Raw genomic sequence first — 364,012 nt, 5'->3', positions numbered from 1 at the left:
GGGGGAGGTGGCGGCCGGGGCAAGGCCGGCAATTCCGGCGAAGGCATGGACGAGTTCGTGTTCCAGATCACCCAGGAGGAATTCCTCGAATTCATGTTCGAGGACCTGGAACTGCCCAACCTGGTGAAACGCAACCTGACCGGAGCCGACACCTTCAAGACCGTACGAGCCGGGATCAGCAACGAAGGCAACCCGGCCCGGATCAATATCATCCGTACCTTGCGGTCGGCCCACGCGCGGCGCATTGCCTTGTCCGGCAGCAGCCGGGCCAAGCTGCGCGAAGCCAAGGAAGAACTGGCGCGCCTGAAGCGGGAAGAACCGGACAATTTCGGCGATATCCAGGAGCTTGAGGCGGAAATCGAGCGCCTGAGTGCCCGGATTCACCGCGTGCCCTTCCTCGACACCTTCGACCTCAAGTACAACCTGCTGGTGAAACAGCCCAACCCCAGCTCCAAGGCGGTGATGTTCTGCCTGATGGACGTTTCCGGCTCCATGACCCAGGCCACCAAGGACATCGCCAAGCGTTTCTTCATCCTTCTGTACCTGTTCCTCAAGCGCAACTACGACAAGATCGACGTCGTGTTCATCCGCCACCACACCAGTGCCCGGGAAGTGGACGAAGAGGAGTTCTTCTATTCACGGGAAACCGGCGGCACCATCGTCTCCAGCGCCCTGAAGCTGATGCAGGAGATCATGGCCGAACGCTACCCGAGCAACGAGTGGAACATCTACGCTGCCCAGGCCTCTGATGGCGACAACTGGAACGACGACTCGCCGATCTGCCGCGACATCCTGATCAACCAGATCATGCCGTTCGTGCAGTACTACACCTACGTGGAAATCACCCCGCGCGAGCACCAGGCCCTGTGGTTCGAGTACGAACGCATCGCCGAGGCCTTTTCCGATACATTCGCCCAGCAGCAACTGGTTTCGGCCGGAGACATCTATCCGGTCTTCCGTGAACTCTTCCAGCGCAGGTTAGTGACATGACCGCCAGAGAGCAGAAGCGCCAACCCATCTCCACCGGCTCGGAATGGACCTTCGAGCTGATCCAGGCCTACGACCGTGAAATCAGCCGTATCGCGGCCCGCTATGCCCTGGACACCTATCCCAACCAGATCGAAGTGATCACCGCCGAGCAGATGATGGACGCCTATGCCTCGGTGGGCATGCCCCTGGGCTATCACCACTGGTCCTACGGCAAGCACTTCCTCAGCACCGAAAAATCCTACAGCCGGGGCCAGATGGGCCTGGCCTACGAAATCGTCATCAACTCCGACCCTTGCATTGCCTATCTGATGGAAGAGAACACCATCTGCATGCAGGCGCTGGTGGTGGCTCACGCCTGCTATGGCCACAACAGCTTCTTCAAGGGCAACTACCTGTTCCGCACCTGGACCGATGCCAGCTCGATCATCGACTACCTGGTGTTCGCCAAGCAGTACATCATGCAATGCGAGGAGCGCCATGGCATCGATGCCGTGGAAGATCTGCTGGACTCCTGCCATGCCTTGATGAACTACGGTGTCGACCGCTACAAGCGGCCCTACCCGATTTCCGCCGAAGAAGAACGGCGCCGGCAGAAAGACCGGGAGGAACACCTGCAGAAACAGATCAACGACCTGTGGCGCACCATTCCCAAGGGCGCGGACAAGTACAGCGACAAGGACAATGCGCGCTTCCCCGCCGAACCTCAGGAAAACATCCTCTATTTCATCGAAAAACACGCGCCACTGCTGGAGCCTTGGCAACGCGAGATCGTGCGCATCGTGCGCAAGATCGCCCAGTACTTCTACCCGCAACGCCAGACCCAGGTGATGAACGAAGGCTGGGCTACCTTCTGGCACTACACCTTGATGAACGATCTGTACGACGAGGGCCTGGTCACCGATGGCTTCATGATGGAATTCCTCACCTCCCATACCAGCGTGGTATTCCAGCCAGGCTTCGACAGCCCCTACTACAACGGCATCAACCCCTACGCCCTGGGCTTTGCCATGTACCGCGATATCCGACGCATCTGCGAGGAGCCCACGGAAGAAGATCGGCGCTGGTTCCCGGAACTGGCCGGCACCGACTGGCTGTCGAGCATCAAGTTCGCCATGAGCAGCTTCAAGGACGAGAGCTTCATCCTGCAGTACCTGTCGCCCAAGGTCATCCGCGATCTCAAGCTGTTCAGCATCATGGACGACGATCAGAAGGACGACCTGCTGGTACCGGCAATCCATGATGAAAGCGGCTATCGGATCATCCGTGAAACCCTGGCCGCGCAATACAACCTGGGCAACCGCGAACCCAACGTGCAGATCTGGAGCATCGACCGCCGGGGCGACCGCTCCTTGACCCTGCGTCATCAGCAACACGACCGTAAACCCCTGGGGGATTCCACCGACGAAGTGCTCAAGCACCTGCACCGCCTCTGGGGCTTCGACATTCACCTGGAAACCCTGCAGGGCGACCAGGTGATGAAAACCCACCACGTACCGCCAAAGAGCGATCACAACGAAAACGACTACGGTCGCCTGGACCTGGCGGTTATCCACCTTTAAGCCCGATAACAAGCCTCCGGATGCGCGATACAAGGGTTATCCTGTCGCGCTAACGGAGGTTTTTTTATGCGGATTTACAAAGTCGGCGGCGCCGTGCGCGATCGCCTGCTCGGCAGGCCGGTTACCGATATCGACTGGGTGGTAGTGGGTGCCAGCGCAGAGGAGATGCTCGCCAAGGGCTTTCGCCCCGTGGGCGCGGACTTCCCGGTGTTCCTGCACCCCAAGAGCGGCGAGGAGTATGCCCTGGCCCGCACCGAGCGCAAGAGTGGGCGGGGTTATGGCGGTTTCACCTTCCATGCCAGCCCGGAAGTCACTCTGGAAGAGGACCTGATCCGTCGCGACCTGACCATCAACGCCATGGCCGAAGATGAACAGGGCCGCCTCACCGATCCCTACAACGGTCAGAAGGACCTTGAAGAGCGGCTATTGCGCCACGTTTCCCCGGCATTCGCCGAAGATCCCCTGCGAGTACTGCGGGTCGCCCGCTTCGCCGCCCGCTACGCCGGTCTGGGTTTTCGCGTGGCGCCAGAGACACTCGAGCTGATGCGCGAACTTAGTGAATCCGGTGAGCTTCAGGCCCTGACGGCCGAACGCAGCTGGAAAGAGATATCTCGCGCCCTGATGGAGGATCAGCCCCAGGTCTTTATCCAAGTATTGCGCGACTGCGGCGCGCTGGCGGTGCTGATGCCCGAAATCGACGCACTGTTCGGCGTACCTCAACCCGCGGTCCACCACCCGGAGATAGACACCGGCGCGCACACCCTCAGCGTTCTGCTGCAAGCCGCGTTGCATCAGCAACCCCTCAGCGTGCGCTGGGCCTGCCTGCTCCACGACCTGGGCAAAGGCCTGACACCCGAGGAGGAGTGGCCACGGCACATTGGCCATGAGCGCACAGGCCTGGAACTGATCAAGGCGGTCAATGAACGCTTCAAGGCGCCCCGGGAATGCCAGGAGCTGGCACTGCTGGTGGGCCAGTACCATACCCACGGCCACAAGGCGCTGGAACTCAAGGGCTCGACACTCCTGGAACTATTGCAAAGTTTCGACGTGTTCCGACGCCCACAGCGTTTCGAAGAGTTCATAGCGGCATGCGAAATGGATGCTCGCGGCCGTCTTGGGCTGGAGTCGCGGCCTTATCCGCAGGCCGATTACCTGCGAGGAGCCGCCGAGGCGGCGCGCAAGGTGGCGGTTCAACCCTTGCTGGAACAGGGGTTCAAGGGGCCGCAACTGGGCGAGGCACTAAGGCTGGAACGACTGAAGGCCATCAAGGCCTACAAGGAACAGCACGCGCCTTGAGTGAGTCGCGGACCGCCCCGACTGGTCCGCGATTAGCCGAGGGTAGCTATAAGTCTGGAGGGGTCAGTTGCATGCCCCGCCATTCGAAGGCGACCGGGGCCAGCACCTGATCGATCTGCGCCTCGGCCCAGAGCGCCCCGAGGCTCTTGCCCGCCAGCGGATGCACCCGCTCGGGCGCCATCAGCGACAGCGGCCAGAGCACGAAGGCGTTCTTCAGAATCTCTGCCCGGGGCAGGATCAGGCCATCGAAATTGCCGGTCAGTTCACCGTAGAGCAATACATCGATATCCAGCGGCAGGCCTTTACGATCAGGGGCATAACGGCCGTTATCGGCCTCGATGAACTTCAGGCGCCGGTCCAGCTCGATCAGAGGCAAGTCGGTAAAAGCCGTCACCACCAGGTTGAAGAACGGGCCGCTCTTGATTCCCACCGGCTGGCTTTCGAACACCGGCGAGCAACGCATATCCACCAGAAAACCGGCCAGGGCATCGAGCCCGGCCCGCAGATGAACTTCACGCTCGATATTGCTACCGAGCCCCAGATACACCTGAGTCAGCGACATCCGCGCTCGATCTCCACACCCACACCCGAGGCAGCCGGGACGGCGCCAGGCTTGGTCAGTTTCAAGCGCAACCAAGGGATGTGAAATTCATTCATCAGAACCTCGGCAAGGCGCTCGGCAAAGGTTTCCACCAACTGGTACTGGGCATGCTCGGCAAACGCCTGGATCCGGGTGGAGACACTGGCATAGTCCAATGCCAGCGTCAGATCATCTCCAGCAGCTGCCGGGCGATTGTCCCAGGCAAAGCTCAGATCAAGACGCAGGCACTGTCGGATGCCGCGCTCCCAGTCGTAGGCACCAATCACGGTGTCCACTTCCAGCCCTTCGATAAACACTCTGTCCAAGCACTCTTCTCCGCAGCACGACAAGGGCGCAATGCGCCGTTAGAATCAGGGCTTCCTCGCCCGGAATAGTTAGCATGTTTTGGTTACTGGCGATTTTCGCCTACCTGCTCGGCTCTCTGTCCTTCGCCATTTTGCTCAGCCGCCTTACGGGTAATCCCGACCCGCGAATGAGTGGCTCGGGTAATGCCGGCGCCACCAACATGCTGCGCCTGGCCGGCAAGAAACTCGCAGTCCTGACCCTGCTGGGAGACCTGTGCAAAGGCCTGGCACCTGTGCTGATCGCCCACCTCGCGGGCTTGTCCCTGCAACAACAGGCCTGGGTGGGGCTCTATGCCGTCCTCGGCCATCTGTTTCCACTGTACTTCCGCTTCCGCGGCGGTAAGGGTGTCGCCACCGCCGCCGGCATGCTGCTGGGGCTCTACCCCCCGGCCGCGCTGCTGGCCATCGCCGCCTGGGCGCTAACCTTCTATCTCACTCGTACCAGTTCACTGGCCGCACTGATCGCCACCCCCCTGACCTTGCCACTGCTGGCCTGGCAGGAACCGGAGGCGCTATTGCCGATGAGCGTGCTGACACTGCTGATCGTCTGGCGCCACCGCGGCAATTTACGCGACCTGTTTGCCGGGCGCGAACGGCATTTTTGAATCCCTCAGATGAAAAGGTCTCAGCCCGAGCCTCCCCGCATGAAATCAGAGAGCTGACAACTGCTCCATCGGCCAACGCGCCTGTACGCTGATCGCCAGGCTTTCCTGCTGCCCGGCCTGCAAACGCTGGCAACCGGCAAAGGCGATCATCGCTCCGTTGTCGGTGCAGAACTCGGGACGGGCATAGAACACATTGCCCTTCATTTCAGCCAGCATCTTTTCCAGCGAAGCGCGCAATGCCTTGTTGGCACTTACACCTCCCGCAATAACCAGACGTTTGAGACCGGTCTGCTTCAAGGCACGCTTGCATTTGATGGTCAGAGTCTCCACCACCGCCTGCTGGAACGCGAGGGAGATGTCGCAACGGGTTTGCTCGCCGTCGTCTCCAGCGCTGACGCACTGCTGCCAGGTGTTCAAGGCGAAGGTTTTCAAGCCGCTGAAGCTGAAATCCAGCCCCGGGCGATCGGTCATCGGCCGCGGAAAGACAAAGCGCCCCGCTACGCCCTGAGTCGCCAGGCGCGCAATCTCGGGGCCGCCCGGATAATTCAGGCCGATCATCTTCGCCGTCTTGTCGAATGCCTCGCCTGCGGCGTCATCCAGGGTCTCGCCCAACAACTCGTATTGGCCGATACCATCGACCCGGACCAACTGGGTATGACCACCGGACACCAACAAAGCGACGAACGGGAATTGCGGAGGTTGCTCCTCCAGCATCGGCGCTAGCAGGTGGCCCTCCATATGGTGCACGCCCAGGGCTGGAATGCCCCAGGCAAAGGCCAGCGCCTGGGCGCAGGAAGCCCCCACCAGCAAGGCACCGACAAGGCCGGGGCCAGCGGTGTAGGCAATCGCGTCAATCTCGGTAGGCACGCAGTCGGCCTCGGCCAGCACCTGGCGGATCAAGGGCAGCATGCGCTTGACGTGATCCCGGGAGGCCAGCTCCGGCACCACGCCACCGTAGGCGCGATGCAGGTCGATCTGGCTGAACAGCGCGTCGGCCAGCAGGCCCCGCTCACTGTCGTATAACGCGACGCCGGTTTCGTCGCAGGACGTTTCTAATCCCAGTACTAGCATGGGTTTGCGCCTTGTAGAGGCTGAATTCGAAGGCGCGCATAATAGTCGCCACTCCCGCGCCCGACCAGCGGTTTTCGATCAGAGGCTTTGCATTCCGAGCGTTGAGGGGTTAACATCCGCAACCCTTAAAAACCGACGACCTCAGCCGCGATTTTTGCGACGAGAACGTTGACCCCGGTAATGAATGAAGGTAGCTCTGGATGCCAGCCGTCAAAGTTAAAGAGAACGAACCCTTCGACGTAGCTCTGCGTCGTTTCAAGCGCTCCTGCGAAAAAGCCGGTGTTCTGGCTGAAGTTCGTAGCCGCGAATTTTACGAGAAGCCGACTTCTGAGCGTAAGCGCAAAGCAGCTGCTGCTGTTAAGCGTCACGCCAAGAAAGTTCAGCGCGAACAGCGCCGCGCCGTACGTCTGTACTAATACACAGACGTTCGTTGCAAGCTTCTGCCAAGCCCGGCCCTCAGCCGGGCTAATGGCATTTGCGGAATACGCTTGATGCTTCACCGTCGAAGCCGCCCATGCGACCCAGACGATTCTGCTTCACCACGTCAGACCTGGCTTCTTGCCAGCGGTGCACGTCTTTTCTGACGAGCCTTCCAAGGCTACTGACGAGCACACCCTTATCTGATTCCTACAGACGATCAGCCCAAGGCGCCCTTCTCCAGCGCCCGCTTAATGAGCTATCCGAGGCCAGCCCAAAGCCACTGTCGGACTCAGCGCAACACCTTCAAATAGTCGAATACTGATTGAAACTAACGTCAGTGGACGTTCGGCAGATACACTTCCCGACTGCGATCACGCCGAAAACCAGGGTCGAGCCGCGCAACCTCACGCTTGGCCGCCACCCGAACTTTCGACAGTGTCGCCAGGGCTATCTTTGCGCGCAGTGATGACGAGAACGCCATGGCCGGGCTTATTCCCCAGAGCTTTATTGACGACCTTCTGAACCGCACCGACATCGTCGATGTCGTCAGTTCGCGCCTGCAAATCAAGAAAGCCGGCAAGAACTACACCGCCTGCTGCCCCTTCCACAAGGAAAAGACCCCCTCCTTCAGCGTCAGCCCCGACAAGCAGTTCTACTACTGCTTCGGCTGCGGCGCAGGCGGGAACGCCCTCGGCTTCATCATGGACCACGACAACCTGGACTTTCCCCAGGCCGTCGAGGAACTGGCGAAGGCGGCTGGCATGGAAATCCCCCGCGAAGAGAGCAGCCGCGGCCAGCGCAAGCCTCGGCAACCCACCGACTCACCGCTGTATCCGCTGCTCACCGCCGCCGCCGATTACTACCGCCAGGCCCTGAAAAGCCATCCAGCGCGCAAGGCTGCGGTCGACTACCTGAAGGGGCGCGGCCTTACCGGCGAGATCGCCCGGGACTTCGGCCTGGGCTTCGCTCCGCCTGGCTGGGACAACCTGTTCAAACACCTGAGCAGCGACACCCTGCAGCAGAAAGCCATGATCGATGCCGGCCTGCTGATCGAGAACGCAGAGACCGGCAAGCGCTATGACCGCTTTCGCGACCGGGTGATGTTCCCGATCCGCGACACTCGCGGTCGGATCATCGCCTTCGGCGGCAGGGTTCTGGGGGACGACAAGCCCAAATACCTGAACTCTCCGGAGACCCCGGTCTTTCACAAGGGCCAGGAACTCTACGGCCTGTTTGAAGCCCGCAAGAACAACCGCAACCTCGACGAAATCATCGTTGTCGAGGGCTACATGGACGTCATCGCCCTGGCCCAGCAAGGCCTGCGCAACGCCGTGGCCACCCTGGGGACCGCCACCAGCGAAGAACACCTCAAGCGCCTGTTCCGCATCGTACCCAACGTACTATTCTGCTTCGACGGTGACCAGGCCGGGCGCAAGGCCGCCTGGCGCGCCCTGGAGGCGACCCTGACCTGCTTGCAGGACGGGCGCCGCGCGCGCTTTCTGTTCCTTCCCGAAGGCGAAGATCCGGATACCCTGGTCCGCGCCGAAGGCACCGATGCCTTCCGCGCTCGAATCAACCAGCACGCACAGCCGCTGGCCGATTACTTTTTCCAGCAACTGATCGATGAAGCCGACCCGCGTTCACTGGAAGGCAAGGCCCATCTGGCGACCCTGGCCGCGCCCCTGATCGAGAAAATCCCCGGGGCCAACCTGCGCACCCTGATGCGCCAGCGCCTCAGCGAAATCACCGGCCTGACCAACGAAACGGTCAACCAACTGGCCCACAGCGCACCGCCCGAAGCGCCACCCGCCTACGACGCAGGCATCGATTACGACGCGATGCCGGATTATGCCGACTACCATGAGCCGCATCAGGAGGCGTACGCCCCACAACAAGAGTGGACGCCAAAGAAAAATGCCGGCGGCAAGAAATGGGAAAACAAACCCTGGGACAAGAACGGCAAGGGCAAGCGCCAGGGCGATCGCGACCAGCCACGCGGCCCGCGCATTCCCGCTGCAGTGGAACCGCCGACCCTTTCAGCCTTGCGCACTTTGCTGCATCACCCGCAATTGGCAGAAAAAGTTGAAGATGCCGGGCATTTTGCCGATGACGACAACACCAATACCCAGTTGCTGGTGGCTCTGATCGAAGCCGTGCAGAAAAATCCTAAGCTACGCTCTATTCATCAATTGATGGCGCGCTGGCACGGCACCCAGCAAGGGCATCTGCTCACCGCATTGGCGGAAAAAGAATGGCTGATCGACGGAGATAACCTTGAACAACAGTTTTTCGACACCATTAATAGTTTGTCAGCTCGCCAACGCGAGCGTGTTTTAGAGCAACTTCTCAGGAAATCGCGTCAAAGCGAGCTCAGCAGCGAAGAGAAAAAACAGCTGGTTGAGCTTCTAAAACGCAATGTTCCCGCATCAAACCCGACCTCAACTGGCGCGTGAGGTCATAGCTCGGGTATAATCCTCGGCTTGTTTTTTGCCCGCCAAGACCTTCAGTGGATAGGGTGTTATGTCCGGAAAAGCGCAACAGCAGTCTCGCCTCAAAGAGTTGATCAGCCGTGGACGTGAGCAGGGTTACCTGACTTACGCGGAGGTCAACGACCACCTGCCGGAGGATATTTCAGATCCGGAACAGGTGGAAGACATCATCCGCATGATCAACGACATGGGGATCAACGTATTCGAGAGTGCTCCGGATGCGGATGCCCTTTTGTTGGCCGAAGCCGATACCGACGAAGCAGCAGCTGAAGAAGCCGCCGCAGCGTTGGCGGCTGTGGAAACCGACATTGGTCGCACTACCGACCCAGTGCGCATGTATATGCGCGAAATGGGCACGGTAGAGCTGCTCACACGTGAAGGCGAAATCGAAATCGCCAAGCGTATCGAAGAGGGTATCCGTGAAGTGATGGGCGCAATCGCGCACTTCCCTGGCACGGTTGATCACATCCTCTCCGAGTACACTCGCGTCACCACCGAAGGTGGACGCCTGTCCGACGTTCTCAGCGGGTACATCGACCCGGATGACGGCATTACGCCGCCTGCCGCCGAAGTGCCGCCGCCTGTCGACACCAAGACCGCGAAAGCGGATGACGACAGCGAAGACGAAGAAGCGGAAGCGACCGAAGACGAAGAAGAAGCCGAAAGCGGTCCGGATCCGGTCATCGCCGCACAGCGCTTTGGCGCCGTCGCCGACCAGATGGAAGTCACCCGCAAGGCGCTGAAGAAACACGGCCGCGAGAACAAGCAAGCCATCGCCGAAATGCTGGCCCTGGCTGAACTGTTCATGCCGATCAAACTGGTTCCGAAGCAATTCGAAGGCCTGGTTGAACGTGTACGCAGTGCCCTGGATCGCCTGCGCCAGCAGGAACGCGCCATCATGCAGCTCTGCGTGCGTGATGCCCGCATGCCACGTGCCGACTTCCTGCGCCAGTTCCCGGGCAACGAAGTGGATGAAAGCTGGACCGACGCCCTGGCCAAAGGCAAGAGCAAGTACGCCGAAGCCATCGCCCGCCTGCAGCCGGACATCATCCGTTGCCAGCAGAAGCTGACCGCTCTTGAAGTCGAAACAGGCTTGAAGATCGCCGAGATCAAGGACATCAACCGTCGCATGTCGATCGGTGAGGCCAAGGCCCGCCGCGCGAAGAAAGAGATGGTTGAAGCCAACCTGCGTCTGGTGATCTCCATCGCCAAGAAGTACACCAACCGTGGCCTGCAGTTCCTCGACCTGATCCAGGAAGGCAACATCGGCTTGATGAAAGCCGTGGACAAGTTCGAATACCGTCGCGGCTACAAGTTCTCGACTTATGCCACCTGGTGGATCCGTCAGGCGATCACTCGCTCGATCGCCGACCAGGCCCGCACCATTCGTATTCCGGTGCACATGATCGAGACGATCAACAAGCTCAACCGTATTTCCCGGCAGATGCTGCAGGAAATGGGTCGCGAACCGACTCCGGAAGAGCTGGGCGAACGCATGGAAATGCCTGAGGACAAGATCCGCAAGGTATTGAAGATCGCCAAAGAGCCGATCTCCATGGAAACCCCGATCGGTGATGACGAAGACTCCCATCTGGGCGACTTCATCGAAGACTCGACCATGCAGTCGCCAATCGATGTCGCCACAGTTGAGAGCCTGAAGGAAGCAACTCGCGAAGTACTCTCCGGCCTCACTGCCCGTGAAGCCAAGGTACTGCGCATGCGCTTCGGCATCGACATGAATACCGACCATACCCTCGAGGAAGTCGGTAAGCAGTTCGATGTGACCCGTGAGCGGATCCGCCAGATCGAAGCCAAGGCGCTGCGCAAGCTGCGCCACCCGACGCGAAGCGAGCATCTGCGCTCCTTCCTCGACGAGTAAGCCCAAGACCCCCAGCCCAGCTGGGGGTTTTGCTTTTTGCAGCCCGTCCTTCTTTCCTTCCCCGCCCCATAGCCGGTCTACACTCGAAACATTCCCCGTGCCATAACGAGACGGTTATGCCCAGACTGTCGGCCATGCTCCTGCTGGCGCTGCTCACCTGGACCGCAACGGCTGGCGCGCTGACTCTCACCGACGAAGAACGTAGCTGGCTCAAGACTCACCCGGAACTGCGCCTGGGTGTGGACGCTTCATGGCCGCCTTTCGAGTATCGGGATGAAGAAGGCCGCTATCAGGGCCTGGCCGCGGACTACATCCACCTGATCCAGGAGCGCCTGTCCATAAACCTCAAGCCCGTCGAGCCCGCCAGCTGGACCGCGGTGCTAGAGGACGCCAAGCAGGGCAAGCTGGACCTACTGCCCGGGATCATGTCGACCCCCGAACGCCAGAGCTACATGGCCTTCACCCGCCCTTACCTGGACTTTCCCATCGTCATCCTCGCCCATGAAGGCGGCGCACAACCCCACAACCTCAAGGAACTGTACGGCCTCAAGATAGCGGTGGTGGAAAACTACGCCCCTCACGAACTGTTGCGCACCCACCACCCGGACCTGAACCTGGTGGCCATGCCCAATGTCAGCTCGGCGCTGCAGGCCCTGGCCACCGACGAAGTGGACGCCGTGGTCGGCGACCTCGCCTCCAGTGTCTGGAGCCTGCGTCAGCTCAAGCTCGACGGTCTCTACGTCAGCGGCGAAACCCCCTATCGCTATCAGTTGGCGATGGGCGTCCCGCGGAAAAACAAGGTCCTGGTAAGCATTCTCGACAAGGTGCTCGCCGACCTCAGCCCCGAGGAAATCAGCACCATCCAGCAACACTGGGTGGGCAGCGTGCTCGACCACAGGACCTTCTGGTCAGATGTCCTGATGTATGGCCTGCCCGGTCTACTGCTGCTGGTGACCGTGCTCGCGGTGGTGATCCGTATCAACCGCCGCTTGAGCTCGGAAATTTCCCGGCGGGTCGCCCTGGAACAGGAACTGCGCAGCAGTGAATACCACTACCGCAGCCTAGTGGAAAGCCTGTCCGCGATTGCCTGGGAAGCGCGCATCAGCGACTTTACCTACAGCTATGTCTCGCCCCATGCCGAAGCCCTGCTGGGCTATCCCCTGGCCCATTGGCTGATTCCCGGTTTCTGGCGCAACATCATCCACCCCGCGGACCTGACCCGGGCCCAGGCCTTCTGCGACCACGAAGTGCAGGCCGGGCGGGATCACAGCCTCGATTACCGGGTGATCGCCGCCGACGGTCGCTGCCTCTGGGTGCGCGACATCGTCAGCCTGATCGAGCATGGCCACGAACCGGTGATGCGCGGGTTGATGATCGACATCAGCGAGACCAAGCACACCGAAGAGGCCCTGCGCCTGTCCGAACAGAAGTTCGCCTCGGTGTTCCAGCAATGTCCGGACATCCTGGTGATTGCCCGGCTGTCCGACGGCTGCCTGCTGGAAGTCAACAAGGCCTTCGAGGAGCAGATCGGCCTGAGCGCGCAAAGCGTGGTTGGCCAGACCGCCACCGAGCTCAATATCTGGGGCATCCCCGGGGTCGGGCCAGGGCTGCTGCAACGCTTGCAGGCAGGCAGCATCCGCAATCTGGAAATGCCCTTTCGCCGGCATAACGGCCAGTTGTTCACCGGCCTGATCTCCGCCGAGCCCTTCGACCTCGACACCACGCCGGCGCTGGTGGTAGTGGTACGCGACATCAGCCAACTCAAGGAGACCCAGCAACAACTGCAGACCTCCGAGGAGAAGTTCGCCAAGGCCTTCCATGCCTCCCCCGATGGCCTGCTGCTGACCCGTCAGCGCGACGGGCTACTGATCGAGGTCAACGAAGGCTTCAGTCGCATCACCGGCTTCAACAGCGCCATGTCGCTGGACCGCTCGACCCTGGACCTGGGCATCTGGGTCAATCTCAATGAGCGCAAGCAGATGCTCGACCTGCTGCAGCGCGATGGTTTTGTCCGCGACTTCAACTGCCATATCCGGCGCAACGATGGCCAGATCCGCCTCTGCGAGCTGTCGAGCCGGCCACTGCCCATCGGCGGTGACGACTGCATGCTGACCATCGCCCGGGACATCACCGACCGACGCCTGATGCAGGAGAAGCTGCAACAGGCGGCGACCGTATTCGAAAGCACAGCCGAAGGCGTGATGATCACCGATACCCAGCAGCGCATCAGCGCAGTCAATCGCGCCTTCAGCGAAATCACCGGCTACAGCGAACGTGAAGCCCTGGGCCACACTCCGCGCCTACTTGCCTCGGGCCTGCATGACAGCGCCTTCTACGCCGCGATGTGGCATCAGTTGACCCTGGAGGGCCACTGGCAGGGTGAGATCTCCAACAGGCGCAAGAACGGTGAGCTTTATCCCAACTGGCTGACCATCAATGCGGTGCGCAACCGGGAAAACCAGATCACCCATTTCGTCGCGGTGTTCGCCGATATTTCCAGCCTCAAGCACGCCCAGGCGCGGCTCGACTACCAGGCTCACCACGACCCCCTGACCGGCCTGCCAAATCGCACCCTGTTCGAAAGCCGACTGCTCAGTGCTCTCAATAGTCAACAGGACAACGGCAGCCAGGGCGCGGTACTGTTCCTAGACCTGGACCGGTTCAAGCACATCAACGACAGCCTCGGCCACCCGGTGGGCGACCTGCTGCTCAAGGGCATCGCCGTGCGTCTGAAGGAACAGCTGAGGGATATCGACACCGTGGCCCGCCTGGGTGGCGACGAATTCATCATCCTGCTGCCGGGCCTGCACCAGGCCAGCGATGCCGATCACATCGCCACCAAGCTGCTGAACTGCTTTACCGCCCCCTTCCAGGCCGGCGAACACGAGTTTTTCATCAGCGCCAGCATCGGCACCAGCCTGTACCCTAAGGACGGCTGCGATGTCGCCACCCTGATCAAGAACGCCGACGCCGCCATGTATCGCTCAAAGGCCAAGGGCCGCAACCGCGTGGAGCGCTACACCCGCGACCTGACCGCCCAGGCCAGCGAACGGGTAGCCCTGGAGCACGAGCTGCGGCGAGCCATTGAGCGCAACGAGCTGTCGCTGTATTTCCAACCCAAGATCAGCCTCAGCAACCACGAGCTGGTGGGCGCCGAAGCCCTGATCCGTTGGCATCACCCCACTTTCGGCGATGTGCCCCCCGAGCACTTCATTCCCCTGGCCGAAGAAAACGGCATGATCCTGCTGATCGGCGACTGGGTACTGGAACAGGCCTGCCTGCAACTCAACAACTGGAACCGACGCTTTGAGGATTTCGGCCCCCTGTCGGTGAACCTCGCCGGCGCCCAGTTGCGCCAGCCCAACCTGCTGGGGCGCATCGAGCAACTGCTGCGCGACTATGACCTGCAGCCCGGAATGCTACAGCTGGAAATCACCGAGAACTTCATCATGAGCCAGGCAGAAGAAGCCCTGGAAGTGCTGCATCAGCTCAAGCGCCTGGGCGTGCAACTGGCCATCGACGACTTCGGCACCGGCTACTCGTCCCTCAGCTACCTCAAACGCCTGCCCCTGGACTTTCTCAAGATCGACCAGTCCTTTGTCCGCGGGCTGCCGGACGACCCCCACGACGTGGCGATTGTCCGCGCCATCATCGCCCTGGGGCGCAGCATGCAGTTCACGGTGATTGCCGAAGGTGTGGAAAACCAGGAGCAGCAGACTTTCCTCACCCTGGAAGGCTGCGAACAGATCCAGGGTTATATCGTCAGCCTGCCCCTTGAAGCCGAGGAGTTCTGTACGACCTTCCTGCGAATCCGAGTTTCCGATTTTTCGGATAGCACAGCCGAGAAACCATCGCTATAATCCGGCGCCTACTGAGGGCCTATAGCTCAGTTGGTTAGAGCAGAGGACTCATAATCCTTTGGTCCACGGTTCAAGTCCGTGTGGGCCCACCAAACAAGAAAGCCGCGCAATGCGCGGCTTTCGCTTTTCTGAATCGTTCAACAAATAGCCCCCTTTCCTTTCCACCCACACAAGCTCAGTTAACCCTGGACAGGGTTGGTATAGACACTAGAAGCCCCTTCTGCCCTCATCGCCGACCGCCGATACATACAGTCAACTTCTACTGCCATAGCGCAACTTCATCAGTTGCGCGGAGAGTTAAACCTCCACTAAAGACGTGCGGCGGATACTGGTCTGACGCGAACTGGCGGCGACCCTGACCGATCCGCCGCTCCTGAATCTGAAGCACGTCGTTCTGTGAGACGTCCAGATCCTGGCGCATGGTCAGAGCCTGCAAGCGCCAAACAGCTGGATCCGATCTAAGGACGTGAATCTATTCAAGATTGTTTGCAATACGCTCACCCCACTGGCGGGTATGAACACTCAACTCGCCGAGCATATTTATTAGCAGGCCCTGCCGCCGAGCAATGCTAATGCACTCAAATATACTCATGCGATTCCAAGCTTTAAAAAGTCAACTGACAACAAAACAATTAACATCACATTATCGACCAACTACAAGAGAGAGCCTAAATAGATATATCAATCAGCCAGAACCTTACAATTCAACAATCAAACATCAACGCAAAAACACCATCATGCATACCCATACAGCAACTACATCGTATTCACAATTAAAGCGAACTTATTATCAGCGTAAGCACCACCTGAATTCTTCCTGCTTCAATATTTTTAAAATCGCGCTCTAACCTAGCCAAAAAGTGGTGCGTTATTCTTTCTCCGCTCAGGCTATAATCACCACCTCTCATCAAATAAGATTTATTTAAATCAATCATTTTCCCCTTAGCATTTGCCACTGTGATCAATATGCCTTTGGCGCACCCCTCGCATCGGTCATTTTCCAGCCTTCCATCTGTTCGTATATTTTTCGACTGAAAATGGAAACTGGCAACGCTGTTGAATTCTTCGGCTGCGCTTTGGCTGCCACAACTCCCAAGCGTAAGATCAAATTTCTTTTCTACCATGCCGCCATCTGCAAGGTGATATGGATTCACTCCTTCGAAGTCAACTGTTTTGTTTGCGTCAACCATTCGGCAGTCTGCTACCAGCAGTTTGGCGGCTGAATAAAATGCATAGTGCCCCCAAGTATTGCTAGTGGTTATACCTTTCCAGTATGAGTAGATATAGCTACTTGGAGGCAGTCGCAGCTCATGCAACCCTGGCCCGAGGGAGGTTCTCGGCTTGGTTTTAATGAACTCCACTGCTTGATCCAATGAGACCGCGTAGTACCCGCCTTTTTTTGGCTGGACCAGGAAAACTTCGTCCCAATGGTCACATGGTATGGCTCTACCATAAGCCGATCTATATCGCACTCCAACTCCATCAATCGGCGTGCTGCAAATGTCACCAGGCTCGCCTGTACCAGGAACAACTTGCAGACTAAAGCCCAACTTTCCGTAAGGTTCTTCTACAGCATTACATGTCACTGCACCCACCAGCGCTGCGGTTCCGAGAACACCTCCAACTTCCACCTCAGAGAAAGGGCGTAAGTATCCGAGCTTAAAAGATATAGAGTTACTACCCAGCTCCGCTCCGGAGTTACAGTAATTATTTCGATAATCCGCACTTACGAAACCGGAATAGATCACACAAACAAAAAATATTACAAGATAGCTCCGAAAAAAACTGTAACCGCCTAAATAACTAATCATGACTTCATCGCCCTAGTCGCTTGGAAAACTCACCTCTTAAAATTCTATTTCATTCAAACCGACCACGATCTAAGGCAATTCTTAAAAAACACGCCTAAAGACAGATTTTCGGAGGTGGGACACACCTTGAACAAGTTAAATTCTTAGTGAGTGATACGGCACCCTGAAAACAAATAGAGCGTCCAAAAATTCGTATCTATCGACAAGATCGAATTTCCAACTGTGAAACATCCGACCGACCAAATCGCAGTTACTTAATGACGGGGAGGTAGTAGTGGGCGATAAACCTCCAGCTGCAAGCCTCCGCTCTCCGATGGACACTTTTTAAGGCAGCCACCGATGATAATCCGTATAGGTATACATTAGTAACCACACATAAATCGGATGTAGAAAGCATTCCCCCGCTCGCCGACGAGTTCTGCACTCACTTTTTTGCCCATCTCAAGATCGCGGCGCGTACCGACTGCAGAGGCGGCGGGGCGTATGTCTCGAAGCCCACCAAACACAAAATCCATGCAATGCGCAGCTCTGTGTTATTGCTTGAAAAGCAAACCTCATCAAGTCTTGGTCCGATAGCGCTCTTTCAACATGGGGCGAATCTTCAGGCGATCTTCCGGCGCCCACTCCCACACGGTTTCCAGTTCTTCGGTGACGGTTTGCACACTGATTCCCGGAAGCAGGACGACGAAGGTATTCCTTTGCAGACAGTGCAATTCTGCACGGCCTGCGCCAGGTGCATCCCCCTCCCTCTCCTGAAGGCTTTCATAGAAGGCCAGGGCCTCGACCACCGTGTGGAAATGCTCGACCGCATCCTGAAAGCCTGAAAGAGACAGCCTGTACGTCATGCCGAAATCCATATTCATTCCCACTATTTCGGGACCTGGAAAAGGCGGCTTTTTTAGCAAAATGCCCACAAACAGTATCTAAGACAGTTCTTATTTACACTCCCCTGCAGGCAACCACCAACGCCCTCCCGGAACATGCCCCGCCTTCCCCAAATCGCACGGGGCTGAAGCCCGTTGCCTGCGCCCATGAAAAAGCCGCGCATTGCGCGGCTTTTCATGGTGTTGCCAGGCTGCGCTTATTTCTTGGGCAACGCGTAAGCAATCACGTAGTCCCCACGATCCGTCGACTGCCGCGCACCGCCAGCGGTGAGCAGGATGTACTGGCGACCGGTCTTGGGCGACACGTAGGTCATGGGGCCCGACTGGCTGCCTACGGGCAGGCGCGCTTTCCAGATCTCATTGCCATTGCCGGTATCGAAGGCCCGCAGGTAGAAATCCTGGGTACCGGCGAAGAACAGCAGGCCGGATTGGGTAGCCAGGGACGCGCCCAGGGTCGGCATGCCAATCGGGATCGGCAGGTGCATGCGGATCCCCAGCGGGCCGGTGTCCTGCACGGTACCCACCGGCACTTGCCACACCAGCTTGCGGGTCTTCAGGTCGATGGCCGACATGGTACCGAACGGCGGCTTCTGGCAGGGAATGCCCGCCGCCGAGAGGAAGCGCTGGCGCATGGCGCCGAACGGCGTGCCTTCCTGGGGCACCACGCCCATCTCGATGCCACTGGCACCAGCGGCGATCTGGTCCCGGGGAATCATGTAGTTGGCCAGGCCCAGACGCATGTCGTTGACGAACATGTAGTTGCTGGTGGGGTCCACCGACACGCTGCCCCAGTTCATGCCGCCCAGGGAGCCCGGAAACTGCAACGCATGATCCAGGCCCGGCGGGGTGTACACACCCTCATGGCGCATGCCCTTGAACTGGATACGGCACATCAGCTGGTCGAAGGGAGTCGCGCCCCACATGTCGGACTCGGTGAGGGTCTGGTTGCCGATCGACGGCATTTCCACCGAGAACGGCTGGGTCGGCGAATACCGCTCGCCCGGCACATTGCCCTGGGGCACGGGGCGCTCTTCCACCCGGGCAATCGGCTTGCCGGTCTCACGGTTGAGCAGGAATATCTCGCCCTGCTTGGTGACCTGGGCCAGCGCCGGTTGCACACCGCCCTTGTCGTCCGGAATGTCGTACAGCAGCGGCTGTGCCGGCAGGTCGAAGTCCCAGAGGTCGTGATGGGTGGTCTGGAAGTGCCAGCGAACCTGGCCGGTCTTCACGTCGATGGCGACGATGGAGGAGTTCCACTTGTCGTCGAACTCGGTGCGCTGGCCGCCGAAGAAATCCGGGGTGGCGTTGCCAGTGGGCAGGTACACCAGGCCCAGCTTGGCGTCATAGGACATTGCCGACCAGACGTTGGGCGTGCCACGGGTGTAGGTTTCACCCGTCGGCGGGCGCTTGGTGGTGGCCGGGTTGCCCGGGTCCCAGGCCCACATCAGCTCGCCGCTGCGCACATCGAAAGCCCGAACCACGCCCGGCGGTTCGCCGGTGGAGAAGTTGTCCGCCACCCGGCCGCCGACGATCACCACGGTGCCCGCCACCAACGGTGTCGAAGTCTGCTGGTAGTAGCCCGGCTTGATCTCGCCCATGTCGGTTTTCAGATCGACCGTGCCCTGGTTGCCAAAGTCTTCACAGGGCTTACCGGTTTCAGCGTTGATCGCGATCAGGCGCGCATCACCGGTCGGCAGGAACAGGCGCTTGGTGCAGGCCGCCGGAGCAGCGGGCGCCGAAGCATCGGCTACCGGGGTGGCAGAGGCGTCGAAATAACCCAGGCCGCGGCAGCGCTGCCAGTTTGGCGCGTAGCCCTGAGGGTCGAACTTCCAGCGCTCGGCGCCGGTGTCGGCGTCCAGGGCGAACACCTTGCCGTAGGCGGTGCAGGTGTAGACGGTATCGCCGATCTGCAGGGGTGTGTTCTGGTCTTCGGCACCAGCGCCGTTGCTTTCGGGCAGGTCACCGGTGCGGAAGATCCAGGCCACCTGCAACTGGTCGATGTTGCCCTTGTTGATCTGGTCCAGTGCGGCGAAGCGGTTGCCCGCAGTGGTATTGCCCCAGTGGGCCCAGTCTTTCTGTTCCGTCCCGGGAGCCACCGGCTGGACCGCTGGCACCTTATCCGCCTTGACCACATGGGTCGGCACGAACATGTAGGCCAGGGTCGCGACCACACCGATCCCCAACAGCCCAGCCAGGCCATAGGCACCGCGCCCGGCATGGGCTCCGGAGGCACGCACCAGGGTCGGGTAGATCAGCGCCACCACCAGGCCGATCACGGCGAAGGTCAGTACCCGCGAGACCAGCGGCCAGTATTCCAGGCCCGCATCCCAGACCGCCCAGATCGCCGTCAGCACCAGGGCCACCCCATACAGCCAGGCACCACGCGGGTTGCGCCGCGCGATCAGCAGCCCGGACACCAGCATCGCCAGGCCCATCAACAGGAAATAGGCACTGCCGCCCAGGCTCAGGAGGTAACCCCCGCCTGCGGCCAAGCCCAGCCCAATCAGGGCAATCAGGATACCCAGCCCCCCGAGCAACCATTTGCTGCCGGCGGCAGCCCCCGTGTTTTTCATCTTAAAAACTCTCCCATCTTCAAAACCTGACGGCGAGAATGTACTAACCAGTTACTTATGACAATCTGTCGCAGGTCATTTGTTTCAAAAAAATTCCCGACTTGCAGAGCGTAGCTGTCGCTTGCGCCATGTTCTTCGGGAGCTGCGGCGGGTGTTCACGGGAGCCTGTAACATGTGCGCTCCCCCGATAGCCGTGCTGGAGCCCACCTTGTCCGATAGCCGCCCTCCCGTTCTTGACGAAGTCGACCGTCAATTGATCGCAGCCTTGCAGATCAACGCCCGCGAAAGCGTGGCGATGCTGGCCCGGCAGTTGGGTATCGCCCGCACCACCGTGACCTCGCGCCTGGCCCGCCTGGAAAAGACCCGGGTCATTACCGGATATGGCGTGCGCCTGGGGCAGCGGGTAGTCGATGGCGGCTTGCAGGCGTATGTCGGCATCAAGGTCCAGCCGCGCTCTGGCAAGGAAGTGCTGCGGCGCCTGAGCGGCATGGCGCAGGTCCAGCAACTGTGTGCGGTCAGCGGCGAATTCGACTATGTGGCCTGGCTGCGCACCGACTCACCGGAACAGCTGGACCAATTGCTGGACCAGATCGGCAGCGTTGACGGCGTGGAGAAAACCACCACCTCGATCATCCTCAGCAGCAAGATCGATCGCGGGCACGCGCTGTAAGGTGCGCCCTGCCAACCAGTCAATCTGACGCACAAATTCGTCATATCGATAAATAACCGAGCATAACGACGACAGTTTGCGTCTTATTTACGTGTTTCACCCTCTCTAGAATGGCTGCCATCTTTTCCTATACTCAGCACTCTGCTGAGCCGCCCGCCAAGGTCAGCCATGAACAAGAACAATCGCCATCCTGCAGACGGTAAGAAGCCGATCACCATTTTCGGCCCGGACTTCCCTTTCGCCTTCGACGACTGGATCGAGCATCCTGCCGGCCTGGGCAGCATTCCCCAGGCACGGCACGGCACTGAAGTGGCGATTGTCGGCGCCGGTATCGCCGGGCTAGTGGCGGCCTACGAGCTGATGAAGCTGGGCCTCAAGCCAGTGGTCTATGAAGCCTCGAAAATGGGCGGCCGCCTGCGCTCCCAGGCCTTTGAGGGAGCCGAAGGGATCATCGCCGAGCTGGGTGGCATGCGCTTTCCGGTGTCGTCCATGGCCTTCTACCATTACGTCGACAAGCTCGGCCTTGAAACCAAGCCCTTTCCCAACCCGCTGACCCCGGCCTCGGGCAGTACCGTCATCGACCTCGAAGGCCAGACCCACTACGCCCAGAAACTCGCCGACCTGCCGGCGCTGTTCCAGGAAGTCGCCGATGCCTGGGCCGATGCCCTGGAAGATGGTTCGCGCTTCAGCGAAATCCAGCAGGCAATCCGTGACCGCGACGTGCCGCGCCTCAAGGAACTGTGGAACACCCTGGTGCCGCTGTGGGACGACCGCACCTTCTACGACTTCGTCGCCACCTCCAAGGCCTTCGCCAAGCTGTCATTCCATCACCGTGAGGTGTTCGGCCAGGTGGGCTTCGGCACCGGCGGCTGGGATTCGGACTTCCCCAACTCGATGCTGGAAATCTTCCGCGTGGTCATGACCAACTGCGACGACCACCAGCACCTGGTGGTGGGCGGCGTCGAGCAGGTGCCCCTGGGCATCTGGCGCCACGTGCCGGAGCGTTGTGCCCACTGGCCGGCCGGTACCAGCCTCAGCTCGCTGCACCACGGCGCGCCGCGTACCGGGGTCAAGCGCATTGCCCGGGCCGCCGATGGCCGTTTCAGCGTCACCGACAACTGGGGCGACACCCGGGAATACGCCGCGGTGCTGACCACCTGCCAGAGCTGGCTGCTGACCACCCAGATCGAATGCGAGGAATCGCTGTTCTCGCAAAAGATGTGGATGGCCCTGGACCGCACCCGCTACATGCAGTCGTCGAAGACCTTCGTCATGGTCGACCGGCCGTTCTGGAAGGACAAGGATCCGCAAACCGGTCGCGACCTGATGAGCATGACCCTCACCGACCGCCTGACCCGCGGCACCTACCTGTTCGACAACGGCGACGACAAGCCGGGGGTGATCTGCCTGTCCTACTCGTGGATGAGCGATGCCCTGAAGATGCTCCCGCAGCCGGTGGAAAAACGCGTGAAGCTGGCCCTGGATGCGCTGAAGAAGATCTACCCCAAGGTGGACATCGCCAGCCGTATCATCGGCGACCCGATCACCGTCTCCTGGGAGGCCGACCCGCATTTCCTCGGTGCCTTCAAGGGCGCGCTGCCGGGCCACTACCGCTACAACCAGCGGATGTACGCGCACTTCATGCAGGACGACATGCCCGCCGAGCAGCGCGGTATCTTCATCGCTGGTGACGATGTCTCCTGGACTCCGGCCTGGGTCGAGGGTGCGGTGCAGACCTCGCTGAACGCGGTGTGGGGGATCATGAAGCACTTCGGTGGCGCTACCCACGCCGAGAACCCGGGCCCGGGGGATGTGTTCCACGAGATCGGGCCGATTGCCCTGGCCGACTGAAACCAGCGGTCGGGCAGGCGCTCGTCCCCGCAGGCTTGCCCTGCGGGGATGTCGTACGAACCTGCGACAGCGGCTACAGTGGCCGGTCTGTCAGTGAGTGGAGTGAAGACCATGCGCGTCGCCCTGTATCAGTGCCCGCCACGGCCGCTGGATGTGGCCGGCAACCTGCAACGCCTGCATCAGGTGGCCATGGAAGCCACCGATGCCGATCTGTTGGTGCTGCCGGAGATGTTTCTCAGCGGCTACAACATCGGCCTGGAAGCGGTGGGCGCTCTGGCCGAGGCCCAGGACGGCCCTTCGGCCCAGCGCATCGCCGCCATCGCCCAGGCCGCCGGCACGGCGATCCTCTATGGCTACCCGGAGCGCAGTGTCGACGGCCAGATCTACAACGCCGTGCAGTTGATCGACGCCCAGGGGCAGCGCCTGTGCAACTACCGCAAGACCCACCTGTTCGGTGACCTCGACCATTCGATGTTCAGCGCCGGCGAAGATGACTTTCCGCTGGTGGAACTGGACGGCTGGAAACTCGGCTTTCTGATCTGCTACGACATCGAGTTCCCGGAGAATGCACGACGCCTGGCCCTGGCAGGCGCGGAACTGATTCTGGTGCCGACCGCCAACATGATCCCCTACGACTTCGTCGCCGACGTGACGATCCGTGCCCGGGCCTTCGAGAACCAGTGCTACGTGGCCTATGCCAACTACTGTGGCCATGAAGAACAGATCCGCTATTGCGGCCAGAGCAGCATCGCCGCCCCCGACGGCAGCCGGATTGCCCTGGCCGGTCTCGACGAGGCCCTGATCATCGGCACCCTGGACCGCCAACTGATGGGCGAATCCCGGGCGCTCAACCGCTACCTGTCCGATCGCCGCCCCGAGCTTTACGACGACCTGAGCAAGCGCTGATCCGGGGATATCCGCTAGCATGAGCGCTTCTCTGTTCTGGAAGTGCTCATGCCCGCGCCGAATCACCCTCTGCCCCCACTGGAGACCCTGGCCAACGGCCTGCGGGTTTCCCTGCGTCATGCTCCCCATTTGAAACGCTGCGCCGCGACATTGCGCGTCGCCGCCGGCAGCCACGATGTGCCGCTGGCCTGGCCGGGCCTGGCGCACTTTCTGGAACACCTGCTGTTTCTCGGGACCGAGCGCTTTCCTGTCGAACAGGGGCTGATGGCCTATGTACGGGCCCAGGGCGGGCAACTGAACGCGCGAACCTGCGAACGTGCCACCGAGTTCTTTTTCGAGCTGCCGGCCAGCGCCTTTGCCGGTGGCCTGGAACGTCTGTGCGAGATGCTCGCTCAACCGCGCATGAGCCTGGAGGACCAACACCGGGAGCGGGAAGTCCTGCACGCGGAGTTCATCGCCTGGTCCCGGGATGCGACAGCGCAGCGTCAGTTCGCACTGTTTGACGGTCTTCATGCCGCGCACCCGCTAAGGGCCTTCCACGCCGGCAACCGCTACAGCCTGAACCTGCCCAATAACGCCTTCCAGCAGGCCTTGCAGCAGTTCCATCGCGAGTATTACCAGGCCGGGCAAATGCTCTTGAGCCTCGCCGGCCCTCAGCCACTGGAGGAGCTCCGAGCCCTGGCGGAACGCTACGGCAGTTGCCTGCCGAGCGGTCAACACCTTGAGCAGACAGCGCCTCCCGCCCTAATGGCCACGGGCAACCAGACTTACCAACAACTCAGCGGCCAGCGGCTGGACCTGCTGTTTGCTCTAGAGCGGCTGCCCGCGGGCGCGACTGCCGCTGTGGATTTTCTCTGCACCTGGCTGCAATCGGCCAAGCCCGGCGGGTTGCTGGCGGAACTCCAGCAGCGCCAACTGGCTCACAGCCTCAAGGCAACGCTCCTGTATGAGTTCGCCGGCCAGGCCCTGCTGCACCTGGAGTTCGATCTGACCAGCGTGGCGGCATCAGCCCCGGTTCAGGTACGCGAGCTGCTGACAGAGTGGCTGGGGTTCTTCAGTGCCCAGGCCGACTGGGCACCGTTGCGCGAAGAATATGCCTTGCTGCAACAGCGCCAGATCGAAGTTGCCAGCGCCCTGGAACTGTCCCGACGCGACAGCCGCCAAGCTGCCGATGGGCTGGATGAGTCGGGGCTGGCCGCCCTCAAGCAGGTGCTCAAGCAGTTGCAACCCCAGGCTGTGGAGCACTTCAGCCACGACTGGCGCCTGCCTCCTGCCAACCCCTTTCTGCGCAGCACGATCGAGGCACCACGGGCCGGGTTGATTCGTGGGCAGACCAGCGCTCATCGCGGGCTGCGCACCTTTGCCCAGGATCGCTCCCGGGGCCGCAAGGAAAGCTCGGCCCTGAGCTTCAGCCAGGCGCTGCCAGCAGATCCTTCTGGTAGCGCCCTAACTCTGCGCTGGCAACTGGCCTCGCCTGCCCCGATGGGCTTGCATGCCCGGTTGCTGCGCAGCCTGGCGACATTGCGCGACGATGCCCGCCAGGCCGGCGTAGAGCTGATTTTCACCTCTTGTGGCAAAGACTGGCTGCTGAAACTGCACGGTTTGCCGTCCCCCATGCCCGCAGTGCTACTGCAAGCATTGAAAGCCCTGGGACGACCTGCCGAGTCGTTCTGGCAGGAGCAGGCAAGCGTCAATGCTGAAGCGCCCCTGCTGCCGATCCGCCAATTGCTCAAGGCATTCAGCGAACAGCCACAGCCCGACAGCCCGGCCCAGCCCGACCCAGAGGCCTTGCAAGCACTCTGGGCCAGCGCTCGCTGGGACGGACTGGGCCTGGCGCTGCCAGCCGCCATCCAGGAAGCCTTGAGCCGAACCCTGCAACAGATGCCCGGCACAGCGGACGCCACCCTCTGCCGGCCGGTGCCAGCAGGCACCGGCCAGCAGTGGCAGAACCTGCCCGGGAGTGCCGGTGAGCATGCCCTGCTGCTGTTCTATCCCGTGCCCAGCGCCAGCCTTGCCGATGAAGCCGCATGGCGCCTGCTCGGCCAGCTCTGCCAGACCCCGTTCTATCAGCGCCTGCGGGTGGAGCTGCAACTGGGTTATGGCGTCTTCAGTGCCGTTCGCCAGCGCAACGGCCGGACGGGTCTGTTGTTCGGCGTGCAATCCCCCGGCGCGACAGTCACCGAGATACTTCAGCACATCGCACAATTCCTTGAGCACCTGCCCGAACAACTCCAGGCACTCGACGAGCCCAGCTGGAATGATCAGCGACAGGCCCTGGCTCAACAGTTGCAGCCCGCGACCCTGCCTCAGGAACAGGCCATGGAGCTGTTGTGGCAGGCAAAACTGGCCGGCCACTCGTCGGATTACCTGCCGCAGTTGCAAGGCTGCATAGAGGCCCTGACGCCCACCATCGTGACCCAGGCCGCCCGCCAACTCAGAGAGGCTGCCGGCGGCTGCAGCGCGCTGGCCAACAGGCCGTGCCCGGGTGCCCCCTGGCAAGTGGCAGAATGATCATTACCAGCGCTGCAATGAGCTTTCTTCAGAATTGCGGGCAACCTTCAGCGGGAATTTAGTAAGATAGCCTCCTAAGCATCTGAACATCTCCCGCCGGAGGTGGACTATATGTATAGGCAACACCCGTCCCACCCACCTCAAAGGAGCAATTTTATGACCTGGTCCAAACCTGCTTACACCGACCTGCGTATCGGCTTCGAAGTCACCATGTACTTCGCCAGCCGCTAATTTCTGCCTCTGGCCAGAAACGCAGCGCAACGCCTCGGCCCGTCCGGGGCGTTTTTATTTTCAGTTCTCCGTCCTTTTTTCAGTCTTGAGCCCAGGGAGCGTCCATGTTTGTCCAGATTCTAGGTTCCGCCGCCGGCGGTGGTTTTCCGCAGTGGAACTGCAACTGTGTGAACTGCGCCGGATTTCGCGACGGTAGCCTGCGGGCCCAGGCGCGCACTCAATCGTCCATCGCGATTTCCGATGACGGGGTGAACTGGGTGCTGTGCAACGCCTCTCCGGATATCCGCGCGCAGTTGCAAAGCTTCGCCCCCATGCAACCGGGCCGCGCACTGCGGGACACCGGCATCGGCGCCATCATCCTCATGGACAGCCAGATCGACCACACCACCGGCCTGCTCAGCCTGCGTGAAGGCTGCCCGCACCAGGTCTGGTGCACCGACATGGTCCATGAAGACCTGAGCACCGGTTTCCCGCTGTTCAAGATGCTCAGCCACTGGAACGGCGGCCTGAGCTGGAACCGCATCGAGCTGGACCAGAGCTTCAGCATCCCCGCCTGCCCCAACCTGCGCTTCACGCCGCTGCCCCTGCGCAGCGCAGCGCCGCCCTATTCGCCCCACCGTTTCGACCCGCACCCGGGGGACAACATCGGCCTGATCGTCGAAGACCTGCGCAGCGGCGGCAAACTCTTCTACGCGCCGGGCCTGGGCAAGGTCGACGCGCCACTCCTGGAGATCATGGCCGCCAGCGATGTGCTGCTGGTGGACGGCACCCTGTGGGAAGACGATGAAATGCAGCGTCGTGGCGTGGGCACCCGTACCGGCCGGGAAATGGGCCACCTGGCGCAGAACGGCCCCGGCGGCATGCTCGAAGTGCTGGAACAGTTGCCCCGCCAGCGCAAGGTGCTGATACATATCAACAACACCAACCCGATCCTCGATGAAGACTCCGCCGAACGTGCCGAACTGGTACGCCGAAAGGTGGAAGTGGCTTACGACGGAATGAGTATTGAGCTGTAGGGCGAATCGCCCACAAGCTCGCCCCACGAGCCTTGGCCCCTTTGCGTAGGAGCGGGCTTGCCCGCGAAAGGGCTGCCCCCCGGAGAACACACATGACCGACACCCCGCTGTCCGCCGCCGAATTCGAGCAGGCACTGCGCGCCAAAGGCGCCTACTACCACATCCATCACCCTTATCACGTGGCGATGTATGAAGGCCGGGCGACCCGCGAGCAGATCCAGGGCTGGGTCGCCAACCGGTTCTATTACCAGGTGAACATCCCCATGAAGGACGCGGCGATCCTCGCCAACTGTCCGGACCGGGAGATTCGCCGCGAATGGATCCAGCGCCTGCTGGACCATGACGGCGCCCCGGGCGAGGACGGCGGCATCGAGGCCTGGCTGCGCCTGGGCCAGGCCGTGGGCCTGGACCCGGACCAGTTGCGCTCCCAGGAACTGGTGCTGCCCGGTGTGCGCTTTGCCGTGGACGCCTATGTCAATTTTGCTCGCCGGGCCAGTTGGCAGGAGGCGGCCAGCAGCTCGCTGACCGAACTGTTCGCGCCGCAAATCCACCAGTCGCGCCTGGACAGCTGGCCCCAGCATTACCCATGGATCGACCCCACTGGCTACGAGTACTTCCGCACCCGCCTGGGCCAGGCCCGCCGTGATGTCGAGCACGGCCTGGCGATCACCCTGCAGCACTACACCACCCGTGCCGGCCAGGAACGCATGCTGGAAATTCTCCAGTTCAAACTGGACATCCTTTGGAGCATGCTCGACGCCATGAGCATGGCCTATGAACTGAACCGCCCGCCCTATCACAGCGTCACCGATCAGCGGGTCTGGCATAAGGGGATCACCCTATGAGTTTCGACCGCAGTAAAACCCCACGCTGGCGCCCCGGCTACCGCTTCCAGTATGAACCGGCGCAAAAGGGCCACGTCCTGCTGTACCCCGAGGGCATGATCAAGCTCAACGACAGTGCCGCCCTGATTGGCGGCCTGATCGATGGCGAACGTGACGTGGCGGCGATCATCAGCGAGCTGGAAATCCAGTTCCCGGGGGTGGCCGAGCTCGGTGAAGATATCGAGCAGTTCATGGAGGTCGCCCGTGCTCAGCACTGGATCGAACTCGCCTGAACCGGCGGTTCTGCCCGGCAAACCGGAAGTTGGCCTGCCGCTGTGGCTGCTGGCCGAGCTGACCTACCGCTGCCCGCTGCAGTGCCCCTACTGCTCCAACCCCCTGGACTTCGCCGAGCAGGGCAAGGAGCTGAGCACCGAGCAGTGGATCAAGGTATTTCGCGAAGCGCGAGAAATGGGTGCAGCGCAGCTCGGTTTCTCCGGCGGCGAGCCGCTGGTGCGCCAGGACCTGGCCGAACTGATCGGCGAGGCGCGCAAGCTGGGCTTCTATACCAACCTGATCACCTCCGGCATCGGCCTCACCGAGCAGAAGATCAGCGACTTCAAGAAAGCCGGCCTGGACCATATCCAGATCAGCTTCCAGGCCAGCGACGAACAGGTGAACAACCTGCTGGCCGGTTCGAAAAAAGCCTTCGCGCAGAAGCTGGAAATGGCCCGTGCGGTCAAGGCCCATGGCTATCCGATGGTGCTGAACTTCGTCACCCACCGGCACAACATCGACAAGATCGACCGCATCATCGAGCTGTGCATCGCACTGGAAGCCGATTTCGTCGAGCTCGCCACCTGCCAGTTCTACGGCTGGGCCCAGCTCAACCGCGTGGGCCTGCTGCCGACCAAGGAGCAACTGGTGCGCGCCGAGCGCATCACCAACGAATACCGCGCCAGGCTGGAAGCCCAAGGGCATCCCTGCAAGCTGATCTTCGTCACTCCGGACTACTACGAGGAGCGCCCCAAGGCCTGCATGAATGGCTGGGGCAGCATCTTCCTCACCGTGACTCCGGACGGCACCGCACTGCCTTGCCACGGCGCGCGGCAGATGCCGGTGCAGTTCCCCAATGTGCGCGACCACAGCATGCAGCACATCTGGTACGACTCATTCGGTTTCAACCGCTTTCGCGGGTACGACTGGATGCCCGAACCCTGCCGCTCCTGCGACGAGAAGGAAAAGGACTTCGGCGGCTGCCGCTGCCAGGCCTTCATGCTCACCGGAGATGCCAGCAATGCCGATCCGGTGTGCAGCAAATCGCCACACCATGGGATGATCCTCCAGGCCCGTGAAGAATCTGAAACGGCCACCCACACCATCGAGCAACTGGCTTTTCGCAATGAACGAAACTCCCGCCTCATCGCCAAGGGTTGAGCCCTTCAGCGCCAGCCAGGCCACTACGGCCGGGGTCGATTTTGCCGAACTGCAACTGACGACCCACGGCCTGTTCTGGAATGAATATCGTCCCGAGGACGGCCGCTGTCGGATCTGGCAGTGGCATCAGGGCCAGGCCCAGTGCCTGACGCCAACCGGCTTCAGCGTGCGCAGCAGGGTCTATGAATACGGTGGTGGCGCCTTCTGCCTCAGCGATGATGCCCTGCTGTTCGTCAACGAGGCGGACCAGCAGCTGTATCGCCAGCCCCTGGCCGGTGGAGCGCCCAGCGCCTTGACTCAAGGCACGTGCCGCTACGGTGACCTGCGATGCCACGCTGGCCAGGTGCTGGCCGTTGAGGAGTGTGCCGAACAACACCAACTGGTGAGCATTGACAGCATCACCGGTCAACGCCGGCTACTGGCTGCCGGGGCCGACTTCTATGCCGCTCCTACCCTCAGCCCCAATGGTCTGCGCCTGGCCTGGATCGAGTGGGACCGGCCCCATCAACCTTGGACCAGCACCCGCCTGATGCTTGCTGAGCGCCTGGGCAACGGGACCTGGGGGGATCCCCGCTGCGTGGCGGGCGATGGCGAGCCAGAGTCACTGCAACAGCCGCGCTTCGACCAGCACGATCATCTGTATTGTCTCAGCGATCGCGGCGGTTTCTGGCAACCCTGGACCGAGTCGAGCGATGGTTTGCGGCCGTTGCCCAGCACCGCCGCGGACCATGCCCCGGCGCCTTGGCAACTGGGAAGTTGCACCTGGCTGCCCCTGGGCGGCGATGCCTGGTTTGGCAGCTGGACCGAGCAGGGTTTTGGCCGCCTCGGGCTGCGTCAGGACGACGGTTTCCAGCAGGACTTTAGCGGCAACTACAGCCGCTTCCGCAGCCTGGCGCTGGACCAGCACTACCTGTACTGCATCGCGGCCTCGCCTGTCAGCCCCTCGGCCGTTATCGCCATAGACCGCAAGACCCGGCAGGTCCAAGTCCTGGCAGGAGGGGTTGCCCCTCTGCCGGCGGAACGCATCAGCCGCCCGCAGACCCTGTGCTACCCCAGCGGCGACGGCCAGGCCCACGGTTTCTTCTACCCGGCCATGAACGGTGTCAACCGGCCGCCCCTGGTGGTGTTCATCCACGGCGGCCCGACTTCGGCCTGTTACCCGATACTCGACCCGCGTATCCAGTTCTGGACCCAGCGCGGCTTTGCCGTGGCCGACCTGAACTACCGCGGCAGCACCGGATATGGCCGGGCCTATCGCCAGGCCCTGCACCTGCGCTGGGGCGAGGTGGATGTGCAAGACGCCTGCGCCGTGGTGGCCCACCTGGATGAGCAGGGGCTGATCGATCCGCAACAGGCATTCATACGCGGCGGCAGCTCGGGGGGCTACACCACCCTCTGCGCCCTGGCCTTCGCCAAGGTCTTCTGCGCCGGAGCCAGCCTCTACGGAGTCAGCGATCCGATCAGCCTGGCCCGCGCCACCCACAAGTTCGAAGGCGACTACCTGGACTGGCTGATCGGCGATCCTGAACGCGACAGCGAACGTTATCTGGCCCGTACTCCCCTGGCCCACGCCAGCAGCATCGGTGTGCCGGTGGTGTTTTTCCAGGGCGAGCAGGATGCGGTGGTGGTGCCCAAGCAGACTCGCGACATGCTCAAGGCACTACAGGACCAGGGCATCGCCGCCGAGGCCCACTACTATCCCGATGAGCGCCACGGCTTTCGCAAGGCCAGCAACCAGGCCCACGCCCTGGAGCAGGAGTGGCGGTTTTACCGCCGAGTGTTGCAGGCACAGCACTGATCAGCTACTGCCCGTTCCCCTGGAACGGGCAGACCATCAGCGTTTAGCGATGATGTACACCGCATGCACGATCCCCGGAATGTAGCCGCACAGGGTCAGCAGGATGTTCAGCCAGAAAGCGCCGCCAAACCCCACTTGCAGGAAGACCCCCAGGGGCGGCAAGAGAATGGCAAAGATGATGCGGATCAAGTCCATGGGCAGCTCCTGATAACAATCGGCTCGAATGAGCCTTACCTGCAATCGACCTTGGCCATACGCCAGGGTTCAGAGCGATTCGAGGCCGCGCAGCCACTCGGGCGAGGATCTGGAGGCCATGTCCCTGCACCACGCTCAACAGCTTGATGGCCATGGCGCCCGTACAACGAGCCGGTACTTGAAGGAGGTTGCAAGAACAAAGAAGGGGTTTGAAAAAGCTGGAGATAAAAAAACGCCCCGTGCGAAAAATCGGACACGGGGCGATGCGTTATACCGCGAGACGGTTCAGGAAGTCAGTCAACGTAAGGTCGCATGTGGCCCGGAAAGGTAATCCAGCACCCGGAACAGAGTGGGTGCCAGACCACTGCAATGCGGGATTCCGGCGAGAATCGCCTGTTGATCCTCGACGCTATCGGGCTCGGCGCTGTGTTCAGCGCTCAGCCAACCGTTGGGGCGCGCCTGCAAAAGTGCCTCGATGCTGTGCAAGTCGCTCTGCAACAGGCATTGCAAGCCGATGGCCCGCTCCTGCCAGATAAAGCCCTGGTGATCGCAGGCCGCCGAGCGATAGAGCGGCAACGCGCCCTTGGGCAGATCGAAGCTTTCGCCGTGCCAATGAAAGGCCATCAGACGTTCCGGCAAGGCCAGCCCCAGAGGCGAGTCCTGGGCATTGGGGTACTTTTCCACAGGCCACCAGCCAATCTCCCGCGCTGCACTGGGGCGAACCTGAGCTCCCAGCGCCTGCGCCAGGAGCTGGCCACCCAGGCCGATGCCCAGCACGCGCTTGCCGGCAGACAGGGCCTTGCGCAACAGGCGTTTTTCCGCAGCCAGCCACGGAGTCTGGGCCTCGTCGTGCACACTCATGGGCCCACCCAGAGCGATCAGCAGGTCGAAACTGTCGAGCCGCGGCAAACGTGCCTGGGCGTACAGATGGCAGATGTGCACGGCGCTCGCCCGCTCCAGCAGCCACTGGTTGATCCGCCCCGGTCCGGAGGCAGGCGAATGTTGCAGGATCAGTACACGCATCAGACGGCCACTCCCTTGCGACATTGCAATTGCGCCGTGCGCACCCGGGAAAAAGCCCGGGCCAGGCGCAGGAGCATCTCGTCGATATTGCCTTTGCTGACACTCAATGCCGGGGTAAAACGCAGGCAGTCCGGTTGCGGTGCGCTGAGCAGCAAGCCTTCATGCAAGGCAGCCTTGACCACCGCGTCGGCGGACTCATCCGCCAGGGTCATGCCCCAGAACAAACCCTGCCCCCGCACTTGGCCCTGGGCATACCGGCTCGCCAGGCGGGTCAGTTCCTGCCCCAGGTACTGGCCGTTATGGCGCGCCTGCTGAAGAAAGCCATGCTCCTGCAAGCTGTCCAGGACCGCCAGGCCGGCCGAGGTCATCAGCGCATTGCCATGGTGAGTGCCATCCAGCTCGCCCGCCTCGAAACAGCAGGCCTTGCCCCGTGCCAGCAACGCCGCCAGGGGCACGCCACCGCCGAGCCCCTTGCCCAGAGCGATGATGTCGGCACGCACGCCATACAGCTGTTCGGCCAGCAGGGTGCCGCAGCGGCCGATGCCGGTCTGGACCTCATCGAGAATCAGCAGGATGCCCAGTTCACGGCACAGGCGCTCGACACCCTTGAGGTAATGCTCGGTCGCCGGAATGACACCAGCCTCACTCTGGATCGGCTCCAGCATGATCGCCACGGTTTGCGCATCCACCGCCGCGTGCAAAGCCGGCAGATCGTTGAACGGCACCTGGCTGAAACCCGGCAGCCCGGGGCCGAAACGATTGCCCGGAGCGCCGCTGCCAGCCGCCGACAACGCAGCAAAGCCACGACCATGGCAGCTCTGGCTGGCGGTGATGATGCCAGCCGCGCCGCCACGATGCAGTTGCCCCCATTTACGCGCCAGCTTGATTGCGGCCTCGCAAGCTTCAGTGCCGCTGCTCAGCAGGTAGGCCTGGTCGCTGCCGGTGCTGCGGCACAGGCGATCGGCCAGCTTGAGCATGCCACGGTTGTAGAACCCGGAACCCGGGTTGATCAGCGACTGCGCCTGCTCGGCAAGCGCGGCGACCAGGACCGACGGGCTGTGGCCAAGACTGTTGGCGGCCCCGGCCTGGGTGAAGTCCAGGTAAGTGCGGTCTTCACTGTCCCACAGCCAAGAGCCCTGGCCGCGCACGAAGACCGGCTGGGGGCGCTGCACACTGGGCATCAGGCACTCGTTGGAAAAGGCCGGGGCCGAAGCGTTTGCATAGGGCTCGGCGGCCAGATCTTCCAGGCTCGGCACAGTGCGGCGCAGGTTGAACAGATTCATGCCCGCAGGCCCTCCAGCGGCAGCCCCAGCAGGCGCGCGGACCAGTCTTCAACCCGGCCAGTACGCATGCGCTTGATAGCGATATCACGCCAGCGCGAGGAAAGCGCCGGGCAATCAATGAGGGTTTTCAAGCCAGCATGCTCCAGAGGTTCCTGGAAAAAACAGCGCAGGGCCCAGGCCACGGTGAGGCCGGGGTAACTGCGCTGAATCAGTTCAAAAGGTTCATCCGCTTGTACGAAACCTGGCTTGAGGACCCGGTAAAACCAGCCGCAACAACCATTGTCCTGGGCCTGTTGCGGCAGATTGGCCAGGCCCCAGCGATGGCTCAGGCGATAGCAGGGCGAACGCGGCTGGCTGACCTGCAATAGCGCACCGCCCCAGCGAAACAGATCGCCCAGGCACACCTGTTCTTCGGTGAGGCCATGGGTGGACAGGTTTTCACCGAAGGCCGGCGCGCACCAGGCGAACTGTGGGTAACGTTTGCGCCAGTGGTCATAGTGTTCAGTGGGGTAATGATGCAAGGCGCGCTCGGGACCGGTGTGAAAGCGCGGATCGCCGTGCTCATCGCTGCCCAGGCCTTGTGGCCACAACCAGAGTCGGTTGGCAACCGGGTACTTGTCAGTGTCGCTGACCAGACCCTGGCCGAGATTTTTTGCCTTGCCTATGTAAACACCATCGACGTAAACGGTATTCATCGCCCTTCGTGGCCCTGTAAGCCTTGTGAATAGGCGCTAGACTAGGCCCCTCCGGGGCTTCGGGCCATTTCGTTTTTTAAGCTTTTTCAATAAGAAATACTTATGGATTTTAAGCAACTGCGTTATTTCGTCGCGGTGTATGAAGAAGGTCATGTGGGACGTGCCGCCGAACGGCTGTCGATCTCGCAACCGGCGCTTTCCCAGCAGATCCGCCAGCTGGAACAGAACCTCGACGTCAGCCTGTTCGAGCGCAGCAGTAAACGCCTGTTGCCGACACTGGCGGCGCATACGCTGTACAACCACGCCCTGCCCCTGCTCGACGGCTTGCAACAGGCCCGCGAAGCCTTGCGCAACTTCAAGGGCCAGGCGCTGCGCACCTTGGCGATCGGCGTACTGCAAACCGTGCATACCAGCCTGGTGCCGCAGATGCTTGAGCGTGTACGCAAGGCCCAGCCCCATCTTGTGGTGCAGATCTATGAATTGACCGGCCTGGAGATCGAAAGACGCCTGCTCAATGGCTCGCTGGATATCGGCATCAGCTACTTGCCGCCACGCCAGCCAGGTCTGCATGGGGTACCGCTGTACGAAGATGAACTGACTCTGGTCATCCCGGAGCAGCATCCGCTGCGCGAGTTCAAGAAGGTCTCCATGAGCCAGGCAGCAGAGTTGCCGATGCTGTTGTTGGGAGAGGAGTTCCAGATCCGCCAGATCTGGCAGGCTCAACTGGCCAATCTGGGGCGGCGCCCGCAGGTGCAGGCGGAGCTGAACAACATGGCCGGGATTCTCGACAGCCTGCCCCATACACGGCTGGCCACCGTGCTTCCCGGGCGCTCCCAACAGCAGCACGGCAACAAGGAACTGTTGTGGAAGCCGCTGAGCGAACCCAGGGTGCCGCTAAAGGTGGGGTTGGTCTGCCGGGATCTGCAGCGTCAACAGGGGACGCTGGAGCTGCTGCGCAGCTTGTTGGAAGACTCGATGAATGCGCAGGAACCGCGCCTGGGGGGACCTTCCGCCGTGGAGGTGCCGGGATAAGCCTGCCTAAATAAAAAACCCGGACAAAAGAAAACCCCGCCGAAGCGGGGCTTTGCAGACTGTTTCCCTGACATCCTTTTCACTCCACCATCCTGGCGGAATCCTACGTGTCCGTGTTGTTGCTTTGCGCTTCCTGCGCGACGTCCATGTGAAGTAGATTAGCTTCAGCCGTCATCTACCGATATGGACGATCAGCAGCACGTTATGTAAGAGATGACTTACAAACGCCCTTGCTAGTTAAAACTGCTCAGCCTGTAACAGGAACAGCGATTCGCTACCGGCCTTGACCGAGGCGCTAAGCGAGTGGATACGCGGCAGCAGGCGGGCGAAGTAGAACCGCGCCGTCCCCAGTTTGCTGGCATAGAAGTCGTCTTCCTGCTCCTTGCCCAACGCAGCCTTGGCCATCAGTGCCCACATGTAGGCGTAGGCGGTGTAGCCAAATACCTGCAGGTATTCCACCGACGCTGCCCCGATTTCGTTGGGGTTGCTGGCGGACCGGTCCAATACCCAGGCGGTCAGCTCATCCAGATTGTCCAGCGCCGCGTTCAGCGGGCGGGTGAACTCCCCCCATTGCTCATCCGCCGTAGCGGTGAAATGGCGGATCTCGTCGGCAAACAGCTTATAGAACGCACCGCCGCTCCCGACGATCTTGCGTCCCACCAGATCCAGAGCCTGGATACCGTTGGTGCCCTCGTAGATCTGGGTAATCCGTACATCGCGTACCAGTTGTTCCTGGCCCCACTCACGGATATAGCCGTGGCCGCCGAATATCTGCTGGCCATGAACCGTGGTTTCCAGACCCAGGTCGGTCAGGAAAGCCTTGGCCACCGGGGTCAGCAATGCCACCAGGCTTTCCGCGCGCTTGCGGGTATCCGGATCTTCGCTGAACTTGGCGGTATCCAATTGCATCGCCACGTAGGTGGAAAATGCCCGACCGCCTTCGTTTGCAGCCTTCATGGTCAGCAGCATGCGCCGCACATCCGGGTGCACAATGATCGGGTCGGCTACCTTGTCCTTGGCTTGCGGGCCGGTAGGCGAGCGGCTCTGCAGGCGATCACGGGCATATTCAATAGCGTTCTGGTAGGAACGCTCGCCAGTGGCCAGCCCCTGGATACCTACCCCCAAACGCTCGTAGTTCATCATGGTGAACATGGCCGCCAGGCCCTTGTTCGGTTCACCCACCAGGTAACCGATGGCCTGATCGAAGTTCATCACGCACGTGGCCGAAGCCTGGATGCCCATCTTGTGCTCGATCGAACCACAGGTCACCGGGTTGCGCTCGCCCAGGCTGCCATCGGCATTAACCATGAACTTGGGCACCAGGAACAGGGAAATACCCTTGGGACCAGCCGGCGCATCCGGCAGCTTGGCCAGCACCAGGTGAATGATGTTTTCCGTCAGGTCGTGCTCACCACCGGTAATGAAGATCTTGGTTCCGCTGATGGCATAGGAACCGTCGGCCCGAGGCTCGGCCTTGGTGCGGATAATCCCCAGATCGGTACCGGCATGGGGCTCGGTCAGGCACATGGAGCCTGCCCAGACACCGGCATACATGTTCGGCAGGTAGGTGGCTTTCAGCTCTTCGCTGGCATGGGCGTTGATCGACAGGCAGGCCCCGGCAGTCAGCATCGGGTACAAACCAAAGGCCAGGCTCGCGGAGTTGACCATTTCCTCGACCTGGGCCGATACCGCCTTGGGCATGCCCATGCCGCCGAACTCGGGATCGCCACCCACGCCGACCCAACCACCTTCGGCGTAGGTCTGATAGGCCTGTGGGAAACCTTCAGGAGTGGTCACCTCGGTGTTGTCCCAGTGGCAACCTTCCTCGTCGGCACCGCGACTCAGCGGAGCAATGCTTCTGGCGGTGACTTTGCCCGCTTCCTCCAGAATCGCCTCGACCGTCTCGACATCCACAGTCTCAGCCAGAGCCGGCAACTGGGCCCAGAGTTTGGCGACCTCGAAAACTTCATTGAGGACGAAGCGCATATCGCGCAAGGGCGCTTTGTAGTCAGCCATGGCAAACCTCGCAAGAACTAAAAAAGCGGGCCGAAACGGACCCATTTAGAAAACCAGAGTGTACCCGAACAACTTTTGCGACACATAGGGTCAACTAGTGACCTTTATGTAATTTTTAGTCACAGATATTCCCCAGCACGAAAAAACCCGCAGCAGCGGGCTTTGTTCGTGCCGCCCTAGCAGTTACAAGGCGAAAAACTGCGCGGGAAGCTTCATCAGGCAATCACTGCCGGCCTCGATGGCCGCCCGATGAGCCCCCGTACGGGGCAGCAGGCGCTTGAAATAGAACTCGCAGGTGATCAGCTTGGCGGTGGCGAAGTCCTGGTCGCCCTGCCCGGCGTCCAGTTGCTGCTGGGCGACCAGAGCCATGCGCAACCAGAAATAGGCCAGGACGATGTAGCCGCTGTACATCAGGTAATCCAAGGCCGCGGCCCCCACTTCGTCGGGGTTGTTCATGGCTGCCATGCCGACCTTGGTGGTCAACTCGCCCCACTGACGGTTCAAGGCATCGAGTTGCGCGACATAAGCCTGGAGCTGCGGATGCTCGGCATGCGCGCTGCAGAACTTGTGCACAATCCGGGTAAAGCCCAGCAGCAGCTTGCCCTGGCTACCCAGCACCTTGCGGCCCAGCAGGTCCAGGGCCTGGATGCCATTGGTACCTTCATAGATCGGCGCAATGCGGCAATCACGTACCAACTGCTCCATGCCCCATTCGCGAATAAACCCATGACCGCCGAACACCTGCATGCCGTGGTTGGTCACTTCCAGCCCGGTCTCGGTCATGAAGGCCTTGCAGATCGGGGTGAGGAACGCCAGGAGGTTCTCGGCGTCCTGGCGCTGGGCTTCATCGCGGCTCAGATGCGCCACATCCAGCAACTGGGCCGTGAAGTAGGCCAGGGCCCGGTTGCCTTCGTTGAACGCCTTCATGGTCAGCAGCATGCGCCGCACATCAGGGTGGACGATGATCGGGTCCGCCGCCTTGTCCGGAGACTTGGGGCCGGTCAGCGACCGCATCTGCAAACGATCGTTGGCGTATCTGATCGCCCCCTGGAAGCTGGTTTCGCCCAGACACAGGCCCTGCATTCCGGTCCCCAGGCGGGCGTGGTTCATCATGGTGAACATGCAGTTCAGGCCTTTGTTGGCCTGACCAATCAGAAAGCCCCTGGCACCGTCGAAGTTCAGTACACAGGTCGCGGACGCCTTGATCCCCATCTTGTGCTCGATGGAGCCGCAGCTCACGCCATTGCGCTCGCCGGCCTCACCTGCCGCATCCGGCAGGAACTTGGGCACGATGAACAGCGAAATACCCTTGGTTCCGGCCGGCGCGTCCGGCAGCTTGGCCAACACCAGGTGAACGATGTTCTCGCTCATGTCATGCTCGCCGGCGGAGATGAAGATCTTGCTCCCCGTCACCGCATAGCTGCCGTCTGCCTGGGGCACCGCGCGAGTCTTGATGATGCCAAGATCAGTGCCGCAATGGGCTTCGGTCAGGCACATGGTGCCGGTCCATTGCCCGGCGGTGAGCTTGCCCAGGTACAACTGCTTCTGTTCCGCGCTGCCATGGGCATGAATAGCCGACATGGCACCGTGGGTCAGGCCCGGGTACATGCCCCAGGAGGTGTTGCTGGAGCCCACCATCTCGCTGATCACCAGCCCCAGCGAGTGGGGCAGTCCCTGGCCGCCATAGGCCGGATCGGCGGCCAACCCGTGCCAGCCGCCTTCAACGTACTGGGCGAAGGCCTGCTTGAAGCCCTTGGGCGTGGTGACCACGCCGTTATCAAAGTGGCAACCTTCCTCGTCACCGGAACGGTTCAACGGGGCCAGGACGTTTTCGCAGAATTTCGCGCCTTCCTCGAGGATGGCACTGACCATGTCCGGGCTGGCGTCAGTGGCCCCCAACGCCGCGTAACTGGCATGAAAGTCGAAGACGTGATCGATCAGAAAGCGCATGTCGCGCAAGGGGGCTTGATACTCGGGCATGGTGGTTTCTCCGGCAGCAGATCAGACCAACCTACTGCCGCCGCCCTCAGCCTGCCAATGACTGTGCAGGCGCTGAATGCGCCATCATCACTCAACCCGCAGCTGTATCCATGCGCACCGCACCGCGGCGGTTCTGTCCGAATGCAATGACACAGTTACGCCCCGCCCCCTTGGCGCTGTAGAGCGCCTGGTCTGCAGCCTTGAGCACTTCCTCCGGAGTCCGGTGCTCTGCCAGCCGCTCGGCGACGCCGATACTGATGGTCACCGAGACACTGGACGCGGCAGCGACACCGCGACGCTGGCGACCCTGCTGGTCGTCCTGAGGGCGGTTGTCCTGATTACGCAGTTGAATGTTGTAGGTGGCGATGATCTCGCGAATCATCTCCAGATGCGGCATGCATTCGTCCATGGTCTTGCCGGCGAACACCACGGCAAACTCCTCGCCTCCGTAACGGTAGGCCCGGCCGCCCCCGGTGACTTTCGAGAGCTTGCTGGCCACCAGGCGCAACACCTGGTCGCCCACATCGTGCCCGTGGGTGTCATTGAATTTCTTGAAGTGATCGACGTCGGTCATCGCCAGCACATAGTTGCGCCCCAGGCGCTGCATGCGCTCGTTAAGCGCCCGGCGTCCCGGCAGGCCGGTCAGTTCGTCGCGGAACGCCATCTGGTAGGCCTCGTGGGCGACAGCAGCAGCGATCATCAGCATCACCTGGCTGCACATGATGTTCAGGGTGAACGGCAGGATGAAGGTCTTGGGCAGCATCCAGAACAGCCCCAGGAGCCCCACCAGTTGCGCCGCGTGCAGCGGACGCGGGCTGCGCCAGTACTGGATCGCCAGCAGCAGGAAGGCTGCGAAGAACACTGGATACGACAACTGGATCAAACTCATCCAACTGCCATGCAGGGCCGGCCAGCGGATCTCCGCCAACCAGTTCAGCAGAGCCTGTGGGTAACTCTGCTCGAGCCCCAGAGCCACACTGCCGAAAGCCAGCAGCACGGCAAAACGCGCCACCATGTCCTGGAACAGGTGCGTGCGCTCCTGCCAGGCAGCGAACAGGCCGAACAACAGGGGCAGCAACAGGCAGCAGAGATGGAACACCACCGCCGCGTCTTCCCGGACCCTGCCGTTGTCCCGGTAGTAGTCGGTCTGGGTGTCCAGCAGGAAATAGGCGATGTACACGGTGACCATCAAGAACAGCTCGCGCTGGCGCCGATACACCGCGCAATACGCCCCGCCCAGCAACAGCACCAAGGTTGGCAGCACGTTGAACAGCGAGGTGAAGAAGACGTTGAGGTCCTTGACGTAGGCGGCCGCCAGCCCCGCAAGCAGAAGCAGTAAAGACGGTACAAAGTGACTGAAACGTACAGCGAAAGAACGCGGCAAGGGTAAAACTCCGACCCGGCTGATCAATGAATGGCATTGTGCCTTCATTTGTTGAAGTTAAGCACACGCGGTGTGATGGACATCACATTGCCATCTCTTTAACGGCAGGAAATCGCTTCTGCTTAGCGATTTAGTCGGGAATTTTCATGAAGATTCTGCGGGCATAAAAAAACCGCTCGCCCCAAGGGGCGAACGGCTTTTCGAACCACTGCGGTCGGGCTTAGTAAGCCAGGCCGAAGTCTTCTTCCTTCATGTCCATCAGGTTGTTGGCACCCGAAAGCATGGTTGCAACGTGAGTTCGGGTACGCGGCAGGATGCGCTGGAAGTAGAAACGCGCAGTCTGCAGCTTGGCGGTGTAGAACGCCTCTTCGGTGGTGCCGGCTGCCAGCTTTTCAGCCGCCAGGCGTGCCATGTCGGCCCAGAAGTAGGCCAGGCAGGCATAACCGGAGTACATCAGGTAGTCCACGGAGGCCGCGCCGACTTCTTCGCGATCTTTCATGGCAGCCATACCGACCTTCATGGTCAGCTCGCCCCATTCTTTGTTCAGTGCAGCCAGGGGTGCGACGAATTCCTTGACGGCTTCGTTGCCTTCGTTGTTCTGGCAGAACTTGTGGACGATCTTGGTAAAGCCTTTCAGAGCCTCGCCCTGAGTCATCAGCACTTTACGGCCCAGCAGGTCGAGTGCCTGGATACCGGTGGTGCCTTCGTACAGCATCGAGATACGGCTGTCGCGAACGTTCTGCTCCATGCCCCACTCGGCGATGAAGCCGTGGCCGCCATAGATCTGCACACCGTGGTTGGCGGATTCAAAACCAACTTCAGTCATGAACGCCTTGGCGATCGGAGTCATGAACGCCAGCAGTGCGTCGGCTTTCTTCTTCTCTTCTTCATCCACACCGTACTTGACGATATCGACCTGCTTGGCAGTGAAGTAGACCATTGCCCGGTTGCCTTCGGCGAAGGCCTTCATGGTCAACAGCATGCGGCGCACGTCAGGGTGCACGATGATCGGGTCGGCAGCCTTGTCCGGCGCTTTCGGGCCAGTCAGGGAGCGCATTTGCAGGCGATCGCGAGCGTACTTCAGGCCGCCCTGGAAGCCGATTTCGGCATGGGCCAGGCCTTGTAGAGCGGTACCCAGGCGCGCGGTGTTCATGAAGGTGAACATGCAGTTCAGGCCTTTGTTCGCCGGGCCGATGAGGAAACCGGTGGCCGCGTCGAAGTTCATCACGCAGGTGGCGTTACCGTGGATCCCCATCTTGTGCTCCAGGGAACCACAGCTCACGGCGTTGCGCTGACCTACGCTGCCATCAGCGTTAGGCAGGAACTTGGGCACGATGAACAGCGAAATACCCTTGGTACCGGCCGGTGCGTCCGGCAGGCGGGCCAGAACGATGTGGACGATGTTGTCGGCCATATCGTGTTCACCGGCAGAGATGAAGATCTTGGTGCCAGTGACTTTGTAGGAACCATCGGCCTGAGGTTCGGCCTTGGTGCGCAGCATGCCCAGGTCGGTGCCGCAGTGCGGCTCGGTCAGGCACATGGTGCCGGTCCACTCGCCGGACACCAGCTTGGTCAGGTAGGCCTCTTGCTGCTCGGCAGTACCGTGCTCGGAAATGGTGTTCATCGCGCCATGGGACAGGCCAGGGTACATGCCCCACGACCAGTTGGCTTCGCCAACCATTTCGCTGACCGCCAGGCCCAGGGATTCAGGCAGGCCCTGACCACCGTGCTCAACGTCGTGAGCCAGGCTTGGCCAGCCGCCTTCGACGAATTGCTTGTAGGCTTCCTTGAAGCCGGTAGGGGTCTTAACGCCGGATTCACTCCAGGTGCAACCTTCCAGGTCGCCCACACGGTTCAGCGGAGCCAGCACCTGCTCACAAAACTTGGCACCTTCCTCGAGAATGGCGTCAACCATGTCCGGAGTGGCGTCCTGGCAAGCCGGGAGGCTCTGATAATGCGCCTCATAGCCGAGCAGCTCGTCACGAACGAAGCGAATATCACGCAAGGGGGCCTTGTAGTCAGGCATAGCGATAAACCTCTGCTGATGTAACCGGGAATGAACAACCGCGTTGAGTTTTTATAGCGGTCAAACAGTTGTTTGAAACATACGTTTACGCCCAAATCTTGTCAAGCGTCGCGCCAATGCCTTTCGTCATCGAAACAAAATGCATACGCAGGCGAACACCCACGGCACTGCCATGAAGTGTAGGAGCCGACGCACCGGCAATCAGTCAGGGAAAGGAATCAGCGAGAGCCGCTATCAACAGAAAAGGCATGAAAAAGCCCGGTCTCTCTGGGAGGCCGGGCTTTTGCAGAGGGTAATCAGGCGTAGGTATCGATCAGGGTGCCGAGGACTTCATCCGAGGCCTTGGCGACATTGACGCCCAGTTCTGCCTGGATCTTGCCCATGGACATCTCCACCATGCTGCTGGCCAGATCCGATTCCTGGCTGCGATCCACAGCGCGCAGGCGGTCAACCTGAACATCCGACGACTGGCTGCCGGCAGAGCGTTCAACTGCAGTGCTGGCAATCTGGCCGGCGGCTTGATCGACGCGATTCTGCCCGGTCTGGATAGCGTTCAGCCCGGCGTAGAAAGCGGTGTTCCCGGAGATTTGCATGGGAGAACTCGACCTTGAGAATGAGTGACAGGTGTCATTGAAGCAGACCCGTCAAGAAAACACCCGTCAAAAACACTAATGGCAATATGCCTTGCAATAGGCAAAATCTAGTCCAGCAGATCCAGTTGCAAATGCTCGGCCACCGCCTCGGCGCTGGCCGGCTTGAGTTTCGGCACCCTGCCCAGGCACGGGGCCGGCAAGCGCTCGGCCAGGGTTGCGAGGTTTTCCTCCAGACGAGAGGTCTTTGGATCGATGATATTGGCCACCCACCCCGCCAGTTGCAGGCCGTCCTGAGCGATGGCTTCGGCCGTCAGCAACGCATGATTGATGCAACCCAGACGCACGCCCACCACCAGGATCACCGGCAGCCCCAGCGCCATGGCCAGATCCGACAGATTGTCCTGGTCTGCCAGGGGTACCCGCCAACCACCCGCGCCTTCGATCAGCGTGAAGTCCGCGCCCTTGGCCAGCAGATGGCGCATGGGCGTCAACAGCGACTGCACGGTCAGCGCCACCCCGGCCTCTCGCGCTGCCAGATGAGGGGCGATGGCCGGTTCGAAGGCAACCGGATTCACTTCTGCATAGGCCAACGGCAACGAAGACTGCGCCTGCAATGCCAGGGCATCGGCGTTGCGCAAGCCCTTGGCCGTCAGCTCGCAACCCGAAGCCACCGGCTTGCCCGCAGCAGTACTCAGGCCGGCCAGACGCGCCGCATGCAGCAAGCCGGCCGCAATGGTGGTTTTCCCCACATCGGTATCGGTACCCGTAATGAAGTAGGCAGGGCTCATAGCGGTTTCTCCAGCACGGCATAGACCACTTGATAAGTCGCCGGCAGGCCCTTGGCCTGTCGGAAACCCTCGTAGGCATCGATCAACCCGGCGATCCGCGCCCGTCCGGTCAAGCCGCCCGGGCGTCCGGGATTGAGGTTGTGCGCGCCCAGGGCTTTCAACTCATGGGTCAGGCTGCGCACATCCGGGTAATACAGGACATGGGGCGCCTTTTCCAGACTGCGCACTTGCAAGCCACTGGCTTCACACAGCTGTCGATAACGTTCGAACTCACGGAAGCGATTGACGTGAACCTGGCCATCGACCTGCGCCCAACTATCGCGCAGTTCCTGCAAAGTACCCACGCACAGGCTGGCAAAAGCCAGCACGCCGCCCGGCTTGAGCACCCGCATCGCTTCACTGAGCACGGCAGAGAAATCGTCGCACCACTGCACCGCCAGGCTGGAGAAGATCAATTGGCAACTGTCGCCTTGCAACGGCAGGCGTTCAGCGTCCCCGGCGATGAAATGGTCCGCGCCACCCAAAGGCCGGGCGTGATTGAGCATGCCCTCGGCAATATCCAGGGCCAGCCCCTGGGCAGCACGGAAACGCTGCCCCAGCACCCGGCTGAAATGCCCGGTGCCGCAGCCCAGGTCCAGCCAGCACCGTGGCTCAAGGCCCGGGGGCAGACGGCTGAGCAATTGTTGCCCGACCGCACGCTGCAGCTCCGCGACACTGTCGTAGCTGGCCGCCGCGCGGGAGAACGAAGCCGCGACCTGGCGCTTGTCAGGCAGGCGACCGGGAAAGGCAGTCAGAGAAAGGTCAGTCATCACCGGACTCATGCAAGAAAGCCTGGATCGCTCCCGCCACTCCATGGGGGTCCTCCAGGAGAAATCCGTGGCTGGCGTGTTCAATCAGGCCAACTTCAATATCCGGCAGCAAGGCCAGCAATTCACCGGCCGCCTCGGCAGGCACCAGAGCATCGAGCCCGGCAAACAAGTGCAACTGCGGCCCGCGAAAGCCTTGCAAGGCTTCGCGGGTATCCAACTGCGCCAGCAACTCCAGCCCGGCCATCAGCACCGCCGGCGCCGTGGTCGGCGCGCCGCTCAGGAGCAACCGCGACAGGCCTCGCGTGTCCGCGGCGCCCTGGGCGCAGAGCAAGGCAAAACGCTTGAGGGTGGTTCGCGGATCGGCCGCGCAGCCGGCCAGGAAGCCGTCGAAGGTTTCCCCGGCCATGGCACTGGCCCATTGTTCATGGGCGACAAAACTGGGATTGCTGGCCAGGGTCAGCAGGCCGCAGCAGCGCTCACCACGGCGCGCCGCCAGTTCCGAAGCCAGCATGCCGCCGAGGGACCAGCCACCCAGCCAGGCATTGTCCGGCACGGCGTCATCGAGTTCGTCCAGCCAGTCCTGCGGGTCGCTGGAGGTCAACTCCGGCAAGGGCTCGATCTCCACCCGCAAGTGTTCATCCAGCCCCTGCAAGGCCGCCGCCAGAGGTTCCAGCGGCGACACGCCCAAGCCCCAGCCCGGCAACAGAATCAGTCGATCACGCATGGCTCGGCTCCGCTTGCAGTTCACTGAAACAGTCTGCCAACGCGCTTAACAATAGCTGCACCTGGGCCTCGCTGTGGGCCGCGGACAAGGTCACCCGCAGCCGCGCGCTGCCGGCCGGCACGGTAGGCGGGCGAATGGCGCTGACCATGATTCCCCGTTCACGCAGCATCTGCGACAGACGCACGGCCCGAGCACTGTCGCCCACCAGGATCGGCTGGATCGGGGTGAAACTGTCCATCAGCTGCAGGCCGATCTGCTCGGCGCCCTGGCGGAATTGACGGATCAAGGCCGCCAGGTGCTCGCGCCGCCAATGCTCGCTGCGCAGCAGCTCCAGGCTTTTCAGGGTGGCGCAGGCCAGGGCTGGCGGCTGGCTGGTGGTGTAGATATAAGGCCGGGCAAACTGGATCAGGCTTTCGATCAGATCCTCGCTGCCGGCGACAAAGGCCCCGGCGGTGCCGAAAGCCTTGCCCAGGGTGCCCACCAGTACCGGCACCTCATCCAGCCCCAGGCCGAAATGCTCCACCAGCCCGCCGCCATTGGCCCCCAGCGGCCCGAAACCATGGGCATCGTCCACCATCAGCCAGGCGCCACGGGCCTTGGTTGCCCGAGCCAGGGCCGGCAGGTCGGCGACATCGCCATCCATGCTGAACACCCCATCGGTGACCACCAGGGTATTGCCGGTGGCCTTTTCCAGACGCTTGGCCAGGCTGTGCGCATCGTTGTGCAGATAACGGTTGAAGCGCGCGCCGGAAAGCAGCCCCGCATCAAGCAGCGACGCGTGGTTGAGACGATCCTCCAGCACCGTATCGCCCTGCCCCACCAGCGCCGTCACCGCCCCCAGGTTGGCCATGTAGCCGGTGGTAAACAACAGCGCCCGAGGGCGGCCAGTGAGTTCGGCCAGCGCCTCTTCCAGGGCGTGATGGGGCGTGCTGTGGCCGATCACCAGATGGGAAGCACCACCGCCCACGCCCCAGCGGCTGGCACCGGAGCGCCAGGCTTCGATCACTTGCGGATGGTTGGCCAGGCCCAGGTAGTCGTTGTTACAAAAGGCCAGCAATGGCTGACCGTCGACCACCACTTGCGGCCCCTGGGGGCTCTGCAGCAGCGGGCGCTGGCGATAGAGGTGTTCGGCACGGCGGGCAGCAAGGCGCGCGGCGAGATCAAAAGACATGCAGGCCTCGATGTTGGCTTACGGACAGTTCATCGCCAGGAGCTGGCTTGCCGGCGAAGCAGGCGACGCGAAATCCATGAGGCTCGCGAGATTCGCCGGCAAACCGGCTCCTACGGCAGAAGGTCAGACGGCGGCGTTGTAGAACTGCTCGCTGCTTTTCTGCTCCACCAGGGCCTGTTCGATGGCGGCCTGGTGCACCTCGTCGGCGTGTTCTTCGCGGGCTTCGGGCTGGATGCCCAGGCGCGCGAACAACTGCATGTCCTTGTCGGCCTGCGGGTTGGCGGTGGTCAGCAACTTGTCGCCATAGAAAATCGAGTTGGCGCCGGCGAAGAACGCCAGGGCCTGCATCTGCTCATTCATCGCCTCACGGCCGGCCGATAGCCGCACATGGGATTGCGGCATGAGAATCCGCGCCACCGCGAGCATGCGGATAAAGTCGAAGGGGTCTACCTCTTCGGCATTTTCCAGCGGCGTACCCGCCACCTTCACCAGCATGTTGATCGGCACCGACTCCGGATGCTCCGGCAGGTTGGCCAGCTGGATCAGCAGGCCGGCGCGGTCATCCAGGGATTCGCCCATGCCGAGAATGCCGCCGGAACAGATCTTCATGCCCGCGTCACGCACATAGGCCAGGGTCTGCAGGCGCTCGCTGTAGGTGCGGGTGGTGATGATGTTGCCGTAGAACTCCGGCGAGGTATCGAGGTTGTGGTTGTAGTAGTCCAGGCCGGCCTTGGCCAGCGCCTCGGTCTGGTCCTGATCGAGACGGCCCAGGGTCATGCAGGTTTCCAGGCCCATGGCCTTCACGCCTTTGACCATCTCCAGCACATAGGGCATGTCCTTGGCCGAAGGGTGCTTCCAGGCCGCGCCCATGCAGAAACGGGTAGAACCGATGGCCTTGGCCCGGGCGGCCTCTTCCAGGACCTTCTGCACCTCAAGGAGCTTTTCCTTTTCCAGGCCGGTGTTGTAGTGACCGGACTGCGGACAATATTTGCAATCTTCCGGGCAGGCGCCGGTCTTGATCGACAGCAGCGTGGAAACCTGGACCCGATTGGCGTCGAAATGCGCGCGGTGCACCGTCTGCGCCTGGAACAGCAAGTCATTGAACGGCTGGACGAACAGGGCTTTGACTTCAGCCAAAGTCCAGTCATGACGCAGGGTTGCGGTGGTGCTGGCGCTCATGGGCGATTCCTTGATTATGCTTGGCAAGCGGTGCGGGACAGGAAAGCCCACAGCCGCGACACGGATGTTCGGCATATTTAAGGAAGAGTCATGCACTGTCAACCCAGATACAAAGGACCGGTTTACATCTGGTTAAAAAACAATCAGGCATGTTTATTGTGTGACGAACCCAGCGATTCGGCCCTGGCCCTGTGTGCTCCCTGCCTGGACGAGCTGCCCTGGCTCGGCGCCCAGTGTTCAGTCTGCGCCCTGCCCCTGCCTGGGCCCGGCCTCACCTGTGGCCAGTGCCTGCAAGAGCCGCCGGCGTTTCAGCGGGTGATCGCACCCTGGCGCTACGATTTCCCGGTGGACAGCCTGATCAGTCGTTTCAAGCACCATGAGAAATGGCCTTTTGGCCGGCTGATGGCCGAACTTCTCGGCCAGTTCCTCCACTATCGCTTCGATGAAGGCCTGCCACGGCCTGATTGCCTGCTGCCGGTGCCACTGTCCCGCAGGCGGCTGCGCCAGCGCGGCTTCAATCAGGCAGGCATGCTGGCCCAGTGGCTGGGCGCTTCGTTGCAATTGGTGGTGCAACCCAAGCTCCTCCTGCGCACCCAAGACACCCCCGCCCAGCAGGGCCTGGATGCCCGGGCCCGCCAGCGCAACCTGCGCCAGGCCTTCGCCCTTGCAGATCAGGCCCAGGTTGCAGGACGACACCTGGCCCTGGTGGACGATGTCCTGACCACCGGAGCCACCGCCCAGGCCCTTGCCCGTTTGCTGATCAACGCCGGTGCCCGTCGGGTGGATATCTACTGCCTGGCCAGGACCCCAAGCCCCGGCACCGGCGACTGACTTGACTCTCGTCGCCCAAGCCGCAAACTCCCAGTCCACCCCCAGTGTTCAAAGCGCCCCCCGCCATGTCCTTGCCCACTCTGTTGACCCAGCACATCGTCCGCCGCCCGCAACGCATTGCCTTGCTGCAACACATCGCCGAACAAGGCTCCATCACCCGCGCGGCAAAAAGCGCCGGCCTGAGCTACAAGGCAGCCTGGGATGCCATCGACGAACTGAACAACCTGGCCCAGAGCCCGCTGGTGGAGCGCAGCGTCGGCGGCAAGGGCGGCGGCGGTGCCAAGCTGTCCGCCGAGGGCGAGCGGGTGCTGCGTCTTTACCAGCGCCTGCAAGCTCTGCAGGCCCAGGTACTGGAAGCGGCGGAAGACACCAGCGACCTCGACTTGCTCAGCCGCCTGATGCTGCGCACCAGCGCGCGCAATCAGTTGCATGGCAAGGTCCGGGCTGTCGAAAGCCAGGGCTGCAACGACCTGATCGTCCTGGAACTGCCCGAGGGCCTGCAACTCCAGGCGCAGATCACCCACGACAGCACCCTGCGCCTGGAACTGCTGCCGCGGACCGAAGTGGTGGCACTGATCAAGGCTGGCTGGCTGGACGTACAAGCTGCGGGCGCCCAAGTAACAACTGGACACAATTGCCTGAGGGGCACGATCGAGCAGATTCTCGACGCCGAGGACGGCCCCTGCGAGGTGCGAATTGCCCTGCCCAATGGTCAGACGTTGTGCGCCCTGGCCGAGCCGTTGCTGCTCAAGACCCTGGAGTTAAAGGAATCCTCGACCGTCCAGGTGCAGTTCTCACCGTCCCACGTGCTGATCGGAACCCCGCTCTGACCAGGGCTCCACCGCCATTTCACTGCAACATATTCGTCATGGGGGCTCATTAAGGTGGCTGCAAAAACCTGCAGGGAGCCTGATATGAGCCTGTTACTAGAAGAAGACCAACCCACCGACCTGGAACAGATGGTCGGCCTCAGCCGCCGCGGTTTCATCGGTGCCGGCGCCCTGTGCGGTGCAGCGCTGTTCCTGGGCGGCAACCTGTTGAGCCGCAGCGCCCTGGCCGCCAGCGTCAGCGCCGGCACCAGCCAGTTGCTGGGCTTTGCCGGCATCCCTGCCGCCACCAGCGACAGCATCACCTTGCCACCTGGCTACAAGTCCTCGGTACTGATCAGTTGGGGCCAGCCCCTGGCCAAGAACGGCCCGGCCTTCGACCCCAGCGGCAATGGCACCGCCCGGGCCCAGGAAGTGCAGTTTGGCGACAACAACGACGGCATGAGCCTGTTCGCCTTCCCGGACGACCGCCACCGCGCGCTGATGGCCATCAATAACGAATACACCAACTACCGCTACCTCTACCCCCATGGCGGCTTGCCGCAATCCGCCGAAGACGTGCGCAAGGCCCAGGCCAGCGAAGGCGTGTCGGTGATTGAAGTGCAGCGCAAGAATGGCCAGTGGCAGTTCGTCCAGGGCTCACGCTACAACCGACGGATCCACGGCAACACGCCGATCCGCCTGAGTGGCCCCGCAGCCGGTCACGATCTGCTCAAGACCAGCGCCGACCCCAAGGGCAGGAAAGTCCTCGGCACCTTCCAGAACTGCGCCAACGGCAAGACCCCATGGGGCACCTACCTGACCTGCGAAGAGAACTTCACCGACTGCTTCGGCAGCAGCAACGCCGAGCAGAAATTCGACGCCGCGCAGAAGCGTTACGGCGCCGTGGTGGCCAGCAAGGAGATCAACTGGCACCTGCACGATCCGCGGTTCGACCTGGCGAAGAACCCCAACGAACTCAACCGTCACGGCTGGGTGGTGGAAATCGATCCGTTCGACCCGCAATCGACCCCGGTCAAGCGCACCGCCCTGGGTCGCTTCAAGCACGAGAACGCCGCCCTGGCCGAAACCCGCGACGGCCGCGCCGTGGTCTACATGGGCGACGACGAGCGTGGCGAATTCATCTACAAGTTCATCAGCCGCGACAAGATCAACCACCGCAACCCCAAGGCCAACCGCGACCTGCTGGACCACGGCACCCTGTACGTGGCGCGCTTCGATGCCGGCGACGGCAACCCGGACCACCCCAAGGGCCAGGGCCAGTGGATCGAGCTGACCCACGGCAAGAACGGCATCGACGCCAGCAGCGGCTTCGCCGACCAGGCCCAGGTGCTGATCCAGGCTCGCCTGGCCGCCAGCGTGGTCCAGGCCACGCGCATGGACCGCCCGGAATGGATAGTGGTCAGCCCCAAGGACGGCCAGGTCTATTGCACCCTGACCAACAACTCCAAGCGTGGCGAGGACGGCCAGCCGGTAGGCGGCCCCAACCCGCGGGAGAAGAACGTCTACGGGCAGATCCTGCGCTGGCGCACCGGCGGCGACGACCATGGTGCCATGAGTTTTTCCTGGGACCTGTTCGTAGTGGCTGGCAACCCGGGGGTGCACGCCGGCCAACCCAAGGGTGGGTCGTCCAACATCACCCCGCAGAACATGTTCAACAGCCCCGACGGGCTGGGTTTCGACAAGGCCGGGCGCCTGTGGATCCTCACCGACGGCGACTACAGCAACAGCGGCGACTTCGCCGGCATGGGCAACAACCAGATGCTCTGCGCCGACCCGGACAGCGGTGAGATCCGCCGTTTCATGGTCGGGCCGGTGGGTTGCGAAGTCACCGGCATCGCCTTCGCCCCGGACCAGAAGACCCTGTTCGTGGGTATCCAGCACCCTGGGGAAAACGGCGGTTCGACCTTCCCCGAACACCTGCCCAACGGCAAGCCACGCTCCTCGGTCATGGCCATCACCCGGGAAGACGGCGGCGTCATCGGCGCCTGACCCCGCCTCGCGCCCGGCCGGCTTCTGCACCCGCAGGAACCGGCTGGGTTGCGAACCCGACGCACGGCCGAACCACCGGCAAACCCTCCCCCGCTGGCTCCCCGTCTGCGTTACCATGCTTGGCCGGACGCGGCAGCCTGCTGCGCGCAGGAGTAAGCATGTCGCACCCGTTTGAAACACTGACCCCCGATCTGGTCCTGGACGCCGTTGAAAGCATCGGCTTTCTCAGCGACGCCCGCGTGCTGGCGCTCAACAGCTACGAAAATCGCGTCTATCAAGTCGGCATCGACGAAAGCGAGCCACTGATCGCCAAGTTCTACCGGCCCCAGCGCTGGACCAACGAAGCGATCCTGGAAGAACACCGCTTCACCTTCGAACTCGCCGAATGCGACGTGCCGGTGGTGGCGCCGATCATTCACGACGGCGCCAGCCTGTTCGAACACGCGGGCTTTCGTTTCGCCCTGTTTCCCCGCCGCGGCGGCCGCGCCCCGGAGCCAGGCAACCTGGACCAGCTCTACCGTCTCGGCCAGTTGTTGGGCCGCCTGCACGCGGTGGGTGCCACCCGCCCGTTCGAACACCGCGAAGCCCTGGGGGTGAAGAACTTCGGTCACGATTCCCTGGCAACCCTGCTGCAGGGCAACTTCATCCCCAAGAGCCTGCTGCCAGCCTACGAGTCGGTGGCCCGGGACCTGCTCAAGCGGGTGGAAGAGGTCTACCAGGCCACGCCACACCAGAACATCCGGATGCACGGCGACTGCCACCCCGGCAACATGATGTGCCGCGACGAGATGTTCCATATCGTCGACCTGGATGACTGTCGCATGGGCCCGGCGGTGCAGGACCTGTGGATGATGCTCGCCGGCGACCGCCAGGAATGCCTGGGCCAGTTGTCCGAGCTGATGGATGGCTACAGCGAGTTCCATGATTTCGACCCGCGGGAGCTGGCCCTGATCGAACCACTGCGAGCCTTGCGCCTGATGCACTACAGCGCCTGGCTGGCACGACGCTGGGACGACCCGGCGTTCCCCCACAGTTTCCCCTGGTTCGGCAGCGAACGTTATTGGGGCGATCAGGTGCTGGCCTTGCGCGAACAGCTGGCGGCCCTCAACGAAGAACCCCTCAAGCTGTTCTGACCCGGCCTGCAGGAGCCGGCTTGCCAGCGAAGGGGACCCGAGAAATCGCCTTCGCCGACAAGCCGGTACCCACACAAGGGCGCCAGCCGTAGGAGCTGGCTTGCCAGCGAAAGGGCCCGAGAGATTGCCCTCGTCGGCAAGCCGGCGTCCACAGTGGGCGGCGGGGTAAAAGTCAGGACAGGTCTAGACAATTGTCCTTACAATTGCGGCTTTGTTAGCTGCCTAAGCAAGGATTCTGCATGCAAGCCGCCAACCCGCGCCGCGGGTACATCCTGGGTCTGACCGCCTACATCATCTGGGGTCTGTTCCCGCTCTATTTCAAAGCTATCGCCAGCGTTCCCGCGGTCGAGATCATCATCCACCGGGTGCTCTGGTCGGCGCTGTTCGGCGCCCTGCTGCTGATGGTGTGGAAGCACCCCGGCTGGTGGCGCGAACTGCGGGACAACCCCAGGCGCCTGGCGATCCTGGCCCTGAGCGGTACCCTGATCGCCGCCAACTGGCTGACCTACGTCTGGTCGGTAAACAACGGGCGCATGCTCGAAGCCAGCCTGGGCTACTACATCAACCCACTGGTCAACGTGCTGCTGGGCATGCTGATTCTTGGCGAACGCCTGCGGCGCATGCAGTGGCTGGCGGTGATCCTGGCGGCGGTGGGCGTGGCCCAGCAAGTGTGGCAGGTAGGCAGCCTGCCCTGGGTCTCGCTGATGCTGGCGCTGAGCTTCGGCTTCTACGGGCTGATCCGCAAGCAGGCGCCGGTCAAGGCCCTGCCCGGCCTGGTGGTGGAAACCTGGATGCTGGTGCCCATCGCTCTGGGTTGGCTGCTGCTGCACCCCGATGCCAGCAGTGCCCATGCCGAGTTCTGGAGCAGTTCCCAGGCCTGGTGGCTGGTGGCTGCCGGCCCGGTGACCCTGGTACCTCTGGTGTGCTTCAACGCTGCCGCGCGGGACCTGCCCTACACCACCCTGGGTTTCCTCCAGTACCTGGCTCCCACCCTGGTGCTGCTGCAGGCCGTGCTGCTGTTCGACGAGCACCTGTCCTCCAGCACCTTGCTGGCCTTCATGTTTATCTGGGCCGGCCTGGCGGTATACAGCGTGGATGCCTGGCTCAGCCTGCGCGGGCGTCGCTGATCAATAAACGTACAAAGCCCTGCAGGCCACGCTCTTCGTGGCTTGCAGCGGTTCTTCCCAAGGTTATCCACAACCTGATCCCCGCCCTTTGTGCACAAGCCCTTGAAACTGCTGGTTTTTTGATCAACTGGCGCAACGCCGCGCTGGCTCTGGGCCAGGGCCTGGTCTCTACAGGTTATCCACAGGCACATGCACGGTTTACTGGGATAACCCTCACAAGGGCTCAGGGCTCGCTGCGCAGGACCAATTCCACCATCAAGTCGTCCGCCAGGGTTTCCAGGCGCGCCTGCAGCACTTCCAGGGACAGGGTCAGCGGCACCGCAAGGATCGCCTCGGCGTGGAACAGCGGCTCGCTGCTCATGGGCGCTGGGCGCACCTCGGTCACCAAGCGCTCCAGGTTCACCCCCTGCTCGGCCAGCAGCCGGGTGATATCGCGCACGATTCCCGGGCGGTCGTTGCCCACCAGTTCCATGGCGATGGGTTTCCAGGTGCAGGACTGCTCCACGCCGCTTTCGGCGATCAACACGCGAATGCCCTGGGCCGACAAGCCTTGCAGGGCATCCACCAGTTCATCGTAGGCTTCGGCCGGCACTGCCACCCGCAGGATCCCGGCGAACTGCCCGGCCATGCGTGACAGGCGGCTTTCCAGCCAGTTGCCGCCATGCTCGGCGATGCACTGGGCAATGCGCTCGACCTGGCCGGCCTTGTCCGGGGCGAATACCGTGAGAACGAGATGGTCCATGGCGCAGCCCTCTTTGAGCAATGAAAGATCCAGTATAGGCAGCCTCATTCCCCGCGCCTTCCAGCCCATATGGCAGCAGCTTGTGCAGGACAGCGAATGCGCCCGCAAGGCCGACGCCAACCCCGAAGGCCCATTCGCCGGCAAGCCGGCTCCTACGAGGGTGCGCAAGGCAAAACACAAATCGTGTACAACTTTTTGTATTTATATGGAACAATCCACCGGCTTTTTGAGAACATCGCATTCCCCTGCGTGACCGCACTGCACTTTAAAGTCGCGGAACGACGCTTTTAGTCTAATTTTCACAACCGCAGTTCATCATGTAGTATGCCGCAGCGCGCACTACATAACGTTGGAACGATGTCCGCCAAGGCCTGATCGCAACCCCCGCAACAGCCCGTCAGCAAGGCTCCGCCGTTGATTGGAAGGACCCAGCCGCCAGCGATGGCATGTACTGGAGAACAGGGTTGTGCTTTAAATGGCCGCCGGCTTCATTGTTAATTTGAAGAGCTGAAAAGCGAAATAGCTGAGCAGAGTGAGGCAAGCAATGACTGAGCACGTTCAAGTCGGTGGCCTGCAGGTCGCCAGAGTCCTGTTCGACTTCGTGAACAACGAAGCCATTCCCGGTACCGGCCTCACCGCCGACTCGTTCTGGGCCGGTGCAGACAAGGTCATTCACGACCTGGCGCCGAAGAACAAAGCCCTACTCGCCAAACGCGATGACTTCCAGGCACGTATCGATGCCTGGCACCAGTCCCGTGCCGGCCAGGCGCATGACGCTGTGGCTTATAAAGCCTTCTTGCAAGACATCGGTTACCTGCTGCCAGAAGCGGCGGATTTCCAGGCCACGACGCAAAACGTCGATGAAGAGATCGCCCACATGGCCGGCCCGCAGCTGGTGGTGCCGGTGATGAATGCGCGCTTCGCCCTCAACGCTTCCAACGCTCGCTGGGGCTCGCTGTACGACGCCCTGTACGGCACCGATGCCATCAGCGAAGCCGATGGTGCGGAAAAAGGCAAAGGCTACAACAAGGTCCGCGGCGACAAGGTCATCGCCTTCGCCCGCGCCTTCCTCGATGAATCCGCGCCGCTGACTGCCGGCTCCCACGTGGACTCGGTGAGCTACAAGATCGTCGGCGGCAAGCTGGTGGTCGGCCTCAAGGGCGGCAGCAACAGCGGCCTGCGCAACGACGCGCAACTGATCGGCTACCAGGGCGACGCTGCGGCCCCTACCGCGATCCTGCTCAAGCACAACGGCCTGCACTTCGAGATCCAGATCGACGCCACAAGCCCGGTCGGCCAGACCGACGCCGCCGGGGTCAAGGACCTGCTGATGGAAGCGGCCCTGACCACCATCATGGACTGCGAAGACTCGGTCGCCGCAGTGGACGCCGACGACAAGGTGGTGATCTACCGCAACTGGCTCGGCCTGATGAAGGGCGACCTGGCGGAAGAAGTTTCCAAGGGCGGCAAGTCCTTCACCCGCACCATGAACGCCGACCGCGAATACACCGGGGTCAATGGCGAGCCGGTGAAACTGCACGGTCGCTCGCTGCTGTTCGTGCGCAACGTCGGCCATCTGATGACCATCGATGCGATCCTCGACAAGGATGGCAACGAAGTGCCGGAAGGCATCCTCGACGGCCTGGTCACCAGCCTGGCGTCGATCCACAACCTCAACGGCAACACGTCGCGCAAGAACAGCCGCACCGGTTCGATGTACATCGTTAAGCCGAAGATGCACGGCCCTGAAGAAGCGGCGTTCACCAACGAGCTGTTCGGCCGCATCGAAGAGGTGCTGAACCTGCCGCGCAACACCCTGAAAGTCGGGATCATGGACGAGGAGCGCCGCACCACGGTCAACCTCAAGGCCTGCATCAAGGCGGCCAGCGAGCGCGTGGTGTTCATCAACACCGGCTTCCTCGACCGTACCGGCGACGAAATCCACACCTCCATGGAAGCCGGCGCCATGGTGCGCAAGGCCGACATGAAGGCCGAGAAATGGATCGGCGCCTACGAGAACTGGAACGTCGATATCGGCCTGAGCACCGGCCTGCAAGGTCGCGCGCAAATCGGCAAGGGCATGTGGGCGATGCCGGACCTGATGGCAGCAATGCTCGAACAGAAAATCGCTCACCCACTGGCCGGCGCCAACACTGCCTGGGTTCCATCCCCGACCGCCGCTGCGCTGCACGCGCTGCACTATCACAAGGTCGACGTATTCGCCCGCCAGGCCGAACTGGCCAAGCGTGCCCGCGCCTCGGTGGATGACATCCTGACCATCCCGCTGGCGGTCAACCCGAGCTGGACGCCGGAGCAGATCAAGAACGAACTGGACAACAACGCCCAGGGCATTCTCGGTTACGTGGTGCGCTGGATCGACCAGGGCGTGGGCTGTTCGAAAGTGCCGGACATCAATGACGTCGGCCTGATGGAAGACCGCGCCACCCTGCGTATCTCCAGCCAGCACATCGCCAACTGGCTGCGCCACGGCGTGGTCACCCAGGAGCAGGTGCTCGAAAGCCTCAAGCGCATGGCTCCGGTGGTTGACCGGCAGAACGCCAGCGACCCGCTGTACCGCCCCCTGGCACCGGACTTCGACAGCAACATCGCCTTCCAGGCCGCCCTGGAACTGGTGATCGAAGGCACCAAGCAGCCAAACGGCTACACCGAGCCGGTCCTGCACCGCCGGCGTCGCGAGTTCAAGGCCAAGAACGGTCTGTAAGCCCGCGTAACCAGCAGTAATTAAAAAAGCCCCGGTCGCAAGGCCGGGGCTTTTTTCGCCTGTGTGGCAAGGGATCGGCTAGAGCACCACGCCCAGCTCGTGCTTGACCAGGGCCAGCAGCTTGGTGGTGTCGATCGGCTTGAGCAGGAAGTCCACCACGCTCAGGTGCATGGCGGCGATGGCATCGCGGACATCGGCGTCGCCGGAAATGATGATGATCGGCAGCGCCGCCCGCTCCGATTCACGCACCTGGCGGATCAGGTCCAGGCCATTGCAGGGCGCCATGCGCAGATCGGTGATCAACAGGCCGATGGATTTATTCGATTCAAGCAACTCAAGTGCGGCCTTGCCACTGGCCGCCGTGATGCAACGGATGCCATCCAGGCCAAGAATCTCGGCAAGCAGCTCCCGTGCATCCTTGTCGTCATCGGCGATCAGCACCCGCTGGGGCGGCAGATCCGGTTCCAGCATGACCGCACTCAGGGCCTCGCGCTCGGCGTCACTCAAAATATCGTGGTCGGGCATACATTTCTCTACATGAACAGATCAATCCCCTAGCACAGTGGTCAGACATCGCTAAGCAGGCCTCCAATGTGCACTTCGTCGGAAAAATTGCCAAGAGTCTTGATCAGAGCTTTTTCGCATTGATTGCCGACGCTTCAAAGCCAAATGTCCGGCCCCTAGGGCGCTACCTAGACTTACGTCCAATGGGCACCCCAGACGTTGCAGCCGACCATGCCGTGATCCGACCACAACAAATCCAAAAAGACTGCGGTAATCGTTATGAGTAAAGCGGACGCCTTCACCCAGGCCGGGAAGACCGCGGTGTTGCAGAACATCCAGGGGACCGTGCAGTTCCTGCAACGGTTCCCGCCGTTCAACCAGATGGAGCAGCTGCATCTGGCCTACCTGGTAGAACAATGCCAACTGCGCTTCTACGGCCCCGGCGACAGCATCATCAAGCCGGCCGACGGCCCGGTTGAGCACTTCTATATCGTCAAGCAGGGCCGCGTGGTGGGCGAACGCACACACGCCGCCAAGGGCAGCACCGAGACCACCTTCGAAATCACTTCCGGCGAGTGTTTCCCCCTGGCCGCGCTGCTGGGTGAGCGCGCGACCCGCACCGAGCATCGCGCCGCCGAAGATACGTTCTGCCTGCAACTGAACAAGGGCGCTTTCATCAAGCTGTTCGCCCTGTCCGCGGAGTTTCGCGACTTCGCCCTGCGTGGAGTCAGCAGCCTGCTGGACCAGGTCAACCAGCAAGTCAAACACAAAGCCGTGGAAACCCTCGGCACCCAGTATTCGCTGAACACCCGCCTGGGCGAGCTGGCCATGCGTCATCCGGTGGCCTGTTCACCGCAGACGCCGCTGCGCGAAGCCGTGGCGCTGATGCATGAGCAGCAGGTAGGCAGCATCGTCGTGGTGGACGAACGCAAGGCCCCGCTGGGGATCTTCACCCTGCGCGACTTGCGCCAGGTGGTGGCCGACGGCACCCAGGACCTCAACCAGCCCATCGAACAGCACATGACCCAGGCGCCGTTCTTCCTCAGCCCGGACCACAGCGCCTTCGACGCCGCCATCGCCATGACCGAGCGGCATATCGCCCACGTCTGCCTGGTGAAAGAACAGCGCCTGTGCGGGGTGGTTTCCGAGCGCGATCTGTTTTCCCTGCAGCGGGTCGACCTGGTGCACCTGGCGCGGACCATCCGCAACGCGCCCCGGGTCGAACACCTGGTGGCGCTGCGGGGCGAGATCGGCCAGTTGGTGGAGCGCATGCTGGCCCACGGCGCCTCCTCGACCCAGATCACCCATATCATCACCCTGCTCAACGATCACACCGTGTGCCGGGTCATCGAGCTGACCCTGGCCGACAAGGGCGACCCCGGCGTGCCTTTCAGCTGGCTGTGCTTTGGCAGTGAAGGCCGACGCGAACAGACCCTGCACACCGACCAGGACAACGGCATCCTGTTCGAGGCCCGGGACGCGGCCCACGCGGCAGAAATCCGCGGCAAGCTGCTACCCATCGCCCAGCAGATCAACCAGAGCCTGGCCATGTGCGGTTTCACCCTGTGCAAGGGCAACATCATGGCCGGCAACCCCGAGCTGTGCCTGTCCCGTGCTGAATGGGCCCGGCGCTTCGCGGCCTTCATCCGTGAGGCCACCCCGGAAAACCTGCTGGGTTCGAGCATCTATTTCGACCTGCGGGTGGTCTGGGGCGATGAACAGAGCGCCGAACAACTGCGTCGGGGCATCCTCGACCAGGTGGCGGACAACCGTCTGTTCCAACGCATGATGGCGGAAAACGCCCTGCGCCAGCGCCCGCCCGTGGGGCGTTTTCGCGAGTTCGTGCTGGCCAGGAAAAATGGCGAAAAGGCCACCCTGGACCTCAAGGTCCAGGGCCTCACCCCCTTCGTCGACGGTGCCCGGTTGCTGGCCCTGGCCAACGGCATCGGCGCGATCAATACCCTGGAGCGCCTGCGCCAGCTGGTGTCCAAACAAGTGATCGAGCCCCTGGACGGCGCCGCCTATGAAGAGGCCTATCACTTCATCCAGCAGACCCGCATGCAGCAGCACCAGCGCCAGACCCGGGAGAACCAGCCCTATTCCAACCGGGTCGACCCGGACAGCCTGAACCACCTGGACCGGCGCATCCTGCGTGAATCCCTGCGCCAGGCCCAGCGCCTGCAAAGCAGCCTGGCCTTGCGGTACCAGCTATGAGCCTGTTTGCCTGGTTCCGCCCCGCAGTCAGCCTGCTGAGTGCCGAGCAGCAACAGCGTCGCGATCGGCTACCGGCCTTCACCGAGCTGAATGAAAGCAGCCTGCGAGAGCAGCGCTGGGTAGTGGTGGACGTGGAAACCACCGGCCTCAACCTCAACCGCGACCAGGTGCTGTCCATTGGCGCGGTGGTGATCGAAGACGGTGCCATCGACTTCAGCCAGCAGTTCGAGCGCACCCTGCAACGCCAGGGCCACAAGCTCAGCCCCAGCGTACTGATCCACGGCCTGGGGCCCAGCGCCATCGCCGCCGGCTGTGATCCGGTGGAGGCCCTGCTGGATTTCATGGAGTTCGTCGGCGATAGCCCGCTGCTGGCCTTTCATGCCCCGTTCGACCAGCACATGCTCGGCCGGGCGCTGAAGGACAGCCTGGGCTACCGCCTGCAACACAGCTTCCTCGATGTAGCGGACATGGCGCCGTTGCTGTGCCCCCAGGCCCAGATCCGCGAAGCCGGGCTGGACGACTGGGTGCGCTGGTTCAACCTGCAAGTGGTGGAGCGCCATAACGCGGCGGCCGATGCCCTGGCCACCGCGGAGCTGGCGCTGATCCTGTTCAACCGCGCCCGCCAGCAGCAGATCCACAGCCCGCTGAACCTGCAACAGCGCCTGGGCCAGTGGAAACGCCGGCAGCAGGCCCCTTCGTTCTGAGCAGCCGCACTGTGGCGAGGGAGCTTGCTCCCGCTCGGTCGCGCCGCGGCCGTAGAACCTGAGTCCTGGATCTAACAGATACAACGCCTTGGGCGTGCTGCGCACGCCAACGGGAGCCAGTTCCCTCGACACAACTGGTTCCTTGCCTTGGGCACCCGCCCTCTTTCAGCCACAAGGCAGCCGACCAGCGTCAATTGCGCCACTGTTTCGCCTCTGCCACAATCGCGAATAATTCTCGTTAGTTTAAACTTCTCGATTGGTGAGTTCCGTTGTCGTCAGTCCAAAGCCCTCACAATGAGCTGGTTGGTGCGTTGTATCGCGACCATCGTGGTTGGCTGTTGGCCTGGCTACGGCGCAACGTTGCCTGCAGCCAGCGGGCCGAGGACCTGAGCCAGGACACCTTCGTGCGCCTGCTGGGCCGCGACGAACTCAAGGCGCCCCGGGAGCCGCGGGCGTTTCTGGTGGCCATCGCCAAGGGCCTGCTGTTCGACTACTTCCGCCGCGCCGCGCTGGAACAGGCTTACCTCAGCGAACTGATGCTGATCCCCGAAGGCGAACAACCGTCGCCCGAAGAACAGCAGATGATCCTCGAAGACCTCAAGGCCATCGACCGCCTGCTGGGCAAGCTCTCCAGCAAGGCGCGCATGGCCTTCCTCCATAACCGCCTCGACGGCCTGAGCCACGCCGAGATCGCCGAACGCCTGGGGGTCTCGGTGCCAAGGGTGCGCCAATACCTGGCCCAGGGCATCCGCCAGTGCTACATCGCCCTGTACGGGGAGCCGCTATGACCCCCATGAGTTCCAAGCCGGTGTCGGCCCAGGTGCTGGATGCCGCCATCGCCTGGCAGCTGTCGCTGGATGGCGGCGCCAGTGCCGTGGAGCGCGAAGAGTTTGCCAAGTGGCACGCTGCCCATGAAGAACACGCCCGCGCCTGGCGCCAGCTGGGCATGCTCGACCAGCGCTTTGGCGTGGCCACCGGCCCGGCCCGCAACGCCTTGCTGCAATCGCGCGAAGGCTTGCGCCGGCGGGTACGCAAGCTGGGTCGCGGGGTCGCCAGCGTCGTGCTGTTCGGCGGCCTGGCGCTGTTTGCCGGGGAACGCTACCTGCCGATGGACTACTGGCTGGCAGACCAGCGCACCGCCACCGGCGAGCAGCGCACCCTGCGCCTGGCCGACGGCACGGTGATCAACCTCAATACCCACAGCGCGCTGGATGTGCGCTTCGACGAGAAGCAGCGGCGGATCGTGCTTCAGGAAGGCGAGATCCTGATCGAGACCGGGCACAACGACAGCCGGCCGTTCATCGTCGAAACCCGCGACGGCCGCATGCGCGCCCTGGGCACGCGGTTCCTGGTCAAGCGCGAGGACCAGGGCACCCGCCTCGGGGTGCTGCAATCGGCGGTGGCGGCGCGGCCGCAAGCCGATCAGGACGAGCACGTGTTCAAGGAAGGCCAGCAAGTGCTGATGCGCCGCGATGGCCTCGGCCCGCTGCAGGCCCTGAACCTGGGGGCCGACGCCTGGACCCGGGGCATGCTGGTGGTGGACAACGCCCGGCTCGGTGACCTGATCGATGAGCTGGGCCGTTACCGCCGTGGTCACCTGGGCGTCGCACCGGAACTGGCCGACCTGCGGATCACCGGCAGTTTCCCGTTGCAGGACACGGACCTCGCGCTCAATGCCCTGCTGCCGACCCTGCCGGTGAAGATCGAACGGCACACTCCCTGGTGGGTGACGGTGGTGGCCAAGGCCGACGCCAAGCACTGAGGTCGGTGTCGCAGCCTTCGCCGGCGAGCTGGCTCCTGCACCGATCCCGTAGGAGCTGGCTTGCCGGCGAATTAGCCTTAATCAGTCTAAATCTAAATTATTTTCAATCCGCCCCTATCACTTTTCCAATCTCGTCCGGCACCTAGGCAATTGCGAAACATTTCCATTCAGGAGCCGCCGTATGTCCCGCCCGCTAGACACCCTGTTGCGCCCCAGTCTCTTGGCCGTTGCCATCGCCCTCTGCGCCCCCCTGGCCAGCCCGGCGCTGATGGCTGCCGAACAGTCCACCAGCGTGCGCGCCTACAACCTGCCGGCCGCACCGCTGGCCAGCACCCTGAACCAGATCGCCAGCCAGGCCGGCCTGGCCCTGAGCCTGAATCCATCCCTGGCGGCGGGCAAGACTTCGGCCCCGGTCAAGGGCCAGTTCGATGCGCCGGGCGCCCTGCGTGAGGCCCTGCGTGGCACCGGCCTGCAACTGGAGCACAGCAGCGCCGGCACCTACAGCCTGGTGGCGACACCGGAAGGCGTGGTGGCCTTGCCGCAAACCAATATCAGCGGCCAGAGCAGCTATGAAACGGCGTGGGGTCCAGTCGAGGGTTACATGGCCAAGCGCACTGCCGTCGGCACCAAGACCGATACCGAACTGCGTGAAGTGCCTCGCTCCATCTCCGTCGCTACCCGTGAGCAGATGAGCGACCGTGCGGTACAGAACCTCGACGATGCCGTGCGCTACATGCCCGGCGTCACCGCCAGCAGCTACGGCAGCGACAGCCGCGCCGAGTGGCTGAAGGTGCGGGGCTTCGAACCCACCCAGTTCCTCGATGGCCTGCCCCTGCCAAAGGGCACCTACACCATGCCCAAGCTGGAAACCTGGGACCTGGAGCGTGTAGCCCTGCTCCGCGGCCCGGCGTCTTCGGTCTACGGCCAGACACCACCTGGGGGCTTGCTGGACATGGTCAGCCGCCGCCCGGAAGACAGCAGCAGCCACGAAGTGCAACTGCAGATCGGCAGTTACCAGCGCAAGCAGATCAGCTTCGACAGCACCGGCCCCATCGATGACGAAGGGCGTTTCCTGTATCGCGTCAGCGGCGTGGTCCGCGACAGCAACACCGCCATCGAGCACAACCAGGACAAGCGTTACAACCTGGCCCCCAGCCTGACCTGGAACATTGACGAAGACACCAAGCTGACCTTCCTCAGCCAGTTCAATCGTGACGATACCGGCATCACCAGCCAGTTCCTGCCGTTGCAGGGCACCAAACTGGCGAGCCCGGCGGGCGAGATCAAGTACCACAAGAACCTTGGCGATCCGAGCTGGGAATACTACGACAAGACCTACTACGCACTGGGTTACGCCTTCGAGCACCGCCTGGATGACGTCTGGCAGTTCCGCCAGAACCTGCGCTACACCAAGAGCGATCTGTCGTTCCAGGGCATTACCGCCGGTGGCAGCTACTGGCCCAACAAGCCCGACCAGGCGGTGAGTGCCGACGGCACCGTGCGCCGTGGCGCCAACATCGTCAACGAGGACATCAGCCAGTTCGCCGTGGACAACAACTTCCAGGCCGACTTCGACACCGGCGAGCTCAAGCACACCCTGTTGCTGGGCCTGGACTACCAGCGCGTCAACACCAACTACAAGTGGCTGTACGGTGAAGCGCCCACCAGCAACATCATCAACCCGGTCTACGGTCAGGATTTCAGCAAAGTCGCCTACTTTGCCTACAACGACTACAACCAGAAGCGCCAGGGCACCGGCCTCTACGTCCAGGACCAGATGGCCCTGGACAACTGGCGCCTGACCCTGGGCGGGCGCCAGGACTGGCTGCACACCGAATCCCGGTTCTACAACATCGCCAACAAGCCCCACGATGAGCGCAACGACCAGGCCTTCACCGGCAACGCGGCCCTCAGCTACGTCTTCGATTCCGGCTTCACCCCTTACATCTCCTACGCCGAATCCTTCCAGGCCGAACCCGGCGGCAACGCCAAGGGCCAGGCCTTCGAGCCCAGCACCGGCAAGCAATACGAACTGGGCCTCAAGTACCAGCCTCCTGGCAGCGACATGCTGTTCACTGCCGCGGTGTACGACCTGACCCGGCAGAACATCGTCCTTACCGACAGCCTGGGTGTCAGCCGGCCCCTGGGGGAAGCCAAGGTCCGTGGTTTCGAGCTGGAAGCGGTGGGCAACGTCAATGAGAACCTCAAGCTGACGGCGGCCTATACCTACGCCAACAGCAAGATGACCAAGGTCGGCGACCCTCAGGACAAGAACCGCCCACTGCCATTGACCCCGGAAAACCAGGCCTCGATCTGGGCCGACTACACCTGGCACAACGGCTTGCTGGACGGCTTCGGCGTAGGCTTCGGCGCCCGCTATATCGGCGAGACCAACAACGTGCCGGCAGGCAACCTGGCCTATGTCGCGCGCAAATCCGACGGCGATACCGCGTCCTACACCGTGTATGACGCCGCGGTGCACTACGATCTCGGCCGCCTGGACAGCTCGCTCAAGGGCGCCAGCGTGGCCCTCAACGCCAACAACGTGTTCGACAAGGAATACATGTCGACCTGCGACGGCACCTACTGCTACTACGGCGACCGCCGCAACGTCATGGCCAGCGTGAATTACAAATTCTAAGAAGGGAAAACCCTCGCCGAAGGGCCGCCTGAACCGCGGCCCTTTTGCCATTGGAGCCTCGATGAAAAGCAAGACAATCCGCCGCTGGTCCTTTATCCACACCTGGACCAGCCTGATCTGCACGGTGTTCCTGCTGATGCTGGCGCTCACTGGCCTGCCGCTGATCTTCCACCACGAGATCGACCACCTGCTGGGCGATTCCCCCGAACTGCGGGAGATGCCTGCCGACACCCCGCACCTGGACCTGCAACAGCTGGTCAAGGCCGCCGAGGCTCATCGCCCGGGTGAGGTCATGCAGTACTTCGGCTGGGACGAGGACGAACCCAATGGCGTGATGACCATCATGGCCAGGACCGCCGGCACCGAGCCCAACGCCTCCCACACCTTCATGCTCGACGCCCGCACCGGCGAGGCCGTGGCCATGCCCTCGGCCAATGGCGGGTTGATGATGGTCATGCTGCGCCTGCATGTGGACATGTTCGCCGGGCTGCCGGGCAAGCTGCTGCTGGCCTTCATGGGCATCCTCTTCGTGCTGGCGATCATCTCCGGCACGGTGCTCTACCTGCCGTTCATGCGCCGCCTGAAGTTCGCCACGGTGCGCCAGGACAAGTCCAGCCGCCTGCGCTGGCTCGACCTGCACAACCTGATCGGCGTGGTAACCCTGACCTGGGCCCTGGTGGTGGGCGTTACCGGCGTGATCAGCGCTTGTGCCGACCTGATCATCGCCGCCTGGCGCAACGACAGCCTCAGCGCCATGGTCGCGCCCTACCGCGACGCGCCGCCACTGACCTCACTGGCGCCGGCCAGCCGCCTGCTGGATATCGCCAGGGAAGCCGCCCCGGGCATGCAGCCGGACTTCATCGCCTTCCCCGGCACACGCTTTTCCAGCGAGCATCACTACGCGGTGTTCCTCAAGGGCAGCAGCCACCTGACTTCGCACCTGCTGACCCCGGTGCTGATCGACGCCAGTAGCCTGCAGGTCACCGCCGTGGCCGGGCGGCCCTGGTACATGGACGCCATGGGCATGTCCCAGCCGCTGCATTTCGGCGACTACGGCGGCATGCCGATGAAGGTGCTGTGGGCGGCGATGGACGTGCTGACCATCATTGTCCTGGGCAGCGGCCTGTACCTGTGGCTAGCCCGCCGGCGAGCCGGCAAGTCGATGCCGCAGGTGCGCCCATGAAACCCCGGCAATCGAACTTCTGGAAGGTCTTCGCCGCGCCCCTGGGCATTGGCCTGCTCTGCGCCGCCGGGTTGTTCGCGGCGCTACTGGGAGACGGGGCCTGGGACAGCCTGAGCTGGCTGGGCCTGGGCCTACCGACGCTGATCGCCCTGCGCGGCCTGTTGCGGCGCAAGCCGGCGGCCTGAACCTGGCGCCGGGAAACCACGCCACAGGTACATCGAGAGCCCGAGGCCGATCAGCATCACCGGGATGAACAGGCGATTTTCCAGCAGCGCCTCGATGGCCACCAGCACGCTGAACAACGCCAGCCCCAGCAGCGGCACATAGCTGGCCGCCAGGCTCCAGCGCCAGGGCTGGGTCACCGGGTCGGGCCCGCGCCAGGCCAGCAGTGCGCAGCCCAGGCCCGGCAGGGCCAGTGCCGGCAGGGCCCAGTACCAGGCCATGTAGGCGAACGCCATGACCAGCTCCGGCTCCCCTTCACCCTTGCGGCGGAACTCGTATTGCAAGGCCAGATACACCGCCAGCGCGCCCAACAGAGTCAGGGCCAGGCTGTACAACCCGTGTAGAAGATAGGACCTGCGCACTCATCACTCCTCGTCTGTATCGCCAATCGCCCCTGTGGCCAATGCCACAGGCTGCGCTAAGATCCCCGGGCTGCGAGACTTCCACCCGCGAGGAATATTCATGTCCACCCCAAGCATGACGCTGTTCCACAACCCGGCATCACCTTACGTACGCAAAGTCATGGTGCTGCTGCATGAAACCGGGCAGTTGAACCGGGTCGCCCTGCAAGCCAGCCAGTTGAGCCCGGTAGCTCCGGACGCCGCGCTGAACCAGGACAACCCCCTGGGCAAGATCCCCGCCCTGCGCCTGGACAACGGCCAGGTGCTGTACGACAGCCGGGTAATCCTCGACTACCTGGACCAGCAGCACGTCGGCAACCCGCTGATCCCCCGGGACGGCTCGGCCCGCTGGCGGCGCCTGACGCTCGCGGCCCTGGCCGACGGGATCATGGACGCCTCGGTACTGGTGCGCTACGAGCTGGCCCTGCGTGCCCCGGAAAAACACTGGGAACAGTGGCTCGACGGCCAGCGCGACAAGATCCGCCGAGCCCTGGCGGTTCTCGAAGCCGAAGCGATTGCCGAACTGGCCAGCCACTTCGATATTGCCGCCATCAGCGTTGCCTGCGCCCTGGGCTACCTGGATTTCCGCCACCCCGACCTGGAATGGCGCCAGGACCATCCCCAGCTGGCCGCCTGGTACTTCGAGATCAGCCAGCGCCCGTCGATGCTGGCGACCCGGCCGCCGGTCTAATCGGTCAGGCGATCGGGCCTCTTCGTCGGCAAGCCGGCTCCTGCAGCACGGGGCATGGCTTGCTGGCGTACCAGCCACCAGGCATCGAGCGGAAACAACTGGCCGATGCGCTGCGCCAGATGCTCCCGCTGGCGCTGATCTTCACGCAAACCCAATGACCTACTCATGGACGGCCTCCAGATCGAACTGCAAAGTCTGCGCTGCCTTGCGCTGGCCAATGCCATACCAGTCCAGCTTGCGGGTCAGCACCATGAACACGCCCAACAGCCCGAACAGCAGCAGCGAGCCCATCAGCAGCGCGTAATCCTCGGCGCTGAGCAGGCCATAGAGCAGGCCGTACAAGGCCGCCAGCGCGATCGCGAACAGCGCGCCGTTACGCCAGCTGTGCAGCACATGGCTGACATAGAAGCCGATCAGCCCCACACAGGCTGCCGCTGATACGCCATAGGCCAGCGCAAAGCCCAGGTGCTCCGATAGCGACAGCAGCAACAGGTAGAAGAACGCCAGGGCCACGCCCACCAACCCGTACTGGATCGGGTGCACCGACAGGCTCTTGAGTACCTCGAAGAGAAAGAAGCCGGCGAAGGTCAGGCCGATGAACAGCAAGGCGTATTTGATGGCCCGGTCGCTCTTCAGGTACTGGTCCACCGGGTCGATGAAACTCACGCCGAAGCTGCGGCCGTTGAAGTCCTGGCATTGCGTGCCGAATGCGCAACGCTCCATGGCCTGTTCCAGGTTGGTGGAGAAGAACGAGGTCTGCCAGATGGCTGAAAAGCCCTGCTCGGTCACTTCACGCTGCACCGGCAGGTAGTTGCCGATAAAGCTCGGGTGCGGCCAGTTGGCCGTCAGCAGGACCTTGCTGGTCTTGCCCACCGGCAGCACCTGCAACTGGCCGGTGCCCTGCAGGCGCAGGTCGAAGGCGAAATCCAGGCGGGTGTTCTTTTTCAGGTCCAGGGGCGGCAGCAGCACATGCACGCCTTCATCCAGCCAACTGACAAAGGTGCCCGGGGCGAAGTCCAGGGTCTGGCCGTTGAGTTGCAGTTGCAGGGCGTTCTCGATGCCGCGGATATCGCTGATGCCCACCGCCAGGAAGGGCTGGTCGAACTGGTAGTCGGCAAAATCTTCCTTGATCCCGTATTGCTCGGGCACGGCGAAATGGCCGCTGATGTGATTGTCGGCGTGGAACAGCCGAGCCTCGTAGATGCCCCGGGCACGCAGCTCGGTCTGGGCCTTGCCGTCCAGCTCGAAGTGTTCCGGCAGGAAGAACATGCGCCCTTGCTCCTCGCCGATTTCCTGATAGCGCTTCTTGGTCTTTTCGTCGGTCTTCCAGGTGCGCACGGTCTTGCGGTAATCCACCACCATCACCGGGCCGCGGATCTGCTGCTGGGTGCTGGAGCTGCGGGCAATATCGTCGAGCACGCCGTCGCGCAGGCTCTGGCGCTCGCTGATCAGGCCGCTGATCATCAGCAGCGGTATCAGCAACAGCAGGATCAACAGGCCAATGGCCCCGAGTTTGAAGGTCAGGTTGCGGTTCATGAGGCTCTCCCGGTTCGAATGGAGGAGAGTCTGGAACGCGGCTATGGGGGTTTTATGGAAGCAATGTGGAGAGTCTGTGGAGAATCCCCGCTCAGGGCAGGCGCAAGGTCACCTGCACCCCGCCCGGAACGTTGTCGATACGCATCTGGCCGCCATGCAACTGCACCACTTCCTCGACGAAGTTCAGCCCCAGGCCGGTGCTCTTGCGTCCGCTGTCCGGGCGCGGCAGGGAATAGAACCGCTCGCACAGGCGCGGCAGGGCATAGTCCGGAATCGGCTCGCCCTGGTTGAACAGCACCAGCTCCACGCCCTCCTCCACAGGTTGCGCGCTGCAACGCAACAGGCCGCCCACGGGGCTGAAGTCCAGGGCATTGGTCAGCAGGTTGCCCAGGGCCTGGCGCAGCAGGAACGGCTCGCCGGACCAGGCCAGGTCCGCCGGCACCCGAAGTTCCACCTGCAGTTGCTTGCCTTCGATACGCCCGTGCTGGCTGTTCAGCAGCTCCTTGCACAACGGCGCCAGGGGCACATTCACCCGCTCTTCCAGGCCCTGGCGCTGCTCCACCTGCGCCAGGTTCAGCAGGCGCTCGATCAACTGCTGCATGCGCGCGCTTTCGCTGTCGATATTGCCGACGAAACGCTGGCGCTGTTCCAGGGGCATTTCGCCCTGCAGCAGCTCCGCCGCCCCGCGAATCGCCGCCAGGGGGCTTTTCAGTTCGTGGGTCAGGGTATGCACGTAGCGCTCGACGTAGGCCTTGCCTTCGAGCTGGGTGCGCATGTGTTCCACCGCCGTGGCCAACTGCTCCATTTCACCGCCGCGATAGTGCGGCAACTCGGCCCGGCGCCCTTCGCTGACCGCCAGGGCATAGGCGGTCATGCGCCGCAGCGCGGCGCTCAGCCACCAGGACAGCAAGGCACCGAACAGCAGGCCCATGGCGATCAGCCCGGCGCCGTACCACAGCAGGCGCCGCTCGGTGCGGTCGACATAGGGCTGCAGGGAACTGTTGGGCTTGGCCACGGTGACCACGCCGATGATCTGGCCGTTGTCGCGGATCGGCGCACCCACATGCATCACCGAGGAATTGGGATCGTCGGCCAGCGAGCGCGACGAGCGCGCGCCGTACTGGCCGCGCAGGGTCAGGTACACGTCGTTCCAGCGCGAATAGTCCTGGCCCACCGCCAGGCCGCTGGAATCCAGGACCACGATGCCCTTGGCGTCGGTTACGTAGATGCGGTGGTTGACCTGATTCTTCGGCAGGCCCCAGATGGTCGCCGCCGGTTGCCGCTCGCCATAGGCACGCAACAGCTGCGGCCAGCGGTTCTCGCTGAGGGTGCCGGCCTTGAAGTCATCCCGCAGGATCTCCGCCAGCAGGTTGGCGGTGTCCACCAGGGTTTCCTCGGTGGACTGGCGGACCCCGGGACGAATCTCCTTCATCACCGTGCTCAGCACGAAATAGCCGGTCAGGCTGATGAACAGCAAATAGACCAGGAAGATCCGCAGCCCCAAGGTCATCAGGCGTGGCTCGGGCTGTAGCTGTAGCCCAGGCCGCGATGGGTCTGGATCGGTTCGGCCTGGGCCGCCACCAGGCGCAGCTTGGCCCGCAGGCTTTTGATATGGCTGTCGATGTTGCGCTCATAGCCCACATCCGCCATTACCCCCAGGGCGTCCAGCAACTGCTCGCGGCTGAACACCCGCTCGGGCTGTTCCAGCAGGCATTGCAGCAGGCGGAACTCATGCCGGGTCAGGCTCAGGGGCTGGCCACGGTAACTGATCTGCACCCGCTCAGGGTCAATCACGAACAACGCCGCGACCGCCTCGGGAGCCACCCGCGGGACCATGCGCTTGAGGATCGCCTTGACCCGCGCCGCCACTTCCCGCGGGCTGAAGGGCTTGACCACATAATCGTCGGCACCGATTTCCAGGCCCACCACCCGGTCGATCTCGCCGTCCCGGGCACTGAGGAACATCACCGGCACCTCGCTGAAGCGCCGCAGTTGCTTGCAGGTTTCGAAGCCGCTGATATCCGGCAGGCCGATGTCGAGGATGATCAGGTCCGCCGGGCTCGCCTGTTGATGCTCCAGGGCCGCACGGCCCAGGCTCAGCCAGGTGGTAGTGAAGCCTTCGCCTTGCAGGGCAAAGATCAGGGTGTCGGCAATCGCCGCTTCGTCTTCGACAATCAGGATATGGGGCATGGCATCCAAGCACGCAAATTCAGTGGGCGAACGGTGCCGGATGCCTGGTAAGTCGTCAATCAGCAGTCGGGTTTATCGGCGGTATAACGCCGCGCCGGGTTCACCGCCGCACCGAATTCGCGCAGGGCCTTGGCGCCAATCAGCAGCGGGTAGTTGAAGCTGCTGCGGTCGGTGAGGTTGACCTCCACCGTGCGCTTGACGTTGCCCAGGCACATTTCCAGTTCCACCACCGGGCGCTTGGCTGCCTGCGGCTCTTCCCGGTCATCGTCCTCGTCGGAACGGCTCTTGATCTTGCTGATGCGCGCCACCTTGTGTTCGTAGACCTTGCTGCCAGCGTCCTTGGTGGCCAGGCGGAAGCGCACCCAGTCCTCGCCATCGCGGGTGAAGGTCTGGATATCCTTGGCCGATAGCGAAGCGGTCAGGGCCCCGGTGTCCATCTTGGCTTGCAGGGTTTCGCCGATTTCCGGCAGGCGGATGTATTCGTAACGGCCATACAGGGTCGGCTCGGCAGCCATCACCGGCAGTGCCAACAGAGACACGAGAGCAAGGACAGATTTCACGACGGTGGATTCCTTGAAGAAAATGGGCAGCGGGATTTTAGACCGCTGCCAACGAATTGGTTCTACCCGAGCCCCGTAGGAGCCGGCTTGCCGGCGAAAGGGCCCCGATAGACACGCCAGCCAATTGCCACCCACCCTACCCGCCCCCAGGTGAAACATTCGTCAGCACACTAGAATTTGGCCTGCCCGCCGAAGCTGCTTATCATGGCGCGCCCAAAAGATTGCAAAGAGTGCCTTATGCGCCGCCTGCTCACCGGCTGTTTCGTCACCCTGCTCCTGCTGCTCAACACCCTGGTGCTGTTCGGCCCGTTGATGGTGTTCGCCCTGCTCAAGCTGGTCCTGCCCGGGCGCCTGCGTGACTACGCCTCGGCCGCGGTGATGTGGATCGCCGAGACCTGGGCCGAGATCGACAAGCTGATCTTCGCCCTGTGCATCCCCACCCGCTGGGACATACGCGGCGGCGAGGGCCTGCGGGTCGACACCTCCTACCTGGTGGTGAGCAACCACCAATCCTGGGTCGACATCCCGGCCCTGATCCAGACCCTCAACCGGCGCACGCCGTTCTTCAAGTTCTTCCTCAAGAAGGAACTGATCTGGGTGCCGTTCCTGGGGCTGGCCTGGTGGGCCCTGGACTACCCCTTCATGAAGCGCTACAGCAAGGCCTTCCTGGCCAAGCACCCGGAACTGCAAGGCAAGGACCTGGAAATCACCAAGGCTGCCTGCGAGCTGTTCAAGCGCCAGCCGGTGACCGTGGTCAACTACCTGGAGGGCACCCGCTTCACCCCGGCCAAGCGCCAGCAGCAGGGCTCGCCCTTCCAGCACCTGCTCAAGCCCAAGGCTGGCGGCGTGGCCTTTGTCCTCGCGGCCATGGGCGAACAGCTGGACGCCATGCTGGATGTCACCGTGGTCTATCCCCAGGAACGCATTCCCGGTTTCTGGGACCTGATCTGCGGCAGCGTGCCCAAGGTGATCATCGACATCCGCACCCGCGAACTGGACCCCGCGCTGTGGCAGGGCGATTACGAAAACGACCCGGCGTTCCGCCAGCAGGTGCAGGACTGGGTCAACCGGCTGTGGACCGACAAGGACCAGCGCATCAGCGAGTTGCTGGGCGAAAGCCGCTGATCAATCGCTGATCACGTGGGGCAGGAAGCGGCTGCTGTCCTTGGTGATCGGCGAGTTGTCCTCACGAATGCCGATACCCGCCGGCTGGTCCCCGATCACCCAACTGCCGATCACCGTGTGGTTGCCGGCAAACACCGGCAAGGGGTGGAACTGCTGGCGGATGCAGGGCCCGCCGCCGTAGGGCCCGGCCTCGATCAAATGCTCGCCGCCTTCGGTGCAGATTTCCACATTGGCGCCCTCTCGGGAAAAGAACGGCTTGCGCACCCACCCCGGGCCCAGGCTGGCGGCGGGGTCGTCGTCGATAAACGCCGGCAGCAGGTTCGGGTGCCCCGCATGCCGTTCCCAGAGCAGGGCCAGCGCGCCCTTGTTGGAGAGAATGGCTTTCCACGGCGGCTCGACAAACTGCGTGCGGCTGCCGGCAATGGCCGGGCCAAAGGCTTCGTTGAACAGGTGCTCCCAGGGGTAGAGCTTGAACAGGCTGTCGATGGGGGCGCCCAGCAGGTCGACGAAACGCCCGCCGGCATTCAGACCGATGTCCTCGATGTCGAGCAACCGCGTCCCCAGGCCAGCCTGACGGGCAATGTCGCGCAGGTATTCGACCGTGCCGCGGTCTTCGAGCGAATCCCTGACCGAGGCAAAGTGCATCGGCGACTTGAAGTCGCCCTGGACGAAGGCCTGGAGCAGCTTGTCCTCGATGCTGTTGAACTGGTCGCAGCCGGCCGGCAATTGCCCGCGCTGCATCTGCTGTTCGAGCCAGACGTACTGGAAGAAGCTCGCCTCGTACAGCGAGGTCGGCGTGTCGTAGTTGGTTTCCAGGAGCTTGGCCGGGCCGGTGCCGTCGTAGCACAGGTCCATGCGCCCATAGAGGTGGGGGTCGCCCTGCTTCCATGACTGGCGGATCAACTCATGAAAGGCCGCAGGGATAGCCAGGCGCTCCAGCAGTTCCTCGCTGTCCACCACCTCGGCCACCAGGGCCATGCACAGCTCGTGCAGTTCCTGGGTCGGGTCTTCCAGGTCGTCCTCGATCTGCCGCAGGCTGAAGCGGTAGTAGGCCGACTCGTCCCAGTAAGGCTCACCGTCGAAGGTGTGGAAGGCAAAACCCAGTTGCTCCGCCGTGGCTTGCCAGTCCGCACGCGGGGTGCTGGGGATGCGCTTCAAGAACCGAAGCTCCAACTGCTGCGGCTGGAGGAACCGAAGCCGCTGCGGCTGACCACTTCATGGGCGCCGGCCAGCGGGTTGCCGGCGCTGGTGAAGTGTTCCGGGCTGGATATCCCGAAGCGCCCGCCACTGGCGCCAGAGAAGGTCTTGCCAGCCTCCACCTGCTGGCTGAGGGTGCTCAGCTGGGTACCGCCACGACCATCGCGCTGCTTGTACAGGGCCTCGCTGAAATAGCGCGGTTCAGGGGTCGAATCCAGGCCGATCCAGCGCCAGAAGCGCGAGCCCGAGCTGGAGCCACCACCACCACCACCACCACTGGAGCTGGTCTGTTGTTCTTCTTCGGGCTTGTCCGGCACCGTGCGCTGGGAGGTCAGGGCAAAACCGCTGGAAATCGGTACATAGGCTCGGTTATCGCGCGAGACCATGCAGTTGGCGGTGACGAAATCCTCCTCGCAACGTTGCAGGTCCAGGTAACGCGGGGCCACACGCTCCCCACGTTCGCGGGCGTCATCGCGGGCGGCCTGGCAAATGGCGGACGGAATCTGTGCCCGTTCGCATTCGCTGACGCTGCTGAAATTCTGGGTCTGGCGCACTTCCCGGGTCGCCTGGGGCTGGCCGTCACAGGCGGCCAGGGCAAACGGCACGCTGCCCAGCAACACCAGGCGCACGCTCTTGCTGCGTTTCATGGCCGCGCCCTCAGACCGAAGGGGTCATGCAGGCCGCGTTCAGCAGGCCGACACCGACAGAAACCGATGCCACCAGGATCGCCGCCGCGTACTCCTGGCTGGCAATGCGCCGGGACAGGCCCTTGAGGATCAGGCTGACCACAAAGAACGCCAGCAGCTGCACCACCGCGGCGATGCCGGCCCAGAGCAGGAAGTCGATGATCGAGATTGAATGGGAAATAGCGCTGGCCACCGGAATGGCAAAGCCCAGCAAGGCACCGGACAGGGCGATGGAAGCCGCGCTGTTGCCCTCGCGGATCAGGGCGAATTCGTTATAGGGGGTCAGGCGCGTATAGATGAACGCATAGAGGGCAAACACCAGGGCCGCGCCCAGCATGTAGAGCATGAAACCGAGCACCGCATCGGCGGGCAGAGACATCTTCAGTGCATCCATGAACATCGCGTTCGAACTTCCTTGGAAAACGGGGCGCGAGATATAGCACAGGCCCGATTCGACGAAAACTCCAGGAGAGGTCAAGATGAGTGTTTCAACATTCAGGAAAAGCCCCGACGCGCCCGGCGTCGGGGCTGCAGGGCATTACTTGGCCACGCCCCAGATGCCGCTCAGGCTTTGCAGCAGAGAACCGCCGACGCCCTGCTGGCCCAGGTACTGCAGGATCAGCGGGGCAAACTGGCCGATCATGCCGCTGTCCATGCCCAGGGCGCCAAAGGCGTTGTTCAGGTCATTGGTGTCCTTGACGTTGCCCAGGGCGCTGTCCAGGCCGGCGGTTTTACCGGAAGACTGACCGAGCAGCCCGCCCAAGGCGCCCAGACTGCCCAGGGCGTTGCTGCCCGAGAGCTGGTCCAGGCCCGGTACGCTTTTGCTCAGTTGCGAATAGTCCGAACTGCTCAGTTGATTCTTCGCCAGGCCGAGCATGGCGCCGGTGCCGCCGACGGCTTGCTCGGGGGTGACATTGAGTTGCGACAGGGTGCCCAGCAGACCGGCGGTCTGGGAGGTCGGTGCGGCGGATGTGGCCTTGTCGCCGCCCTGCATGCCGGCAATGGCATTGGCCGCATCGTTCAGGCTGAAACCGCCGGCCAAAGCCGAACCGGCTGCCAGGGTCATCAGGGTAGCCAGGGCGAAACCGCGTGGAATATTCATCGAAACAACCTCATGGGGCGAGAAACCACCCGGATTCGGGCGGCGGGAAAACAGTGTTTTGACTGAGGCCAACGGCGAATGTTCCGACACCCGCCCTGCCGTCCGGCGGCTGCATCCAGGCCCGTTGCTGCTGCGTATATCGTCCATAAGTGCCAACCCCAGCCCCCCGGCGCGAGGCAGCAAGACGTGAATGGAACAACCGACCCTCCTGGACTAATCTTTGGCTGCGTCAATCAGCGCCTGTCGTTGCCCCTTGCCCCAGTTCCTGCCAGGAGAACCGCCATCTCGAGCCTCGACACCGATCAGCTGCGACACCTGCTGGCCCAGTGTTCACTGGGAGATCGCCGGGCCTTCGAAACCCTCTATCGCAGTGTTGCGCCCCGCCTGCACGGCGTTGCCCTGCGCTTCATGGGCCGCCGCGATCTGGCCGAGGAAGTGCTGCAGGAAAGCTTCGTGCGCATCTGGAACAACGCCGTACGCTACCAGCCGCACCTGTCCGCCCCCCTGACCTGGATGATCAACATCACCCGCAACCAGGCCATCGACCAGTTGCGCAAACACCGCGAACGGCCCCTGGGCGAACTCGAAGAGCAACAGCTGGAGGATCAAAGCCCTTCGGCCCACGAACAACTGGACAGCGCCCGCTCCGCCGTGGCCCTGAACCGCTGCCTGGAAAGCCTTGACGGCATGCAACGCCAATCCATCACCGTGGCCTACTTCCAAGGCCTGTCCTGCTCGGAGCTGGCCGAACACCTGGCGGCGCCCCTGGGCTCGGTGAAATCCTGGATTCGCCGGGGCATGGAACGCCTGCGCCGGTGCCTTGAATCATGAACTATCAAACCCCTGAACGCCGCCGCGCCTTGGCCGCCGACTACGCCATCGGCCTGATGCAGGGCGCCGCGCGCCGCCGCTTCGAAATGCTCCTGCTGGACGACGCGGCCCTGCGCGAAGAACTGGCGCAGTGGCAGGAAAGCCTCGCCCCCCTGACCGACGCCTTGCCGGAAGAGGTGGTGCCCGAACGAGTCTGGGAGGGTATCCAGGCGCGCATCGAGCCTCAGGTCCTGCATGTACCGAAAAAGAATCCACTGTGGATGCGCCTGCGCTTGGCGATTGCCGCCTGCGCGGTCGTGGCGACTCTGTACATCGGCTTTATCCAGCAAAGCGATCAGGTGCGCTACAGCGCCACCCTGCTCAGCGCCGACCAGCAACCGGCGCTGCGGATCAAGGCCCACGCCCAGTACCTGCAAGTCGAACCCTTGACCCTGGCCACCGTCGGCCTGGACCGCAGCCTGGAACTCTGGGCGATCCCTGCCGACGGCAAACCGATTTCCCTCGGCGTGGTGCCGGTGGGCGGCCAAGGCAAGATCAACCTGAGCCCGGCCCAACGCGAACTGCTGGGCACCCCGATAGCCCTGGCCGTGAGCCTGGAACCCCACGGCGGCTCACCCACCGGCCAACCCACCGGGCCGGTGCTGTACCAGGGACAACTTACAGTGCTGTAACCGGCACCCGCTGGCGTAGGAGCGGGCTTGCCCGCGAACGCCCTCAAGGTAAACTCCGCGCCCAGGCCCCCACCCACGCCTTTGCAGACAGCCCCCCTGCCTGCCATGGAAGACCCCGCGCCACCTGGCGCCATCAACCGAACGGACTCTTATGAGAGCTGCGCTATACAGCTGCATCCTGCTGGCCCTGGCAACGGCCCTGTTCCTCTGGCGAATCGGCACCCCGGTCGATAGCAGCCAATGCGCCGACACGCCCCCGGGCCCCCTGACCGGCTTCATCCGCCAGCACTTCAGCGATCGCCAGGGAGCCGACTGGCGCGACGACGGCAGTGCCTTGGGCATTCTTGGCGTTGCCGAGGCCCAGGCGTTCGCCCGCCAACCCGAGCGTTACTACTGCGAAGCCCTGAACCTGCTGCAGGACCCACAGCGAACCCAGACCGAAAAGGTGCATACCACGGCCCTGATGCTGTCCCTGCCCCTCGACTACTACCTGGACCTCATGGACCGCAGCCACCAGCTGTACCAGCGCGGGGCCATGGACCGCCCCGTCCTGACCCTGGTGCTGATACCAAGAGGCACGGCGCTGAACTACTGGTGGCTGCCCCAGTGGCGCTCGCGCTTCCAGCGGGATGCGCCAGGCATCCTGGCCGAGACCGACATAAAGGAAATCCTGAGTGGCGAACACTGGTTCGACTACCCGGGTAGAGGCTATTGATCAGGCTTGATTGGCGGGCAACACAAACCCGCCAATAGGCGGGTTTGTGCAATCTGCATGAGGTTATCTGAACAATTCGGCATGGCTGCCCAGATCGACAAAGGTCACAAGACCGGCTCGGGCCACGTCATAAATCAGCAGAAAATCGCCACCGATATGACACTCTCTGAAACCGTCCCACTCCCCTTTCAACGCATGATCGAGGTACTGGGCCGGTAGTGGCTCCCCCAGGAACAGCAGCACCATGACCTTGCGCACTTCGTGCATATCACGACGCCCTGCACGCCGATAGCGCTCCCAGGACTTTTTAAACTCCGGCGTTTGTGCGCATTGCCTGGGCAGGTCAGCGCGCTTGGGGTTCCTCTCCGGCTTCGCCATCAGCATCCCTCAACATGTCGTCAATCGAGTCGTACTGACGACGAATCTCACGCGCCTGCGCCATGGCACGAGCGGTTTTCTCTGATGGGACACGCACTTCGAAAGGCAGTCCCTGCACGGCCACAACCTGACGCAGGAACAGGCGCATGGCCTCACTGAGGCTCAGCCCGCAGGCTTCCAGCACAGCAGTAGCACTCACCTTCAAGTCCTCGTCTATGCGGCAACGCACATCAGTGGTTTTCAGTAATGCAGCCAAGGTATCACCTCTATTGGTTATTTGTAGCTACATTGTCGCTACGTTTTTCCATTCTGCGAGGTCGACTCTTTGCGGTCAACCGATTTCAGTGGACCGGCCTCGTGGACAGCGCCTCGTGCACGTTCAGCGACGCCACAGCGGACGAAACCTTCTGCAAGACATCCACCACCCGACGCCTTGCCGCTCCTGCGCCAGCGGCTTATAGTCCGCCGGTCGCCGAGATGGCGACCGGGTTTGGCGACCCGTCAGATACAAGGCGTACACGGTTTCCGCGCTCAGTGGAAAACGTGAGCGCAAGCGCATCCGTTGCTTTATGGCAGCTGTGCGCGGGAGACCTTCGGGTCTGCCGGGTTCTTGTGTCTCCGGTTCGCCAACCTGCGTACAGCTGCCACCCAATGCTTGGCGACAGATGAGTGGCGGCATTCAGGAAGACGACACAGGAGTGTTATCGAATGAACCGTTACATGCCGATCACCGGCCACGACTGCAATATCCCCTCCCTACTGATCGACACTCAGGCGCCGCTGGATGTGCTCCATGAAGCCGCCGCCTTCCGTATCCGCGCCGTGACCCAGGTGCTGGAGCAACTGGCCTTGAGCGATGCCCTGGGCAAGGACCCGGTACTGGCCCAGGAGCTGGCCCAGCTCTGCGCCATTCCCCTGCGCGATGGCTGCGACCTGATGGATGTGCTGGGACGGCGCCTGCGCGCCACGCTGATCGCCTGATTGAAAGCGGCCGCTGTGGCGAGGGAGCTTGCTCCCGCTCGGCCGCGCAGCGGTCGTAAAACCTGAATCCGCGACTCGACTGGCACAACCGTGTCGCAACCATCGGGAGCAAGCTCCCTCGCTACAGAAGAAAAAAACGCCGCCTTCTCGGCTAGAGAAGGCGGCGTTTTTCGTTACTGACGGTCCTCAGGCAGCGCTGAACAGCTTGTGCGGGTCGATGACGAATTTCTTCGGCACGCCGGCATCGAACTCGCCATAGCCGCGCGGGGCGTCGTCGAGGCTGATGACTTCAACCCCCACCACGTCGGCGATGTTGATGCGGTCCCACATGATGGCCTGCATCAGTTGGCGGTTGTATTTCATCACCGGGGTCTGGCCGGTGTGGAAGCTGTGGGACTTGGCCCAGCCCAGGCCGAAGCGGATGCTCAGGCTGCCCATCTTCGCCGCGGCGTCCACCGCGCCCGGGTCTTCGGTGACGTACAGGCCGGGAATGCCGATCTTGCCCGCCACCCGCACCACGCCCATCAGCGAGTTGAGCACGGTGGCCGGGGCTTCGTGCTGGGCACCGGCATGGCCGTGGCCACGGGCTTCGAAGCCCACGGCGTCCACTGCGCAGTCGACTTCCGGCTCACCAAGCAAATCGGCGATCTGTTCGTGCAGCGGGGTGTCCTTGGACAGGTCGGCAATTTCAAAACCCTGGGCCTTGGCGTGGGCCAGGCGTACCGGGTTGACGTCACCGACGATCACCACCGCCGCCCCCAGCAGGCGCGCGGAAGCGGCAGCCGCCAGGCCGACCGGGCCGGCACCGGCCACATAAACGGTGCTGCCCGGGCCAACGCCAGCGGTGACGGCGCCGTGATAACCGGTGGGCAGGATGTCGGAGAGGCAAGTCAGGTCGCGGATCTTCTCCATGGCCTTGTCGCGGTTCGGCAGTTTCAGCAGGTTGAAGTCGGCGTAAGGCACCAGCACATACTCGGCCTGGCCGCCGGTCCAGTCGCCCATGTCGACGTAGCCATAGGCACCGCCGGCGCGAGCCGGGTTGACGGTCAGGCAGACCCCGGTGTGCTGTTCCTTGCAGGAGCGGCAGCGCCCGCACGCCACGTTGAAGGGCACCGAGACCAGGTCGCCGATCTTCAGGTTCTCGACGTCGCTGCCCTTCTCGATCACCTCGCCGGTGATTTCATGGCCCAGCACCAGGCCGACCTGGGCGGTGGTACGACCACGGACCATGTGCTGGTCCGAACCGCAGATGTTGGTGGAGACCACGCGCAGGATGACGCCGTGCTCAATCTTCCTGCCGCGCGGGTCCTGCATTTTTGGATAGTCGATTTTCTGTACCTCGACCTTGCCGCTGCCCAGATACACGACACCACGATTACCAGACATGCTTTCACCTCGCTGTTGTTGTTATGGAACCGCGTAACCCAAAGGGGAAACACGTGGATTGCTCGGGTACAGATGCTGTTTCGTTTTCAAAATCGCTTTCGTGCGAACAGGCGCAACGCCTGTAGGAGCGAGCTTGCTCGCGAAGGGCTGCGCAGCAGCCCCGGGAATCATCAGAGCACCACCGTCCGGTTGCCGTTCAGGAACACCCGCCGCTCGATGTGATAACCCACCGCCCGGGCCAGGGTCAGGCCCTCGATATCCCGGCCCTTGGCGATCAGGTCCTCGGGGTAATAGCTGTGGTCCACCACCTCCACGCCCTGGGCGATGATCGGGCCTTCGTCCAGGTCGTTGTTGATGTAGTGCGCCGTGGCTCCCACCAGTTTCACCCCCTTGTTGTAGGCCTGGTGATAAGGCTTGGCGCCCTTGAAGCCCGGCAGCAGCGAGTGGTGGATGTTGATGGCCTTGCCATCGAGCTTGCGGCACAGCTCCGGCGACAGCACTTGCATGTAGCGGGCAAGGATCACCAGTTCGGCGCCGGAGTCCTCGATCACCTGCCACACCTGACGCTCCTGGGACGGCTTGTCGTTGGGGTCTAGGGGGAAGTGGTGGTAGGGAATCTGGTGCCAGTCGGCCAGGGGCTTGAGGTCCGGGTGGTTGGACACCACCGCCACCACGTCCATGGGCAACTGGCCGATGCGCTGGCGGTAGAGCAGGTCGTTGAGGCAGTGGTCGGCCTTGGAGACCATGATCACCACCTTCGGCCGGTAGTGCGGCGCGGTCAGTTCGAAGTTCATCTCGAAGGCCTTGGCCCGCTGCGCCAGACCATCGCGAAAGCCCTGTTCGTCGAGGCCGTCGGGCTGGCGAAACTCCACGCGAATGAAGAAGCGGCCCGAGAGCCGGTCATCGAAGGAGTGGTGCTCGGTGACGTAGCAGCCCTGCTCGAACAGAAAGCGGGTCACCGCGTCCACCGTGCCGAGCACGCTGGGGCAGTCGGCGGTGAGAATCCATGTATCGGGGGCGCGGCTCATGCGGGATAACTCCTGTTCGTTGGGGCAACCGCAGCGCGGTCGATTCTCTGTAGGAGCGAGCTTGCTCGCGAAAAATCCAAGGGCGCTGTGGTCTTCCGGAAAATCCATCCTTCGCGAGCCAGCTCGCTCCTACCAAGCCAAGCTGGGTTCAGGCCTGGACACTCAGGCCATATTCGGCCGCGGCATCCTGCAGCCACATCCACCAGTAATCGGAGAAGCTACGGCGCACCAGCAACTCCCAGGTGTCTTCGCCGGTACGGCGGATCACCAGTTGCGACTTGGCGAACACCGTGCCCACTGCCTTGCCCACCGGGAAGTTGTTGGGGTGCACGTCGTAGCTGGTGGACTTCATCAGCACCTGACGCACGTTGGGGCCGGACAGTTCGAGGATCTGCTGGCCGCCGCTGACGTTGACGATCTGGATATGCAGGTCGCCCAGGGCGGCGCGCAGGTTCTGCTCGGCGGCGAACTCTTCGCCGCTGGGCACAATCAGCAGCCACTCATCCGGACCCAGCCATTGCAGGCTGGATTCACCCTTGACCACCACGCTCAGGGCACCCGGCAACTCGATGCCCAGGGCCTTGTGCACGCCGGCGGCGAAGGCCGGATCGTGGCCGTCGCCACGGATCGTCAGGTGGCCGAGGAGTTTTTTCTCGCGCAGGGTCACCCCGGCGTTCTTGCGGCCCTTGCCCACCAGGCTCGGCAGGTCGGCGTGGTGCAACGACGACTCGGCCTTGGCCCCGGTGGTGGGGCGCTGTTGGTAAACGTTGACTGCGGTCATAGAGCACCTGTCCTGAATTCTGTTGATAACGCCAGCCCTGTGGGGAGGCGGCTGTCGGCGAAGAGGCGCTTGGGCCTTGTGCCGGCCCTAAGGCCGCCTTCGCCGGCAAGCCGGCTCCTACATGAGCGTGTTGTGCCTTAGATGTTCTGGCGGTCGCCTTTGGGGTCGAAGAACACCGAGGAAACGATTTCCGCCTCGATCACCCGGCCATCGGCCAGCGGTGCGAAGACCCGCTCGCCCAGGCGCTTGAGCCCCCCCTTGACCACACCCAGGGCGAAGGAATAACCCAGGGAGTTGTGGGCATAGCTGGAGGTCACGTGGCCCACCATGCTCATCGGGATCGCCTGCTTGGGGTTGAACACCAGTTGCGCACCTTCCGGCAGCCACTGGGTCGGGTCGATCGGCTTGAGGCCCACCAGTTGCTTGCGCTGCTCGCGCACGCAGTCTTCACGGTTCATGCCGCGCCAGCCGATCCAGGAGAACGGCTTGGTCCGGCCCACGCACCAGCCCATGTTCAGGTCGTCCGGGGTCATGGAGCCGTCGGTGTCCTGGCCGACGATGATGAAGCCCTTCTCGGCCCGCAGCACGTGCATGGTCTCGGTGCCGTAGGGGGTCAGGTTGTACTTCTTGCCGGCCTCGACGATCTGCTCCAGCACGCCCATGGCGTAGTCGGCCTGGACGTTGACCTCGTAGGACAGCTCGCCGGTGAACGAGATACGGAACACCCGCGCCGGTACGCCACCCACCAGGCCTTCCTTCCAGGTCATGAACGGGAAGCCGTCCTTGTCCAGGTCGATGTCGGTGACTTCGCTCAGCAGCTTGCGGCTGTTGGGCCCGGACAGGGTCATGGTGGCCCAGTGGTCGGTGACCGAGGTGAAGTACACCTTGAGGTCCGGCCATTCGGTCTGCTGGTAGATCTCCAGCCACTGCAGCACGCGGGCCGCGCCGCCGGTGGTGGTGGTCATCAGGAAGTGGTTGTCGGCCAGACAGGCAGTGACGCCGTCGTCGAAGACCATGCCGTCTTCCTTGCACATCAGGCCGTAGCGGGCCTTGCCCACGTCGAGCTTGGTCCAGGCGTTGGTGTAGATGCGGTTGAGAAACTCCCGGGCGTCCGGGCCCTGGATGTCGATCTTGCCCAGGGTCGAGGCGTCCAGCAGGCCGACGCTGTCGCGCACGGCCTGGCATTCGCGCTTGACCGCGGCATGCAGGTCTTCGCCGTTTTTCGGGAAGTACCAGGGGCGTTTCCACTGGCCGACGTCTTCGAACTCGGCGCCATTCTTCACATGCCAGGCATGCAGCGCGGTGAAGCGCACCGGCTCGAAGATGTGCCCGCAGTGCCGGCCAGCCACGGCGCCGAAGGTGATCGGCGTGTAGTTCGGACGGAACATGGTGGTGCCCATCTGCGGAATGCTGACGTTCAGCGAACGGGCGGCAATGGCCAGGCCGTTGACGTTGCCCAGCTTGCCCTGGTCGGTGCCGAAGCCCAGGGCGGTGTAGCGCTTGACGTGTTCCACCGACTCGAAGCCCTCGCGGGTCGCCAGTTCGATGGCGGCGGCGGTGACGTCGTTCTGCAGGTCGACGAATTGCTTCGGCGCACGCGCCGTGCCTTTTTCGTGGGGCACCTGGAACAGCGCCAGGGTCGGTTCTTCAAGACGGGCCAGGGCCTTGGGCAGAACGCCCTCAACGGCCTGGAAACCGGCTTCACTGGCGGCGCGCACACCGCCTTCGAAACCGTCGGCCAGGGTATCGCCGAGGCTGTAGACGCCGTTGATGCCACCGACGCACACACGCTTCTGCGGCGCTTCACCGGGCACGAAACCGAGGATGTCTTCGCGCCACACCGGCTTGCCGCCCAGGTGCGAGGCCAAGTGCACCACCGGGCTGTAGCCGCCGGAGCTGGCGATCAGGTCGCAGTCGAGCCATTCGCCGGGGCTGGTGACCTTGTGTGCCTTGACGTCGATGGCCGCTACACGCGCGCCGGTCACGTGCTTGCTGCCTCGGGCCTCGATCACCGCGCTGGAGGTGAGGATGCGAATACCCTTGGCCCGGGCTTCTTCCACCAGGGCGCCGCGCGGGTTGTGCCGCGCATCGGCGATGGCCACCACTTGCAGGCTGGCGTCGAGCCAGTCCAGGGCCACACGGTAGGCGTGGTCGTTGTTGGTGGACAGCACCAGTTTCTTGCCCGGGGCCACGCCGTAGCGCCGCACATAGGTGGAGACCGCGCCAGCCAGCATGTTGCCCGGCACATCGTTGTTGCCGTAGACCAGCGGCCGCTCATGGGCGCCGGTGGCCAGCACCACGCGCTTGGCGCGGACCCGGTGGATGCGCTGGCGTACCTGGCCGATGGGCGCGCGGTCGCCGAGGTGATCGGTGAGGCGCTCGTGAATGGTCAGGAAGTTGTGGTCGTGGTAGCCGTTGACCGTGGCCCGCGGCAGCAGCAACACATCCGGCAGCGACTGGAGTTCGGCAACCACACTGGCCACCCACTCCGCCGCCGGCTTGCCGTCCAGGCTCTCGCGGCTGTCCAGCAGGGTACCGCCGAACTCTTCCTGCTCGTCGGCCAGGATCACCCGGGCGCCACTGCGGGCCGCTGCCAGGGCGGCGGCAAGGCCCGCGGGGCCGGCGCCGACGATCAGCACGTCGCAGTGCTGGTTCATGTTGTCGTAGGTGTCCGGATCGTTCTCGGTGGGCGAGCGACCGAGGCCCGCCGCCTTGCGGATGTACTTCTCGTAGGTCATCCAGAACGATTGCGGGTACATGAAGGTCTTGTAGTAGAAGCCCGGCGGCATCAGCTTGCCGCCGACCTTGCCGAGAATCCCCATCATGTCGTTGTTGACGCTGGGCCAGCCGTTGGTGCTGGTGGCGACCAGGCCCTGGTACAGCGCCTGCTGGGTGGCGCGCACGTTGGGGATCTGGGTGGCTTCGGTGGCACCGATCTGCAGCACCGCGTTGGGCTCCTCGCAGCCTGCGGCGAAGATGCCCCGGGGCCGGGAGTACTTGAAGCTGCGGCCGATGATGTCCACGCCGTTGGCCAGCAGGGCCGAGGCCAGGGTGTCGCCCTCAAAACCCTTGTAGCTCTGGCCGTTGAAGGTGAAGGTCAGGACCTTGTTGCGGTCGATGCGTCCGCCGTTGGACAGGCGATTGGTCTGGCTCATACCTTCTCTCCAGCAGCCTTGGCGGTGAATTGCGGCTTGGTGCCGATCTTGTAGGTCTCAAGAATTTCGTAGGTGACGGTGTCGCGGGTAGCGTTGAAGTACTGGCGGCAACCGGCGGCGTGGATCCACAACTCGTGGTGCAGGCCGCGAGGGTTGTCGCGGAAGAACATGTAGTCGCCCCACTCCTCGTCGGTGCAGGCGTTGGGGTCCAGCGGCCGGGGAATGTGCGCCTGGCCGGACGAATGGAATTCCTCTTCGGAGCGCAGCTCGCCGCAGTGAGGACAGAAGATATGCAACATAGGGATTTCTCCTGTTAGTGGGCGACCGCAGCAGCGCCGTGTTCGTCGATCAGCGCACCGTTGTGGAAACGGTCGATGGAGAAAGGGGCGGCCAGAGGATGCATCTCGCCCTTGGCGAGGCTCGCGGCAAACACGTTGCCCGAGCCCGGGGTGGCCTTGAAGCCACCAGTGCCCCAACCGCAGTTGAAGAACATGTTCGGCACCGGGGTCTTGGAAATGATCGGGCAGGCGTCCGGGCTGGTGTCGACGATGCCGCCCCACTGACGGTTCATGCGCACTCGGGAGAGGACCGGGAACATCTCGACGATGGCCTGGATGGTGTGCTCGATCACCGGGTAGGAGCCGCGCTGGCCGTAGCCGACCCAGCCGTCGATACCGGCGCCGATCACCAGGTCGCCCTTGTCCGACTGGCTGATGTAGCCGTGCACCGCGTTGGACATGATCACGCTGTCGATTATCGGTTTGATCGGTTCCGACACCAGCGCTTGCAGCGGGTGGGATTCGATCGGCAGGCGAAAGCCCGCGAGCTTGGCCATGTGCCCGGAGTTACCGGCCGTGACCACGCCGACGCGCTTGGCACCGATAAAGCCCTTGTTGGTCTCGACGCCGATGCACACGCCGTTTTCCTTGCGAAAGCCAATGACTTCAGTCTGCTGGATCAGGTCCACGCCCAGGGCGTCGGCGGCCCGGGCGAAACCCCAGGCCACGGCATCGTGACGGGCCACGCCGCCACGGCGCTGGACTGTGGCGCCGAGGATCGGATAACGGGTGTTTTTCGAGCAATCCAGGTAGGGAATCTCGTCCGCCACCTGCTGGGTGTTGAGCAACTCGCCATCGATGCCGTTGAGCCGGTTGGCGCTGACCCGGCGCTCGGAATCACGGATGTCCTGCAGGGTATGGCACAGGTTGTAGACCCCGCGCTGGGAGAACATCACGTTGTAGTTGAGGTCCTGGGACAGGCCTTCCCACAACTTCATCGCATGCTCGTAGAGCTGCGCCGACTCGTCCCACAGGTAGTTGGAACGCACGATGGTGGTGTTGCGCGCGGTGTTGCCGCCGCCCAGCCAGCCCTTCTCCACCACCGCGACATTGGTGATGCCGTGTTCCTTGGCCAGGTAGTAGGCGGTGGCCAGGCCATGCCCGCCGCCGCCGACTATGACCACGTCATAGACTTTCTTCGGGGTCGGGGTGCGCCACATGCGCTGCCAGTTTTCATGGTGGCTGAGAGAGTGCTTGAAGAGGCCGAAGCCCGAATAGCGTTGCATAGTCATTGCTCCAGTTGCGGCTCTCAGCGGTAAACCGGGAAATCAGCACACAGGGCCGCCACCTGACGGGCGACATTGGCCTCGACGTCGGCATCGCCGAGGTGGTCGAGAATGTCGCAGATCCAGCCCGCCAGTTCGGTGCACTGGGTGACCTTGAAACCGCGGGTGGTGACCGCAGGGGTGCCGATGCGCAGGCCGGACGTGACAAACGGCGACTGCGGGTCGTTGGGCACGGCGTTCTTGTTCACGGTGATGTGGGCGCGGCCCAGGGCGGCATCGGCATCCTTGCCGGTCAGGCCCTGGCGAATCAGGCTGACCAGGAACAGGTGGTTGTCGGTGCCGCCGGACACTACATCGTAGCCGCGTTTGATAAACACGCCGGCCATGGCCTGGGCGTTGTCGATCACTTGCTGCTGATAAGCCTTGAAGCCAGGTTCCAGCGCTTCCTTGAAGCACACCGCCTTGGCCGCAATCACATGCATCAGCGGACCGCCCTGGGCACCCGGGAACACGGCAGCGTTGAGTTTCTTCTCGATCTCTTCGTTGGCCTTGGCCAGGATCAGCCCGCCACGGGGACCGCGCAGGGTCTTGTGGGTGGTGGTAGTGACCACGTCGGCATAGGGCAGCGGGTTGGGATACAGACCGGCGGCCACCAGCCCGGCGACGTGGGCCATGTCGACGAACAGCAGCGCCCCGACCTTGTCGGCGATCTGCCGGAAGCGCGGGAAGTCCAGGGTCTTGGAGTAGGCCGAGAAGCCGGCGACGATCATCTTCGGCTTGTGTTCCACGGCCAGGCGCTCGACTTCGTCGTAGTCGATCAACCCGGTGCGGGTGTCGATGCCGTACTGCACCGCGTTGTACAGCTTGCCCGAGGACGACACCTTGGCCCCGTGGGTCAGGTGGCCGCCATGGGCCAGGCTCATGCCGAGGATGGTATCGCCGGCCTGCAGCAGGGCCAGGTACACCTCGCTGTTGGCCGAAGAACCGGAGTGCGGCTGGACGTTGGCGTAGTCGGCACCGAACAGTTGCTTGGCGCGCTCGATGGCCAGGGCCTCGACCTTGTCCACGTGCTCGCAGCCACCGTAGTAGCGCTTGCCCGGATAGCCTTCGGCGTACTTGTTGGTCAGCCCGCTGCCTTGCGCCTGCATCACCCGCTTGCTGGTGTAGTTTTCCGACGCGATCAGCTCGATGTGATCTTCCTGGCGTTGTTCCTCGGCATTGATGGCCGCCAGCAGTGCATCGTCGTAACCCTGGATCTGGTCTTGCTTGCTGAACATCACGTCTCTCCCAGCGGCGGCGGTGCGCCTTTCGTCTCGGTGAGGCGAGCCTTACAGCTACGCCCTTTGGATGCGATGGTATGACCGGGAAGGGGAACTCAAATGCCTATGGACGCCACGCAAAGGTGCGTTTACGACATGCCCTGGCGTGCGGAGATAAATGCCTGCCCGCACCACCCGCCAACGGCTCTGGATCGGGCCTGTCCTTCCCCCGCAACGCAACGCCCTCTGCCGTAGGAGCTGGCTTGCCAGCGAAGAGGCCCGCAAGCCGGGCGCAAATCCTCACGGGCGCCTTCGCCGGCAAGCCGGCTCCTACAGGGCTGCGCGCAGGGCCAGCAGCAGGAGAAAGTGCGCCGGGTACAGCAGGTAGGCCCAGCGGCGCATGGCCGGCACCGACCTGCCACGCAGCCCCCGCAGCAGCATCAGCCCCAGCCACGGCGCCAGCAGACAAGCGGCAATACCGCAGGTCGCCACCTGATTGCCCAGGCGCGCCGCCGGGAACAAGGTTTCCCATTGATTGGCCGCCAGGCACAGCGCCCCAGGCAGCAGGCTGAAATACCAGGGCCGGCGCAACACCAGTACCAGGGCCAGCGGCAGCAACACCCCGAAGGCGCCGAACATCAGCCGCTCGCTGAAAACCACCGCCAGCAGCAAGGCCAGCAGGCCAAGCCCCAGGTCCAGGCCTCTGCGCCGCTGCCAGCCGCGAGCCACCAGCAGGCCCAGGGCCAGGGTGGGCAACACATTCAAGGTATCGGGGTCGGGAATGAACAGACGATAGGGAATCTCGCTCAGCAGGCTGAACAGCAGCAACCAGCCCAGGTAGCGCCATGGGCCGGGCCGGCGGTCGATTTCATCCCTGGCCCGGGTCAGGTTCACCGCCATGGCCAGGCAGAACCAGGGAAACGCCAGGCGCCCGGGTACGTAAAGCCAGTCCAGGCTCAGGCCCACATAACGCAGGTGATCGAGGACCATGCTCAGCAGCGCCAGCCATTTCAGCGCATCCAGCGCCCCGTCGCGCCGAGCAGTGTCGGGTTTCAGCATCGCGTCACGCATAAATCCTTATGGGCCATGCATTATTCCGGCATAAACAGAGCGTGTGCTGGGCCATTATTCTTGGTTAAAGTGCGCACCATCATCGACCACGGAGCCGGCCATGACCGACAAGAGCCAACAATTCGCCAGCGACAACTACTCCGGCATCTGCCCCGAAGCCTGGGCCGCCATGGAGCAGGCCAACCACGGCCACGAGCGCGCTTACGGCGACGACCAGTGGACCGCTCGCGCCTCGGATCATTTCCGCAAACTGTTCGAAACCGATTGCGAAGTGTTCTTCGCCTTCAACGGCACCGCCGCCAACTCCCTGGCCCTGTCGTCGCTGTGCCAGAGTTACCACAGCGTGATCTGCTCGGAAACCGCCCACGTCGAAACCGACGAGTGCGGCGCCCCGGAGTTCTTCTCCAACGGCTCCAAGCTGCTGATCGCCGGCACCCAGAACGGCAAGCTGACCCCGGAATCGATCCGCGAGATCGCCCTCAAGCGCCAGGACATCCACTATCCCAAGCCGCGGGTGGTAACCCTGACCCAGGCCACCGAGGTGGGCAGTGTCTACACCCCGGAAGAAGTTCGCGCCATCAGTGCCACCTGCAAGGAACTGGGGCTGAACCTGCACATGGACGGCGCGCGCTTCTCCAACGCCTGCGCCTTCCTCGGCTGTACCCCGGCGGAGCTGACCTGGAAGGCCGGCGTGGACGTGCTGTGCTTTGGCGGCACGAAAAACGGCATGGCGGTGGGTGAAGCGATCCTGTTCTTCAACCACAAGCTGGCGGAAGACTTCGACTACCGCTGCAAGCAGGCTGGCCAGCTGGCCTCGAAAATGCGCTTTCTCTCCGCGCCCTGGGTCGGCCTCCTGGAAAACGACGCCTGGCTCAAGCACGCCCGCCACGCCAACCACTGCGCGCAGCTGCTGGCCCAACTGGTGGCCGACATCCCTGGCGTGGAACTGATGTTCCCGGTGCAGGCCAACGGCGTGTTCCTGCAACTCTCGGAACCGGCCATTGCCGCACTGACGGCCAAGGGCTGGCGCTTCTACACCTTCATCGGCAAGGGTGGCGCGCGCTTCATGTGCTCCTGGGACACCGAGGAAGACCGCGTGCGCGAACTGGCAGCCGACATCCGCACCGTCATGAGCGCCTGACCCACCCCCCGCCTGTAGGAGCTGGCTTGCCAGCGAAGAGGCCCGCAACCCAAGCGCCGCGCTCACCGACGCCTTCGCCGGCAAGCCGGCTCCTACAATGGCCAGCGCACCTCCCACCCCGTAGGAGCTGGCTTGCCAGCGAAGAGTCCCGTCAAGCCCCCCACATCAGTTCACAAATTCCTGAACTGATTATTTGCCCCCACTGATTCAACAACCGCAGCGTTTGTCCGAGACTCCGGGGTCGACCTATAAAAATAAGGCTGTACCCCATGACGACTTCTTCTTGCGTCACCGAGAAAGCCCAGCCTCCCGGCCTTGCGATCGAAACCCGTTCCATCGACTACGTGCCGCGCAACGAGCGCCACGGCAAGGTCTGGCACCAGGGCCCCTTCTGGTTCACCGGCAACTTCGTGCTCACCACCATGGTCACCGGTTTCACCGGCGCAGCCCTGGGCCTCGCCCTGCAATACGCCATCCTGGCGATCGTCATCGGCGTCTGCCTGGGCACCTTCTGCATGGCCTTCCACGCCAACCAGGGCCCGCGCATGGGGCTGCCGCAGATGATCCAGTCCCGCGCCCAGTTCGGTCTGCGTGGCGCCATCGTGCCGTTCACCGCCGTGGTGTTCGTCTACATCGGCTTCAACGTGTTCAACGTGATTCTCGCCACCGATGCCATCAACACGGTGATTCCCGGGGCCCGGGCGCCCTGGTACACCCTGATGATCGCCGTGGCGGTGCTGATCGCGGTGATCGGCCATGACCTGCTGCACACCGTGCAGCGCTGGCTGACCTACGTGATGATCAGCGTGTTCGCGGTGCTCACCGTCAGTGCCCTGCTGACCCTGCAGGCCGACTCGGCCCTGGCCGACCCGCAGTTCTCCTGGTCGGCGTTCCTGATCCAGCTGTCGGCCGCCGCCGGCTACCAGATCAGCTATTCGGTGTACGTCTCCGACTACTCACGCTACCTGCCGCACCAGACGCCGTCGCGCCAGGTGATCTTCTGGACCTACCTGGGCGCCGCCGGTTCGGCCCTGTGGCTGATGTCCCTGGGGGCGTTCCTGGCTTCGGCCCTGCCCTCCCCCGATGCCATCGCCAGCGTGCGCGAAGTGGGCAACCGGGTGATCCCCGGCTTCGGCACCTTCACCGTGCTGATCGCGGTGCCGGCGCTGGTGGGCATCATGGCGGTCAACTGCTACGGCGCCATGCTCACCGGCATCAGCGCCATCGACGGCTTCAAGTCGATCAAGCCCAACCTCAAGAGCCGGGTCTGCGGAATCGTGCTGGTGGCGGTGGTGATCTTTCTCATCGCCATGAACATTCCCGAGAGCTACCTGGGCAGCTTCAACACTTTCGTGCTGCTGATGCTGTATTTCCTGGTGCCCTGGACCGCAGTCAACCTGGCGGACTTCTACCTGGTGCGCAAAGGTCGCTATGCCATCAGCGACATCTTCAATCACACCGGGATCTATGGCCGCTGGTCCAGCGCCGGGCTGCTGGCGTATTTCCTCGGCCTGCTGGCGATGGTGCCGTTCATGTCCCTGAGTTTCTTCCAGGGCCCGCTGTCCCAGGCCCTGGGCGGCGCCGACATTGCCTTCGTGGTTGGCCTTGCCGTGGCCGCGCTGGTCTACTGGGCGCTGACCCGCAACCTGGACCTGGACGCGGAGCGCCTGGCCATCCAGGCCAGCGAGCAGCAACTGGAAGGAGGCGCGCAATGATTCCTCAGGCATCCCTCAAGGTGGCCTGCCAGCAAGTGGCCCCGCGCATCGGCGACCTTAAGTACAACCTCGCCCTGGGCGCCGAGGCGATACGCCAGGCCGCCGCCCGCGGCGCCCAGGTGGTGGTGCTGCCGGAACTGGTGCAGAGCGGCTATGTGTTCAGCGACCGCAATGAAGCCCTGGCACTCTCGGAAAGCCTCGACGGGCCGACCCTGAGCCTGTGGAAAACCCTGGCCGAAGAGCTGCAGGTGGTGATCGTCGGCGGCTTCTGCGAGCGCCTGGACCAGGAGCGCGTGGCCAACAGCGCGGCGCTGGTCGAACCCGAAGGCAGGCTGACGCTGTACCGCAAGGCCCACCTGTGGGATCGGGAAAACCTGATCTTCACCCCAGGCGACGAACCGCCGCCGGTGGTGCCGACCCGCTTCGGGCCGATCGCCATGATGATCTGCTACGACTTGGAGTTTCCCGAGTGGGTGCGCCTGCCAGCCCTGGCCGGCGCGGCCCTGCTGTGCGCCCCGGTGAACTGGCCGGATGGCCCGCGCCCGCTGGGCGAGCGACCGGCGGAGATGGTCCGGGTGCAGGCCAATGCGGCGGTCAACCGGATGTTCATCGCCGCCTGCGACCGCTGCGGCGAGGAACGTGGAGTGAACTGGGTGGGCGGCTCGACCCTTGTCGATGCCGACGGTTATCCACTGGCGGGCAGGGATCGGGAAAGCGCCGAGCAGTTGCTGTTGGCGGAGCTGGACCTGACCCAGGCCTGGCACAAGTCCATCAGTGAACATAACCATGTGCACCTGGATCGGCGCCCGGCGTTGTATCAGTAACCGAAGGATCAGCTTGCACCTGTTCGCTGGCAAGCCGGCTCCTACAGCAAACGGATGTAGGGGCCGGTTTGCCGGCGATCAGAACTCCACCCGCACGTCGCCCTTGGGCACGCTGCAGCAGGACAGGATGTAGCCTTCGGCTTCGTCTTCCTCGGTGATCCCGCCGTTGTGCTCCATCTCCACCTCGCCCCCCAGCTTGAGCACCTTGCAGGTGCCGCAGATGCCCATGCCGCAGGCCTTGGGAATCATCAGGCCAAGCTTGGCCGCCGCCGCGTGCACGGTTTCCCCGGGGGCCACGCGGATGCTCTTGCCCGAAGCGGTGAACTCCACCTGATGCAGGTCCGCCAGGTCCGGCTCCGGCGCCTCGGCCGCCTGTTCGGCGTGTTCCACCGCATCGGCCCGGGCTTCGGCCGGGGTCGCGCCGAAGGATTCCTCGTGGTAGCGAGCCATGTCGAAACCGGCGGCTTCCAGCAGCCGCTTGACCGCGCTCATATAGGGCGTGGGGCCGCAGCAGAACACTTCCCGCTCCAGGAAATCCGGGGCCATCAACTCCAGCATCTTGTGGTTCAGGTAGCCGCGATAACCGGCCCAGGGCTCGCCCAGGCCGTGCTTTTCGCAGATCAGGTGCAGGCTGAAGTTGTCGATCCGCGAGGCCATGTGCTCCAGCTCGCGGTGGTAAATGATGTCCTTGGGGGAACGGGCGCTGTGGATGAACACCATGTCGACGTTGGCGTTGGTGTCGTAGAACCAGCGCGCCATGGACATCACCGGGGTAATGCCGACGCCGCCGCTGAGGTAGAGGATCTTCGGCGCCGGAAAGTCGATGGCGTTGAACAGCCCCACCGGCCCGTGCACCGCCAGTTCCTGGCCTTCGTGCAGGGTGTCGTGCAGCCAGTTGGAGACCTTGCCGCCGGGCACGCGCTTGATGGTCACCGAGAAGCTGTAGGGCACCGAGGGCGAGCTGGAGATGGTGTAGGAACGCATCACTGGCTGGCCCTCGATCTCCAGCTCCAGGGTGACGAACTGCCCAGGCTTGAAGAAGAACATGATCGGCTGGTCGGCCATGAAGCAGAAGGTCCGCACGTCCCAGGTTTCCTGGATGACTTTGACGCAACGGACGATGTGACGGCCATTGGCCCAGGTCTGGGTGGTTACCGGGTTGAGGAAGGTGTTGGACATGCTGTTCTCCACGGCCGACGGTCGGCGTCTTGTCAGCGATTCTGCGTAAGGCTTCTCGCGCCCATTTACCTATCTGCGACATTCACATGCTTATCGCGACCAGCCCCCAGCTGCCGGGGCTGGCGCGTCGGGAACAGATTGGGCCATGTCGCCCATGGATAAGGTTCTTGGCGCCTGCGGACCCACACTCGCCTCAACGACAACAGCCGTTTTTTTCGTGACTTGCGTAGCACCCACCGTAGCCACTAATTAATTCGCCGGCCGCACTGAACGGCCATGAGGACTTGAACGATGGACGTCACCGCAACCCTGAGCTTGGGCGATCCGCTGGAACCTGCACGCAAGGCCACTGCACAGATGCTGCAGGAACGTGAGCGGACCTTTTCCCTGCCGCAGCCGTTCTACTGCGATGAAAGGCTGTTCGATATCGACATGCAGGAGATCTTCCAGAAGGAATGGCTGATCGCCGGCATGACCTGCGAGATCCCTACCAAGGGCAACTACATCACCCTGCAGATCGGCAAGAACCCGATCATCGTCATCCGCGGCGCCGACGGCGTGGTCCACGCCTTCCACAACGTCTGCCGCCACCGCGGCTCACGGCTGTGCACCAGCGACAAGGGCAAGGTCGCCAAGCTGGTCTGCCACTACCACCAGTGGACCTACGAACTGGACGGCCGCCTGCTGTTCGCCGGCACCGAGATGGGCGCCGACTTCGACATGAAGCAATACGGCCTGAAACCGGTGAACGTGAAGACCGCCGGCGGCTACATCTTCATCTCCCTGGCCGAGAACCCGCCGGCCATCGACGACTTCCTCGCGACCCTGGCCCATTACATGGAGCCCTACGACATGGAGAACACCAAGGTGGCGGTGCAGACCACCTTGCATGAAAAGGCCAACTGGAAGCTGGTGCTGGAGAACAACCGCGAGTGCTACCACTGCGGCGGCTCGCACCCCGAATTGCTGAAAACCCTGCTGGAATGGGACGACGTCACCGACCCGCGGGCCGACCAGGCGTTCAAGGACCACGTGGCCGCCTCCGCTGCCGCCTGGGAAGCCGAGAAGATCCCTTACGCCCACGCCAGCTTCGGCCTGCGCAACCGCATCGTGCGCATGCCGCTGCTCAAGGGCACCGTGTCCATGACCCTGGACGGCAAACAGGGCTGCGCCAAACTCATGGGCCGGATCAAGAACCCGGACCTGGGCTCGATGCGCATCCTGCACCTGCCCCACTCGTGGAACCACTGCATGGGCGACCACATCATCGTGTTCACCGTGTGGCCCATCAGCGCCCAGGAAACCATCGTCACCACCAAGTGGATCGTGCACAAGGACGCCGTGGAAGGCGTGGACTACGACGTCGAGCGCATGCGCCAGGTGTGGGACGCCACCAACGCCCAGGACCGGCGCCTGGCGGAAGAGAACCAGCGCGGCATCAACTCCACCGCCTACCAGCCCGGCCCGTACTCCAAGACCTACGAGTTCGGCGTGGTCAACTTCGTCGACTGGTACAGCGAGCGCATGCTGAGCAACCTGGGGGCGGAACCGGCGCCTTACCTCAAGGGTGTTCCGGTCACCGGCTGACACTGCAAGCACCGCAGCGGCTACAAGGCTTGTGTAGCCGCTGCCGCAGGCTGCGAACGGCTTGGGCGGCATTCCGACGCAGCAGGCGCAGCGATCTTGAGAGCGCCTGAGGTCCGGCGGAAAACCGTCAAGCAAGGTCCTGCGGACCTTGTCGCAGCCTCGCGGGGTCGGCAGCGGCTACAGGGCCTTCAGGGCCGCGACCAGCTGACCGCGCCGGTCTCGCCGATGAAGGTCTCGCTGATCTGCGGGCCGTCCAGCCTCACCTTCACATAGCCATTGCGCACCCGTAGCGGGTAGTTCGGATCGTCTGCCGAAAGGGTTTCCGACCATTGCACCTGGGTGTTGCCCTTCAGTTCGCTGGTAACGCCATAGGGAATCGCCCATGGCCGATGCAGCGCCCATACATGCCGTCCCTGGGCGCTGTCCAGGTACTGGAAGCGCACGATCCAGCCGTCGCCGTCACGCTCCAGATGGCGCACCTGGGCCTGGCAGAAAATCTGCGCACCGTGATTGCAGGCGTCCGGCAGGTAGTTCATCAGGGTGGTGTTCTTGGCCTTGTTGTTACAGCCCCAGACGCAGTCGCCACAGTGGTTGCACGGCAGTTGCTCGACCCCGACGTGGTTGAGGTTGTTGGGCAACTTGGCGAAGGTCACGTTGATCGGCGGCTTGTAGAAACGCGCCTCCTGCTTGAGAAAGTCCGCGGACTTCTGGTTGGCCTGGAGCCGGGCCAGGGAAACACAAACTGTGGAAAAAGTGCCAACCGGCGGCAGCCCGGGAGTGCAGCTATAGGCGGGCGCGCTGGTTGGTGGCGCGGCGGCGGGTGCGTCGAGGGAGAAAGGCGCGGATCGCAGAAGCCTGTGATAAACGACAGTCCATTGCCTGAGCTCCCGGGAACCGGATGTGGATAAGTAACTGCCAAGTCCTTGTGGCATCAGTGAAGACAGGCCACTTGCCAGTGTCAAGGCAGCCATTAGAACTGTATGAAATTTGATCTATTGCCGCACAAGCCATGGATTACAAGGGGTGCAGCCTTCGACGAACACCTTATCCACACCTTGGCCCACAGCAACTGTGGGCAAGTTCCTCTGGCATGGGGATATTTCGCCGGGCAATGGCAATAAAATCCGTGACTTATGAAGAAAGTGCTGTTTCACAAGGTATTGATCATTTTTTGAACACAGCCATCAAAGCCACGTATTCAGAGGGCTACAGAGGAAGGCGAACACCTTATCCACAGAACGGCCAACAGACTTTGGGGGCAACTCGGGTGCACTAGTCGGGCACTGTGGAAAACCGCCAAAAGCCGCGCATTATCAGGGGCACGCCAGGATATTCTGCGGAAAAACCAGCATTTGGTCGTTTTTTGAACAAAATCTTGAAAGCCCCGTTCTGCAAGGGATACAGCGCTAAGCGAACATCTTATCCACAGAAGCGCCAACAGACTTTGGGGGCAACTGCTGTGCAAAAGTCTGCCCGAGGGTTTTCCCATCATGGAAAAAACGCCATAAAAAACCCCGACTTAGCCTGATCAAAAATCGTACAGGCGGCGCCAGGGCCTGCTGAACAAGGGCTGGAGCGAGGCGCGAACACCTTATCCACAGGTCCGCACACAGGGATTGTGAGTAACCCTACCCCCCTGTCGCGAAAGACGGCCGGAAATTGTGCAAAACCGCGCTGGCCTCTTCGCCGGCAAGCCGGTTCCTACAGGGCATGGGTACATTTCCCTCCCGTAGGAGCTGGCTTGCCAGCGAACAGCGGTGCCAGGGGTTGTGCATAACCCTGGGGTCAGCGCACTACGCCTTCTTCGATGAGCAATTTGAGAATGGCTTCGGCACCCGCCTCAGGGCTGACGCCCTTGAGTACCTGGCCGGTGCCGCCGCTGGCCTTGGCGGTAGCGGCTTTCATGCGGTCGGCGCCGCTCTTGGCCTTGATCACTTTCAGGCGCTTGGGGCGCGGCTTGGCCGGTTGCAGGCTGGAGCCTGTGAACAACTCGTCCTCCACCACCAGCACCTGGTCGGTTTCGAGCACGCCCCGGCGCGCCGGGCCGTAGGCGCTCTGGCGCGGCTTGGGTGCGGCGTTATCCACAGTGGCGAGGAATGGCAGGCGCACCTTGAGCCGGCGTCGCTGGCCGCGAGGCAAGGCTTGCAGGACATGGGCCACGCCATCGCCCAGGGACTCGACCTGGGCCAGCCCCACCACCAGCGGCCAGCCGAGGTTTTCCGCCAGCAGGAATGGCAGCATCCCCGAGCCCTCGCCGGTTTCCGCCTGGCTGCCGGTGAGCACCACCTGGGCGCCGGCATGACGCAGGTACTGGGTCAGTGCCGGCAGGGCATCGGCGCCCGCCGGCTGCTCCAGCACATGCAGCTGTTCAAGGCCCATGCCCAGGTAGGCGCGCAGGGCCGGTTCGGCTACATCGCCGGCATGCAGCACCTGCAACTGCGCACCGGCCAGTTGCAGGCCCAGTTCCACTGCCCGGGCATCCTGTTCGGCACGCCGCGGGCGGCCGGAGGTGGGGTGGGCGCCAATCGAAATCAGGCTGATTACATTGCTGTGCATAACATCCCCTTAAGCCGCATCGCGCTTGGCGTCGTTGCGGTAGGCCGCTACCGCCGCGATCAAGGCCTTGAGAATCTCCGCGCTGTCGCCAATCACCGACAGGTCGGCACGCTTGATCATGTCGCAACCCGGGTCGAGGTTGATCGCCACCACCTTGTCGCAGGCACCAATGCCCTGCAGGTGCTGGATCGCTCCGGAAATCCCCACCGCCACATAGACCCGCGCGGTGACCCAGATACCACTGGCCCCCACTTGCCGGTCGCGGGCCATGAAGCCGTCGTCCACCGCCACCCGCGAAGCGCCTTCGGTGGCCCCCAGGGCGGCGGCGGTCTGGTGAAACAGCGGCCAGTCCTTGACCCCGTTGCCCCCGGAAAAGATGAATTCGGCCTCGGCCATGGGAATCGCCGCCGGGTCCACCGCCACCGCGCCCAGGTCTTCGATCCGCGCCAGGCTGCGGGCCACGCTTGTGGATAACTCCACCGGCAAGGCTTCGTGGCGGGTTTCGCTGACCGGCTCCGCGCATTCGGCGGCGGCCAGGATCAAGCGCGCCACCGGCCGCGCCAGGTCCTGCAGGCCGGCGCCGGCACGACCGATGCACTGCCCGTCCTTGACCTGCCAGACCCGGGTCGCCGGGCGTTCGCCCAGGGCAGCGGCAAGGCGCCGGCCCAGTTCGCCGCCGCCGGTGCGGCTGTCGGGCAGCAGCCAGTGACGCGGGCTGAACTGGTTATCCACAGCCCGCAGGCCCTGCACCCGTTGCTCCGGTGCATAACCTTCGAACTCGCTGCCTTGCAGCACCAGCAGGCGGTCGACACCCGCGGTGGCGAAGGCCGATTCCTTGTGCTCGCCGAACACCACCGCCAGCACCGCGCCGTCCTGGCCCGCCAGCTGATGGGCCAGGCCCAGCAGGTCGCGGTCGTGGCTGCTCAGGCGGCCACCGACCATGTCCGGCACCACGCTGATGTAGAACGCCGGCTGCGCCACTTGATGCAGCGGCAACTGCACCTCGGCCGCTGCCGTGCGCTTGGCGCTGCCGCCCTGCTGGGCGCCACTGCGGTCGATGCGCTTGAGGCCGTTAGGGCCGATGAAACCGATGCCGTGGGGGTTCTTGCGGATCAGGCCATTGGGCCCCATCCAGCTGTGTTGCGCCGGCTGCATGGCCGCGTGCAGCGGGTGCAGGCGGTTGCGGGCGATCCACTCGGCCCGGGGATCGCGGCGGATAATGTCGCTCATCAGTGCACCTCCGCAGGTTCAGGTTTCACCGACGCCGGCGCTTTGCTCGGGGCGGCGTCTTCGAGCAAGGCATCGGCTACCAGTTCGGCGATGTCCTTGATCATCGGCCGCGGCTCCACCACCCCTTCGAGCATCGCCGTGCACTGTGGACAACCCACGGCCACCAGCTCGGCGCCGGTTTCGCGGATGTCCTGCATGCGCATGTCGGGAATCCGTTGCTTGCCCGGAATGTCGGTGATCGGCGCGCCGCCGCCACCGCCGCAGCAACGGGAACGGAAGCCCGAGCGCTGCATTTCCTTGATCTCGATGCCCAGGGCCCGCAGTACCTCGCGCGGCGCTTCGTATTCCCCGTTGTAACGGCCCAGGTAGCAGGGGTCGTGGTAGGTCACGCTATTGCCTTTGTGCTGGCCCAGATTGAGGGTACCGGCACCAATCAACTCGGCCAGGTAGGTGCTGTGGTGCTGCACCAGGTAGTTGCCATCGAAGGCGCCGTACTCGTTCTTCAGCATATGGAAACTGTGGGGATCGCAGGTGACGATGCGCTTGAAGCGGTACTTGGCCAGGGTCTGGATGTTGCGCTTGGCCAGCAGCTGGAAAGTCGCTTCGTCGCCCAGGCGCCGGGCCACGTCACCGCTGTCGCGCTCTTCCAGACCGAGCACGGCGAAGTCCACCTTGGCCGCCTTGAGCACTTTGACAAAGGCCCGCAGGGTGCGCTGGTTGCGCATGTCGAAGGCGCCGTCGCCGACCCAGAACAGCACGTCAGTGCTTTGTTTGTCGCTGAGCAGGGACAGGTTCAGGTCCGCCGCCCAGTTCATCCGCCCGCCGGGGTTGAAGCCGCCGGGGTTGTCGGTGGCAATGAGGTTTTCCAGGACCTCGGCGCCCTTGTTCGGCGTGGCGCCCTTCTCCAGGGTCAGATGGCGACGCATGTCGACGATGGCATCGACGTGTTCGATCATCATCGGGCATTCCTCGACACAGGCCCGGCAGGTGGTGCAGGACCACAGGGTCTCGGCGTCCACCAGGCCGTTGACGATGGGCTGGTGCGGGTTGCCGCCGTGTTCGCCGATGGCCTTGCCAGGGTACGGGCTGCCAGCGAACTGCGCGTCGGTACCGCCGGCCAGGCCGACCACCATGTCCTGGATCAGTTTCTTCGGGTTCAGCGGCTGGCCGGCGGCGAAGGCCGGGCACGCCGCCTCGCACTTGCCGCACTGCACGCAGGCGTCGAAGCCCAGTAACTGGTTCCAGGTGAAGTCCTTGGGCTTTTCCACCCCCAAAGGCGCGTTCGGGTCTTCCAGGTCCAACGGTTTGAGGCCGGTGGAGCGTCCGCCACCAAAGCGCTCGGCGCGCCGGTGCCAGGCCAGGTGCAGGGCGCCAGCGAAGGCGTGCTTCATCGGCCCGCCCCAGGTCATGCCGAAGAACAGCTCGGACACGCCCCAGAGCACACCCAGCGCAAGCAGCGCCGCCAGCAGCCAGCCACCGAAGTTTTCCGGAAGGATCCCGGCCACCGGCAGGGTCGCCACGAAGAAGCTCACGGAGAATGCCAGCAGGCTTTTGGGCAGGCGCATCCACGGCCCTTTGGACAGCCGCGCCGGCGGGTTGCGCCGGCGCTTGGCGACGAACAGCGCGCCGACGAACATCAGCGTGGTGGCCAGCAGCAAGGCATAACCCAGGATGCGGTTGTGCAGGCCGAAACCGTGCACCAGGATCGCCAGCACGGCGGCCAGGACAAAGCCCCCCGCCGTGGCCACGTGGGTGTTGGCCATGTATTTGTCCCGGGCCACCACGTGGTGCAGATCCACCATGTAGCGCTTGGGCATGGCCAGCAGGCCGCCAATCAGATCGACCTTGGAGGCTCGCCCCCGGCGCCACATGGCCACGCGTCGCAGCGCGCCAAGGACCGCAAGGCCGATGGCGGCGAACAACAGAATGGGAAGAAGGGTGTTCAACATGGTGGAGCTCCCAAAGACCTGGGGCCTTGTAGGAGCTGGCTTGCCAGCGATCAGGCAGCACGCGGTATCTCGCCAGTGCCGATCGCCGGCAAGCCGGCTCCTACAGGAAGTGGCTTAGAAATCCTTGCACAGGCGCAGTGCGTCGTAGATCGCGGCATGGGTGTTGCGCTGGGACACGCAGTCGCCGATGCGGAACAACAGGTAGCCCTCCCCCGTCTCGCTCAGGCACGGCTGCGGCTTGATCGCGAACAGCGCCTCGACGTCCATCTGGCCCTTGTTGCGCGAACCTTCCTTGAGCCCGTAGTAGAGCTCTTCGTCAGGACGCACGCCGTTTTCCACCACCACCTGGTCCACCACCCGTTCTTCCCGGGCGCCGGTGTATTCGTTCTCCAGCACCGCCACCAGCTTGTCGCCCTCGCGGTAGACCTTCTCCAGGGTCAGGTCCCCGGTCATGATCACTTCCTTGGGGTACAGGCTGCGGTAGTAGGTAGGGAACGAGGTGCCGCCCACGGCGATGCCCGGCTTGATGTCGTCGGTGACGATTTCCACTTGCGAACCCTTGTCGGCGATGAAGTCGGTGACCGACATGCCGGTGAACTCACAGATGGTGTCGTACACCAGCACGTTCTTGCCCGGTGCCACCTTGCCGTCGAGGATGTCCCAGCTGCTGACCACCAACCCTTCGTCGGCGCCCCAGTGCTCGTTCTGCTCGATGAACGGATGGCCGCCCACGGCCAGCACCACCACGTCGGGGCGCAGGTCGAGGATGGTCGCGGTGTCCGCCGCGGTGCCCAGGCGCAGGTCGACTTTCAGGCGCGCCAGCTCCAGCTGATACCAGCGGGTGATACCGGCGATCTGATCCCGTTGCGGGGCCTTGGAGGCGGTGGTGATCTGCCCGCCAATGGCTTCCTTCTTCTCGAACAGGGTCACGTCGTGGCCGCGTTCGGCGGCGACGCGAGCGGCTTCCATACCGGCAGGACCGGCACCGACCACCACCACCTTGCGCTTGATGCCGGTGGTTTTCTCGATGATGTGCGGCACGCCCATGTATTCACGGGACGTGGCGGCGTTCTGGATGCACAGCACGTCCAGGCCCTGGTACTGGCGGTCGATGCAGTAGTTGGCGCCGACGCACTGCTTGATCTGGTCGATCTGGCCCATCTTGATCTTGGCGATCAGGTGCGGGTCGGCCATGTGCGCGCGGGTCATGCCCACCATGTCGACGTAACCGCCTTCGAGAATCCGCGTGGCCTGGTTCGGGTCCTTGATGTTCTGTGCGTGCAGCACCGGCACCTTGACCACTTCCTTGATGCCCGCCGCCAGGTGCAGGAACGGCTCCGGCGGGAAGCTCATGTTGGGGATCACGTTGGCCAGGGTGTTGTGGGTGTCGCAGCCCGAACCCACCACGCCGATGAAGTCCAGCATGCCGGTGTCGTCGTAATACTTGGCGATCTGCTTCATGTCCTCATGGGACAGGCCGTCCGGGTGGAACTCGTCGCCGCACAGGCGCATGCCCACGCAGAAATCGTCGCCCACTTCAGCGCGTACCGCCTTGAGCACTTCCAGGCCGAAACGCATGCGTTTCTCGAAGGTGCCGCCCCATTCGTCGGTGCGTTTGTTGACCCGTGGGCTCCAGAACTGGTCGATCATGTGCTGGTGCACCGCCGACAGCTCGACACCGTCCAGGCCACCGGCCTTGGCCCGGCGCGCGGCCTGGGCGTAGTTGCCGATCACCCGCCAGATCTCCTCCGGCTCGATGGTCTTGCAGGTGGCGCGGTGCACTGGCTCGCGCACCCCGGACGGCGACATCAGGGTCGGCCAGTTGAAACCGTCCCAGCGCGAGCGCCGGCCCATGTGGGTAATCTGGATCATGATCTTGGCGCCATGCTTGTGCATGGCGTCGGCCAGGTTCTGGAAATGCGGGATGATCCGGTCGGTGGACAGGTTCACCGAGCTCCACCACTCCTGTGGGCTGTCGATGGCCACCACCGAGGAACCGCCACAGATCGCCAGGCCGATGCCGCCCTTGGCCTTTTCCTCGTAGTACTTCACATACCGTTCGGTCGTCATGCCACCGTCGGTAGCGTAGACCTCGGCGTGCGCAGTGCTCAGCACACGGTTGCGGATGGTCAGTTTGCCGATCTGGATCGGCTGGAACATCGCTTCGAAAGCCATTTTTCTTAACTCCGCTTACAACGGTTTGACGACGAACAGGCCATCGTCGTGGCCTTCTTCGGAACCACCGTAAACCTGCTCTGCCACGGTGCGGATCTTGCTGCCACGGGCCGCCAGGATCTGGTCCATGGCACCGGCGAACCAGCCGGTGAACATGTAGTCCACCTTGCGCCCGACCTTGCCGTACACGTAGACGAAGGCCGAGTGTTCGAGCTTGACGCTGGCGGTGCCTTTATCCAGGTCGATGTCCTGGATCTTGAACAGGCCCCAGCCGCGCTGGGACAGGCGCTTCATGTAGTGCTCGAACACCGCGACGCCTTCCAGGCCGTGGCATTCGGCTTCTTTTTCACACCAGTGCCAGGCGGACTTGTAGCCGGCCTTGTAGAGGATCTCGGCGTAGGCATCGGCGCCCAACACCTCCTCGATGCCCATGTGGTTGTTGACGAAGAAATGCCGTGGCACGTAGAGCATCGGCAGGGCGTCGGAGGTCCAGACACCGGTTTCGCTGTCGACTTCGATAGGCAATTGCGGGGCGATCTTGGCCATGTTTCAAAACTCCGGAATTCTGTGGATAAGTACGTCTGTAGCCGCTGCCGCAGGCTGCGAAAAGGCTCGAAGAGCCTTCCGAGGGCCGCAAGAGCGCGTCTCCTTCGGAGCCGATCGCAGCCTGCGGCAGCGGCTACAGGAATGTGCTGTGGGGGGGGTGGCCTTATTCGCCCCAGACGTCCTTCAGGACGCTGACCCAGTTCTCGCCCATGATCTTGCGCACCACGCGCTCGCTGTGGCCGCGCTTGAGTAGGGTCTCGGTGAGGTTGGGGAACTCGCCCACGGTGCGAATGCCCAGGGGATTGATGATCTTGCCGAAGTTGGTCAGGCGCCGGGCGTAGCCCTTGTCGTGGGTCAGGTATTCGAAGAAGTCCTGGCCATGGCCCTGGGTGAAGTCGGTGCCGATGCCAATCGAATCTTCACCGACGATGTTCATGGTGTATTCGATGGCTTCGGCGTAGTCGTCGATGGTCGAATCGATGCCCTTGGCCAGGAACGGCGCGAACATGGTCACGCCGACGAAACCGCCGTGGTCGGCGATGAATTTCAGTTCGGCATCGGACTTGTTGCGCGGGTGCTCCTTGAGCCCCGACGGCAGGCAGTGGGAGTAGCAGACCGGCTTCTTGGATTCGAGGATCACTTCCTCGCTGGTCTTGGAACCAACGTGAGACAGGTCGCACATGACCCCGACGCGGTTCATCTCGGCGACGATCTCGCGGCCGAACCCGGAGAGCCCGCCATCACGCTCGTAGCAGCCGGTGCCCACCAGGTTCTGGGTGTTGTAGCACATCTGCACGATGCCCACGCCCAGCTGTTTGAACACCTCGACGTAGCCGATCTGGTCTTCGAAGGCATGGGCATTCTGGAAGCCGAAGAGGATGCCGGTCTTGCCCAGCTCCTTGGCCTTGCGAATGTCCGCGGTGGTGCGCACGGGCATCACCAGGTCGCTGTTTTCGCGTATCAGCTTCTGGCTGGAGGCAATGTTGTTGATCGTGGCCTGGAAACCTTCCCAAACCGACACGGTGCAGTTGGCTGCGGTCAGGCCGCCCTTGCGCATGTCCTCGAACAGCTCGCGGTTCCACTTGGCAATGATCAGCCCGTCGATAACGATGCTGTCGGCGTGTAGTTCGGCTGGGCTCATCAGGCTGTCCCCTTATTGGCGATTCATGCGCCGAATCGTCTGCCGGCGCTTTGGGGTCAGCATATGCTTGAGGGCCGGGGCGCCTGGGTGCAAAAACGACAGGGGAATTGCCGAAAGCGTCAAGCGCCGACAAAGGGCCGGACGGAGGGCATGGGTGGCCTCTGTTCTTTGCCCGGGGCTTGCGCCAGAATTCGCCGCTTCAACGAAAGCGTCACTGGATGAGGGCAGCGCTGCAATGAAACCGATCTTCCTGGCCTTGTTACTGATAACGACAGGCGTACAGGCGGCCGAAGAGGCCGACAACACGCCCTGCGACGGCGTGGAAAACGACGTGCAGACCCTGGAATGCGCGACCTACAACAGGACCACCGCCGAACAGTTGCTGGGCGACAACGTGCAGAGCCTGCTGGAGCGCCTGGGCACCCTCTATGGCAGCGACAAAGGGCAACTGGCCGACATCAGCGCCAAGGTCAAAAATGCCCAGCAACTGTGGCAGAAGCAGCGCGACGCCGACTGCGCGATGGAGTCCTTTCCGGCCAAGCCCGGCACCAAGGCCTACACCATCGCCACCAATGACTGCCTGGCGCGCATGAGCGACGAACGCTCGGAGTTCATCGAATCCATCGCCCAGGAATGACCCGCCACCGCTAGGAGCGGGCCGGCCCGCGAAAAGCGCTCTGGCGAACCGGTTGTGGTGGCTGCGAGCGTTTCGCGAGCAAGCTCGCTCCTACAGGTCAGCGCCGGGTCAGGCGCCACCGCGAAAGCACGAGACGCCCCAGGCGGTGAGTTTGAACGGCAGGTGGTAGTGCTGGCGCGGATCATCCAGGCCGAAGCGGTACGCCAGCACCTCGAGGAAGGGCACCGGCGGCAGCGCCTGGCCTTGCTCGCGATAGAACGCCGCCACGTCCAGCTCCACTTCGTAGACGCCCTGGCCGAAGCTCGCCGACCGCTCGGCAAGCTCGCTCAGCAAGCCGTTGCCGGCAATTCGCCCTGCGCAGAGCAGCTCGCCGCCCAGGCGGCGCACCCGCACCGCCATGCCTTCGGCCACCTTGCCGCTGGCGACGTCCACCACATGGATGGATAGGCCGCCGTTCATTTCCAGAAGCCCTTGTGCGCCAGCGCGGCCTCGCTCTCAAGCATCGGCCCGAACACCGGGATCTGCCGCTGCCCACGGGCGAACACTTCGCGGCACGGCAGGGAAAAGGTCGGGTTTTCCGGGTGGGCGCCGGTCAACTCCAGCAGCTCATGTTCGGACAAGGCGTAGACCACCCGACCAATGCCGGTCCAGTAGATGGCCCCGGCGCACATGCAGCAGGGCTCGGCGCTGGTGTACAGGGTGCACTCGGCCAGGGCCTGGGGGCTGAGGCGCTTGGCCGCCAGCGCCGCTGCCGCCAGTTCGGCGTGCTGGGTCGGGTCGCCTTCGGGGGGCATCGAGTTGTTGCCGGCGCTGGCGATGACCTTGCCGTCGCGATCGGCCACCAGGGCGGCGAACGGATGACGGCCGCGGGCCTTGGCCTCTTCGGCGAGCTGGATGCTCTGGCGCAGCAAGTGCAGGTCCAGTTCGGTGACGCCGGCAGGGATGGAAGAAAGAATCTGGGTCATCTTGACCTCCTTTTCATGGGCAGGAGCCGCCACAGCAATGGCGGCGAGAAAAACGTCAGTCATTGAGCTCGACATGGGCTGCCAGCACCTGGGTGGCGGCCTCACGGGGGTTGAGCAGCAGGTTGAGAACGATGGCGGTGATGGCGCCAAGGAAGATGCCGCTTTCCAGCACCAGCCTGAGGGGACCGTGCAGATGGGCGAACAGCGCCGGGAAGGACATCGGCAGCACCCCGACGCTGACCGACACCGCCACCACGATGGCGTTGCGCGTACCTTCGAACGGCACCCGCGACAGTTCCTGGATGCCGGCCACTGTAGTCATGCCGAACATCACGATGGCGCAGCCGCCAAGCACCGGGGTCGGCACCGCGGCCACCAGGGCACCCAGCTTGGGAAACAGCCCCATGAGCACCATGATTGCCCCGGCCGCAGCCACCACGAAGCGGCTCTTGACCCTGGACAGCGCGATCAGCCCGGTGTTCTGGGTAAAGGCGTTGTAGGGAAAGCTATTGAACAGCCCGCCGAGCAGGGTCGACAGGCCATCGGCGCGGAACGCATCGCCTAGGGTGCGCTGGGTGGTCGGCTTGCCGGTGAGCTTGCCGATGGCCAGGCAGTTGCCAGTGGTCTCGGCCATGATCACCAGCATCGCCAGAGTCATGATCAGGATCGGCACCAGGGAAAACTGTGGAGCCCCAAACGCCATGGGCCGGCTCAGTTCGAACCAGGCCGCCTGGCTCACCTGGGCAAAGTCGGTCATGCCGAACGCCGCGGCGATCAGGCTGCCCACCAGCAAGCCGATGAGCACGCTGAGGTTGCCGATAAAGCCCGAGAACTTGCCGTAGATCACCAGCGTCACCGCTACCGTGGCCAGCCCCAGCAGCAGGTTGGCCGGCGCGCCAAAATCGTCCGCCGCGGGGTTGCCGCCGCCGAGCCAGATCGCCGCTGCCGGCATCAGGGAAATGCCGATGATGGTGATCAGGCTGCCGATCACTACGGGCGGGAAAAACCGCAGCAAACGGCTGAACAGCGGCGCCAGGGCAATGGTGATGAGGCCTGCGGCGATCACCGCGCCGAACACCTCGGTCAGGCCGAACTGCTTGCCGATCATGATCATCGGTGCCAGGGCGATGAACGAACAGCCCTGGATCAACGGCAGCCGCGCCCCAAAACGCCAGAACCCCAAGGTCTGGACCAGGGTGGCGATGCCCGAGGTCAGCAGGTTGGCGTTGATCAATAGCACCACCTGCGCCGGGGTCAGGCCCAGGGCATTGCCTAGAATCAACGGCACCGCCACCGCACCGGCATACATCACCAGCACATGCTGCAGGCCGAAGGTGAACAGCTGGCGGACGGGCAGTACCTCGTCCACGGGATGCACGCGGGAAATTGTCATGTCGCAGGTCTCCTGAAGGTGCAGCTTTTGCTTTTGTTTTGGCAGGCATCCGGGGCAAGCGCCGCCGGCAGGAAGTACGGACGTCGGGGCCATGATCTGTGCTTGAATACGATGAAACAAATGAGCAGCCATCGTTTTTAACGATGGATCAGACAGCCCTCTTCCAGGGCCGGGAGCCGCGATGCGCTTTTCGCTGGATCAACTGCAGATGTTCGTACAGGCCGCGCAAAGCGGCTCGTTCTCGGCCGCCGCACGCAAGCTGGGCAAGACCCAGTCCACGGTCAGTGTGGCCATCGGCAACCTGGAGGCGGACCTGGGGGTCGAGCTGTTCGACCGCAGCGCTCGCAGCCCGGTGCTGACGGCCACCGGGCAGAAGATGCTGCTGCAGGCTGAGGCGGTGCTGGAGCGCTGCCTGACCCTGCAGGCCAACGCCGACTGCCTGTCGCAGGTGGTGGAGCCACACCTGTCGATCGTCATCGAAACCCCCTATGGCCCGCTGATGCCGGCCCTGCGGGAGTTCGAACAGGCCTTTCCCTATGTCGACCTGCTGATCCGCCACCCGCTGTCCGGGGACGCCAGCGAGCTGGTGGCCCGGGGTGAGGCGGTGCTGGGCATCGCCTTCTCGCAACCGGGCTACCCCCAGGAGCTGGAGTTCCAGCAATTGGGCAAGCTGATCATGTTGCACGTCTGCCACCCGGACCACCCGCTGGCGCAGCTCGACAGCGTGACCTTCGACGACCTGCATGTGCACCGGCGCCTGGCCTTCAGCGCCCACGCCAACAAGCTGCCCAGCAGCGAATACCTGCGCTCCACCCAGCTGTGGCAGGCGGAAAACTACCTGGCGCTGCTGGAAATGGTCCGCGCCGGCCTGGGCTGGGCCACCCTGCCGCGGCAACTGATCCAGCGTGAACTGGCCAAGGGCGAGCTGGTGGAACTGCAACTGGGGGCCTACCCCCATACCGACTGGCTGATCGGCGTCGACCTGCTTTGGGCCCGACAACGGGTGATGGGCAAGGCCGAGCGCTGGCTCAAGGAGCGGCTGCTGCGCCAGAAGGTGTACGAGGTGGACCGGCGCGGGCAGTCCACGACCTGGTAATGCTGGCGCGGGCAACAAAGGGACAAGGTTCTGCACTTGGCCGGGCAGGAAATATAAGCAAGGATTCGCATTCCTTATAAAAGACTTATATAGTCCGCCATGAACGAGATCCTCTGGAGTAGAAAAGCGGTCAAGCAGTTGATGCGACTGCACCACGAGCATCAGGTCCAGGTTCGCGATGCGATTGCCCTGCTGGCCGACATGCCCGCCAGTGGCAACGTCAAAGCCCTGTCCGGCCACACTTATGCCTATCGTCTTCGGGTCGGGCAGTACCGGGTCCTGTTCGACTGGGACGGAGCCATACACATCGTCAGTGTTCAAGAGGTCAAGAAACGTGATGAACGTACCTACTGACATCCAGATCATCCACGGCCCGGACGGCAGCCCGGCATTCGTGGTGATTCCCTACGCGCAGTACATGGCGCAATACAAGGAAGCCGATCTGATACCCCATGACGTGGTCAGCCGCATGGTCGACGGCGCCACACCGATACGCGCCTGGCGCGAGCACCTGCACCTCACCCAGGACGAAGTCGCCAGGCGCCTGGGGATCTCCCAGCCGGCCTTTGCCCAGCAGGAAAGCGTCGCCCGGCCGCGCCGGGCCACCCGGGAAAAGATCGCCGCCGCCTTCGGCATACGCGCCGACCAGCTGGAGCTGTAAGCTGCGCCTCACTCACTGATTGAAAGGGTTCCCCATGAGCATCTGCGGTATCGAGATCAAAGGCAGCGAAGCCATCTTCGCCCTCGCCACCCTGCAAGACGGCGCGGTGCAACACCAGCCGCTGGCCACCAAGAAAATCGCCCTGGAAGACGATGACGAGGCCGCCAACGTCAAGGCCTTCGCCAGCCAGGTCGGGGCCTTCGTGCGCGAACACGGGATCACCCGCATCGCCATCAAGAAGCGCAGCAAGAAAGGCGAGTTCGCCGGCGGCCCCACCACCTTCAAGATCGAAGGCGTGTTTCAGTTGCTGGAGAATTGCGAGGTGACCCTGCTGTCGCCCCAGACCATCAACGCCCAGTACAAGAAGCACGGCTTCGCTCTGGCCGCGAGCCTCAACAAATACCAGCACGAAGCCTACAAAGCCGCCTGCGCCGCCCTGCTGAAAAAGTAACCGTAGGAGCCGGCTGGCCGGCGCTACCGAGCCCGAGTCAAGCCAGCTCGCGGCCGCCGCCCGACGGGCGCCGGTCTTCCCGCGGGCACCGCACGAAACGCGCGCGGTAACTGCGGGTGAAGTAGGACGGCGATTCAAACCCGCAGGCAATGCTCACCTCCAGCACGCTCATGTCGGTCTGGCGCAGCAGTTTGCGGGCTTTCTCCAGGCGCAGGCCCAGGTAGAAATTGCTCGGGGTGTCGTTGAGGTGCAGGCGGAACAGGCGCTCCAGCTGGCGCCGGGTGACCTTGATCGACTCGGCCAGGGCCAGGGTGCTCAGGGGCGGTTCGCTGTGCTGTTCCATTTCGCCGATCACCTGCACCAGCTTCTTGTTGCTGATGCCGTAGCGGCTGGCGACTTCCATGCGCTGGTGATCCTTGCGCGGGCGGATGCGCCCCAGCACGAACTGCTCGCTGACCTGGACCGCCAGTTGCGGGCCGTGGGCCTGGGCGATCAGGTCGAGCATCATGTCGATGGACGCCGTGCCGCCGGCACAGGTGATGCGCCGTCGATCGATCTCGAACAGCTCCTGGGTCACGCTCAGTTGCGGGTAGGACTCCTTGAAGGCCTCGATGGCCTCCCAGTGCAAGGTCACCCGGTGCCCCTCCAGCAAACCGCTCTCGGCAAGGATCACGCTACCTGTGTCGATCCCGCCCAGGGTCACGCCCTCCACCTCCAGCCGCCGCAACCAGTGCTCCAGGGCCGGGGTGAGAAACTTCAGCGGCTCGAAACCGGCCACCACCCACAAGGTCGCGCCTTTCTTCAGCGGCTCCAGGGCCGCATCGACATTCACCGACATGCCATTGCTGGCCAGCACCGCGCCGCCGTCGGCGCTCAGCACATGCCAGCGGTACAGCTCGCCACGAAAGCGGTTGGCCACCCGTAGCGGCTCGATGGCCGAGATGAAACCGATGGCGGAAAACCCCGGCATCAGTAGGAAATAGAAGTCCTGGGACATGCAACGCACTCCGGTGACGGCCAGCGTGGGCCTTGTGATACGCCAAATGCCCCCGTGCCACAAGGGGGCAGGTCGCTGCAGTGCAAGAGTCGGTCGCCGCTGTGCGCTTGCCACCGGCGGCGCCTGCGTACCTTGGCAACACCTGCGCACAAAGACGCCGGGACCGACAATAACGACCTGCCGAGGAAAGCATCATGAAACGACTGATCAGCAACTGTGTGCTTGCGCTTAGTGGTAGCGTTTTTCTGAGCAGCGGGGCCCTGGCCGCCGATGCCGCCAGTTGCCAGAACGTGCGCCTGGGCGTGGTCAACTGGACCGACGTGATCGCCACCAGCGCCCTGACCCAGGTCCTGCTCGACGGCCTCGGCTACAAGACCAAGCAGACCAGTGCTTCCCAGCAGATCATCTTCGCCGGCATCCGTGACCAGCGCCTGGACCTGTTCCTGGGCTACTGGAACCCGCTGATGACCCAGACCATCACCCCCTTCGTCGACGCCAACCAGGTCAAGGTCCTGGCCGAACCGAGCCTCAAGGACGCCCGCGCCACCCTGGCCGTGCCGGCCTACCTGGCGGACAAGGGGCTGAAGACCTTTGCCGACATCGCCAGGTTCCAGAAGGAACTGGGGGGCAAGATCTACGGCATCGAACCGGGTTCGGGAGCCAATACCCAGATCAAGGAAATGATCGCCAAGAACCAGTTCGGCCTGGGCAAGTTCCAGTTGGTGGAGTCCAGTGAGGCGGGCATGTTGTCGGCGGTGGCCCGAGCGGTGAAACGCAACGAGGCCATCGTGTTCTTCGGCTGGGCGCCGCACCCGATGAACGTCAACTTCAAGATGATCTACCTCAGCGGCAGCGAAAACGCCCTGGGGCCCAACGAAGGCCAGGCCACGGTGTGGACCGTCACCGCGCCTAACTACGCCGAGCAGTGCCCGAACGTGCACCGGCTGTTGACCAACCTGACCTTCAGCGCCGAAGACGAGAGCCGCATGATGCAGCCGCTGCTGGATCACAAGGATGCCCTGGAATCCGCGCGGCAATGGCTCAAGGACCACCCGCAGGACCAGCAGCGCTGGCTGGAAGGGGTCACCACCTTCGATGGCAAGCCGGCCGCCGAACACCTGCAACTGACCAGCAAATAAGCCACCGCCACTGCCGCCCCGCAGCCCGCCCTGGGCTGCGCACGGCCACCTCACGCCCTCAGCAAACACGCCTGTAAGGAACCGCACCATGAACCACGACGTCATCATCACCTGCGCACTCACCGGTGCTGGCGACACGACCGCCAAGAGCCCGCACGTGCCGGTCACCCCGAAACAGATCGCCGCGGCCGCCGTAGAAGCCGCCAAGGCCGGCGCCACCGTGGTGCACTGCCATGTGCGCGACCCCGCCACCGGCAAGTTCAGCCGCGATGTGGCGCTGTACCGCGAAGTGATGGAGCGGATCCGCGAGGCCGACATCGACATCATCGTCAACCTCACCGCCGGCATGGGCGGCGACCTGGAGATCGGCGGCGGCGAGAACCCCATGGAGTTCGGCCCCAACACCGACCTGGTCGGCCCCTTGACCCGCCTGGCCCACGTCGAGGAACTGCTGCCGGAGATCTGCACCCTGGACTGCGGCACCCTGAACTTCGGCGACGGCGACACCATCTACGTCTCCACCCCGGCCCAGCTGCGGGCCGGCGCCAAGCGTATCCAGGAGCTGGGAGTGAAGGCCGAGCTGGAAATCTTCGACACCGGGCACCTGTGGTTCGCCAAGCAGATGATCAAGGAAGGCCTGCTGGACAACCCGCTGTTCCAGCTGTGCCTGGGCATTCCCTGGGGCGCCCCGGCGGACACTACCACCATGAAGGCCATGGTCGACAACCTGCCGGCGGACGCGGTCTGGGCCGGCTTCGGGATTGGCCGCATGCAAATGCCCATGGCCGCGCAAGCGGTGCTGCTGGGGGGCAACGTGCGGGTCGGCCTGGAAGACAACCTGTGGCTGGATCGCGGCGTGCTCGCCACCAACGGCCAACTGGTGGAACGGGCCACGGAAATCCTCAGCCGCCTCGGCGCCCGGGTCCTGACCCCGGCCGAAGGCCGCCAGAAAATGGGCCTGAAGCAACGCGGCTGACCCCAATCCACCTCTCCCCCCGTAGGAGCGAGCTTGCTCGCGAAGAGGCCGTCACATCCGAGCTCGTAGCAGCCGGCGTGCCGGCGAAGGGGCCCGCAAGGCCGCCAATAGCTTCGCTGGCAAGCCAGCTCCTACGAACTCTTTATCCAGGAAGACGCGATGACTTTTATCACCAACATCAAAACTTTCGCCGCCCTGGGCAGTGGCGTGATCGGCAGCGGCTGGGTGGCCCGTGCCCTGGCCCACGGCCTCGACGTAGTGGCCTGGGACCCGGCGCCCGGCGCCGAAGCGGCCCTGCGCAAGCGCGTCGCCAATGCCTGGGGCGCGCTGGAAAAACAAGGGCTGGCCCCCGGAGCATCACAACAGCGCCTGCGCTTCGTCGACACCATCGAGGAATGCGTGAAGGATGCCGACTTCATCCAGGAAAGCGCTCCCGAACGCCTGGAGCTCAAGCTGGAACTGCACAGCAGAATCAGCGCCGCGGCCAAGCCTGAGGCGCTGATCGGCTCCAGCACCTCGGGCCTTTTGCCCAGCGAATTCTACGAGGGCTCGACCCACCCGGAACGCTGCGTGGTGGGCCACCCGTTCAACCCGGTGTACCTGCTGCCACTGGTGGAGGTGGTGGGCGGCAAACGCACCGCGCCCGAAGCGGTCCAGGCCGCGATCAAGGTCTATGAATCCCTGGGGATGCGCGCCCTTCACGTGCGCAAGGAAGTCCCGGGGTTCATCGCCGACCGTCTTCTCGAAGCGCTGTGGCGCGAGGCCCTGCACCTGGTCAACGACGGCGTGGCGACCACCGGGGAAATCGACGATGCGATCCGCTTTGGCGCCGGCCTGCGCTGGTCGTTCATGGGCACCTTCCTCACCTACACCCTGGCGGGCGGCGACGCCGGCATGCGCCACTTCATGGCCCAGTTCGGCCCGGCGCTGCAACTGCCCTGGACCTACCTGCCGGCCCCGGAGCTGACCGACAAGCTGATCGACGACGTGGTCGAAGGCACCGCCGAGCAACTGGGCACCCACAGCATTGCGGCCCTGGAGCGCTATCGTGATGACTGCCTGCTGGCGGTGCTGGAGGCGGTGAAAACCACCAAGGCCAAGCACGGCATGCACTTTCACGACTAACCCAACCCCGTAGGAACTGGCTTGCCGGCGAACGGGCCGCCAAGCCAGGCGCAAACCCAACGGACGCCTTCGCCGGCAAGCCGGCTCCTACCGTTATCCGGTGACCTTATGCCTGCCCTGACCACCTACAGCACCCGCATCATCAGCGACTGGGTCGATTACAACGGCCATCTGCGCGATGCCTTCTACCTGCTGATCTTCAGCTATGCCACTGACGCCCTGATGGATCGCCTGGGGCTCGACAGTGACAACCGCGAAGCCAGCGGCCACTCGCTGTTCACCCTGGAACTGCACCTGAACTACCTGCATGAGGTGAAGCTCGACACCGAGGTCGAAGTGCGCACCCAGATCATCGGCCACGATCGCAAGCGCCTGCACCTCTACCACAGCCTGCACAGACTCGATGATCCCCGGGAGCTGGCAGGCAACGAGCAAATGCTGCTCCACGTCGACCTGGCCGGGCCGCGTTCGGCGCCGTTCAGCGAGCCGGTGCTGCAACGCCTGCAAACCCTGGCCGCCGAGCAGGCGGACCTGCCGCGCCCGGCCTGCCTCGGCCGGGTGATCGCCCTGCCCGCGGAAAAATAGCCCTCAGAAGAAAAGGAGATCGCCGTGAACACCGCCGCCCTTGCCGACTACCGCAGTTACCCGTTGATCAGCGCACTGGCCACTGTCCAGGTCCTGCCGGACCGGCTCCAGGTGCACTGGGCCGACGGCCGTCTCAGCCCTTTTCATCATCAATGGCTGCGGGACAACTGCCCTTGCCCGCAATGCGTCTACAGCGTGACCCGCGAACAGGTGCTGGAAATCGTCGATGTTGCCGAAGACCTCGAGTGCAGCGCCGCACGCATTGATGCCGACGGCTGCCTGAACCTCGACTGGGCGGACGGCCACCGCAGCCGCTTCGACCCCGGCTGGCTGCGGGCCCATGCCTATGATCGACAGTCGCGCGAAGAACGGCAGGCCGCCAAGGCCCGGCACTCGCTGTGGGACGCCAGCCTGCAACTGCCCGAGTTCCAGTACCAGGCGCTGATGGAGGACCCCCAGGTGCTGCTGCAATGGCTGCTGGCCCTGCGCGATACCGGCCTGACCCAGGTCCGTGGCGCGCCCACCGAACCCGGCTCGCTGGCCCTGATTGCGCGGCGTATTTCGTTTATCCGCGAAAGCAATTTCGGCGTGCTGTTCAACGTGCAGTCCAAGGCCGATGCCGACAGCAACGCCTACACCGCCTTCAATCTGCCGCTGCACAGCGACCTGCCGACCCGCGAGCTGCAACCGGGGCTGCAATTCCTGCATTGCCTGGTGAATGACGCGGTAGGCGGCGAAAGCATTTTCGTCGACGGCTTCGCCATTGCCGACGCCCTGCGCCGGGAAGACCCCGAGGCGTTCCGCGCCCTGTGCGAAATTCCCGTGGAGTTTCGCAACAAGGACCGCCACAGCGACTACCGCTGCCTGGCGCCGGTCATCGCCCTGGATGCCCGGGGCCAGGTCGCGGAAATCCGCATGGCCAATTTCCTGCGTGGCCCCTTCGACACCACGGAAGAACAGATGCCCCGGCTGTACCGCGCCTACCGGCGCTTTATCGCCCTGACCCGCGAAGCAAGGTTCCGGGTCATTCGCCGCCTGGACCCGGGCCAGCTCTGGTGCTTCGACAACCGCCGCACCCTGCACGCGCGCAACGCCTTCGACCCGGCCAGCGGCGCCCGGCACTTCCAGGGCTGCTACATCGACCGCGACGAACTGCTCTCCAGAATCCTGGTGCTGCAGCGCTGATCCTCACCCCACCCGCCCCGGCTCCCCCCGTGGGAGCCGGCTTGCCGGCGAAACTTGCCGGAGAGCTTTGCACAGGCAAAAAAAAGCCCCGATCAAGCCGTGACAGGATCGAGGCAGGGACTACTTCTGAGGAGCTGCGGTGAGAAGGTGACCAAACCGACACGACGCGAGCTGGTTTCAGTCTGCCCACTCTGCCTTCCCGCGAGTTAGCCGAGAGCGACCTGCTCATAGGTAATAGGGCCACTGCCACGCCTTCAGATGTCCTCGGTATACAGCACCACCGTCACATAGAAATAGCCGATCTTGTGCCAATCCTGGCGCCGGTTGTAGGGCGTCTCTTCAGAGCCCATGCCAATCTGGTAATTACGCCCGGTCTTTCTATCCCTATAGGAAATGAAACCCTTCGTTTCCCAGCCGCAGCAGACAAACCTGAGCCCCTCCTGAACCCCCAACTCCCGCCGCAGATAGCGCTCTACCTCATGGGCATCCTTACCTTTGACCCGGTAACTGGCAGTCAGCGGTGCGCCCTGATCCTGGGGCTTCGACTCACAACGGAAAAACTCCAGGGACTTCGGTGGGTCGGTCATGGCCTTCAGAAAATCGCCGCACTCGGGAGCTGCCAGAGCGGCGCCGGAAACCATCAACAACAAACAGGCGAACCCCATTCTGAACATCACTTTCATCCACTCCAGCTCCATGGCTTGCCACTCGGCAGCCATCCTACCGAACACCCAGCGCTTGCACAGAGAGTCTTTGCGCGGCAGGAGCGCTCATTACCCCCCCCTTCAGGCAAGCCCGAGGCCTCACAAGCAAGCGCCGCAAGACTTGATTGCGCCGCCTTTTCCCAACGCTGTGGCAACCGGCCATGGCCATCGACTTAGCCGAAAACGACCTGTTCATAGGTAAACGGGCCATCGCGACAATCTGCCCTTGCCGCCACCCGGACGCCCTACCAGAATCGGCTCACGACCACGCTCCCTGAACAAGGATAAGAGTCATGATGCACGCGGATCTGATTGACCAGGACGACCTGCTGGGACAACTCCGGGCCCTGGGTTTCGAAATGCCCGCAGGTGCCAGCGCCGAGCAGGCCTGCGAATGTGCGGTAAGGGGCTTGAGCGATGCACGGGCCAAGGCGCTCAAGGGCATGGTCGAGCAGATGCTCACCGGCAATGCGACCATCCTGCCTGCCGTACGCCAGGCCATCGACCGCCAACTACTGCCGGCCCTGGCCGAGTACCAGCAGCAAAAACGCGCGTGAACGCCCCCGGGGCCCGGGCGGGTTGCTAAAGTGGGTTTCCTCCACAAACCACAGGCCCGCTCATGACCCCCATTGAACCTGGTTCATCCGCCAACGCTGGCGGGTGGCTGCAATTGCGCCAGGGCCTGTGGCCCGATTGCCCGCAGGATGAACACCAGGCCGAAATCCAGCAGATTCTGGCCGAGCCCCAGCGCTACGGCTGCTGGCTGGCCTGCACCGAGAACGGTGAGGCCGTGGGCCTGGCCGAGGCTGCATTGCGCCACGACTACGTCAACGGCACCGACAGCTCCCCCGTGGTCTTTCTTGAAGGTATCTATGTGGCCCCCGGGCATCGTCGCCAGGGCATTGCCCAGCGCCTGATCGAGCAGGTCGCCTATTGGGGGCAACAACAGGGATGCGTGGAAATGGCCTCGGACACCAGCCTCGACAACCTGGCCAGCCAGGATCTGCACCACGCGCTGGGTTTCGAGGAAACCGAGCGCGTGGTGTATTTCAAGAAACGCCTGTGACTACAGGCGCACGCTGGCGAAGGTCGATTCGTTGCGTGCCTGGCTCAGGGCCGACAATGGCCCGGACAGCGGCGCCAAAACCATGGCTTGCGGCAGCGGCATCATCGCCACCTGCTGGGTGGTGTTGGAACCGATGCGCTCGTCACGCGGTGGAATGCCGAAGTACTCGCGGTAGCACTTGGAGAAGTGCGGCGTGGAGACAAAACCACAGACCGACGCCACTTCGATGATCGACATGGGAGTCTGCTTGAGCAGTTGCCGGGCGCGGATCAGCCGCAGCTTGAGGTAGTAGCGCGACGGCGAGCAATGCAGGTACTTCTGGAACAGCCGCTCCAGCTGTCGCCGGGACACGGCGACGTACACCGCCAGTTCGTCGAGGTCGATCGGCTCTTCGAGGTTGGCTTCCATCAGGGCGACGATTTCCTGCAGCTTGGGCTGGTTGGTGCCCAGCATGTGCTTGAGGGGTACGCGCTGGTGATCCTGCTCGTTGCGGATGCGCTCGTAGACGAACATTTCCGAGATCGCCGCCGACAGCTCGCGGCCATGATCGCGGCTGATCAGGTGCAGCATCATGTCCAGCGGCGCGGTGCCGCCGGAGCTGGTGAAGCGGTTGCGGTCGAGGGTGAACAGACGGGTGCTCATGGCCACCCGGGGAAAGGCTTCCTGCATCGACGCCAGGCATTCCCAGTGCACGCTGCAATCGAAGCCGTCCAGCAGGCCGGCGCAGGCCAGGGCCCAGCTGCCGGTACACACCGCACCCAGACGGCGCGACTGGCGGGCCTGGCTCTGCAGCCAGGACACATGTTCGCGGGTGACGGTGCGCTGGATACCGATACCGCCGCAGACAATCACGGTATCGAGGCTGGGGGCTTTGTGCATCGCGGCATCGGGGGTGATCTGCAGACCGTCACTGGCCCAGACCTGGCCACCATCGACGCTGAGGGTGGTCCAGCGATACAGCTCGCGACCGGACAGTTGGTTGGCCATGCGCAGGGGTTCGACTGCGGAGGCCAGGGAAATCAGCGTGAAATTGTCCAGCAGCAGAAAGCCGATGGATTGAGGCGCACGGTTCTGGGGTTGGGCCCCGGAGTTGAACGACGTCATCGCGATATCTCCTCACACAAAGCGGGTGATGGCCTCAGGCGGAGGCTCTTTTTATGTGCCCTGTTCCTCAAGGGAGACGGGCTTGATATTCACAGAGCAATTGCCATGCCTAAAGTTGAATGGGCATTCAATAACTCCTGAAAACGACGTCGCGACGTGTCTACATAGCCCTTGTCAATGTGCGGATAAGAAGCGCCGCCGTCGGCGTGCGGTGGCCAGGCCCAGAGAGCTGTGAGCAGTTAGGTAGCACTTGCGCGGCAGGCACTTCGCACAGGGGCGGGCGAGTGTCACTCAAAGCACAACCGGGCCACGGGCACGGGGGCTGCCCGGCCCGGTTGGCGACTTGTCTATTCACGACGCGCTAAAAGGTGGCGCGCCCCTGGGCATGTGAGCGATTTGTGCGCGCCGGCAATCAGCACTCCACGGCGCTGACCGCCAGGCCGCCACGGGAGGTTTCCTTGTATTTGTCGTGCATGTCGGCGCCGGTATCACGCATGGTGCGAATCACCCGGTCCAGGGAAATGAAATGCTGGCCATCGCCGCGCAAGGCCATTTGCGCGGCATTGATCGCCTTCACCGCGGCAATCGCGTTGCGCTCGATGCACGGCACCTGCACCAGCCCGCCCACCGGATCACAGGTCAGGCCGAGGTTGTGCTCCAGGCCGATCTCCGCGGCGTTGCACAACTGTTCCGGGGTCGCCCCGAGAATTTCCGCCAGCCCGGCCGCCGCCATGGCGCAGGCCGAACCCACTTCACCCTGGCAGCCGACTTCGGCACCGGAGATGGAGGCGTTCTTCTTGCACAGGATGCCGATGGCCGCCGCGCCGAGAAAGAAATCCACCACGTTGGCGTCGGTGACGTCTTCGCTGAACTTCATGAAGTAATGCAGCACCGCCGGAATGATCCCCGCCGCGCCGTTGGTGGGGGCGGTGACCATGCGTCCGCCGGCGGCGTTCTCTTCGTTCACCGCCAGGGCAAACAGGTTGACCCACTCCATGGCGCTGAGGGTGGAGCCGATCACATTGGGCTTGTTCAGTTCCTGCAGGCTACGGTGCAACTTGGCCGCGCGGCGACGCACATTGAGCCCGCCAGGCAGGATGCCCTCGTGCTTGAGCCCCTGTTCCACGCAGTCCTGCATGGCACGCCAGAGCGCCATCAGGCCGCTGCGAATTTCCTCTTCCGAACGCCAGACCTTCTCGTTGGCCAGCATCAGTTCGGCGACCCGCAGGTTGTGCTTCTGGCACAGGCCCAGCAGTTCCACCGCACTGGAAAAATCGTAAGGCAGCTCGCTGCGGTCCAGGTCCGCCACACCGCTGTCGGCCTGGGCCTGGTCGACGACAAAACCGCCGCCCACCGAATAGTAGGTATCGCGGTGCAGCTCACCCTCTTCGCCCGCGGCCACCAGGGTCATGGCGTTGGGATGGAATGGCAGGTTGCGGTCCACCAGCTGCATGTCCCGGGCCCAGATGAAAGGCACTGGCAGCCGCCCGTCCAGCAACAGGGTGTCGGTTTCCCGCAGCAGCTCGATGCGCGTGCCGATCAGCGACGGGTCGATCGCGTCCGGCCACTCCCCCATCAGGCCCATGATCACCGCGTTGTCGCTGCCATGGCCGATGCCGGTGGCGGACAGCGAACCGAAGAGCTGCACCTCGACCCGGCGTACCTGCTCCAGCAGTTGCCTTTCCTTTAATACCTGGACGAACAAAGCCGCTGCGCGCATGGGCCCGACCGTGTGGGAACTGGAGGGGCCGATGCCGATCTTGAACAGGTCGAAAACACTGATAGCCATTGCTGCGTAACTCCTGGTTGAGCACTGTCCGGGCGCCGGAAACGCCCTCTGACGGAGCTGCTACGCTCAAGCTGCAATCCGCCGAGAAGGGCGCATCATCAGGCTTTTGCCAAGGCCCGCGACGTCTGACACCGACTCACTCATGCCCACTAACGCCGCCAGGCGCAACGCAGGGGTTTTGGGCGTTTTTTGCGGCTCAGTTGTAGGAAAAATCGCCCGAAAACACTGTAAGCGACCTCACCGACACTGGATGCGACCCTCCCTGTACTGGATACGACGCACCCTGTAGGCGACAGATTTTCACTGGTACATGATCAGTCTCGACTCGATTGCAAGGCACGGTGGTAGAGCTGTTCCCGACACACCAACCGCCACACTTATAAGCGCGGTCCAAACGCCGCCAAAAAAACATCCAGGAGTCCCCCCTATGAAAGGTTCCCCGTCGTTGTTGTTGGCCGCCATGCTGAGTCTGCCGCTTCTGGCACAAGCCGCAGAACCGGCACAATGCAGCACCGTAAACTTCTCCGATGTCGGCTGGACCGATATCACCGTGACCACCGCCACCACCAGCGTCGTGCTCAACGCCCTGGGCTACAAGACCAAGACCACCATGATTTCCGTGCCCGTGACCTACAAGTCCCTGGCCGACGGCAAGAACATGGACGTGTTCCTCGGCAACTGGATGCCGACCATGGAAAACGACATCAAGCCCTACCGCGACGCCGGGACCGTGGCCACCCTGCGGGCCAACCTGGAAAACGCCAAGTACACCCTGGCGGTGCCCGAGTCGCTGTACGACAAGGGCCTGAAGGACTTCGCCGACATCGTCAAGTTCAAGAAGGAACTGGACGGCAAGATCTACGGCATCGAGCCGGGCAACGACGGCAACCGCACCATCCAGACCATGATCGACAAGAATGCCTTCGGCCTGAAGGACGCCGGCTTCAAGGTGGTGGAATCCAGCGAGGCAGGCATGCTGTCCCAGGTCGAGCGCGCACAGCGCCGTGACACCGCGGTGGTGTTCCTGGGCTGGGAACCGCACCCGATGAACACCCGTTTCAAGATGAAGTACCTGACCGGCGGCGACGAGTTCTTCGGCCCCAACTTCGGCCAGGCCACCATCTACACCAACACCCGCAAGGGCTATGCCGAAGAGTGCAGCAACGTCGGCCAGTTGCTGAAGAACCTGTCGTTCACCCTGAACATGGAAAGCACCCTGATGGGCAACGTGCTGGACGACAAGATGAAGCCTGAGGCGGCCGCCAAGGCCTGGCTGAAGCAGAACCCTCAGGTGCTCGATACCTGGCTCGCCGGCGTGACCACCATTGACGGTAAACCTGGCCTGGAGGCCGTGAAAGCCAAGCTTGCACAAGCTTCAAATTAAGTAGTGCGCTTACGCCGGGCGGGCTCGCCCGCCCGGGCTGTTTTTCCCTTGCATGCGGACGTTCAATACCATGCTCACTGATCAGAAAATCCCCCTGGGCCAGTACATCGCGGCTTTCGTCGAGTGGTTGACGAAGCACGGCGCCAGCACCTTCGACGCGATCGCTACCACCCTGGAAACCATGATCCACGGCGTGACGTTCGCGCTGACCTGGTTCAACCCCCTGGCCCTGATCGGCCTGATTGCCCTGCTGGCGCACCTGATCCAGCGCAAATGGGGCCTGACCGCCTTTGTCGTGCTGTCCTTCCTGTTGATCCTCAACCTGGGGTACTGGCAGGAAACCATGGAAACCCTGGCCCAGGTGCTGTTCGCCACCCTGGTCTGCGTGCTCATCGGCGTACCGCTGGGCATAGTCGCGGCGCACAAGCCGCTGTTCTACACCATGATGCGGCCGGTGCTGGACCTGATGCAGACCGTGCCCACCTTCGTCTACCTGATCCCGACCCTGACCCTGTTCGGCCTGGGGGTGGTACCCGGCTTGATTTCCACGGTGGTGTTCGCCATCGCCGCGCCGATCCGCCTGACCTACCTGGGCATTCGCGATGTTCCACAAGAGTTGATGGACGCCGGCAAGGCCTTTGGCTGCTCGCGCCGTCAGTTGTTGTCGCGCATTGAACTGCCCCACGCCATGCCGAGCATCGCCGCCGGCATTACCCAATGCATCATGCTGTCGCTGTCGATGGTGGTGATCGCCGCCCTGGTGGGCGCCGATGGCCTGGGCAAGCCGGTGGTCAACGCCCTCAATACCGCGGATATCGCCCTGGGCTTCGAAGCCGGCCTGGCCATTGTGCTGCTGGCGATCATGCTCGACCGCATCTGCAAGCAACCTGAAGCCAAAGTAGGAGGTGACGCATGAGCATTATCCGCTTCGACAAGGTCGACGTGATTTTCTCCAAGGACCCGCGCGAGCCCCTCAAGCTGCTGGACCAGGGCATGACCCGCAACGAGATCCTGAAGAAGACCGGGCAGATCGTCGGCGTCGAGAATGCCAGCCTGGACATCGAGAAAGGCGAGATCTGCGTGCTGATGGGCCTCTCCGGTTCCGGCAAGTCGAGCCTGCTGCGCTGCATCAACGGCCTGAACACCGTGAGCCGCGGCAAGCTGTTCGTCGAGCATGAAGGCAAGCAGATCGACATCGCCTCCTGCAGCCCCGCCGAGCTGAAGATGATGCGCACCAAGCGCATCGCCATGGTGTTCCAGAAGTTCGCCCTGATGCCCTGGCTGACCGTGCGCGAAAACATCAGCTTCGGCCTGGAAATGCAGGGCCGCCCGGAAAAGGAACGGCGCAAGCTGGTGGACGAGAAGCTTGAGCTGGTGGGCCTGACCCAGTGGCGCAACAAGAAGCCCGACGAACTCTCCGGAGGCATGCAGCAGCGCGTGGGCCTGGCCCGTGCCCTGGCCATGGACGCCGATATCCTGCTGATGGACGAACCCTTCTCGGCCCTCGACCCGCTGATCCGCCAGGGCCTGCAGGACGAACTGCTGGAGCTGCAACGCAAGCTGAGCAAGACCATCGTCTTCGTCAGCCACGACCTGGATGAGGCCCTGAAGCTGGGCAGCCGCATCGCCATCATGAAAGACGGACGGATCATCCAGTACAGCAACCCGGAAGAGATCGTGCTCAACCCGGCGGACGACTATGTACGGACTTTCGTTGCCCACACCAACCCACTGAACGTGCTGTGCGGGCGCAGCCTGATGCGCAGCCTGGACAACTGCAAGCGGGTCAACGGCTCGGTATGCCTGGACCCGGGTGGCGATTCCTGGCTCGACCTGGCCGAAGGCAACACCATCAAGGGCGCACGCCGCAACGGCTCGCAGCTGGACCTGCAGAACTGGGTTCCGGGGCAAGCCGTGGAAGAACTGGGCCGACGCCCGACCCTGGTGGACTCCAGCATCGGCATGCGCGATGCCCTGCAGATCCGCTACCAGACCGGCAACAAACTGGTGCTCCACGACAACCAGAAAGTGGTGGGTATCCTTGGCGACAGCGAGCTCTACCACGCGCTGCTCGGCAAGAACCTGGGTTAAGCAGCAGACACAAAAACGCCGCGAGCAATCGCGGCGTTTTGCTTTAACCACCCACCCCCTTCTGTAGGAGCTGGCTTGCCAGCGAACAGGCCCTTAAGCCTTGCAGTGCCCTTGAGGACGCCTTCGCCGGCAAGCCGGCTCCTACAGCGGCTGGAACCGCTCCGTAGGGAGCGGCCCGTGACTTCACTCAGCTATAGACACGGCCAAGGAGCTGCCGATGGCTTTCGAACTGATCGAGCACATCCCGGGTGATCTGCTCCTGGGTGAAGCCCATCAAGTCGTATTCCTGGCTGCCGTTGTGCAGATACACCTCGGCGCGGTAGAAACGGCTGCGCACTTCGCTGTCGGCCCCTTCCGGCTGGGTCGATTCGCTAGGCGTCGCCAGGTAGCCGTCCAGGCTCACTTCATAGACGAAGGGATTGCCTTCATCCATTTCCACGCGCAGGCCCAGCAGGTTCTTCGACTTGCCCAGGTTGGTCTGCACTTCCAGGCTCAAGTTGCGCAGTTGCGCCGCCGCTTCCTGCAAGGCCGGGCTGACGTGCTTGTCCATGTAGCGCTGCACCACCGACTGGGTCGGCTGCAGGTCCAGCTGGCTCAGGCGCTCGCTGAAGCCACGACGACCACGCTCGGCCAGTTGCGCCTGCTCCTGCTCGATCTGCACGTCCTGGCGCATGGCCTTGTGCAAGCCGAACATGAAGCAGATCAGCACCACCGAGAACGGCAGGCCGGCCAGCACCACCATGGTCTGCATGGCTTCGAAGTTGCCGGCGAACAGCAGGCCGATGGTCACCAGGGTGATCACCACCGACCAGAAGATCCGCAGCCAGTGCGGGGCGTCTTCGTCGACGTTGCCGCCCTTGCACGAAAGGTTGGCCATCATCACCGCCCCGGAGTCGGCGGGGGTCAGGAACAGCACGAAGCCGACGAAGATCGACACACCGATGACAATCTTCGAGGCCGGGTAGTGCTCGAGCAGTTGGTAGATCGCCATGGACGGCTGTTCCAACGCCGTCTTGCCCAACTCCACGGCTCCCTGATTGACCACCAGATCCAGGGCCGAGTTACCGAAGATCGACAGCCAGGCCAGGGTGAAGCCCAGGGGAATCAACAGTACGCCGGCCACCAGTTCACGCACGGTGCGACCACGGGAAATACGCGCGATGAACATGCCTACAAATGGCGCCCAGGAAATCCACCAGGCCCAGTAGAACAGGGTCCACAGGCCCAGCCAGCGATCGGACTTGGCGCTGTCGCCCTCATACACATAGAGGTCGAAGGTCTTGAGCACTACACCGTTCAGGTAGTCGCCGATGTTCTGCACGAAGCCGTTGAGCAGGTGCAGGGTCGGGCCGAACAGCAGGACGAAGATCAGCAGGCCGCTGAACAGCACGATGTTCAGGTTGGACAGGCGGCGGATGCCGTTTTCCACGCCGGACACCGCGGCGATGGTGGCCACCGTGCTCATGACGATGATCACGATCAGCAGGTTGGTGTTGCTGTGCTCCATGCCGAACAGGTTTTCCAGGCCGGAAGACACCTGCATCGAACCAATCCCGAGGTTGGTCACCAGGCCCAGCAGGGTCACGAACATGCCGAAGCCGTCCACCGCGTGGCCGGCCGCGCCCTTGACCCAGCGCTCGCCCACCAGCGGGTACAACGCCGAACGCAGTGCCAGTGGCTGGTTATGCCGATAGGCGAAGTACGCCACCGCCAGGCCCACCAGGGCATAGATGGCCCAGCCGTGCAGGCCCCAGTGCAGGAACGTCAGCTGCAGCGCCTGGCGTGCGGCCAGGTTGCTGCCCGGTACGCCTTCCGGCGGGTTGAAGTAGTGGTCCAGGGGCTCGGAAGCACCGAAGTACAGCAGCGAGATGCCGATGCCGGAGGAAAACAGCATCCCCGCCCAGGCGCCGTAGCTGAAGTCCGGGGTGTCCTGCTTGGTCCCCAGCTTGAGCTTGCCGTAGGAGGAGAACGCCAGGCCCACCACGAACACCAGGTAAGCGGCGATCACCACCATGTAGTACCAGCCGAAGCTGCGGGACAACCAGGCCTGGGCAATGCCCAGCAGTCGGCCGGCCTCTTGCGGGGCGATGATCAGAATGGCGGTCAACAACAGGATCAGCGCGGTGGAGGTGTAGAACACCCAACCGTTGACCCGCACCTTCTCCGGTGGGGTCTTTATAAGAGAGGCAGAACTCATTGCGCAGATGCTCCGGGCAGTGCGAGAGAAGGACACAAGGCAACACGGCACCCGACCAATCGGTTAGTTGGCAGCCGATCATCGGGTGTTATAAAGACACCCCGAAAACACCCGAAACCGCAAAAGCCGCGTTGCGCAACCGCATCCGGGGCCGGTGACGAACCTGCAGTTCGTCGCCTGGAACCCGGAGCGTCCTGCCCCTTCAACACGTGTGCTCTCTTGCCGGTCCACGCTATGCCGCGTGTAAGTTTCGGGCATTTTCGGAGGTCGTTTTTCCGCCATCTGCGAGCAGGAGAAACTCCCCAGGCAGCGACGATTTGTCGCAGATCTTATTCTTTGTTGATTGAACGTTCAATCAAAACAAAATAGACTGGCCCACAAGTCGACGGGCGTCATACGCCAATCGACAGGCCTAAGGAGAGGTATCAGATGCCCAAGGTCGGTATGCAACCCATACGCCGCCAGCAATTGATCGAAGCCACGCTGCAAGCGGTCGATCAGGTCGGAATGGGGGACGCCAGCATTGCGCTGATCGCCCGTTTGGCCGGTGTCTCGAACGGCATCATCAGTCACTACTTTCGGGACAAGAACGGCCTGATCGCAGCGACGATGGGTTACATCATGAGCATGCTCAACGAAGGCGTCAGAGCACGCCGCCAGGCCCTGACGGACGACAGCCCGCGCGCTCATCTGAAAGTGATCATCGAGGGCAACTTCGATGCCAGCCAGGTGAACGGCCCGGCAATGAAAACCTGGTTGGCCTTCTGGGCTTCCAGCATGCACCAGCCCGATTTGCACAGGTTGCAGCGGATCAACGACCACCGCTTGTATTCCAACCTGTGTTGCCAGTTCCGCCGTGCCCTGCCGCTCTACCATGCGCGCAAGGCAGCCCGCGGCCTGGCGGCCTTGATCGACGGTTTGTGGCTGCGTGGTGCCTTGTCGGGTGATGCATTCGACACCGACCAGGCGATACGGATCGCTTACGAATACATGGATCTACAACTGGCTAAGCAGGAGCGCTAGAGCACAAAAGAGACGCTCGGCCCCTGAACCGCCACTGATCAGCGCGCCCCGAACTTAGGGGCATGCCCGGTGGTCAAGCCCACTACTTAATGCACTTGCGAGGACACTATGGCCCGTTTCGAACTGCAAAAACTCTACATCGACGGCGGCTACACCGATGCCGGCAGCGACGCCACTTTCGATGCCATCAACCCGGCCAACGGTGAAGTTCTCGCACAAGTGCAGCGTGCGACCAAGGAAGACGTTGAACGCGCCGTGGTCAGCGCCGAGAAAGGCCAGAAGATCTGGGCCGCCATGACCGCCATGGAGCGTTCGCGCATCCTGCGTCGCGCCGTGGAAATCCTCCGCGAGCGCAACGACGAACTGGCCGCCCTGGAAACCCTGGACACCGGCAAGGCGTTCTCCGAAACCAAGTACGTGGACATCGTCACCGGCGCCGACGTGCTGGAATACTACGCAGGCCTGGTACCGGCCATCGAAGGCGAGCAGATCCCGCTGCGCACCACTTCCTTCGTCTACACCCGTCGCGAGCCCCTGGGCGTAGTGGCCGGTATCGGCGCGTGGAACTACCCGATCCAGATCGCCCTGTGGAAATCCGCACCGGCCCTGGCGGCCGGTAACGCGATGATCTTCAAGCCGAGCGAAGTGACCTCGCTGACCACCCTGAAACTGGCCGAGATCTACACCGAAGCCGGCCTGCCGGATGGCGTGTTCAACGTCCTGACCGGCAGCGGCCGCGAAGTCGGCACCTGGCTGACCGAGCACCCGCGCATCGAGAAGGTCTCCTTCACCGGCGGCACCGACACTGGCAAGAAGGTCATGGCCAGCGCTTCCAGCTCCTCGCTGAAAGACGTGACCATGGAACTGGGCGGCAAGTCGCCACTGATCATCTTCGACGACGCCGACCTGGATCGCGCCGCCGACACCGCCATGATGGCCAACTTCTACAGCTCCGGTCAGGTCTGCACCAACGGCACTCGCGTGTTCGTGCCGAGCCACCTGAAAGCCGCTTTCGAAGCCAAGATCGCCGAGCGCGTTGCACGCATCCGCATCGGCAACCCGGAAGACGAAAACACCAACTTCGGCCCGCTGGTCAGCTTCCCGCACATGGAAAGCGTGCTGGGCTACATCGCCAAGGGTAAAGAAGAAGGTGCCCGCGTACTGTGCGGCGGCGAGCGCCTGACCGACGGCGAATTCGCCAAGGGCGCCTTCGTTGCACCGACCGTGTTCACCGACTGCACCGACGACATGACCATCGTCCGTGAAGAAATCTTCGGCCCGGTCATGGCGATCCTGACCTACGAAACCGAAGAAGAAGTGATCCGCCGCGCCAACGACACCGACTTCGGCCTGGCTGCCGGCCTGGTCACCAAGGATCTGAACCGCGCTCACCGCGTGATTCATCAGCTCGAAGCCGGTATCTGCTGGATCAACGCCTGGGGCGAGTCCGACGCCAAGATGCCGGTTGGCGGCTACAAGCAATCGGGCGTGGGCCGTGAGAACGGCATCAGCTCGCTGAACAACTTCACCCGCATCAAGTCGGTGCAGGTCGAGCTGGGCGACTACGCCTCGGTGTTCTAAGCAGCTGTCAGCTACAAGCGGCAGGCCCAGGCAACAGCCTGGCTTGCCGCCTGCTCCCCATTCAATGCCAAGCCCGCTTCGCTGCCTTTTCCCGCAGCTTGAAGCTTGAGGCTTGCAGCTCTCCACGGAGGCTCCAATGGCCCAAGAATACGATTACATCATTGTGGGTGCCGGCTCTGCCGGTAACACCCTGGCGACCCGTCTGACTGAAGACGAAGGCGTCACCGTCCTGCTGCTGGAAGCCGGTGGCCCGGACTACCGTTTCGACTTCCGTACCCAGATGCCGGCGGCACTGGCCTTCCCCCTGCAAGGCCGTCGCTACAACTGGGCCTACGAGACCGATCCAGAGCCACACATGGACGGTCGCCGCATGGAATGCGGTCGCGGCAAGGGCCTGGGCGGCTCGTCGCTGATCAACGGCATGTGCTACATCCGCGGCAACGCCATGGACTACGACGGCTGGGCCAAGCTGCCAGGCCTGGAAGACTGGACCTACCTGGATTGCCTGCCGTATTTCCGCAAGGCGGAAACCCGTGACATCGGCCCCAACGACTACCACGGCGGCGAAGGCCCGGTCAGCGTGACCACGCCCAAGGCCGGCAACAACCCGTTGTTCCACGCCATGGTCGAAGCCGGCGTGCAGGCCGGTTACCCGCGTACCGAAGACCTGAACGGCTACCAGCAGGAAGGCTTCGGTCCGATGGACCGTACCGTCACCCCTAAAGGTCGTCGCGCCAGCACCGCCCGCGGTTACCTGGACACCGCGAAAAAGCGTTCGACCCTGACCATCGTCACCCACGCCCTGACCGACAAGATCCTCTTCGAAGGCAAGCGCGCCGTGGGCGTGAGCTACCTGCAAGGCAGCACTGAAGAGCGCGTGGAAGCCCGTGCGCGCAAGGAAGTCATCGTCAGCTCCGGCGCCATCGCCTCGCCGCAATTGCTGCAACGTTCCGGCGTAGGCCCTCGCGCCCTCCTGGAAAGCCTGGACATCCCGGTGGTTCACGACCTGCCGGGCGTGGGCGAGAACCTTCAGGACCACCTGGAACTGTACCTGCAGTACGCCTGCACCCAGCCGGTGTCGCTGTATCCATCGCTGCTGTGGTGGAACCAGCCGGCCATCGGTGCCGAGTGGCTGTTCAACGGCACCGGCATCGGTGCCAGCAACCAGTTCGAAGCCGGCGGTTTCATCCGTACCCGCGAAGAGTTCGAATGGCCGAACATCCAGTACCACTTCCTGCCGGTGGCGATTAACTACAACGGCAGCAATGGTGTGAAAGAGCACGGCTTCCAGGCGCACATGGGCTCCATGCGCTCGCCGAGCCGTGGCCGCGTGCAGCTCAAGTCCAAGGACCCGCGCCAGCACCCGAGCATCCTCTTCAACTACATGGCCACCGAGCAGGACTGGCAGGAATTCCGCGACGGCATCCGCCTGACCCGTGAAATCATGCAGCAGCCGGCCCTGGACCCTTTCCGCGGCCGCGAGATCAGCCCGGGCATCGAGGTGCAGACCGACGAGCAACTGGACAAGTTCGTCCGCGAGCACGCCGAGACCGCCTTCCACCCATCCTGCTCGTGCAAGATGGGCACCGACGACATGGCTGTAGTGGATGGCCAGGGTCGCGTGCATGGCATGCAAGGCCTGCGCGTGGTGGATGCCTCGATCATGCCGATCATCACCACCGGCAACCTCAACGCGCCGACGATCATGATGGCCGAGAAAATCGCCGACAAGATCCGTGGCCGCCAGCCACTGCCACGCAGCACCGCGGCCTACTACGTAGCCGGTGAAGCCCCGGTACGTGGCAAGCCGATGCGCGATGTGACTCCCGCCGCGCAGTAAGCCTGACGGGCGCCGACCGCAAGGGTCGGCGCCCTTTTTCTCTTCCCTTCATTCCCTCAGAACTACTTCCTTGATCGCAGCCTTCGGCAGCGGCTACAGTTCTGCAACTTGCACATCCCCTTTCGCCCCCGCGCCCATCAGCACCTATACCTGTAGGAACCGCCGGGCGGTGTTCCGTTTGCTGGCGAAACGCGTCGACCCGCTATCGCGCCTCACAAGGAGGTCCTCCATGTTCGACTTTCACCCCCAGCTCAAGCAGCGCTTCGCTGCCTTGCGCACGGGCGCCGAATTCTTTTCCCTGCGTTATGTCCGCGAATCGGACCAGTACCTGTCGGTGCGCAAGAACGTCGCCGAGCCGCCGAGCCTGGGCCGAGACGAAGGGGCGATGCTGACCGTGCGGGTGCGCGGCGTGGAAGCCTACGCCGCCACCAACGACCTGTCGCAAAGCGGCCTGCAGGCCGCCCTGGACCGCGCCGAGCAGCAGGCCCGGGTCATCGCCGCCCATGCCCTGCTGGACCTGCGTGAGCAACCGGTCTCCAGCCACCGCGCGGACTATTTCTCGCCCAACCTGGAGCAGCCCTTCCCCTCCCTCAGCGACTGCTATCAGCTGCTGGGCGATGAGTCGGCCTCGGTGCCCAAGGATGAACGCCTGGTGAACTGGCAGGTGGGCATCGGCGTGACCCAGGTCGAACAGATCTACCTCAACAGCGCCGGCGCCGAGCTGCGCCAGGCCCAGCGTTTTGTCTACCCGGGCCTGGACGTGACCGCCTACGACGGCAGCGACAGCCAGACCCGCAGCCTAGGCCGGGAGAACTTCGGCCAGCAGGGCGCCGGCGATGTGATCAGCCGCTGCGGCCTGCTGGGGGCCGCACCGCGGGTCGCCGACCAGGCCCTGCAACTGCTGCTGGCGCCCAATACCCCCCAGGGCCCGCGGGACCTGCTGCTGATGCCGGACCAGATGATGCTGCAGATCCACGAATCCATCGGCCATCCCCTGGAGCTGGACCGCATTCTCGGCGACGAGCGCAATTACGCCGGCACCAGCTTCGTCAAACAGCAGGATTTCGGCCGCCTGCAATACGGCTCCTCGCTGCTCAACGTGACTTTCGACCCGCAGATCCCCGAGGAACTGGCCAGCTACAGTCACGACGACGACGGCACCGCGGCCAGCAAGCAGTTCCTGATTCGCGAGGGCCTGCTGGTACGCCCCCTGGGCAGCGCCCTGTCGCAATACCGCAGCGGCCTCGACGGCGTTGCCAACAGCCGCGCCAGCAGTTGGAACCGTGCACCGATCGACCGCATGGCCAACCTCAACATCGAGCCCGGCGACCAGCCCCTGGAGCAAATGATCGGGCACATCGAGCATGGCATCCTGATGTCCACCAACCGTTCCTGGTCCATCGACGATGCGCGCAACAAGTTCCAGTTCGGCTGCGAATGGGGCCAGTTGATCGAGAACGGCGAACTCCGCGGCGTGGTCAAGAACCCCAATTACCGGGGGATTTCCGCGCAGTTCTGGCGCAACCTCAGCGCGGTCGGCGACCGCAGCACCTTCCAGGTGCTGGGCACACCCAACTGCGGCAAGGGCGAGCCCAACCAGGTGATTCGCGTCGGCCATGCTTCGCCGGCCTGCGTATTCAGCAAGATTGATGTATTTGGAGGAGACGCCTGATGACCAGGACAGCCGATCAGGCCCAGCCATTCAAGGCCTTGGTGCAGTGGCTCAAAGACGCGCTGCGCGAGACCGAGCAGTTCACCCTGAGCTACGCCGCCGAAGCCTCGGAGTTCATTCGCTTCAACCACGCCAAGGTGCGCCAGGCCGGGCAGGTGCAACAGGCCAGCGTGCATTTCAAGCTGATCGACAATGGCCGCCACGCCGACCTCAGCATCACCCTGAGCAATGACCCCGAGGTGGATCGCCAGCGCCTGGCCGATGGCCTGCAACAACTGCGCGAGACCCTGCCGCTGCTGCCGGCCGACCCGTACCTGATGCTCAACCACACCCATTGGCAAAGCCATCACGTGCAGGACCAGCCGCTGCCCGGCAGTGAGCAGGTGGTGGAAGAAATCGGTCGTGCCGGCGCCGGCCTGGACCTGGTGGGCATCTACGCTGCCGGCCCCATCAGTCGTGGCTTCGCCAGTTCCGGCGGGGCCTTCGGCTGGCACCAGGCCAACAGCTTCAACTTCGATTTCAGCCTGTTCCACGAAAACGGCGAGGCGGTGAAGGCCAGCTACGCCGGGCACGCCTGGGACAGCCAGGCCTTCGCCCTGCGCTTCCAGCAGGCCCGGGAGCAGCTGGAGTTCCTTGGCCGGCCACTGCGCACCCTGGCGCCCGGGCAGTACCGGGCCTACCTGGCGCCGGCGGCCCTGGAGGAGATCATGGGCATGCTGGCCTGGGGCGGCTTCTCGGCCCAGTCGATCGCCAGCAAGCACAGCCCGCTGCAGAAGCTCTATGCCGGTGATGCCGCGCTGAACCCGCTGGTGTCGCTCGACGAACAGGTCAGTGGCTCCCTGAGCCCGGCGTTTTCCGACGAAGGCTACCCGCGCAGCGACCTGTCACTGATCGCCGCGGGCAGCGCCAATGCCCAACTGATCAACTCCCGCAGCGCCGCCGAATACGGCCTGACCACCAATGGTGCCGGCAGCGGCGAGTCCCCCAGTGCACTGAACATGGCCGCGGGGCGGTTGTCCCAGCAGGAGATCCTCAAGCAGCTGGGCACCGGGCTGTACATCAGCAACCTGTGGTACCTGAACTACTCGGACCTGCCGGCGGCGCGCCTGACCGGCATGACCCGCTTCGCCACCTTCTGGGTGGAGAACGGCGAGATCCAGGCGCCCGTGAGCACCATGCGCTTCGATGACAGCGTCTACAGCCTGCTGGGCTCGCAGCTGGAGGCCCTGACCGAGCAACGCGAGCTGCTGCTGTCGGCCAGTACCTACGGCCAGCGCCAGACCGCTTCGATGCACTTGCCCGGAGCGCTGGTCAGCCGCCTGACCCTGACCCTGTAGAAACCGCCCTCAAACCTGAACTCACCCAGAGGTCCCATGCCCGAACGCGCGCCACTCGATGCCACCACCGCCCGCTGGCTGCCCTGGGTGGTGGCCATCGCCTTCTTCATGCAGTCCCTGGACGGCACCATCCTCAATACCGCCCTGCCGGCCATGGCCCAGGACCTGGCGGAAAACCCGCTGCGCATGCAGGGGGTGATCATCGCCTACATGCTCACTGTGGCCCTCTTGATCCCGGCCTCGGGCTGGATCGCCGACCGCTTCGGCACCAAGCGGATCTTCTTCGGCGCCATCTTGCTGTTCAGCATCGGTTCCCTGCTCTGCGCCCTGTCCAACACCCTGACCCAGCTGATTGGCGCCCGGGTGATCCAGGGCCTGGGCGGTGCGCTGATGCTGCCGGTGGGACGGCTGGTGGTGCTGCGTGCCTACCCGCGTTCGGAACTGGTGCGGATCATGGGCTTCATCACCATTCCCGGGCTTCTGGGGCCGCTGATCGGCCCGACCATGGGCGGCTGGATGGTGCAGTACCTGACCTGGCACTGGATCTTCCTGATCAACCTGCCGGTAGGCGCCGTTGGCTGCTATGCGGTGTGGCGTTTCATTCCCGACCTGCGCGGCAGCGAGCGCACACGCTTCGACAGCCTGGGCTTTGTGCTGTTCGGCGCGGCGATGGTGCTGATCACCATCGCCATGGAAGGCCTGGGGGAACTGCACCTGCCGCACTTGCGGGTGATGTTGCTGCTGTTCGGCGGGCTGGCCTGCCTGGCGGCCTACTGGCTGCGGGCCGTGCACACCGACAACCCGCTGTTCGCCCCGTCACTGTTCAAGGTGCGGACCTTTGCCGTGGGCATTCTGGGCAACCTGTTCGCCCGCCTGGGCAGCGGCGCCCTGCCGTTCCTGGTGCCCCTGCTGCTGCAAGTGGCCCTGGGCTATTCACCGTCCCAGGCGGGAATGAGCATGCTGCCCCTGGCGGCCGCGGCAATGCTGGCCAAATCCATCGCCCGGCCACTGATCGAGCGCCTGGGCTACCGCATCGTGCTCACAGGCAACACCCTGGCCCTGGGCATCATGCTGGCCAGCATGGGGCTGGTCAGCGAACAGACGCCCTACCCGCTGCTGCTGGGCATGCTGGCGGTGCTGGGGGCGATCAACTCGCTGCAGTTCACGGCGATGAACACCGTGACCCTGATCGACCTCGACGATGCCGCCGCCAGCAGCGGCAACAGCCTGCTGTCGGTGGTGGCGCAACTGTCCCTGAGCCTTGGGGTGGCCTGTGCCGGCGCGCTGCTGGGCGGCTTTACCGCTGAGTTGGGCAACGATGGCGTGGACACCGTGCTCGGCGCCTTCCAACTGACCTTCCTCACGGTAGGCATCATGGCGATGCTGGCGGCGGCGATCTTCCTCCAGCTGTCGCCCACCGATGGCCGGCGCGCGCGCAAGCTCGAGGAGCAGCACATCGAACACTGAACCCACGCACCTCCCCCCGTAGGAGCCGGCTTGCCGGCGAAGAGGCCCCCGGGCCCTGCGCCAACCTCGCGGCCGCTTTCGCTGGCAAGCCAGCGCCTACACAAAACCGCCCCTGCACAGCTGCTCGTCCAGAATTTGCAGGTTGTGGGAGCGGGACTGATACACTGCGCGACATTTTGTTTTGCAGGCCAGTCCCGTGACCACCATCGCCACCGCTTTTAATACTTTGCCCCTGTCCGCCGCCATGCTGGCTAACCTCGACTCCCTCGGTTATGCCCAGATGACGCCGATCCAGGCGCAGAGCTTGCCGGTGATCCTCAAGGGCATGGACCTGATCGCCCAGGCCAAGACCGGCAGCGGCAAGACCGCGGCCTTCGGCATCGGCCTGCTGAACCCGATCAACCCGCGCTACTTCGGCTGCCAGGCCCTGGTGATCTGCCCGACTCGCGAACTGGCCGACCAGGTGGCCAAGGAAGTGCGCCGGCTGGCTCGCGCCGAAGACAACATCAAGGTCCTGACCCTGTGCGGCGGCGTGTCCTTCGGGCCACAGATCGCCTCCCTGGAGCACGGTGCGCATATCATCGTCGGCACCCCAGGGCGTATCCAGCAGCATCTGCGCAAGGGTTCGCTGGTGCTCGACGGCCTGAACACGCTGGTGCTCGACGAAGCCGACCGCATGCTCGACATGGGCTTCTACGACGCCATCGAAGACATCATCGAAAAGACCCCGTCGCGCCGCCAGACCCTGCTGTTCTCCGCCACGTATCCGGTGGGCATCAAGCAACTGGCGTCGAAATTCATGCGCGATCCGCAAACGGTGAAAGCCGAAGCGTTCCACGACGATACGCAGATCGAGCAGCGTTTCTACGAGATTTCACCGGAAGAGCGCATGAGCGCAGTGACCAAAGTCCTGCACCACTTCCGCCCGGCCTCCTGCGTCGCTTTCTGCTTCACCAAGCAGCAAGTGCAGGAAACCGTCGATCACCTGACCGCCAAAGGCATCTCCGCTGTCGGCCTGCACGGCGACCTGGAGCAGCGTGACCGCGATCAGGTGCTGGCGATGTTCGCCAACCGCAGTACATCGGTACTGGTCGCCACCGACGTCGCCGCCCGTGGTCTGGACATCGATGCGCTGGACATGGTGATCAACGTCGAGCTGGCCCGCGATTCGGAAATCCACATTCACCGCGTTGGCCGTACCGGTCGCGCTGGCGAGAAAGGCATCGCGGTCAGCCTCGTCGCACCGTCCGAAGCCCATCGCGCGCAAGCCATCGAACAACTGCAGAAAGCCCCGTTGAACTGGGATCAGGTCGACAACCTCAAGTCCCAGGGCGGCGCCCCGCTGCAGCCACCGATGAGCACGTTGTGCATCGCCGGCGGGCGCAAGGACAAGGTACGTCCGGGGGATATTCTCGGCGCACTGACCGGCGACGCCGGCATCCCGGGCGCCCAGGTCGGCAAGATCGCGATCTTCGACTTCCAGTCGTATGTGGCGGTTGAACGCACCGTGGTCATGCAGGCGCTGCAGCGCCTGAACAACGGCAAGATCAAGGGCCGCTCGCTGCGCGTGCGCGTCCTCTAACCCCACTGCTTGACCTGTAGCCGCTGCCGCAGGGTCGTTCGCTCCTAATGAGGACACCGTTTTGCGTTCTACCGAAGTCGTGATCATTGGCGCCGGCGCCGCCGGCCTGATGTGCGCCCTGACCGCGGCCGGCCGGGGCCGCCAGGTATTGCTGCTGGACCACGCCAACAAGGCCGGCAAGAAAATCCTGATGTCCGGCGGCGGTCGCTGCAACTTCACCAATATGTACACCGAACCGGCCAACTTCCTGTCGCAGAACCCGCATTTCTGCAAATCGGCCCTGGCGCGCTACACCCAGTGGGACTTCATCGGCCTGGTGGCCAAGCACGGCGTGCCCTACCACGAGAAGAAACTCGGCCAGCTGTTCTGCGATAACAAGTCCAGCGACATCCTCGGCATGCTGCTCGACGAGTGCGATCAGGTCGGCGTGGAGCTGCGCCTGGACACCTCGATCCAGACCATCGAAAAGGTCGAAAGCGGCTACCTGCTCGACACCACCCTCGGCCAGGTTCAGTGCCAATCGCTGGTGATCGCCACCGGCGGGCTGTCGATCCCGACGCTGGGCGCCACCGGCTTCGGTTATCAGGTGGCGAAACAGTTCGGCCATGAACTGCTGCCGACCCGTGCCGGCCTGGTGCCGTTCACCATCACCGACCAGCTCAAGGAACTGTGCAGCGAGCTGTCGGGGACCTCGGTGGATTGCCTGGTGAGCTGCAACGACCAGAGCTTTCGCGAGAACATCCTGTTCACCCACCGCGGCCTCAGCGGCCCGGCGATCCTGCAGATTTCCTCCTACTGGCAGCCCGGCGACAGCGTCGAGATCAACCTGCTGCCAGACCACGACGCCCTGGGCTGGCTGCAACAGCAGCAGGCCGAGCGCCCCAACAGCGAGCTCAAGACCCTCTTGGGGGAGATCTTCACCAAGAAGATGGCCGGCCTGCTGGCCGACCACTGGTTCGTCTCCAAGCCGATGAAGCAGTACACCCCGGCGGAGCTGGCGGACGTGGCGCAGAAACTCGGCAGCTGGCAGTTGGTACCGGCGGGCACCGAGGGCTACCGCACCGCGGAAGTGACCCTGGGCGGCGTCGACACCCGTGAGGTCTCGTCCAAGACCATGGAATCGCTGAAGAGCCCGGGGCTGTATTTCATCGGTGAAGTGCTGGACGTCACCGGCCACCTGGGCGGCTTCAACTTCCAGTGGGCCTGGGCCTCGGGCTACGCGGCGGCCCAATACGTCTGAGCCGCTGCGTGTCCCTGTAGCCGCTGCCGCAGGCTGCGAACGACCCGAAGGGGCGCGGCGATCCAATGTCCGCTGAGGTCCTGCGGACCTGTCGCAGCCTGCGGCAGCGGCTACAGGTGTCCGACCGGCAACGGCAACAGAATTTGCCGGCCGATGTGACGACGGCATTGCGCCGTCGTCAATACTGGCTCAATTTAGCTGCATCGCCCCGGAAGGCCTGCCCTACTCCATGTCCTCGACCTCTTTTCGCCAATCCCTGCGCCGCCTCTGGGCGCTGGATAAATTCAGCTACAGCGTGCGGGTGTTCATCGCCCTGACCGGCAGCATGGCGCTGTGCTGGTATCAGGATGAAATGGCCCTGCTGATCCCGCTGTTCCTCGGCATCATCGCCAGCGCCCTGGCGGAAACCGACGACAGCTGGCAAGGCCGGCTCAATTCCCTGGCCGTAACCCTGGTGTGCTTCAGCATTGCCGCGCTGTCGGTGGAACTGCTGTTCCCCTACCCCTGGATCTTCGCCATCGCCCTGGCCCTGGCCAGCTTCGGCCTGACCATGCTGGGGGCGCTGGGCGAACGCTATGGCGCCATCGCCTCGGCGACCCTGATCCTCTCGGTCTACACCATGATCGGCGTCGACCAGCGCGGCGGCGCGGTGATCGATTTCTGGCACGAGCCGCTGCTGCTCGTGGCCGGCGCCGCCTGGTACGGCCTGCTGTCGGTGCTGTGGCAGGCGCTGTTTTCCAACCAGCCGGTGCAGCAGAGCCTGGCCCGGCTGTTTCGCGAACTGGGTTACTACCTCAAGCTCAAGTCCTCGCTGTTCGAGCCCATCCGCCAGCTGGACGTGGAGGCCCGGCGCCTGGAACTGGCCAAGCAGAACGGCAAGGTGGTGGCGGCCCTCAACGTCGCCAAGGAAATCATCCTGCACCGGGTGGGCAACGGCCGGCCGGGGTCGAAGGTCAGCCGCTACCTGAAGCTGTACTTCCTGGCCCAGGACATTCACGAGCGCGCCAGCTCTTCCCACTACCCATACAACGCCCTGACCGAGGCGTTTTTCCACAGCGACGTGCTGTTCCGCTGCCAGCGCCTGCTGCGCCAGCAGGGCAAGGCCTGCCGTGCCCTGGCCGAATCCATCCAGTTGCGCCAGCCGTTCGTCTATGACGCCACCTTCGCCGAGGCCCTGGGCGACCTGCACGCTTCCCTGGAACACCTGCGGATCCAGAGCAACCCGGCCTGGCGCGGGCTGTTGCGCTCATTGCGAGCCCTGGCGGCCAACCTCGGCACCCTCGACCGCCTGCTCAGCGACGCCAGCAACCCCGACGCCCTGGCGGACGCCACCGACAGCAGCCTGCTGGACCGTTCGCCACGCAACTTCAAGGATGTCTGGACCCGCCTGCGCACCCAGCTGACGCCAACCTCGCTGCTGTTCCGCCATGCCCTGCGCCTGCCCCTGGCGCTGAGCATCGGCTACGGCATGGTGCATTTGATCCACCCTTCCCAGGGTTACTGGATCATCCTCACCACCCTGTTCGTCTGCCAGCCCAACTACGGCGCTACCCGGCGCAAGCTGGGCCAGCGGATCATCGGCACCGCCATCGGCCTGACCATCGCCTGGGCGCTGTTCGACCTGTTCCCCAGCCCCTTGGTGCAGTCGCTGTTCGCCATTGCCGCCGGGGTGGTGTTCTTCACCAACCGCACCACCCGCTACACCCTGGCCACGGCGGCCATCACCCTGATGGTGCTGTTCTGCTTCAACCAGGTGGGCGACGGTTATGGGCTGTTCCTGCCGCGGCTGTTCGATACCCTGCTGGGCAGCCTGATCGCCGGGCTGGCGGTGTTCCTGTTCCTGCCGGACTGGCAGGGCCGGCGCCTGAACAAGGTGCTGGCCAACACCCTGACCTGCAACAGCATCTACCTGCGCCAGATCATGCAGCAGTACGCCGCCGGCAAGAGCGACGACCTGGCCTACCGCCTGGCCCGGCGCAACGCCCACAACGCCGACGCCGCGCTGTCCACCACCCTGGCCAACATGCTCATGGAACCCGGGCATTTCCGTAAGGAAGCGGACGTGGGCTTTCGCTTCCTGGTGCTGTCCCACACCTTGCTCAGCTACCTCTCGGGCCTGGGCGCACACCGCGAAACCCGGCTGCCGGACGAGGTTCGCGAGCACTTGATCGAAGGCGCCGGGGTCAGCCTGGCGGCCAGCATCGACGAGATTGCCCAGGGTCTGGCCAACAAGACCCCGATCGATATCCAGAGCGATGCCGAAGAAGCCCTGGCCAATGAGCTGGAGCAAATGCCCGACGAGGTCGACGAAGGCCAGCGCCTGGTGCAGACCCAACTGGCGCTGATCTGCCGTCAGCTGGGCCCGTTGCGGACCCTGGCGGCGCATCTGATCAAGGACACCAGCGACAACGCAAAACCGTAGGAGCCGGCTTGCCGGCGAAAGGGGCCGCAAGACTCATGCACGGTCCGGAGTCGCTTTCGCTGGCAAGCCAGCTCCTGCACCTTCGGTTACATGCCGTGCTGGCGCAGCAGGCGGTCGTAGCTGCCGTCAGCTTTCATGGCAGCGATTTCCTTGTCGAACCTGGCCACGATCTGCGCATGCTCGGGGTTCTTCAGGCTGACCAGGATATGCAGGCTGTTCTCGCTCAGGGGCTTGGGCAGGAACTCCACCGCATTGCGTACCCGCGGTGACTCCCGGGCCAGGTAGTAGCGGGCCACGTATTCGTCCTCCAGGGTCAGCTTGACCCGATCCGCCGCCAGCATGCGCACCGCCATGGCGAAGTTGTGCACCGGCACCTTCTGCAGATCGGGGTCATTGTCGAATTCGGGGGAATAGGCGTAGCCACGCACCACTGCCACCGGGTACTCATGCAGCTGCTTGAGGTTGCTGTATTCCAGCGGCGCGTCCTTGCGCTTGATGAAGCGCACGCGGTTGACCATGTATTCCGCGGAGAACTGCCCCAACTGGGTGCGTTCTTCGTTGTACCAGGCATTCACCAGCACGTCGTAGCGCCCCTCGCCGATGCCCAGCAGGGCCCGGGCCCAGGGCACCTGCTCGAATTCGCTGGAATAGCCGGCACGGGACAGGGCGGTGCTGACAATGTCGGTGGCCACGCCGCCATTGACCAGGGTCGCGTCGGTAAAGGGTGGCCAGGCATCGGCGACCAGCCGCAGCCTTTCGGCAAAAGCGCTCTGGCCCAGCAACAGCAATCCGATCAAAGCCAAAGCTCGATGCAGTCGCAGCATGCTAATAGATCCTTAGCGGGCCCTGGGCCCAGCGCGTTCCAGCCCATACTCCAGGGTCGCGGCCTGTGCGGCACAGGTCGGCCCAGCTCCTAACATTAGCTCATCAGAACCCATGCACAGGTCTTGAAAACAGATTACACAAAGAAGACAAATACCAGTGATCTCAGTAGTGGCATTTTGACCCATCTCACAGAAACAATTTCTGCATGACAACCGGCAAGACATCCCGTGGCGATGTGCTTACTATTTCGCGCAGCACTCAATACAGGATATGAAGATGACCATCGAATGGGTCTGCAAACACCACACCGACCTGGGCAAGGAACAGTTGTACGCGATTCTGCAATTGCGCACCGAAGTCTTCGTGGTGGAACAGAAATGCCCTTATCAGGAAGTCGACGGCCGCGACCTTGAAGGCGATACCTGCCACCTGATGGCCTGGGACGGCGACCGGTTGCTGGCCTACCTGCGCCTGCTGGACCCGACTTCCCAGGGCGGCGACGTGGTCATCGGCCGCGTGGTCATCGCTGAACAGGCCCGCGGCCAGGGCCTGGGCCACACCCTGATGGAGCAGGCGCTGAAGCAGGCCGAGCGACACTGGCCGCAAACGCCGATCTACCTCTCGGCCCAGGCTCATCTGCAGGCCTATTACGGCCGCTACGGTTTCGTGGTGGCGGGCGAAGCATACCTGGAGGACGGTATTCCTCACATCGGCATGCGTCGCTCCTGAGCCTCAGGGATAGCCCAGCACGGCCTTGATCTGCCGGAGGTTGGGCTCGATCCAGCCCTTGTCGATGGCGCCCCAGTTGTGGATCCGGTAACGCCCGGCATGGTTGCGCGCGCCGTCCTGCTGCTCGAACTCGCAGAGGATGTCCAGGTCCGCCAGGGCCGCGATGGTGTCCTGGGCGGTGCGCCGCGGCATGCCGGTGACCTCGGTCAGCGCCGGCACGCTGCTGGCCAGGCCGCTGTCGATCAGGTACGCCACATACAGGCGGCGGTAGAAACTGCTCTTGGTCTTGCTCACATCCATCGCCCACTCCTTGCCTTCAGGGGTTAATCCGGCGCTCCCGCCTTGCCTTGCAGGTCGCGCCAGGTCAGGTAGACCCGCAGGTCGAACTCCAGCTGGTGATAGCCCGGCAGCATATGCTCGCAGAGCTTGTAGAACGCCTTGTTGTGATCCGATTCCTTGAAGTGGGCCAGCTCGTGCACCACGATCATCCGCAGGAATTCCGGCGCCGCCTCCTTGAACAGCGAAGCGATGCGGATCTCTTTCTTGGCCTTGAGCTTGCCGCCCTGCACCCGGGAAACCGTGGTATGCAGGCCCAGGGCACGGTGGGTCAGGTCCAGACGGTTGTCGAACAGCACCTTGTCGATGGCCGGCGCATTGCGCAGGTATTCCTGCTTGAGCTCCAGAGCGTAGCTGTACAGCGCCTTGTCGCTCTGTATGGCGTGCCGGCCCGGGTAACGCTGGCTCAGGTAGTCGCCCAGGCGCTGTTCATCGATCAACTGGCGCACTTGCTGCTGCAAGGCAACGGGATAGGCCTGGAGGTATTTGAGTGCGGTCATGAAGGGGCAACGCAGGGCATAAAAGGCGCCAGTGTAGCGAATTCAGGCCTGTAGCGCGCTCCAGTCAAAGGGCTGGGAAAACTGGCTGGCGATACTGGCGGTCAGCGGCCGAGCCACCAGGAAACCTTGCACATACTCGCAGCCATTGGCCTTGAGCCACTGGTATTGCTCGAGGGTTTCCACACCCTCGGCGATCACCAGCAGGTCGAACTGCTTGCACAGGTCGATCACGCAGCGGGCAATGGCGGCATCCCTTGGCGAGGTCAGCAGGCGGGCAATCAGGTGGCGATCGAGCTTGAGGGTGTCCAGTTGCAGGTCACGCAGGTAGGCCAGGCAACAACTGCCCGAGCCGAAGTCATCCAGGGCCACCCGCACCCCCAGCTGACGCAGGAGCTGCAACTGTTTGCGGGTGTCATCCAGGTTCTGGGTCAAGGCGGCCTCGGTAACCTCCACCTCCAGTTGGCGCGGTTGCAGGCCATGGCGCGACAGCACCTGGCGCAGCTCGGCCACCAGGTTGGGCATGTTGAACTGGGTGGCACTGAGGCTGACGCCCAGCACCAGGTCGGGGCTGAACACCTGCTCCCAGTCCTTGCGCTGGGCCGCGCCCTGTTGATAGATCCAACTGCCCAGGCGGCTGATCAGCCGTGCCTCCTCAAGCAGGGGCAGGAACAGCCCCGGAGGCACGTCGCCCACACTCGGATGACGCCAGCGCAGCAAGGCTTCGAAACCGCGCAGGCGCCCGTCGGCAATGGCCACCTGGGGCTGGTACACCAGGGTGAATTCCTTGCGCTCCACGGCGCTGCGCACGCTTTCCTCGAGCATCAGCCGCGAACGGGCGCGGCCATTCATCTCGTGATCGTAGTAGCGGTACTGCTGGCGGCCGGCGCGCTTGGCTTCGTACATGGCGATGTCCGCCGCCCGCAACAGGCCGTCCAGGTTGGAGCCGCAATCGGGGTAGATGGCGATGCCGATACTCGCCCCCAGCACCACCTCCAGGCCATCGATCTGCTGGTTGATGGACAGGCGTTCGATCAGCTTCTCGGCGATCTTCGCCGCTTGCTCGGGGAAGCTCAGCTCCAGCAGCGCGGTGAATTCGTCGCCGCCCATGCGCCCGAGAATGTCGAAGGAGTGCAGGCAGTCCTTCAATTGCTCGGAAACCCAGCGCAGCACCCGGTCGCCGGCGTCGTGCCCCAGGGAGTCGTTGACCCGCTTGAAGCCGTCGAGGTCCAGGTAGAGCAGGACCAGGGACTTTCCCGAGCGGTCGCTGCGCAGCAGGATGTTTTCCACCGTCTGATAGAAACCGCGGCGGTTGAGCAGGCCGGTCAGCGGGTCGGTCACGGCCTGGTATTCCAGTTGCTGGTGCAGGTGACGCACTTCGGACATGTCCAGCAGGGTGACCACCATCGCCTTCTGGTCACTGGGCAAGGGCGCACAGGACAAGGCCACGCTGATCAACTGGCCGGGCACGGTGCGCATCTGAGCGTCGTGCAGGCGATAGGTTTCGCCCCGGCGATAACAGGCGTAGAGCTCGGAGCCGCTCCAGTCGGGAACGTGGGGCTTTTGCAGGTAGTCGAGAAAGGGCGAGCCTTCCAGCTCCTTGACCTGGGCATTGAGCAGGCGCGAGACCGCCGGATTGGCGAAACGCACGCACCCGCCCTCGTCCACCACCAGGATGCCCTCGGCAGCGTTGTCCAGCACCGAGGCATTGAAGGCCCGTGCCACCTCCAGGTCGTGGCTGAGGTGCTGCAGGGCCCGGCGGTTGCGCTGATGCTCCAGCAGGGCCTGGACCTTGGGCTTGAGAATCTGTGGGTCGAACGGTTTGAACAGGTAGTCCACGGCGCCACTGGCATAGCCCTTGATCACAGCGTCCTGAGACTGTTCGTTGGCGGTGAGAAAGATGATCGGGGTCAGCCGGGTACGTTGGCTGCCACGCATCAGGCGGGCGACTTCGAAGCCATCCATGCCGGGCATCTGTACATCCAGCAACACCAGGTCCACTTCATGTTCGAGCAGCAGGCCCAGGGCCTCGACCCCCGAGGCGGCGGTCATCACCTGCCAGTCCTGGCGCTGCAACAGAGCACGCATGCTGAGGAGGTTTTCAGGATAGTCATCGACGATCAGAAGAGTGGAGTGGCCTTCGGCTGCCTCTGGTTGCACGCATTCCATGCTGCTTCTCTTGTCTGTAATAAGACTGAACGGATTTAAAAACCCGGTAAAACCTGAGGTTTCACTCTAGACCCGGATCCTCAAAAGCAGAAGCTGTCAGCACGCCATCACTTCGCCAATGGCCGCAGCTCCCGACTAACGGTCACAGAGTTGCCGCATAAAAACCGGGATAGATGGCATTTCGACATTTTGCTGACGCCATATATCCGCCATACGGGCCTCGCCAAGCGCCGCTTCTGCGCTATAAAGACCCCCTAAGAAGCGCAGGCTAAAGCCTTCGGCCACCTGCATCAGTCATGCCTTGCGGAAAACCACCATGATCGACCTGGCAACCTGGAACCTCAGCGTTCCCGTCGGCAGCCCGCCGGCGACCATCGACACCCCGACACTGGTCAAGGGGTTCAAGGACCAGTATTTCCACTCCGATACCGGCACCCTGTTCTTCTGGTCGCCGGTGACCGGCTCGAAAACCGAGAACGCCATCTACCCGCGCACCGAGCTGCGCGAGACCTACTCCAACGGCACCTTGCGCAACTGGACCTACCCCGAAGCGGACAACCTGCTGTACGCGACCCTGGCGGTGAACCAGGTGCCCTCCTCGGGCAAGATCGTCATCGGCCAGATCCACGCCTACAACAGCACCAAGCCGCTGGTGAAGGTCGAGTACCAGTACAAGACCAGCAAGGGCAGCGGCAACATCGTGGCCAAGGTGCGCCTGCACCCGGACGACGAGGAAGGCCGTGTCATCACCATTGCCGAGAACGTGCCCATGGACCGGGAGTTTTCCTACCTGATCCACCTGAGCCCGGGTGGCGCCCTGGGCGTCAGCGCTGCCGGCTATCAGTGGGACAGCCAGTTGAGCGCGACCTGGCGCGACAAGCCGCTGTACTTCAAGGCCGGGGTTTATGTGCAGGACAACACCGGCTATACCAGCGAAGGCGGCAAGGTGACCTTTTCCAAGCTGGACATCGACCACAACAAGACCTGACACCCCTCCCTGCGTAGGAGCCGGCTTGCCAGCGCCTACGAAGGCAAGAATTCCGGATACAAAAAAGCCCGCATCGCTGCGGGCTTCTTCGTTCGACGCTTAGGCTCAGTTGACCTTGGCGTTCAGCTCACCCTTGAGGTAACGCTGGAACATGGCTTCCAGGGAGATCGGCTTGATCTTCGAGGCGTTGCCGGCGGTGCCGAAGGCTTCGTAACGGGCGATGCAGACATCGCGCATGGCGGTCACGGTGGCGCCGAAGAACTTGCGCGGGTCGAACTCGCTGGGGTTGGTGGCCATCAGGCGGCGCATGGCACCAGTGGATGCCAGGCGCAGGTCGGTGTCGATGTTGACCTTGCGTACGCCGTACTTGATGCCTTCGACGATTTCTTCAACCGGCACGCCGTAGGTTTCTTTGATGTCGCCGCCGTACTGGTTGATGATCGCCAGCCACTCTTGCGGCACCGAAGAGGAACCGTGCATCACCAGGTGAGTGTTGGGGATGCGCTTGTGGATTTCCTTGATACGGTCGATGGCCAGTACGTCGCCGGTAGGCGGCTTGGTGAACTTGTAGGCGCCGTGGCTGGTACCAATGGCGATGGCCAGGGCATCCACCTGGGTCTTCTTGACGAAGTCCGCGGCTTCTTCCGGGTCGGTCAGCATCTGGCTGTGGTCCAGCACACCCTCGGCGCCAATACCGTCTTCTTCACCGGCCATGCCGGTTTCCAACGAACCCAGGCAGCCCAGTTCGCCTTCTACCGACACGCCGCAGGCGTGAGCCATGGCTACGGTTTGCTGGGTAACACGGACGTTGTATTCGTAGTCGGTCGGGGTCTTGCCGTCTTCACCGAGGGAGCCGTCCATCATCACCGAGGAAAAGCCCAGTTGGATGGAGCGCTGGCAGACGTCAGGGCTGGTGCCGTGGTCCTGGTGCATGCACACCGGGATATGCGGAAACTCTTCGATGGCAGCCAGAATCAGGTGACGCAGGAAAGGCGCGCCGGCGTATTTGCGGGCGCCGGCCGAAGCCTGGACGATCACCGGGGAGTCAGTCTTGTCAGCGGCTTCCATGATGGCGCGCATCTGCTCAAGGTTGTTGACGTTGAAGGCTGGAACGCCGTAGCCGAACTCGGCTGCGTGGTCCAGCATCTGGCGCATGCTGATGAGTGCCATTGTGTGTGTCTCTCCCGGTCGAGGGTCGTTAATCGTGCAAGCCTGCCGTAGCGGCGACTGCTATTCAAGTGATTGCAGATCGGGGGTCAACCCGCTCTGCTCCATTCGTTAAAACCAAATTTCTACAGCCACGCAGGAGCCGGCTCGCCGGTGAAAGGGGCCTTGAACCCTGCACAGGTCTGGAGGCCGCCTCCGCTGGCAAGCCTGCCCCTACATGGCCTTGCAGCCGCGGCCGATCAGGTCATTGGTGGCGACCCAGTAGACCAGGCCCTCCTCGCCCTTGACGTGAAACGCCAGCATGTCGTCGCTGTACAGCGAGCCCGAACCGCTGGGCTCAAGCTTCAGGCGGCGTACCTGGTCGTCGCCCCCCAGGCGCACGTCGACCGCCTTGCGGCTGTCGTCGGTGTAGCGCCAGAGCACCTGGGCCTGGCTGTCGCAGGTCCAGGTGGTCCAGTTGTCAGTGGTCGGCGACTTGAGCAGGTTCAGGTTGGCACAACCTGCCAACAAGCCCAGCATCGCCACGGCGATCAAACCTTTCATCAATGTTCCTCGGCTGGCGGCCAACAGGCACCGGCGCGTTGCGTTAACCCATCTGACCCGTCAAGGGCAACCCTGTTCCCTGGCCTTTGACGGCGTCTCGTACTTCTCCAGGCCCTCAGGGCCCAGGCGCTTGTTGATCACCGGAGCCGTCTCGGCCTGCCAGTCAGCCTGGTAGCAGCCTTTCTGCACCTCGCCGGCATCCTCCGCAGGCGTTGCCTTGGGGGCACTGGAACAGCCCGCCAGCAACGCCACGGCGATCAACAGTGGCAACGTCTTGACCATCAGAACACTCCTTTGCCCGGCCAATCGAGGCCTCAGGCCTTGGCCCGGGCTTCCAGGACTTCAACCGCCGGCAGCACCTTGCCCTCGACGAACTCGAGGAAGGCGCCGCCACCGGTAGAAATGTAGGAGATCTGCTGGGCTACGCCATATTTGTCGATGGCTGCCAGGGTGTCGCCGCCGCCGGCAATGGAGAACGCGGCGCTGTCAGCGATGGCCTGGGCCAGGACCTTGGTGCCATTGCCGAACTGGTCGAATTCGAACACGCCCACCGGACCGTTCCAGAGGATGGTCCTGGAGGATTTCAGCAGTTCGGCGAACTGCGCGGCAGTCTGCGGGCCGATGTCGAGAATCATGTCGTCATCGGCCACATCGGCGATCAGCTTGACGGTGGCCGCAGCGCTCTCGGCAAATTCCTTGGCCACCACCACGTCCACCGGCAGCGGTACGCTGACCTTGGCGGCGATGGCGCGAGCGGTGTCCAGCAGGTCCGGCTCGTACAGCGACTTGCCCACCGGATGCCCGGCAGCGGCGAGGAAGGTATTGGCGATGCCGCCACCGACGATCAACTGGTCGCAGATCTGGCTCAGGCTATTGAGCACGTCCAGCTTGGTCGACACCTTGGAGCCGGCAACGATGGCCGCCATCGGCTTGGCCGGGTTGCCCAGGGCCTTGCCCAGCGCGTCCAGCTCAGCGGCCAGCAAAGGACCAGCAGCAGCCACTTTGGCGAACTTGGCCACGCCATGGGTCGAACCCTCGGCGCGGTGTGCGGTGCCGAAGGCGTCCATCACGAACACGTCGCACAGGGCAGCGTATTGCTGGGCCAGCTCATCGGCGTTCTTTTTCTCGCCCTTGTTGAAGCGCACGTTCTCGAACAGCACGATGTCGCCGGCCTTGACCTCGACACCACCCAGGTAATCGGCCACCAGCGGTACTTCGCGACCCAGGGCGCGGCTCAGGTAGTCGGCCACCGGCTTGAGGCTGTTCTCGGCGGAAAACTCGCCTTCGGTCGGGCGGCCCAGGTGCGAGCAGACCATCACTGCCGCGCCTTTTTCCAGGGCCAGCTTGATGGTCGGCAGCGAAGCCAGGATTCGCGCATCGCTGGTGACAACACCGTCCTTGACTGGGACGTTGAGGTCTTCACGGATCAGCACGCGCTTACCTTGCAGATCGAGGTCGGTCATCTTCAACACGGTCATGGGTCGCAATTCCTGGGTTACTGTTCTTCAGAAACAGAGAGTTGAGTGTCAGTGCGTGGAGCGGCTGTGTGCAGGTAGTGCCCAGCTACGTCCAGCATTCGGTTGGCAAAGCCCCATTCGTTGTCGAACCAGGCCAGGATGTTCACCAGCCGGGGGCCGGAAACACGGGTCTGACTGGCATCGACGATCGCCGAATGGGGATCATGATTGAAATCACAGCTGGCATGCGGCAGCTCGGTGTAGGCCAGCAGGCCCTTGAGCGGACCGCTGGTGGCGGCCTCGCGCAGGATCCGGTTGACCTCGGTGGCGTCGGTATCGCTCACGGTCTGCATGGTGATGTCCAGGCAGGACACGTTCACCGTCGGCACCCGCACTGCTTTGGCCTGAATTCGCCCGGCAAGTTCCGGCAACAGGCGCTCGATACCCCGCGCCAGACCGGTGGACACCGGGATCACCGACTGGAAGGCCGAACGGGTACGCCGCAGGTCTTCATGGTGATAGGCGTCGATCACCGGCTGGTCGTTCATCGCCGAGTGAATGGTGGTGATCGATACGTACTCCAGGCCAATGGCCTGATCCAGCAGGCGCAACAGCGGCACGCCGCAGTTGGTGGTGCAGGAGGCGTTGGACACCAGCCGTTCGTCGCCGCTCAGGCAGTCCTGGTTCACCCCATAGACGATGGTGGCGTCGACATCCGCCTCGCTGGCCATCGGCTGGGAGAACAACACCCGCGGCGCGCCGGCGTCGAGAAAACGCTGGCCGTCTTCGCGGGTGTGGTAGGCACCGGAGCATTCCAGCACCAGATCGACGCCCAGGGACGCCCAATCGATGCCTTCGGGGGTGGCACTGCGCAACACTTTCACGCAGTTGCCATTGATATGCAGACAATCGCCATCGACCTTCACCTCACCGGGAAAACGCCCGTGGGTGGAATCGAAGCGTGTCAGGTATTCAACGCTGGCCATGTCGGCCAGATCGTTGATGGCAACGATCTCGAACCCGGCCGCAGCCCCTCGCTCGAACAGAGCACGCAAGACGCAACGACCAATCCGGCCGTAGCCGTTGAGTGCAACTTTGTAGGGACGCGGTTGAGGCATGGGGTTCTCAATGACCGGTGGTGAAACCATCAGCTTCGTGCTGCCTGCGCCATCGTCATCGCGAGCAAGCTCGCCCCCACAAGGACGGTATACATCCCTGCAGGAGCGAGCTTGCTCGCGATTGCGTCAGTTCAGACAACCCGGCTTCCGGGTTTAGTCTTCCAGCAACTCTTCAGCCTGGCCCAGGATGTTGTCCAGGGTGAAGCCGAACTCTTCGAACAGTGCCGAAGCCGGAGCCGATTCGCCGTAGGTGGTCATGCCGATCACGCGACCTTCCAGACCCACGTACTTGAACCAGAAGTCGGCATGAGCCGCTTCGATCGCGATACGTGCGCTGACCTGCAGCGGCAGAACCGATTGCTTGTAGCCAGCGTCCTGAGCATCGAACACGCTGGTGCAAGGCATGGAAACCACGCGCACCTTGCGGCCTTGCTCGGTCAGTTTGTCGTAGGCCTGAACGGCCAGGCCGACTTCCGAACCGGTGGAGATCAGGATCAGTTCAGGCTCGCCTGCGCAGTCCTTCAAAACATAGCCACCGCGGCTGATGTCGGCGATCTGGCCGGCATCGCGGGTTTGGTGCTGCAGGTTCTGGCGCGAGAAGATCAGCGCCGAAGGGCCGTCTTTACGCTCCAGCGCGTTTTTCCAGGCCACCGCCGATTCAACGGCATCGGCCGGGCGCCAGGTGTCGAGGTTCGGCGTGGTACGCAGGCTGGTCAGTTGCTCGATCGGCTGGTGCGTCGGGCCGTCTTCGCCCAGACCGATGGAGTCGTGGGTGTAGACATGGATCACACGCTTCTTCATCAGCGCCGACATGCGCACTGCGTTGCGGGCGTATTCCATGAACATCAGGAAGGTCGCGCCGTAAGGCACCAGGCCGCCGTGCAGGGCAACGCCGTTCATGATGGCGGTCATGCCGAACTCGCGCACGCCGTAGTACATGTAGTTGCCGCTGGCATCTTCAGCGCTGACACCCTTGCAACCTTTCCACAGGGTCAGGTTGGAACCGGCCAGGTCGGCCGACCCACCGAGCACTTCCGGCAGCAGGGGGCCGAAGGCATTCAGGGTGTTCTGGCTGGCCTTGCGGCTGGCGATGGTTTCGCCCTTGGCGGCCACTTCGGCGATGTAGGCGTCGGCCTTCTCGGCGAAGTCGGCAGGCAGGTCACCGCTCAGGCGACGTACCAGTTCGTTGGCTTCGGTTGGGAAGGCAGCGGAATAGGCCGAGAAACGCTGGTCCCACTCGGCTTCGGCAGCGCGACCTTTTTCCTTGGCATCCCACTCGGCATAAATGTCGGCCGGGATTTCGAACGGGCCGTAGTTCCAGTTCAGCGCCTGGCGGGTCAGGGCGATTTCCGCGTCGCCCAGTGGCGCGCCGTGGCAATCTTCCTTGCCCTGCTTGTTCGGCGAACCGAAACCGATGGTGGTCTTGCAGCAGATCAGAGTCGGCAGCGGGCTCTTGCGCGCGGTGTCGATGGCGGTCTTGATCTCTTCCGGATCGTGGCCGTCGACGTTGCGGATCACTTGCCAGTTATAGGCTTCGAAACGCTTGGGCGTGTCGTCGGTGAACCAGCCTTCGACTTCGCCGTCGATGGAGATGCCGTTGTCATCGTAGAAGGCGATCAGCTTGCCCAGGCCCAGGGTGCCGGCCAGGGAAGCGACTTCGTGGGAAATGCCTTCCATCATGCAGCCATCACCCAGGAACACGTAGGTGTGATGGTCGACAATGTTGTGGCCTGGACGGTTGAACTGCGCCGCCAGGACTTTCTCCGCCAGGGCAAAGCCCACAGCGTTGGCCAGGCCCTGGCCCAGCGGGCCGGTGGTGGTTTCCACGCCTGGGGTGTAACCGAACTCCGGGTGGCCCGGGGTGCGGCTGTGCAGTTGGCGGAAGTTCTTCAGGTCATCGATCGACAGGTCGTAGCCGGTCAGGTGCAGCAGCGAGTAGATCAACATCGAGCCGTGGCCATTGGACAGCACGAAGCGGTCGCGGTCGGCGAAGGATGGGTTGCTCGGGTTGTGCTTCAGGTAGTCACGCCAAAGTACTTCGGCGATATCCGCCATACCCATAGGGGCACCTGGATGGCCGCTGTTGGCTTTTTGCACGGCATCCATGCTGAGGGCACGAATGGCGTTGGCACGCTCACGACGGCTTGGCATCGCTGATCTCCTGGGGATTGAATAAAACGAAACGGAAAAAAGGCCTGCATTTTCCCTCAGGCGTCAGGCGGGGGCAATGACAGATAGTCACTCAGGCATGTTTTTCCCCTGTTGAAGACACAATCCATTGATGAAACCCCTTCGCCGCTCGTTGACTGTAGAAGCAGAGGCTCTGGAAAAGCCCCTGCAGGCACCAATATCAAAACTTTTTGATATTGGCCTTGCGAGCATTTGCGGGCATCTCTAGACTGCTGCCCCATGAACCTGCCCGCGCCTGCCATCAGCCATGACGATTGCGACGAACTGGCGGCCCTGTGCAAGGCCGGCGGCGACCCCCTGCGGCTGAATGTATTGCGCGCGCTGAGCAACGATTCGTTTGGTGTGCTGGAGCTGGCGCAGATCTTCGCCATCGGCCAGTCGGGCATGAGCCACCACCTGAAGGTCCTGGCCCAGGCCAGCCTGGTGGCGACCCGCCGTGAAGGCAATGCGATTTTCTATCGCCGCGCCCTGCCCCATACCGGGCTCCTGGGCGGCAAACTGCACGCAGCCTTGCTGGAAGAGGTCGACCAGCTGAACCTGCCGGGCGAGGTACAGGCCCGGATCAGCCTGGTGCACCGGCAGCGGGCTGCAGCCAGCCAGGACTTCTTTTCCCGGGTGGCGGAAAAATTCCGCGCCCAGCAGGACCTGATCGCAGGACTGCCCCAGTATCGCGACAGTGTGCTGGCGCTGCTGGACAAACTGAGTTTCGACCCAGTGGCCACGGCCATTGAAGTCGGCCCCGGCGACGGTGGATTTCTCCCCGAGCTGGCCCGACGTTTTGCCCGGGTTACCGCGCTGGACAACAGCCCGGCGATGCTGGAGCTGGCACGCCAGCTGTGCGAACGCGAAACATTGGCTAACGTCAGCCTGCAATTGGCCGATGCACTGAACGGTGTACAGCTGCAGGCCGATTGCGTGGTGCTGAACATGGTCCTGCACCATTTCGCCGCGCCGGCCGAGGCCCTCAAGCAGATGGCCCAATTGCTGCAACCAGGCGGCAGCCTGTTAGTGACAGACTTGTGCAGCCACAACCAGAGTTGGGCCAAAGAGGCTTGCGGCGATCTCTGGCTAGGGTTCGAACAAGATGATTTGGCCCGTTGGGCCACCGCTGCGGGACTGACTCCCGGGGAAAGCCTGTATGTAGGCTTACGTAATGGTTTCCAGATCCAGGTTCGCCATTTTCAGCGACCGGCTGGCGACACTCACCATCGGTAAATTTAGGAAACCTTCAAGATGAGCGAATACTCCCTTTTCACCTCCGAGTCCGTGTCTGAAGGGCATCCGGATAAAATCGCTGACCAGATTTCCGATGCGGTGCTGGACGCCATCATTGCCCAGGACAAGCACGCCCGCGTAGCGGTCGAGACCCTGGTCAAGACTGGCGTGGCCATTGTTGCCGGCGAAGTCACCACCAGCGCCTGGGTCGACCTGGAACAGATCGTTCGCGATGTGATCTGCGATATCGGCTACACCAGCTCCGACGTCGGCTTCGACGGTGCTACCTGCGGCGTGATGAACATCATTGGCAAGCAGTCCCCCGACATCAACCAGGGCGTCGACCGCGCCAAGCCGGAAGATCAGGGCGCTGGCGACCAGGGCCTGATGTTCGGCTACGCCAGCAACGAAACCGAGGTGCTGATGCCGGCGCCGATCACCTTCTCGCACCAACTGGTCCAGCGCCAGGCCGAAGCCCGCAAATCGGGCCTGCTGCCTTGGCTGCGCCCGGACGCCAAATCCCAGGTCACCTGCCGCTACGAAGGCGGCAAGGTGGTCGGTATCGATGCCGTGGTGCTGTCGACCCAGCACAACCCCGAGGTGTCCTACAGCGACCTGCGCGAAGGCGTGATGGAACTGATCGTCAAGCACGTGCTGCCTGCCGAGTTGCTGAGCAAGGACACCCAGTTCCACATCAACCCGACCGGCCAGTTCATCATCGGTGGCCCGGTGGGTGACTGCGGCCTGACCGGCCGCAAGATCATCGTCGACAGCTACGGCGGCATGGCCCGTCACGGCGGTGGCGCGTTCTCCGGCAAGGATCCATCCAAGGTCGACCGTTCCGCCGCTTACGCCGGCCGCTACGTGGCCAAGAACATCGTTGCCGCCGGCCTGGCCGAGCGCTGCGAGATCCAGGTGTCCTACGCCATCGGCGTGGCCCAACCGACCTCGATCTCGCTGAACACCTTCGGCACCGGCAAGATCAGCGACGACAAGATCATCAAGCTGGTACGCGAAGTGTTCGACCTGCGCCCCTACGCAATCACCACCATGCTCGACCTGCTGCACCCGATGTACCAGGAAACCGCTGCCTACGGTCACTTCGGCCGGGCTCCGCAAACCAAGACCGTGGGTGACGACACCTTCACCACCTTCACTTGGGAAAAGACCGACCGCGCCGACACCCTGCGCGCCGCTGCCGGCCTGTAAGCTTCACCTGGCAACATCCAAAGCCCCGCCCGGCTCGCCCGGCGGGGCTTTTTTGTCGCCTGAGGTTTCTTGCTCATCCCGCAAACCGCTGCTGGTACGGGGCCGAGCGAGCAAGGACACAGGTGTTCCCTGACGGGGAAACACCTCGCAACCACCTTCGTCCCGGCCGTCAGCCAATCCCCTCTAGCCTTTAGCGCATGACCCACAGAGCAAGGATGCTCCCCATGCTGCCAAGAGCCGTTGTGCTGCTGAGCCTCACTCCATTCTTCGCCCAGGCCGCCTGCCCCGACTGGCCGGTTCCCCGTGCCACCGATGAAATCACCGCCCTGCAGCAGCAACTGCAGCGCTGGGATAGCAGCTATTACCGTGACGGCCGATCACTGGTGGCGGATGAGCTCTACGATCAGGCCCGCCAGCGCCTGCTCACCTGGCGCCAGTGCTTCCCCCAGGCTCCCCGGGCAACGGACCAGCCCCTGCTCGGCGCCGGGGGCAGCATCCGCCACCCCATCCCCCACACAGGAGTGGAAAAACTCGCCGATGCCAATGCCGTGACGGGGTGGCTCAAGGGCCGCGACGACATCTGGGCGCAACCCAAGGTCGACGGCGTAGCGGTGACCCTGATCTACCACCAGGGGCAGTTCCAGCAAGCACTCAGCCGTGGCGACGGCGTGCATGGCCATGACTGGACCCGTGCAGCCTGGCAAATCGAGGCCATACCCAAACGACTGCCACGGCCCGTCGACCTGTTGCTGCAAGGAGAGCTCTATCTGCGCCTGGAGCAGCATGTCCAGGCTCGCTCCGGCAGCCTCAAGGCGCGCAACCGGGTGGCAGGCTGGATGGCGCGCAAACAGCTGACGGCAGCGGAGGCCGCGCAGATCGGGCTGTTTGTCTGGGACTGGCCCCAGGGCCCGGCTACATTGAGCGAACGCCTGGAACAACTGGCAGGCCTGGGTTTTGCCGAACCCCGCGAGTACAGCCGACCCATAGGCGGCTTCGCCGATGCACAACAGTGGCGGGCCCGCTGGTATCGCTCGCCACTGCCCTTTGCCAGTGACGGCATCATCCTGCGGCAAAGCCGGCGTCCCGCCGCCGAACGCTGGCAGGCCAAGGCCCCATACTGGATTGCCGCCTGGAAGTACCCCTACGCCCAGGTGCTGGCCAGCGTTCGTCAAGTCGATTTTCGTATCGGCCGCACGGGGCGCATCACGCCCCTGCTGGAGATCGAGCCGGTGACCCTGGACGACCGGCAGATCCGCCGTGTCAGTCTCGGCTCACTGCAACGCTGGCGATCCCTGGATATCGTTCCCGGCGATCAGGTAGCCATCAGTCTCGCCGGGTTGAGCATCCCGCGCCTGGATGAAGTGGTACTCAGAAGCACCCTGCGCCAGAGCATCCAGCCCCCGCGAGAAGCCGACTTTCACTTCCTGAGTTGCTGGCAGCCATCACCCGGCTGCGAGGAACAATTTCTGGCCCGACTGACCTGGCTCAGCAGCAAACAAGGCCTGAACCTGCAGAATATCGGCAGCCGGACCTGGGCCCGGCTGGTTGAAACAGGCCGTATCAAAGGCCTGCTGGATTGGCTGACCCTGGATCAGGCAGAGCTTGCTAACATTGCCGGCTTTGGTGATCGCAGCAGCAAGCGCTTGCTCGAGAGCCTGCACAGTGCCAGGCAACAGCCCTTCCCACGCTGGCTCAAAGCCCTCGGCATCCCGCCCAGTGGCTCGGCCGACCTGAGCGGGCCATGGCAGGCCCTGGCCATGAAAAGCAGCCTGGACTGGCAGAATGAAGCCGGTATCGGAGCGGAGCGGGCCGCACAACTGGTGGCGTTTTTTCGCGCTCCAGAGGTCCTGGCCTTGCAAGGCGCCCTGAACAGCGCCGGTATCGAAGGTTTTTAGCCCGATGGCACGTGGAACCACCCAAGCCGGAATACGCTCCAACAGCCCATTCCCGGTACAACAGTCAGTATTTTTATTGGTTATTTCTTGATCTTTTTCACCTGGAGCCTTCAATGAAACTTTTTCCATCGCTCGCCACCCTGACCCTCTGCAGCCTGATGAGCGCGCCACTGCTGGCCGCCGAGCAGGCCCCCGAGCTGACCGGCTGCGCCGCCAAGCGCCAAGCCATCATGAACCAGATCGAACAGGCCAAGGCCCACGGCAACAGCAATCAGCAGGCCGGCCTGGAGCGCGCCCTGAGCGAAGTGACCGCCCACTGCACCGATGCCTCGCTGAAGAAAGAGCGGGAAAACAAAGTGCTTGAGGCCAAGCATGAGGTCAGCCGGCGCCAGGCCGACCTGGAAAAAGCCATGAAGAAAGGTGACTCGGAGAAGATCAACAAGCGCAAGGACAAGCTTGCCGAGTCCCGCAAGGAACTGCAGCAAGCCCTGGACGAACTGGACAAGTAAGCAACCTGATGCCGCGGCCCTGCTCAGCAGAGCCGCCAATCAGTGATTGCGAAACTCTTTGTGGCAGGCGCTGCAAGCATCCTCGACCTTCTGCACCGCCGGCCCCAGATTGCTGGCCTTGTAGGGCTGGACCTGGCTGATCGTCACCAGCTCACCGGTGGCGGCTTCCAGGGTGCGGGCCAACTCCTGGAAACGCGCCTGCTTGCGCCAGACGTCATCGGTGGCGCTGCTGTGATCCTCTTCCTTGACCTCGGGGAAGTGCTTCCACGGCTCATGGGACAGGCTGTCGAGTTTCACCGCGCCTTCGGCAAAGCGCGCGCCGTCGAAAGGAATCCGCCCACGCAGCATGCCCCCCAGGTCCTCGCCGGTCTTGAGCATCTGCTTGAAGATCGCCTTGCGCTGGCCCAGGGGAGAATTGGGATCGACACCGCCACAGGCGGAAAGCGTCAGGCAGGCCAGCAATACAACAGAAAGTCTTTTTAGCGTCATGGTGGCTTCAGGTCTGGTCACGGAAACGGCGGCCAGTATCCTCGCCTCCCCGGCAAAGACCAATAGCCCTATTAATAATATGGGTTGTCCCCCATCACCAATGCGGCGGGCAGCCTCTCAAGGAAATACAGCATGAACCCGAGCCCGCTCCGCTGGCCTCGCCATCTGCTCTGGGCCCTGCCGGCCCTGGCGCTGCTCGCTGGCTGCAACGGCGGCGACAATACCAAGCCAGCCCCCACCCACGCCCTGGCCACCTACAACAGCGCCACCTGGGACGCCCTGCCCAGCGTCGCCGACAACGACCTGCTGGCCGGTTTCGGCTCCTGGCGCAGCGCCTGCACCCGCCTCAAGGCCGACCCGGTGTGGGGCGCCACCTGCGCCGCAGCCGCGACGGTGCCGCAAACCCCCGAGGCCATCCGCGGCTTTCTCAAGGAGCACCTGCAGGTCTACGGCCTTCGCTCGGGCAACGGCAGCAGTACCGGCCTGATCACCGGCTACTACGAACCGGTCTATCCCGGCAGCCTGACCCAGACCCAGGTGGCCAATGTGCCGGTATACGGCGTGCCGGAGGACATGATCATCGTTGCCCTGGACAGCCTCTATCCGGAGCTCAAGGGCAAGCGCCTGCGTGGCCGGCTCGAAGGCCGGGTACTCAAGCCCTATGACGATGCGGCGACCATCGAAAGCAAGGGAACCAAGGCCCCGGTGATTGCCTGGCTGACCGACCCCATGGACCTGCAATTCCTGCAGATCCAGGGTTCCGGGCGAATCCAGCTGGATGACGGGCGCCAATTGCGGATCGGCTATGCCGACCAGAACGGCCACCCCTACCGTCCCATCGGCCGCTGGCTGGTGGACCAGGGCGAGCTGAAGAAAGAGGACGTGACCATGGGCACCATTGCCGCCTGGGCCAAGGCCCACCCGGCACGGATTCCCGAGCTGCTGGGCAGCAACCCCAGCTACGTGTTCTTCAACCGCAACCCGGATAGCAATGAAGGCCCGCGGGGCTCGTTGAACGTACCGCTGACGTCAGGCTATAGCGTGGCCGTGGACCGCAAGGTGATCCCCCTGGGCAGCCTGCTGTGGTTGTCCACCACCCGCCCGGATGGCAGCAGCCTGATACGGCCGGTAGCCGCCCAGGACACGGGCGGCGCAATCACCGGTGAGGTGCGCGCCGATCTGTTCTGGGGCACGGGCGATGCGGCGGGGCAGCTGGCCGGAGACATGAAGCAGCAGGGCCAGATCTGGATGCTCTGGCCCAAGGGCGTAGCGCTGCCCAAGGTGCCGGAAGTGCCCGACGCCCCTTGAGCCCCTGCGGGAGCCGGCTTGCCGGCTCCCGCAAAAGGGTGTCTCAGACTGAAACGAAGAAGAAACTGGCGATCAGGCCCATGCCCACGAACCACACCAGGGACCGCAGGATCGCCCAGTCCGCCAGGTAGCAGATCATGTACAGCAGGCGGCTGGTGATAAACAGCACCGCCAGCACGTTGATCGTCACCAGCTCGGCGTTACCTGCCACATGGGCGATGATCACCGCCGCAGCGAATGCCGGGGTCACCTCGAAACCGTTGAGCTGCGCGTTGTGGGCACGCTTGGGCAAACCCTCCAGAGTACTCAGGAACGCCCGTGGGTCATGGTTGTAGCGAAGCCCGTATTTGCCGGCGCCCTTGGCGATGGCAGTACAGAGATAGGGCAGGATGATTGCAATCAACACACACCAGAAAGCGACAGTCATGGAGCAAATCCTTTTTTAGAGTTTTTAGGGAGCCTTCAGAACTTCATCACCAACATGCCAATCAGCACCAGTCCACAGGCTAAGAGCCGTGGCCGGCCGAAAGGTTCTTTCAGGTAGCGCATGCCGAACAGCACCACCAGGATCACACTGATTTCACGCAACGCAGCCGCTTCGGCGATCGATCCCAGTTGCATGGCCCAAAGCACCAGAGCGTAGCTGAACAACACGCAAAACCCGACGCTCAGCCCCAGGCGCCACTGCTCGCGCCAGAACAGGGCAAAGGCCGGGCGCTTCCAGACCACCGCCACCAGCGGAAAGGGCCAGGCGCTGAGCAGCGTGACCCAGGTCAGATAATCCAGCGGGTGCGACCAGCGGCGCAGCGCCTGGCCGTCAATATAGGTGTAGCAACCGATGCACAGGCCGATCAGCGCCACCACCGGCAGCATCGACCAGGGCAACCGCGCCCCGCCGCCGCCCTGCCAGAGCAGGCAGAGCATGCCGAAGGGAATCAGCAGAATGCCTAGGACCTGCTGAGTGCTCAGCGCCTCGCCGGCGAAGACCAGGGTCAACGCCAGCACCACCAATGGCGAAAGTCCGCGCATCAACGGGTACACCAGCCCGAGATCCCCCACGCGATAGGCCTGGATCAGCAGATATCGATACAAGAGCTCGAATGCCGCCGAGGCGATGATCCAGGGCCAGATCTCCAGTGGTGGGGATTCGAGAAAAAACAGCATGATGGCCACGAACAGCAGGGCCACGGTGTCCATGCAGGCCACCACCAGCAAGCGCTCGCCACTGAACTTGATCAGGGTGTTCCAGGCTGCGTGCAACAACGCCGCCACCAAAACCAGACTTGTCGCCAGCACCTTGCACTCCCTGGTTGCCTGAAAAAGCCGGATACCGCACATCCGGGCAGAAGCCGGGAATCCTCGCATGCCTGCGGCCCTGCTTGCACGGGCTACCGGCGCATTTGGCAGTGCCAGCAGCCAATTCGGCAACATGGGCATGTTAGAGGTACTTTTCCCCAAGTGCCTGCAACGTCGGGTCGAGGCTGTGGTCAATGGCTGCGGTCAGGCGACGATGGCGAAAACTGTGTCCCTCGCCGACGCCGGTACATCAAACCCTTAGCCTGAAAGCATTCAGGTCGCTTTTTCTGTAATCATCCAAAGGAGTCCGGATGCTTGAACTTGTCGCTGCCTTTATCTGCCTGACGACGCTGCTCACCTACGTCAACTTCCGCTTTATCGGCTTGCCACCGACCATCGGCGTGATGGTCACCGCCCTGCTGTTCTCGCTGCTGCTGCAAGGCCTGAGCTACCTGGGCTACCCCGGCTTGGAAGAACATGTGGAAGAATTGATTGGCAAGATCGACTTCGGCGATCTGCTGATGAACTGGATGCTGTCGTTCCTGCTGTTCGCCGGCGCCCTGCACGTCAACCTCAACGACCTGCGCAGCTACCGCTGGCCCATCGGCCTGCTGGCCACGGTCGGCGTGCTGATCGCCACCTTCGTCATCGGCAGCCTGGCCTACTGGATCTTCGGCCTGTTCGGCTGGCACGTGAGCTTTCTCTACTGCCTGCTGTTCGGCGCGCTGATTTCCCCCACCGACCCGATTGCCGTGCTGGGTGTGCTGCGTACCGCCAACGCTTCCAAGCCACTGAAGACCACCATCGTCGGCGAATCGCTGTTCAACGACGGCACCGCGGTAGTGGTGTTCACCGTGCTGCTGGGCATCGCTCAACTGGGGGAAACCCCGACCGTGGCTGCCACGGCCTGGCTGTTCGTGCATGAGGCCATTGGCGGCGTACTGTTCGGCGGGCTGATCGGCTACCTGGTGTATCTGATGATCAAGAGCATCGAGCAGCACCAGATCGAAGTGATGCTGACCCTGGCCCTGGTCATCGGTGGTTCGGCGATGGCCAGCGAGCTGCACGTCTCGGCGCCGATTGCCATGGTGGTGGCTGGCCTGATCATCGGCAACCTGGGACGCAACCTGGCGATGAACGACATGACCCGGCGCTACCTGGACGGTTTCTGGGAGTTGCTCGACGATATGCTCAATGCCCTGCTGTTCGCCCTGATCGGCCTGGAGCTGTTGCTGCTGCCGTTCAACTGGCTGCACCTGGCGGCCGCCAGCCTGCTGGCCGTGGCCATCGTGCTCTCTCGCGTGCTCACCGTGGCCCCGGCAATCCTCCTGTTGCGGCGCTGGCGCAGCGTGCCCCGGGGCACTATCCGCGTGCTGACCTGGGGCGGCTTGCGCGGTGGCGTCTCGGTGGCGCTGGCGCTGGCCCTGCCCCTGGGGCCGGAGCGTGACCTGGTGCTGAGCATCACCTACATCGTGGTGTTGTCGTCGATCCTGCTGCAGGGTCTGACCATCGGCAAACTGGTGCGCCATGTCACCCAGGATGCCCCGGCGGCCAAGGCCGAGGCCCACTGATCATTTCTTGATCTGCCGCGGATCGGGCGCCGGTGCCCGGTCCGCGTTCCAGTTCGGCTTGCCACTTTCACTGCGCACCTGGGCATGGCTAATCAGGGCGAAGATGAAACTGCCTCCAATGATGTTCCCGGCCAGGGTCGGCCCGGCGAACACCATCCAGAAATCCCGCCACGGCAACTCGCCGGCAAATACCAGGTAGGACACTTCCGCCGAGCCCACCACGATGTGAGTGAAATCCCCCAGCGCCATCAGATAGGTGATCAGGATGATGATCCACAGCTTGGCGCTCTCCATGGACGGGATCATCCAGACCATGGTGGCAATCATCCAGCCGGAGATGATGCCCTTGGCGAACATCTGCGCTCTGTCGTTCTCCATGACCTTGCGGCCGATTTCCAGAAAGGCCTGATCGGTCTTGCCGTCGAAAATCGGCAAGTGCAGCATCACATAGGCCACCAGCAGGGTGCCGCACAGGTTGCCCACCAGCACCACGCCCCACAAGCGCAGCAAGCGCCCGAAGTTGTTCAGGCTCGGCTTGCTCATCACCGGCAGCACGGCAGTCAGGGTGTTTTCCGTGAACAGTTGCTGGCGCGCCAGAATCACCGCCAGAAAGCCCGCGCAGTAGCCAAAGCTGGCAATGACCTTGAAGGCCTCGCCGTCGGGCAGGCGGGAGTTGAGCAGGCCCATGCCCATCAGCGACAGGCCCATGGTCAGGCCGGCAGCCAGGGCCGACCACCAGAGGGCTGCGACACTGCGCTCCAGTTCCTGGTCGCCCTGGGTGCGGATGATTTCATGCAGGACCGCCGCGCGGGGCGGCTGGTTATGGTCGACCTCATGCTGCTCTTGAGCAGAGAGGCCGGGGGTCTTGCCATCTTTTTGCGCGTCCATAAGGCTCCTGAACCAGGCGGGTCATTTAGCTACGACACGCTGGGCTCAGGGCTGTTCCTTTCTGCGCAAGGCATCAGGCGTCGGAAGCGTCATCCTTGAACTGGTCTTTGACGTATTTGATTTCGGTGCGGCCGTGAGGCGCCGGCAGGCCGTCTTCCCCCAGGTTGACGAAGACCATCTTCTCCACCGTGAGAATGGATTTGCGAGTGATCTTGTTGCGCACTTCGCACGTCAGGGTGATCGAGGTACGACCGAACTCGGTGGCGGTGATACCCAGCTCGATGATGTCGCCCTGGCGCGAGGCGCTGACGAAGTTGATTTCCGAGATGTACTTGGTCACGACTCGCTGGTTGCCCAGCTGGACAATGGCGTAGATCGCCGCTTCTTCGTCGATCCAGCGCAACAGGCTGCCGCCGAACAGCGTGCCGTTGGGGTTGAGGTCTTCGGGTTTTACCCACTTGCGGGTGTGGAAATTCATATGCACTCCTGACCGTCCTGCCAATTGATGCCCGGCATAATGGCAGACCGGGCAGTCATGCTCTACGCAACATCGACTATGGTCGCGATTAACGATCTTCATCCAGGTGACATAAACACTTTTGGAAGTCTGGCTCAGGCGGCTATAATCGCCACCGTTTCAAAACGGTCATCTGCACTTGATACCGTTTTCCCGCCACCTGTCCGAGGGGCGCTGCAGCAGGCATGACCTGTCAGGCTCGGATGGGGCGTTGTTGGTACAGGGCTCCCTGTATGGACACTAAACGCACAACGGCGCCCATTCGCACACTACGAATGGAGGCTCTTGATGAGCGCTGTAAACACGCCTGCAGGTTTTACCGACTACAAAGTCGCCGACATCTCCCTGGCTGCCTGGGGTCGTCGCGAAACCATCATCGCTGAATCGGAAATGCCGGCCCTGATGGGTCTGCGCCGCAAGTACCTGGCTGAACAGCCACTCAAGGGCGCCAAGATCCTCGGCTGCATCCACATGACCATCCAGACCGCCGTGCTGATCGAAACCCTGGTTGCCCTGGGTGCCGAAGTACGCTGGTCGTCCTGCAACATTTTCTCGACTCAAGACCAGGCTGCAGCCTCAATCGCCGCTGCCGGCATTCCTGTGTTCGCCTGGAAAGGCGAGACCGAAGAAGAGTACGAGTGGTGCCTGGAGCAGACCATCCTCAAGGATGGCAAGCCTTGGGACGCCAACATGATCCTCGACGACGGCGGCGACCTGACCCAGCTGCTGCACGACAAGTACCCACAGGTACTGGACCGCGTTCACGGCGTGACCGAAGAAACCACCACCGGCGTGCACCGCCTGCTGGACATGCTGGCCAAGGGCGAGCTGAAGGTTCCTGCGATCAACGTCAACGACTCGGTGACCAAGAGCAAGAACGACAACAAGTACGGCTGCCGTCACAGCCTGAACGACGCCATCAAGCGCGGCACCGACCACCTGCTGTCCGGCAAGCAAGCGCTGGTCATCGGCTACGGTGACGTGGGCAAGGGCTCGGCTCAGTCCCTGCGTCAGGAAGGCATGATCGTCAAGGTTTCGGAAGTGGACCCGATCTGCGCCATGCAAGCCTGCATGGACGGTTTCGAGCTGGTTTCGCCGTTCATCGACGGTATCAACCACGGCACCGAAGCCAGCATCGACAAAGCCCTGCTGGGCAAGATCGACCTGATCGTGACCACCACCGGTAACGTCAATGTTTGCGACGCAAACATGCTCAAGGCCCTGAAAAAGCGTGCCGTGGTCTGCAACATCGGCCACTTCGACAACGAAATCGACACCGCTTTCATGCGCAAGAACTGGGCATGGGAAGAAGTGAAGCCACAGGTGCACAAGATCCACCGCACCGGCCCTGGCGATTTCGATGCACACAACGACGACTACCTGATCCTGCTGGCCGAAGGCCGCCTGGTGAACCTGGGCAACGCCACCGGTCACCCAAGCCGCATCATGGACGGTTCGTTCGCCAACCAGGTCCTGGCACAGATCTTCCTGTTCGGCCAGAAGTACGCCGACCTGTCGCCGGCCCAGAAAGCCGAGCGTCTGACTGTTGAAGTACTGCCGAAGAAACTCGACGAAGAAGTGGCCCTGGAAATGGTGCGCGGCTTCGGCGGCGTGGTCACTCAACTGACCAAGCAACAGGCTGAATACATCGGCGTAACCGTCGAAGGCCCGTTCAAGCCAGACGCCTACCGCTACTAAGAGCAGCTGCAGGCGGCAAGTCATCAGCGGCAAGCAAAGAGCCAAAAGCTCTGCTTGCTGCAACTGACCTGGTGCTTGCCCTAATCGCTATAGCAGTTTCAAGCAGCAGGCTGCAGGCACAAGAAACCAGCGCACCTCCGCTTTTTCTTGGCGCTTGCCGCCTGTTACTTGCAACTGGAGGTCCCCTCCATGTCCAAAGATCGTCGCTACAGCTTCGAGTTCTTCCCCACCAAGACCGATGCTGGGCATGAAAAACTGCTCGCCACTGCCCGTCAGCTGGCCGGCTACAACCCCGATTTCTTTTCCTGCACCTACGGTGCCGGCGGCTCGACCCGTGATCGCACGGTCAACACCGTGCTGCAACTGGAGAGCGAAGTTAAAGTCCCTGCGGCGCCGCACCTGTCCTGCGTCGGCGACAGCAAGGACGACCTGCGCGGCCTGCTGCAGCAGTACCAGGCAGCCGGCATCAAGCGCATTGTCGCCCTGCGTGGCGACCTGCCTTCGGGCATGGGCATGGCCAGCGGTGAACTGCGCTACGCCAATGACCTGGTGAGCTTCATCCGCGAGGAAACCGGCAGCCACTTCCATATCGAAGTCGCCGCCTACCCAGAAATGCACCCGCAAGCGCGCAACTTCGAGGAAGACCTGGTCAACTTCGTGCGCAAGGCCAATGCCGGTGCCGACAGCGCGATCACCCAGTACTTCTTCAACGCCGACAGCTACTTCTACTTCGTCGAGCGCGTGCAGAAGATGGGCATGAACATCCCGATCGTGCCGGGCATCATGCCCATCACCAACTACAGCAAGCTGGCGCGCTTCTCCGACGCCTGCGGCGCAGAGATTCCGCGCTGGATCCGCAAGCAGCTGGAAGCCTATGGCGATGACAGCGCCAGCATCCAGGCCTTCGGTGAACAGGTAATCAGTGACATGTGCGAACGCCTGCTCCAGGGCGGCGCACCCGGGCTGCACTTCTATACCTTGAACCAGGCCGACCCGAGCCTGGCGATCTGGAACAACCTCCAGCTGCCACGCTGACAGGCTGCAACCCAAGCTCCGGGCCCTGGTGAAAACCGGGGCCTTTTTGTTTGCAGCAGCCTTGAGCTAGAGCGTCCGGAACTGCCTCTAGCAATTGCATGATCTCTCGTCGTAATCTCCAGCAATGTCCGTCATAGCCCGGTTGCTGACCACCTTTCTCTGCACTTGCCTGAGCCTTGCCGCCCATGGCGAGAAGCTGCGCATTGTCACCGAACCCTGGGCGCCCTATGTCTATGAGGAAAATGGCACGGCCAAGGGCCTGGACTACGAAACCACCGCCATTGTCTTCCAGCGCCTGGGCATAGAGGTGCAGTGGCAGTTCCTGCCCTGGAAACGCTGCCTGGCGATGCTGGAAACCGGCCAGGCCGATGGCGCCCTGGACATCTTCCACAGCGACCAGCGCGACGGCACCCTGCTCTACCCCAACGAGCCGCTCTCGGACGTGGAGTTCGTGATGTTCTATGCCAACCAGCGCCCACACCCGTTCAAGCGCCTGAACGAACTCAAGGGCCTGACCATCGGCACTTCCCCCGGCTATCTGTACAGCGACGATTTCAGCAACTCGACCCTGTTCAACCGCGAACCGGCCCCCACCCACGAAGCCAATTTCGGCAAGCTGCTGCTGGGGCGGATCGACCTGCTGATTACCGACAAACGGGTCGGCCAGCACCTGCTGGACAGCCTGGGGCTGCGTGACCAGGTCAGCCAGAACCCCACTGTCATCAGCCGCCAGAGCCAATACCTGGCCGTGCGCCGCAATGCCGGCATGGACCTGCTGGTACAGCGCTTCGGCGCCGAACTGAAGCGCTTCAAGCGCGAACCGGCCTACGCCCAACTGAGCGCCAAGTACGGTGCTGAACCTGCTCTGCCGCCGGTCAGGTCTTCATCAACCCGCGAGTCAGAAAAAACCGTTGAGCAGCAGGAAAGCAGCGCACACTGATTGCTCTGTTATACTCCGGCCTCCCGCCAGGCTCACGCCCGGACGCTGGACCCTGTTCAAGGCCTCTCCACCCCGCTACGGCGCAGCCAACCGGCCCGCGCGAGCCGCCGGTGAATGACCCTTCAGGCCAGCAGGACCGGACGGGATTGCGTCCTCTTAAACGCCATTCACGCCCGGCAAGATTATCCCTTTGGGCCAAGCCCTCACTAAAACAGGATTACTCATGTCCTTTGCTTCCCTCGGTCTCTCCGAGGCTTTAGTCGGCGCCATCGAAGCCGCCGGCTACACCCAGCCTACTCCGGTGCAACAGCGGGCCATTCCCGCCGTGTTGCAAGGTCGCGATCTGATGGTCGCGGCACAGACAGGTACTGGTAAAACCGGCGGTTTCGCCCTTCCGATCCTGGAACGGTTGTTTCCCAACGGTCATCCGGACAAATCCCAGCGTCATGGCCCGCGCCAACCCCGCGTACTGGTCCTGACCCCCACTCGCGAGCTGGCCGCGCAAGTGCATGACAGCTTCAAGCTGTACGCCCGCGACCTGAAGTTCGTCAGCGCCTGCATCTTCGGCGGCGTCGGCATGAACCCGCAGGTTCAGGCCATGGCCCGTGGCGTCGATGTGCTGGTGGCGTGCCCCGGCCGTCTGCTGGACCTGGCTGGCCAGGGCAGCGTCGACCTGTCCCACGTGGAAATCCTGGTTCTCGACGAAGCCGACCGCATGCTCGACATGGGCTTCGTCCATGACGTCAAGAAAGTCCTCGCCCGCCTGCCCGCCAAGCGCCAGAACCTGCTGTTCTCCGCGACCTTCTCCAAGGACATCACGGACCTGGCCGGCAAGCTGCTGCACAACCCCGAGCGCATCGAAGTGACCCCGCCGAACACCACGGTGGAGCGTATCGAGCAGCGGGTCTTCCGCCTGCCGGCCAGCCACAAGCGTGCCCTGCTGGCGCACCTGATCACCGCCGGCGCCTGGGAACAGGTCCTGGTGTTCACCCGGACCAAGCACGGCGCCAACCGCCTGGCCGAGTACCTGGACAAGCACGGCCTGAGCGCTGTGGCGATCCACGGCAACAAGAGCCAGAACGCCCGTACCAAAGCCCTGGCCGACTTCAAGGCTGGCGAAGTGCGGATCCTGGTCGCCACCGATATCGCCGCCCGCGGCCTGGATATCGACCAACTGCCTCACGTGGTCAACTTCGAACTGCCTAACGTCGACGAAGACTACGTGCACCGTATTGGCCGTACCGGCCGTGCCGGTCGCTCCGGCGAAGCCATCTCCCTGGTGGCTCCGGACGAAGAGAAACTGCTGAAAAGCATCGAGCGCATGACCAAGCAGAAGATCGCCGATGGTGACCTGATGGGCTTCGATGCCAGCGCAGTGGAAGCCGAGAAGCCGGAAGTGCGCGAGCGTCCGGATGTGCGCAACCCGCGCAATCCCCGTGGCCCACGCGGCGATGGCCCGAACGGCGGTGGCGGTGGTGGCGGTCGCAAGGACAAGGGCAAGGACAAGGGCGGCAAGGAAAAACCCGCCCGTGGCGAACGCCCGGCCCGCGAGCAGAAGCCTCGTGAAGGCACCCCGGCCCGCGAACAGCGTCAACCGACGCCCCGTGCCGATCGCGCACCGGACGAGTTCCTCGACGACGACGTGGACAACTTCGGTAACCGCGCTGACTACGTCAGCCCGTACCAGAACAAGAACAACCAGGGCCGCGGCCGCCGCCCAGGGGCTCCGGCCCAGGGTGCAGGCGCTGGCAATCCGCCACGCGGCGGTGCCGGTGGTGGCCAGGGTCGCTCCGGCAACCCGCGCAACAGCAACGGCAGCACCACCGGCACCGCGCCGGCCAAGCGCAGTGGCGGCCCGCGCAACGGCGCCCCTCGTGACAGCCAGGGCCGTCGCGACGAGCCGCGCAATCGCCGCCCGAACCGTGACGATCAGCCACGCCAGGAACCGGCCGTGCAGAATCCTCGGGGCAACCAGCCGAAGATCATGCACAAGGAATCCAAGGCCGATCGTTTCCCGACGCCTGAGCAGCTGGATCAGTTGCCAAGCCGTCCACGGGGCGAAAAGCCGGCGCTGCTGACCCGCAACCGCTGAGCCTCGCGCTGAAATGAAAAACGCCCCTGGCCGCAAGGCCCGGGGCGTTTTTCATGGCGGCTGGTCGAGGGCGTTTCTGTAGCCGCTGCCGCAGGCTGCGAACGACGGGGAACCCGGCGCCAGGACCTGACCGGTTTACCGCATTTCATGACGGGCAATAAAAAACGCCCCCGATTTGTGGTCGGGGGCGTTTTTTTGCTTTCGCAGGTTGCGACCAGTCCTATAAGGGCTGTGCGGGGGAGATCGCGAAGGCCCTGCGGGCCTTGTCGCAGCCTGCGGCAGCGGCTACAGACGAAGCATTACTTCGCTTTCACGCCTTCGAAGCTGATGTACAGGTCGACATTGTTGGAGGCCGGGCCCAGGTCCATCATCTTGCCGAAATCCTGGCGATTGATGCTGGTGGTACCTTCGAAGCCGGCACGGTAGCCGCCCCATGGGTCCTTGCCTTCACCCAGGAAGGTGGCCTTGACCACGACCGGCTTGGTCACGCCGTGCAGGGTCAGGTCGCCGGCCACGTCAGCGGTCAGCTTGCCGTCGGCGTTCTTGCCGGTGGGCTTGACGCTGGTGGAGACGAACTTGGCGTCGGCAAACTTGCCAGCGTCCAGGAAGTCCTTGCTGGTGATGTGCTTGTCACGTTCGGCGTGGTTGGTGAACACGCTGGCGGTGCGCACGTTGACTTCGATCTTGGCGTCTTCCGGCTTGGCCGCGTCAAAGCTGAACTTGCCGTCCAGGTCCTTGAAGGTACCGGTGATGAAGCTGTAGCCCAGGTGGCTGATCTTGAAGTCGACGAAGGCGTGCTGGCCTTCCTTGTCGATCACGTAGTCCGCTGCCATCACTTGACCGGCCGCCAATACAGCAGATCCGATTGCCAGAGCGGCGAGAGTCTTTTTCAACATGCTTTCTATTCCTTTTGAGTCAAGGTTGAACATCAGGCTTTGCGACCCAGCATACGGGTAAGGGTCGCATCACGATCGATAAAGTGGTGCTTCAGCGCAGCCAGGCCATGGATACCGGCAAAGATCACCAGTGCCCAGGCCAGGTACAGATGCACCACACCTGCTACATCTGCCTGGTCCGGTAGTCCGGAGATCAGGGCAGGAACTTCAAACAAGCCGAACACCGGGATACCCACGCCGTCGGCGGTGGAGATCAGGTAACCGGCAATCATGACCGCGAACAGGCCGAGGTAAAGGAACGCGTGCCCCAGCTTGGCCCCCAGGCGGGTCAGCGGCCCATGGTTGGCCGGGGCCGGCGGCGGTGGGCTGACCCACCGCCACAACACCCGCAGCAGCATGATTGCAAACAGTGTCAGGCCGATACTCTTGTGCAGGTCCGGCGCGTCTTTGCGCCAGGTGCTGTAGTAGTCGAGGCCGACCATCCACAGGCCCAGGGCGAACAGACCAAACACCGCCAGGGCCACGCCCCAGTGCAGAACAATGCTGACCCAACCATAGCGAGAAGAAGAATTACGTAACTGCATCAGTTGCATCCTGTAAGAAACGCAGATCAAGACTAGCGATTTACCTATCGAATTAAAGCGGAATTTTTTGCTTTGAAATATCGAGAAATACGATCAGTAGTCTGGACCGAGCGCGTTAAGAAAAGATTAAGCCTCACGCCAAGCCAGCCTCCTTGCTCCCTCGTGCCGTGCCCTGGGTCTTGCAGGCGGCGTCTTTGCACCTGACGCATCACGCCGTGGCGCGTCTTGCACAATAGGTTGTCCCGCGGCCATGCATTGCATAGGCTTGCCCGATTGTTCGCCCGCGCCGTTGGCGGGCCGCTTCCAGGAGACTGTACATGGGCCTGAATAACCAGTGGATGCAACGCGATCTTGCGGTGCTGTGGCATCCCTGCACCCAGATGAAAGACCACGAACAGCTGCCGTTGATCCCCATCAAGCGAGGCGAAGGCGTCTGGCTGGAAGACTTCGAAGGCAAACGCTACCTGGATGCGGTCAGCTCCTGGTGGGTCAATGTGTTCGGCCACGCCAACCCGCGCATCAACCAGCGCATCAAGGACCAGGTGGACCAGCTGGAACACGTGATCCTCGCCGGCTTCAGCCACCAGCCGGTGATCGAGTTGTCCGAGCGCCTGGTCAAGATCACCCCCGAAGGCCTGACCCGCTGCTTCTACGCCGACAACGGTTCGTCATGCATCGAAGTGGCGATGAAGATGAGCTTTCACTACTGGATCAACCGCGGCCAACCGAACAAGAAGCGCTTCGTCACCCTGAGCAACAGCTACCACGGCGAAACCATCGCCGCCATGTCAGTGGGCGATGTGCCGCTGTTCACCGAGACTTACAAGGCCCTGCTGCTGGACACCCTCAAGGTGCCGAGCCCGGACTGCTACCTGCGGCCCGAAGGCATGAGCTGGGAAGAACACTCGCGGAACATGTTCGCCGCCATGGAGCAGACCCTGGCCGAGCACCACGAAACAGTGGCCGCGGTCATAGTCGAGCCGCTGATCCAGGGCGCCGGCGGCATGCGCATGTATCACCCGGTGTACCTCAAGTTGCTGCGCGAAGCCTGCGACCGCTATGGCGTGCACCTGATCCATGACGAGATCGCCGTGGGTTTCGGCCGCACCGGCACGATGTTCGCCTGCGAGCAGGCCGGCATCCGCCCGGATTTCCTGTGCCTGTCCAAGGCCCTGACCGGCGGCTACCTGCCCCTGGCCGCGTGCATGACCACCGACGATGTCTACAGCGCCTTCTACGACGACTACCCGACCCTGCGCGCCTTCCTCCACTCCCACAGCTACACCGGTAACCCGCTGGCCTGTGCCGCGGCCCTGGCGACCCTGGATATCTTCGAGCAGGACAATGTGGTGGAGAACAACCACGCGCTTGCCCGGCGCATGGCCAGCGCCACCGCGCACCTGGTGGACCACCCCCACGTTGCCGAAGTACGCCAGACCGGCATGGTCCTGGCCATCGAGATGGTCCAGGACAAGGCCAGCAAGACCGCCTACCCCTGGCAGGAACGCCGTGGCCTGAAAGTCTTCCAGCACGCCCTGGAACGCGGCGCCCTGTTGCGTCCCCTGGGCAGCGTGGTGTATTTCCTGCCGCCGTACGTGATCACCCCGGAACAGATCGACTTCCTCGCCGAAGTCGCCAGTGAAGGCATCGAAATCGCCACCCGCGACCAGGTCAGCGTGGCGGTGCCCAAGGACTTCCACCCCGGCTTTCGCGATCCGGGCTAGAGCAGGTCGTTAGTTGTGGCCAGGGAGCTTGCTCCCTCGCCACAGAACGCTTTCCACCGATTCACATTCAACAGAGAACCCAGATGAGATTGTCCCGCTTCTTTATCGACGCCCCCCTGAGCCTAGGCGAACACGAGTTGCCGGAAGCCCAGGCACACTACATCGGGCGCGTACTGCGCATGGCCGAAGGTGCTGCCCTGCAGGTGTTCGATGGCTCGGGCACCGAGTTTCGCGGGGCTCTGGTGGAAGTGGGCAAGAAGCGGGTTCGGGTCCAACTGAATGAAAGCTTCGCCGGCCAGGCAGAATCACCGCTGCGGATTCACCTGGGCCAGGGCCTGTCCCGGGGCGAGCGCATGGACTGGGCGATCCAGAAGGCCACGGAGCTTGGGGTCAGCGAAATCACCCCGATCTTCAGCGAGCGCTGCGAAGTGCGGCTCAAGGACGAGCGCGCCGACAAGCGCCTGCTGCACTGGCGCCAGGTGGCCATCAGCGCCTGCGAACAGTGCGGCCGCTCACAGGTCCCGGTGATCCACCCACCCGTGCTGCTGGCGGACTGGATCAAGCAGGCCCGGGCCGACCTGAAGCTGGTGCTGCACCCCGTGGCCCAGCCCCTGGAAAGCCACGCCAAGCCTGCCAGCCTGGCGTTCCTCATTGGCCCTGAAGGCGGCCTGACAGACGCCGAAGTGGAGCTGTCCCACAGCGCCGGTTTCCTCCCCGCACGCTTGGGGCCGCGGGTGCTGCGTACCGAAACCGCCCCCGTGGTGGCCCTGGCCGTGGCCCAGCAACTGTGGGGCGACTTCTAACCCCTCCTGGTGGTGGCTATTGCACCGGATCGCTGGTGGGCTGGGCGATGATCGCTTTGAGTTCACTGGTCATGGGGAATTCCAGGTTCAGGCCCTTGGGCGGAATCGGCTGCTGGAACCAGCGCTGGTAAATGCCGTTGATCTCCCCGGAGCGGTACAGGTCCGCCAGGGCACCATTGACCAGGGCCAGGAACTGCGGGTCATCCTTGCGCACCATGCAGCTGTAGATCTCCCGCGACTGTTCTTCCCCCACCACCACCCAGTTGTGCGGATCCCGGGCCTTGGCCCGCTCGCCGTACAGCAACGCATCGTCCATGTAGAACGCCGCCGCACGCCCCGACTGGAGCATCTGGAAGGCCTCGCCGTGGTCCTTGGCGCTGATCACGAACATGTCGATCTTGTGCTCGACGTTGTAGCTCTTGAGAAAGCGCTCGTTGGTGGTCCCCGCCGTGGTCACCACGTTCTTGCCCCGCAGGTCGGCGAAGCTCTTGATCCCGCTGTCCTTGGCGGTCAGCAACTGGCCTTTGACGTAGATGAAACCGTAGGAAAACGCCACCTGCTTCTGCCGCTCGGCCGTCACCCCGGTGGAACCGCACTCCAGGTCCACGGTGCCGTTCTGCACCAGGGGAATGCGGGTCTGCGAGGTCACCAGGTTGTATTTCACCTTCAGGTTGGGCAGGTGCAACTGCTGCTGGATGCGCTCCACCACCTTGCTCGCCAGCTCCACGGAATAACCCATGGGCTTGCCGCTGTTATCCCCCACGTAGGAAAAGGGCACCGAGGCATCGCGATAACCCAAGGTAATACTGGCGCTGTTGGCGATCTTCGCCAGGGTGCCCTGCAGAGGCGCTTCATTGGCCTGGGACATGGCGCTGAACAGCAGCCCCAAGGTGCAGCCGAGCAACGTGATCTTATGCATTGTTATTCTCCGTTGTGGGTAAGGGCAGTTAGCGGCGGGCCGCGATGATGCTGATTTCTACAAGGATCTGCGGGCGCGCCAGGGCCGCCTGCAAGGTGGTGCGCGCCGGCGCCTGGCCGGGGGACAGCCAGGCCGACCAGACTTCGTTCATCACCGCGAAATCGGCCTGGATGTCCTTGAGGTAGATCGTCGCGCTGAGCAGGTGCTCCTTGTCGCTGCCGGCCTCGGCCAGCAAGGCGTCGATCTTCTCCAGCACCTCGCGGGTCTGGCCGCCGATATCGCTGCTGGCCCCCGGCACCTGCCCGGAAAGAAACACCAGTCCGGCAAAGCTCACCGCGCCACTCAGGCGCTCGTTGCTGTGGATACGCTGGATACTCATCTGAAGACTCCTTTTAACGTTCAGGCAACGCGGGGCGTCAGGCCCTGCATGTCGATACTGGTGCAACGCTGGCCGATCAGTTCGCCCAGCAACTGGCCGCTGCCACAGGCCAGGGTGAACCCTAGCGCGCCGTGGCCAAGGTTGAGCCACAGGTTGCGGTAGGCGGTGGCCCCGATCAGCGGCACGCCGCTGGGGGTAGCCGGACGCATGCCGGCCCATTCCACGGCTGCCTGATAGTCACCGGCCTCGGCGAAGGTCTGGGCCGCCTGACGGCGCATCAGGGCCAGGCGGCCGGGGTCTGGCGCCGGGTCGAAACCGACGATGTCGACCATGGCCGCCACCCGCAGTTGCTGGCCGATACGCGCATAGACGATCTTGCGGTTGTAGTCGGTGATGCTGATGTCCGGCGCCCGGTGCTGCGGGCCGATGGGCACGCTGAGGCTGTAGCCCTTGAGCGGATACAGCGGCAGTTGGAGCCCGGGCAGGCGCAGTTCGGCGCTGCGGTGCCCGGCCGCCAGCACCAGTTGGTCCACCGGCAACATGCGCTCCCCCAGGTCGATGGCCTGGACCTTATCCCCCCCATGGTGAATGCCCCGCACCCGCTGGCCCAGTAGGATTTCGCAGCGCCCGGAAGCGCGCAGCCGCGTGGCCAGTTGCTGGCAGAAGGCGTGGCAGTCGGCCACTTCTTCATCCGGGGTATAGATACCGCCGACGAAGGGCGTATCCCCCAGGGCCGGTTCCAGGGCCGTGCATTCGGCGGCGCAAAGCACCTGTTGCTGGCCGCTGTCCGCCAGGTTGTGCCGGGCGTGCTCGAAGCTTTTTTGCTCGCGGAAAGTCACCAGCTTGCCGTTGCGCCGCCAGTCGAAGCCTTGTAGGCCATCCTCTTCGCGCCAGCTTTGCAGGGTGCTCTGGCTGAGCAGCGCCAGGCGCAGCAGGTGCGCGCCATTGCGCCGGTTCACCGAGTGCCGGCAAGCACCGAGGAACCCCGCCAGCCAGCGCCACTGCGCCGGGTCCAGGCGTGGCCGCAGCTTGAGCGGAGAGTCGCCCTTGAGCATCCAGCCCAGGGCCTGCCAGGGCACCCCGGCATCGGCCAGAGGCGCCACATAGCGATAGGACAGCTGCCCGCCGTTGGCGAAACTGGTCTGGCTGCCCAGGGACTCCTGAGCCTCCACCAGGGTCACCTCAAAGCCCTGGCGGACCAGGGCGTAGGCACTGGCCAAGCCGATGACGCCCCCTCCAATGATGCAAACCCGCTGACTCATGATTGCCCCTGGCCTGTTGGTCGATGGCCCAAGGTTAGGGGCAGGTGACAGACGCCGGACAATGAATAAAGATGGACCTCCCATAAACAAAGGTTATGGACTGCCCCATGCGCCTTCGTCATATCGAGATTTTCCAGGCCATCCGCCAGACCGGCTCCATCAGCGGCGCGGCGCAGTTGCTGCATGTCTCCCAACCGGCGGTGACCAAGGTTTTGCAGCACGCCGAACTGCAGTTGGGTTTCCCGTTGTTCCTGCGGGTGCGGGGCAAGTTGCAGCCAACCCCGGAGGCCCTGGAGCTGGAGCGCGAAGTGGACAAGGTCAGCGAGAGCCTGCAAGGGGTACGGCGCCTGGCCCAGAACCTGCGCCGGGCGCCGGGCCACAGCCTGCGCATCGGCGCCACACCGGCCCTGGCCCTGGCCTTGCTGCCGCCCGCCATCAGTGAATGGACCCGCCTTTACCCGGACAGCCTGTGCGAACTGTCCAGCGCCCATAGCCGCGAGCTGGTACAGAACCTGCTGATGCGCGAGATCGACCTGGCGCTGACCCTGCAACCCCCGGATCACCCGGGCCTGAGCGCCCAACCCCTGGCCCAGGGTGTGCTGGTGGCCCTGGCGCCGCTGGGCTTCTGGCCCGAACACAGCCGCGGCCAGCCCCTGGCGCTGCAGGAGCTGGCGGACGCGCCACTGATTGGCCTGAGCAGCGCCGACCCGTTGTCAGCCCGGCTCGACAGCTACCTCAAGTCGGTGGAGCCGCCGCCGCGGGTGAGCATTGCCGTGCAGACCTATTCCCTGGCCCGGGCCATGGTCGAGTCCGGCGCCGGGCTGGCCCTGATCGACCCCTTCACCGCCCTGGGCGCCTCAACGGCCAACACCGCTATCCGCCCCTTGAGCCCGCCGCTGCCGATCACCCTGTACGCCGTGACCCGCGCCGCAGAACCGCCGCCCCACACCCTGGCCAGCCTGCTGGAAATCTTCGCCCGCCAGGCCCAGGCCCAGCTCGACCGCCCCTTGTAGGAGCTGGCTTGCCAGCGAAAGCATCCGCCAGCCCGGTGCTAATCCAGAGGGCCTCTTCGCCGGCAAGCCGGCTCCTGCACCAATCCACAACACCCCGCCCCGCAGGAGCTGGCTTGCCAGCGAAAGCGTCCGCCAGCCCGGTGCTAATCCAGAGGGCCTCTTCGCCGGCAAGCCGGCTCCTACACCAATCCACAACACCCCGCCCCGTAGGAGCTGGCTTGCCAGCGAAGGCGTCCGCCAGCACGGTGCTAATCCAGAGGACCCGCTGCGCCGGCCAGCCGGCCGCTACAGGACGTAGAACAGGATCGCGACGAAATGCAGCAGGCTGCCGGCGATCACGAACAGGTGCCAGATGCCGTGGGCATGACGCAGGCGGCTGTCGAGGGCAAAGAAGATGATGCCCACGGTGTACAGCACCCCGCCCGTGGCCAGCCAGGCGAAGCCGGCTGGCCCCAGGGCCGCCAGCAGCGGCTTGACCGCCACCAGGACGATCCAGCCCATCACCGCGTAGATCACGATGGAGAGAATCCGCGCCTCGGAGCGCGGCTTGATCTCCTGGAGGATGCCGATCAGCGCCAGCCCCCAGACGATGCCGAACAGGGTCCAGCCCCAGGGCCCGCGCAGGGTCACCAGACAGAACGGCGTGTAACTGCCGGCAATCAGCAGGTAGATCGAAAAATGATCAACCTTCTGCATGATGTTCTTCGCCCGTCCGCGCACGCTGTGGTAGACCGTGGACACGCTGTAGAGCACCAGCAAGGTGAAGGAATAGATCGCCACGCTGACGATCTTCCACGGGCTGCCATCCAGGCTGGCCAGCACCACCAGCCAGATGCCGCCGATAAACGCCGCGATTGCCCCCAGCAGGTGGGTCCAGGCGTTGAATCTTTCTCCGTGATACATCAGTCGCTCACCCTTGAAACATTGAAAAAACACGCAAGGCTCAGGCCTGCAGCTTGAAAGCGCAATATGTCTATTGGGGCGCGGCCGAGAAAAAACCAGCGGCCACGTCCTGACCGATCGGGCATCATCAGCCCCTCCTCAGCAGAGTCCGGACCATGCTCATCGACGAAGAGTTGACCCTGAAAAAGCTCGAAGTGTTTCTGGCCTTCATGCGCACCGGCAACCTGGCACGCGCTGCCGCCGAGTTGCAGACCAGCAATGTCAGCGTGCACCGGGCCATCCACTCCCTGGAAAATGCCCTGCGCTGCCCGCTGTTCAAGCATGAAGGGCGCAACCTGACGCCCCTGGAAAGCGCCTTCGTCCTGGAAGAACGGGCACAGAAGCTGGTGCAGGACGTGGTCGAGAGCGTGCGCCTGACCCGCGAAGCCGCGGGCTTTTCAGCAGAACGCTTCAAGCTCGGCGCACTTTACTCGCTAACGGTGAAAACCGTGCCGCAGCTGATCATGGGCCTCAAGCTGCGCCGCAGCGAGCTGAACATCGACCTGATCCTGGGCTCCAACATCGACCTGTTGTACAAGCTCAAGAACATGGAAGTGGACGCCATCCTGATTTCCCTGGACGACAGCGCCCATGACCCGGACTGCGAGCAACTGCCGTTGTTTTCCGATGACATTTTTCTCGCCACCCCCGCCGATTCGCCCTTTGCCCAGCAGAGCGAAGTGGACCTGGCCGACGTGCGCGACGCCACCTTCATCACCCTGACCCAGGGCTTTGCCACCCATCAGGACGGGGTGCGAGTGTTCAAGCAGGCGGGGTTCGAACCCAAGGTGGCGATGCAGGTCAACGACATCTTCACCCTGCTGAGCATGGTCAGCTCCGGGGTCGGTTATGCGTTGCTGCCGGGGAGGATCGCGGCGGTGTATGAGAACCGCGTGAAACTGATACCACTGCAGGCGCGCTACCGCCTGCAGCAGCATATCGGCGTGGTGTTTCTCAAGGCCAAGGAGCGCGACCCGAACCTGTTGGCGCTCCTGGCCGAATGCCGGATGTACGCCAACCGGCAAAGTACCTAGAGGCCGGTGCCTACGCGCCCAGCAGGCCGCGCATCAGCAGGAACAGCAACGACGGCCCCAGCAGGCAACCCAGGGCGGTGTAGAACGCCGCCGTCAGGCAACCGTAGGGCACCAACTTCGGATCGGTGGCCGCCAGCCCCCCGGCAACACCGCTGGAGGTGCCCATCAGGCCGCCGAAGATCACCGCGCTGCGCGGGTTGTTGAGGCCGATCAACGGCGCCACGAACGGCGTCATCACCATCACCAGGATCGCCTTGATCAAGCCCGCGGCAATCGACAGCGCCATGACTTCGGAACTGGCGCCAATCGCCGCCCCGGTCACCGGACCGACGATGTAGGTCACCGCCCCGGCGCCAATGGTGGTCAGGCTCACCGCATCGGTATACCCAAAGGCCATGGCCACGCCGACTCCAGCCACAAAGGACGAGCCGACCCCGACGAACAGCGCCAGTACGCCGACGAATCCGGCGCGCTTGAGCTCCTCGACACTGACCCCGAAGGCCGTGGCGACAATCGCGAAGTCCCGCAGCATGGCCCCGCCCAGCAGGCCGATGCCCGACAGCAGCGGAATATCTACTACGCCCTTCTGCCCGCCGGTGAAGGCGCCGCCCACGTAAGACAGCACCAGCCCCAAAAGAATGGCGATGGCCGAGCCGTGCAGGCGGCCCTTGGTAAAGGTGTTGGAGATCCAGTAGGACACCCACATGGTGATCCCGATCACCGCGAAGCCGCTGATCAGCCCGTAGCCGGTAATGACCTTCATCATCGATTCGTACATGGCCCTTACCCCACTGTTTTCTGAGCAACGGCCGCATCCGGCGCCTTGTTGCCGATGCGTACCAGCACCGGTACCAGGGCGAAGGCGATCACTACCGCCAGGGTACCGGCGAGAATCGCCATCGGCCCGCCCTTGAGCGCGCCATAGACGTTCTGCTGGGCGGCCATGGCCACCACGATGGGGATGTACACCGCGCCCCAGAACTCCACACCCTGCTCGGACTTGCCGGCGAACAACCCGCGCTTGTGCAGGTAGCTGCCCAGGCCGATCAACAGCAGCATGGCAATACCGACGCCGCCGACATTGGCCGGTACGCCGATCAATTTGCCCAGCAGCTCACCGATGAAAATACCCACCAGGGTACAAAAGGCCAGGAAGGCCACACCGTAGATAATCATTGTCGTAGTCCTCAAAGTGCATCGTCGAAGTTGTTGTTCTTGTGCTTCGTCAGCCTGAGTCGGTGCTCTATCGGTCGCGGCTTCCCTCCTCACTCAACAGGGCTTGCAGGGTATCCAGGCGCGCGCCGTCGAAGGCGATCACCGTCCCTTGGGCAAACACCCGGCGGGCCAGCCCGGTCAGTACCGCGCCGGGAGGCAATTCGATCTGCAGGCGCACCCCGCGCTCGTACGCGCTTTGCACCGTGCCGCGCCAGTCGACGACGCGGCACATGTTGAAGGCCAGGTCGTCGCGCAACGCTTCCACGGAGCGCATGGGCCGCGCTCGGCTGCCACTGAGGTAGGCCAGCTTCGGCAGTTGCAGGGGTACCTCGGCAAAGGCGGCAGCCAGGGCCTGGGCCGGTTGTTCCAGCAGTGGGCAATGGGACGGCACGCTGACCGCCAGGCGCTTGGCCACGCCGACCCCGCAACCCCGGGCCAACTCGGCCACGGCATGCATCGCGGCATCGCTGCCGGCGATCACCACCTGGTTGTCGGCGTTGATATTGGCCAGGTACACCGGCCTCTGCGGGCTGTGGACCTGGGCCAGCAGCCCTTCCACCGCCGCCAGTTCCAGGCCGATCAATGCGGTCATGCCATAGCCCTGTGGATAAGCCTGCTGCATCAACTCACCCCGCAGGCTCACCAGGCGCAAGGCGTCGGCAAACTCCAGGGCCCCGGCCACCACCGCCGCCGGATAGGCGCCGATGGACAGGCCCGCCACGTAGTTCACCCGAGTATCGGGCTGCAACAGAGTGCGCGCCGCCGCCACGCCGGCGATCAGCAGGCACAGCTGCACCGCCCGGGTGCTGGCCAGGGCTTGGGGTGAATCCAGCGTCAGTACGTCCTGCCCCAGCACATCGCTGGCCTCTTGCAGGCAGGCCCGCGCTTGCGGGCTTTGCGGCAGACGCTGGAGCATCCCCGGCTGCTGCGCGCCCTGGCCCGGAAACACCAGCAGGCTGCTCATGCCGCCTGCTCCTGAGGGTTCCAGGGGTCGCTGACCAGGCGCGCGCCACTGGCGCTCTTGAGCAGAACCCGGGCAGCCGGCCCGGCCCATTCGCGCAGGGCCAGGGCGCCGCCGGGCACCTGCAATTGCATATCCACCGGGCAACCGGCGCCGTCCAGCAGCGCCAGCAATTCACGGGCCCGGGCCCGTGGCAGAAGCTCCGGGGTACGCAGGATCAGGTCCAGGTCGCTGTGCTGATGCAAGGCCGCCACGCCGCTGGCCAGCTCGAAACCGGCACTGCCACTCACGCCCCAGATCCACTCCTGGGCATCCAGTTCATCGCGCAAGTGCTGCAACGCCTGCAACGCCGGCCATGGGCCCTGGGGCGGTACATGACACAGCTGCTCGGGGCGCACCCCGCGCTGCACGGCTTGCAGATCCAGCAGCGCCGGATAGCGCTGTTCCCGGGAAACACCGCGCAAACCCACCGCAACCTGCCCCGGTGCAGTCAGGGCCCGGCGCACCACCACCGGCTGCCCGGCCTCCAGCACCGCATGGGCCCAGGCCGGCGCATCGCCCGGCAACTGTGCCGGGGTCATGCCCCACAGCAGGTCGTGGGGCAGCCAGGGGCCGCACCCGCTCACCACTGCTCCCGCAGCAACTGCCGGACTCGGCTCGACGCCGCCCGGTTCACCGCGCCCAGACGGCTACCGAGGTCGACGCCCTTGGCCCGCACATCGGCAATCGCCGCCAACAGGCATTGATTGACCCGGGCCAGATCCTCCGCCGTCGGCTGCTCAATCTGCCGCACCGACAGGGTTTCCCACAGCAGGCCCAGGCCCGCGTAGCTGTCGATGTCATAGGCCATGGGCGGCACGCTGGCGGCCAGGGCTTCCAGCTCCTCGACGCTGCGCAGGGTCACCCGCGCCGCCGAGGCCTTGCCCATGGCGTGCACCATCACCCCCGGGTCACGCAGGGCGATCAAGCGGTTGGCCTGATACCCATGGGCCAGAAAGGCCCCGGACATGGCCTTGCCCACCAGCAGGGCAATCACCGGGTGCCCGGCCAGGCGGGCCCGGGCATAGCTGTCGGCGGCGCCCGCCAGGGCCTGATGAATGCCCAGCGCCTCTTCGCGCCGGCCATAGGCCTGGCTCGGCACATCGACAATGGCGATCAGCGCCCGCTTGTGCTCCTGGTCCTGATCGGCGCGGATCACCTCATCCACTGCCTTGGCCAGCCCCCAGCCTTCCAGCAGGCCGACCTCGCCCTGGCGTGCGCGGGGAAAACGGTTGTCGGGGTCAGGCACTACCGCAATGAAGCGCGCCGGCTGCCCGTCCAACTGGCCGTCGGCAACCTTCAAGGAACGTGGCAGGCCGCTCACGGGGGTCGCATCGCCACTCAAGGCGTCGAACCAGTTCAGGCCCCGCAGGGAACTAGCAGTCATGGGCGGTCTCCTTGATACAGGTCGCGAACCGTCGCCGCATCGATTTGCGGCGTAGTGTCCAAGCGGGACAGACGTTGCAGGTACAGCTCGGCCTCGCGGCTGCGTTGCCGCGACGGCAAGCCCAGGGCCAGCAGCTCACGGACCTGGGCCTGGATCAGTGCCACATCGTCAGCCACGTAGCGGTCCACCAGGCCACTGGCGAAACGCTGCTCGCCGCCGGTCAGGCTCCAGATGAAAGGCCGGTCCCGGGAGTCGTATTCCTCAAGGCCCGCTTCCTGCTCGATCACCTGCGGGCCGTTGAGCCCCAGGCGCGCTTCCTGGGTGACCAGCAGATAACTGCACAAACCGGCGGCAATCGACATGCCGCCAAAGCAGCCGACGCTGCCGGCCACCACGCCGACCACCGGCTGGTACTGGCGCAGGTCGACAATCGCCGCATGAATGTCGGCAATCGCCGCCAGCCCCAGGTTGGCTTCCTGCAGGCGCACGCCGCCGGTTTCCAGCAGCATCACGGCGCGGGTCGGGATGCCGTTGCGGTTGTCCTCGGCGGCCAGCTCCAGGGCGCCGGCAATCTTCGCCCCGCCCACTTCACCGAGGCTGCCGCCCTGGAAAGCGCCTTCGATGGCAGCAATCACCACCGGCGAACCAGCGATGCTGCCCTTGGCGATCACCACCCCGTCATCAGCCTGGGGCACTACGCCCTGGCGCTCCAGCCAGGGCGACATGACCCGCTGGAACGGGTCCAGCAACTCACGAAAGCTGCCGGCATCCAGGAGTGCCCGGGCCCGCTGCCGAGCACCCAGCTCGACGAAGCTGTGCTTGTTCAACAAGCGTGCGCTGTCAGTCATGGCCGATCTCCTCGAAGCCCTGTTCCAGGCGCAGGCGCACCACCCCGGGGGTGGCACCGAAATCATGGATGTCGATCAACAGCGCCGGCGGCGTCTGGCCGTCGAACATGCGCTCGAACAGGTGCTGCCAGCGCGATGCGCTGCCGTTTACCGAGGTCTGTACCTGGATGCTCAATTTGCCGGGCTGCCCCGTCTCCAGCAGCACTTCCAGGTCGCCGGAGCCGACACAGCCCACCAGGGCGCGGCCACGGCCGGGCTGGCCGGCGGGGAATTCAAAGGACAAGGTTTCCATCAGTTCGCTCCCTGGTTAACAGCATCGCCGGATTCGATCCGGTCCAGCAGCAGGCTGGCCGCCAGCAAGTCGGCAGCGCCGCCGGGCGAGGCATTCAAGGTCAGTAGTTGCAGATCCAGTTCATGCAGGCGACGACGCCCGGCCAGGGTGGCGCTGCCACCAGCATCGAGCACCGCCCGGGCCCCCTGCTGCATGGCCTGCAGGCCCAGCTCACCGGCGCGATAGAGCACGCAGGTGTCCGCCAGCCGGCTCATGATCGCCAGCAAGGCATCGAGCCGGGCATTCTGTTCGCCATGGCCCTGGGCGCGGCTGCGCTTGAGCTGCGGCAGCCCCAGTTGCAGCACCGCGGGAAAGCCTTGCTGGGCTTCTTCGCGGGCACCGCGTACGCCGTAGCGCAACGCCACCTGGGCGCCATGGCTCAAGGGGCGTGGTGCATAACGGTCTTCGAGCAAGGCCAGGCGCGCGGCCCGCAGCGCGACACTGCCGGCACTCGTGGCTTGAGGTTCCAGCGCGGCGGCGGCCACCAGCAGCCCCAGGGCCCAGATCGCCCCGCGATGGGTATTCACCCCACCAGTGGTGGCGAGCATGGCCTGCTCGCCTTCTCGGCCAATGCGCCCCAGGGCTTCACGCAGGGGCAGGCCCACTTCCCCGAGCAGCAGGGCAGCGTCGGCCATTTCCTTGAAGGCCGGCCACAGCGACAGCGCCGAGGCATGCATCAGGCCCAGGTGCAGGTCGGTGTGGGCGCCATTGCCACGGCGGTCCACCAGGGCCGGCTTGGGCGACAGGTCGGCCTCGTCGATCAGCGCGTCCACCGCCAGATCCGCCAGGCGCTCGGTCAGGCTCGGGGTGGGTGATTGCAGGTTGAATGCGTGCATTACCAGCTCCTGAACTTGGCGGGCGGGTTGTACAGGCCACCGGACCACTCCACCAGGTCGGCCACGCTTTTCGCCGCCAGCAGCTCGCGGCTGGCGTCGGTGCGGCGAATGCCCAGGTCTTCCGGCAGGGCAATCAGGCCTTCACGGCGCATGCGCGCGGTGTCCTTGGGGTTGTGGCGCAAGCCGATGGCGGTAACCCCGGCCACGGCGGCGATCATCGCCTGGCGCTCTTCCAGGGAACGGGCCTTGTACAGGTAGGCGATGCCTTCCTCGGTCAGCAGGTGGGTGACGTCGTCGCCGTAGATCATGATCGGCGCCAGGGGCATGCCGCTCTTGCGCGCCACGTCCACCGCGTCGAGGGTTTCGACGAAGGTCGGTTTGCCGCCTTCCTGGAAGGTTTCCACCATCTGCACCACCAGCTTCTTGCCGCGTTCGAGCATGGCCTGAGGTGCATCGCTCTGATCCTGGCGCATATCGAGCCAGGCCGGGGTGCCGTGGCGGCGCCCGCGGGGGTCGTGACCCATGTTCGGCGCCCCGCCGAAACCGGCCAGGCGGCCACGGGTCACGGTGGAGGAATGGCCGTCGCCATCCACCTGCAAGGTGGCGCCGATAAACAGGTCCACCGCGTACTGCCCGGCCAGCTGGCAGAACATCCGGTTGGAACGCAGGGAACCGTCGCGACCGGTGAAGAACACGTCCGGACGCGCGGCGATGTAGTTTTCCATGCCCAGTTCGGTGCCGAAGCAATGCACGCTGTCCACCCAGCCACTTTCAATGGCCGGAATCAGGGTTGGGTGAGGATTGAGGGTCCAGTTGCGGCAGATCTTGCCCTTGAGCCCCAGGGATTGGCCGTAGGTGGGCAGGATCAGCTCGATGGCCGCGGTGTTGAAACCGATGCCATGGTTCAGCGACTGCACGTTGTGTTTTTCGTAGATGCCGCGAATCGCCATCATCGCCATCAGCACGTGCACCGGCTTGATATGGCGCGGGTCGCGGGTGAACAGCGGCTCGATATAGAACGGCTTGTCGGCCACCACCACGAAATCCACCCAGGACGCGGGAATGTCGACCCGGGGCAGCTCGCTGACATCGTCCACCAACTGGTTGACCTGGACGATGACAATGCCGTCGCTGAAGGCCGCCGGCTCGATCAGCGCGGGCGTGTCCTCGGTACTGGGGCCGGTGTAGATGTTGCCGGCGCGGTCGGCCATGAACCCGGCAGAGAGCACCACATTGGGGATCAGGTCCACCACCAGCCGCGCATAGAGTTCGATGTAGGTATGGATGGCGCCGATTTCCAGCAGCCCGTCTTCCAGCAACTGGCTGATGCGCAGGCTCTGGGTGCCGGCAAAGGAAAAGTCCAGCTTGCGGGCGATGCCGCGCTCGAACAGGTCCAGGTGCTCGGAACGGCCGACGCTGGGCATGATCATGTGCAGGTCATGCAGCCTGGCCGGGTCGGCCTTGGCCAGGGAGCGGGAGAGAAAGTCCGCCTGTTTCTGGTTGTTGCCTTCCAGCACCACCCGGTCGCCGGGCAGGATCAGCGCTTCCAGGGCCGCGACGATCTTGTCGGTCGGCAACACCACGCCATCGGCGATGGCCCGCACCTGCTCGAGGCGCCGCTGCTTTTCGCTGCGCCGCCGCGACCAGCGCGCGTCGGGGGAAATTATTGTTGTCATGCTCACTCCACGGGTTCGCTGTCGTGGCAGTCACCTTAGGAGTGAAAACGGGGAGCATCAATCAAGCACGGCGTTGGATCGTTACGCTCAGCGTAATGATTTGCGGAGAAATGGCACTCTCATGCTCTCTCGGTACACAATGCCCGCCGTACCGGCCCATGAGCGGCCTGGGCAGACCAAGATGAGAGTCAGCATGGACACACCGATTCGCTCGAACCAGGCGCTGCTGGAGCAGCTCAAGCATGGCCTGAAGCCCGACTACCTGATGTTCTGGGGGCACCAGCCCACCCGGGACGGACGCATCTCCCAGAGCTGTTTCAGCCAGTGGTTCGACGCAGGTCTGGAACTCGATGGCATTCGATACCCCAGCGCCGAGCATTTCATGATGGCCGGCAAGGCCCTGCTGTTCGGCGACCAGGAAACCCACGGGCGGATCCTCAAGGCCGTGACGCCCGCCGACGTGAAGCAACTGGGTCGCGAGGTGCGCGGCTTCGATGACGCCCGCTGGACCGAAGCACGCCTGGATATCGTGGTGCAGGGCAACCTGGCCAAGTTCAGCCAACATCAGGCGCTGGGTGAATACCTGCTGTCCACAGGCGACCAGGTACTGGTGGAAGCCAGCCCGGTGGACCGGATCTGGGGCATCGGCCTGGCCGCCGAGGATGCCAGGGCCAGCCAGCCGGAGCAGTGGCGCGGCCTGAATCTGCTGGGCTATGCGCTGATGGAGGTGCGGGACAGGTTGCGCATTGGCTGAGGGGCTGCCTTCGCTGGCAAGCCAGCTCCTACCGGCGGTGTTATGTAGCGGCCGGCTTGCCGGCCAAGAGGCCTAGAGCCCCGTCACCAGCAGCTCTTCCAGGGCCAGCAGGTCCGGCACCTTGGCCACCTGCTCGGCCACCTGCACCGCGGCCTTTTCCAGCGCAGCCAGGGGCACGTCGACATAGCTCAACTGGCTGTCGAGCTTGCAGGAGCGGGGAATGCCCTGCACCAGCAGGGCCATGAACTTCAACTCCGGGCGCCCGCCCAGGGCATTGAGCACGACGATCCGCGCCCGCTCGCCAATCACGGTCCTGCCACCGCAGGCCGACTCGAAGCTGATCAGCGGAATCCGCCGCTCGCGCCACAGCACCCGGCCCAGGTACCAGGGCGGTGAATCCAGGTCGAAGGTGCCCTGCTGATAGTCGATCAGCTCGGCCACGGCCACGTTGGGCAGGATCAGGGTACGGTCGGCCAGGGGCAGCAGCAGCCCGGTGAGAGTGCTGGCGCGGTGATCAAGCATGGGTCTTGCTCCACAGGGCGATGCTTTCCAGCAGCACCGACTCTTGATAGGGCTTGCCGAGGTAGTCGTTGACGCCGATGGCCATGGCCCGGTCGCGGTGTTTCTGGCCGGTGCGGGAGGTGATCATGATGATCGGCAGGTGTTGCAGGCGCGGGTCGTTGCGTACCTGGATCGCTACCTCGAAGCCATCCATGCGCGGCATTTCGATGTCCAGCAGCATCAGGTCCGGGGTGTGCTCGGCCAGCAGCGCCATGGCGTCGACCCCATCCTTGGCGGTGAGCACATTCATGCCGTGGCGCTCCAGCAGGCGGCTGGTGACCTTGCGCACCGTGACCGAGTCGTCCACCACCAGCACCAGCATCGGCCGCGGCGGTTGCACCTCGCTGGCCGGCTCGTCGCCCGCCAGGCGCGGCAGCGGTGCCTGGGCCTGCAAGGCGCGGATATGCGCCAGCAAATCGAGAATCAGCACCACCCGACCATCGCCGAGAATCGTCGCCCCGGACAGCCCCTGGACCGCGGCGAACTGCGGCCCCAGGCTCTTGACCACGATTTCCCGGGTGCCGGCGGTGGCATCCACCTGCACCGCGATGCGCTGCTCGTTGCAGTGCACCAGCAGCACCGGCAGCGGCTGCACCTGGCCCAGCAGCTTCGGCCGGGGCACGGTGTGCAGCAGCTCCCCCAGGTAGCACAGCTGATAAGACTGGCCGGCGTACTCATAGCGCGGTGGGTCGAGCTGGTAGTAGCCGTCCAGCTCTGCGGGCAGCACCCGGACAATGCCCTCCACGGTATTCAGCGGAATCGCGTACTGCTCGTCGGCGCACTGCACCATCAGCGCGCGGTTGACCGACACGGTGAACGGCAGGCGAATGCGAAAATGCACGCCCTGGCCGGCAACCGAGTCGATGCTCATGCTGCCGCCTAACTGGCGCACCTCTTCATGGACCACGTCCATGCCCACCCCGCGCCCGGAAATCTGAGTGATCTTCTCGGCGGTGGAAAACCCCGGCTGCATGATGAATTGCAGCACTTCGCGGTCGCTGAGCTGCGCCTCGGGGTCCAGCAGGCCGCGCTTGATGGCTTTTTTGCGCACGGCTTCCAGGGGCACCCCGGCGCCGTCGTCGCGCATGTCGAAAATCATGTCGCCGCCCTCGCGGGACAGGTCCAGGCTGATCCGCCCCTGTGCCGGCTTGCCCGCCGCAAGGCGCGCCTCGGCCGATTCCAGGCCGTGGTCCACGGCGTTGCGCAGCATGTGTTCCAGGGGCGCGACCATGCGTTCGAGGACGTTGCGGTCCATTTCCCCTTCGGCGTTGCCGACCACGAACTCCACGTCCTTGCCCAGCTCTTCGGCCACCTGGCGGACGATACGCTTGAGCCTGGGCACCATGCGCTCGAACGGCACCATGCGCGTGCGCATCAGGCCTTCCTGCAATTCGGTGTTGATCCGGCCCTGCTGCTGCAACAGGTTCTCGGCGTCGTGGTTGCGCCGGTCCAGGGTTTCCTTGAGGTCCAGCAGGTCCGAAGCCGATTCGAACAGGGCCCGGGACAGCTGCTGCAACTGCGAGTGGCGGTCCATTTCCAGGGGGTCGAACTCTTCGTAGCCCAGGCGCTCGGCCTCCACCTGCTGGCGGCTGAGAATCCGCCCCTGGGTTTCGGTGTCCAGGCGGCGCAACTGGTCGCGCATGCGCTCGATGGTGGTTTCCATCTCGCCCAATGCCGTGCGCGCATCGTTGACCTGCTGTTCGATACGGCCACGGAAGATCGAGGTTTCCCCGGCCAGGTTCACCAGGTCGTCCAGCAGCTCTGCCGAGACCTTGACCATGTCCCCCACCACTGCCACTTCCGCCGCGGGCGCAGCGGGCTCGGGCTTGGTGCTGGGCAGTGCAGCTTCTGCGGCAACGCCGGTCGCTACCCGCGGATGGCTCAGGTCGTGGATCGCATCGATGAGCTTCTGGGCCGGCTCGATGGGCTGGCCGGCACGGGCCGCATCGAGCATCTGGGCCAGGCGGTCGTGGCTCTTCTGCAACAGGGTGAACAGCACCGGGCTGGGTTGCAGCAGGCCGGCGGACAGGCCTTCGAAGAGAAATTCCAGTTCATGGGCCAGATCGCCGATGGGGGCGATTTCCACCATGCGCGCACCGCCCTTGAGGGTGTGCAGGTCGCGCAGCAGGGTTTCCACTTCCTGGCGACCCTGGGGCTCGGCCTGCCAGCGGGCCAGGGCCGCGGCAGAGCTGTCGATGATGTCGAAACCTTCTTCGAGGAAGATTTCCAGCAGCTCCGGGTCCTGGGCCGCGCGGTCTGCCTCGACCGTGCCCTGGGCCACTTCGCCGGTGCTGGCGGCCTGCTGCCGGTACGACCGCACGGCCTCGATCTGCGCCCGGGATTCGTCCAGGGGATGCTGCCCCTGCAACTGTTCCAGCAGCAGTGCCAGTTGCTCGTGGCTGCTGCGCAACAGCAGGCCCAGGTGCTGGCTGTGGCTGTAGCGCCGGTCCACCAGCCCCTCGTACAGCGACTCCAGCTCCTGGGCCAGTTCCGCCACCGGTGCCACTTCGGCCATCCGTGCGCCGCCCTTGAGGGTGTGCAGGTCTCGCTGCAGGGAAGACAGCGGCGCGCCATTGTCCGGGTCGGCCAGCCAGCGCTGCAGGGCCTGGTCGGCGCTTTCGAGGATATCCACCGCCTCTTCGAGGAAGATCTCGACAATTTCGTCGTCCGCCTGCATCGGGGCTTCAGCCTGCTCCAGGCGGGCCGTGGCCGCGCCCAGTTCGCTGATGCTCAGGGCGCGGCTGCCATCGCTCTTGATCAGGCCCGTGGCAGAAGGGTCCAGACCTTCATCCAGCAGCTCGCGCAAGGCCTGCACCCGTTCCGGGCGCGGGCTGACTTCCTGGCCAGCGGCCAGCTCGTCGAGCATGTTGATCAAGGCATCATGGGCGCTTTCGGCTTCGTGGAAGAATCGCTCGCTGACGGCCAGGCTGCTCTCTTCCACCGCGCCATAGAGATCGAGCAAGGCTTCGCACAGCTCGTCCACCGGGTACAGGTCGGCCAGGTGCGCGCCCTCGCCCAGGGTGGTCAACTCATCCAGCAGGGCGCTGAGTTCCTGACGCTCGCCCGGGTGCTGCTGCCAACGGCGCAGCAGGCTTTCGGCATCCAGCAGGATGTCCATGCCCTGGGCCAGGAAGTTGTTGATCAACTGCGGGTCGCGCTTGGCCCGGGGCGCGCTGTCCGGGGCGCTGAGCAGGGTTTCCAGGCGCTCCCCCAGCAGGGCCAGGGCGCGCCCCACCAGGGAGCGGGCGCCATCGATAGGCGCCAGCGGGTCGCTGTCCAGCTGCCGCAGGCCCCGGCGCAGCAGGCCTTCGGCTTCCAGCAGCAGCTCCACCTCGTCCAGGTCCAGGGGGATCAAGTGCGCCCGGTATTCCCGGGCCAATTGGTCCAGAGGGCCGGCCAGCTCGGCAATCGGCAGCACTCCGGCCATGGAGGCGCTGCCCTTGAGGGTGTGCAGGGCCCGTTGCAGTTCGTCGCTGGCCTGCAGCGGTACGTGTTCGGCGGCCTGCTCGAGAAAGCGGTTGATGCTGTCCAGGTGGGTCTGGGCCTCGGTGCGGAAGATCTCCAGCAACTGCGGGTCCAAGGCCTCGGCCGGCACTGGCGCCGAGCCTTGCGCGCCATTGGCCAGGGCATGGGCCCGGGCGGCCAGGCGGTCGACATCGTCGCGCTGGCGCTGGGCCTGCTGGGCGAACTCGGCGATCAGCTCCGGCAACAGTTGCAGGGTGTCGGCCACCAGTTGCCGGGCTTCGACACCGGGCTCCACGCTGTGCTCCAGCACCCGGTTGAGGAGGTTTTCCACCGCCCAGGCCAGCTCCCCCAGCACCAGCGCGCGCACCATGCGCCCGCTGCCCTTGAGGGTGTGGAAGGCCCGGCGCAGTTCGCTCAGGGCAGATGTGCCATGGGGGTCCGCGGCCCAGCGCGGCAGGTACTCGCGCAGCATCTCCAGCACTTCCTCGGTTTCTTCGAGGAAGACTTCCCGCAGTTCATCGTCCACCGGCTCCTCGTCCCCTGGCGGCGGCAACAGGCTGCCCGGGGTGATCAGGGCCGGCGGGTTGAGGGCCGAGACCGGCACCGCCAGGACATCCGCCAGGGACTGCGCCACCCGGGGATCGTCCAGCTCTTGCAGGTCCTGCATCACCAGGGCTTCGCTGGGGCTCAGGGGCTGATCGAGCAACGGCACCTGCTCCACCGGCACATAGCCCAGGGCGAGCAGGCCCTGCTGGGCCACATCGAGGATCTTCTCCCCCGGCGCCTCGTGGTCCTCGCTCAGGCGTTCCAGGTAGTACTCCAGGCTGGTGAGCACATCCGCCAGGTGGTCCAGTTGCTGCCAATCGGGCCGGGAACGGGCCGCCAGCAGGTGTTCGACGACAAACTGCTGGCAGGCCTGCATCAGCCCCGCCGCGCGGGGCAGCGGGATCATCGCCAGGGCGCCGCGCACCTGGGTCAGCAGCTCGGGCAGCGCCTGCAGGTGTTCGGCGTCCCAGTCGGCCTCGATGCACTCGGCGATCAGGTCCTTGGCCTGGTGCAGGCAAACCCGCGCCTCCTGTATCACCAACTGGTGGATCTGGGTCAGGTCGGTGGTGGGCAGGCGGCTTTCCTCACGGCTTTCGGGCTCCACGGTGCCGGCCATGCCGGCCAGGGTCGCTTCCACGTACAACAGGGCCCCCGCCACATCCATCAGCACCGCGTCGTCCGGCGCGCGCTGGCCCTGGGCCAGGCTCTGGACCACCGCCAACTGATCGATGATGACCTTGCGCGGCTGGCCGAAGCCCAGCACCGCCAGGGTGTCGGCGATCTGCCGCAGGGGCGACAGCAGCCCTTCGAGGTCGTCGGTGTGCTGGCGGTCGCTGCGCACGAACAGGTCGAGGCGTTCCTTGACCCGCACCAAGCCATCGCACACCGCAGTCAGCACCGAACGCATGGCATCCCGGTCGGGGCCGGCCAGGCGGGCCCGCTCCTCGTCCACCACTGCGCTGTCGGGCAAGGCGTCATCCAGTCCGTAACGTTCTTTCATGGTCAGCATCAATGGGGTGGGATGGCGCGCCTTGGCGATATAGAACAGCAGGCTCTTGAGCAATTCATCGGGGGCCGGCCGGTTGATCCCGGCCATGCCCTGTTCCAGCAGACGCTTGAGCTCCTTGTCGGCATCCTTGAGCAGGCTGCGCACCGCCGGGCTGTTGGCGATCTCGTCGTGGCGCATGCCTTCCACCAGGGCCGAGGCGATATGCCACAAGGGCGCCAGCGGGGCGTCCTGGCACAAGGCTTCCAGGCGTTCGAAGACCTTGGCCATGTAGCCCAGGCTCTGCTCGTCATCCTGCTCGCGCAGCAGATCCACCAGGGCGGTCTGCAACATGTGTCGCAGCTTGCGCAACTGGTTGGGCAATTCCAGGGGTTCCAAAGCCGCCAGGGCCTTGTCGCTCAGGGGCGGCAGGCTGGGCAGTTGCGGGCTGAACAAGCTGGTTTCCGAGAGCAGGCTCTCGCCCCGGGCACTGCGCAGGTCGTTGAGCAGCGGCAGCACCACCAGCGGCAGGTCGCGCCGCGCGCTCTGCACCCGGTCCAGGTACTGGGGCAACTGGCCGATGGCCTGGCGCAGCAGGCGCAGGGCTTCGTCGCGCTGGGCCACGCGCCCCTGCTGCAGGGCCAGGGCGAGCTTTTCCATTTCTTCAGCCAGCAGCGCGGCGCCGTAGAACTCCACCATCTGCAGGCTGCCATGGACCAGGTGAATGCCTTCCAGGCACTGGTCGATGGCCTCCAGGGCCTGGGGATCGTCCGCCAGATGCTCCAGCGCCTGATGCGCCTGCTTCAGGGTCTCGGCAATTTCGCCCTTGACCCACTCCAGGGCTACATAGTCGTGCCGATCAACCATAACCACTCCAGTCAAAGCCTTGTGTCAGCGGTTGTCATTCGGGGCCGGGCCCCGGGTGGCCGGCAGGGTGAAGCCGGACACCGAGCGGCGCAGCTGGCTGGCCATCTTCGCCAGGTTGCCGATGCTCTCGGCGGTGGCGGTGGAACCGGACGAAGTCTGCGAGGTGATCTGCTGGATCACGTTCATGGTCAGGGAAATCTGCCCGGCCGAAGAGGTCTGCTGCTGGGCCGCGTTGGAGATGCTCTGGATCAGCGCCGCCAGGGTCTTGGACACCCCTTCGATCTCTTCCAGGGCCACCCCGGCGTCCTGGGCCAGGCGCGCGCCGCGCACCACTTCGGTGGTGGTCTGCTCCATGGAGATCACCGCCTCGTTGGTGTCGGTCTGGATCGCCCGCACCAGGGTCTCGATCTGCCGCGTGGCCGCCGAGGAACGCTCCGCCAGCCGCTGCACCTCGTCGGCCACCACGGCAAAGCCGCGCCCGGCGTCACCGGCCATGGAGGCCTGGATCGCCGCGTTGAGGGCGAGGATGTTGGTCTGGTCGGCAATGTCGTCGATCAGGCTGACGATATCGCCGATCTCCTGGGAAGACTCGCCCAGACGCTTGATCCGCTTGGCGGTGTCCTGGATCTGCTCACGGATGTTGTCCATGCCGTGAATGGTGTTGTGCACCACCTCGTTGCCCTTGTTGGCGATTTCCACCGAGCGCTCGGCCACCGCCGAGGATTCCGCGGCGTTGGCCGATACCTGGTCGATGGACTGGGCCATTTCGTTGATCGCCGTGGAGGCTTCGGAAATCTGCTGGGCCTGATGCTCCGAGGCTTCGGCCAGCTGCATGGCGGTGGCCTGGGTTTCCTGCACTGCGCCGGCCACCTGGCCGGCGGTGAGGTTGATGGTGGCCACCAGGTCACGCAGCTGGTCGACGGAATAATTGATGGAGTCGGCAATGGTGCCGGTGAAGTCCTCGGTCACCGAGGCGGTGACCGTGAGGTCGCCGTCGGCCAGGTCCTCGATCTCGTCCAGCAAACGCATGATTGCGTTCTGGTTGCGCTCGTTCTTCTCTGCGGTCTCGCGCAACTGGCGGTTGGTCTCGCGCACCATCACCAGGCCAATGAGGATGATCGAAGCCAGGGCCAGCAGGCCCAGGACGTAGCCGCCGATGGTGTCCAGCTTGCGGCTGCCGGCCAGGTTCTCGAAGCCGCTGGCCAGCAGCGAAGCTTCGTCCAGCAGGGTCTGGGACAGGCTGAAGATGTTGCTCGCCGACTCGCGGACCTGGAACAGCTCGGGGGAGGTTTCGAGGATCTCGTCCACGGAGCCGGAGACGAACTCGAACAACTCGGAAATCTCCGCCAGCCGCCCCCGGGCATCCGGGTCTTCCACCTGGCTGATCTTCAGCCCCGGGTTGCCCTGCAACATGCCGTTGAGCACCTGGCCGAAGCGCGCGGCATCGCGACCGAAGGCATCGGCGGCCTGGACCGCGTTTTCGTCGCCGGCCAGCACCGTGTTGACCGCGCCGAGAATCCGCTCGGCCAGCAGCGACTGGCGCTGGGCCATGGCCACCTGGGCCGCCGGGGCGCCACGCTGGAGCAGGATCTCGACGACCTTTTCATACTCCACCTGCAATTGCGGCACGGTTTCCGCCAGGGTTGCCGCCACCTGGTGCAGGGACAGCACGGTCTGCTCGCTGGCGAGAATCGCGTCGGTGTTTTTCAGCAGTTTTTCCCAGTCCAGCTGCACCGCGCGCATTTCCTGGCGCAAGGCCACCGGGGCCCCGGGCAGCCCGGTGTCCGGGTCACCCTTTTTCAGGTAGCCCCAGCGCCGGGCGAAATCGTTGCGCGCATCCCCCAGCAGCTTGAACGCCGCAGCCTTGCCCGCCGCCGCTTCGGTGGCGTTCTTGGCAATGCGCTGGGACAGCACCCGCAGCTCGCCGGCATGGCCGATGTACTGTTTGTCGTAGGTGGCCTGGGTATTGAGGTAAGCGAAGTTGGCGAACAACAGCATGATGAACACGATCAGTGCGATGAACAGCACGATGATCTGCGAGCGACTGCGGGAGCCTTCCAGGGGCTTGCCGGTTTTGGCTTTGGTCATCGATCAGGCCTGTGGCGAGCGGGCGGTCCCGCATTCGAGTGCCCGGGGCGCGCGCAACGCCGGGGCAGCATGGGTTGATCCAGGGAAACACGCGCTTCCCGTGGCACGGCCAACGGGTTGCCCAGGCGCCGGGGCGCCCTTCACGCTGCCACCTCCAGGAACCCCGGCGAACGGGCCAGGGCGAAGGGGCTGAAGACCTGCCAGACCTGATCGCGGCGGAACTGGCCCTGCAGGTAGGGGTTGACCGCGGCGTCGGCAAAGTCGGTGATGCCGGGCTCCAGGCTGTCCTGGGCAAAGTGCTGCAGCCCGGCCACCTCGTCCACCAGCAGGCCGGCGAACAGCTCCTTGTACTCCACCACCAGTACCCGTCGCTGCTTGCGCAGGGGCGACAGCTCATGGCCGAAGAAACCGCACAGGTCCATGATCGGCAGCAGCCGCCCGCGCAGGTTGGCGACGCCCTTGACCCAGGGCTTGACCCCGGGCAGCAGGGTGTAGCGCGGCTCGTGCAGGACTTCGCTGATCTCGCCCATGGCGGCCACGTACCAATGCTCGCCCAGGCGAAAGCCGATGCCGCTCCAGCTGTGCTGGCGGGTTTCCTGGGACGGCAGGTCGGCGGCCAGCAAGCGGCAGCGCTGGTCGATCTCCAGCAGCAGCTCGAAGGCGGTCTGGGATTGGCTCATGGCGCGGCTGTCAGCCGGCCAGGACGTTGTTCAGGGTCTTGATCAGGGTCTCTTCGTCCACCGGTTTGGTCAGGTAGTCCTTGGCGCCCTGGCGGGTGCCCCAGACCTTGTCGGTTTCCTGATCCTTGGTGGTGATGATGATCACCGGGATATGGCTGGTCTCGGCATCCTTGGTCAACTGGCGGGTCGCCTGGAAACCGTTGAGGCCGGGCATGACGATGTCCATCAGCACCGCGTCGGGCTTTTCTTCCCGGGCCAGGGCCACGCCGTCGGCACCGTTCTCGGCCTTGAGCACTTCATGGCCGTGCTTTTCCAGCATGCCGGTGAGTTTGTACATTTCAGTCGGCGAGTCATCGACGATCAGAATACGAGCCATGGTCTTCCCCATACGGTATAGGCGCGCGGCCTGCTGGCCGGGCGTCGCTGTGCGTGTCTACTGTGGCGCAAGCGCGACAAAGTCCGGGACATGGGCCTTGATCGCGCTCAGCAGTTCTTCCTTGCTGAAGGGTTTGGTCAAAAACTGGTCGGAGCCGACGATGCGCCCCTTGGCCTTGTCGAACAGGCCATCCTTGGAAGACAGCATGATCACCGGGATGGACTTGAACGCGCTGTTGTTCTTCACCAGCGCACAGGTCTGATAGCCGTCGAGCCGCGGCATCATGATGTCGACGAAGATGATGCCGGGGTGATGGTCGACGATCTTCGACAGGGCTTCGAAGCCGTCCACTGCGGTGATGACCTCGCAACCGACGTTCTTCAGCAGCATTTCGGCCGTGCGGCGAATCGTCTTCGAATCGTCGATCACCATCACCTTCAAGGCGTTGGAATGCTGTTCCATATCTGCTCTGCCATCGCCCCAGCGAATGATTTGGTCCGGTACCGCCGGGCAATGGGTGAAACCCTTGAACTTCAAGGCTTGGGCCCGGCCTGCGAGCCTTTTTAGCACACTCTCCCCCCTGCAATCTATGGACCACGCCAGGCAGTGGTTTTTCCTTGACCCAGGCCCCTGTCAGCGCCACTCTGACGCCACTTTTTTTGCCTCGCTCCCACTCATTTTCTTAAAGGAATCCACCCATGAGCGTTCGCGTCGGGATTGTCATGGACCCTATCGCCAGCATCTCCTACAAGAAGGACAGCTCGCTGGCCATGCTGCTGGCCGCCCAGGAGCGCGGCTGGACCCTCTTCTATATGGAACAGCGCGACCTGTACCAGGGCGCCGGCGTGGCCCGGGCCCGCATGCGCCCGCTGCAAGTGTTCGCCAACCCGCAGAAGTGGTTCGAGCTGGACGCCGAGATCGACTGCCCGCTGAGCGATCTGGACGTGATCCTGATGCGCAAGGACCCGCCCTTCGACATGGAGTTCGTCTACTCCACCTACCTGCTGGAACAGGCCGAAAGCGCTGGCGTACTGGTGGTCAACAAGCCCCAGAGCCTGCGTGACTGCAACGAAAAGCTGTTTGCCACGCTGTTCCCCCAGTGCACCCCGCCCACCGTGGTCAGCCGCCGCGCCGACGTGCTGCGCGAGTTCGCGGCCCAGCATGGCGATGTGATCCTCAAGCCCCTGGATGGCATGGGCGGCACCTCGATCTTCCGCCACCGCGCGGGTGATCCGAACCTGTCGGTGATCCTGGAAACCCTGACCGTGCTCGGCAGCCAGCAGATCATGGCCCAGGCCTACCTGCCGGCGATCAAGGACGGTGACAAGCGCATCCTGATGATCGACGGCGAACCGGTGGATTACTGCCTGGCGCGCATCCCCGCCGCCGGTGAAACCCGCGGCAACCTGGCGGCCGGCGGTCGTGGCGAAGCCCGCCCGCTGAGCGACAAGGACCGCTGGATCGCCGCCCAGGTCGGCCCGACCCTGCGGGCCAAGGGCCTGCTGTTCGTCGGCCTCGACGTGATCGGCGAACACCTGACGGAAATCAACGTCACCAGCCCCACCTGCATCCGTGAAATCGACAACGCCTTCGGCATCAACATCGGCGCGATGCTGATGGATGCCATCGATCAGAAGCTCAAGGCCAAGTGATGTAGAACAACCAAGCACAAACCAACATTGCGTTATCATGCGCCGCCTGTGAAACCGTGATGTTGGTTGTGTGATGCCTCCTGTGATGTCGAACTGCCGATGAGCCTCCCGTCCGATCTGCCCCCCGAGCTTGCCCATAGCGGCGTGCGTGCGGCCGATCGCCTGGGTTTTACCCTGTTCCTGGCGGCGCTCCTGCACCTGGCACTGATCCTCGGCCTGGGCTTTTCCTTCGCCGAGCCCAAGGCCATCAGCAAGACCCTGGAAATCACCCTGGCCACCTTCAAGAGCGAGACCAAGCCGAAGAAGGCCGACTTCCTCGCCCAGGACAACCAGCAGGGCAGCGGCACCCTGGACAAGAAGGCCATTCCGAAAACCACCGAAGTCGCACCGTTCCAGGACAACTCGGTGAAGAAGGTCACGCCGCCGCCCTCGGTCAAGCCCGAGGTCAAGGACACCGCGCCCAAGGCCGCCGTGGCCACCACCGCACCCAAGCCGAAAAAGACCGTCACCCAGCGTGAAGAGGTCAAGAAAGACCCGACGCCCAAGGCCCCCACTCCGACGTTCGACAGCTCGCAACTGTCCAGCGAGATTTCCAGCCTGGAAGCCGAGCTGGCCAACGAACAGCAGTTGTATGCCAAACGCCCGCGCATCCACCGCCTCAGCGCCGCCTCTACCATGCGCGACAAGGGCGCCTGGTATAAGGACGAATGGCGCAAGAAGGTCGAGCGCATCGGCAACCTCAACTACCCCGAGGAAGCCCGGCGCAAGCAGATCTACGGCAACTTGCGGCTGATGGTCTCGATCAACCGTGACGGCTCGCTGTATGAAGTGCTGGTGCTGGAGTCCTCCGGGCAACCACTGCTGGACCAGGCGGCCCAGCGCATCGTGCGCCTGGCGGCGCCGTTCGCCCCCTTTACCGGCGACCTGTCGGACATCGACCGCCTGGAAATCATCCGCACCTGGCGCTTCGCCCGGGGCGACAAGCTTTCCAGCAACTGATCGGCCGGCAATCGGCCGCGCAACAGCGCCATGGCCGCACATCGCCAGCTTGTCAGCCGGGCCCGCCACCGCCACACTAGCGCTCATGAAAAATGTCAGCCCAAGCTATCTCAAGCATCATTTCCTGATCGCCATGCCCCATATGGCCGACCCGAACTTTGCGCAGACCTTGACCTACATCGTCGAGCACAACGCCAGTGGCGCCATGGGCCTGGTGGTCAACCGCCCCCAGGACCTGAACCTGGCCGATATCCTCGAACAATTGCGCCCTGACCAAGAGCCGTCCCTGCTGTGCCAGCACGTGCCCATTTTCAGCGGTGGCCCGGTGCAGACCGATCGCGGCTTCGTCCTGCACCCCAACGGCCCGGTCTACCAGGCCACGGTGGAACTCGAGGGGCTGTCCCTGTCCACGTCCCAGGACGTGCTGTTCGCCATCGCCGATGGCGTGGGCCCGGCCAAGAGCCTGATCGCCCTGGGCTATGCCGGCTGGGAAGCCGGGCAGCTGGAAGCCGAACTGGCGGACAACGCCTGGCTGACCTGCCCCTTCGACGCCGACATCCTGTTCAACACCAGCAGCGAACTGCGCCTGGAAGCCGCCGCCCGGCACCTGGGGGTCAACCTCAGCCTGCTCACCAGCCAGGCGGGCCACGCCTGATGGCCCTGCGACTGATCCTCGGCTTCGACTACGGCACCAAGCAGATCGGCGTTGCCGTGGGCCAGGCCATCACCGGCCAGGCCCGGGAGCTGTGCACCCTCAAGGCGCAGAACGGGGTGCCCGACTGGAACCAGGTGGAAGCCCTGATCAAGGAATGGAAGCCCGACGCCGTGGTGGTGGGCCTGCCCCTGAACATGGACGGCAGCCCCAGCGACATGTGCGTGCGCGCCGAAAAGTTCGCCCGGCGCCTGAACGGCCGCTTCAATGTGCCCTTCTATACCCACGACGAACGCCTGACCACCTTCGAGGCCAAGGGTGAACGCCTGGCCCGGGGCGGCCAGAAAGGCAGTTACCGCGACAACCCGGTGGACGCCATCGCCGCCGCCCTGCTGCTGCAAGGCTGGCTCGATGAAAACGCCGGCCTGTTGAACACCTGAGACCACATCCTGAAGATGCGCGGCCCCGGGGCTGCGCGCCTCCTGGCCCAACACCAGCCGTAAGTTCCCGCGCCCAGCTGCCCGGCAGCAGGCGCGAGCCCACGAAGGAGCCACCATGAGCCTGCCCAATCCCGCCGCCCTGATCAGCCAGATGGCCGCTGATCTCAACGCCCACCTGGCCCAGCGCGCCATCAGCGAGCCACGCTTCATCGGTATCCGTACCGGTGGCGTCTGGGTGGCCCAGGCCCTGCTGGAGGCCCTGGGCAGCGATTCGCCCCTGGGTACCCTGGACGTGTCCTTCTACCGCGACGACTTCAGCCAGAACGGCCTGCACCCGCAGGTGCGTCCTTCGGAGCTGCCGTTCGAGATCGAAGGCCAGCACCTGGTGCTGATCGACGACGTGCTGATGAGCGGCCGGACCATCCGCGCCGCCCTCAACGAACTGTTCGACTACGGCCGGCCGGCCAGCGTGACCCTGGTCTGCCTGCTGGACCTGAACGCCGCTGAACTGCCGATCCGTCCGAATGTGGTGGGCGCGACCCTGTCGCTGGCCGCCCACGAGCGGGTAAAATTGTCCGGTCCTGCGCCGCTTCAACTCGAGCTCCAAGACCTCGCCCTCTAACTCGCCCTTTTAAGAGTCCATTGCGATGACGCCTCTAGACGCCAAGCGCCCGCTGCAGCTCAACGATCAGGGCCAGCTGCGCCACTTCCTGTCCCTCGACGGCCTGAACCGCGAGCTGCTGACGGAAATCCTCGACACCGCCGACTCGTTCCTCGAAGTCGGCGCCCGGGCGGTGAAGAAAGTCCCGCTGCTGCGCGGCAAGACCGTGTGCAATGTGTTCTTCGAGAACTCCACCCGCACCCGCACCACCTTCGAACTGGCCGCCCAGCGGCTGTCGGCGGACGTGATCACCCTGAATGTCTCGACCTCTTCGGCGAGCAAGGGTGAAACCCTGCTGGACACCCTGCGCAACCTGGAAGCCATGGCCGCCGACATGTTCGTGGTGCGCCACGGCGATTCCGGCGCCGCGCACTTCATCGCCGAACACGTGTGCCCGCAAGTGGCGATCATCAACGGCGGCGACGGCCGTCACGCCCACCCGACCCAGGGCATGCTCGACATGCTGACCATTCGCCGGCACAAGGGCGGCTTCGAGAACCTCTCGGTAGCCATCGTCGGCGACATCCTGCACTCGCGAGTGGCGCGTTCGAACATGCTGGCGCTGAAAACCCTCGGCTGCCCGGACATCCGCGTGATCGCGCCGAAAACCCTGCTGCCCATCGGCATCGAGCAGTACGGGGTCAAGGTCTACACCGACATGACCGAAGGCCTGAAGGACGTGGACGTGGTGATCATGCTGCGCCTGCAGCGTGAACGCATGCAGGGCGGCCTGCTGCCCAGCGAAGGCGAGTTCTACCGCCTGTTCGGCCTGACCACCGCGCGCCTGGCCGGGGCCAAGCCCGACGCCATCGTCATGCACCCGGGCCCGATCAACCGAGGCGTGGAGATCGAATCGGCGGTAGCCGACGGCCCGCACTCGGTGATCCTCAACCAGGTGACCTACGGCATTGCAGTGCGCATGGCGGTACTGTCCATGGCCATGAGCGGGCAGACCGCCCAGCGACAATTCGAGCAGGAGAACGCCCAGTGAAGCTCAGCATTCTCGGCGCCCGCGTCATCGATCCAAGCAGCGGCCTGGATCAAACCACCGATCTGCACCTGGAAGCCGGCAAGATCGTCGCCATCGGCGCCGCGCCTGGCGGCTTCAATGCCGTTACCACCATCGACGCCAAGGGCCTGGTGGCCGCACCCGGCCTGGTGGACCTGAGCGTCGCCCTGCGCGAGCCGGGCTACAGCCGCAAGGGCAGCATTGCCAGCGAAACCCGCGCCGCAGCCGCCGGGGGCGTCACCAGCCTGTGCTGCCCGCCGCGCACCAAGCCAGTACTGGACACCTCGGCGGTGGCCGAACTGATCCTCGACCGCGCCCGCGAGGCCGGCAACAGCAAAGTGTTCCCCATTGGCGCCTTGAGCAAGGGCCTGGAAGGCGAGCAGCTTGCGGAGCTGATCGCATTGCGTGACGCCGGTTGCGTGGCCTTCGGCAACGGCCTGAAAGGTTTCCGCAGCACCCGCACCCTGTGCCGCGCCCTGGAATACGCCGCCACCTTCGACCTGACGGTGATCTTCCACTCCCAGGACCGCGACCTGGCCGAAGGCGGCCTGGCCCACGAAGGCGCCACCGCCAGCTTCCTCGGCCTGCCGGGTATCCCGGAAAGCGCGGAGACCGTGGCCCTGGCCCGGGACCTGCTGCTGGTGGAACAGAGCGGCGTGCGCGCCCACTTCAGCCAGCTGACCAGCGCCCGCGGCGTGGAGCTGATCGCCCAGGCCCAGGCCCGCGGCCTGCCGGTCACCGCCGATGTGGCGCTGTACCAGCTGATCCTGACCGACGAGGCGCTGATCGACTTCTCCAGCCTGTACCACGTGCAGCCGCCGCTGCGCTCGCGGGCCGACCGCGATGCCCTGCGCGAAGCGGTGAAGTCCGGGGTGGTGCAAGCCATTTCCAGCCATCACCAGCCCCATGAGCGGGACGCCAAGCTGGCGCCGTTCGGCGCCACCGAGCCGGGCATCAGCAGCGTCGAGCTGTTGTTGCCCCTGGCCCTGACCCTGGTGCAGGACGGCCTGCTGGACCTGCCGACCCTGCTGGCACGCCTGAGTGCCGGCCCCGCCGCGGCCTTGCGCCTGCCGGCAGGCAAGCTGGCAGCCGGTGGTGCGGCGGACCTGGTGCTGTTCGACCCGGCCAGTTCCACCGTGGCCGGCGAGCGCTGGCTGTCCAAGGGCGAAAACTGCCCGTTCCTCGGCCATAGCCTGCCGGGCGCGGTGCGCTACACCCTGGTGGACGGGCATATCAGCTATCAGGGCTGATCGCCTGGCAAACACCCTGTAGCCGCTGCCGCAGGCTGCGAACGGCGCCGAAGGAGCCGCCGCTCCTGATGGCGCCCTGCGGCAGTGGCTACAGGCTGCGCCATCACCGCCTGCGCCGATGACGGGATCAACGGCGCTTGGCGTTCTCCAGCGATACCTGATCGTTCAGGGTCCAGAAGTCGTACAGCACCCCCAGGAAGAACAGGCCGCCGGTGAACAGGTAGATCACCCCGCTCAGCCATTTGCCCTGGTACATGCGGTGCACGCCGAAAACCCCGAGGAAGGTCAGCAGAATCCAGGCCACGCTGTATTCCACCGGACCTGCGGTAAAGCGAAGGTCCGCTTCCCGGTCCATGGACGGGATCAGGAACAAGTCGATCAGCCAGCCAATGCCCAGCAGACCGAAGGTGAAGAACCAGATAGTCCCGGTCACCGGCTTGCCGTAATAGAAGCGGTGGGCCCCGGTAAAACCGAAAATCCACAACAGGTAACCGATCACCTTGCTGTGGGTGTCATGGGTGGATGCATCCTGACGATAGGTGTTCATTAAGTGCCTCTTTGCAGGTGATAGATAAATATTCTTAAAAACTTTGTGACTTTTTTACAGGCATTCGACGTGCGGGCAATGTTACCTTCTGTTCCGCCAAAGCCTTGTACTGCCTGACTTCTGACGGTTTTCTGCGTCAAGTTGCCACCTCTTTGCCGAAGTTGACCCCAAGGTTGAATCGACAAACGGCCACGGAAGTGACCTGAAAGCTGTTATAAAGTTGCGCGCTAACCAATAAGAGCCTTGCCTAATGCGTCCATTTTTCAAGACATGGCTAACCATTTGCCTATTAATGCCACTGGCCGCCCACGCCACCAACCGTGAGCAACGACTTCCCAACGTTAATGGCTACACCCCGAAACCGCACGTTTCGACGGTCACCGCCAAGAACAAGAGCACCATCAAGCACCCCACCCGCCTGAGCAAGGCCGACAGCAAGCTGGTGGCCAACAACGCCGGCCGGCCGAGCACCACGGTTCTCAGCCGCGCGGTCAATGTCCTCGGTACACCCTATCGTTGGGGCGGCAGCAGCCCAAGCAAAGGCTTCGACTGCAGCGGCCTGGTGCGCTACGCCTTCAACGATGTCGCCGCCGTGGACCTGCCACGCACCTCCAACGCCATGGCCAGCGGCCACGGGCAGAAGGTCGAGCGCAAGGACCTGAAGCCGGGCGACCTATTGTTCTTCAACATCAAGAGCCGCAAGGTCAACCACGTCGCCATCTACCTGGGCGAAGACCGCTTCATCCACGCCCCGCGGCGCGGCAAGGCAGTGACCATCGATACCCTGAAGAAGCCCTACTGGCAGAGCCACTATGTGGTTGCCAAGCGGGTCTTGCCCAAGGAGCACGCGCCCCTGCGGGTCGTGCAACGCTGATACCCCGCTTCGCCGGCAAGCCGGCTCCTGCACCCACCTGTAGGAGCCGGCTTGCCGGCGAATGCATTTCCAGCCCCGTCAAAAGCTCTCCGGCATCCGCGCCTGCTCCCGCGCCTGATCGCGGCTGATCAACCCCTGCCCGAGCAATGCCTTGAGGCTCATGTCCAGGGTGCGCATGCCCTGGGCGCCACCCGTCTGGATCGCCGAATACATCTGCGCCACCTTGTCCTCGCGGATCAGGTTACGGATCGCCGGGCTGCCCAGCATGATCTCGTGCGCCGCTACCCGGCCACCGCCCACCTTCTTCACCAGCACTTGCGCGACCACTGCCTGCAGCGACTCGGCCAGCATCGAGCGCACCAGGGCCTTTTCCTCCCCCGGAAACACGTCCACCAGCCGGTCGATGGTCTTGGCCGCCGACGAGGTGTGCAGGGTGGCCAGTACCAGGTGCCCGGTTTCCGCGGCGGTCAGGGCCAGGCGGATGGTTTCCAGGTCCCGCAGTTCGCCCAGCAGGATCACGTCGGGATCTTCCCGCAGCGCCGCACGCAAGGCCGTGGCGAAGCTCTGGGTATCGCGCTGCACTTCGCGCTGGTGCACCAGGCAGTTCTTCTGCGGATGCACGAATTCGATAGGGTCTTCGATGGTCAGGATGTGCTGCTGGCGGTGCCGGTTCAGGTGGTCGATCATCGCCGCCAGTGTGGTGGACTTGCCGCTGCCGGTGGGCCCGGTCACCAGCACCAGCCCGCGGGGCGCCTCGGTAATCTGCCGAAACACTTCCCCCAGCCCCAGCTCCTCCAGGCTCTGTACCCGCGCGGGAATCAGGCGCAGCACCGCACCGACGCCACGGGCGTGCCGGAAGGCATTGACCCGAAACCGCGCCACACCCGGCAGTTCATAGGCGAAATCCAGGTCATTGCAGGCGGCGAACGCCTGGCGCTGTGCTTCGCTCATCAGTTCATGGATCAGCGCCTGCACCTGTGGCCCTTCCAGGGCCGGGCCCGGCAGCGGGCGAATATCGCCATCGATGCGCAACATCGGCGCCAGCCCGGCGGACAGATGCAGGTCCGAAGCGCCCCGGGAAGCGCTCAAGCGCAAGAGTTCGGTGATGTCCATAGTGCCCCCCAATTCCAGTAGAATGCCGCGAGCTTCAGACCCGCCCGCGCCTGGCAGATTCAATGGCCAGGCCGCGGACGATGCCCGACGCGACCCTTGAGCGTGGCTCGGGCCGGCGGAGAATCGAGGTCTGGTGGATTCACGCGGCAGCCGGTGGCCAGGGCCGCCGGTACTTTTGAGACGAAATCGAATGTCCACGATAGCAGACAACATTTCCCAGGTAGCCGAGCGCATCCGCAACGCCTGCCAGGCCGTACAGCGCGACCCGCACAGCGTCCAGCTGCTGGCCGTGAGCAAGACCAAGCCCGCCGCCGCCCTGCGCGAGGCCCATGCCGCCGGCCTGCGGGATTTCGGCGAGAACTACCTGCAGGAAGCCCTGGGCAAACAGCAGGAACTGGCCGACCTGCCCTTGAGTTGGCACTTCATCGGCCCCATTCAGTCGAACAAGACTCGTGCCATTGCCGAGCATTTTGACTGGGTGCACTCCGTGGATCGCTTGAAAATCGCCCAACGCCTGTCCGAACAACGCCCGGCCGAGTTACCGCCACTGAACATCTGCATCCAGGTGAACGTCAGTGGCGAAGCCAGCAAGTCCGGCTGCGCCCCGGCCGACCTGCCGGCCCTGGCCAGCGCCATCGGTGCCTTGCCACGCCTGCAACTGCGGGGGTTGATGGCGATTCCCGAGCCTACCGAGGACCGCGCTGCCCAGGACGCCGCCTTCGCCGCGGTACAACGCCTGAACAACGACCTGCGGGACAGCCTCAAGCTGCCCCTGGATACCCTTTCCATGGGCATGAGCCACGACCTCGAAGCGGCCATTGCCCAAGGCGCCACCTGGGTGCGGATCGGTACCGCGCTGTTTGGTGCCCGCGACTACAGTCAGTCCTGATGCGACTGACCCCGACCTCTTGTAAGGACCTGTCATGAACACGACTCGTATCGCTTTTATCGGTGCCGGCAACATGGCGGCCAGTCTCATCGGCGGCCTGCGGGCCAAAGGCCTGGAGGCCTCGCAGATCCGCGCCAGCGACCCGGGCGAGCAGACCCGAGCGAAAGTCGCGGCCGAACATGGCATCCAGGTATTTGCCGATAACGCCGAGGCCATCGAAGGCGTCGACGTGATCGTCCTGGCGGTCAAGCCCCAGGCCATGAAAGCCGTGTGCCAAGCCCTGCGCCCGAGCCTGAAGCCGCAACAGCTGGTGGTGTCCATCGCCGCCGGCATCACCTGTTCGAGCATGAACAGCTGGCTCGGCGCCCAGCCCATCGTGCGCTGCATGCCCAATACCCCGGCACTGCTGCGCCAGGGTGTCAGCGGCCTGTACGCCACCGCCGAAGTCAGCGCCCAGCAACGCCAGCAGGCCGAGGAACTGCTGTCCGCCGTGGGTATCGCCCTGTGGCTGGACCAGGAGCAGCAACTGGACGCAGTGACTGCCGTCTCCGGCAGTGGCCCGGCGTATTTCTTCCTGCTGATCGAAGCCATGACCGCCGCCGGCGAGAAGCTCGGCCTGCCCCGGGAAACCGCCGCCCAGCTGACTCTGCAGACCGCCCTGGGCGCCGCCCACATGGCGGTCTCCAGTGACGTTGACGCCGCCGAGTTGCGCCGCCGCGTGACTTCACCGGCAGGCACCACGGAAGCGGCCATCAAGTCATTCCAGGCCGGTGGCTTTGAAGCCCTGGTGGAAAAAGCATTGGGTGCCGCTGCGCACCGCTCGGCCGAAATGGCCGAACAACTGGGCCAATAAGGAGCCAATGATGATTGGATTGAACACCGCTGCGGTGTATGTGCTGCAAACCCTGGGCAGCCTGTACCTGCTGATCGTGCTGATGCGTTTCGTCCTGCAACTGGTGCGCGCCAACTTCTACAACCCGCTGTGCCAGTTCATCGTGCGGGCCACCCAGCCGCTGCTCAAGCCGATGCGCCGGGTCATCCCGAGCATCGGCGGCCTGGACATGTCCTCGCTGCTGCTGGCGATCCTGGTGCAACTGGCCCTGATGGCCCTGACCCTGCTGCTGACCTACGGCACCACCGGCAACCCGCTGCAACTGCTGATCTGGTCGATCATCGGCGTCACCGCGCTGTTCCTGAAGATCTTCTTCTTCGCCCTGATCATCAGCGTGATTCTGTCCTGGGTCGCCCCTGGCAGCCACAACCCCGGCGCCGAACTGGTGAACCAGATCTGCGAACCCGCCCTGGCCCCGTTCCGTCGCATCCTGCCGAGCATGGGCGGCCTGGATATCTCGCCGATCCTGGCATTCATGGTGCTCAAGCTGCTGGACATGCTGGTGATCAACAACCTGGCGGCCATGACCATGATGCCGGACATCCTGCGCCTGCTGATCTGACCCGGGCGGCCTGCATGAGTTATTACCGCTGGGACGGTGACGATCTGATCCTCGATTGCCACCTGCAACCCAAGGCCAGCAGCGACGAGTTCGCTGGCCTGCACGGCGAGCGGTTGAAGATCCGCCTCACCGCGCCACCAGTGGAAGGCAAGGCCAATGCGCACCTGATGGCGTTCCTGGCCAAGGCCTTTGGCATTCCCAAGAGCAACATCAGCCTGGTCAGCGGCGAACTGAACCGGCAGAAGCGGGTGCGCCTGCAAGCGCCGAAGAAGCTGCCGGACCTGCCGGGGCTGGCTCGCCCCGCCTGATTCGCCGGCAAGCCGGCTCCTGCGCCCCATGTTCACTGCAGGAGCTGGCTTGCCAGCGAACCTCCCACATCATTTCCCGCAACGAAACACAGCCCCGGGCTTTGCTTGCCGCTGGGGGCAGCGGTCTTTAGACTTACGCCTCATTTAAATGAGAGCAGGGTCGATGCCAACTGCCTTTCCCCCCGATTCTGTTGGTCTGGTCACGCCACAAATAGCGCACTTCAGCGAACCCCTGGCCCTGGCCTGCGGGCGCGCGCTGCCGGCCTACGACCTGATCTACGAAACCTACGGTCAGCTCAACGCCAGCGCCAGCAACGCGGTGCTGATCTGCCACGCCCTGTCCGGCCATCATCACGCCGCCGGCTACCACAGCGTCGACGACCGCAAGCCCGGTTGGTGGGACAGTTGCATCGGCCCGGGCAAGCCGATCGACACCAATAGGTTCTTCGTGGTCAGCCTCAACAACCTCGGCGGTTGCAACGGCTCCACCGGTCCCAGCAGCCTCAACCCGGACACCGGCAAGCCGTTCGGCGCCGACTTCCCGGTGCTTACCGTGGAAGACTGGGTACACAGCCAGGCGCGCCTGGCGGATCGCCTGGGCATCGACCAGTGGGCTGCAGTGATCGGCGGCAGCCTCGGCGGCATGCAGGCCCTGCAATGGACCATCACCTACCCGGACCGTGTACGGCACTGCCTGGCCATCGCCTCGGCGCCCAAGCTCTCGGCGCAGAACATCGCCTTCAACGAAGTGGCGCGCCAGGCGATCCTCACCGACCCGGAATTCCACGGCGGCTCGTTCCAGGAACAGGGGGTGATCCCCAAGCGCGGGCTGATGCTGGCGCGAATGGTGGGCCATATCACTTACCTGTCCGACGACTCCATGGGCGAGAAATTCGGCCGTGGGCTCAAGAGCGAGAAGCTCAACTACGACTTCCACAGCGTCGAGTTCCAGGTGGAAAGCTACCTGCGCTACCAGGGCGAGGAGTTCTCCGGGCGTTTCGATGCCAACACCTACCTGCTGATGACCAAGGCCCTGGACTACTTCGACCCGGCGGCCAACTGCGACGACGACCTGGCCAAGACCTTCGCCCATGCCACCGCCAAGTTCTGCGTGATGTCCTTCACCACCGACTGGCGCTTCTCCCCGGCCCGCTCCCGGGAGCTGGTGGATGCATTGATGGCCGCGCGCAAGGACGTCTGCTACCTGGAGATCGACGCACCGCAGGGGCATGACGCCTTCCTGATCCCGATCCCGCGCTACCTGCAGGCGTTCAGCCACTACATGAACCGCATTACCTTGTGAGGACACGATGAGAGCCGATCTGGAAATCATCCAGGAATGGATCCCCGCCGGCAGCCGCGTCCTCGACCTGGGCTGCGGTAACGGCGAGCTGCTGAGCTGGCTGCAGGAGCACAAGCAGGTCACCGGCTATGGCCTGGAAAACGACCCGGACAACATCGCCGAGTGCGTGGCCAAGGGCATCAACGTGATCGAGCAGGACCTGGACAAGGGCCTGGGCAACTTTGCCAGCAACAGCTTCGACATCGTGGTCATGACCCAGGCCCTGCAAGCCGTGCACTACCCGGACAAGATCCTCGACGAAATGCTCCGGGTCGGCCGCCAGTGCATCATCACCTTCCCCAATTTCGGTCACTGGCGCTGCCGCTGGTACCTGGCCAGCAAGGGGCGGATGCCGGTCTCGGAGTTCCTGCCGTACACCTGGTACAACACGCCGAACATCCACTTCTGCACCTTCGAGGACTTCGAAGAACTGTGCCGCGAGCGGCAAGCCCGGGTGATCAACCGCCTTGCCGTCGATCAACAACACCGCCATGGGTGGGCCAGTAAGCTATGGCCTAATCTCTTAGGAGAGATCGGCATCTACCGCGTCAGCAGTCCCGGCCTGCAAGATCACAAGGTCGCGGTATAAACCACGTTGCATCGAGGAGAACCATCATGGGACGTCTGGTTACATTTCTACTGGCTGCCTGCCTGAGCGTCAGCGCCCTGGCGGCGGACCCGATCAAGGGCGAACGCCAGGAAGTGTTCGGTGACATCACCGTGCACTACAACACCTTCAACTCCACCTACCTGCAGCCTGATATCGCCAGGGCGGCGGAGCTGGTCCGCAGCAAGAACCAGGGCGTGATCAACGTTTCCCTGATCAAGGACGGCAAGCCGCTGGTCGGCCAGGTCAGTGGCACAGTCAAGGACCTGACCAGCAAGAGCATCCCGCTGAAATTCCGCCAGATCACCGAGCAGGGCGCGATCTACTACATCGCCCAGTTCCCGGTGGAGCAGCAGGAAAACCGTACGTTCACCATCAATGTGCAGACTGGCGGTGACACCAACAGCTTCAGCTTCAACCAAGAGCTATTCCCGGGCGAATAATGAACCTCACGCAACTCGTACTGGCCAGCCATAACGCCGGCAAACTCAAAGAACTCCAGGCCATGCTCGGCGCTTCGGTGCAATTGCGCTCGATCGGCGAGTTCAGCAGCGTCGAGCCGGAAGAAACCGGCCTGTCGTTCGTCGAAAACGCGATCCTCAAGGCGCGCAATGCCGCACGCATTTCCGGCTTGCCGGCACTGGCCGACGACTCCGGCCTGGCAGTGGACTTCCTCGGTGGCGCCCCGGGCATCTACTCGGCCCGCTACGCCGACGGCCAGGGCGACGCGGCGAACAACGCCAAGCTGCTCGAAGCCCTCAAGGATGTCCCGCAAGCCGAGCGCGGTGCGCAGTTCGTCTGCGTCCTGGCACTGGTACGGCACGCCGACGATCCGCTGCCGATCCTCTGCGAAGGCCTGTGGCACGGGCGCATCCTTACCGCCGCCAGCGGCGAGCACGGCTTCGGCTACGACCCGCTGTTCTGGGTGCCGGAACGCAACTGCTCCAGCGCCGAACTGGGCCCCGAGGAGAAAAACCAGCTCAGCCACCGCGCCCGCGCCATGGCCATTCTGCGGCAACGCCTGGGCCTGAAATGAGTCACGAGCCCTCCGCGTCGCCGCTGATTCTCGGCGGCGCGCATACGCCCCGGGCGGCGCTGCCCCAGTTGCCGCCCCTGGCGCTGTACATCCACATCCCGTGGTGTGTACGCAAATGCCCCTACTGCGACTTCAACTCCCACGCGGCCAGCCCGACGCTACCGGAAGAGGAGTACGTCGACGCCCTGCTGGCCGACCTCGACCAGGACCTGCACGCCGTGCACGGTCGCGAGCTGAGCTCGATCTTCTTCGGCGGCGGCACCCCGAGCCTGTTCAGCGCCCAGACCCTGGGTCGGCTGCTCAAGGGCGTGGAACAGCGCATCCGGTTTGCCCCTGACATCGAAATCACCCTGGAAGCCAACCCCGGGACCTTCGAGCAGGAAAAATTCACCGCCTACCGCGCCCTGGGCATCAATCGCCTGTCCATCGGCATCCAGAGTTTCCAGGAACAGAAGCTCAAGGCCCTGGGCCGCATCCACAACGGCGATGAAGCGATTCGCGCCGCTGGCATGGCGCGCCAGGCCGGGTTCGACAACTTCAACCTGGACCTGATGCACGGCCTGCCGGACCAGTCCCTGGACGATGCCCTGGGCGACCTGCGCCAGGCCATTGCGATGAAGCCGACCCACCTGTCCTGGTACCAGCTGACCCTGGAGCCCAACACGGTGTTCTGGAACCAACCACCGGTACTGCCGGAAGACGACACCCTGTGGGACATCCAGGAAGCCGGACAGGCCCTGCTGGCCCAGCACGGCTATGCCCAGTACGAAGTCTCGGCCTACGCCCAGCCCGGGCGCGCGGCGCGGCACAACCTGAACTACTGGAGCTTTGGCGACTTCATCGGGATCGGCGCCGGTGCCCACGGCAAACTCAGCCACCCGGACGGGCGCATCCTGCGCACCTGGAAGACCCGCCTGCCCAAGGACTACCTGAACCCGGCCAAGCAGTTCAAGGCGGGCGAGAAGGCCCTGGGCAACGAAGAGCTGCCGTTCGAGTTCCTGATGAACGCCCTGCGCCTCACCGATGGCGTGGACGCTGCGCTGTTCGCCCAACGCACCGGCCTGGACCTGGGCAGCCTCGCCGAAGGCCGGCGCCAGGCCGAACAAAGCGGCTTGTTGCAGGTCGAACCGTCACGCCTGGCGGCCACGGCCCGCGGGCAACTTTTTCTCAATGACCTGCTGCAATACTTTCTGATCTAAGGAAATCACATGGATCTGGTACTCGACCTGCTCGCCACCGTGTCCCGCTGGAGTCGCAGCAACCTCTCGGAAATCGCCCTGGCACTGGTGGGCTGCCTGCTGGTGCTGTTCGGCGCGGACATCAAGGGCTGGGTCGAACAGCGCCTGGGCGGCATCGCCGGCGCCCTGCGGGTGCCGCTGATGGCCCTGCTGTGCATGGTGGGCAGCGGCCTGGCGCTGATCTACGCCACGCCGTGGATCGTCCGCGGCCTGAGCCAGTTCAACAACTACAGCCTGGCGCCAGTGCTGTTGGTGGTACTGGTGCTGATTGGCGTGGTCGCTGATCGTCGTTAATTCGCAGGGCCCCTTCGCCGGCAAGCCGGCTCCTACACCAAGCCGGCGAACGCAATCCAACGGCTGCCCCCGTTATCAAGGAAGAACATGAGCAAGAAAGTCATCGAGGACACCAGTAAGTTCCTCAGCTATGTGCTGCGCCACGAGCCCCAGGCCATCGGCCTGGAACTGGACAGCGAAGGCTGGGGCGATATCGACGCGCTGATCAGCGGTGCGGCCAAGAACGGCCGGCGACTGAGCCGGGAATTGATCGAGCAGGTGGTCGAAGGCAACGACAAGAAACGCTTCGCCCTCTCGGCTGATAGCCAGCGGATTCGTGCCGTTCAGGGGCATTCCAACAAGGCCGTGCAATTGCAGCTTGAGGCAAAGCAACCGCCCGCCGTGCTCTTCCACGGCACCGCCACGCGCTTCATGGATTCGATCAACGAAAAGGGGCTGATCCCGGGTTCACGGCACCACGTGCACCTGTCCCAGGAAATCGACACCGCCCGGGCCGTGGGCCAGCGTTACGGCCAGGTGGTGATCCTGCAGATCGACGCCCAGGCCATGCAGGCCCAGGGCTTCACCTTCTATCAGGCAGAGAATGGGGTGTGGCTGACCGACCAGGTGCCGGTCGGCTTCATCAAAGCCCTGTAGGAGCCAGCTGGCTGGCGAAGGCGACCTTGAAGGCCTCTTCGCTGGCAAGCGGAACGCCGCCCGGCAGCTCCTACAGCAGCGTGTCCGCGGGGCTCAGGCGAGCTTTTCGAACTTCAAATCCCACACGCCGTGGCCCAGGCGCTCGCCGCGACGCTCGAACTTGGTGATCGGGCGTTCGGCCGGGCGCGGTACACACTTGCCGTCTTCGGCCAGGTTGCGATAACCCGGGGCGACGTTCATCACCTCCAGCATGTATTCGGCATAGGGCTCCCAGTCGGTGGCCATGTGCAGAATGCCGCCAACCTTGAGCTTGCTGCGCACCAGCTCGGCGAAGGAAGCCTGGACGATGCGGCGCTTGTGGTGCCGGCTCTTGTGCCACGGATCGGGGAAGAACAGCATCAGCCGGTCCAGGCTGTTGTCGGCGATGCAGCGGTTGAGCACCTCGATGGCATCGCAATCGTAGACCCGCAGGTTGGTCAGGCCCTGGGTCAGCACGCCATTGAGCAGCGCGCCGACACCCGGGCGGTGAACCTCAACGCCGATGAAATCCTGCTCCGGGGCCGCTGCGGCCATTTCCAGCAGCGAGTGGCCCATGCCGAAGCCGATTTCCAGGGAGCGTGGTGCCGAACGGCCGAACACCTGGTCGTAATCCACCGGGGCGTCGGCCAGGGGCAGCACGTACAGCGGCGCGCCCTGGTCCAGGCCGCGCTGCTGGCCCTCGGTCATGCGCCCGGCGCGCATCACGAAACTCTTGATGCGGCGGTGTTGGCGCTCGTCGCCGGCTTCCGGCTGGATTGGCGTGTCGTTTGATTCAGTCATCAATAGCTCTTACTTGATCAGACCATCCAGCGGCGAAGAGGCGCTGGCATAGAGTTTCTTCGGCATGCGACCGGCGAGGTACGCCAGGCGGCCCGCGACAATTGCGTGTTTCATGGCTTCGGCCATCATCACCGGCTGCTGCGCGTGGGCGATGGCCGAGTTCATCAGCACCGCCTCACACCCCAGTTCCATGGCGATGGTGGCGTCGGAAGCGGTACCGACACCGGCATCCACCAGTACCGGAACCTTGGCTTCTTCAAGGATGATCTGCAGGTTGTACGGGTTGCAGATCCCCAGCCCGGTGCCAATCAGGCCCGCCAGGGGCATGACCGCGATGCAGCCCATTTCCGCCAGCTGGCGGGCGATGATCGGATCATCGCTGGTGTAGACCATCACGTCGAAACCTTCCTTGACCAGCACTTCGGCGGCCTTGAGGGTTTCCAGCACGTTGGGGAACAGGGTCTTCTGGTCGGCCAGGACTTCCAGCTTCACCAGGTTGTGGCCATCGAGCAGCTCACGGGCCAGGCGGCAGGTGCGCACGGCCTCGACCGCGTCATAGCAGCCGGCGGTGTTGGGCAGGATGGTGTAGCGATCCGGCGGCAGGATATCCAGCAGGTTCGGTTCGCCCGGGTTCTGGCCGATATTGGTCCGGCGCACGGCAACGGTCACGATCTCGGCACCCGAGGCCTCGATGGCCAGGCGGGTTTCTTCCATGTCGCGGTACTTGCCGGTGCCTACCAGCAAACGCGACTGGTACGTCCGACCGGCCAGGACGAAAGGCTTGTCACTACGAACGTTGCTCATCGGAAATCCTCTGTTGGGGTGAGGTTCTTGCAGAATTCTTTATCAGGCCCGGGGCGCTGGTGACCCTCGATCCGGGGCCGGTGAAAGCATGTCGTCCATGAAAGGGCCCGGAATCGGGCCAGGGCGCTGCGCAGATGAGCAGCAGCGCTATTGAAGCCAGTGACTAGCCGCCGCCGATGGCGTGGACCACTTCAACCTGGTCACCTTCGTTGAGGGCGGTTTCGGCGTGCTGGCTGCGCGGAACGATATCCAGGTTGAGTTCCACCGCGATCCGCCGTCCGGTGAGTTCCAGATGGCTCAGCAGGGCCGCAACGGTCGAGCCGTCGGGCAGTTCAAAGGATTCACCGTTCAACTGAATGCGCATGCCAAGGCCGCCATCATTTTTAGGGGCCAGCATTCTAGCCCGATCATGACCTAAAGGTCAGCTACAAGCGTCAGCCGGCAACTTGCAGGCGCCAGGCGGCAAGCCCCAGCAGGAACCAGCCGACCAGGAAGGCCACACCGCCGAAGGGGGTGATGATCCCCAGCTTGCTGGTGCCAGTCAGGGTCAGCAGGTACAGGCTACCGGAGAACAGCAGGATGCCCAGGGTGAAGGCAGCGCCGGCCCAGGTCACCAGCCGCCCGGGAATATGAGCCGCCAGCAAAGCGACGCCGAACAACGCCAGGGCATGCACCAGTTGATAGGTAACACCTGTATGAAAAATAGCCAGGTAGTCCGTGCTCAGGCGGTTTTTAAGACCGTGGGCGGCGAAAGCGCCAAGGGCAACCCCGGTGAAACCGAAGAAGGCGGCCAGCATCAGGAAGCCACGCAACATGAGGAACTCCAGTCAGATTCAGCACAAAGGGTCTGTATAATGGCGCGCTCAACGGGTTCGGCCAAGCCATCTCTATGCTGCGTTATCTGTTTCGTCGTCTTGTAAAAGCCTTGATGTGGTTCATGGTCGGCAGCGTCCTGCTGGTGCTGCTGTTGCGTTTCGTACCGCCACCGGGCACCGCCCTGATGGTAGAGCGCAAGATCGAGTCCTGGGTCGACAACGACCCCATCGACCTGCAGCGCATCTGGAAGCCTTGGGATGAAATCTCCGACAACCTCAAGGTGGCGGTGATCGCCGGCGAGGATCAGAAATTCCCCGAGCACTGGGGCTTCGATATCGATGCAATCCAGGCAGCGTTGATCCACAACGAAAGGGGCGGCTCGATCCGTGGCGCCAGTACCCTGAGCCAGCAAGTGTCGAAAAACCTGTTCCTGTGGTCCGGCCGCAGCTACCTGCGCAAGGGACTGGAAGCCTGGTTCACCGCGCTGATCGAGGTGTTCTGGCCCAAGCAGCGGATTCTTGAGGTCTACCTCAACAGTGTCGAATGGGATGAAGGGGTGTTCGGGGCAGAAGCCGCGGCGCGCCATCACTTCGGCGTCAGCGCGGCCAATCTGTCACGCCAGCAAGCCAGCCTGCTAGCCGCTGTCCTGCCCAATCCAAGGGTGTGGAGCGCAGCACGTCCCAGCACTTATGTGATGCAGCGGGCGGGCTGGGTTCGGCGGCAGATGAGCCAGTTGGGTGGAGCCGATTACTTGAATCGGCTGAACGAGTCGCGCAGGGCGCCCTGGGCGGAGTAACCCGGATTTGGCTTTGCGCCGGTTCTTCTTGAGCATGTTCGAGATGGGTGCTGGGCTGGGGATTCGCCGGCAAGCCGGCTCCGACGCCAACCGCACAAACAAAAACGCCCCGAGGTAATCGGGGCGTTTTGCATGACGCTTCAGGCTTAAGCGGCGATGGACAGTTTCAGCTTGTTCATCGCGCTTTTTTCCAGCTGGCGAATCCGCTCGGCCGAAACGTTGTACTTCTGCGCCAGGTCGTGCAGCGTGGCTTTCTCTTCGGCCAGCCAGCGCTGGTAGAGGATGTCACGGCTGCGTTCGTCCAGCACTTCCAGGGCTTCGTGCAGGTTGCTGGTGGAGTTGTCGCTCCAGTCGGCATCCTCAAGTTGCAGCGCCGGGTCGTAGCGGTGGTCTTCCAGGTAGTTGGCTGGCGACTGGAAGGCGCTGTCGTCGTCCGCTTCCGCAGCCGGATCGAACGCCATGTCCTGGCCGGTCAGCCGGCTTTCCATTTCCCGCACTTCACGAGGCTCCACGCCCAGGCTTTCCGCCACGCGGTGAACTTCTTCGTTGTTCAGCCAGGCCAGACGCTTCTTCTGGCTGCGCAGGTTGAAGAACAGCTTGCGCTGCGCCTTGGTGGTAGCAACCTTCACAATCCGCCAGTTACGCAGGATGAACTCGTGAATTTCCGCCTTGATCCAGTGCACGGCAAAGGACACCAGGCGCACACCCATTTCAGGGTTGAAGCGCTTCACGGCTTTCATCAGGCCAACGTTGCCTTCCTGGATCAGGTCAGCCTGGGCCAACCCGTAGCCGGAATAGCTACGGGCGATATGTACGACAAAACGCAGGTGGGCGAGCACCATCTGCCGAGCCGCCTCAAGATCCTGCTCATAGTAGAGACTCTCGGCCAGTTCACGCTCCTGCTCGGGTGTCAGCAATGGAATGCTGTTCACCGTGTGCACATAAGCCTCCAGGTTTGCGCCTGGAACCAATGCGTAAGCAGGTTGCAAAGAAGTGGTCATACGAAAAAACCTCCGACTCACATAACTCGTGCCGTTCAGCACTGCGAAAATTGACCGGAAACCGCGAAACAAGTTCCCAAAAATGCTGAAAGGTCAATACAAGCAAAAAGATATTACTTCGGTGCCAGTTCCCTCAGGTGACGGGCCACCGCAATCCACGCACCGATATAACCCAACAGCACCGCCCCTAGCAAGAGCGACAGACCATCGGCAACCGGCACCCCCGCGAGGGCAAAATCGCTGCCATACAAGCCAGCCAGACCGATTACCGCATCGTTCAGCCAGTTCAGGCCAAACGCCAATACACCCCAGGACAGGATCCCCGCGCCGAAACCATACAGCGCCCCCATATAGAGGAAGGGCCGACGAACATAACTGTCCGTGCCGCCGACGAGTTTAATCACTTCTATCTCGGTGCGGCGGTTTTCAATATGAAGACGAATGGTATTGCCTATCACCAAAAGTAATGCAGAAACCAGCAGCACCGTCAGGCCGAAGACAAAGCGGTCCCCCAGCTTGAGGATCGCCGCCAGCCGCTCGACCCATACCAGGTCCAGTTGCGCCAGTTGCACCTTGGGCATTTCCGACAACCGCTGGCGCAGGGCTTCCAGGGTCGCCTTGTCCACTTCGTTCGGTGTGACCAGCACTACACCCGGCAGCGGGTTATGGGGCAGTTCGCGCAAGGCCTCGCCCAGCCCGGACTGCTGCTGGAACTCCTCCAGGGCCTTTTCCTTGCTGATGAACTCGGCATCCGCCACACCGGGCAGGCCCTTGATCTCTTCACTGAGCTTCTCGCCCTCGGTGGCAGAAGCCCCCAGATCCAGGTACAGCGAGATCTGCGCCGCGCGCTGCCAGGAACCGCCCAGGCGCTCGACATTATTGAGCAACAGCGACAAGCCCATGGGCAGGCTCAAGGCCACGGCCATCACCAGGCAGGTAAAGAAGCTGCCGATGGGCTGTTTGCCCAGGCGCCGCAGGCTGTCCAGCAGGCTGGCGCGATGGCTTTCGATCCAGGCGTGCAGCAGGGTGCCGAAATCCGGGCCGTCGTCCTCGTCACGCTTTTTCTTCGGCGGTGGTGCTTCGGAAGCCTTGGGCGCTACGCGCTCCGCCACTTTAGGGGTACGTGTAGCACTCATACGCCGGCCTCCCCGTCGCCGATCAAGCGTCCGCGTTGCAAGGTCAGCATGCGGTGGCGCATACGGGCGATCAGTGCCAGGTCGTGGCTGGCGATCAGCACGCTGGTGCCCAGGCGGTTGATGTCTTCGAACACGCCCATGATTTCCGCCGCAAGACGCGGGTCGAGGTTACCGGTGGGTTCGTCCGCCAGCAGCAGAGCCGGGCGGTGGACGATGGCCCGGGCGATGCCCACGCGCTGCTGCTGGCCGGTGGACAGGTCGCCGGGGTACAGATCGGTCTTGTCCGACAGCGCTACGCGCTCCAGGGCCGAGTCCACCCGCTTGGCGATTTCCGCCTTGGACAGGCCGAGGATCTGCAGCGGCAGGGCGACGTTGTTGAATACGGTGCGGTCGAACAGCAACTGGTGGTTCTGGAACACCACGCCGATCTGCCGCCGCAGGAACGGGATCTGCGCATTGCTGATCTGCCCCAGGTCCTGCCCGGCCAGCAGCAGCTTGCCGGTGGTGGGACGCTCCATGGCCAGCAGCAGGCGCAGCAAGGTGCTCTTACCGGCGCCGGAATGGCCGGTGACAAACAGGAATTCGCCGCGACGCACGCGAAAGCTCAGCTCATGCAGGCCAACGTGACCGTTGGGGTAGCGCTTACCGACCTGTTCGAAACGAATCATGAACGCTCCCGCTCGGCAAACAGTGCCTGGACAAAGGGTTCGGCTTCAAAGGTACGCAAGTCGTCGATGCCTTCACCGACGCCGATATAACGGATCGGCAGGCCGAACTGCTTGGCCAGGGCGAAGATCACTCCTCCCTTGGCGGTACCGTCGAGCTTGGTCAGGGCCAGGCCGGACAACTGCACCGTCTGGTTGAACTGCTTGGCCTGGTTGATGGCGTTCTGGCCGGTACCTGCGTCCAGCACCAGCAGCACCTCATGGGGCGCGTCGGCATCGAGCTTGCCGATGACCCGACGGACTTTCTTCAGCTCTTCCATCAGGTTGTCTTTGGTGTGCAGGCGCCCCGCCGTGTCGGCGATCAGCACGTCAATGCCACGGGCCTTGGCCGCTTGCACCGCATCGAAGATCACCGAGGCCGAATCGGCACCGGTGTGCTGGGCGATGACCGGGATCTTGTTGCGCTCGCCCCAGACTTGCAGCTGCTCCACTGCCGCGGCGCGGAAAGTGTCGCCGGCGGCCAGCATGACTTTCTTGCCTTCCAACTGCAGCTTCTTCGCCAGCTTGCCGATGGTGGTGGTCTTGCCGGCGCCGTTGACGCCCACCACCAGGATCACGAACGGCTTGTTCTGGGCGACGATCTGCAGTGGTTGTTCCACCGGCTTGAGCATGCTGGTGAGTTCGGCCTGCAGCGAGGCATACAGCGCATCGGAGTCGGTGAGCTGCTTGCGTGCCACCTTCTGGGTCAGGTTCTGGATGATCACCGAAGTCGCCTCGACCCCGACGTCTGCGGTCAGCAGGCGGGTTTCCAGGTCTTCCAGCAATTCGTCATCGATGGCCTTCTTGCCCAGGAACAGGCTGGCCATGCCTTCGCCAATGCTGGCGCTGGTCTTGGACAGGCCCTGCTTGAGGCGGGCGAAGAAGCCGATCTTGCTCTCTTCGGCGGGACGGACGGACTCGGTCACAGGCTCGGGCTCTGCCGCCGCCACAACCGGCTCGGCTACAGGAGCAGGAGCAGGAGCAGGAGCAGGAGCAGGAGCAACAGGTTCAGGGGCGACGAATACCGGGGCAACCGGGGCTTGCACCTCGACCACGGGGGCCGGGGTAACCACCGGGGCTTCGACCACCGGCTCAGGGTGCACGGCAACAGCCGGAATCGGCGGAGCCACATGCTCGGCCTGGGCGTCTTCCACCAGGGCCACGGGTTCTTCCGCCACCGGCAGGGTCAACCAGGGCTTGTGCTCGGCGCTTGGCGCCAGCGGCAGGTCGGGCGCCGCGGGGGCCGCCGGTTCAGGCGCGATGTGCGGTTGCAGCACCGGCTCGGCCATTGGCAGCACCACCGGCTCGGCCGGGGCTACGCTGGCGGCAGGTTCGATGACCGGGGTCGGTGCCGGCTCGGCAGGCACTTGCGGCTGTTCGACGACGGGTTCCTGCGGCTTTTTGCGCAGCCATCCGAACAGGCCTTTCTTCTCGCCAGCCGCGGCTGGGGTCTTTTTGTCGTCGTTGGAACCAAACATGGAGACGGCTATCTCAAGGTAGCGATGCGCCACTGGGCGCCTCGGTAAATAAATATTCGATGCAGAACAGACTGTGTTTCATCCAGCTTGTTCACGCGCAACATGTTGTCGAAATGCCCAAAAGCACTTCAAGGAGCGATTTTACTAAAGGACTGGAACGGCAAAATCGGCGAAAAGTCGAAGTCTAGCTGGTAAATCAGGGCTTCTTGCCGGTAACTCATACAACCTGCTCAAGTACATGCTGATCCGCGAAGACCTGATAGGCGTGGCCGCCAGTAAAACGGATCAGTATCCTAGCACCTCCTCGCCCGCACAGGCTAAGACCAAGCGGGCAGCCCAACAGGTTTAAAAACGAATGAATGCTCTAGCCCGCCGCGCCGCAGGCCTGCTGCTCAGCACAGTTTGTCTGCCCCTTGCAGCCCTGGCTGCCGACCCTCAACCCACCCATGAATTCACCCTCGACAACGGCCTCAAGGTCGTGGTCCGCGAAGATCATCGCGCGCCGGTGGTGGTGTCCCAGGTCTGGTACAAGGTCGGCTCCAGCTACGAAACCCCGGGCCAGACCGGTTTGTCCCACGCCCTGGAACACATGATGTTCAAGGGCAGCGAGAAAGTCGGCCCCGGCGAGGCCTCCCTGATCCTGCGGGACCTGGGCGCCGAAGAGAACGCCTTCACCAGCGACGACTTCACGGCCTATTACCAGGTCCTGGCCCGCGACCGCCTGGGCGTGGCCCTGGAGCTGGAAGCCGACCGCATGGCCAGCCTGCGCCTGCCGGCCGACGAGTTCAGCCGCGAAATCGAGGTCATCAAGGAAGAGCGCCGCCTGCGCACCGACGACAAGCCGATGTCCAAGGCCTACGAGCGCTTCAAGGCCATGGCCTACCCGGCCAGCGGCTACCACACGCCGACCATCGGCTGGATGGCCGACCTGAACCGGATGAAGGTCGAGGAACTGCGCCACTGGTACCAGGCCTGGTACGTGCCGAACAATGCCACCCTGGTGGTGGTCGGCGACGTCACCCCGGACGAGGTGAAAACCCTGGCCCAACGCTACTTCGGCGCGATCCCCAAGCGTGACGTGCCACCTGCGAAGATCCCCATGGAGCTGGCCGAGCCCGGCGAGCGCCTGATCACCTTGCACGTCAAGACCCAACTGCCGAGCCTGATGCTGGCCTTCAACGTGCCGAGCATCGCCACCGCCGAAGACAAACGCGCGGTGAACGCCCTGCGCCTGGCCGCGGCCCTGCTGGACGGCGGCTACAGCGCCCGCATCCCGACCCAGCTGGAGCGCGGCGAAGAGTTGCTGTCCGGCGGCTCCACCAGCTACGACGCCTACACCCGGGGCGACAGCCTGTTCATGCTTTCGGCCACCCCCAACAGCCAGAAGAAGAAAACCATCGCCCAGGCCGAAGCCGGGCTGTGGCGCCTGCTGGACCAGTTGAAGACCACCCCGCCATCCGCCGAGGAACTGGAGCGGGTGCGAGCTCAGGTGATCGCCGGGCTGGTCTACGAACGTGATTCCATCACCAGCCAGGCCACCGCCATCGGCCAGCTGGAAACCGTCGGCCTGTCGTGGAAGCTGATGGACACCGAGCTTGCGGAACTGCAAAGCGTGACCCCGGAAGACATCCAGAAGGCCGCCCGCACCTATTTCACCCGGGAACGTATGAGCGTGGCCCATGTACTGCCTGAGGAGTCCGCTCATGATTAAGCGCCAGAAAGCTTCACCGGTCCTGCTGGGGCTGGCCCTGGTGGCCCTGCTCACCGCCGGCGGCCTGTACCTGTCGAACTCCGGCCAGACCAACGCCAGCCAGGCCCTGGACAACGCCAAGACCAGCCAGAAGCTCCAATCCCTGGCCGAGCTGGATGGCAAGGCCCCCAGCCATCGCAACCTGGACGTGCAGACCTGGAACACCGCCGAAGGCGCCAAGGTACTGTTCGTCGAAGCCCGCGAGCTGCCGATGTTCGACCTGCGCCTGATCTTCGCCGCCGGCAGCAGCCAGGACGGCAACGCGCCGGGCGTGGCCCTGCTGACCAACGCCATGCTCAACGAAGGCGTGGCCGGCAAGGATGTAGGCGCCATCGCCCAGGGCTTCGAAGGCCTGGGTGCGGATTTCGGCAACGGCGCCTACAAGGACATGGCCGTGGCCTCGCTGCGCAGCCTGAGCGCTGTGGATAAGCGCGAACCGGCGCTGAAGCTGTTCGCCGAAGTGGTGGGCAAGCCGACCTTCCCCGCCGACTCCCTGGCGCGGATCAAGAACCAGATGCTCGCTGGCTTCGAATACCAGAAGCAGAACCCCGGCAAGCTGGCCAGCCTGGAGCTGATGAAGCGCCTGTATGGCACCCACCCTTACGCCCATGCCAGCGACGGCGATGCCAAGAGCATCCCGCCGATCACCCTGGCCCAGCTCAAGGCTTTCCACGCCAAGGCCTATGCCGCAGGCAACGTGGTGATCGCCCTGGTCGGCGACCTGTCCCGCAGCGATGCCGAGGCGATTGCCGCACAGGTCTCCGCCGCCCTGCCAAAAGGCCCGGCGCTGGCGAAGATCGAGCAACCTGCCGAACCCAAGGCCAGCATCGGCCATATCGAGTTCCCGTCGAGCCAGACCAGCCTGATGCTGGCGCAACTGGGCATCGACCGTGACGACCCGGACTACGCCGCTGTCTCCCTGGGCAACCAGATTCTCGGCGGTGGCGGCTTCGGCACCCGGCTGATGAGCGAAGTGCGCGAGAAGCGCGGCCTGACCTACGGCGTCTACTCGGGCTTCACCCCGATGCAGGCCCGCGGCCCGTTCATGATCAACCTGCAGACCCGCGCGGAAATGAGCGAAGGCACCCTGAAGCTGGTGCAGGACGTGTTCGCCGAGTACCTGAAGAACGGCCCGACCCAGAAAGAACTGGACGACGCCAAGCGTGAACTGGCTGGCAGCTTCCCGCTGTCCACCGCCAGCAACGCCGATATCGTCGGCCAGCTGGGCGCCATGGGTTTCTACAACCTGCCGTTGAGCTACCTGGAAGACTTCATGCGTCAATCCCAGGAGCTGACGGTGGAGCAGGTCAAGGCCGCCATGAACAAGCACCTGAATGTCGACAAGATGGTCATCGTCAGCGCCGGCCCCACCGTCGCACAAAAGCCGTTGCCGCCCCCCACTGACAAACCCGCCGAGCAGCCGCTCGGGGTTCCGGAGCATTAATGGCCCGTCCAGCCCGTCCCAGCAAGAAACCCGTCCACAACCAGCACAATGGCGTGGGCCAGTTGCGCATCATTGGCGGCGAATGGCGCAGCCGCAAGCTGAGCTTCCCCGACCTGCCGGGGCTGCGACCGACCCCGGACCGAGTGCGTGAAACCCTGTTCAACTGGTTGGCGCCCTATGTGGCCGGGGCCAAGGTCATCGACCTGTTCGCCGGCAGCGGCGCGGTGTTTCTCGAAGCCCTGTCCCGTGGCGCCGCCACGGGCCTGGCCCTGGACAGCAGCAGCGTGGCCATTTCCAGCCTGCGCGAGCACCTGGGGACCCTGCGCTGCACCGTCGGCCAGGCCCAGACCGCCGACGCCCTGCGCTACCTGGAAACCCAGCCGGCCACGCCGTTCGACCTGGCCTTCCTCGACCCGCCGTTCAATCAGAACCTGCTGCCCGCCGCCTGCGCCCTGCTGGAAGAGCGCGGCTGGCTGGCGGACGACGCCTGGATCTACACCGAAAGCGAAACCGCGCCATCGACCCTGGGGCTACCCGGAAGCTGGCGCCTGCACCGTGAACAAAAATCCGGGCAGGTGTATTACTCGTTGTGGCAACGTATGGCAGACAACGTCGCCTAGAACCTGATCACGACCTCGCGAGCAACGCTCAGGCCCGAGCCGCGCAGCAGATCGTAGACAGGCTCTCAAGCCGACCGGAACAAGGTACGCAGCCCGCCCGGGCTGCGCGCCGCTGCATCGAGACCCTCCCCGTGCCCGACTCGCCTGATCGCTTCACCCCCGCCTTCGGCCTTGGCAACCCGCACCTGCAGACCCTGTGGGGCCCGCTGTGGCGCCCGACCACTCACCTTGAGCGCCAGCGCGAACGCTTGTGGCTGGACGACGGCGACTTTCTCGACCTGGACTGGCACGGCCCCCATAGCGCCGACGCGCCCCTGGTGCTGGTGCTGCATGGTTTGACCGGTTCCTCCAACTCGCCTTACGTGGCCGGCCTGCAGCAGGCCCTGGCAACCCGGGGCTGGGCCAGCGCGGCGCTGAACTGGCGCGGCTGTTCCGGCGAGCCCAACCTGCTGCCCCGCAGCTACCACTCCGGGGCCAGCGAAGACCTGGCTGCAGCCATCGCTCACCTGCGGGCCAAGCGCCCCCAGGCGCCGCTCTATGCGGTGGGCTACTCCCTGGGGGGCAATGTGCTGCTCAAATACCTAGGGGAAAGCGGCAGCGACAGCCCGTTGCAAGGCGCCACGGCGGTATCGGTGCCGTTTCGCCTGGACCAGTGCGCCGATCGCATAGGCCAGGGGTTTTCCAAGGTCTACCAGGCGCACTTCATGCGCGAGATGCTGGCCTACATCAAGGACAAGCAGCGCCAGTTCCAGCACGACGGCCGCCACGAAGGCCTGGCCACCCTGGCGCAACTGGGGCCGCTGACCAAGATGCGCACCTTCTGGGACTTCGACGGCCGGGTCACCGCGCCGCTGCACGGCTTTGCCGATGCCCAGGACTATTACCGCCGTGCCTCCAGCCGCTATTTCCTGGGGCAAATCCGCACCCCGACCCTGATCATCCAGGCCGCGGACGACCCCTTCGTATTCCGTCACAGCCTGCCCGAAGCCAGCGAGCTATCCGCCAGCACCCAGTTCGAGCTGCAGGCCAAGGGTGGCCATGTGGGTTTTGTCGACGGCAGCCTGAAACACCCCGGCTATTACCTGGAGCGGCGGATCCCGCAGTGGTTGGCTGGCCTGGATCGCCATGGATAAGCCAGCCCGGGAATCGATCCGCTTCTGGCAGAGTGCGCCCCTGGCCGGGGTCGAGTTGCTGGCCGCGCGTTACATCGAGCAGCGTTTCGTGCCCCATGTGCATGAGGGCTATGTGATCGGCATGATCATGGCCGGTGCCCAGCGCTACCGCTATCGCGGAGCCGAGCATTTGGCGGGCAGTGGCACCCTGGTGCTGATCAACCCGGACGAGCTGCACACCGGGGCCAAGGGCGTGGAAGACGGCTGGCTGTACCGCGCCTTCTACCCGCAGAACCAGCAGATATTCGGCCTGCTGGATGAACTGGAACTGCCCAGCGGCAGCCTGCCGGCCTTCGGCGCCACCTTGTACCGCGATCCGGACCTGGTACAGGGTTTTGCCCGCCTGCACCACCTGCTGGAAAGCCCGGCCACGGCCCTGCAACAACAGACCCAATGGCGAGAAATGCTGCTGTTGCTGTTGCAACGGCACGCCGGAGTGCGGGCACCAGGTGAACCCGGGCAGGAACACCGGGCCATCGTCCAGGCCAAGGAGTTGCTGCGCTCGCAGCTGGCGGCGCCGCCTTCACTGGAGGAACTGGCAGCAGCGGTGAACCTGTCACCGTTCCATTTCGCCCGGGTGTTTCGCCGGGCTACGGGGATTCCGCCCCACACCTGGTTGATGCAACAGCGCATCGCCAAGGCCCGGGCCTTGCTGCGTGATGGCTGCCTGCCCCTGGAAGTGGCGACACAACTGGGGTTTGCCGACCAGAGTCACCTCAGTCGGCAGTTCAAGCAGGTGTATGGGGTAGCGCCGGCGGCTTATCGCAGTGCCGTGGTGTAGGCGGCGCGGCTATCGCTCCTACAGACTCACCTGCGTCCCTGCAAACGCTATCGCGAGCAAGCTCGCTCCTACAGGTTCGCGGGGGCCTGCGGGCCGTAGGAGCGGGCTTGCCAGCGAAGGGGCCGCGGGTAAAGGCCGTCAGTCACCGGTGGCGACAGGCCGCTGCGCATCGGTGATCCACTCGCTCCACGAACCGGCATACAGCCGCCCCAGGGGGTAGCCGGCCAGGCTCAGGGCAAACAGGTTGTGGCAGGCGGTGACTCCAGAACCGCAATAGGCCACCAGTTGCTGCGGGTCACGCCCGGCCAGCTTCTGCGCGAAACGCTGCTTGAGCTGATCGGCCGGTAGAAAGCGCCCATCCTCCCCCAGGTTGTCGGTGAACGCCGCGCATTGCGCCCCGGGAATATGCCCGGCCACCGGGTCGATGGGTTCCACTTCGCCACGAAAGCGCGGCAGGCCACGGGCATCCAGCAGGGTCAGGTCCGCCTGGCCCAGGCGCTTGCCCAGGTGCTCGGCATCCAACAGCAGGCTGTGATCAGGGTGCCCGACGAACTGCCCCGGCGCGTTTTCCGGGGCATCCAGGCTCAGCGGCAAGCCAGCGGCGTGCCAGGCTTTCAGGCCACCATCGAGAATGAAAACGCCATCACGCTTGCCCAGCCAGGCCAGCAACCACCAGGCACGAGCGGCGTAGGAACCGGGGCCGTCGTCGTAGAGCACGATCTCGCTGTCGTTATCGATGCCCCAGGCCTGCAGGCGCGCCACCAACTGCGCGGGCTCCGGCAACGGATGCCGACCGGTCACGCCCTTGATCACCGGCGCGCTCAGATCCCGGTTCAGGTCCGCGAAATGCGCCCCGGCGATATGCCCGTCGGCGTAACTGCGCTGGCCGTAATCCGGGTCTTCCAGAGCAAAGCGACAATCCAGAATCACCAGGCCGGGCTGCTGTTTCTTCTGGTCCAGGGCAAGCGGGCTGATCAACTGCGCGAGGGGCATGGCGGGCTCCTGTGAATAAGTTGGAGGTTGATCCTACTGCACTTCTTCCAGGGCTTGGGCCAAGGGCACATAAAACTCTTCGAACAGGCCGTTGACCGCCTCCCGGGCCTGGTCGGTGACGAAACCGGCCTCCAGCACCAGCACCTGGTACACCCCGCGCTTGATGGCTTCTTCGCTCAGGTGCGTGGAGTTTTCCCGGGTCGTGCACAGAAAGCGCACCCAGGAGGTGAGGATGATCCAGGCATTGAGGGTCAGGGATTCGATCTGCACCTTGTCCATGGCGACGATCCCGGCGTCGACGAAACGCCCGTAGATGGCCATGCCCTGGATCAGGCAGCGCTGGGAAAAGCGTCGGTAGCGCGCAGCCAGCTCGGGGTCGCTGTCCAGCAGGTGCTCCAGGTCGCGGTGCAGGAAGCGATAGCGCCACATGGCCGCCAGCAGAGCCTGCAGGTAGTAGCGCTTGTCTTGCACGGTGACCGCGCGCCCGGGGGGCGGTCGAAGGAAGCTGTCCACCAGGCTTTCGTACTCGGCAAACAGCACGGCGATGATCGCCTGCTTGTTGGGGAAGTGGTAGTACAGGTTGCCCGGGGAAATCTCCATGTGCGCCGCAATATGGTTGGTGCTGACGTTACGCTCGCCCTGCTGGTTGAAGAGTTCAAGGCTGAACTGGACGATGCGTTCGCGGGTTTTTATGCGTGGGGCCATGGGCGTGGGCTTTAATCAGAAGGCTGGCGTGCATCTTACGTTCTATCCCCCCGGGGATAAATCGCCACCGGCGCAGGAGGGCAATTGACATTTTAGAGCATAAGCTCTAAAAAACTAGCCACCTTACAAAGACGGAGCCCGTCCATGTCTGCCGAAATCGCTTACCTGCAGGATTCCCTTCAGCAACAGGACGAGCTGCTTGAGCTGTTCGAAGCCCAGCGCCGGGCCTTTGCCGCCAACCCGATGCCCCCCGCAGCGCAGCGCCAGCAATGGCTGAAGGCACTGCAGGAGCTGCTTAACAACGAGCGCCAGGCCCTGATCGATGCCATCAGCCAGGACTTCAGCAACCGCAGCGCCGACGAAACCCTGCTGGCCGAGCTGATGCCCAGCCTGCACGGCATCCACTACGCCAGCAAACACCTGAAGAAATGGATGAAGCCGTCCCGCCGCGCCGTGGGCCTGGCCTTCCAGCCGGCCTCGGCCAAGGTGGTCTACCAGCCCCTGGGGGTGGTCGGGATCATAGTGCCGTGGAACTACCCGCTGTACCTGTGCATGGGCCCGCTGGTGGGGGCGCTGGCCGCCGGCAACCGAGTGATGCTCAAGCTCAGTGAGTCCACACCCGCCACCGGGCAACTGCTCAAGCAACTGCTGGCCCGGGTCTTCCCCGAGGACCTGGTGTGCGTGGTGCTGGGCGAGGCCGAGGTGGGCATGGCGTTTTCCAAGCTGCGCTTCGACCACCTGCTGTTCACCGGCGCCACCAGCATCGGCAAGCACGTGATGCGCGCCGCCGCGGAAAACCTGACCCCGGTGACCCTGGAACTGGGCGGCAAATCCCCGGCCATCGTCTCCAGCACCGTGCCCCTCAAGGACGCGGCCGAACGCATCGCCTTCGGCAAGACCCTCAACGCCGGGCAGACCTGCGTCGCCCCGGACTACGTACTGGTACCGGAAGAGCGCGTCGGCGCCTTTGTCGAAGCCTATCGCCAGGTGGTGCGCGGTTTTTTCCCGACCCTGGCAGACAACCCCGACTACACCGCCATCATCAACCAGCGCCAGCTGGCGCGGCTCAACGGTTACCTGAGCGACGCCACCAGCAAGGGCGCGCAGCTGGTGCCACTGTTCGAGCAGAGCCAGGAACGACGCCTGGGCCACAGCCTGCTGCTCAATGTCAGCGATGACATGACCGTGATGCAGGACGAGATCTTCGGCCCGATCCTGCCCATCGTGCCCTACCGGACCCTGGACCAGGCCTTCGCCTATATCACCCAGCGTCCGCGCCCGCTGGCGCTGTACTACTTCGGCTACGACAAGGCCGAGCAGCAACGGGTGCTCAACGAAACCCACTCCGGCGGCGTGTGCCTCAACGACACCCTGCTGCATGTGGCCCAGGACGACCTGCCGTTCGGCGGCATCGGCCCTTCCGGCATGGGCCACTACCACGGGCATGAAGGCTTCCTGACCTTCAGCAAGGCCAAGGGGGTGTTCATCAAGCAGCGGTTCAACGCCGCCCGCCTGATCTACCCGCCGTATGGCAAATCGATCCAGAAGCTCATCCAGAAGCTGTTCATTCGTTAACCAGTACAACGCCGGGTAATAACAACAATGACCCCTAGCCTGTCTGAAACACCCGCGCTGTCACGGCGCGGCCTGCTGAAAATCGGCCTCTGCGCCAGCGCTTTCCTGGCCACTGCCGGGCTCGGCGCCAGCCTCAGCGGTTGCTCCGCCAGCACGCCCGCCAGCGGTTTCACCATGCTGCGCAGCAATGACCTGCCGTTCCTGCGGGCGCTAATCCCGGTGATGCTCGAAGGCGCCGTACCGGCGGACAAGATGCCCGCCGCCATCGAAGGCACCCTGGCCAACCTGGACAACGCCCTCAATCACCTGTCGACCGAGATGTTCAAGCTCACCCAGCAGCTGTTCGATGTACTGGGCATGGCGGTCACCCGCGGCCCGCTGACGGGGATCTGGGGCAGTTGGGAAAACGCCAGCGCGGATGACATCCGCAATTTCCTCAGCCGCTGGGAAAACAGCTTCCTGGCCTTGCTGCGCATGGGCCATGCCTCGTTGCTGCAACTGGTGATGATGGCTTGGTACACCCGGCCCGAGTCCTGGGCCCATTGCGGTTATCCCGGGCCACCAAAGGTCTGACCGGCCTTTGTAGCCGCTGCCACAGGCGCCGAACGAGCGGGACGCTCGCGGGGCACTGGGGGTTCGGCTGCAGATCGTCAAGCAAGGCCCTGGGGGCCTTTTCGCAGCTTCGCAGGCTCAGCAGCGGCTACAGTGGATGCGCGCCGAGCCATCAATAATAAGAGAGCACCCGATATGCCTGTACCTGATCTGTTCCGCGAAGGCCTGAATCGTGGCTGGAAAACCTACAACGGCTCGCAGCTGGAGCAGGACCTGACCCTGGAAGCCGATGTCGCCATCATCGGCAGCGGCGCCGGGGGCGGCACCACTGCCGAGATCCTCAGCGCCGCCGGCTACAAGGTGCTGCTGATCGAAGAAGGCCCGCTCAAGACCAGCGACGACTTCAAGATGCTCGAAGACCAGGCCTACACCAGCCTCTATCAGGAGGGCATCGGGCGCATGAGCAAGGATGGCGCCATCACCATCCTCCAGGGCCGCGCCGTGGGCGGCACTACCTTGATCAACTGGACGTCGAGCTTCCGCACACCTGACCCAACCCTGGAGCACTGGGCCCGTGAGCACGGGGTGGTGGGCCACAGCTCGGCCGAAATGGCGCCCTGGTTCGAGAAAATGGAACAGCGCCTGGGCGTCGCGCCCTGGGTCATGCCGCCCAACGCCAACAACGACGTGATCCGCAAGGGCTGCGAAGCCCTGGGCTACAGCTGGCACGTAATTCCGCGCAACGTGCGCGGCTGCTGGAACCTGGGCTACTGCGGCCTGGGCTGCCCGACCAACGCCAAGCAGTCGATGCTGGTGACCACCATCCCGGCGACCCTGGAGAAAGGTGGCGAGCTGCTGTACCTGGCCCGGGCGGAGCGCCTGCAGATCAAGGACGACAAGGTCACCAGCCTGCAATGCCAGGCCATGGACGCCCGCTGCGTGGCCCCCACCGGGCGCACCATCACGGTCAAGGCCAAGCATTACGTGCTGGCCGGTGGCGGCATCAACAGCCCGGCCCTGCTGTTGCGTTCCGATGCGCCGGACCCGCATTCGCGCCTGGGCAAACGCACCTTCCTGCACCTGGTCAACTTCTCCGCCGGGCAGTTCGACGAGGTGATCAATCCGTTCTACGGCGCGCCGCAGTCGATCTATTCCGACCACTTCCAGTGGCAGGACGGCACTACCGGCAAGATGTCCTACAAACTTGAAGTGCCACCCCTGCAGCCGGCCCTGGCCAGCACCCTGCTGGGCGGGTTCGGGCCGCAGAGCGGGCTGTCCATGGAGCAACTGCCCCACACCCACGCCATGCTTGCCCTGCTGCGGGACGGCTTTCACCCCGACAGCACCGGCGGCAACGTCGAACTGCGGGGTGACGGCACCCCGGTCCTCGACTATCAGGTTTCACCCTACGCCTGGGACGGACTGCGCCGGGCCTTCCACAGCATGGCGGAGATCCAGTTCGCCGGCGGCGCCAAGGCGGTCAAGCCGCTGCACAGCGATGCACGCTTCGCCAAGAGCCTCGACGAAGTGCGGGCGCAGATCGACGGCCTGGACCTGGCCCTGTACCGCACCCGCCTGGGCAGTGCCCACGTGATGGGCGGTTGCGCCATGGGCGAAGATCCGAAAACCGCGGTCACCGACAGCCTCGGGCGCCACCATCAACTGCACAACCTGTCGGTCCACGACGGCTCGCTGTTTCCCACCAGCATCGGCGCCAACCCGCAGCTGTCGGTCTATGGGCTCACGGCGCAATTGGCCAGCGCCTTGGCGGAGCGCCTGAAATCAGTGTGAAAAAGCGGGATATTCTCGTCGTCTATAGTGCTTTCTTCCCTAAAAGGCGACTTGGCCGACCGGGAAGGCTGCGATACCATCCGACTCCCCAACGGATTCCCGCCAGGACGACGCGATGAACCGAGTGTTGTACCCAGGTACCTTCGACCCTATTACCAAGGGCCATGGCGATCTGGTCGAACGCGCCTCGCGCCTGTTCGACCATGTGATCATCGCCGTTGCCGCCAGCCCCAAGAAAAACCCGCTGTTCCCCCTGGAGCAGCGCGTGGAACTGGCGCGCGAGGTGACCAAGCATCTGCCCAACGTTGAAGTCGTCGGCTTCTCCACCCTGCTGGCGCATTTTGCCAAGGAGCAGAACGCCAATGTCTTCCTGCGCGGCCTGCGGGCGGTTTCGGACTTCGAATACGAATTCCAGCTGGCCAACATGAACCGCCAGTTGGCCCCGGACGTGGAAAGCCTGTTTCTCACTCCGTCGGAGCGCTACTCGTTCATTTCCTCGACCCTGGTCCGTGAAATCGCTGCCCTGGGCGGTGATATCACCAAGTTCGTGCACCCGGCGGTCGCCGACGCGCTGACCCTGCGCTTCAAGAAATAAGCCGCGCGGCCCCGCACCGGGGCCCTCGCCTGACGTCAGCCATCGCGCCCGCGTGCACTGTGGGCGTCAATACGGCACAATTGCGCGCATTCGTTTTTACATGCCCGGGCCTGCCGCCCAGGCCGGAGTACCCCATGTCCCTGATCATCACCGACGATTGCATCAACTGCGACGTCTGCGAACCCGAGTGCCCTAACGCGGCGATTTCCCAAGGCGAAGAGATCTACGTCATCGATCCGAACCTGTGCACCCAGTGCGTCGGCCACTACGACGAGCCGCAGTGCCAGCAGGTGTGCCCGGTGGATTGCATTCCGCTGGACGAAGCCCGCCCGGAAACCGAAGAAGAGTTGATGGCCAAGTACCGGAAGATCACCGGCAAGGCTTGAGTGATATGGCGCCCTTTCGGCTCCCACAAACACCTGTAGGAGCCGGCTTGCCGGCGAAGCTTCTCAGCTCTGGCAACGCGGGCAATAGACACTGGCCCGCTGGCCCAGCTTGATTTCCCGCAGCCCGGTGCCGCAGACCTTGCAGTTCTCCCCGCCACGCCCGTAGACGAACAGTTCCTGCTGGAAGTAGCCCGGCTGGCCATCGCCACCGATAAAGTCGCGCAAGGTGGTGCCGCCGCGCTCGATAGCGGCCGCCAGGATGCGTTTGATCTCGATCGCCAGCTTCAGGTAGCGCGCTCGGGAAATCCCCTTGGCTTCGCGGCGCGGGTCGATGCCCGCGGCGAACAGCGCCTCGGTCGCATAGATATTGCCCACCCCCACCACCACCGCGTTGTCCATGATGAACGGCTTGACCGCCATGGAACGTCCGCGGGACAGCTGATACAGGCGCTCGCCGTCGAACAGGTCGGTCAGCGGCTCGGGCCCCAGGCGCACCAGCAATTCGTGATTCAGCGGGTCGTGGCTCCAGAGCATGGCGCCAAAGCGCCGCGGATCGGTGTAGCGCAGGGCCAGGCCGGACTCCAGCTCGATATCCACATGTTCGTGCTTGGCCGCCGGCAGCCCAACCTCCACCAGACGCAGGTTGCCGGACATTCCCAGGTGGCTGATCAGGGTGCCGACTTCGGCATTGATCAAAAGGTATTTGGCCCGCCGCTCCACCAGCACAATGCGCTGCCCGGACAGGCGCACGTCCAGATCTTCGGGGATCGGCCAGCGCAAGCGCCGGTCACGGACGATGACCCGGCTGACCTTCTGGCCTTCCAGATGCGGCGCGATTCCGCGCCGGGTGGTTTCGACTTCCGGTAATTCAGGCATATGCGCCCCTGGTACTCATCGCGAAATGAACGATCAGTGTGCGCCCAGCTCGCGCACGGTTTCCTTGAGGTTCTCGAAGTCGTAGTCCGACAGGCCGACGTAATCGAGAATCAGGTGGCCGATGCTGTTCCACTCGTGGTCTTCCACCTGATTGCCCAGCACCCGGTAGGACGCGCAGATGTGCTCGGCCATCTTGAGGATCGCCAGCAGGTTCTTCAGTTGGCTGTTGCGCGAGGATTCGTCGCTGAAGATCGCCAGGGCGTTGTGGTGGTTGGCAATGGCGTTGGTCACGTGCTCCGGCAGGCGCCAGGATTTGGCCGTGTAGTAGCCGACCACCGCGTGGTTGGTATTGAAGGCACGGTTTTCCGTGTCCACCACCCGCTGCTCCGGGCCGGCGCTGCCGTAGGCCTCTTCCAGCACAGTCATGTAGTCGGGGAAGCGCTTGAGCATCAGCGGCACGCCGCAGTCATGGAACAGGCCCAGGGCATAGGCCTCGTCCACGGCCTGGGAGCCGGTGCGCTTGGCCAGGGTCAGGCAGGTCATGGCCACGTCCTGGGCGGTGTCCCAGAAGCGGTTGAGGGTGACGATGGTTTCATCGCTCATCTCGCCCTTGATCGACTGCGCATTGATCAGGTTGATGATCGAACGGCTGCCCAGGAGATTCACCGCCCGCTGGATCGAAGCAATCTTGTTGCTCAGCCCGTAATACGGTGAATTGACGATCTTCAGCAACGCGCCGGACAGGCCCGGGTCCTGGGAGATCAGCTTGGCGATCACCTCCAGATCGGGATCGGGCATGTACTGCTCCATCTGCAAATCCACCATGATTTGCGGTTGGGGCGGCACGCTGATGCCTTGCAGGGCCTGTTGAATCTGTTCGGCTGATAGCTCTTGGGACATAAGTACACGCTCTGGGTGAGCCGGGGATTCTAACCTCTAACACGGGAATGTTGGGCGACCGGACAGGAACTTTACCCAATGGTTGCGGCAAAGGGCTCCCGCCGTAGGTCCATTGGCCATCGCTTGCGCCCCGCGACGGGGTATAATCGCGCCCTTTTTTCCGGAGCGACGTCATGTCCCTGCCAAGCCTGCGCCTCAAAGCCAACGCCGATCGCCGCCTGCGCGCCGGCCACCTGTGGGTCTACAGCAACGAAATCGATGTAGCCGCCACCCCTCTGCACGGCTTCAAGGCAGGCGACCAGGCAGTGCTGGAAGCCGCCGGCGGCAAGCCCCTGGGCGTGGTCGCCATGAGCCCGAACAACCTGATCTGCGCCCGCCTGCTGTCGCGCGATGCCAAGCTGGCCCTGGACAAGTCGCTGCTGGTGCACCGCCTGAACGTGGCCCTGTCCCTGCGCGAGCGCCTGTTCGACAAACCGTTCTACCGCCTGGTGTACGGCGACTCCGACCTGCTGCCGGGCCTGGTGGTCGATCGTTTCGGCGACATCCTGGTGGTACAGATCGCCTCCGCGACCATGGAAACCCACAAGGACGACATCATTGCCGCCCTGACCCAGGTGCTCAAGCCCAGCGGCATCCTGTTCAAGAACGACTCCGCCGCCCGTGACGCCGAAGGCCTGGGACGCTACGTCGAAACCGTGTTCGGCCTGGTGCCGGAGTGGGTCGCCCTGGAAGAGAACGGCGTGAAGTTCGAAGCCCCGGTGATCCAGGGCCAGAAAACCGGCTGGTTCTACGACCACCGCATGAACCGTGCCCGCCTGGCGCCTTATGCCAAGGGCAAGCGCGTGCTGGACCTGTACAGCTACATCGGCGGCTGGGGCGTGCAGGCCGCGGCTTTCGGCGCCAGCGAAGTGTTCTGCGTCGACGCCTCGGCCTTCGCCCTCGACGGCGTGGAGCGCAACGCCGCGCTGAACGGCTTTGCCGAGAAAATGACCTGCATCGAAGGCGACGTCTTCGAAGCCCTGAAGGAACTCAAGGCCAGCGAAGAGCGCTTCGACGTGATCGTTGCCGACCCGCCCGCCTTCATCAAGCGCAAGAAAGACCTGAAGAACGGCGAAGGCGCCTACCGCCGCCTTAACGAGCAAGCCATGCGCCTGCTCAACAAGGACGGCATCCTGGTCAGCGCTTCGTGCTCGATGCACCTGCCCGAGGACGACCTGCAGAACATCCTCCTGACCAGCGCCCGCCACCTGGACCGCAACATCCAGCTGCTGGAGCGCGGCGGCCAGGGCCCGGACCACCCGGTGCACCCGGCCATTCCGGAAACCCGCTACATCAAGAGCATCACCTGCCGCCTGCTGCCCAACAGCTGAGCCACTGCCTGCCCAGGGACGCCACAGCATCCCTGGGCAACCGCTCGAACGCCTCGCTCCCCTCTCGCCTTTCCCCTCTCGCCGCCCGGGCCATTGGATAACCCAGGGAAACCCGCGCTTATATACCTATGATCCATCAAAGTAACTAGCCAATATCCTACAGTGCTCTAGGCAATCACTTACCTAATAACTACTTGATTCCTCTCTATTGCTGTCTACTCTTCGGAAGTCGCTTAGGAAGCGACATTCATTCAAATCGTTTAGGAGCAATAACAATGAAAGCTATCTCCCTCGAATCGAAAAAGATCGCCAACCTGGCTTGCCTCGCAGCGGCTAAATCCCGCTAAGTAATTGATGAACTGGGGAGTGCCGGCTACCCAGCTTCATCTTTGGTCAAGTTCAGAGTTTTAAAAGAACATGCAAATAAACCCGAACTTTTTCATACTTGCCCGCCCGCCCTTCACTGTTATCTGGAACTATAAAGATCACACTCAGTTCGAACTGGACTCGATCTATTCCACACGCCTCATACAACTTGTCGAAGACCCTTCGCAGTATGACGACAAGAATGAAATAGATAGTGCATTCGCCGCCGCCGGGCTCCTGTCCAACGAGACTTTCGAGCCACTTGAATGGGGCTGGGATGAACTGTCGCGGATCTTCCACATCGGCACCAAGAACCTGCCCTTCGAGCAAGTGCCCCAGGATATTCATGAGTGGTCCGCCCAATACCTCGAGCATTGCGACCAGGTACTGGACACCCCGGCCCCCTCAGCCCGCTTTGCCGAAACCTCCCACGATGGTCTGATCCGCCTGCCCGCGCCGGTACTGGAAACCGCCAGCTCCCTGAACCAGGTGCTGCTGCAGCGCAAGACTTCACGCTCCTTTTCCCAGCAGGCCGTGGCCCTGGAAGAGCTCAGCACCCTGCTCTACCTGTCCCTGGGCTACCTCAAGGAACGGGAAGCCGACACGGACGAGACCGTCCCCGAAGCCCTGCGGCCAAGGCGCAGCAGCCCTTCCGGCGGTGGCCTGAACGCCTGCGAGGGCTATGTCTATGCCGCCAGGGTCCGCGGCCTGGAGCCGGGCCTCTATTACTACCACCCGGAGCTGCACGCCTTGCGGCCCGTGCACCCGCTTCCCGAAGAGCCCCTGGGCCTGCTGCTGGCTGGCCAGCACTTCGTCAACGAACTGCCCCTGGGCCTGTTCCTGACCTGCCGCTTCGACAAGCTGTGGTGGAAATACGAACACTCCCGGGCCTACCGCATGGCCTATGTCGAGGCCGGGCATATCTCGCAAACCTTCCAGCTCGCGGCCACTGCCCTGGGCCTGGACACCTGGCTGACGGGAGCCCTGAGCGACGAGCGCGTGGAGCAATTGCTGGGGCTGCAGGACGCCGCGGAGCAGCCGCTGTTCTTTGTCGGCTGCGGCCAAGGTGATGGCCAGGTGCAATGCAAGGAACTCAAGGCCCTGATCGAACAGCGGGAGCGCGAACAGTAATGCACCCCGCCGCATCGTCCAAAGAGGCCCAGGCAGGCCGGCGTCCCTACTCCCTCGGCGACTGGGACAACCGCTCCGCGGTGCGCTCGCGCAAGAGCAGCTACCAGCTACCGCCCCACAGCGAGCTCGAACAGGAACTGCAGACCCGTGACTGGTTTCCGCCGGCCTTCATCCCCTACTTCGCCGACCCGGCCATCCAGCACGCCGGGAGGACGGTACAGCAGCGCCTGGCGGCCAACCACCTGGTGTACTTCCTGCACTACACGACGATCCTGGAGCACAAGATCGTCAACCGCTCGGTGGAAACCCTGATCCACGGGGAACTGGCGATCGAGCTGCCGGAGACGATGAAAATCGCGGCCCTGCAGTTGTATACCGACGAGGGCTATCACGCCCTGTTCTCCTTCAAGCTGGCGGAGCAGGTGGCGAATGGGTACGCCATGCCAGCCTGGCAGCCACTGCCCAGGCGCATCCGCCTGATGCACGACCTGCTGGCCCGCTGCGCCGATTCTCAACGGCCCCTGGTCTGGTTCCTGCTGGGTTTCGTCTCCGAAACCATCATTGCCAAGGAGTTGCTGAGCATCACCGGTGACGGGCTGGTGTCCACGGTCTACCAGATGTTCAGGGAGCACCTGGAAGACGAGGCCCGGCACAGTCGTTATTTCAGCGAAGTGTTCGACTATGTCTGGGCACGACTGTCGCCGCAGCAGCAGGTTTTTTCCGCCAGCCAACTGATCGATATCATTTTCATCTTCGCTGCCGTGGACCAGGAGTGGCTGAGCGCAAGCCTGAACGAGGCCGGCATTCCCCTCGCCGCGGCACATGCCGCCATCCACAGCCTGATTCAGCCGAGTGCAGAAGTGCTGCGCGCCCGCTCGATCGCCGGCGCCACCCTGCAAGCCATGAAGCGCGCAGGTTTCTTCGAGCACGACGACAACCGCCGACTCTTCACCCAGACAGGACTGATCGATGCCTGAAATCAGGGATGACTCTGCCTCCACGACCAGGAAGGTCGGCGCCATTGTCTTGCTCATGGCCATGGTCATGCTCGGGGTGTTCCCGATCGACGTGCTCTTGCCTTCTTTTCCTGCACTGTCCCAACACTTTGCTACCAGCGCCGCCGACATCGCCCTGTCCGTCAGCCTGTTCGCCATCGGCATCTCGATCTCCCAATTGCTGATCGGCCCGCTGTCGGATGCCCTGGGCCGCAAGACCCTGCTGCTGGCCGGCATGGCCGTCTCGGTCGGCGGCGCTCTGGGCTGCGTCTGGGCCAGGGACTACAACTGGTTTCTGGTGTTTCGCGTGGTCCAGGCACTGGGCTGTGGCTGCTTCGTGCTGTCCCAGGCGCTGGTCCAGGACCTGTTCGTCGGCCAGGAGCGCGACCGCCTGCGGATCCTCATGGTCACCGCCAGCGGCCTGTGCATTTCCCTCTCGCCCCTGGCCGGGACCCTGCTGCAAAGCCTGATGGGCTGGCCAGGCAGCTTCTATGTGTTCAGCGCGATTGCCGTCCTGGTGTTTCTCAAGGCGCTGGCCACCCTGGAAAACCCGCCGATCGTCAGGAGCGGCCCGCGCACCGGCATCCTCCAGGCCTACCGACGGGTCTGCAGCAACTTCAGTTTCGTCGCCTACTGGCTGATCTCGGCCATCGTCTTCGCTTGCCACTTCTCGTTCATCGTGGTCTCGCCGCTGATCTTCCTGGAGCAACTGCAGCTCAGCAGCTACGAGTTTTCCCTGACTCTGCTGCTCTACGGCGCGGCCTACGTGATTGGCGGGGTGGTAGCCGGGGTGCTCAACAAATACCTGGAGCCCGGCACCCAGATCATTACCGGGTTGTGCCTGATCTTCCTCGCCGGGCTGGTCATGCTGTTGTTGGCCAGCCAGTTCGGCCTGTCCATCAGCACGGTGCTGGTGCCGATGATCATCTGCACCGCCGGCACCACCATCACCCGGCCCGCCGCCACGTCCAGGGCCATGGAACTGTTCCCGGACAATGCCGGCGCCTCGGCCTCGGCCGGCAACACGCTGATTTTCGTCATGGGCGGGCTGATCAGCGCCGTGATCAACCTCAGCGCCAGCGACCTGCAGACCACCCTGGCCCTGAGTTTCATCGCCCTGAGCAGCGTCGGCCTGCTGGTCAACCAGCGCATCAGCCGCCGCGCCCGGAACCTGCGCCTGGCCTGAAGCCCGGATTGGCCCGGGTCCTGGTGGCCATCAGGCGGTTGTGGCAGCTCCCACGCTGAAACGGGCCAGCCCGCGGCCAGTCAGGCACAGGCCAAGGGAGAAGGCCAGGGTCGGGCCGGCAAAGAACAGCAGGGACATCCACCCGCTCTTGAAAGGGTCGAGATGACGGTAAGCGAGCCACAGCTCGAACAGCTTCAGCACCAGCCAGGGCCATGGCAAGGCCAGCACCAGCCAGAGAACATTGCCCAGCAGGCGCCGGCCCAATCGTGCCCGCCCTTGCACCCGGCTCACCACGGCCACGGCGACCAGCAGCCCGGCCGCCACGCAGTACTCCATCCGCGGGCTGGAGGGTAGCTCGTCATACAGCCGTACCAGCCCCGCCGCCCCCAGGCCCAGCAGCAACATGAGCCCCCAGGTGCGCCACTGGTGCTGCTGCCCGGCCAACATTTGCAACCCCCCGCCGCCCACCAGTAGCGCAGCGCCCGTTGCGACAATGCCCAGGCCGGACCAATCGCTGTACAACACCAGCCACATCAGCAACAGCCCCTGCAGCAGGCCGACGCCCAGGCAGAACTTGAAGGATTGCAGAGTCGCGGACATTCCAGCTCCATTGGAAGGTAATCGAAGGGCGGCGAGTCTAAACCAGGATGGCAGCGTCCGGTGATATCCAGGCAATCAATGCCACAGAGCGGCCCCGGCATTCCTTCCTGACGCCAGCGGTGTAGAATCGGCGAATTCATCGCCAGTCATCCCCCGGCGGGTTTATGAGCTCAGGCTGAGGCGCGCGGCGATCCCGCGGCGTCATCGGCAGCTTTCGGACACACGGCCATTTCTGAGTGTTCCCGAGGTCAATAGAAGCTCACTCCCCATTTGTTACCTGATTAGCCGCCCGGAGTGCTCCATGCCTGATTACCGCTCGAAAACATCCACCCATGGCCGCAACATGGCCGGCGCCCGCGCCCTGTGGCGCGCCACGGGGATGAAAGATGCCGACTTCAAGAAGCCGATCATCGCCATTGCCAACTCCTTCACCCAGTTCGTCCCGGGGCACGTGCACCTGAAGGACCTGGGCCAGCTGGTGGCTCGCGAGATCGAACGCGCCGGTGGCGTGGCCAAGGAATTCAACACCATCGCCGTGGACGACGGCATCGCCATGGGCCACGACGGCATGCTGTATTCCCTGCCGAGCCGCGAGATCATCGCCGACTCCGTGGAATACATGGTCAACGCCCATTGCGCCGACGCCATCGTGTGCATTTCCAACTGCGACAAGATCACCCCCGGCATGCTGATGGCCGCCCTGCGCCTGAACATCCCGGTGATCTTCGTTTCCGGCGGCCCGATGGAAGCCGGCAAGACCAAGCTCGCCAGCCATGGCCTGGACCTGGTGGACGCCATGGTCATCGCCGCCGACTCCAGCGCTTCTGACGAGAAGGTTGCCGAGTACGAACGCAGCGCCTGCCCGACCTGCGGTTCGTGCTCCGGCATGTTCACCGCCAACTCCATGAACTGCCTGACCGAAGCCCTGGGGCTCGCCCTGCCGGGCAACGGTTCGACCCTGGCCACCCACAGCGATCGCGAAGAGCTGTTCCTGCGGGCCGGGCGTACCATCGTCGAGCTGTGCCAGCGCTACTACGGCGACAACGACGAGTCGGTCCTGCCGCGCAACATCGCCAACTTCAAGGCGTTCGAAAACGCCATGACCCTGGACATCGCCATGGGCGGTTCCACCAACACCATCCTGCACCTGCTGGCCGCCGCCCAGGAAGCCGAGATCGACTTCGACCTGCGGGACATCGATCGCCTGTCGCGCCACGTGCCGCAGCTGTGCAAAGTGGCGCCGAACATCCAGAAGTACCACATGGAAGACGTGCACCGCGCCGGCGGCATCTTCAGCATCCTCGGCGAACTGGCCCGTGGCGGCCTGCTGCACACCGACCTGCCCACCGTGCACAGCAAGAGCATGGCCGAAGGCATCGCCCAGTGGGACATCACCCAGACCAGCGACGAAGCCGTGCATCACTTCTTCAAGGCCGGCCCGGCGGGCATCCCGACCCAGACCGCGTTCAGCCAGTCGACCCGTTGGGACAGCCTCGACGATGACCGTGAAAACGGCTGCATCCGCAGTGTCGAGCATGCCTACTCGAAAGAAGGCGGCCTGGCCGTGCTCTACGGCAACATCGCCCTGGACGGCTGCGTGGTGAAGACCGCCGGTGTCGACGAGTCGATCCATGTCTTCGAAGGCAACGCCAAGATCTTCGAGAGCCAGGACAGCGCGGTGCGCGGCATCCTCGCCGACGAGGTGAAGGAAGGCGACATCGTGATCATCCGTTACGAAGGTCCGAAAGGCGGCCCGGGCATGCAGGAAATGCTCTATCCGACCTCCTACCTGAAGTCCAAGGGCCTGGGCAAAGCCTGCGCCCTGCTCACCGACGGCCGCTTCTCCGGCGGCACCTCGGGCCTGTCCATCGGCCACGCCTCGCCCGAAGCGGCAGCCGGCGGCGCCATCGGCCTGGTGCAGGACGGCGACAAGGTACTGATCGACATTCCCAACCGCTCGATCAACCTGTTGGTCAGCGACGAGGAACTGGCGGCCCGCCGTGTCGAGCAGGACAAGAAAGGCTGGAAACCGGTGGAAGCACGCCCGCGCAAGGTGACCACCGCGCTGAAGGCCTACGCCCTGCTGGCCACCAGCGCCGACAAGGGTGCGGTGCGCAACAAGGCCATGCTCGACGGCCTGTGATCGTAGCCCGCCAATGAAAATGCCCCGCCAAGTGCGGGGCATTTTTTTGACCTTGCCGGCGCTTGCGCTGGCAGCCTGGCCCCGTAGGAGCCGGCTTGCCGGCGAAGGCAGCGTTGAACCTTGCATCGCCCTCGACCGCGCCTTCGCTGGCAAGCCAGCTCCTACAGCAGCATTCAAGGTGGTGGCGCCGCCGCTAAAGCGGTGCCGGGAGCTCAAGGCATGCGTTCGCCCAATTGCCCGCGCAGGAAGCGATACAAGCCATCGGCGCTCTTGCGATAACCATCGGCGGTCAGGTGGATCAGGTCGTTGCGGGCCAGGTCGCTGCCCTGCCATTTGCTGATGGAGCAGTCCCCCCCCATGAATGCCTGCCAGTCCCAGAACAGGGTGCGACTGTTCTTCGCCACGTCCTTCTGGATCTGGATGATCTGCCGCAACGGCTGGGGCTGGGAGGCCGCGCAACTGCCAGCATTGCGACGCTTGATGGAATCCGGCGGCCCCACCAGCAAAATCACGGTCTTGGGCAGGTTCTTGCGCAACAGCGCGACCTTCTCCTGCAACTGGCTGCGGTACAACTGCAGATCCAGGTCGTCGTCGAAGGCTTCGTTGGTGCCGTAGGCCAGCACCACCATGTCCGGGCGCAGGGCCTTGAGGGCTTCCAGCCAGCCGGGCTGCCACTTGTCCAGCACGTCCAGGCGTGCACCGTTGATCCCCAGGGCGGAATAGATCACCCCGGCGCTCTTCTGCCCGAGGATGTTCCAGCCGCCCAGGGCCAGGCCCTGGTTGCTGGCCACGTTCAGGTCCAGGGGCAGGGTCAGGTTGTTGAACGGCGGGCTGAAGCGCCATTGCCCCCCCGTAGCGGCCAGCATGCGGCTGCTTTTGTTGAGGTTGTCCCGGGCGGTCAGGGTGCTGTTGCTGGACGCCTGGTACAGCGCGGAAATCCGGTACTGCTGGTTGCTCGGCTGGCGTTCGGCGATATGCACCCGCGCGCCTGGGGTCAGGGGCAGCGACAGGTAGCCGCCCAGGGGAAACTGGTTGCTCTGCTGGTTGCGTGCCGATACCAGGGACCACTGGCGCTTGGCGGCACCGAGAATCACCCGCTCATAGCGGGTGCCGGGCACCGGCGTGGCTGCCACGAAACCGATGCCGCCATCGCCGTATTGCGCCTGCAGCAGGCGCCGCACCTCACCGCTGAACAGGTCGGCGGCGGTGTGGGAGTCGCCCAGTTGCACAATGGTGATGGGGGTGCGGTTGGAAGTGCTGAATTTGCGTGCCAGCAGCGCCAGGTTCGGGTCGGTCCCGGTGGTCAGGACTTTTTTCGCCGTCATCCCGGACTTGGCCAGCGCCGAAGCGGGAGTGGCCTGGACCTCGGTGGTCGGGCTGCAACTGCTCAGCAAGGTGATGCCCAGCAACAGCGCAATGCCTTGCAGTCGCCCCATAGTCAGTGCTCCGTCAATTGTTGGCTGGGAAAGTTGATCAGCGAGATCACACGCTCAGCGATCAGCTTCTGCCCAGTGGTGGTGAAATGGATACCGTCGTCGACCCGGGTCTTGACCTTCTTGCCATCGCCGGTGGTGCGGTAATAGGAGAATTCGTCGCTCTGGTAACCGAGAATCTCGTTGGCCGAGACGTAGTGCTGGTGGTACTGCTCGATCTGGCCCTTGTACAGCTGGCTCAGGTAGGCCATGGCTGTAGACAGCTTGGGCTTCTCCATGTTCGGCGGCCCGACCCAGATCACCTGCACATTATGCGCCTGGGCGGTGTCGAGGATCGAATCGATGCGCTGGCGATAGGCTTCTTCCCAGTCCGGGGTCTTGAAGCGCAGGAACGGCTTGCCCTTGACCACCGGCATGTCCCAGGGGTCGTTGGGGCCGAGGAAAATCACCATCAGGCGAATGTTGGGGTTGCTGGCCAGGGTGCTTTCAACCGTCTTGGGCCAGTTGAAGAAGCTCGGGTAGGCAAGGCCGGTGCTCTGCTTGCTGAGGTTCAGGCTCTTGACGTTGTAGCGTTTGCGCAAGGTGTTGGCCATGTGTGGCGCCACGCCCTGCATCAGGGAATCACCGACGAAGAACACTTCATCCCCGGTGGCTAGGCTGGCCATCAGCGGCGTGGTTGCCCCCGGCTCGACCTTGGGCGGGTGGCTGACCACCGGGGCCACGGCCACCGGCTGCGGGTGCACTGCAGCCGGCGCCTGCGGAGCGGGATGCACGGGGGCCGGATGCACCGGCGCAGCATGGGCGGTCGCAACCGGCGCAGGTACGGGCGCAGGCTCCTCGGCCAGCGTCGGCAAAGGAGGCAGCTCTTGCTCCGCGGCGGCCTCGGCCACCATCACCTGGCCGGTAAAGCTGCCGACAAAGGCCACCCGGGCATTTTCCAGGGCCTGGTTGAGTTGCGCGCCAAAGCGCCACTGCGGGTTCTGCGACAACCCGGGGACCTCGCAGTCGTCGTGGTACTTCTGCTGGCAGTAGAGGCGGATCGACTGCTGGTTGAACCACACCAGCAGCAGGCTGGTGACCACCAGGGCGTAGAAGACCTTGGCCGCGCTACCGAGGCTGATCGACAAGGGCGAACGGTTAGAAACTGGCATAGATGAACCCCGGCACGCCCGACGGAGAGGCGAAGATGACCACGCAGATAAACAGCCCCAGCGGCACTGGATAGAACAGCCACGGCAAACCGGTGGCGGCATCGAACAGGCGGCGCAGCAGCGCCACGATCCGTGGGTAGAAGGCCACGAACAGCAGGCAGCCCAGCAGGCTGGCGCCGCCGCCGAGCAGGCCGCCCAAGGACAGCTCGCCCAGGCCCTTGAGCATGTCCATGGCATCGGAGAGGGTCGCGCAGCGGAAGAAGATCCAGGCGAACGCCACATAGTGGAAGGTCAGCAGCCGCGCCATGAGGTCGGCGCCGATCCAGCTCGGGCCCCGGGGCAGCAGCGGGCTGCACAGCTTGTACAGGGCCAGGCCGATACCGTGCAGCGCGCCCCAGATGATGAAGTTGGCGCTGGCGCCGTGCCACAGGCCGGAAATCAGCATCGCCAGCAGCATGTTCAGGTTGCCGCGCCACACCGGGCCACGGTTGCCCCCCAGGGGGATGTACACATAGTCACGGATGAAGGTCGACAGGCTGATGTGCCAGCGGCCCCAGAATTCCTTGAGGTTGCGCGCCGCGTAGGGGTAGTTGAAGTTCTGCGGCAGGCGGAAGCCCAGCAGCAGGGCGATGCCCGTCACCAGGTCGGTGTAGCCGCTGAAGTTGAAGTAGATCAGGAACGAATAACCGTAGACCGCACGCAGGATCTGCTCGGCAGAATAGGCCACCGGGCTGTCGAATACCGGGTCGACCCATTCGTTGGCCAGCCAGGAACTGAGGAAGAACAGCTTGACCACCGCCACCGCGATCAGGCCCAGGGCGCGCTGCGGCTCCAGCACCTGGCGCAACTGCGGCGGGTTGATCTGCGCCAGCATGGGAATCGCCCGGTTCACCGGACCGGCGATCAGGCTGGGGAAGAAGGCCAGGTACAGCGCCAGGTCGAAGGGCGAGCCCGGGGTCAGCTCACGGCGGTTGATCGACACCAGGTAACTGACCGAGTGGAAGGCATAGAACGACAGCCCCACCGGCAGCAGCACCTCCAGCAGCGGCAGCGACACCTCGACACCGAACTGGGCGAAGGCGTTCTGCACCGTACTGGTGAAGAAATCCTGGTACTTGAACAGGTAGAACGCCCCGAGCACCAGCAGCAGCATCAGTCCGTTGACCCAGCCGCGCCCGGGGTAACGCTGGCTCAACAGGCCGAGCAGGTACACCAGGGCCGTGTAGCCCAGCAGAATGTAGAGGAAGTTCAGGCTGAAGCTGGCAAGGATCGCGTAACTGGCAACCAGCAGCAGGGCGTTCTGCAAGCGCAGGCTGAAGCCCAGGCCCCAGTACAGAACGAAGAACAGGATGAAGCAGAGGCCGAATTCGATCGAGAGATAGCTCACAACGTAGTCCATTACGTGCAGTCGGGGACAAACCCGGCACAAGGGAGAGCAGGCGGGGGGATGGGAAACGGACGCGATTATGGCAGAGGGGGTTTGGCAGTCACAAGTTGAAACATTCTCCGCCTATAGCGGACGCCGGCTCCGCACCGAACGACAGACACCCCTTGCGGGAGCTGGCTTGCCAACGAAGGCGTCCGCGAGGGCGACGCCCGGCCCAAAGGCCTCTTCGCCGGCAAGCCGGCTCCTACAAATAGATCGCCGGTTTACCGTAGGAGCTGGCTTGCCAGCGAAGGCGTCCGCGAGAGCGACGCCAGATCCAAAGGCCTCTTCGCCGGCAAGCCGGCTCCTACAAATAGATCGCCGGCCTAACGTAGGAGCTGGCTTGCCAGCGAAGGTGTCCGCGAGGGCGACGCCCGGCCCAATGGCCTCTTCGCCGGCAAGCCGGCTCCTACAAATAGATCGCCGGCCTACCGTAGGAGCTGGCTTGCCAGCGAAGGCGTCCGCGAGGGCGACGCCCGGCCCAAAGGCCTATTCGCCGGCAAGCCGGCTCCTACAGAGGGGCGGTGTAGCGGGCAGGCTTACTGGATGTCTTCGGGCTTGACGATCACCCAGTTCTTGTCGGCAGTCACCGGCAACCCTTCCTTGGCCTGGGCCGCGGCGTGCTTGGCGATCATGCCGTTGAGCTGGGTCATGTACTTGTCCTTGCGGTTGATCCACAGGTGGATGCCGCCCTTGGCCACGTCAACATCGTGGAACAGCATGTAGCCGTCGCTGGTGGGGGTGTCGCCGCCCACCAGCACCGGTTTCTTCCACTCGTCGATGTAGGTCAGGATCGCCGCATGCTTGCCCGCCATCCAGGTGGCCGGGGTCCACAGGTAGGGGGTCAGTTCAAGGCCGAGGTTGGCCTTCTCGTCATATTTGCCTTCGCTGATCTGCTTGCGCGCGGTGGTCAGGGCGCCAGTCTTGCGATCCTTGAGCAGGGTGGTCACGCCGATGACGTTCTGCGGCTTGACGTTGTAGCCGTACTTGGGATCGGCGGCGACCATGCGCACCAGCTCTTCGGAGGCGGCGGTCATCACATAGACCTCGATACCGTTCTCCATCAGCTTGTTGTACAGCTCGGCCTGGCCGGTGAAGACCTTGGGCGGGTTGACCTCGATGGTCTTGACCACATCACCGTCGTAATAGGTGCTCGGCACCGGCTTGCCGGAAGCCATCAGCTCATCGACATAGCCCTTGAGCTCCTTGAGGGTAAAGCCGGAGAACACCTGGGCGACCCAGGGGTAGCAGACCATGTCGTCGATTTCACAGAGGCGGTAGTAGTAGCTGAACAGGCTTTCCTTGTGCTCGGCGGTGTCCTTGAACGGGATCAGCTTGAGCGACGGGTCAAGCGTGTCGCGGGTAATCAGGCCCTTGTTTTCCATGAAGGGCAGCAGGGATTCTTCCAGGTCGTAGCGGTAACTGGTGTTGTCCATGTCGAACACCGCGTAGTTACCCTTGTTGGCATTGGCCGCGATCATCGCGTCCAGCTGCTTGGCCTGTTCCGCGGGCCAGTGCTTCAACTCGGTGGCCAGGGCCTGGCCGGCGAGGCCCAGGCAGAGTGCGACTGCGAGCAATTTCGGAGCGAGTTTCATCGGCGGTTTTCTCCCTGAGTGAAAGCCTTCGACGCTAACAAATCCCTGTGACAGTTCTCGTCTCCACGCGACCGCTTGCGTCCCGTAAGCGCCAGCCACATGCGCCTGAACGTCAATCGCTTATTCCAAAAACGACAGTTGCCATGCGATATCGTTATTAATTCAATAGATTTCAAGCTGTTAGGCTTGCCGGTTCGCAATCGCCCTGAGCCGCGATTGGCACAAGCCTTATCGGAGCCCCAATGAATCTGCCGCTGTTCCTCAACCTGCTGGTGTTCCTGGCCTTGCTGCTGGGCCTGGCACAAACCCGCCATACCACCTGGAGCCTGGCCAAGAAAGTCCTGCTGGCCCTGGTGCTGGGCGTGGTCTTCGGCATCGCCCTGCACAGCCTCTACGGCGCCGGCAACCCGGTGCTCAAGGCCTCCATCGCCTGGTTCGACCTGGTGGGCAACGGCTACGTGCAATTGCTGCAGATGATCGTCATCCCCCTGGTGTTCGCCTCGATCCTCAGCGCCGTGGCCCGCCTGCACAATGCTTCGTCCCTGGGCAAGATCAGCTTCCTGACCATCGGCACCCTGCTGTTCACCACTGCCATTGCCGCGCTGGTGGGCATCGGCCTGACCAACCTGTTCGGCCTGACCGCCGAAGGGCTGGTGGCCGGCACCCAGGAAATGGCCCGCCTGCAAGTGATCCAGAGCGATTACGCAGGCAAGGTGGCCGACCTCAACGTGCCGCAGCTGCTGCTGTCGTTCATCCCGCAGAACCCCTTCGCCGACCTGACCCGGGCCAAGCCGACCTCGATCATCAGCGTGGTGATCTTCGCCGCCTTCCTCGGCGTCGCGGCGCTGCAGCTGCTCAAGGACGATGCCGACAAGGGCCAGAAAGTGCTCAACGCCATCGACACCCTGCAAGCCTGGGTGATGCGCCTGGTGCGCCTGGTGATGAAGCTCACGCCCTACGGTGTGCTGGCGCTGATGACCAAGGTGGTGGCCGGTTCCAACCTGCAGGACATCATCAAGCTGGGCAGTTTCGTGGTGGTGTCCTACATCGGCCTGGGGCTGATGTTCGTGGTCCACGGCCTGCTGGTGGCACTGGCCGGGATCAACCCGCTGCGCTTCTTCCGCAAGGTCTGGCCAGTGCTGACCTTCGCCTTCACCAGCCGCTCCAGCGCCGCCAGCATTCCCCTGAGCATCGAGGCCCAGACCCGGCGCCTGGGCATTCCCCAGTCCATCGCCAGCTTTGCCGCCTCGTTCGGCGCCACCATCGGCCAGAACGGCTGCGCCGGCCTGTACCCGGCCATGCTGGCGGTGATGGTTGCCCCGACCGTGGGCATCAACCCGCTGGACCCGCTGTGGATCGCCACCCTGGTGGCCATCGTCACCCTGAGTTCCGCGGGCGTGGCCGGCGTGGGCGGCGGCGCAACCTTCGCCGCGCTGATCGTGCTGCCGGCCATGGGCCTGCCGGTGTCTCTGGTGGCGCTGCTGATTTCCGTGGAGCCGCTGATCGACATGGGCCGCACCGCGCTCAACGTCAGCGGTTCGATGACCGCAGGCGCGATCACCAGCCAAGTGATGCAGCAGACCGACAAGGCGCTGCTGGACGCCGATGAGCACGAAGAACTGGCTCAGGCCTGATTGATCTCTTCGCCGGCCCGCCGGTTCCTTCGGGAGCCCGGCTGGCTGGCGGAGCGCTCAGCGCTTCTCCCACACCTCGAAGCTGTACGCCGGCTTGTCCCCTTCCGCCGGGTTCGGCACCTCTGACACCCGCTTCCACTGTTGCTCATCGAATTCCGGAAACCAGGCATCGCCTTCCGGGCTCAAGGCTACCCGCGTCAGATACAGGCGATCCGCCTGCTCCAGCCCCTGGCTGTAAAGCTGTGCGCCACCGATCAGCATCAGCTCGCTGGCGCCCTGCTCCAGTGCCCACTCCTCGGCCCGGGCCACTGCCGCCTCCAGGGAGGGGTAGACCTCGGCACCTTCGAGCGCCAGGCCGGTCTGACGACTGACCACGATATTCAACCGCCCCGGCAACGGCCGGCCGAGAGAGTCCCAGGTCTTGCGCCCCATGATGATGGGCTTGCCCAGGGTAGTGGCCTTGAAGAATTTGAAATCCCCCGGCAAATGCCAGGGCATGCTGTTGTCGACGCCGATCACGCGGTTTTGTGCGAGGGCCGCGATCAGGCTGAGAGGGAGAGATTTTTTCATGCCGGCGAGGATACCAGAGGACCAGGACCTGGCAACGTACCCCGATCCGCGCTGCAGCAGTTATGCTCAGCGCACTTTTGAGCGATGGAATGACGCGTGACTGCACTGACTCCCCTGCAACGCCTGTGGCTGACCGAAACCGTGCGCCTGCGCGAGGAACACGCCGGCCCGCTGGAAGATCAGGAAGCCAATCGCCTGGCCCGCAACCAGGGCGGCGACCTGGCGACCCGGATCCAGAACCGCGCCCTGTGGCTGGCCCAGCGTGACGGCCTGCACAGCGCCCTGCTGCACTGGCAGCAGGGCGCACGCCTGGCCCTGCTGGCGCTCTCGGTTCTGGCGGTGATCAGCGGTGCCGGCCTGGCCTTCAGCGCCCTGGGCAGCACCCAGCAACCGGTGAACGTGTTCTGGGCCCTGGGCAGCCTGCTGGGAATCAACCTGATCCTGCTGCTGAGCTGGCTGGCAGGCCTGCTGTTCGCCGGCGAGCACGGCGCCAGCCTGGGCCGCCTGTGGCTGTGGCTCAGCGAGAAATTCTCCCGCGATGCCAAGGCCGCGCAGTTGCCGCCGGCCCTGCTGCTGTTGCTGCAACGACGCAAGCTCAACCGCTGGGCCCTGGGCAGCCTGATCAACGGCCTGTGGTGCCTGGCCCTGTTCAGCGCCGTGGTCATGTTGCTGTTGCTGCTGACCACCCACCGCTACAGCTTTGTCTGGGAAAGCACCCTGCTGGGCAGCGATGCCTTCGTGGCCATTACCAACACCTTGAGTGCCCTGCCCCGTGGCCTGGGCTTTGGCGCGCCGAGCGTGGCGAGCATCCAGGCCAGCACCCGGGATGTCTACAACACCGAACTGATCCGCCAGTCCTGGGCCATCTGGCTGGTGGTGCTGGTGACGATCTACGGCGTGCTGCCGCGCCTGCTGCTGATGCTGTTCTGCCGCTGGCGCTGGAAACATGGGCAGGCGCGCCTGCAACTGGACCTCAACCTGCCGGGCTACGCCCAATTGCGTGAGCGCCTGATGCCCAGCAGCGAGCGCCTGGGGGTCAACGATGCGGCCCCCGAGCAGTTGCACCGGGTCGAAGGCGGCGTCAGTGCCCAGGACAGCAGCGGCGCCCTGCTGGTGGCCATCGAACTGGACAACCAGCGCCCCTGGCCGCCGCAACTGCCCGAGAGCGTCAAGGACGCCGGCATCCTCGACAGTCGCGAGTCGCGCAGCCGCCTGCTGGACCAGATGAGCCGTTTCCCCCCCGCGCGCCTGGTGATCGCCTGCGACCCGCGGCGCTCGCCGGACCGAGGCAGCCTGGGGCTGATCGCCGAACTGGCGCGCAACGCCAGCGCCACCCGGGTCTGGCTGCTGCAAGCTCCGCCCGGCCAGGCCCTGGACGCCGATCGCCTGGGCGACTGGCACAGCGCCCTGCACCAGCTGCAGTTGCCCTTCGCCGATTGCGCCCCCCTCGACTGGCTGGAGAACGGTCATGACTGATACCCGCCACAAGCCACTGAAACTCGCCGTGGTCGGCCACACCAACGTCGGCAAGACCTCGCTGCTGCGCACCCTGACCCGGGACGTGGGTTTTGGCGAGGTCTCCCATCGCCCCAGCACCACCCGGCACGTGGAAGGCGCCCGCCTTTCGGTGGATGGCCAAGCCCTGCTGGAGCTCTACGACACCCCTGGCCTGGAAGATGCCATCGCCCTGCTGGATTACCTGGAGCGCCTGGAGCGCCCGGGCGAACGCCTGGACGGCCCGGCGCGGATGGCGCGGTTTCTCGACGGTAGCGAGGCTCGCCAGCGCTTCGAACAGGAAGCCAAGGTCCTGCGCCAGCTGCTGGCCTCGGACGCCGGCCTGTATGTGATCGACGCCCGCGAGCCGGTGCTGGCCAAGTACCGCGATGAGCTTGAAGTGCTCACCGGTTGCGGCAAGCCGCTGCTGCCAGTGCTGAACTTCGTCAGCAGCGCCGACCAGCGCGAAGGCGACTGGCGCGATGCCCTGGCACGCCTGGGGCTGCACGCCCTGGTGCGCTTCGACAGCGTGGCGCCACCGGAGGACGGCGAACGGCGCCTGTATGAAAGCCTGGCGCTGCTGCTGGAGCACGCACGCCCGGCCCTGCAACGCTTGATCGACGACCAAGAGGCCCAGCGCCTGGCCCGCCAGCACAGCGCAGCGCGGCTGATTGCCGAGCTGCTGGTGGACTGCGCCGCCTGCCGCCGCAGCGTAGCCAGCGACGCCCAACAGGAACAACAGGCCATAGGCGAACTGCGCCAGGCCATCCGCCAACGCGAGCAGCGCTGCGTCGAGGCCTTGCTCAAGCTCTACGCCTTCCGCCCCGAGGATGCGTCGGCCAGCGACCTGCCGCTACTGGACGGGCGCTGGGGCGACGATCTGTTCAACCCGGAAACCCTCAAGCAACTGGGGGTGCGGGTGGGCAGCGGCATCGCCGCCGGAGCCGCGGCCGGCGCAGGGGTGGATTTGCTGGTGGGTGGTTTGACCCTGGGGGCCGCGGCGCTGGCCGGGGCTATTGCCGGCGGCGCCCTGCAAACCGCCCGCAGCTACGGCAGCCGCCTGCTGGGCAAACTCAAGGGCCAGCGCGAGCTGACCGTGGACGACAGCGTGCTGCGCCTGCTGGCCCTGCGTCAGCGCCAGCTGGTACAGGCCCTGAACCTGCGCGGGCATGCGGCCATGGACAGCATTCGCCTGGCCACGCCGGAGGACAAGAGCTGGCGCGAAGGCAAGTTGCCAGAGGCCCTGAACAAGGCCCGGGCGCACCCGCAGTGGTCATCGCTCAACCCGCAGAAGCGCCTGAGCCAGGCCGAGCGCCAGGAGCAGATCGAGGGGCTGGCTCAACATCTGCTGTAGCCGCTGCCGAGCCCGCGAGGCTGCGCAAAGGGCCGCAGGACCTTCAACAACCCCAACAGCGGCGCCTCCTTCGGAGCCGTTCGCAGCCTACGGCAGCGGCTACAAACCAAGCCTGTACCCGCTAAAGCAATGCCAGCGCCTTGTCCTTGAGCACCTGCAAATCCATCACCGGCACCCACATTTCCTTGGCCTGCTCGTCCCAGTGGCGCATGCGCAAACTCACCGCCCATAACGGGTCGAGTTCGAAGGCTGCCGCCTCTGCCGCGCTCATCACCCCACCCTGGTATTCCAGGGTGCGCCGGCTGGCTTCGCTCAGCCGCTGGTAATAACCGGGGTCCTTGAAGGTCAGGTAGCGCTTGGCCTGGACGTGGTATTCCACCAGCCGCACCAGGCGTTCGCTGAAACCCGCCCGGCGCAGGTAGTCCGCCCCCAGGCGCTCATGGCTGACCACGCCGAAGCCGCCCATGTTCTCGGCATCCTGCTGGCAGATATGCCCGATATCGTGGAAGAACGCCGCCAGCACCACCTCGTCGTCATAACCTTCCGCCAGGGCCAACTGCGCGGCCTGGGACATGTGCTCGATCTGCGACACCGGCTCGCCGATGTAGTCGCAGTCGCCGAAACGCTCGTACAGGCCGAAGACCTCGTCGACCACCTGCTGTCGCCGCTCCATCACGCTTCCTCCAGCAGTCGGGCGATATTGCCCTCGGCCATGGCCGGGCCAACGCTCATACCGACCCCGGTGTGCATCAGGGCCACATGGACCCCGGGGGCCGCCTCCAGGAAGGAGAACGGTGCCGGGCCGCGAGCGCCGTAGACACCCTGCCAGCGCTCCACCACCCGGACCCTGCAACCCAGGGTCTGCTCGGCCAGTTCGAGCAGCCAGTTGTCCACCTGTTCAGCATTGAACGGTGAAGGATCGCTACCGTAATCGTGGGAATCACCGATGATCAGCTCACCGTAGGGAGTCGGGCTGATCAACAGGTGGATACCATGCTCGTGCAGATGGGGCGCCTCGCGCAGAATCTGCGCTTGCACCGCGGCGGCTTCCGGTAGGTCGGCGAAGGCCCCGTAGTGCACGCAACTCAGACCGGTCAGCAGGGCATGTTGCAGGTTGAGATTGGCCTCGGGCCGCGCCCGGAGCATCTGCAAGCGGCAGATCTGCGGCTGCAAGGCAGCGATCTGATCCGCCAGCAGGGCCTGATAATCGTGCCCCGAACACAGCACGATCCGCGGCGCGTGGAAGTTGCCGGCGGTGCTGCGCAACTGGCCCGGCTGGATATCCCGCACCAGGGTCGAGAAGTGAAACTGCACCCCCAGGTCCCGGCGCAGGTAGTCGATCAACTGCGGGATCGCTTCACGGGAATACAGCTGCTGGTCGTCCAGGCCGTGCAAGGCCGCCCGGTGATGGCGGAACTGGCCGCCGTACAGATCATTCAGCGCCGCGCCCTGGAGCAGCTCCACGCGGTAGCCGTGCTCCAGCGCACGCCCGGCGCAGAAGGCTTCGAGCAACTGCTCCTCGGCTTCACTGCGGGCGAACAGGAAAGAGCCGTTGCGCTTGAGTTGCAGGCCCGCCAACTGTTGCCAGTCGGCCCAGATCTCGCGGCTGGCCCTGGCCAGCTCCAGCATGGTGCCCGGCGGCTGGCCGGTGACCAGGGCCTGGCCGAAGTTGCGCACCGAAGCGCCCAGGGGCGTGGCGCTGCGCTCGAAAACGTGCACCCGCAGACCGCGTTTGGCGGCGGCATAGGCATGGGACAGGCCCAGGATGCCGGCGCCGACGATCAGCAGATCGCTGTGATTGGTCATGAGTTGTTTCCTGGATGGGGAGCGCCTTCGCCGGCAAGCCGGCGAAGGCGATTGATCGGCTACTGCTTGGCAACCTTTTCCGACTTGCCGTCATAGCGCTTGCGCCATTCGGCGAGGATCTCGTCGCGGTTCTTCGAGGCCCAGGCAAAGTCGTTCTTGATCAGGCGCTGCTCGTAGTCGGCTGGCAGTTCGGTCTGCGGCTTGGCGATGCCCGGCTGGGCCAGCACGGCGAAGTTTTCCTTGTACAGCTCCATGGCCTCGGGGCTGGCGGAGAAGTCGGCGAGTTTCTTCGCCGCCTCTTCATGAGGCGTGCCCTTGATCACCGCGGTGGCTTCGATTTCCCAGCCCAGGCCTTCCTTCGGCAGGACAATGTCCAGCGGCGCGCCCTGGCGCTTGAGCTGCACGGCCGGGTACTCGAAGGAGATGCCAATCGGGAATTCACCGGCGGCGGCCAGCTTGCAGGGCTTGGAACCGGAGTGGACGTACTGGCCGATGTTCTGGTGCAGCTCATCCATGTACTGCCAGCCCTGCTTCTCGCCGAAGGTCTGCAGCCAGGCGCTGACGTCGAGGAAGCCGGTGCCCGAGGAGGCCGGGTTGGGCATGACGATCTTGCCCTTGTACTCGGGCTTGGTCAGGTCCTGCCAGCTCACCGGCTTGGTCAGGCCCTGCTTTTCGGCCTCCACGGTGTTGAAGCAGATGGTGGCGGCCCAGACGTCCATGCCGACCCAGGCCGGTGGGTTGGCGGCGTCGCGGTAGTTCGGGCCGATCTTGCCCAGATCCTTGGGCGCGTAGCTTTGCAGCATGCCCTGCTGGTCGAGGATCGCCAGGCTGGACGCGGCCAGGCCCCAGACCGCATCGGCCTGCGGGCGGGCTTTTTCCGCCAGCAGTTTGGCGGTGATGATCCCGGTGGAATCACGTACCCACTTGATCTCCACGTCCGGATTGGCCTTTTCGAAGGCTTGCTTGTAGGACTTCAATTGCTCGGCTTCAAGGGCCGTGTAGACCGTCAGCTCGGTTTTCGCAGCAAAGGCGTTCAGGCTGACAGCAGAGAGGACGGCAGCGGCAAGAGCCAGGGGCTTGAACATGGTGCGGTTCCTTAGTGAGTGCAGATCAGAGTGGGGGTGGGGGTGGGTGAAGCGCATCAGTGGCCCGGCGTGCCCTGGCGCCAGGCCTGGGAACGGCGCAGCAGGCCGCGCGAAGCCCAGGCCAGGAGCAGCGAGACGCCGGCGGAGGTGAACAGGATCAGAGTCGACATCGCCGCGGCGCCGCCGACGTTGCCGGCGTCGTCCATGTTCAGCACGGCGACGGCGGCGAGGATGGTGTCCGGGCTGTAGAGGAAGATGGCCGCCGACACCGTGGTCATGGCCGAGACGAACAGGTAGCGCACGATGTCCAGCAGCGCCGGCAGGCAGATCGGCACGGTAACCCGCAGGTAATGCCGGTACAGCGGCGCCTTGAGCGACAGCGCGGCCGCCTCGAACTCGGCATCCAGCTGGCGCAGGGCGGTGGTGGCGGTCATCTGCGCGGTGGTCAGGTAGTGGGCGATGGTGCACACCACCAGCAGGGTCATGGTGCCGTAGAACACATGCAACGGATTGCCATTGAGGTTGAAGAAGAAGACGTAGCCCAGGCCCAGCACCAGCCCGGGCACCGCCATGGGCACGAAACTGAGCATGCGCAGCGCCAGGTTCAAGCCGCGCTGGCCGCGGGTTTTCTCCATCAGGTAGGCGCCGGTAAAGATCACCACGCTGCCGATCAGTGCCGTGCACAGGGCCATGGTCAGGCTGTTGCGGTAGGCCAGCCAGCCACCGCCGGCGGTGTCGTTGAACTGGTAGTGGTTCAGCGACAGCGACAGGTTGTAGGGCCAGAATTTCACCAGCGACGAAAACACCGCCATGCCGAACACCAGCAGCAGGGCCGCGCAGATCAGCAACACAATGGCCAGGTAGCAGCCATCGCGCAGCCGCGACGGCGCTGGCTTGAATACCTGGGCACGGCCGCTCATGGAGTCGCCATGGCGCCGGCGCAGCCAGGCGTCGACACCGAAGCTGAACAGGGCCGGCAACAGCAGGACCATGCCGATCAACGCGCCGCGGCCGAACTGCTGCTGCCCCACCACCGCCTTGTAGGCTTCCAGGGCCAGCACCTGATAGTCGCCGCCCACCACCACTGGCACGCCGAAGTCGGTGATGGTCAGGGTGAACACCAGGCAGAAGGCGGCGAACACCGCCTGCCGAGTGGCCGGCCAGGTGATGCTGCGAAAGGCCTTGGCGGGGCTGGCGCCCATGCTCGACGCGGCGTCGAACAGCCGCGCGTCCGCCAGGGACAGCGCCGAGAGCAGGATCATCAGGGCATGGGGAAAGGTGTAGATGACCTCGCCGAGGACGATGCCCCAGAAGCCGTAGATGTTCTCGGCGAACAGGCCACGCAGCATCCCCTGATTGCCAAACAGATAGACCAGGGCAATGCCCGGGAGCATCGACGGCGCCATCAGCGGCAACAGCGACAGGCCGCGCCAGATGCCCTTGCCGGGAATCAGAGTGCGTTGCAGGGCGTAGGCGAACAGGTAGGCCAGGGGCACCACGATAGCGGCCACGCTGAGGGAGACTTTCAGGCTGTTGCCCAGCAACCAGTGGAAGTTTTCGCTGGCCACCAGCTCGCGAGCCGCCAGCCAGCCTCCGCCCTGCCCGACCTCGGCGCTGAAGCCCCGCCAGAAGATCGCCAACAGGGGCAACAGCACCGCTACACCCAGCAGGACCAGAAGCAGGACCTTGCCGCCGACGACAAAAATACGGTCGCCGATCTCGGCACGAGAAGCCTGGCGCGCCCGCTTGGCGGGTAGCGGCAGGGACATGTGCGCAGTCATCTTAGGCAAACACCTGGAGGCTGCGCGGCGGCAAGGCGACCCAGATGTCCTGGGCGCCCAGACGCGGCATGGCTTCCGGGGCCAGCTCGGCCAGCAGCGCATGCCCCGGCAGCTCGTTGAGTTCGAAGCTCATGCGGCAGCGATTGCCGAGGAAAGTGATCTCGCGGACCTTGGCCGGGAACAGGTTTTCCTCGTGCACCAGCGGATTCACGCTAATGGCTTCGGGACGGCAGAACAGCCGGCCCGAGGCGGTCTTGGCCGAGCCGTCGGCCAGGCGCACATTCATGCCGCCAACCTGGGCATGGCTGTCGCTGTTGCGGCTGAAGGGCAGCCAGTTGCCCTGGCCGACGAATTCGGCGACGAACGGCGTGGCCGGACGGTCGTAGATTTCCTGGGGCGTGGCGTACTGCTCGACCTTGCCGTTGTTCATCACGGCAATGCGGTCGGCCATCAGCATGGCTTCGTCCTGGTTGTGGGTAACCATCAGGGTGGTGATCCCCAGGCGCCGCTGCAGCTGGCGCAGCTCGGTGCACAGGTGCTCGCGGACCCGTGCGTCCAGCGCCGACATCGGCTCGTCCAGCAGCAGCAACGACGGCGCCGGTGCCAAGGCACGGGCCAGGGCCACGCGCTGCTGCTGGCCGCCGGACAGCTGGCCGGGGTACTTCTTCTCGCTGCCGGTCAGCCCCACCAGTTCCAGCATCTGCGCCACGCGCTTGCGCGCTTCTTCGCGGCCACTGCCGGACAGGCCGTAGGCGATGTTGGCTTCTACCGTGAGGTTGGGGAACAGCGCGTAGGACTGGAACAGGATCCCGTAGTCCCGGGCCTGGGGCGCCAGCAGCGACACGTCCCGATCCCCGAGGTACAACTCGCCCTGGTCCTGGCGTTCCAGGCCGGCGATGCAGCGCAGCAAGGTGGTCTTGCCGCAGCCGGACGGCCCCAAGAGGCACACCAGCTCCCCGGCGGCGACGTCCAGGGACACGTTATCCAGCGCGTTGAAGGCACCGAAGCGCTTGTGGATACCGCGCACCTTCATCGGCGCACCGGGGTTGCTCAGGGCAGTTGCAGCGGAGTTGTTCATGGACGCACCTCATCTAGCAGATAAGGCAAATCCTAGAGTTGCAATGCGTCGGTCATATGGCAGTAAGGCAAAAACGACCGATAGTGGTATTCAGGGATTTGGGTTCACGTGTAAATCATGTGCTCGCGAAGGCATCGGCATGGCCGATGCAGGTCTTTCAGGCGGGAGCCATTTCCTGGGCCAGGCCGAGAAAGGCGGCGGGCAGGCGCGCGTTCTTGCGCTCCTTGAGGCAATACAGGTACTCGGCGATCTGCGGCGCGTTTTCGATGGTCAGTACCCGCAGCTGCGGGTCGTGGGGCACTTCCTGGCGGGCAATGATGCTGATGCCGATATTGCGCAGCACCGCCTCGCGGATCGATTCACGGCTGCCGATCTCCAGCAGCGGGCCAAAGCTGACGTTGGCGTTCTTCAGCAGACCTTCGGTGAGGCTGCGGGTGGTGGAGCCGGGTTCGCGCATCAGCAGCGTATGCCCGGCCAGGGCGTTGAGGGGCACGTGATCCAGCGCCGCCAGTGGGTGGTTGCGATGCACCGCCAGCACCAGCGGGTCGCTGCCCAGCACCCGACGGACCAACCGCGAATCCTCCAGCAGTTGCGAGGAAGCGGCCACATCCACCCGGTAGTCTTCCAGCGCCTCCAGGACCTGCTGGGAGTTGCCGATCTCCACCGAGACCTCCACCTGGGGCAGGCGCTGGCGGAAAGTCTTCACCAGATCGAGGATGTAGTACGGCGCGGTGGCGGCGATGCGCAATGTGCCCTGCACCTGCCCGCAGTTGCGCAGGAAGAATTCGATGTCCGACTCTTTCTGCAGCAGCTCCTTGACCATCGGCAGCAAGCGCGCGCCCTCATCGCTCAGGCTCAGGCGGCGACCGCCTCGGTAGAACAACTCCACCGCGTACTGGCTCTCCAGGTTGCGGACCTGGGTAGTCACCGTGGGCTGGCTGAGGCCGAGCTTCTTCGCCGCCTGGGTAATGCTGCCCAGGCGGGCGACCATGTAAAAAGCCTTCAGCTCGGCACTCAGCACAGGGTTCTCTCGTTGCTTATTTGCGCAGCAGGCGCAGACCGTTGAACACCACCAACAGGCTCACGCCCATGTCGGCGAATACTGCCATCCACATGGTGGCCAGCCCGGCAAAGGTTACCCCAAGAAAGATCGCCTTGATGACCAGGGCCAGGACGATATTTTGCTTGAGTACCACCGAGGTCTGGCGCGACAGGCGGATAAACGCCGGGATCTTGCGCAGATCATCGTCCATCAGGGCCACATCCGCGGTCTCGATGGCGGTGTCGGTGCCCGCCGCAGCCATGGCGAAACCGATTTCGGCACGGGCCAGGGCCGGTGCGTCGTTGATCCCGTCGCCCACCATGCCCACCCGATGGCCCTGGGCGTACAGGTCTTCGATGGCCTGCAGCTTGTCGGTGGGCAGCAGGTCGCCCCGGGCCTGGTCAATACCCACCTGGGCCGCGATGGCCTGGGCGGTATGCGGGTTGTCGCCGGTGAGCATCAGGGTCTTGATCCCCAACTCATGCAATTGCTGGATGGCTTCGCGGCTGGATTCCTTCACCGTATCGGCCACGGCGAACAGCGCCAGCGGGCCATTGCGGTCCAGCAGCAGGACCACGGTCTTGCCCTGCTTCTCCAGGGCGAAGAGTTTTTCTTCCAAAGCCGGGGAGCACAGGCCCAGCTCTTCCACCAGACGATGGTTGCCCAGATGGTACAGCTCGCCGTTGATCTCGCCGCGTACGCCTCGGCCGGTCAGGGCCTCGAAGTTATCCACAGGGTGCATGGCCAACTGTTTATCCACAGCCGCCTGGGCAATAGCCAGGGACACCGGGTGGTCGGAACGCCCTGCCAGGCTTGCGGCCAGGGCCGGGGCGGAGTCCTGGGCCAGCGGGTCCAGGGACAGGAAGTCGGTCTGCACCGGCTTGCCGTGGGTGATGGTGCCGGTCTTGTCCAGGGCCAGGTAGTCGAGCTTGTAGCCGCCTTCCAGGTAGACCCCGCCCTTGACCAGGATGCCCTTGCGCGCGGCAGCCGCCAGGCCGCTGACAATGCTCACCGGGGTGGAGATCACCAGGGCGCAGGGGCAAGCCACTACCAGCAGCACCAGGGCGCGGTAGATCCAGTCGAACCAGACGCCGCCCATGAACAGCGGCGGAATCAGCGCCACCGCCAGGGCGAAGGCGAATACCGCCGGGGTGTAGATTTTCGAGAAGCTGTCAACGAAGCGCTGGGTCGGAGCCCGGGCGCCCTGGGCCTGTTCCACAGCGTGGATGATCCGCGCCAGGGTCGAATTGTTGGCGGCGGCAGTCACTCGGTATTCCAGGGAGCCGGCCTGGTTGATGGTGCCGGCGAAAACCTTGTCGCCCACAGTCTTTTCCACCGGCAGGCTTTCACCGGTGATCGGCGCCTGGTCGATGGTGGAGTTGCCGGACACGACCTCGCCGTCGAGGCCGATGCGCTCACCGGGGCGCACCCGCACCAGTGCGCCCAGTTCGACGCTTTTCGCTTCCTGTTCGCTCCAGTTGCCGTCTGCCTGCTGCACCGTGACCCGTTCCGGGGTCATCTGCATCAGGCCGCTGATGGCGTTGCGCGCCCGATCCAGGGAACGGGCCTCGATCAATTCCGCCACGGTGAACAGGAACATCACCATCGCCGCTTCCGGCCATTGGCCGATCAGCACGGCGCCGGTCACGGCGATGCTCATCAGGGCATTGATGTTGAGGTTGCGGTTCTTCAGGGCGATCCAGCCCTTCTTGTAGGTGGTCAGGCCACCACTGAGGATCGACACCAGGGCCACCAGGGCAATCACCCAGTCGGGCGCGGCATTGGTGAAATGGATGACTTCGGCAGCCAGCGCGCCGATACCGGACAGGGCCAGCGGCCACCAGGGCTTCTTCACGGGCGCTGCGGCAGGCGCGGCTTGGTCACTCTCCTGTTCCAGGGGTTCGGCGTGCATGCCCAGTGACTTGACCGCCTCGATGATAGGCGCGGTGCTCGGCAGGTCGTGAGTCACCCCCAGCACCCGGTTCATCAGGTTGAACTCCAGCGCCTGGACCCCGGCCAGCTTGCCCAGCTTGTTCTGGATCAGGGTCTGTTCGGTGGGGCAGTCCATGGCTTCGATGCGAAAGCTGCTCAAGCGCGCGCCGGCGGTCGGGGTCTCGCTCAGGGTGACCCTGGACGGCGCCAGGTCGGCGGAACCGCAGCAGGATGCGCCGTGGGCGGCATGATCGTGTGCCTTGACCGGCTGCAACTTGCCCGCGGGCGCATGGGAATGGCTGTGGCCATGGCTGTGATCGTGATCGTGATCGTGATCGTGATCGTGATCGTGATCGTGATCAGCCTGGGGCCGCTGATCCGCGGATTTGCGCGGTCTGTGGAGAGAATCGCTCATTAGGGTCCCTTCCGAATTAAGGTGCTTGTTGCCAAGTGAACACCCTGTAGCCACTATAGGGTCAAGCACCCATTCGGAGACGACGGCAATGAAGATTGGCGAACTGGCGAAACTCACCGACTGTCAGGTCGAGACCATCCGTTACTACGAGCGCGAAGGGCTGCTGCCGGAACCGGCCCGCAGTGAAGGCAACTATCGCCTCTACACCCAGGCCCACACCGAGCGCCTGACCTTTATCCGCAATTGCCGCAGCCTGGACATGACCCTCGAGGAGATCCGCAGCCTGCTCAACCTGCGCGACAGCCCCCAGGACCAATGCGCCAGCGTCAACGCCCTCATCGACGAGCATATCCATCACGTCAAGGCGCGCATCGACGGCCTGCTGGCCCTGCAGGAACAACTGCTGGACCTGCGCCAGCGCTGCAGCGAGGGCCCGGACCTTGAGCACTGCGGAATTCTCCAGCGCCTGGAAGTCAGCGGCTCGGTGGCCCCCAATGAGAGCGAGCCCTCCCATGTCGGGCGCAGCCACGGGCACTGAACCCCTGGCGCGGTTTCAGGCGCCGCGCCGAACGCTGGCCGTCAGCCGCAGATAAGCCCCTTCGAGGATTGCCAGCAGCCGCTGGTCCAGCTGCTGCCAGGCCAGCGCCTGGCGCACCAGCCAGGCGCTGAGCCCCCCCACCAGGCAGCCACCCAGAATGTCGAAAGGGAAATGCACACCCAGGTAGACCCGTGCCCAACTCACCAGGAGCGCCAGGCCCAGCATCACCAGCCCGGTCTTGCGCAGGCTGGCCAGGATCAGCGCGAAAGCCATGGCGAACATGCCACTGGCGTGGTCGCTGGGGAAAGACGCCCCGGGCGCGTGGGCGAGGAAGTTCTGCCCCAGGCCGATCATGAACGGCCGCGGATGGAACCACAGCTCACGGATCAGCAGGTTGCAGACCAGGGCCAGGACAATGCTCAGGCCGGCGAGCAACACGATCATGCGCTGGCGGCGCTCGCCGAAAACCCAGAACACCACCAGCAGCAGCGGCACGCTGAGTACCACCCATTGCGCGAGGAAAACCGCCAGTGCACGCATCGGCATGGACGCCCCGGCACTGGCGTTGATGGCCAGGAACAGGCTGTGATTGAGTTCTTCCATTCGGGGCTCACGTTGAATGTCACAAGGACCACACCCCGCACCTGGCAGGGCCGCTACTCAGAGCGTAGCTGGCCGCCGGGCACAGCCATGCCCGGAACGGCTCCGGGCACAGGTCGATAAGGGCAACAGGATCAATCGACAAGGGCCGCGCGGCCCTTGCTGCAGTAGCTGGATGCTCAGACCGCCATCGGCGCCGTCATGGGCGCGTGGTGCTCATAGCCTTCCAGGGAGAAGTCGCTCGGTTCGATCAGCTCCAGCCACTCCGGCTGGTAGACACCGGTCTTGGCGAACTCCGGCACACGCTCGGAAATCACCAGCTTGGGCATCGGGAACGGCTCGCGCTTGAGCTGTTCGTTGAGCATGTCCAGATGGTTTTCATAGACGTGGGCATCACCGATGAAATAGGTGAACCAGCGCGGCGTGTAGCCGGTCAGGCGGCCGATCAGGCTCAGCAGCGCAGCACCCTCGGTGAGGTTGAACGGCGTGCCCAGGCCCAGGTCGTTGGAGCGGATGTAGAGGGTCAGGGAGATTTCCCGGGTCTCGACATTGGGGTGGAACTGGTACAGCAGGTGGCACGGCGGCAAGGCCATTTCATCCAGCTGGGCGCAGTTCCAACCGTGGAACAGGATCCGCCGGCTACCCGGGTCGTTGATGATGGTGTCGACGCACTGGCGCACCTGGTCGATGGCCTTGTACAGCACCACGTAGCCCTGGCCGTCTTCCTCGCCTGCGGCGATCTGCCGGTAGCCCTGGCTCAGCGCCAGGTCGATGGCCGCCTGGTTGCTGGTCTTGATCTGTTTGTAGGCCGGCCACTTGCGCCACTGCACGCCGTAGATCTCGCCCAGGTCGTCGTCGCCCTGGCGGAACGGGTTGGCCAGCCACTGGGCGTTTTCGTTGGCGTTCTGGTCCCAGACCTTGCAGCCCAGCGCACGAAACTCGGCGGCGTTGTTTACCCCGCGCAGGAAGCCGACCATCTCGCCGATGGCCGACTTGAAGGCCATCTTGCGGGTGGTGATGGCCGGGAAACCTTCCTTGAGGTCGTAGCGCAGCATGGCCCCGGGGAAGCTGATGGTGTTCACACCGGTGCGGTTGGCCTGCTTGGTGCCGTTGTTGATGACGTGGGCCACCAGATCAAGATATTGCTTCATGAATTACCTGCATCCTTGAACCCGGGGCACGCCCCGGGGTTCGAATTTATTGCGCCGCGCTCTTGGCCGGAGCGCGATGATAAGCCAGCCAGATCAACCCCAGGCCACCGAGAATCATCGGCACGCACAGGACCTGACCCATGGTCAGCCAGTTCCAGGCCAGGTAGCCCAGCTGGGCGTCCGGCACCCGGACGAACTCGACGATGAAACGGAAGATCCCGTAGAACAGGGCGAACATACCGGAAACCGCCATGGTCGGCCGGGGTTTGCGCGAGAACAGCCAGAGGATCAGGAACAGCGCCACGCCTTCCAGGGCGAACTGATACAGCTGCGAGGGATGGCGCGGCAATTGCGCCGGATCGCTGAACGGCGGGAACACCATGGCCCAGGGCAGATCGGTGGGCTTGCCCCACAGTTCAGCGTTGATGAAGTTGCCGATGCGCCCGGCGCCCAGGCCGATCGGCACCATCGGCGCGACGAAATCCATCAGTTCGAAGAAGGTCTTGTTGTTGCGCTTGCCGAACCACCAGGCCGCCAGCATCACCCCGATGAAACCACCGTGGAACGACATGCCGCCCTTCCACACCTCGAAGATCAGCGTCGGGTTGGCCAGGTAGGCGCTCAGGTCGTAGAACAGCACATAACCCAGGCGACCACCGACTATCACCCCCATGGACATCCAGAACACCATGTCCGAGAGCTTCTCCTTGCTCCAGGTCGGATCGAAACGATTCAGGCGGCGCGACGCCAGCAACCAGGCACCGCCAATGCCGATCAGGTACATCAGGCCGTACCAGTGGATTTTCAGCGGGCCGATGGCCAGCGCCACCGGATCAATCTGCGGGTAAGGCAGCATTGCGACTCCTCGTAAGGGTTAGAACTTCAGATTCCCGGGGCAAACTGCCAGCCCAGGATTAAGCCAGGATTGCGTCACCACTCAGAACAGGAAGCTGAGCCCCACGCAGAACAGTAGCGCGGCGAACATGCGTTTCAACAGGCGTGGCGACAGTTTGTGGGCCAGGCGCGCGCCGATGCGGGCGAACACCATGCTGGTCAGGGCAATGCCCAACAGGGCCGGCAAATAAACGAAACCGAGACTATGGGCCGGGAGCAGCGGATCATGCCAGCCCAGAATCATGAAACTTAAGGCACTGGCCAGGGCAATGGGCAAACCGCAGGCCGATGAGGTGGCCACCGCCTGCTGCATGGGCACGCTGCGCCAGGTGAGAAAAGGCACGGTGAGGGAGCCACCGCCGATGCCGAAGATCGCCGAGGCCCAGCCAATCACACCGCCGGCGGCCGTCAGGCCCAGCTTGCCGGGCACCTGGCGGCTGGCCTTGGGCTTGAGCTCCAGGGTCATCTGCAAGGCCACCACGAGGGCAAACACACCGATGATTTTCTGCAGGTGCGGGCCGGAGATCGCCTCGGCGGTCAGTGCGCCGAAACCGGCGCCCAGGAGGATACCCACGGTCATCCAGGCGAAGATCGGCCAGCGTACAGCGCCACGCCGATGGTGCTCGCGCACCGCATTGACCGAGGTAAAGATGATGCTGGCCAGGGAGGTGCCGACCGCCAGGTGGGTCAGCACCGAGACATCGAAGCCTTGCAGGGTGAAGCTGAACACCAGCACCGGGACTATGATGATCCCGCCGCCCACGCCGAACAGCCCGGCCAGCACGCCCGCACAGGCGCCCAGCAGCAGATAGAGCAGAAATTCCATGGGAGCATCCGAAAAATAGATCGGCATGGTAACGGAAGCGCCGCCCCGGACTCCACTGGATGGCGATGGATACCCGCCGGATCTGTGCGTAAAGTGGGCAAAAACACACAGGGGGCCACCTTAATGTGCTTGATCGTTTTCGCCTGGCGGCCGGGTCATGCTCAGCCACTGATCGTCGCGGCCAACCGTGATGAATTCTACGCGCGGCCGAGCCTGCCCCTGGGGCAGTGGCCGGAACTGCCGCAGATCCACGCCGGTCGCGACCTGGAAGCCGGCGGCACCTGGCTCGGGGTCGGCGCCGAGGGCCGCTTTGCCGCCCTGACCAATATCCGCAACCCGCACCAGCCTCCGGCGCGGCGCTCGCGGGGTGAACTGGTGGCGCGCTTTCTCGCCGGCGACGTGCCCCTGGATGATTATTTGCGCGATGTAGTCGGGCGCTCGGTGGAGTACGCCGGGTTCAACCTGCTGCTGGGCAATGCCGAGCAACTGTGGCACTACAACGCTCGGGACCCGCAGCCGCAACGGCTGGAGCCTGGGGTCTACGGCCTTTCCAATGCCGGGCTGGATACGCCCTGGCCCAAGCTGCTCAAGGCCAGGGCGGCGTTGCAGGAGGTGTTGCATGATCCACAGCCCCAGGCACTGCTGGCGCTGTTGAGCGACCCGCAGACAGCGCCCTTCGCCGACCTGCCGGACACCGGAGTGGGCTTGGCCACCGAAAGCCTGCTGTCCAGCGTGTTCATCGCCAGCCCCAGCTACGGCACGCGAGCCAGCACGGCACTGATCGTCCACGCCGATGGCTCGCGGCATCTGCTGGAGCGCAGCTTCGGCCCCTATGGCGGGCATCTGGGAGAGGTCGAACTGAAGGTCTGAAGCGTGCCCCGGCACGCCGACTCCCACGAACGCTTCGGTAGGAGCCGGCTTGCCGGCGAAGAAAACAACCCGATTACAGGGTCTTGCTCGAAGCCGGATTGATCATCCGCGCCAGCCCGAGTTTCTTCAGCGCCAGTTGCAGCGAACTGTGGATAACTTGCGGGTTGTCGATGGTCATCATTTCCGCCAGCAGTTCCTTGGCCTTGGTCATGCTGACCTGACGCAGCATCCACTTCACCTTCGGCAGGTTGGTGGCGTTCATCGACAGGCTGTCGAAGCCCATCGCCATCAACAGCACCGCCGCCGCCGGATCACCGGCCATCTCGCCGCAGATGCTCACTGGCTTGCCTTCGGCATGGGCATCACGCACCACGTTCTGCAGCGCTTGCAGCACCGCCGGGTGCAGGTAGTCGTAGAGATCGGCCACCCGTGGGTTGTTGCGGTCCACCGCCAGCAGGTACTGGGTCAGGTCGTTGGAGCCTACCGAGAGGAAGTCCACCTGGCGCGCCAGCTCCTTGGTCTGGTACACCGCGGCGGGGATTTCGATCATCACCCCCACTGGCGGCATCGGTACGTCAGTGCCTTCATCGCGCACTTCGCCCCAGGCCCGGTGGATCAGGTGCAAGGCTTCTTCCAGCTCGTGGATGCCGGAAATCATCGGCAGCAGGATGCGCAAATTGTTCAGGCCTTCGCTGGCCTTGAGCATCGCCCGGGCCTGTACCAGGAAGATCTCCGGGTGGTCGAGGGTCACGCGGATCCCGCGCCAGCCAAGGAAGGGGTTGTCTTCCTTGATCGGGAAGTACGACAGCGACTTGTCGCCGCCGATGTCCAGGCTGCGCATGGTCACCGGTTGCGGATGGAAGGCCGCCAGTTGTTCGCGATAGATCGCCAGCTGTTCCTTCTCGCTGGGGAAGCGCTGGTTGATCATGAACGGCACTTCGGTGCGATACAGGCCCACGCCCTCGGCCCCGCGCTTCTGCGCCCGGGCTACATCGGCCAGCAGGCCGGTGTTGACCCACAGCGGCATGCGGTGGCCATCGGGGGTGATGCAGGGCAGGTCGCGCAGGGCATCCAGGCCCTGGGCCAGTTGCCGTTCTTCTTCCACCACATCGGCGAATTGCTTGCGCAGCACGTCGCTGGGGTTGGTGTAGACCTCGCCGTGGTAGCCGTCGACGATCATCTGGATGCCGTCGACCTTGGAGTACGGCAGGTCCACCAGGCCCATCACCGTCGGGATGCCCATGGCCCGGGCCAGGATCGCCACGTGGGAGTTGCCCGAACCCAGCACCGAGACCAGGCCCACCAGCTTGCCTTCCGGCACTTCGCCGAGCATAGCCGGGGTCAGTTCCTCACTGACCAGGATGGTGTTGTCGGGATAGACCAGGGTCTGCTGGCGCTCTTCCTGCAGGTAGGCCAGGAGCCGGCGGCCCAGGTCCTTGACGTCCGAGGCCCGCTCGCGCAGGTAGGCATCGTCCATCAGTTCGAAACGGTTGACGTGATCGGTGACCACCTGGCGCAACGCGCCCTGGGCCCATTGCCCGGTCTTGATCACGGCCTTCACTTCACTGCCCAGGGAGGCGTCGTCGAGCATCATCAGGTAGACGTCGAACAGCGCGCGCTCTTCAGGGCGCAATTGGGTGGCGAGCTTTTCCGATAGCGCGCGCATATCGGCCCGCACCCCTTCCAGGGCGCTCTTGAACAGGGCCAGTTCGGCGTCGATGTCGGTGACGTGCTTGTCCGGCACCACATCCAGGTCGGCCGGCGGCAGCATCACCACCGCGCTGCCCACCGCCGCGCCGGGCGAGCCCGGTACGCCGACGAACTTGGCTTCCTGAATGCCCTTGCCCTGGCGACCCAGGCCACGGATCGAACCGGTGGCCTCGGCATGGGCGATAACCCCGGCCAGTTGGGCGCTCATGGTCACCAGGAAGGCTTCTTCGCCTTCGTCGAACTGGCGCCGCTCCTTTTGCTGGATAACCAGCACGCCCACCACCCGGCGGTGGTGAATGATCGGCGCACCGAGGAACGAGGCGTAACGCTCCTCACCGGTTTCGGCGAAGTAGCGATAGCGCGGGTGGTCGGCGGCGTTTTCCAGGTTGAGGGGTTCTTCGCGAGTGCCCACCAGGCCTACCAGGCCTTCGTTGGGCGCCATGCTGACCTTGCCGATGGAGCGCTTGTTCAAGCCCTCGGTGGCCATCAGGACGAAACGGTTGGTTTCCGGGTCCAGCAGATAGACCGAGCAGACCTGGCTGCCCATGGCCTCTTTGACGCGCAATACAATAATCCCCAACGCCGCCTTGAGATCCTTGGCGGAGTTAACTTCCTGGACGATCTTGCGCAGCGTATTGAGCATGGCTCGGGGTCGAACTCCGTCGTCAGTCGCGCACTAGCAGGCGCGGGGCAAGCTCTTTGAGAGCGCGGCGATACACTTCGCGCTTGAATGTCACCACCTGGCCCAACGGATACCAATAACTGACCCAGCGCCAGCCATCGAATTCCGGTTTACCGGTCAAATCCATCCGCACCCGCTGCTCGTTGGAGATCAGGCGCAGGAGAAACCATTTCTGCTTCTGGCCGATGCACAGCGGTTGGCTGTGGGTCCGGACCAGACGCTGCGGCAAACGATAGCGCAACCAGCCCCGGGTGCAGGCGAGAATTTGCACATCTTCGCGCTCCAGCCCCACTTCTTCGTTCAGCTCGCGATACAAGGCGTCTTCCGGCGTCTCATCGGGGTTGATTCCCCCTTGAGGAAACTGCCAGGCATCTTGATTGATACGGCGAGCCCATAGCACCTGTCCGGCATCATTGGTCAGAATGATCCCGACATTGGGGCGGAAACCATCGGGGTCGATCACGGCTACAACCTCGCAAACGCATGTCGCCGCATTGTTCCACAAAGCTTGGGAATGCAGCAACGAGGCTGCTTAGCTTATGTGCACTCTTGTGAAAAGACCGTATTCTGGGCACCTTTTTCCGCGACTTTTCAGCGAGTAACTGCAATGCGCCTGGCTTTATTCGACTTGGACAACACGCTTTTGGGCGGCGACAGCGACCACGCCTGGGGCGACTATCTGTGCGAGCGGGGCTTCCTCGACGCCGTCGCCTACAAGACCCGCAACGACGAGTTCTATCAGGATTACCTGGCCGGCAAGCTCGACAATGCCGCCTACCTGAACTTCTGCCTGGAAATCCTCGGCCGCACCGACATGGCCGTGCTCGAAGAGTGGCACCGCGACTTCATGCGCGACTGCATCGAGCCGATCCTCCTGCCCAAGGCCCAGGCCCTGCTGGACAAGCATCGCGCTGCCGGCGACAAGCTGGTGATCATCACCGCGACCAACCGTTTCGTGACCGCGCCGATCGCCGAACGCCTGGGCGTGGAAACCCTGATCGCCACCGAATGCGAAATGCAGGATGGCCGCTACACCGGGCGCAGTACCGATGTGCCGTGTTTCCGTGAAGGCAAGGTCACCCGCCTCAACCGCTGGCTGGAAGAGACCGGCCACAGCCTGGAAGACAGCTACTTCTACAGCGATTCGATGAACGACCTGCCCCTGCTGGAGCAAGTGACCACCGCCGTGGCCGTTGACCCGGACCCGAACCTGCGGGCCGAGGCCGAGAAACGTGGCTGGCAGGTCATCAGCCTGCGCGACTAGGCAGCTCGCCGGCGAGCCGGCTGTAGGCGCTGGCTTGCCAGCGAAAAAAACCTACGCCGGCTTGGCCACCATCAGATAGAAAATCGCCATGAAGGCCAGGAACGCCGGCCAGCCCAGGGCGAACCACCAGCGCATATAAAGGGTTGCCCGCAGCGGCATCGGCGTCCCGTCCTGCAGGGCCTGCTCGGCCATCTTGTGCACTCGGATCTGCAACCAGACCACCGGCAGCCAGCACAGCCCCGCCACCACATACAGCCCCAGGCTCCACATCAGCCACGCCTGCTGCAGCGACCAGCCTGCCAGGTGCACCAGCCCCAGCCCGCTCAACGGCTGGAATACCGCCGTGGTGGCGGTAAAGGCCCAGTCGGCGAACACCAGGTGCTTGAAGGTCACGGCGATCACTTCCACCCGGCCACTGCGCCAGGCCCGCAGGGCGTAATAGGCCGACCCCGCGCCGAGGCCGAACAGCACGGTGGAGGACAGGATATGCAGGGTTTTCAACAGCAGGTAAGCGCTCATTGGTGGGGTTCGGTCCACAGCAGCCATAGGGTCGCCACCATCAGCACCAGGTTCTTGGCGACGGCGGCATAAGGGTCAAACCAGAAGTGCGGCAGGATCAGGCTGATGATCAGGGTGTAGCCGAGCATCAGCCCCAACTGTGCCTGCAAGGCCCGCCGGCGCCAGCGCCGCAGCAGCAGGCCGACACCCAGCAGCGCATCACAGAGTGAACCGCCGATCACCGCCAGGGCCGCCCAGACGCCCTGCACGCCAGCCTCGGCCATGATCCGCAGGCCCCAGTCGTAACCCGGGCCAATGCACACCAGCGCGGTACCCAGCCAGATCAGCACCATCACTGCCAGCAACAGCGGGCGCAGGGCTGGTTGGGTGCTTTGCGCCGCCTGCGGCCAGTCCTGCAAGCGGGCCGCCAGCGGCGCCGCGTGATACCCGCAGACCGAGGCCAGCACCTGCGGATCCGCCAGGTTGTCGTGGCGGGCCATGGCCAGGCTCTGCCGGTTCAAGGCTCGCCAGCCCAGGCGATCGCCAGCAGCGGCCACCAGCCGCAGCAAGACCGCTGGCAGCTTGAAGTAGCGCGCCGGGGCCCAGCCCTGGGCCGACCGCAGGTGATCGAGCAGTTGCGCCATGGTCATGCGTTCCGGGCCGACCAGGGGCAAAACCATGGATTCCTGCGGCCACTGCCTGAGCAGCGCCAGCACCGCGGCGCTCAAGTCCTCTATATGCAAGGGCTGCATCTGCGCCTTGGCGGACAGCAAGGGAATCAGCGGCCAGGGCGACAGCCTCGTCAGCCAGCCGCTGCTGGCACCGCCAGCGCCGAGCACCAGCGAGGGCCGCAGCACCACCGCCGGTACCCCCAACTGCAGCAGGTAATCATCCGCCGCCGCCTTGCTGGCAAGGAACGGCACCTGGGGCAGGATCCCGGCCCCCAATGCGGAAATCTGCAGTACCCGCACGCCCCGGGCCGCCGCCAGATCGAACAGCGCGCGGGTACCCAGGTCCTGGGTCAGGCTCAACGCCCGCGCATCAGTGCTCAACAGCCCCGCGGCGTTGATCAGCAGGTCGGTGTCGGCAGGCAGGGCAAAGGGCTGGGGCTCGCGGCCCAGGCAATCGAGATCCAGCTGGCACCACTCCACCCCGGGCAACCCCTGGGGCTGCGGGCGACGGCTGGTGGCAATCAACTGATGGCCGGCAGCGTGCAATGCCGCCAGCAGATGACGGCCGACAAACCCTGTGGCCCCCACCAGAACGACCTTCATGGCAATCCTTGAGAGTTAGACCGGCTTGGCGCCCATAAGACCGGCAATGGTCACGAAACATGCGGCGCTGAACACCGCCAGCACCAGGGTGAACGCCAGGCCGCTGGCAACCTTGGCCACCCGCAGGCGGTTGAGGCGCACCATCAGCCACAGCCAGGCCAGGGCCCCCAGGGTGTAGAGCACACTGGAACCCAGGACCCAGGTCTGCCCCAGCGGCCAACCCACCAGATGCACCAGCCACCAACCGCTGAACGGCAATGTCAGCATGCCCAGCGCCAGCAACAGCCAGCCGAACAGGCCCGGACGGTGCAGCACCCGGCTATAAACCGTGGCATCCCCCTGGCGGCGCAGGCGCCAGACCCAGATCGCCAGCCCCAGCGCACTGCCCAATAGCAGCACGGTGGCCAGTACATGAAGCGTCTTCAGCGTGGTCAGTGTTTCCATGTTTTCGCTTCCTTAAGGCTCCGATCCTCAGCGTAGTCGTTCAGCCGAGGAACAGCTGGTAGGCCGGGTTGTCGCTTTCATCCCAGTACGGATAGCCGATCTGCTCCAGCGCCGCGGGCACCAGGTGACGTTCATCGGCCGGCACTTGCAGGCCGGCGACTACCCGGCCATCCGCCGCACCATGGTTGCGGTAGTGGAACATCGAGATATTCCAGCGCCCGCCCAGCTTGTTGAGGAAGTTGAACAGCGCCCCCGGACGCTCCGGAAATTCGAAACGCAGCACCACTTCGTCGCTGACCTTCTCGGCATGGCCGCCGACCATGTAGCGGATGTGCAGCTTGGCCAGTTCGTTGTCGGTCAGGTCGATCACCGGAAAGCCCTGCTCGGTCAGGCTGGCGATCAGGGCGCTGCGCGGATCGTTTTCCGGGTGGGTCTGCACGCCAACGAAGATGTGCGCCTCGCTGCCGGTGTTGTAGCGGTAGTTGAATTCGGTGATCTGACGCTTGCCCACCGCCTCGCAGAAGGCCTTGAAGCTGCCGGGCTTCTCGGGGATGGTCACGGCGATGATGGCTTCGCGGCCTTCGCCCAGCTCGGCGCGCTCGGCGACGTGGCGCAGGCGGTCGAAGTTGACGTTGGCTCCGGAGTCGATGGCCACCAGGGTCTGCCCGCTGATACCGCGCTGCTCGACGTACTTCTTGATCCCGGCAACGCCCAGGGCGCCGGCAGGTTCGGTGATCGAGCGGGTATCGTCGTAGATATCCTTGATTGCCGCACAGATCTCGTCGGTACTGACGGTAATCACTTCATCCACATAATACTTGCAGATGTCGAAGGTGTGCTGGCCAATCTGCGCCACCGCCACGCCGTCGGCGAAGATCCCCACGGTCGGCAGCACCACGCGCTCACCGGCAGCCATGGCCGCCTGCAGGCAGTTGGAGTCGTCCGGCTCGACGCCGATGACCTTGATCTCCGGGCGCAGGTACTTCACATAGGCCGCGATGCCGGCGATCAGGCCGCCGCCGCCGACCGGAACGAAGATCGCATCCAGCGGGCCGGGGTGCTGACGCAGAATCTCCATGGCCACCGTGCCCTGCCCGGCAATGGTGTGCGGATCATCGTAGGGATGGATGTAGACGTAGCCCTTCTCGTCCACCAGCTTCAGGGAGTAGGCCAGCGCTTCAGGGAAGGTATCGCCGTGCAGCACCACCTTGCCGCCACGGGAGCGCACGCCCTCGACCTTGATCTCGGGGGTGGTCTTGGGCATCACGATAGTGGCCTTGACCCCCAGCACCTTGGCCGCCAGGGCCAGGCCCTGGGCGTGGTTGCCCGCCGACGCAGTGACCACGCCGCGGGCGCGCTCGGCATCGCTGAGCTGGGTCAGCTTGTTGTAGGCGCCACGGATCTTGAACGAGAACACCGGCTGCAAGTCTTCACGCTTGAGCCAGATCTGATTGCCCAGCCGCTCGGAGAGCTGGCGGGCAGTCTGCAATGGGGTTTCTACGGCAACGTCATAAACGCGCGAGGTGAGGATCTTCTTGACGTACTGTTCGAGCATCGGAAAGCATCACTGAGCGGGTTGGGCAGGGCCAGGGAGTCTAACCCAGCGTTTGCCCGGGCGACCACACGAATACCGAGGTTTTAGCCGCCCCCTCGCCTTCTCTGAAGCCCGGCCGATTAGCCAAACGGGCAATGACCTGATCTGCCGCGGCGCCTATAATGCCGGCCTTTGTGCCCCCCCTTGCCCGCTTCGGAGCCCGCATGACCCAGGATCAACTCAAACAGGCCGTTGCCCAGGCCGCCGTCGACCTTATCCTCCCGAAACTCGATGACAAGAGCATCGTCGGGGTCGGCACCGGCTCCACCGCCAACTGCTTCATCGACGCCCTGGCCCTGCACAAGGGCGCCTTCGACGGCGCCGTGGCCAGCTCCGAAGCCACCGCCGCGCGCCTCAAGGGCCACGGGATTCCGGTCTACGAGCTCAACACCGTGAGCGACCTGGAGTTCTACATCGACGGCGCCGACGAAAGCGACGAACACCTGAACCTGATCAAGGGCGGCGGCGCCGCCCTGACTCGGGAAAAGATCGTCGCCGCCGTGGCCAAGACGTTCATCTGCATCGCCGACGCCAGCAAGCTGGTGCCGATGCTGGGCAACTTCCCGCTGCCCGTGGAAGTGATCCCCATGGCCCGCAGCCACGTGGCCCGTGAACTGGTGAAACTGGGCGGCGACCCGGTGTACCGCGAAGGCGTGATCACCGACAACGGCAACATCATCCTCGATGTGCACAACATGCAGATCACCAATCCGGTGGAACTGGAAAGCCAGATCAATGCCATTGTCGGCGTGGTCACCAATGGCCTGTTCGCTGCACGCCCCGCTGACGTGTTGCTGCTGGGTACCGCCGAAGGGGTGAAGACCCTCAAGGCCTGAGCCTGCCCCGCGGATAGGAGCCGGCGCGCGGGCGAAGGCGGCTTTGAAGGCCTCTTCGCTGGCCAGCCGGCTCCTACATCGGTTTCTTGAAGACGTAGAACAGGTTCGGTTCGCTCACCAGGTACAGGGTGCCGGCGTCATCCATGGCCATCCCTTCCGCCTGAGGCACCGCCTTGCTCAGGCCCTGGCGCCACTTGCCCAGGGCCAGGGTACTCAGCGGGCGCCCCTCGACATCCAGCTCCACCACCAGCCGCGACTCGTCCGACAGTGCCAGCAGGTGGCCACTGCGCTCGTCGTATTGCAGGCTGGAGAGGTCGCGCACGAACAGGCCGGCATCGCGCTTGGGGTTGTTCACCACATGCATCCCGTAGGACTGCTGCGGATCTTGATGGGGGAAGCCCTGCACTTCATAGATCAGCATCGGGTCGCGCTCCTTGGCGACGAACAGGCGCTTGCCCTGGGAGTCGTAGGCCAGCCCCTCGAAGCCTTTGTTGCCGGCAAGGTGCACGCCCAGGGTGATCTGCTCGGCTTCTGCCGCATCCACCGCCGTGGTTTCGTCGTCCAGCTGGATCTTGATCAGCCGGTGCTGGCGCTCGTCGCTGATCACATAGGTATTGGCATTGATGAACTCCACCGCTTCCGGATCGCCAAAGCCCACCAGAGCGATGCGGCGCAGGATCTGCCCGTCCAGGGACAGCTCGATCAGTTCGGAATTCTTGTTGGTCACGGTGAACAGGCTGTTGCGCAGTGGATCGTAGGTCAGCGCCGAGACCTCATCCAGGCCCTCGATGGGCTGCGCCTCCAGCACGACACGGTAATCGCCCAGCCCCAGGGATTGGGGGGCCGCCACCTGCCAGTAGGATTGCCAGTCGAACCAGGCACGCTGCCACAACCTGTGGTTATGGACAAACACCGCCAACAGCACGGCCATCAGGCAGAGGAGCAGGTAAAGGGGTTGCAGGCGGGTGAGGCGATACATGGCGGGCAGGCTCGAAATCAGGACAGGCTGATGAAATATCACAGCCGCCTGAATTAAAGCTTAATGCCCTGAATGGCCCGGCTCGGGTGCCAGGCCGGGACTCACTGCTTCTCGAAGCGATAGAACAGGTTGGGCTCGCTGACCATGTACAGGTTGCCGGCCTCATCCATGGCCACCCCTTCGGCCCGGGGAATGGTTTTTTCCAGGCCATTGAAACCACCGAGCAGGGCCATGAAGCTGACCTGTTCGCCCTGCTCGTCCAGTTCCAGCAACAGATGGGAATCAGCCGACAACACCAGGGTATGGCCGGTGCGCGGGTCGATACCCAGGGCCGAAAGGTTGCGCAAGTCGAGTTCGTCGCTGGCCAGCTTCTGCTTGTCGCCCTTGAGTACCTGGCTACCGTCGCTGCTCCAGGTAAACAACGCCGGCGGGCGCTCCTCCCCCAGCAGCAACTGTTGCTTGCGCGGGTTCCAGGCAATGGCTTCGAACGCCTTGTTCTGGTCTGCCGAAGGGCCCAGGTCGTATTTGGGGAAGTCCGCGACATTCAGCGACTGGGTATTGGCATCGACCTTGACGATCACCAGCGAATGCTCGCGCTCATCGACAATCGCCAGCAGGCCATTCTCCAGGACCGCAACCCCTTCCGGGTTGCTCCAGCCCACCAGAGGCATCTTGCGCAGGACGTCGCCTTGCAGCGACAGCTCCACCAGGAATGGGTGCTTGCCCATTACCGAAAACAGGGTCTTGGTCTGGGGGTTATAGGAAAGATCGGAGGCTTCGTCCCGCTCCATGCCTGGCAGGACCTTGGCATCGATCACCGCCCGGTAGCTGGGCAGCCAGATACTGGAGCTGCGTTCGGCGGTACTGACAAAACCTTCCTGGACCCAGAGTGCCCCACGGTCATCCCAATGCATGAGGCTGGCTACGCCATAGCAGATCACGCCCGCCAACAGCAGCCAGGAATACCAGCGCATGCGCAATCGCAAGCGGCGGATGAGGCGAGGTTTAGGTAGAGGGTGGGCGTCCATCACACAGATTCCAGAAGCACGGCCAAAGGTAATAGCACAGGGATTTCAGATCCGCGAACCATAAGCTTCGGAATTATCCGGGAAAAATGTGAAAAAACGGTTAAAGCCGGTGATCTCTCTGCGCCGGGCCCTGGATTACCGGGCCCAGCGCAGAAAGATTCGGATCAACGGACGCTGCTGGTGAAACGGCTGGCACCGGGAAGCTCCAGCACCAGCTCATCGCCGACATTCAGCGGCCCAACCCCGACCGGCGTGCCCGTGAGGATCACATCGCCGGCCTGCAGGGAGAAACAACCGGCCATGTACTGGATCATCGGCACTATGGGGTTGAGCATGATGGCGCTGTTGCCGTCCTGGCGTACTTCACCGTTGATGGTCAGGCGGATGCCGATGTCGGTCAGGTCGGCGAAGGTGCTGCCCACCACAAAGGGCGCGATCACCGCCGCGCCGTCGAACGACTTGGCGATTTCCCAGGGCAAGCCCTTGGCTTTGAGTTCGGCCTGCTTGTCCCGCAGGGTCAGGTCCAGTGCCGGGGCAAAGCCGGAAATGGCATCCAGCACTTCTTCGCGGCTGGGTTTGGTGGAGAGCGGCTTGCCGATCAACACCGCGATTTCCGCTTCGTAGTGCACCGAACCACGCTCGGTGGGAATGGCGAACCCACCCTCCAGGGGCACCACACAACTGCCCGGCTTGATAAACAACAGGGGTTCGGTAGGTACCGGGTTGTCCAGCTCCTTGGCGTGCTCGGCGTAGTTGCGACCGATGCACACCACCTTGCCCACCGGAAAATGGATCCGGGTACCGTCGACATACTGGTGCTGATAGCTCATTACCGACTCCTGCTCGTGTGCGTTATCTGGACACTACCCGGCTTCAGATCGCGAAGATCTTGCCCGGGTTCATGATGCCGTTCGGGTCGAACGCGGCCTTGACCGCCTTCATGTACTCGATCTCCACCGGCGAGCGGCTGTAGGTCAGGTAATCACGCTTGGTCATGCCCACGCCGTGTTCCGCGGAAATCGAGCCGTTGTACTTCTCGACCGTTTCGAACACCCACTTGTTGACCGTCGCGCACTTGGCAAAGAACTCGTCCTTGCTCAAGTTGTCCGGCTTGAGGATGTTCAGGTGCAGGTTGCCGTCGCCGATGTGGCCGAACCAGACGATTTCGAAGTCCGGGTAATGCTTGCCGACGATGGCGTCGATTTCCTGAAGGAAGGCCGGGACTTTCGACACAGTGACCGAAATGTCGTTCTTGTACGGCGTCCAGTGGGAAATGGTCTCGGAGATGTATTCGCGCAGCTTCCACAGGTTGTGCAACTGGGTTTCGCTCTGGCTCATCACGCCGTCCAGCACCCAGCCCTGCTCGACACAGTGCTCGAAGGTTTCCAGGGCGTGGTTGGCCACTTCCTCGGTGGTGGCTTCGAATTCCAGCAGCGCATAGAACGGGCAGTCGGACTCGAACGGCGCCGGTACATCGCCACGGGCCAGGACCTTGGCCAGAGCCTTGTCGGAGAAGAACTCGAAGGCCGTCAGATCCAGCTTGCCCTGGAAGGCGTGCAACACAGGCATGATCGAGTCGAAATCAGGGGTGCCCAGGACCATCGCCGTGAGGTTCTTCGGGGCCCGGTCCAGGCGCATGGTGGCCTCGACCACGAAGCCCAGGGTGCCCTCGGCGCCGATGAACAGTTGGCGCAGGTCATAGCCGGTGGCGTTCTTGATCAGGTCCTTGTTCAACTCCAGCAGGTCGCCCTTGCCGGTGACCACCTTCATGCCAGCCACCCAATTGCGGGTCATGCCGTAGCGAATGACCTTGATTCCGCCGGCATTGGTACCGATATTGCCGCCAATCTGGCTGGAACCTGCAGAAGCGAAATCCACCGGGTAGTACAGGCCGTTTTCTTGCGCCAGGTTCTGCAACTGCTCGGTTACCACGCCCGGCTGGCACACCGCGGTGCGGTCGGTCAGGTTCAGGTCGAGGATCTGGTTCATATAGTCGAAGGACACCACCACCTCGCCGTTGGCTGCCACCGCTGCCGCCGAAAGCCCGGTGCGACCGCCCGAAGGCACCAGCGCAACCGTGTGCTGATTGGCCCAGCGCACAATGGCCTGGACCTGCTCGATGGTTTTCGGAAACACGATGGCTGTCGGGGCCGGGGCGAAATGCTTGGTCCAATCCTTGCCGTAAGCATTCAGGGAGTCAGCGTCGGTCAGCACCTTGCCAGGCTCAACCAGGGTCTTCAGCTCATCAATCAGGGCAGGATTGGTCATCGACAGAACTCTCGAACAATTCATGGTCATCCTGAGAACGCTTCACGTCGCAGGAATGAGTGTTTAGCGGGGCGCGTATGCTAGCATACCGCCCCCGCAGGAGAGTGCCCAAGGGCCTTTCTGCGGTGTCGGCCCAGTGCCGCCCAGGTCAGCTCAAGCTGTCCACTTCCCTGCCATTTTTCTCCGGGACACAGGTTTACGCAGATGAGCAAGACTTCTCTCGATAAGAGCAAGATCAAGTTCCTTCTCCTCGAAGGCGTCCACCAATCCGCTGTCGACGTCCTCAAGGCCGCCGGCTACACCAGCATCGAGTACCTCACCGGTTCTCTGCCGGAAGCCCAGCTCAAGGAAAAGATCGCCGATGCACACTTCATCGGCATTCGCTCCCGCACTCAACTGACCGAAGAGATCTTCGACCACGCGAAGAAACTGGTCGCAGTGGGCTGCTTCTGCATCGGCACCAACCAGGTTGACCTGTCCGCCGCTCGCGAGCGCGGCATCGCGGTGTTCAACGCGCCGTACTCCAACACCCGTTCGGTTGCCGAGCTGGTGCTGGCCGAGGCCATTCTGCTGCTGCGCGGCATCCCCGAGAAAAACGCTTCCTGCCACCGTGGCGGCTGGATCAAGAGCGCGGCCAACTCCTTCGAAATCCGTGGCAAGAAGCTGGGTATCGTCGGCTACGGCTCCATTGGTACGCAGTTGTCGGTCCTGGCTGAAGGCCTGGGCATGCAGGTGTTTTTCTACGACACCGTGACCAAGCTGCCACTGGGCAACGCCACCCAGGTGGGCAACCTGCACGAACTGCTGGGCATGTCCGACATCGTCACCCTGCACGTGCCGGAAACCGCGGCCACCCAGTGGATGATCGGCGAGAAGGAAATCCGCGCCATCAAGAAGGGCGGCATCCTGATCAACGCCGCCCGCGGCACCGTGGTCGAGCTGGACGCCCTGGCGGACGCGATCAAGGACAAGCACCTGATCGGCGCGGCCATCGACGTATTCCCGGTGGAGCCGCGCTCCAACGACGAAGAGTTCGAAAGCCCGCTGCGCGGCCTGGACAACGTGATCCTGACCCCGCACATCGGCGGTTCCACCGCTGAAGCCCAGGCCAACATCGGCCTGGAAGTGGCAGAAAAACTGGTCAAGTACAGCGACAACGGTACCTCGGTGTCCTCGGTCAACTTCCCTGAAGTGGCGCTGCCGGCCCACCCGGGCAAGCACCGTCTGCTGCACATCCACGAGAACATTCCGGGCGTGATGAGCGAGATCAACAAGGTCTTCGCCGAAAACGGCATCAACATCTCCGGTCAGTTCCTGCAGACCAACGAGAAGGTCGGCTACGTGGTGATCGACGTCGACGCCGAGTACTCGGACCTGGCGCAAGAGAAGCTGCAGCACATCAACGGCACCATCCGTTGCCGCGTGCTGTTCTAAGCCTCGACCGCGGCACAAAAAAGGGAGCCCTCTGGGCTCCCTTTTTTATCGTGTTTACGATTATTTCACTGTTACTGTGATTTTCTTGGAAACGATCACCGGGTTGAAAGGCACGTGGTTCTTGTCCCCCAGTTCCAGTTGCAGGGTGTGCTTGCCGGGGGTCAGGGTCACTTCGGTTTCGGTCTGGGCCTTGCCGAAGTGCAGGTGGTTGGCATCCATCGGGATCGGCAGGTTCTCGGCAGGCAACTGATCGACATCGATCAACAGGTGATGGTGGCCAGTGTTGGCGGTCTGATCGCCCGCCGGAGCCAGGGCGATGCCTTCAACGCCGAACTTGACCTTGAAGGTCTTGTCCACGGTGGCCCCGTCGGCCGGGGAAACGATAGTCACCTTGGCGCCGGCAGGTGCCTCGGTACGCGGAATTTCCGCTGCACCGGCCAGCATCGAGGTTCCCAGCAACAGACCGGCCAAAGCAGCACGCGACATAAAAATTTTCATTATCTTCTCCAGTTTTTCCGCAAATCTTTTACGGTTATGACAACTTCGTGGCAATTCGTTGTCGAAGGCACTCAACACCTTAGCAAAGCGAGCCTGAACGGCGCATCGCTCATATAAATTCAAGGAGTGACCATGCGTTTCCTGCCTGGCCTGTTACTTTTGCTGCCCCTTGCGAGCACTTGCGCTCAAGCCGAACTGATGGACGATATCAATGACCGCGGCGAGCTGCGCATCGCCCTGGAAGCCGATACGCCACCCTTCAACTTCAAGGACGACGGCAAACTCACCGGTTTCGAGGTGGAGTTGGGGCAACTGCTGGCCAGTGAACTGGACGTACGCGCGGACTTCGTGGTGACCGAGGCCGCCGAACTGCTCCCGGGAGTGGAAAGCGGCAAGTTCGACGTGGCGATCAACCACATAGCAATGACCCCGGAACTCAAGGATCGTTTCGATTTCAGCGAACCCTACAGCTATTCCAGTGCGCAGTTGATTGTGCGCAAGGAAGAGCAGCGTCCGCTGTTTTCCCTGCAGGCCCTGCGCGGCCAGGCGCTGGGGGTGGCCCAGGGCAGCCAGTTCGTCGATCAGGCGCGGACTGTTGAAGGGATCAACCTGCGCAGCTACGCCGATGCCCAGCAGCCGATCAAGGACGTGGCGGACAAGCAGATCGACGCTGCCATCAGCGATCGCCTGCTGATTCCCTACGCCATTCGCGACAGCCGCCTGCCGGTGAAGGAAGGCGCCAAGGTCGGACCGACCCTGAGCCTGGCGATCCCCTTCCAGAAAGGTAACCCGGCGTTTCGCGCGAGCCTGGACAGCGCCTTGCAGCGGATCAAGGCCGACGGGCGCCTGATGGCCCTGTCGGAGAAATGGTTCGGCATGGACGCGAGCAAACCGCCGAAGGCCGAAGCCGGGCAGTAAACGACACAAGCTGCCTGGATTGACCTGTAGCCGCAGCCTGCGAACGGCCCGAAGGGACCCAGGGGCTTCATGGCTGCTAGAGGTCGGCGGGAAATCGTCAAGCAAGGCCCTTAGGGCCTTTTCGCAGCCTCGCTAAAGCTCGGCAGCAGCTACGAGGACAATGCGGCCAGGGCGCTGGCGGCCTCGGGCAGTTGCAGCTCGCTGAAGACTTGCACCCCGTGCTGCTTGAGCAACGCGGCGGTGACGCCCTCCCCCGAAACCTTGACCCCGCTGAAGCTGCCGTCATAGGTCAGCAGGTTGCCGCAGGATGGGCTGTGGGCCTTGAGCACGGCAACGCGGATCCGGTGCTTCTCCACCAGCTCCAGGGCCTGGCGGGCGCCAGCCAGGAACTGGGCGCTGACATCTTCACCTTCGCAGGTCATCACCGGTGCCCGGCCCTCGAGCACATCGACACCCTGCCCGCCGGGGATCTCCGCCGGCGCCCGTGGCGTGGGCAAACCCCCAGCAACCTCCGGACACAAGGCAACCACTCGTCCCTCTTGCTGCCAGGCGGCCAGTTGATCGAACGGGCCGCTGGCACCGCCGTCGTAGCGTACGCGGTGGCCCAACAGGCAGCGGCTGACCAGGATCTTGTGCATATTCAGAACGGCTCGTTACCACGGCGCCGGAACCAGCCGGTCAGGGACAGGCGTTCCCGGGTCGCAGGCATGACTTCATGGGGGACTTCGCCGGAAAGAAACACCACCAGCCGCCCCCCGACAGGGACTACATCGTATTGCCCCCGGTCATTGAGGTACATGCGCAATTGCCCGCCCTGCTCGGGCAGCCACTCCTCATTGAGGTAGACCACCGCCGAGACCATGCGCCGGTCGTCATCGCGAAAGCGATCCACGTGGCGCTTGTAGAAGGCTCCCGGCGGGTACATCGCGAAATGGCATTCGAAATCTTCAAGCCCGAGGAACAGGCCTCGGTTCAGAGCCTCGCGCAGGCTGTCCATCAGTTCCAGGTAGCTATCGCAGGCCTGGGCCTGACCGGGTTCGAGCCACTGGATATGGTCGCCGCGAATACCCTCGCGGATCTCCTGGGCCGGCCCGCGTCCTACCGCCGCCGGCGCCAGTTCACCTTCAGCCGCACGTTTACGGCACTCAGCCGCCAGTTCGAGGGTCAGAGCCTCGGACAGGAAGACATTTTGCTGCGACCAGCCACAGGCGGCCAGGTCGTCGACAATGTTCAACAACAGCGGATGATCAGAGGGTATTTGCATGGCGCGCATAGTATCCAGCCTCAGAAAAATCTGACAGAGCCGCAGAGCGGAGGATGAAGCATTTTTTTCAATGGGCTTACACATCATCGGTTTGCCGAGGGATGCTGATACGAATTCTCGACAACCACCCTCTTGCCCCGGAGAATAGTCGCCTGCTGACAGGAGTCCTTATGCGCCGTTTGCTTTTCTCACTGTTGATCTTCTGCGCCTTGCCTGCCTGGGCAGACAGCCACGACCAGTTGTACCAGGTCGCCGGTTGGGCGCAACAGCGCGCGCATTTCAACGATGCCCTCAGCGCCGCCCAGCAGCGCTACCAGAGCAGCCTGCCGCCGGCGGTCTATCAAGCCCTGGTGGACAACAGCAACCAGCGCTTCGCACCCCAGGCCGTGGACCGTCGCGCCGAGGCCCAACTGCGGCAGAACCTGGCGGACCCCGCACCGGCCCTGGCCTTCTTCCAGTCGCCCCTGGGCCGCAAGATCGTCGCCGCCGAACTGCTGGCGACCCGCCGCGACCAGCTGGCCAAGAACGCCCAGGGCCTGCCGAAGATGCAGGCCAGCGACAACCGCCAGTTGATCATCGGCCACCTGGCCCAGGCCCTGCCGGCCCGGGAAGCGGGTGCAGAGGTGAGCCTGGCGATTGCCGGTGTCGCCGCCGACAGCCTGAGCCAGATGATTCCCGGCCTGCTGGGGGGCGGCCAGGCCCAGGGCATGCTCAACGGCCAGCGCCAGCGGCTGATGCAGCAGATCGGCAACGACCTGAACAACACCTTGCTGTACGTCTATCGGGATCTGTCCGACACGGAGCTGGAAGAGTTCGCCACCTTCGCCGAATCCAGCGAAGGCAAGGCCTACTACCAGGCCGCCCTGGCAGCGATTCGCGCCGGCCTGGCGGTCGGCCAGAGCACTTCCAGCCTCGCCCCCTGACCCGGCAACTCGCCTGTGACCGCTGCCGAGCCCGCAGGCCCTTGCCTGGCAATCGCCTGACGAGCCTGCAGTAGCCTTGGGCTCTTGCGTCCCTTCGGGCCGTTCGCAGCCTGCGGCAGCGGCTGCACCAATCTCTAGAGGTGCTGGGTCAGAAAGGCGAAGTACTGATCGCGATACAACGGGACTTCATTGGCCAGGTGGTGCCGCGCATCGGGCAGCATCAACAACTCGGGCGCGGCAAACTTGCCACGAATCACCTGCAGATTGTGCTGCCAGTCCACGGTCATGTCCGCATCCCCCTGAACGATCAACGGCTGCCTGGAACTGCGGGGCGCCGCCTCCAGGCGCTTGATCCAACGCGACAGCGCTCCCACCCAGGCCGTCGGCAAGCGTTGCGGCTGCAACGGGTCGACCTGCAGGAACGCGAGGAAATCCGGGTCGTTGGAGTTTTCACTGAAGCGCCGGGCAATGCCGGTGACGAAGGGCCGCAGCGCGTAATAACTAAGCATCGACCAGCCCCAGGCCCGCGGCCGCACCAGCGGCGAGAGCAGCATCACCTGCCCCTGGGCCGGGCTCTCGGCGCCCTGGTTGAGCAGGTGGTCCATGATGATCGCGCCGCCGGTGCTTTGCCCGAACAGGTGCCAGGGCTCGGGGAGCTCCAGAGACCGGGCCTCGGCGAACAGGCCTTGCAGCACCCGCTGGTACACCGCGAAATCATCGATACTGGCCCGCTCGCCACTGGAAAGACCGTGCCCGGGCAGGTCGCAGGAAATCACCACGAAACGCCGTTGCAGCGCCCACTCGATCACATGCCGGTACAAGCCCATGTGGTCGTAGAAGCCGTGGAACAGAAACAGCGTGGCCCGTGGCTGCTCCGGCCACCATACCTGGCTCACCACGTCGTAGCCGTCCATCTGGAAACGCCCCAGGCGGCTGCGCGGCACCAGCGCCCGCCCGGCGAAATCCAGCCCATAGAAGCGCTGGTAGGCCTGCCCCTCCACCGACAAAGGCTGCCCGGCGACCAGAGGTTGCAGGCTGGCACGCAGGTGGTCGGGGTCGAAAGTGGCGGGCATAGAGAATTCCAAAGCGGGGGTACCGGCGACAAAACGGGCTTTCTGGGCCTGCGATATTCATCTGTCGCGGCAAGCATGGCAAGCTACGCGACCTTCGAGGACCGATCTTAATGCGCCAGTCTTACCGCACGCCCCTGCTTGCCAGCCTGCTTGTCCTGATCTGCGCCGTGGTGCTGTGGAACGCCTACGAATGGTTCCAGGGCCGCTATCTGCGGGCGTTCAGCGAGCACACCGCGATGTTCTCCGGCGACCCGTTGCAACTGCCCGCCGAACTGGCCGGCCCCGGGGCGATCCGCCTGGTGCATTTCTGGGACCCGGCCTGCCCCTGCAATGTCGGTAACCAGCAGCACCTGGCCGAGCTGATCGAAACCTATGGCCCGCGGGGCGTGGAGTTCTATGCCGTACAGAAGCCCGGCAGCCACGGCCAGCTACCCGCCACCCTGAGCCGCCTGAAGCACCTCGACAGCCTGCCCGGAGCGGAACAGATCCCCGCCAGCCCGGCAGTGGCGATCTGGGACCGCAACGGCAAGCTGGCCTACTTCGGCCCCTACAGCGAAGGCCTGACCTGCAATTCCAGCAACAGCTTCATCGAGCCCATCCTCCAGGCCCTTGAGGACAATCGCCCGGTCAGCGCCACCCACACCCTGGCCATCGGCTGCTACTGCCCCTGGCCGGCCGAACAAGGCATTCGCGACTAATCAAGGACTGCCTCCTGCGCGAGGCCCCTGACTTGTGCTAAATCTCTGCAGCTCTCCCAAGGCGGCATTGAATACAACAACAGCAAGGAGCCCGCATGAAACGCAGCCTGACCGTCGTCGCCGTACTGATCCTCGCCCTGCTGGCAGGGCTTGCCGGCTACCTGTACAGCAAGCAGCCGACGCGTCAGGGCCAGGTCGAGCTCAATGGCCTGCAAGGCTCGGTCACCGTGCGTTACGACGAACGCGGGGTGCCGCACATTCGCGCCGAAAACGAAGCCGACCTGTACCGCGCCCTGGGCTACGTGCACGCCCAGGACCGGCTGTTCCAGATGGAAGTGCTGCGGCGCCTGTCCCGGGGCGAGCTGGCAGAGGTGCTGGGGCCCAAGCTGGTGGACACCGACAAACTGTTCCGCAGCCTGCGGATTCGCGAACGGGCCGACAGCTATATCGCCGGGCTCGACCATCAGTCACCCGCCTGGAAGGCCCTGGAAGCCTATCTGGACGGCATCAACCAGTATCAGGACAGCCACGCCAGCCCCATCGAGTTCGACGTCCTGGGTATCCGCAAGCGGCCTTTCACCGCAGAAGACACCGTCAGCGTCGCCGGTTTCATGGCCTACAGCTTTGCCATGGCCTTTCGCACCGAGCCGCTGCTGACCTACATCCGCGACGAGCTGGGCAATGACTACCTGAAGGTGTTCGACCTCGACTGGCAGCCCAAGGGCGTGCTGGCCAAGGGCAAGACCCCACCTTCAGCGCCACTGGCCGCCGTCGACTGGCAGGGCCTGGGCCGGATCGCCCGCCTGAGCCAGCAAGCCCTGGAAGAAGCCGGGCTGCCGCAATTCGAGGGCAGCAATGCCTGGGTGGTTTCCGGCTCGCGGACCAAGAGCGGCCGCGCGCTGCTGGCCGGCGACCCGCATATCCGCTACTCGCTGCCGTCGGTGTGGTACGAGGCCCAGCTCTCGGCCCCTGGCTTTGAACTCTACGGTCATCACCAGGCCCTGGTGCCCTTCGCCTTTCTCGGCCACAACCTGGACTTCGGCTGGAGCCTGACCATGTTCCAGAACGATGACCTCGACCTGATCGCCGAAAAGGTCAACCCGGAGAACCCCAATCAGGTCTGGTTCCACGACAAGTGGGTGGACCTGATCACCAGCGAGCAGCAGATCGCCGTCAAGGGCCAGGCCCCGGTGACCCTGACCCTGCGCCAGTCGCCCCACGGCCCGATCATCAACGACATGCTCGGCACCACCGTGGGCAAGGCGCCGATCGCCATGTGGTGGGGTTTCCTGGAAACCCCGAACCCGATTCTCGACGGCTTCTACCAGCTCAACCGCGCAGACACCCTGGCCAAGGTCCGCGCTGCGGCCGCCAAGGTCCATGCACCGGGCCTGAACATCGTCTGGGCCAACGCCAAGGGCGACATCGGCTGGTGGGCGGCGGCGCTCCTGCCCAAGCGCCCGGCGGGGGCCAAGCCGGCCTTCATCCTCGATGGCAGCACCAGCCTGGCGGACAAGGAAGGCTTCTACCCCTTCAGCGCCAACCCCCAGGAAGAGAACCCGGCCCGGGGCTATATCGTCTCGGCCAACTTCCAGCCGGTATCCCCCACCGGCATGGAGATCCCCGGCTACTACAACCTGGCCGACCGTGGTCAGCAACTGGATCGGCAGCTCAGCGACAAGAGCCAGAAATGGGACCTGGAGAACACCCAGAAACTGCAGTTGGGCACCACCACCGCCTACGGGCCGCGCCTGCTGGCGCCGCTGTTGCCGGTGTTGCGTGAAGTGGTCAGCGACCCCGAGGAACTGAAGTTGGTGGAGCAACTGGCGAAATGGCAGGGCGACTATCCGCTGGAATCCACCAGCGCGACGCTGTTCAACCAGTTCCTGTTCAACCTGGCCGATGCCACTTTCCATGAAAAACTCGGCGACGCCTATTTCGACGCCCTGATCCAGGCCCGGGTGGTGGACGCCGCCCTGCCCCGGCTGGCGGCGGACCCCGACTCGCCCTGGTGGGACAACCGCACCACGCCCCAGCGCGAAAGCCGCGCCGACACGGTCAAGCTGGCCTGGCGCGCCAGTATCGACCACCTGCGCCTGACCCTGGGCGCCAACCCGGCGCAATGGCGCTGGGGCCAGGCCCACACGCTGACCCACGGCCACCCGCTGGGCATGCAGAAGCCCCTGGACCGACTGTTCAACGTCGGCCCCCTGGACGCCCCCGGTAGCCACGAGGTGCCGAACAACCTCACCGCCAAGATCGGCCCGGCGCCCTGGTCAGTAGTCTACGGGCCCTCGACCCGGCGCATCATCGACTTCGCCGACCCGGCCCACAGCCTGACCATCAACCCGGTGGGCCAGAGTGGCGTGCTGTTCGACAAGCATTACGACGATCAGGCCGAAGCCTATATCGAAGGGGTCTACCAGCAGGCGCACTTCAGCGACGAGGAAGTCACCGCCAACACCCGCAGCACCCTGAAGCTGCTGCCGGCACGCCCCCGGGTCCCGGCGCCTTGACCAGCGGCGGGTGTAGAAGCGAGCTGGCCAGCGAAGAGGCCAGCAAGCCCTGCACTCCGCTGAAGGACGCCTTCGCCGGCAAGCCGGCTCCTACAAGGGCACGGTGCTGAAGTTCAGGCGGAACTGTTGCGGGGTCAGCCCCAGGCGCCGGTTGAACACGCTGCGCATGTGCTGGGCATCGCGAAAACCGCAGGCGTAGGCCACGGTCTTGAGCGGCGCCGCGCTGCGTTCGAGCATCCCCCGCGCCGCATCCATCCGCGCGCCTTCGACAAATTCCGCCGGAGTCACCCCCGCTTCTCGAACGAACACTCGGGCAAAATTGCGCGAGCTCATGTTCACCGCCCGGGCCAGCTCGGCAATGCTCAGGTCCGCCTGCAACCGGTCCTGCACATGCTGCTGGACCCGAGCCACGGTGGAGGTGGTCTCGGCCTGGGGCAGCAGAAACGGGCTGAACTGCGACTGCCCCCCCGTGCGCTGGGTGAACACCACCAGACGCTTGGCCACGCTCAGGGCCACCCCCGCACCATGATCCTGGGCCAGCAGGTACAGCGACAGGTCGATGCCGGCGGTGACCCCCGCCGAAGTGAACAGCCTACCGTCCTGGACGTACAGGCGATCAGCCTCGACCCGGGTGCCCGGGCACAGCGCAGCCAGCGCCGGCGCATCGCTCCAGTGGGTGGTCACCGTGCGCCCTTCCAGCAACCCGGCCCGGGCCAGGATGAACGCGCCGTTGCAGATCGAGCCGAAGCCCTTGGCCCGGGCGCAGGCCTCCCGCAGCCAGGCGTAGAAGGCCGGGCTGAACTGGCTGCCAGGCACCTGCGGGCCGCCTGCCACCAGCAACAGGTCAAAGGGCTCCAGGGCCTGGGTGAAGGAACAATGGGCCTGCAACAGCAGGCCATTGGAACAGGCCTGCGCCCCAGCCTCGACGCCAATCACCCGCAAGCGGTAATGATCCTCGGCCGGCAGAAACCGGTTGGCTTCGCAAAACACATCCATGGGCCCGGTGACATCGAGGGCCTGGACACCCGGAAAAACCAGCACGGCAACGCTTCTACCCATGGTGCAAATAGCCCTCTATGACCCGCGCCCGGCAACCCCGAGCGGCGGGCAATTGTCGCAAGCAAAGCTCGGGGGAACATAGCACTGGCAGGAAATGCACGCAGGTTGGCCGGGATCGCAGCCCCGGTGCGATTGTGGGCCGAAAGGGCCGGTAACAGACTGAAGGCTCCAGCGCCAGCACGGCGCCCGCCACGAGGAACGCCCCATGAGCTCCACCATCGCCGGGATCCGGATACCCGACAGCGCCCTGGCCCGGGCCACCACCGAGTACATCCGCGATGTCGAATCCGACCTGCTTTATCACCACTCGCGCCGGGTGTTCCTGTTCGGCGCCCTGAGCGGCGAACGCCGGCAGCTGGCTTACGACCCGCAGTTGCTCTACGTCGGCGCCATGTTCCACGACCTGGGGTTGGTGGAGGGCCTGCGCAGCGCCGACCAGCGCTTCGAAGTCGACGGCGCCAACGCCGCACGCGACTTTCTCCAGCCCTACGGCCTCAGCGCCGACGATATCGAGCAGGTCTGGCTGTCCATCGCCTTGCACACCACCCCAGGCATCCCCCAGCACCTGCGCCCTACCGTGGCCCTGGTCACCGCCGGGGTCGAGATGGATGTGCTGGGCATCGACTACGCCGCGTTCCCCGCGGCCCAGCGTGAAGCCGTGGTCCACGCCCACCCGCGCGGTGAAGGCTTCAAGGAATGCATCATCTGCGCCTTCGCCGACGGCCTGCGCCATCGCCCGCAAACCACCTTCGGCAACGTCAAGACCGACGTCCTGGCCGACCAGCAGCCAGGGTTCAAGGCGTTGAATTTCGTCGAGGTGATTCGCCGTTCACCCTGGCAATCCTGACCCATCACCAGCGCTGCAGGAGCTGGCTGGCCAGCGAAGAGACCCGCAAGCCCAATCCCCTTCTGAAGGACGCTTGCTCCGGCAAGGGCCAATAAAAAACCTCGCTCCCGGAAACCGGGGCGAGGTTTTTTGATGACACAACCGCAACTCAGGCGGTTTCCGGCGCCTGGGCCCGACGCACGTCCGGCTGTTTCCAGGAGTCGGCAGCGCTTTCCTCGATGGCCTGCTGGATCGCCCGCTTGCGGGCTTCTTCAGCGCGCCGGCTGAAGAACCAGACCAGGAAGGTCACCAGAGACACCGCCAGCAGGATCAGGCTGGCCACGGCGTTGATCTCCGGCTTCACCCCCAGGCGCACCGCCGAGAACACTTCCATCGGCAAGGTGGTGGAACCCGGGCCGGAAACGAAGCTGGCCAGTACCAGGTCATCCAGGGACAGGGCGAAGGACATCATGCCGCCCGCTGCCAGCGAAGGCGCGATCATCGGGATGGTGATCAGGAAGAACACCTTCCACGGCCGCGCGCCCAGGTCCATGGCCGCCTCTTCGATGGACAGGTCCAGCTCACGCAGGCGGGCCGACACCACCACTGCCACATAGGCGGCGCAGAACGTGGTGTGGGCGATCCAGATGGTGACGATGCCGCGCTCCTGAGGCCAGCCGACCGCCTGGGCCATGGCCACGAACAGCAGCAGCAAGGAAAGACCGGTGATCACTTCCGGCATCACCAACGGCGCGGTGACCAGGCCACCGAACAGGGTACGGCCCTTGAAGCGGGTGATCCGGGTCAGCACGAACGCCGCCAGGGTGCCCAGTGCCACCGCTGCTACAGCGGTGTAGCAGGCGATTTCCAGGGAGCGCATCACCGAGCCCATCAGTTGCTGGTTATCCAGCAGGCCGATGTACCACTTGATTGACCAGCCGCCCCACACCGTCACCAGCTTGGAGGCGTTGAACGAGTAGATCACCAGGATCAGCATCGGCAGGTAGATGAACAACAGGCCGAGCACCAGCATCAGGCTGGAGAAACTGAAGCGCTTCATTCCTTGCCCTCCATTTCCTTGGCCTGACTGCGGTTGAACAGGATGATCGGCACAATCAGGATCGCCAGCATCACCACCGCCAGGGCGGATGCCACCGGCCAGTCACGGTTGTTGAAGAACTCTTGCCACAGCACCTTGCCGATCATCAGGGTTTCCGGACCGCCCAGCAGTTCCGGAATCACGAACTCACCCACCACCGGGATGAACACCAGCATGCAGCCGGCGATGATGCCGTTCTTGGACAGCGGCACGGTGATTTTCCAGAAGCTGTTGAAGGTGCTCGAACCCAGGTCGGCCGCGGCCTCCAGCAGGCTGGTGTCGTGTTTCACCAGGTTCGCGTACAGCGGCAGGATCATGAACGGCAGGTAGGAATAGACCACCCCGATATACACCGCGATGTTGGTGTTGAGGATCTGCAGCGGCTCGTTGATCCAGCCCATGGACATCAGGAAGCCATTGAGCAGGCCGTTGTTGCTGAGGATGCCCATCCAGGCATAGACGCGGATCAGGATCGCGGTCCAGGTCGGCATCATGATCAACAGCACCAGCACCGTCTGCAATTCCTTGCGGGCACTGGCGATGGCGTAGGCCATCGGGTAGCCGATCAGCAGGCAGAGGATGGTGCTGAAGAACGCCATCTTCAGCGAACCGAGGTAGGCGGCGATATAGAGTTCGTCGTCGCCGAGCATCGCGTAGTTGCCCAGGTTCAGCAGCAACTGCAGCTTCTGGTCGACGTAGCTGTAGATCTCGGTGTACGGCGGAATGGCTACGTCCGCTTCGGCGAAGCTGATCTTCAAGACGATGAAGAACGGCAGCATGAAGAACAGGAACAGCCAGATGAACGGAACCCCGATGACCAGCTGACGGCCACCGGGAATTATTCGATTGAGTCGGCGCTTGAGCTTTCGCATGTTCATGAGCGCAGTACCACGCCGCTGTCGTCTTCCCACCAGACGTAGACCTGGTCACCCCAGGTCGGCCGCGCACCACGGCGCTCGGCGTTGGCGACGAAGGATTGCACCAGCTTGCCGCTCGGCAGCTCGACGTAGAACACCGAGTGGCCGCCCAGGTAGGCAATGTCGTGGACCTTGCCGCTGGACCAGTTGTACTCGCAGGTCGGCATCTCGGCAGTCACCAGGAGCTTTTCCGGGCGGATCGCGTAGGTCACCGATTTGTCCTGCACCGAAGTGCTGATGCCGTGGCCGACATAGATGCTGCGGTCCAGGTCCTTGCAGGTGATCAGCGCGTGGCCCTCGGCATCGTCCACCACTTCACCCTCGAAGATGTTGACGTTGCCGATGAATTCGCAGACCAGGCGGCTGACCGGGGTCTCGTAGATGTCGATCGGGCTGCCGATCTGGGCGATCCAGCCCAGGTGCATGATGGCGATGCGTTCGGCCATGGTCATGGCCTCTTCCTGGTCGTGGGTCACCATTACGCAGGTCACGCCCACGCGCTCGATGATCTCCACCAGTTCCAGTTGCATCTGCGAGCGCAGCTTCTTGTCCAGGGCGCCCATGGGCTCGTCCAGCAAGAGCAGCTTGGGACGCTTGGCCAAGGAACGGGCCAGGGCCACGCGCTGGCGCTGGCCGCCGGAGAGCTGGTGCGGCTTGCGCTTGGCGTACTGGCTCATCTGCACCAGCTTGAGCATCTCTGCCACCCGGGCGTCGATCTCGGCGGCAGGGATCTTGTCCTGCTTGAGGCCGAAGGCGATGTTCTGGGCCACGGTCATGTGGGGGAACAGGGCGTAGGACTGGAACATCATGTTGATCGGCCGCTCGTAGGGCGGCATGTCAGTGATGTCTACACCATCGAGGAAGATTCGCCCCTCCGTTGGCCGTTCGAAGCCGGCCAGCATCCGCAGCAAGGTGGACTTGCCTGAACCCGAACCGCCGAGCAGGGCGAAGATCTCGCCCTTCTTGATTTCCAGGGACACATCGTCCACGGCAACCGTCTCGTCGAACTTCTTCGTGACCCGGTCGATTTTGACCAGCACCTGCTTAGGTGTCTGGTCGCCCTCGAGGGCTTTCTTATAGGCGCCGGAGGCAACTGCCATTTGCGAAACTCCCAACAAAATTTGCAGCCCGCCCCATGCGGGCGGACCTTGGATAGTTTGAGCCTGTGGAACTATTTACCCGTCTTGACCTTGGTCCAGCTGCGGGTCATCAAGCGTTGGATATTGGGTGGCAACTCGGTGGACACATAGGTCTTGTCGAGCACTTCCTGCGGTGGGTAGACCGCTTCGTCGGTGCGAATGGACTGCTCCATCAGCTTGTCCGACCCGGGGTTGGGGTTGGCATAACCGACATAGTCACTGACCTGAGCGATCACTTCAGGTTGCAGCAAATAGTTGATGAAGGCGTGGGCCTGCTTGACGTTGGTCGAATCCTTGGGGATCGCCAGCATGTCGAACCACAGGGCACCGCCCTCCTTCGGAATCGCATAGGCGATGTTCACACCCTTGCCGGCATCGGCGGCCCGGGCCTTGGCCTGGAACACATCGCCGGAAAACCCGATGGCCACGCAGATATTGCCGTTGGCCAGGTCCGAGATGTACTTGGACGAATGGAAGTAGGTCACGTAGGGGCGTACCGCCAGCAGCGTGGCCTCGGCCTTCTTGTAGTCCTGGGGGTTGGTGCTGTTGGCGTTCAGGCCCAGGTAGTTGAGGACCGTGGGCATCATCTCGTCGGCGGAGTCGAGGAAGGCCACGCCGCAGCTGTTGAGCTTCTTGATGTTCTCCGGCTCGAACAGCACGCTCCAGGAGTCGATCTTGTCCACGCCCAGGGCGGCCTTGACCTTGTCGACGTTGTAGCCGATGCCGTTGGTACCCCACAGGTACGGCACCGCGTACTGGTTGCCCGGATCGTTCATTTCCAGACGCTTGAGCAGTACCGGGTCAAGGTTCGAATAGTGGGTCAGCAGGCTCTTGTCGAGCTTCTGGAAAGCCCCGGCCTTGATCTGCTTGCCCAGGAAGTGGTTGGACGGCACGACCACGTCATAACCGGTACGGCCGGCCAGCAACTTGCCTTCCAGGGTTTCATTGGAATCGAATACGTCATACACCGGCTTGATACCGGTGGCCTTTTCAAACTCGGCCAGAGTGTTCTGACCGATGTAATCGGACCAGTTATAAATATGCACGGTCGGTGCAGCCTGGACGCCAGCCATCAGCGTCAGGCCGGCGGCGGCCAGCATGGCTTTGCGAAATAAAGAAATAGGCAAGTGGAGGTCCTCTTAAATAGTTGGGCCCAAGTTGCCCCGCGCTACCTGACAGCCTCCAAGCTGCCCAGCAACAAAACCGGCGCGCAACTTACCCTCGATAAACCAATCCAGCAAAACTTTCTGTCATTTAATTGTTTCCTGTTGCCGCCCTCGCCACGACGACGGCAACAGGGAGTGCTGCAAATCGGCTTATTTGCCGGATTTGATCTTGGTCCAGCTGCGGGTCAGGATGCGCTGGGTCGCGGCCGGCAGGTCGGCGATCGCGTACAGCTTGGCCTGCACCTCAGCTGGCGGGTAGACGCCCGGGTCGCTGGTGATGTCTTTATCGACCAATGGGGTTGCAGCCGCGTTACCGTTGGGGAAACGCACGGCGTTGGTGATTTCGGCCATGACTTCAGGCTTTTGCAGGAAGGTCATGAACTTGTAGGCGCCTTCGACGTTTTCCGCGTCTTTGGGGATGGCCACCATGTCATAGAAGCTGCCAGCACCTTCTTTGGGGATGTTGTAGCTGACCTTGACCTTGTCACCGGCTTCGGCGGCACGGGCCTTGGCCTGGTAGATGTCGCCCGAGTAACCCACGGCGACGCAGATGTTGCCGTTGGCCAGGTCGGAGATGTACTTGGAGGAGTGGAAGTAGGCGATCGAAGGACGGATCTTGAGGAACAGCGCTTCGGCTTCAGCCAGTTGCTTCTTGTCCTGGCTGTCGGTCGGGTAGCCCAGGTAGTGCAGCGCCACCGGAATCATCTCGGTTGGCGAATCGAGGAAGCTGACGCCGCAGGCCTTCAGCTTCTCAGCGTTCTCAGGCTTGAACAGCAGGTCCCAGGAGTTGGTCGGTGCATCGGCACCCAGCGCGGCCTTGACCTTCTCGGCGTTGAAGCCGATACCGATCGAGCCCCACATGTAAGGGAAGGCATGCTTGTTGCCCGGGTCGCTCACCGAAACCGCCTTGAGCAGCGATTCGTTGAGGTTCTTCCAGTTCGGCAACTTGGAGCGGTCCAGTTCCTGGTAGACACCGGCCTTGATCTGCTTGGCCAGGAAGTTGTTGGAAGGCACCACAACGTCATAACCGGACTTGCCGGCGAGCAACTTGGCTTCCAGGGTTTCATTGCTGTCGAACACGTCGTAGACAACCTTGATGCCCGACTCGGCTTCAAACTTCTTGATAGTGTCCGGCGCGATGTAATCGGACCAGTTGTAAACGTGCAGCACTTTATCGTCCGCTTGTGCCGCCGCCGCCATCACGCCCATCAGGGACATGGCGAGGAGGGTCTTGCCAGCTAACTTCATACCTAATGCCTTCATGCGTAATGCTCCAATTATTCTTTTTAACCACTCGCTCAGCGGCCAATATCCGGGCAACCAAAACGGCGGGTAGTCTGGCAAGATCCAAGGCCGGCTTTCAAGAAAAGACCAGGCTTTTACATCTGCTTTGAACGCAGTGCCCGCAAGCACCGCGCTCAAAGCCTAGCACTCAGCCCTCGAGCACACTCAAGGTCAGGTCCAGACACTTGCGCGCCTTGGCCACCAGCTCGTCGATCTCCGCCTCGCTGATCACCAGGGGCGGCGCAATGATCATGGTGTCACCCACCGCGCGCATGATCAGGCCGTTGTCGAAGCAGAACTGCCGGCAGATCATGCCCACGCCTCGGCCTTCGTAACGCGCCCGGGTGGCCTTGTCCTTGACCAGTTCGATGGCCCCCAGCAGCCCTACCCCGCGAACCTCGCCCACCAGCGGGTGGTCGCTCAACTCGCGCAGACGTTTCTGCAAATACGGTGCCGCTTTTTCATGGGCGCGCTGGATAATTTTCTCTTCGCGCATGATGCGGATGTTTTCCAGGGCCACGGCAGCGGCCACCGGGTGCCCGGAATAGGTGAAACCGTGGTTGAAGTCGCCGCCCTCGTTGAGCACCGCCACCACTTCGTCGCGCACGATCAGCCCACCCATGGGGATGTAGCCGGAGGTCAGGCCCTTGGCGATGGTCATCATGTCCGGCTTGAGGTCGTAGAAATCGCTACCGAACCACTCACCGGTGCGCCCGAAGCCACAGATCACTTCATCGGCGACGAACAGGATGTCGTACTTGGCAAGGATTTCCTTGATCCGCGGCCAGTAGCTGTCCGGCGGCACGATCACACCACCGGCGCCCTGGATCGGTTCGGCGATAAAGGCCCCGACATTGTCCACGCCCAGTTCGAGGATCTTCTCTTCGAGCTGGTTGGCGGCCCAGATACCGAACTCTTCGGGGCTCATGTCGCCGCCTTCGGCGAACCAGTAAGGCTGCGGGATATGGACGATACCCGGGATCGGCAAGTCGCCCTGCTCGTGCATGTAGGTCATGCCGCCGAGGCTGGCACCGGCCACAGTGGAACCGTGGTAGCCATTGACCCGGCTGATGATGGTTTTCTTGTTCGGCTGGCCCTTGATCGCCCAGTAGTGGCGGACCATGCGCAGCATGGTGTCGTTGCCTTCGGAGCCGGAACCGGTGAAGAACACGTGGTTCATGCCTTCTGGCGCGATATCGGCGATCGCCTTGGACAGCTCCAGCACCGGTGGGTGGGCAGTCTGGAAGAACAGGTTGTAATAGGGCAGTTCGCGCATTTGCTTGCTGGCGGCTTCCGCCAGTTCGTCACGGCCATAGCCGATGGCTACGCACCACAGGCCGGCCATGCCGTCGAGAATCTGATTGCCTTCACTGTCCCAGAGGTACACACCCTTGGCATGGGTGATGATCCGCGGGCCCTTTTCCTTCAGTTGCTTGAAGTCACTGAACGGTGCCAGGTGGTGATCACTGCTGAGGGTTTGCCACTCGCGGGTTTGCGGGTTTTTATGAGTCATCAATCTCTCCTTAGTGTCAGTGAAGGCGCCACTGGCGGGCAGTGGCGCCCGGCGGATCAGACGGCGAACAACAGGAACTCCCGCTCCCACGAACTGATCACGCGCTTGAAGTTTTCGTGCTCGGCCCGCTTCACCGCGACATAGCCGGTGATGAACTTCTGGCCCAGGTACTTCTCGATGGTCTTGCTGTTTTCCATACGCTCCAGCGCGTCTTCGATGGTCAGTGGCAGGCGCAGGTTGCGGCGCTCGTAGCCACGGCCCACCACGGGCGCGCTCGGGTTGTGGCCTTCGACCATGCCGATGTAGCCACACAGCAGGCTGGCGGCGATGGCCAGGTACGGGTTGGCGTCGGCGCCCGGCAGGCGGTTTTCCACGCGACGGTTCTGTGGCCCGGCATCCGGCACCCGCAGGCCCACGGTGCGGTTCTCTTCGCCCCACTCGACGTTCACCGGCGCCGAGGTATCGGGCAGGAAACGACGGAACGAGTTGACGTTGGGGGCGAACAGCGGCAGCAGCTCGGGAATGAACTTCTGCAAACCACCGATGTGGTTGAGGAACAGCTGGCTCATGGTCCCGTCTTCATTGGAGAAGACGTTCTTGCCGGTGTTGATGTCGATGATGCTCTGGTGCAGGTGCATGGCGCTGCCGGGCTCGCCGGTCATGGGCTTGGCCATGAAGGTGGCGGCCACGTCGTGCTTGAGCGCGGCTTCGCGCATGGTGCGCTTGAACACCAGGATCTGGTCGGCCAGGGACAGGGCATCGCCGTGACGGAAGTTGATCTCCATCTGCGCCGTGCCGTCCTCGTGGATCAGCGTGTCCAGGTCCAGCTCCTGCAGTTCGCACCAGTCGTAGACATCTTCGAACAGCGGGTCGAATTCGTTCGCAGCTTCAATGGAGAACGACTGGCGCCCGGTTTCCGGGCGGCCGGAGCGGCCGATCGGCGGCTGCAATGGGTAGTCCGGGTCGTCACTGCGTTTGGTCAGGTAGAACTCCATCTCCGGCGCCACGATGGGCTGCCAGCCGTGGTCGGCATAGAGTTTCAGGACCTTCTTCAGGACGTTGCGCGGCGACAGCTCGATGGGGTTGCCCTGCTTGTCGTAGGTGTCATGGATCACCTGGGCAGTGGGCTCGATGGCCCAGGGCACAAGGTACACCGCGTTCTGGTCCGGGCGGCAGACCATGTCGATGTCGGCCGGGTCCAGCAGTTCGTAATAGATGTCGTCTTCGACATAGTCGCCGGTCACGGTCTGCAGCAGCACGCTCTCGGGCAGGCGCATGCCTTTTTCGGCAATGAACTTGTTGGTCGGCGAGATCTTGCCCCGGGTGATCCCGGTCAAATCGCCGATCATGCATTCGACTTCTGTGATCTTGTGGTCTTTCAACCAATCGGTGAGCTGGTCGAGGTTGTTACTCATAAATGCCTCTAGGCTGAGTTTCCTGACTCTCTATTAAGTCAGGCCTTATGTGACGCTTCGGCGTCGCGTTGTCTTGCCCGCTTGCGGCAGGCATCACCAAAAGCCTGGAAGATGGCCAGGTAGTGAGGGTTGCAGCTTACCTGCCATTCGGGGTGCCATTGCACCCCTAGTGCAAAAGCCTTGCTGGCTTCTACCGAGACCGCCTCTACCAACCCGTCGGGAGCCAGCGCCTCGACCCGCAGCCCCGGGGCCAGACGCTCGACGCCCTGGGCATGGATCGAGTTGACTTGAATCCGCTCCGGCAGGCCCAGCTCCGCCAGAACACCACCGGCCTTGATATGCAGGTCGTGGGCCGGCGCGTACCAGGCGTCCAGGGGCTGGCCGGGCTGTTCGGTGTGCCGGTGGTCCATGAAAGGCTGCACCTGCTGCACGTTCTGATGCAGGCTGCCGCCCAGGGCCACGTTCATTTCCTGGAAGCCGCGGCAGATGCCCAGCACCGGAACACCACTTGCGACGGCGGCGCTCAGCAGCGGCAGGGTGGCAGCATCCCGTGCAGAATCATGAGCAGTGCCCGGCGCGCTGGCAGGACCCTGGTAATGGAAAGGTTCGATATTGGAGGGAGAGCCGGTAAAGAGAATGCCGTCCAGACCGTCCAGAATATCGGACGGGGAAAGCAGTTCCGCCATGGACGGGATAATCACCGGCACGCCCTGGGCTGCGCTGGCTACTGCGTGGACATACTCGTCGCCACTGATGTGATAAGCATGCAGACCGATCTGCCTGGAGCAGGCGGTGACGCCGATTAACGGCAGGCGAGACATGAAACACCCCGGTATTATTGCTGTTATGGGTTTGATTCGAGCTTAGCCTTGTTCATTTTTTTACACAACACCCCCGTAAAAAATACAACACGGCCTGCTCAAGCCTGCGGTACCCAGGGCGGCCGAGCCCCAAAAAACGCCCTGTTTTGCCCCAAAAGAGCCTTGCCAGCCCTTTATTAGGGCATAAAAGGCCTTACTTGACTTCGGCATGCCGTTCGGGTTGACTGAAACCAGAAAAGATCAATGATTGATATTTTTAACAACAAAGGTGTTGCATCATGTCGGTACCCCCGCGTGCCGTTCAGCTCAACGAAGCGAACGCGTTCCTTAAGGAACATCCTGAGGTTCTGTACGTTGACCTTCTGATTGCGGATATGAATGGTGTGGTGCGCGGCAAGCGCATCGAACGCACCAGCCTCCACAAGGTTTACGAGAAAGGCATCAACCTGCCGGCCTCCCTGTTTGCCCTGGATATCAATGGCTCTACGGTGGAAAGCACCGGCCTGGGTCTGGACATCGGCGACGCCGACCGGATCTGCTATCCAATCCCCGATACCCTGTGCAACGAGCCCTGGCAGAAGCGCCCTACCGCGCAATTGCTAATGACCATGCACGAACTCGAAGGCGACCCCTTCTTTGCCGATCCACGGGAAGTCCTGCGCCAGGTGGTGACCAAGTTCGACGAACTGGGCCTGACCATCTGCGCCGCTTTCGAGCTGGAGTTCTACCTGATCGACCAGGAGAACGTGAACGGCCGGCCACAGCCACCACGCTCGCCGATTTCCGGCAAGCGCCCGCACTCCACCCAGGTCTACCTGATCGACGACCTCGACGAATACGTGGACTGCCTCCAGGACATCCTGGAAGGTGCCAAGGAACAAGGCATCCCAGCCGACGCCATCGTCAAGGAAAGTGCCCCGGCACAATTCGAAGTCAACCTGCACCACGTGGCCGACCCGATCAAGGCCTGCGACTACGCGGTCCTGCTCAAGCGCCTGATCAAGAACATCGCCTACGACCATGAGATGGACACCACCTTCATGGCCAAGCCTTACCCGGGCCAGGCGGGCAACGGTCTGCACGTTCACATTTCGGTTCTGGACAAAGATGGCAAGAACATCTTCGCCAGCGAGGATCCCGAGCAGAACGCCGCACTGCGTCACGCGATCGGCGGTGTGCTCGAGACCCTACCGGCGCAGATGGCCTTCCTCTGCCCGAACGTCAACTCCTATCGCCGTTTCGGCGCGCAGTTCTATGTGCCGAACTCGCCGAGCTGGGGCCTGGACAACCGTACCGTGGCCATTCGCGTCCCCACCGGCTCGGCCGATGCAGTGCGCATCGAACACCGGGTCGCCGGCGCCGACGCCAACCCCTACCTGCTGATGGCTTCGGTCCTGGCGGGCGTGCACCACGGCCTGACCAACAAGATCGAGCCGGGGGCGCCTACCGAAGGCAACTCCTACGAGCAGAACGAGCAGAGCCTGCCGAACAACCTGCGTGATGCCCTGCGCGAGTTGGACGACAGCGAAGTCATGGCCAAGTACATCGATCCGAAATACATCGATATCTTCGTCGCTTGTAAGGAAAGTGAGCTGGAGGAGTTCGAACACTCCATCTCCGACCTCGAGTACAACTGGTACCTGCACACCGTGTAAGCGCCAGCTGCATTGAAGAACGCCGCAGGGTTTATCCCGGCGGCGTTTTTTTATGCCCGTGATTCGGATGCGCCCAGGCTGCGGCTACAGGGACAACGGCCCACTCGCGTACAATGCCCGCTGCCCTGTAGGAGAGACTGATGACGCGCACCGCCCCGCTTCGCAAACCCCGTGCACGCAGCCAGGCCCGGATCGACTCCATACTCGACGCCGCACGGACCCTGCTGGCGGCCGAGGGCGTGGCCAGCCTGTCGATCTACAGCGTGGCCGACAAGGCGCAGATCCCGCCATCCTCGGTCTATCACTTCTTCGCCAGCGTCCCGGCCCTGTTGGAAGCCCTTACCGCCGATGTCCACGCGGCGTTCCGCGCCTGCCTGCTGGAACCTATCGACCATGAGCGGCTCAGCAACTGGCGCGACCTGTCACGCCTGGTGGAGCAACGCATGCTCGACATCTACGGCGAGGACGCGGCGGCCCGCCAACTGATCCTCGCCCAGCACGGCCTGACCGAAGTCACCCAGGCCGACCGCCAGCACGACATCGAGCTGGGGGACCTAATGCACAAGCTGTTCGATCATCATTTCGAGTTGCCGACGCTGCCCGTCGATGTCGACGTGTTCGCCCTGGCCATGGAGCTGGGAGATCGGGTGTATGCCCGCTCCGTGCAGCAGCACGGGCAGATCACCCCGCGCATGGCCGAGGAAGGCATGCGCGTCTTCGATGCCTACCTGGGCCTGTACCTGCCGCCCTACCTGGCCAAGCGCCCCACCCCGCCCTGAACGCCGGCTCAGGCCTGACGCAGCAGCAACCGGTCGATGCTGTGGTCCGCCGACTTGTGGATGATCAGGTTGGCTCGCTCCCGAGTCGGCAGGATGTTTTCAACCAGGTTCTTCAGGTTGACCCGGTCCCAGGTATCGGAGGCCACTGACAGCGCCTCGGAATCGGACAGGCCCTTGTACTTGTTGAAGTAGGAATCCCCCGACTGGAAGGCAGTGTTCTTCAGGTAGACGAACCGCTCCAGGTACCAGGTCTTGATGGTCGCTTCGGGAGCGTCGACATAGATCGAGAAGTCGATGAAATCCAGGGCGTTCAGGCCCTCGCCCTGCTCACCCTGCAACACATTCAAGCCTTCCAGGATGATGATGTCCGGCGCCTCCACCGACTGCGCCTCATCGGCCAGGATGTCGTAGCGCACATGGGAATAGATGGGAATCCGCGCCGCTTCGCCCCGGCGGCACACCGCCTGGAGAAAATCCAAGAACAGCGGTTCGTCATAGGACTCTGGAAAGCCCTTGCGGTGCAGGATGTTTTTTTCCTGCAGGGTGGCCAGCGGGAACAGGAACGAATCCGTGGTCACCAGGTGCACATTGGGCTTGCCCGGCCAATAGGCCAGCAGCGCCGCCAGGACCCGGGCAAAACTGCTCTTGCCCACCGCCACGCTGCCGGAAACACCGATCACGTAGGGGGCCTTGAAACCTGTCTGCGGCACCTTCAGCGATTGCACCTGCGCCGCATGCAAATGCAGCAGGCGCGACAGCGGCAGGAGGATCTGCCGCACTTCTTCGGACGCCATGGGCTGGGTCGGACTGGTCAGCGTCTCCATCTCGGATGGCGCAAGACTCATCGGCTCACCGGCCCGCAGAGCGGCCCAATGGTCGCGATCGAACTCCAGATACCCCACATTTGGACCCTGCTCTGTTGTCATGTTTACTGTTCAGGTCTTGCCGAAAGCAGGGAAAGTATCAAATCTGACCGGTATTTACAGCGCCCATGAAAAAGCCCCGAAGGGCTCGCACCGTTCGGGGCCGTGATCGGGCGCCGTTCACAACTTGGCGATCGATACCTCGGTGGACTTCACAAAGGCGATCACTTCGCTGCCAATCGACAGCTCCAGCTCTTTCACCGAGCGGGTGGTGATCACCGAAGTGACAATGCCGGAAGCGGTCTGCACGTCGATTTCCGACAGCACGTCGCCTTCGACGATTTCCTTGATGGTGCCCTTGAACTGGTTGCGTACGTTGATGGCCTTGATGGTCATGGTGTTTCTCCTGGGGTCGAAATGAGCGGCTGTTTTAAAGTGCCCAGCGCAGTTGCGTGGGCAAGGGTGAAACGGGTTCCGGTTCCGGCGGCGAGCCGGGCAATGACAGCACGCGGTTGAGGACTTCGGTTTCCAGCGCCGCCAGGCGATGGGAACCCCGTACCCGCGGGCGTGGCAGCTCGACGTGCAGGTCGAGACCGACCTCGCCGTCTTCGATCAGGATCACCCGATCGGCGATCGCCACCGCTTCGCTGACATCGTGGGTGACCAGCAGCACGGTGAAGCCATGCTGCTGCCACAGGCGTTCGATCAACTGCTGCATCTCGATCCGCGTCAGGGCATCCAGCGCCCCCAGCGGCTCGTCCAGCAGCAACAGCCGCGGCTGGTGGATCAGGGCACGGGCCAGGGCCACGCGCTGCTTCTGCCCACCGGACAGGGCCGCCGGCCATTCCTGGGCGCGGTCCGCCAGGCCCACGGCTTCCAGAGCCTGCAGGGCTTGGGGGCGCCAGTTGCCCTTGAGCCCGAGCCCGACGTTATCGATGACCTTTTTCCAGGGCAGCAGGCGCGCCTCCTGGAACATCAACCGGGTGTCTTCAATGGCAGCGCTCAAGGGCGCGGAACCGGCCAACAGTTCGCCAGCACTTGGCTGGTCGAGACCGGCCAGCAGGCGCAGCAAGGTACTTTTGCCGCAGCCGCTGCGCCCCACCACCGCCACGAACTGGCCGGCGGGAATGTGCAGGTCGATTTCCCGCAGCACCTGCCGCGAGCCGAAGGTCTTTTGCAGTTTGCGCACCGCCAGGGGAATGCCCTGCAGCAGCCGCGGAGGTTGTTGAGCCGTCATTGGGCACCGCCTTTGGCGACCTGGTAGGCCGGATGCCAGCGCAGCCAGACCCGCTCCAGGCCACGCGCGGCCAGGTCCGCCAGCTTGCCGAGCACCGCGTACAGAACGATCGCCAGCACCACCACGTCGGTCTGCAGGAACTCCCGGGCGTTCATTGCCAGGTAGCCGATGCCGGAGCTGGCGGAAATGGTTTCGGCGACGATCAGGGTCAGCCACATGAAGCCCAGGGCAAAGCGCACCCCCACCAGGATCGAAGGCAGGGCGCCGGGCAGGATCACCTGGCGGAACAGGGCGAAGCTGGACAGGCCGTAGCTGCGCGCCATCTCCACCAATGCCGGGTCGACGTTGCGGATGCCGTGGTAGGTGTTGAGGTAGATCGGGAACAGCGTGCCCAGGGCCACCAGGAAAATCTTCGCCGACTCATCGATGCCGAACCACAGGATCACCAGGGGAATCAGCGCCAGGTGCGGCACGTTGCGGATCATCTGTACCGAGCTGTCCAGCAGCCGCTCACCCCATTTCGACAGGCCGGTGATAAAGCCCAGCGCCAGGCCGATGCCGCCACCAATGACAAAACCCAGGCCGGCGCGCCAGCCGCTGATGGCCAGGTGGGTCCAGATATCGCCACTGCGTACCAGGCTGACCCCAGCCTCGATCACCGCGCTGGGGGCCGGCAGGATGCGGGTCGACAGCCAGCCCGCCGACACCGACAGTTGCCACACCGCCAACAACAGCAGCGGCAAGCTCCAGGGCGCCAGACGCTGCACTATGCGTTGTCCGTTCATGGCCACACCTCAGCTCTGGGACACGGCTTTGGGAATGATGTCGTTGGCGACCATCTCCCCGAACGGGCTGACGTAACCCGCCGCCTCAGGCAGCTTGGGACGTTCGATGTCCAGGTGCGGGAACAGCAGTTCGGCCACCCGATAGGCCTCTTCCAGGTGCGGATAGCCGGAGAAGATGAAGGTGTCGATGCCCAGGTCCGCATACTCCTGCATGCGGGCCGCCACGGTCGGGCCATCGCCCACCAGGGCCGTACCGGCACCGCCGCGCACCAGGCCGACCCCGGCCCAGAGGTTGGGGCTGACTTCCAGCTGGTCGCGGCGGCCGCCATGCAAGGCGGCCATGCGCTGCTGGCCTACGGAATCGAAGCGCGCCAGGGACGCCTGGGCCCGGGCGATGGTGTCGTCGTCCAGATGGGAAATCAGCCGCTCGGCAGCCTGCCAGGCCTCGGCGTTGGTTTCCCGCACAATCACGTGCAGGCGGATGCCGAAGCGTACGGTGCGCCCGAGTTTGGCGGCCTTGTCCCGCACCTGCTGGATCTTCTCGGCCACTGCGGCCGGCGGCTCGCCCCAGGCCAGGACCATCTCCACCTGCTCGGCGGCCAGGTCCTGGGCCGCTTCCGAGGAGCCACCAAAATACAGCGGCGGACGGGGTTGCTGCAGCGGCGGATAGAGCAGCTTGGCGCCCTTCACGCTGATGTGCTGGCCGTCGTAGTCCACGGTTTCACCTTCCAGCACCCGGCGCCAGATACGGGTGAACTCCACCGAAGCCTGGTAACGCTCCTCATGGTCGAGGAACAGGCCGTCGCCGGCCAGTTCGTCCGGATCCCCCCCGGTTACCAGGTTGAACAGCGCCCGGCCGCCGGACAACCGGTCCAGGGTCGCTGCCTGGCGCGCCGCTACCGTCGGGGAGATGATCCCCGGGCGCAGGGCCACGAGGAACTTCAGACGCTGGGTCACCGGGATCAGCGACGCCGCCACCAGCCAGGAGTCCTCGCAGGAGCGCCCGGTGGGGATCAGCACGCCGCCGAACCCCAGGCGATCGGCAGCCTGGGCGATCTGCTGCAGGTAAGCATGATCGACGGCGCGAGCGCCTTCGGCGGTGCCAAGGTAATGGCCGTCGCCGTGGGTAGGCAGGAACCAGAAGATATTGAGGCTCATGGAGTTGTCTCCTAAGGGGTCGAATTACGGCGCTTTGGCCACGGCGGCGGTGGGCGTCCAGATCACGTCTTTGATGCTCAACGGCTTGGGAATCAGCTTGAGCTGGTAGAAGCTGTCGGCGATTTTCTGCTGCGCGGCGATCACTTCCGGGGTCAGGAAGCCCGCGCCATAGCCCTGGCGCTTAACCGAAGTGAGGGTGATGTCGGCCGGCAGGCCCAAAAGCGGTGCCACCTGTTGGGTGACCTCCTGCGGATTGCCCTTGGACCACTCGCCCACCGCCCGTACTTCTTCCACCAGGGCGGTAATCACCTCGGGATGCTGTTGCGCGTAGGGTTTGGTGGCCAGGTAGAACTGGTGGTTGTCGACGATGCCCGAGCCGTCACGCAGGGTACGAGCCTGTAGCTGCTGCTCGGCGGCTGCCTGGTAGGGGTCCCAGATGGCCCAGGCATCGACGCTGCCCCGCTCGAATGCGGCGCGGGCATCAGCCGGCGGCAGGAACACGGTCTGGATATCACTGTATTTCAGGCCGGCGTCTTCCAGAGCGCGGACCAGCAGGTAATGGACGTTGGAGCCCTTGTTCAGCACCACCTTCTTGCCCTTGAGGTCCTGCACCGACTGGATCGGCGAACCCTTGGGTACCAGGATCGCTTCGCTATGGGGGGCCGGCGGCTCGTAGGCCACATACAGCAAGTCGGCACCGGCGGCCTGGGCAAAGACTGGCGGGGTCTCGCCGGTCACGCCGAAGTCGATGGACCCGACATTGAGGCCCTCCAGCAACTGTGGGCCTCCGGGAAATTCAGTCCACTGCACCTCGACGCCCTGCTGCGCCAGGCGCTTCTCCAGGGAACCCTTGGCCTTGAGCAGCACCAGGGTGCCGTACTTCTGATAACCGATCCGCAAGGTCTCGGCCTGAGCTTGAACAATGGCGCCGAAGGACACAGCCGCAGCAAACAGAGCGACCAGACCGCGACGCAAAATGACAGGGCGCATGGCGCTCTCCTTTTTGCTATGGGGTTGTGGCTGCACCTGCTTGCCCGTTGGCGGGCGAGTAAGGCGAGTATTTCAATCGGGGGTGAGGCTCAAATGCTCCAGCGAGCACTCAACAGGCGTTCATTGAGCAGATGCGGATCCAGCGGTTTGGGGCGACGGGCCATGGCGCTGTGGAACTGCTCGAGCGCTTCTTTCAAGCGTTGCTCCAGGGCCTCGGCCAATTGCGGCTGGGCGCTGCCCTCGCCGTAGGCGATCTGGCTGTCCTCGGCAAAGATGCCCTGGAGCATCTCCTGGGCCTTGAGGGCCGAAAGCACCGGCTTCAATGCGTAATCCACCGCCAGCATGTGGGCAATACTGCCGCCGGTAGCCATGGGCAGCACCACCTTGTGGCTCAGGGCCCGCTCGGGCAGCAGGTCGAGCAGGGTTTTCAGGGCCCCGGAAAACGACGCTTTGTACACCGGCGTCGCAATCAGCAGGCCGTCGGCCTGTTCGATCTGTTGCAGCAGGTCGATGACCTTGGGGCTGTCGAAGCGCGCGTGGAGCAGATCCTCGGCCGGGAAGTCCCGTACCTGGTAGCTGACCACTTCCACGCCTTGCTGCTGTAACCAGCGCTTGGCCAACTCCAGCAGCACCCCGGAACGGGAGCGTTGGCTGGGACTGCCACCGAGAGAGACCACCAGCATGCAGAGAATTCCTTGAACGAAGAAAGCGATTCGCGGGATGCGATCTCGCCGAATTGGAGAGACCTTAACAGCCTATTTTTATATCCATAAATCTTATTTATTCATTTGTTTATTCCTTAAAAATATATAAGAAAGTATTTTCCGCAGGCAAAAAAATAGGCCGTCGGAACGGCCTTAAAACCCCTGCTTTATGGATCTGTTGCTCCTGCGTGCTTCGTAGGAGCGGGCTTGCCCGCGAAAGGGTCCGCGAAACTTGCGCCGGCCTCACGACCGCCTTTGTCGGCAAGCGAGCTCCTACGGCGGTTGGTGTATCAGCGGTTGGGTTGCGGCGTCAGGCGCAGATAGGGCTTCACTGCGCGATAGCCCTTGGGAAAGCGACGCTTGATCTCTTCCTCGTCCTTGAGCGAAGGCACGATCACCACTTCGTCTCCGTCCTGCCAGTTGGCCGGGGTGGCCACCTTGTAGTTGTCGGTGAGTTGCAGCGAATCGATTACCCGCAGGATTTCGTGGAAGTTGCGCCCGGTGCTGGCCGGGTAGGTGATGGTCAGGCGAATCTTCTTGTTCGGGTCGATGACGAACAGCGAGCGTACGGTCAGGGTGTCGTTGGCATTGGGGTGGATCAGGTCATAGAGGTCCGAGACCTTGCGATCGGCATCCGCCAGGATCGGGAAGTTGACCCGGGTGTTCTGGGTCTCGTTGATGTCTTCGATCCACTTGTGATGGGAGTCCACCGGGTCCACCGAGAGGGCAATGGCCTTCACCCCGCGTTGTGCGAATTCGTCCTTGAGCTTGGCGGTAAAGCCCAACTCGGTGGTGCATACCGGAGTGAAATCCGCCGGATGAGAAAACAGCACGCCCCAGCTATCGCCCAGCCACTCGTGGAAACGAATCTTGCCGGCACTGGAATCCTGTTCGAAGTCGGGGGCGATGTCGCCCAGTCTAAGGCTCATGGGTGCTGCTCCTGTGAGTGCGTGATGAAGCTACTCTGCCTGCACGGGAGACTATTTAAAAAGAATAAATATCGATTTATTAATAATCGAAAGGAATATTAAAAATCTCTTCACTGGACTCGCGCGCAGGCGAAGACCACCCTTCTCAACAAGGTTCGAGAAGGCCTTGAGTAGCTGTAGAAGAGGGGGACTCAGGAAGGGCTCACGGGGGTGGGCCTGACTTGAAGCAATACCTCGCCCGGCATTGCGCCGGGCGAGGTTTTTAACCCGCGATTACATCAGCGGGATCGAGTAGCTGACGATCAGGCGGTTTTCGTCCTGGTCGCGCTGGCCCGGAATGTCGTTACGCCACATGGCGTTTTTCCAGGTCAGGCCCAGGTTCTTCAGCGGACCTTGCGGAACCACGTAAGACAGGGTCAGATCGCGTTCCCACTCGGTGCCACCAGTGCCCAGAGTGGTGACTTGAGCAGCACCGACTTTACCGGCAGTGTTGATGTTATTGCCACGCAGGTAAATGATGCCGGCGGTCAGGCCAGGCACGCCAACCTTGGCGAAGTCATAGGCGTAGCGAGCCTGCCAGGTACGCTCGCCGGCGCGGGCGAACTTCTGGATCTGCATGTCGGTGATGGTGCTGTTGGACGAACCGTCACCCTGGTTCAGCCAAGGGAAGTCGCTGTCACCGTTGCTGTACTGGTAGCCGCCACCGAAGGTGTGACCTTCAACCGAGTACAAAGCCAGGTAGCTGTACAGGTTGTTGTCGACTTTACCTTTGGTGATGGTCGACAGGCCGTTGTCCGGGTAGTAGCCGCTGGTGTAGTAGGCAGCGGTATCGCCGTTGGAGCCGTTGTCGCGGCTGCGGTAGTAACGCAGGTCGCTTTTCAGCACGCCAGGACCGATGGACCAGTTGTGTACCAGGCCCAGGAAGTTCTGCGAGTAGAAGTCTTTCAGCTCACCGTAGTAGTACGAAGCGGTCAGATCCTTGGTGATCTTGTAGTCAGCACCACCGTAGTAGAACTTGTTGCTGAACTTGCCCTTGCTGAAATCGGAGCCGCCGTTGGCGCCCGCAATCGACAAGCCTTCGTTGTTAGTCGAGTTACGCCCTTTGGCGTGCTCGATCTGACCTGCGGTCAAGGTCAGGTCCTTGATCTCGTTCGAAGTGATCTGGCCACCCTGGAAGGTTTGTGGCAACAGACGACCGTCGTTGTACTTGATCACCGGGTTGTTCGGTTGCAGGGTGCCGATTTTCAGCTCGGTCTGGGAAACCTTGACCTTGCCGGTCAGGCCAAGGCTGGAGAAGTCGTTGACCGCTTCAGCGTTGTTACCGTTGGTAGAGTGAGTCGGGAATACGGTGCCGCCATAAGAGGTCTTGGTCGCCCCGTTAGTACCACCACCGGAGTCCAGACGAACGCCCAGCAAACCGATCGCATCCAGGCCGAAACCTACAGTGCCTTGGGTGTAGCCAGAGGTGAAGTTGAAGATGAAGCCTTGGCCCCATTCTTCGTTCTTGCTCTGGGCCTTAGCGGCTTTGGTATCGCCATCACGGTTATCAGTATTGATATAGAAGTTGCGCAGCCCCAAGGTAGCCTTGCTGTCTTCGATGAAACCGGCGGCGCCTGCCTGCTGCGCCAAAACCCCTACGGCCACAGCCAGGGCCAAGGTGGACTTGTTCATGTATCGCTCCTCTCGTTTCTAATTCTTGTGGTTCCTGGCCCCGGATCGAACGCCCGGGTGCCACAGATGCGCGATTAGCGCCAGACCGTGACTGATAAGTCAATCGTAACGACCTGTGTCTACGACCATGGTCTAATCGCAGTGATTTGGTCCATGCAGGGTAATGAATTACTCATAAACCCAAAAAGAATTGTTTAATTCTTTTTCATACCTTTCAGGAATAAAGCTCGCCATTATCAAACGGCGAATCGCAGCGTAGACGCTCGCAAGCTTATTTCTGAAAAATATTCCCCTGACTCAGCCCCCAAGATCCCCTGCGTGTACAAGCGCAAAACGTCATTCAGGATCAAAAAAGCGACGCAATCATGGCTAAGAGCCTATCCTCCCGTCAATTTGTTACAGTTTTTGTATCGAAATGAAATTTTTCTGACATGTGCAACTGGCCGCCACGGTTCGATCAATTGATCGGGCCGTGGCGGCCAGTTGCGCAAAGAGGCGGGTTCAGAGGGCTTTTTCGAAGATCTTCGAATTGCGCTGGTAGTTGTACAGCGAGGCCCGGGCCGATGGCAGGCGCTCGACACTGCTGGGCACGAAACCCCGCTCGCGGAACCAGTGAGCGGTACGAGTGGTGAGGACGAACAGCGTCTTCAAGCCCTGGGCCCGAGCGCGGGTCTCGATCCTTTCCAGCAGCTCGTCGCCACGCTTGCCATGGCGGTACTCGGGGTTCACCGCCAGGCACGCCAGCTCACCGGCATCGGAATCGGCAATCTGGTACAGGGCCGCGCAGGCGATGATCATGCCCTCGCGCTCCACCACACTGAACTGCTCGATCTCGCGCTCCAGCACCTCGCGGGAACGCCGCACGAGGATGCCCTGCTCTTCCAGCGGGCTGATCAGCTCCAGCAAGCCGCCCACGTCCTCGATCGCCGCCTCGCGCACCCGCTCGAACTGTTCCTGGGCCACCAGGGTGCCGCCGCCGTCGCGGGTGAAGAGTTCGGTCAGCAAGGCGCCGTCCTCGGCGTAGCTGACGATATGGCTGCGTCCGACTCCGCCGCGGCACGCCTCGGCGGCGGCATCCAGCAGCTCGGCCTGATAGTTGCCCCCCAGGCGCTGCAAATGCGCCGGCACCTGTTGCGGGCGCAATTCGCGCACCAGCTTGCCGTTTTCATCCAGCAGGCCCGGGTCGGCGCCGAACAGCAGTAGTTTGTCGGCCCCAAGGTCGATGGCGGCGCGCGTGGCCACGTCTTCGCAGGCCAGGTTGAAGGTTTCCCCGGTGGGGGAATACCCCAGGGGCGAGAGCAGGACGATGGAGCGCTCGTCCAGCAGGCGATTGATGCCCTTGCGATCGACCCGGCGCACTTCGCCGGTGTGGTGATAGTCGACGCCTTCCAGCACGCCGATCGGACGGGCAGTCACCAGATTGCCGCTGGCCACCCGCAACCGCGAGCCCTGCATCGGTGAAGAGGCCATGTCCATGGACAGGCGCGCCTCGATAGCGATGCGCAACTGGCCCACGGCATCGATCACGCACTCCAGGGTTGCCGCGTCGGTGATCCTGAGGCCGTGATGGTAATGGGGCGTCAGGCCACGGGCCGCCAGACGGGCTTCGATCTGTGGGCGCGAGCCGTGCACCAGCACCAGGCGCACCCCCAGGCTGTGGAGCAGCACTAGGTCGTGGACGATATTGCCGAAGTTGGGGTGTTCAACGCCGTCGCCGGGCAGCATGACCACGAAGGTGCAGTCGCGGTGGGCATTGATATAGGGAGACGCGTGGCGAAGCCAATTGACGTATTCGGGCATGAACCTGAGCCTGTAAATAAAAAGCAGCCTATGAAAGGACGAAACGGAAAACTCACAGCGGGCTGATGGTTATCGTCGGAACAGGCTTGGCAACACGCTTACTCTCCTCATGGGTACGGACAAGGCCACCGGCAATTTACTGAAATTGGGCCGGCGTCAGGCAGTAATGTTCAATCAATTCACGTAATAGATGCACGGTAGGCTGCAAGCGTGACATTTCGAGGTACTCCCCCGGCTGGTGGGCACAGGCGATATCACCCGGGCCGAGCACCAGGGTCTCGCAGCCAAGGCGCTGAAGATAAGGTGCTTCGGTGCCAAACGCTACTGCTTCGGCACGATGCCCGGTCAACCGCTCTGCCACTCGCACCAACTCGGCATCCTCGGGCTGCTCGAAAGGCGGGACCGCGGGGAACAACGGCGCATAGTCGATCTTCACTTCATGGCGTTCGGCAATCGGCTTGAGCTTCTGCCGGATGGCCTCGCGCAGCACGTCCGGATCCATGCCCGGCAGGGGCCGCAGGTCGAACTCCAGGGAACACTGGCCACAGATGCGGTTGGGGTTGTCGCCGCCATGGATGCAGCCGAAGTTCAGGGTCGGTTGCGGGACGCTGAACTGCGCATTGCGGTACTCGCGCTGCCACAGCAACCGCAGGCCCCGCAGCTCGCCAATGGCATCGTGCATGGCTTCCAGGGCACTGCGACCCAGGCTCGGGTCCGACGAATGACCGCTGCGGCCGAGGATATCGATGCGCTCCATCATCACCCCCTTGTGCAGGCGGATCGGCTTGAGCCCCGTAGGCTCGCCGATCACCGCCGCGCGCCCCAGGGGCCGGCCGGCTTGCGCCAAGGCCCGCGCCCCGGCCATGGAGCTTTCTTCGTCGCAAGTGGCGAGGACCAGCAGCGGCTGCTTGAAAGGCTGATCCAGCAGGGACCGCACTGCCTCGATGATCAGGGCGAAGAAACCCTTCATGTCGCAACTGCCCAGGCCGACCCAGCGGCCGTCAACTTCGGTCAGCTTCAAGGGGTCGGTCTGCCACAGCGCGCTGTCATAGGGCACGGTGTCGCTGTGCCCGGCCAGTACCAGGCCGCCAGGGCCACTGCCGAAACTGGCCAGCAGATTGAACTTGCCGGGGCTGACCTGCTGGATATCACAGGCAAAACCCAGGTCGCCGAGCCAACCGGCCAGCAGGTCGATCACCGCACGGTTGGATTGATCCAGTGCTGCTTGAGTGCAGCTCACCGATGGCGCGGCGATCAGCGCGGCAAACTGATCCTTCATGGACGGCAGGGGCATGAGCTGTCTCCGGGAATCCCAATGTGAGGCCCATCATAGAGGCATCCCGCAAGCGGAAGGAACCGCCGCGGCACCTGCGGGCGCCTTGTCCTGTACACTGCACGGCCTTGGCAGCCAACTCTTCCCCGGCTGCGCTCCCGATCCTGGATTTTCCGGCCATGCAGAAAGAAACCGAAATCAAACTCCGCGTCAGCCGCGAAACCCTCGCCGCCCTGCGCGAGCACCCGCTACTGAAAAAACGCAATAAAAGTGGCTGGGAACGCCGTGAACTGATGAATCAGTACTTCGACACCCCAGAACGCGACCTGGCCCGGGCCAAAGTCGCCCTGCGCCTGCGTCGCGACGGTGACGCGGTGATCCAGACCCTGAAGACCAGCGGCCAGAGCGTCGCCGGCCTGTCCGAACGCAACGAGTACGACTGGCAACTGGCCAAGGCCAAGCTGGACGTGAAAAAGCTCGAAGGCCAATGCTGGCCCGAAGCCCTGGCCGAACTGGACAAGAAGACCCTCAAGCCATTGTTCACCACGGATTTCGTCCGCGAGCGCGCGGAAATCGCCTGGGGCCGCGGCAAGGCCAAGGTGGTGATCGAAGCCGCCCTGGACTTGGGCCAAGTCATCGCCGGCAAGCAAAAGGAAGAAATCTGCGAGCTTGAACTGGAGCTGCGTGAAGGCGAACCGGCTGCCCTGCTGGAGTTGGCAGCAGAGCTGGCCCTGACCCTGCCGCTGATGCCCTGCGACATCAGCAAGGCCGAGCGCGGCTATCGCCTGTTCGACGCCGGCAGCTACTCCCTGAGCCTGCCCGCGCCGCAATTGAGCGCCGAGACGCCCCTGGACGAAGCTTTCGCCGCTCTGGCCTGGCACCTGCTGGGCAGCAGCCAGCGCCTGGCCGAGCAGTACCGCTTCAATGGCCACTGGCGCCTGCTGCAGGACTGGGTGGACAACCTTGCCGAGCTGCGAGCCCTGGCCAGCAGCCTGGGCCAGGCCGCACCGCGCCAGTCCACCGCTGAATTGCGCAGTGCCCTGGACGCCCTGCTGGAAGACTGGCGTCCGCTGGTACAGGCCGGTCTTGATGACGAAGACGTGCGCAAGGCCGCGCCGGAGCAGTTCATCGAAGAGTTGCAGGACGTGCGCTGGGGCCTGTTCTCGCTGAATACCTCGCGCTGGCTGCTGGCCCGGGCCTGGACCACTGACCGCAACACCCGGGGCAACCGCCAGGGCGCCGCACAGCTGGGCAGCTGGTTGCCACGCCTGCTGGCCGAGGAAGCCACCTCCCTGCAACTGCCGCGCTATCAGCAGCAACCGGAAGACCTGGCCGAGCAGTTGCCGCGCATTGAACGCATCCAGGCCTGGTTGCACCACGCCCGCTCCGCGCTGGAGATCCCGGAGCTGGACCGTCTCTATGGCGAGTTGAACAAACTGGCCCAGCTGGCCAACGAGCCGATCACCGACGAAGCCCTCGACGCCCGCAAGCAGCAGGCCATCGCGGTGTTCCAGAACCGCGCCTGGAAAACCCTCCTGCGCCTGTAACCCCGCCCCTCAGCGCATGACCGGCAGGCTGGTGGTGGACTTGATCTCCGACAGGGCAACGATCGAGTTCACCTCCTGGATACCCGGCACCATGGACAGCTTCTCGAAGAAGAAGCGTTCATAGGCTTCGATATCCGCGGTCACGATCCGCAGCAGAAAGTCCACCGCGCCCATCAGCACATAGCACTCCAGCACTTCCGGAAAGCCGCGGATCGCCTCGGTGAACTCGGTGAAGTTGGAGCGCCCGTGAGCGTTGAGCTTGATCTCGGCGAAGATCTGCGTGTTGAGGCCGATCTTCTTGCGGTCCAGCAGGGTCACCTGGCCGCGGATCACCCCCTCCTCCTTCATCCGCTGGATCCGTCGCCAGCATGGCGACTGGGACAACCCCACCTGCTCGGCGATCTGCGCACTGGAAAGCGAGGCGTCCTCTTGCAGCAGCGCGAGGATGCGGCGATCATAGGCGTCCAGGTCGCTATGCATAATAAATACCCATAAACATTAAAAAATGAATTGAACAATTCATATTTAAGCAAACAAACCCAATCTTAGATAAGAAATACCCGAAACCGAATGTAAAAATTTCTCCACTGACCTGGAGACCGCCATGCCCCCTTTCGAGCCAGCCCCCCGCGCCGATGCCTGGAACCTCAACAATGCTCACTGTCGCGTGCACTACCGGATAGTGGCCGACGCCGAGGCCGATGTGCTGTGCCGCATCCTCAACCACTTCGCCCTGCAGTTCCTGGTGCCGCAGCGGGTGTCGATGCAGCAGCAGGACGCCACGCTGTATATGGAGGTGGAACTCGACGACCTGAGCTGGCATCGGGCCCAGGTGATCGGCGCAAAGCTGCGCAACCTGATCAGTGTCTGTGACGTGGAGCTGGAGCTGGAGCTGGCGGAACCTTCGCGCCTGCAGGCCGCGGGTTGATCCCGGCAAAACCCTGCAACCCTTGGCAAGCATTCCCTTGAGGCCCCGGGGACTATTCTTGGCTGTTCGTGGTCAGAGACCCACATCTGGACAACAGCCCCAAGGAATCGCCCATGAGCGCCGCGCACCTTCCCCAGGACCGCTGGCTGGACCTCAGCGAACTGCTGCGTGAACTGCTGGCCCAGGGCCGCATCAGCCAGGATGCCGCCGAACAGGTCATGAGCGTCCGGCATCAGGCAGCCGGTAACCTGCTGCATCCCCTGGAAGTGATCGCCGGCCAGCAATTGCCCGACCTGCAGCAACTCGGCACACATCTGGACCTGGACAGCCTCACGGCCTGGCTGGCCCGGCAAGCCGGTCAGCCTTACCTGCGTATCGACCCCCTGCGCATCGACGTGGCCAGCATCACGCCGCTGATGTCCTTCGCCTTCGCCCAGCGGCACAAGATCCTTGCCGTGGCCGTGGATGGGCAGAGCGTTACCGTGGCCAGCGCCCAACCTTACGTCAGTGCCTGGGAAGCAGACCTGGCCCATGTTCTCAAGCGCACGGTGCGACGGGTGGTGGCCAGCCCGCTGGACATCCAGCGCCTGACCCTGGAGTTCTATCGCCTGGCCAAGTCGGTCAGCGGCGCCAGCAGCGAACAGAAAGCCAGTGGCCTGGGCAACTTCGAGCAACTGCTGAAACTGGGGGCCAGCGACCAGGAGCCGGATGCCGACGATGCGCACATCGTCAATATCGTCGACTGGCTGTTCCAGTACGCCTTTCAGCAAAGGGCCAGCGACATCCATATCGAACCCCGCCGCGAGCACGGCACCCTGCGCTTTCGCATCGATGGCGTATTGCACAACGTCTACCAGTTCCCGCCGCAGGTCACCCTGGCCATCGTCAGCCGCCTCAAGAGCCTGGGGCGCATGAACGTCGCGGAAAAGCGCAAGCCCCAGGATGGCAGGGTCAAGACGCGCACCCCCGACGGCAGTGAAATCGAGTTGCGACTCTCGACCCTGCCCACGGCGTTCGGTGAAAAGCTGGTGATGCGCATCTTCGATCCCCAGGTCCTGCTCAAGGATTTCGACCAATTGGGCTTTGGCACCGATGACCTGAGCCGCTGGCAAGCCATGACCGCCCAGGCCCACGGCATCATCCTGGTCACCGGGCCCACCGGCTCGGGCAAGACCAGCACCCTCTACACCACCCTGAAGAAGCTCGCGACCCCCGAGGTCAACCTGTGCACCATCGAGGACCCGATCGAGATGATCGAACCGGCGTTCAACCAGATGCAGGTCCAGCACAATATCGACCTGAGTTTTTCCAGCGGCGTGCGTGCACTGATGCGCCAGGACCCCGACATCATCATGATCGGCGAGATCCGTGACCTTGAGACTGCGGAAATGGCCATCCAGGCCGCACTTACCGGGCACCTGGTGCTGTCTACCCTGCACACCAACGACGCCCCCGGCGCCATCAGCCGGCTGCTGGAACTGGGCGTGCCCCATTACCTGATCAAGGCCACCCTGATCGGGGTCATGGCCCAGCGCCTGCTGCGCACCCTCTGCCCGTACTGCAAGGTTCCCGCCGAGCTGACGGCGGATGACTGGGAAAGCCTGACCGGAACCCGGCACCTGCCACCCGCTGCCGGCGGCCAGCGCGCGGTGGGCTGCGCCGAATGCCGGGGTACCGGTTACCACGGGCGCACCGGGGTCTACGAAATCATGCCCTTGGGTTCCCCCCTCAAGGCCCTGATCCATCGCGACCTGGATCTTGCCCGCCTGCACCACCAGGCCTGCGCGGACGGCATGCGCAGCCTGCGCCTGGCTGCCGCGCACAAGGTTGCCCAAGGCCTGACCAGCCTTGAGGAAGTGCTAAGGGTCACGCCCGGCAACCAGCCCCCATAGCGGCACAGGAGGCGAACCCCAGGCGCTGGACTACGCTTGAGTCACCGCCGAGAAAAGCAGGGAGCCCGGTATGAACATTCGTCAAAACATGCTCGCCACCGGGGTTGTCAGCCTCCTGGCCATTGCCCTGGTGGCCGGGCTGGGTTTATGGGGCCAGTCACGCCTGGCGCGGGCACTGGTGGACAACGAGCTCAACGCCAGCGCCCTGCGCAACCACCTGGAGGCCGACATGATGCACGACGCCCTGCGGGCCGATGTGCTGGAGGCCCTGAGCAGCCAGCCCGGCGATGCCGCCGCTGGCGAAGAGGTCCGCAATAGCCTGCGCGAACACGGCGACTGGTTCCGCAAGGCCCTGGCGGAAAACGCCAAGTTGCCCCTGGCACCGGAAATCCGCAACGCCATCACCGAGCTGCAGCCGGTGCTGGAAAACTACATTCATGCCGCCGAGAACATCGCCGGGCAGGCCCTCAAGGACCCACAGGCCGCGCGCCTGCAAATGCCGGAGTTCTCCCAGCGCTTCAGCGAAGTGGAGAGCCGCAACGCCGCCCTCAGCAGCCAGATCGAAGCCAGCACCGCCCAAACCCGCGAACTCAGTGAAAGTGCGGTCCGCCAGGCCGCCTGGTGGCTGATCGGCGGCAGCCTGCTGGCCGCCCTGGCACTGGCTCTGTTGACCCGGCAGCTGCTCACCCGGGTGCTCAAACCCCTGGAAAAATCCGTGGCCACCGCCCGGGCCATTGCCCAGGGCAACCTGACCACGCCCATCAGCGTCGACAGGCATGACGAGGCCGGCCAACTGCAACGGGCCCTTGGAGAAATGCAAGACAACCTGCGGCAGATGATCACCACCATCCGCCATGAAAGCGAAGAGTTGCGCGGCCGCTCCCACAGCCTCAGCGACACGTCGCTGAGCATTGCCGACGGCGCCACCGAACAGGCCGACGGCGCCACCAACATGGCCGCAGCCATGGAGCAGATGATCAGCAATATCGCCCAGGTGGCCGAACACGCGCGCAATGCCCAGGGCATTGCCGCCCAGTCCGAATCCCTGGCCGGTAGCGGCGGCCAGGTAATCCTCGGGGTCGTGGACGGCATGAGCCATATTGCCGAGGCGGTGAACCAGTCTTCCCGCAGCATCACCGCCCTGGGCCAGTCCTCGGAAGAGATCCACTCGATCATCCAGGTAATCAACGGCATCGCCGAGCAGACCAACCTGCTGGCCCTGAACGCCGCCATCGAAGCCGCCCGGGCCGGGGAAGCCGGCCGGGGGTTCGCCGTGGTGGCTGACGAAGTGCGCAATCTGGCAGCCCGCACCGCACAGTCCACCCGGGAAATCACCGGCATGATCGAGCGCATCCGGGAAACCACCGAACAAGCCGTGAACAGCATGCAAACCGGGGTCAGCCGGGTCAACGACGGGGTCCAGATGGCCCAGCAGGCGGGCACCTCGATCAATGAGATCCGCCAGGGCGCCCAGCGCTCGGCGGTGATGGTGGAGGAAATTTCCCTCACCATCGGCGAACAGTCCAAGGCCAGTAGCGAAGTGGCGCAACGGGTGGAGATGATCAGCCTGGTAGCCCGGCGCAACAGCCAGGCCATGCGTGAGCTGACCCAGACCGTGGAGCAGATGGAAAACTCCGTGGCCACCTTGCAGACCTCGGTCACCCGCTTCCAACTGTGAGGCCACGGGCACGCCGGTGATGTGTGTCCTGATGATGCAAGGGCCACGGTATCTCTGCGCGCGACCGGGCGCCGCCGTACACTCGCCCCCTGTGCCCCTTGATCACATCTGAGCAGGAGAATGTTATGCAGATCGGAAGCGTGTTGTTACTTTTCGTCGGCCTCGCCGTGGCCATCGTCTTCATGGGTTTCAAGGTCGTGCCCCAAGGCTACCAATGGACCGTGGAACGCTTCGGCCGCTACACCAACACCCTGAAGCCGGGGTTGAACATCATCATTCCGGTGATGGATCGCATCGGGCGCAAGATCAACGTGATGGAAAGCGTGCTGGATATCCCACCCCAGGAAGTCATTACCGCCGACAACGCCACGGTGCAGATCGACGCCGTGTGTTTCTTCCAGGTGGTCAACACCGCCCAGGCCGCCTATGAGGTCAACAACCTCGAGCACGCCATCCGCAACCTGCTGCAAACCAATATCCGTACGGTGCTCGGTTCCATGGAACTGGACGCCATGCTCAGCCAACGTGACGGCATCAACGAGAAACTCCTGCGAACCGTCGATGAGGCCACCGCCCCCTGGGGGATCAAGATCACCCGGATCGAAATCAAGGACATCAGCCCACCCGCCGACCTGATGGCGGCCATGTCCGGGCAGATGAAGGCCGAGCGGGTCAAGCGTGCGCAGATCCTCGAAGCCGAAGGCCTGCGGGCCGCCGCCATCCTTACCGCAGAAGGCAAGAAGCAGGCACAGATTCTTGAAGCCGAGGGCGAACGCCAGGCGGCATTCCTCGAATCCGAAGCCCGGGAGCGCCAGGCCGAAGCCGAGGCCCGGGCGACCCAAGTGGTGTCCGAGGCGATTGCTACCGGCAACGTCCAGGCGATCAACTACTTCGTCGCGCAGAAATACATCGATGCCCTGGGCAAACTGGCGTCGGCCAACAACAGCAAGGTGATCCTGATGCCCCTGGAGGCCAGCCAGGTCATCGGCGCCGTGGGCGGCATCGGCGAGATCGTCAAGGCCACGTTCGACAGCAAGAAGGTCTGAGGCAGGCTTCATGTTGGCATTTGTGCAAGCTCTATCGTTCTGGGACTGGCTGGCCCTTGGCACCATCCTGCTGATCTTCGAAGTATTCGGGGCCGGCGGCTACCTGCTGTGGATCGGCCTCGCAGCCGCCACAGTCGGGGTCCTGACCTTTCTCATTCCCGGCCTGTCATGGGAGGTGCAGTTCCTCCTGTTCGGCCTGCTGTCGGTGCTCACCGCACTGTACTGGTGGCGCCGCCAGCGCAGCGTGGTACGCCCCAGCGATCAGCCGAACCTCAACCTGCGGGGCCAGGAGCTGATCGGCAAGACCTTTGTGGTGCACCAGGCGATTGTCGACGGCCGCGGGCGGATCAAGGTGGCCGACGGCGTGTGGATCGCCAAGGGGGCCGACGCCCCCGTGGGCGCCCGGGTGCGGGTGGTGGGCCAGGAAGGCGCAATCCTGTTGGTCGAAAACCTTGACTGATGAGTCACGGAACTCCGCGGGGTTATCTAGAATCAAACGATGCAGATACCCCCTTTCGGAGTCACCCATCATGCGTCTGAAAATTGCTGTCGCCACCCTTGCCCTGCTGTCTCTTCCCGTTGGTTCGGCAATGGCCGACACCTTCTGGCGTAACGTCATTTCCTCCGGGGCCACCACCGGCTCCACCTACCTGACCTTCAAGGACCACAAGTTGATCGTCGCCGCCCAGGATGACGCCGGCAGCTTCGTTGCCAGCGATGGCAGCATTCGCGGCCCGTACCTGGAAGCCGCCATGCAGAAAGTCCGCGCCGACAACCCCGGCCTCAAGGCCACCGACATGGAACTGGCCAACGCCATCCTGGCGAAGAACGCTGTCGCTCAGGAGTAACCGTTGCCCCAGGGATGGCCGACAGCAAACGCCGACCCCAGGGTCGGCGTTTTTGTGTGCCCGATCAGCCGGCTAGACCCCAGGTGTGCGGGACACTGCAGCCAGGCCGGCCAGGGCATAACTCATCATGTGCTCGATCAACGCCGGTGGATCCAGCTCCAGGCCGGGCAATACATTGCGCGCCAGCGGCTGATGGGCGATCAGCAGGAACAGGCAGGGCGCAAAAACGCTGACGGCGCTGCGCAGGGTAACCGGGTCCTCAGGCGATAGATCCATGATCTGGCCGAGGATGGTGCGCACGATCTTCGCCTTGGGAAACGCCTGCTCCTCCAGGATCGCCGGCAGCACCGCGGAGGGTGACAACAGTTCGCGGGTCAGGACTTTCAGCGCCCAGCCCTCACGCTGGTTGCCCAGCCCCTCGATGAGCACGGTGATGATCGCCCGCAGCTTGTCCTCGGGGCTGCCCTGGCTTTCACTCAGGCTGATCATGGTCTCGATCCGCACCAGGCGGTCGTGGGCCTCGCGCAGCACCGCCCGATACAGGCCGTCCTTGTTCTCGAAGTGGTAGTTGACCGAGGCGTTGTTGGCCCTGGAGTTCTCGCAGATCTGCTTGCTGGTGGTGTTGGCGTACCCCAGCTCAGCAAAAAGCTGGCCGGCCGTCTCCAGGATCTGTTGGCGGGTAGCCTGGCCATCCTGACGCGGCGTACGGGCCGCAGTGGGCTGCGGGGAAGCGGAAACGGCCATAGGCGCTCTCACTAAGTTAAATTCAAATTTGACTTTTGTTTATGGACTGCTTAGCTACAAAGCGCCAGTTTCTCGTTCAGTTCCGTCAAGGGTTGCAGCGAAATGGCGGCTATCTGTCAATTCACGCCAAAGGATATCAGCATGGAAGCGCGCAACATGACTCCCTTCACCTACTTCTCACTGCCCATGCAGAAGCTGTTCCTACGCAATCAGGCGGCGGTCAGGAACAAGCCCTACGCCAAGTATTTCCGGTCGGAAATGCGCGTGCCGCTGTCCGCCGTCCGCAAGATTCAGCAAGGCCCCATGGCCCTGGAAGACACCCTGACCCCGAGCATCGAGGACATCAATCGCCTGCTCGAACCGGACTTTGTCAGCGAGGAATCCGGTTACGCCCTGCTACCGGGCCCGATGGCCTACGTGCAAAGCCGCAAGTTCTTCCCCGGCTGCACCGCGCAGATGTTCAAGTGGTGGTTCATCTGGCACCCCGCGGAATCGGAGCGCTACACCCTGTGGTTCCCCTATGCCCATGTCAGCAACCCATGCGTGCACCACCAGCGCCTGTGCGATGAGTCCCTGAGTTTTGAGGAACGGCTGTATGGCAACACCTTCTGCGCGTCGGAATATGTCGGCGATCGCCTGATGCACCTGCATATCGACTTCCAGCAGCCGGCCAGCCTGGGCCTGAACACCGATCTGTATCGCGAAGCGAAGATCGACGGCAGTGTCAGCGCCCTGATGAGCCTGGCGGATCATCCTGAGGTACCGGTGTCGTTGATGGTGCATCTGTTCAAGGAAGTACCGGACGGCATGTACCTGACCAGCCGTTACTGGGTCGGGGCGCACCCGTCGATGGCCCGCTTTCCCGGGGCAGAAAAGGCTGCATCGCTGCTGAAGGAAAATGGCTTTGGCGAGGCCGAACTGGAGACCCTGGCCTACGAGTTCGCGGTGCACGACATGTGCGAGTTCAATCATCTGGCCAGCTTCCTGCCGGACCTGTATCGAGAGTTCGGCACCCCCGCGGCCTGAAACAACAGCCATTAAGCCCGAGAAACTCCAGGGCTTAATGGCTCGAAAGGATCAACGTTGCGTACCAGGACAAACACCGTTGATCAGCAGAGAAGTGAACTCCTCGATGTCCTGCTCCACCGTCAGTTGCTCAGTCAACAGCCGATACCAGCAAAAGCCGAAGATCATATCCAGCAGTAATTCACGGTTGGTGTCCTTGGGCAGCTCGCCGTTGCTGATGGCATTTTCCACCAGTTTTTTCGGCATTTCCCTTCTGCGCTCCATGAACTGATCCTTGAGCTGGGTCAAGGTTGCGGGATCCAGTTGCGCTTCGGCGATCACACAGCGAAAGGCTTCGCCGCAAATAGTCTCCCTCCAGACTTTCCAGAGATTTCGCAGCAAAAAGTCGAGATCTGCCTTGAACGAGCCGAGATCAGGAAACTTTCTGACTTGTTCGCTCTCGTTTTCATAAACCTCGGCGATCAACGCCGCCTTGTTCGTCCACCAGCGATAGATAGTTGGCTTGCTGGCCCCCGCCCGACGGGCGACGGACTCGATACTGAGCCCGGAATAGCCGCATTCCTTAAGGATTTCGATGGTGGAAGTGAGAATGGCTTTATGAGTATGGGGACTTCGCAAAGAGCCGATGGAGCTGCGAGAGGGGGTACGAGCCACAATAAAAAATCTCCAGGCAGGGCGCTTGACAAACGCAACGCAGGGTATAGGATTCCCTCGAATCGAAATGAAACGGTCCGTTTCGTTTCATTCTTGAAAGAATCATGAATTTCTTACACCGATCTATCTAGTTTTTAAAATATCGCGTAAGGGTTGAGCAGCTCAGGCCTTGTAACTTGGAGTTCCTCGAATTCGAGGCTTCGGCCCTTTTCCCTTAAGAGATTAGATCGTCTGAAATTATTACTAAACGAAACGTTCCGTATCATAGCACAGCGAGGTGAATAAAAACAGCTTTCGAGTGGGTTTTCCCCTATTTGGAGTCTGCTGTTAAACCGCTCTGGCCTGCAGGTTTCATCAGGTGTGGCCAGGAGAAAGGCAGCAAAACTGTTTTCCGTATGTTTCAAGGGTGCTTCTGAGCAGGCACGACCCAGTTTTCTGAAAAGAATGGAATCAAGAGGAAAATGAACGTGAAAAAGATAGGTATTGTCAGCTATGGCGCGGGTATTCCGGTATGCCGCCTGAAAGTCCAGGAAGTGATCAACGTCTGGAAAAACACCGACCTCAAGCTGGTGGAGGAAAACCTCGGCGTCACGGAAAGAGCCGTGCTGCAACCGGATGAAGATGTCATCACCCTCGGGGTGCTGGCGGCGCAACGGGCCCTGGATAAAGTCCCCGGTCATCAGATCGAAGCCCTGTACCTGGGCACCTGCACCAATCCCTATGACTCACGGGCCTCGGCTTCGATCATCCTGGAAATGCTCGGCAGCGGCTACGACGCCTATTGCGCCGACGTGCAGTTCGCCGGCAAGTCCGGAACTTCTGCCCTGCAGATCTGCCAGGCGCTGGTGGCTTCCGGCATGACGGGCAGCGCCCTGGCCATCGGCGCCGACACCATCAACCGCAACACCGCGCCGGGCGACCTGACCGAATCCTATGCCGGGGCCGGAGCCGCTGCGCTGCTGATCGGCAGCCAGGATGTCATCGCCGAATTCGACGCCAGCTTCTCCTGCGCCGCCGATGTCGCCGATAACATCCGCCCCCAGGGTGATCGCTACATTCGTTCGGGCATGGGCCTGGGCTCGGACAAGAACAGCATCGGCCTGGAAGACCAGACCCGCCGCGCCGCCGAAGGCCTGATGGCCAAGCTGCACACCAGCCCCGCCGACTATGACTATGTGGTGTTCCAGCAAAACCTGGTGTCCACGCCCTACTCCCTGGCCAAGCACCTGGGCTTCAACCCCAAGCAGGTGGAACCGGGCATCTATGCCGGCAACGTTGGCGATGCCGGATCGGCCAGCCCGCTGCTCGGCCTGATCAACGTACTGGACCAGGCACGCCCGGGGCAGAAAATTCTTCTGGTGTCCTACGGTTTCGGCGCCGGCAGCGACGCCATCGCCCTGACCGTCACCGACGCCATCGAGCAGTACCAGAAGCACAATAAGCCTCTGCGCGAACTGCTGGAATCCAAGATCTACGTCGACTACGGCACGTCCATCAAGTACGAGTTCAAGTACCTGCGGGCTGACTACGCCCTGACCGCCTATCTCTGATTACGCCTGTCTACGCAAGGAGCATGCACATGTGCGCACGTCGTGTTGCAATCGTTTCGGCCGCCTATACGCCGAAACCCGGAAGTTCACGAGTTCGGCAGACGTTCAAGGAAATGATCGTCGAGTCCGCCTACAAGGCTCTCAAGGACGCCAAGATGCACCCCCGGGAAATACAGGCCGTGGCCTATGGTTATCACGGTGAAGGCATTTCCGAATATGGCGGCCTGGGCCCGACCATTTCCGACGCCCTGGGCATCAGCCCGGCGCCGACCTTCATGAGCACCGCCAACTGCACCAGCAGCTCGGTGTCGTTCCAGATGGGCCACCAGATGGTGGCGTCCGGGGAGTACGACATCGTCCTGTGCGGCGGCTTCGAGAAGATGACCGATCACTTCAACTACGCCGAATACATCGGCTCCAGCACTGAATGTGAATACGATTATTTCCTCGGCATTTCCCACACCGATGCCTTCGCCCTGGCCACCGCCGAGTACTTCCAGAAGTTTGGCTATGCCGGTCGCGAGGCCGACGTACTGGCCACCTTCGGCCGGCAGATGCGCATCTACGCACAGAACACCCCCACCGCCACCCGTTATGGCCAGCCGATTCCATCCCTGGAAGCGTTGAAGAACAGCGAGGCCTGCGGCTCGATGCTGGCCTGGGGCGAAGCCAGTGGCTGCGCGATCCTGGTGGCCGAACACCTGGCCCACAAGTACACCGATAAACCGGTGTTCGTACGCGGTTGCGCCTATACCGGGGTCTCACACTATTTCGGTACGCGCTTTCACAACCCGACCCTGCATCATCCGGGCCTGCCCAAGGATGTGGGCATGGCGGTTTCGGCCAACTCCATCGCCTGTGCGGAAATCGCCTACAAGAAAGCCGGGATCACCGCCAAGGACATCGACGTGGCCCAGGTCTACGACCTGCTCGGCGCCGGGCTGATCCAGATGGAATCCATGGGCATCTGTGGCAAGGGCCAGGCCGGCGACTTCGTGCTCGAAGGCGGCATCGCCCTGGATGGCCAGCTGCCGCTCAATACCGACGGCGGCAACATCGGCCGCGGCCATGCCTCCGGCTGCGACGGCATCCTGCACATCACCGAGCTGTTCCGGCAGCTGAGGGGTGAATCCGACAACCAGGTCAAGGGCGCGCGCATCGGCGTGTCGCAGAACCTTGGCGGTTACGCGGCGCACAACTCAGTGATTGTCCTCTCGAACGACTAAGGAGCCCGGACCATGTCCATGTACCCAGAACAGATCCACAGAATGACCACCGCCAGCATGCTTCGCGAATGGCGCGAGCATGGCGGCAAGTACCGCCTCGAAGGCAGCCAGTGCGAAGAATGCAACGAAATCTTCTTCCCCCGGCGCACCGTCTGCGGCGCTTGCAACTCCCTGAGTGTGAAGCCGTATCGCTGCGCGCGCAGTGGCAAGATCGAGGTCATGGCCCCGGCCGAGAACCCGATCCTGGCCGCCATGGGCTATGGCGAAACCGTGCCGCGCATCATGGCCATGGTGCGCCTGGACGACGGCCTGGTGATCGCTTCGGAAATCGTCGATGTGTGCGATCAGCAACAGCTGAAAGTCGGTGCGCCGGTGCGCATGGTGATCCGCAAGCATGTGCGCGAAAGCAACCTGGCCTGGCAATACGCTTATAAGTTCGTACTCGATATATAAGTTGTTATTCAAGGTGCCTTTATATAAGGCACCTTGAAGTTAGCCATTAAAATAAAATCCAACTTAAAAGTTACATCAACGGCAACTTCACGCCCCGAAGTTGCCTTAAGGCCCTGATTTCCTTTAGGGCCTACAGATTCCTGTGCCTATAAACGGGGACTATCCCCACCCCTTAACTTGTTGGCTTACTTAAAGCCAAGGACCCATCATGTCTACACTTTGCCTTCCACACGTCATGTTTCCGCAACACAAGATCACCCAGCAACAGATGGTCGATCACCTGGAAAACCTGCACGCCGACCATCCACGCATGGCCCTGGCCAAGCGCATGATCGCCAACACCGAAGTCAACGAGCGCCACCTGGTGTTGCCGATCGACGAACTGGCAGTGCACACCGGTTTCACCCACCGCAGCATCGTCTACGAGCGTGAAGCCCGGCAGATGTCGTCGGCCGCGGCGCGCCAGGCCATCGAGAATGCCGGGCTGCAGATCAGCGACATTCGCATGGTGATCGTCACTTCCTGCACCGGCTTCATGATGCCGTCGCTGACCGCGCACCTGATCAACGACCTGGCCCTGCCAACCTCCACCGTGCAGTTGCCGATCGCCCAGCTGGGCTGCGTGGCCGGTGCCGCGGCCATCAACCGCGCCAACGACTTCGCCCGGCTCGATGCCCGCAACCACGTACTGATCGTGTCCCTGGAATTCTCCTCGCTGTGCTACCAGCCGGACGACACCAAGCTGCACGCCTTCATCTCCGCGGCGCTGTTCGGCGATGCGGTATCCGCCTGCGTGCTGCGCGCCGATGACCAGGCCGGCGGCTTCAAGATCAAGAAGACCGAGTCGTACTTCCTGCCCAAGAGCGAGCACTACATCAAGTACGACGTGAAGGACACCGGCTTTCACTTCACCCTCGACAAGGCGGTGATGAACTCCATCAAGGACGTGGCACCGGTCATGGAGCGGCTCAACTACGAGAGCTTCGAACAGAACTGTGCGCACAACGACTTCTTCATCTTCCACACCGGTGGTCGCAAGATCCTCGACGAGCTGGTGATGCACCTGGACCTGGCATCCAACCGGGTCTCGCAATCGCGCAGCAGCCTGTCGGAAGCCGGCAACATTGCCAGCGTGGTGGTGTTCGACGTGCTCAAGCGGCAGTTCGATTCCAACCTCAATCGCGGCGACATCGGCCTGCTGGCGGCCTTCGGCCCGGGGTTCACCGCGGAAATGGCGGTGGGCGAGTGGACCGCCTGATGTGACTGCCTGTGCCTGTCCCGCCTGACGTTGCCGGGCTGTATGGCAACGTCAGGTTGCCTCCCACGGCGCTTGCGCCGGGTTCATGGTTTCACAAGGAAGCTGAGCGATGAACACTGGAATGCCAACCACGGCTGCCAACAGCCGTTACGAAAGATCCATGGTGCTGTTGCTGTCACTGAGTTTCGGGCTGGTGGGGCTGGATCGCTTCATCATCCTGCCGCTGTTTCCGGTGATCATGCACGACCTGCAACTGGACTATCAGGACCTGGGCTACCTGTCCGCCGCGCTGGCCTTCACCTGGGGGCTGTCCGCCCTGGGCATGGGCAGCGTGATCGAGCGCCTGGGCACCCGCCGCGTGCTGGTGACCTCGATTGCCGTGCTTTCGCTACTGTCCGGTTTTTCCGCGCTGGCCACCGGCGTGCTGGGGCTGGTGATTCTGCGCGGGCTGATGGGCATCTGCGAGGGTGCCTTCACCCCCACCAGCATCATTGTCACCAATGAAGTCTCGCGCCCCGACCGGCGCGGGCTGAACCTGGGTATCCAGCAGGCGCTGTTCCCGATTCTCGGCCTGTGCCTGGGGCCGCTGATCGCCGCATACCTCCTGCAAATCACTGGCTCGTGGCGTGCGGTGTTCGCCATCATTTCCCTGCCGGGCCTGCTGCTGGCCGGCTACCTGTGGAAAATCTACCGACCGCTGCCGGCGCCCCAGACCGACCGCACCGCAGGCACCTGGCTGGCGGCTTTCAAGAGCGGCAACGTGAGCCTGAACATCCTGATCATGTTCTGCATACTCACCTGCCAGTTCGTCCTCTGCGCCATGCTGCCCAGCTACCTGACCGACCATATGCACCTGGAAACCCTGTCCATGGCCTTCGTCATCTCGGCCATCGGCGTGGGCGGCTTCATCGGCCAATTGATCATCCCCGGCATGTCCGACCGTCTCGGGCGCAAGCCGGTGGTGTCGGTGTGCTTCATGACCAGCAGCACCCTGGTGGGCCTGCTGATCGTCAGCCCGCCCCTTCCCTGGCTGCTTTTCCTGCTGCTGTTCCTGCTGTCGTTCTTCAACTTCAGCCTGATCTGCATGACAGTCGGCCCGCTGACCAGCGAATCGGTCACCCCGGCCCTGCTGCCGACGGCGACCGGAATCGTGGTGGGGTTCGGCGAGATCCTGGGTGGCGGGTTGTCACCGGCCGTGGCCGGGTTCGCCGCCAGCCATTTCGGCCTGCCATCGATCCTGTACGTGGCCCTGAGCGGCAGCCTGGCCGGCTTGCTGCTGTCATTCCTGCTCAAGGAACAGGCCCTCGAACCGCGCCGTTTGCGCGTGCGCGAAGCGCTGCCCATCCTCCCCGCCCCCTTGCCCCTGAAGGACTAGAGAATCATGGACGATTACCTGCTGTTGCTGGATGTCTGCCACAAGGACCAGCGCGCCATCGGGCTGTTCGACTTTCACAATGGCCGCAGCGTGCGGGCCTATTCCGAACACGGCGGGCTGTACGAGACCCTGCTGTTCTGCAGCCGTCGTCATCTGGGCTGGAGCGAACACCTGCGCAGCCTCGCGCCCCACCCGCAACTGCCCGCGGACGGCCCCCAGCAAGGCCCGTTGCGCCCACCGCTCAAGCCTCGGGACAACCTGCTGGTGCAGGTCAGCGAAGTCACCCTGAACACTCCGCACACCCGCCAGGGCTGGTTCTACAAGGGCAATGGCAGCCTGCTGAAGACCGACGGCGAGCCGCTGATGATTCCGTACCACGCCCAGAGCATTTCCAGCCAGCCCGGGGTGGTGTGCGTGTACCTGGTGGACCCCTTCGGCCAGTTGCGCTTTGTCGGCTTCAGCCTCGGCCACGACATTCACGACCCGTTGCTGAGCCATCAGGACGCCAGTTCCTGCGCGCAATCGCGTTTGCGCCAGTGCGCCATCGCCCCGGCGCTGATCCTCGGCGAACTGCAGAACAGCCTGTCACTCAATGTCCGGGTCGAACGCCAGGGCACGCCGTTGCCGCAGCGCAGCTATCGCCTCGACCAGCACAACTGGTGGGCTATTCGCAAATACTCCCAGGCCTTCCTCGAACAGCACGAACAGTTCCTGCAACCGGGCATGGTCCACTATGTGTTCCACAGCGCCAGCCGGCGCGAGAGCGACCTGCAGTTGCAGCACGGTGACTGGCTGGACCTGGACTGCCCGGAGCTGGAACTGGGCCTGAGCAACCAGGTGATCGAGGAAGAGTTGCTGCACCTCTATCCCCTGGAAACCCAACCAGCCCGTGCCAGCACCCATGGCAGACAGCCGGCGCGAACGCGCCACCACTACTGAGGCCCGTTCAGCGGTAGTCCGCCAGCGGCACGCAGGCGCAGAACAGGTTGCGGTCGCCATAGACGTTGTCCACCCGGTTCACCGCCGGCCAGTACTTGTGGGCCCGGGTATGGGCGGTGGGCAGCACCGCCTGTTCGATACTGTAGGAGCGCTCCCAGACTCCGGTGATATCCGCCAGGGTATGGGGAGCGCCCTTGAGCGGGTTGTCCTCGGCCGGCCAGTTGCCCTCCTGCACCTGGGCGATCTCGGCGCGGATGCTCAGCATGGCTTCGATAAAACGGTCGAGCTCAGCCTTGGATTCGCTTTCCGTGGGCTCCACCATCAGGGTGCCCGGCACCGGGAAGGACATGGTCGGGGCATGGAAGCCGCAGTCCATCAAGCGCTTGGCCACGTCTTCCTCGCTGATCCCGGTCTGGGCCTTGAGCGGGCGCAGATCGAGGATGCATTCGTGGGCCACCCGGCCGTTGCGGCCGCTGTAGAGCACCGGGAAGGCACCGCTCAATTGCTCGGCCAGATAGTTGGCCGCAAGGATCGCCACCTCGCTGGCATCCGCCAGCTGCGGCCCCATCAGGGCGATGTACATCCAGCTGATGGGCAGGATGCTCGCACTGCCCCAGGGCGCGGCGCTGACGGCGCCGTTCTCTGGCAACGGCCCGTCGATGGGCACCACCGGGTGGTTGGCGACAAACGGCGCCAGGTGCGCGCGCACGCCAATCGGGCCCATGCCCGGGCCACCGCCGCCATGGGGAATGCAGAAGGTCTTGTGCAGGTTCATGTGCGAGACATCGGCGCCAATGTCCGCCGGCCGCGCCAGGCCTACCTGGGCGTTGAGGTTGGCGCCGTCCATGTACACCTGGCCGCCGTGGCTGTGGATAACTTCGCAGATCTGGCTGATGCCCTCTTCGTACACGCCGTGGGTCGAAGGGTAGGTAGCCATCAGGCACGACAGGCGCTCGCCGGCCGCCTGGGCCTTGGCCTTCAAGTCTTCCAGGTCGACGTTGCCGGCCTCGTCGCACTCGACGATCACCACCTGCATCCCGGCCATCTGCGCCGAGGCCGGGTTGGTGCCGTGGGCCGACGCCGGGATCAGGCAGACATGCCTACCGCCTTGCCGGCGGCTCTCGTGGTAGCGACGAATCGCCAGCAGCCCGGCGTACTCGCCCTGGGCCCCGGAGTTGGGCTGCATGCAGATGGCGTCGAAACCAGTGATGGCGCACAGCCAACGCTCCAGCTCCGCGATCAGCAGGCCATAGCCGGCAGCCTGCTCCCGGGGCGCGAAGGGATGCAGGTTGGCGAATTCCGGCCAGGTGATGGGGATCATCTCGCTGCTGGCATTGAGCTTCATGGTGCAGGAGCCCAGGGGAATCATCGACTGGTTGAGCGCCAGGTCCTTGTTCTCCAGCTGCTTGAGGTAGCGCAACATTTCGGTTTCGCTGTGATGGGCACTGAACACCGGGTGGGTCAGGTAGCGCGTGCGTCGCAGCAGCGGGTCGGGAATCCCCGACTCCAGCGCCTCGGCGTCCAGGCTGCTGACATCCAGCCCGTGGTCGGCACCCAGGAACACGTCGAACAAACGGGCCACGGTGCTTTCGTCACAGGTTTCATCCAGGCTCAGCCCCAGCCGGCCACGGCCGAGAATCCGCAGGTTGATCTGCTGCGCCCTGGCGCTTTCGATGATCGCCGTCTGGCTGCCGCCGACCTCCAGGGTCAGGGTGTCGAAGAAGTGCCGATTGACCCTGGCAATGCCGTGGCGCTCCAGGCCGACCGCGAGGATGCAGGTCAGCCGGTGTACCCGCTGGGCAATGCGCTTGAGCCCGGCCGGGCCGTGATAGACGGCGTAGAAACCCGCGATATTGGCCAGCAGCACCTGGGCGGTGCAGATGTTCGAGTTGGCCTTCTCGCGGCGAATATGCTGCTCGCGAGTCTGCAAGGCCATGCGCAGGGCCACCTGGCCGCGGGCATCCTTGGACACGCCGATGATGCGCCCGGGCATCGCGCGCTTGTACTCGTCGCGGCAGGCGAAAAACGCCGCATGGGGGCCGCCGTAGCCCATGGGCACGCCGAAGCGCTGGGACGAACCGAGCACCACGTCGGCCCCCAGTTCGCCCGGCGGGGTCAGCAACAACAGGCTGAGCAGGTCGGCCGCGACACAGGCCAGGGCCTGCTGGGCGTGCAACTGGTCGATCAGCGGCCGCAGGTCGCGGATCTCGCCATGGGTGTCCGGGTACTGCAGCAACGCGCCGAACACCTGGTGCCCGGACAATTCGTCGACCCCGCCGACCACCAGCTCGAAACCGAAGCCTTCGGCCCGGGTGCGGACCACGGAAATGGTTTGCGGGTGGCAGTGTTCATCGACAAAGAACAGGTTGCTCGAAGACTTGCTCACACGCTTGGCCAGGGCCATGGCTTCGGCGGCGGCGGTGGCTTCATCCAGCAACGAGGCGTTGGCCAGGTCCAGGCCGGTGAGGTCGATGGTCATCTGCTGGAAATTCAACAAGGCTTCGAGCCGGCCCTGGGCGATTTCCGGCTGGTAGGGGGTATAGGCGGTGTACCAGCCGGGGTTCTCCAGCACGTTGCGCAGGATCACCGTCGGCGTCAGGGTGGCGTGGTAACCCATGCCGATCAGGCTGGTCCAGACCTGGTTCTGCCCGGCATAACCCTTGAGCCTGGCCAGGGCGGCCGCTTCGTCCAGGGCCGGCGGCAGGTCCAGTGCGCGGTTGAAGCGGATTCCCGGCGGCACCGTCTGCTCGATCAGTTCGGCCCGGCTGCCCAGCCCGAGGCTGGCGAGCATCGCTTGCTGCTCCTCGGCGTCGGGCCCCAGGTGCCGGTTGAGAAAAGCGTTGGGCTCGCGTAACTGGCTCAAAGATAGCAACTGGGACATGACCGGCTCTCTCCGATAAACGGCGCTCAGCGTCGCTGCAACAGGGTGCCAAGCAGCATAGCAGTCGATTTCCCGCGTCGATGCTCTGGCGTCCCGGGGCAATCGGTACCATCATGCTCGACGTCAACGCGCCAGCCCCGGCGCATCGCAACCTGTGCCCCTATCGTCCGCTTATCGGGTGTCCCATCGTCATGAGCCAACTGCCTTTCCTGCCGTTCTCCAAACCCACCATCGATGAACCCACCATCGCCGCTGTCGGCGAAGTCCTGCGTTCGGGCTGGATCACCAGCGGCCCCAAGGTCCAGGCCTTCGAAGCCCAGCTCTCTGAGTTTTTCGGCGGGCGCACGGTACGCACCTTCAACTCCGGCACCTGCACCATGGAGATCGCCTTGCGCATTGCCGGCATCGGTGCCGGTGATGAAGTCATCACCACGCCGATTTCCTGGGTGGCCACCGCCAACGTCATCCTCGAAGTCGGGGCCACGCCGGTGTTCGCCGATATCGACCCGGTCACCCGCAATATCGACCTGGCCCAGGTCGAAGCCGCCATCACCCCGCGCACCAAGGCCATTATCCCGGTGTACCTGGCCGGGCTGCCGGTGGACATGAGCCGCCTCTACGCCCTGGCCAACAAGCACGGCCTGCGGGTAGTGGAAGATGCCGCCCAGGCCCTGGGCTCCAGCTGGAACGGCCAGCGCATCGGTGCCGGTGGCGACTTCGTGTCCTTCAGCTTCCAGGCCAACAAGAACGTCACCTCGTCCGAGGGCGGCTGCCTGGTGCTCAACACGCCAGAGGAGGTGCGCCTGGCCGAGAAGTATCGCCTGCAGGGCGTGACCCGCAACGGCTTCGACGGCCTGGATGTGGATGTGCTTGGCGGCAAGTTCAACATGACCGACGTGGCGGCCGCCATCGGCCTGGGGCAGTTCGCCCATATCGAGGCGATCACCACCCATCGCCGTGAGTTGGCCCGGCACTACTTCGAATGCTTTGGCAGCGATTTCGAAGCCCGCTATGGCGCCCAGCTACCGCCGGCGGACTTCACCAACAGCAACTGGCACCTGTTCCAGCTGGTACTGCCAGAGCGCAAGGATGGCAAGCCGGCCCGCGCCACCTTCATGGAGCAGATGCAGGAACGGGGGATTGGCATCGGCTATCACTACCCGCCGATTCACTTGCTGAGCCTGTACCGCGAGCGCGGCTTCAAGGAGGGGATGTTCCCGGTAGCGGAACGGGTCGGTCGGCTGATCGTCTCGTTGCCGATGTTCACCGCCATGAGCAAGGCCGACGTGGAACGCGCGGTGGCGACGGTGAAAGAGGTGTTGCAGGCTTAAGAGCCTTCGCCAGCAAGCCCGCCCTGCGCAAACGGGGCGGACGCGCCGGCGAGAACGGCTTACTCGCCGATGGCGGCCTTGTAGCCGGCGGCGTCCAGCAGCTTGTCCAGATCGCCCGGGTTGCTTGGCTTGAGCTTGAAGATCCAGGCACCGTACGGATCGCTGTTGAGCAGCTCGGGGCTGGCGCTCAGCTCTTCGTTGACCGCAATCACTTCACCGGCCACCGGCGCATAGATGTCGGAAGCGGCTTTCACCGACTCCACCACACCGGCCTGGTCCCCTGCGCCAAACACGTTGCCGACTTCAGTCAGCTCGACGAAAACCACATCGCCCAGGGCTTCCTGAGCGTGGTCGCTAATACCTACGGTCACGCTGCCGTCGGCTTCCAGGCGGGCCCATTCGTGACTGTCGGCAAAACGCAGGTGGGCAGGGATATCGCTCATGTTCTGTGTCCTCAAGAAGAAGTGTCAGCGGCGCAATGCCTGCTGGAAATAGTTAGATCAGGGTTTTGCCGTGGCGCACGAAGGTGGGTTTGACCACCCGGACCGGGTACCACTTGCCGCGGATTTCCACTTCGGCACGGTCGGCGGTGGCCATCGGCACCCGCGCCAGTGCGATCGATTTACTCAGCGTAGGGGAGAAACTACCACTGGTGATCTCACCTTCGCCAACATCGGCGATACGAACCACCTGATGCGCGCGTAAAACCCCGCGTTCTTCGAGCACCAGGCCCACCAGTTTCTGCTTCACCCCGGCCGCCCGTTCGGCTTCCAGGGCACTGCGACCGATGAACTGACGTGACGCCGGTTCCCAGGCAATGCTCCAGGCCATGTTCGCCGCCAGGGGCGAGACATCCTGATGGATGTCCTGGCCATAGAGGTTCATGCCGGCCTCCAGGCGCAGGGTGTCCCGGGCGCCCAGGCCGATGGGCGAGATCCCCGCCCCCACCAGGTCGTTGAAGAAGGCCGGGGCCTGGTCGGCAGGGAGGACGATCTCCAGACCGTCCTCGCCGGTGTAGCCGGTCCGGGCAATGAACCAGTCGCCGTCAAAGCCGGCTTCGAATGGCTTGAGCTGCTGGATCAGGGTGCCGCGGGACTGGGTTACCAGCTCGGCAATCTTGTGCCGCGCCTGAGGGCCCTGGATCGCCAGCATCGCCAGCTCCGGGCGCTCGTGCAGCTGCACCTGGAAATCCCCCAGCTGCGCCTGCATCCAGGCCAGGTCCTGATCACGGGTGGCGGCATTGAGCGCCAGGCGATAAGCGTCTTCGAGGCGATAGACGATCATGTCGTCAACGATGCCGCCCCGTTCATTGAGCATGGTGCTGTACAGAGCCTGGCCGGGGTTGTGCAGGCGTTCGACATCATTGGCCAGCAACCGCTGGAGCCAGGCCTTGGCCTGGGTACCGCTGACATCGATCACGGTCATGTGGGATACATCGAACACACCGCAATCACGTCGCACCTGATGGTGCTCCTCGACCTGCGAGCCGTAATGCAAGGGCATATCCCAACCGCCAAAATCGACCATTTTCGCGCCGAGGGCGAGATGCAGGTCATACAGAGGCGTACGCTGTCCCATGGGTTTCTCCTTCCGGGCGTGGCGAGGGTGCGGACTGGCGCTGTTGGTGTGAAAGCCTTGAAATAGATGGCTTTCAGCCGATTTCAGCGTCCCGGCCAAACAACAGGCCGCACCGAATGCCGCGCATTGTAGCTGCAAGGTGCAAGGCTGGCACCTAACCGATTCGATGGGCCGAGCGGCGGATCAGGCCAATCACCGGCAGCAGGCCCACCAGCACCAGGGTCAGTGCCGGCAGCGAGGCCCGGGCCCACTCCCCTTCACTGGTCATCTCGAAGATCCGCACCGCCAGCGTGTCCCAGCCAAACGGGCGCATCAGCAAGGTGGCGGGCATTTCCTTGAGCACATCGACGAACACCAGCAAGGCGGCGCTCAAGGTCCCGGGCAGCAACAACGGCAGATACACTTTGAAAAACAGTCGCGGGCCAGCGACCCCCAGGCTGCGCGCCGCTTCGGGGAGCGACGGGCGGATCCGCTCCAGGCTGTTTTCCAGCGGCCCGTAGGCCACGGCGATAAAACGCACCAGATAGGCCAGCAGCAAGGCGGACAGGCTGCCCAGCAGCAGCGGCTTGCCGGCCCCGCCCAACCAGCCGGACAGCGGGATCACCAGCTCGCGATCCAGGTAACTGAAGGCCAGCATGATCGATACCGCCAGTACCGAGCCGGGCAAGGCGTAGCCCAGGTTGGCCAGGCTGACCCCGGCGCGGATGCCCCGGGTCGGCGCCAGGCGTCGGGCAAAGGCCAGGAGCAGAGCCACACTGACAGTGATCAGCGCCGCCATGCCGCCCAGGTACAAGGTGTGGATGATCAAGCCGGCATACCGCTCATCCAGGTCGAAGCGCCCGCGCTGCCAGAACCACGCCAGCAACTGCAGCAGCGGAATCACGAAGGCACAGGCGAATACCAGCAGGCACCAGCCCGTGGCCGCCAACGCCTTGAGCCCGCGCAAGTGGTACAGCGCCTTGCCCCGGGGCCGTTCGTTACCGGTACGGCTGGCGCCACGGGCGCGGCGCTCGCCGTACAGCACCAGCATCACCGCCAGCAGCAGCAGGCTGGCCAGCTGGGCGGCGCTGGAAAGGCTGAAGAAGCCGTACCAGGTCTTGTAGATAGCGGTGGTGAAGGTATCGAAGTTGAACACCGACACCGCACCGAAATCCGCCAGGGTTTCCATCAGCGCCAGGGCCACCCCGGCGCCGATGGCCGGCCGCGCCATGGGCAGCGCCACCCGCCAGAACGCCTGCCAGGGCGATTGCCCGAGGACCCGCGCTGCCTCCATCAACCCCTTGCCCTGGGCCAGGAAGGCGTTGCGCGCCAGCAGGTAGACATAGGGATAGAACACCAGCACCAGCACCAGGATCACCCCGCCGGTGGAACGCACCCGCGGCAGTCGCAGGCCGCTGCCGAACCATTCCCGCAGCAGGCTTTGCACCGGCCCGGAAAAATCCAGCAGGCCGACAAAGACGAAAGCCAGCACATAGGCCGGGATCGCAAAGGGCAGCATCAAGGCCCAGTCCAGCCAGCGCCGTCCGGGAAACTCGCAGAGACTGGTGAGCCAGGCCAGGCTCACGCCCAGCAGCGTGACGCCAACGCCCACCCCAAGCACCAGGGTCAGGGTATTGCCCAACAGCCGCGGCATTTGCGTGTCCCACAGGTGGGACCAGATCTGCTGGTCGACGGCCTGCCAGGACAATAGCAGCACGCTCAGCGGCAAAAGGACCAGGGCCGCTACGGCAAAGACCAGGGGATACCAGCGACGTTGAGCGGGATGGGCCACAAAAAACTCTCGGGCAGGTGGAACAGACAAAAATACTTGCGCAAAACGCGTGGGGCCAGGGAGCGGCACCCGCTGGGCGCCATGGCCGCCCCAACGGCTGCAACCACGTTACGCCAGTTGAATCACGTATTCAGGGCTTGCCACCGCTGCGCGGTGGAACGGGAGCCAGCTCCCTCGCCACTAAAGCCCAGCCGCTAAAGAAAACGCCCCGCAAAAGCGGGGCGCAGTATAACGGCAGGCTCAGTTCCAGCCAGCGCGGTCCATCAGGCGAATGGCTTCGGCCTGGCGCTTGCCGGCGATTTCAACCGGCAGGGTGTCGGCTACGAACTTGCCCCAGCTGGCCACTTCCGCGGAAGGCGCTACCGCCGGGTTGGCCGGGAACTCCTGGTTGACGTCGGCAAAGATCTTCTGCGCCTCAGGCGTGGTCATCCATTCCACCAGGGCCTTGGCCGCTTCCGGGTGCGGTGCGTGTTTGGTCAGGCCGATGCCCGACAGGTTGACGTGCACCCCGCGATCGCCCTGGTTCGGCCAGAACAGCTTCACCGCCAGGTTCGGTTTCTGCTTGTGCAGGCGGCCGTAGTAGTAGGTGTTGACGATGCCGACGTCGCATTGCCCGGCGTTGATCGCCTCGAGCACCGCGATGTCGTCGGAGAACACATCGGTAGACAGGTTGTTGACCCAGCCCTTGATGATCTCTTCGGTCTTCTCGGCACCGTGGGTCTCGATCAGCGTGGCGGTCAGCGACTGGTTGTAGACCTTCTTCGCCGTGCGCAGGCACAGGCGGCCTTCCCACTGCTTGTCCGCCAGGGCTTCATAGGTGGTCAGTTCTGAAGGTTTGACCCGGTCGGTGGAGTAGGCCAGGGTCCGCGCCCGCAGGCTCAGGCCGGTCCAGGCGTGGTTGGAGGAGCGGTATTGCAGGGGAATGTTGCTGTCGATGACCTTGGAGGTGAACGGCTGCAGGATGCCCATCTGCTCGGCCTGCCAGAGGTTGCCGGCATCCACGGTGAGCAGCAGGTCGGCGGTGGCGTTCTCGCCCTCGGCCTTGATCCGCTGCATCAGCGGCGCTTCCTTGTCGGTGATGAACTTGATCTTCACCCCGGTCTTCTGGGTGTAGGCATCGAACACCGGCTTGATCAGCTCATCGATACGCGAGGAGTAGACCACGACTTCATCGGCGGCGTAGGCGGTGCCACCGATGAGTGTGAGGGCCAGGGCGGTCAGTAGACGCTTCGGTGCCAACATGGGAGCGGTCTCTCGATTTCAAAGTGAGGCGAAATGATAAGGACTCCCATTTGCCATCTCAACCGAACCCGGCGCTGAGGAGTTACCAGATGTTGCGTAGGCTCGTCCTCGCGACGCTTGGCCAGCAAGCCGGCGCCTAGGCTCTGGCCAGTTCCGGCAAGTCGCCGCTCAGGCCCAGGGCCTGGCGCACGAACAGGGCCTTGGCCTCGGGCATCTGGTCGATCACCTTGAGGCCGGTGTTGCGCAGCCAGCGCATGGGCAGCGGGTCGGCCTGGAACAGCCGCTCGAAGCCCTCCATGGCCGCCATCAGCGCCAGGTTGTGGGGCATGCGCCGGCGCTCGAAGCGGCTCAGCACCTTGACCTCGGCCAGGCGCTCACCGCGGCTGGCCGCTTGCAGCAGCACTTCGGCCAGCACGGCGGCATCGAGGAAGCCCAGGTTGACCCCCTGCCCCGCCAACGGGTGGATGGTGTGGGCGGCGTCGCCGATCAGCGCCAGGCCTTCGGCCACGTAGCGCTTGGCATGGCGTTGGCGCAACGGCACGCAGAGCCGCGGGTCGGCGCTGATCACCGAACCCAGGCGGCCTTCGAAGGCGCGCTCCAGTTCGGCGCAGAAGCTCTCGTCGTCCAGCGCCATCAGGCGCTCGGCCTCACTCGGGGTGGTCGACCAGACAATCGAACACCAATCATGCTGCCCGTCCCGTACCAGGGGCAGGAAGGCCAGCGGGCCGGTATCGGTGAAGCGCTGCCAGGCGGTCAATTGGTGAGGCTGGCTGCTGCGCACGCTGGTGACGATGGCGTGATGCAAGTAATCCCACTCGCGAGTGGTACAACCGGTGAGCCGGCGCACGGCCGAGTTGGCGCCATCGGCAGCGATCACCAGCGGCGCACGCAGTTGCCGGCCATCCGCCAGGGTCAGCAGCCAGTCGTCGCCGGAGCGGCGCATCTGCTCCAGACGGGCATTGGCCAGCAGGCCGATATCGCATTCATGCAGACGCTCGAGCAAGGCGTCCTGAACCACCCGGTTCTCGACGATATGACCCAGCACCTCGGCATGCACGCTGGACGCCGAGAAGTGGATCTGCCCGGTGCCGCTGCCGTCCCAGACCTGCATGTCGCAGTAGGGGCTGCTACGGCGCCGGGCAATGCCGTCCCAGGCGCCCAGGCGCTCCAGGATGCGCTGGCTGGCCGCCGACAAGGCACTGACCCGAGGCTCGAACGGCGCCTGGTCATCGAAGGGTTTGACACTCAGGGAACCGCCATCGAGCAGCAGCACTTCCAGGCCGCTGCCCTGCAACGCCAACGCCAAGGCACTGCCGACCATTCCGGCTCCGACAATCAGCACATCTGCGCGCATTTCCATGCTTTAGGCCTGTCTCACTGGCGGCTTGAGCCGCACATAAAGGGTTTTATCGACCCGCGCCACCAGGGTGCCGGAGCCGTCATGAATCTCTACCTGCCACTGCGGCAGGTACTTCTCGCCCGTTGCGGTCTGCTGGCGAACATCGTCGAGCAGCGCCTGGTCGATACTGAGCCGGGCAAACACCGGCCCTCTGCCCGGGGCGATGAAATCGATGGTCGCGGCCTTGTCCCAGACGATGTAGCCGGGACCCAGGTTCTCCATCAGCATCAGCATGAAGAACGGGTCCACCATGGAATACAGGCTGCCGCCGAACTGGGTGCCGACATAGTTGCGGTTGTACCAGCCCAGGCCCATGCAGACCTGGACGTCACGGAAATCCGCACTGATGTGCCGAACCCGCACGCCAGCCCCGAGGTAGGGCGGGTACAGGTTCAACACCCAGCGCAACAGGCGGGCCTTGCCGAACCGCCGGGTCAGCCAGTCACGCATCCGGGCGAGTGCCCAGGCCCATGGCCTGGCGAGCGAACCAGCGTTTGGCCGGTGGCAGCAGGTCCAGGCCAAGCAGGCCCAGGTTGCGCCCCACGGACAGCAGCGGCAGTTTGCTGCCGAACAGCCGGGTGACCTGATCGGAGAAGCCCACGGTCAGGTTCTGGTCCAGGCGCTGACGTTCGCGGTAGGCCTGCAGCACGGCAAAATCCCCCGGCAGCGCTTCGCTGGCCAACAAGGCGTCCGCCAGGGCCTGGGCATCGCGCAGTGACAGGTTGAAGCCCTGGCCGGCGATCGGATGCAGGCTGTGGGCCGCATTGCCCAGCACCACCAAGTGGGGGCGCACCTGTTCCTCGGCTTCCACCAGGGACAGCGGGTAGAGGTGGCGGGCGCCGACTTGTTTCAGGGTTCCCAGGCGGTAGCCGAACACGCCCTGCAATTCACTGAGGAAGCAGCGCTCGTCCAGGTCGGCCAGACGCTGTGCATCCATGCCCTGGCGGGTCCAGATCAGTGCACAGCGATTATCCGGCAGCGGCAGCAAGGCCATTGGGCCATCGTCGGTGAAGCGCTCGAAGGCCATGCCGTTGTGGGCTTCGCTGGGGGTGATGTTGGCAATCAGCGCACTCTGGTTATAGGGGCGGTTCTTGACCCCGATGCCCAGTTGTTCGCGCAGGCCGGAGCGGCCGCCGTCGGCCAGCACGGCGAGATCGCATTCCAGGGTGGTTTCGTCGTTCAGGGTCAGGCGATAGCCGCCTGCCAGGGGCTCCAGACGGGTGACTTCGGCCGGGCAGCGCCAACTGATCACGTCCTTGTCCAGCCCTTGCCACAGGCATTGGCCGAGCCAGGCGTTTTCCACCACATAGCCCAAGGCCGGCACCCCTTCTTCCATGGCCGACAGGCGCGCGGTGGAGAACCGCCCACGGTCGGACACGTGAATCTGCTTGATCGGCTCGGCACGCCGGGAGATCGCCTGCCACAGCCCCAGGCGCTGGTAAATCTGCCGGGCGCCAAAGGACAGGGCCGAGGAGCGGGCGTCGTAGCTGGGCTGGAAACTGTCGCCCGGGGCGAAGGGCTCGATCAGCACGATCTTCCAGCCCCGGGCCTTGGCCCCGGCCTGCAGCGCCAGGGCCAGGCTCGCGCCTACCAGACCGCCACCGATGATGGCCAGATTGACCCGGCTCATGACGCCTGGGTCCGCGCAGCGGCCATCAAGGCCTCGATCTCGGCCACGCTCTTGGGCACGCCACCTGTCAGAATTTCACAGCCCTGCTTGGTCACTACCACGTCGTCCTCGATGCGCACGCCGATGCCGCGCCACTTCTTCGCTACCTGCTGGTTGTCCGGGGATATGTAGATGCCCGGCTCCACGGTCAGCGCCATGCCGACCTCCAACACCCGCCACTCGCCGCCGACCCGGTACTCGCCGACGTCGTGTACATCCATGCCCAGCCAGTGTCCGGCACGGTGCATGTAGAACGTCTTGTAGGCCTCGCTGGCAATCAGCTGGTCCACATCGCCTTCCAGCAGGCCCAGTTGCACCAGGCCGGCGGTGATCACCTGGACCGTCGCCTCATGAGCCTGGTTCCAGTGCTTGTTCGGGGCGATCTGGGCAAACGCCGCTTCCTGGGAAGCCAGCACCAGTTCGTAGATCGCCTTCTGCTCCGGCGAAAACTTGCCGTTGACCGGCCAGGTGCGGGTGATATCGCTGGCATAGCAGTCGATCTCGCAACCGGCGTCGATCAGCACCAGGTCACCGTCCTTGAGCACGGCGTCATTCTGCTGGTAATGCAGGATGCAGCTGTTGCGGCCCGCCGCGACGATCGAGCCATAGGCCGGCATCTTCGCCCCGCCCTTGCGGAATTCGTAATCCAGCTCGGCTTCCAGGCTGAACTCATGCAACCCGGGACGGCTGGCCTGCATTGCGCGGATATGGGCCTGGGCGGAGATCCGTGCGGCCTCGCGCATCACCTTCACTTCTGCCGCCGATTTATACAGGCGCATGTCGTGCAGCAGATGATCCAGGGCAACGAATTCGTTCGGCGGCTGGGCGCCGAGGTGCGCTTTAGAGCGGATCACGTTGATCCAGTCCATCAGGTGACGATCGAATTCGGGGTTGCTGCCCATGGCCGAGTAAACCCGGTCGCGGCCTTCGATCAAGCCCGGCAGGATGTCGTCGATATCGGTGATGGGAAATGCGTCATCGGCACCGTAGTCGCGAATCGCGCCCTCCTGGCCGGCCCGCAATCCGTCCCAGAGTTCGCGCTCCGGGTTGCGCTCGCGACAGAACAGCACGTACTCGCCGTGCTCCCGGCCGGGGATCAGCACAATCACCGCCTGGGGCTCGGGAAACCCGCTGAGGTACTGGAAATCGCTGTCCTGGCGGTAGACGTGCTCCACATCGCGATTGCGAATGGCCACGGCCGCCGCCGGCAGGATCGCGATGCTGTTGGGCTCCATCTGCGCCATGAGCGCCTTGCGGCGACGGCTGTATTCCGCTTTCGGGATATGAATCATGGGCGGACGCAGTTCCCTGTCAGTCAGTGCAGAGAAGGCTTGGCAGCCGGCGCAACAGTCTTGTTGGTCTCGGTGAATAGCAGCAGAGGCGCAACCCGCAGGTACTCCATCACTTCCATGTAGTCGCTTTCACCGTCATCGGATTCCTCCAGCGCGTCCTGGACCTGAGCAATGGCTGCAAGGTCCTGCAACACTTCCGTGGCCTCGACGCTAAGGGCACTGCTGTCGCGGGAGTTGAGGCCGAAACCGGCGAGGAAGCCCTGGCACCACTGGCCCAGGGCAGCGGCACGCTCGGCCAGGGGGGCGTCGTCGCTGGGCAGCAGCAGGACCACGGTCATGTCATCGCTGGTGAGCTCGCCCTTGACCATCTCCTGCAGGCCGATCAAGGCGCTGCGCACGTTGTCTTGCGGCTCGCCTTCGAGCAGTTCGGCGGCGTCCACCAGCCAGCCGTCGACTTCGAAGCCGGCGCCGGCGCAGCTGCGACCCAGCAACAGGCCGTGCAGCTCGGCAGGAGAAACAGGATGACCGCTGCTGCTGAGCAGGGTGGCGAAGGCGTTGTACGGGGAATTCTGAATGGGCATGGGCAGCTAGGCGCCAAGCGGCGCAATGTCTAGAATGAAGGCCTTGTATCGTAGGGCGTGTCATCATTCATTGCCAGCGCCGCGTTGTGCTTTGCGCCCCGTTACAGTGGCCCGCAGGGCCTCGGGCGACAGACAGATCGCCGACCGGACAACGCCAGATGCGCCACGACTGCTCAGGCCATTGAGGCGCTGCCCAGCCAGTTGCCACTCATCAGACCAACTTCAGTGGGACACAATGGAAGACACCGACCTGCACGCACTGATGGCCAGACTCGAACTGCTTATTACCCGGGTCGAGCAACTAAAGAGTCAAAACGCACTCTTATTAGCTCAGGAAAAGACCTGGCGCGAGGAACGCGCGCACCTCATTGAAAAAAACGAAATCGCCCGGCGTAAGGTCGAATCGATGATTTCGCGCCTCAAGGCCCTGGAGCAAGACTCATGAGTTCAAGCAATAGCGTTACCGTGCAGATCCTCGACAAAGAGTATTCGATCATCTGCCCCCAGGAAGAGCGCAGCAATCTGGTGAGCGCCGCCCGTTACCTGGACGGCAAGATGCGCGAGATCCGCAGCAGCGGCAAAGTCATCGGCGCCGATCGCATCGCGGTCATGGCCGCCCTGAACATCACCCACGACCTGCTGCACCGCCAGGAGCGTCCGGATGTGCAGGCCAGCGCCACCACCCGGGAACAGGTGAGGGATCTGCTGGAGCGTGTTGACCTGGTTCTGGCCACCGATTCGGACACAAGCAAAGCTGATTCCTGACAGCGGTTGCGGTATACTCCCGCCACTCCCTGGGGTGCTTGCCAGTTGGCGATGTCCCTGAGCCGATTCGCACTACCCTGGAAGTTGCACGTTGGGCTGGTGTGCATGTCCGCTAGACGGAAAGCCTTAAAGCCTGCTGCATCTTCCGCCTTGAACTTTCGGGTTCAAGGGCTAAGTCGACAGCGGTTCGCCTGGGGAGCCTGAATTGTCAGCCAATGCCAGTTATCCATGCTGGCATTGGTTTTTCCGGGTAGGCTGTTCTGCCAAATCCGACCTTCTCATAGCCTCTTTCATGACCGAACCTGCGCCGCTTTCCCGCCCGCAACTTCGCCGCATGCTGCGCAAGGCCCGTCGCGCCCTGAGCCCTGCCGAGCAACGCCAGGCAGCCCTTGGCCTGTACCGCCAACTGGCTCAGGACCCGGTGTTTCGTCGGGCACGGCACCTGTCCCTGTATCTGCCCACCGACGGTGAAATCGACCCGCGCCTGCTGCTGCGTGCCGCCCAGCGCCGGGGCAAGGCCACCTACCTGCCGGTGCTCAGCGCCTGGCCCCGGACCAAGATGGTTTTCCAGCGGGTCCTCCCGGGAGAAACGCTGCGGCCCAATCGTTTTCGCATTCTCGAGCCCCGGGTCAATTGCGCGCGGCAACGCAAGGTCTGGGCCCTGGACCTGGTGCTGCTGCCCCTGGTTGGCTTTGATGAAGAAGGTGGACGCCTGGGGATGGGTGGCGGCTTTTATGACCGCAGCCTGGCCTACCTTGCGCGGCGCCAGAACTGGCGCAAGCCGAAGCTGCTGGGGCTGGCCCATGAATGTCAGAAAGTCGGAAAGCTGGACCAGGCCAGTTGGGATGTACCCTTGCACGGTACGGTGACGGACCGGGGGTGGTACTTCGCTCGATAGGTGCCGCGTTCGATCAGCGGCACCCGAGCGGGTTCAGCGCTTGAAAGGCTGCGGCTGCTGTTGTGCGATTTCGATGGGGGCATCGGTCTTGCTGGCCCATAAGCTCTGCGCATAACCGGTGGTCACAACGCCCAAACCGAACAAAATAACCAAAATCCATAGTAAATCCGGTTGGCGTTTCATCGATTGCCCCCCCTCAGGCAAATCACACACGCTCCAGGCATGGTTTCCATAACAGGCCATGCAGCAGCGTCAAGCTTAAAATCCCGGCATTCTGCGATAACGTGAACCGACACGCAAATGCTGACGTCAACCGACCGTCGGTTTGTCATAAAATTGCCCGACAACCTGCCCAATCACCCTTTGGAGGGTAAGAAAGATGGCCTATTGGCTGATGAAATCCGAGCCCGACGAACTCTCGATCCAGGGTTTGCAGCAACTCGGCCAAGCCCGTTGGGACGGGGTGCGCAATTACCAGGCGCGCAACTTCCTGCGCGCCATGGCGGTAGGCGACGAGTTCTTCTTCTACCACTCCAGCTGCCCGGAACCGGGTATCGCCGGCATCGGCCGGATCATCAAGGCCGCCTACCCGGACCCCTCCGCCCTGGAGCCGGACAGCGTCTACTTCGACCCCAAATCCAGTGCCGAAAAGAATGCCTGGAGCGCCATCGACGTGGCCCATGTGGAAACCTTCACCAAGGTGCTGCGCCTGGATTACCTCAAGCAGCAGGCAGCTCTCGCCGAAATGCCTCTGGTGCACAAAGGCAGCCGCCTGTCGGTCATGCCGGTCACCGCCGAACAATGGGCTGCCGTACTCGCCCTGCGCTGACCACCCCGCCCCCCTGGCGCCGGGAGTCGGATCTGTCCACGGCGCCAGCCCGAACGTTTTTTTGCCCCGATCATCATGCAGCCTGCAAACAATAGGTTTAGGCTTGGCCCTTTCATTTGACGGGCATCAAGCCGTAGAAAGCCTTGAGCCGTCAGACTTGGACGCTATTGCCGCAGGACGCAGAACACATGTCGACGAACCACCGTTCCTCCCGCCTTTTTGCTGTTTCCCTGTTGATTCTGTTACTCGCCGCCGGTGCTTTCGGCTACTGGAAATCCCTCCAGGATCGCCTGCCCGAAGGCCTGAGCATGGGCAACGGCCGGCTCGAAGCCACCGAAGTGCAGATCGCCAGCAAGATTCCCGGGCGCCTGGCGGAAGTGCGGGTCAACGAAGGCGACAAGGTGCTTCAAGGCCAGTTGCTGGCACGCATGGACACCCGCACCCTGGAAGCCCAGCGCAATCAGGCCGAGGCCGAAGTGCTGCGCGCCCGAGAGAACCTGTCTGCGGCCGAAGCCAATGTGCAGTTGCGCCAGAGCGAACTGCTGCTGGCCAATCAGGAACTCAGGCGCTCTCAGGAGCTGTTCAAGCGCGGCTTCGCCAGCCAGCAGATCATCGACCAGCAGCAGGCCCGCCTGAACACCGGCAACGCAGCAGTCCTGGCGGCCCAGGCCCAGGTCGCAGCGGTGAAGGCCGCCATCGGCGCCGCCCAGGCCCAGGTTGCCCAGCTCACCAGCGAAATCGACGACAGCAGCCTGCGGGCGCCCATCGACGGCATCATCCAGCTGCGCCTGGCCGAACCCGGCGAAGTGCTGGGCGCCGGCGGCCGTGTGCTGCTGCTGATCGACCCCAATGACCAGTACATGAACCTCTACCTGCCGGCTTCGGTCACCGGCCGCCTGACCGTTGGCGACGAGTCGCGGATCCTCCTCGACGCCCTGCCCAACCAGCCCCTGCCGGCGAAGATCAGCTTCGTCGCGGCCAAGTCCCAATTCACCCCCAAAGAGGTGGAAACCCGGGACGAGCGCCAGAAGCTGGTGTTCCGGGTCAAGGTGCGCCTGACTCAACCCGCCGCCGTGCCCCAGGCCAAACCGGGCATGCCCGGCGCCGGTTATGTGCGCACCGCCCCCGTGGACTGGCCGGCCAACCTGCAATGAGCGCCCTGGCGCTGCAAGCGAACGGCATCAGCCATCGCTATGGTTCACAGCAGGCCCTGAGCGACATCAGCTTCAACCTGCCAGCGGGCACCCGCTGCGGCTTGATCGGCCCGGACGGTGCCGGCAAGTCGAGCCTTCTGGGGCTGATCGCCGGGGTCAAGAAACTTCAGCAGGGCGAGCTCGACGTGCTCGGCGGGCCGATCTCGCAACGGCGCCACCGCAGCAGCCTCTATCCGCGCATCGCCTTCATGCCCCAGGGCCTGGGGGGCAACCTGTATCCCGAGCTGTCCATCAGCGAGAACATCCGCTTCTTCGCCACCCTGTTCGGCCTGCCCAAGGATGAATGCGAACAGCGCATGCACAGCCTGTTGCTGGCCACCGACCTGCTGCGCTTCGCCGAACGCCCGGCGGGCAAGCTGTCCGGCGGGATGAAGCAGAAGCTTGGCCTGTGCTGTGCGCTGATCCACGAACCGGACCTGCTGATCCTCGACGAGCCCACCACCGGGGTCGACCCCCTGTCGCGCCGGCGTTTCTGGGAATTGGTCGAAGACGTACGCCGGCAACGCCCGCAACTGACCCTGCTGGTGGCAACCGCCTACATGGAGGAGGCCGAACAGTTCGAGCACTGCCTGATGCTCGACCAGGGCAAGTTGATCGCCCAGGGCCTGAGCCAGGAGCTGGCGCAGATCACCGCCAGCGGCAAGCTGGACGACGCCTTCACCCATTTCCAGGGCGACAGCGGTCATGACAACCAGCCCCTGGTGATTCCGCCGCGTTCCGGCGACAACCAGGACATCGCCATCGAGGCCCATGAGCTGACCCTGCGCTTCGGCGACTTCACCGCGGTCAACAAGGTCAGCTTCGCCATCGGCCGCGGGGAGATCTTCGGTTTCCTCGGTTCCAACGGCTGCGGCAAGACCACCACCATGAAGGTCCTCACCGGGCTGATGCCCGCCAGCGAGGGCAGCGCCAAGCTGTTGGGCAACCCGGTGGACGCCAAGGACCTGGCCACCCGCAAGCGGGTCGGCTTCATGTCCCAGAGCTTTTCCCTGTATGGCGAGCTCAGCGTGCGCCAGAACCTGGAACTGCACGCCCGCCTGTTCGACCTGCCGAAAGCCGAAAGCGGCCCGCGCATCGAGGAACTGATCCAGCGCTTCGACCTCGGGGCGATTGCCGAACAACAGTCCGGCGCCTTGCCTCTGGGCCTGCGCCAGCGCCTGTCGCTGGCAGTGGCAGTGTTGCACCGCCCGGAAGTGCTGATCCTCGACGAGCCCACTTCCGGGGTCGACCCGGCGGCCCGAGACGACTTCTGGCGCCTGCTGATCGAGCTGTCCCGGGAACAGGGAGTGACCATCTTCCTGTCCACCCACTTCATGAACGAGGCCCAGCGCTGCGACCGCATTTCGCTGATGCACGCCGGCAAGGTACTGGCCTGCGACACCCCGGCGGCGCTGCAGCAACAGTTTGCCGGCGATACCCTGGAGGCCGCCTTCGTCCGCTGCCTGGAAGAGGCCCAGGGCACGCCGGACACACCGGCGCCATCACCGGAGGCGGCTACCCCCACCGCTGCCGGCACCCTAGCCGCCCCGCGCTCGGGCCTGAGCCTGGCGCGCCTGCTGGCGGTGGCCAGCCGTGAGGGCAAGGAACTGCTGCGGGACAAAGTGCGCCTGGGCTTCGCCCTGCTGGGGGCGATCTTCATGATGGTGATCTTCGGCTATGGCATTTCCCTGGACGTGGAGAAACTGGCCTTCGCCGTCTACGACCAGGATCAGACGCCACAGAGCCGTGCCTACCTGGAAGCCTTCCGCAGCTCACGCTACTTCGAGGAGAAACCGACCATCCGCAGCTCCGCCGAACTGCATCGGCGCCTGCAACGCTCGGAGATCAAGCTGGCCCTGGAGATTCCTCCCGGCTTTGGCCGTGACCTCTATGCCGGACGCCAGCCCGCGGTGGCGGCCTGGCTGGATGGCGGCATGCCGTTTCGTGCGGAAACCAGCCGCAACTATGTCGAGGCCGTGCACCAGGCCAACCTCGAGCTGCTGGCGGAGCAAAGCAGCCCGGCCCTCAGCACCAGGCCGGCGGCCAAGCTGGAAACGCGCTTTCGCTACAACCAGGACGTGGTCAGCGTGAATGCCATCGGCCCCGGGGTCATGGCGCTGATCCTGGCGTTCATTCCGGCGATGCTCACGGCCCTGGGCATCGTCCGCGAAAAGGAGCTGGGCTCGATCACCAACTTCTACGCCACGCCCCTGACCCGCCTGGAGTTCCTCCTTGGCAAACAGGCGCCCTACCTGGCCGTCAGCCTGATCAACCTGGCCCTGCTGGTGGCCATGAACCGCTGGCTGTTCGGCGTGCCCTTCAAGGGCAGCGGCCTGACCCTGGCCCTGGGCGGCGTGCTCTATGTGCTGGCCACCACCAGCATGGGGCTGCTGATCTCGGCATTCACCCGCACTCAGATCGCAGCGATTCTGGGCACCATGATCATCACCAGCCTGCCCACCATCCAGTTTTCCGGGCTGATCGTGCCGCGCTCGTCCCTGGAAGGCTCGGCGGCGGTCATGGGCCAGCTGTTTCCCGCCGGTTACTTCCTCGACATCGCCGTCGGCACCTTCACCAAGGCCCTGGACCTGCGCGAACTCTGGCCCCAGTGCCTGGCCCTGGTGGGCTTTTTCCTTGGTTTCACCGGGCTCAGCCTGGTCATGCTGAAAAAGCAGGAGGTCTGATGAATCGTCTCGCCCATATCCTGCGCCTGGGCTTGAAGGAGCTCACCAGCCTGCGCCACGACAGCGTGCTGCTGCTGTTCTTGATGTATGCCTTCACCGTGGCCATCTACCTGCCCGCCGCCGGCTCGGTGATCGGCGTGCACAACGCCAGCGTGGCCCTGGTGGACGAAGATCACAGCGCCCTCTCCCGGCAACTGGCCGAAGCGCTGCAACCCCCCGAGTTCCAGGTCCCGGTGCCGCTGCCCTATGACCAGCTGGACTCGGTGATGGACAGCGGCCAGTACACCTTTGTGATCAATGTCCCGGCCAACTTCCAGAGCGACTTGCTGGCCGGGCGCCAGCCTGCGGTACAGGTCAACGTCGATGCCACCGCCATGAGCCAGGCCTTCATGGGCGCCGGCTACATCGGCCGGATCTTCCAGCGCGAGCTGCTCACCTACGCCAACCAGGCGGACGCCACCAGCAAGGCCCCGGCACTGCTGACCACCCGCGCCCTGTTCAATACCAACCTGGAGGGCGGCTGGTTCCTGGCGGTGATCCAGATCGTCAACAACATCACCATCCTGGCCATCGTGCTCACCGGCACCGCGCTGCTGCGCGAACGCGAGCACGGCACTCTCGATCACCTGCTGGTACTGCCGCTGACAGCGCTGGAGATCATGCTGGCCAAGGTCTGGAGCAACATGCTGGTAGTGGTGCTGTGCACCTGGGTATCGCTGGAGGTGATAGTCAAGGGTGTGCTGGGGGTGCCGCTGGCGGGGTCCATGGCGCTGTTCCTGATGGTCACCGCGCTCTATCTGTTCGCCAGTACCGCCCTGGGGATCTTCCTCGCCACCCTGGCCCGCTCGACCCCGCAGTTCGGCCTGCTGGCGATTCCGGTGATCATCCCGATGCTGCTGCTGTCCGGCGGCAGTACGCCGCTGGACAGCATGCCGCAGTGGCTGCAGTGGGTGATGCAGGGTTCGCCGTCGACGCACTTTGTCAGCCTCAGCGCGGCGATCCTGTTCCGCGATGCGGGAGTCAGTGTGGTCTGGCCCGACCTGCTGGCCCTGGCGACCATCGGCCTGGTGTTCTTCGCCATCGCCCTGGCGCGCTTTCGCAAGAGCCTGGCTTCATGACCCACACCGCGTAGGAGCCGGTTTGCCGGCGAAGGGCCGCAGGGACGCCTTCGCTGGCAAGCCAGCTCCTACGCCTGTAGCGGGGGCAGGCTTACTGAATGATCAGGTTGTTGAACAGCAGGTCTTCCACCACCGGCTTGCCGGTTTCGTCGTTCATGACTTGCTGCACCTGCTTGAGGGCTTCCTGGCGCAGCTTTTCCTTGGCTTCGACGTTATTCATGGTGTCGCTGGTCTGCTGGGCGAACAGCGCCACCAACTGGTTGCGGATCAGCGGCTCGTTGGCCTTGACCGCCTGGGCCGAGGCGTCGCCGGTTACCCGCAGGGCCACGTCGGCCTTGTAGACCTTGAGTTTAGGGCCGCCGTCCAGGCCGTAGTTGCCCACGAAGGGTGGGTTCAGGCTGATGTAGCTGACTTTCGGTGCTTCACCTTCTTTGGCCTCTTCGGCCATCGCTGCCATGGGCAGGGAGAGGGCCAGCAGCAACATGATCCACGCTTTCACAATTCGCTCCTTAATCCGGTTTGCGGCCTAGCATAAAGGCCCGCCCGCCTGAGCCCAAGCACAAGCACAAGCTTATGGCTGGTCATCAGGACCGGGCATGTTCGTTGACCGCCTGATTCACACTCCTACACTTATCGGCCACCACTCCCAAAGGAATAGCCCTGATGAAAGCCGTGCTGTGCAAAGCCTTCGGCCCTGCCGAAACGCTGGTGCTGGAAGAGGTCGCAAGCCCCGTGCCGAAGAAGAACGAGATCCTGCTGGAAGTGCATGCCGCAGGCGTCAACTTCCCGGACACCCTGATCATCGAGGGCAAGTACCAGTTCAAGCCGCCATTCCCCTTCTCCCCGGGGGGCGAAGCGGCCGGCGTAGTCAGCGCAGTGGGTGAGAAGGTCGGCCACCTCAAGGCCGGTGACCGGGTCATGGCCCTGACCGGCTGGGGCAGCTTCGCCGAGCAGGTGGCCGTCCCCGGTTACAACGTGCTGCCGATTCCCGCCGCCATGGACTTCAATACAGCCGCCGCCTTCAGCATGACCTACGGCACCTCGATGCACGCCCTCAAGCAGCGCGGCAACCTGCAGCCCGGTGAAACCTTGCTGGTGCTTGGTGCCTCGGGCGGGGTCGGGCTGGCCGCCGTGGAAATCGGCAAGGCCATGGGCGCCCGGGTGATTGCCGCTGCCAGCAGCGCGGAAAAGCTCGCCGTGGCCAAGGCTGCCGGTGCCGATGAGCTGATCAACTACAGCGAAAGCAGCCTGAAGGACGAGATCAAGCGCCTGACCGGCGGCAATGGCGCGGATGTGATCTACGACCCGGTGGGCGGCGACCTGTTCGACCAGGCCATCCGCTCCATCGCCTGGAACGGCCGGCTGCTGGTGGTGGGGTTCGCCAGCGGGCGCATCCCCGAGCTACCGGTGAACCTGGCCCTGCTCAAGGGTGCAGCGGTGGTGGGTGTGTTCTGGGGCTCCTTCGCCCAGCGCCAGCCCCAGGACAATGCGGCGAACTTCCAGCAACTGTTCGGCTGGTTCGCCGAGGGCAAGCTCAAGCCGCTGGTCTCCCAGGTCTATCCGCTGACGGAGGCTGCGCGAGCCATCGATGATCTCGGCCAGCGCAGAGCGGTGGGCAAGGTCGTAGTGCAGGTGCGCTAAGACCGGCTACAGGGCCTCAATGGGCGTCCGCCCCCTTGCAGCGCTTGAGCCGCGCCTCCAGGTTGCGATCTGGCATGGCGTGGCTGCGCAGGGCCTGGACCGTCTGTTCGACATAATCGCGGGTGGTGCCATACCGCCCGCAAGCGCTTTCGAACACCTGGTTCAGGACATCGTCCGGCAGATTGCCGGCATAGCTGGGCAGGTGCCGCTCCAGCACAAAGCCCAGGGCCTGAACCTGGCTGCCATCCTCAAGGCGGCAGTTGAGCCAGTGCGGGCGATAGGAGGGATAAGGCATTTCACGCTGCCACAGGGCGTACAGCGAGGCGTCCAGTTGCTCTTCCGGCAGCCGATAGGCGAAGCCGCTGCAGGAGCCGCCACGATCCAGGCCGAACACCAGCCCCGGCAGCTCCGGCGTGCCGCGATGCTCGTGGGACCACAGGTACAGGCCGCGATGATAACCATGCACCCTGCCCCGCTTGCGTTCGACCGCCGAGCATTCCGGCCGCCAGATCAGTGAACCGTAGGCGAACAGCCACACCGGCCCACCCTTGTGCCGGGCCATGGTGGATTGCATGGAACTGCGAAGTTGGTCGTGCGTCAGCTGCGGGCCCAGATCGAGCCGTGGAGGGTAAGCCAGATTCAGATAACTGGATTCAAGGGCTGTCATGGCGAATAGCGTTCGGCTCCCCGCGTAAAAGAAGTTACTTAATAGAACGCTTGGCAGTAACTGCAAGACACATGAGTTTCAAGGCAAGTTAAGTGCCACTAAGCAGTGGCACTTAAGTTGGAGGCTTATATATAACCTACCGGCATTTATTTAATTAGATAAATACCGATAGGCTATATACAGAGTTATAACGCGCCGCGCAGGCCCGATGCAGTCAGGGCCGCGGGGCGTAGGCAAACACGTCGGCGCGCATTTGATGGGCATCCATCCCGGCACTCACCAGCGCATCCAGGGTGGCGTAGATCATCGCCGGCGAGCCGCTGGCGTAAACGTGTACCGCCGACAGGTCGGTAATGTCCTCGCACACCGCTTCATGCAGCATGCCGCAGCGCCCCTCCCAGCCACACAGGTCGCTGACCACCTTGTGCAGGTAGAGGTTGGGCAGTTGCTGCCACTCGTCCCAGTGTTCCAGCTGGTAGAAATCTTCCGGCCGGCGCACGCCCCAATACAGGTGCACCGGATGCTTGAAGCCGGCGGCCCGACAATGCTCGATCAGGCTGTGCATCTGCGCCATGCCGGTACCAGCGGCGATCAGCACCAGCGGCCCATCCGGCAACTCGGCCAGGTGGGTGTCGCCAAAAGGCAACTGCACCCGAGCCATGCGGTTGCGCTGCAGTTGCTCCATCAGGCTTTGCGCACTGTTCTCGCGCACCAGCACATGCAGTTCCAGATCTCGCCCGCTGTGAGGCGCCGATGCCAGGGAAAAGGCCGACTTCTCACCGTTGTCCCGCTCCAGCATCAGGTACTGCCCTGCGTGATAGCGCGGCGGCTTGCCGGCCGGTGCCCGCAGCCTGACCCGCCAGACATCGCCGCCGACCTCCAGGCATTCAGTAAGCTGACACGACAGGCTGCGCACCGGCAATTCTCCCAGCGCAAGGACGCCATCCCACAGCACGATGCAGTCTTCCAGCGGCTCTGCAATGCAAGTGTAGAACTCGCCGTGATCACGCACGTCGCCAGCTTGCTGCACGCTGCCCTCCACCAGCAGCGCCGCACAGACATGACAGTTGCCATTGCGGCAGCTCTGCGGGCATTCATAGCCCAGGCGCCGCGCCGCATCGAGAATCCGCTCGCCGGGCAGCGTCTCAAGCACGGCTCCGGAGGGCTGCAAGGTTACACGCATCAATCTATTCCTAACTGATTCCAGATGGCATCGATCCGGCGGGTGACCGCCTCATCCTTGACGATGACCCGGCCCCACTCTCGGGTGGTTTCTCCGGGCCACTTGTGAGTCGCATCGAGCCCCATCTTCGAACCCAGGCCAGACACCGGCGAGGCGAAGTCGAGGTAGTCGATCGGGGTGTTGTCGATCATCACCGTGTCGCGCTTGGGGTCCATGCGCGTGGTGATGGCCCAGATCACATCGTTCCAGTCCCGGGCATTGATATCGTCGTCGGTGACGATAACGAACTTGGTGTACATGAACTGTCGCAAAAACGACCAGACACCCAGCATGACCCGCTTGGCGTGGCCCGGGTACTGCTTCTTCATGGTCACCACCGCCATGCGGTAGGAACAGCCTTCAGGCGGCAGGTAGAAGTCGGTGATTTCCGGAAACTGCTTCTGCAGGATCGGCACGAAGACTTCGTTCAGCGCGACGCCGAGGATCGCCGGCTCATCGGGCGGCCGGCCGGTGTAGGTGCTGTGGTAGATCGGCTTGATGCGGTGGGTGATGCGCTCCACGGTGAACACCGGGAAGCTGTCGACCTCGTTGTAGTAGCCGGTGTGGTCGCCGTACGGGCCTTCATCGGCCATCTCGCCGGGATGGATCACCCCTTCAAGGATGATTTCAGCCGTGGCCGGAACCTGCAGGTCGTTACCGCGGCACTTCACCAGCTCAGTGCGGTTGCCCCGCAGCAGGCCGGCAAAGGCGTATTCGGAAAGGCTGTCCGGCACCGGGGTCACGGCGCCGAGAATGGTCGCCGGGTCCGCGCCCAGCGCCACCGACACCGGGAACGGCTGGCCCGGGTGCTTCTCGCACCACTCGCGGTAATCCAGCGCGCCGCCGCGGTGGCTCAGCCAGCGCATGATCACCTTGTTGCGGCCGATCACCTGCTGACGATAGATACCCAGGTTCTGCCGGTCCTTGTTCGGGCCCTTGGTCACGGTCAGGCCCCAAGTGATCAGCGGGCCGACATCGCCCGGCCAGCAGGTCTGCACCGGCAGCATGCCAAGGTCGACGTCGTCGCCTTCGATCACCACTTCCTGGCACACCGCATCCTTGACCACCTTGGGCGCCATGGAAATGATCTTGCGGAAGATCGGCAGCTTGGACCAGGCGTCCTTGAGCCCCTTGGGCGGCTCCGGCTCCTTGAGGAACGCCAGCAGCTTGCCGATCTCGCGCAGTTCGCTGACCGCCTCGGCGCCCATGCCCAGGGCCACGCGCTCGGGGGTGCCGAACAGGTTGCCGAGCACGGGGATGTCATAACCGGTGGGGTTTTCAAACAGCAGGGCCGGGCCTTTGGCACGCAAGGTGCGATCGCAGACCTCGGTCATTTCCAGCACTGGGGACACCGGAACCTGGATGCGCTTAAGTTCCGAGCGCTGTTCCAGGCCGCTGATAAAGTCGCGCAAGTCGCGATACTGCATGCGTGAGCCTCGTTTTCGCCGTGGCATTCGGGGCAGGCAGTTTAGCGCCGAACCCACAGGTTCAGAATAGAGAATGTCAGATAGCAAAAAGCCGGGTTTCCCCGGCTCTTGCTGGCCTGATCGATTTACTTGCGTTTCATCGACAGGAAGAACTCATCGTTGGTCTTGGTCTGTTTCAACTTGTCGACCAGGAATTCGATGGCAGCGACTTCATCCATGGGATGCAGCAGCTTGCGCAGGATCCACATGCGCTGCAGCTCGTCGTCGGCGGTCAGCAACTCTTCGCGGCGGGTGCCGGAACGGTTGATGTTGATGGCCGGGAAGACGCGCTTTTCAGCGATCTTGCGGTCCAGGGGCAGTTCCATGTTGCCGGTGCCCTTGAACTCTTCGTAGATCACTTCATCCATCTTCGAGCCGGTTTCAACCAGCGCGGTGGCGATGATGGTCAGCGAGCCGCCTTCCTCGATGTTCCGCGCGGCGCCGAAGAAACGCTTCGGTTTCTCCAGGGCGTGGGCATCGACACCACCGGTCAGGACCTTGCCGGAGCTCGGGATCACGGTGTTGTAGGCACGGGCCAGACGGGTGATGGAGTCCAGCAGGATCACCACGTCCTTCTTGTGTTCGACCAGGCGCTTGGCCTTCTCGATCACCATCTCGGCCACTTGCACGTGGCGGGTTGGCGGCTCGTCGAAGGTGGAGGCGACCACTTCGCCGCGCACAGTGCGCTGCATTTCGGTCACTTCTTCTGGACGCTCGTCGATCAGCAGCACGATCAGATGAACTTCAGGGTTGTTGCGCGTGATGTTCGACGCGATGTTCTGCAGCATGATGGTCTTGCCCGCCTTTGGCGGAGCAACGATCAGACCACGCTGGCCTTTACCGATCGGGGCGCACAGATCGATCACACGACCGGTCAGGTCTTCGGTGGAACCGTTGCCGGCTTCCATCTTCATGCGCACGGTCGGGAACAGCGGCGTCAGGTTTTCGAACAGAATCTTGTTCTTGGCGTTCTCTGGGCGGTCGTAGTTGATGGTATCGACCTTGAGCAGCGCGAAGTAACGCTCGCCTTCCTTGGGAGGGCGGATCTTGCCAACGATGGTGTCACCGGTGCGCAAGTTGAAGCGACGGATCTGGCTTGGCGAGACGTAGATATCGTCCGGGCCAGCGAGATAGGAGGCGTCAGCAGAGCGAAGGAAGCCGAAGCCGTCCTGGAGGATCTCCAGCACGCCATCACCGGAGATTTCCTCACCGCTTTTCGCGTGCTTTTTCAGCAGGGAGAAAATCACGTCCTGCTTGCGCGAACGGGCCATATTTTCTATGCCCATCTGTTCGGCCAATTCGAGCAGTTCGGTAATCGGCTTTTGCTTGAGTTCAGTCAGATTCATATAGGAATGACGTAATCATTTATAGAGGGGGGAAATTAAGCTTTTGGCTTAATGAGGCCGCGCCGCAGAGAAGGCGACAGGATCGCGTACTAATTCGAAAAGGAGAGCGTCGGCGACGGCTTGCAGGGGGCAATGGAGAAACCAGTGCGGGGCCGAATGTAACACCTGAGTTTCGGAGCGTCTAGCCCTCAATTACGAAAAAGCCCCGCATTTTGCGGGGCTTTTCCAGGGCACTGAAAATCGACGCTTAGATGTTGGCGTCGAGGAAGGCAGCCAGTTGCGACTTCGACAGTGCGCCAACCTTGGTAGCTTCGACGTTGCCGTTCTTGAACAGCATCAAGGTCGGGATACCACGCACGCCATGCTTGGCCGGGGTTTCCTGGTTCTCGTCGATGTTCAGCTTGGCAACGGTCAGCTTGCCCTTGTAGGTTTCAGCAATTTCGTCCAGAACCGGAGCGATCATTTTGCATGGGCCACACCACTCGGCCCAGTAGTCGACCAGTACAGCGCCTTCGGCTTTGAGTACGTCGGCCTCGAAGCTGGCGTCGCTGACGTGTTTGATAAGATCGCTGCTCATGGAATTCTCCAGGTTGTAAGCAAAAAAACGTGGCCCATCATATCTGCCCTTCCCGCGTTCAGGAAGCCGGAGATGATTGACTCTAACTATGGTGCCCCACGAGTTTGGGTATAGCTCAGCTGGGGACGTTACGCGGGTTGCACAGGCCATTCGGCAACCCCGGCCGGCACCACGCACCTGTTGCAGCAGGGTCTTTGCCTGGCTGCCAAGGAGCGGCTCGCCCGATTGAACGGGATCTTTCCTGGCCACGGAACCGCCGGGCCACCGCCCCGGCGCAGGCTTTTATGCGTTGAATCAACGCATTGGACACTGCGCGTTGGCGCGAGCCGTTGATCGTGGCAGGATGGCGAGGTTATCGACCGAGACCCCCAACCATGCCCCAATCCCAAGCCAAGAATCTGTCCCTGATCGCCGCGATCGATCTGGGCTCCAACAGCTTTCACATGGTCGTGGCCAAGGCCCGGAACGGTGAAATCCGCATTCTCGAGCGGCTCGGAGAAAAGGTTCAACTGGCCGCCGGCATCGACGAAGAACGCCAGCTCAACGAAGAATCCATGCAGCGCGGTCTCGACTGCCTCAAGCGCTTCGCCCAACTGATCAACGGCATGCCCCAGGGCACGGTGCGCATCGTCGGCACCAACGCCCTGCGCGAAGCCCGCAACCGCGGCGAGTTCATTCGCCGTGCCGAGGAAATCCTCGGCCACCCGGTGGAAGTCATCTCCGGCCGTGAAGAAGCCCGCCTGATCTACCTCGGGGTGTCCCACACCCTCGCCGACACCCCGGGCAAGCGCCTGGTGGCCGACATCGGCGGCGGCAGTACCGAATTCATCATCGGCCAGCGCTTCGAACCCCTGCTGCGCGAGAGCCTGCAGATGGGCTGCGTAAGCTTCACCCAGCGCTATTTCCGCGACGGCAAGATCACCCCTGCCCGCTATGCCCAGGCCTACACCGCCGCACGCCTGGAGATCATGAGCATCGAGCATGCCCTGCATCGCCTGACCTGGGACGAAGCCATCGGCTCGTCCGGAACCATTCGCGCCATTGGCCTGGCCCTCAAGGCTGGCGGCCAGGGTAGCGGCGAGGTCAACGCCGAAGGGCTGGCCTGGCTCAAGCGCAAGCTGTTCAAGCTCGGCGACGCCGAGAAGATCGACTTCGAAGGCATCAAGCCCGACCGCCGGGCGATCTTTCCCGCTGGCCTGGCAATTCTCGAAGCGATCTTCGACGCCCTGGAACTGCAACGCATGGATCACTGCGAAGGCGCCCTGCGTGAAGGCGTGCTCTACGATCTGCTGGGCCGCCATCATCACGAAGACGTCCGTGAACGCACCCTCAGCTCGCTGATGGAGCGCTACCACGTCGACCTGGAACAAGCCTCTCGCGTTGAAGGCAAGGCCCTGCGCGCCTTCGACCAGGTGGCCGCGGACTGGGACCTGGAAGACGGCATCTGGCGCGAACTGCTGGGCTGGGCGGCCAAGGTCCATGAAGTGGGGCTGGACATCGCCCACTATCACTACCACAAGCACGGTGCCTACCTGATCGAGCACTCGGACCTGGCGGGTTTCTCCCGGGAAGACCAGCAGATGCTGGCTCTCCTGGTGCGCGGCCACCGCCGCAACATCCCCAAGGAAAAATTCGCCGAGTTCGGCGACGACGGCATCAAGCTGATCCGGCTGTGCGTGCTGCTGCGTTTCGCCATCCTCTTCCATCACATCCGTGGCACCCAGCAAATGCCTCAGGTGAGCCTCAGCGCCCTGGGCGATCAGCTGGACGTGGAGTTCCCGGAAAACTGGCTGGATGAAAATCAGCTGACCCAGGCCGACTTCGCCCTGGAAGCCGAATGGCTGACCCGGGTGGGCATCGTGCTCAACGTCAACTGACCCTGCCACGGAGCTGCAGGAGCCGGCTTGCCGGCGAAAAGGCCGCTACCCCTTGCATCGCCCTCAGGGGCGCCTTCGCTGGCAAGCCAGCGCCCACAGTTCTTGCAAGCCGCACAAAAAAGGCCAGCCCGGTGATCGGGCTGGCCTTTTTATTATCAGCGACGCCTGACGCGCTTAGCGCACCGGCAGTACCGGGCTGCCAAGGCGCTCCAGCAGGGTCGCCTGGGCACTGCGCGGGTTCTGATTACCGGTCGGCGTATTGCGGATGTAGCGACCGTCGGACTGCAGGCTCCAGCTGTGGGTGTTGTCGGTGAGATAGCTCTCCAACTCTTTCTTGACCCGCAGAATCAGCTTCTTGCCTTCCACCGGGAAGCAGGTCTCGACCCGCTTGTCGAGGTTGCGCTCCATCCAGTCGGCGCTGGAAAGGAACATCTGTTCCTCGCCGCCATTGAGGAAGTAGAACACCCGGGTGTGCTCCAGGAAGCGGCCGATGATCGAGCGCACGTGGATGTTGTGCGAGACCCCGGCAATGCCCGGACGCAGGCAGCACATGCCACGCACTACCAGGTCGATGCGCACCCCCGACTGGCTGGCCTTGTACAGCGCGCGAATGATCTTCGGATCGGTCAATGAGTTGAA

Annotated in this window: 336 protein-coding genes, 1 tRNA gene, 1 other RNA gene, 2 pseudogenes and 1 riboswitch (1 of these 341 only partly in view); of the genes and pseudogenes, 160 read left to right on the top strand and 180 right to left on the bottom strand. The window is 63.5% G+C overall.

Annotated features, from left to right (window positions below; all coding sequences use genetic code 11):
- The 3 genes from A9971_RS20040 to A9971_RS20030 all read left to right on the top strand — a co-directional run.
- Positions 1 to 990, top strand: a 990-nt coding sequence (locus A9971_RS20040) for a YeaH/YhbH family protein (RefSeq protein ID WP_183001979.1), incomplete at its 5' end; no start/stop codon positions are given.
- Complete coding sequence (locus tag A9971_RS20035) at positions 987 to 2,549, top strand: SpoVR family protein (RefSeq protein WP_011063833.1); 1,563 nt, start codon at positions 987 to 989, stop codon at positions 2,547 to 2,549. The genes A9971_RS20040 and A9971_RS20035, both read left to right, overlap by 4 nt.
- Before the next feature lie 66 nt (positions 2,550 to 2,615).
- A complete protein-coding gene (locus A9971_RS20030) occupies positions 2,616 to 3,845 on the top strand; it encodes a multifunctional CCA addition/repair protein (RefSeq protein WP_077934875.1) in 1,230 nt (409 codons plus the stop codon).
- 46 nt (positions 3,846 to 3,891) lie between these two features.
- On the opposite strand, the gene folK is transcribed toward A9971_RS20030, so the two are convergent.
- Together folK and folB are read right to left on the bottom strand one after the other, a co-directional pair.
- A complete protein-coding gene (gene folK / locus A9971_RS20025) occupies positions 3,892 to 4,407 on the bottom strand; it encodes a 2-amino-4-hydroxy-6-hydroxymethyldihydropteridine diphosphokinase (RefSeq protein ID WP_015637255.1) in 516 nt (171 codons plus the stop codon).
- A complete protein-coding gene (gene folB / locus A9971_RS20020; RefSeq protein WP_011063836.1) occupies positions 4,398 to 4,751 on the bottom strand; it encodes a dihydroneopterin aldolase in 354 nt (117 codons plus the stop codon). The genes folK and folB overlap by 10 nt, the downstream gene beginning before the upstream one ends.
- Before the next feature lie 74 nt (positions 4,752 to 4,825).
- On the opposite strand from folB, the gene plsY reads away from it, so the two are divergent.
- Positions 4,826 to 5,395 (top strand): glycerol-3-phosphate 1-O-acyltransferase PlsY, encoded by a 570-nt coding sequence (gene plsY / locus A9971_RS20015; RefSeq protein ID WP_011063837.1) that lies wholly within the window; start codon positions 4,826 to 4,828, stop codon positions 5,393 to 5,395.
- Positions 5,396 to 5,440: 45 nt separating this feature from the next.
- Here the strand turns inward: plsY and tsaD are convergent, their stop codons facing one another.
- Positions 5,441 to 6,466, bottom strand: coding sequence for a tRNA (adenosine(37)-N6)-threonylcarbamoyltransferase complex transferase subunit TsaD (tsaD, locus tag A9971_RS20010; protein WP_011063838.1), 1,026 nt, complete (start codon positions 6,464 to 6,466; stop codon positions 5,441 to 5,443).
- Positions 6,467 to 6,666: 200 nt separating this feature from the next.
- On the opposite strand from tsaD, the gene rpsU reads away from it, so the two are divergent.
- From rpsU to A9971_RS19985, 5 genes are all read left to right on the top strand, one after another.
- On the top strand, positions 6,667 to 6,882 hold the full coding sequence (gene rpsU / locus A9971_RS20005) for a 30S ribosomal protein S21 (protein WP_002551877.1): 216 nt from the start codon (positions 6,667 to 6,669) through the stop codon (positions 6,880 to 6,882).
- A gap of 483 nt (positions 6,883 to 7,365) precedes the next feature.
- Positions 7,366 to 9,339: a DNA primase gene (gene dnaG / locus A9971_RS20000; protein WP_041120101.1), complete on the top strand. Its 1,974-nt coding sequence runs from the start codon at positions 7,366 to 7,368 to the stop codon at positions 9,337 to 9,339.
- Positions 9,340 to 9,406: 67 nt separating this feature from the next.
- A complete protein-coding gene (gene rpoD, locus A9971_RS19995) occupies positions 9,407 to 11,254 on the top strand; it encodes an RNA polymerase sigma factor RpoD (RefSeq protein WP_011063840.1) in 1,848 nt (615 codons plus the stop codon).
- A gap of 116 nt (positions 11,255 to 11,370) precedes the next feature.
- Positions 11,371 to 15,114, top strand: coding sequence for an EAL domain-containing protein (locus tag A9971_RS19990; RefSeq protein WP_183001104.1), 3,744 nt, complete (start codon positions 11,371 to 11,373; stop codon positions 15,112 to 15,114).
- Between the two features lie 15 nt (positions 15,115 to 15,129).
- Positions 15,130 to 15,206 (top strand) — tRNA-Ile (locus tag A9971_RS19985).
- 681 nt (positions 15,207 to 15,887) lie between these two features.
- On the opposite strand, the gene A9971_RS19980 is transcribed toward A9971_RS19985, so the two are convergent.
- The 3 genes from A9971_RS19980 to A9971_RS19970 form a co-directional block, all read right to left on the bottom strand.
- Positions 15,888 to 16,925 (bottom strand): hypothetical protein, encoded by a 1,038-nt coding sequence (locus A9971_RS19980; RefSeq protein WP_015637257.1) that lies wholly within the window; start codon positions 16,923 to 16,925, stop codon positions 15,888 to 15,890.
- A gap of 557 nt (positions 16,926 to 17,482) precedes the next feature.
- Positions 17,483 to 17,788 carry a hypothetical protein gene (locus A9971_RS19975; RefSeq protein WP_172621754.1) on the bottom strand — a complete coding sequence of 102 codons (306 nt, stop codon included), beginning with the start codon at positions 17,786 to 17,788 and terminating at the stop codon, positions 17,483 to 17,485.
- Between the two features lie 218 nt (positions 17,789 to 18,006).
- Entirely contained in the window at positions 18,007 to 20,382 is a 2,376-nt protein-coding gene (locus A9971_RS19970; protein WP_183001106.1) for a glucose/quinate/shikimate family membrane-bound PQQ-dependent dehydrogenase, read from the bottom strand.
- Positions 20,383 to 20,590: 208 nt separating this feature from the next.
- On the opposite strand from A9971_RS19970, the gene A9971_RS19965 reads away from it, so the two are divergent.
- The 10 genes from A9971_RS19965 to A9971_RS19920 all read left to right on the top strand — a co-directional run bounded on the left by A9971_RS19965 (position 20,591) and on the right by A9971_RS19920 (position 31,623).
- Entirely contained in the window at positions 20,591 to 21,052 is a 462-nt protein-coding gene (locus A9971_RS19965) for an Lrp/AsnC family transcriptional regulator (protein WP_011063845.1), read from the top strand.
- A gap of 168 nt (positions 21,053 to 21,220) precedes the next feature.
- Positions 21,221 to 22,903: an NAD(P)/FAD-dependent oxidoreductase gene (locus tag A9971_RS19960; RefSeq protein WP_183001107.1), complete on the top strand. Its 1,683-nt coding sequence runs from the start codon at positions 21,221 to 21,223 to the stop codon at positions 22,901 to 22,903.
- 111 nt (positions 22,904 to 23,014) lie between these two features.
- Positions 23,015 to 23,809: a carbon-nitrogen hydrolase family protein gene (locus A9971_RS19955; protein WP_011063847.1), complete on the top strand. Its 795-nt coding sequence runs from the start codon at positions 23,015 to 23,017 to the stop codon at positions 23,807 to 23,809.
- A gap of 48 nt (positions 23,810 to 23,857) precedes the next feature.
- On the top strand, positions 23,858 to 26,320 hold the full coding sequence (pqqF, locus tag A9971_RS19950; protein WP_183001109.1) for a pyrroloquinoline quinone biosynthesis protein PqqF: 2,463 nt from the start codon (positions 23,858 to 23,860) through the stop codon (positions 26,318 to 26,320).
- Between the two features lie 156 nt (positions 26,321 to 26,476).
- Entirely contained in the window at positions 26,477 to 26,551 is a 75-nt protein-coding gene (gene pqqA / locus A9971_RS19945) for a pyrroloquinoline quinone precursor peptide PqqA (RefSeq protein WP_003194766.1), read from the top strand.
- A gap of 104 nt (positions 26,552 to 26,655) precedes the next feature.
- A complete protein-coding gene (gene pqqB / locus A9971_RS19940; RefSeq protein WP_011063849.1) occupies positions 26,656 to 27,567 on the top strand; it encodes a pyrroloquinoline quinone biosynthesis protein PqqB in 912 nt (303 codons plus the stop codon).
- A gap of 92 nt (positions 27,568 to 27,659) precedes the next feature.
- A complete protein-coding gene (gene pqqC / locus A9971_RS19935) occupies positions 27,660 to 28,412 on the top strand; it encodes a pyrroloquinoline-quinone synthase PqqC (RefSeq protein WP_011063850.1) in 753 nt (250 codons plus the stop codon).
- Positions 28,409 to 28,684, top strand: a complete 276-nt coding sequence (gene pqqD, locus A9971_RS19930) for a pyrroloquinoline quinone biosynthesis peptide chaperone PqqD (RefSeq protein WP_011063851.1) — start codon at positions 28,409 to 28,411, stop codon at positions 28,682 to 28,684. The genes pqqC and pqqD overlap by 4 nt, the downstream gene beginning before the upstream one ends.
- A complete protein-coding gene (gene pqqE, locus A9971_RS19925) occupies positions 28,656 to 29,825 on the top strand; it encodes a pyrroloquinoline quinone biosynthesis protein PqqE (RefSeq protein ID WP_019094523.1) in 1,170 nt (389 codons plus the stop codon). Before pqqD ends, pqqE begins: the two co-directional genes overlap by 29 nt.
- Positions 29,791 to 31,623 (top strand): S9 family peptidase, encoded by a 1,833-nt coding sequence (locus A9971_RS19920; protein WP_183001111.1) that lies wholly within the window; start codon positions 29,791 to 29,793, stop codon positions 31,621 to 31,623. Before pqqE ends, A9971_RS19920 begins: the two co-directional genes overlap by 35 nt.
- 36 nt (positions 31,624 to 31,659) lie before the next feature.
- Here A9971_RS19920 and A9971_RS19915 read toward each other — a convergent pair whose 3' ends face one another.
- From A9971_RS19915 to A9971_RS19900, 4 genes are all read right to left on the bottom strand, one after another.
- The gene (locus tag A9971_RS19915; protein ID WP_011063854.1) at positions 31,660 to 31,818 is read right to left on the bottom strand and encodes a YqaE/Pmp3 family membrane protein; all 159 of its coding nucleotides are present in this window, start codon (positions 31,816 to 31,818) and stop codon (positions 31,660 to 31,662) included.
- 297 nt (positions 31,819 to 32,115) lie between these two features.
- Positions 32,116 to 32,841: a type 1 glutamine amidotransferase gene (locus A9971_RS19910; RefSeq protein ID WP_011063855.1), complete on the bottom strand. Its 726-nt coding sequence runs from the start codon at positions 32,839 to 32,841 to the stop codon at positions 32,116 to 32,118.
- Positions 32,841 to 34,124 (bottom strand): aspartate aminotransferase family protein, encoded by a 1,284-nt coding sequence (locus A9971_RS19905; protein WP_125063492.1) that lies wholly within the window; start codon positions 34,122 to 34,124, stop codon positions 32,841 to 32,843. Before A9971_RS19905 ends, A9971_RS19910 begins: the two co-directional genes overlap by 1 nt.
- Positions 34,121 to 34,819 carry an MOSC domain-containing protein gene (locus A9971_RS19900; protein WP_183001113.1) on the bottom strand — a complete coding sequence of 233 codons (699 nt, stop codon included), beginning with the start codon at positions 34,817 to 34,819 and terminating at the stop codon, positions 34,121 to 34,123. Before A9971_RS19900 ends, A9971_RS19905 begins: the two co-directional genes overlap by 4 nt.
- 102 nt (positions 34,820 to 34,921) lie before the next feature.
- Here A9971_RS19900 and A9971_RS19895 point away from each other — a divergent pair, with 102 nt between their 5' ends.
- Complete coding sequence (locus A9971_RS19895; RefSeq protein WP_183001114.1) at positions 34,922 to 35,851, top strand: LysR family transcriptional regulator; 930 nt, start codon at positions 34,922 to 34,924, stop codon at positions 35,849 to 35,851.
- Between the two features lie 237 nt (positions 35,852 to 36,088).
- Here A9971_RS19895 and A9971_RS19890 read toward each other — a convergent pair whose 3' ends face one another.
- The 10 genes from A9971_RS19890 to bioB all read right to left on the bottom strand — a co-directional run bounded on the left by A9971_RS19890 (position 36,089) and on the right by bioB (position 48,521).
- A complete protein-coding gene (locus A9971_RS19890; protein WP_015637268.1) occupies positions 36,089 to 37,867 on the bottom strand; it encodes an acyl-CoA dehydrogenase C-terminal domain-containing protein in 1,779 nt (592 codons plus the stop codon).
- Positions 37,868 to 38,050: 183 nt separating this feature from the next.
- A complete protein-coding gene (locus tag A9971_RS19885) occupies positions 38,051 to 39,847 on the bottom strand; it encodes an acyl-CoA dehydrogenase C-terminal domain-containing protein (RefSeq protein ID WP_183001116.1) in 1,797 nt (598 codons plus the stop codon).
- Positions 39,848 to 39,938: 91 nt separating this feature from the next.
- Positions 39,939 to 41,231 (bottom strand): GGDEF domain-containing protein, encoded by a 1,293-nt coding sequence (locus A9971_RS19880; RefSeq protein WP_011063861.1) that lies wholly within the window; start codon positions 41,229 to 41,231, stop codon positions 39,939 to 39,941.
- 220 nt (positions 41,232 to 41,451) lie between these two features.
- Positions 41,452 to 43,257: a phenylacyl-CoA dehydrogenase gene (locus A9971_RS19875; protein WP_015637270.1), complete on the bottom strand. Its 1,806-nt coding sequence runs from the start codon at positions 43,255 to 43,257 to the stop codon at positions 41,452 to 41,454.
- 296 nt (positions 43,258 to 43,553) lie between these two features.
- On the bottom strand, positions 43,554 to 43,850 hold the full coding sequence (locus A9971_RS19870) for a hypothetical protein (RefSeq protein WP_011063863.1): 297 nt from the start codon (positions 43,848 to 43,850) through the stop codon (positions 43,554 to 43,556).
- 107 nt (positions 43,851 to 43,957) lie between these two features.
- Positions 43,958 to 44,638, bottom strand: a complete 681-nt coding sequence (bioD, locus tag A9971_RS19865; RefSeq protein ID WP_011063864.1) for a dethiobiotin synthase — start codon at positions 44,636 to 44,638, stop codon at positions 43,958 to 43,960.
- Positions 44,635 to 45,447: a malonyl-ACP O-methyltransferase BioC gene (gene bioC / locus A9971_RS19860; RefSeq protein ID WP_125063490.1), complete on the bottom strand. Its 813-nt coding sequence runs from the start codon at positions 45,445 to 45,447 to the stop codon at positions 44,635 to 44,637. The genes bioD and bioC overlap by 4 nt, the downstream gene beginning before the upstream one ends.
- On the bottom strand, positions 45,440 to 46,171 hold the full coding sequence (locus tag A9971_RS19855) for an alpha/beta fold hydrolase (RefSeq protein ID WP_041120124.1): 732 nt from the start codon (positions 46,169 to 46,171) through the stop codon (positions 45,440 to 45,442). The genes bioC and A9971_RS19855 overlap by 8 nt, the downstream gene beginning before the upstream one ends.
- Positions 46,164 to 47,342 (bottom strand): 8-amino-7-oxononanoate synthase, encoded by a 1,179-nt coding sequence (gene bioF / locus A9971_RS19850; RefSeq protein WP_183001118.1) that lies wholly within the window; start codon positions 47,340 to 47,342, stop codon positions 46,164 to 46,166. Before bioF ends, A9971_RS19855 begins: the two co-directional genes overlap by 8 nt.
- Before the next feature lie 123 nt (positions 47,343 to 47,465).
- Positions 47,466 to 48,521 carry a biotin synthase BioB gene (gene bioB / locus A9971_RS19845; protein WP_011063868.1) on the bottom strand — a complete coding sequence of 352 codons (1,056 nt, stop codon included), beginning with the start codon at positions 48,519 to 48,521 and terminating at the stop codon, positions 47,466 to 47,468.
- A gap of 90 nt (positions 48,522 to 48,611) precedes the next feature.
- Here bioB and A9971_RS19840 point away from each other — a divergent pair, with 90 nt between their 5' ends.
- The 5 genes from A9971_RS19840 (at position 48,612) to rarD (ending at position 54,431) form a co-directional block, all read left to right on the top strand.
- Positions 48,612 to 49,352, top strand: coding sequence for a ComF family protein (locus A9971_RS19840; RefSeq protein ID WP_015637275.1), 741 nt, complete (start codon positions 48,612 to 48,614; stop codon positions 49,350 to 49,352).
- A gap of 65 nt (positions 49,353 to 49,417) precedes the next feature.
- Entirely contained in the window at positions 49,418 to 50,182 is a 765-nt protein-coding gene (locus A9971_RS19835) for a TOBE domain-containing protein (protein WP_183001120.1), read from the top strand.
- A gap of 84 nt (positions 50,183 to 50,266) precedes the next feature.
- Positions 50,267 to 52,171 carry a PhoX family phosphatase gene (locus A9971_RS19830; RefSeq protein ID WP_053154247.1) on the top strand — a complete coding sequence of 635 codons (1,905 nt, stop codon included), beginning with the start codon at positions 50,267 to 50,269 and terminating at the stop codon, positions 52,169 to 52,171.
- 158 nt (positions 52,172 to 52,329) lie between these two features.
- Positions 52,330 to 53,304 (top strand): serine/threonine protein kinase, encoded by a 975-nt coding sequence (locus A9971_RS19825; RefSeq protein ID WP_011063872.1) that lies wholly within the window; start codon positions 52,330 to 52,332, stop codon positions 53,302 to 53,304.
- 239 nt (positions 53,305 to 53,543) lie between these two features.
- Positions 53,544 to 54,431 carry an EamA family transporter RarD gene (gene rarD / locus A9971_RS19820; RefSeq protein ID WP_011063873.1) on the top strand — a complete coding sequence of 296 codons (888 nt, stop codon included), beginning with the start codon at positions 53,544 to 53,546 and terminating at the stop codon, positions 54,429 to 54,431.
- Between the two features lie 223 nt (positions 54,432 to 54,654).
- Here rarD and A9971_RS19815 read toward each other — a convergent pair whose 3' ends face one another.
- Complete coding sequence (locus A9971_RS19815) at positions 54,655 to 55,173, bottom strand: glycine cleavage system protein R (RefSeq protein WP_011063874.1); 519 nt, start codon at positions 55,171 to 55,173, stop codon at positions 54,655 to 54,657.
- Between the two features lie 544 nt (positions 55,174 to 55,717).
- Here A9971_RS19815 and A9971_RS19810 point away from each other — a divergent pair.
- The gene (locus A9971_RS19810) at positions 55,718 to 57,895 is read left to right on the top strand and encodes a malate synthase G (protein WP_011063875.1); all 2,178 of its coding nucleotides are present in this window, start codon (positions 55,718 to 55,720) and stop codon (positions 57,893 to 57,895) included.
- 78 nt (positions 57,896 to 57,973) lie between these two features.
- On the opposite strand, the gene A9971_RS19805 is transcribed toward A9971_RS19810, so the two are convergent.
- Positions 57,974 to 58,420, bottom strand: coding sequence for a response regulator (locus A9971_RS19805; protein ID WP_015637278.1), 447 nt, complete (start codon positions 58,418 to 58,420; stop codon positions 57,974 to 57,976).
- Between the two features lie 258 nt (positions 58,421 to 58,678).
- Here A9971_RS19805 and A9971_RS19800 point away from each other — a divergent pair, with 258 nt between their 5' ends.
- The 7 genes from A9971_RS19800 (at position 58,679) to A9971_RS19770 (ending at position 67,088) form a co-directional block, all read left to right on the top strand.
- Positions 58,679 to 60,613: a putative nucleotidyltransferase substrate binding domain-containing protein gene (locus A9971_RS19800; RefSeq protein WP_183001121.1), complete on the top strand. Its 1,935-nt coding sequence runs from the start codon at positions 58,679 to 58,681 to the stop codon at positions 60,611 to 60,613.
- A complete protein-coding gene (locus A9971_RS19795) occupies positions 60,610 to 61,317 on the top strand; it encodes a PolC-type DNA polymerase III (RefSeq protein WP_011063878.1) in 708 nt (235 codons plus the stop codon). Before A9971_RS19800 ends, A9971_RS19795 begins: the two co-directional genes overlap by 4 nt.
- A 269-nt stretch (positions 61,318 to 61,586) precedes the next feature.
- Positions 61,587 to 62,105, top strand: coding sequence for an RNA polymerase sigma factor (locus tag A9971_RS19790; protein ID WP_183001123.1), 519 nt, complete (start codon positions 61,587 to 61,589; stop codon positions 62,103 to 62,105).
- Positions 62,102 to 63,079 (top strand): FecR domain-containing protein, encoded by a 978-nt coding sequence (locus tag A9971_RS19785; protein WP_183001125.1) that lies wholly within the window; start codon positions 62,102 to 62,104, stop codon positions 63,077 to 63,079. Before A9971_RS19790 ends, A9971_RS19785 begins: the two co-directional genes overlap by 4 nt.
- 181 nt (positions 63,080 to 63,260) lie before the next feature.
- A complete protein-coding gene (locus A9971_RS19780) occupies positions 63,261 to 65,720 on the top strand; it encodes a TonB-dependent siderophore receptor (protein ID WP_077934888.1) in 2,460 nt (819 codons plus the stop codon).
- 61 nt (positions 65,721 to 65,781) lie between these two features.
- Positions 65,782 to 66,903 (top strand): PepSY domain-containing protein, encoded by a 1,122-nt coding sequence (locus A9971_RS19775; protein ID WP_053154262.1) that lies wholly within the window; start codon positions 65,782 to 65,784, stop codon positions 66,901 to 66,903.
- Positions 66,900 to 67,088 (top strand): hypothetical protein, encoded by a 189-nt coding sequence (locus A9971_RS19770; RefSeq protein ID WP_011063883.1) that lies wholly within the window; start codon positions 66,900 to 66,902, stop codon positions 67,086 to 67,088. Before A9971_RS19775 ends, A9971_RS19770 begins: the two co-directional genes overlap by 4 nt.
- Here A9971_RS19770 and A9971_RS19765 read toward each other — a convergent pair.
- Positions 67,035 to 67,487: a hypothetical protein gene (locus tag A9971_RS19765; protein WP_011063884.1), complete on the bottom strand. Its 453-nt coding sequence runs from the start codon at positions 67,485 to 67,487 to the stop codon at positions 67,035 to 67,037. The two genes, A9971_RS19770 and A9971_RS19765, sit on opposite strands and share 54 nt — an antisense overlap.
- 100 nt (positions 67,488 to 67,587) lie before the next feature.
- Here A9971_RS19765 and A9971_RS19760 point away from each other — a divergent pair, with 100 nt between their 5' ends.
- Positions 67,588 to 68,217, top strand: coding sequence for a glutathione S-transferase (locus A9971_RS19760; RefSeq protein ID WP_011063885.1), 630 nt, complete (start codon positions 67,588 to 67,590; stop codon positions 68,215 to 68,217).
- On the opposite strand, the gene A9971_RS19755 is transcribed toward A9971_RS19760, so the two are convergent.
- The 5 genes from A9971_RS19755 to A9971_RS19735 all read right to left on the bottom strand — a co-directional run bounded on the left by A9971_RS19755 (position 68,214) and on the right by A9971_RS19735 (position 72,503).
- Positions 68,214 to 68,384, bottom strand: a complete 171-nt coding sequence (locus tag A9971_RS19755; protein WP_155246651.1) for a hypothetical protein — start codon at positions 68,382 to 68,384, stop codon at positions 68,214 to 68,216. The genes A9971_RS19760 and A9971_RS19755 overlap by 4 nt on opposite strands.
- Positions 68,377 to 69,753, bottom strand: coding sequence for a cell envelope integrity protein CreD (creD, locus tag A9971_RS19750; protein ID WP_077934889.1), 1,377 nt, complete (start codon positions 69,751 to 69,753; stop codon positions 68,377 to 68,379). Before creD ends, A9971_RS19755 begins: the two co-directional genes overlap by 8 nt.
- Positions 69,754 to 69,844: 91 nt before the next feature.
- On the bottom strand, positions 69,845 to 71,263 hold the full coding sequence (gene creC, locus A9971_RS19745) for a two-component system sensor histidine kinase CreC (RefSeq protein ID WP_019094051.1): 1,419 nt from the start codon (positions 71,261 to 71,263) through the stop codon (positions 69,845 to 69,847).
- Positions 71,263 to 71,943 (bottom strand): two-component system response regulator CreB, encoded by a 681-nt coding sequence (creB, locus tag A9971_RS19740; RefSeq protein WP_011063888.1) that lies wholly within the window; start codon positions 71,941 to 71,943, stop codon positions 71,263 to 71,265. Before creB ends, creC begins: the two co-directional genes overlap by 1 nt.
- 59 nt (positions 71,944 to 72,002) lie before the next feature.
- Positions 72,003 to 72,503 (bottom strand): ATP-dependent zinc protease, encoded by a 501-nt coding sequence (locus tag A9971_RS19735; RefSeq protein WP_011063889.1) that lies wholly within the window; start codon positions 72,501 to 72,503, stop codon positions 72,003 to 72,005.
- A 237-nt stretch (positions 72,504 to 72,740) separates the two neighbouring features.
- Here A9971_RS19735 and A9971_RS19730 point away from each other — a divergent pair, with 237 nt between their 5' ends.
- Entirely contained in the window at positions 72,741 to 73,628 is an 888-nt protein-coding gene (locus A9971_RS19730) for an acyltransferase (protein WP_011063890.1), read from the top strand.
- Here the strand turns inward: A9971_RS19730 and A9971_RS19725 are convergent, their stop codons facing one another.
- From A9971_RS19725 to A9971_RS19710, 4 genes are all read right to left on the bottom strand, one after another.
- Positions 73,629 to 74,786, bottom strand: a complete 1,158-nt coding sequence (locus A9971_RS19725) for a glutathionylspermidine synthase family protein (protein WP_183001127.1) — start codon at positions 74,784 to 74,786, stop codon at positions 73,629 to 73,631.
- Positions 74,783 to 75,472 carry a DUF1190 domain-containing protein gene (locus A9971_RS19720; protein WP_183001129.1) on the bottom strand — a complete coding sequence of 230 codons (690 nt, stop codon included), beginning with the start codon at positions 75,470 to 75,472 and terminating at the stop codon, positions 74,783 to 74,785. Before A9971_RS19720 ends, A9971_RS19725 begins: the two co-directional genes overlap by 4 nt.
- A 10-nt stretch (positions 75,473 to 75,482) precedes the next feature.
- Positions 75,483 to 75,911: a DUF350 domain-containing protein gene (locus A9971_RS19715; protein ID WP_183001131.1), complete on the bottom strand. Its 429-nt coding sequence runs from the start codon at positions 75,909 to 75,911 to the stop codon at positions 75,483 to 75,485.
- Positions 75,912 to 76,049: 138 nt separating this feature from the next.
- A complete protein-coding gene (locus tag A9971_RS19710) occupies positions 76,050 to 76,613 on the bottom strand; it encodes a DUF2780 domain-containing protein (RefSeq protein ID WP_152686497.1) in 564 nt (187 codons plus the stop codon).
- Positions 76,614 to 76,799: 186 nt separating this feature from the next.
- Between A9971_RS19710 and A9971_RS19705 the strand changes: the two genes are divergently transcribed.
- The 3 genes from A9971_RS19705 (at position 76,800) to A9971_RS19695 (ending at position 78,830) form a co-directional block, all read left to right on the top strand.
- A complete protein-coding gene (locus A9971_RS19705) occupies positions 76,800 to 77,444 on the top strand; it encodes a sigma-70 family RNA polymerase sigma factor (protein ID WP_077934891.1) in 645 nt (214 codons plus the stop codon).
- A complete protein-coding gene (locus tag A9971_RS19700) occupies positions 77,441 to 78,115 on the top strand; it encodes an anti-sigma factor domain-containing protein (RefSeq protein WP_174395244.1) in 675 nt (224 codons plus the stop codon). Before A9971_RS19705 ends, A9971_RS19700 begins: the two co-directional genes overlap by 4 nt.
- A gap of 151 nt (positions 78,116 to 78,266) precedes the next feature.
- On the top strand, positions 78,267 to 78,830 hold the full coding sequence (locus A9971_RS19695) for a hypothetical protein (protein WP_174395243.1): 564 nt from the start codon (positions 78,267 to 78,269) through the stop codon (positions 78,828 to 78,830).
- 63 nt (positions 78,831 to 78,893) lie between these two features.
- Here the strand turns inward: A9971_RS19695 and A9971_RS19690 are convergent, their stop codons facing one another.
- Together A9971_RS19690 and A9971_RS19685 are read right to left on the bottom strand one after the other, a co-directional pair.
- Positions 78,894 to 79,208, bottom strand: a complete 315-nt coding sequence (locus A9971_RS19690; protein ID WP_015637293.1) for a type II toxin-antitoxin system YafQ family toxin — start codon at positions 79,206 to 79,208, stop codon at positions 78,894 to 78,896.
- Complete coding sequence (locus tag A9971_RS19685; RefSeq protein ID WP_077934894.1) at positions 79,174 to 79,464, bottom strand: type II toxin-antitoxin system RelB/DinJ family antitoxin; 291 nt, start codon at positions 79,462 to 79,464, stop codon at positions 79,174 to 79,176. Before A9971_RS19685 ends, A9971_RS19690 begins: the two co-directional genes overlap by 35 nt.
- A gap of 452 nt (positions 79,465 to 79,916) precedes the next feature.
- Between A9971_RS19685 and A9971_RS19680 the strand changes: the two genes are divergently transcribed.
- On the top strand, positions 79,917 to 80,189 hold the full coding sequence (locus A9971_RS19680) for a hypothetical protein (RefSeq protein ID WP_047306413.1): 273 nt from the start codon (positions 79,917 to 79,919) through the stop codon (positions 80,187 to 80,189).
- Positions 80,190 to 80,375: 186 nt separating this feature from the next.
- On the opposite strand, the gene fdhA is transcribed toward A9971_RS19680, so the two are convergent.
- The 8 genes from fdhA to A9971_RS19640 form a co-directional block, all read right to left on the bottom strand.
- Positions 80,376 to 81,575 (bottom strand): formaldehyde dehydrogenase, glutathione-independent, encoded by a 1,200-nt coding sequence (fdhA, locus tag A9971_RS19675; RefSeq protein ID WP_011063898.1) that lies wholly within the window; start codon positions 81,573 to 81,575, stop codon positions 80,376 to 80,378.
- A 170-nt stretch (positions 81,576 to 81,745) separates the two neighbouring features.
- Positions 81,746 to 82,603, bottom strand: a complete 858-nt coding sequence (gene purU, locus A9971_RS19670) for a formyltetrahydrofolate deformylase (RefSeq protein WP_041752650.1) — start codon at positions 82,601 to 82,603, stop codon at positions 81,746 to 81,748.
- Between the two features lie 148 nt (positions 82,604 to 82,751).
- Entirely contained in the window at positions 82,752 to 83,384 is a 633-nt protein-coding gene (locus A9971_RS19665) for a sarcosine oxidase subunit gamma (protein ID WP_015637298.1), read from the bottom strand.
- A 137-nt stretch (positions 83,385 to 83,521) separates the two neighbouring features.
- Positions 83,522 to 86,539, bottom strand: coding sequence for a sarcosine oxidase subunit alpha (locus A9971_RS19660; protein WP_015637299.1), 3,018 nt, complete (start codon positions 86,537 to 86,539; stop codon positions 83,522 to 83,524).
- Complete coding sequence (locus A9971_RS19655) at positions 86,536 to 86,838, bottom strand: sarcosine oxidase subunit delta (protein WP_011063902.1); 303 nt, start codon at positions 86,836 to 86,838, stop codon at positions 86,536 to 86,538. The genes A9971_RS19660 and A9971_RS19655 overlap by 4 nt, the downstream gene beginning before the upstream one ends.
- A gap of 14 nt (positions 86,839 to 86,852) precedes the next feature.
- The gene (locus tag A9971_RS19650) at positions 86,853 to 88,103 is read right to left on the bottom strand and encodes a sarcosine oxidase subunit beta family protein (RefSeq protein WP_016964291.1); all 1,251 of its coding nucleotides are present in this window, start codon (positions 88,101 to 88,103) and stop codon (positions 86,853 to 86,855) included.
- Between the two features lie 23 nt (positions 88,104 to 88,126).
- Positions 88,127 to 89,380 carry a serine hydroxymethyltransferase gene (locus tag A9971_RS19645; protein WP_011063904.1) on the bottom strand — a complete coding sequence of 418 codons (1,254 nt, stop codon included), beginning with the start codon at positions 89,378 to 89,380 and terminating at the stop codon, positions 88,127 to 88,129.
- A 312-nt stretch (positions 89,381 to 89,692) separates the two neighbouring features.
- Positions 89,693 to 90,433 carry a TraX family protein gene (locus tag A9971_RS19640; RefSeq protein WP_053160268.1) on the bottom strand — a complete coding sequence of 247 codons (741 nt, stop codon included), beginning with the start codon at positions 90,431 to 90,433 and terminating at the stop codon, positions 89,693 to 89,695.
- Positions 90,434 to 90,533: 100 nt separating this feature from the next.
- Here A9971_RS19640 and A9971_RS19635 point away from each other — a divergent pair, with 100 nt between their 5' ends.
- From A9971_RS19635 to A9971_RS19625, 3 genes are all read left to right on the top strand, one after another.
- On the top strand, positions 90,534 to 91,574 hold the full coding sequence (locus A9971_RS19635; protein WP_011063906.1) for a low specificity L-threonine aldolase: 1,041 nt from the start codon (positions 90,534 to 90,536) through the stop codon (positions 91,572 to 91,574).
- 269 nt (positions 91,575 to 91,843) lie between these two features.
- The gene (locus tag A9971_RS19630) at positions 91,844 to 93,289 is read left to right on the top strand and encodes a cytosine permease (protein ID WP_077934895.1); all 1,446 of its coding nucleotides are present in this window, start codon (positions 91,844 to 91,846) and stop codon (positions 93,287 to 93,289) included.
- Complete coding sequence (locus A9971_RS19625; RefSeq protein ID WP_053154279.1) at positions 93,286 to 94,113, top strand: nitrilase-related carbon-nitrogen hydrolase; 828 nt, start codon at positions 93,286 to 93,288, stop codon at positions 94,111 to 94,113. Before A9971_RS19630 ends, A9971_RS19625 begins: the two co-directional genes overlap by 4 nt.
- A gap of 78 nt (positions 94,114 to 94,191) precedes the next feature.
- Here A9971_RS19625 and gbcB read toward each other — a convergent pair whose 3' ends face one another.
- A complete protein-coding gene (gene gbcB, locus A9971_RS19620; protein WP_011063909.1) occupies positions 94,192 to 95,292 on the bottom strand; it encodes a glycine-betaine demethylase subunit GbcB in 1,101 nt (366 codons plus the stop codon).
- Positions 95,293 to 95,583: 291 nt separating this feature from the next.
- On the opposite strand from gbcB, the gene gbcA reads away from it, so the two are divergent.
- The gene (gbcA, locus tag A9971_RS19615) at positions 95,584 to 96,879 is read left to right on the top strand and encodes a glycine-betaine demethylase subunit GbcA (protein WP_011063910.1); all 1,296 of its coding nucleotides are present in this window, start codon (positions 95,584 to 95,586) and stop codon (positions 96,877 to 96,879) included.
- Positions 96,880 to 97,292: 413 nt separating this feature from the next.
- On the opposite strand, the pseudogene A9971_RS19605 reads toward gbcA, so the two are convergent.
- From A9971_RS19605 to A9971_RS19575, 7 genes and pseudogenes are all read right to left on the bottom strand, one after another.
- A pseudogene (locus tag A9971_RS19605) lies at positions 97,293 to 97,595 on the bottom strand (GMC family oxidoreductase N-terminal domain-containing protein); the annotation flags it as partial.
- A 1,069-nt stretch (positions 97,596 to 98,664) separates the two neighbouring features.
- Positions 98,665 to 99,435: an electron transfer flavoprotein subunit beta gene (locus A9971_RS19600; RefSeq protein WP_011063912.1), complete on the bottom strand. Its 771-nt coding sequence runs from the start codon at positions 99,433 to 99,435 to the stop codon at positions 98,665 to 98,667.
- Positions 99,436 to 99,444: 9 nt separating this feature from the next.
- Complete coding sequence (locus A9971_RS19595; RefSeq protein ID WP_041120168.1) at positions 99,445 to 100,665, bottom strand: electron transfer flavoprotein subunit alpha/FixB family protein; 1,221 nt, start codon at positions 100,663 to 100,665, stop codon at positions 99,445 to 99,447.
- Positions 100,665 to 102,614 (bottom strand): dimethylglycine demethylation protein DgcB, encoded by a 1,950-nt coding sequence (gene dgcB / locus A9971_RS19590; protein ID WP_183001132.1) that lies wholly within the window; start codon positions 102,612 to 102,614, stop codon positions 100,665 to 100,667. Before dgcB ends, A9971_RS19595 begins: the two co-directional genes overlap by 1 nt.
- 114 nt (positions 102,615 to 102,728) lie before the next feature.
- A complete protein-coding gene (dgcA, locus tag A9971_RS19585; protein WP_123431066.1) occupies positions 102,729 to 104,789 on the bottom strand; it encodes a dimethylglycine demethylation protein DgcA in 2,061 nt (686 codons plus the stop codon).
- Between the two features lie 15 nt (positions 104,790 to 104,804).
- The gene (locus A9971_RS19580; RefSeq protein WP_011063916.1) at positions 104,805 to 105,335 is read right to left on the bottom strand and encodes a 4-vinyl reductase; all 531 of its coding nucleotides are present in this window, start codon (positions 105,333 to 105,335) and stop codon (positions 104,805 to 104,807) included.
- A 163-nt stretch (positions 105,336 to 105,498) separates the two neighbouring features.
- A complete protein-coding gene (locus A9971_RS19575) occupies positions 105,499 to 106,476 on the bottom strand; it encodes a dipeptidase (RefSeq protein ID WP_053160273.1) in 978 nt (325 codons plus the stop codon).
- Between the two features lie 235 nt (positions 106,477 to 106,711).
- Here A9971_RS19575 and A9971_RS19570 point away from each other — a divergent pair, with 235 nt between their 5' ends.
- Entirely contained in the window at positions 106,712 to 107,113 is a 402-nt protein-coding gene (locus tag A9971_RS19570) for a lysozyme inhibitor LprI family protein (RefSeq protein ID WP_019095253.1), read from the top strand.
- Between the two features lie 108 nt (positions 107,114 to 107,221).
- Here the strand turns inward: A9971_RS19570 and A9971_RS19565 are convergent, their stop codons facing one another.
- The 3 genes from A9971_RS19565 to A9971_RS19555 are packed head-to-tail and all read right to left on the bottom strand — an operon-like array spanning position 107,222 to position 109,471.
- Positions 107,222 to 107,572, bottom strand: a complete 351-nt coding sequence (locus tag A9971_RS19565) for a hydroxyisourate hydrolase (RefSeq protein WP_015637310.1) — start codon at positions 107,570 to 107,572, stop codon at positions 107,222 to 107,224.
- Complete coding sequence (locus tag A9971_RS19560; protein WP_123431067.1) at positions 107,569 to 108,078, bottom strand: nucleoside deaminase; 510 nt, start codon at positions 108,076 to 108,078, stop codon at positions 107,569 to 107,571. The genes A9971_RS19565 and A9971_RS19560 overlap by 4 nt, the downstream gene beginning before the upstream one ends.
- Before the next feature lie 55 nt (positions 108,079 to 108,133).
- Entirely contained in the window at positions 108,134 to 109,471 is a 1,338-nt protein-coding gene (locus A9971_RS19555; RefSeq protein ID WP_183001134.1) for a nucleobase:cation symporter-2 family protein, read from the bottom strand.
- Positions 109,472 to 109,652: 181 nt separating this feature from the next.
- Between A9971_RS19555 and A9971_RS19550 the strand changes: the two genes are divergently transcribed.
- The 4 genes from A9971_RS19550 to A9971_RS19535 all read left to right on the top strand — a co-directional run bounded on the left by A9971_RS19550 (position 109,653) and on the right by A9971_RS19535 (position 111,679).
- The gene (locus A9971_RS19550) at positions 109,653 to 110,567 is read left to right on the top strand and encodes a LysR family transcriptional regulator (protein ID WP_011063922.1); all 915 of its coding nucleotides are present in this window, start codon (positions 109,653 to 109,655) and stop codon (positions 110,565 to 110,567) included.
- Between the two features lie 99 nt (positions 110,568 to 110,666).
- Positions 110,667 to 110,921 carry a type II toxin-antitoxin system RelE/ParE family toxin gene (locus A9971_RS19545; RefSeq protein WP_011063923.1) on the top strand — a complete coding sequence of 85 codons (255 nt, stop codon included), beginning with the start codon at positions 110,667 to 110,669 and terminating at the stop codon, positions 110,919 to 110,921.
- Positions 110,905 to 111,228, top strand: coding sequence for a helix-turn-helix domain-containing protein (locus A9971_RS19540; protein ID WP_015637312.1), 324 nt, complete (start codon positions 110,905 to 110,907; stop codon positions 111,226 to 111,228). Before A9971_RS19545 ends, A9971_RS19540 begins: the two co-directional genes overlap by 17 nt.
- A gap of 34 nt (positions 111,229 to 111,262) precedes the next feature.
- Positions 111,263 to 111,679 (top strand): DUF3010 family protein, encoded by a 417-nt coding sequence (locus tag A9971_RS19535; protein WP_011063925.1) that lies wholly within the window; start codon positions 111,263 to 111,265, stop codon positions 111,677 to 111,679.
- A 37-nt stretch (positions 111,680 to 111,716) separates the two neighbouring features.
- On the opposite strand, the gene A9971_RS19530 is transcribed toward A9971_RS19535, so the two are convergent.
- Entirely contained in the window at positions 111,717 to 112,676 is a 960-nt protein-coding gene (locus tag A9971_RS19530; RefSeq protein WP_015637314.1) for a GlxA family transcriptional regulator, read from the bottom strand.
- Positions 112,677 to 112,870: 194 nt separating this feature from the next.
- Here A9971_RS19530 and A9971_RS19525 point away from each other — a divergent pair, with 194 nt between their 5' ends.
- From A9971_RS19525 to A9971_RS19505, 5 genes are all read left to right on the top strand, one after another.
- Entirely contained in the window at positions 112,871 to 113,815 is a 945-nt protein-coding gene (locus A9971_RS19525) for a choline ABC transporter substrate-binding protein (protein WP_183001136.1), read from the top strand.
- A gap of 88 nt (positions 113,816 to 113,903) precedes the next feature.
- Positions 113,904 to 114,791, top strand: a complete 888-nt coding sequence (locus tag A9971_RS19520) for a 3-keto-5-aminohexanoate cleavage protein (protein ID WP_019095257.1) — start codon at positions 113,904 to 113,906, stop codon at positions 114,789 to 114,791.
- A 159-nt stretch (positions 114,792 to 114,950) separates the two neighbouring features.
- The gene (locus A9971_RS19515; protein ID WP_015637316.1) at positions 114,951 to 115,916 is read left to right on the top strand and encodes an L-carnitine dehydrogenase; all 966 of its coding nucleotides are present in this window, start codon (positions 114,951 to 114,953) and stop codon (positions 115,914 to 115,916) included.
- 108 nt (positions 115,917 to 116,024) lie between these two features.
- On the top strand, positions 116,025 to 116,501 hold the full coding sequence (locus A9971_RS19510) for a thioesterase family protein (RefSeq protein WP_015637317.1): 477 nt from the start codon (positions 116,025 to 116,027) through the stop codon (positions 116,499 to 116,501).
- 24 nt (positions 116,502 to 116,525) lie between these two features.
- On the top strand, positions 116,526 to 117,686 hold the full coding sequence (locus A9971_RS19505) for a gamma-butyrobetaine dioxygenase (RefSeq protein WP_123431070.1): 1,161 nt from the start codon (positions 116,526 to 116,528) through the stop codon (positions 117,684 to 117,686).
- A 254-nt stretch (positions 117,687 to 117,940) separates the two neighbouring features.
- Here the strand turns inward: A9971_RS19505 and A9971_RS19500 are convergent, their stop codons facing one another.
- Complete coding sequence (locus A9971_RS19500; protein WP_173476976.1) at positions 117,941 to 118,369, bottom strand: DUF4952 domain-containing protein; 429 nt, start codon at positions 118,367 to 118,369, stop codon at positions 117,941 to 117,943.
- 314 nt (positions 118,370 to 118,683) lie between these two features.
- Between A9971_RS19500 and A9971_RS19495 the strand changes: the two genes are divergently transcribed.
- Positions 118,684 to 118,947, top strand: coding sequence for a hypothetical protein (locus tag A9971_RS19495; protein WP_015637320.1), 264 nt, complete (start codon positions 118,684 to 118,686; stop codon positions 118,945 to 118,947).
- Between the two features lie 62 nt (positions 118,948 to 119,009).
- The gene (gene aac(6') / locus A9971_RS19490; RefSeq protein WP_019095262.1) at positions 119,010 to 119,456 is read left to right on the top strand and encodes an aminoglycoside 6'-N-acetyltransferase; all 447 of its coding nucleotides are present in this window, start codon (positions 119,010 to 119,012) and stop codon (positions 119,454 to 119,456) included.
- On the opposite strand, the gene A9971_RS19485 is transcribed toward aac(6'), so the two are convergent.
- Together A9971_RS19485 and A9971_RS19480 are read right to left on the bottom strand one after the other, a co-directional pair.
- A complete protein-coding gene (locus A9971_RS19485; protein WP_011063935.1) occupies positions 119,457 to 120,560 on the bottom strand; it encodes a GlxA family transcriptional regulator in 1,104 nt (367 codons plus the stop codon).
- 412 nt (positions 120,561 to 120,972) lie between these two features.
- Positions 120,973 to 122,349: an L-serine ammonia-lyase gene (locus tag A9971_RS19480; protein WP_011063936.1), complete on the bottom strand. Its 1,377-nt coding sequence runs from the start codon at positions 122,347 to 122,349 to the stop codon at positions 120,973 to 120,975.
- 427 nt (positions 122,350 to 122,776) lie between these two features.
- Between A9971_RS19480 and A9971_RS19475 the strand changes: the two genes are divergently transcribed.
- The 3 genes from A9971_RS19475 (at position 122,777) to choV (ending at position 125,824) form a co-directional block, all read left to right on the top strand.
- On the top strand, positions 122,777 to 123,733 hold the full coding sequence (locus A9971_RS19475) for a choline ABC transporter substrate-binding protein (protein WP_011063937.1): 957 nt from the start codon (positions 122,777 to 122,779) through the stop codon (positions 123,731 to 123,733).
- Between the two features lie 70 nt (positions 123,734 to 123,803).
- Complete coding sequence (gene choW / locus A9971_RS19470) at positions 123,804 to 124,649, top strand: choline ABC transporter permease subunit (RefSeq protein WP_019095263.1); 846 nt, start codon at positions 123,804 to 123,806, stop codon at positions 124,647 to 124,649.
- Positions 124,646 to 125,824, top strand: coding sequence for a choline ABC transporter ATP-binding protein (gene choV / locus A9971_RS19465; RefSeq protein WP_011063939.1), 1,179 nt, complete (start codon positions 124,646 to 124,648; stop codon positions 125,822 to 125,824). Before choW ends, choV begins: the two co-directional genes overlap by 4 nt.
- 187 nt (positions 125,825 to 126,011) lie before the next feature.
- On the opposite strand, the gene A9971_RS19460 is transcribed toward choV, so the two are convergent.
- The gene (locus A9971_RS19460; RefSeq protein WP_225368821.1) at positions 126,012 to 127,964 is read right to left on the bottom strand and encodes a BCCT family transporter; all 1,953 of its coding nucleotides are present in this window, start codon (positions 127,962 to 127,964) and stop codon (positions 126,012 to 126,014) included.
- A 486-nt stretch (positions 127,965 to 128,450) separates the two neighbouring features.
- Here A9971_RS19460 and betI point away from each other — a divergent pair, with 486 nt between their 5' ends.
- From betI to yccS, 9 genes are all read left to right on the top strand, one after another.
- A complete protein-coding gene (gene betI, locus A9971_RS19455) occupies positions 128,451 to 129,044 on the top strand; it encodes a transcriptional regulator BetI (protein ID WP_011063941.1) in 594 nt (197 codons plus the stop codon).
- A 108-nt stretch (positions 129,045 to 129,152) separates the two neighbouring features.
- Positions 129,153 to 130,625 (top strand): betaine-aldehyde dehydrogenase, encoded by a 1,473-nt coding sequence (gene betB, locus A9971_RS19450; RefSeq protein ID WP_011063942.1) that lies wholly within the window; start codon positions 129,153 to 129,155, stop codon positions 130,623 to 130,625.
- 136 nt (positions 130,626 to 130,761) lie between these two features.
- Positions 130,762 to 132,465 carry a choline dehydrogenase gene (betA, locus tag A9971_RS19445; RefSeq protein ID WP_053154303.1) on the top strand — a complete coding sequence of 568 codons (1,704 nt, stop codon included), beginning with the start codon at positions 130,762 to 130,764 and terminating at the stop codon, positions 132,463 to 132,465.
- 229 nt (positions 132,466 to 132,694) lie between these two features.
- Positions 132,695 to 134,137, top strand: coding sequence for a TldD/PmbA family protein (locus A9971_RS19440; RefSeq protein WP_093405260.1), 1,443 nt, complete (start codon positions 132,695 to 132,697; stop codon positions 134,135 to 134,137).
- On the top strand, positions 134,137 to 135,474 hold the full coding sequence (locus tag A9971_RS19435) for a TldD/PmbA family protein (RefSeq protein WP_183001138.1): 1,338 nt from the start codon (positions 134,137 to 134,139) through the stop codon (positions 135,472 to 135,474). The genes A9971_RS19440 and A9971_RS19435 overlap by 1 nt, the downstream gene beginning before the upstream one ends.
- 36 nt (positions 135,475 to 135,510) lie before the next feature.
- Complete coding sequence (gene mdtD / locus A9971_RS19430) at positions 135,511 to 136,941, top strand: multidrug transporter subunit MdtD (RefSeq protein ID WP_015637327.1); 1,431 nt, start codon at positions 135,511 to 135,513, stop codon at positions 136,939 to 136,941.
- Positions 136,942 to 137,185: 244 nt separating this feature from the next.
- A complete protein-coding gene (dbpA, locus tag A9971_RS19425; RefSeq protein WP_230493580.1) occupies positions 137,186 to 138,523 on the top strand; it encodes an ATP-dependent RNA helicase DbpA in 1,338 nt (445 codons plus the stop codon).
- 61 nt (positions 138,524 to 138,584) lie between these two features.
- On the top strand, positions 138,585 to 139,763 hold the full coding sequence (locus A9971_RS19420; RefSeq protein ID WP_011063948.1) for an NAD(P)/FAD-dependent oxidoreductase: 1,179 nt from the start codon (positions 138,585 to 138,587) through the stop codon (positions 139,761 to 139,763).
- Between the two features lie 229 nt (positions 139,764 to 139,992).
- Complete coding sequence (gene yccS / locus A9971_RS19415; RefSeq protein ID WP_019095267.1) at positions 139,993 to 142,185, top strand: YccS family putative transporter; 2,193 nt, start codon at positions 139,993 to 139,995, stop codon at positions 142,183 to 142,185.
- Positions 142,186 to 142,271: 86 nt separating this feature from the next.
- Here yccS and A9971_RS19410 read toward each other — a convergent pair whose 3' ends face one another.
- The gene (locus A9971_RS19410) at positions 142,272 to 143,009 is read right to left on the bottom strand and encodes an ABC transporter substrate-binding protein (RefSeq protein ID WP_011063950.1); all 738 of its coding nucleotides are present in this window, start codon (positions 143,007 to 143,009) and stop codon (positions 142,272 to 142,274) included.
- A 277-nt stretch (positions 143,010 to 143,286) separates the two neighbouring features.
- Here A9971_RS19410 and A9971_RS19405 point away from each other — a divergent pair, with 277 nt between their 5' ends.
- On the top strand, positions 143,287 to 143,739 hold the full coding sequence (locus A9971_RS19405; RefSeq protein ID WP_011063951.1) for a GNAT family N-acetyltransferase: 453 nt from the start codon (positions 143,287 to 143,289) through the stop codon (positions 143,737 to 143,739).
- Between the two features lie 3 nt (positions 143,740 to 143,742).
- Here A9971_RS19405 and A9971_RS19400 read toward each other — a convergent pair whose 3' ends face one another.
- Genes A9971_RS19400 through A9971_RS19390 form a run of 3 tightly spaced genes read right to left on the bottom strand, consistent with a single transcriptional unit; the run spans position 143,743 to position 146,741 of the window.
- On the bottom strand, positions 143,743 to 144,039 hold the full coding sequence (locus tag A9971_RS19400; protein ID WP_011063952.1) for a helix-turn-helix domain-containing protein: 297 nt from the start codon (positions 144,037 to 144,039) through the stop codon (positions 143,743 to 143,745).
- Between the two features lie 23 nt (positions 144,040 to 144,062).
- Entirely contained in the window at positions 144,063 to 144,575 is a 513-nt protein-coding gene (locus A9971_RS19395) for a M48 family metallopeptidase (RefSeq protein ID WP_183001140.1), read from the bottom strand.
- Between the two features lie 42 nt (positions 144,576 to 144,617).
- Positions 144,618 to 146,741: a bifunctional diguanylate cyclase/phosphodiesterase gene (locus A9971_RS19390; protein ID WP_077934897.1), complete on the bottom strand. Its 2,124-nt coding sequence runs from the start codon at positions 146,739 to 146,741 to the stop codon at positions 144,618 to 144,620.
- A 316-nt stretch (positions 146,742 to 147,057) separates the two neighbouring features.
- Between A9971_RS19390 and A9971_RS19385 the strand changes: the two genes are divergently transcribed.
- On the top strand, positions 147,058 to 147,729 hold the full coding sequence (locus tag A9971_RS19385) for a polysaccharide lyase family 7 protein (protein ID WP_011063955.1): 672 nt from the start codon (positions 147,058 to 147,060) through the stop codon (positions 147,727 to 147,729).
- A gap of 105 nt (positions 147,730 to 147,834) precedes the next feature.
- On the opposite strand, the gene fba is transcribed toward A9971_RS19385, so the two are convergent.
- From fba to tkt, 6 genes are all read right to left on the bottom strand, one after another.
- Entirely contained in the window at positions 147,835 to 148,899 is a 1,065-nt protein-coding gene (gene fba / locus A9971_RS19380; RefSeq protein ID WP_003229012.1) for a class II fructose-bisphosphate aldolase, read from the bottom strand.
- A 210-nt stretch (positions 148,900 to 149,109) separates the two neighbouring features.
- Positions 149,110 to 149,439, bottom strand: a complete 330-nt coding sequence (locus tag A9971_RS19375) for an MliC family protein (protein WP_011063956.1) — start codon at positions 149,437 to 149,439, stop codon at positions 149,110 to 149,112.
- A gap of 60 nt (positions 149,440 to 149,499) precedes the next feature.
- A complete protein-coding gene (locus A9971_RS19370) occupies positions 149,500 to 149,721 on the bottom strand; it encodes a hypothetical protein (RefSeq protein ID WP_011063957.1) in 222 nt (73 codons plus the stop codon).
- Positions 149,722 to 149,753: 32 nt separating this feature from the next.
- Entirely contained in the window at positions 149,754 to 150,917 is a 1,164-nt protein-coding gene (locus A9971_RS19365) for a phosphoglycerate kinase (RefSeq protein ID WP_011063958.1), read from the bottom strand.
- Between the two features lie 17 nt (positions 150,918 to 150,934).
- Entirely contained in the window at positions 150,935 to 152,014 is a 1,080-nt protein-coding gene (epd, locus tag A9971_RS19360; RefSeq protein ID WP_011063959.1) for an erythrose-4-phosphate dehydrogenase, read from the bottom strand.
- A gap of 153 nt (positions 152,015 to 152,167) precedes the next feature.
- A complete protein-coding gene (gene tkt, locus A9971_RS19355; RefSeq protein ID WP_077934898.1) occupies positions 152,168 to 154,165 on the bottom strand; it encodes a transketolase in 1,998 nt (665 codons plus the stop codon).
- A 258-nt stretch (positions 154,166 to 154,423) separates the two neighbouring features.
- Between tkt and A9971_RS19350 the strand changes: the two genes are divergently transcribed.
- From A9971_RS19350 to A9971_RS19335, 4 genes are all read left to right on the top strand, one after another.
- On the top strand, positions 154,424 to 155,419 hold the full coding sequence (locus A9971_RS19350) for a metalloregulator ArsR/SmtB family transcription factor (RefSeq protein ID WP_011063961.1): 996 nt from the start codon (positions 154,424 to 154,426) through the stop codon (positions 155,417 to 155,419).
- A gap of 18 nt (positions 155,420 to 155,437) precedes the next feature.
- Complete coding sequence (metK, locus tag A9971_RS19345; RefSeq protein ID WP_011063962.1) at positions 155,438 to 156,628, top strand: methionine adenosyltransferase; 1,191 nt, start codon at positions 155,438 to 155,440, stop codon at positions 156,626 to 156,628.
- A gap of 224 nt (positions 156,629 to 156,852) precedes the next feature.
- Positions 156,853 to 158,523: an NAD-dependent DNA ligase LigB gene (gene ligB / locus A9971_RS19340; RefSeq protein WP_183001142.1), complete on the top strand. Its 1,671-nt coding sequence runs from the start codon at positions 156,853 to 156,855 to the stop codon at positions 158,521 to 158,523.
- Between the two features lie 113 nt (positions 158,524 to 158,636).
- Positions 158,637 to 159,032, top strand: coding sequence for a DUF1090 domain-containing protein (locus tag A9971_RS19335; protein ID WP_011063964.1), 396 nt, complete (start codon positions 158,637 to 158,639; stop codon positions 159,030 to 159,032).
- 39 nt (positions 159,033 to 159,071) lie between these two features.
- Here A9971_RS19335 and A9971_RS19330 read toward each other — a convergent pair whose 3' ends face one another.
- A complete protein-coding gene (locus A9971_RS19330) occupies positions 159,072 to 159,521 on the bottom strand; it encodes a cytochrome c (RefSeq protein ID WP_011063965.1) in 450 nt (149 codons plus the stop codon).
- Between the two features lie 132 nt (positions 159,522 to 159,653).
- Here A9971_RS19330 and A9971_RS19325 point away from each other — a divergent pair, with 132 nt between their 5' ends.
- Positions 159,654 to 160,829, top strand: a complete 1,176-nt coding sequence (locus A9971_RS19325) for a murein transglycosylase A (RefSeq protein ID WP_183001144.1) — start codon at positions 159,654 to 159,656, stop codon at positions 160,827 to 160,829.
- Between the two features lie 43 nt (positions 160,830 to 160,872).
- Here A9971_RS19325 and A9971_RS19320 read toward each other — a convergent pair whose 3' ends face one another.
- Together A9971_RS19320 and A9971_RS19315 are read right to left on the bottom strand one after the other, a co-directional pair.
- A complete protein-coding gene (locus A9971_RS19320) occupies positions 160,873 to 161,256 on the bottom strand; it encodes an MAPEG family protein (RefSeq protein ID WP_011063967.1) in 384 nt (127 codons plus the stop codon).
- Positions 161,257 to 161,291: 35 nt separating this feature from the next.
- Positions 161,292 to 162,125: an EamA family transporter gene (locus A9971_RS19315; RefSeq protein ID WP_011063968.1), complete on the bottom strand. Its 834-nt coding sequence runs from the start codon at positions 162,123 to 162,125 to the stop codon at positions 161,292 to 161,294.
- A gap of 311 nt (positions 162,126 to 162,436) precedes the next feature.
- Here A9971_RS19315 and A9971_RS19310 point away from each other — a divergent pair, with 311 nt between their 5' ends.
- Positions 162,437 to 163,696 (top strand): sodium:proton antiporter, encoded by a 1,260-nt coding sequence (locus tag A9971_RS19310; protein WP_011063969.1) that lies wholly within the window; start codon positions 162,437 to 162,439, stop codon positions 163,694 to 163,696.
- On the opposite strand, the gene A9971_RS19305 is transcribed toward A9971_RS19310, so the two are convergent.
- Both A9971_RS19305 and A9971_RS19300 read right to left on the bottom strand, forming a co-directional pair.
- Positions 163,697 to 164,584 (bottom strand): formate/nitrite transporter family protein, encoded by an 888-nt coding sequence (locus tag A9971_RS19305; RefSeq protein ID WP_183001145.1) that lies wholly within the window; start codon positions 164,582 to 164,584, stop codon positions 163,697 to 163,699. It lies immediately after the preceding gene.
- 73 nt (positions 164,585 to 164,657) lie between these two features.
- Complete coding sequence (locus A9971_RS19300) at positions 164,658 to 165,062, bottom strand: acyl-CoA thioesterase (RefSeq protein ID WP_011063971.1); 405 nt, start codon at positions 165,060 to 165,062, stop codon at positions 164,658 to 164,660.
- Positions 165,063 to 165,261: 199 nt separating this feature from the next.
- A riboswitch (S-adenosyl-L-homocysteine riboswitch) is annotated at positions 165,262 to 165,368 on the top strand.
- A gap of 21 nt (positions 165,369 to 165,389) precedes the next feature.
- On the opposite strand from A9971_RS19300, the gene ahcY reads away from it, so the two are divergent.
- The 4 genes from ahcY (at position 165,390) to A9971_RS19280 (ending at position 170,866) form a co-directional block, all read left to right on the top strand.
- Positions 165,390 to 166,799 carry an adenosylhomocysteinase gene (gene ahcY, locus A9971_RS19295; RefSeq protein ID WP_183001147.1) on the top strand — a complete coding sequence of 470 codons (1,410 nt, stop codon included), beginning with the start codon at positions 165,390 to 165,392 and terminating at the stop codon, positions 166,797 to 166,799.
- 189 nt (positions 166,800 to 166,988) lie between these two features.
- Positions 166,989 to 167,834 (top strand): methylenetetrahydrofolate reductase [NAD(P)H], encoded by an 846-nt coding sequence (metF, locus tag A9971_RS19290; RefSeq protein WP_183001149.1) that lies wholly within the window; start codon positions 166,989 to 166,991, stop codon positions 167,832 to 167,834.
- Between the two features lie 124 nt (positions 167,835 to 167,958).
- On the top strand, positions 167,959 to 168,774 hold the full coding sequence (locus A9971_RS19285; RefSeq protein ID WP_011063974.1) for an ABC transporter substrate-binding protein: 816 nt from the start codon (positions 167,959 to 167,961) through the stop codon (positions 168,772 to 168,774).
- Positions 168,775 to 168,997: 223 nt separating this feature from the next.
- Positions 168,998 to 170,866 carry a DEAD/DEAH box helicase gene (locus A9971_RS19280; RefSeq protein WP_011063975.1) on the top strand — a complete coding sequence of 623 codons (1,869 nt, stop codon included), beginning with the start codon at positions 168,998 to 169,000 and terminating at the stop codon, positions 170,864 to 170,866.
- A 299-nt stretch (positions 170,867 to 171,165) separates the two neighbouring features.
- On the opposite strand, the gene A9971_RS19275 is transcribed toward A9971_RS19280, so the two are convergent.
- Positions 171,166 to 171,762 carry a YceI family protein gene (locus A9971_RS19275; protein WP_011063976.1) on the bottom strand — a complete coding sequence of 199 codons (597 nt, stop codon included), beginning with the start codon at positions 171,760 to 171,762 and terminating at the stop codon, positions 171,166 to 171,168.
- 32 nt (positions 171,763 to 171,794) lie between these two features.
- Positions 171,795 to 172,346, bottom strand: a complete 552-nt coding sequence (locus tag A9971_RS19270) for a cytochrome b (protein WP_011063977.1) — start codon at positions 172,344 to 172,346, stop codon at positions 171,795 to 171,797.
- Positions 172,347 to 172,663: 317 nt separating this feature from the next.
- Here A9971_RS19270 and A9971_RS19265 point away from each other — a divergent pair, with 317 nt between their 5' ends.
- A complete protein-coding gene (locus A9971_RS19265; RefSeq protein WP_053160302.1) occupies positions 172,664 to 174,070 on the top strand; it encodes an adenosylmethionine--8-amino-7-oxononanoate transaminase in 1,407 nt (468 codons plus the stop codon).
- Positions 174,071 to 174,153: 83 nt separating this feature from the next.
- Positions 174,154 to 174,873, top strand: a complete 720-nt coding sequence (locus tag A9971_RS19260) for a 16S rRNA (uracil(1498)-N(3))-methyltransferase (protein WP_019095274.1) — start codon at positions 174,154 to 174,156, stop codon at positions 174,871 to 174,873.
- Between the two features lie 16 nt (positions 174,874 to 174,889).
- On the opposite strand, the gene A9971_RS19255 is transcribed toward A9971_RS19260, so the two are convergent.
- The 3 genes from A9971_RS19255 to A9971_RS19245 are packed head-to-tail and all read right to left on the bottom strand — an operon-like array spanning position 174,890 to position 177,433.
- Positions 174,890 to 175,792, bottom strand: coding sequence for a transporter substrate-binding domain-containing protein (locus A9971_RS19255; protein WP_011063980.1), 903 nt, complete (start codon positions 175,790 to 175,792; stop codon positions 174,890 to 174,892).
- 28 nt (positions 175,793 to 175,820) lie between these two features.
- A complete protein-coding gene (locus A9971_RS19250) occupies positions 175,821 to 176,171 on the bottom strand; it encodes a RidA family protein (RefSeq protein ID WP_011063981.1) in 351 nt (116 codons plus the stop codon).
- A 20-nt stretch (positions 176,172 to 176,191) separates the two neighbouring features.
- Positions 176,192 to 177,433, bottom strand: coding sequence for a D-amino acid dehydrogenase (locus tag A9971_RS19245; RefSeq protein ID WP_019095275.1), 1,242 nt, complete (start codon positions 177,431 to 177,433; stop codon positions 176,192 to 176,194).
- Between the two features lie 107 nt (positions 177,434 to 177,540).
- Between A9971_RS19245 and A9971_RS19240 the strand changes: the two genes are divergently transcribed.
- Positions 177,541 to 178,446, top strand: a complete 906-nt coding sequence (locus A9971_RS19240; protein WP_047338046.1) for a LysR family transcriptional regulator — start codon at positions 177,541 to 177,543, stop codon at positions 178,444 to 178,446.
- Between the two features lie 285 nt (positions 178,447 to 178,731).
- On the opposite strand, the gene A9971_RS19235 is transcribed toward A9971_RS19240, so the two are convergent.
- A complete protein-coding gene (locus tag A9971_RS19235) occupies positions 178,732 to 179,349 on the bottom strand; it encodes a hemolysin III family protein (RefSeq protein WP_011063984.1) in 618 nt (205 codons plus the stop codon).
- 155 nt (positions 179,350 to 179,504) lie between these two features.
- Between A9971_RS19235 and A9971_RS19230 the strand changes: the two genes are divergently transcribed.
- Entirely contained in the window at positions 179,505 to 180,422 is a 918-nt protein-coding gene (locus A9971_RS19230; RefSeq protein WP_077934903.1) for a LysR substrate-binding domain-containing protein, read from the top strand.
- A gap of 10 nt (positions 180,423 to 180,432) precedes the next feature.
- On the opposite strand, the gene madM is transcribed toward A9971_RS19230, so the two are convergent.
- From madM to mdcA, 9 genes are all read right to left on the bottom strand, one after another.
- A complete protein-coding gene (gene madM, locus A9971_RS19225; protein WP_016968745.1) occupies positions 180,433 to 181,200 on the bottom strand; it encodes a malonate transporter subunit MadM in 768 nt (255 codons plus the stop codon).
- Positions 181,201 to 181,205: 5 nt separating this feature from the next.
- A complete protein-coding gene (gene madL / locus A9971_RS19220; RefSeq protein WP_060841513.1) occupies positions 181,206 to 181,598 on the bottom strand; it encodes a malonate transporter subunit MadL in 393 nt (130 codons plus the stop codon).
- A gap of 67 nt (positions 181,599 to 181,665) precedes the next feature.
- Complete coding sequence (gene mdcH, locus A9971_RS19215; protein WP_183001150.1) at positions 181,666 to 182,601, bottom strand: malonate decarboxylase subunit epsilon; 936 nt, start codon at positions 182,599 to 182,601, stop codon at positions 181,666 to 181,668.
- Positions 182,598 to 183,224 carry a malonate decarboxylase holo-ACP synthase gene (locus A9971_RS19210; protein ID WP_011063989.1) on the bottom strand — a complete coding sequence of 209 codons (627 nt, stop codon included), beginning with the start codon at positions 183,222 to 183,224 and terminating at the stop codon, positions 182,598 to 182,600. The genes mdcH and A9971_RS19210 overlap by 4 nt, the downstream gene beginning before the upstream one ends.
- Positions 183,221 to 184,024, bottom strand: coding sequence for a biotin-independent malonate decarboxylase subunit gamma (mdcE, locus tag A9971_RS19205; RefSeq protein ID WP_019095279.1), 804 nt, complete (start codon positions 184,022 to 184,024; stop codon positions 183,221 to 183,223). Before mdcE ends, A9971_RS19210 begins: the two co-directional genes overlap by 4 nt.
- Positions 184,021 to 184,872 carry a biotin-independent malonate decarboxylase subunit beta gene (locus tag A9971_RS19200; protein ID WP_183001152.1) on the bottom strand — a complete coding sequence of 284 codons (852 nt, stop codon included), beginning with the start codon at positions 184,870 to 184,872 and terminating at the stop codon, positions 184,021 to 184,023. Before A9971_RS19200 ends, mdcE begins: the two co-directional genes overlap by 4 nt.
- Entirely contained in the window at positions 184,865 to 185,164 is a 300-nt protein-coding gene (locus A9971_RS19195) for a malonate decarboxylase subunit delta (RefSeq protein WP_183001153.1), read from the bottom strand. Before A9971_RS19195 ends, A9971_RS19200 begins: the two co-directional genes overlap by 8 nt.
- Positions 185,164 to 186,039 (bottom strand): triphosphoribosyl-dephospho-CoA synthase, encoded by an 876-nt coding sequence (locus A9971_RS19190; RefSeq protein WP_183001154.1) that lies wholly within the window; start codon positions 186,037 to 186,039, stop codon positions 185,164 to 185,166. Before A9971_RS19190 ends, A9971_RS19195 begins: the two co-directional genes overlap by 1 nt.
- The gene (mdcA, locus tag A9971_RS19185; RefSeq protein ID WP_041120237.1) at positions 186,039 to 187,715 is read right to left on the bottom strand and encodes a malonate decarboxylase subunit alpha; all 1,677 of its coding nucleotides are present in this window, start codon (positions 187,713 to 187,715) and stop codon (positions 186,039 to 186,041) included. Before mdcA ends, A9971_RS19190 begins: the two co-directional genes overlap by 1 nt.
- A gap of 193 nt (positions 187,716 to 187,908) precedes the next feature.
- Between mdcA and A9971_RS19180 the strand changes: the two genes are divergently transcribed.
- Positions 187,909 to 188,469 carry an NADAR family protein gene (locus A9971_RS19180; RefSeq protein WP_053160314.1) on the top strand — a complete coding sequence of 187 codons (561 nt, stop codon included), beginning with the start codon at positions 187,909 to 187,911 and terminating at the stop codon, positions 188,467 to 188,469.
- Positions 188,470 to 188,541: 72 nt separating this feature from the next.
- Here the strand turns inward: A9971_RS19180 and A9971_RS19175 are convergent, their stop codons facing one another.
- The 6 genes from A9971_RS19175 to pilG all read right to left on the bottom strand — a co-directional run bounded on the left by A9971_RS19175 (position 188,542) and on the right by pilG (position 198,499).
- Positions 188,542 to 188,991: a chemotaxis protein CheW gene (locus A9971_RS19175; protein WP_065365092.1), complete on the bottom strand. Its 450-nt coding sequence runs from the start codon at positions 188,989 to 188,991 to the stop codon at positions 188,542 to 188,544.
- Positions 188,984 to 194,893 carry an Hpt domain-containing protein gene (locus tag A9971_RS19170; RefSeq protein ID WP_183001155.1) on the bottom strand — a complete coding sequence of 1,970 codons (5,910 nt, stop codon included), beginning with the start codon at positions 194,891 to 194,893 and terminating at the stop codon, positions 188,984 to 188,986. The genes A9971_RS19175 and A9971_RS19170 overlap by 8 nt, the downstream gene beginning before the upstream one ends.
- A 24-nt stretch (positions 194,894 to 194,917) precedes the next feature.
- Positions 194,918 to 196,981, bottom strand: coding sequence for a methyl-accepting chemotaxis protein (locus A9971_RS19165; protein ID WP_011063998.1), 2,064 nt, complete (start codon positions 196,979 to 196,981; stop codon positions 194,918 to 194,920).
- 140 nt (positions 196,982 to 197,121) lie between these two features.
- Complete coding sequence (locus A9971_RS19160) at positions 197,122 to 197,661, bottom strand: chemotaxis protein CheW (protein ID WP_011063999.1); 540 nt, start codon at positions 197,659 to 197,661, stop codon at positions 197,122 to 197,124.
- A gap of 10 nt (positions 197,662 to 197,671) precedes the next feature.
- Positions 197,672 to 198,037 (bottom strand): twitching motility response regulator PilH, encoded by a 366-nt coding sequence (gene pilH / locus A9971_RS19155; RefSeq protein WP_011064000.1) that lies wholly within the window; start codon positions 198,035 to 198,037, stop codon positions 197,672 to 197,674.
- A 57-nt stretch (positions 198,038 to 198,094) separates the two neighbouring features.
- Complete coding sequence (pilG, locus tag A9971_RS19150; protein ID WP_011064001.1) at positions 198,095 to 198,499, bottom strand: twitching motility response regulator PilG; 405 nt, start codon at positions 198,497 to 198,499, stop codon at positions 198,095 to 198,097.
- A gap of 236 nt (positions 198,500 to 198,735) precedes the next feature.
- Here pilG and gshB point away from each other — a divergent pair, with 236 nt between their 5' ends.
- The 7 genes from gshB to A9971_RS19115 all read left to right on the top strand — a co-directional run bounded on the left by gshB (position 198,736) and on the right by A9971_RS19115 (position 204,700).
- Positions 198,736 to 199,689 carry a glutathione synthase gene (gene gshB, locus A9971_RS19145; RefSeq protein WP_183001156.1) on the top strand — a complete coding sequence of 318 codons (954 nt, stop codon included), beginning with the start codon at positions 198,736 to 198,738 and terminating at the stop codon, positions 199,687 to 199,689.
- A 99-nt stretch (positions 199,690 to 199,788) separates the two neighbouring features.
- Positions 199,789 to 200,688 carry an energy transducer TonB gene (locus tag A9971_RS19140; protein ID WP_011064003.1) on the top strand — a complete coding sequence of 300 codons (900 nt, stop codon included), beginning with the start codon at positions 199,789 to 199,791 and terminating at the stop codon, positions 200,686 to 200,688.
- An 85-nt stretch (positions 200,689 to 200,773) separates the two neighbouring features.
- Positions 200,774 to 201,343 (top strand): YqgE/AlgH family protein, encoded by a 570-nt coding sequence (locus tag A9971_RS19135; RefSeq protein ID WP_011064004.1) that lies wholly within the window; start codon positions 200,774 to 200,776, stop codon positions 201,341 to 201,343.
- Positions 201,343 to 201,780, top strand: coding sequence for a Holliday junction resolvase RuvX (ruvX, locus tag A9971_RS19130; RefSeq protein WP_011064005.1), 438 nt, complete (start codon positions 201,343 to 201,345; stop codon positions 201,778 to 201,780). The genes A9971_RS19135 and ruvX overlap by 1 nt, the downstream gene beginning before the upstream one ends.
- Positions 201,781 to 201,895: 115 nt before the next feature.
- The gene (pyrR, locus tag A9971_RS19125) at positions 201,896 to 202,402 is read left to right on the top strand and encodes a bifunctional pyr operon transcriptional regulator/uracil phosphoribosyltransferase PyrR (protein ID WP_011064006.1); all 507 of its coding nucleotides are present in this window, start codon (positions 201,896 to 201,898) and stop codon (positions 202,400 to 202,402) included.
- A 25-nt stretch (positions 202,403 to 202,427) separates the two neighbouring features.
- The gene (locus tag A9971_RS19120) at positions 202,428 to 203,432 is read left to right on the top strand and encodes an aspartate carbamoyltransferase catalytic subunit (protein ID WP_011064007.1); all 1,005 of its coding nucleotides are present in this window, start codon (positions 202,428 to 202,430) and stop codon (positions 203,430 to 203,432) included.
- Complete coding sequence (locus A9971_RS19115; protein ID WP_183001157.1) at positions 203,429 to 204,700, top strand: dihydroorotase; 1,272 nt, start codon at positions 203,429 to 203,431, stop codon at positions 204,698 to 204,700. Before A9971_RS19120 ends, A9971_RS19115 begins: the two co-directional genes overlap by 4 nt.
- Positions 204,701 to 204,827: 127 nt before the next feature.
- Here A9971_RS19115 and A9971_RS19110 read toward each other — a convergent pair whose 3' ends face one another.
- Entirely contained in the window at positions 204,828 to 205,247 is a 420-nt protein-coding gene (locus A9971_RS19110; RefSeq protein WP_011064009.1) for a TM2 domain-containing protein, read from the bottom strand.
- Between the two features lie 250 nt (positions 205,248 to 205,497).
- On the opposite strand from A9971_RS19110, the gene A9971_RS19105 reads away from it, so the two are divergent.
- Complete coding sequence (locus tag A9971_RS19105; RefSeq protein WP_011064010.1) at positions 205,498 to 206,121, top strand: C40 family peptidase; 624 nt, start codon at positions 205,498 to 205,500, stop codon at positions 206,119 to 206,121.
- 78 nt (positions 206,122 to 206,199) lie between these two features.
- Here the strand turns inward: A9971_RS19105 and A9971_RS19100 are convergent, their stop codons facing one another.
- Entirely contained in the window at positions 206,200 to 207,234 is a 1,035-nt protein-coding gene (locus A9971_RS19100; protein ID WP_183001158.1) for a type IV pilus twitching motility protein PilT, read from the bottom strand.
- Positions 207,235 to 207,424: 190 nt separating this feature from the next.
- On the opposite strand from A9971_RS19100, the gene A9971_RS19095 reads away from it, so the two are divergent.
- The 11 genes from A9971_RS19095 (at position 207,425) to A9971_RS19045 (ending at position 215,038) form a co-directional block, all read left to right on the top strand.
- Positions 207,425 to 208,123 carry a YggS family pyridoxal phosphate-dependent enzyme gene (locus tag A9971_RS19095; protein WP_041120251.1) on the top strand — a complete coding sequence of 233 codons (699 nt, stop codon included), beginning with the start codon at positions 207,425 to 207,427 and terminating at the stop codon, positions 208,121 to 208,123.
- Positions 208,124 to 208,157: 34 nt separating this feature from the next.
- The gene (gene proC / locus A9971_RS19090; protein WP_011064013.1) at positions 208,158 to 208,976 is read left to right on the top strand and encodes a pyrroline-5-carboxylate reductase; all 819 of its coding nucleotides are present in this window, start codon (positions 208,158 to 208,160) and stop codon (positions 208,974 to 208,976) included.
- 10 nt (positions 208,977 to 208,986) lie between these two features.
- On the top strand, positions 208,987 to 209,577 hold the full coding sequence (locus A9971_RS19085) for a YggT family protein (RefSeq protein ID WP_011064014.1): 591 nt from the start codon (positions 208,987 to 208,989) through the stop codon (positions 209,575 to 209,577).
- A 14-nt stretch (positions 209,578 to 209,591) separates the two neighbouring features.
- Positions 209,592 to 209,885 (top strand): DUF167 domain-containing protein, encoded by a 294-nt coding sequence (locus A9971_RS19080; protein ID WP_019095290.1) that lies wholly within the window; start codon positions 209,592 to 209,594, stop codon positions 209,883 to 209,885.
- A gap of 163 nt (positions 209,886 to 210,048) precedes the next feature.
- The gene (locus A9971_RS19075) at positions 210,049 to 211,188 is read left to right on the top strand and encodes a homoserine O-acetyltransferase (protein WP_041752663.1); all 1,140 of its coding nucleotides are present in this window, start codon (positions 210,049 to 210,051) and stop codon (positions 211,186 to 211,188) included.
- A 7-nt stretch (positions 211,189 to 211,195) separates the two neighbouring features.
- Positions 211,196 to 211,816 carry a methionine biosynthesis protein MetW gene (gene metW, locus A9971_RS19070; protein WP_011064017.1) on the top strand — a complete coding sequence of 207 codons (621 nt, stop codon included), beginning with the start codon at positions 211,196 to 211,198 and terminating at the stop codon, positions 211,814 to 211,816.
- A gap of 26 nt (positions 211,817 to 211,842) precedes the next feature.
- Entirely contained in the window at positions 211,843 to 212,277 is a 435-nt protein-coding gene (locus A9971_RS19065) for a DUF4426 domain-containing protein (RefSeq protein ID WP_011064018.1), read from the top strand.
- Positions 212,274 to 212,870, top strand: a complete 597-nt coding sequence (gene rdgB / locus A9971_RS19060) for an RdgB/HAM1 family non-canonical purine NTP pyrophosphatase (protein WP_026020234.1) — start codon at positions 212,274 to 212,276, stop codon at positions 212,868 to 212,870. The genes A9971_RS19065 and rdgB overlap by 4 nt, the downstream gene beginning before the upstream one ends.
- Entirely contained in the window at positions 212,867 to 214,069 is a 1,203-nt protein-coding gene (hemW, locus tag A9971_RS19055; protein ID WP_259652351.1) for a radical SAM family heme chaperone HemW, read from the top strand. Before rdgB ends, hemW begins: the two co-directional genes overlap by 4 nt.
- A gap of 9 nt (positions 214,070 to 214,078) precedes the next feature.
- Positions 214,079 to 214,402: a DUF3392 domain-containing protein gene (locus tag A9971_RS19050; RefSeq protein ID WP_011064021.1), complete on the top strand. Its 324-nt coding sequence runs from the start codon at positions 214,079 to 214,081 to the stop codon at positions 214,400 to 214,402.
- Between the two features lie 87 nt (positions 214,403 to 214,489).
- The gene (locus A9971_RS19045) at positions 214,490 to 215,038 is read left to right on the top strand and encodes an RNA 2'-phosphotransferase (protein ID WP_183001159.1); all 549 of its coding nucleotides are present in this window, start codon (positions 214,490 to 214,492) and stop codon (positions 215,036 to 215,038) included.
- Between the two features lie 93 nt (positions 215,039 to 215,131).
- On the opposite strand, the gene trmB is transcribed toward A9971_RS19045, so the two are convergent.
- From trmB to A9971_RS19025, 4 genes are all read right to left on the bottom strand, one after another.
- On the bottom strand, positions 215,132 to 215,857 hold the full coding sequence (trmB, locus tag A9971_RS19040; protein ID WP_011064023.1) for a tRNA (guanosine(46)-N7)-methyltransferase TrmB: 726 nt from the start codon (positions 215,855 to 215,857) through the stop codon (positions 215,132 to 215,134).
- Positions 215,858 to 215,866: 9 nt separating this feature from the next.
- Positions 215,867 to 216,661: a thiazole synthase gene (locus tag A9971_RS19035; protein WP_011064024.1), complete on the bottom strand. Its 795-nt coding sequence runs from the start codon at positions 216,659 to 216,661 to the stop codon at positions 215,867 to 215,869.
- Positions 216,662 to 216,824: 163 nt separating this feature from the next.
- A complete protein-coding gene (thiS, locus tag A9971_RS19030) occupies positions 216,825 to 217,025 on the bottom strand; it encodes a sulfur carrier protein ThiS (protein WP_011064025.1) in 201 nt (66 codons plus the stop codon).
- A 70-nt stretch (positions 217,026 to 217,095) separates the two neighbouring features.
- Positions 217,096 to 217,476, bottom strand: a complete 381-nt coding sequence (locus tag A9971_RS19025; protein ID WP_011064026.1) for a DUF423 domain-containing protein — start codon at positions 217,474 to 217,476, stop codon at positions 217,096 to 217,098.
- 74 nt (positions 217,477 to 217,550) lie between these two features.
- Between A9971_RS19025 and mtgA the strand changes: the two genes are divergently transcribed.
- Entirely contained in the window at positions 217,551 to 218,273 is a 723-nt protein-coding gene (mtgA, locus tag A9971_RS19020) for a monofunctional biosynthetic peptidoglycan transglycosylase (protein WP_183001161.1), read from the top strand.
- A gap of 146 nt (positions 218,274 to 218,419) precedes the next feature.
- On the opposite strand, the gene rpoH is transcribed toward mtgA, so the two are convergent.
- The 4 genes from rpoH to ftsY form a co-directional block, all read right to left on the bottom strand.
- Positions 218,420 to 219,274, bottom strand: coding sequence for an RNA polymerase sigma factor RpoH (gene rpoH / locus A9971_RS19015; protein ID WP_011064028.1), 855 nt, complete (start codon positions 219,272 to 219,274; stop codon positions 218,420 to 218,422).
- Positions 219,275 to 219,387: 113 nt separating this feature from the next.
- Positions 219,388 to 220,410: a permease-like cell division protein FtsX gene (gene ftsX / locus A9971_RS19010; protein WP_015637373.1), complete on the bottom strand. Its 1,023-nt coding sequence runs from the start codon at positions 220,408 to 220,410 to the stop codon at positions 219,388 to 219,390.
- Positions 220,407 to 221,078 (bottom strand): cell division ATP-binding protein FtsE, encoded by a 672-nt coding sequence (ftsE, locus tag A9971_RS19005; protein WP_011064030.1) that lies wholly within the window; start codon positions 221,076 to 221,078, stop codon positions 220,407 to 220,409. The genes ftsX and ftsE overlap by 4 nt, the downstream gene beginning before the upstream one ends.
- Entirely contained in the window at positions 221,075 to 222,592 is a 1,518-nt protein-coding gene (ftsY, locus tag A9971_RS19000) for a signal recognition particle-docking protein FtsY (RefSeq protein WP_183001162.1), read from the bottom strand. Before ftsY ends, ftsE begins: the two co-directional genes overlap by 4 nt.
- A gap of 355 nt (positions 222,593 to 222,947) precedes the next feature.
- Between ftsY and A9971_RS18995 the strand changes: the two genes are divergently transcribed.
- From A9971_RS18995 to A9971_RS18975, 5 genes are all read left to right on the top strand, one after another.
- A complete protein-coding gene (locus tag A9971_RS18995; RefSeq protein WP_072443566.1) occupies positions 222,948 to 224,303 on the top strand; it encodes a pitrilysin family protein in 1,356 nt (451 codons plus the stop codon).
- Positions 224,296 to 225,786, top strand: coding sequence for a pitrilysin family protein (locus A9971_RS18990; RefSeq protein ID WP_183001164.1), 1,491 nt, complete (start codon positions 224,296 to 224,298; stop codon positions 225,784 to 225,786). Before A9971_RS18995 ends, A9971_RS18990 begins: the two co-directional genes overlap by 8 nt.
- On the top strand, positions 225,786 to 226,406 hold the full coding sequence (gene rsmD / locus A9971_RS18985; protein WP_011064034.1) for a 16S rRNA (guanine(966)-N(2))-methyltransferase RsmD: 621 nt from the start codon (positions 225,786 to 225,788) through the stop codon (positions 226,404 to 226,406). Before A9971_RS18990 ends, rsmD begins: the two co-directional genes overlap by 1 nt.
- Before the next feature lie 131 nt (positions 226,407 to 226,537).
- The gene (locus tag A9971_RS18980; protein ID WP_019095297.1) at positions 226,538 to 227,539 is read left to right on the top strand and encodes a hydrolase; all 1,002 of its coding nucleotides are present in this window, start codon (positions 226,538 to 226,540) and stop codon (positions 227,537 to 227,539) included.
- Complete coding sequence (locus A9971_RS18975; RefSeq protein WP_183001166.1) at positions 227,532 to 228,359, top strand: AraC family transcriptional regulator; 828 nt, start codon at positions 227,532 to 227,534, stop codon at positions 228,357 to 228,359. The genes A9971_RS18980 and A9971_RS18975 overlap by 8 nt, the downstream gene beginning before the upstream one ends.
- Positions 228,360 to 228,497: 138 nt before the next feature.
- On the opposite strand, the gene A9971_RS18970 is transcribed toward A9971_RS18975, so the two are convergent.
- Positions 228,498 to 229,352 (bottom strand): sulfurtransferase, encoded by an 855-nt coding sequence (locus tag A9971_RS18970; RefSeq protein ID WP_011064037.1) that lies wholly within the window; start codon positions 229,350 to 229,352, stop codon positions 228,498 to 228,500.
- A gap of 33 nt (positions 229,353 to 229,385) precedes the next feature.
- Positions 229,386 to 230,057 carry a TetR/AcrR family transcriptional regulator gene (locus A9971_RS18965; RefSeq protein ID WP_011064038.1) on the bottom strand — a complete coding sequence of 224 codons (672 nt, stop codon included), beginning with the start codon at positions 230,055 to 230,057 and terminating at the stop codon, positions 229,386 to 229,388.
- Positions 230,058 to 230,156: 99 nt separating this feature from the next.
- Here A9971_RS18965 and A9971_RS18960 point away from each other — a divergent pair, with 99 nt between their 5' ends.
- The 5 genes from A9971_RS18960 to A9971_RS18940 all read left to right on the top strand — a co-directional run bounded on the left by A9971_RS18960 (position 230,157) and on the right by A9971_RS18940 (position 234,956).
- Positions 230,157 to 231,632, top strand: coding sequence for a coniferyl aldehyde dehydrogenase (locus tag A9971_RS18960; protein ID WP_258028609.1), 1,476 nt, complete (start codon positions 230,157 to 230,159; stop codon positions 231,630 to 231,632).
- Between the two features lie 27 nt (positions 231,633 to 231,659).
- Positions 231,660 to 232,205, top strand: a complete 546-nt coding sequence (locus A9971_RS18955; RefSeq protein ID WP_011064040.1) for a hypothetical protein — start codon at positions 231,660 to 231,662, stop codon at positions 232,203 to 232,205.
- A 174-nt stretch (positions 232,206 to 232,379) separates the two neighbouring features.
- On the top strand, positions 232,380 to 233,975 hold the full coding sequence (locus tag A9971_RS18950) for a GMC family oxidoreductase (protein WP_011064041.1): 1,596 nt from the start codon (positions 232,380 to 232,382) through the stop codon (positions 233,973 to 233,975).
- Positions 233,976 to 234,090: 115 nt separating this feature from the next.
- Complete coding sequence (gene coaD, locus A9971_RS18945; protein ID WP_003176711.1) at positions 234,091 to 234,570, top strand: pantetheine-phosphate adenylyltransferase; 480 nt, start codon at positions 234,091 to 234,093, stop codon at positions 234,568 to 234,570.
- 134 nt (positions 234,571 to 234,704) lie between these two features.
- Positions 234,705 to 234,956: a YfhL family 4Fe-4S dicluster ferredoxin gene (locus A9971_RS18940; RefSeq protein WP_011064042.1), complete on the top strand. Its 252-nt coding sequence runs from the start codon at positions 234,705 to 234,707 to the stop codon at positions 234,954 to 234,956.
- A 63-nt stretch (positions 234,957 to 235,019) separates the two neighbouring features.
- On the opposite strand, the gene mutM is transcribed toward A9971_RS18940, so the two are convergent.
- Positions 235,020 to 235,832 (bottom strand): bifunctional DNA-formamidopyrimidine glycosylase/DNA-(apurinic or apyrimidinic site) lyase, encoded by an 813-nt coding sequence (mutM, locus tag A9971_RS18935; protein WP_011064043.1) that lies wholly within the window; start codon positions 235,830 to 235,832, stop codon positions 235,020 to 235,022.
- Between the two features lie 33 nt (positions 235,833 to 235,865).
- Positions 235,866 to 236,678, bottom strand: a complete 813-nt coding sequence (locus A9971_RS18930; RefSeq protein ID WP_162865006.1) for an HDOD domain-containing protein — start codon at positions 236,676 to 236,678, stop codon at positions 235,866 to 235,868.
- A gap of 227 nt (positions 236,679 to 236,905) precedes the next feature.
- Between A9971_RS18930 and A9971_RS18925 the strand changes: the two genes are divergently transcribed.
- The 4 genes from A9971_RS18925 (at position 236,906) to A9971_RS18910 (ending at position 241,780) form a co-directional block, all read left to right on the top strand.
- Entirely contained in the window at positions 236,906 to 238,102 is a 1,197-nt protein-coding gene (locus A9971_RS18925; RefSeq protein ID WP_011064045.1) for a class I SAM-dependent rRNA methyltransferase, read from the top strand.
- Between the two features lie 417 nt (positions 238,103 to 238,519).
- Positions 238,520 to 239,599 carry a SagB family peptide dehydrogenase gene (locus tag A9971_RS18920; protein ID WP_011064046.1) on the top strand — a complete coding sequence of 360 codons (1,080 nt, stop codon included), beginning with the start codon at positions 238,520 to 238,522 and terminating at the stop codon, positions 239,597 to 239,599.
- A complete protein-coding gene (locus A9971_RS18915; RefSeq protein ID WP_072443551.1) occupies positions 239,599 to 240,576 on the top strand; it encodes a diiron oxygenase in 978 nt (325 codons plus the stop codon). The genes A9971_RS18920 and A9971_RS18915 overlap by 1 nt, the downstream gene beginning before the upstream one ends.
- Positions 240,569 to 241,780 carry a multidrug effflux MFS transporter gene (locus A9971_RS18910; protein ID WP_015637383.1) on the top strand — a complete coding sequence of 404 codons (1,212 nt, stop codon included), beginning with the start codon at positions 240,569 to 240,571 and terminating at the stop codon, positions 241,778 to 241,780. The genes A9971_RS18915 and A9971_RS18910 overlap by 8 nt, the downstream gene beginning before the upstream one ends.
- A 30-nt stretch (positions 241,781 to 241,810) precedes the next feature.
- Here A9971_RS18910 and A9971_RS18905 read toward each other — a convergent pair whose 3' ends face one another.
- Positions 241,811 to 242,380, bottom strand: a complete 570-nt coding sequence (locus A9971_RS18905) for a hypothetical protein (RefSeq protein ID WP_183001168.1) — start codon at positions 242,378 to 242,380, stop codon at positions 241,811 to 241,813.
- A gap of 301 nt (positions 242,381 to 242,681) precedes the next feature.
- Between A9971_RS18905 and ilvD the strand changes: the two genes are divergently transcribed.
- A complete protein-coding gene (gene ilvD / locus A9971_RS18900; protein ID WP_072443548.1) occupies positions 242,682 to 244,523 on the top strand; it encodes a dihydroxy-acid dehydratase in 1,842 nt (613 codons plus the stop codon).
- A gap of 212 nt (positions 244,524 to 244,735) precedes the next feature.
- Here the strand turns inward: ilvD and A9971_RS18895 are convergent, their stop codons facing one another.
- The 4 genes from A9971_RS18895 to A9971_RS18880 all read right to left on the bottom strand — a co-directional run bounded on the left by A9971_RS18895 (position 244,736) and on the right by A9971_RS18880 (position 250,128).
- Positions 244,736 to 245,959: an SGNH/GDSL hydrolase family protein gene (locus A9971_RS18895; protein ID WP_183001170.1), complete on the bottom strand. Its 1,224-nt coding sequence runs from the start codon at positions 245,957 to 245,959 to the stop codon at positions 244,736 to 244,738.
- A gap of 2 nt (positions 245,960 to 245,961) precedes the next feature.
- A complete protein-coding gene (locus A9971_RS18890; RefSeq protein WP_053154373.1) occupies positions 245,962 to 247,107 on the bottom strand; it encodes an SGNH family hydrolase in 1,146 nt (381 codons plus the stop codon).
- Complete coding sequence (locus A9971_RS18885) at positions 247,094 to 248,494, bottom strand: MBOAT family O-acyltransferase (protein WP_310889330.1); 1,401 nt, start codon at positions 248,492 to 248,494, stop codon at positions 247,094 to 247,096. Before A9971_RS18885 ends, A9971_RS18890 begins: the two co-directional genes overlap by 14 nt.
- A 578-nt stretch (positions 248,495 to 249,072) precedes the next feature.
- Complete coding sequence (locus A9971_RS18880) at positions 249,073 to 250,128, bottom strand: hypothetical protein (RefSeq protein ID WP_011064054.1); 1,056 nt, start codon at positions 250,126 to 250,128, stop codon at positions 249,073 to 249,075.
- A 242-nt stretch (positions 250,129 to 250,370) separates the two neighbouring features.
- Between A9971_RS18880 and A9971_RS18875 the strand changes: the two genes are divergently transcribed.
- On the top strand, positions 250,371 to 251,762 hold the full coding sequence (locus A9971_RS18875) for an L-cystine transporter (protein WP_183001174.1): 1,392 nt from the start codon (positions 250,371 to 250,373) through the stop codon (positions 251,760 to 251,762).
- A 57-nt stretch (positions 251,763 to 251,819) separates the two neighbouring features.
- On the opposite strand, the gene A9971_RS18870 is transcribed toward A9971_RS18875, so the two are convergent.
- Entirely contained in the window at positions 251,820 to 252,332 is a 513-nt protein-coding gene (locus A9971_RS18870; RefSeq protein WP_125062300.1) for a dihydrofolate reductase, read from the bottom strand.
- A gap of 96 nt (positions 252,333 to 252,428) precedes the next feature.
- Here A9971_RS18870 and A9971_RS18865 point away from each other — a divergent pair, with 96 nt between their 5' ends.
- Together A9971_RS18865 and A9971_RS18860 are read left to right on the top strand one after the other, a co-directional pair.
- Positions 252,429 to 253,808, top strand: coding sequence for a DUF2868 domain-containing protein (locus A9971_RS18865; protein WP_183001176.1), 1,380 nt, complete (start codon positions 252,429 to 252,431; stop codon positions 253,806 to 253,808).
- Positions 253,801 to 255,180: a GTPase/DUF3482 domain-containing protein gene (locus A9971_RS18860; RefSeq protein ID WP_053154379.1), complete on the top strand. Its 1,380-nt coding sequence runs from the start codon at positions 253,801 to 253,803 to the stop codon at positions 255,178 to 255,180. The genes A9971_RS18865 and A9971_RS18860 overlap by 8 nt, the downstream gene beginning before the upstream one ends.
- A 121-nt stretch (positions 255,181 to 255,301) precedes the next feature.
- On the opposite strand, the gene A9971_RS18855 is transcribed toward A9971_RS18860, so the two are convergent.
- The 7 genes from A9971_RS18855 to A9971_RS18825 all read right to left on the bottom strand — a co-directional run bounded on the left by A9971_RS18855 (position 255,302) and on the right by A9971_RS18825 (position 264,319).
- Positions 255,302 to 255,853 (bottom strand): phosphonate degradation HD-domain oxygenase, encoded by a 552-nt coding sequence (locus tag A9971_RS18855; RefSeq protein WP_183001178.1) that lies wholly within the window; start codon positions 255,851 to 255,853, stop codon positions 255,302 to 255,304.
- Positions 255,853 to 256,986 carry a TIGR03364 family FAD-dependent oxidoreductase gene (locus tag A9971_RS18850; protein WP_015637392.1) on the bottom strand — a complete coding sequence of 378 codons (1,134 nt, stop codon included), beginning with the start codon at positions 256,984 to 256,986 and terminating at the stop codon, positions 255,853 to 255,855. Before A9971_RS18850 ends, A9971_RS18855 begins: the two co-directional genes overlap by 1 nt.
- Before the next feature lie 59 nt (positions 256,987 to 257,045).
- Positions 257,046 to 258,071: a putative 2-aminoethylphosphonate ABC transporter substrate-binding protein gene (locus tag A9971_RS18845; protein ID WP_011064061.1), complete on the bottom strand. Its 1,026-nt coding sequence runs from the start codon at positions 258,069 to 258,071 to the stop codon at positions 257,046 to 257,048.
- 56 nt (positions 258,072 to 258,127) lie between these two features.
- Positions 258,128 to 259,852, bottom strand: a complete 1,725-nt coding sequence (locus tag A9971_RS18840) for a putative 2-aminoethylphosphonate ABC transporter permease subunit (protein ID WP_183001180.1) — start codon at positions 259,850 to 259,852, stop codon at positions 258,128 to 258,130.
- Position 259,853: 1 nt separating this feature from the next.
- Positions 259,854 to 260,930: a putative 2-aminoethylphosphonate ABC transporter ATP-binding protein gene (locus A9971_RS18835; RefSeq protein WP_183001181.1), complete on the bottom strand. Its 1,077-nt coding sequence runs from the start codon at positions 260,928 to 260,930 to the stop codon at positions 259,854 to 259,856.
- 157 nt (positions 260,931 to 261,087) lie between these two features.
- Complete coding sequence (locus A9971_RS18830; RefSeq protein WP_011064064.1) at positions 261,088 to 261,951, bottom strand: LysR family transcriptional regulator; 864 nt, start codon at positions 261,949 to 261,951, stop codon at positions 261,088 to 261,090.
- Positions 261,952 to 261,967: 16 nt separating this feature from the next.
- Entirely contained in the window at positions 261,968 to 264,319 is a 2,352-nt protein-coding gene (locus A9971_RS18825; protein ID WP_183001978.1) for a heavy metal translocating P-type ATPase, read from the bottom strand.
- An 88-nt stretch (positions 264,320 to 264,407) separates the two neighbouring features.
- Here A9971_RS18825 and cadR point away from each other — a divergent pair, with 88 nt between their 5' ends.
- Entirely contained in the window at positions 264,408 to 264,857 is a 450-nt protein-coding gene (gene cadR / locus A9971_RS18820) for a Cd(II)/Pb(II)-responsive transcriptional regulator (RefSeq protein ID WP_011064066.1), read from the top strand.
- Between the two features lie 15 nt (positions 264,858 to 264,872).
- Here cadR and A9971_RS18815 read toward each other — a convergent pair whose 3' ends face one another.
- From A9971_RS18815 to A9971_RS18800, 4 genes are all read right to left on the bottom strand, one after another.
- The gene (locus A9971_RS18815; RefSeq protein WP_015637396.1) at positions 264,873 to 265,460 is read right to left on the bottom strand and encodes an undecaprenyl-diphosphatase; all 588 of its coding nucleotides are present in this window, start codon (positions 265,458 to 265,460) and stop codon (positions 264,873 to 264,875) included.
- A gap of 176 nt (positions 265,461 to 265,636) precedes the next feature.
- Positions 265,637 to 266,608 (bottom strand): thymidylate synthase, encoded by a 972-nt coding sequence (locus A9971_RS18810; protein ID WP_015637397.1) that lies wholly within the window; start codon positions 266,606 to 266,608, stop codon positions 265,637 to 265,639.
- A 46-nt stretch (positions 266,609 to 266,654) separates the two neighbouring features.
- Entirely contained in the window at positions 266,655 to 267,464 is an 810-nt protein-coding gene (lgt, locus tag A9971_RS18805) for a prolipoprotein diacylglyceryl transferase (RefSeq protein WP_011064069.1), read from the bottom strand.
- 81 nt (positions 267,465 to 267,545) lie between these two features.
- Positions 267,546 to 268,328 carry a sulfite exporter TauE/SafE family protein gene (locus tag A9971_RS18800; protein WP_026020005.1) on the bottom strand — a complete coding sequence of 261 codons (783 nt, stop codon included), beginning with the start codon at positions 268,326 to 268,328 and terminating at the stop codon, positions 267,546 to 267,548.
- Between the two features lie 123 nt (positions 268,329 to 268,451).
- Between A9971_RS18800 and A9971_RS18795 the strand changes: the two genes are divergently transcribed.
- Entirely contained in the window at positions 268,452 to 269,198 is a 747-nt protein-coding gene (locus A9971_RS18795) for an NRDE family protein (RefSeq protein ID WP_011064071.1), read from the top strand.
- Positions 269,199 to 269,271: 73 nt separating this feature from the next.
- On the opposite strand, the gene ptsP is transcribed toward A9971_RS18795, so the two are convergent.
- On the bottom strand, positions 269,272 to 271,551 hold the full coding sequence (gene ptsP, locus A9971_RS18790; RefSeq protein WP_011064072.1) for a phosphoenolpyruvate--protein phosphotransferase: 2,280 nt from the start codon (positions 271,549 to 271,551) through the stop codon (positions 269,272 to 269,274).
- 22 nt (positions 271,552 to 271,573) lie between these two features.
- Entirely contained in the window at positions 271,574 to 272,053 is a 480-nt protein-coding gene (locus tag A9971_RS18785) for an RNA pyrophosphohydrolase (protein ID WP_011064073.1), read from the bottom strand.
- A gap of 144 nt (positions 272,054 to 272,197) precedes the next feature.
- Between A9971_RS18785 and A9971_RS18780 the strand changes: the two genes are divergently transcribed.
- Positions 272,198 to 272,854, top strand: coding sequence for an HAD family phosphatase (locus A9971_RS18780; RefSeq protein WP_019093432.1), 657 nt, complete (start codon positions 272,198 to 272,200; stop codon positions 272,852 to 272,854).
- 51 nt (positions 272,855 to 272,905) lie between these two features.
- Here A9971_RS18780 and A9971_RS18775 read toward each other — a convergent pair whose 3' ends face one another.
- From A9971_RS18775 to ilvA, 4 genes are read right to left on the bottom strand one after another with little or no spacing between them, the layout of a single operon-like run.
- Positions 272,906 to 273,373, bottom strand: coding sequence for a DUF2269 domain-containing protein (locus A9971_RS18775; protein ID WP_011064075.1), 468 nt, complete (start codon positions 273,371 to 273,373; stop codon positions 272,906 to 272,908).
- Complete coding sequence (locus A9971_RS18770; protein ID WP_183001185.1) at positions 273,370 to 274,626, bottom strand: SDR family oxidoreductase; 1,257 nt, start codon at positions 274,624 to 274,626, stop codon at positions 273,370 to 273,372. Before A9971_RS18770 ends, A9971_RS18775 begins: the two co-directional genes overlap by 4 nt.
- A 15-nt stretch (positions 274,627 to 274,641) precedes the next feature.
- Positions 274,642 to 275,070: a DUF2269 family protein gene (locus tag A9971_RS18765; RefSeq protein WP_011064077.1), complete on the bottom strand. Its 429-nt coding sequence runs from the start codon at positions 275,068 to 275,070 to the stop codon at positions 274,642 to 274,644.
- Between the two features lie 40 nt (positions 275,071 to 275,110).
- Entirely contained in the window at positions 275,111 to 276,625 is a 1,515-nt protein-coding gene (gene ilvA, locus A9971_RS18760) for a threonine ammonia-lyase, biosynthetic (protein ID WP_183001187.1), read from the bottom strand.
- A 203-nt stretch (positions 276,626 to 276,828) separates the two neighbouring features.
- Here ilvA and rpiA point away from each other — a divergent pair, with 203 nt between their 5' ends.
- Entirely contained in the window at positions 276,829 to 277,500 is a 672-nt protein-coding gene (rpiA, locus tag A9971_RS18755) for a ribose-5-phosphate isomerase RpiA (RefSeq protein WP_183001189.1), read from the top strand.
- A 73-nt stretch (positions 277,501 to 277,573) separates the two neighbouring features.
- Here the strand turns inward: rpiA and A9971_RS18750 are convergent, their stop codons facing one another.
- From A9971_RS18750 to A9971_RS18735, 4 genes are all read right to left on the bottom strand, one after another.
- Positions 277,574 to 278,479, bottom strand: coding sequence for an SdiA-regulated domain-containing protein (locus A9971_RS18750; RefSeq protein ID WP_183001191.1), 906 nt, complete (start codon positions 278,477 to 278,479; stop codon positions 277,574 to 277,576).
- Positions 278,480 to 278,580: 101 nt separating this feature from the next.
- Positions 278,581 to 279,507 (bottom strand): SdiA-regulated domain-containing protein, encoded by a 927-nt coding sequence (locus A9971_RS18745; protein WP_065365071.1) that lies wholly within the window; start codon positions 279,505 to 279,507, stop codon positions 278,581 to 278,583.
- Positions 279,508 to 279,671: 164 nt separating this feature from the next.
- Positions 279,672 to 280,337 carry a fumarylacetoacetate hydrolase family protein gene (locus tag A9971_RS18740; protein WP_011064082.1) on the bottom strand — a complete coding sequence of 222 codons (666 nt, stop codon included), beginning with the start codon at positions 280,335 to 280,337 and terminating at the stop codon, positions 279,672 to 279,674.
- A gap of 43 nt (positions 280,338 to 280,380) precedes the next feature.
- Positions 280,381 to 281,775, bottom strand: coding sequence for an FAD-binding oxidoreductase (locus A9971_RS18735; protein WP_183001193.1), 1,395 nt, complete (start codon positions 281,773 to 281,775; stop codon positions 280,381 to 280,383).
- Between the two features lie 204 nt (positions 281,776 to 281,979).
- Here A9971_RS18735 and serA point away from each other — a divergent pair, with 204 nt between their 5' ends.
- On the top strand, positions 281,980 to 283,209 hold the full coding sequence (gene serA, locus A9971_RS18730) for a phosphoglycerate dehydrogenase (RefSeq protein ID WP_011064084.1): 1,230 nt from the start codon (positions 281,980 to 281,982) through the stop codon (positions 283,207 to 283,209).
- A gap of 60 nt (positions 283,210 to 283,269) precedes the next feature.
- On the opposite strand, the gene A9971_RS18725 is transcribed toward serA, so the two are convergent.
- Positions 283,270 to 283,707, bottom strand: a complete 438-nt coding sequence (locus A9971_RS18725) for a DUF4399 domain-containing protein (protein ID WP_011064085.1) — start codon at positions 283,705 to 283,707, stop codon at positions 283,270 to 283,272.
- A gap of 132 nt (positions 283,708 to 283,839) precedes the next feature.
- On the opposite strand from A9971_RS18725, the gene A9971_RS18720 reads away from it, so the two are divergent.
- Positions 283,840 to 284,625 carry a transporter substrate-binding domain-containing protein gene (locus A9971_RS18720; protein ID WP_011064086.1) on the top strand — a complete coding sequence of 262 codons (786 nt, stop codon included), beginning with the start codon at positions 283,840 to 283,842 and terminating at the stop codon, positions 284,623 to 284,625.
- Positions 284,626 to 284,774: 149 nt separating this feature from the next.
- Here A9971_RS18720 and A9971_RS18715 read toward each other — a convergent pair whose 3' ends face one another.
- Together A9971_RS18715 and A9971_RS18710 are read right to left on the bottom strand one after the other, a co-directional pair.
- On the bottom strand, positions 284,775 to 285,263 hold the full coding sequence (locus A9971_RS18715) for a DUF523 domain-containing protein (protein ID WP_011064087.1): 489 nt from the start codon (positions 285,261 to 285,263) through the stop codon (positions 284,775 to 284,777).
- A 2-nt stretch (positions 285,264 to 285,265) separates the two neighbouring features.
- Entirely contained in the window at positions 285,266 to 285,898 is a 633-nt protein-coding gene (locus A9971_RS18710; protein WP_011064088.1) for a 2OG-Fe(II) oxygenase, read from the bottom strand.
- A 161-nt stretch (positions 285,899 to 286,059) separates the two neighbouring features.
- Here A9971_RS18710 and A9971_RS18705 point away from each other — a divergent pair, with 161 nt between their 5' ends.
- Entirely contained in the window at positions 286,060 to 286,812 is a 753-nt protein-coding gene (locus tag A9971_RS18705; RefSeq protein ID WP_011064089.1) for a DUF2059 domain-containing protein, read from the top strand.
- Between the two features lie 134 nt (positions 286,813 to 286,946).
- Here the strand turns inward: A9971_RS18705 and A9971_RS18700 are convergent, their stop codons facing one another.
- On the bottom strand, positions 286,947 to 287,885 hold the full coding sequence (locus A9971_RS18700; RefSeq protein ID WP_183001194.1) for an alpha/beta hydrolase: 939 nt from the start codon (positions 287,883 to 287,885) through the stop codon (positions 286,947 to 286,949).
- A 110-nt stretch (positions 287,886 to 287,995) separates the two neighbouring features.
- Here A9971_RS18700 and A9971_RS18695 point away from each other — a divergent pair, with 110 nt between their 5' ends.
- Positions 287,996 to 288,583 (top strand): DUF6436 domain-containing protein, encoded by a 588-nt coding sequence (locus tag A9971_RS18695; RefSeq protein WP_019093425.1) that lies wholly within the window; start codon positions 287,996 to 287,998, stop codon positions 288,581 to 288,583.
- Between the two features lie 95 nt (positions 288,584 to 288,678).
- Positions 288,679 to 291,099 (top strand): penicillin acylase family protein, encoded by a 2,421-nt coding sequence (locus tag A9971_RS18690; protein WP_072443521.1) that lies wholly within the window; start codon positions 288,679 to 288,681, stop codon positions 291,097 to 291,099.
- A gap of 90 nt (positions 291,100 to 291,189) precedes the next feature.
- Here the strand turns inward: A9971_RS18690 and A9971_RS18685 are convergent, their stop codons facing one another.
- Complete coding sequence (locus A9971_RS18685) at positions 291,190 to 292,158, bottom strand: GlxA family transcriptional regulator (protein ID WP_183001195.1); 969 nt, start codon at positions 292,156 to 292,158, stop codon at positions 291,190 to 291,192.
- 205 nt (positions 292,159 to 292,363) lie between these two features.
- Between A9971_RS18685 and A9971_RS18680 the strand changes: the two genes are divergently transcribed.
- Positions 292,364 to 293,005, top strand: a complete 642-nt coding sequence (locus A9971_RS18680) for an HD domain-containing protein (protein ID WP_011064094.1) — start codon at positions 292,364 to 292,366, stop codon at positions 293,003 to 293,005.
- Between the two features lie 148 nt (positions 293,006 to 293,153).
- Here the strand turns inward: A9971_RS18680 and A9971_RS18675 are convergent, their stop codons facing one another.
- The 8 genes from A9971_RS18675 to A9971_RS18640 all read right to left on the bottom strand — a co-directional run bounded on the left by A9971_RS18675 (position 293,154) and on the right by A9971_RS18640 (position 302,338).
- The gene (locus A9971_RS18675) at positions 293,154 to 294,044 is read right to left on the bottom strand and encodes an ABC transporter permease subunit (RefSeq protein ID WP_011064095.1); all 891 of its coding nucleotides are present in this window, start codon (positions 294,042 to 294,044) and stop codon (positions 293,154 to 293,156) included.
- Entirely contained in the window at positions 294,041 to 294,922 is an 882-nt protein-coding gene (locus A9971_RS18670; protein WP_169892555.1) for an ABC transporter permease subunit, read from the bottom strand. The genes A9971_RS18675 and A9971_RS18670 overlap by 4 nt, the downstream gene beginning before the upstream one ends.
- Positions 294,923 to 294,957: 35 nt before the next feature.
- Positions 294,958 to 296,100, bottom strand: a complete 1,143-nt coding sequence (locus tag A9971_RS18665; RefSeq protein ID WP_041120308.1) for an ABC transporter ATP-binding protein — start codon at positions 296,098 to 296,100, stop codon at positions 294,958 to 294,960.
- A 71-nt stretch (positions 296,101 to 296,171) separates the two neighbouring features.
- Complete coding sequence (locus tag A9971_RS18660) at positions 296,172 to 297,266, bottom strand: polyamine ABC transporter substrate-binding protein (RefSeq protein WP_015637412.1); 1,095 nt, start codon at positions 297,264 to 297,266, stop codon at positions 296,172 to 296,174.
- A 189-nt stretch (positions 297,267 to 297,455) separates the two neighbouring features.
- On the bottom strand, positions 297,456 to 298,553 hold the full coding sequence (locus tag A9971_RS18655) for a polyamine ABC transporter substrate-binding protein (RefSeq protein ID WP_026020018.1): 1,098 nt from the start codon (positions 298,551 to 298,553) through the stop codon (positions 297,456 to 297,458).
- 184 nt (positions 298,554 to 298,737) lie between these two features.
- The gene (locus A9971_RS18650; RefSeq protein ID WP_011064100.1) at positions 298,738 to 300,102 is read right to left on the bottom strand and encodes an aspartate aminotransferase family protein; all 1,365 of its coding nucleotides are present in this window, start codon (positions 300,100 to 300,102) and stop codon (positions 298,738 to 298,740) included.
- A 56-nt stretch (positions 300,103 to 300,158) separates the two neighbouring features.
- Positions 300,159 to 301,517, bottom strand: a complete 1,359-nt coding sequence (locus tag A9971_RS18645) for a glutamine synthetase family protein (RefSeq protein ID WP_011064101.1) — start codon at positions 301,515 to 301,517, stop codon at positions 300,159 to 300,161.
- 38 nt (positions 301,518 to 301,555) lie between these two features.
- Complete coding sequence (locus A9971_RS18640; RefSeq protein ID WP_041120312.1) at positions 301,556 to 302,338, bottom strand: gamma-glutamyl-gamma-aminobutyrate hydrolase family protein; 783 nt, start codon at positions 302,336 to 302,338, stop codon at positions 301,556 to 301,558.
- A gap of 278 nt (positions 302,339 to 302,616) precedes the next feature.
- Here A9971_RS18640 and A9971_RS18635 point away from each other — a divergent pair, with 278 nt between their 5' ends.
- Together A9971_RS18635 and A9971_RS18630 are read left to right on the top strand one after the other, a co-directional pair.
- The gene (locus tag A9971_RS18635) at positions 302,617 to 303,993 is read left to right on the top strand and encodes a glutamine synthetase family protein (RefSeq protein ID WP_011064103.1); all 1,377 of its coding nucleotides are present in this window, start codon (positions 302,617 to 302,619) and stop codon (positions 303,991 to 303,993) included.
- Positions 303,994 to 304,133: 140 nt separating this feature from the next.
- The gene (locus tag A9971_RS18630) at positions 304,134 to 304,772 is read left to right on the top strand and encodes a TetR/AcrR family transcriptional regulator (RefSeq protein ID WP_053154425.1); all 639 of its coding nucleotides are present in this window, start codon (positions 304,134 to 304,136) and stop codon (positions 304,770 to 304,772) included.
- A gap of 8 nt (positions 304,773 to 304,780) precedes the next feature.
- On the opposite strand, the gene coaA is transcribed toward A9971_RS18630, so the two are convergent.
- The 11 genes from coaA to argE form a co-directional block, all read right to left on the bottom strand.
- On the bottom strand, positions 304,781 to 305,698 hold the full coding sequence (gene coaA, locus A9971_RS18625) for a type I pantothenate kinase (protein WP_011064105.1): 918 nt from the start codon (positions 305,696 to 305,698) through the stop codon (positions 304,781 to 304,783).
- Between the two features lie 117 nt (positions 305,699 to 305,815).
- Positions 305,816 to 306,031 carry a molybdopterin-binding protein gene (locus A9971_RS18620; protein ID WP_011064106.1) on the bottom strand — a complete coding sequence of 72 codons (216 nt, stop codon included), beginning with the start codon at positions 306,029 to 306,031 and terminating at the stop codon, positions 305,816 to 305,818.
- A gap of 34 nt (positions 306,032 to 306,065) precedes the next feature.
- Positions 306,066 to 306,872, bottom strand: a complete 807-nt coding sequence (gene ssuB / locus A9971_RS18615; protein WP_011064107.1) for an aliphatic sulfonates ABC transporter ATP-binding protein — start codon at positions 306,870 to 306,872, stop codon at positions 306,066 to 306,068.
- Positions 306,869 to 307,657 carry an aliphatic sulfonate ABC transporter permease SsuC gene (gene ssuC, locus A9971_RS18610; protein WP_183001196.1) on the bottom strand — a complete coding sequence of 263 codons (789 nt, stop codon included), beginning with the start codon at positions 307,655 to 307,657 and terminating at the stop codon, positions 306,869 to 306,871. Before ssuC ends, ssuB begins: the two co-directional genes overlap by 4 nt.
- Before the next feature lie 9 nt (positions 307,658 to 307,666).
- Positions 307,667 to 308,815, bottom strand: a complete 1,149-nt coding sequence (gene ssuD / locus A9971_RS18605; protein ID WP_183001197.1) for an FMNH2-dependent alkanesulfonate monooxygenase — start codon at positions 308,813 to 308,815, stop codon at positions 307,667 to 307,669.
- A gap of 24 nt (positions 308,816 to 308,839) precedes the next feature.
- Complete coding sequence (locus A9971_RS18600) at positions 308,840 to 309,805, bottom strand: sulfonate ABC transporter substrate-binding protein (protein ID WP_011064110.1); 966 nt, start codon at positions 309,803 to 309,805, stop codon at positions 308,840 to 308,842.
- Positions 309,806 to 309,894: 89 nt separating this feature from the next.
- Positions 309,895 to 310,488 carry an NADPH-dependent FMN reductase gene (ssuE, locus tag A9971_RS18595; protein ID WP_011064111.1) on the bottom strand — a complete coding sequence of 198 codons (594 nt, stop codon included), beginning with the start codon at positions 310,486 to 310,488 and terminating at the stop codon, positions 309,895 to 309,897.
- A gap of 311 nt (positions 310,489 to 310,799) precedes the next feature.
- Entirely contained in the window at positions 310,800 to 311,438 is a 639-nt protein-coding gene (locus tag A9971_RS18590; protein WP_011064112.1) for a peroxiredoxin, read from the bottom strand.
- A 273-nt stretch (positions 311,439 to 311,711) separates the two neighbouring features.
- Positions 311,712 to 313,109, bottom strand: a complete 1,398-nt coding sequence (locus A9971_RS18585; RefSeq protein ID WP_183001198.1) for an OprD family porin — start codon at positions 313,107 to 313,109, stop codon at positions 311,712 to 311,714.
- Positions 313,110 to 313,610: 501 nt separating this feature from the next.
- Positions 313,611 to 314,909 carry an amino-acid N-acetyltransferase gene (argA, locus tag A9971_RS18580; protein ID WP_011064114.1) on the bottom strand — a complete coding sequence of 433 codons (1,299 nt, stop codon included), beginning with the start codon at positions 314,907 to 314,909 and terminating at the stop codon, positions 313,611 to 313,613.
- Between the two features lie 136 nt (positions 314,910 to 315,045).
- Entirely contained in the window at positions 315,046 to 316,203 is a 1,158-nt protein-coding gene (argE, locus tag A9971_RS18575) for an acetylornithine deacetylase (RefSeq protein WP_183001199.1), read from the bottom strand.
- 158 nt (positions 316,204 to 316,361) lie between these two features.
- Between argE and A9971_RS18570 the strand changes: the two genes are divergently transcribed.
- Positions 316,362 to 317,729 carry an inorganic triphosphatase gene (locus A9971_RS18570; protein WP_011064116.1) on the top strand — a complete coding sequence of 456 codons (1,368 nt, stop codon included), beginning with the start codon at positions 316,362 to 316,364 and terminating at the stop codon, positions 317,727 to 317,729.
- Between the two features lie 9 nt (positions 317,730 to 317,738).
- Here the strand turns inward: A9971_RS18570 and A9971_RS18565 are convergent, their stop codons facing one another.
- Complete coding sequence (locus A9971_RS18565; RefSeq protein WP_011064117.1) at positions 317,739 to 318,209, bottom strand: Lrp/AsnC family transcriptional regulator; 471 nt, start codon at positions 318,207 to 318,209, stop codon at positions 317,739 to 317,741.
- 124 nt (positions 318,210 to 318,333) lie between these two features.
- Here A9971_RS18565 and A9971_RS18560 point away from each other — a divergent pair, with 124 nt between their 5' ends.
- From A9971_RS18560 to A9971_RS18535, 7 genes and pseudogenes are all read left to right on the top strand, one after another.
- Positions 318,334 to 318,657 carry a hypothetical protein gene (locus tag A9971_RS18560; RefSeq protein WP_161466791.1) on the top strand — a complete coding sequence of 108 codons (324 nt, stop codon included), beginning with the start codon at positions 318,334 to 318,336 and terminating at the stop codon, positions 318,655 to 318,657.
- A gap of 113 nt (positions 318,658 to 318,770) precedes the next feature.
- Positions 318,771 to 320,549 (top strand): GspE/PulE family protein, encoded by a 1,779-nt coding sequence (locus A9971_RS18555; RefSeq protein WP_123472632.1) that lies wholly within the window; start codon positions 318,771 to 318,773, stop codon positions 320,547 to 320,549.
- 70 nt (positions 320,550 to 320,619) lie between these two features.
- A pseudogene (locus A9971_RS33245) lies at positions 320,620 to 321,372 on the top strand (HAMP domain-containing protein); the annotation flags it as partial.
- On the top strand, positions 321,364 to 322,227 hold the full coding sequence (locus A9971_RS33240; RefSeq protein ID WP_404944723.1) for a methyl-accepting chemotaxis protein: 864 nt from the start codon (positions 321,364 to 321,366) through the stop codon (positions 322,225 to 322,227). The pseudogene A9971_RS33245 and the gene A9971_RS33240, both read left to right, overlap by 9 nt.
- A 125-nt stretch (positions 322,228 to 322,352) precedes the next feature.
- A complete protein-coding gene (locus tag A9971_RS18545) occupies positions 322,353 to 323,273 on the top strand; it encodes an SPFH domain-containing protein (RefSeq protein WP_011064121.1) in 921 nt (306 codons plus the stop codon).
- Positions 323,274 to 323,283: 10 nt separating this feature from the next.
- A complete protein-coding gene (locus A9971_RS18540) occupies positions 323,284 to 323,733 on the top strand; it encodes an NfeD family protein (RefSeq protein WP_065365057.1) in 450 nt (149 codons plus the stop codon).
- Between the two features lie 70 nt (positions 323,734 to 323,803).
- Positions 323,804 to 324,121: a DUF2388 domain-containing protein gene (locus A9971_RS18535; protein ID WP_011064123.1), complete on the top strand. Its 318-nt coding sequence runs from the start codon at positions 323,804 to 323,806 to the stop codon at positions 324,119 to 324,121.
- Positions 324,122 to 324,193: 72 nt separating this feature from the next.
- Here A9971_RS18535 and A9971_RS18530 read toward each other — a convergent pair whose 3' ends face one another.
- Complete coding sequence (locus A9971_RS18530) at positions 324,194 to 324,865, bottom strand: TetR/AcrR family transcriptional regulator (protein ID WP_011064124.1); 672 nt, start codon at positions 324,863 to 324,865, stop codon at positions 324,194 to 324,196.
- A 141-nt stretch (positions 324,866 to 325,006) separates the two neighbouring features.
- Here A9971_RS18530 and A9971_RS18525 point away from each other — a divergent pair, with 141 nt between their 5' ends.
- Positions 325,007 to 325,891: a DAPG hydrolase family protein gene (locus A9971_RS18525; RefSeq protein ID WP_019093573.1), complete on the top strand. Its 885-nt coding sequence runs from the start codon at positions 325,007 to 325,009 to the stop codon at positions 325,889 to 325,891.
- Positions 325,892 to 325,942: 51 nt separating this feature from the next.
- Here A9971_RS18525 and A9971_RS18520 read toward each other — a convergent pair whose 3' ends face one another.
- Complete coding sequence (locus tag A9971_RS18520; protein ID WP_011064126.1) at positions 325,943 to 326,545, bottom strand: TetR/AcrR family transcriptional regulator; 603 nt, start codon at positions 326,543 to 326,545, stop codon at positions 325,943 to 325,945.
- A gap of 461 nt (positions 326,546 to 327,006) precedes the next feature.
- Between A9971_RS18520 and A9971_RS18515 the strand changes: the two genes are divergently transcribed.
- The 6 genes from A9971_RS18515 to A9971_RS18490 all read left to right on the top strand — a co-directional run bounded on the left by A9971_RS18515 (position 327,007) and on the right by A9971_RS18490 (position 333,346).
- Positions 327,007 to 328,095 carry a hydroxymethylglutaryl-CoA synthase gene (locus A9971_RS18515; protein ID WP_015637422.1) on the top strand — a complete coding sequence of 363 codons (1,089 nt, stop codon included), beginning with the start codon at positions 327,007 to 327,009 and terminating at the stop codon, positions 328,093 to 328,095.
- Positions 328,096 to 328,124: 29 nt separating this feature from the next.
- Positions 328,125 to 329,321, top strand: a complete 1,197-nt coding sequence (locus tag A9971_RS18510) for a thiolase family protein (protein WP_047338090.1) — start codon at positions 328,125 to 328,127, stop codon at positions 329,319 to 329,321.
- A 12-nt stretch (positions 329,322 to 329,333) separates the two neighbouring features.
- Complete coding sequence (locus A9971_RS18505) at positions 329,334 to 329,774, top strand: Zn-ribbon domain-containing OB-fold protein (protein ID WP_011064129.1); 441 nt, start codon at positions 329,334 to 329,336, stop codon at positions 329,772 to 329,774.
- Positions 329,775 to 329,982: 208 nt separating this feature from the next.
- Positions 329,983 to 331,032 carry a type III polyketide synthase gene (locus A9971_RS18500; RefSeq protein ID WP_011064130.1) on the top strand — a complete coding sequence of 350 codons (1,050 nt, stop codon included), beginning with the start codon at positions 329,983 to 329,985 and terminating at the stop codon, positions 331,030 to 331,032.
- Between the two features lie 109 nt (positions 331,033 to 331,141).
- The gene (locus tag A9971_RS18495) at positions 331,142 to 332,407 is read left to right on the top strand and encodes an MFS transporter (protein ID WP_123472631.1); all 1,266 of its coding nucleotides are present in this window, start codon (positions 331,142 to 331,144) and stop codon (positions 332,405 to 332,407) included.
- Between the two features lie 6 nt (positions 332,408 to 332,413).
- Positions 332,414 to 333,346 carry a fumarylacetoacetate hydrolase gene (locus A9971_RS18490; RefSeq protein ID WP_183001201.1) on the top strand — a complete coding sequence of 311 codons (933 nt, stop codon included), beginning with the start codon at positions 332,414 to 332,416 and terminating at the stop codon, positions 333,344 to 333,346.
- A gap of 7 nt (positions 333,347 to 333,353) precedes the next feature.
- Here the strand turns inward: A9971_RS18490 and gcvP are convergent, their stop codons facing one another.
- On the bottom strand, positions 333,354 to 336,227 hold the full coding sequence (gcvP, locus tag A9971_RS18485) for an aminomethyl-transferring glycine dehydrogenase (protein ID WP_183001202.1): 2,874 nt from the start codon (positions 336,225 to 336,227) through the stop codon (positions 333,354 to 333,356).
- A gap of 191 nt (positions 336,228 to 336,418) precedes the next feature.
- Between gcvP and A9971_RS18480 the strand changes: the two genes are divergently transcribed.
- Positions 336,419 to 337,558, top strand: a complete 1,140-nt coding sequence (locus tag A9971_RS18480; RefSeq protein WP_072443694.1) for a DegT/DnrJ/EryC1/StrS aminotransferase family protein — start codon at positions 336,419 to 336,421, stop codon at positions 337,556 to 337,558.
- Between the two features lie 59 nt (positions 337,559 to 337,617).
- Here the strand turns inward: A9971_RS18480 and gcvH are convergent, their stop codons facing one another.
- The 9 genes from gcvH to A9971_RS18435 form a co-directional block, all read right to left on the bottom strand.
- Positions 337,618 to 338,001 (bottom strand): glycine cleavage system protein GcvH, encoded by a 384-nt coding sequence (gene gcvH / locus A9971_RS18475; RefSeq protein WP_011064135.1) that lies wholly within the window; start codon positions 337,999 to 338,001, stop codon positions 337,618 to 337,620.
- A gap of 52 nt (positions 338,002 to 338,053) precedes the next feature.
- Complete coding sequence (gene gcvT, locus A9971_RS18470) at positions 338,054 to 339,136, bottom strand: glycine cleavage system aminomethyltransferase GcvT (protein ID WP_011064136.1); 1,083 nt, start codon at positions 339,134 to 339,136, stop codon at positions 338,054 to 338,056.
- 154 nt (positions 339,137 to 339,290) lie between these two features.
- Complete coding sequence (locus tag A9971_RS18465; RefSeq protein WP_019095408.1) at positions 339,291 to 340,907, bottom strand: iron ABC transporter permease; 1,617 nt, start codon at positions 340,905 to 340,907, stop codon at positions 339,291 to 339,293.
- A gap of 240 nt (positions 340,908 to 341,147) precedes the next feature.
- Positions 341,148 to 342,149: an extracellular solute-binding protein gene (locus tag A9971_RS18460; RefSeq protein WP_011064138.1), complete on the bottom strand. Its 1,002-nt coding sequence runs from the start codon at positions 342,147 to 342,149 to the stop codon at positions 341,148 to 341,150.
- A gap of 136 nt (positions 342,150 to 342,285) precedes the next feature.
- Positions 342,286 to 343,503, bottom strand: a complete 1,218-nt coding sequence (locus tag A9971_RS18455) for a 2-octaprenyl-3-methyl-6-methoxy-1,4-benzoquinol hydroxylase (RefSeq protein ID WP_019095409.1) — start codon at positions 343,501 to 343,503, stop codon at positions 342,286 to 342,288.
- Between the two features lie 9 nt (positions 343,504 to 343,512).
- Positions 343,513 to 343,998: a DUF4442 domain-containing protein gene (locus tag A9971_RS18450; RefSeq protein ID WP_047289868.1), complete on the bottom strand. Its 486-nt coding sequence runs from the start codon at positions 343,996 to 343,998 to the stop codon at positions 343,513 to 343,515.
- The gene (gene ubiH, locus A9971_RS18445) at positions 343,991 to 345,178 is read right to left on the bottom strand and encodes a 2-octaprenyl-6-methoxyphenyl hydroxylase (RefSeq protein WP_183001205.1); all 1,188 of its coding nucleotides are present in this window, start codon (positions 345,176 to 345,178) and stop codon (positions 343,991 to 343,993) included. Before ubiH ends, A9971_RS18450 begins: the two co-directional genes overlap by 8 nt.
- Complete coding sequence (gene pepP / locus A9971_RS18440; protein ID WP_015637430.1) at positions 345,175 to 346,509, bottom strand: Xaa-Pro aminopeptidase; 1,335 nt, start codon at positions 346,507 to 346,509, stop codon at positions 345,175 to 345,177. Before pepP ends, ubiH begins: the two co-directional genes overlap by 4 nt.
- Before the next feature lie 23 nt (positions 346,510 to 346,532).
- On the bottom strand, positions 346,533 to 347,090 hold the full coding sequence (locus A9971_RS18435) for a YecA family protein (RefSeq protein ID WP_011064143.1): 558 nt from the start codon (positions 347,088 to 347,090) through the stop codon (positions 346,533 to 346,535).
- Between the two features lie 235 nt (positions 347,091 to 347,325).
- On the opposite strand from A9971_RS18435, the gene A9971_RS18430 reads away from it, so the two are divergent.
- The 4 genes from A9971_RS18430 to A9971_RS18415 all read left to right on the top strand — a co-directional run bounded on the left by A9971_RS18430 (position 347,326) and on the right by A9971_RS18415 (position 348,753).
- Positions 347,326 to 347,535 carry a TIGR02449 family protein gene (locus tag A9971_RS18430; protein ID WP_011064144.1) on the top strand — a complete coding sequence of 70 codons (210 nt, stop codon included), beginning with the start codon at positions 347,326 to 347,328 and terminating at the stop codon, positions 347,533 to 347,535.
- Complete coding sequence (locus A9971_RS18425) at positions 347,532 to 347,855, top strand: cell division protein ZapA (protein ID WP_011064145.1); 324 nt, start codon at positions 347,532 to 347,534, stop codon at positions 347,853 to 347,855. The genes A9971_RS18430 and A9971_RS18425 overlap by 4 nt, the downstream gene beginning before the upstream one ends.
- A 23-nt stretch (positions 347,856 to 347,878) precedes the next feature.
- Positions 347,879 to 348,057, top strand: a non-coding RNA gene (gene ssrS, locus A9971_RS18420) — 6S RNA.
- A gap of 90 nt (positions 348,058 to 348,147) precedes the next feature.
- A complete protein-coding gene (locus A9971_RS18415; RefSeq protein WP_011064146.1) occupies positions 348,148 to 348,753 on the top strand; it encodes a 5-formyltetrahydrofolate cyclo-ligase in 606 nt (201 codons plus the stop codon).
- 33 nt (positions 348,754 to 348,786) lie between these two features.
- Here A9971_RS18415 and A9971_RS18410 read toward each other — a convergent pair whose 3' ends face one another.
- Positions 348,787 to 348,936, bottom strand: coding sequence for a hypothetical protein (locus A9971_RS18410; RefSeq protein WP_015637431.1), 150 nt, complete (start codon positions 348,934 to 348,936; stop codon positions 348,787 to 348,789).
- Between the two features lie 196 nt (positions 348,937 to 349,132).
- Between A9971_RS18410 and A9971_RS18405 the strand changes: the two genes are divergently transcribed.
- The 4 genes from A9971_RS18405 (at position 349,133) to A9971_RS18390 (ending at position 354,577) form a co-directional block, all read left to right on the top strand.
- Positions 349,133 to 349,582, top strand: a complete 450-nt coding sequence (locus A9971_RS18405) for an EVE domain-containing protein (protein ID WP_183001213.1) — start codon at positions 349,133 to 349,135, stop codon at positions 349,580 to 349,582.
- 188 nt (positions 349,583 to 349,770) lie between these two features.
- The gene (locus tag A9971_RS18400) at positions 349,771 to 350,736 is read left to right on the top strand and encodes an HlyD family secretion protein (RefSeq protein WP_015637433.1); all 966 of its coding nucleotides are present in this window, start codon (positions 349,771 to 349,773) and stop codon (positions 350,734 to 350,736) included.
- Positions 350,733 to 353,459 (top strand): ribosome-associated ATPase/putative transporter RbbA, encoded by a 2,727-nt coding sequence (gene rbbA / locus A9971_RS18395; RefSeq protein WP_041120353.1) that lies wholly within the window; start codon positions 350,733 to 350,735, stop codon positions 353,457 to 353,459. The genes A9971_RS18400 and rbbA overlap by 4 nt, the downstream gene beginning before the upstream one ends.
- Positions 353,459 to 354,577 (top strand): ABC transporter permease, encoded by a 1,119-nt coding sequence (locus A9971_RS18390; protein WP_011064150.1) that lies wholly within the window; start codon positions 353,459 to 353,461, stop codon positions 354,575 to 354,577. The genes rbbA and A9971_RS18390 overlap by 1 nt, the downstream gene beginning before the upstream one ends.
- 91 nt (positions 354,578 to 354,668) lie before the next feature.
- Here the strand turns inward: A9971_RS18390 and A9971_RS18385 are convergent, their stop codons facing one another.
- Positions 354,669 to 355,076 (bottom strand): flagellar basal body-associated protein FliL, encoded by a 408-nt coding sequence (locus A9971_RS18385; RefSeq protein WP_011064151.1) that lies wholly within the window; start codon positions 355,074 to 355,076, stop codon positions 354,669 to 354,671.
- A 164-nt stretch (positions 355,077 to 355,240) separates the two neighbouring features.
- Between A9971_RS18385 and A9971_RS18380 the strand changes: the two genes are divergently transcribed.
- On the top strand, positions 355,241 to 356,218 hold the full coding sequence (locus A9971_RS18380) for an NADPH:quinone oxidoreductase family protein (protein ID WP_011064152.1): 978 nt from the start codon (positions 355,241 to 355,243) through the stop codon (positions 356,216 to 356,218).
- A gap of 16 nt (positions 356,219 to 356,234) precedes the next feature.
- Here the strand turns inward: A9971_RS18380 and A9971_RS18375 are convergent, their stop codons facing one another.
- From A9971_RS18375 to trxA, 5 genes are all read right to left on the bottom strand, one after another.
- Complete coding sequence (locus A9971_RS18375; protein ID WP_011064153.1) at positions 356,235 to 356,885, bottom strand: gamma-glutamylcyclotransferase; 651 nt, start codon at positions 356,883 to 356,885, stop codon at positions 356,235 to 356,237.
- Between the two features lie 214 nt (positions 356,886 to 357,099).
- Positions 357,100 to 358,068, bottom strand: a complete 969-nt coding sequence (locus A9971_RS18370) for a CDP-6-deoxy-delta-3,4-glucoseen reductase (RefSeq protein WP_011064154.1) — start codon at positions 358,066 to 358,068, stop codon at positions 357,100 to 357,102.
- Positions 358,068 to 359,534 (bottom strand): 4-hydroxy-3-polyprenylbenzoate decarboxylase, encoded by a 1,467-nt coding sequence (gene ubiD, locus A9971_RS18365; RefSeq protein ID WP_011064155.1) that lies wholly within the window; start codon positions 359,532 to 359,534, stop codon positions 358,068 to 358,070. The genes A9971_RS18370 and ubiD overlap by 1 nt, the downstream gene beginning before the upstream one ends.
- A 125-nt stretch (positions 359,535 to 359,659) precedes the next feature.
- Positions 359,660 to 360,919, bottom strand: coding sequence for a transcription termination factor Rho (rho, locus tag A9971_RS18360; RefSeq protein ID WP_011064156.1), 1,260 nt, complete (start codon positions 360,917 to 360,919; stop codon positions 359,660 to 359,662).
- Between the two features lie 247 nt (positions 360,920 to 361,166).
- The gene (gene trxA / locus A9971_RS18355) at positions 361,167 to 361,496 is read right to left on the bottom strand and encodes a thioredoxin TrxA (protein WP_003206727.1); all 330 of its coding nucleotides are present in this window, start codon (positions 361,494 to 361,496) and stop codon (positions 361,167 to 361,169) included.
- A 374-nt stretch (positions 361,497 to 361,870) separates the two neighbouring features.
- Here trxA and ppx point away from each other — a divergent pair, with 374 nt between their 5' ends.
- The gene (gene ppx, locus A9971_RS18350) at positions 361,871 to 363,373 is read left to right on the top strand and encodes an exopolyphosphatase (protein ID WP_011064157.1); all 1,503 of its coding nucleotides are present in this window, start codon (positions 361,871 to 361,873) and stop codon (positions 363,371 to 363,373) included.
- Positions 363,374 to 363,547: 174 nt separating this feature from the next.
- On the opposite strand, the gene ppk1 is transcribed toward ppx, so the two are convergent.
- A protein-coding gene (gene ppk1 / locus A9971_RS18345) for a polyphosphate kinase 1 (RefSeq protein ID WP_077934942.1) crosses the window boundary here: on the bottom strand, positions 363,548 to 364,012 show its final stretch. It continues 1,755 nt past the right edge of the window; the window shows 465 of its 2,220 coding nt (coding positions 1,756-2,220); its start codon lies off the right edge, out of view; its stop codon occupies positions 363,548 to 363,550.

Source organism: Pseudomonas sp. UME65 (genome assembly GCF_014170225.1).
GTDB classification, from domain to species: domain Bacteria; phylum Pseudomonadota; class Gammaproteobacteria; order Pseudomonadales; family Pseudomonadaceae; genus Aquipseudomonas; species Aquipseudomonas protegens.
This window is presented reverse-complemented; position numbering and strand designations above follow the sequence as displayed.

Excerpts from the sequence above, each read along its gene's own strand:
- A9971_RS20035 (WP_011063833.1), top strand. The coding sequence starts at position 987 with ATGACCGCCAGAGAGCAGAAGCGCCAACCCATCTCCACCGGCTCGGAA.
- A9971_RS20030 (WP_077934875.1), top strand. The coding sequence starts at position 2,616 with ATGCGGATTTACAAAGTCGGCGGCGCCGTGCGCGATCGCCTGCTCGGC.
- folK (WP_015637255.1), bottom strand. The coding sequence starts at position 4,407 with ATGTCGCTGACTCAGGTGTATCTGGGGCTCGGTAGCAATATCGAGCGT.
- plsY (WP_011063837.1), top strand. The coding sequence starts at position 4,826 with ATGTTTTGGTTACTGGCGATTTTCGCCTACCTGCTCGGCTCTCTGTCC.
- tsaD (WP_011063838.1), bottom strand. The coding sequence starts at position 6,466 with ATGCTAGTACTGGGATTAGAAACGTCCTGCGACGAAACCGGCGTCGCG.
- rpsU (WP_002551877.1), top strand. The coding sequence starts at position 6,667 with ATGCCAGCCGTCAAAGTTAAAGAGAACGAACCCTTCGACGTAGCTCTG.
- dnaG (WP_041120101.1), top strand. The coding sequence starts at position 7,366 with ATGGCCGGGCTTATTCCCCAGAGCTTTATTGACGACCTTCTGAACCGC.
- rpoD (WP_011063840.1), top strand. The coding sequence starts at position 9,407 with ATGTCCGGAAAAGCGCAACAGCAGTCTCGCCTCAAAGAGTTGATCAGC.
- A9971_RS19990 (WP_183001104.1), top strand. The coding sequence starts at position 11,371 with ATGCCCAGACTGTCGGCCATGCTCCTGCTGGCGCTGCTCACCTGGACC.
- A9971_RS19980 (WP_015637257.1), bottom strand. The coding sequence starts at position 16,925 with ATGATTAGTTATTTAGGCGGTTACAGTTTTTTTCGGAGCTATCTTGTA.
- A9971_RS19975 (WP_172621754.1), bottom strand. The coding sequence starts at position 17,788 with ATGAATATGGATTTCGGCATGACGTACAGGCTGTCTCTTTCAGGCTTT.
- A9971_RS19970 (WP_183001106.1), bottom strand. The coding sequence starts at position 20,382 with ATGAAAAACACGGGGGCTGCCGCCGGCAGCAAATGGTTGCTCGGGGGG.
- A9971_RS19960 (WP_183001107.1), top strand. The coding sequence starts at position 21,221 with ATGAACAAGAACAATCGCCATCCTGCAGACGGTAAGAAGCCGATCACC.
- A9971_RS19955 (WP_011063847.1), top strand. The coding sequence starts at position 23,015 with ATGCGCGTCGCCCTGTATCAGTGCCCGCCACGGCCGCTGGATGTGGCC.
- pqqF (WP_183001109.1), top strand. The coding sequence starts at position 23,858 with ATGCCCGCGCCGAATCACCCTCTGCCCCCACTGGAGACCCTGGCCAAC.
- pqqB (WP_011063849.1), top strand. The coding sequence starts at position 26,656 with ATGTTTGTCCAGATTCTAGGTTCCGCCGCCGGCGGTGGTTTTCCGCAG.
- pqqC (WP_011063850.1), top strand. The coding sequence starts at position 27,660 with ATGACCGACACCCCGCTGTCCGCCGCCGAATTCGAGCAGGCACTGCGC.
- pqqD (WP_011063851.1), top strand. The coding sequence starts at position 28,409 with ATGAGTTTCGACCGCAGTAAAACCCCACGCTGGCGCCCCGGCTACCGC.
- A9971_RS19920 (WP_183001111.1), top strand. The coding sequence starts at position 29,791 with ATGAACGAAACTCCCGCCTCATCGCCAAGGGTTGAGCCCTTCAGCGCC.
- A9971_RS19915 (WP_011063854.1), bottom strand. The coding sequence starts at position 31,818 with ATGGACTTGATCCGCATCATCTTTGCCATTCTCTTGCCGCCCCTGGGG.
- A9971_RS19910 (WP_011063855.1), bottom strand. The coding sequence starts at position 32,841 with ATGCGTGTACTGATCCTGCAACATTCGCCTGCCTCCGGACCGGGGCGG.
- A9971_RS19905 (WP_125063492.1), bottom strand. The coding sequence starts at position 34,124 with ATGAATCTGTTCAACCTGCGCCGCACTGTGCCGAGCCTGGAAGATCTG.
- A9971_RS19900 (WP_183001113.1), bottom strand. The coding sequence starts at position 34,819 with ATGAATACCGTTTACGTCGATGGTGTTTACATAGGCAAGGCAAAAAAT.
- A9971_RS19895 (WP_183001114.1), top strand. The coding sequence starts at position 34,922 with ATGGATTTTAAGCAACTGCGTTATTTCGTCGCGGTGTATGAAGAAGGT.
- A9971_RS19890 (WP_015637268.1), bottom strand. The coding sequence starts at position 37,867 with ATGGCTGACTACAAAGCGCCCTTGCGCGATATGCGCTTCGTCCTCAAT.
- A9971_RS19885 (WP_183001116.1), bottom strand. The coding sequence starts at position 39,847 with ATGCCCGAGTATCAAGCCCCCTTGCGCGACATGCGCTTTCTGATCGAT.
- A9971_RS19875 (WP_015637270.1), bottom strand. The coding sequence starts at position 43,257 with ATGCCTGACTACAAGGCCCCCTTGCGTGATATTCGCTTCGTTCGTGAC.
- A9971_RS19870 (WP_011063863.1), bottom strand. The coding sequence starts at position 43,850 with ATGCAAATCTCCGGGAACACCGCTTTCTACGCCGGGCTGAACGCTATC.
- bioD (WP_011063864.1), bottom strand. The coding sequence starts at position 44,638 with ATGAGCCCTGCCTACTTCATTACGGGTACCGATACCGATGTGGGGAAA.
- bioC (WP_125063490.1), bottom strand. The coding sequence starts at position 45,447 with ATGACTGACCTTTCTCTGACTGCCTTTCCCGGTCGCCTGCCTGACAAG.
- A9971_RS19855 (WP_041120124.1), bottom strand. The coding sequence starts at position 46,171 with ATGCGTGATCGACTGATTCTGTTGCCGGGCTGGGGCTTGGGCGTGTCG.
- bioF (WP_183001118.1), bottom strand. The coding sequence starts at position 47,342 with ATGTCTTTTGATCTCGCCGCGCGCCTTGCTGCCCGCCGTGCCGAACAC.
- bioB (WP_011063868.1), bottom strand. The coding sequence starts at position 48,521 with ATGAGCGCCAGCACCACCGCAACCCTGCGTCATGACTGGACTTTGGCT.
- A9971_RS19840 (WP_015637275.1), top strand. The coding sequence starts at position 48,612 with ATGCACTGTCAACCCAGATACAAAGGACCGGTTTACATCTGGTTAAAA.
- A9971_RS19835 (WP_183001120.1), top strand. The coding sequence starts at position 49,418 with ATGTCCTTGCCCACTCTGTTGACCCAGCACATCGTCCGCCGCCCGCAA.
- A9971_RS19830 (WP_053154247.1), top strand. The coding sequence starts at position 50,267 with ATGAGCCTGTTACTAGAAGAAGACCAACCCACCGACCTGGAACAGATG.
- A9971_RS19825 (WP_011063872.1), top strand. The coding sequence starts at position 52,330 with ATGTCGCACCCGTTTGAAACACTGACCCCCGATCTGGTCCTGGACGCC.
- rarD (WP_011063873.1), top strand. The coding sequence starts at position 53,544 with ATGCAAGCCGCCAACCCGCGCCGCGGGTACATCCTGGGTCTGACCGCC.
- A9971_RS19815 (WP_011063874.1), bottom strand. The coding sequence starts at position 55,173 with ATGGACCATCTCGTTCTCACGGTATTCGCCCCGGACAAGGCCGGCCAG.
- A9971_RS19810 (WP_011063875.1), top strand. The coding sequence starts at position 55,718 with ATGACTGAGCACGTTCAAGTCGGTGGCCTGCAGGTCGCCAGAGTCCTG.
- A9971_RS19805 (WP_015637278.1), bottom strand. The coding sequence starts at position 58,420 with ATGCCCGACCACGATATTTTGAGTGACGCCGAGCGCGAGGCCCTGAGT.
- A9971_RS19800 (WP_183001121.1), top strand. The coding sequence starts at position 58,679 with ATGAGTAAAGCGGACGCCTTCACCCAGGCCGGGAAGACCGCGGTGTTG.
- A9971_RS19795 (WP_011063878.1), top strand. The coding sequence starts at position 60,610 with ATGAGCCTGTTTGCCTGGTTCCGCCCCGCAGTCAGCCTGCTGAGTGCC.
- A9971_RS19785 (WP_183001125.1), top strand. The coding sequence starts at position 62,102 with ATGACCCCCATGAGTTCCAAGCCGGTGTCGGCCCAGGTGCTGGATGCC.
- A9971_RS19780 (WP_077934888.1), top strand. The coding sequence starts at position 63,261 with ATGTCCCGCCCGCTAGACACCCTGTTGCGCCCCAGTCTCTTGGCCGTT.
- A9971_RS19775 (WP_053154262.1), top strand. The coding sequence starts at position 65,782 with ATGAAAAGCAAGACAATCCGCCGCTGGTCCTTTATCCACACCTGGACC.
- A9971_RS19770 (WP_011063883.1), top strand. The coding sequence starts at position 66,900 with ATGAAACCCCGGCAATCGAACTTCTGGAAGGTCTTCGCCGCGCCCCTG.
- A9971_RS19760 (WP_011063885.1), top strand. The coding sequence starts at position 67,588 with ATGTCCACCCCAAGCATGACGCTGTTCCACAACCCGGCATCACCTTAC.
- A9971_RS19755 (WP_155246651.1), bottom strand. The coding sequence starts at position 68,384 with ATGAGTAGGTCATTGGGTTTGCGTGAAGATCAGCGCCAGCGGGAGCAT.
- creD (WP_077934889.1), bottom strand. The coding sequence starts at position 69,753 with ATGAACCGCAACCTGACCTTCAAACTCGGGGCCATTGGCCTGTTGATC.
- creC (WP_019094051.1), bottom strand. The coding sequence starts at position 71,263 with ATGACCTTGGGGCTGCGGATCTTCCTGGTCTATTTGCTGTTCATCAGC.
- creB (WP_011063888.1), bottom strand. The coding sequence starts at position 71,943 with ATGCCCCATATCCTGATTGTCGAAGACGAAGCGGCGATTGCCGACACC.
- A9971_RS19730 (WP_011063890.1), top strand. The coding sequence starts at position 72,741 with ATGCGCCGCCTGCTCACCGGCTGTTTCGTCACCCTGCTCCTGCTGCTC.
- A9971_RS19720 (WP_183001129.1), bottom strand. The coding sequence starts at position 75,472 with ATGAAACGCAGCAAGAGCGTGCGCCTGGTGTTGCTGGGCAGCGTGCCG.
- A9971_RS19715 (WP_183001131.1), bottom strand. The coding sequence starts at position 75,911 with ATGTTCATGGATGCACTGAAGATGTCTCTGCCCGCCGATGCGGTGCTC.
- A9971_RS19710 (WP_152686497.1), bottom strand. The coding sequence starts at position 76,613 with ATGAATATTCCACGCGGTTTCGCCCTGGCTACCCTGATGACCCTGGCA.
- A9971_RS19700 (WP_174395244.1), top strand. The coding sequence starts at position 77,441 with ATGAACTATCAAACCCCTGAACGCCGCCGCGCCTTGGCCGCCGACTAC.
- A9971_RS19695 (WP_174395243.1), top strand. The coding sequence starts at position 78,267 with ATGAGAGCTGCGCTATACAGCTGCATCCTGCTGGCCCTGGCAACGGCC.
- A9971_RS19690 (WP_015637293.1), bottom strand. The coding sequence starts at position 79,208 with ATGGCGAAGCCGGAGAGGAACCCCAAGCGCGCTGACCTGCCCAGGCAA.
- A9971_RS19680 (WP_047306413.1), top strand. The coding sequence starts at position 79,917 with ATGAACCGTTACATGCCGATCACCGGCCACGACTGCAATATCCCCTCC.
- fdhA (WP_011063898.1), bottom strand. The coding sequence starts at position 81,575 with ATGTCTGGTAATCGTGGTGTCGTGTATCTGGGCAGCGGCAAGGTCGAG.
- purU (WP_041752650.1), bottom strand. The coding sequence starts at position 82,603 with ATGAGCCGCGCCCCCGATACATGGATTCTCACCGCCGACTGCCCCAGC.
- A9971_RS19665 (WP_015637298.1), bottom strand. The coding sequence starts at position 83,384 with ATGACCGCAGTCAACGTTTACCAACAGCGCCCCACCACCGGGGCCAAG.
- A9971_RS19660 (WP_015637299.1), bottom strand. The coding sequence starts at position 86,539 with ATGAGCCAGACCAATCGCCTGTCCAACGGCGGACGCATCGACCGCAAC.
- A9971_RS19655 (WP_011063902.1), bottom strand. The coding sequence starts at position 86,838 with ATGTTGCATATCTTCTGTCCTCACTGCGGCGAGCTGCGCTCCGAAGAG.
- A9971_RS19650 (WP_016964291.1), bottom strand. The coding sequence starts at position 88,103 with ATGCAACGCTATTCGGGCTTCGGCCTCTTCAAGCACTCTCTCAGCCAC.
- A9971_RS19645 (WP_011063904.1), bottom strand. The coding sequence starts at position 89,380 with ATGTTCAGCAAGCAAGACCAGATCCAGGGTTACGACGATGCACTGCTG.
- A9971_RS19640 (WP_053160268.1), bottom strand. The coding sequence starts at position 90,433 with ATGCGTGACGCGATGCTGAAACCCGACACTGCTCGGCGCGACGGGGCG.
- A9971_RS19635 (WP_011063906.1), top strand. The coding sequence starts at position 90,534 with ATGACCGACAAGAGCCAACAATTCGCCAGCGACAACTACTCCGGCATC.
- A9971_RS19630 (WP_077934895.1), top strand. The coding sequence starts at position 91,844 with ATGACGACTTCTTCTTGCGTCACCGAGAAAGCCCAGCCTCCCGGCCTT.
- A9971_RS19625 (WP_053154279.1), top strand. The coding sequence starts at position 93,286 with ATGATTCCTCAGGCATCCCTCAAGGTGGCCTGCCAGCAAGTGGCCCCG.
- gbcB (WP_011063909.1), bottom strand. The coding sequence starts at position 95,292 with ATGTCCAACACCTTCCTCAACCCGGTAACCACCCAGACCTGGGCCAAT.
- gbcA (WP_011063910.1), top strand. The coding sequence starts at position 95,584 with ATGGACGTCACCGCAACCCTGAGCTTGGGCGATCCGCTGGAACCTGCA.
- A9971_RS19600 (WP_011063912.1), bottom strand. The coding sequence starts at position 99,435 with ATGCACAGCAATGTAATCAGCCTGATTTCGATTGGCGCCCACCCCACC.
- A9971_RS19595 (WP_041120168.1), bottom strand. The coding sequence starts at position 100,665 with ATGAGCGACATTATCCGCCGCGATCCCCGGGCCGAGTGGATCGCCCGC.
- dgcB (WP_183001132.1), bottom strand. The coding sequence starts at position 102,614 with ATGTTGAACACCCTTCTTCCCATTCTGTTGTTCGCCGCCATCGGCCTT.
- dgcA (WP_123431066.1), bottom strand. The coding sequence starts at position 104,789 with ATGGCTTTCGAAGCGATGTTCCAGCCGATCCAGATCGGCAAACTGACC.
- A9971_RS19580 (WP_011063916.1), bottom strand. The coding sequence starts at position 105,335 with ATGGCCAAGATCGCCCCGCAATTGCCTATCGAAGTCGACAGCGAAACC.
- A9971_RS19575 (WP_053160273.1), bottom strand. The coding sequence starts at position 106,476 with ATGAGCCCAGCCGAACTACACGCCGACAGCATCGTTATCGACGGGCTG.
- A9971_RS19570 (WP_019095253.1), top strand. The coding sequence starts at position 106,712 with ATGAAACCGATCTTCCTGGCCTTGTTACTGATAACGACAGGCGTACAG.
- A9971_RS19565 (WP_015637310.1), bottom strand. The coding sequence starts at position 107,572 with ATGAACGGCGGCCTATCCATCCATGTGGTGGACGTCGCCAGCGGCAAG.
- A9971_RS19560 (WP_123431067.1), bottom strand. The coding sequence starts at position 108,078 with ATGACCCAGATTCTTTCTTCCATCCCTGCCGGCGTCACCGAACTGGAC.
- A9971_RS19555 (WP_183001134.1), bottom strand. The coding sequence starts at position 109,471 with ATGACAATTTCCCGCGTGCATCCCGTGGACGAGGTACTGCCCGTCCGC.
- A9971_RS19550 (WP_011063922.1), top strand. The coding sequence starts at position 109,653 with ATGCGCTTTTCGCTGGATCAACTGCAGATGTTCGTACAGGCCGCGCAA.
- A9971_RS19545 (WP_011063923.1), top strand. The coding sequence starts at position 110,667 with ATGAACGAGATCCTCTGGAGTAGAAAAGCGGTCAAGCAGTTGATGCGA.
- A9971_RS19540 (WP_015637312.1), top strand. The coding sequence starts at position 110,905 with ATGAACGTACCTACTGACATCCAGATCATCCACGGCCCGGACGGCAGC.
- A9971_RS19535 (WP_011063925.1), top strand. The coding sequence starts at position 111,263 with ATGAGCATCTGCGGTATCGAGATCAAAGGCAGCGAAGCCATCTTCGCC.
- A9971_RS19530 (WP_015637314.1), bottom strand. The coding sequence starts at position 112,676 with ATGTCCCAGGACTTCTATTTCCTACTGATGCCGGGGTTTTCCGCCATC.
- A9971_RS19525 (WP_183001136.1), top strand. The coding sequence starts at position 112,871 with ATGAAACGACTGATCAGCAACTGTGTGCTTGCGCTTAGTGGTAGCGTT.
- A9971_RS19520 (WP_019095257.1), top strand. The coding sequence starts at position 113,904 with ATGAACCACGACGTCATCATCACCTGCGCACTCACCGGTGCTGGCGAC.
- A9971_RS19515 (WP_015637316.1), top strand. The coding sequence starts at position 114,951 with ATGACTTTTATCACCAACATCAAAACTTTCGCCGCCCTGGGCAGTGGC.
- A9971_RS19510 (WP_015637317.1), top strand. The coding sequence starts at position 116,025 with ATGCCTGCCCTGACCACCTACAGCACCCGCATCATCAGCGACTGGGTC.
- A9971_RS19500 (WP_173476976.1), bottom strand. The coding sequence starts at position 118,369 with ATGAAAGTGATGTTCAGAATGGGGTTCGCCTGTTTGTTGTTGATGGTT.
- A9971_RS19495 (WP_015637320.1), top strand. The coding sequence starts at position 118,684 with ATGATGCACGCGGATCTGATTGACCAGGACGACCTGCTGGGACAACTC.
- A9971_RS19485 (WP_011063935.1), bottom strand. The coding sequence starts at position 120,560 with ATGACGTCGTTCAACTCCGGGGCCCAACCCCAGAACCGTGCGCCTCAA.
- A9971_RS19480 (WP_011063936.1), bottom strand. The coding sequence starts at position 122,349 with ATGGCTATCAGTGTTTTCGACCTGTTCAAGATCGGCATCGGCCCCTCC.
- A9971_RS19475 (WP_011063937.1), top strand. The coding sequence starts at position 122,777 with ATGAAAGGTTCCCCGTCGTTGTTGTTGGCCGCCATGCTGAGTCTGCCG.
- choW (WP_019095263.1), top strand. The coding sequence starts at position 123,804 with ATGCTCACTGATCAGAAAATCCCCCTGGGCCAGTACATCGCGGCTTTC.
- choV (WP_011063939.1), top strand. The coding sequence starts at position 124,646 with ATGAGCATTATCCGCTTCGACAAGGTCGACGTGATTTTCTCCAAGGAC.
- betI (WP_011063941.1), top strand. The coding sequence starts at position 128,451 with ATGCCCAAGGTCGGTATGCAACCCATACGCCGCCAGCAATTGATCGAA.
- betB (WP_011063942.1), top strand. The coding sequence starts at position 129,153 with ATGGCCCGTTTCGAACTGCAAAAACTCTACATCGACGGCGGCTACACC.
- betA (WP_053154303.1), top strand. The coding sequence starts at position 130,762 with ATGGCCCAAGAATACGATTACATCATTGTGGGTGCCGGCTCTGCCGGT.
- A9971_RS19440 (WP_093405260.1), top strand. The coding sequence starts at position 132,695 with ATGTTCGACTTTCACCCCCAGCTCAAGCAGCGCTTCGCTGCCTTGCGC.
- A9971_RS19435 (WP_183001138.1), top strand. The coding sequence starts at position 134,137 with ATGACCAGGACAGCCGATCAGGCCCAGCCATTCAAGGCCTTGGTGCAG.
- mdtD (WP_015637327.1), top strand. The coding sequence starts at position 135,511 with ATGCCCGAACGCGCGCCACTCGATGCCACCACCGCCCGCTGGCTGCCC.
- dbpA (WP_230493580.1), top strand. The coding sequence starts at position 137,186 with ATGCTGGCTAACCTCGACTCCCTCGGTTATGCCCAGATGACGCCGATC.
- yccS (WP_019095267.1), top strand. The coding sequence starts at position 139,993 with ATGTCCTCGACCTCTTTTCGCCAATCCCTGCGCCGCCTCTGGGCGCTG.
- A9971_RS19410 (WP_011063950.1), bottom strand. The coding sequence starts at position 143,009 with ATGCTGCGACTGCATCGAGCTTTGGCTTTGATCGGATTGCTGTTGCTG.
- A9971_RS19405 (WP_011063951.1), top strand. The coding sequence starts at position 143,287 with ATGACCATCGAATGGGTCTGCAAACACCACACCGACCTGGGCAAGGAA.
- A9971_RS19400 (WP_011063952.1), bottom strand. The coding sequence starts at position 144,039 with ATGGATGTGAGCAAGACCAAGAGCAGTTTCTACCGCCGCCTGTATGTG.
- A9971_RS19395 (WP_183001140.1), bottom strand. The coding sequence starts at position 144,575 with ATGACCGCACTCAAATACCTCCAGGCCTATCCCGTTGCCTTGCAGCAG.
- A9971_RS19390 (WP_077934897.1), bottom strand. The coding sequence starts at position 146,741 with ATGGAATGCGTGCAACCAGAGGCAGCCGAAGGCCACTCCACTCTTCTG.
- A9971_RS19385 (WP_011063955.1), top strand. The coding sequence starts at position 147,058 with ATGATCGACCTGGCAACCTGGAACCTCAGCGTTCCCGTCGGCAGCCCG.
- fba (WP_003229012.1), bottom strand. The coding sequence starts at position 148,899 with ATGGCACTCATCAGCATGCGCCAGATGCTGGACCACGCAGCCGAGTTC.
- A9971_RS19375 (WP_011063956.1), bottom strand. The coding sequence starts at position 149,439 with ATGAAAGGTTTGATCGCCGTGGCGATGCTGGGCTTGTTGGCAGGTTGT.
- A9971_RS19370 (WP_011063957.1), bottom strand. The coding sequence starts at position 149,721 with ATGGTCAAGACGTTGCCACTGTTGATCGCCGTGGCGTTGCTGGCGGGC.
- A9971_RS19365 (WP_011063958.1), bottom strand. The coding sequence starts at position 150,917 with ATGACCGTGTTGAAGATGACCGACCTCGATCTGCAAGGTAAGCGCGTG.
- epd (WP_011063959.1), bottom strand. The coding sequence starts at position 152,014 with ATGCCTCAACCGCGTCCCTACAAAGTTGCACTCAACGGCTACGGCCGG.
- tkt (WP_077934898.1), bottom strand. The coding sequence starts at position 154,165 with ATGCCAAGCCGTCGTGAGCGTGCCAACGCCATTCGTGCCCTCAGCATG.
- A9971_RS19350 (WP_011063961.1), top strand. The coding sequence starts at position 154,424 with ATGAACCTGCCCGCGCCTGCCATCAGCCATGACGATTGCGACGAACTG.
- metK (WP_011063962.1), top strand. The coding sequence starts at position 155,438 with ATGAGCGAATACTCCCTTTTCACCTCCGAGTCCGTGTCTGAAGGGCAT.
- ligB (WP_183001142.1), top strand. The coding sequence starts at position 156,853 with ATGCTGCCAAGAGCCGTTGTGCTGCTGAGCCTCACTCCATTCTTCGCC.
- A9971_RS19335 (WP_011063964.1), top strand. The coding sequence starts at position 158,637 with ATGAAACTTTTTCCATCGCTCGCCACCCTGACCCTCTGCAGCCTGATG.
- A9971_RS19330 (WP_011063965.1), bottom strand. The coding sequence starts at position 159,521 with ATGACGCTAAAAAGACTTTCTGTTGTATTGCTGGCCTGCCTGACGCTT.
- A9971_RS19325 (WP_183001144.1), top strand. The coding sequence starts at position 159,654 with ATGAACCCGAGCCCGCTCCGCTGGCCTCGCCATCTGCTCTGGGCCCTG.
- A9971_RS19320 (WP_011063967.1), bottom strand. The coding sequence starts at position 161,256 with ATGACTGTCGCTTTCTGGTGTGTGTTGATTGCAATCATCCTGCCCTAT.
- A9971_RS19310 (WP_011063969.1), top strand. The coding sequence starts at position 162,437 with ATGCTTGAACTTGTCGCTGCCTTTATCTGCCTGACGACGCTGCTCACC.
- A9971_RS19305 (WP_183001145.1), bottom strand. The coding sequence starts at position 164,584 with ATGGACGCGCAAAAAGATGGCAAGACCCCCGGCCTCTCTGCTCAAGAG.
- A9971_RS19300 (WP_011063971.1), bottom strand. The coding sequence starts at position 165,062 with ATGAATTTCCACACCCGCAAGTGGGTAAAACCCGAAGACCTCAACCCC.
- ahcY (WP_183001147.1), top strand. The coding sequence starts at position 165,390 with ATGAGCGCTGTAAACACGCCTGCAGGTTTTACCGACTACAAAGTCGCC.
- metF (WP_183001149.1), top strand. The coding sequence starts at position 166,989 with ATGTCCAAAGATCGTCGCTACAGCTTCGAGTTCTTCCCCACCAAGACC.
- A9971_RS19285 (WP_011063974.1), top strand. The coding sequence starts at position 167,959 with ATGTCCGTCATAGCCCGGTTGCTGACCACCTTTCTCTGCACTTGCCTG.
- A9971_RS19280 (WP_011063975.1), top strand. The coding sequence starts at position 168,998 with ATGTCCTTTGCTTCCCTCGGTCTCTCCGAGGCTTTAGTCGGCGCCATC.
- A9971_RS19275 (WP_011063976.1), bottom strand. The coding sequence starts at position 171,762 with ATGTTGAAAAAGACTCTCGCCGCTCTGGCAATCGGATCTGCTGTATTG.
- A9971_RS19270 (WP_011063977.1), bottom strand. The coding sequence starts at position 172,346 with ATGCAGTTACGTAATTCTTCTTCTCGCTATGGTTGGGTCAGCATTGTT.
- A9971_RS19265 (WP_053160302.1), top strand. The coding sequence starts at position 172,664 with ATGGGCCTGAATAACCAGTGGATGCAACGCGATCTTGCGGTGCTGTGG.
- A9971_RS19260 (WP_019095274.1), top strand. The coding sequence starts at position 174,154 with ATGAGATTGTCCCGCTTCTTTATCGACGCCCCCCTGAGCCTAGGCGAA.
- A9971_RS19255 (WP_011063980.1), bottom strand. The coding sequence starts at position 175,792 with ATGCATAAGATCACGTTGCTCGGCTGCACCTTGGGGCTGCTGTTCAGC.
- A9971_RS19250 (WP_011063981.1), bottom strand. The coding sequence starts at position 176,171 with ATGAGTATCCAGCGTATCCACAGCAACGAGCGCCTGAGTGGCGCGGTG.
- A9971_RS19245 (WP_019095275.1), bottom strand. The coding sequence starts at position 177,433 with ATGAGTCAGCGGGTTTGCATCATTGGAGGGGGCGTCATCGGCTTGGCC.
- A9971_RS19240 (WP_047338046.1), top strand. The coding sequence starts at position 177,541 with ATGCGCCTTCGTCATATCGAGATTTTCCAGGCCATCCGCCAGACCGGC.
- A9971_RS19235 (WP_011063984.1), bottom strand. The coding sequence starts at position 179,349 with ATGTATCACGGAGAAAGATTCAACGCCTGGACCCACCTGCTGGGGGCA.
- A9971_RS19230 (WP_077934903.1), top strand. The coding sequence starts at position 179,505 with ATGCTCATCGACGAAGAGTTGACCCTGAAAAAGCTCGAAGTGTTTCTG.
- madM (WP_016968745.1), bottom strand. The coding sequence starts at position 181,200 with ATGTACGAATCGATGATGAAGGTCATTACCGGCTACGGGCTGATCAGC.
- madL (WP_060841513.1), bottom strand. The coding sequence starts at position 181,598 with ATGATTATCTACGGTGTGGCCTTCCTGGCCTTTTGTACCCTGGTGGGT.
- mdcH (WP_183001150.1), bottom strand. The coding sequence starts at position 182,601 with ATGAGCAGCCTGCTGGTGTTTCCGGGCCAGGGCGCGCAGCAGCCGGGG.
- mdcE (WP_019095279.1), bottom strand. The coding sequence starts at position 184,024 with ATGACTGCTAGTTCCCTGCGGGGCCTGAACTGGTTCGACGCCTTGAGT.
- A9971_RS19200 (WP_183001152.1), bottom strand. The coding sequence starts at position 184,872 with ATGACTGACAGCGCACGCTTGTTGAACAAGCACAGCTTCGTCGAGCTG.
- A9971_RS19195 (WP_183001153.1), bottom strand. The coding sequence starts at position 185,164 with ATGGAAACCTTGTCCTTTGAATTCCCCGCCGGCCAGCCCGGCCGTGGC.
- A9971_RS19190 (WP_183001154.1), bottom strand. The coding sequence starts at position 186,039 with ATGCACGCATTCAACCTGCAATCACCCACCCCGAGCCTGACCGAGCGC.
- mdcA (WP_041120237.1), bottom strand. The coding sequence starts at position 187,715 with ATGACAACAATAATTTCCCCCGACGCGCGCTGGTCGCGGCGGCGCAGC.
- A9971_RS19180 (WP_053160314.1), top strand. The coding sequence starts at position 187,909 with ATGGACACACCGATTCGCTCGAACCAGGCGCTGCTGGAGCAGCTCAAG.
- A9971_RS19175 (WP_065365092.1), bottom strand. The coding sequence starts at position 188,991 with ATGCTTGATCACCGCGCCAGCACTCTCACCGGGCTGCTGCTGCCCCTG.
- A9971_RS19170 (WP_183001155.1), bottom strand. The coding sequence starts at position 194,893 with ATGGTTGATCGGCACGACTATGTAGCCCTGGAGTGGGTCAAGGGCGAA.
- A9971_RS19165 (WP_011063998.1), bottom strand. The coding sequence starts at position 196,981 with ATGACCAAAGCCAAAACCGGCAAGCCCCTGGAAGGCTCCCGCAGTCGC.
- A9971_RS19160 (WP_011063999.1), bottom strand. The coding sequence starts at position 197,661 with ATGAGCCAATCCCAGACCGCCTTCGAGCTGCTGCTGGAGATCGACCAG.
- pilH (WP_011064000.1), bottom strand. The coding sequence starts at position 198,037 with ATGGCTCGTATTCTGATCGTCGATGACTCGCCGACTGAAATGTACAAA.
- pilG (WP_011064001.1), bottom strand. The coding sequence starts at position 198,499 with ATGGAACAGCATTCCAACGCCTTGAAGGTGATGGTGATCGACGATTCG.
- gshB (WP_183001156.1), top strand. The coding sequence starts at position 198,736 with ATGAGCGTTCGCGTCGGGATTGTCATGGACCCTATCGCCAGCATCTCC.
- A9971_RS19140 (WP_011064003.1), top strand. The coding sequence starts at position 199,789 with ATGAGCCTCCCGTCCGATCTGCCCCCCGAGCTTGCCCATAGCGGCGTG.
- A9971_RS19135 (WP_011064004.1), top strand. The coding sequence starts at position 200,774 with ATGAAAAATGTCAGCCCAAGCTATCTCAAGCATCATTTCCTGATCGCC.
- ruvX (WP_011064005.1), top strand. The coding sequence starts at position 201,343 with ATGGCCCTGCGACTGATCCTCGGCTTCGACTACGGCACCAAGCAGATC.
- pyrR (WP_011064006.1), top strand. The coding sequence starts at position 201,896 with ATGAGCCTGCCCAATCCCGCCGCCCTGATCAGCCAGATGGCCGCTGAT.
- A9971_RS19120 (WP_011064007.1), top strand. The coding sequence starts at position 202,428 with ATGACGCCTCTAGACGCCAAGCGCCCGCTGCAGCTCAACGATCAGGGC.
- A9971_RS19110 (WP_011064009.1), bottom strand. The coding sequence starts at position 205,247 with ATGAACACCTATCGTCAGGATGCATCCACCCATGACACCCACAGCAAG.
- A9971_RS19105 (WP_011064010.1), top strand. The coding sequence starts at position 205,498 with ATGCGTCCATTTTTCAAGACATGGCTAACCATTTGCCTATTAATGCCA.
- A9971_RS19100 (WP_183001158.1), bottom strand. The coding sequence starts at position 207,234 with ATGGACATCACCGAACTCTTGCGCTTGAGCGCTTCCCGGGGCGCTTCG.
- A9971_RS19095 (WP_041120251.1), top strand. The coding sequence starts at position 207,425 with ATGTCCACGATAGCAGACAACATTTCCCAGGTAGCCGAGCGCATCCGC.
- proC (WP_011064013.1), top strand. The coding sequence starts at position 208,158 with ATGAACACGACTCGTATCGCTTTTATCGGTGCCGGCAACATGGCGGCC.
- A9971_RS19085 (WP_011064014.1), top strand. The coding sequence starts at position 208,987 with ATGATTGGATTGAACACCGCTGCGGTGTATGTGCTGCAAACCCTGGGC.
- A9971_RS19080 (WP_019095290.1), top strand. The coding sequence starts at position 209,592 with ATGAGTTATTACCGCTGGGACGGTGACGATCTGATCCTCGATTGCCAC.
- A9971_RS19075 (WP_041752663.1), top strand. The coding sequence starts at position 210,049 with ATGCCAACTGCCTTTCCCCCCGATTCTGTTGGTCTGGTCACGCCACAA.
- metW (WP_011064017.1), top strand. The coding sequence starts at position 211,196 with ATGAGAGCCGATCTGGAAATCATCCAGGAATGGATCCCCGCCGGCAGC.
- A9971_RS19065 (WP_011064018.1), top strand. The coding sequence starts at position 211,843 with ATGGGACGTCTGGTTACATTTCTACTGGCTGCCTGCCTGAGCGTCAGC.
- hemW (WP_259652351.1), top strand. The coding sequence starts at position 212,867 with ATGAGTCACGAGCCCTCCGCGTCGCCGCTGATTCTCGGCGGCGCGCAT.
- A9971_RS19050 (WP_011064021.1), top strand. The coding sequence starts at position 214,079 with ATGGATCTGGTACTCGACCTGCTCGCCACCGTGTCCCGCTGGAGTCGC.
- A9971_RS19045 (WP_183001159.1), top strand. The coding sequence starts at position 214,490 with ATGAGCAAGAAAGTCATCGAGGACACCAGTAAGTTCCTCAGCTATGTG.
- trmB (WP_011064023.1), bottom strand. The coding sequence starts at position 215,857 with ATGACTGAATCAAACGACACGCCAATCCAGCCGGAAGCCGGCGACGAG.
- A9971_RS19035 (WP_011064024.1), bottom strand. The coding sequence starts at position 216,661 with ATGAGCAACGTTCGTAGTGACAAGCCTTTCGTCCTGGCCGGTCGGACG.
- thiS (WP_011064025.1), bottom strand. The coding sequence starts at position 217,025 with ATGCGCATTCAGTTGAACGGTGAATCCTTTGAACTGCCCGACGGCTCG.
- A9971_RS19025 (WP_011064026.1), bottom strand. The coding sequence starts at position 217,476 with ATGTTGCGTGGCTTCCTGATGCTGGCCGCCTTCTTCGGTTTCACCGGG.
- mtgA (WP_183001161.1), top strand. The coding sequence starts at position 217,551 with ATGCTGCGTTATCTGTTTCGTCGTCTTGTAAAAGCCTTGATGTGGTTC.
- rpoH (WP_011064028.1), bottom strand. The coding sequence starts at position 219,274 with ATGACCACTTCTTTGCAACCTGCTTACGCATTGGTTCCAGGCGCAAAC.
- ftsX (WP_015637373.1), bottom strand. The coding sequence starts at position 220,410 with ATGAGTGCTACACGTACCCCTAAAGTGGCGGAGCGCGTAGCGCCCAAG.
- ftsE (WP_011064030.1), bottom strand. The coding sequence starts at position 221,078 with ATGATTCGTTTCGAACAGGTCGGTAAGCGCTACCCCAACGGTCACGTT.
- ftsY (WP_183001162.1), bottom strand. The coding sequence starts at position 222,592 with ATGTTTGGTTCCAACGACGACAAAAAGACCCCAGCCGCGGCTGGCGAG.
- A9971_RS18995 (WP_072443566.1), top strand. The coding sequence starts at position 222,948 with ATGAATGCTCTAGCCCGCCGCGCCGCAGGCCTGCTGCTCAGCACAGTT.
- A9971_RS18990 (WP_183001164.1), top strand. The coding sequence starts at position 224,296 with ATGATTAAGCGCCAGAAAGCTTCACCGGTCCTGCTGGGGCTGGCCCTG.
- rsmD (WP_011064034.1), top strand. The coding sequence starts at position 225,786 with ATGGCCCGTCCAGCCCGTCCCAGCAAGAAACCCGTCCACAACCAGCAC.
- A9971_RS18975 (WP_183001166.1), top strand. The coding sequence starts at position 227,532 with ATGGATAAGCCAGCCCGGGAATCGATCCGCTTCTGGCAGAGTGCGCCC.
- A9971_RS18970 (WP_011064037.1), bottom strand. The coding sequence starts at position 229,352 with ATGCCCCTCGCGCAGTTGATCAGCCCGCTTGCCCTGGACCAGAAGAAA.
- A9971_RS18965 (WP_011064038.1), bottom strand. The coding sequence starts at position 230,057 with ATGGCCCCACGCATAAAAACCCGCGAACGCATCGTCCAGTTCAGCCTT.
- A9971_RS18955 (WP_011064040.1), top strand. The coding sequence starts at position 231,660 with ATGACCCCTAGCCTGTCTGAAACACCCGCGCTGTCACGGCGCGGCCTG.
- A9971_RS18950 (WP_011064041.1), top strand. The coding sequence starts at position 232,380 with ATGCCTGTACCTGATCTGTTCCGCGAAGGCCTGAATCGTGGCTGGAAA.
- coaD (WP_003176711.1), top strand. The coding sequence starts at position 234,091 with ATGAACCGAGTGTTGTACCCAGGTACCTTCGACCCTATTACCAAGGGC.
- A9971_RS18940 (WP_011064042.1), top strand. The coding sequence starts at position 234,705 with ATGTCCCTGATCATCACCGACGATTGCATCAACTGCGACGTCTGCGAA.
- mutM (WP_011064043.1), bottom strand. The coding sequence starts at position 235,832 with ATGCCTGAATTACCGGAAGTCGAAACCACCCGGCGCGGAATCGCGCCG.
- A9971_RS18925 (WP_011064045.1), top strand. The coding sequence starts at position 236,906 with ATGTCCCTGCCAAGCCTGCGCCTCAAAGCCAACGCCGATCGCCGCCTG.
- A9971_RS18920 (WP_011064046.1), top strand. The coding sequence starts at position 238,520 with ATGCAAATAAACCCGAACTTTTTCATACTTGCCCGCCCGCCCTTCACT.
- A9971_RS18915 (WP_072443551.1), top strand. The coding sequence starts at position 239,599 with ATGCACCCCGCCGCATCGTCCAAAGAGGCCCAGGCAGGCCGGCGTCCC.
- A9971_RS18910 (WP_015637383.1), top strand. The coding sequence starts at position 240,569 with ATGCCTGAAATCAGGGATGACTCTGCCTCCACGACCAGGAAGGTCGGC.
- A9971_RS18905 (WP_183001168.1), bottom strand. The coding sequence starts at position 242,380 with ATGTCCGCGACTCTGCAATCCTTCAAGTTCTGCCTGGGCGTCGGCCTG.
- ilvD (WP_072443548.1), top strand. The coding sequence starts at position 242,682 with ATGCCTGATTACCGCTCGAAAACATCCACCCATGGCCGCAACATGGCC.
- A9971_RS18895 (WP_183001170.1), bottom strand. The coding sequence starts at position 245,959 with ATGGGGCGACTGCAAGGCATTGCGCTGTTGCTGGGCATCACCTTGCTG.
- A9971_RS18890 (WP_053154373.1), bottom strand. The coding sequence starts at position 247,107 with ATGCCAGTTTCTAACCGTTCGCCCTTGTCGATCAGCCTCGGTAGCGCG.
- A9971_RS18880 (WP_011064054.1), bottom strand. The coding sequence starts at position 250,128 with ATGAAACTCGCTCCGAAATTGCTCGCAGTCGCACTCTGCCTGGGCCTC.
- A9971_RS18875 (WP_183001174.1), top strand. The coding sequence starts at position 250,371 with ATGAATCTGCCGCTGTTCCTCAACCTGCTGGTGTTCCTGGCCTTGCTG.
- A9971_RS18870 (WP_125062300.1), bottom strand. The coding sequence starts at position 252,332 with ATGAAAAAATCTCTCCCTCTCAGCCTGATCGCGGCCCTCGCACAAAAC.
- A9971_RS18860 (WP_053154379.1), top strand. The coding sequence starts at position 253,801 with ATGACTGATACCCGCCACAAGCCACTGAAACTCGCCGTGGTCGGCCAC.
- A9971_RS18855 (WP_183001178.1), bottom strand. The coding sequence starts at position 255,853 with ATGGAGCGGCGACAGCAGGTGGTCGACGAGGTCTTCGGCCTGTACGAG.
- A9971_RS18850 (WP_015637392.1), bottom strand. The coding sequence starts at position 256,986 with ATGACCAATCACAGCGATCTGCTGATCGTCGGCGCCGGCATCCTGGGC.
- A9971_RS18845 (WP_011064061.1), bottom strand. The coding sequence starts at position 258,071 with ATGTTCAAGCCCCTGGCTCTTGCCGCTGCCGTCCTCTCTGCTGTCAGC.
- A9971_RS18840 (WP_183001180.1), bottom strand. The coding sequence starts at position 259,852 with ATGACTGCGCACATGTCCCTGCCGCTACCCGCCAAGCGGGCGCGCCAG.
- A9971_RS18835 (WP_183001181.1), bottom strand. The coding sequence starts at position 260,930 with ATGAACAACTCCGCTGCAACTGCCCTGAGCAACCCCGGTGCGCCGATG.
- A9971_RS18825 (WP_183001978.1), bottom strand. The coding sequence starts at position 264,319 with ATGAGCGATTCTCTCCACAGACCGCGCAAATCCGCGGATCAGCGGCCC.
- cadR (WP_011064066.1), top strand. The coding sequence starts at position 264,408 with ATGAAGATTGGCGAACTGGCGAAACTCACCGACTGTCAGGTCGAGACC.
- A9971_RS18815 (WP_015637396.1), bottom strand. The coding sequence starts at position 265,460 with ATGGAAGAACTCAATCACAGCCTGTTCCTGGCCATCAACGCCAGTGCC.
- A9971_RS18810 (WP_015637397.1), bottom strand. The coding sequence starts at position 266,608 with ATGAAGCAATATCTTGATCTGGTGGCCCACGTCATCAACAACGGCACC.
- lgt (WP_011064069.1), bottom strand. The coding sequence starts at position 267,464 with ATGCTGCCTTACCCGCAGATTGATCCGGTGGCGCTGGCCATCGGCCCG.
- A9971_RS18800 (WP_026020005.1), bottom strand. The coding sequence starts at position 268,328 with ATGGAATTTCTGCTCTATCTGCTGCTGGGCGCCTGTGCGGGCGTGCTG.
- A9971_RS18795 (WP_011064071.1), top strand. The coding sequence starts at position 268,452 with ATGTGCTTGATCGTTTTCGCCTGGCGGCCGGGTCATGCTCAGCCACTG.
- ptsP (WP_011064072.1), bottom strand. The coding sequence starts at position 271,551 with ATGCTCAATACGCTGCGCAAGATCGTCCAGGAAGTTAACTCCGCCAAG.
- A9971_RS18780 (WP_019093432.1), top strand. The coding sequence starts at position 272,198 with ATGCGCCTGGCTTTATTCGACTTGGACAACACGCTTTTGGGCGGCGAC.
- A9971_RS18775 (WP_011064075.1), bottom strand. The coding sequence starts at position 273,373 with ATGAGCGCTTACCTGCTGTTGAAAACCCTGCATATCCTGTCCTCCACC.
- A9971_RS18770 (WP_183001185.1), bottom strand. The coding sequence starts at position 274,626 with ATGAAGGTCGTTCTGGTGGGGGCCACAGGGTTTGTCGGCCGTCATCTG.
- A9971_RS18765 (WP_011064077.1), bottom strand. The coding sequence starts at position 275,070 with ATGGAAACACTGACCACGCTGAAGACGCTTCATGTACTGGCCACCGTG.
- ilvA (WP_183001187.1), bottom strand. The coding sequence starts at position 276,625 with ATGCTCGAACAGTACGTCAAGAAGATCCTCACCTCGCGCGTTTATGAC.
- rpiA (WP_183001189.1), top strand. The coding sequence starts at position 276,829 with ATGACCCAGGATCAACTCAAACAGGCCGTTGCCCAGGCCGCCGTCGAC.
- A9971_RS18750 (WP_183001191.1), bottom strand. The coding sequence starts at position 278,479 with ATGTATCGCCTCACCCGCCTGCAACCCCTTTACCTGCTCCTCTGCCTG.
- A9971_RS18745 (WP_065365071.1), bottom strand. The coding sequence starts at position 279,507 with ATGGACGCCCACCCTCTACCTAAACCTCGCCTCATCCGCCGCTTGCGA.
- A9971_RS18740 (WP_011064082.1), bottom strand. The coding sequence starts at position 280,337 with ATGAGCTATCAGCACCAGTATGTCGACGGTACCCGGATCCATTTTCCG.
- A9971_RS18735 (WP_183001193.1), bottom strand. The coding sequence starts at position 281,775 with ATGACCAATCCTGCCCTGATTGATGAGCTGAAGACCCTGGTTGAGCCT.
- serA (WP_011064084.1), top strand. The coding sequence starts at position 281,980 with ATGAGCAAGACTTCTCTCGATAAGAGCAAGATCAAGTTCCTTCTCCTC.
- A9971_RS18725 (WP_011064085.1), bottom strand. The coding sequence starts at position 283,707 with ATGAAAATTTTTATGTCGCGTGCTGCTTTGGCCGGTCTGTTGCTGGGA.
- A9971_RS18720 (WP_011064086.1), top strand. The coding sequence starts at position 283,840 with ATGCGTTTCCTGCCTGGCCTGTTACTTTTGCTGCCCCTTGCGAGCACT.
- A9971_RS18715 (WP_011064087.1), bottom strand. The coding sequence starts at position 285,263 with ATGCACAAGATCCTGGTCAGCCGCTGCCTGTTGGGCCACCGCGTACGC.
- A9971_RS18710 (WP_011064088.1), bottom strand. The coding sequence starts at position 285,898 with ATGCGCGCCATGCAAATACCCTCTGATCATCCGCTGTTGTTGAACATT.
- A9971_RS18705 (WP_011064089.1), top strand. The coding sequence starts at position 286,060 with ATGCGCCGTTTGCTTTTCTCACTGTTGATCTTCTGCGCCTTGCCTGCC.
- A9971_RS18700 (WP_183001194.1), bottom strand. The coding sequence starts at position 287,885 with ATGCCCGCCACTTTCGACCCCGACCACCTGCGTGCCAGCCTGCAACCT.
- A9971_RS18695 (WP_019093425.1), top strand. The coding sequence starts at position 287,996 with ATGCGCCAGTCTTACCGCACGCCCCTGCTTGCCAGCCTGCTTGTCCTG.
- A9971_RS18690 (WP_072443521.1), top strand. The coding sequence starts at position 288,679 with ATGAAACGCAGCCTGACCGTCGTCGCCGTACTGATCCTCGCCCTGCTG.
- A9971_RS18685 (WP_183001195.1), bottom strand. The coding sequence starts at position 292,158 with ATGGGTAGAAGCGTTGCCGTGCTGGTTTTTCCGGGTGTCCAGGCCCTC.
- A9971_RS18680 (WP_011064094.1), top strand. The coding sequence starts at position 292,364 with ATGAGCTCCACCATCGCCGGGATCCGGATACCCGACAGCGCCCTGGCC.
- A9971_RS18675 (WP_011064095.1), bottom strand. The coding sequence starts at position 294,044 with ATGAAGCGCTTCAGTTTCTCCAGCCTGATGCTGGTGCTCGGCCTGTTG.
- A9971_RS18665 (WP_041120308.1), bottom strand. The coding sequence starts at position 296,100 with ATGGCAGTTGCCTCCGGCGCCTATAAGAAAGCCCTCGAGGGCGACCAG.
- A9971_RS18655 (WP_026020018.1), bottom strand. The coding sequence starts at position 298,553 with ATGAAGTTAGCTGGCAAGACCCTCCTCGCCATGTCCCTGATGGGCGTG.
- A9971_RS18650 (WP_011064100.1), bottom strand. The coding sequence starts at position 300,102 with ATGACTCATAAAAACCCGCAAACCCGCGAGTGGCAAACCCTCAGCAGT.
- A9971_RS18645 (WP_011064101.1), bottom strand. The coding sequence starts at position 301,517 with ATGAGTAACAACCTCGACCAGCTCACCGATTGGTTGAAAGACCACAAG.
- A9971_RS18640 (WP_041120312.1), bottom strand. The coding sequence starts at position 302,338 with ATGTCTCGCCTGCCGTTAATCGGCGTCACCGCCTGCTCCAGGCAGATC.
- A9971_RS18635 (WP_011064103.1), top strand. The coding sequence starts at position 302,617 with ATGTCGGTACCCCCGCGTGCCGTTCAGCTCAACGAAGCGAACGCGTTC.
- A9971_RS18630 (WP_053154425.1), top strand. The coding sequence starts at position 304,134 with ATGACGCGCACCGCCCCGCTTCGCAAACCCCGTGCACGCAGCCAGGCC.
- coaA (WP_011064105.1), bottom strand. The coding sequence starts at position 305,698 with ATGACAACAGAGCAGGGTCCAAATGTGGGGTATCTGGAGTTCGATCGC.
- A9971_RS18620 (WP_011064106.1), bottom strand. The coding sequence starts at position 306,031 with ATGACCATCAAGGCCATCAACGTACGCAACCAGTTCAAGGGCACCATC.
- ssuB (WP_011064107.1), bottom strand. The coding sequence starts at position 306,872 with ATGACGGCTCAACAACCTCCGCGGCTGCTGCAGGGCATTCCCCTGGCG.
- ssuC (WP_183001196.1), bottom strand. The coding sequence starts at position 307,657 with ATGAACGGACAACGCATAGTGCAGCGTCTGGCGCCCTGGAGCTTGCCG.
- ssuD (WP_183001197.1), bottom strand. The coding sequence starts at position 308,815 with ATGAGCCTCAATATCTTCTGGTTCCTGCCTACCCACGGCGACGGCCAT.
- A9971_RS18600 (WP_011064110.1), bottom strand. The coding sequence starts at position 309,805 with ATGCGCCCTGTCATTTTGCGTCGCGGTCTGGTCGCTCTGTTTGCTGCG.
- ssuE (WP_011064111.1), bottom strand. The coding sequence starts at position 310,488 with ATGCTGGTGGTCTCTCTCGGTGGCAGTCCCAGCCAACGCTCCCGTTCC.
- A9971_RS18590 (WP_011064112.1), bottom strand. The coding sequence starts at position 311,438 with ATGAGCCTTAGACTGGGCGACATCGCCCCCGACTTCGAACAGGATTCC.
- A9971_RS18585 (WP_183001198.1), bottom strand. The coding sequence starts at position 313,109 with ATGAACAAGTCCACCTTGGCCCTGGCTGTGGCCGTAGGGGTTTTGGCG.
- argA (WP_011064114.1), bottom strand. The coding sequence starts at position 314,909 with ATGCCCGAATACGTCAATTGGCTTCGCCACGCGTCTCCCTATATCAAT.
- argE (WP_183001199.1), bottom strand. The coding sequence starts at position 316,203 with ATGCCCCTGCCGTCCATGAAGGATCAGTTTGCCGCGCTGATCGCCGCG.
- A9971_RS18570 (WP_011064116.1), top strand. The coding sequence starts at position 316,362 with ATGCAGAAAGAAACCGAAATCAAACTCCGCGTCAGCCGCGAAACCCTC.
- A9971_RS18565 (WP_011064117.1), bottom strand. The coding sequence starts at position 318,209 with ATGCATAGCGACCTGGACGCCTATGATCGCCGCATCCTCGCGCTGCTG.
- A9971_RS18560 (WP_161466791.1), top strand. The coding sequence starts at position 318,334 with ATGCCCCCTTTCGAGCCAGCCCCCCGCGCCGATGCCTGGAACCTCAAC.
- A9971_RS18555 (WP_123472632.1), top strand. The coding sequence starts at position 318,771 with ATGAGCGCCGCGCACCTTCCCCAGGACCGCTGGCTGGACCTCAGCGAA.
- A9971_RS33240 (WP_404944723.1), top strand. The coding sequence starts at position 321,364 with ATGCAAGACAACCTGCGGCAGATGATCACCACCATCCGCCATGAAAGC.
- A9971_RS18545 (WP_011064121.1), top strand. The coding sequence starts at position 322,353 with ATGCAGATCGGAAGCGTGTTGTTACTTTTCGTCGGCCTCGCCGTGGCC.
- A9971_RS18540 (WP_065365057.1), top strand. The coding sequence starts at position 323,284 with ATGTTGGCATTTGTGCAAGCTCTATCGTTCTGGGACTGGCTGGCCCTT.
- A9971_RS18535 (WP_011064123.1), top strand. The coding sequence starts at position 323,804 with ATGCGTCTGAAAATTGCTGTCGCCACCCTTGCCCTGCTGTCTCTTCCC.
- A9971_RS18530 (WP_011064124.1), bottom strand. The coding sequence starts at position 324,865 with ATGGCCGTTTCCGCTTCCCCGCAGCCCACTGCGGCCCGTACGCCGCGT.
- A9971_RS18525 (WP_019093573.1), top strand. The coding sequence starts at position 325,007 with ATGGAAGCGCGCAACATGACTCCCTTCACCTACTTCTCACTGCCCATG.
- A9971_RS18515 (WP_015637422.1), top strand. The coding sequence starts at position 327,007 with ATGAACGTGAAAAAGATAGGTATTGTCAGCTATGGCGCGGGTATTCCG.
- A9971_RS18510 (WP_047338090.1), top strand. The coding sequence starts at position 328,125 with ATGTGCGCACGTCGTGTTGCAATCGTTTCGGCCGCCTATACGCCGAAA.
- A9971_RS18505 (WP_011064129.1), top strand. The coding sequence starts at position 329,334 with ATGTCCATGTACCCAGAACAGATCCACAGAATGACCACCGCCAGCATG.
- A9971_RS18500 (WP_011064130.1), top strand. The coding sequence starts at position 329,983 with ATGTCTACACTTTGCCTTCCACACGTCATGTTTCCGCAACACAAGATC.
- A9971_RS18495 (WP_123472631.1), top strand. The coding sequence starts at position 331,142 with ATGAACACTGGAATGCCAACCACGGCTGCCAACAGCCGTTACGAAAGA.
- A9971_RS18490 (WP_183001201.1), top strand. The coding sequence starts at position 332,414 with ATGGACGATTACCTGCTGTTGCTGGATGTCTGCCACAAGGACCAGCGC.
- gcvP (WP_183001202.1), bottom strand. The coding sequence starts at position 336,227 with ATGTCCCAGTTGCTATCTTTGAGCCAGTTACGCGAGCCCAACGCTTTT.
- A9971_RS18480 (WP_072443694.1), top strand. The coding sequence starts at position 336,419 with ATGAGCCAACTGCCTTTCCTGCCGTTCTCCAAACCCACCATCGATGAA.
- gcvH (WP_011064135.1), bottom strand. The coding sequence starts at position 338,001 with ATGAGCGATATCCCTGCCCACCTGCGTTTTGCCGACAGTCACGAATGG.
- gcvT (WP_011064136.1), bottom strand. The coding sequence starts at position 339,136 with ATGGGACAGCGTACGCCTCTGTATGACCTGCATCTCGCCCTCGGCGCG.
- A9971_RS18460 (WP_011064138.1), bottom strand. The coding sequence starts at position 342,149 with ATGTTGGCACCGAAGCGTCTACTGACCGCCCTGGCCCTCACACTCATC.
- A9971_RS18455 (WP_019095409.1), bottom strand. The coding sequence starts at position 343,503 with ATGCGCGCAGATGTGCTGATTGTCGGAGCCGGAATGGTCGGCAGTGCC.
- A9971_RS18450 (WP_047289868.1), bottom strand. The coding sequence starts at position 343,998 with ATGCGTGACTGGCTGACCCGGCGGTTCGGCAAGGCCCGCCTGTTGCGC.
- ubiH (WP_183001205.1), bottom strand. The coding sequence starts at position 345,178 with ATGAGCCGGGTCAATCTGGCCATCATCGGTGGCGGTCTGGTAGGCGCG.
- pepP (WP_015637430.1), bottom strand. The coding sequence starts at position 346,509 with ATGATTCATATCCCGAAAGCGGAATACAGCCGTCGCCGCAAGGCGCTC.
- A9971_RS18435 (WP_011064143.1), bottom strand. The coding sequence starts at position 347,090 with ATGCCCATTCAGAATTCCCCGTACAACGCCTTCGCCACCCTGCTCAGC.
- A9971_RS18430 (WP_011064144.1), top strand. The coding sequence starts at position 347,326 with ATGGAAGACACCGACCTGCACGCACTGATGGCCAGACTCGAACTGCTT.
- A9971_RS18425 (WP_011064145.1), top strand. The coding sequence starts at position 347,532 with ATGAGTTCAAGCAATAGCGTTACCGTGCAGATCCTCGACAAAGAGTAT.
- A9971_RS18415 (WP_011064146.1), top strand. The coding sequence starts at position 348,148 with ATGACCGAACCTGCGCCGCTTTCCCGCCCGCAACTTCGCCGCATGCTG.
- A9971_RS18410 (WP_015637431.1), bottom strand. The coding sequence starts at position 348,936 with ATGAAACGCCAACCGGATTTACTATGGATTTTGGTTATTTTGTTCGGT.
- A9971_RS18405 (WP_183001213.1), top strand. The coding sequence starts at position 349,133 with ATGGCCTATTGGCTGATGAAATCCGAGCCCGACGAACTCTCGATCCAG.
- A9971_RS18400 (WP_015637433.1), top strand. The coding sequence starts at position 349,771 with ATGTCGACGAACCACCGTTCCTCCCGCCTTTTTGCTGTTTCCCTGTTG.
- rbbA (WP_041120353.1), top strand. The coding sequence starts at position 350,733 with ATGAGCGCCCTGGCGCTGCAAGCGAACGGCATCAGCCATCGCTATGGT.
- A9971_RS18390 (WP_011064150.1), top strand. The coding sequence starts at position 353,459 with ATGAATCGTCTCGCCCATATCCTGCGCCTGGGCTTGAAGGAGCTCACC.
- A9971_RS18380 (WP_011064152.1), top strand. The coding sequence starts at position 355,241 with ATGAAAGCCGTGCTGTGCAAAGCCTTCGGCCCTGCCGAAACGCTGGTG.
- A9971_RS18375 (WP_011064153.1), bottom strand. The coding sequence starts at position 356,885 with ATGACAGCCCTTGAATCCAGTTATCTGAATCTGGCTTACCCTCCACGG.
- A9971_RS18370 (WP_011064154.1), bottom strand. The coding sequence starts at position 358,068 with ATGCGTGTAACCTTGCAGCCCTCCGGAGCCGTGCTTGAGACGCTGCCC.
- ubiD (WP_011064155.1), bottom strand. The coding sequence starts at position 359,534 with ATGCAGTATCGCGACTTGCGCGACTTTATCAGCGGCCTGGAACAGCGC.
- rho (WP_011064156.1), bottom strand. The coding sequence starts at position 360,919 with ATGAATCTGACTGAACTCAAGCAAAAGCCGATTACCGAACTGCTCGAA.
- trxA (WP_003206727.1), bottom strand. The coding sequence starts at position 361,496 with ATGAGCAGCGATCTTATCAAACACGTCAGCGACGCCAGCTTCGAGGCC.
- ppx (WP_011064157.1), top strand. The coding sequence starts at position 361,871 with ATGCCCCAATCCCAAGCCAAGAATCTGTCCCTGATCGCCGCGATCGAT.